Origin of the sequence: Sneathia vaginalis, from assembly GCF_000973085.1 — a bacterium.
GTDB lineage: Bacteria > Fusobacteriota > Fusobacteriia > Fusobacteriales > Leptotrichiaceae > Sneathia > Sneathia vaginalis.
Window position 1 is genome coordinate 288,357 of record NZ_CP011280.1, and the last position, 461,373, is coordinate 749,729.

General features: G+C 27.5%; 475 protein-coding genes, 12 tRNA genes, 1 other RNA gene, 7 pseudogenes and 1 riboswitch (2 of these 496 running past the window's edge). Of the genes and pseudogenes, 359 read left to right on the forward strand and 136 right to left on the reverse strand.

The features are described 5' to 3' along the window. The 25 genes from mgtA to VC03_RS01515 form a co-directional block, all read left to right on the forward strand. Positions 1-2,711, forward strand: the 3' portion of a protein-coding gene (mgtA, locus tag VC03_RS01395) for a magnesium-translocating P-type ATPase (protein WP_046329232.1). It extends 16 nt beyond the left edge of the window; 2,711 of the gene's 2,727 nt are visible here — the last part of the coding sequence; its start codon lies beyond the left edge, outside the window; it ends in the stop codon at positions 2,709-2,711. A 66-nt stretch (positions 2,712-2,777) separates the two neighbouring features. After that, complete coding sequence (locus VC03_RS01400) at positions 2,778-2,960, forward strand: hypothetical protein (protein WP_046328335.1); 183 nt, start codon at positions 2,778-2,780, stop codon at positions 2,958-2,960. Positions 2,961-3,145: 185 nt separating this feature from the next. After that, positions 3,146-4,009 (forward strand): YitT family protein, encoded by an 864-nt coding sequence (locus VC03_RS01405; protein WP_046328336.1) that lies wholly within the window; start codon positions 3,146-3,148, stop codon positions 4,007-4,009. Positions 4,010-4,023: 14 nt separating this feature from the next. Further along, positions 4,024-4,251, forward strand: a complete 228-nt coding sequence (locus VC03_RS01410; protein ID WP_046328337.1) for a DUF1858 domain-containing protein — start codon at positions 4,024-4,026, stop codon at positions 4,249-4,251. Beyond that, positions 4,251-4,817, forward strand: a complete 567-nt coding sequence (locus tag VC03_RS01415; RefSeq protein ID WP_046328338.1) for a helix-turn-helix domain-containing protein — start codon at positions 4,251-4,253, stop codon at positions 4,815-4,817. The genes VC03_RS01410 and VC03_RS01415 overlap by 1 nt, the downstream gene beginning before the upstream one ends. Continuing rightward, positions 4,814-6,178, forward strand: a complete 1,365-nt coding sequence (gene glmM / locus VC03_RS01420) for a phosphoglucosamine mutase (RefSeq protein ID WP_046328339.1) — start codon at positions 4,814-4,816, stop codon at positions 6,176-6,178. Before VC03_RS01415 ends, glmM begins: the two co-directional genes overlap by 4 nt. Further along, positions 6,178-6,867, forward strand: coding sequence for a class I SAM-dependent DNA methyltransferase (locus VC03_RS01425; RefSeq protein ID WP_046328340.1), 690 nt, complete (start codon positions 6,178-6,180; stop codon positions 6,865-6,867). Before glmM ends, VC03_RS01425 begins: the two co-directional genes overlap by 1 nt. Before the next feature lie 2 nt (positions 6,868-6,869). Further along, on the forward strand, positions 6,870-7,211 hold the full coding sequence (locus VC03_RS01430) for a hypothetical protein (protein ID WP_046328341.1): 342 nt from the start codon (positions 6,870-6,872) through the stop codon (positions 7,209-7,211). Then, on the forward strand, positions 7,208-8,629 hold the full coding sequence (locus VC03_RS01435; protein WP_046328342.1) for a hypothetical protein: 1,422 nt from the start codon (positions 7,208-7,210) through the stop codon (positions 8,627-8,629). Before VC03_RS01430 ends, VC03_RS01435 begins: the two co-directional genes overlap by 4 nt. A gap of 4 nt (positions 8,630-8,633) precedes the next feature. Next, positions 8,634-9,830, forward strand: coding sequence for an aspartate kinase (locus tag VC03_RS01440; RefSeq protein ID WP_046328343.1), 1,197 nt, complete (start codon positions 8,634-8,636; stop codon positions 9,828-9,830). 9 nt (positions 9,831-9,839) lie between these two features. Continuing rightward, entirely contained in the window at positions 9,840-10,703 is an 864-nt protein-coding gene (gene dapA, locus VC03_RS01445; protein ID WP_046328344.1) for a 4-hydroxy-tetrahydrodipicolinate synthase, read from the forward strand. Then, entirely contained in the window at positions 10,700-11,404 is a 705-nt protein-coding gene (gene dapF, locus VC03_RS01450; protein WP_046328345.1) for a diaminopimelate epimerase, read from the forward strand. Before dapA ends, dapF begins: the two co-directional genes overlap by 4 nt. Next, positions 11,401-12,381 (forward strand): aspartate-semialdehyde dehydrogenase, encoded by a 981-nt coding sequence (locus VC03_RS01455; RefSeq protein ID WP_046328346.1) that lies wholly within the window; start codon positions 11,401-11,403, stop codon positions 12,379-12,381. The genes dapF and VC03_RS01455 overlap by 4 nt, the downstream gene beginning before the upstream one ends. 3 nt (positions 12,382-12,384) lie before the next feature. After that, on the forward strand, positions 12,385-12,693 hold the full coding sequence (locus VC03_RS01460; protein WP_046328347.1) for a hypothetical protein: 309 nt from the start codon (positions 12,385-12,387) through the stop codon (positions 12,691-12,693). A 9-nt stretch (positions 12,694-12,702) separates the two neighbouring features. Beyond that, the gene (locus VC03_RS01465) at positions 12,703-14,625 is read left to right on the forward strand and encodes a V-type ATP synthase subunit I (RefSeq protein WP_046328348.1); all 1,923 of its coding nucleotides are present in this window, start codon (positions 12,703-12,705) and stop codon (positions 14,623-14,625) included. Positions 14,626-14,642: 17 nt separating this feature from the next. Then, positions 14,643-15,101, forward strand: coding sequence for a V-type ATP synthase subunit K (locus VC03_RS01470; protein ID WP_046328349.1), 459 nt, complete (start codon positions 14,643-14,645; stop codon positions 15,099-15,101). Between the two features lie 17 nt (positions 15,102-15,118). After that, positions 15,119-15,661 (forward strand): V-type ATP synthase subunit E, encoded by a 543-nt coding sequence (locus tag VC03_RS01475; protein ID WP_046328350.1) that lies wholly within the window; start codon positions 15,119-15,121, stop codon positions 15,659-15,661. A 12-nt stretch (positions 15,662-15,673) separates the two neighbouring features. Then, positions 15,674-16,582: a V-type ATPase subunit gene (locus tag VC03_RS01480; RefSeq protein WP_046328351.1), complete on the forward strand. Its 909-nt coding sequence runs from the start codon at positions 15,674-15,676 to the stop codon at positions 16,580-16,582. After that, positions 16,575-16,904, forward strand: a complete 330-nt coding sequence (locus tag VC03_RS01485; RefSeq protein WP_046328352.1) for a V-type ATP synthase subunit F — start codon at positions 16,575-16,577, stop codon at positions 16,902-16,904. Before VC03_RS01480 ends, VC03_RS01485 begins: the two co-directional genes overlap by 8 nt. Before the next feature lie 10 nt (positions 16,905-16,914). Continuing rightward, entirely contained in the window at positions 16,915-18,675 is a 1,761-nt protein-coding gene (locus VC03_RS01490) for a V-type ATP synthase subunit A (protein WP_084710335.1), read from the forward strand. Continuing rightward, positions 18,672-20,051 (forward strand): V-type ATP synthase subunit B, encoded by a 1,380-nt coding sequence (locus VC03_RS01495; RefSeq protein ID WP_046328353.1) that lies wholly within the window; start codon positions 18,672-18,674, stop codon positions 20,049-20,051. The genes VC03_RS01490 and VC03_RS01495 overlap by 4 nt, the downstream gene beginning before the upstream one ends. A gap of 3 nt (positions 20,052-20,054) precedes the next feature. Continuing rightward, complete coding sequence (locus VC03_RS01500; protein ID WP_046328354.1) at positions 20,055-20,684, forward strand: V-type ATP synthase subunit D; 630 nt, start codon at positions 20,055-20,057, stop codon at positions 20,682-20,684. 494 nt (positions 20,685-21,178) lie between these two features. Next, positions 21,179-23,671 carry an ATP-dependent Clp protease ATP-binding subunit gene (locus VC03_RS01505; RefSeq protein ID WP_046328355.1) on the forward strand — a complete coding sequence of 831 codons (2,493 nt, stop codon included), beginning with the start codon at positions 21,179-21,181 and terminating at the stop codon, positions 23,669-23,671. A 132-nt stretch (positions 23,672-23,803) separates the two neighbouring features. Continuing rightward, positions 23,804-25,360 carry an ATP-binding cassette domain-containing protein gene (locus tag VC03_RS01510; RefSeq protein ID WP_046328356.1) on the forward strand — a complete coding sequence of 519 codons (1,557 nt, stop codon included), beginning with the start codon at positions 23,804-23,806 and terminating at the stop codon, positions 25,358-25,360. Beyond that, a complete protein-coding gene (locus VC03_RS01515) occupies positions 25,335-26,882 on the forward strand; it encodes an ATP-binding cassette domain-containing protein (protein WP_046328357.1) in 1,548 nt (515 codons plus the stop codon). Before VC03_RS01510 ends, VC03_RS01515 begins: the two co-directional genes overlap by 26 nt. Before the next feature lie 236 nt (positions 26,883-27,118). On the opposite strand, the gene aphA is transcribed toward VC03_RS01515, so the two are convergent. From aphA to VC03_RS01560, 9 genes are all read right to left on the reverse strand, one after another. Next, on the reverse strand, positions 27,119-27,838 hold the full coding sequence (gene aphA, locus VC03_RS01520; protein WP_046328358.1) for an acid phosphatase AphA: 720 nt from the start codon (positions 27,836-27,838) through the stop codon (positions 27,119-27,121). Between the two features lie 106 nt (positions 27,839-27,944). Continuing rightward, a tRNA-Gln gene (locus VC03_RS01525) sits at positions 27,945-28,019 on the reverse strand. A gap of 51 nt (positions 28,020-28,070) precedes the next feature. Beyond that, positions 28,071-28,424: a YbaB/EbfC family nucleoid-associated protein gene (locus VC03_RS01530; protein WP_046328359.1), complete on the reverse strand. Its 354-nt coding sequence runs from the start codon at positions 28,422-28,424 to the stop codon at positions 28,071-28,073. Between the two features lie 25 nt (positions 28,425-28,449). Beyond that, a tRNA-Tyr gene (locus VC03_RS01535) sits at positions 28,450-28,534 on the reverse strand. 2 nt (positions 28,535-28,536) lie between these two features. After that, positions 28,537-28,612, reverse strand: a tRNA-Thr gene (locus tag VC03_RS01540). Between the two features lie 7 nt (positions 28,613-28,619). After that, a tRNA-Asp gene (locus tag VC03_RS01545) sits at positions 28,620-28,696 on the reverse strand. Positions 28,697-28,701: 5 nt separating this feature from the next. Next, positions 28,702-28,777: transfer RNA gene (locus VC03_RS01550), tRNA-Val, on the reverse strand. Between the two features lie 10 nt (positions 28,778-28,787). Further along, a tRNA-Glu gene (locus VC03_RS01555) sits at positions 28,788-28,862 on the reverse strand. A 75-nt stretch (positions 28,863-28,937) separates the two neighbouring features. After that, positions 28,938-29,435 (reverse strand): nitroreductase family protein, encoded by a 498-nt coding sequence (locus VC03_RS01560; RefSeq protein ID WP_046328360.1) that lies wholly within the window; start codon positions 29,433-29,435, stop codon positions 28,938-28,940. A gap of 96 nt (positions 29,436-29,531) precedes the next feature. On the opposite strand from VC03_RS01560, the gene gyrB reads away from it, so the two are divergent. The 18 genes from gyrB to VC03_RS01650 all read left to right on the forward strand — a co-directional run bounded on the left by gyrB (position 29,532) and on the right by VC03_RS01650 (position 55,379). After that, positions 29,532-31,466: a DNA topoisomerase (ATP-hydrolyzing) subunit B gene (gene gyrB, locus VC03_RS01565; RefSeq protein ID WP_046328361.1), complete on the forward strand. Its 1,935-nt coding sequence runs from the start codon at positions 29,532-29,534 to the stop codon at positions 31,464-31,466. Between the two features lie 51 nt (positions 31,467-31,517). Further along, positions 31,518-33,968, forward strand: a complete 2,451-nt coding sequence (gene gyrA / locus VC03_RS01570; protein ID WP_046329234.1) for a DNA gyrase subunit A — start codon at positions 31,518-31,520, stop codon at positions 33,966-33,968. Then, entirely contained in the window at positions 33,961-34,722 is a 762-nt protein-coding gene (locus VC03_RS01575; RefSeq protein WP_046328362.1) for a hypothetical protein, read from the forward strand. Before gyrA ends, VC03_RS01575 begins: the two co-directional genes overlap by 8 nt. A gap of 5 nt (positions 34,723-34,727) precedes the next feature. Next, on the forward strand, positions 34,728-36,077 hold the full coding sequence (locus VC03_RS01580; protein ID WP_046328363.1) for a hypothetical protein: 1,350 nt from the start codon (positions 34,728-34,730) through the stop codon (positions 36,075-36,077). Between the two features lie 15 nt (positions 36,078-36,092). Next, positions 36,093-37,109: a phenylalanine--tRNA ligase subunit alpha gene (gene pheS / locus VC03_RS01585; RefSeq protein WP_046328364.1), complete on the forward strand. Its 1,017-nt coding sequence runs from the start codon at positions 36,093-36,095 to the stop codon at positions 37,107-37,109. Positions 37,110-37,121: 12 nt separating this feature from the next. Next, entirely contained in the window at positions 37,122-39,482 is a 2,361-nt protein-coding gene (gene pheT / locus VC03_RS01590; RefSeq protein WP_046328365.1) for a phenylalanine--tRNA ligase subunit beta, read from the forward strand. A gap of 12 nt (positions 39,483-39,494) precedes the next feature. Then, positions 39,495-39,986 (forward strand): hypothetical protein, encoded by a 492-nt coding sequence (locus tag VC03_RS01595; protein WP_046328366.1) that lies wholly within the window; start codon positions 39,495-39,497, stop codon positions 39,984-39,986. A 4-nt stretch (positions 39,987-39,990) separates the two neighbouring features. After that, entirely contained in the window at positions 39,991-41,733 is a 1,743-nt protein-coding gene (gene pepF / locus VC03_RS01600; RefSeq protein WP_046328367.1) for an oligoendopeptidase F, read from the forward strand. Between the two features lie 48 nt (positions 41,734-41,781). Next, entirely contained in the window at positions 41,782-43,092 is a 1,311-nt protein-coding gene (eno, locus tag VC03_RS01605; protein ID WP_046328368.1) for a phosphopyruvate hydratase, read from the forward strand. A gap of 109 nt (positions 43,093-43,201) precedes the next feature. Further along, a complete protein-coding gene (thrS, locus tag VC03_RS01610) occupies positions 43,202-45,106 on the forward strand; it encodes a threonine--tRNA ligase (RefSeq protein WP_046328369.1) in 1,905 nt (634 codons plus the stop codon). A 16-nt stretch (positions 45,107-45,122) separates the two neighbouring features. Continuing rightward, a complete protein-coding gene (locus VC03_RS01615; protein WP_046328370.1) occupies positions 45,123-45,815 on the forward strand; it encodes a Bax inhibitor-1/YccA family protein in 693 nt (230 codons plus the stop codon). A gap of 22 nt (positions 45,816-45,837) precedes the next feature. Then, on the forward strand, positions 45,838-47,412 hold the full coding sequence (locus VC03_RS01620) for a glycoside hydrolase family 57 protein (protein ID WP_046328371.1): 1,575 nt from the start codon (positions 45,838-45,840) through the stop codon (positions 47,410-47,412). A gap of 1 nt (position 47,413) precedes the next feature. After that, positions 47,414-48,532 (forward strand): cysteine desulfurase family protein, encoded by a 1,119-nt coding sequence (locus tag VC03_RS01625; protein WP_046328372.1) that lies wholly within the window; start codon positions 47,414-47,416, stop codon positions 48,530-48,532. A 111-nt stretch (positions 48,533-48,643) separates the two neighbouring features. Next, the gene (locus VC03_RS01630) at positions 48,644-49,354 is read left to right on the forward strand and encodes a DeoR/GlpR family DNA-binding transcription regulator (RefSeq protein ID WP_046328373.1); all 711 of its coding nucleotides are present in this window, start codon (positions 48,644-48,646) and stop codon (positions 49,352-49,354) included. Then, a complete protein-coding gene (pfkB, locus tag VC03_RS01635) occupies positions 49,332-50,246 on the forward strand; it encodes a 1-phosphofructokinase (protein WP_046328374.1) in 915 nt (304 codons plus the stop codon). Before VC03_RS01630 ends, pfkB begins: the two co-directional genes overlap by 23 nt. Then, positions 50,236-52,098, forward strand: coding sequence for a PTS fructose transporter subunit IIABC (locus VC03_RS01640; protein ID WP_046328375.1), 1,863 nt, complete (start codon positions 50,236-50,238; stop codon positions 52,096-52,098). Before pfkB ends, VC03_RS01640 begins: the two co-directional genes overlap by 11 nt. A 163-nt stretch (positions 52,099-52,261) precedes the next feature. After that, complete coding sequence (locus tag VC03_RS01645) at positions 52,262-53,809, forward strand: ATP-binding cassette domain-containing protein (RefSeq protein ID WP_046328376.1); 1,548 nt, start codon at positions 52,262-52,264, stop codon at positions 53,807-53,809. Positions 53,810-53,840: 31 nt separating this feature from the next. Further along, the gene (locus VC03_RS01650; RefSeq protein ID WP_046328377.1) at positions 53,841-55,379 is read left to right on the forward strand and encodes an ABC transporter ATP-binding protein; all 1,539 of its coding nucleotides are present in this window, start codon (positions 53,841-53,843) and stop codon (positions 55,377-55,379) included. A 77-nt stretch (positions 55,380-55,456) separates the two neighbouring features. Here VC03_RS01650 and VC03_RS01655 read toward each other — a convergent pair whose 3' ends face one another. Continuing rightward, positions 55,457-56,590: an ROK family protein gene (locus VC03_RS01655; RefSeq protein ID WP_046328378.1), complete on the reverse strand. Its 1,134-nt coding sequence runs from the start codon at positions 56,588-56,590 to the stop codon at positions 55,457-55,459. Between the two features lie 125 nt (positions 56,591-56,715). On the opposite strand from VC03_RS01655, the gene VC03_RS01660 reads away from it, so the two are divergent. Further along, positions 56,716-57,345, forward strand: coding sequence for a YoaK family protein (locus VC03_RS01660; protein WP_046328379.1), 630 nt, complete (start codon positions 56,716-56,718; stop codon positions 57,343-57,345). Between the two features lie 37 nt (positions 57,346-57,382). Here VC03_RS01660 and VC03_RS01665 read toward each other — a convergent pair whose 3' ends face one another. Continuing rightward, on the reverse strand, positions 57,383-58,099 hold the full coding sequence (locus VC03_RS01665) for a YebC/PmpR family DNA-binding transcriptional regulator (protein WP_046328380.1): 717 nt from the start codon (positions 58,097-58,099) through the stop codon (positions 57,383-57,385). Positions 58,100-58,225: 126 nt separating this feature from the next. Then, a riboswitch (TPP riboswitch) is annotated at positions 58,226-58,315 on the forward strand. Positions 58,316-58,367: 52 nt separating this feature from the next. Between VC03_RS01665 and VC03_RS01670 the strand changes: the two genes are divergently transcribed. The 14 genes from VC03_RS01670 to VC03_RS01735 all read left to right on the forward strand — a co-directional run bounded on the left by VC03_RS01670 (position 58,368) and on the right by VC03_RS01735 (position 72,107). After that, entirely contained in the window at positions 58,368-59,096 is a 729-nt protein-coding gene (locus tag VC03_RS01670; protein ID WP_046328381.1) for an ABC transporter permease, read from the forward strand. 9 nt (positions 59,097-59,105) lie between these two features. Continuing rightward, positions 59,106-60,077: an ABC transporter substrate-binding protein gene (locus VC03_RS01675; RefSeq protein ID WP_046328382.1), complete on the forward strand. Its 972-nt coding sequence runs from the start codon at positions 59,106-59,108 to the stop codon at positions 60,075-60,077. Then, positions 60,058-60,786 carry an ABC transporter ATP-binding protein gene (locus tag VC03_RS01680; RefSeq protein ID WP_046328383.1) on the forward strand — a complete coding sequence of 243 codons (729 nt, stop codon included), beginning with the start codon at positions 60,058-60,060 and terminating at the stop codon, positions 60,784-60,786. Before VC03_RS01675 ends, VC03_RS01680 begins: the two co-directional genes overlap by 20 nt. A gap of 122 nt (positions 60,787-60,908) precedes the next feature. After that, positions 60,909-61,943 carry a hypothetical protein gene (locus VC03_RS01685; protein ID WP_046328384.1) on the forward strand — a complete coding sequence of 345 codons (1,035 nt, stop codon included), beginning with the start codon at positions 60,909-60,911 and terminating at the stop codon, positions 61,941-61,943. Further along, on the forward strand, positions 61,936-62,490 hold the full coding sequence (locus VC03_RS01690; RefSeq protein WP_046328385.1) for a hypothetical protein: 555 nt from the start codon (positions 61,936-61,938) through the stop codon (positions 62,488-62,490). Before VC03_RS01685 ends, VC03_RS01690 begins: the two co-directional genes overlap by 8 nt. Next, entirely contained in the window at positions 62,487-62,876 is a 390-nt protein-coding gene (locus tag VC03_RS01695; RefSeq protein WP_046328386.1) for a hypothetical protein, read from the forward strand. The genes VC03_RS01690 and VC03_RS01695 overlap by 4 nt, the downstream gene beginning before the upstream one ends. After that, positions 62,857-64,098 carry a hypothetical protein gene (locus VC03_RS01700; protein WP_046328387.1) on the forward strand — a complete coding sequence of 414 codons (1,242 nt, stop codon included), beginning with the start codon at positions 62,857-62,859 and terminating at the stop codon, positions 64,096-64,098. The genes VC03_RS01695 and VC03_RS01700 overlap by 20 nt, the downstream gene beginning before the upstream one ends. Before the next feature lie 7 nt (positions 64,099-64,105). Next, positions 64,106-64,900 carry a hypothetical protein gene (locus VC03_RS01705; RefSeq protein WP_046328388.1) on the forward strand — a complete coding sequence of 265 codons (795 nt, stop codon included), beginning with the start codon at positions 64,106-64,108 and terminating at the stop codon, positions 64,898-64,900. Then, positions 64,809-67,223, forward strand: coding sequence for a PAAR-like protein (locus tag VC03_RS01710; RefSeq protein WP_046328389.1), 2,415 nt, complete (start codon positions 64,809-64,811; stop codon positions 67,221-67,223). Before VC03_RS01705 ends, VC03_RS01710 begins: the two co-directional genes overlap by 92 nt. A gap of 9 nt (positions 67,224-67,232) precedes the next feature. Next, a complete protein-coding gene (locus VC03_RS01715) occupies positions 67,233-68,168 on the forward strand; it encodes a hypothetical protein (protein ID WP_046328390.1) in 936 nt (311 codons plus the stop codon). Between the two features lie 118 nt (positions 68,169-68,286). Further along, positions 68,287-69,294 (forward strand): ABC transporter ATP-binding protein, encoded by a 1,008-nt coding sequence (locus tag VC03_RS01720; RefSeq protein ID WP_046328391.1) that lies wholly within the window; start codon positions 68,287-68,289, stop codon positions 69,292-69,294. Continuing rightward, positions 69,287-70,243 carry an ATP-binding cassette domain-containing protein gene (locus VC03_RS01725; protein WP_046328392.1) on the forward strand — a complete coding sequence of 319 codons (957 nt, stop codon included), beginning with the start codon at positions 69,287-69,289 and terminating at the stop codon, positions 70,241-70,243. Before VC03_RS01720 ends, VC03_RS01725 begins: the two co-directional genes overlap by 8 nt. 1 nt (position 70,244) lies before the next feature. After that, entirely contained in the window at positions 70,245-71,207 is a 963-nt protein-coding gene (gene opp4B, locus VC03_RS01730; protein ID WP_046328393.1) for an oligopeptide ABC transporter permease, read from the forward strand. A gap of 9 nt (positions 71,208-71,216) precedes the next feature. Further along, complete coding sequence (locus VC03_RS01735; RefSeq protein WP_046328394.1) at positions 71,217-72,107, forward strand: ABC transporter permease; 891 nt, start codon at positions 71,217-71,219, stop codon at positions 72,105-72,107. A 32-nt stretch (positions 72,108-72,139) separates the two neighbouring features. Here the strand turns inward: VC03_RS01735 and VC03_RS01740 are convergent, their stop codons facing one another. Next, positions 72,140-72,631 carry a DUF1439 domain-containing protein gene (locus tag VC03_RS01740; RefSeq protein WP_046328395.1) on the reverse strand — a complete coding sequence of 164 codons (492 nt, stop codon included), beginning with the start codon at positions 72,629-72,631 and terminating at the stop codon, positions 72,140-72,142. A gap of 88 nt (positions 72,632-72,719) precedes the next feature. Between VC03_RS01740 and VC03_RS01745 the strand changes: the two genes are divergently transcribed. The 23 genes from VC03_RS01745 to VC03_RS01855 all read left to right on the forward strand — a co-directional run bounded on the left by VC03_RS01745 (position 72,720) and on the right by VC03_RS01855 (position 90,970). Then, the gene (locus VC03_RS01745) at positions 72,720-73,076 is read left to right on the forward strand and encodes an OsmC family protein (RefSeq protein WP_046328396.1); all 357 of its coding nucleotides are present in this window, start codon (positions 72,720-72,722) and stop codon (positions 73,074-73,076) included. Between the two features lies 1 nt (position 73,077). Then, a complete protein-coding gene (gene uvrC, locus VC03_RS01750) occupies positions 73,078-74,820 on the forward strand; it encodes an excinuclease ABC subunit UvrC (RefSeq protein ID WP_046328397.1) in 1,743 nt (580 codons plus the stop codon). A gap of 64 nt (positions 74,821-74,884) precedes the next feature. Beyond that, positions 74,885-76,411 carry an ABC transporter ATP-binding protein gene (locus VC03_RS01755; protein ID WP_046328398.1) on the forward strand — a complete coding sequence of 509 codons (1,527 nt, stop codon included), beginning with the start codon at positions 74,885-74,887 and terminating at the stop codon, positions 76,409-76,411. Beyond that, complete coding sequence (locus VC03_RS01760) at positions 76,404-77,477, forward strand: ABC transporter permease (RefSeq protein ID WP_046328399.1); 1,074 nt, start codon at positions 76,404-76,406, stop codon at positions 77,475-77,477. The genes VC03_RS01755 and VC03_RS01760 overlap by 8 nt, the downstream gene beginning before the upstream one ends. Before the next feature lies 1 nt (position 77,478). Next, positions 77,479-78,339 carry an ABC transporter permease gene (locus VC03_RS01765; RefSeq protein WP_046328400.1) on the forward strand — a complete coding sequence of 287 codons (861 nt, stop codon included), beginning with the start codon at positions 77,479-77,481 and terminating at the stop codon, positions 78,337-78,339. A gap of 67 nt (positions 78,340-78,406) precedes the next feature. Then, positions 78,407-79,423 carry a BMP family lipoprotein gene (locus VC03_RS01770; RefSeq protein WP_046328401.1) on the forward strand — a complete coding sequence of 339 codons (1,017 nt, stop codon included), beginning with the start codon at positions 78,407-78,409 and terminating at the stop codon, positions 79,421-79,423. Positions 79,424-79,517: 94 nt separating this feature from the next. Then, positions 79,518-80,822: a thymidine phosphorylase gene (locus VC03_RS01775; protein WP_046328402.1), complete on the forward strand. Its 1,305-nt coding sequence runs from the start codon at positions 79,518-79,520 to the stop codon at positions 80,820-80,822. 8 nt (positions 80,823-80,830) lie between these two features. Further along, complete coding sequence (gene deoC / locus VC03_RS01780; RefSeq protein ID WP_046328403.1) at positions 80,831-81,484, forward strand: deoxyribose-phosphate aldolase; 654 nt, start codon at positions 80,831-80,833, stop codon at positions 81,482-81,484. Beyond that, a complete protein-coding gene (deoD, locus tag VC03_RS01785) occupies positions 81,485-82,195 on the forward strand; it encodes a purine-nucleoside phosphorylase (protein WP_046328404.1) in 711 nt (236 codons plus the stop codon). A 12-nt stretch (positions 82,196-82,207) separates the two neighbouring features. Next, positions 82,208-82,615: a cytidine deaminase gene (gene cdd / locus VC03_RS01790; protein ID WP_046328405.1), complete on the forward strand. Its 408-nt coding sequence runs from the start codon at positions 82,208-82,210 to the stop codon at positions 82,613-82,615. A gap of 89 nt (positions 82,616-82,704) precedes the next feature. Next, the gene (locus VC03_RS01795; protein WP_046328406.1) at positions 82,705-84,270 is read left to right on the forward strand and encodes a glycoside hydrolase family 13 protein; all 1,566 of its coding nucleotides are present in this window, start codon (positions 82,705-82,707) and stop codon (positions 84,268-84,270) included. A 10-nt stretch (positions 84,271-84,280) separates the two neighbouring features. Continuing rightward, positions 84,281-84,742, forward strand: a complete 462-nt coding sequence (locus VC03_RS01800) for a hypothetical protein (protein ID WP_046328407.1) — start codon at positions 84,281-84,283, stop codon at positions 84,740-84,742. A gap of 80 nt (positions 84,743-84,822) precedes the next feature. Beyond that, positions 84,823-85,638 (forward strand): rod shape-determining protein MreC, encoded by an 816-nt coding sequence (gene mreC / locus VC03_RS01805; protein ID WP_052727648.1) that lies wholly within the window; start codon positions 84,823-84,825, stop codon positions 85,636-85,638. Between the two features lie 2 nt (positions 85,639-85,640). Next, complete coding sequence (locus VC03_RS06520) at positions 85,641-86,111, forward strand: hypothetical protein (RefSeq protein WP_052727649.1); 471 nt, start codon at positions 85,641-85,643, stop codon at positions 86,109-86,111. Next, positions 86,099-86,689, forward strand: coding sequence for a DNA repair protein RecO (recO, locus tag VC03_RS01815; RefSeq protein ID WP_046328408.1), 591 nt, complete (start codon positions 86,099-86,101; stop codon positions 86,687-86,689). The genes VC03_RS06520 and recO overlap by 13 nt, the downstream gene beginning before the upstream one ends. Further along, on the forward strand, positions 86,686-87,147 hold the full coding sequence (locus tag VC03_RS01820; protein ID WP_046328409.1) for a PTS sugar transporter subunit IIA: 462 nt from the start codon (positions 86,686-86,688) through the stop codon (positions 87,145-87,147). Before recO ends, VC03_RS01820 begins: the two co-directional genes overlap by 4 nt. After that, complete coding sequence (gene nrdR, locus VC03_RS01825) at positions 87,148-87,603, forward strand: transcriptional regulator NrdR (RefSeq protein WP_046328410.1); 456 nt, start codon at positions 87,148-87,150, stop codon at positions 87,601-87,603. Positions 87,604-87,606: 3 nt separating this feature from the next. Next, positions 87,607-87,915 (forward strand): FtsB family cell division protein, encoded by a 309-nt coding sequence (locus VC03_RS01830; protein WP_046328411.1) that lies wholly within the window; start codon positions 87,607-87,609, stop codon positions 87,913-87,915. Beyond that, entirely contained in the window at positions 87,899-88,366 is a 468-nt protein-coding gene (locus tag VC03_RS01835; protein WP_046328412.1) for a hypothetical protein, read from the forward strand. The genes VC03_RS01830 and VC03_RS01835 overlap by 17 nt, the downstream gene beginning before the upstream one ends. After that, positions 88,366-89,511 carry an ABC transporter permease gene (locus tag VC03_RS01840; protein WP_046328413.1) on the forward strand — a complete coding sequence of 382 codons (1,146 nt, stop codon included), beginning with the start codon at positions 88,366-88,368 and terminating at the stop codon, positions 89,509-89,511. The genes VC03_RS01835 and VC03_RS01840 overlap by 1 nt, the downstream gene beginning before the upstream one ends. Then, on the forward strand, positions 89,508-90,176 hold the full coding sequence (locus tag VC03_RS01845) for an ABC transporter ATP-binding protein (protein WP_046328414.1): 669 nt from the start codon (positions 89,508-89,510) through the stop codon (positions 90,174-90,176). Before VC03_RS01840 ends, VC03_RS01845 begins: the two co-directional genes overlap by 4 nt. Before the next feature lie 51 nt (positions 90,177-90,227). Continuing rightward, the gene (hpf, locus tag VC03_RS01850; RefSeq protein ID WP_046328415.1) at positions 90,228-90,530 is read left to right on the forward strand and encodes a ribosome hibernation-promoting factor, HPF/YfiA family; all 303 of its coding nucleotides are present in this window, start codon (positions 90,228-90,230) and stop codon (positions 90,528-90,530) included. A gap of 11 nt (positions 90,531-90,541) precedes the next feature. Beyond that, positions 90,542-90,970: a Dps family protein gene (locus VC03_RS01855; RefSeq protein ID WP_046328416.1), complete on the forward strand. Its 429-nt coding sequence runs from the start codon at positions 90,542-90,544 to the stop codon at positions 90,968-90,970. A gap of 11 nt (positions 90,971-90,981) precedes the next feature. Here VC03_RS01855 and VC03_RS01860 read toward each other — a convergent pair whose 3' ends face one another. Next, positions 90,982-91,746, reverse strand: coding sequence for an SDR family NAD(P)-dependent oxidoreductase (locus tag VC03_RS01860; protein ID WP_046328417.1), 765 nt, complete (start codon positions 91,744-91,746; stop codon positions 90,982-90,984). A 111-nt stretch (positions 91,747-91,857) separates the two neighbouring features. On the opposite strand from VC03_RS01860, the gene VC03_RS01865 reads away from it, so the two are divergent. From VC03_RS01865 to VC03_RS01960, 20 genes are all read left to right on the forward strand, one after another. Beyond that, positions 91,858-92,202, forward strand: coding sequence for a cell division protein SepF (locus VC03_RS01865; RefSeq protein WP_158500351.1), 345 nt, complete (start codon positions 91,858-91,860; stop codon positions 92,200-92,202). Positions 92,203-92,258: 56 nt separating this feature from the next. After that, positions 92,259-93,530 (forward strand): GTPase ObgE, encoded by a 1,272-nt coding sequence (gene obgE, locus VC03_RS01870; RefSeq protein ID WP_046328418.1) that lies wholly within the window; start codon positions 92,259-92,261, stop codon positions 93,528-93,530. Further along, positions 93,523-94,374 carry a tRNA (adenosine(37)-N6)-dimethylallyltransferase MiaA gene (miaA, locus tag VC03_RS01875; RefSeq protein WP_046329238.1) on the forward strand — a complete coding sequence of 284 codons (852 nt, stop codon included), beginning with the start codon at positions 93,523-93,525 and terminating at the stop codon, positions 94,372-94,374. The genes obgE and miaA overlap by 8 nt, the downstream gene beginning before the upstream one ends. Further along, on the forward strand, positions 94,364-94,822 hold the full coding sequence (locus VC03_RS01880) for a PTS sugar transporter subunit IIA (protein ID WP_046328419.1): 459 nt from the start codon (positions 94,364-94,366) through the stop codon (positions 94,820-94,822). The genes miaA and VC03_RS01880 overlap by 11 nt, the downstream gene beginning before the upstream one ends. 8 nt (positions 94,823-94,830) lie before the next feature. Beyond that, a complete protein-coding gene (udk, locus tag VC03_RS01885; protein WP_046328420.1) occupies positions 94,831-95,457 on the forward strand; it encodes a uridine kinase in 627 nt (208 codons plus the stop codon). A gap of 8 nt (positions 95,458-95,465) precedes the next feature. Continuing rightward, the gene (locus VC03_RS01890; protein WP_046328421.1) at positions 95,466-96,185 is read left to right on the forward strand and encodes a hypothetical protein; all 720 of its coding nucleotides are present in this window, start codon (positions 95,466-95,468) and stop codon (positions 96,183-96,185) included. After that, a complete protein-coding gene (locus VC03_RS01895) occupies positions 96,157-96,801 on the forward strand; it encodes an HAD family hydrolase (protein ID WP_158500352.1) in 645 nt (214 codons plus the stop codon). Before VC03_RS01890 ends, VC03_RS01895 begins: the two co-directional genes overlap by 29 nt. Continuing rightward, a complete protein-coding gene (locus VC03_RS01900) occupies positions 96,798-97,214 on the forward strand; it encodes an HD domain-containing protein (protein ID WP_046328423.1) in 417 nt (138 codons plus the stop codon). Before VC03_RS01895 ends, VC03_RS01900 begins: the two co-directional genes overlap by 4 nt. 1 nt (position 97,215) lies before the next feature. Then, positions 97,216-98,091 (forward strand): RluA family pseudouridine synthase, encoded by an 876-nt coding sequence (locus VC03_RS01905; protein WP_052727651.1) that lies wholly within the window; start codon positions 97,216-97,218, stop codon positions 98,089-98,091. Continuing rightward, a complete protein-coding gene (locus VC03_RS01910) occupies positions 98,085-98,666 on the forward strand; it encodes a ribonuclease HII (RefSeq protein WP_046328425.1) in 582 nt (193 codons plus the stop codon). The genes VC03_RS01905 and VC03_RS01910 overlap by 7 nt, the downstream gene beginning before the upstream one ends. A gap of 4 nt (positions 98,667-98,670) precedes the next feature. Then, complete coding sequence (locus VC03_RS01915; protein WP_046328426.1) at positions 98,671-98,877, forward strand: zinc ribbon domain-containing protein; 207 nt, start codon at positions 98,671-98,673, stop codon at positions 98,875-98,877. Then, positions 98,864-99,475, forward strand: coding sequence for a ComF family protein (locus tag VC03_RS01920; protein ID WP_052727652.1), 612 nt, complete (start codon positions 98,864-98,866; stop codon positions 99,473-99,475). The genes VC03_RS01915 and VC03_RS01920 overlap by 14 nt, the downstream gene beginning before the upstream one ends. A gap of 47 nt (positions 99,476-99,522) precedes the next feature. Further along, on the forward strand, positions 99,523-101,016 hold the full coding sequence (locus VC03_RS01925) for a carboxypeptidase M32 (protein ID WP_046328427.1): 1,494 nt from the start codon (positions 99,523-99,525) through the stop codon (positions 101,014-101,016). A gap of 8 nt (positions 101,017-101,024) precedes the next feature. Beyond that, positions 101,025-102,326 (forward strand): M18 family aminopeptidase, encoded by a 1,302-nt coding sequence (locus tag VC03_RS01930; RefSeq protein ID WP_046328428.1) that lies wholly within the window; start codon positions 101,025-101,027, stop codon positions 102,324-102,326. Positions 102,327-102,336: 10 nt separating this feature from the next. Beyond that, positions 102,337-103,437, forward strand: a complete 1,101-nt coding sequence (locus tag VC03_RS01935) for an ABC transporter ATP-binding protein (protein ID WP_144406226.1) — start codon at positions 102,337-102,339, stop codon at positions 103,435-103,437. Continuing rightward, complete coding sequence (locus VC03_RS01940) at positions 103,438-104,271, forward strand: ABC transporter permease (protein WP_046328429.1); 834 nt, start codon at positions 103,438-103,440, stop codon at positions 104,269-104,271. Further along, positions 104,264-105,046, forward strand: coding sequence for an ABC transporter permease (locus tag VC03_RS01945; RefSeq protein ID WP_046328430.1), 783 nt, complete (start codon positions 104,264-104,266; stop codon positions 105,044-105,046). Before VC03_RS01940 ends, VC03_RS01945 begins: the two co-directional genes overlap by 8 nt. A gap of 70 nt (positions 105,047-105,116) precedes the next feature. Then, entirely contained in the window at positions 105,117-106,595 is a 1,479-nt protein-coding gene (nagE, locus tag VC03_RS01950) for an N-acetylglucosamine-specific PTS transporter subunit IIBC (RefSeq protein ID WP_046328431.1), read from the forward strand. 140 nt (positions 106,596-106,735) lie between these two features. Further along, complete coding sequence (locus tag VC03_RS01955; RefSeq protein WP_046328432.1) at positions 106,736-107,410, forward strand: DUF3800 domain-containing protein; 675 nt, start codon at positions 106,736-106,738, stop codon at positions 107,408-107,410. A 46-nt stretch (positions 107,411-107,456) separates the two neighbouring features. After that, a tRNA-Cys gene (locus VC03_RS01960) sits at positions 107,457-107,531 on the forward strand. Between the two features lie 21 nt (positions 107,532-107,552). Here VC03_RS01960 and VC03_RS01965 read toward each other — a convergent pair. Then, positions 107,553-108,371: a tRNA 2-thiocytidine biosynthesis TtcA family protein gene (locus tag VC03_RS01965; protein WP_046328433.1), complete on the reverse strand. Its 819-nt coding sequence runs from the start codon at positions 108,369-108,371 to the stop codon at positions 107,553-107,555. Further along, positions 108,368-109,351, reverse strand: a complete 984-nt coding sequence (locus VC03_RS01970) for a histidine-type phosphatase (RefSeq protein ID WP_046328434.1) — start codon at positions 109,349-109,351, stop codon at positions 108,368-108,370. Before VC03_RS01970 ends, VC03_RS01965 begins: the two co-directional genes overlap by 4 nt. Before the next feature lie 181 nt (positions 109,352-109,532). Here VC03_RS01970 and VC03_RS01975 point away from each other — a divergent pair, with 181 nt between their 5' ends. The 13 genes from VC03_RS01975 to VC03_RS02035 all read left to right on the forward strand — a co-directional run bounded on the left by VC03_RS01975 (position 109,533) and on the right by VC03_RS02035 (position 126,349). Further along, on the forward strand, positions 109,533-110,627 hold the full coding sequence (locus tag VC03_RS01975) for an ABC transporter substrate-binding protein (RefSeq protein ID WP_046328435.1): 1,095 nt from the start codon (positions 109,533-109,535) through the stop codon (positions 110,625-110,627). A gap of 1 nt (position 110,628) precedes the next feature. Beyond that, the gene (locus VC03_RS01980; protein WP_046328436.1) at positions 110,629-111,525 is read left to right on the forward strand and encodes a branched-chain amino acid ABC transporter permease; all 897 of its coding nucleotides are present in this window, start codon (positions 110,629-110,631) and stop codon (positions 111,523-111,525) included. Further along, positions 111,522-112,493 (forward strand): branched-chain amino acid ABC transporter permease, encoded by a 972-nt coding sequence (locus VC03_RS01985; RefSeq protein ID WP_046328437.1) that lies wholly within the window; start codon positions 111,522-111,524, stop codon positions 112,491-112,493. Before VC03_RS01980 ends, VC03_RS01985 begins: the two co-directional genes overlap by 4 nt. Then, positions 112,478-113,233 (forward strand): ABC transporter ATP-binding protein, encoded by a 756-nt coding sequence (locus VC03_RS01990; protein ID WP_046328438.1) that lies wholly within the window; start codon positions 112,478-112,480, stop codon positions 113,231-113,233. The genes VC03_RS01985 and VC03_RS01990 overlap by 16 nt, the downstream gene beginning before the upstream one ends. Beyond that, a complete protein-coding gene (locus tag VC03_RS01995) occupies positions 113,234-113,941 on the forward strand; it encodes an ABC transporter ATP-binding protein (RefSeq protein ID WP_046328439.1) in 708 nt (235 codons plus the stop codon). Between the two features lie 232 nt (positions 113,942-114,173). Further along, entirely contained in the window at positions 114,174-116,945 is a 2,772-nt protein-coding gene (locus VC03_RS02000) for a hypothetical protein (RefSeq protein ID WP_046328440.1), read from the forward strand. A 216-nt stretch (positions 116,946-117,161) separates the two neighbouring features. Continuing rightward, positions 117,162-118,943, forward strand: coding sequence for a glutamine--fructose-6-phosphate transaminase (isomerizing) (gene glmS / locus VC03_RS02005; RefSeq protein ID WP_046328441.1), 1,782 nt, complete (start codon positions 117,162-117,164; stop codon positions 118,941-118,943). Continuing rightward, complete coding sequence (locus VC03_RS02010; protein ID WP_046328442.1) at positions 118,943-119,590, forward strand: uracil-DNA glycosylase; 648 nt, start codon at positions 118,943-118,945, stop codon at positions 119,588-119,590. Before glmS ends, VC03_RS02010 begins: the two co-directional genes overlap by 1 nt. Positions 119,591-119,602: 12 nt before the next feature. Next, the gene (locus VC03_RS02015; protein ID WP_046328443.1) at positions 119,603-121,024 is read left to right on the forward strand and encodes a UDP-N-acetylmuramoyl-L-alanyl-D-glutamate--2,6-diaminopimelate ligase; all 1,422 of its coding nucleotides are present in this window, start codon (positions 119,603-119,605) and stop codon (positions 121,022-121,024) included. 17 nt (positions 121,025-121,041) lie between these two features. Further along, positions 121,042-122,088 (forward strand): extracellular solute-binding protein, encoded by a 1,047-nt coding sequence (locus VC03_RS02020; RefSeq protein ID WP_052727653.1) that lies wholly within the window; start codon positions 121,042-121,044, stop codon positions 122,086-122,088. Between the two features lie 225 nt (positions 122,089-122,313). Further along, the gene (locus VC03_RS02025; RefSeq protein WP_144406227.1) at positions 122,314-122,589 is read left to right on the forward strand and encodes a hypothetical protein; all 276 of its coding nucleotides are present in this window, start codon (positions 122,314-122,316) and stop codon (positions 122,587-122,589) included. A 134-nt stretch (positions 122,590-122,723) separates the two neighbouring features. After that, positions 122,724-125,036 carry a YadA family autotransporter adhesin gene (locus VC03_RS02030; protein ID WP_046328445.1) on the forward strand — a complete coding sequence of 771 codons (2,313 nt, stop codon included), beginning with the start codon at positions 122,724-122,726 and terminating at the stop codon, positions 125,034-125,036. Positions 125,037-125,122: 86 nt separating this feature from the next. Then, positions 125,123-126,349 carry an MFS transporter gene (locus VC03_RS02035; protein ID WP_257719625.1) on the forward strand — a complete coding sequence of 409 codons (1,227 nt, stop codon included), beginning with the start codon at positions 125,123-125,125 and terminating at the stop codon, positions 126,347-126,349. A 14-nt stretch (positions 126,350-126,363) separates the two neighbouring features. Here the strand turns inward: VC03_RS02035 and VC03_RS02040 are convergent, their stop codons facing one another. Continuing rightward, the gene (locus VC03_RS02040) at positions 126,364-126,885 is read right to left on the reverse strand and encodes a hypothetical protein (protein ID WP_046328447.1); all 522 of its coding nucleotides are present in this window, start codon (positions 126,883-126,885) and stop codon (positions 126,364-126,366) included. 8 nt (positions 126,886-126,893) lie between these two features. Continuing rightward, positions 126,894-129,002, reverse strand: a complete 2,109-nt coding sequence (locus tag VC03_RS02045) for an ATP-dependent helicase (RefSeq protein WP_046328448.1) — start codon at positions 129,000-129,002, stop codon at positions 126,894-126,896. Positions 129,003-129,103: 101 nt separating this feature from the next. Between VC03_RS02045 and VC03_RS02050 the strand changes: the two genes are divergently transcribed. Genes VC03_RS02050 through VC03_RS02065 form a run of 4 tightly spaced genes read left to right on the forward strand, consistent with a single transcriptional unit; the run spans position 129,104 to position 133,295 of the window. Beyond that, positions 129,104-131,152, forward strand: a complete 2,049-nt coding sequence (locus VC03_RS02050) for an HD family phosphohydrolase (protein WP_046328449.1) — start codon at positions 129,104-129,106, stop codon at positions 131,150-131,152. Continuing rightward, on the forward strand, positions 131,115-131,621 hold the full coding sequence (gene ybeY / locus VC03_RS02055; protein ID WP_237223966.1) for an rRNA maturation RNase YbeY: 507 nt from the start codon (positions 131,115-131,117) through the stop codon (positions 131,619-131,621). Before VC03_RS02050 ends, ybeY begins: the two co-directional genes overlap by 38 nt. Continuing rightward, on the forward strand, positions 131,605-132,351 hold the full coding sequence (locus tag VC03_RS02060; RefSeq protein ID WP_046328450.1) for a diacylglycerol kinase: 747 nt from the start codon (positions 131,605-131,607) through the stop codon (positions 132,349-132,351). The genes ybeY and VC03_RS02060 overlap by 17 nt, the downstream gene beginning before the upstream one ends. Positions 132,352-132,359: 8 nt before the next feature. Beyond that, positions 132,360-133,295: a manganese-dependent inorganic pyrophosphatase gene (locus tag VC03_RS02065; protein ID WP_046328451.1), complete on the forward strand. Its 936-nt coding sequence runs from the start codon at positions 132,360-132,362 to the stop codon at positions 133,293-133,295. Positions 133,296-133,309: 14 nt separating this feature from the next. On the opposite strand, the gene VC03_RS06525 is transcribed toward VC03_RS02065, so the two are convergent. Further along, positions 133,310-134,074 carry a phosphatase PAP2 family protein gene (locus VC03_RS06525; protein ID WP_052727654.1) on the reverse strand — a complete coding sequence of 255 codons (765 nt, stop codon included), beginning with the start codon at positions 134,072-134,074 and terminating at the stop codon, positions 133,310-133,312. Between the two features lie 119 nt (positions 134,075-134,193). On the opposite strand from VC03_RS06525, the gene VC03_RS02075 reads away from it, so the two are divergent. The 24 genes and pseudogenes from VC03_RS02075 (at position 134,194) to VC03_RS02185 (ending at position 154,405) form a co-directional block, all read left to right on the forward strand. Further along, positions 134,194-134,283 (forward strand) — tRNA-Ser (locus VC03_RS02075). Between the two features lie 2 nt (positions 134,284-134,285). After that, a tRNA-Ser gene (locus tag VC03_RS02080) sits at positions 134,286-134,377 on the forward strand. Positions 134,378-134,383: 6 nt separating this feature from the next. After that, positions 134,384-134,460, forward strand: a tRNA-Arg gene (locus tag VC03_RS02085). A gap of 39 nt (positions 134,461-134,499) precedes the next feature. Continuing rightward, positions 134,500-135,189: a tRNA1(Val) (adenine(37)-N6)-methyltransferase gene (locus VC03_RS02090; protein ID WP_046328452.1), complete on the forward strand. Its 690-nt coding sequence runs from the start codon at positions 134,500-134,502 to the stop codon at positions 135,187-135,189. A gap of 1 nt (position 135,190) precedes the next feature. Continuing rightward, positions 135,191-135,266: transfer RNA gene (locus VC03_RS02095), tRNA-Arg, on the forward strand. A 22-nt stretch (positions 135,267-135,288) separates the two neighbouring features. Then, complete coding sequence (gene rlmD, locus VC03_RS02100) at positions 135,289-136,674, forward strand: 23S rRNA (uracil(1939)-C(5))-methyltransferase RlmD (RefSeq protein WP_046328453.1); 1,386 nt, start codon at positions 135,289-135,291, stop codon at positions 136,672-136,674. Positions 136,675-136,907: 233 nt separating this feature from the next. After that, a complete protein-coding gene (locus VC03_RS06850) occupies positions 136,908-137,036 on the forward strand; it encodes a hypothetical protein (protein ID WP_257719622.1) in 129 nt (42 codons plus the stop codon). Between the two features lie 48 nt (positions 137,037-137,084). Then, positions 137,085-137,390 (forward strand): annotated as a pseudogene (locus VC03_RS06780) (recombinase family protein); the annotation flags it as partial. A gap of 141 nt (positions 137,391-137,531) precedes the next feature. After that, a pseudogene (locus VC03_RS02115) lies at positions 137,532-137,843 on the forward strand (recombinase family protein); the annotation flags it as partial. 13 nt (positions 137,844-137,856) lie between these two features. Then, positions 137,857-138,477 (forward strand): hypothetical protein, encoded by a 621-nt coding sequence (locus tag VC03_RS02120; protein ID WP_046328454.1) that lies wholly within the window; start codon positions 137,857-137,859, stop codon positions 138,475-138,477. 56 nt (positions 138,478-138,533) lie between these two features. After that, a complete protein-coding gene (locus VC03_RS02125) occupies positions 138,534-139,127 on the forward strand; it encodes a DUF6037 family protein (RefSeq protein WP_200893824.1) in 594 nt (197 codons plus the stop codon). 250 nt (positions 139,128-139,377) lie between these two features. Beyond that, on the forward strand, positions 139,378-139,965 hold the full coding sequence (locus VC03_RS02130; protein WP_046328455.1) for a sugar O-acetyltransferase: 588 nt from the start codon (positions 139,378-139,380) through the stop codon (positions 139,963-139,965). A 253-nt stretch (positions 139,966-140,218) separates the two neighbouring features. Next, positions 140,219-140,527 (forward strand): DUF1016 N-terminal domain-containing protein, encoded by a 309-nt coding sequence (locus VC03_RS06755; RefSeq protein WP_158500353.1) that lies wholly within the window; start codon positions 140,219-140,221, stop codon positions 140,525-140,527. Between the two features lie 140 nt (positions 140,528-140,667). Then, positions 140,668-140,802 carry a hypothetical protein gene (locus tag VC03_RS06855; protein ID WP_257719623.1) on the forward strand — a complete coding sequence of 45 codons (135 nt, stop codon included), beginning with the start codon at positions 140,668-140,670 and terminating at the stop codon, positions 140,800-140,802. A gap of 634 nt (positions 140,803-141,436) precedes the next feature. Then, the gene (locus VC03_RS02140) at positions 141,437-142,465 is read left to right on the forward strand and encodes a LacI family DNA-binding transcriptional regulator (RefSeq protein ID WP_046328456.1); all 1,029 of its coding nucleotides are present in this window, start codon (positions 141,437-141,439) and stop codon (positions 142,463-142,465) included. A gap of 49 nt (positions 142,466-142,514) precedes the next feature. Next, positions 142,515-143,822, forward strand: coding sequence for a xylose isomerase (xylA, locus tag VC03_RS02145; RefSeq protein WP_046328457.1), 1,308 nt, complete (start codon positions 142,515-142,517; stop codon positions 143,820-143,822). Between the two features lie 16 nt (positions 143,823-143,838). Beyond that, positions 143,839-145,356: a xylulokinase gene (gene xylB, locus VC03_RS02150; RefSeq protein WP_046328458.1), complete on the forward strand. Its 1,518-nt coding sequence runs from the start codon at positions 143,839-143,841 to the stop codon at positions 145,354-145,356. Continuing rightward, positions 145,337-147,418 (forward strand): glycoside hydrolase family 31 protein, encoded by a 2,082-nt coding sequence (locus VC03_RS02155; RefSeq protein WP_046328459.1) that lies wholly within the window; start codon positions 145,337-145,339, stop codon positions 147,416-147,418. The genes xylB and VC03_RS02155 overlap by 20 nt, the downstream gene beginning before the upstream one ends. Positions 147,419-147,434: 16 nt before the next feature. Next, positions 147,435-149,474 carry a TIM-barrel domain-containing protein gene (locus tag VC03_RS02160; protein WP_046328460.1) on the forward strand — a complete coding sequence of 680 codons (2,040 nt, stop codon included), beginning with the start codon at positions 147,435-147,437 and terminating at the stop codon, positions 149,472-149,474. 17 nt (positions 149,475-149,491) lie between these two features. Beyond that, positions 149,492-149,968, forward strand: coding sequence for a PTS sugar transporter subunit IIB (locus VC03_RS02165; protein WP_046328461.1), 477 nt, complete (start codon positions 149,492-149,494; stop codon positions 149,966-149,968). Between the two features lie 18 nt (positions 149,969-149,986). Further along, positions 149,987-150,778 carry a PTS mannose/fructose/sorbose/N-acetylgalactosamine transporter subunit IIC gene (locus VC03_RS02170; protein WP_046328462.1) on the forward strand — a complete coding sequence of 264 codons (792 nt, stop codon included), beginning with the start codon at positions 149,987-149,989 and terminating at the stop codon, positions 150,776-150,778. Beyond that, entirely contained in the window at positions 150,771-151,577 is an 807-nt protein-coding gene (locus tag VC03_RS02175) for a PTS system mannose/fructose/sorbose family transporter subunit IID (RefSeq protein WP_046328463.1), read from the forward strand. The genes VC03_RS02170 and VC03_RS02175 overlap by 8 nt, the downstream gene beginning before the upstream one ends. Positions 151,578-151,581: 4 nt before the next feature. Next, positions 151,582-152,001 carry a PTS sugar transporter subunit IIA gene (locus VC03_RS02180; protein ID WP_046328464.1) on the forward strand — a complete coding sequence of 140 codons (420 nt, stop codon included), beginning with the start codon at positions 151,582-151,584 and terminating at the stop codon, positions 151,999-152,001. A 19-nt stretch (positions 152,002-152,020) separates the two neighbouring features. Further along, entirely contained in the window at positions 152,021-154,405 is a 2,385-nt protein-coding gene (locus tag VC03_RS02185) for a glycoside hydrolase family 31 protein (RefSeq protein WP_046328465.1), read from the forward strand. A 242-nt stretch (positions 154,406-154,647) separates the two neighbouring features. Here the strand turns inward: VC03_RS02185 and VC03_RS02190 are convergent, their stop codons facing one another. Then, entirely contained in the window at positions 154,648-155,823 is a 1,176-nt protein-coding gene (locus VC03_RS02190) for a replication initiation protein (protein ID WP_046328466.1), read from the reverse strand. Positions 155,824-156,017: 194 nt separating this feature from the next. Here VC03_RS02190 and VC03_RS02195 point away from each other — a divergent pair, with 194 nt between their 5' ends. The 31 genes and pseudogenes from VC03_RS02195 to VC03_RS02340 all read left to right on the forward strand — a co-directional run bounded on the left by VC03_RS02195 (position 156,018) and on the right by VC03_RS02340 (position 185,253). Next, entirely contained in the window at positions 156,018-156,437 is a 420-nt protein-coding gene (locus VC03_RS02195) for a PTS sugar transporter subunit IIA (protein ID WP_046328467.1), read from the forward strand. Positions 156,438-156,467: 30 nt separating this feature from the next. Then, entirely contained in the window at positions 156,468-157,280 is an 813-nt protein-coding gene (locus tag VC03_RS02200; protein ID WP_046328468.1) for a PTS mannose/fructose/sorbose/N-acetylgalactosamine transporter subunit IIC, read from the forward strand. Further along, on the forward strand, positions 157,270-158,103 hold the full coding sequence (locus tag VC03_RS02205) for a PTS system mannose/fructose/sorbose family transporter subunit IID (RefSeq protein WP_046328469.1): 834 nt from the start codon (positions 157,270-157,272) through the stop codon (positions 158,101-158,103). Before VC03_RS02200 ends, VC03_RS02205 begins: the two co-directional genes overlap by 11 nt. A gap of 9 nt (positions 158,104-158,112) precedes the next feature. Further along, the gene (locus tag VC03_RS02210) at positions 158,113-158,595 is read left to right on the forward strand and encodes a PTS sugar transporter subunit IIB (RefSeq protein ID WP_046328470.1); all 483 of its coding nucleotides are present in this window, start codon (positions 158,113-158,115) and stop codon (positions 158,593-158,595) included. Positions 158,596-158,597: 2 nt separating this feature from the next. Next, positions 158,598-160,466: a CehA/McbA family metallohydrolase domain-containing protein gene (locus VC03_RS02215; RefSeq protein WP_046328471.1), complete on the forward strand. Its 1,869-nt coding sequence runs from the start codon at positions 158,598-158,600 to the stop codon at positions 160,464-160,466. A 493-nt stretch (positions 160,467-160,959) separates the two neighbouring features. Beyond that, the gene (locus VC03_RS02220; protein WP_046328472.1) at positions 160,960-161,160 is read left to right on the forward strand and encodes a PLD nuclease N-terminal domain-containing protein; all 201 of its coding nucleotides are present in this window, start codon (positions 160,960-160,962) and stop codon (positions 161,158-161,160) included. After that, complete coding sequence (locus VC03_RS02225) at positions 161,160-162,074, forward strand: ABC transporter ATP-binding protein (RefSeq protein ID WP_046328473.1); 915 nt, start codon at positions 161,160-161,162, stop codon at positions 162,072-162,074. Before VC03_RS02220 ends, VC03_RS02225 begins: the two co-directional genes overlap by 1 nt. Beyond that, positions 162,071-162,838: an ABC transporter permease subunit gene (locus tag VC03_RS02230; protein ID WP_046328474.1), complete on the forward strand. Its 768-nt coding sequence runs from the start codon at positions 162,071-162,073 to the stop codon at positions 162,836-162,838. Before VC03_RS02225 ends, VC03_RS02230 begins: the two co-directional genes overlap by 4 nt. A 14-nt stretch (positions 162,839-162,852) precedes the next feature. Next, positions 162,853-163,956, forward strand: coding sequence for a helix-turn-helix domain-containing protein (locus tag VC03_RS02235; RefSeq protein ID WP_046328475.1), 1,104 nt, complete (start codon positions 162,853-162,855; stop codon positions 163,954-163,956). A 549-nt stretch (positions 163,957-164,505) separates the two neighbouring features. Beyond that, a pseudogene (locus VC03_RS06915) lies at positions 164,506-164,765 on the forward strand (transposase). After that, complete coding sequence (tnpB, locus tag VC03_RS02240; protein ID WP_046328476.1) at positions 164,766-165,869, forward strand: IS200/IS605 family element RNA-guided endonuclease TnpB; 1,104 nt, start codon at positions 164,766-164,768, stop codon at positions 165,867-165,869. Between the two features lie 106 nt (positions 165,870-165,975). Continuing rightward, positions 165,976-166,236, forward strand: coding sequence for an ATP-binding protein (locus tag VC03_RS02245; RefSeq protein WP_046328477.1), 261 nt, complete (start codon positions 165,976-165,978; stop codon positions 166,234-166,236). Positions 166,237-166,345: 109 nt separating this feature from the next. Next, a complete protein-coding gene (locus VC03_RS02250) occupies positions 166,346-166,852 on the forward strand; it encodes a GNAT family N-acetyltransferase (RefSeq protein ID WP_046328478.1) in 507 nt (168 codons plus the stop codon). Positions 166,853-166,889: 37 nt separating this feature from the next. Beyond that, the gene (locus tag VC03_RS02255) at positions 166,890-167,564 is read left to right on the forward strand and encodes a DNA alkylation repair protein (RefSeq protein WP_046328479.1); all 675 of its coding nucleotides are present in this window, start codon (positions 166,890-166,892) and stop codon (positions 167,562-167,564) included. 70 nt (positions 167,565-167,634) lie between these two features. Continuing rightward, positions 167,635-168,837 carry a dicarboxylate/amino acid:cation symporter gene (locus VC03_RS02260; protein ID WP_046328480.1) on the forward strand — a complete coding sequence of 401 codons (1,203 nt, stop codon included), beginning with the start codon at positions 167,635-167,637 and terminating at the stop codon, positions 168,835-168,837. A 161-nt stretch (positions 168,838-168,998) separates the two neighbouring features. Then, on the forward strand, positions 168,999-169,592 hold the full coding sequence (locus tag VC03_RS02265) for an MptD family putative ECF transporter S component (protein ID WP_046328481.1): 594 nt from the start codon (positions 168,999-169,001) through the stop codon (positions 169,590-169,592). 31 nt (positions 169,593-169,623) lie between these two features. Beyond that, complete coding sequence (locus VC03_RS02270; protein ID WP_257719626.1) at positions 169,624-170,289, forward strand: energy-coupling factor transporter transmembrane component T family protein; 666 nt, start codon at positions 169,624-169,626, stop codon at positions 170,287-170,289. After that, positions 170,282-171,649 (forward strand): ATP-binding cassette domain-containing protein, encoded by a 1,368-nt coding sequence (locus VC03_RS02275; protein WP_046328483.1) that lies wholly within the window; start codon positions 170,282-170,284, stop codon positions 171,647-171,649. Before VC03_RS02270 ends, VC03_RS02275 begins: the two co-directional genes overlap by 8 nt. 184 nt (positions 171,650-171,833) lie before the next feature. Further along, on the forward strand, positions 171,834-174,068 hold the full coding sequence (gene pflB, locus VC03_RS02280) for a formate C-acetyltransferase (protein ID WP_046328484.1): 2,235 nt from the start codon (positions 171,834-171,836) through the stop codon (positions 174,066-174,068). Positions 174,069-174,130: 62 nt separating this feature from the next. Then, positions 174,131-174,865 carry a pyruvate formate-lyase-activating protein gene (gene pflA / locus VC03_RS02285; RefSeq protein WP_046328485.1) on the forward strand — a complete coding sequence of 245 codons (735 nt, stop codon included), beginning with the start codon at positions 174,131-174,133 and terminating at the stop codon, positions 174,863-174,865. A gap of 107 nt (positions 174,866-174,972) precedes the next feature. Then, positions 174,973-175,959, forward strand: a complete 987-nt coding sequence (locus VC03_RS02290; protein WP_046329245.1) for a class II fructose-bisphosphate aldolase — start codon at positions 174,973-174,975, stop codon at positions 175,957-175,959. A gap of 49 nt (positions 175,960-176,008) precedes the next feature. Then, entirely contained in the window at positions 176,009-176,470 is a 462-nt protein-coding gene (locus tag VC03_RS02295; RefSeq protein ID WP_046328486.1) for a COG2426 family protein, read from the forward strand. 18 nt (positions 176,471-176,488) lie between these two features. Further along, positions 176,489-177,436 (forward strand): transglutaminase domain-containing protein, encoded by a 948-nt coding sequence (locus VC03_RS06530; protein ID WP_052727655.1) that lies wholly within the window; start codon positions 176,489-176,491, stop codon positions 177,434-177,436. Continuing rightward, a complete protein-coding gene (locus tag VC03_RS02305) occupies positions 177,433-178,722 on the forward strand; it encodes a ClC family H(+)/Cl(-) exchange transporter (protein ID WP_200893826.1) in 1,290 nt (429 codons plus the stop codon). Before VC03_RS06530 ends, VC03_RS02305 begins: the two co-directional genes overlap by 4 nt. 145 nt (positions 178,723-178,867) lie before the next feature. Continuing rightward, positions 178,868-180,895, forward strand: a complete 2,028-nt coding sequence (locus tag VC03_RS02310; RefSeq protein ID WP_046328487.1) for a BglG family transcription antiterminator — start codon at positions 178,868-178,870, stop codon at positions 180,893-180,895. 14 nt (positions 180,896-180,909) lie between these two features. Continuing rightward, a complete protein-coding gene (locus VC03_RS02315; protein ID WP_046328488.1) occupies positions 180,910-181,365 on the forward strand; it encodes a PTS sugar transporter subunit IIA in 456 nt (151 codons plus the stop codon). Positions 181,366-181,377: 12 nt separating this feature from the next. Next, the gene (locus VC03_RS02320; RefSeq protein WP_046328489.1) at positions 181,378-181,656 is read left to right on the forward strand and encodes a PTS sugar transporter subunit IIB; all 279 of its coding nucleotides are present in this window, start codon (positions 181,378-181,380) and stop codon (positions 181,654-181,656) included. Positions 181,657-181,669: 13 nt separating this feature from the next. After that, positions 181,670-183,004 (forward strand): PTS galactitol transporter subunit IIC, encoded by a 1,335-nt coding sequence (locus VC03_RS02325; protein ID WP_046328490.1) that lies wholly within the window; start codon positions 181,670-181,672, stop codon positions 183,002-183,004. Further along, positions 183,001-183,657: a class II aldolase/adducin family protein gene (locus VC03_RS02330; protein ID WP_046328491.1), complete on the forward strand. Its 657-nt coding sequence runs from the start codon at positions 183,001-183,003 to the stop codon at positions 183,655-183,657. Before VC03_RS02325 ends, VC03_RS02330 begins: the two co-directional genes overlap by 4 nt. A 12-nt stretch (positions 183,658-183,669) precedes the next feature. Beyond that, entirely contained in the window at positions 183,670-184,656 is a 987-nt protein-coding gene (locus VC03_RS02335) for a dihydroxyacetone kinase subunit DhaK (RefSeq protein WP_046328492.1), read from the forward strand. A gap of 9 nt (positions 184,657-184,665) precedes the next feature. After that, on the forward strand, positions 184,666-185,253 hold the full coding sequence (locus VC03_RS02340) for a dihydroxyacetone kinase subunit L (protein ID WP_046328493.1): 588 nt from the start codon (positions 184,666-184,668) through the stop codon (positions 185,251-185,253). Between the two features lie 63 nt (positions 185,254-185,316). On the opposite strand, the gene VC03_RS02345 is transcribed toward VC03_RS02340, so the two are convergent. Then, positions 185,317-186,627, reverse strand: a complete 1,311-nt coding sequence (locus tag VC03_RS02345) for an NCS2 family permease (RefSeq protein WP_046328494.1) — start codon at positions 186,625-186,627, stop codon at positions 185,317-185,319. A 412-nt stretch (positions 186,628-187,039) separates the two neighbouring features. Here VC03_RS02345 and VC03_RS02350 point away from each other — a divergent pair, with 412 nt between their 5' ends. From VC03_RS02350 to ybaK, 3 genes are all read left to right on the forward strand, one after another. Then, positions 187,040-188,353: a Na+/H+ antiporter NhaC family protein gene (locus VC03_RS02350; RefSeq protein ID WP_046328495.1), complete on the forward strand. Its 1,314-nt coding sequence runs from the start codon at positions 187,040-187,042 to the stop codon at positions 188,351-188,353. A 126-nt stretch (positions 188,354-188,479) separates the two neighbouring features. Beyond that, positions 188,480-189,349, forward strand: coding sequence for a metal ABC transporter solute-binding protein, Zn/Mn family (locus VC03_RS02355; RefSeq protein ID WP_046328496.1), 870 nt, complete (start codon positions 188,480-188,482; stop codon positions 189,347-189,349). Continuing rightward, the gene (gene ybaK / locus VC03_RS02360; RefSeq protein ID WP_046328497.1) at positions 189,346-189,813 is read left to right on the forward strand and encodes a Cys-tRNA(Pro) deacylase; all 468 of its coding nucleotides are present in this window, start codon (positions 189,346-189,348) and stop codon (positions 189,811-189,813) included. The genes VC03_RS02355 and ybaK overlap by 4 nt, the downstream gene beginning before the upstream one ends. Positions 189,814-189,845: 32 nt before the next feature. On the opposite strand, the gene VC03_RS02365 is transcribed toward ybaK, so the two are convergent. The 14 genes from VC03_RS02365 to VC03_RS02430 all read right to left on the reverse strand — a co-directional run bounded on the left by VC03_RS02365 (position 189,846) and on the right by VC03_RS02430 (position 200,922). Next, positions 189,846-190,454 carry a class I SAM-dependent methyltransferase gene (locus tag VC03_RS02365; RefSeq protein ID WP_046328498.1) on the reverse strand — a complete coding sequence of 203 codons (609 nt, stop codon included), beginning with the start codon at positions 190,452-190,454 and terminating at the stop codon, positions 189,846-189,848. Further along, positions 190,454-190,891, reverse strand: coding sequence for a GNAT family N-acetyltransferase (locus VC03_RS02370; protein WP_046328499.1), 438 nt, complete (start codon positions 190,889-190,891; stop codon positions 190,454-190,456). Before VC03_RS02370 ends, VC03_RS02365 begins: the two co-directional genes overlap by 1 nt. Then, complete coding sequence (gene truA / locus VC03_RS02375) at positions 190,881-191,600, reverse strand: tRNA pseudouridine(38-40) synthase TruA (protein WP_046328500.1); 720 nt, start codon at positions 191,598-191,600, stop codon at positions 190,881-190,883. The genes VC03_RS02370 and truA overlap by 11 nt, the downstream gene beginning before the upstream one ends. Continuing rightward, the gene (locus VC03_RS02380; protein ID WP_046328501.1) at positions 191,591-192,187 is read right to left on the reverse strand and encodes an HAD family hydrolase; all 597 of its coding nucleotides are present in this window, start codon (positions 192,185-192,187) and stop codon (positions 191,591-191,593) included. The genes truA and VC03_RS02380 overlap by 10 nt, the downstream gene beginning before the upstream one ends. Continuing rightward, the gene (locus tag VC03_RS02385) at positions 192,165-193,199 is read right to left on the reverse strand and encodes a GspE/PulE family protein (protein WP_046328502.1); all 1,035 of its coding nucleotides are present in this window, start codon (positions 193,197-193,199) and stop codon (positions 192,165-192,167) included. The genes VC03_RS02380 and VC03_RS02385 overlap by 23 nt, the downstream gene beginning before the upstream one ends. A gap of 22 nt (positions 193,200-193,221) precedes the next feature. After that, positions 193,222-193,680, reverse strand: coding sequence for a hypothetical protein (locus VC03_RS02390; protein ID WP_046328503.1), 459 nt, complete (start codon positions 193,678-193,680; stop codon positions 193,222-193,224). Then, the gene (locus VC03_RS02395) at positions 193,667-194,263 is read right to left on the reverse strand and encodes an L-threonylcarbamoyladenylate synthase (protein WP_046328504.1); all 597 of its coding nucleotides are present in this window, start codon (positions 194,261-194,263) and stop codon (positions 193,667-193,669) included. The genes VC03_RS02390 and VC03_RS02395 overlap by 14 nt, the downstream gene beginning before the upstream one ends. Beyond that, positions 194,256-195,233: a ribose-phosphate pyrophosphokinase gene (locus VC03_RS02400; RefSeq protein ID WP_046328505.1), complete on the reverse strand. Its 978-nt coding sequence runs from the start codon at positions 195,231-195,233 to the stop codon at positions 194,256-194,258. The genes VC03_RS02395 and VC03_RS02400 overlap by 8 nt, the downstream gene beginning before the upstream one ends. Before the next feature lie 19 nt (positions 195,234-195,252). Beyond that, complete coding sequence (gene glmU, locus VC03_RS02405) at positions 195,253-196,578, reverse strand: bifunctional UDP-N-acetylglucosamine diphosphorylase/glucosamine-1-phosphate N-acetyltransferase GlmU (RefSeq protein WP_046328506.1); 1,326 nt, start codon at positions 196,576-196,578, stop codon at positions 195,253-195,255. 52 nt (positions 196,579-196,630) lie between these two features. Beyond that, positions 196,631-197,566: an L-lactate dehydrogenase gene (locus VC03_RS02410; RefSeq protein WP_237223975.1), complete on the reverse strand. Its 936-nt coding sequence runs from the start codon at positions 197,564-197,566 to the stop codon at positions 196,631-196,633. Then, entirely contained in the window at positions 197,563-198,189 is a 627-nt protein-coding gene (locus VC03_RS02415) for an ABC transporter ATP-binding protein (protein ID WP_052727656.1), read from the reverse strand. Before VC03_RS02415 ends, VC03_RS02410 begins: the two co-directional genes overlap by 4 nt. Before the next feature lie 118 nt (positions 198,190-198,307). Continuing rightward, positions 198,308-198,784, reverse strand: a complete 477-nt coding sequence (tpx, locus tag VC03_RS02420; protein ID WP_046328507.1) for a thiol peroxidase — start codon at positions 198,782-198,784, stop codon at positions 198,308-198,310. Positions 198,785-198,801: 17 nt separating this feature from the next. After that, positions 198,802-200,706: an alpha/beta hydrolase family protein gene (locus VC03_RS02425; protein WP_046328508.1), complete on the reverse strand. Its 1,905-nt coding sequence runs from the start codon at positions 200,704-200,706 to the stop codon at positions 198,802-198,804. Between the two features lie 9 nt (positions 200,707-200,715). Further along, positions 200,716-200,922 (reverse strand): helix-turn-helix transcriptional regulator, encoded by a 207-nt coding sequence (locus VC03_RS02430; protein ID WP_046328509.1) that lies wholly within the window; start codon positions 200,920-200,922, stop codon positions 200,716-200,718. Between the two features lie 103 nt (positions 200,923-201,025). On the opposite strand from VC03_RS02430, the gene VC03_RS02435 reads away from it, so the two are divergent. The 33 genes from VC03_RS02435 (at position 201,026) to VC03_RS02595 (ending at position 229,155) form a co-directional block, all read left to right on the forward strand. Then, a complete protein-coding gene (locus VC03_RS02435; protein ID WP_046328510.1) occupies positions 201,026-201,634 on the forward strand; it encodes an O-methyltransferase in 609 nt (202 codons plus the stop codon). Further along, positions 201,631-202,893, forward strand: coding sequence for a glycoside hydrolase family 10-like protein (locus VC03_RS02440; RefSeq protein ID WP_052727657.1), 1,263 nt, complete (start codon positions 201,631-201,633; stop codon positions 202,891-202,893). The genes VC03_RS02435 and VC03_RS02440 overlap by 4 nt, the downstream gene beginning before the upstream one ends. After that, positions 202,893-204,854 carry an excinuclease ABC subunit UvrB gene (uvrB, locus tag VC03_RS02445; protein WP_046328511.1) on the forward strand — a complete coding sequence of 654 codons (1,962 nt, stop codon included), beginning with the start codon at positions 202,893-202,895 and terminating at the stop codon, positions 204,852-204,854. The genes VC03_RS02440 and uvrB overlap by 1 nt, the downstream gene beginning before the upstream one ends. Continuing rightward, complete coding sequence (xseA, locus tag VC03_RS02450; RefSeq protein ID WP_046328512.1) at positions 204,854-206,041, forward strand: exodeoxyribonuclease VII large subunit; 1,188 nt, start codon at positions 204,854-204,856, stop codon at positions 206,039-206,041. Before uvrB ends, xseA begins: the two co-directional genes overlap by 1 nt. Next, positions 206,041-206,526: a deoxycytidylate deaminase gene (locus VC03_RS02455; RefSeq protein ID WP_046328513.1), complete on the forward strand. Its 486-nt coding sequence runs from the start codon at positions 206,041-206,043 to the stop codon at positions 206,524-206,526. Before xseA ends, VC03_RS02455 begins: the two co-directional genes overlap by 1 nt. 101 nt (positions 206,527-206,627) lie before the next feature. Next, positions 206,628-206,846 (forward strand): translation initiation factor IF-1, encoded by a 219-nt coding sequence (infA, locus tag VC03_RS02460; protein WP_046328514.1) that lies wholly within the window; start codon positions 206,628-206,630, stop codon positions 206,844-206,846. A 13-nt stretch (positions 206,847-206,859) separates the two neighbouring features. Next, positions 206,860-206,973: a 50S ribosomal protein L36 gene (gene rpmJ, locus VC03_RS02465; protein WP_046328515.1), complete on the forward strand. Its 114-nt coding sequence runs from the start codon at positions 206,860-206,862 to the stop codon at positions 206,971-206,973. Between the two features lie 157 nt (positions 206,974-207,130). After that, positions 207,131-207,496: a 30S ribosomal protein S13 gene (rpsM, locus tag VC03_RS02470; protein ID WP_046328516.1), complete on the forward strand. Its 366-nt coding sequence runs from the start codon at positions 207,131-207,133 to the stop codon at positions 207,494-207,496. Between the two features lie 22 nt (positions 207,497-207,518). Next, positions 207,519-207,905 (forward strand): 30S ribosomal protein S11, encoded by a 387-nt coding sequence (gene rpsK, locus VC03_RS02475; RefSeq protein WP_046328517.1) that lies wholly within the window; start codon positions 207,519-207,521, stop codon positions 207,903-207,905. 26 nt (positions 207,906-207,931) lie between these two features. Continuing rightward, positions 207,932-208,519, forward strand: coding sequence for a 30S ribosomal protein S4 (rpsD, locus tag VC03_RS02480; protein WP_046328518.1), 588 nt, complete (start codon positions 207,932-207,934; stop codon positions 208,517-208,519). 47 nt (positions 208,520-208,566) lie between these two features. After that, positions 208,567-209,523 carry a DNA-directed RNA polymerase subunit alpha gene (locus tag VC03_RS02485; protein WP_046328519.1) on the forward strand — a complete coding sequence of 319 codons (957 nt, stop codon included), beginning with the start codon at positions 208,567-208,569 and terminating at the stop codon, positions 209,521-209,523. Between the two features lie 22 nt (positions 209,524-209,545). Next, positions 209,546-209,920: a 50S ribosomal protein L17 gene (gene rplQ / locus VC03_RS02490; protein WP_046328520.1), complete on the forward strand. Its 375-nt coding sequence runs from the start codon at positions 209,546-209,548 to the stop codon at positions 209,918-209,920. Between the two features lie 43 nt (positions 209,921-209,963). Further along, a complete protein-coding gene (locus VC03_RS02495; RefSeq protein WP_046328521.1) occupies positions 209,964-210,410 on the forward strand; it encodes a GNAT family N-acetyltransferase in 447 nt (148 codons plus the stop codon). 127 nt (positions 210,411-210,537) lie between these two features. Then, positions 210,538-210,972, forward strand: a complete 435-nt coding sequence (gene mraZ / locus VC03_RS02500; RefSeq protein WP_226869150.1) for a division/cell wall cluster transcriptional repressor MraZ — start codon at positions 210,538-210,540, stop codon at positions 210,970-210,972. 8 nt (positions 210,973-210,980) lie between these two features. Continuing rightward, positions 210,981-211,895 (forward strand): 16S rRNA (cytosine(1402)-N(4))-methyltransferase RsmH, encoded by a 915-nt coding sequence (rsmH, locus tag VC03_RS02505; RefSeq protein ID WP_046328523.1) that lies wholly within the window; start codon positions 210,981-210,983, stop codon positions 211,893-211,895. Positions 211,896-211,900: 5 nt separating this feature from the next. Next, entirely contained in the window at positions 211,901-212,224 is a 324-nt protein-coding gene (locus VC03_RS02510) for a hypothetical protein (RefSeq protein ID WP_046328524.1), read from the forward strand. A gap of 198 nt (positions 212,225-212,422) precedes the next feature. Next, on the forward strand, positions 212,423-215,434 hold the full coding sequence (locus tag VC03_RS02515) for a pullulanase (protein ID WP_052727658.1): 3,012 nt from the start codon (positions 212,423-212,425) through the stop codon (positions 215,432-215,434). Between the two features lie 81 nt (positions 215,435-215,515). Then, on the forward strand, positions 215,516-215,899 hold the full coding sequence (locus tag VC03_RS06535; RefSeq protein ID WP_052727659.1) for a helix-turn-helix domain-containing protein: 384 nt from the start codon (positions 215,516-215,518) through the stop codon (positions 215,897-215,899). Continuing rightward, positions 215,896-216,297, forward strand: a complete 402-nt coding sequence (locus VC03_RS06540) for an ImmA/IrrE family metallo-endopeptidase (RefSeq protein WP_052727660.1) — start codon at positions 215,896-215,898, stop codon at positions 216,295-216,297. The genes VC03_RS06535 and VC03_RS06540 overlap by 4 nt, the downstream gene beginning before the upstream one ends. A gap of 76 nt (positions 216,298-216,373) precedes the next feature. Continuing rightward, complete coding sequence (locus VC03_RS02530) at positions 216,374-217,534, forward strand: M20 metallopeptidase family protein (RefSeq protein ID WP_052727661.1); 1,161 nt, start codon at positions 216,374-216,376, stop codon at positions 217,532-217,534. Beyond that, the gene (gene rlmD, locus VC03_RS02535) at positions 217,528-218,886 is read left to right on the forward strand and encodes a 23S rRNA (uracil(1939)-C(5))-methyltransferase RlmD (RefSeq protein ID WP_046328526.1); all 1,359 of its coding nucleotides are present in this window, start codon (positions 217,528-217,530) and stop codon (positions 218,884-218,886) included. Before VC03_RS02530 ends, rlmD (VC03_RS02535) begins: the two co-directional genes overlap by 7 nt. A gap of 1 nt (position 218,887) precedes the next feature. Continuing rightward, entirely contained in the window at positions 218,888-219,478 is a 591-nt protein-coding gene (gene plsY, locus VC03_RS02540; RefSeq protein ID WP_046328527.1) for a glycerol-3-phosphate 1-O-acyltransferase PlsY, read from the forward strand. 8 nt (positions 219,479-219,486) lie between these two features. Next, positions 219,487-220,482 (forward strand): NAD(P)H-dependent glycerol-3-phosphate dehydrogenase, encoded by a 996-nt coding sequence (locus tag VC03_RS02545; RefSeq protein WP_046328528.1) that lies wholly within the window; start codon positions 219,487-219,489, stop codon positions 220,480-220,482. Positions 220,483-220,491: 9 nt separating this feature from the next. Next, the gene (locus tag VC03_RS02550; protein WP_046328529.1) at positions 220,492-221,325 is read left to right on the forward strand and encodes a sigma-70 family RNA polymerase sigma factor; all 834 of its coding nucleotides are present in this window, start codon (positions 220,492-220,494) and stop codon (positions 221,323-221,325) included. Then, the gene (dnaN, locus tag VC03_RS02555; RefSeq protein ID WP_046328530.1) at positions 221,312-222,421 is read left to right on the forward strand and encodes a DNA polymerase III subunit beta; all 1,110 of its coding nucleotides are present in this window, start codon (positions 221,312-221,314) and stop codon (positions 222,419-222,421) included. Before VC03_RS02550 ends, dnaN begins: the two co-directional genes overlap by 14 nt. Before the next feature lie 16 nt (positions 222,422-222,437). Then, complete coding sequence (locus tag VC03_RS02560) at positions 222,438-222,986, forward strand: PTS sugar transporter subunit IIB (RefSeq protein WP_046328531.1); 549 nt, start codon at positions 222,438-222,440, stop codon at positions 222,984-222,986. 52 nt (positions 222,987-223,038) lie between these two features. After that, on the forward strand, positions 223,039-223,809 hold the full coding sequence (locus VC03_RS02565; protein ID WP_052727662.1) for an LCP family protein: 771 nt from the start codon (positions 223,039-223,041) through the stop codon (positions 223,807-223,809). Between the two features lie 15 nt (positions 223,810-223,824). After that, positions 223,825-224,625: a Cof-type HAD-IIB family hydrolase gene (locus VC03_RS02570; protein ID WP_046328532.1), complete on the forward strand. Its 801-nt coding sequence runs from the start codon at positions 223,825-223,827 to the stop codon at positions 224,623-224,625. A gap of 90 nt (positions 224,626-224,715) precedes the next feature. Beyond that, entirely contained in the window at positions 224,716-225,468 is a 753-nt protein-coding gene (gene tpiA, locus VC03_RS02575) for a triose-phosphate isomerase (protein ID WP_046329254.1), read from the forward strand. Between the two features lie 8 nt (positions 225,469-225,476). Continuing rightward, complete coding sequence (locus VC03_RS02580; RefSeq protein WP_046328533.1) at positions 225,477-225,677, forward strand: preprotein translocase subunit SecG; 201 nt, start codon at positions 225,477-225,479, stop codon at positions 225,675-225,677. A gap of 26 nt (positions 225,678-225,703) precedes the next feature. Then, complete coding sequence (locus VC03_RS02585; protein WP_046328534.1) at positions 225,704-225,982, forward strand: HU family DNA-binding protein; 279 nt, start codon at positions 225,704-225,706, stop codon at positions 225,980-225,982. 67 nt (positions 225,983-226,049) lie between these two features. Then, positions 226,050-227,627: an ATP-binding cassette domain-containing protein gene (locus tag VC03_RS02590; RefSeq protein WP_046328535.1), complete on the forward strand. Its 1,578-nt coding sequence runs from the start codon at positions 226,050-226,052 to the stop codon at positions 227,625-227,627. Continuing rightward, positions 227,614-229,155 carry an ATP-binding cassette domain-containing protein gene (locus tag VC03_RS02595; RefSeq protein ID WP_046328536.1) on the forward strand — a complete coding sequence of 514 codons (1,542 nt, stop codon included), beginning with the start codon at positions 227,614-227,616 and terminating at the stop codon, positions 229,153-229,155. The genes VC03_RS02590 and VC03_RS02595 overlap by 14 nt, the downstream gene beginning before the upstream one ends. Here the strand turns inward: VC03_RS02595 and VC03_RS02600 are convergent. Continuing rightward, positions 229,148-230,413, reverse strand: coding sequence for a hemolysin family protein (locus VC03_RS02600; RefSeq protein WP_237224003.1), 1,266 nt, complete (start codon positions 230,411-230,413; stop codon positions 229,148-229,150). The genes VC03_RS02595 and VC03_RS02600 overlap by 8 nt on opposite strands. A 152-nt stretch (positions 230,414-230,565) precedes the next feature. Between VC03_RS02600 and VC03_RS02605 the strand changes: the two genes are divergently transcribed. Continuing rightward, positions 230,566-231,465, forward strand: a complete 900-nt coding sequence (locus tag VC03_RS02605) for a nucleoside hydrolase (protein WP_046328538.1) — start codon at positions 230,566-230,568, stop codon at positions 231,463-231,465. Positions 231,466-231,473: 8 nt separating this feature from the next. Here VC03_RS02605 and VC03_RS02610 read toward each other — a convergent pair whose 3' ends face one another. The 5 genes from VC03_RS02610 to uppS are packed head-to-tail and all read right to left on the reverse strand — an operon-like array spanning position 231,474 to position 237,803. Further along, positions 231,474-233,942, reverse strand: a complete 2,469-nt coding sequence (locus tag VC03_RS02610; RefSeq protein WP_084710343.1) for a glycogen/starch/alpha-glucan phosphorylase — start codon at positions 233,940-233,942, stop codon at positions 231,474-231,476. 17 nt (positions 233,943-233,959) lie between these two features. Further along, positions 233,960-235,033, reverse strand: a complete 1,074-nt coding sequence (locus VC03_RS02615) for a hypothetical protein (protein WP_046328540.1) — start codon at positions 235,031-235,033, stop codon at positions 233,960-233,962. A 1-nt stretch (position 235,034) separates the two neighbouring features. Beyond that, positions 235,035-236,342, reverse strand: a complete 1,308-nt coding sequence (locus VC03_RS02620) for a hypothetical protein (protein WP_046328541.1) — start codon at positions 236,340-236,342, stop codon at positions 235,035-235,037. After that, positions 236,327-237,115: a phosphatidate cytidylyltransferase gene (locus VC03_RS06545; RefSeq protein WP_052727663.1), complete on the reverse strand. Its 789-nt coding sequence runs from the start codon at positions 237,113-237,115 to the stop codon at positions 236,327-236,329. Before VC03_RS06545 ends, VC03_RS02620 begins: the two co-directional genes overlap by 16 nt. Further along, the gene (gene uppS / locus VC03_RS02630; RefSeq protein ID WP_046328542.1) at positions 237,102-237,803 is read right to left on the reverse strand and encodes a polyprenyl diphosphate synthase; all 702 of its coding nucleotides are present in this window, start codon (positions 237,801-237,803) and stop codon (positions 237,102-237,104) included. The genes VC03_RS06545 and uppS overlap by 14 nt, the downstream gene beginning before the upstream one ends. 159 nt (positions 237,804-237,962) lie before the next feature. Here uppS and pnp point away from each other — a divergent pair, with 159 nt between their 5' ends. The 13 genes from pnp (at position 237,963) to VC03_RS02695 (ending at position 253,997) form a co-directional block, all read left to right on the forward strand. Next, positions 237,963-240,158, forward strand: a complete 2,196-nt coding sequence (gene pnp, locus VC03_RS02635) for a polyribonucleotide nucleotidyltransferase (protein ID WP_046328543.1) — start codon at positions 237,963-237,965, stop codon at positions 240,156-240,158. Further along, positions 240,142-240,699: a CDP-diacylglycerol--glycerol-3-phosphate 3-phosphatidyltransferase gene (pgsA, locus tag VC03_RS02640; RefSeq protein ID WP_046328544.1), complete on the forward strand. Its 558-nt coding sequence runs from the start codon at positions 240,142-240,144 to the stop codon at positions 240,697-240,699. The genes pnp and pgsA overlap by 17 nt, the downstream gene beginning before the upstream one ends. Continuing rightward, entirely contained in the window at positions 240,692-241,216 is a 525-nt protein-coding gene (locus VC03_RS02645) for a hypothetical protein (protein WP_046328545.1), read from the forward strand. Before pgsA ends, VC03_RS02645 begins: the two co-directional genes overlap by 8 nt. A gap of 10 nt (positions 241,217-241,226) precedes the next feature. Next, positions 241,227-243,842 carry a cation-translocating P-type ATPase gene (locus VC03_RS02650; RefSeq protein WP_046328546.1) on the forward strand — a complete coding sequence of 872 codons (2,616 nt, stop codon included), beginning with the start codon at positions 241,227-241,229 and terminating at the stop codon, positions 243,840-243,842. Next, on the forward strand, positions 243,839-244,753 hold the full coding sequence (locus VC03_RS02655) for a tetratricopeptide repeat protein (protein WP_046328547.1): 915 nt from the start codon (positions 243,839-243,841) through the stop codon (positions 244,751-244,753). The genes VC03_RS02650 and VC03_RS02655 overlap by 4 nt, the downstream gene beginning before the upstream one ends. After that, positions 244,746-245,588 carry a D-alanyl-D-alanine carboxypeptidase family protein gene (locus tag VC03_RS02660; protein WP_052727664.1) on the forward strand — a complete coding sequence of 281 codons (843 nt, stop codon included), beginning with the start codon at positions 244,746-244,748 and terminating at the stop codon, positions 245,586-245,588. Before VC03_RS02655 ends, VC03_RS02660 begins: the two co-directional genes overlap by 8 nt. Further along, positions 245,585-246,454, forward strand: coding sequence for a prolipoprotein diacylglyceryl transferase (gene lgt / locus VC03_RS02665; RefSeq protein WP_046328548.1), 870 nt, complete (start codon positions 245,585-245,587; stop codon positions 246,452-246,454). Before VC03_RS02660 ends, lgt begins: the two co-directional genes overlap by 4 nt. Positions 246,455-246,561: 107 nt before the next feature. Further along, the gene (locus VC03_RS02670; protein ID WP_046328549.1) at positions 246,562-247,308 is read left to right on the forward strand and encodes an IclR family transcriptional regulator; all 747 of its coding nucleotides are present in this window, start codon (positions 246,562-246,564) and stop codon (positions 247,306-247,308) included. Between the two features lie 5 nt (positions 247,309-247,313). After that, complete coding sequence (locus VC03_RS02675; protein ID WP_046328550.1) at positions 247,314-249,461, forward strand: RelA/SpoT family protein; 2,148 nt, start codon at positions 247,314-247,316, stop codon at positions 249,459-249,461. 7 nt (positions 249,462-249,468) lie between these two features. Then, a complete protein-coding gene (tgt, locus tag VC03_RS02680; protein ID WP_046328551.1) occupies positions 249,469-250,617 on the forward strand; it encodes a tRNA guanosine(34) transglycosylase Tgt in 1,149 nt (382 codons plus the stop codon). 12 nt (positions 250,618-250,629) lie between these two features. After that, positions 250,630-251,934: a C1 family peptidase gene (locus VC03_RS02685; protein WP_046328552.1), complete on the forward strand. Its 1,305-nt coding sequence runs from the start codon at positions 250,630-250,632 to the stop codon at positions 251,932-251,934. A gap of 62 nt (positions 251,935-251,996) precedes the next feature. Beyond that, positions 251,997-253,085, forward strand: coding sequence for a M20 metallopeptidase family protein (locus VC03_RS02690; protein ID WP_046328553.1), 1,089 nt, complete (start codon positions 251,997-251,999; stop codon positions 253,083-253,085). 150 nt (positions 253,086-253,235) lie between these two features. Then, a complete protein-coding gene (locus VC03_RS02695; RefSeq protein ID WP_046328554.1) occupies positions 253,236-253,997 on the forward strand; it encodes a hypothetical protein in 762 nt (253 codons plus the stop codon). Between the two features lie 65 nt (positions 253,998-254,062). On the opposite strand, the gene VC03_RS02700 is transcribed toward VC03_RS02695, so the two are convergent. From VC03_RS02700 to VC03_RS06550, 4 genes are all read right to left on the reverse strand, one after another. Continuing rightward, positions 254,063-255,091, reverse strand: coding sequence for a site-specific integrase (locus VC03_RS02700; RefSeq protein ID WP_046328555.1), 1,029 nt, complete (start codon positions 255,089-255,091; stop codon positions 254,063-254,065). A 68-nt stretch (positions 255,092-255,159) separates the two neighbouring features. Continuing rightward, entirely contained in the window at positions 255,160-256,269 is a 1,110-nt protein-coding gene (locus VC03_RS02705) for a type I restriction endonuclease (RefSeq protein WP_046328556.1), read from the reverse strand. Between the two features lie 34 nt (positions 256,270-256,303). Continuing rightward, positions 256,304-256,741 (reverse strand): ImmA/IrrE family metallo-endopeptidase, encoded by a 438-nt coding sequence (locus VC03_RS02710; protein ID WP_158500354.1) that lies wholly within the window; start codon positions 256,739-256,741, stop codon positions 256,304-256,306. A 12-nt stretch (positions 256,742-256,753) separates the two neighbouring features. After that, on the reverse strand, positions 256,754-257,161 hold the full coding sequence (locus VC03_RS06550; RefSeq protein ID WP_052727666.1) for a helix-turn-helix domain-containing protein: 408 nt from the start codon (positions 257,159-257,161) through the stop codon (positions 256,754-256,756). Between the two features lie 647 nt (positions 257,162-257,808). Here VC03_RS06550 and VC03_RS02720 point away from each other — a divergent pair. Beyond that, complete coding sequence (locus VC03_RS02720; RefSeq protein ID WP_206778313.1) at positions 257,809-258,000, forward strand: hypothetical protein; 192 nt, start codon at positions 257,809-257,811, stop codon at positions 257,998-258,000. Here the strand turns inward: VC03_RS02720 and VC03_RS02725 are convergent. Beyond that, a complete protein-coding gene (locus tag VC03_RS02725; protein WP_046328559.1) occupies positions 257,989-258,405 on the reverse strand; it encodes a YjcQ family protein in 417 nt (138 codons plus the stop codon). The two genes, VC03_RS02720 and VC03_RS02725, sit on opposite strands and share 12 nt — an antisense overlap. A 63-nt stretch (positions 258,406-258,468) precedes the next feature. Between VC03_RS02725 and VC03_RS02730 the strand changes: the two genes are divergently transcribed. From VC03_RS02730 to VC03_RS02950, 43 genes are all read left to right on the forward strand, one after another. Then, positions 258,469-258,687, forward strand: coding sequence for a DUF739 family protein (locus tag VC03_RS02730; RefSeq protein WP_046328560.1), 219 nt, complete (start codon positions 258,469-258,471; stop codon positions 258,685-258,687). A 320-nt stretch (positions 258,688-259,007) separates the two neighbouring features. Beyond that, positions 259,008-259,769, forward strand: coding sequence for a phage antirepressor KilAC domain-containing protein (locus VC03_RS02740; RefSeq protein WP_046328562.1), 762 nt, complete (start codon positions 259,008-259,010; stop codon positions 259,767-259,769). Beyond that, positions 259,763-260,008: a hypothetical protein gene (locus VC03_RS02745; RefSeq protein WP_046328563.1), complete on the forward strand. Its 246-nt coding sequence runs from the start codon at positions 259,763-259,765 to the stop codon at positions 260,006-260,008. Before VC03_RS02740 ends, VC03_RS02745 begins: the two co-directional genes overlap by 7 nt. A 15-nt stretch (positions 260,009-260,023) precedes the next feature. Further along, positions 260,024-260,476 (forward strand): BRO-N domain-containing protein, encoded by a 453-nt coding sequence (locus tag VC03_RS02750; RefSeq protein WP_052727667.1) that lies wholly within the window; start codon positions 260,024-260,026, stop codon positions 260,474-260,476. 40 nt (positions 260,477-260,516) lie between these two features. Then, positions 260,517-260,735, forward strand: coding sequence for a hypothetical protein (locus VC03_RS02755; protein ID WP_046328564.1), 219 nt, complete (start codon positions 260,517-260,519; stop codon positions 260,733-260,735). Positions 260,736-260,747: 12 nt separating this feature from the next. Next, positions 260,748-261,764 (forward strand): YqaJ viral recombinase family nuclease, encoded by a 1,017-nt coding sequence (locus VC03_RS02760; RefSeq protein WP_046328565.1) that lies wholly within the window; start codon positions 260,748-260,750, stop codon positions 261,762-261,764. 3 nt (positions 261,765-261,767) lie between these two features. After that, positions 261,768-262,628: a recombination protein RecT gene (gene recT, locus VC03_RS02765; protein ID WP_046328566.1), complete on the forward strand. Its 861-nt coding sequence runs from the start codon at positions 261,768-261,770 to the stop codon at positions 262,626-262,628. Beyond that, a complete protein-coding gene (locus VC03_RS02770; protein ID WP_237223984.1) occupies positions 262,600-262,998 on the forward strand; it encodes a single-stranded DNA-binding protein in 399 nt (132 codons plus the stop codon). The genes recT and VC03_RS02770 overlap by 29 nt, the downstream gene beginning before the upstream one ends. Positions 262,999-263,023: 25 nt before the next feature. Beyond that, positions 263,024-263,332, forward strand: coding sequence for a helix-turn-helix domain-containing protein (locus VC03_RS02775; protein ID WP_046328568.1), 309 nt, complete (start codon positions 263,024-263,026; stop codon positions 263,330-263,332). Between the two features lie 263 nt (positions 263,333-263,595). Then, complete coding sequence (locus tag VC03_RS02780; protein WP_046328569.1) at positions 263,596-264,255, forward strand: hypothetical protein; 660 nt, start codon at positions 263,596-263,598, stop codon at positions 264,253-264,255. After that, positions 264,245-264,637: a hypothetical protein gene (locus VC03_RS02785; protein ID WP_237223986.1), complete on the forward strand. Its 393-nt coding sequence runs from the start codon at positions 264,245-264,247 to the stop codon at positions 264,635-264,637. The genes VC03_RS02780 and VC03_RS02785 overlap by 11 nt, the downstream gene beginning before the upstream one ends. Positions 264,638-264,775: 138 nt before the next feature. Beyond that, on the forward strand, positions 264,776-264,997 hold the full coding sequence (locus tag VC03_RS02790) for a hypothetical protein (protein ID WP_046328570.1): 222 nt from the start codon (positions 264,776-264,778) through the stop codon (positions 264,995-264,997). Between the two features lie 16 nt (positions 264,998-265,013). After that, positions 265,014-265,289 carry a hypothetical protein gene (locus tag VC03_RS02795; RefSeq protein WP_046328571.1) on the forward strand — a complete coding sequence of 92 codons (276 nt, stop codon included), beginning with the start codon at positions 265,014-265,016 and terminating at the stop codon, positions 265,287-265,289. Continuing rightward, a complete protein-coding gene (locus VC03_RS02800) occupies positions 265,286-265,537 on the forward strand; it encodes a hypothetical protein (protein ID WP_046328572.1) in 252 nt (83 codons plus the stop codon). The genes VC03_RS02795 and VC03_RS02800 overlap by 4 nt, the downstream gene beginning before the upstream one ends. Then, positions 265,527-265,778, forward strand: a complete 252-nt coding sequence (locus VC03_RS02805) for a hypothetical protein (RefSeq protein ID WP_046328573.1) — start codon at positions 265,527-265,529, stop codon at positions 265,776-265,778. The genes VC03_RS02800 and VC03_RS02805 overlap by 11 nt, the downstream gene beginning before the upstream one ends. A 13-nt stretch (positions 265,779-265,791) precedes the next feature. Continuing rightward, positions 265,792-266,223: a dUTP diphosphatase gene (gene dut, locus VC03_RS02810; protein ID WP_046328574.1), complete on the forward strand. Its 432-nt coding sequence runs from the start codon at positions 265,792-265,794 to the stop codon at positions 266,221-266,223. Then, entirely contained in the window at positions 266,204-266,410 is a 207-nt protein-coding gene (locus tag VC03_RS02815) for a hypothetical protein (protein ID WP_046328575.1), read from the forward strand. Before dut ends, VC03_RS02815 begins: the two co-directional genes overlap by 20 nt. A gap of 172 nt (positions 266,411-266,582) precedes the next feature. After that, positions 266,583-267,194 (forward strand): hypothetical protein, encoded by a 612-nt coding sequence (locus VC03_RS02820; RefSeq protein ID WP_046328576.1) that lies wholly within the window; start codon positions 266,583-266,585, stop codon positions 267,192-267,194. A 17-nt stretch (positions 267,195-267,211) separates the two neighbouring features. Further along, positions 267,212-267,721: a sigma-70 RNA polymerase sigma factor region 4 domain-containing protein gene (locus tag VC03_RS02825; protein ID WP_046328577.1), complete on the forward strand. Its 510-nt coding sequence runs from the start codon at positions 267,212-267,214 to the stop codon at positions 267,719-267,721. A 263-nt stretch (positions 267,722-267,984) separates the two neighbouring features. Then, the gene (locus VC03_RS02830; protein WP_052727668.1) at positions 267,985-268,404 is read left to right on the forward strand and encodes a terminase small subunit; all 420 of its coding nucleotides are present in this window, start codon (positions 267,985-267,987) and stop codon (positions 268,402-268,404) included. Positions 268,405-268,407: 3 nt separating this feature from the next. After that, a complete protein-coding gene (gene terL / locus VC03_RS02835; protein ID WP_046328578.1) occupies positions 268,408-269,817 on the forward strand; it encodes a phage terminase large subunit in 1,410 nt (469 codons plus the stop codon). A 66-nt stretch (positions 269,818-269,883) separates the two neighbouring features. Then, a complete protein-coding gene (locus VC03_RS02840; RefSeq protein WP_158500355.1) occupies positions 269,884-271,293 on the forward strand; it encodes a phage portal protein in 1,410 nt (469 codons plus the stop codon). A 2-nt stretch (positions 271,294-271,295) separates the two neighbouring features. Then, a complete protein-coding gene (locus VC03_RS02845) occupies positions 271,296-273,002 on the forward strand; it encodes a minor capsid protein (RefSeq protein WP_046328579.1) in 1,707 nt (568 codons plus the stop codon). Positions 273,003-273,016: 14 nt separating this feature from the next. Next, a complete protein-coding gene (locus VC03_RS02850) occupies positions 273,017-273,226 on the forward strand; it encodes a hypothetical protein (protein WP_046328580.1) in 210 nt (69 codons plus the stop codon). Positions 273,227-273,274: 48 nt separating this feature from the next. After that, the gene (locus VC03_RS02855; RefSeq protein WP_046328581.1) at positions 273,275-273,634 is read left to right on the forward strand and encodes a DUF2513 domain-containing protein; all 360 of its coding nucleotides are present in this window, start codon (positions 273,275-273,277) and stop codon (positions 273,632-273,634) included. A gap of 108 nt (positions 273,635-273,742) precedes the next feature. Then, positions 273,743-274,321 carry a phage scaffolding protein gene (locus VC03_RS02860; RefSeq protein WP_052727670.1) on the forward strand — a complete coding sequence of 193 codons (579 nt, stop codon included), beginning with the start codon at positions 273,743-273,745 and terminating at the stop codon, positions 274,319-274,321. 13 nt (positions 274,322-274,334) lie between these two features. Further along, on the forward strand, positions 274,335-275,372 hold the full coding sequence (locus tag VC03_RS02865; protein WP_046328582.1) for a major capsid protein: 1,038 nt from the start codon (positions 274,335-274,337) through the stop codon (positions 275,370-275,372). An 11-nt stretch (positions 275,373-275,383) separates the two neighbouring features. After that, positions 275,384-275,815: a hypothetical protein gene (locus tag VC03_RS02870; protein WP_046328583.1), complete on the forward strand. Its 432-nt coding sequence runs from the start codon at positions 275,384-275,386 to the stop codon at positions 275,813-275,815. Between the two features lie 2 nt (positions 275,816-275,817). Continuing rightward, complete coding sequence (locus VC03_RS02875; protein ID WP_046328584.1) at positions 275,818-276,183, forward strand: hypothetical protein; 366 nt, start codon at positions 275,818-275,820, stop codon at positions 276,181-276,183. A gap of 69 nt (positions 276,184-276,252) precedes the next feature. Continuing rightward, positions 276,253-276,678, forward strand: a complete 426-nt coding sequence (locus tag VC03_RS06670; protein ID WP_257719627.1) for an HK97 gp10 family phage protein — start codon at positions 276,253-276,255, stop codon at positions 276,676-276,678. A gap of 14 nt (positions 276,679-276,692) precedes the next feature. Beyond that, positions 276,693-277,451 carry a phage tail terminator family protein gene (locus VC03_RS02885; RefSeq protein ID WP_046328585.1) on the forward strand — a complete coding sequence of 253 codons (759 nt, stop codon included), beginning with the start codon at positions 276,693-276,695 and terminating at the stop codon, positions 277,449-277,451. 8 nt (positions 277,452-277,459) lie between these two features. Continuing rightward, the gene (locus tag VC03_RS02890) at positions 277,460-278,377 is read left to right on the forward strand and encodes a phage tail tube protein (protein WP_046328586.1); all 918 of its coding nucleotides are present in this window, start codon (positions 277,460-277,462) and stop codon (positions 278,375-278,377) included. Positions 278,378-278,390: 13 nt separating this feature from the next. After that, positions 278,391-278,804 (forward strand): hypothetical protein, encoded by a 414-nt coding sequence (locus VC03_RS02895; protein ID WP_046328587.1) that lies wholly within the window; start codon positions 278,391-278,393, stop codon positions 278,802-278,804. A gap of 280 nt (positions 278,805-279,084) precedes the next feature. Then, a complete protein-coding gene (locus VC03_RS02900) occupies positions 279,085-284,184 on the forward strand; it encodes a hypothetical protein (RefSeq protein ID WP_046328588.1) in 5,100 nt (1,699 codons plus the stop codon). A 61-nt stretch (positions 284,185-284,245) separates the two neighbouring features. Next, entirely contained in the window at positions 284,246-286,927 is a 2,682-nt protein-coding gene (locus VC03_RS02905; RefSeq protein ID WP_144406229.1) for a hypothetical protein, read from the forward strand. 10 nt (positions 286,928-286,937) lie between these two features. Further along, on the forward strand, positions 286,938-289,007 hold the full coding sequence (locus tag VC03_RS02910) for a hypothetical protein (protein ID WP_046328590.1): 2,070 nt from the start codon (positions 286,938-286,940) through the stop codon (positions 289,005-289,007). A 29-nt stretch (positions 289,008-289,036) separates the two neighbouring features. Beyond that, positions 289,037-289,324 carry a hypothetical protein gene (locus tag VC03_RS02915; protein ID WP_046328591.1) on the forward strand — a complete coding sequence of 96 codons (288 nt, stop codon included), beginning with the start codon at positions 289,037-289,039 and terminating at the stop codon, positions 289,322-289,324. Positions 289,325-289,425: 101 nt separating this feature from the next. Beyond that, positions 289,426-289,881 (forward strand): hypothetical protein, encoded by a 456-nt coding sequence (locus VC03_RS02920; RefSeq protein ID WP_046328592.1) that lies wholly within the window; start codon positions 289,426-289,428, stop codon positions 289,879-289,881. A 38-nt stretch (positions 289,882-289,919) separates the two neighbouring features. Then, entirely contained in the window at positions 289,920-290,618 is a 699-nt protein-coding gene (locus VC03_RS02925) for a hypothetical protein (RefSeq protein ID WP_046328593.1), read from the forward strand. After that, positions 290,599-291,066 carry a hypothetical protein gene (locus tag VC03_RS06555; protein WP_052727672.1) on the forward strand — a complete coding sequence of 156 codons (468 nt, stop codon included), beginning with the start codon at positions 290,599-290,601 and terminating at the stop codon, positions 291,064-291,066. The genes VC03_RS02925 and VC03_RS06555 overlap by 20 nt, the downstream gene beginning before the upstream one ends. Positions 291,067-291,232: 166 nt before the next feature. Further along, complete coding sequence (locus VC03_RS02940; protein ID WP_052727673.1) at positions 291,233-291,808, forward strand: glycoside hydrolase family 108 protein; 576 nt, start codon at positions 291,233-291,235, stop codon at positions 291,806-291,808. Between the two features lie 4 nt (positions 291,809-291,812). Next, complete coding sequence (locus tag VC03_RS02945) at positions 291,813-292,142, forward strand: phage holin, LLH family (RefSeq protein WP_046328594.1); 330 nt, start codon at positions 291,813-291,815, stop codon at positions 292,140-292,142. 341 nt (positions 292,143-292,483) lie between these two features. Next, positions 292,484-293,050, forward strand: coding sequence for a hypothetical protein (locus VC03_RS02950; RefSeq protein ID WP_046328595.1), 567 nt, complete (start codon positions 292,484-292,486; stop codon positions 293,048-293,050). Positions 293,051-293,101: 51 nt separating this feature from the next. Here VC03_RS02950 and VC03_RS02955 read toward each other — a convergent pair whose 3' ends face one another. From VC03_RS02955 to VC03_RS02965, 3 genes are all read right to left on the reverse strand, one after another. After that, positions 293,102-293,293: a hypothetical protein gene (locus VC03_RS02955; RefSeq protein WP_046328596.1), complete on the reverse strand. Its 192-nt coding sequence runs from the start codon at positions 293,291-293,293 to the stop codon at positions 293,102-293,104. Between the two features lie 121 nt (positions 293,294-293,414). Beyond that, on the reverse strand, positions 293,415-293,924 hold the full coding sequence (locus tag VC03_RS02960; RefSeq protein ID WP_046328597.1) for a hypothetical protein: 510 nt from the start codon (positions 293,922-293,924) through the stop codon (positions 293,415-293,417). 17 nt (positions 293,925-293,941) lie between these two features. Then, positions 293,942-294,853 carry a DUF4116 domain-containing protein gene (locus tag VC03_RS02965; protein WP_046328598.1) on the reverse strand — a complete coding sequence of 304 codons (912 nt, stop codon included), beginning with the start codon at positions 294,851-294,853 and terminating at the stop codon, positions 293,942-293,944. Between the two features lie 249 nt (positions 294,854-295,102). On the opposite strand from VC03_RS02965, the gene cas12a reads away from it, so the two are divergent. The 6 genes from cas12a to VC03_RS06860 all read left to right on the forward strand — a co-directional run bounded on the left by cas12a (position 295,103) and on the right by VC03_RS06860 (position 303,081). After that, positions 295,103-298,090: a type V CRISPR-associated protein Cas12a/Cpf1 gene (gene cas12a, locus VC03_RS02970; RefSeq protein ID WP_257719628.1), complete on the forward strand. Its 2,988-nt coding sequence runs from the start codon at positions 295,103-295,105 to the stop codon at positions 298,088-298,090. Positions 298,091-298,094: 4 nt separating this feature from the next. Beyond that, positions 298,095-298,652 carry a type V CRISPR-associated protein Cas4 gene (gene cas4 / locus VC03_RS02975; protein ID WP_052727674.1) on the forward strand — a complete coding sequence of 186 codons (558 nt, stop codon included), beginning with the start codon at positions 298,095-298,097 and terminating at the stop codon, positions 298,650-298,652. After that, positions 298,649-299,641: a type V CRISPR-associated endonuclease Cas1 gene (gene cas1 / locus VC03_RS02980; protein WP_046328600.1), complete on the forward strand. Its 993-nt coding sequence runs from the start codon at positions 298,649-298,651 to the stop codon at positions 299,639-299,641. The genes cas4 and cas1 overlap by 4 nt, the downstream gene beginning before the upstream one ends. Before the next feature lie 4 nt (positions 299,642-299,645). Continuing rightward, entirely contained in the window at positions 299,646-299,918 is a 273-nt protein-coding gene (gene cas2, locus VC03_RS02985) for a CRISPR-associated endonuclease Cas2 (RefSeq protein WP_046328601.1), read from the forward strand. A 1,589-nt stretch (positions 299,919-301,507) separates the two neighbouring features. After that, positions 301,508-302,905, forward strand: coding sequence for an SWIM zinc finger family protein (locus tag VC03_RS02990; protein ID WP_046328602.1), 1,398 nt, complete (start codon positions 301,508-301,510; stop codon positions 302,903-302,905). A gap of 47 nt (positions 302,906-302,952) precedes the next feature. Then, the gene (locus VC03_RS06860) at positions 302,953-303,081 is read left to right on the forward strand and encodes a hypothetical protein (RefSeq protein WP_257719624.1); all 129 of its coding nucleotides are present in this window, start codon (positions 302,953-302,955) and stop codon (positions 303,079-303,081) included. 246 nt (positions 303,082-303,327) lie between these two features. Here the strand turns inward: VC03_RS06860 and VC03_RS06920 are convergent. Next, a pseudogene (locus VC03_RS06920) lies at positions 303,328-303,399 on the reverse strand (hypothetical protein); the annotation flags it as partial. Positions 303,400-303,437: 38 nt separating this feature from the next. Then, positions 303,438-303,653: pseudogene (locus tag VC03_RS06675) on the reverse strand (ABC transporter ATP-binding protein); the annotation flags it as partial. On the opposite strand from VC03_RS06675, the gene VC03_RS06815 reads away from it, so the two are divergent. The 5 genes and pseudogenes from VC03_RS06815 to VC03_RS06930 all read left to right on the forward strand — a co-directional run bounded on the left by VC03_RS06815 (position 303,650) and on the right by VC03_RS06930 (position 305,274). Continuing rightward, positions 303,650-304,243 carry a hypothetical protein gene (locus tag VC03_RS06815; RefSeq protein ID WP_052727675.1) on the forward strand — a complete coding sequence of 198 codons (594 nt, stop codon included), beginning with the start codon at positions 303,650-303,652 and terminating at the stop codon, positions 304,241-304,243. The pseudogene VC03_RS06675 and the gene VC03_RS06815 sit on opposite strands and share 4 nt — an antisense overlap. Further along, positions 304,240-304,491, forward strand: a complete 252-nt coding sequence (locus VC03_RS03000; protein WP_046328603.1) for a hypothetical protein — start codon at positions 304,240-304,242, stop codon at positions 304,489-304,491. Before VC03_RS06815 ends, VC03_RS03000 begins: the two co-directional genes overlap by 4 nt. Before the next feature lie 61 nt (positions 304,492-304,552). Further along, positions 304,553-304,747, forward strand: coding sequence for a hypothetical protein (locus VC03_RS03005; protein WP_046328604.1), 195 nt, complete (start codon positions 304,553-304,555; stop codon positions 304,745-304,747). A gap of 45 nt (positions 304,748-304,792) precedes the next feature. Further along, positions 304,793-304,996 (forward strand): WDGH domain-containing protein, encoded by a 204-nt coding sequence (locus VC03_RS03010; protein ID WP_046329269.1) that lies wholly within the window; start codon positions 304,793-304,795, stop codon positions 304,994-304,996. Positions 304,997-305,030: 34 nt separating this feature from the next. Then, positions 305,031-305,274 (forward strand): annotated as a pseudogene (locus VC03_RS06930) (type I restriction endonuclease subunit R, EcoR124 family). 278 nt (positions 305,275-305,552) lie between these two features. On the opposite strand, the gene VC03_RS03020 reads toward VC03_RS06930, so the two are convergent. The 3 genes from VC03_RS03020 to VC03_RS03030 all read right to left on the reverse strand — a co-directional run bounded on the left by VC03_RS03020 (position 305,553) and on the right by VC03_RS03030 (position 309,200). Continuing rightward, entirely contained in the window at positions 305,553-305,726 is a 174-nt protein-coding gene (locus tag VC03_RS03020) for a DUF7675 family protein (protein WP_420804484.1), read from the reverse strand. 62 nt (positions 305,727-305,788) lie between these two features. After that, entirely contained in the window at positions 305,789-307,528 is a 1,740-nt protein-coding gene (locus VC03_RS03025; RefSeq protein ID WP_046328607.1) for an ABC transporter ATP-binding protein, read from the reverse strand. Then, a complete protein-coding gene (locus VC03_RS03030) occupies positions 307,518-309,200 on the reverse strand; it encodes an ABC transporter ATP-binding protein (RefSeq protein WP_046328608.1) in 1,683 nt (560 codons plus the stop codon). The genes VC03_RS03025 and VC03_RS03030 overlap by 11 nt, the downstream gene beginning before the upstream one ends. Before the next feature lie 131 nt (positions 309,201-309,331). Between VC03_RS03030 and VC03_RS06565 the strand changes: the two genes are divergently transcribed. Next, positions 309,332-309,508, forward strand: coding sequence for a PspC domain-containing protein (locus VC03_RS06565; protein WP_052727676.1), 177 nt, complete (start codon positions 309,332-309,334; stop codon positions 309,506-309,508). Positions 309,509-309,539: 31 nt separating this feature from the next. On the opposite strand, the gene VC03_RS03035 is transcribed toward VC03_RS06565, so the two are convergent. Beyond that, a complete protein-coding gene (locus VC03_RS03035; protein WP_046328609.1) occupies positions 309,540-310,502 on the reverse strand; it encodes a hypothetical protein in 963 nt (320 codons plus the stop codon). A 154-nt stretch (positions 310,503-310,656) separates the two neighbouring features. Between VC03_RS03035 and rpmG the strand changes: the two genes are divergently transcribed. From rpmG to VC03_RS03350, 63 genes are all read left to right on the forward strand, one after another. After that, positions 310,657-310,806 carry a 50S ribosomal protein L33 gene (rpmG, locus tag VC03_RS03040; RefSeq protein ID WP_046328610.1) on the forward strand — a complete coding sequence of 50 codons (150 nt, stop codon included), beginning with the start codon at positions 310,657-310,659 and terminating at the stop codon, positions 310,804-310,806. A 5-nt stretch (positions 310,807-310,811) separates the two neighbouring features. Then, positions 310,812-310,887: transfer RNA gene (locus VC03_RS03045), tRNA-Trp, on the forward strand. Between the two features lie 9 nt (positions 310,888-310,896). Then, the gene (secE, locus tag VC03_RS03050; protein WP_392444773.1) at positions 310,897-311,118 is read left to right on the forward strand and encodes a preprotein translocase subunit SecE; all 222 of its coding nucleotides are present in this window, start codon (positions 310,897-310,899) and stop codon (positions 311,116-311,118) included. Between the two features lie 11 nt (positions 311,119-311,129). Next, positions 311,130-311,699: a transcription termination/antitermination protein NusG gene (nusG, locus tag VC03_RS03055; protein ID WP_046328612.1), complete on the forward strand. Its 570-nt coding sequence runs from the start codon at positions 311,130-311,132 to the stop codon at positions 311,697-311,699. Between the two features lie 48 nt (positions 311,700-311,747). Beyond that, positions 311,748-312,173, forward strand: coding sequence for a 50S ribosomal protein L11 (gene rplK, locus VC03_RS03060; protein ID WP_046328613.1), 426 nt, complete (start codon positions 311,748-311,750; stop codon positions 312,171-312,173). A 50-nt stretch (positions 312,174-312,223) separates the two neighbouring features. Then, on the forward strand, positions 312,224-312,931 hold the full coding sequence (rplA, locus tag VC03_RS03065; RefSeq protein ID WP_046328614.1) for a 50S ribosomal protein L1: 708 nt from the start codon (positions 312,224-312,226) through the stop codon (positions 312,929-312,931). Positions 312,932-313,042: 111 nt separating this feature from the next. Then, positions 313,043-313,423, forward strand: a complete 381-nt coding sequence (locus VC03_RS03070) for a hypothetical protein (protein ID WP_046328615.1) — start codon at positions 313,043-313,045, stop codon at positions 313,421-313,423. A gap of 155 nt (positions 313,424-313,578) precedes the next feature. Then, entirely contained in the window at positions 313,579-313,971 is a 393-nt protein-coding gene (locus tag VC03_RS03075) for a type II secretion system protein (protein ID WP_046328616.1), read from the forward strand. Beyond that, on the forward strand, positions 313,968-314,399 hold the full coding sequence (locus VC03_RS03080; RefSeq protein ID WP_046328617.1) for a prepilin peptidase: 432 nt from the start codon (positions 313,968-313,970) through the stop codon (positions 314,397-314,399). The genes VC03_RS03075 and VC03_RS03080 overlap by 4 nt, the downstream gene beginning before the upstream one ends. Continuing rightward, positions 314,396-314,713, forward strand: a complete 318-nt coding sequence (locus VC03_RS06570) for a hypothetical protein (RefSeq protein WP_052727677.1) — start codon at positions 314,396-314,398, stop codon at positions 314,711-314,713. The genes VC03_RS03080 and VC03_RS06570 overlap by 4 nt, the downstream gene beginning before the upstream one ends. After that, positions 314,691-315,104 (forward strand): hypothetical protein, encoded by a 414-nt coding sequence (locus tag VC03_RS03090; RefSeq protein WP_046328618.1) that lies wholly within the window; start codon positions 314,691-314,693, stop codon positions 315,102-315,104. The genes VC03_RS06570 and VC03_RS03090 overlap by 23 nt, the downstream gene beginning before the upstream one ends. Beyond that, positions 315,101-315,784, forward strand: coding sequence for a hypothetical protein (locus tag VC03_RS03095; RefSeq protein WP_046328619.1), 684 nt, complete (start codon positions 315,101-315,103; stop codon positions 315,782-315,784). Before VC03_RS03090 ends, VC03_RS03095 begins: the two co-directional genes overlap by 4 nt. Then, positions 315,777-316,679 carry a hypothetical protein gene (locus tag VC03_RS03100; RefSeq protein ID WP_046328620.1) on the forward strand — a complete coding sequence of 301 codons (903 nt, stop codon included), beginning with the start codon at positions 315,777-315,779 and terminating at the stop codon, positions 316,677-316,679. The genes VC03_RS03095 and VC03_RS03100 overlap by 8 nt, the downstream gene beginning before the upstream one ends. Further along, positions 316,672-317,205 (forward strand): hypothetical protein, encoded by a 534-nt coding sequence (locus VC03_RS03105; RefSeq protein WP_046328621.1) that lies wholly within the window; start codon positions 316,672-316,674, stop codon positions 317,203-317,205. Before VC03_RS03100 ends, VC03_RS03105 begins: the two co-directional genes overlap by 8 nt. Further along, positions 317,206-318,186, forward strand: coding sequence for a secretin GspD/PilQ domain-containing protein (locus VC03_RS03110; RefSeq protein WP_046328622.1), 981 nt, complete (start codon positions 317,206-317,208; stop codon positions 318,184-318,186). Further along, on the forward strand, positions 318,183-319,187 hold the full coding sequence (locus VC03_RS03115; protein WP_046328623.1) for a type II secretion system F family protein: 1,005 nt from the start codon (positions 318,183-318,185) through the stop codon (positions 319,185-319,187). Before VC03_RS03110 ends, VC03_RS03115 begins: the two co-directional genes overlap by 4 nt. Before the next feature lie 79 nt (positions 319,188-319,266). Next, positions 319,267-319,923, forward strand: a complete 657-nt coding sequence (locus VC03_RS03120; RefSeq protein WP_237224019.1) for a KilA-N domain-containing protein — start codon at positions 319,267-319,269, stop codon at positions 319,921-319,923. A 389-nt stretch (positions 319,924-320,312) separates the two neighbouring features. After that, entirely contained in the window at positions 320,313-321,044 is a 732-nt protein-coding gene (locus VC03_RS03125) for a PBECR4 domain-containing protein (RefSeq protein ID WP_046328625.1), read from the forward strand. A gap of 284 nt (positions 321,045-321,328) precedes the next feature. After that, positions 321,329-322,066, forward strand: a complete 738-nt coding sequence (locus tag VC03_RS03130; protein WP_046328626.1) for a PBECR4 domain-containing protein — start codon at positions 321,329-321,331, stop codon at positions 322,064-322,066. Between the two features lie 647 nt (positions 322,067-322,713). Beyond that, the gene (locus VC03_RS03135; protein ID WP_046328627.1) at positions 322,714-322,923 is read left to right on the forward strand and encodes a PBECR4 domain-containing protein; all 210 of its coding nucleotides are present in this window, start codon (positions 322,714-322,716) and stop codon (positions 322,921-322,923) included. A gap of 126 nt (positions 322,924-323,049) precedes the next feature. Next, positions 323,050-323,976 (forward strand): prolyl aminopeptidase, encoded by a 927-nt coding sequence (gene pip / locus VC03_RS03140; RefSeq protein ID WP_200893829.1) that lies wholly within the window; start codon positions 323,050-323,052, stop codon positions 323,974-323,976. 2 nt (positions 323,977-323,978) lie between these two features. After that, complete coding sequence (locus tag VC03_RS03145) at positions 323,979-324,821, forward strand: tetratricopeptide repeat protein (RefSeq protein WP_046328629.1); 843 nt, start codon at positions 323,979-323,981, stop codon at positions 324,819-324,821. Continuing rightward, positions 324,818-325,708 (forward strand): DUF4037 domain-containing protein, encoded by an 891-nt coding sequence (locus tag VC03_RS03150; RefSeq protein ID WP_046328630.1) that lies wholly within the window; start codon positions 324,818-324,820, stop codon positions 325,706-325,708. Before VC03_RS03145 ends, VC03_RS03150 begins: the two co-directional genes overlap by 4 nt. Further along, a complete protein-coding gene (locus tag VC03_RS03155; protein WP_046328631.1) occupies positions 325,708-326,301 on the forward strand; it encodes a DUF4125 family protein in 594 nt (197 codons plus the stop codon). Before VC03_RS03150 ends, VC03_RS03155 begins: the two co-directional genes overlap by 1 nt. After that, positions 326,276-327,160 (forward strand): hypothetical protein, encoded by an 885-nt coding sequence (locus VC03_RS03160; RefSeq protein WP_046328632.1) that lies wholly within the window; start codon positions 326,276-326,278, stop codon positions 327,158-327,160. Before VC03_RS03155 ends, VC03_RS03160 begins: the two co-directional genes overlap by 26 nt. A gap of 15 nt (positions 327,161-327,175) precedes the next feature. Further along, complete coding sequence (prfA, locus tag VC03_RS03165; RefSeq protein WP_046328633.1) at positions 327,176-328,252, forward strand: peptide chain release factor 1; 1,077 nt, start codon at positions 327,176-327,178, stop codon at positions 328,250-328,252. Further along, positions 328,252-329,304 carry a peptide chain release factor N(5)-glutamine methyltransferase gene (gene prmC / locus VC03_RS03170; RefSeq protein WP_046328634.1) on the forward strand — a complete coding sequence of 351 codons (1,053 nt, stop codon included), beginning with the start codon at positions 328,252-328,254 and terminating at the stop codon, positions 329,302-329,304. Before prfA ends, prmC begins: the two co-directional genes overlap by 1 nt. A gap of 3 nt (positions 329,305-329,307) precedes the next feature. Next, on the forward strand, positions 329,308-330,339 hold the full coding sequence (gene queA / locus VC03_RS03175) for a tRNA preQ1(34) S-adenosylmethionine ribosyltransferase-isomerase QueA (RefSeq protein WP_046328635.1): 1,032 nt from the start codon (positions 329,308-329,310) through the stop codon (positions 330,337-330,339). Next, positions 330,336-330,890 carry a 16S rRNA (guanine(966)-N(2))-methyltransferase RsmD gene (rsmD, locus tag VC03_RS03180; RefSeq protein ID WP_046328636.1) on the forward strand — a complete coding sequence of 185 codons (555 nt, stop codon included), beginning with the start codon at positions 330,336-330,338 and terminating at the stop codon, positions 330,888-330,890. The genes queA and rsmD overlap by 4 nt, the downstream gene beginning before the upstream one ends. 4 nt (positions 330,891-330,894) lie before the next feature. Further along, positions 330,895-331,119, forward strand: coding sequence for an exodeoxyribonuclease VII small subunit (xseB, locus tag VC03_RS03185; protein WP_046328637.1), 225 nt, complete (start codon positions 330,895-330,897; stop codon positions 331,117-331,119). Then, positions 331,119-331,904: a polyprenyl synthetase family protein gene (locus VC03_RS03190; protein WP_052727678.1), complete on the forward strand. Its 786-nt coding sequence runs from the start codon at positions 331,119-331,121 to the stop codon at positions 331,902-331,904. Before xseB ends, VC03_RS03190 begins: the two co-directional genes overlap by 1 nt. Beyond that, positions 331,904-332,608: a purine nucleoside phosphorylase YfiH/LACC1 family protein gene (locus VC03_RS03195; RefSeq protein ID WP_046328639.1), complete on the forward strand. Its 705-nt coding sequence runs from the start codon at positions 331,904-331,906 to the stop codon at positions 332,606-332,608. Before VC03_RS03190 ends, VC03_RS03195 begins: the two co-directional genes overlap by 1 nt. Further along, complete coding sequence (locus VC03_RS03200) at positions 332,605-332,871, forward strand: hypothetical protein (RefSeq protein ID WP_046328640.1); 267 nt, start codon at positions 332,605-332,607, stop codon at positions 332,869-332,871. The genes VC03_RS03195 and VC03_RS03200 overlap by 4 nt, the downstream gene beginning before the upstream one ends. A 43-nt stretch (positions 332,872-332,914) precedes the next feature. Continuing rightward, positions 332,915-335,467 (forward strand): preprotein translocase subunit SecA, encoded by a 2,553-nt coding sequence (secA, locus tag VC03_RS03205; protein ID WP_046328641.1) that lies wholly within the window; start codon positions 332,915-332,917, stop codon positions 335,465-335,467. A 92-nt stretch (positions 335,468-335,559) separates the two neighbouring features. Next, positions 335,560-336,288, forward strand: coding sequence for an HAD family hydrolase (locus tag VC03_RS03210; RefSeq protein ID WP_046328642.1), 729 nt, complete (start codon positions 335,560-335,562; stop codon positions 336,286-336,288). 28 nt (positions 336,289-336,316) lie between these two features. Further along, positions 336,317-336,682: a hypothetical protein gene (locus VC03_RS03215; RefSeq protein WP_046328643.1), complete on the forward strand. Its 366-nt coding sequence runs from the start codon at positions 336,317-336,319 to the stop codon at positions 336,680-336,682. Positions 336,683-336,685: 3 nt separating this feature from the next. Then, positions 336,686-337,348 (forward strand): peptidylprolyl isomerase, encoded by a 663-nt coding sequence (locus VC03_RS03220; RefSeq protein ID WP_052727679.1) that lies wholly within the window; start codon positions 336,686-336,688, stop codon positions 337,346-337,348. A 9-nt stretch (positions 337,349-337,357) separates the two neighbouring features. Further along, positions 337,358-337,591, forward strand: coding sequence for a hypothetical protein (locus VC03_RS03225; protein WP_046328644.1), 234 nt, complete (start codon positions 337,358-337,360; stop codon positions 337,589-337,591). A 44-nt stretch (positions 337,592-337,635) separates the two neighbouring features. Further along, entirely contained in the window at positions 337,636-339,225 is a 1,590-nt protein-coding gene (locus VC03_RS03230) for an ABC-F family ATP-binding cassette domain-containing protein (protein WP_046328645.1), read from the forward strand. A 1-nt stretch (position 339,226) separates the two neighbouring features. Continuing rightward, the gene (locus tag VC03_RS06685; protein ID WP_084710350.1) at positions 339,227-340,225 is read left to right on the forward strand and encodes a thymidine kinase; all 999 of its coding nucleotides are present in this window, start codon (positions 339,227-339,229) and stop codon (positions 340,223-340,225) included. 11 nt (positions 340,226-340,236) lie between these two features. After that, positions 340,237-340,755: a hypothetical protein gene (locus VC03_RS03240; RefSeq protein ID WP_046328646.1), complete on the forward strand. Its 519-nt coding sequence runs from the start codon at positions 340,237-340,239 to the stop codon at positions 340,753-340,755. Further along, the gene (locus VC03_RS03245) at positions 340,756-341,439 is read left to right on the forward strand and encodes an ABC transporter ATP-binding protein (RefSeq protein ID WP_046328647.1); all 684 of its coding nucleotides are present in this window, start codon (positions 340,756-340,758) and stop codon (positions 341,437-341,439) included. Between the two features lie 2 nt (positions 341,440-341,441). Next, a complete protein-coding gene (locus tag VC03_RS03250) occupies positions 341,442-344,339 on the forward strand; it encodes an ABC transporter permease (RefSeq protein WP_046328648.1) in 2,898 nt (965 codons plus the stop codon). Beyond that, on the forward strand, positions 344,339-345,013 hold the full coding sequence (locus tag VC03_RS03255) for a tRNA threonylcarbamoyladenosine dehydratase (RefSeq protein ID WP_046328649.1): 675 nt from the start codon (positions 344,339-344,341) through the stop codon (positions 345,011-345,013). Before VC03_RS03250 ends, VC03_RS03255 begins: the two co-directional genes overlap by 1 nt. A 1,091-nt stretch (positions 345,014-346,104) precedes the next feature. Continuing rightward, positions 346,105-347,682: an ATP-binding cassette domain-containing protein gene (locus tag VC03_RS03260; RefSeq protein ID WP_158500357.1), complete on the forward strand. Its 1,578-nt coding sequence runs from the start codon at positions 346,105-346,107 to the stop codon at positions 347,680-347,682. 24 nt (positions 347,683-347,706) lie between these two features. Then, a complete protein-coding gene (locus tag VC03_RS03265; RefSeq protein ID WP_052727680.1) occupies positions 347,707-348,573 on the forward strand; it encodes an ATP-binding cassette domain-containing protein in 867 nt (288 codons plus the stop codon). A gap of 727 nt (positions 348,574-349,300) precedes the next feature. Next, positions 349,301-349,954, forward strand: coding sequence for a hypothetical protein (locus tag VC03_RS06735; RefSeq protein ID WP_144406233.1), 654 nt, complete (start codon positions 349,301-349,303; stop codon positions 349,952-349,954). Further along, complete coding sequence (locus VC03_RS03275) at positions 349,947-350,570, forward strand: hypothetical protein (protein ID WP_046328652.1); 624 nt, start codon at positions 349,947-349,949, stop codon at positions 350,568-350,570. The genes VC03_RS06735 and VC03_RS03275 overlap by 8 nt, the downstream gene beginning before the upstream one ends. Next, entirely contained in the window at positions 350,567-351,928 is a 1,362-nt protein-coding gene (gene papB, locus VC03_RS03280) for a PapB family radical SAM/SPASM ranthipeptide maturase (RefSeq protein WP_046328653.1), read from the forward strand. The genes VC03_RS03275 and papB overlap by 4 nt, the downstream gene beginning before the upstream one ends. A gap of 77 nt (positions 351,929-352,005) precedes the next feature. Then, complete coding sequence (locus VC03_RS03285) at positions 352,006-352,374, forward strand: hypothetical protein (protein ID WP_046328654.1); 369 nt, start codon at positions 352,006-352,008, stop codon at positions 352,372-352,374. A gap of 66 nt (positions 352,375-352,440) precedes the next feature. Further along, positions 352,441-353,139, forward strand: coding sequence for a pseudouridine synthase (locus VC03_RS03290; RefSeq protein ID WP_046328655.1), 699 nt, complete (start codon positions 352,441-352,443; stop codon positions 353,137-353,139). Positions 353,140-353,141: 2 nt separating this feature from the next. Continuing rightward, positions 353,142-353,909: a Rossmann-fold NAD(P)-binding domain-containing protein gene (locus tag VC03_RS03295; RefSeq protein WP_046328656.1), complete on the forward strand. Its 768-nt coding sequence runs from the start codon at positions 353,142-353,144 to the stop codon at positions 353,907-353,909. After that, a complete protein-coding gene (locus tag VC03_RS03300) occupies positions 353,906-354,589 on the forward strand; it encodes a hypothetical protein (protein ID WP_046328657.1) in 684 nt (227 codons plus the stop codon). The genes VC03_RS03295 and VC03_RS03300 overlap by 4 nt, the downstream gene beginning before the upstream one ends. Then, on the forward strand, positions 354,589-355,497 hold the full coding sequence (locus tag VC03_RS03305) for a CBASS cGAMP-activated phospholipase (protein WP_046328658.1): 909 nt from the start codon (positions 354,589-354,591) through the stop codon (positions 355,495-355,497). The genes VC03_RS03300 and VC03_RS03305 overlap by 1 nt, the downstream gene beginning before the upstream one ends. Further along, positions 355,494-356,849 (forward strand): DNA polymerase III subunit gamma/tau, encoded by a 1,356-nt coding sequence (dnaX, locus tag VC03_RS03310; protein ID WP_046328659.1) that lies wholly within the window; start codon positions 355,494-355,496, stop codon positions 356,847-356,849. Before VC03_RS03305 ends, dnaX begins: the two co-directional genes overlap by 4 nt. 12 nt (positions 356,850-356,861) lie before the next feature. Beyond that, positions 356,862-357,314 (forward strand): 50S ribosomal protein L9, encoded by a 453-nt coding sequence (gene rplI, locus VC03_RS03315; RefSeq protein ID WP_046328660.1) that lies wholly within the window; start codon positions 356,862-356,864, stop codon positions 357,312-357,314. A 1-nt stretch (position 357,315) separates the two neighbouring features. Beyond that, positions 357,316-358,668 (forward strand): replicative DNA helicase, encoded by a 1,353-nt coding sequence (gene dnaB, locus VC03_RS03320; protein ID WP_046328661.1) that lies wholly within the window; start codon positions 357,316-357,318, stop codon positions 358,666-358,668. Then, a complete protein-coding gene (locus tag VC03_RS03325) occupies positions 358,665-359,927 on the forward strand; it encodes a peptidase U32 family protein (protein ID WP_046328662.1) in 1,263 nt (420 codons plus the stop codon). Before dnaB ends, VC03_RS03325 begins: the two co-directional genes overlap by 4 nt. Before the next feature lie 8 nt (positions 359,928-359,935). Then, positions 359,936-360,607 carry a response regulator transcription factor gene (locus tag VC03_RS03330; RefSeq protein WP_046328663.1) on the forward strand — a complete coding sequence of 224 codons (672 nt, stop codon included), beginning with the start codon at positions 359,936-359,938 and terminating at the stop codon, positions 360,605-360,607. Continuing rightward, positions 360,604-362,103 (forward strand): sensor histidine kinase, encoded by a 1,500-nt coding sequence (locus VC03_RS03335; RefSeq protein WP_046328664.1) that lies wholly within the window; start codon positions 360,604-360,606, stop codon positions 362,101-362,103. The genes VC03_RS03330 and VC03_RS03335 overlap by 4 nt, the downstream gene beginning before the upstream one ends. 36 nt (positions 362,104-362,139) lie before the next feature. Then, the gene (truB, locus tag VC03_RS03340; RefSeq protein ID WP_052727681.1) at positions 362,140-363,000 is read left to right on the forward strand and encodes a tRNA pseudouridine(55) synthase TruB; all 861 of its coding nucleotides are present in this window, start codon (positions 362,140-362,142) and stop codon (positions 362,998-363,000) included. After that, positions 362,987-363,871: a UTP--glucose-1-phosphate uridylyltransferase GalU gene (gene galU, locus VC03_RS03345; protein WP_046328665.1), complete on the forward strand. Its 885-nt coding sequence runs from the start codon at positions 362,987-362,989 to the stop codon at positions 363,869-363,871. The genes truB and galU overlap by 14 nt, the downstream gene beginning before the upstream one ends. Then, complete coding sequence (locus tag VC03_RS03350; protein WP_046328666.1) at positions 363,868-365,193, forward strand: bifunctional ADP-dependent NAD(P)H-hydrate dehydratase/NAD(P)H-hydrate epimerase; 1,326 nt, start codon at positions 363,868-363,870, stop codon at positions 365,191-365,193. The genes galU and VC03_RS03350 overlap by 4 nt, the downstream gene beginning before the upstream one ends. A 396-nt stretch (positions 365,194-365,589) precedes the next feature. On the opposite strand, the gene VC03_RS06880 is transcribed toward VC03_RS03350, so the two are convergent. Beyond that, entirely contained in the window at positions 365,590-365,727 is a 138-nt protein-coding gene (locus VC03_RS06880; protein WP_269464990.1) for an ATP-binding protein, read from the reverse strand. A gap of 528 nt (positions 365,728-366,255) precedes the next feature. Between VC03_RS06880 and VC03_RS03355 the strand changes: the two genes are divergently transcribed. The 3 genes from VC03_RS03355 to VC03_RS03360 all read left to right on the forward strand — a co-directional run bounded on the left by VC03_RS03355 (position 366,256) and on the right by VC03_RS03360 (position 367,697). Next, on the forward strand, positions 366,256-366,966 hold the full coding sequence (locus VC03_RS03355; RefSeq protein WP_237223992.1) for a DUF1016 N-terminal domain-containing protein: 711 nt from the start codon (positions 366,256-366,258) through the stop codon (positions 366,964-366,966). Then, positions 366,936-367,325 carry a PDDEXK nuclease domain-containing protein gene (locus VC03_RS06945; protein ID WP_237223995.1) on the forward strand — a complete coding sequence of 130 codons (390 nt, stop codon included), beginning with the start codon at positions 366,936-366,938 and terminating at the stop codon, positions 367,323-367,325. Before VC03_RS03355 ends, VC03_RS06945 begins: the two co-directional genes overlap by 31 nt. 108 nt (positions 367,326-367,433) lie before the next feature. Continuing rightward, positions 367,434-367,697: a hypothetical protein gene (locus tag VC03_RS03360; protein ID WP_200893830.1), complete on the forward strand. Its 264-nt coding sequence runs from the start codon at positions 367,434-367,436 to the stop codon at positions 367,695-367,697. Positions 367,698-368,068: 371 nt separating this feature from the next. Here the strand turns inward: VC03_RS03360 and VC03_RS03365 are convergent, their stop codons facing one another. From VC03_RS03365 to VC03_RS03395, 7 genes are read right to left on the reverse strand one after another with little or no spacing between them, the layout of a single operon-like run. Continuing rightward, the gene (locus tag VC03_RS03365) at positions 368,069-369,289 is read right to left on the reverse strand and encodes an ABC transporter permease (RefSeq protein ID WP_046328667.1); all 1,221 of its coding nucleotides are present in this window, start codon (positions 369,287-369,289) and stop codon (positions 368,069-368,071) included. Beyond that, positions 369,290-369,985: an ABC transporter ATP-binding protein gene (locus tag VC03_RS03370; protein WP_226869145.1), complete on the reverse strand. Its 696-nt coding sequence runs from the start codon at positions 369,983-369,985 to the stop codon at positions 369,290-369,292. It lies immediately after the preceding gene. After that, a complete protein-coding gene (locus VC03_RS03375) occupies positions 369,982-371,040 on the reverse strand; it encodes an efflux RND transporter periplasmic adaptor subunit (protein WP_046328668.1) in 1,059 nt (352 codons plus the stop codon). Before VC03_RS03375 ends, VC03_RS03370 begins: the two co-directional genes overlap by 4 nt. A 6-nt stretch (positions 371,041-371,046) precedes the next feature. After that, complete coding sequence (locus tag VC03_RS03380) at positions 371,047-372,168, reverse strand: TolC family protein (protein ID WP_046328669.1); 1,122 nt, start codon at positions 372,166-372,168, stop codon at positions 371,047-371,049. A 9-nt stretch (positions 372,169-372,177) separates the two neighbouring features. Beyond that, positions 372,178-373,641: a murein biosynthesis integral membrane protein MurJ gene (gene murJ / locus VC03_RS03385; RefSeq protein WP_046328670.1), complete on the reverse strand. Its 1,464-nt coding sequence runs from the start codon at positions 373,639-373,641 to the stop codon at positions 372,178-372,180. Next, entirely contained in the window at positions 373,641-374,327 is a 687-nt protein-coding gene (locus tag VC03_RS03390; protein ID WP_046328671.1) for a segregation and condensation protein A, read from the reverse strand. The genes murJ and VC03_RS03390 overlap by 1 nt, the downstream gene beginning before the upstream one ends. After that, positions 374,308-375,174 carry a bifunctional riboflavin kinase/FAD synthetase gene (locus VC03_RS03395; RefSeq protein ID WP_046328672.1) on the reverse strand — a complete coding sequence of 289 codons (867 nt, stop codon included), beginning with the start codon at positions 375,172-375,174 and terminating at the stop codon, positions 374,308-374,310. Before VC03_RS03395 ends, VC03_RS03390 begins: the two co-directional genes overlap by 20 nt. Before the next feature lie 142 nt (positions 375,175-375,316). Here VC03_RS03395 and VC03_RS03400 point away from each other — a divergent pair, with 142 nt between their 5' ends. After that, on the forward strand, positions 375,317-375,613 hold the full coding sequence (locus tag VC03_RS03400; protein ID WP_046328673.1) for a hypothetical protein: 297 nt from the start codon (positions 375,317-375,319) through the stop codon (positions 375,611-375,613). A gap of 14 nt (positions 375,614-375,627) precedes the next feature. Here the strand turns inward: VC03_RS03400 and VC03_RS03405 are convergent, their stop codons facing one another. The 19 genes from VC03_RS03405 to VC03_RS03495 all read right to left on the reverse strand — a co-directional run bounded on the left by VC03_RS03405 (position 375,628) and on the right by VC03_RS03495 (position 399,835). Further along, positions 375,628-376,320 (reverse strand): YwaF family protein, encoded by a 693-nt coding sequence (locus VC03_RS03405; protein WP_046328674.1) that lies wholly within the window; start codon positions 376,318-376,320, stop codon positions 375,628-375,630. After that, positions 376,320-376,583, reverse strand: coding sequence for a hypothetical protein (locus tag VC03_RS03410; protein WP_046328675.1), 264 nt, complete (start codon positions 376,581-376,583; stop codon positions 376,320-376,322). The genes VC03_RS03405 and VC03_RS03410 overlap by 1 nt, the downstream gene beginning before the upstream one ends. Before the next feature lie 13 nt (positions 376,584-376,596). Next, positions 376,597-377,571: a ComEC/Rec2 family competence protein gene (locus tag VC03_RS03415; RefSeq protein ID WP_046328676.1), complete on the reverse strand. Its 975-nt coding sequence runs from the start codon at positions 377,569-377,571 to the stop codon at positions 376,597-376,599. Further along, a complete protein-coding gene (locus VC03_RS03420; RefSeq protein ID WP_046328677.1) occupies positions 377,561-377,983 on the reverse strand; it encodes a hypothetical protein in 423 nt (140 codons plus the stop codon). Before VC03_RS03420 ends, VC03_RS03415 begins: the two co-directional genes overlap by 11 nt. A gap of 10 nt (positions 377,984-377,993) precedes the next feature. Beyond that, entirely contained in the window at positions 377,994-381,491 is a 3,498-nt protein-coding gene (nifJ, locus tag VC03_RS03425; RefSeq protein ID WP_046328678.1) for a pyruvate:ferredoxin (flavodoxin) oxidoreductase, read from the reverse strand. 90 nt (positions 381,492-381,581) lie between these two features. Continuing rightward, positions 381,582-381,950, reverse strand: coding sequence for a hypothetical protein (locus tag VC03_RS03430; RefSeq protein ID WP_046328679.1), 369 nt, complete (start codon positions 381,948-381,950; stop codon positions 381,582-381,584). Positions 381,951-381,966: 16 nt separating this feature from the next. Beyond that, positions 381,967-383,118, reverse strand: coding sequence for a DUF819 family protein (locus tag VC03_RS03435; RefSeq protein ID WP_046328680.1), 1,152 nt, complete (start codon positions 383,116-383,118; stop codon positions 381,967-381,969). A gap of 62 nt (positions 383,119-383,180) precedes the next feature. Beyond that, positions 383,181-384,500: a glycogen synthase gene (locus tag VC03_RS03440; protein ID WP_046328681.1), complete on the reverse strand. Its 1,320-nt coding sequence runs from the start codon at positions 384,498-384,500 to the stop codon at positions 383,181-383,183. Then, positions 384,497-385,747 carry a glucose-1-phosphate adenylyltransferase gene (locus tag VC03_RS03445; RefSeq protein ID WP_046328682.1) on the reverse strand — a complete coding sequence of 417 codons (1,251 nt, stop codon included), beginning with the start codon at positions 385,745-385,747 and terminating at the stop codon, positions 384,497-384,499. Before VC03_RS03445 ends, VC03_RS03440 begins: the two co-directional genes overlap by 4 nt. 34 nt (positions 385,748-385,781) lie before the next feature. Next, positions 385,782-388,445, reverse strand: coding sequence for a UvrD-helicase domain-containing protein (locus tag VC03_RS03450; protein ID WP_046328683.1), 2,664 nt, complete (start codon positions 388,443-388,445; stop codon positions 385,782-385,784). Then, positions 388,435-390,738 carry a PD-(D/E)XK nuclease family protein gene (locus tag VC03_RS03455; RefSeq protein ID WP_046328684.1) on the reverse strand — a complete coding sequence of 768 codons (2,304 nt, stop codon included), beginning with the start codon at positions 390,736-390,738 and terminating at the stop codon, positions 388,435-388,437. The genes VC03_RS03450 and VC03_RS03455 overlap by 11 nt, the downstream gene beginning before the upstream one ends. A gap of 8 nt (positions 390,739-390,746) precedes the next feature. Beyond that, entirely contained in the window at positions 390,747-395,021 is a 4,275-nt protein-coding gene (locus VC03_RS03460; RefSeq protein WP_046328685.1) for a PolC-type DNA polymerase III, read from the reverse strand. Further along, positions 395,021-395,677, reverse strand: a complete 657-nt coding sequence (locus tag VC03_RS03465; protein ID WP_084710352.1) for a deoxynucleoside kinase — start codon at positions 395,675-395,677, stop codon at positions 395,021-395,023. The genes VC03_RS03460 and VC03_RS03465 overlap by 1 nt, the downstream gene beginning before the upstream one ends. Positions 395,678-395,714: 37 nt before the next feature. After that, the gene (locus tag VC03_RS03470; protein WP_046328686.1) at positions 395,715-396,965 is read right to left on the reverse strand and encodes an adenylosuccinate synthase; all 1,251 of its coding nucleotides are present in this window, start codon (positions 396,963-396,965) and stop codon (positions 395,715-395,717) included. Position 396,966: 1 nt separating this feature from the next. After that, positions 396,967-397,209, reverse strand: coding sequence for a KH domain-containing protein (locus VC03_RS03475; protein WP_046328687.1), 243 nt, complete (start codon positions 397,207-397,209; stop codon positions 396,967-396,969). Then, entirely contained in the window at positions 397,209-397,451 is a 243-nt protein-coding gene (locus tag VC03_RS03480) for a DUF4911 domain-containing protein (protein WP_046328688.1), read from the reverse strand. Before VC03_RS03480 ends, VC03_RS03475 begins: the two co-directional genes overlap by 1 nt. Next, positions 397,444-398,217: a 16S rRNA (adenine(1518)-N(6)/adenine(1519)-N(6))-dimethyltransferase RsmA gene (gene rsmA / locus VC03_RS03485; protein WP_046328689.1), complete on the reverse strand. Its 774-nt coding sequence runs from the start codon at positions 398,215-398,217 to the stop codon at positions 397,444-397,446. Before rsmA ends, VC03_RS03480 begins: the two co-directional genes overlap by 8 nt. Beyond that, the gene (gene hpt / locus VC03_RS03490) at positions 398,201-398,758 is read right to left on the reverse strand and encodes a hypoxanthine phosphoribosyltransferase (RefSeq protein WP_046328690.1); all 558 of its coding nucleotides are present in this window, start codon (positions 398,756-398,758) and stop codon (positions 398,201-398,203) included. Before hpt ends, rsmA begins: the two co-directional genes overlap by 17 nt. Positions 398,759-398,932: 174 nt before the next feature. After that, positions 398,933-399,835 (reverse strand): DMT family transporter, encoded by a 903-nt coding sequence (locus VC03_RS03495; RefSeq protein ID WP_237223904.1) that lies wholly within the window; start codon positions 399,833-399,835, stop codon positions 398,933-398,935. Between the two features lie 69 nt (positions 399,836-399,904). Here VC03_RS03495 and VC03_RS03500 point away from each other — a divergent pair, with 69 nt between their 5' ends. Continuing rightward, positions 399,905-401,494 (forward strand): S49 family peptidase, encoded by a 1,590-nt coding sequence (locus VC03_RS03500; RefSeq protein WP_046328692.1) that lies wholly within the window; start codon positions 399,905-399,907, stop codon positions 401,492-401,494. A gap of 15 nt (positions 401,495-401,509) precedes the next feature. Here VC03_RS03500 and ruvA read toward each other — a convergent pair whose 3' ends face one another. The 8 genes from ruvA to VC03_RS06585 are packed head-to-tail and all read right to left on the reverse strand — an operon-like array spanning position 401,510 to position 410,258. Continuing rightward, positions 401,510-402,100 (reverse strand): Holliday junction branch migration protein RuvA, encoded by a 591-nt coding sequence (gene ruvA / locus VC03_RS03505; protein ID WP_046328693.1) that lies wholly within the window; start codon positions 402,098-402,100, stop codon positions 401,510-401,512. Further along, positions 402,078-402,803 (reverse strand): glutamate racemase, encoded by a 726-nt coding sequence (gene murI / locus VC03_RS03510; protein ID WP_052727682.1) that lies wholly within the window; start codon positions 402,801-402,803, stop codon positions 402,078-402,080. Before murI ends, ruvA begins: the two co-directional genes overlap by 23 nt. Then, a complete protein-coding gene (locus VC03_RS03515) occupies positions 402,803-403,612 on the reverse strand; it encodes a Cof-type HAD-IIB family hydrolase (protein ID WP_046328694.1) in 810 nt (269 codons plus the stop codon). Before VC03_RS03515 ends, murI begins: the two co-directional genes overlap by 1 nt. Continuing rightward, positions 403,613-404,425 carry a DNA polymerase III delta subunit-related protein gene (locus VC03_RS06580; protein WP_052727683.1) on the reverse strand — a complete coding sequence of 271 codons (813 nt, stop codon included), beginning with the start codon at positions 404,423-404,425 and terminating at the stop codon, positions 403,613-403,615. A gap of 3 nt (positions 404,426-404,428) precedes the next feature. Then, positions 404,429-405,436 carry a rod shape-determining protein gene (gene mreB / locus VC03_RS03525; RefSeq protein ID WP_237223906.1) on the reverse strand — a complete coding sequence of 336 codons (1,008 nt, stop codon included), beginning with the start codon at positions 405,434-405,436 and terminating at the stop codon, positions 404,429-404,431. Positions 405,437-405,459: 23 nt separating this feature from the next. Further along, positions 405,460-406,818: a cysteine--tRNA ligase gene (gene cysS, locus VC03_RS03530; protein WP_046328696.1), complete on the reverse strand. Its 1,359-nt coding sequence runs from the start codon at positions 406,816-406,818 to the stop codon at positions 405,460-405,462. Between the two features lie 12 nt (positions 406,819-406,830). Beyond that, positions 406,831-409,167 (reverse strand): endonuclease MutS2, encoded by a 2,337-nt coding sequence (locus VC03_RS03535; protein ID WP_046328697.1) that lies wholly within the window; start codon positions 409,165-409,167, stop codon positions 406,831-406,833. Further along, a complete protein-coding gene (locus VC03_RS06585; protein ID WP_052727684.1) occupies positions 409,164-410,258 on the reverse strand; it encodes a D-alanyl-D-alanine carboxypeptidase family protein in 1,095 nt (364 codons plus the stop codon). Before VC03_RS06585 ends, VC03_RS03535 begins: the two co-directional genes overlap by 4 nt. Positions 410,259-410,400: 142 nt before the next feature. Between VC03_RS06585 and rplU the strand changes: the two genes are divergently transcribed. Genes rplU through VC03_RS03560 form a run of 4 tightly spaced genes read left to right on the forward strand, consistent with a single transcriptional unit; the run spans position 410,401 to position 411,956 of the window. Then, complete coding sequence (gene rplU / locus VC03_RS03545; protein WP_046329280.1) at positions 410,401-410,697, forward strand: 50S ribosomal protein L21; 297 nt, start codon at positions 410,401-410,403, stop codon at positions 410,695-410,697. A gap of 5 nt (positions 410,698-410,702) precedes the next feature. Then, positions 410,703-411,020, forward strand: a complete 318-nt coding sequence (locus VC03_RS03550; protein WP_046328698.1) for a ribosomal-processing cysteine protease Prp — start codon at positions 410,703-410,705, stop codon at positions 411,018-411,020. A 3-nt stretch (positions 411,021-411,023) separates the two neighbouring features. Then, positions 411,024-411,308, forward strand: coding sequence for a 50S ribosomal protein L27 (rpmA, locus tag VC03_RS03555; protein WP_046328699.1), 285 nt, complete (start codon positions 411,024-411,026; stop codon positions 411,306-411,308). Between the two features lie 39 nt (positions 411,309-411,347). Beyond that, on the forward strand, positions 411,348-411,956 hold the full coding sequence (locus VC03_RS03560; protein ID WP_046328700.1) for an endonuclease III domain-containing protein: 609 nt from the start codon (positions 411,348-411,350) through the stop codon (positions 411,954-411,956). Positions 411,957-411,975: 19 nt separating this feature from the next. Here the strand turns inward: VC03_RS03560 and thyA are convergent, their stop codons facing one another. From thyA to rph, 9 genes are all read right to left on the reverse strand, one after another. Beyond that, the gene (thyA, locus tag VC03_RS03565; RefSeq protein WP_046328701.1) at positions 411,976-412,845 is read right to left on the reverse strand and encodes a thymidylate synthase; all 870 of its coding nucleotides are present in this window, start codon (positions 412,843-412,845) and stop codon (positions 411,976-411,978) included. Continuing rightward, on the reverse strand, positions 412,842-413,693 hold the full coding sequence (locus VC03_RS03570; RefSeq protein WP_046328702.1) for a bifunctional 5,10-methylenetetrahydrofolate dehydrogenase/5,10-methenyltetrahydrofolate cyclohydrolase: 852 nt from the start codon (positions 413,691-413,693) through the stop codon (positions 412,842-412,844). Before VC03_RS03570 ends, thyA begins: the two co-directional genes overlap by 4 nt. Positions 413,694-413,743: 50 nt before the next feature. After that, the gene (gene rplT / locus VC03_RS03575; RefSeq protein WP_046328703.1) at positions 413,744-414,094 is read right to left on the reverse strand and encodes a 50S ribosomal protein L20; all 351 of its coding nucleotides are present in this window, start codon (positions 414,092-414,094) and stop codon (positions 413,744-413,746) included. A 14-nt stretch (positions 414,095-414,108) separates the two neighbouring features. Continuing rightward, a complete protein-coding gene (gene rpmI / locus VC03_RS03580) occupies positions 414,109-414,315 on the reverse strand; it encodes a 50S ribosomal protein L35 (protein ID WP_046328704.1) in 207 nt (68 codons plus the stop codon). Between the two features lie 14 nt (positions 414,316-414,329). Further along, positions 414,330-414,863 carry a translation initiation factor IF-3 gene (gene infC / locus VC03_RS03585; RefSeq protein ID WP_046328705.1) on the reverse strand — a complete coding sequence of 178 codons (534 nt, stop codon included), beginning with the start codon at positions 414,861-414,863 and terminating at the stop codon, positions 414,330-414,332. A gap of 195 nt (positions 414,864-415,058) precedes the next feature. Continuing rightward, positions 415,059-415,943 carry a GTPase Era gene (gene era, locus VC03_RS03590; protein ID WP_046328706.1) on the reverse strand — a complete coding sequence of 295 codons (885 nt, stop codon included), beginning with the start codon at positions 415,941-415,943 and terminating at the stop codon, positions 415,059-415,061. Positions 415,944-415,952: 9 nt separating this feature from the next. Beyond that, a complete protein-coding gene (locus VC03_RS03595) occupies positions 415,953-417,941 on the reverse strand; it encodes a transglycosylase domain-containing protein (protein WP_046328707.1) in 1,989 nt (662 codons plus the stop codon). Beyond that, positions 417,925-418,986 carry a dual-specificity RNA methyltransferase RlmN gene (gene rlmN, locus VC03_RS03600; protein WP_046328708.1) on the reverse strand — a complete coding sequence of 354 codons (1,062 nt, stop codon included), beginning with the start codon at positions 418,984-418,986 and terminating at the stop codon, positions 417,925-417,927. The genes VC03_RS03595 and rlmN overlap by 17 nt, the downstream gene beginning before the upstream one ends. A 13-nt stretch (positions 418,987-418,999) precedes the next feature. Next, entirely contained in the window at positions 419,000-419,695 is a 696-nt protein-coding gene (rph, locus tag VC03_RS03605) for a ribonuclease PH (protein WP_046328709.1), read from the reverse strand. Between the two features lie 142 nt (positions 419,696-419,837). Between rph and VC03_RS03610 the strand changes: the two genes are divergently transcribed. Next, positions 419,838-420,299 carry a C40 family peptidase gene (locus VC03_RS03610; protein WP_046328710.1) on the forward strand — a complete coding sequence of 154 codons (462 nt, stop codon included), beginning with the start codon at positions 419,838-419,840 and terminating at the stop codon, positions 420,297-420,299. 12 nt (positions 420,300-420,311) lie between these two features. Here the strand turns inward: VC03_RS03610 and VC03_RS03615 are convergent, their stop codons facing one another. The 38 genes and pseudogenes from VC03_RS03615 to VC03_RS03780 all read right to left on the reverse strand — a co-directional run bounded on the left by VC03_RS03615 (position 420,312) and on the right by VC03_RS03780 (position 454,843). Continuing rightward, positions 420,312-420,989, reverse strand: coding sequence for a putative ABC transporter permease (locus VC03_RS03615; RefSeq protein ID WP_052727686.1), 678 nt, complete (start codon positions 420,987-420,989; stop codon positions 420,312-420,314). After that, positions 420,979-421,797 (reverse strand): pseudouridine synthase family protein, encoded by an 819-nt coding sequence (locus VC03_RS03620; protein ID WP_046329282.1) that lies wholly within the window; start codon positions 421,795-421,797, stop codon positions 420,979-420,981. The genes VC03_RS03615 and VC03_RS03620 overlap by 11 nt, the downstream gene beginning before the upstream one ends. Next, a complete protein-coding gene (locus VC03_RS03625; RefSeq protein ID WP_052727688.1) occupies positions 421,791-422,051 on the reverse strand; it encodes a cupin domain-containing protein in 261 nt (86 codons plus the stop codon). Before VC03_RS03625 ends, VC03_RS03620 begins: the two co-directional genes overlap by 7 nt. After that, positions 422,048-422,938 carry a DNA polymerase III subunit delta gene (locus VC03_RS03630; RefSeq protein ID WP_046328711.1) on the reverse strand — a complete coding sequence of 297 codons (891 nt, stop codon included), beginning with the start codon at positions 422,936-422,938 and terminating at the stop codon, positions 422,048-422,050. Before VC03_RS03630 ends, VC03_RS03625 begins: the two co-directional genes overlap by 4 nt. Beyond that, positions 422,935-423,900, reverse strand: coding sequence for a tryptophan--tRNA ligase (gene trpS, locus VC03_RS03635; RefSeq protein ID WP_046328712.1), 966 nt, complete (start codon positions 423,898-423,900; stop codon positions 422,935-422,937). Before trpS ends, VC03_RS03630 begins: the two co-directional genes overlap by 4 nt. Positions 423,901-423,913: 13 nt before the next feature. Next, on the reverse strand, positions 423,914-425,341 hold the full coding sequence (locus VC03_RS03640; protein ID WP_046328713.1) for a nicotinate phosphoribosyltransferase: 1,428 nt from the start codon (positions 425,339-425,341) through the stop codon (positions 423,914-423,916). A gap of 67 nt (positions 425,342-425,408) precedes the next feature. After that, positions 425,409-425,737: a transfer-messenger RNA gene (gene ssrA, locus VC03_RS06695) on the reverse strand. 16 nt (positions 425,738-425,753) lie between these two features. Continuing rightward, positions 425,754-426,188 (reverse strand): SsrA-binding protein SmpB, encoded by a 435-nt coding sequence (gene smpB / locus VC03_RS03645; RefSeq protein WP_046328714.1) that lies wholly within the window; start codon positions 426,186-426,188, stop codon positions 425,754-425,756. Further along, a complete protein-coding gene (locus VC03_RS03650) occupies positions 426,169-427,968 on the reverse strand; it encodes a ribonuclease R family protein (protein WP_052727689.1) in 1,800 nt (599 codons plus the stop codon). The genes smpB and VC03_RS03650 overlap by 20 nt, the downstream gene beginning before the upstream one ends. Next, on the reverse strand, positions 427,965-428,510 hold the full coding sequence (gene yqeK / locus VC03_RS03655) for a bis(5'-nucleosyl)-tetraphosphatase (symmetrical) YqeK (protein ID WP_046328715.1): 546 nt from the start codon (positions 428,508-428,510) through the stop codon (positions 427,965-427,967). The genes VC03_RS03650 and yqeK overlap by 4 nt, the downstream gene beginning before the upstream one ends. 44 nt (positions 428,511-428,554) lie before the next feature. Continuing rightward, a complete protein-coding gene (locus tag VC03_RS03660; RefSeq protein ID WP_046328716.1) occupies positions 428,555-429,007 on the reverse strand; it encodes a hypothetical protein in 453 nt (150 codons plus the stop codon). Between the two features lie 8 nt (positions 429,008-429,015). Beyond that, the gene (locus VC03_RS03665; protein ID WP_052727690.1) at positions 429,016-430,041 is read right to left on the reverse strand and encodes an N-acetylmuramoyl-L-alanine amidase family protein; all 1,026 of its coding nucleotides are present in this window, start codon (positions 430,039-430,041) and stop codon (positions 429,016-429,018) included. A gap of 4 nt (positions 430,042-430,045) precedes the next feature. Continuing rightward, a complete protein-coding gene (gene yajC, locus VC03_RS03670) occupies positions 430,046-430,303 on the reverse strand; it encodes a preprotein translocase subunit YajC (RefSeq protein ID WP_046328717.1) in 258 nt (85 codons plus the stop codon). Continuing rightward, positions 430,300-432,627, reverse strand: a complete 2,328-nt coding sequence (gene lon, locus VC03_RS03675; RefSeq protein WP_046328718.1) for an endopeptidase La — start codon at positions 432,625-432,627, stop codon at positions 430,300-430,302. The genes yajC and lon overlap by 4 nt, the downstream gene beginning before the upstream one ends. Next, positions 432,624-433,865: an ATP-dependent Clp protease ATP-binding subunit ClpX gene (gene clpX / locus VC03_RS03680; RefSeq protein WP_046328719.1), complete on the reverse strand. Its 1,242-nt coding sequence runs from the start codon at positions 433,863-433,865 to the stop codon at positions 432,624-432,626. The genes lon and clpX overlap by 4 nt, the downstream gene beginning before the upstream one ends. A 13-nt stretch (positions 433,866-433,878) precedes the next feature. After that, positions 433,879-434,451: an ATP-dependent Clp protease proteolytic subunit gene (locus VC03_RS03685; protein WP_046328720.1), complete on the reverse strand. Its 573-nt coding sequence runs from the start codon at positions 434,449-434,451 to the stop codon at positions 433,879-433,881. Positions 434,452-434,464: 13 nt separating this feature from the next. Beyond that, positions 434,465-435,742 (reverse strand): trigger factor, encoded by a 1,278-nt coding sequence (gene tig, locus VC03_RS03690; RefSeq protein ID WP_046328721.1) that lies wholly within the window; start codon positions 435,740-435,742, stop codon positions 434,465-434,467. A 36-nt stretch (positions 435,743-435,778) separates the two neighbouring features. After that, positions 435,779-436,144, reverse strand: coding sequence for a 30S ribosome-binding factor RbfA (rbfA, locus tag VC03_RS03695; protein WP_237223908.1), 366 nt, complete (start codon positions 436,142-436,144; stop codon positions 435,779-435,781). Further along, a complete protein-coding gene (gene infB / locus VC03_RS03700) occupies positions 436,134-438,452 on the reverse strand; it encodes a translation initiation factor IF-2 (protein ID WP_420804485.1) in 2,319 nt (772 codons plus the stop codon). Before infB ends, rbfA begins: the two co-directional genes overlap by 11 nt. Positions 438,453-438,470: 18 nt before the next feature. Further along, a pseudogene (locus VC03_RS06935) lies at positions 438,471-438,596 on the reverse strand (translation initiation factor IF-2 N-terminal domain-containing protein); the annotation flags it as partial. Next, the gene (locus VC03_RS03705; protein ID WP_046328723.1) at positions 438,589-438,837 is read right to left on the reverse strand and encodes a DUF448 domain-containing protein; all 249 of its coding nucleotides are present in this window, start codon (positions 438,835-438,837) and stop codon (positions 438,589-438,591) included. The pseudogene VC03_RS06935 and the gene VC03_RS03705, both read right to left, overlap by 8 nt. Position 438,838: 1 nt before the next feature. After that, on the reverse strand, positions 438,839-439,924 hold the full coding sequence (gene nusA, locus VC03_RS03710) for a transcription termination factor NusA (RefSeq protein ID WP_046328724.1): 1,086 nt from the start codon (positions 439,922-439,924) through the stop codon (positions 438,839-438,841). 3 nt (positions 439,925-439,927) lie between these two features. After that, positions 439,928-440,368 carry a ribosome maturation factor RimP gene (locus VC03_RS03715; RefSeq protein WP_226869142.1) on the reverse strand — a complete coding sequence of 147 codons (441 nt, stop codon included), beginning with the start codon at positions 440,366-440,368 and terminating at the stop codon, positions 439,928-439,930. A gap of 78 nt (positions 440,369-440,446) precedes the next feature. Next, a complete protein-coding gene (locus VC03_RS06765; RefSeq protein WP_158500359.1) occupies positions 440,447-440,596 on the reverse strand; it encodes a hypothetical protein in 150 nt (49 codons plus the stop codon). Further along, positions 440,583-440,753 (reverse strand): hypothetical protein, encoded by a 171-nt coding sequence (locus VC03_RS06770; RefSeq protein ID WP_158500360.1) that lies wholly within the window; start codon positions 440,751-440,753, stop codon positions 440,583-440,585. Before VC03_RS06770 ends, VC03_RS06765 begins: the two co-directional genes overlap by 14 nt. Next, on the reverse strand, positions 440,753-443,212 hold the full coding sequence (locus tag VC03_RS03720) for an AMP-binding protein (RefSeq protein WP_046328725.1): 2,460 nt from the start codon (positions 443,210-443,212) through the stop codon (positions 440,753-440,755). Before VC03_RS03720 ends, VC03_RS06770 begins: the two co-directional genes overlap by 1 nt. Positions 443,213-443,395: 183 nt before the next feature. Continuing rightward, positions 443,396-443,923, reverse strand: coding sequence for a septal ring lytic transglycosylase RlpA family protein (locus tag VC03_RS03725; protein WP_052727691.1), 528 nt, complete (start codon positions 443,921-443,923; stop codon positions 443,396-443,398). A gap of 29 nt (positions 443,924-443,952) precedes the next feature. Beyond that, positions 443,953-446,142, reverse strand: a complete 2,190-nt coding sequence (locus VC03_RS03730; RefSeq protein WP_046328726.1) for a hypothetical protein — start codon at positions 446,140-446,142, stop codon at positions 443,953-443,955. Then, positions 446,099-446,692, reverse strand: a complete 594-nt coding sequence (locus VC03_RS03735; RefSeq protein ID WP_046328727.1) for an RIO1 family regulatory kinase/ATPase domain-containing protein — start codon at positions 446,690-446,692, stop codon at positions 446,099-446,101. The genes VC03_RS03730 and VC03_RS03735 overlap by 44 nt, the downstream gene beginning before the upstream one ends. Continuing rightward, positions 446,683-448,461 (reverse strand): hypothetical protein, encoded by a 1,779-nt coding sequence (locus VC03_RS03740; protein ID WP_046328728.1) that lies wholly within the window; start codon positions 448,459-448,461, stop codon positions 446,683-446,685. The genes VC03_RS03735 and VC03_RS03740 overlap by 10 nt, the downstream gene beginning before the upstream one ends. Next, entirely contained in the window at positions 448,449-448,934 is a 486-nt protein-coding gene (locus VC03_RS03745) for an FHA domain-containing protein (RefSeq protein ID WP_052727692.1), read from the reverse strand. Before VC03_RS03745 ends, VC03_RS03740 begins: the two co-directional genes overlap by 13 nt. Positions 448,935-448,946: 12 nt before the next feature. Continuing rightward, entirely contained in the window at positions 448,947-449,591 is a 645-nt protein-coding gene (locus VC03_RS03750) for an FHA domain-containing protein (RefSeq protein ID WP_158500361.1), read from the reverse strand. Further along, complete coding sequence (locus VC03_RS03755) at positions 449,584-450,372, reverse strand: hypothetical protein (protein ID WP_046328731.1); 789 nt, start codon at positions 450,370-450,372, stop codon at positions 449,584-449,586. Before VC03_RS03755 ends, VC03_RS03750 begins: the two co-directional genes overlap by 8 nt. Continuing rightward, a complete protein-coding gene (locus VC03_RS03760; protein ID WP_046328732.1) occupies positions 450,362-450,781 on the reverse strand; it encodes a hypothetical protein in 420 nt (139 codons plus the stop codon). The genes VC03_RS03755 and VC03_RS03760 overlap by 11 nt, the downstream gene beginning before the upstream one ends. Before the next feature lie 20 nt (positions 450,782-450,801). Beyond that, entirely contained in the window at positions 450,802-452,925 is a 2,124-nt protein-coding gene (locus VC03_RS03765) for a hypothetical protein (RefSeq protein ID WP_046328733.1), read from the reverse strand. A gap of 182 nt (positions 452,926-453,107) precedes the next feature. After that, the gene (locus VC03_RS03770; protein WP_052727693.1) at positions 453,108-453,686 is read right to left on the reverse strand and encodes a methyltransferase; all 579 of its coding nucleotides are present in this window, start codon (positions 453,684-453,686) and stop codon (positions 453,108-453,110) included. Then, positions 453,687-454,199 carry a PSP1 family protein gene (ricT, locus tag VC03_RS03775; protein WP_046328734.1) on the reverse strand — a complete coding sequence of 171 codons (513 nt, stop codon included), beginning with the start codon at positions 454,197-454,199 and terminating at the stop codon, positions 453,687-453,689. It lies immediately after the preceding gene. Then, a complete protein-coding gene (locus tag VC03_RS03780) occupies positions 454,196-454,843 on the reverse strand; it encodes a JAB domain-containing protein (RefSeq protein ID WP_046328735.1) in 648 nt (215 codons plus the stop codon). The genes ricT and VC03_RS03780 overlap by 4 nt, the downstream gene beginning before the upstream one ends. Before the next feature lie 136 nt (positions 454,844-454,979). On the opposite strand from VC03_RS03780, the gene VC03_RS03785 reads away from it, so the two are divergent. The 7 genes from VC03_RS03785 to VC03_RS03815 all read left to right on the forward strand — a co-directional run. Beyond that, complete coding sequence (locus tag VC03_RS03785) at positions 454,980-455,192, forward strand: heavy-metal-associated domain-containing protein (protein WP_046328736.1); 213 nt, start codon at positions 454,980-454,982, stop codon at positions 455,190-455,192. A gap of 9 nt (positions 455,193-455,201) precedes the next feature. After that, complete coding sequence (locus VC03_RS03790) at positions 455,202-455,807, forward strand: ribonuclease H family protein (RefSeq protein ID WP_046328737.1); 606 nt, start codon at positions 455,202-455,204, stop codon at positions 455,805-455,807. Continuing rightward, positions 455,804-457,057: a transcription termination factor Rho gene (gene rho, locus VC03_RS03795; RefSeq protein ID WP_192941474.1), complete on the forward strand. Its 1,254-nt coding sequence runs from the start codon at positions 455,804-455,806 to the stop codon at positions 457,055-457,057. Before VC03_RS03790 ends, rho begins: the two co-directional genes overlap by 4 nt. Before the next feature lie 11 nt (positions 457,058-457,068). Then, the gene (locus VC03_RS03800; RefSeq protein WP_046328738.1) at positions 457,069-458,220 is read left to right on the forward strand and encodes an MFS transporter; all 1,152 of its coding nucleotides are present in this window, start codon (positions 457,069-457,071) and stop codon (positions 458,218-458,220) included. Between the two features lie 8 nt (positions 458,221-458,228). Further along, a complete protein-coding gene (locus VC03_RS03805; RefSeq protein ID WP_046328739.1) occupies positions 458,229-459,380 on the forward strand; it encodes an MFS transporter in 1,152 nt (383 codons plus the stop codon). A gap of 7 nt (positions 459,381-459,387) precedes the next feature. Then, positions 459,388-460,281 carry an EamA family transporter gene (locus tag VC03_RS03810; protein WP_046328740.1) on the forward strand — a complete coding sequence of 298 codons (894 nt, stop codon included), beginning with the start codon at positions 459,388-459,390 and terminating at the stop codon, positions 460,279-460,281. Between the two features lie 95 nt (positions 460,282-460,376). Next, a protein-coding gene (locus VC03_RS03815; protein ID WP_046328741.1) for a DUF1846 domain-containing protein crosses the window boundary here: on the forward strand, positions 460,377-461,373 show its 5' portion. The gene runs 476 nt beyond the window's last position; only the first 997 of its 1,473 coding nucleotides appear in the window; its start codon is at positions 460,377-460,379; the stop codon falls past the right edge of the window.

Below are 461,373 nucleotides of genomic sequence, written 5' to 3' on the forward strand. Positions count from 1 at the left end.
AAAGGAGGGATAAGATGGAAAAGAAGACTAAGAGCGAAAGAATACATTTTTGTGCAACACACTCAATAATTGAAACATTAAATTGTCTAGAAACAGTACTTACTGGTTTAGATCAAGAAGGTGTAGAAAAAAGTAGAAGCTTAAATGGAGTTAACAAGGTTACAAAAGAAAAGAAAAAATCTTTATTAAAAAGAATAATAGAAGCATTTATTAATCCATTTACAGCAATATTACTTTGTATAGCAATTGTTTCTAGTATGACAGATATAGTGTTTCCATATTTCAATTTATTTGGAAGTAATAAACAAGATCTTAACTACTTTACTGTTAGTATAATTATTATACTAATAATAATATCAGGTACATTAAGATTTATACAAGAATCTAGAAGTGGTAATGCAGCAGAAAAACTATTATCTATGATTACAACTACTTGTACAGTAACAAGAAAAGAACAAAAGAAAGTTGAAATACCACTTGATGAATTAGTAGTTGGGGATATAGTGCATTTATCAGCTGGAGATATGATACCTGCAGATTTAAGACTATTAGAAGCTAAGGACTTATTTATTAATCAATCTAGTATAACTGGTGAAAGTGGACCAGTGGAAAAGTTTTCACAAGTAAATGAATATAACGGAAGTATAACAGAATATACGAATATAGCGTATATGGGCACTAATGTAATTTCAGGTTCAGCAACAGCTGTAGCTGTAAATGTTGGAGATAATACACTATTTGGTGCTATGGCTAGTGCAGTTGCTAAAGAAGCTGTAGAAACTAACTTTACTAAGGGAGTAAACTCTGTAAGTTGGTTATTAATCAAATTTATGCTACTTATGGTACCTTTGGTATTTATAATAAACGGAATTACAAAAGGTGATTGGGTGTCAGCCTTTCTATTTGGTATTTCAATAGCCGTAGGTTTAACACCAGAAATGTTACCTATGATAGTTACAACAAGCCTTGCAAAAGGGGCTGTATCTATGAGTAAAAAAAATACCATAGTAAAAAATATTAACTCTATACAAAATTTTGGAGCAATAGATATTTTATGTACTGATAAAACTGGAACTATAACTCAAGATAAAGTTGTATTGCAATATTACTATAACATAGAAGGTAATGATGATGTTAGAGTATTAAGATATGCATATTTAAATAGTTTCTTCCAAACAGGTTACAAAAACCTTATGGACTTAGCGATAATAAAAAAGACAGAAGAATTAGAAAATCAAGATAAAAATTTAGAAGATTTATCTGAAAATTATGAAAAAATAGATGAAATTCCTTTTGATTTTAAAAGAAGAAGACTATCAACTGTAGTAAAAAATATGAAGACTGGTAAGATAAAAATGGTTACAAAGGGTGCTGTTGAAGAAATGTTATCAGTTTGTAAATATGTAGAAGAAAAAAGAGAAGTAAAAGAAATAACAGAAAAATTAAAAGAAAAAATCTTATGCACCGTAGATGAATTGAATAAAAAAGGATTCCGTGTTTTAGCTTTAGCTAAAAAAAATGAAGGTAAATTAAATGAAGAAGATATGATTTTAATAGGTTATCTAGCGTTCTTAGATCCACCTAAAGAATCAACTGAAGCTGCTATAAAGGCACTAAAAAAACATGGTGTTTCTACAAAAGTTTTAACTGGAGATAACGATCTTGTAACTAGAACTGTTTGTGAACAAGTTGGTTTGAAAATAACTAATATGTTTTTAGGTAGTGAAATTGAACAAATGGATGATAAAAGACTTAAAATTGCTGTTGAAGTTGCAGATGTATTTGCAAAATTAAGCCCAGAACAAAAGACTAGAATAGTTAGTATGCTAAGACAAAATGGTCATGTTGTAGGATTTTTAGGAGATGGAATAAATGATGCTGCAGCTATGAAAGCAGCAGATATAGGTATATCTGTTGATACAGCAGTAGATATTGCAAAAGAATCAGCTGATATAATATTACTTGAAAAAGATTTAGGAGTATTAGAAAAAGGTATACTTGAAGGAAGAAAAACTTATGCAAATATGATAAAGTATATAAAGATAACAGCGTCTTCTAATTTTGGTAATATGTTATCTGTATTGGTTGCCTCAACAATGTTACCATTTTTACCTATGGAAAGTTTACATTTAATAATATTAAATTTAATATATGATTTATCTTGTACTGCAATACCTTGGGATAATGTAGATGAAGAATTGTTAGATAAACCTTGCCAATGGGAAGCAAAATCAATAAAAACATTTATGTTATGGATAGGGCCTATAAGCTCAATATTTGATATTACAACATATATCTTTATGTATTTTGTACTTTGCCCATTAGTTGTTTCAAATGGTGTTTTATTCCATAATTTATCTAGTGTGTATCATGGCACACAATTAAGTGTAGTAAGATTAGGATACATAGCTTTATTCCAAACAGGTTGGTTTGTTGAATCTATGTGGAGTCAAAGTCTTGTAATACATATGATAAGAACAATAAAATTACCATTTATACAAAGTAGAGCATCTTTCCCAGTTACAACATTAACAATATCAGGTATATTACTATTAACAATAATACCATTTACAAAACTTGGAGCATATTTAGGATTTACTAACTTACCATTTGACTATTTCCTATACTTAATACCTTGTATAATTGTATATATGATTTTAGCAACAGTAATAAAAAAACTTTATGTTAAACACTATAATAGGTTGTTGTAAAATATTATTATTGAAATAATTTTAAATTAAAGGTAAAATTGTTGTATACTTGAGAGAGTGGTGAAAATGAAAGAAATTATAAAAAAATTAGATAAATTATTTGATTGGAATTGTAAAAATACAGATATTATAAAAAAATTTCCTTCAAGATTTAATAAAGATGATGCAAAAGCTTTAAAAAGTGATTGGCAGAAAGTTGGAGCAGATTTAATGTGGGCAGTAAATGAATATGGTAAGAAAAGCAAATAAGCCAGTAAACATAGAGAAAAAAAGTTTAAAATTAGTTTCTGAAACTTTTTCAGGTCCATTACCACATCCTGATGTATAAAAAAAGAAATTGTTGTATCAAATAGCTAGTTTTATCTAGCTATTTTTTTGTAGAAAAACAATCTTTTTTGTAGTATAATATTATATATTAACAAAAAGGTGATGTGATGAAAAATAAAGCAAATGAAAAGAAAAGGTTAATAGTAAGTATATTGTTAACTATAGGCTCAGGAATAATCCAGGCATATATTATAGAGTCTATGATGAGGCCATCTGGGTTAATTTCTATGGGATTTACAGGATTAGCACTGTTACTACATATGGGACTTGAAAAGATACATATAAATTTATCGGTTTCATTCTTTTTGATAGTGTTAAATTTACCAGTCGCTGTAATTTGTGCTAAAGCTATTAGTAAAAGATTTACTATATTATCTTTACTGCAGATTTTAAGTGCTTCAGTGTGTTTAATGATATTTGATTTCAAACCATTTTTTAGCTCCGTTATTTTAAATATAACGGTAGGGGCATTTGTGTATGGAATACAAATAGTTATGGCACTAAAAGCTGGTGGTTCAACAGGTGGAACAGATTTTATCGCTCTATATGTTTCAAATAAGATAAATAAGGCAATATGGGAGTATATATTTGTATTTAATGCATTGCTTTTAATAATTTTAGGTTTCTTATTTGGTTGGGATAGAGCAGGATATTCGTTAATATTTCAATTTGTGACTACATATACAATCTCAAAATTTTACACAAGATATGCAAGGGTTACAATTCAAGTAATTACTGCGTATCCAGATGAAATAATATCAGACTATATGAAAATAATACACCATGGTATAACAAAAGCAAAAGGTATAGGTGGTTATTCAAACAAGGAATACGGTATCCTATATGCAGTCGTATCTTCTTATGAGGTAGCAGAAGTTGTTAATGTAATAAAGAATATAGATAGTAATGCTATTATCAACATATACAAAACTGAAGACTTTTATGGTAAATTTCATCTTGATCCTATTTAAAGGAAGTGGATATAATGAAAAAAAGAGTAACAGGAGATATGAATATATTAGAAGCGGTTGAAAAATACCCAATAATAGCAGAAGTTTTAATGCGTTATGGATTAGGATGTTCTGGTTGTTTCATTTCTGAAATGGAAACAGTTTATGATGGTATAGCTGTGCATGGCTTAGATCCAGATATAGTTATAGACGAAATAAATATGTTAATCGAAATGCAAGAAAATGGAGAATTAGATTATTAATGAAAACAACGGGTAATATTTTAAAACAATATATTAAAGGTAAGATAAAAAGAGATGATTTTTCAAAGCTTTTAGGTATAAGCCCACAATATTTGAGCAATATTTTAAGTGATAAGAAGAAACCATCTTCAAAACTCTTGTATAAATTAATAATATCTCTTGGTATAACAAGTGAAGATGAAAAGAATATAAGAAAATATGAAGAATTAAGAACAAAAAAAGTTTACTATAACATAATAAATAAAAAAATGACGAAGGAAGGCTTAAAAGGTAATGAAAAAGAAAGAATTTACTCAAACAGAGGAAAGATATTTGGAACATTAACTGATTTAAGTCTTTTTATTACACTAGAATATGACTTATTTGATTTTAAAAAAGGTGATGTATTAGTTTTTAAAAAATATGAAGATGAAGAGATAAAAGAAGCGTATATAATATACGATAATAAGATAGCAAAGCTAAGAAAAGTAGATAAGTCATATATATTAGAAACAGATGAGTTAAAAATATTACAAAATATATCAATAGAGTATATTTTACTATATAGTATTAGGAGGAAACTATGAGTAGAAAGTATTTTGGTACTGATGGTATCAGAGGAGAAGCAAACAAGGATTTAAACATTGAACTTGTTACAAGATTGGGACTAGCATTAGGATATTATTTAAACAAGAATAATAAGAATAAGGATGTTAAACCTAAGATAGTATTAGGAACAGATACAAGAATATCAGGGTATATGATACGTTCTGCATTTTCAGCAGGACTTACTGCAATGGGAGTAAATATTGACTTTGTTGGAGTTTTACCTACACCAGGTATAAGCTATTTAACAAGAGTAAAGGGTGTAGATGCAGGTGTAATGATATCAGCTTCACATAACCCAATAAAAGATAATGGAATAAAGATATTTAGTAGTAATGGATTTAAATTACCTGATGAAATAGAAGAAGAATTAGAAGGATACATGGATAATAAGGAATTAATGATGCAAAATCTAGTTCCAGCAGAAAGATTAGGTAGATTTATCTTCGTTGAAGATGATATGAAAATGTACAGAAGATTTTTAAGAAGTACAGCACACATAAAGTTTACAGGATTTAGAATAGTAATAGATACAGGTAATGGAGCAGCATACCGTGTTGCAGCAAAGGTTTTCCAAGGATTAGGTGCTGATGTAATAGTAATAAATAACATACCAAATGGTAAGAATATAAATGTTAACTGTGGTTCAACACATCCTGAACTATTACAAGAAATGGTTAAATTATACAAAGCTAATATAGGTCTTGCATACGATGGTGATGCAGATAGATTAATAGCTGTTGATGAAAAGGGTAATATAATAAACGGAGATTTAACAATAGCAATAATAGCAATGAATCTTAAAAAACGTGGACTACTTAATTCAAATACAGTAGTTACAACAGTATTAAGTAATATGGGATTTGAAAAGTACCTACAAAAGAAAGGTATAAGATTAGTTAGATCAAATGTTGGTGACAGATATGTACTAGAAAAGATGCAACAACAATCACTAAACCTAGGTGGAGAACAATCAGGACATATAATAATGTTAGATCACAATACTACAGGGGACGGTGTATTATCATCTATACAATTAGTACAAGCTGTAATAGAATCAAAGAAAAAATTAAGCGAATTAGTAGAAAAAATAACATTATGGCCTCAAAGAATGGAAAATATACAAGTTGCAAAAGAAAAGAAGTTAACATGGCATGAAAATGAAGCAATAATCAATGCAATAAAGAAGGCTAGTGAAGAATTAACTGGAGTTGGAAGAGTCTTAGTTAGACCATCAGGAACTGAATCATTGATAAGAGTAATGGTTGAAGCTAAAGAACAAAAACTAGTTGATAAGTATGTAGAAGAATTAAGCGATGTAGTTAGAAATGAGTTATGCTAATGCATAAAGAATTTGCTAGTATATATGATGAATTCACAAAATATGTAGACTATAATTCATGGTATAAGTTTTTAAGAAAATACATTAAAAAACCTGATAAAATATTGGATATAGGTTGCGGGACTGCAACAATAACAAGTATGTTTTTTAAAGATAAGTTTGATGTAGTAGGTCTTGATATATCAGAAGAAATGTTAAAGTATGCGAAAATAAAAAACAATAAGATTAAGTATGTGTGTTTAGACATACAAAAAGAATATATACAAGATAAATTCAAATATATTACTTGTAACTTTGATACAGTAAACTATTTAGAAGATTTTAATAAATTCATTAGTCATTGTTCAAAGATGCAAGATGAGGGTGGAATATTAATCTTTGATATAGTAACAGAAGATATATTCGATGAGATATTTGAATCTGATATATTTCTAGATGAAGAAGAAAACTATACAGCAATTTGGACTCATAAAAAAGAAAAAAAGAATAGACATCGTATAGACATTAGTATATTCAAAAAAGAAAAATCTAATATCTATACTAGATATGATGAGCATCATAAAAAATATATATACGAAATGGAAGAAGTCATTGATGGATTAAATAATAATGGATATGTACTTTATGATGTAGCTAAAAATCCTAAGTATGGATATTCTCGTATATTTGTTATAGCTAAGAAAGAATAAATATGGATAAAAAGTTTGATAATTTACATGAATTAAAAGATTCTGAATTTGCAGATTTAATGGAAAATACTAAATTTGTAGAACAAGATGAAAGTAAGTATGATGAAGATGGAGATGAAAAAAAAGCGGTGAATAAGACAAAGTTTGCAAGATATATATCAACAGCAACAGGATTTATCTTCACACTTTCATCACCTTGTATACTACTTCTTTGCATATACTACATCTTGCGTAAATATTGCTTTCATAGAAGTAGACCAGGAATACTAATATTCTTAATAGTATTAGGAATCTTTACAGGATATTGGTCTTTATTTAAAGAAATAGGAGGTACAAAAAAATGAAAAAGATATCAATATTTTTTATACTACTATCCCTTATTTCTTTCTCATCAAAAATTAAATTAAGTTTGAATGAGAATTATACTGCAACGATGACAAATGATAAGGCATTAATATCTGTAATATTTAAAGATAAATTAGAAGAAAATAAGCTACAGAATGAATTAAACTTATTGAATTCTAAATTGACTTTTTTAAATTATGAGAATGATACAAAAGAAAAAATAGGTTCATATACAGCGAAAATAGTTTTAAATAAGGGATATGATATATATAAGAAAAGAACTGCTAAAACAGAAAAGGAAGCTATACAAGATTTAATATTAGACTTAAAAGATATTAAAGGTGCAAAATTAGTAAGTTTTGATATAGAGAAAAAATATGATATAGATAAATGTAAGATTAATAAAAAGTATTTAGTTGAAGTAGATAATTTGAATAAGATAAATAATATCCTTGATGTATTAAAAAAATATAATGGAAATATCAGTAATCCAAAGTATGTATCAAATGATGCTACCAATCTATACTCTAAGATATTGTCTAAAACAGATTTAAAAGCAAAAAATATTGCAAATATATTGGGGTATAAATTACAAGATAATATAGATATAGAAGAATTGAAGGATAATAAACATATTTACTTTGATAGGGCAATGTACTTATCAGAGTCTAATAGTAACTTTAAAGTGGATGATGCAAAAACAACTTTAAATGCAAATGTAACTTATACATTAGTAAATAATGCTAAGGATGAATATAAGTCTAGTATTAAAATCTATGGTACGGCAACTGAATATATCACACCTAAGAGTGTTAATATTCAAATAACAGTTGATAATGATGAAATATTAAATCAGCTTAAGGAATATGATTTTAAAACAAAAGTATATAATACATATGAAGAAGTAGAAAAAATACCTACAGAAAACTATATACAAATTAAGCTTGAAGCTAGTAAAATAAATGATATGGAGTATTTAATAAATAATATAGATAGTTTGACTATAAAAGCAAAAAGTGAAAAAAAAGTTAACGAAATATTGAATGAAACTATTAACAAATTCAAAAAGCATGGTATAACAGTTATTGTTAAAGAAAAAAATATCATACAAGATGAAAAAGAAATACGCCAAAAAAAGGTTTATCATGTATTGAGCTTAAATGTTAATAGTATGGAAAAATTTAATAAGATATATCTAGATTTAGTTAATAAGGGGATAAAAAATATAGACTTAAAATACGAAATTGATGATAGCACTGTATATCAAAAAGCATTATACAACGCTTTAGATAAATTAAAAACTTTCAAGGGATATAGTATAAGATCTATAAAAGAAATAAAAGATGATTCTGATTATTATGATATTCCTGTAAAGCTAACTAGAAACATAATAGTAGAAGCGGGAATAGAAAGGTAAGTAAATGGTAGTACATAAATATGGAGGTTCATCAGTTGCAACAACTGAAAAGATACTAGATATAGCTAAGAGTTTAAAAGAGATATATGATAAAAAAGAACAAATAGTTGTCGTAGTTTCAGCAATGGGTAAAACAACAAATAAGCTAATAAGTTTAGCACATGAAATTACCTCAAATCCAGATAAAAGGGAAATGGATAGATTGATGTCTACTGGAGAAAATCAAACTATAGCCCTACTTTCAATAGCACTAAATAGTTTAGGTGTACCAAGTGTCTCATATACAGGAGAACAATTAGAAATTAAAACTAAAGGCGTACACATGAAAAATACTATTGAAAGTATTAATAAGGATAAGATATTAAAGGCCTTAGATGAAAATAAGGTAGTAATAGTAGCAGGATTTCAAGGTGTGAATGCTATAGGAGATGTAACAACTTTAGGTAGAGGAGGATCCGATACAACAGCTGTTGCACTTTCTTGTGTTTTGAAATGTAAGTGCGAAATTTATACTGATGTAGATGGTATTTACAGAATAGATCCAAGAATATATAGTGATGCTAAAAAAATACAAAATATTAGCTATGAAGAAATGATGGAATTAGCATATTTAGGTGCAGGGGTTATGGAACCAAGAGCCATAGAATTAGGATATAAATATGGTGTCCCTATATACGTAGGTAAAACATTAGGATTAAAGAATGGAACAAATATAACTAAGGAGAGAAACAATATGGAAGATCAAGAAATAACAGGTATATCTGTTAATTCTAATACTTTAATGGTTACAATTGATGGTATACCTACATATGCACATAATTTAGAACCAATATTTCAAAAAGCGAGTGAATTAGGAATTAATATAGATATAATAAGTCATAATGATGTAATATCAGAAAATGGTAGTATAGCATTTACTACACCTAGAACAGATGAAAATTTAATAAAAGAACTATTTGATAGCGTAAAAATTAGTGCTGATACAAAGATATTGATAAATAAAAATGTTGTCAAAGTTTCATTAGTTGGTATAGGTATGATGACACATGGTAGCGTAGTAGCTAAGATATTTAATGTGTTGTCTGAAAATAATTTGAGCTTTCACCAAATATCAACATCAGAAATTAGTATTTCATTAATAGTAGATGAAAGTATATCAAATCAAGTAGCCAGCTTATTAGCAAAGAAATTTAATATTTAGGAGAAAAATATGAGATTATTTGGAGCATACGTAGCATTAGTAACACCATTTAAAGATGATTTAAGTGTGGACTATGAAAAATTAAAAGAATTAGTAGAATTTCAAATAGAAAATAAGATATCTGGTATAGTAGTTTGTGGAACAACAGGAGAAACACCTACTCTAACAGATGAAGAATATGAAAAAGTTGTTGGGACTGTTGTAAAAACAGTTAATAAGAGAGTGCAAGTCATAGCAGGTGCTGGGTCAAATTGTACAAAAAAAGCAGTAGACTTAGCTAAAAAATGTAGAGAACTTAATGTAGATAGCATATTAGTTACTTGTCCTTTCTATAATAAGCCAACACAAAGAGGATTAATGAGACATTATGAAGAAGTAGCAAAAGTAGGATTACCAGTAATAATATACAATGTTCCTGGTAGAACTGGTGTAAATATTTTACCAGAAACTGTAGCAGAATTATCTAAGATTCCTAATATTATAGGAATAAAAGAAGCAAGTGGTAGTATAGAACAAATGATAGAAATACATAAATTATGTAGACCAAACTTTAATATATTATCAGGTGAGGATCATTTAATAATGCCTATGAGTGCTATAGGTTGTACTGGTGTAATATCTGTTACAGCTAATATATTACCAAAAAGAGTTTCAGAATTCTTCACTTTAGAAGGAGAAGAAAAATTAGCAATGCATGAATACCTATATGATATAAGTAGAAACCTATTTATCGAAGGTAATCCTGTTACAATAAAAGAAGCAATGGACATATTAAATTTATGTAAGAATAATTTAAGATTACCACTAGTTAAGGCAAGTAGTGAAACAAGAGAAAAATTAATAAAACTATTCAAATCTAAGGGGATTTTATGAGATTTACAAAATATCAAGGTTTAGGTAATGATTTTCTAATAGTAGATGAAGAACTAGATGAAAAAACAATAATCTTCTTATGTGATAGACACTTTGGAGTGGGTGCAGATGGTGTAATTATACAAGAATTTAAAGATAATGTACCATTTATGAAGTTTTTTAATCAAGATGGAAGTCGTGCTAAAATGTGTGGTAATGGTATTAGATGTTATGCAGATTATCTTTATCATAAGAATTTAGACTATACAACAATAGATACTTTAGCGGGCCTAAAAAAAGTAGAAAAAGTAGGCAGTGAGTATAAGGTATTTATGGGTAAGGCAGAAAATCTTGAAATAAAGGATGGATACTATAACATATTTACAGGGACTAATCATTTGGTGATAATATCTAATAAAGGAATAGAATATTTAAAAGAAATAGGTCCTAAATTACAAAAAAAGTATGACACAAATGTAAATTTAGTTAATGTATTAGATAGAGAAAATATAGACATATACACCTATGAAAGAGGTGTTGGTATAACACTTGCTTGTGGAACAGGAGCTTGTGCAAGTGCTTATGTGGCAAATAAATTAAATTTAGTAGATAAAAATGTTAATGTTCATCTATTAGGAGGAGATTTAAAGATATTCTTAACTGATGAAGGTATATATATGCAAGGAAGTGCAAAAAAAGTATTTGAAGGAGAAATAAAATGAGTGTAAATGTTGCAGTAGTAGGAGCAACGGGTTTAGTTGGTCAAACAATGTTAAAGGTATTAAATGAAAGAAATTTTCCTATTAATAAGCTATACCTTTATGCATCTAAAAGATCTAAAGGTAAGAAGATAAAATATCAAGATAAGGAATATACAGTAATAGAATTGACTAAGGAAAATATAGCAAACGATATAGACATCGCCCTATTTTCAGCAGGAGCTAGTACATCTAATGAATTTGCACAAGAATTTGTAAATAAAGGTGCAATAGTAATTGATAATAGTAGTTGCTTTAGAATGGATGATGATAAAGCTTTAGTAGTACCAGAAGTTAATAGTGAAACTATACCAGATAAGGGAATTATTGCCAATCCTAATTGTTCTACTATTACAGTTATGCCAGCACTAAAATACTTAAGTGATAAGTATGGTTTAGAAAGAGTTGTATATTCTACATATCAATCTGTTTCAGGAGCTGGAATGGGTGGACTAAATGATTTAGATAATAATCTAAAAGGAGAAAAGAGTCAAAAATTTGATGATCAAATAGCTTTTAACTTAATACCATATATAGATAAATTTCAAGATTCAGGTTATACAAAAGAAGAAGAAAAAATGATAAATGAATCAAGAAAGATTTTAGGATTAAAAGATTTAAGAGTTACAGCAACTTGTGTTAGAGTGCCAGTTAGATACTCACATGGGGTAAGTGTAAATGTTGAATTAAAAAAAGATTTTGACTTAAAAGATCTAATAGAAGGATTAAGTAAAGCAAAGGGAGTTGTTGTTTCAAATGAAATTCACCCTACTCCTTTAAAAGTTGAGGGTAAAGATGAAACATATGTTGGTCGTATTAGAAGAGATAATTCGGTAAAATATGGATTGAATCTTTGGATAGTTGCAGATAATATTAGAAAAGGGGCAGCGACAAATGCAGTTGAAATAGCACAAGAAATTTTAAAAAAAAGGGAGGAATAAGCAGTGAAAGAGGCTATGGAAAAAATAAAGATAGCAGAAGAAAATGCCAATAACATTGTTAATGATGCTAATACAAAAGCAAAAGAAATACTTTCTGAAGCCAAAAAGAAATCCTTAAAATTCTACGATGATACTATACAAAAGAATAAGGAAGATTTTGAAAAAAAATTGAATCAGTCTGTTTCAAATTTAAAAGATGAGTTAAGCATAGAAATAGAAAATGCTTTAACTAAAGCAAAAGAGATAACAGATAGTGCAAGAAAGAATGGAACGGATGTTGCGAATAAGATATTAGATGAATTGTTAAAGTAAGGTGTTAAAATGGCTATATTAAACATGAGTAGATTTAATTTAATAGTATTTGAACATGACAAGAAAGAAATATTGAATTCATTACAAAATTTCAGAGAAGTAGACTTTAGACAAAGTGATATAAAGGAATTTGGATATGACAATTTTCTTTCAAGTGATATAGAAGAAATTGAAGATAATATTTTTAAATTAGATCAAGTAATAAAAAAATTAAGAAAGTATGAAAAAGCAAAAGGAGCACTAAAGAGTCTAAAAGACGGCCAAAAGACTTTTACTTATTCAGAACTTAAAGAATTTACTAAAAATCATGACTTTAAAAAAGTCGTAGATGAAGTAACAAAATTACAATTTGATTATGATGCAAATTTAAAGACTATTGAAAATGCAAGAATAAAGATACAAGATTATACACCTTTATTAGAATTAGATATATCTAATAAGGAAATACACAGTTTAAAACAAGTATTTTGTAATATAGGTATGATACCAACAAAATATTTAAGTAATTTAGAAAATGATGAAATATATTACGAAGTAATAAATAAGACTGTAAAGGAAAGTCTAGTTTGTATTGTTTCAAAGAATAATAATAAAGATTTAGTAAAAGAAATATTGAGAAAAAGTAATTTCAATAAGCTAAGTCTTAGTTTAGAAAAGAAGCCTTGTGAATATATCGAAGAGTTTAATAAAGAAATCGAAGAAAAGACTAATGTAAACAACGATATAGTAGAAAAATTCAAACAATATGCTGATGATATCGAAGATTTAGAAGTATGTTATGAATACTATTGCAATGAAAAATTAAGAGAAATAAAGAGTGAAGGCTTTGGAAAAACTGATGAATTAGTAGTATTGGAAGGATTTATTCCAACTGAAAAGGAAAATGAATTTAAAAAACAAATTGAAGATGTATGTAGTAACTACTATTACCTAACAATGGAAAAAGTTGCTAAGACTTCAAATGATGCACCTATAAAATTAAAGAACGGTAAGTTCTCAGATGCATTTGAAGGTTTAGTTAAAACATATTCAATGCCAAGCTATAATGAAATAGATCCTACTCCATTAGTAGCACCATTCTATTGGCTATTCTTTGGTATGATGGTAGCAGACTTTGGATACGGATTATTAGTTACAATACTATCAGGTATAGTTCTTAAAACTTGTAACTTAAAGGAAGCAATGAGAAAGAATGTTAAATTCTTCTTCTACTTAGGATTTTCAATAATGCTTTGGGGAGCAATATATGGATCATACTTTAGCTTGCCACTAGGTATACCTGGTTTAATTAATCCAACAACAGACTATAACACAATATTGAAATTATCAATTGTTATCGGTTTAATTCATGTATTTGTTGGACTTGGTGCTAAAGCATATATGCAAATAAGAGATGGAAAACCTTTAGATGCCTTTTATGATGTAGGATTATGGTATTTAACTTTAACTACTGTAATATTACTACTATTAGGAAAGTATATGGGATTCAACCCAATAGCTATGAAGGTAATTAAATACATAATGATACTTTCAATGATAGGTATAATCCTAACTGGAGGTAGAGAAGTTAAAAATATAGGTGGAAGAATAGGTCTTGGAGTTTATTCACTATATGGAATATCTGGATATATGGGAGACTTAATATCATATGCACGTTTAATGGCTCTAGGTCTATCAGGTGGATTTATAGCATTATCAGTTAACCAAATTTGTGCAATGGTAGGATTTAAACCAGCTACAATAATATTTGTAATTATCATCTTTGTGTTTGGACAAACATTTAACATACTATTATCACTATTAGGTGCATATGTGCACTCAGCAAGACTAATATATGTTGAATTCTTTGGAAAATTCTATGAAGGTGGAGGAAAAGAATTTAAAGATTTTAAAATAGACGAAAAATATATTAACATAAAAGAAGATAAATAATTAGGAGGAAGTAAAATATGGAAGCTTTAAAACAAACAGGTGTATTTTTTGGAATGTTAGGGATAGCATTATCAGTAATTTTAGCTGGTATGGGATCAGCTAAAGGTGTAGGTATGGTTGGGGAAGCTGCCTCAGCAGTTGTAATAGATGAACCAGAAAAATTCGGTAAATCATTAATACTTCAATTACTACCAGGTTCACAAGGATTATACGGATTTGCAATTGGACTATTAGCACTAGGTAAATTAAGCAATGAATTAACTACTTTACAAGGATTCTTAATTTTAGTAGCTTGCTTACCAGTAGGTATAGTTGGATATTATTCAGCAATAGCACAAGCAAAAGTATCAGTAGCAGGAATTACAATCTTAATTAAAAATGAAAGTCAACAAATTAAGGGAGTTGTTTATGCAGTTATGGTTGAAATATATGCCCTATTAGCATTCGTTATTTCATTCATACTAATCAGTAGATAATCGGAGGAGAAAGTAAAATGGGAAATTTAGAAAGAATAACAGCTAAAATAGTAGAAGAAGCTAACGAAAAGGCTAATTTCATTCTGAATGATGCTAAAAACCAATCTGAAGATATTTTAGTAAAAGCAAATATTAGAGCTAATGATGCTGTAGAAGAATTAAAAAAAGAATACGACTCAAAAGAAAAAACAGAATTAGATAGAGTAAGATCTAGTATTGCATTAAAAAGTAGAAATACTATACTTAAAGCAAAACAAGAATCAATAAGCTATATATTTGATGAATTGTATAAAAAGATTAAAGGACTTCCTTTAGACAAAATGAAAGAATATATACTTAAAACATTAAGTGGAAGAACTTTAAAAGAAAATGAAAAATTAGTATTACCTAAAGAATATGAAGGAATGGATTTAGGAATAGAATATGTATTAAGTGATAAAATAGATACAGGATTTTTAATTGAAAAAAATGGAATTTATGAAAACTATACTTTGGAGGCTTTAATTGAACTTAAAAAAGATGAAATTGAAGCTCAAATACAAGAAAATATATTTTTCTAGAGGGGGTTTTTGATGATAGACAGAATGAATTATGTTCAAACTGCAGCCAGAGTAAAAGTAAAAGAAAAAAAATTACTAAATAAAGCAAAATTAAATCGTATGATAGATGCAGACAGTGCATTAGATATACTTAAAATATTAAGCGAAACTGACTATAGTAAAAGTATGGCAGGTGTAAGCGATAATAATTCATTTGAAGAAATTTTGAAAAATGAATCAGAAAGAGTGTATAAGTTTGCAACTGATGTAGCTAAAGATTGTCAAGATTGTGTTAAAGTATTTAAGCTAAAAGGTATATTTCAAAATTTAAAATTAACCTTGAAGAATAAGATAAAGGGTGAAAGTGTAGAAGAAATTGATGAAGAATACCTTGGTGAATATGATTTAGCAATGAAAGAATACGAAAAGAATAAAGATGTACAAGCTGCGGTTATACTACTTGATAGATTGTATTTTGAAAGATTAGAAAAGCTTTGTAAGAAGTTAGATCTTGAAATATTGAATGAATACTTTAAACTTAGTCTTAATTCATATAACTTATTAACTTTTTTAAGACTTAAAAATCAAAAAAGATCATATAAATATGCAAAGTTCTGTATATTTTTTGATGATGACTTGTTAAGAATATATGAACAAGATTCAAACTATATTGCATCATTGGAAAAATATTTCGATGATAAAAATATGTGGTCTTTATACCAAAAAGATCAAAAGATATCAGTTATAGAAAAGGTATTGGAAAATAAGGTTGTTGAATTAATAAAAAAATACAAAAATATCAATTATGGTATAGAACCAGTAATAACATATATACTAGCAAAAGAATATGAAATGAAGGCTATTAGATTAATAATGACAGGTAAGATTAATAAGATACCTAATGAGGTAATAAAAGAAAGATTGAGGGAAATTTATGTATAAATTAGCAGTAATTGGTGACAAAGATTCAATAATTTCCTTTAAAGTATTAGGTGTTGATATATATCCTGTAGATTTTACAGAAGATACTGAAGAATTAGCTAACAATATTAAAAAAGTAATAGAACACCTAGTATATAAGGGATATGGAATAATATTTATTACTGAAGAATATGCAAAATATTCTAAAAATGTAATTGATAGATACAAAGGACAAACACTACCTATGATTACATTGATTCCAAGTAATAGAGGAAGTTTAAATATTGGAATGAGTAAAATTGATGAAAATATTGAAAAAGCAATAGGTACAAATATATTATAGGAGGAAAGTTTTGAAAGTCGGTAAAATAGTAAAAGTTTCAGGACCCTTAGTTGTAGCGGAAAACATGGACGAAGCAAATGTGTATGACGTTGTTAAAGTTGGGGAAAAGAAACTTATAGGTGAAATAATAGAAATGAGAGGCGATAGAGCTTCAATCCAAGTCTATGAAGAAACAGCTGGAATAGGGCCTGGAGAACCTGTAATTTCAACAGGAGAACCTTTAAGTGTTGAATTAGGACCAGGATTATTAGAAAATATGTTTGATGGTATTCAAAGACCACTAGATATGATTAGAGAACAAGTTGGAGACTTCTTAGAAAAAGGTGTAGAAGTAAAGCCATTAAATAGAGAAAAGAAATGGACATTTAAGAAATTAAAAAATGTTGGTGATAAGGTAAGTACAGGTGATATTTTAGGAGTAGTACAAGAAACTGAAGTAATAGAACATAAAATAATGGTTCCATATGGAGTTGAAGGTATTGTTGAAGACATTAAAGAAGGTGACTTCACAATAGAAGAAACTGTTGCTGTAGTCGCAGGAAAGAATATATGTATGTTACAAAAATGGCCAGTACGTCGTGGAAGAAGATATAAGAAGAAGATAAACCCTACAGAACCATTAATAACAGGACAAAGAGTTATAGATACATTCTTCCCAGTAACTAAAGGAGGAACTGCCTGTGTACCAGGTCCATTTGGATCAGGTAAAACTGTAGTACAACACCAATTTGCAAAATGGGGAGATGCACAAATAGTTGTGTATATCGGATGTGGTGAACGTGGAAATGAAATGACAGACGTTTTAATGGAATTCCCAGAAATTATAGACCCTAAGACTGGACAATCACTTATGAAAAGAACAGTCTTAATTGCAAATACTTCAAATATGCCAGTTGCAGCCCGTGAAGCTTCAATATATACTGGTATAACAATAGGTGAATATTATAGAGACATGGGATATTCAGTTTCAATAATGGCAGATTCAACATCAAGATGGGCAGAAGCATTAAGAGAAATGTCAGGTCGTCTAGAAGAAATGCCAGGGGACGAAGGATATCCAGCATACCTTTCATCAAGAGCAGCAGAATTCTATGAAAGAGCAGGAAAAGTAGTATGCTTTGGTGAAGGAGATAGAATAGGAGCATTAACAGTTATAGGTGCTGTTTCACCTCCAGGTGGAGATATATCAGAACCAGTATCACAAGCAACACTTAGAATAGTTAAGGTATTCTGGGGACTAGATTCAACATTAGCATACAGAAGACACTTCCCAGCTATAAACTGGTTAAATTCATATTCTCTATACCAAACAAAAGTAGACGAATGGATGGATCAAAATGTTTCTAGTACTTTCTCTAAGAGAAGAAAACAAGCTATGAAACTATTACAAGAAGAATCAAATTTACAAGAAGTTGTTAGATTGGTAGGTAAAGATACATTATCACAAGAAGATCAATTGAAATTAGAAGCTGCTAAGAGTATAAGAGAAGACTTCTTACAACAAAATGCCTTCCATGAACAAGATACATTTACATCATTAGATAAACAAGATAAAATGTTAACTATGGTTCTAGATTACTATAACGAATCAGTAAAAGCTCTAAAAAATGGTGTATATCTTGGGAATCTATTAAATTTACCTATAAGAGAAAAAATAGCAAGAGCAAAATATGTAGATGAAAAAGAAATATCTAAGTTAGATGATATTATTAAATCAATACCTAAAGAAATTGAAGGTTTAATTAGTGCAGTTAAGGAGGAAGTATTATGATAAAAGAGTATCAAACAATTAAAGAAATTGTTGGTCCTTTGATGACTGTTACTGGTGTAGAAGGTGTAAAATACGAAGAATTAGTTGAAATAGAAACACAAACTGGTGAACACAGAATGGGTAAAGTCTTAGAAATTGATGGAGATAAGGCAGTTGTACAACTATTTGAATCAGCAGCAGGAATTAATATGAAAAATTCAAAAGTTAGATTTTTGGCAAAACCATTAACTTTAAGAGTTTCAGAAGATATGATAGGTAGAGTATTTAATGGATTAGGAAAAGAAATGGATGGAGGTCCAAAGATAATACCAGAAAAGAAATTAGATATTAATGGTATGGCAATAAATCCAGTATCAAGAGACTATCCATCAGAATTTATACAAACAGGAGTTTCAGCTATTGATGGATTAAATACACTAGTTCGTGGACAAAAATTACCAATATTCTCTGGAAGTGGACTACCACATGCAGAACTTGCAGCACAAATAGCAAGACAAGCAAAAGTATTAGGAAGTGGAGAAAAGTTCGCCGTTGTATTTGCTGCAGTTGGTATAACTTATGAAGAAGCTGAATTCTTTATAGACGACTTCAAAAAGACAGGATCTATAGATAGAGCAGTATTATTCATAAACCTTGCAAATGACCCAGCAGTTGAACGTATTGCAACACCAAGAATGGCACTAACTTGTGCTGAATACCTAGCATTTGAAAAAGGTATGCATGTTTTAACAATAATAACAGACTTAACAAATTATTGTGAAGCTTTAAGAGAAATATCAGCAGCCAGAAAAGAAGTACCAGGTAGACGTGGATATCCAGGATATCTATATACCGATTTATCAACACTTTATGAAAGAGCTGGTAAAATTAAAGGTAGACCAGGTTCAATAACACAAATACCTATACTAACAATGCCAGAAGATGACAAAACACATCCAATTCCTGACTTAACAGGATATATAACAGAAGGGCAAATAATCTTAAGTAGAGAATTATACAAGAAGAATATTATGCCACCTATTGATGTATTGCCATCATTATCAAGACTTAAAGATAAAGGAATAGGGGACGGTAAAACAAGAGAAGACCATGCAGATACTATGAACCAATTGTTTGCTGCTTATGCAACAGGTAAGGAAGCTAAGGAATTAGCAGTAATATTAGGGGAATCTGCATTATCAGATACAGATAAATTATTCGCAAAGTTTGCTGAAAGATTTGAAGAAGAATATGTAGGTCAAGGATTTGAAGAAAATAGAACTATAGAACAAACATTAAATTTAGGATGGAAACTATTAAGAATATTACCTAGAACAGAATTAAAGAGAATTAGAGATAAATATCTTGAAAAATATCTTGATAAAAAGGAGGATTAGTTAATGGCAAAGCTAAATGTTAATCCAACAAGAATGGAATTAAGTAAGCTTAAAATTAAACTGGTCACTGCTATAAAAGGGCATAAATTATTAAAAGATAAACAAGATGAACTTATGAGAATTTTTATTGAAATGATAAAAAAGAATAAGGAAGCAAGATCTAAAACAGAAAAAAAAGTTGAAAAAGCTTTAAAGAACTTCCTTTTAGCTAGGGCAATAATGACGGATGAATCATTTAATGAAGCAGTTTGTATGCCTAAGATGGAATTTAAAATAGACGTATCAAAGAAAAATGTTATGAGTGTTAGAATTCCAGTTTTATCACTAGATGAAAATTTGAGTAATCCAGATTTAACTGATATATATCCATATTCATATGGTAGTACATCAGCAGAATTAGATGATGCAGTTTATGAATTGAATAGTATAATGCCAGATTTAATAAGATTAAGTGAATTAGAAAAATCTTGTCAATTAATGGCAGATGAAATTGAAAAGACAAGAAGAAGAGTAAATGCACTAGAATATATGACTATACCTCAATTAGAAGAAACAATCAAGTTTATACGTATGAAGTTAGATGAAAATGATAGAGCAAGTACTATACGGTTAATGAAGGCTGGAATAAATTAAAAAAAGGAGCAGAGATGCTTCTTTTTTTATGGTTTAAGTTTTGTAATAGGCACAACATATATTCCGTCTTTTCTCTTGTACACGTAAGGTGCGTTTGCACATAGTATTAGTAGGAAAGATGGTTTTTTCATACGTGTTGTATCTATCTCTATAATGATAAATAGTCCCATCTAAAAAGTCTGCATATATTCTTAAATCTCTAATACATAAATTTTCAAATAAAAATCCCATAGTATTTAAGTCATCTAATAAATCTTGTGGTCCAATTCCTATATAAATATTTTTTTATTTTTCATTCCAGTATTTGGCTGTTTTTCATTCCAGTATTTGGCCGTTTTTCATTCCAGTATTTGGCTGTTTTTCATTCCAGTATTTGGCTATAATTTTTTTAAAAAAATTGTTTAAAAAACATTTGACAAAACAAATAAAAGGTGCTAACATACAATTGTTAGCAGATAAAGATGTTGAGTGCTAATTAAAAAGGAGTGATATATATGGATAATAAATATACAGAAAAAGCTACATTGGCGTTGTCAGAAGGTCAAAATTTTGCTAAGAAGTATTCTAATTCAGAGTATAAGGTAGAACATTTACTATTAGCATTAATTGGACAACCACAAGGCTTAATACCTAACATATTAGAAAGAATAGGTTATGATGTAAATAAATTACAAAAAGAATTAATGAATAGGATAGATAAATTTGCAAAGGTAACAGGAGGTAATTTGAGTGTAAGCCAAGAATTATCTAATGTTATAGTTGATGCACAACGATATATGGAAAAAATGGGAGACCAGTATATAAGTGTGGAACATTTATTCTTATCTATAATGGATAATACAAAAATATTAAAAGAACTAGGTGTGGATAGACAAAAGTTTGTTAGTATCCTAGAAAAAGTTAGAGGAGGACAAAAGGTTATGAGTGAAAATCCAGAAAATACATATGAAGTACTAGAAAAGTATGGTAAAGATTTAGTAGAACTTGTAAAACAAGGTAAGATAGACCCCATTATTGGACGTGATGATGAAATACGTAGATCAGTTCAAATATTATCAAGAAGAAATAAAAATAACCCAGTATTAATTGGTGAACCTGGTGTAGGTAAAACAGCAATAGTTGAAGGTATTGCATGGAGAATAGTAAAAGGTGATGTTCCAGAAACATTAAAGGATAAAAAGATATTCAGCCTAGATATGGGTGCATTAATTTCAGGTGCTAAGTATAGGGGTGAATTTGAAGAAAGATTAAAAGCAATAATAAATACATTGGAACAATCAAAAGGTCAAATTATACTATTTATAGACGAAGTGCATAATATAGTAGGAGCTGGTTCTAGTGAAGGAAGCATGGATGCTTCAAATCTTCTAAAGCCTATGCTTGCAAGGGGTGAAATAAAGGTTATAGGTGCTACAACATTAGATGAATATAGAAAGTATATTGAAAAAGATGCAGCACTAGAAAGAAGATTCCAACCAGTATTAGTTGAAGAACCAACAGTTGAAGAAACAATTTCTATACTCCGTGGTTTAAAAGAAAAATTTGAACAATTCCATGGTGTAAGAATAACAGATAATGCATTAGTAGAAGCTGCAAAGCTTTCTAGTAGATATATTTCAGATAGATTCTTACCAGATAAGGCAATAGACCTATTAGACGAAGCTTGTGCTAAGTTAAAAACAGAAATAAATTCTATGCCAACAGAATTAGATGAATTAACTCGTCAAGTAACACAATTAGAAATTGAAAGACAAGCCTTAAAGAAAGAAGAAGATGAAGCTAGTAAGAAAAGATTAGAAGACCTTGAAAAAGATCTTGAAGAAAAGAAAGCTACTCAAAAAGAAATGTTAGCTCAATGGGAAAAAGAAAAGAATAAAGTAGTAGAAATTAAGAAATTACAAGGTGAATTAGAAAAAGCAAAACTTGACTTAGATGAATATAGTACAAGAAATATAGACTATGAAAAAGCAGGGCAATTAAAATATCAAATAATACCACAAATAAAAGAAAAATTGGAAGCTTTGAAGAACAAGAATGAACAAAAAATGGTAAGTCAAAAGATAACAGAAGATGAAATAGCAGAAGTTATAGCTGCATGGACACATATACCAGTTACAAAACTTATGCAAGGTGAAAAAGAAAAATTATTGAATCTTGATGAAAAGATAAAAGAAAGAGTAGTAGGACAAGACGAAACAGTTAGAAAAGTTTATGAAACAATTTTAAGATCACGTGCTGGATTAAAAGATCCTAATCGTCCAATAGGTTCATTTATCTTCTTAGGACCAACAGGTGTAGGTAAGACATATCTTGCTAAGACATTAGCATACAATCTATTTGATGATGAAAGCAATATGATAAGAATTGATATGAGTGAATACATGGATAAATTTAGTACATCAAGATTAATAGGTGCTGCTCCTGGTTATGTTGGATATGAAGAAGGTGGACAATTAACAGAAGCTGTTAGAAGAAAACCATATTCAGTAATATTATTTGATGAAATAGAAAAAGCTCACCCAGAAGTATTTAACCTATTATTACAAGTATTAGATGATGGTAGATTAACTGATAATAAGGGTAAAGTTGTAAACTTTAAAAATACTATAATAATAATGACATCTAACTTAAAAGAAGAAGATTTGAAACATTACTTCAAACCAGAATTTTTAAACAGGGTTGATGAAATTACAGTATTTAATAGTTTAACTAAAGATAATGTTGCTAAGATTGTTGAAAAAGAAATTAATGAATTGAATAAATTATTAGTTGATAAATTTATTACAATTAAAGCAGATAAGAATGCTATAGACTATATTGTAGATAATTCTTATGACAAAGAATATGGTGCAAGACCAATTAGAAGATATGTGCAACGTAATATAGAAACAGATTTATCAAAGATGTTATTAGAAAACAGAATACCTAATAATTCAACAGTTGTTATTGGTGTTAAGGATAATAAGTTGGAATATAGTGTTAAGTAAAAACGTTAAAAATGTGTATGGATGTATCTGTACACATTTTTTTGTAAATATAAATAAAAAAAGAAAAATGTTTACATAAAAAGTAAATAAGAGTATAATAAACTAATCAATAGAAAATAAAAGAGGTAGAAAATGAAGCTTAAAGAATTTTTGTTGTACGTTGTATTGTTTATAAAAAAAGTAATATTTATATGTACTTTAATAGCACCAATGTTTATTGTAAATAGCCTATTTTTAAAAGATATAAAATCAATATGTTTTTTTATAGTAATTCAATTTATACTATATATTATTGATGTTATCTTTGGATATCTTTCTGAACTTTTTATGGAAAAACATTTAGAAGAAAGGAAATTAAATTTAATAGATACACTTATTGATAAAATAACAAAACAATCTAATGATAAATTTAAGTATAGAGATAAATATATATCATGGATAATAAATGATATGAACATTTTAAAATATGAATATTTTAAACCAAAAATAGAAATATTCTTTTTAATTTTTGAAATAGTTATATATTTACTAGGATTGATATATTTTGGAGTTGCATTTTTTATCGTAAATATATTAGGAACATTATTAATTACCATATATACAAGCAGCAAGTCTAAAAATTATAGTAATGTAAATAGTGATATTTCAAAACTATCTGAAAATAAGACAAAATTTATAACTAATTTATTTGAAAATATATTTACTTTTTGGTTTTCAGGAGATATGAAAATCTTTAAAGAAAAAAATGTGGAATATAATGAAGTGTTTCTAGGTAAAATGAAGAAAGTTATAAAGCCATTATATATTTTTTTAACACAAAAAAATATACTTTTGATACTGATTCAAACTATAAATATAATACTTGCAATTTACTATATTTATAAAGGTAAAATAAGTTTAGGAGCATATAGTGTTATAGGTAGCTTTTCAGGATATTTAACTAATACCTTTAATCTAATTATTCAAAACTATGTTTCAATAAAAAAATCTAAAGAAGTACTTAAAAGATATGATGAAGAACTTATTAGTGAAAAACAAGGAGAAGTTGTTTTATCTGATATAGATACAATAGAATTTAAGAATATATTTTTTAAGGATGTATATAATAACTTCAATTATACCTTTGAAAAGAATAAAAAATATTTGATTATAGGAGAATCAGGCTGTGGTAAATCAACTTTAATGAATTTAATATTAAAAAATATTGAAGATTATACAGGTGATATATATATTAATAATCATAAATTAGAGGGCATAAATAAATATTCGATATATAAAAATATTGAATATATGAATGCAGATAACTTTATTTTTTATTCTACTATAGATAATAATATTAGTATGTTTGATGATGAAATAAATAAAAATAAGGTTAATAATATATTAGAAAATTTAAATTTAGAGAATAGAAGTGAAGAACTTACTGAAAATGGTGTATCTTTAGGACAAAAACAAAGAATAAATTTAGCAAGAGTCTTATATATGGATAAACCTATTATCATATTAGATGAAGCGACATCAAATTTAGATAAAAATAATAGAGAAAGAATAGAAAATATGTTCTTGAATTTAAATAAAACAATAATATTTATAACACACTATTATGATGAGAAATTTATAAAAAATTTTGATGAAGTACTTTTACTAAAAAGAGGTGGTAAATATGAAAGACATATTGTTTCAAAATGAATATATAAAAAAACTAAGATTAAAGAATTTTTTAATCTCAATCTTATACGTCATACTATCATTGATTAATGCATTAATACCACTATCTTTAATTAAAGTATTAGATTATATAATACAAAAAAAGGTTAAATTTGCAATTTTTGCAATGATAACAGTATCAATACTGTATATATTACTTGTATGCCTTAAATCACTAATTGAATACAGTTCAGTTGTTGTAAAAGAAAGAAATAAAATAGAGATAATAAGGGTTTTAATTAATAAAATTTCAAAGCAAAAAACAAGTTCAATTGATACAAATAAATATTTGTCATGGATATTTAATGATGTGGAAAGCATAATAAATTTGTATATTACAAATTTATTCAATCTATATGCATGTATATCAATGCTAATATTCTCTATGATATCAATATTATATATAAATAAATATATTATGGTTTTAGTTATTGCACTATCTATAGTATCTTTAGCTATTCCTAAAATTTTTGTTAAAAGATTAAAAATTGTTCAAAAAAAATTAAATGATTCTCAAGAAAAGCATTTATTTAAAATAAAGAATTTTTTATTAGGTATGATATATTTTATATATAATAATAAAAGAAGTAAGTTTATCAACCTAATTAGAAAAGAAAATTTAAAATTAAAAGAAGCAACAATATTAAATTTTAAAGAAAATGATATATATGAAAGTATTATGAATTTATTTAGTGTATTATCAAAATTTTTAATCAGTGCTGTTATATGTATCCTAATATATTTAGGTAAGGTTAGCTTTGGTACATTTTTTGGAATTGTAAGTATATATAATAATTTTTTAAATTCATTTTTAACTTTATCAGGAATTGTTGGAAGAATAAAGGTTGGTAAATCTATATTCGATAAATTTGATCTAGAAGTTTTAGAAGAAACTGAAAATAGAATAAAAATAGATAAGATAAATAGTATTAGTATGGAAAATGTATCAGTTGCTAATAAACTTAAACCATTAACAACATCATTTCAAAAAAGTAATAAATATAGTATTGTTGGAGAATCTGGTAGTGGTAAAACTACATTAATAAGAACAATATTAGGTTTTGAAAAATATGATGGTAATATTTTAGTAAATGGTATAAATATTAAAAATATAGATATGAAAAATGTATATAATGAAATTGACTATGTTAATGATGATAAAAATATATTGTTAGGAAATATATATGAAAATATATCGCTATTTAAGCAATATAATAAACAAAAGATTGATAAGATATTAAATCTTTTAAATTTAACTCATTTAAGTACCTATGATATTTTATCTAATGATAAGTTGTCAACAGGAGAAATTGCTAGAGTAAAATTAGCAAGGTTGATATATGATGATAAGGATATATTGATTTTAGATGAAGCTTTAGCAAATATTGATGTAAAAAATAGAGATATTATTAATAATTATTTATCTACAACAAATAAAACTATTATTGAAGTAACACATCATTTAGACGAAAAATTAAAATATAATGTGATAGCATTAAAGTAAAATACAATTCTGCAATACTTATACCTTTCCAAGCAGTTACGATACCATTGATTTCACTATTTGGTAAAGAACATATGTTAAATATAGTAGGTTTAATATTTATGTATTTAGGATTTGGTTCAAGCTTATCAATTTTTTATACCACTACTTAAACCAAACACAGTAACAGCTGCTATATTAAATACTATTTGGATTGTGAAATAAAAATGGCGAGAAAAAAACTCGCCTTTTTTTTATCACCATGCAGAATTAATTAATACTTCTTCGCCGTATCCACCATTCATTTTTTGAGGGTTAGTTGAGTTGTAGGCACGTTGTACTCTAATACCCCTTATACCAACTTCTCTTGCAGCTAGGATATCGTCATCACTGTCTCCATAGTGTATAGCTACATCATGTTTTTTTATGTAGTATGATTTATCATATTTATATCCACCAGTTGGTGTATCTCTTGTGTATTCAACATAAACTTCGTATGGAAGATTAAAGAATCTCTTTAAAGTTCTTGATAATCTAGTTGAAGTATAGTTTTTTTGACCATGAAGTGGAGTTCTACCTGTTATGAAGAAGATTCTATCTCCTCTTTTTAAGTGCATATTTATTAAATCTTGTGCAGATTTTTTAGGTATAGAAAGTTCATCTCCACTTTTTGAAACAAAGTCCCAGAACTTTTGATTGTATAAATAGCTTACTGGATTTTTAGAATCAGTTTGGAAGTGATCTTGACCATATCTAAAATATCCACTAGAGTGAACTAGAGTATCATCAATATCAAAACTTACGTTGATAGGTGGTTGACCTTTTAAACTGTTTTCAATATCTTCTACTGAAACGAAATGTACTGCCTTTTGCACATTGTCAGTTGAATAAAAACCTTGATGTGTGTAAGGTACTTTTGGACCTTTAGCCATAGCTAAAGTAGCTAATGTTAAGAATAATAAACTAACTTTTTTCATATATATCCTCCTATATTTAATATGCAATAAAGTGTACCTCAAAATTGGGAGATGTCAATATATATTATAAAAAAAAGATTAATTACTTAATCTTTAAATGGTAATATGGTTGGGCTGGCTGGATTCGAACCAACGCATGGTGGAGTCAAAGTCCACTGCCTTACCGCTTGGCTACAGCCCATCAACTGACAAACAAAATTATATAATCAATAATGATATTTGTCAAGAATATTTAAAATAATCCAGGAATCTTAAGACCACCTGTAACTGTTTCCATTTCAGATTCAGCTAATGCATCAGCTTTAGCTGTAACTTCTTTAATAGCAGTTAGGATTAAATTTTCAAGTTCTGAAGCATCTTTTTCAGATACAGCTTCTTCTAATATTTCTTTACTTATTTTTATATCAACTAATTCCTTTTGTCCGTTAGCTTTAACAACTATTTGTCCACCAGCAACAGAGTGTTCAATGATCTTATCTTTTAAATCATCTTGAATTTGAAGCATAGCTTCTTGCATTTGTTTTGCTCTTTTGATTATATCTACTTGACTAGTAGATGAACCAGCAGATTTTATCTTTCTTACCATAACTCCTCCGATTAAAAAAAAAAGATGGTGGCGAGGGAAGGATTCGAACCTTCGAAGGCTGAGCCGGCAGATTTACAGTCTGCTCCCTTTGGCCACTCGGGTACCTCGCCAGTGGTGCCGCTTATCGGAATCGAACCAATCACCTACTGATTACAAGTCAGTTGCTCTACCAAATGAGCTAAAGCGGCATATTAATGGCGGAAGTGACGAGACTTGAACTCGCGACATCTTGCGTGACAGGCAAGCACTCTAACCAACTGAGCTACACCTCCGCGTATGGTGGTCACAATTGGGCTCGAACCAATGACCCCCTGCTTGTAAGGCAGGTGCTCTCCCAACTGAGCTATGCGACCATATATTGTTTGGTAGGGCCTAGGAGAATCGAACTCCTGTTGCCGGGATGAAAACCCGATGTCCTAACCACTAGACGAAGGCCCCAAACCTTGTTCCCCTTGGAACAAGATATATAATATCAAAAAAAAAATGATTGTCAACAATTTTTTATTAAAAAAATTATTTTATCCATTTGACCATCTCTTCCTTGTAGGAAATATGAGGTCTTCTTTCTTCTGCCTTATACCCAATAGCCATGATAGAAATTGGAATTAGATTACTAGGCAAGTCTAAAATTTCTTTTGTAATTTCTTCGGCATTATCATTATCTAATATACCCATCCATACAGTTCCAAGTCCCATATGCGTAGCCATTATAGCTATATTTTCTAAAGATGCTGCACAGTCTTGTATTAAAAATGTCATATTAGGATCTTTTGATTTATCACCACATGCTAAAATTGCAACTGGTGCAGTTTCAAAAGCCTTACCATAAGGATGTTTTAAGAAAAATTCATGTAAGACATCTTTGTTTTCAATGACATAAAAAATTCTAGGTTCTTTTTTATGTGCAGATGGAGCAGCAATTGCACCTCTTAATAGTTCTTTTATAGTATCTTCATCTAAATTTTGACTAGTAAAACTTCTTATGCTTCTTCTATCAAAAATTTCTTTCATATTACCACCTCTATTACTTATTGTATCATTAAAAAACTAGAAAAAAAAGGATATAAATGATATAATGTACATATTAATATAAATAGGGAGAAGAGTATGGAAAATAAAAATTATGGTTCAGATGACATAACTGTCCTTGAGGGATTAGAAGCTGTTAGAAAAAGACCAGGTATGTATATAGGAACAACATCATCAAGAGGTTTACATCATCTAGTGTGGGAAACAGTAGATAATAGTATAGATGAAGCATTAGCTGGCTATTGTGATACTATAATTGTTAGAATGTTAGAAGATAATTACATAGAAGTTGAAGATAATGGACGTGGTATTCCTATTGATATGCATAAGACTGGTAGACCAACACTTGAAGTAGTAATGACAATACTTCATGCTGGTGGGAAGTTTAATGACAAAAATTACACTTACTCAGGTGGACTACATGGAGTAGGAGTTTCTGTAGTTAATGCGTTATCAACAAATTTGATTGCAACTGTTACAAGAGATGGAAAAATAGTAAGACAAACATTTTCAAAAGGTAAGCCTACTACAGATTGTACACAAATAGGTACAGCAAGTCTTGATAAACATGGGACAATAATCAGATTTAGACCTGATGAAGAAATATTTGAAGAAGTTCTATTTGAATATAATATACTAAAAGAAAGATTAAAAGAACTAGCATATCTTAATACAGGATTAAAGATAATATTAAGAGATGAAAGAGATTTAGAAAGCATAAAAGAAGAAGTATTCCATTTTGAAGGTGGAATAAAAGATTATGTTGGAGAATTAATTAGTGATGATAAGGTAATATCACCAATAATCTACATGAAAGATAATGCAAAAATAACTGGTGGTAAGATTGTTGAAGTTGAAATAGCTCTTGCTTATAGAGAAAATACACAAGCAATAGTGGAACACTCATTTGTAAATAATATTAATACATATGATGGTGGTACACATGTTCAAGGATTTAGAACAGCTTTAACAAGAACAGTTAATGATGTTGCAAAGAAATTAAATTTACTAAAAGATAAAAAAGATGAAAATCTACAAGGTTCAGATGTTAGAGAAGGTATCGTTAGTGTTATAAACATAAAATTCCCTGAACCACAATTTGAAAGTCAAACAAAATCAAAATTAGGAAGTAGTGAAGCTCAATCAGCAGTTTCTAGTGTAGTTAATAATAAATTAAAACTATACTTAGAAGACCATCCTAAAGAAGCAACAGCTATAATAGAAAAGATGATAATATCTAAAAAAGCTAGAGAAGCTGCAAAAAATGCAAGAAACAACATATTAAGAAAAAATCCATTAGAAATAGGGTCACTACCAGGTAAGTTAGCAGATTGTTCATCTAAAAAGAGTGAAGAATGCGAAATTTACATAGTCGAAGGAGATTCAGCTGGTGGATCAGCTAAACAAGGAAGAGATAGAAAAATTCAAGCTATACTACCACTTAGAGGTAAGATATTAAATGTTGAAAAAGCTGTATTACATAAGATGCTAGAAAACAATGAAATAAAAGCTATGGTTACAGCATTTGGTACTAATATAGGTGATAATTTTGATATTTCAAAATTAAGATATGGTAAGATAATAATAATGACAGATGCTGATGTTGATGGAGCACATATTAGAACATTGATGTTAACATTCTTCTTTAGATATTTAAGAGAATTAATTAATCAAGGTCATATATATATAGCACAACCACCTTTATACAAAGTACAAGTAGCAAAGAAAATAAAATACGCATATTCAGATGACGAATTAAAGAAAATAACAGGTGTTTTAGAAGAAGAAAGTAAAAAATATACTATACAAAGATATAAAGGGTTAGGAGAAATGAATCCTGAACAATTATGGGAAACAACTATGGATCCAGAAAATAGAACATTACTTAAGGTAACATTAGAAAATGCAAGTTATGCAGACAAGATGTTTAACATATTAATGGGAGATAAAGTAGAGCCAAGAAGACAATTTATAGAAGAACATGCAAAACATGTTAAAAACTTGGATATTTAGGAGAAGATAATGAACGAAAATGATGAAAATAACAAAAGAGTAGACGAGGTTATGGACACGTCTAAAAAGGAACAAGAAATCCCTATATTCATAGAAGATGAAATAAAATCATCATATCTTGATTATTCTATGAGTGTCATAGTTTCACGTGCATTACCAGATGTACGTGATGGTCTTAAGCCAGTGCATAGAAGAGTCTTGTTTGCTATGAATGATATGGGAATGACATACAATAGTCCATATAAAAAATCAGCAAGAATTGTTGGGGAAGTTTTAGGTAAGTACCACCCACATGGTGATACTGCTGTATACAATACAATGGTAAGAATGGCACAAGATTTTAATAGTAGATATATGCTAGTTGATGGACATGGGAATTTTGGTTCAGTTGACGGAGACTCAGCAGCAGCTATGAGATATACTGAAGCAAGAATGGCAAAGATTGCTAATGAAATGCTTTTAGATATCAATAAAAATACTATAGACTTTAGAAAAAACTTTGATGAAACTCTAGATGAACCAGTTGTATTACCAGCAAAATTACCTAACTTACTAGTAAATGGTACAACAGGTATAGCAGTAGGTATGGCTACAAATATACCTCCACATAATCTAGCAGAAGTTTGTGATGGTATAGTTTCATTAATAGATAATAGAGATATAACTATAGATGAATTAATAGAACATATTAAAGGACCTGACTTTCCAACTGGAGGTATAATAAATGGTAAACAAGGTATTTATGATGCTTACAGAACAGGTAGAGGTAAGGTACAAGTTGCAGGTAAGGTAGATATACAAACAAATGCACATGGTAAATCAAGCATAATAATTACAGAAATACCTTATCAAGTTAATAAGGCAAAGCTAGTTGAAAAAATAGCAGAACTATACAGACAAAAGAAAATTACAGGTATAACAGATATTAGAGATGAATCAAATAAACATGGAATAAGAATAGTAATAGATGTTAAGAAAAATGAAGAACCTGAATTAATCTTAAATATGCTATATAAATACACAGATTTACAAACAACATTTGGTGTAATAATGTTAGCGTTAGTTAATAATGTGCCTAAAGTACTAAATTTAAAACAAATACTATCTAAGTATCTAGAACATAGATATGAAGTTGTAGAAAGAAGAACTAAATTTGATCTTGATAAGGCTAAGAGAAGAGCTCATATTTTAGAAGGATTTAGAATAGCATTAGATAACATTGATGAAATAATTAAATTAATTAAATCATCTAAAGATGCTAATATTGCAAAAGATAGATTGATGAGTGAATTTATGTTCTCAGAAATACAAGCTAAATCTATACTAGACATGAGATTACAAAGACTAACAGGACTTGAAAGAGATAAGATAGAACAAGAATATAGTGAATTACTAGCACTAATTGAGGAGTTAGAAGAAATTTTACAAAGTTCAGATAAGAAGTATGAAATAATAAAACAAGAAGTATTAGAATTAAAAACTAATTATGGAGATAAAAGAAGAACAGAAATACAAAATAAGCGTAATGAAATTGATGCAGAAGATTTAATAAAAGAAGAAGATGTAGTTGTAACTATAACTAACAAAGGGTACGTTAAAAGAATAACTACTGCTTCATATAAGTCACAAAGAAGAGGTGGAGTTGGAGTAAATTCAATTAACACAGTGGAAGATGATGAAGTAAGTGACATATATACAGTTAAAACTCTAGATAGATTATTAGTCTTCACTGATAAAGGTAAAGCATATAGTATAAAAGTATATGAAATACCAGAAGCAAGTAAACAAGCAAGAGGAAGATTAATTAGTAATATAATAAATCTTGGAGAAAATGAAAATGTAAGTGCAATACTTAATACTTCAGGTTCAAATGAAAATTCACAAATTTTAATAGTTACAAGAAAAGGTATAGCTAAGAAGATGGATATTAAGCTATTTATGAATATTAATAAATCAGGTATAAGAGCAATAACTCTTAAAGAAGATGATGAATTAGTATTTACAGATATATGTAGCGAAGAAAATGAAGTGTTTGTTGCAACAAAGAAGGGTCTTGCTATAAGATTTGAGTCTAAAGATATTCGTGCTATGGGACGTAGTGCAAGTGGAGTAAGAGCAATTAAATTAAATAAAGACGATATAGTAGCAAGTGCATGTATTGTAGATAAAAATAAGAAAAATGAAGTATTAACTGTAACTAGTGAAGGTTATGGAAAAAGAACTGATATAGAAGAGTATAAGGTTCAAAATAGAGGTGGAAAGGGATTAAAGAACTTTAAGATAACACCTAAAACAGGAGATATAGTAAGTTCTATACTAGTAGATGATAGTGTTAAAGAAATAATGCTAATAACTAAAGAAGGAACATTAATAAGAACAAAAATAAATGAAATTTCAAAAATTAGTAGATCTACATCAGGAGTTAGAATTATGAAACCTAAGAATGATGATGTTGTAACTTCAGTTGCATTAGCACCAGAAGGAGAGGAAGAAAATGACTAAAAAAAGATTTCTATTTCTATTAACTAGTGAAGAGGAAATGGAAAAAGCAAGTAAGTTTTCAGAAGCTGTAAGAAAAAAGCTAAATGATGTTGATGTGATAGCTCTTTATGTTAAAGATGTTATGAAATATGAAATGTTTTTAAATAACATGAATGGTTATGGTATACAAAGTCCAGCATCTATGGTTGTTGAAGAATACAGAGAAATAGAGACTAAAGTGTATGAAAAAATAAAGAAAAAAGCTGTAGAATATTTTGATAAAGTCTATAGTAAAGAAGGAGACACACACGAAGTCTTATTAGAAGAAATGAAGGCATATGATGCACTAGTAGTTGTTAAATCTGAAGATTTAACACCAGCTATGAAAAATCTTTTAAGAGATCACTATAAACCATTAATAATTTTAGGAGATAAAAAAGAATATTCAATAGACAAAATACTTATGCTAAATGATGGAGGATATAAGGTAAATAAATCTATATTTGCCTTCTTCCACTTGTTTGGTGAACAAAATATTGATGTATTAAGAGTAAATATAAATGAGACAAATAGATTAACTGAAAGATTTGGAAATGTTTGTAATGTAATAGATGAAACTAGTGATGATGTTTATTCTACAATAATGGAATATGTACCTAAATATGATATGGTAATTATTGGAGAATTAAGATTTACTGTTTTATTTGAAAGATTAACAGGACAAACTGGTATAAAAATAATTGAAAATACAGATACTACAATATTTATGGGGTGATTATTTTGGAAGATAAAAATTTACATGTTAAATTATCTGTAAAAGTTTTTGAGACTATAATTTCATGGTTATTAGGTTTTAATTTTTTAATAGCAATATTGCTATTTTTCAAAGGTTTAAAAATATTTAATATGTTACATAAGAGCTTAACATTAAGCTCTTCATTTGTTGATTTAGTAACAGTTTTAGTTAAAAATGATGGTGAATTAAAAGGCTTACAAAAACTGATGGAAATTTATCACATTTTCACTATTATAACTGTAATAGTGGTAGCGATATTTATAATAATAAGGCTTGCTAGAAGAGAACAAGATAAATTACTTAAATTTATGTATATAATAATGATAAGCTTTATAATCTTTGCAAACTTTTTAATATATTTAACTAATGACCTATTTTATGCATTAAAGAGCATAAATGAAAGAATATATACACAAGAATTATCTAAAGTTTTGCACCTTTTACAAAAAATGCAAAATATTAAAGATACAAGATATATAATATTAATTACGTTTGGAATAACAATGCTATTAGGTTTAGTATCAATAATAGTATATATATATGAGGTTGTTCAAAAGAAAGATGAAGTATTTTTCCCAAGACTAAATCGTTTCCTATACTTACTACCAATACTAGTGTTTATTGTATTAGCGGTATCAAGATATACTGTAATTAAAAATTCAAGTGTAATAAAACCATTTGATTACTATATCCTAGGATATGACATAGATGAAAAGAATAACATAATACCTGTGTCTTATGTTAATAATAAGAAAATAGAAGAAAAATACCTAGATCCATATATAGCTAATTTCCTAGAAAAAGGATTAGCATTTGATATACAAAAAGAAGATAGAACTTTAGAAAAAAATAAGAGTATGAAAGTTTCAATTTCATATAATGTAGATCAAGCCAATGAATTGGGATTAAAGATAAAAGGTATAATAGGTTATGTAAAGAATAAGGATAAACCTGAACTGCTAAAAGATGTTAAGAAATTAAATAAAAAGTCACTCTTACACTTATTGAAAAAATATGAAATTAAATATATAAATAAGAATAAGAATGATGATATGTGTGGATATTATTATGGCACTGATAGAAATAATAATATTGAAGTGTTTGTCATATCAAAGGTAAATACAGATACTATACCATTAAAATACAAACTAAGAATGCAACCTACAAATAGTGTCTTTGTATATCAAATACTTTATTTAGGTAATGTATTTATAAACCAAAAAGGAGATGCTATGGGCTATACAGCTATTAATAACGAAAATGGTGTCTTATACGAAGGAGATAAACAACTAATTAATGAATATTTAAAAGAAAGTAAGATATCAAAATTTTAGTAAGAAGGGATAAAAATGGAAGATAAAATTACAAAAATAGAAGAACAAATTTTAAAAGAACTAAAAAATGTAATTAGTCTTGATAAGTTAAATGAAGTTAGGGTAAAAGCCTTAGGTAAAAAAAGTGAATTTAGTATGCTTTTAAAAGAAATGGTTAACCTTAGTGGAGATGAAAGAAAAGAATTAGGTAAAAGAATAAATGAAACAAAAAATTTAATCAAGGATAGAATTGATGAGGCAGCACTTAATATTAAAGAAAATATAAAGAAAGAAAGAATTAAAAGAGAAAGTATAGATATTAGCTTGCCAGGTAAAAAACAAAATCATGGAAGCTTACATCCAATTACAAAAACAGTTTTGGAAATTAAGTCTATTGTTTCTGAAATGGGATTTGATATATCAGATGGACCAGAAGTTGAATTAGTGAAATATAATTTTGATGCATTAAATATACCTAAAACACACCCTTCAAGAGAAAAAACAGATACTTTCTATATTACAGATGAAGTAGTTCTAAGAACACAAACTTCACCTATGCAAATTAGATATATGCTAGAACATAAACCACCATTTAGAATGATTTCATTAGGTAAAGTATATAGACCAGACTATGATGTCTCTCATACTCCTATGTTCCACCAAGTAGAAGGTTTAATGGTTGGTGAAGATGTATCATTTGCTAACTTTAAAGCAATGTTAGAATTAATAGTAAAAAGAATATTTGGTCAAGAAAGAAAAGTAAGATTTAGACCTCATTTCTTCCCATTTACAGAACCTAGTGCAGAAATGGACGTAGAATGTGGTGTATGTAAAGGTAAAGGATGTAGAGTTTGTAAAAACAGCGGTTGGCTTGAAATTTTAGGTAGTGGTATGGTTAATCCTAAAGTATTAGAAGCTGGAGGAATAGACCCTAAAAAATATCAAGGTTTTGCATTTGGAATAGGGCTTGAAAGAGTAACAATGCTAAAATATGGTATAGATGATTTGAGAGCATTTTTTGAAAATGATATTAGATTCTTGGAACAATTTTAGGGGGTATTAAAAATGTTAATTTCATTAAATTGGTTAAATGAATATGTAGATATAAAGGATAAGAGTACTAGCGAATTAGAAAACGCTTTAACCATGATAGGACAAGAAGTAGAAAAAATTGAAGTTAAATACGATTACTTAAAAACAGTAGTAACTGCAAAAATTGTAGAATACAGTAAAGTAGAAAATTCAGATCACTTAACTTTATGCAAAGTAGATACTGGTGATGAAATATTACAAGTAATATGCGGAGCACCTAATCATAAATTAGGAGATATAGTATGTCTTGCTAAAATAGGTACAAAATTAGATGAAGATTTTGAAATAAAGAAGGGTAAGATAAGAGGAATTGAATCTTACGGTATGCTATGTTCTATGAAAGAATTAAAGTTAGGTGAAGAATCTGATGGGATAATAATACTTCCTCAAGACACAAAATTAGGTGTACCTTTAAGTGAATATTTCGGTAAGAGTGATACAGTATTTGAATTAGAAATTACTCCTAATAGACCTGATTGCTTATCATATTTAGGTATAGCAAGAGAATTGAGTGCTTACTACAACATAGAACTTAAAAAACCACAAATTAGTATAAATGAATGTAGTGAAGATATAGACTATAAGGTGAAGATTCAAGATCCTACATTATCAAATAGATATTTAGTTAGAATAATCAAAGGAATACAAGTTAAAGAAAGTCCTGAGTGGTTAAAAGATAGACTTGAAGTATTAGGAATTAAGAGTATTAATAATATAGTGGATATATCAAATTATGTAATGTTAGAACTAGGACAACCTAATCATATATATGATTTAGATAAATTAGCAAGTAGTCTAGAAATTAGAAGAGCAAACGATAAAGAACATTTTGTTTGTTTAGATGGAAAAGAAATTGACCTAACAAATGAAGATATAGTTGTAACTTCAAATGATAAGCCAGTTTGCCTAGCAGGTGTTATGGGTGGTTTAGATACTAGTGTGACATCAGAAACAAAAAATATATTAATTGAAACAGCACATTTTGAAAATATAATGGTTAGAAGAAGTTCAAGACGTCATGCTATCTTCACAGAATCATCATATAGATTCGAAAGATGGGTAGATACAATATCACTTGATAATGCTTCAAGAAGAATAGCACAATTAGTAGAACAATTAGCTGGGGGCAACTTACAAAAAGGCTATGTAGAAGATTATACTCATAAGCCAGAATTACCTACATCAACTTTAGAATTATCAAAATTAGCTAAGTTTATTGGTAAAGTAGTTCCAAAGGATAAAGTTTTAGATATATTTAAAAAGCTTGAAATAAAGGTAGAAGATAAGGGTGAACAATTAGTATTAACACCTCCATGCTTTAGATCTGACTTATTAGTCCCACAAGACTATTATGAAGAAGTAATAAGAATGTATGGTTTTGATAATATAGAAAATATATTACCTAAGTTAGATATTAAAAAAGATCTATTAATGGATAATACAAAATTAAATTGTGATGTAAAATTAATACTAGCATCATTAGGATTAAGAGAAGTAATAAACTATAGCTTCATACCTAAAGTAGCATTTGGACAAATAAAATGTGATGAAAAGGATTTAATAGAAATTTCAAATCCAATAACTGAAGACTTTGCAGTAATGAGACCTACATTTATGTATAGTTTAATAAAAAATGCAGTAGATAACTTTAATAGAAGTGTGCAAAGAATACATTTCTTTGAAGTAGGTAGAGCCTTTGTTGAAGGAAAAGAACTTACAAAAATAGGTATAATATTATCTGGTACAAAACAAAAGGATATATATAACGCTGAAACACAATATGATTTTTATGATATGAAGGGAATAGTAGAAGAACTATTTACTAGATTAAATATAAAGTCATATACAATTACAAGAAGTGAAAATAAGAGCTTACATGGTGGAAGATCAGCAGATATTTATGTAGGTAAAAATCTTTTAGGTTCATTTGGACAAATACATCCAGACCTAGAAGAAACATTCAATTTAGAAGGTAAGTCTACTATATACTGTGAACTAAACTTAGATGAAATGAAGAAATATATAAGTAAAAACTTTAAATACAATACACTAAGTAAGTATCAATTAGTTACAAGAGATATTGCATTTGCTGTAACAGAAGATACTATGGTAGGTAATGTTATTAAATCTATCGAAAAAATAGATAAGTTAGTTAAAAAAGTTGAATTATTCGATGTATATAAGGGAATAGGTGTAAGCAGTGGATATAAGAGCTTTGCTATAAAAATATATATGATAGATAATGAAAAGACTTTATCAGAAAATGAAATAAATAAAGTAATAGAAAAGATAAAAAATAAGGTAATAAACCAATATGGTGCAAGCGTAAGATAGAAGGTGAATAGTATGAAAAAAATATTATCTAGTTTAGTGTTGATATTGTCTATTATGGCATGTTCAATGGGGCCTAGAAAGGTATATTTATCAAATGGAGAAATAAATACATTTGCAACTAAGAAAATTAATGTTTCTGCAAATGCAATAGTTGGTAATGTAAGGTTAAGAAATAATAATACTATGGTTAAAAATGGATACATTTATTCAGATATAAACTATAGTTGTAAGATACTAGGTGGAGCTTTAGCTAATGTTGAAGGTATTGTGAAGATAAAATATGAATTAGAAGTAGTGGATAATAAGTTGTTTATAAAATCACCAGAATTACTTTCAATAAAGACAAATAATAATCTAATACCAGATTCAACTGTTAGACAAGCAGTCTCTAGTATTGTAGTCAACACATTAGAATTAAAAGAACTACATGACTTTAGAGAAAATCATGTTGTAGTAAAAGATATTGTAATAGGATCAAATAATATATTATTAGTAACGGAGTAAGTAAATGGAAAATAACAAGTGGGATTTAACCTATATTTTTAAAACAGACAAATTATGGAATGAAAGCTTTGATGAAGCAAAGGAAGTAATTAAAGATATAAAAAAATATGAAGGTAAAATTACAAAGAGTTTAGAAGGATTTAAACAATTTTTAAAAGAAAAGGAAATAATAGATTTAAAAGTTGAAAAACTATACATGTATGCACATTTAAATCATGATGCAGATACAAGTGTTTCAAAGTATCAAGAAATGTTTTCTAAGATACAATCATTATATGCAAAATATTATGAATATTGTTCATTCATTGTAACTGAAATGAAGGATAATAAAGATAAGATAGAAGAATATCTAAAAGATGATGAATTAAAAGAATATAGACAACATTTTAAAGAAGTATTTTTAAGATTCTCTCATGTATTAAGTGAAAAAGAAGAAAAAATATTAGCAAGTTTTTCTGAAATATCACAAGCACCATATAATATATTTACATCATTAAATGATACTGACATCACTTTTAAAGATGTAATGGGAGAAAATTTAAATGATAAGAATTTTACAGTCTTTTTAGAATCAAAAGATAGAGAAAAAAGACGTATTGCTTATGAAAATCTTTATGAAGGATACAAACAATTCAGTAATACATATGCAAACATTTTATCTACAAATGTAAAAATGAATAATTTAAACGCAAAATTGTTAAAATATGATAGTGCAAGACAACAATCAATGCTTCAAGATAATATAGATGAAAAGGTTTATGATAATTTAGTAGAAACTGTTAATAAGAATCTATATAGACTACATGAATATATGGAATACAGAAAGAATATACTAGGTTTAGATAGACTTAATATGTATGACTTGTATGTCTCAACAGCAAAGAATTTTGATGTAAGCTATACTATAGAAGAAGCTAAAGAAATTATGTTTGAAGCATTAAAACCTTTAGGACAAGATTATTTAAATATCTTAAAGAAGTGTTTTGATGAACATTGGATAGACTTTACAGTTAATGATAACAAGATGGGTGGAGCATATTCTAGTGGAGGATATGAAACTAAGCCATATATACTAATGACATGGAAGGATAATTTATCTTCACTATTTACATTAGCACATGAAATAGGGCATAGTATACATTCATATTACTCAAGACATAATCAAACATATATTAATTCATCATATAAGCTATTTTTAGCAGAAATTGCATCAACAACTAATGAAAATCTTTTAACTAATTATCTATTAGAAAAGTATAAAGATAATAAGGAAGCATTAATCTGCATATTAAATGATCACTTAGATGGATATAAGGGAACAGTATTTAGACAAACACAGTTTGCAGAATTTGAACAAGAAATACATAAATTAGATAAGAATGGTGAAGCTCTAACAGCTAAAAGATTATGTGATAGTTACAAGAAAATAAACGAAAAATATTATGGTAATAATGTAATAACAGATGATATGATATCATATGAATGGGCAAGAATACCACATTTCTACTATTTCTTCTATGTATATCAATATGCAACAGGATTTAGTTGTGCTGTATATTTTGCAAATAGTATATTAAATGGTGGAAAAGAAGCTGTAGAAAGATATATAAACTATCTAAAAGCAGGATGTTCAAAATTCCCACTTGAAATATTAAAAGATGCAGGTGTTGATATTTTAAACGGAACAGTAATAAATAAAGCGTTGGAAGAGTTTTCTAACAAATTAGAGGTATTGAAAACATTGTGATACTATGTTATAATGAATAAGAAAAATTAAGAAAGGTGGATTACACAAATGAGTAATATTAAATACCAAACAGTTATTGAAGACATTTATGCAAGAGAAATCCTTGACTCAAGAGGAAATCCTACAGTTGAAGTAGAAGTTTACCTTGAAGGTGGAGCAATGGGTAGAGCTTCAGTTCCATCAGGAGCATCAACAGGTGTTCACGAAGCTGTTGAATTAAGAGATGGAGATAAGAGCAGATACTTAGGTAAAGGGACATTAAAAGCTGTTGAAAATGTAAACACAATAATAGCTGAAAATGTAATCGGAATGGATGCACTTGACCAAGTTGCAATAGACGAAGCTATGATCAAATTAGATGGAACTCCAAACAAAGCTAAATTAGGAGCTAATGCAATTTTAGGTGTTTCATTAGCAGTAGCTAAAGCAGCTGCAAACCAATTAGGATTACCATTATATAGATACTTAGGTGGGGTTAATGCTAAAGAATTACCAGTACCTATGATGAACATATTAAATGGTGGTGCACATGCTGATTCAGCAGTAGATGTTCAAGAATTCATGATACAACCAGTTGGAGCAAAAACTTATAAAGAAGCTTTAAGAATGGGTGCTGAAGTATTCCATCACTTAGGTAAATTATTAAAAGCTAATGGAGATTCTACAAATGTAGGAAATGAAGGAGGATATGCACCTTCTAAGATAAATGGAACTAAGGGAGCATTAGATATTATATCTAAAGCTGTTAAAGATGCTGGATACAAACTAGGAAAAGATATTACTTTCGCATTAGACGTTGCTTCATCAGAATTCTATGATACAAAGACTAAGAAGTATGTATTCAAAAGAGAAGGTGGAGAAAAGACTGCTGAAGAAATGGTTGCATGGTTCGAAGAATTATGTAAAGAATATCCAATAGTTTCAATCGAAGATGGATTAGCTGAAGATGACTGGGAAGGATTCAAGCTAATGACTGATAAATTAGGTAAGAAATTACAAATAGTTGGTGACGACTTATTCGTAACTAATACTGAAAGATTAGCTAAAGGTATAGAAAAAGGTGTTGCTAACGCAATCTTAATTAAATTAAATCAAATAGGAACATTAACAGAAACTCTAGATGCAATAGAAATGGCTAAGAAAGCAGGATACACTGCAGTTGTTTCACACAGATCAGGAGAAACTGAAGATGATACTATAGCAGACGTTGCAGTTGCAACTAACGCAGGACAAATTAAGACAGGTTCAGCTTCAAGAACTGATAGAATAGCTAAATACAATCAATTATTAAGAATTGAAGACGATTTAGCAGGACAAGCTATCTACAAAGGATTAAAAGCTATATATGTAATTAAATAGTAATTTATATTAAGCAAGAACAACTAATAGGTTGTTCTGCTTTTTTTATAGAAAAAATTAATTTTTTATGGTATAATTTTAATATTAAAATGAATACGGAGGGACTAGAATGTTTGAAATTAAGTTACCAGATGGTAGTGTGAGAAAATGTGAGCAGGAACTTACTGTTTTAGATTTTGCTAAAAACCTTTCTATTAGCTTATCTAAAAAAACAGTAGGAGCAATATTTAATGGCGTGCAAGTGGATGTATCTTACACCTTAAAAGAAGCTGGAGAACTGAAATTAATCACGTTAGATAGTGAATTAGGAATTAATATCTTAAGACACAGTACAACACATATTATGGCACAAGCTGTAAAAAGATTATACCCTAATACAAAATTAGCAATAGGTCCAGTAATTGAAAATGGATTTTACTATGATTTTGATCCTGAAAAGCCATTTACAGATGAAGATATACAAGCTATAGAAAAAGAAATGCATAAGATTATCAAGGAAGATTATAAGTTTGTAAGACATATGTTTAGTGTAAATGAATTAATAGAAAAGTATGAAAAAGAAGGAGAAATATATAAGGTAGAAATATTAAAAGGACTAGATTCTGATGAAGCTAGTGCATATACACAAGGTGAATTTTTCGATTTATGTAGAGGTACACATTTACCTTCAACAGGATATGTTAAGGCATTTAAACTAATGAGTAAAGCTGGTGCATATTGGAGAGGTAAATCAGAAAATAAGATGCTACAAAGAATATATGGTGTAGCCTTCCCTACAAAAGCTGAATTAGATGCATATTTAAATATGTTAGCTGAAGCAGAAAAAAGAGACCATAGAAAATTAGGAAAACAATTAGGATTATTCTTCCTAGATGAACATGGTCCTGGATTCCCATTCTTTTTACCTAAAGGTATGACTTTATTCTTAAGATTACAAGACCTATGGAGAAAAGAACATATAAAGGCAGGTTATAAGGAAATTAGAACACCTAATATGCTTGATAAAGAATTATGGGAAATTTCTGGACACTGGAAGAATTACAAAGAAAATATGTATACATCTGAAATAGATGAAAAAATATTCGCTATTAAACCTATGAATTGCCCAGGAGGGTTATTAACATACAAGAGTGAATTAAGATCATATAAGGATTTACCATTAAAATTAGCTGAAATGGGACATGTACATAGACATGAATTCTCAGGAGCATTACATGGTTTAATGAGAGTAAGAGCATTCACTCAAGATGATACACATATATTCTGTACAAAAGATCAAATAGAAGATCAAATTAAAGAAATAATAAGTCTGTATGATAGATATTATAAGCTATTTGGATTTGAATATAATATTGAATTATCAACTAAGCCTGAAAAAGCAATAGGTGATGATGCACTATGGCAAACAGCAGAAAGTGCCTTAGAAAGAGCATTAAAAGCTGCAGGTAAAGAATTTAAATTAAATCCTGGTGATGGAGCATTTTATGGTCCTAAGATAGACTTTAAGATGAAGGATTCATTAGGTAGAATTTGGCAAACTGGTACAATACAATTAGACTTTAACCTACCAGAAAGATTTGATGCAACATATATAGGTGCAGATGGTGAAAAACATAGACCTGTAATGTTACATAGAGCTTTATATGGAAGTTTAGAAAGATTTATGGGTGTATTAATTGAACACTATGCAGGAGCATTCCCAGTATGGTTAGCACCAGTACAAGTTAAAATAATGTCAATTTCAGAAGAACAAAAAGAATTCTGTACAAACTTATATAACAAATTAATAGATTTAGGATTTAAGGCAGAATTAGATGTAAGAAACGAAAAGATAGGTTACAAGATTAGAGAAGCTAATTTTGTTGAAAAAGTACCTATTCAATTAGTAATTGGGAAAAAAGAATGTGAAACAAACAGTGTTAATGTTAGAAGACATGGTCAAACAGAAACACAAACTATGGGTATTGAAGACTTTATTTCTATGTTAAGTAAAGAAGTAGAACCAGAATTTTAGTATAAGAGGGGATATTATGTATTACGATATAGATCAACATGAGATAAGAAATATAGTTGATAAAAAAATTAAAGGTAGTTTTTTATATATGAGTATAGCTTTAATTGTTACATTCTTAACAGGCTATTTTACAGTTACAAATGAAGCAGTAAGAAGTACTAGTTATACCCTATTACCATTATTTTTAATATTACAATTTGTACTTCCTTTAAGTATGAGTTTGTTTATTTATAAGGCGAATGCTACTATATTAAGAGTAATGTTTGTAATATATTCAATATCAACAGGTGTTATATTATCATTTATTGCAGAATATTATACATTAGGAAGTGTTATAAGTGTATTATCAGGAACAATAGTATTGTTTTTAGTCCTAACAATTTATGGATATACAACAAAAAGTAACTTACAAAGTTATACAAGTTTCTTATTTGTTGGATTAATTTCAATAATAATAATGTCTGTAATTAATATGTTTATAGGAAGTAATACACTTGATTTACTATTATCAGCACTAGCAGTAGTAGTATTTGTAATTTATACAGCATATGATACACAAAGAATAAAAAATACTATTATATCACTTTCGTATCAAGGTCAATTAGATTTGTTAGATAGGGTAGAAATAATTGGAGCATTATCACTATACCTTGATTTTATAAACCTATTTATATACCTTATTAGAATATTTGGAAGAAGAAAAGATTAATATATAAAGGTGGGATTAACTAATGGAAGGATATTTCAGTTTAGTATTACATGCACATTTACCATACGTACGTCATCCAGAATACAAAGAGTTTTTGGAAGAAGATTGGTTATATGAAGCAATTACGGAAACATATATTCCGTTCTTAATGATGTTTGAAAGATTACATAGAGATAATGTTGAATTTAATATAACATTAACTATGTCTGGAACATTAGCAAATATGTTAAAAGATGATCTATTAATGAGTAGATATTTACGTCATATGGACAAAATGGTGGAATTATGCGAAAAAGAATTAGATAGATTAAAAGATCAACCAGCATTTTTAAAAGTAGCAAGACATAATTATGATACATACAGAAATGCAAGACAATATTTCTTAGATTGCAATAGAGACTTAGTATCAAAATTTAGATATTTCCAAGATCTAGGGCATTTAGAAATTATACCAGTTACAGCAACACACGGTATGCTTCCTATGATGAAAGATTATGATAAGGTTGCAAATGCTCAAGTTTTACAAGCAAAAATAGATTACATGGAACATTTTGGAAGAGAACCTAAGGGTATATGGCTTGCTGAATGTGCATATTATCCAGGACAAGATAAGTATCTTGCTGAAAATGGAATAAGATACTTCTTAGTTGATGCACATGGTATAATGCATGCAGACCCAAGACCAATATATGGAGTTTATGCACCAGTTTATACAGAAAATGGTATTGCAGCTTTTGCAAGAGACCTTGAATCATCAGAACAAGTATGGAGTTCTGAAATAGGATATCCAGGTGATGGAACTTATAGAGAATTTCATAAAGATGCAGGTTATGAATTAGACTATGACTATATTAAACCATACTTACATAGTGATGGTGTAAGAAGAAATATAGGTATAAAGTATTTTGCAATAACAGATAAGAAAGGTACATATAAGGCAATATATGACCCAGAAGCAGCGTATAACAAGGCAAAACAACATGCATATGACTTTGTATTTAATAGATCAAAACAATTAGAATATTTAGCATCAAAAATGAAACATAGAAAACCAATAGTAATATCACCATATGATGCAGAACTTTATGGTCACTGGTGGTATGAAGGTCCAATATTCTTGGAATATGTATTCCGTGCTATGCAAATTTCAAACTTTAAGAGCATAACACCTAGTCAATACTTAGATAAGTATCCTATGAATCAAGTTGTAAATGTTAGTATGTCAAGTTGGGGAGCTAATGGATACTTTGATGTTTGGGTAGACGGATCAAATGACTATATTTATCGTCATTTGCATAAGGCTGCCGAAAAGATGTTAGAAATTGCTACATATGAACCAATGAATGATGTAGAAAGACGTGCAATGAATCAAATGGCAAGAGAATTAATGATGGCACAAACATCATGCTGGCCGTTTATAATGTTCACAGGAACAATGGTAGGATATGCACATAAGAAGATATCAGACCACACAAATAGACTGTTCAAACTATATGAAGATATAAAACACCATAGTGTAGATGAAGAATGGTTAAGAGAAATTGAAAGTAGAGATAATATATTTAGAAATATAGATTATAGAATTTATAGAGGATAAAATGAAAGAAATTTATTTAGATAATGCTGCAACTACTAAAGCTAGAAAAGAAGTTGTAAACTATATGGTAGATTGTATGGAACATAGCTATGCAAATGCAGATTCTATACATAATTTAGGCTTAAGTGTAGCAAAAAAAATAAATGAGAATAAGAAAGTTTTTGAAAAGTTAGGACTGCCTAAAGATAGTATATATTTCACAGCAGGTGGTGGAGAAGCTAATAATATATTAATTAAAGCTGTTTGCAACAAATTTAAAAAGGGAAGAATAATATCAACACCCATAGAACATCCGTCAATTATTAAAACATTAGAAAGCTTAAAGGGATTTGATGTTTGTTATTTGAAAGTTGATGAATATGGTAGAGTAGATGAGAATTCTCTAAAAGAACTACTAAATGAAGATACAATACTAGTTACTATTGCCTATGTTAATAGTGAATTAGGAACTATACAAGATATACCAAAATTATGTAGAATTACAAAGGAGAAAAATAAGGATATAGTTTTTCATACAGATTTTGTGCAAGGCTTAGGTCATGTAAAGGTAGATTTTAGTAAAATACCTGTTGATGCAGTTAGTTTTAGCTCTCATAAAATATATGGACCTAAAGGTGTTGGAGCTATATACATATCAAAAAAAATAAAGTTACAACCTGTTGTTTATGGCTCAAATAGTGAAAATGCATTTGTACCAAGAACATTAGCGAATGAACAAGTTCTAGGCTTTTTAAAAGCTATTAGTCTGTTAGATGATCTAGATATTGAACACCTAAGAGAAATAAAGGAATATACTTTAGAAAGATTAAAAGAAATACCTAATATTAGAATAAATTCTCCAGAATTTTCAAGCCCTGGTCTTTTAAATGTTTCATTTATTGGAGCAAGGGGAGAGATAATAATGAATTACTTATCAAGCATGAACATATATGTATCTACGGGTTCAGCGTGTTCTGTAAAGAAAGGTCCTAGTAGTGTAATAAAGGCAATAGGACTTGAAGATAAGTATTCTAGTGGAGTTATACGTCTTAGTTTTGGAAGGTATAACACTAAAGAAGATATAGATGAGTTCATAACTCAATTAAACATAGTATTGGGAATGATAAGGAGTGTAGCATAATGCTATATTCCTTATTTTATTTTACCTTATTTTGAAAAAAATTTTCATTTTTTTCAATTTCTTTCTTCATTTTTTTCATTTTATGTAATATAATATATTGAGGTGATGGTAATGTTATCTAAGCAAAGACAAGATAAAATTCTTGATATACTTAGGGAAAAGGGTAAAATAAGTTTCACAGACTTAGCAAAAAAGCTTAATACATCATATGCTACAATCAGGCGTGATTGTGAAAATTTAGAAAGTTTTAATTTAGTTACACGTATTTCAAAGGGTGTAGAACTAAATGAATTTAAATATGATATAGATATTTCATATAGACAAGTAAAAAATATTTCTAAAAAAAGAAAAATTGCTAAAAGGGCTGCAAAATTCTTGAAAAGAGGTAGTTTCATATTTTTAGATTCAGGGACTACAGTTAATGAATTAATACCATATTTAAAAAATTTAGATATACGTGTTGTTACAAATGGTATTATGCACTTGCCTAAATTGATAGATAATAAGGTGGAGACAATTTTGGTAGGAGGTAGAGTCAAACCTACAACAAGAGCTATAGTCAGTCCAGAAGCTATTAAGCAAATAAAGAGATACAGATTTGATTATTGTTTTATGGGTGCTAATGCAATTAATGAAGAATTAGGATATATGACTCCAGATCCAGATGAAGCAGAAATTAAAAGAGCAGTTATAGAGAGTTCAAAAGTAGCATTTGTTCTTGCAGAAAAATCTAAGTGTGATAAGATTTCAAATGTTAGATTTTCTGAGTATGATAAATGCATATATATAGGGGAGGATAATGATATACACAGTAACGCTTAATCCAGCATTGGATTATGATATTTATACAAACAAGATACAATTAGGAGAGCTAAATGATTCTAATAAAGTAGAGTTTAGAGCAGGTGGTAAAGGTATTAATGTGTCTATAATGCTAAATAATATAAATGAAAGATCGATAGCATTAGGATATATAGCAGGATTTACAGGCGAATATATATTAAAAGATTTAAATGCCCAAAATATTATGAGTGATTTCATAAGTGTAAAAGGTAATACAAGAATAAATATTAAGTTAAAAAGTGAAGAAGTAGAAACAGAAATAGCTGGAATTTCACCAGAAATAACTAGAGAGAATTATGAAGAACTTCTTTTGAAAATAAAGAGATTGAAAACTGAGGATATTTTAGTATTATCAGGATCTATTCCAGGTTGTATGGAAAAAGATGCGTATAAAAAAATGGCACAAAGTACAAAAGCACAAGTAGTATTAGATACAAGGGGAGACTTGTTAATAGAAAATATATGGAATAATCTTTTAATTAAACCTAATATCAAAGAATTAGAACAAGCGTTTAATAAGAAATTAAATACACATAGAGAAGTATATGATGCTTGTAAGATATTCTTTGATAAGGGTGTAAAATACATTCTAGTTTCTATGGGAGAAAAAGGTGCTTTATTAGTAAAAAAAGGTAGAATGTTTAGTGCAAATGTACCAAGTGGTGAAATGATAAATACAATAGGTGCAGGAGATTCAACAGTTTCAGGATTTTTAAAAGGATATACAGAAAATTTAGAAGATAAAGAAATCTTGAAATTAGCAGTTGCTTGTGGTAGTGCAACAGCATATTCTTATGGAATAGGTAAGAAGGATAAAATAAATGAATTAATAAAAAATATAGAATGTGAGGAAGAAATTTATGAAGATTGACGCATTATTTAACAAAAAGCTATTCATACCAGAATTAGGGTCGGCAGATAAAAAAGATGTTATAGAAAAAATGGTTGATAAGCTATATGAAAATGATTGTATTACTTCAAAAGAAGAATTCTTAAAAGAAGTATTAAAAAGAGAAGAAGTAGCACATACAGCTTTTGAAGGTGGAGTAGCAACACCACATGCAAAAAGCTCTGTTGTAAAAAAAGCTAGTGTAGTAGTAGGTATTAGCCATGATGGTGTAGATTTTAGTGATGGTGAAGAAGAAAAAAGTAAGCTATTCTTCTTAATAGCTGTACCAGTAGATAATCCTAACTTACATATAGATGTACTAGCAAAATTAGCAGGTTTAATTGAAGATGAAGGAAGAATTAATAATATATTAAATGCTGATAATTTTGAAGAAGTATTAAAAAATATACATGAAGAAGAAAAAGAAGTAAGTGTAGAAAAAAATAAGGGATATGTAGTAGCAGTTACAGCTTGTCCAACAGGAATAGCACATACATTTATGGCAAGAGATGCGTTAATAAAGGCAGCCAATGAAATGGGTGTAGAAATTAAAGTTGAAACAAATGGAACAGATGGAAGAAAAAATGAAATTACTAAAGAAGATTTAAAAAGAGCGAAAGGTATAATATTAGCGATTAATAAGTCTGTTGACGAATCTAGATTTAATGGTTACAGAGTTATTAAAGTTGGTGCTAAAGAAGGTATTAGTAATTCAAAGAAATTAATACAAGATATTTTAGATGGAAAAGGTGAAATTGCAGAATTTAAGGCTGAAATAAAGGAAAATTCAAATAGCAAATTATCAGAAAGTAGTAATTTGTATAAGCACTTAATGAGTGGTGTTTCATATATGTTACCTCTAGTTGTAAGTGGTGGTATATTAATAGCATTAGCATTTTTAGTTGATACATTAACAGGAAATGGTAATGCAGGTTCTAATTTTGGATCAGTTAATATTGTAGCTAAGACATTAAAAGAAATAGGGGGAACAGCATTTGGATTATTTGTTCCTATACTAGCAGGTTATGTTGCATATAGCATGGGTCAAAAATCAGCATTAACAGCAGGACTTGTAGCAGGTGCATTAGCAGTAAGTGGTGGTTCAGGATTCCTAGGAGCATTAGTTGGTGGACTATTTGCAGGTTTAATTGTTAGTTGGTTAAATAATGGAATAAACAAGGTGTCTGAAAAATTCAGAGGTATATATTTAATCCTTGTAATACCAGTAGTCAGTGTATTAATTACAGGTCTAGCTATGACATTTATACTAAACCCAATAGTTAGTGTTATAAACAAAGCGATGATAGACTTCTTAAATAATATGAATTCAGGTTCAAGAATTATACTAGGTTTAATAGTTGGTGGAATGATGGCAGTAGATATGGGTGGTCCTATTAATAAGGCAGCATATGTATTTGGTACTGGTACTCTAGAAGCTACAATTGCAACAGGTGGAAGTTCAGCTATGGCTGCTGTAATGGCAGGTGGTATGGTTCCTCCATTAGCATTAGCAATAGCAACTACTATATTTAAAGAAAAGTATTCAAAAGAAGAAAGACAAGCAGGAATATCAAACTATATAATGGGATTATCATTTATTACAGAAGGTGCAATACCATTTGCAGCAGCAAATCCATTAAGAGTAATACCAGCTTGTGTTATAGGGTCAGCAATTGCTGGAGCAATAACAATGTTCTTTAACATTAAAATACCTGCACCACATGGTGGAATTTTAGTAATGTTCTTATCTACAAATATTTTACTATATATTTTAGCAGTATTAGTAGGAAGTATAGTATCAGCAGTTATATTAGGTATATTAAAGAAGAAATAAAAAAAGAGAGTTGTTGCAAAGTGACTAATTTTTCATTTTGTTAAGCTCCTATAAAAAAATCTCTCAAAATTTTCGGGAGATTTTTTTGTACAATATATAATATATTTTACTTTATATTATTTTAATGATATAATATACGAAAAATATAAAGAGTGAGGTTACTATGATAAAAATTAATACAAAACTTGTATTTAGCATTACATTATCAGTTATATTATCATTTTTCACTATTTTTGTCATATATTTAAGAAAAAATATCTTTGATTATCTTATACAAAAAGATAACAGGATATTTAAAGCACTTTTAATTTTGTTTGTATCTATGATATTTTTAGAAATATTTAAACTTATACTAAAATTAAATAATGCTAGAATAATAAAAGAGTGGAATTTAAATTTGAGTAGTAATATTAGTAAAAAAATATGCAATTTACCATATAAAGAATTTTCTGATGCATCATCATATATTTCATGGTATACAAATGATTTACCTTTGGTTAGTTCATATATTTTTCAAAATTATATAGAGGTATTTAACCAAGTTTTATTTACAATATTTTCAATAGGTTTTTTATATTATATTAATTATATTTTAGCTATTACTTCTATTTTATTTCTAATAATATTGTATTTTACAGGTAAAATATTTGGAGATAAAATAGGTAAATACTATCAAAGATATGCAATAATGCTTCAAGAATACAATAGTACTATAAGCAATTTCTTGGAGGGCTTAAATATATTAAGTTATTTTAATAGAAAAGATTTCTATAAACAAATGGTATATAAAGAACAAGACAAGATAGAAACTCAAATGTATAATATAAAATGCTTAACAGCATTTTCTGATTTGTCATTTGCAGGGACTAAAGGTTTTTTAGAATTAGTTATGTTTGTAGTTACAATTTATTTGATATATATAAATAAAATAAGTGCTGGTAATGTATTAGTTACACCATTTATCCTTTCTACTTTTTTAGATGCTGGTATGAAATTAGCAGATATATATATACAAATTAAATTTTCTAAGGATTTAAAATCAAAATTAGAAAAATATGAAAAAAATGAATTAATACTTTATCCAAATATGAAACATAAGATAGAAATAAAAGATGTGTCATTTAAATATGGAGAAAAAGAAATATTAAAAAAATGCAATATGCTTTTTGAAAAGAATAAGAAATATGCAATAGTAGGTAAAAGTGGAAGTGGTAAGTCTACAATATTGAAGTTAATTTTAGGTATATTAAAACCTACAGAAGGATATATATACGTAGATGACCAAATACTTGATAATAAAAGAGATTTAGATTTCTCAAAAGAAATTTCATATGTAAGCCAAGAAGTATATATGTTTAATTTAAGTATTAGGGAGAATTTAACTTTAGGATATGAATATACAGAAGATAGTATAGAAAAGGCATTAAAAGAAGCAAAGGTGTATGAAAATATTTGTACTAAAAATGATAAATTAGAAAGTAATTGTAATGAATTATCTGGAGGAGAAAAGCAAAGAATATCGTTAGCAAGAGCCTTATTAAGAAATACTAATACGATAATATTAGATGAAGCAACATCAGCTGTGGATAAGAAGACGAGCAAAGAAATAGAGGATATATTACTAAGTAAAGAAGATAAGACGGTAATAGTAATATCACATCATTTAGATGAAGAAGATAGTAGAAAATTTGATATGATTATAAAAATATAATAAAAAATATACATATATTGGAGGTAAAAAGATGATCAAGTATATAATGAAAAATAAAAAATATTTATTAATTAGTGTACTTTTTTATTTTTTGAGCTCTGTTTTTAATATATTAGTATCGTATTCTATGGGTTTTTTTACAAATGCATCATTAAAAAAAGAATTAAATATTGTTATTATTTGGGCTTTAATAACATTATTATCAATAGTTATTTCAAATTTTTTTCAGGGGATTACAATATTTTTTAGAGGAAGATTTTCATCTTATGCTATATTAAATTTAAAAAATGAAATTTATAAAAAGATATTAAAAATAGAAAACAATAAGGATGTAGATAATTATTTTTCTATTATTAATGCTGATATAGAAATATTAAAGAAAGATTATTTTGAAGGGATTGTATTATTTATATCTATAATTATAAAGATAGTTATATCATGTATTGCGATTTTAGCACTAAATTTTGAGATTTTTATATTATTTATAATTATAACAATTCCAACGACATTTTTTTTACCATTTTTAAAAAAGAAACTTTCTTTAAAAAAATCAAAAATGAGTAAAAATAATTTTTTATTCACAAAAGAATTGAAAAATTATCTTTTTGGTAATGATGTAATAATTCAATTTGATAAAAGAAATAATTTCATTTTACGATTACTAAAAATTGATAAAGACTTTGAACTTTCAAAAGAAGAAAATAAAAATTGGGATAGTAATGTCAGTCTATTTTCAACAACTTTAGTAATGGTGTCTCAAATGTTTTGTATGATAATAGGAGCATATTATATTTATTTAGGAAAAATAGAGATAGGTACTATGATAACAACTACACAGTTATTAAATTATATAGTGCTTCCAATTTCTTCATTAAATAGTAATTTTGTTAAAATAAAATCCACAAAAAAAATAATAGAAAAAATTGATAATATTTTAAAAATTAATGAATTAAATAATCTTGAAAATATAGATGGAGACATAGAGTTTAAAAACTTTAGTGTAAAGTTTGATAATAAAATATTATATAAAAATTTTAATTATAGTTTTAAAAAAGGAAATAGATATTTAATTCGTGGTGCAAGTGGAACAGGTAAAACTATATTAATAAAAAGTTTATTGAAAAGAAATAACAATTATTATGGAGAAATATTTATTAATAATAAGAATATAAAGGACTTATCACAAAAAAATATTTTAGATAAAATTATTTATGTATCACAAAATGATTATATTTTTGATGTAGGTGTATCTGAAAACATTAAATTATTTGATGATTTTGAAGTATCTGAAATAATAAAAGAATTAGAAATAAAGACGAATATAAATGATATAGTAGAATTATCAGGTGGAGAAAAACAAAAAATAAATTTAGCGAGAGCTTTTATAAGAGAAGCCGATGTATATATTTTTGACGAACCTACTAATTTTTTAGATTATAAAAGTAAACAAAAAGTTATTGATAAAATATTCTCATTAAAAAATAAGATAATTTTAGTTATTTCTCATGACACAGATAGAAGTTTTATAGATAAATTTGATCATATAATAGAATTAGGGGATATCAATTAAATTTTTTACAAAAAAAGTGCCAAAATTATTTGACACTTTTTTAAGTTGCCTACTACGTTTTAAATTTGCAATAGCCCTTATCTTATTAATTTTTTCCCATCAAACAAATTACCAATTACAATAGCTAAAGCACCTAGTGCTTCAATATTTGTTGGTAAAAGAGAATTTTCAATGGTTGTATTTTCAAATATTTCTTTATCTATATTTCCTTTTACATATTTAGTTATTGTGTCCTTCATAAAAGGGTGATTTACAAATACATCGCCTGCAAGTACTATTTTGCCTATATCTAGTATTCTTATTACATTACTTAAAGAAAAGCCTATTTGCTCACACACTTTATCCATAACTTCCTTATACGGGCTCATATTCTTATCAGCTTTTGAAAGGACTTCATTAATATCAAGTTTATCAATATCTATTTCTTCATGTCCAGAAAATTTTTCTATAATATTAGAATTTTTACAGTATGCTCCTAGTGTATTATTGTTATCGTTAAATATTTTACCCAATTGACCAGCTGCAAAATTTTGCCCTGAATAAATTTTCTTATTGATTAATATGGATGCACCTATGCTATTATGCATATATACTAATAGTGCGTTGTCTATTAATTTAAGAGAACCAAAAAGAGACTCAGCTTTTAAAATTGCACGTATATCATTATCAGCAACACAAGGTATTTCAAAACTGTCTTCTATATACTGTGCTATATTTATATTGCAATTTTTAAATATACTAGATTTTTTTACAATACCATTGTTTGAGTCGACAAGTCCAGGCATAGTAATACCTATACCACCTATATTTTCTTTTCCATATTTTTCAAGAACATACTCAATTTCTTCAACTAACATTTTTATAAATCTTGCTTGTAATAAATTATTAGCTCGTTTTCTATTTCTTGTCTCAATCACTTCACCATTAATATATGCAACAGATAAAGATATGAAATCTTCAGATAAGCATATGCCTAAGATTTTCTTGTAATCTTTATTAATAATTAAACCTCTTCTAGGTCTACCACCATTTGATGGTAAAATTTCTTCTTCCTGTAATATTAAATTTTTTGCTACTAGTTTTTTTATTATTTTAAATACTGCTGGTGCAGAAATTTCTAATTCAGAAGCTAATAGTGTTCGGCTCATATTGTTGAATAATAAAATATGATTTAATGCGTTGTAGTCATTTAGATTAAGCTTTTTATTCATAATTCCTCCAAGTATAAATTATAAATTATTAACTAAGTTAATAATATACTATTTTCACTTTAAATACAAGGTTTTTATTACAAAAAAATAAATATTGTGCTAAAATATACAAAAGGAGGAGAGATATGGAGCCAAGACAAGTTTCTGAATCAATAGAAGTATCAATGATGTTAACGTTTGTTGGTGGATTTCTTGAAATATATTCATTTATTTTAAAAGGTCATGTCTTTGCAACAACCATAACGGGTAATATTGTAATGATGTTATTTAATTTATCTAACAAAAATTATGCAGTATTAATAAAATATATTTTCCCTATAATAGGTTTTGCATTAGGTATAATTATATCTATAATAGTTAGAAATAAATTGTCTGGTAATAAATTACACTGGAGATTATATGTATTATTTATCGAAACAGTTTTAATATTCCTTATATACATCTTAAGGGCTAAAAGTGTTATGATAGTAGATGTTTGTTTAATATCTATGTTAAGTGGAATACAAATACAAACTTTTACTAAAATAAAGAAGAGAATGTACATGTCTACAATGTGTACAGGAAATACTAGAAAGCTTATACAACATTTAGCCTATAAAGATTATGAAAATGCAAAAATATTTGGATTAATAATATTTAGCTTCGGTACTGGAGTTGTATGTGGTGGATATTTGATAAGGTATTTAAAAGAAGTATCTATATTATTAATGCTAATACCTATATGGATTTCAGGATTTTTAGTTCATAAAAATTGAAAAAAAACTCTCAATCTTAAAGATTGGGAGCTTTTTTCTATAATTCAGAACAATTATGATGAACTTTTTGTACATCATCATTGTCTTCTAATTGATCAATTAATTTTTGTAGTCTTTCTTTGTCACCAGGAGTCATATTTTCAACTTCTATAGTTGGGACATAAGAAATATCAGAATCAATAAATGTAAATCCTGCTTTTCTTAATGCATCACAAACTGAATCAAAGTTTTCAGTTGGTGTTGTGATGTAGAAACTATCATCGTATGTAGTAATATCTTCCATACCAGCATCTAGTGCAACATCCATAATGTCATCTTCAGTTATATCATCTGTTTTTTCTATTTCAATGACACCTTTTCTGTTAAACATATATGATACACAACCTGGTGTTCCAAGATTTCCACCAAATCTGTCAAATAAGCTCTTAACAGATGAAGCAGTTCTGTTTCTATTATCAGTTAAGATTTCAACTATTAATGCAACACCACCTGGTCCATATCCTTCATAGTTAAGTGCATCATATGAAACACTACCATCAGCACCAGAACCTTTTTTTATAGCTCTTTGAATGTTGTCATTAGGCATATTAATGCTTTTTGCTTTTTCAATAGCATGCTTTAATGCTACGTTATAATCAGGGTCAGCTCCTTCTCTTGCAGCAACAGTAATTAGTCTTACATATTTTGTAAAGGCTGCTGCTCTTTTTTTGTCTTGAGCTTCTTTACGACCTGCTATTGTACCGTGTCTTCCCATAATTTCCTCCAATAAAAAATATGATTAATTATACCACAAAATAAATGACTTGTAAAATGAGGATGTAATAGTTTAAATTTAATTTTACTTTCTATTTGATATTTTTTTTAAATAGTGTATAATATTATTGACAAACAGGGGTGCTGTAAAAAGCTGAGATTATACCCTTAACCTGATACAGGTAATACTGACGTAGGGAGTTTATGTATTTTTTTATTGCATTTTTTTACTCTCTTCAGAAATGAAGAGTTTTTTTTAGGAGATAGGTATGAAAAAGATTAAAAACTATAGCTTGGTTATACTTTTACTAATAATATGGGAAATATTATCTGATATGCATATAATATCAGAGTTTTTACTACCATCACCATACCAAGTTATACTGGCATTTATACATGATTTTAATTTACTTATGAAACACACATATTACACTTTAACAGTTGCATTTTTAGGTGTGTTTATAGGGATAGTGTTAAGTTTTGTATTAGCATTAGTTATGGATCTTTATCAACCTGTATATGATATATTTTATCCCGTAATTATCTTAACTCAAACAATACCTACAATAGCAATAGCTCCTTTATTAATAATATGGCTAGGCTATTACATGAAACCTAAGGTAGTTTTAGTAGTTTTATCTACATTTTTCCCTATAACAATAGCGTTGTTAAATGGATTTAAAGCAGTAGATAAAGATAATATTAACTTATTAAGATCTATGGGAGCAAATACATTTCAAATGTATAGATATCTAAAGATACCAACAAGTTTAAGTTATTTTTTCTCTGGACTAAAAGTATCAATGTCATATTCATTAATATCAGCTGTAATTGCTGAATGGCTAGGTGGATATTACGGTCTTGGGGTATATATGACAAGAGTAAAAAAAGCATTTGCATTAGACAAAATGTTTGCAGTAATATTTTTCATAACTTTTTTAAGTCTACTACTTATGTCTATTATAGATGTATTAGAGAAGAAAATAGTAAAAAATTAGGAGGAAGGCATGAAAAAGAGATTGTTTCATTTACTAAGTTTATTAATTATGGTTTTAGGATTTGTAAGTTGTGGAGCAGCAAAACAACCTGAAAAGAAATTGGAGAAGGTAACACTAGTATTGGACTGGGTACCAAATACTAACCACACTGGTATATTTGTTGCAAAAGATAAGGGATATTTCAAAGAAGAAGGAATAGATCTTGAAATAGTACAACCAGCTGAAGATAGTTCTGCAACAGTAGTAGGAGCAGGAAAGGCTGAACTTGGAATATATTTCCAACCAAATTTAGTTAAAAAATTATTGAAAAATACACCAATTACTGCAATAGCAGCAATATTACAAAAAAATACTGCTGGACTTATGTGCTTAAAATCATTAGGAGCTAAGACACCTAAGGATTTAGAAGGTAAAAGATATTCTACTTGGCAAGATCCTATTGATGATGCAACAGTAAAGACATTAGTAGGAGATAAATTACAAGAAATACCTGGTGAAAGTACAGATGCAACAGCTGGTTTAGTTGCTAATCAATATGATTTCATTATTGTATATAGCAATTGGGATTTAATTAATGCAAGATTAAAGAAAGTAGATGTAGATTTCTTCCCATTAGCACAATATGAACCAATATTTGACTATTATACACCAGTTTTAATAGCAAATAATGACTTTTTAAAGAATAAACCAGAAGTAGCTAGAAAAGTATTAAAAGCATTAGAAAAAGGATATAGATTTGCAGTAGAAAATCCAGATGAAGCAGCAAATATTCTAATAAAGAATGCTCCAGAAGGAAATCCTGAATTGATAAGAGAAAGTCAAAAGAGTATAGTTAAGTACTACTTAAATGAAAAAGGTGAATGGGGTAAAGTAGATATAGCTAAGTGGGATAGATTCTACAATTGGCTATATGAAAAGAAATTAATAGATAAAAAACTAGATAGTGGAGCTGGAGTAACAAATGAATATCTTGGACATTAAAGATATTAGTCATAGTTTTGATAATAAGAAGAATACAATAGAAGACATATCTTTTTGTGTAAAAAAAGGAGAAATTGTTGGGATAATAGGTCCTAGTGGAGTTGGAAAATCTACGTTGTTTAATATAATAGCGGGGTTAATAAAACCAACTAGTGGTAAGGTGTTTTTAGAAAATGAAGACATTACTGGTAAGACTGCAAAAGTAAGCTATATGCTACAAAAAGATTTACTTTTGCCTTTTATGACAGTTTATGAGAATATTGCCCTGCCATTAACAATAAAAAAGGTGAATAAGAAAGAAATAGAAAAGAAAATAAATGAAAATTTATCTAAGTTTGGTTTAGAAAATTTGTGTAACAGATATCCTAAAGAATTATCAGGAGGTCAAAGACAAAGAGTAGCTTTACTTAGAACATATATGTTCAGTGATAAAATAGTTCTTTTAGATGAACCATTTTCAGCACTAGACTATATCACCAAAGATACAATGTATAATTGGTTTTTAAAGCTAAAAAAGGAATTAAATCTAACCTGCCTATTAATCACACATGATATAGACGAGGCAATACGTTTATCAGATACTGTTTATGTTATACAAGGAGTTCCAGGTAAATTTGTTAAAAAATTTGATATACAAAAAGATGAAAAAAGTATGATGGAAATAAAGAAAAAAATATATGAAGTTATTAAACAAAAAATATCTTGGTAACGATTTTATCGTTACTAAGATTTTTTTTTTATTTTCATTTAAAAAAGAAATGTGATATTCGTTAAAAAGATATTAAAAAAATTTTTTGTATTCTGTAAACTATTAACAAGGAGGTGATATAAATGGATAAAAAAGATTTTTTAGAACATACAGATCTATTTGAAAATAGGATAAAAAATGAGCTAGATAAAGGGCTTAGTCATTTAAAGGAGCTAATAAACAACGATACAAGTATACCTAATATATATACCTGTGTACTAGAAAAAGATAATGAAAAATATTCATATTTTCTTTTTCCTATGGTACAAGATGTTGATGATTGTGTATATATAAAAAAAGAATACTATGAGTTAGAAGATATAGAGGGTATGACATTTATTGGACAATATATATTAGGAAGTGAAAAGTTTAAATTTAAATTTATTCTAGAAAAAGATGAAAGATTTAATGAACAGGTAAATATATTGTATAAGTCCTTTATACTATCAAATCTACCATGGCAAAGTTTTGATAAAAGATATATTAATAGAATGTATAGGGTGAAAATATTAGAGGATATAGACTATTTAGAAGATAAAACAGATGCAATTATTGATTATGGACTTGGTGATGACTATGTTTTTAATATGAATATATATTGGAATATAGAAAAGATACAGCAAATAAGCAAAAAAAGTTTAACCATACTAGATGACATTTCATATCTATACACATTAGACAAATCTAATATTGACTATTACCTATTACATGAAGATGAAAGGTACATAGATGATGTATTAAATTATGAGGATAATGTTAAAATATTTAGTACAAAAGATGATTTATACTGCTTTAATATATTAAGGGTTACCAAATTTGATGAGAGGTTCATATCAAACTATACGGTTAATAATTTAAAATTAAGAAATATTGTAAGTTTGAAAGATATAGTAAAAATATTTAAAGTTAATTATGGTATAACTATAAAAGACTTATTCTATTCAAATGAAAATCTATCACATCTAATTATTCCAGATTACAACAAACAAATTTTGAAATTAAAAAACAGTTACCTATATTTAAAATTAGAAAAAATACAAAATTATGATGATGTTATTCACTTAGTAAATTATTTAAATAATAATTTAACGACATACGAGGTAAGAGTATATGGCTAGTAATTTTTACCCGTATTTGTGGTACATATATTTAAAGAAAATAGAAAACATACAGTATGAGGGATATATACCATATTTTGAGTTAAGTTTATCAGGATTTAATAGTGGTAAAGATGTAGCATACGTTAATTTACCTATGTTAAATATGTATTTAGATAATGAAGAGTATAAGGCATTATACGATTTTTACATTAAACTCTTAGCATATATTAGATATAGTATGATGAATAATAGACTGTCTTTATCAAGAAGTGATAAAAACTATATCATTTCTAAATGGAAGTATAAGTCAAGATATATAAAAGACAGTATGTATGTGTTTTTTGCATGCCTTAGAAACACTTTTTCAAGCTATATGGTATATAGAAAGAATAATATGTTCTACATCATCCTAGATTACAATAAGGATAAAAATATATTGGATATAATGGAAGAGATAATAGATAATTTTTTACCTATAGGAATTGAATGTAAGTATTTTTTTAATAATTTTCTTTTTTTAGATATAGAAGAATTTTCATTTTATGAAAGGTGGATAAGTCTATGAAATATGAAGTAAAGATGGATAATCTTTTAATAGAACATAGCGTAATAGAAAATGTAGAAATAAATATTATGCAAGATATAGAGCAGAGCTATATAAACGATAAAAACAGAATACAAGTTTTGGTTGAAGGTAAGATTTTTACTAAAGATAATGGAGTGGTTAAAAGTAAGGATTTAATATCGGACTTAATTAAGTTAAAAGATAAATATTTTGATGTTTTTGTTAATATAGATGATATGAGCTATCTTTTTCCTAAGTTATACATCTACAAGCTAACACAGAAATTCTATGAAAAAGATGCAACATTTAAATTGTATTTATTACAAAAATTTTTAGGGGATAATAAAGAAATTGTGGTGAATACTAATGAAAATAAGGATAGATGATAAGGAAATAAAAGAATATACAATAAAAGAATTTAAGTTGAGTTCCGAATTCAATAAACACACCAAAATATATTTAGAGTTAGAAATATTAAATTTAGAAAAATTACAAGGTAAATCAATAGAGATTGAAGATAAAACAAAATATTTTACAGGAGTAATTTATGAAATATATACTTCAAAATTTGGTATAGATGGGAAAAGGGCTAGTATAATAGCGTATTCTAATACTAAAAAATTAGATGAAGTTAAAAAGTATGAAATATTTCAAGATGAAGATATTACGTACCTTGATATATTAACTAATATAATGAAAGATTATAAAATAAAGTATATGTATTCTGATAGTTTAAAAGTAAAAACAAATAGGCTATATATACAATACGATGAAACTGACTATGAATTTTTAAAAAGAATACTCTATGACATACAAGAAGTTGTGTATACTAGCTATAACGGTGTAGTAGTATTTGGTATAAAGGATATTTCAAATATATCTATAAATAATATTTTAGAAAATGGAAGTAAGAATAAGAATAGATACTATATGACAAGGGATGAAATGTATGTAGTTGGTGATAAATATCAGGGTGAATATATATGTAAACTTGAAGTAGAACAAAAGAAGAATATATATTTTAGTAAGGTTGAATTTTGTAAAAAAGGTGTGTACAAATATATCCCAGTTAAAAATATTAAAGGTACGTTTATAGAAGCAAAAGTAGTGGATGTAGTAGCAAATAGAGATGTTGCAGCTATGAGGGTAGATTTCTCAAGAAGCATTAAAGATAAGAGTAATAATAAGAAAATATTAAGTTTTGCAACACCATATTCAAAGTCTAATACAGGATTTTTCCCAGCACCAGATGTAGGGGATATTGTTGATGTGTACTTTCCATCAAATAATGAAAATGATGCAAAAGTTGCGTTTTGCATTAATAATGAAGGAAGTAATAGATTTTGTAGTGATGATAAGAGGAATTTTACTAATGGTAAAAGCACTATTGAGATAGAGGATAATAAGTTTAATATTGATGCAAGTGACATCAATATTAAAGCGAATAATAAGGTTAATGAGATAAGTAATGGATATATTGCCATAGAGTCTAAGCAAGATTTACAGCTATATGCAGATAATGTAGATATTGTTTCAAAAAAAGGAAACATAGAACTAAATAGCAGTAGCGATGTAAAAATTAAGGGTAGTAAGATATATAACAATTGAGGGATATATGAAATTAAAAAAATTTGAAAATGAAAATATACCAGAAGAGATACATGAATTTTATGATGATATGTCGACAAAGTATTTAAAATCAGACTATTCATATGGTAAAGCAGAAAAAGGACATATAATTTCAGAAAAAATAGGCAGATACAAAATGAAAAAGGATGAAATATACTTAGTAGAACCTAATGTAGACTTAAGTTATTTATTGCATTGTGAAGAAGGTCGTATAAAACAAGATGAGATAGTTATAAAATACGATAAATATGTACTATTAAAGGAACTAAAAGATATATTAGAAAAATATGTTGATGATGTTTTTGAAACAATTGATATGGAATATATTGAGGATAATAAGACAATTGAAGATGCAAAGTTTATGAAGAATATAATAACGGTTAGTGCAGCAGGAATATTAATTGCTTGTCATATATTTGGTATAAGAAAGGTAAAGAAGCTATTTTCAAAAAAAGCAATCTATTGTAAGGATAAAATTCCCATAACCCACTATATAGATGACAAGATGAATTATGACATCACATATATAACGGGAGAAATAAAGAAAAAGAAGGTAATTCCTAATGTTAAAGAGGAAGATGAGATAAAAATAGATACTGGTGAAGAATTTATAGGTCAAAAGTCTACAAAAGATTTAAAAGAACAACTAGCAAAAATATTAGAGACTAGTGAAAAAATAAAGAAAATGTTTGAAAAGAAAAAAGAAGGAAAAACAAGAAGAAAAAGTAGAAACACCAATAAAACAAGAACAACCTCAACAACCTCAACAATCTCAAGATAATTCTAAGATATTAGATGAGCTAAAAGAGTATATAAAAAAAGAGAATAATAATAGTAATAATAACCATAGATTAGTTAATGATAATAAAGAAGTTGATGAAATATTACAGAAAAAATTTGATAATGAGTATGGTGATAAAAGGTATACAAAATATTTTGAGGATACAACTAATGCAAAAGTAGATAAAAAAGATAAAAAGAATTTAAATGAAGTTTTAAGAGCTGTTGATAAGAAGAATAAGGAAATTGTAAAACAAGAGCATTTTGATGATTATAGAGAATTTTTTAAAAATGAAAATAATGTTAATACTATAGATTTTTTATACAACCTTTGTATGCGTTCTAAAGATCCACTAGAAGAATTAGAAAATGCATTGTGTTTTCTTTCTTGTAAGTATGAAGGTGAAGGGATAATAAAAAATATAGGGACTATAGCTAAAAACATATTTAAATCTAAGGCTAAGGAAGCTATTGTTAATAAGATAAGTGATGTAATAAAAATACGTATACCTAAGGAAGAATTTAGTGAGAGACACTTATTAAAAATGGGTATAGCTGATGTGGATGATATAAAATTAAGCTGTAAGAGCTTACCATTAAAAGAATATCCTAAAACAAAATACTATAGATTCTTAAAACTTTTTAAAGATGAGGACTTAATAGCTAAAAGCTATAGTATAGATAAAAAAGGTAAAAGGAAGTATAAAAGGGCAAGAAGACTATTAGATAACATATTGATATGTCTAATTAAAAGTATAACTAGGGTAGAAAGTAAGTATTTAGATGAATATCCAAATGATAAGCAAAATATTTTAAGAAACTACTTATTAGCCCTAGATGAAAATGAAAATGGTTTAACTTATGAAAATTATAGCTTCTTACATTCAATAAAACCATTTAATATATCTGAGGTAATATTATCATTACTTAAAAGTGATAAATCATACAGGGAGTACTCATTAAGAAAAATATCTGATTTTATGTATGATAAAGAGTACAAAAGTTATTTAAAAAATACGACTAGTGTAGATAAAATAAAGGGTAAGTTTCCGACTAGAAGTTCTCTAGAATACAATATGAGGTTAAGGTCTAGCTATAATATATACAAGTTTTATGAAGCCCTATACACAGATAATAATAAAGCAGAAAAAGAACAATTAGTATGTTCTGGTGCAAAAATACGTTGCACGATGAGTAGTACAGAAAGTAAGTTGTTAGTTATATCATCTAAAAAATATATAGATTCAAAACCATGTGCAACTATATATGATAGGATGATAGAACCATTTAAAGAATGTCATGCTAATAAAGTTTGTGTACCTACTTTAGGTGTATGGGAAAAGAAGAAAAATATATCAATAGGTGATAAGGCAGCATTAATAAGTAATTCAAAATGTATGTGTACCTTTGGTGGGGTAATAAGTATAACAGACCCTAATCAAAAAACAAGTAATCTAAAAGAAATATCAAAAATTGATCATGATATAAAGTATAGTCTTGAGGACTATAAGGATATAAAAAATATATATTATGACCTAGAAAAAAGATATTTTAATAGATTTGCAAGATATGTGTATAGTTCATACCTACATGTAGGAAGGATAGATATACATTGTATAAAACTTTTTAGAGAAAAATTAAAGCCTAAGTATGATGATAAAAAATTATACAACGAAAATTGTATACCAGTAGTTGATAATGATATTGAATGTATAGTTAATATCTACCCGCTAGCTAAAATCATAATGGGATATTTTTATGGAAGATTAAATGATAATAGGATAAAAGATAAGTGGTTAGATGTAGGTAGAAGTCTATCTAAAGAATTAGATTTTGAAAAATTCATAAGTAAAGCTAAAAAGCAGTTACCAGTAATATATTCAGCGTATAAAGAGAAAAGTAGCCATTATCCAAAATGTACTTGGATGAAGGATGTATACAATGAATATATGAGTAGGTATTCTGGTCAAGAATTAAATGATAGGGTAAGAATGTATCATAAAGAAGGTGGAGGAATAAATGGAGATATGAAAACACCGTGGTGTGCTTCATTTGTAAACTTTATTCTAAAAACTGGTTTAAAATCACCCTCATCACAGTGTTTTTATTCAAAAGAGGGTAAAAAATATTTTAATAAAATAAAGAAGGGTAAATTCGGTGCAATATTAGTACTAAATTATGGGAATGGTAGAGGTCATTGTTCCTTTATAGTCACAGAAGATGACAATGGTTATTTGTGTCTTGGAGGTAATCAATCAAAAAAAATTAAAAAGAGCTATTTTCCTAAAAATAAAAGAGTACAAGGAATATATTGGCCAAAATAGGAGGAAAAAATGAAAAAAATATATTTATTATGTCTTGTGTTATCAAGCATAAGTATCGCAGAAGGAATAAAATATGAAACTTTAGATGAAGAGAAAAAATATGTAATAGATACAAGTGATAAATTAAGAGATTTACAAATTAAATCTATTAATTATGAATTATCAAATTTTAATGTATCAAGTGAAAAAACAAGTGGTGAAAATTTCCTAGAAAGTATAGAAGATGAAAATTCTAAATATGAAATAGGTAATAATACATACTTTATAGGTAACAAAGATGAATACAACATAAATACAAAATTTAATTTTGGTAAAGTATTTGACTTTGAAGGTAATAATGCCACATTAGGTCTAAATATGGGCTATGTTAATGGTAAAATAAATAATAATAAATTAAATGGAGTAAATGTAGGTATATATGCTAAATCATATATGCCAGATTATAAGTTAAAAATTAACACAGAGCATAAATTTAATTATACTAATGTAGAATATGAAAAAGCATTTAAACAAAATTATTTAGGTGTATATGGAGGTATAGATATTAGAACAAGCTTAGGTAGCACATTTTTTGTTGAACCAGGAGTAAGAGCAAGTTATACATTTAATTTAGATTCTAATGTTTTAGATCAAAATGAAGATAAGATAGAATTAAAAAAAGGAATAAATGCTAGCATAGGAGGTTTAGCAAGAATTGGATATATTTTTGGTAAAGAAAATAAGTTTAAATTGTCTTTAGGATATTCACTAGACAAAAGATTAAATAATTTAAACAAGTATAATATATTTAACAAAAATGTTGAAAAACCAGCAAACAACTATATTACACATGATGTAGATATGCAATTTGATGTTAATTTAAAAGAAAAACATAAATTTTCTTTATCTGTAGGTAAGAATACAGGAGGGTATAAGGGAGGCTTATCATATAATTATATTTGGTAATGTAAACTATTTTAAACTAACTGACAGTCCTAAATCCTTGTAATTTACTTTAAAATATTGTAAAATAGAATTCTAGTAGTTAAAAGCTATATGAAGTGAGAGAAAGGAGTGTCATAGTTTGGAAAGTGAAACATTGCTGAAAATACAAAATTTAAATACAGGTTTTCGTATTAAAGATAATTATTACAATGCAGTAGATGATGTGACGCTTGATTTGTGCAAAAACGAAGTTCTTGCCATAGTTGGAGAGTCAGGATGTGGTAAAAGTACATTAGCTACATCAATAATAGGTCTACACGATCCAAATATCACTAAAGTAGAAGGTAGTATTCTATTTGAGGGTAAAAATTTAGTTGGTCTCGATGAAGAACAATATAATAAAATTAGAGGTAATAAAATAGGTATGATTTTTCAAGATCCTTTATCTGCATTAAACCCTCTTATGAAAATAGGTCAACAAATTGAAGAAGGATTATTATACCATACAAAATTAAATGAAAAAGAAAGAAAAGAAAGGGTATTAGAATTAATAGAAAGAGTTGGAATTCCTAATCCCCAAAGAGTTATAAATAGATTTCCACATGAATTATCAGGGGGTATGAGACAAAGAGTAATAATTGCAATTGCCTTATCATGTAAACCTGATATATTAATAGCCGATGAACCAACAACAGCTCTAGATGTCACAATACAAGCACAAATTCTTGATTTAATTAAAGAATTGGAAGATGAAATAGGGGCTGGTATTATTTTAATAACACACGATTTGGGTGTAGTTGCTGAAATGGCTGACAGGGTAGCAGTTATGTATGCGGGTGAAATAGTTGAACTTGCTGATGTTAATGAATTATTTAAAAATCCTAAACATCCATATACAAGATCACTATTAAGCTCTATACCACAATTAGATAAAGAAACTGAACATTTACATGTTATACAAGGTACTGTTCCATCATTAAAGAATTTACCAAGAAAAGGATGTAGATTTTCAGAAAGAATACCATGGATAGCTAAGAGTGAACATGAAGAAAATCCAGTGTTACATGAAGTATCAAAAAATCATTTTGTAAGATGCACATGTTACAAAAATTTCCACTTTGATAATGGAAGTGATATAAATGAGTAATATAGTAATGGAAGTAAAAGGACTAAAGGTACATTATCCAATTAGAGGAGGCTTTTTCAATAGAATAATAGACTATGTTTATGCTGTTGATGGTGTAGATATGGTAATAGAACAAGGAAAGAGTTATGGACTTGTTGGAGAATCTGGTAGTGGTAAGTCTACAATAGGTAAGTCAATAATAGGATTAGAAAAAGTTACAGAAGGTAAAGTGTTATACAAAGGAGAAGAAATATCATTAAATAAAATTAAAAGAAAGTCATCATATAGAAAAGATGTACAAATGATATTCCAAGATTCAATGTCATCATTAAATCCTAAAAAAAGAGTTCTAGATATTATTGCTGAACCTTTAAGAAATTTTGAAAGATTGACACCAGAAGAAGAAAAGAGAAAGGTTATAGAACTATTAGAAATAGTAGGTATGACAGAAGATACAGCATATAAGTATCCATTTGAATTCTCAGGTGGTCAAAGACAAAGAATAGGTGTTGCAAGATCTGTAGCAACTAAACCTAAATTAATTATAGCTGATGAACCAGTGTCTGCATTAGATTTATCAGTGCAAGCACAAGTCTTAAATTATATGAAAGATATACAAAAACAATTTGGTTTAAGTTATATATTTATTTCTCACGATTTAGGTGTAGTAAAACACATGTGTGATGAAATATACATTATGTATAGGGGAAGATTTGTTGAAAAAGGTATAAAAAAAGATATATATACAGATCCTAAACATATTTATACAAAGAGATTAATTGCGGCTATTCCTGATATAAATCCAGAAACTAGGGATAAAAATAGAGAATATAGATTGTTAGTTGAAAAAGAATACAAAGAAAAAGAAAATGTGTATTACGATAAAAATGGTAAAGTATTTGATTTAATACCATTAGATAAAACTAACAAAAATGAAACACATTTTGTCGCATTGAAAGAGGTGAAATAAAATGTGGAAAACAACGTTAAGAAGAATTTTAATTATGATACCTCAAATTGTAATACTAAGTATATTAGTCTTTATATTAGCTAAAATGATGCCAGGAGATCCATTCTCAGGATTAATAGATCCTAACATATCACCAGCTAGAATAGCAGAATTAAGACAATCTTTAGGATTAAATGATCCTTGGTATATACAATATATTAGATGGATAAGAAACTTATTCCATGGAGACTTGGGTATAAGTTATACATATAAGTTAAAAGTTACAACTTTAATAGGACAAAGAGGATATAATACATTTATATTATCATTATTCAGTGTTATCTTATCATATGCTATATCTATACCTTTAGGTATATTAGCAGGTAGATATAACGGTTCTAAATTTGATAAAATTGTAATATTATATAACTATATAAGTTATGCAATACCAACATTTGTATTATCAATACTAATGCTATGGTTATTTGGATATACTTTAAGATTATTCCCTACATCAGGGTCAGTTGATTTAGGAATAAAACCAGGAACGTTTGGATATATTATAAATAGATTCTATCATATTCTATTACCATCAATAACATACGCTTTATTAAGTACAGTAGGAACTATACAGTATTTAAGAAACGAAGTTATAGATTCAAAACAAATGGATTATGTAAAAACAGCTAGAAGTAAAGGTGTTCCAGTAAACAAGGTTTATACAAAACACATATTTAGAAATTCACTATTGCCAATTGCAGCATTTTTTGGTTATACTATAACAGGTTTACTTGGTGGATCAGTATTTATTGAAACAATATTTGGTTACCCTGGAATGGGACAATTATTTATATCATCAATTAGTTCAAGAGATTACAGTATTATAACAGCATTAATATTAATGTATGGTATCTTAACATTATTAGGAACATTACTATCAGATATAATTCTAAGTATAGTAGATCCTAGAATAAGAATAGAGTAGGAGGGCAAAATGGAAAAGAAAGAAAAAAAAGAAATAACCAAAGCACCTACTGGATTTGAAATCATAAAAAGAGAGTTCATTAAAGATAAGATAGCATTAGTGTCACTTATAATACTTGTAGCATTAATTTTAATAATATTTATTTCTTCAGCATTACTTAATCAAGATGAAGTAATGACTGTAAGCTTATTAGATAAGTATGCAAGACCAGGAGAAGGTTTCTGGTTAGGAGCTGACTCAGGTGGACGTTCTATTTTAGGACAATTAATAATAGGTGCAAGAAATTCTATAATTATAGGATTTTGTGTAACATTTATTTCACAAATTATTGGTATATCTATAGGTTTAATATCTGGATACTATGCAGGTAGAGTAGATAATATAATAATGCGTATTATAGACTTTATTATAATCTTACCAACAACAATGGTAATAATTGTATTTATAACAATAGTACCAAAGTTTACAGCATTTAAGTTTATACTAATACTAACTGCATTTATGTGGGTAGGAACAGCAAGACTTATTAGATCAAAAGCATTATCAGAAGCTAGAAAAGACTATATAAGTGCATCAAAGACATTAGGAACTAGTGATATTAAGATAATGTTAACAGAATTATTACCTAATATTAGTTCAATAATATTAGTAGATTTAACATTGACTTTTGCAGGTAACATAGGTATAGAAACAGGACTTACATATTTAGGTTATGGGTTACCACCTGCAACACCATCATTAGGTACATTAATAACATATGCATCAAAACCAGAAATAATTTCATCAAAATTATGGGTATGGTTACCAGCATCATTATTAATTTTAGTGTTGATGTTATGTATAAACTATGTAGGGCAAGCTTTAAAGAGAGCAACAGACGCAAGACAAAGATTAGGATAGAAAAAATGAGGGTTTTTAAATTCCCTCATTTTTTAAAAATCTACTAAAAGTCTATTATCATTTATAGTAATATCATTGATAGGTAATAATTTTGTTAGTGAATGTTCTTTAGTGTTGTATATACTCTTTTTTTCAACAATAGGGTATATGCTATTCATTAAAGCAGTTGAGATGAAGTTAGATTCAGGCATGAATTCATGCTTACCATCAGTTATTTTAACTAATTTAACTTTATCTAAATAAATATCATTTGTCACATTATCAAACCTAACATTAGATTCAAAATACATATTACCTTTAAACTTTTTAAGTAGTACACTAGCTGTATAATCAGTTTTTAATTTAAATTTATTATCTTCTATCTTAATTTCAGGATTAAAGACTTTAATCTTGCTTCCGTACTTTGCTTTTTCAACAGGGAAAATTTTTTTAATCCCATAGTCAATTGCAACATTTGGTATTGCAACTGAAAAGGCAAGTGAAACGAATGGAAGAATAATAAATAATAGAATAAATTTCTTCATAATTTTATCACCAACGAATATTATACCATATTGTGTTGAAAAAAAAAGCAAAAATTAGTAGAATATATGAAAGAATGGGAGGATAAGTATGTACAAGGTAGAAGCAAAAACTAATACTGGCTTTATTGTAAAAGCAACAACAGAAGATTTCCTATACGAAATGGATAAGGACAAAAAATTAGGAACAACACCTGTTGGTTATGTAGTAGTAGCACTTAGTGGTTGTGCATTAATGTGCGTTAGAGGATATTATTTAAGAAAGGGTATAAAGGATATAGAGATAAAATCTAATCTGGAATACGATGGAAGCTTTAAGTTTGATATTGAAATAGACAAAGAGATAACTGAAGTGGAAGCTAGTGAAATTAAAGAATATATTAAAAAATATTGTACAGTATCGCAAATGTTAAATAAGGAAATAAGCTATAAGATTATAGGAAAGTAAAATGGATATAAAAAAAGTTGATATACCTTTGAATCCAGGGGTATATATGATGAAAGATAAAAATGGTGAAATAATATATATAGGTAAGGCAAAGAATCTAAAAAATAGAGTTAGTTCATATTTTACAGGTACACATAACACAAAAACAATGGAACTAGTGAAAAATATAGAAAATATAGATTTTTTCATATGCAATACAGAATTAGAGGCATTTATACTTGAAAATAATCTAATAAAAAAGCATAAACCTAAGTATAATATTTTATTAAAAGATCAAAAAACATATCCATATTTAAAAATAACAAAAGAAGAATTTCCAAGAATATTAGTTGTTAGAAGAGTGAGCGATGATGCGTATTATTTTGGCCCATTCCCTAATGTTAATATGAAGGAAGTTGTAATGAATTTAAAAAAAGTGTTTAAATTAAAAGATACTAAGGTTAAAGTAGTAAATAAAGATGGGAAAGAATATATAGACTACCACATAGATTTATCAAATGGCCCTAGTTTTTTTAAAAAGCCTGAAATAAAAGAAGAATATCAAGAAAATGTAAGACAACTATTACTATTCTTAAATTCAAAAAAAACTGACGTTCTAAAATATCTCGAAGAAAGAATGGAAAAATTCAGTGAGAATTTAGAGTTTGAAAAAGCAATAATAGAAAGAGAAAGAATAAAAGCATTAAAAAAGCTTTTGGCATACCAAATAACAGAATCTACAAGGGAAAATGATGAAGACATTGTTACAATAGATAAAAATGATAAGAAGCTATTCATATGCATATTAAGTATAAGAAATGGGAAATTAATTTCCAAAACATCTAAAGTAATAGATATATTAGTAGACAATGACTTGATAGACAGTGTTATAGCAAGATATTATGAAAAAATATTGGCACCTAAAACTGTTGTATTAGATGAGATGTATGAAGATAAAAAAGATATATTAGAGGGTTGGTTTAAAACTGAAAAGAATAAGAATGTTAGAGTAGTTTTTCCTAAAAAAGGACGACTACATAACTTATTAAAACTAGCAAATTTAAATCTAGAAAATGAGAAGAGCAGATATTTTAACGAAAAGAGGAAGTTAAATGCAATATTAGAAGATTTAAAAGAAATGCTAGACCTACCTAAATATCCAAGAATAATCGAAAGTTACGACATATCAAATATACAAGGTGTAGACAGTGTAGCAGGACAAGTAGTGTTCGTTAATGGTAAAAAACAAACGAAGATGTACAAGAAATACAAGATAAAAACTGTTGTAGGACCAGATGACTATCACAGCATGAAAGAGGTGATTTTAAGAAGATTGAATCATCCACCATATCCTGATCTAATATTATTAGACGGTGGTAAAACTCATGTTGGTGTTATACGAAAGACATTAGCAAAAGAAAATATATACATACCAGTTTTTGGTATGTATAAGGACAATAAACACAGAACATATGGATTGTGCGATGATGAAAGAGTATACGATTTAAAAGGCAATGAAAAGTTATTTAATTTAATAACAAGTTTTCAGGATGAAGTTCATAGATTTAGTATAACTTATCACAAACTATTGCGTTCAAAAAGAGTACTAAAAAGTAGGTTAGATGAAATAGAAGGCATAGGACCTAAGAGAAAAAAAGAACTATTGAAGAATTTTAAAACTGTAGATAATGTATTCAATGCAAGTATTGATGAGTTAAAAAAATATGTTCCAGAGAAAATAGCAAAGGCTATTTCTGAAAATTAAATTGTTTTTTTTAAAATATTAGGTATAATTAGTTTGAATAAATGAATGGAGGATAGTATAAGGTATGAGTGACTATATTTTAGAAATGAAAAATATACGTAAGGAATTCTTTGGAGGTAAAATAGTCGCAAATGATGATATAAATCTTAAAATCCGTAAAGGTGAGATCCATGCAATAGTAGGAGAAAATGGTGCTGGAAAATCTACACTTATGAAAATACTTAATGGATTATATGATTTAACATCGGGTGAAATTTACTACAAAGGTGAAAAAGTTGATATATCTACTCCTACAATAGCAGCAAAGCTAGGAATAGGTATGGTTTATCAACATTTTATGCTAGTTGAAACGCTAACAGTAGCTGAAAATATGGTATTAGGGTTTGAACCTAAAAAAGCAAAAATTCTATTTGACATAGATAAAGCAAGAAGAGATGTTAAAGAAGTTTCAGAAAAATATGGGTTAAATATAGATCCAGATGCTTTAGTTGGAGATTTATCAGTTGGAGTTCAACAAAGAGTAGAAATTTTAAAAATACTATTTAAAGGGGCAGAATTATTAGTATTTGATGAACCGAGTGCCGTTCTAACACCACAAGAAGTTATAGAACTATATGGTATTATGAGAAACTTAATAAAAGAAGGAAAGACTATAATATTCATAACACACAAATTACAAGAAGTATTAGACTTGTCTGATAATATTACTGTAATAAGACGTGGAAAAGATGTAGGTGAACTAAAAACAAGTGAAGCTACAAAAGAAACTATAGCCAATATGATGGTAGGAAGACAAGTATTATTTAATATAAAGAAAGAACCAGTAAAAATAGGGGATACATTAGTTGAAGTTGACCATATATGTGCAAAAAATGACCTAGGAATAGATAAAGTTAATGATATAAGCTTTAGCATTAGAAAAGGTGAAGTATTAGGTATTGCAGGTGTTGAAGGTAATGGTCAAACAGAATTAATAGAAGTTTTAGCAGGATTAAGAAAATCAAATTCTAATAATGGTAAATATACTATTGATAATGTTAGTGTATATAATCAAAAACCTAAATTTATACGTGATTCAGGATTAGCACATATACCAGAAGATAGACATAAAAGAGCTATTATTAATGAATTTACAGTTAAGGAAAATTTAATATTAGGTGTATTAGAACCATATGTAAATAAAGGTATATTAAATTCTAAAAAAATAGATAGAGCAGTAAAAGAATATATTCAAAAATATGATATAAGACCCACAGATCCAAGCGTAATTTATGGAGGATTGTCAGGTGGAAACCAACAAAAAGTTGTTATTGCAAGAGAATTAGAAAAAGAAAATAAGTTTATAATAGCAGCACAACCTACACGTGGTGTAGATATAGGGGCTATTGAAATGATACATAATACTATCTTACATGAAAGAACAAAAGGGAAAGCTATTTTATTAGTATCAGCTGAATTGTCTGAAATAATGGCACTAAGTGATAGAATAGCTGTTATGTATTCAGGTAAATTAGTTGGAATTCTAAATAGAGAAGATGCAACAATAGAAAAGTTAGGTATACTTATGGCAGGGGGAAAAATAGATGAATAAAAAATTAAAGGATGCATTATATTCACTACTACCATCACTATTATCTGTATTAGTAGCATTAGTTATAGGGGCTATAATAATATCAGCAAGAGGTGTAAATCCACTATTAGCGTATGGGAGTATGTTTAAAGCAGCTCTATATCAAACATCAAGGGTGTTTAGATTTAATGGTTTAGCAAAAACATTAGTATTTGCAACTCCATTAATGTTCTCATCTCTATCAGTATTATTCGCATTTAAATGTGGTATGTTTAATATAGGTGTACAAGGACAAATGATGGCAGGAGGAATAGGAGCAACAATAGTAGGTCTATATTGCCATAATATGTTTGGAAGTTTAATAGTAGCCTTATTAGTAGCCATATTATTTGGATTCTTATGGGCAGGTGTAGCAGGATTATTAAAATCAATATTTGGAATAAATGAAGTTATTAGTACAATAATGTTAAACTATATAATAATGCCATTTCAAAATTATCTATTAACAGGGCCTTTAAAAGATCCAGTTTCTGGTAATACACAATCAGCACCATTATGTGATGCTGTTAAATTACCTACACTATTTAAAGATATTACAAAACAATCATTAAATATAGGTTTCATAATAGCGATAGTATTATGTATTTTAACATATTACTTCTTCAAGAAGACATCATTAGGATATAAGATAAGAGCGGTAGGATATAATCCAACATCATCAGAAAATGCAGGAATTAATCCTAAAGTAATATCATTTATTGCAATGGGTATTGCAGGCGCAATTGCAGGATTAGGTGGAGCAGAAAGAATATTAGGAGGTTCAACATTCTATATTTATACTGATGGTATAATGGGAGAATTTGGATTTACAGGGATAGCTGTTTCATTACTAGGTAAAAATAATCCTATAGGTATAATATTTGCATCAATATTCTATGCAACTTTGGAAATAGGTGGACAAACACTACAAATAAACTATAAGTTAGATAAAGAAATAGTGTATATAATACAAGCACTAATTGTAATATTAGTAGCTGCAGAAAATATGTTCTATTATTTGTTAAAGAAGAAAGAAGGTAAGATGTAATATGGATACTTTAATATTAATTATAAAACAAGCAATAGTTATAGCACCTCCTATTTTAATAACAGCAGTTGGAGCATGTTTATGTGAATTATCAGGAGTAGTAAATATAGGACTTGAAGGTATGATGTTAACAGGAGCATTTGCAGCAGCATGTGTAAACATCTTCACTGGTAATCCATACCTAGGTATATTTGTTGGTATAATAGTAGGTGGTTTAGTTTCATTAATTCATGCTGTAATTAGTATCCATCTTAAAGGAAATCAAATAGTAAGTGGGGTAGCAGTAAACTTATTTGCTGCATCAACTACAAGTTTTTTAATCAAAGTAATATTCCATGTTGCAGGGTCTACAGATAAGGCAAAAAACGGGGCTAACAGTATGGTAGTATTGACTTTTGTATATGTACTTGCGATTATAACATACTTTGTTGTATACAAGACAGTATTTGGATTAAGATTAAGAACAGTAGGAGAACATCCATTAGCTGCTGATACAGTAGGTATAAATGTATATAAATATAGATATATAGGTGTAATATTATCAGGTATGTATGCAGGACTTGGTGGTTCATATATGTCAACAGTAATATTACAAAACTTTATAAAAGACATGACAGCAGGTCGTGGATTTATGGCGTTAGCTGCAATGATATTCGGTAAATGGAATCCATTAGGAGCAATATTAGCATCATTATTGTTCTCATTTGGTCAAGCATTCTCTAATAATGCAAAGGCACTAGCATTACCTGTGCCACAACAATTTATAGAAATGATACCATACATATTAACAATATTAGTTCTAATAGGATTCGTAGGTAAGGCAAGACCACCTAAGGAAGATGGAAAACCATACGAAAAATAATTGCAATTAAAACTATTTCAAGGTATACTTTATTAGCTAAATATTTAATTAATAGGAGGAAAGTTTAATGAAAAGAATTTTAGCATTTATTGGAACAGTGTTAACAATGATAACACTTATTTCATGTAATCAAAAACAAGAAGCAAAAGCAGAAGTCGCTGCTCCTAAGAAAGTTGCTATTGTTTATTCAACAGGTGGTAAAGGGGATAAATCATTTAACGATTCAGCATATCGTGGTTTACAAATGGCAAAAGAAAAGCTAAATGTAGAATTTAGTGAATATGAACCAAAAGACCCATCAGCTGAAGCTCAAAATCAATTATTCCAATACGCTGAACAAGGTGATTATGAAATAATTATAGGTGTTGGATTCAACATGAAAGACGCACTTGTTGCAGCTGCTAAAGCGTTCCCTAAACAAAAATTTGCTTTAGTTGACGATGAAACACCAGCATTACCAAATGTAGTTTCATTAATGTTTAAAGAACAAGAAGGTTCATTCTTATTAGGTGCATTATCAGCAATGGTAACAAAGACAAATACAATAGGATTTGTTGGAGGATGTCAAGCACCAGTTATATGGAGATTCCAAGCTGGATTTGAACAAGGTGCAAAATATGTAAATCCTAATATAAATGTATTACCAGTATTCATTAATGGAAATAATCCATTCAATGACCCACAAACTGCTAAGACTTTATCTGAAACATTAGTTGGTAAGAAAGCAGATATCTTATTCCAAGTTGCAGGTGCATCAGGAGCTGGAGTATTCCAAGCTGCTAAAGAAAAACACGTATATGCATTAGGTGTTGACTCTAACCAAGATGGTGAAGAACCAGGAGTAATCTTAACATCAATGGTTAAACACGTTGATAATGCAATATTCGCAATAATAAAAGATACACTTGAAGGTAAATTTGAACCAGGTGTAAGACGTTTCGGATTAGCTGATAACGGTGTAAGTACAACTGACTTTGAATTCACTAAAGATGTAGTAACTCCAGAAATTCAAGCTAAATTAAAAGAACTAGCTGAAAAGATTAAATCAGGAGAAATAAAAGTTACAGATCAAGTAGCAAAATAAGTTAAGTTTAAGTAGAAAAGCGTAATGCTTTTCTACTTTAAAAAAACAGCTTATGCTGTTTTTTTATTCCATATTAAAAGTGAGGGTAATAAAAATGAGGATAGTTGATATAATTGAAAAGAAAAGAGATAATATTGAATTAACAAAGGAAGAAATAGATTTTCTTTTGGATGAATGTCAAAAAGGTAATGTACCAGATTACCAATTATCAGCTTTCTTAATGGCAACATATTTTAACGATATGACAGATAAAGAGCTAGTAGAATTCACAAAAAAAATGAGAGATTCAGGAGATATTATTAGTTTTGATAAGATTAATAAATTTTTAGTTGATAAGCATAGTACTGGAGGAGTAGGAGATAAGGTTACAATAGTTTTAGCACCAATAATAGCTGCTCTAGGAATGGCAACAGCTAAATTGTCAGGTAAGGGACTTGGACACACAGGAGGAACTATAGATAAATTTGAATCAATAGAAAACTTTAGATTCTCAGAAACTAAAGAACAATTGATGAATATTGCCAATAAAACAGGTATAGGTCTTATGGGTTATAGCGATAAAATAGTACCTCTTGATAAAAAAATATATTCATTAAGAGATGTAAGTGCAACAGTTCCATCAATCCCCCTAATAGCAAGTAGTATAATGAGTAAAAAACTTGCAATAACATCTAATATAATAATCCTAGATGTTAAAGTTGGTGACGGAGCATTTATGAAAGATTTAAACCATGCAAAAGAATTAGCAAAAAGAATGATTACAATAGGTAAAGGTGCTGGTAGAAAAACAAATGTAGTTCTATCAAATATGGATGAACCTTTAGGTAGAAATATAGGTAACGCTAATGAAGTTATTGAAGGTATAGAAGCACTTAAAGGTAATATAATGCCAGATTTAAAAGAAGTAGTATATACAATTGCATCACTTGCACTTAAAGCAAAGGGAGAAATTGAGGATATAAAAAAAGGATGGCCTTTAATAGATAATGTAATAAAATCAGGTTTAGCTCTTAAAAAATTGCAAGAGTTCATCATAGAAAGTGGAGGAAATGGAGATCTAGTTAATGACTATACTCTTTTACCGCAAGCAAAGCACAAGTTACAAGTTAAAGCAGATAAATCAGGTTATGTAAAAAGAATAAAGACAGAAGAAATAGGTAAGGCAGCTATGGTAATAGGTGCTGGAAGAGCAACAAAAGAATCAATAATAGATCATGCAGTAGGTCTTAAAGTAATTAAGAAAGTTGCAGATAAAGTTGAAAAAGGTGAAGTTATATGTGAAATAGAATATAACGATGATAAATTTGTTGAAGATTCAAAAGCATTAATATTAGATGCATATGTAATAACAGATGAAAAGGTTGAAAATCCAAAAACAATTTTAGAAATAATAGAATAGGAAGTAATATGGAAATAAATAAATATATAGATCATACAGTTTTAAAAGCTACTGTAAGTCCTAAAGAAATAGAAAAATTATGTAGTGAAGCAATAGAATATAAATTTTATTCAGTATGCGTAAATGGGTGTTATGTAAAAAAATGTAGTGAAATATTAAAAAATACAGGTGTTAAAATAGCAGCAGTTATTGGTTTTCCATTGGGAGCAATGTCAACTAAGGCTAAAGTTTATGAAGCAAAAACTTGCATAGAAGATGGAGCTTCTGAAATTGATATGGTAATCAATGTTGGTATGTTAAAAGCACAAGAATATAGCTATGTCGAAGGGGAAATAAGACAAATAAAGGAAGCTATAGGAAATAATGTATTAAAAGTAATAATAGAAACTTGTTATTTAACTGACGAAGAAAAAGTTAAAGCATGTAAGTTAGCACTTAATGCAAATGCAGACTTTGTTAAGACTTCAACTGGATTTGGTACAGGTGGTGCAACATTTGAAGATGTAAAATTAATGAAAGAAACAGTTGGAAATAGAGCTAAGGTTAAAGCATCAGGTGGAGTTAGAACTTATGAAGATGCAGTTAAGTATATAGAATTAGGAGCAGAAAGACTAGGAACATCATCAGGTATAAATATAGTAAAAAAAATAGGAGGTAAATAAATGGCAACACCACATATAGGAGCAAATAAAGGAGATATTGCAGAAGTAGTATTATTACCAGGAGATCCACTAAGAGCAAAATATATTGCAGAAACATTTTTAGAAAATCCAGTTTTATACACTAATGTTAGAGGTATGTTAGGATTTACTGGAACATATAAAGGTAAAAGAGTTTCAGTACAAGGTACAGGTATGGGAGTACCATCAATAGGTATATATGTTAATGAATTAATAACTGAATATGGTTGTCGTGTACTAATGAGAATAGGTACAGCAGGATCAACAAACAAGAATGTAAAAATTAGAGATGTTGTATTAGCTATGGCAAGTTCAACAGATTCAGCAATTAACAAGATAAGATTTAGTGGTAAAGATTATGCACCATGTGCAGATCCAGACCTATTTATAACAGCATATAATATTGCAAAAGAAAGAGGAATGAGTGTAAAAGCTGGTAACATTTTAACTAGTGATACTTTCTATAATGATGATGTAAATTCATGGAAACATTGGTCAGATTTTGGTATCTTATGTGTAGAAATGGAAACAGCACAATTATATACACTAGCAGCAAAATATGGAGTTAAGGCTTTAACATTATTAACAATAAGTGATTCATTAGTAACAGGAGAACAAACAACAGCAGAAGAAAGACAATTAACTTTCAATGATATGATAATAGCTGCACTAGAAACAGCTCTTAAATTTTAAAAGAGGTGATATATGTCACACACAGATTATATAAAAAAGGCAAACAAATTACTTTGTAGAGCCTATGTACCATATTCAAAGTTTCCAGTTTCAGCAATAGTTATTGACCAAGACGGAAATGAATATGAGGGTGTAAATGTTGAAAATGCTGCATATGGACTTTGTTTATGTGCAGAACGTAACGCAATAACAAGTGGCGTTACAAAAAATTTGAAAAGTATAAGAACTATATATATAACAGGAAATACAAATGAACCCATTAGTCCTTGTGGTTCATGTAGACAGGTTATAGCAGAATTTAGTACAAAAGATACTAAAGTAATATTGGGTAGTTCAAAAACAGATGAGTATAAGGAAATGGATTTAGAGACCCTAATTCCTTACTATTTTTCAAAGAATAGTTTAGATGAAATAAAATAGCTAGTAAATTCTAGCTATTTTATTTTATCATTGTTTAATTTAAAAAAAATTGATATAATCTATATAACATAGAAAAAAAGGAGACAATTATGAATAAACAAGCTATATTACACATACAAGATTCAAATTATGCATACCCTAAATCGGTTGATAAATTTGTTGTAAGACTAAGAGTAGCAAGAAATGATGATATTCAAAAAGTAATTATTGAATATGGTTGTAAGTACACATTCTATGATGTGCGTTTTGAAAAAGAAATGAAGATAAAATACAATGATGAATTGTATTCATACTATGAAGTAGAACTAAAATTAGATGATCCAAGACTAGCATATGTGTTTAGAATTTATGACAGCTCTAATGAAATGTACTACTATTTTGAAGAAGGATTAAGTAAGGAGTTTGATTATAAGAATAGCTTCTATAATTATTTCCAATATGCACATATAAATGAAGTTGATATAGTAGAAGAAGTTGAATGGTTTAAGAATGCAGTATTTTATCAAATATTTGTAGATAGATTTAATAGAGGTAAGAATAAGAAAGACTTTTCATATATAACTATGCAAAAGGAAGATACACCTACACCACACTCATTTTATGGTGGAGACTTAGAAGGTATATATGATAAAATTGAATATTTACACAGTATAGGAATTAATGCCATATACCTAACTCCAATATTTAAGTCTATATCAAATCATAAATATGATATTATTGACTATGAAAAAATAGATGAACATTTTGGTAATGATGAAATATTTATTAATCTTGTAAAAAAAGCTCATGAATATGGAATAAAGATAGTTATTGATGTTGTATTTAATCATTGTAGCAATCAACACAACTACTTTAATGATGATAAGTACTATGACTACTTTAGAAGAACAAAAGATGGATATATGACTTTTGCAGACTGTGAATATATGCCAGAATGGAATGGAAATAACCCTAAAGTAGTAGACTACTTAATAAGTATTACAAAAAATTGGATAAGAAAATATGATATAGATGGTCTAAGATTAGACGTGGCTGATGAATTACCACATGAATTTTGGAGACGATTTAGAAAAGAAGTTAGAAATGAAAAAAATGATTGTATAATAGTTGGAGAAGACTGGCATGATTCATATACATATTTACTAGGAGATCAATTTGACAGTGCTATGAATTATGCGTTCACTAAAGCTTGTGTAGACTATTTTGCAACACAAAAGTTAGATGAAAAGGGATTATCAGACAGACTTAATATGTTACTTATGAGATATAGGGAACAAAACAACAAGCAATGCTTTAATTTATTAGATTCACATGATAAAGAACGTTTCTATACACAGGTAGGTAAATCAAAGAATAAGCTATTAGCAGGACTTAATTTATTAATGTTCTATCAAGGTGTTCCTTGTATTTATTATGCAACTGAACAAATGATGGAAGGAGAAGGAGATCCTTACTGTAGACGTGCATTTGATTGGGATAAGAAACCTGAACAAGAAATACTAGATATATTAAAACTTAGAAAAGAAAAAGTTTTAGTTGATGGAGATATACAAATTTATGAAAAAGATGGTAAATTGTATGTAAAAAGAACTTTAGATGATAAAACTAAAACATTAGTTATATCAAAAAATGGTGAAGAATTTAATGTAGAATAAGGAAGGCAATATGAGAAAATATTTAATATTATTAGCACTAATATTTTCATTTTTTAGTTTCTCAAATATAGGATACAACGATTATGTTGGCTATTGGGTAGGCAGTGTTGAAAATGAAAAGCCTGATTTTGAAATAGTTAAAGAAAATAACGAATACTATCTTGTAGAATACGCATTTGTTAGAGATAGATTAGAAAAAATTGCTGACAAATATTTACTAGCTAAAGTAAAAGACGGATTAGAAAATAAAGTAGGTACAGAAGTATATTCATTTGAAAATGCAAGAAGTGAAATACAAAAAAACTATGTTGATATTAAAGTTGGAGAAAAAGTCCTAGCACAAATATTTGATGGTAAGAAAAACAATCCAGAGTATGTATTTTATTACAAAAAAATGGATGAAAAGAAAAGACAAAATTTTGAAAGAGAAAAAACAAAAGCAAGAATAAAATACGAATTACATACATTTTAATATAGCACCTGTATAGGTGCTTTTATATTGCCATAAAATATGATATAATCTATAATAAAAGTTGAAAGAGTGGATATATAGTGAATAGAAATAAAAAGATAGAAACTATAAAAAAGATTATATATATAGTTGTAATTATATCCTTTATTTTTTTAGTTAGAAAGAAAATGATATATGCATATGATTTTGTTGTAGAAAATGTGAATTTTAGATTAGTAAAGTACAAGGATAACCTATACCAAAGTGCTATTAATTTTAGAACTAAAGTTGACATGGTTTCAAATAGTGATAAGTATATAGAAAATATAAAGGACTTACAAAAAAAAGTTGAAGAAAAAGAATTTGTGGAAAATAAAGCAAGGGCATTAGAAATTGAAAACTTAAACTTAAGAAGTACACTAGAGTTAAAACAATTTTTAAATTTAGATACAATAGCATGTGAAGTTAAGTTTTCTGATATAAAAGACGATGACACCTTATACTTATCAAAGGGAAGCGATGATGGAATTAGGTTAAATCAAGTAGTAGTATATAACGGGAATATGATAGGTAAGATAACAAAATTAGATAAGAATTGTTCAGAAGTAACCTTATTAACAAGTAAAGACTCTAAAGTTGGTGTAATAATCAATAATGAGTACTTATGTATTTTAAGGGGTAATGGTAATGGTACATTTTCAGTTAAAAACTATAACACAGATATAGATATTAATGGTAATAATAGCTTTGAAATAAAGACCTCAGGAGTAAGTGATATAATCCCTAAGGATATAATGATAGGAAATTATTATCTAAAAAATAAAGAACAATTTAAGCAAACAAAAGAGTTAATATTTGAACCTACATATAAGTACGCAAATATACGTATAGTATTAGTAGTTAAAGGGGTGAAATAATAGTGAAAAAGTATTTAGTTTGTTTTTTAATTTCAAGTTTTACTATGGCAAATTTTTTGAATACAAGTTTTAGAGCAAAGATATTAGAAAGAAGTAATAGAACAGAAAAAGAATATGTTTTGCAGTATAAGCCAAATAATATTAAGGTAGAAGTCTTATTTCCCTCTACAAATAAAGGTGAGATATATACATATAAGCAAGGTAAAAAATACATATATTATCCTAAATTAAACCAAACTGTAGAACAAACATTATCCAATTCATCAAATGATATATTTAAATTATTAGGTGAAATGAGAGGGATTAATAAAAGTACAAGAAAAGGTAATAAGGAATATATAGTTAAAAACGGGAATATAACAAAAATTATTTGTGGTTCATTAGTAATAAATGTTACGTATATAAATAATATGCCGATAAAAATTAATATACAAGATGGTAAAGAAAAAGTTGAATATTTATGGAGTTATTAAAAGATAATGCACTAGTATTAAGTAGAAAATACTATAATGAATCAAATATACTAGTCACTCTATTTACAAAAACTTATGGTAAAATTTCATGTATTTCATATAGGGGAAGGGTAAGCAAGAAAAAAGAACTTTATGCATTAACACCAACTAGCTATATTTATACAGAAATAGAAAAAAATGGTAGTAAAACTAGCTTAGTAGACTATAGGCTATTAAAGAATGTAGATACAAGCAAGAGCATAGGAAAAGTTGAACTTTGTCTATATATAGTATATGTATTAGATAAAATACTTGAGTACAATCAAGAAGAAAAAGAATTGTATGAGAGAATAGAAAAAATATATGATTACATAGAAGAAGTAGATGAAAAAAAAGTTGAGTCTTTAGAGTATGTGTATAAGTTTATATCTCGTTTTTTAAAGAGAATATTGATAGATTTGGGTATATATTTTGAAGGTAACTTTAAAGAAACAAGAAATATTGAAGATAAAGTGTGTGAATATGAAGGATATATTAATACATATTTTAATATTGATTTAGATTATAGGAAAATAATAACAAGGAGAGTATATAAATGAAAAAGATTACAGATTATTTAAAGGTTGAAACAGTTAATTTGAACTTAGAAGCAAAAGATAAAAAAGCAGTTCTAAAAGAACTATTTGAACAACTTCAAAATAGTAGCGAAATAACAGATAAGTCTAAATGTTATGAAGATCTATTAGAAAGAGAAAAGTTAGGAAGTACAGGTATAGGTGAAGGATTTGCAATACCACATGCTAAGTCAGATTTTGTAAAAGAATTAATAATGACAGTAGGTATTTCTAAAAATCCAATAGAATATGATGCTGTTGATGGTAAACCAGTTAATATATTCTTTATGTTCTTATCACCAAATGAATTATCACAAGAATATTTAATTTTACTTGCAAAAATATCAAGATTTATAAGAGAACCTAATTTTAAATCTGAATTATTAAGTGCAAAATCAAAAGAAGAAATAGCTGAAATTCTTTTATCAAAGGAAGAAGATTAGATGAGATGCATTTTTTGTAAAAGTACAGATACTAGTGTAGTAGATTCTAGACTAGTTGATGATAATAGGATAAAAAGAAGAAGGGAATGTAGGGTTTGTAAAAAAAGATTTAATACTTATGAAGAAGTAGAATTTCAACCCATAACAGTAATAAAAAAAGATAATAGTACAGCACCTTTTGATAGAAAAAAAATTTATAACGGAATAACTAGAGCTTTAGTTAAAAGAAAATATAATGCAAATGATATAAGGGATCTTGTAGCAGATATAGAAATAGAAATAAGAGAAAAATACAGTAAAGGGATAAGAAGCACTGAAATAGGAGAATTAATTTTAAAACATTTATTAGATATAGATGAAGTTGCCTATGTTAGGTTTGCTTCTGTGTATAATAAGTTTGAAAATTTAGATAGCTTTATTGAGATTATAAACAAAATAAAAAAAGACAAGGGGTAGAAAATGAAAAGAAAGGATAGAATAATTCTTTTAATTTTATTTGTATTGTTTTTTGCAATATTTTTGCTACTTCCAATAATAAGAAGACAAGTTTTAATAGCTAACGAAAAATCAAAAACAAAAGTTCTTGAAAAGCAAATTGAAGAACAAAAGAAGATAAAAGAAGGTTTAGAAAAAGAAATTAAAGATTCTGGAAATTCTGAAAATATTGAAAAAATTGCAAGAGATCAATTGAATATGTCTAATGATAAAGAAAGAGTCTATAAATTTGTTGATGACGATAAAGGGGATAAAAATGGAACAAGTAAATGAAATCTTAGAAAAAGTAAAAAAAGAAACAGTGGATACAAATATAAAGCATACATTTAGACTTTCATTTATGTATAGCCTAAAGGCTATAGTATTTTTAGTGATAATTATAGCACTTTTTGTTTTGAATATAGCAAAGTTTTCTAAAAAGCATATGTTACAATATGCTATACTAGTTGTAATAGTAGTGTATATCATATACTATATATATAAATTAATAAAATACAGAATAGTAATTGATGAAAATATTTTGATATATGAAAAAAATAGAATAAATTTAAAAGATATAGTTAAATTGCAATTTATGAGAACAAGAGTTGGTGGAAGTAAATATGATAATTGCATAGCACTTCTTACTAAAGATAAAAGATATATTATACGTCTTAATATGGAAAAAAAATACTTATTCATAGCATTATTGATGAAAATTACAAAATTGAAGGTTGAAGTATAATGATAGAGTTATTTATAGCATATAGACATATAAAGGAAAGAAAGTTTCAAACATTTATTTCAATAATATCAGTAGCATTATCATTGATAGTATTTATAGTTTCTCTAACAATATCAAATGGATTAAAAGAAAATATGATTAATTCATTATTAACTTTGAGTCCACATATAAGTATAAAGTATACTCCCAAAGTTGAGGGAGACTATAAGCAAATCATAAAAAAAGTAAAAGAACATGGTGCAAAGACAACGGTATCTAATGTATATGTTCAAGGATTTGTTAAGTATAATGATAATAATTATATGCCTATAATTCGTGCAACAGAAATAGATAAGTTGAACTTAAATTTAGTTAAAAAAAATAAGGTAAGTGGTATAGATTATGCATATATAGGTCAAGAAATGGCAAAGGATATGCATATTAAGATTGGTGATGATATAAGCATAGCATCATTAAATGGTAGAGAAATTCGTGTAAAAGTTCAAGGATTCTTTAAGACTGGTTTTTTAGCTTATGATAGTAATCTTGTAATAATGCCTTTAGAAGTTGGACAAATTTTAGAGGAAACAGGAGATAATATTAATAGCTTAGATGTTAGAGTTGAACATCCTGGAGACATAAAGAGTTTAAATGAATTGAAGCAAAAAATTAACTCAATTGATGATGATATACAGGCAACTACATGGGCAGATGAAAATGAAAACCTACTAGCTGCTGTACACTTTGAAGAGTTTATACTAATTCTTATACTTAGTATGCTATTTTTAATTTCAAGCTTTATAGTGTCTATAATATTAAATATATTAATACGTGAAAAAACAAGTGATATAGGTATATTAAAAGCTTGTGGATATACAAAAGGTATGATAAAAAGAATATTCATAATAGAAGGTAGTATGTTAGGAATAGGGGGTATAATTTTATCAGCTATTCTATCACCGATAGTATTAAGAGTTATACAAATTATATCTAAAAATTATTTGATAAAAACATACTATATCTCAAATTTGATTATAAAAATAGATATAAAAGAAGAATTATTGATATATGCCATATCATTTTTAATAATTTTACTAGCCTCATATCTACCATCTAGAAAGGCAGCAAAATTAGATGTTACGGAGGCGATTAGATTTAATTTATGAACTTATTAAAAATAGAAAATTTAACCAAAGAATACAAGACAAAGGTAGAAGATATAAAAATATTTTCTAATATAAATTTAACGATAGATAAAGGAAATCTAATATCTATACAAGGTAAATCAGGTAGTGGTAAGACAACATTATTAAACATTTTAGGACTTTTAGATACTAAATATGATGGCAAGGTAGAGTTTTTTAATCAGTCTTCATATAAGAGTCTTGAAAAATTAAGAGCTAAAAATATAGGGTTTGTCTTCCAATTTCACTATTTATTGCCAGAATTCACAGCACTAGAAAATGTTATGTTACCAGCATTAGCGATGAAAGAGTCTTCAAAAAATGAAATAAGAAAAAGAGCAATAGAGTTACTTAAATTAGTTGATTTAGAAGATAGAATAAATTTTTATCCTAATGAATTATCTGGTGGACAAAAACAAAGAGTCGCTATAGCAAGAGCATTAATAAATAATCCTAGTATTGTTTTAGCAGATGAACCAACAGGGAATTTAGATGAAGAAAATAGTAAAAAAATAAATGATTTATTCATTAAATTAAATAAAGAAAATGCACAGACAATAATATTAGTAACACATAGCCAAAATCTTGCAAATATTGCTAATAAAAAATATATATTAAAAAATAGAGAATTAGTAGTTGTAGAATAGTTGAAATAGGACTATAATATATTAGAAGCAATTGAAAGGAGTGTTATTATTATGAATGTAATAGTAAGTGGACAACATCTAAAATTAACAGATGCTTTAAGAGAATATGCAATTATGAAATGTAAGAAGGTTTTGAAATATTGTAACAACATTACAGAAGTTAAAGTAATGCTTTCAGTTGAAAAAACTAAATCTGAGGGAGCTGTACATCATGCAAGTGCTACAATATATGTTGCAGGTAAAACAATAAATGTAGAATGTAAAGATAAAAGTCTTTATTCAGCAATTGATGCAATGCTTGATATAATGGTTAGACAAGTAACAAAATATAAAGAAATAAAGAATAAAAAATAATAGGGGTAAACATGGAAAGTAAATTAAATCAATTTTTAGCTGATTTATCAGTGTTAGCAAAGAAAGTGCAAAATTTTCATTGGAATATAACAGGTAGAGGATTTTTCTCTATACACGCACAATTAGATAAAATGTATGAAGATTTAAATGAAGTTGTAGATGAAGTTGCAGAAAGAATATTAGCTATAAAGGGTAGACCTTTATCTACATTAAAAAGTTATTTAGAAATCTCAAAAATAAAAGAAGGAGAAAATAAATCTATAACAATAGATGAAGCTCTAAAGACTTTAATTAGTGATTTTCAATTTATAGTTGATGAAGCTAAAGAAGTTAAAGTTTGTGCAGATAAAAACAATGATTATGGTACATCAGCTATGATGGATGAATATATAATAAAATACGAAAAATTATTATGGATGTTAAATAGTTTTGAATATTAAAAATAATGGGTTTAACCCATTATTTTTTTTGTTATAACCTCAACTAAACTACTAGGAATAAATTTAATTAATTTTATCATTAAGTAATTTGTTACTCCTGGGATAATAACTTTTTTACCCTTTAAAAGACCATAATATGCACAAAGGGCAACATCATATGGCTTCATGGCAAATATGTTTTTAAATACATTAGGAGTAAATTTAAAGTCCTTTGTAAAATTAGTTTTTGTAGGACCAGGACAAAGACAAGAGATTTTAATAAACTTATTTGAGTTTTCTCTTCTTATTGCATTAGTGAATGATAAAACATATGCTTTTGTTGCATAGTATACTGCCATTTTAGGACCACACATAAAACTTGCAACAGAACCTACATTTAGTAAATATGACTTAGTAGTAGTATTTTTATTCTTTTTTAAGAAGAAGTAGCTAAGACTTGTTAGAGCCTTAATATTAAGGTCTATCATATCTTGAGACTTTTTTAAGTTAGAATCTACAAAATCACCTAAGTCTCCAAAACCTGCATTATTTATCAGACAATAAAGAGATTTATTATCTGTTTTTTCTTTTAATTTTTCTAGATCTATTCCATTTATTAAATTCATTTCTAATATATCAATATTAGCCCCATTATTATCTAGAAGCTTTTTAGTCTTTTCAAGATTATTAATATTACTTGAAATTAAAAGAAGATCTATATTAAAGCATGAATATATTTTAGCTAGTTCCAAGCCTATTCCACTGGTTGCTCCAGTTATAATACATAAATTTCTCATAAAACACCTCAGTTATGATTATAGTATTTTTTTTTATATAAATCAAAGTTTTATGTTGAAATAAATTGGGAAAAAGTATATAATTTAATAAATAATGTTGGAGGTATGATGATGTCAGTATTTAAAAAATTCTTTACGTATACAGATGAAGAAGGGAATAATGAAGATATAATTGAAAAATCATTAAATAAAGAAGCAGAGAATAGTGATTTTATATATAACGGTGTTAACATATTAAAACCAAAATCATATGATGAAGATTCAAAAAAAATTGCAGAAATGATTAAAAATAGTAATATAGTTGCGTTTAGTTTAGAAAATATGTCAAGAGAAGAAGGTCAAAGATTAATTGATTATTTAAGCGGAGCATCATATGTTCTAGGGGGAACTATTGTTGCTATAACAGATAAGGTATTTGCTTCAATACCAGCTGGTGTAAAAGTAAGAAATAACTAAATTAAAAAATTATTTATAGGGCTTATTTCATAAGTCCTATTTTAGAGAGGAATATAATGTTTATAGATGAAAGTGTAATAACAGTAAAATCTGGAAACGGTGGTGATGGTGCAGCAACATTTAGAAGAGAAAAATTCGTGCAATTTGGTGGACCAGACGGCGGAGACGGAGGAAAGGGTGGCTCTATAATCATACTAGCTGACCCTAATATGAATACGCTATTAAATTTCAAAACTATAAAAAGAATAGAAGCACAAAATGGAAGTAAAGGCATGGGTGCTAAATGTGCAGGTAGAAATGGAGAAGATGTAATTATTAGAGTTCCAGTTGGAACTATGATAAGAGATTATGAAAGTAATAAGCTTTTACTTGATATGAATAAGGCAAATGAACAAGTAGTGTTTTTAAAAGGTGGAGATGGTGGAAAAGGAAATGTACACTTTAAAAATTCCATAAGAAAAGCACCAAGAATTTCTGAAAGTGGTAAACCAGGAATAGAATTAAAAATAAAGCTAGAATTAAAACTATTAGCAGATGTAGCTTTAGTAGGTTACCCTAGTGTAGGTAAGTCTTCATTCATAAACAAAATATCAGGTGCAAATTCAAAAGTTGCAAGCTATCACTTTACTACATTAAAACCAAAGCTTGGTATAGCAAAAGTTGATGAAGATCATTCATTTGTTGTAGCAGATATACCAGGTTTAATAGAAGGTGCACATAAAGGTATAGGTCTTGGAGATAAATTCTTAAGACATATAGAAAGATGTCGTGTAATTATTCATATAGTAGATATATCAGAGATTGATGGTAGAAGTGCTATAGAAGATTATTTTAAAATAAATGAAGAATTAGAAAAATATAGCAAAAAATTAGCAAGTAAACCTCAAATTGTCGTGTTAAATAAGATAGATATGCTATATGACGATAAAAAAATAGAAGAATTCTCAAAAGCTATAAACAAAGAAGTACTAACTATGTCTGTAATTGCAAATGAAGGTATAAGTGAGGTAATAAAGAAAGCTTATGAGCTTTTATGCAATACAAAAGAAGAAGAAATAGAAGAAGTAAGAGACTTAGATACTGTGTTATCAGAAGTAGTAAAAAGAAAAGAAGACTGGATTATTAAAAAACTTGAACCTAATGTTTATGAAGTGTCTGGACAAGTTGTTGATAATGTATTAAATAAGTACGTCTTTATAGGTGATGATGGAATTATACAATTCTTGCAAGTTATGCGTCATATAGGAATGGAACAAAAGCTAGAAGAAAATGGAGTCAAAATAGGTGACACCATAGTTATAGAAGGATATGAATTTGAATATGTATAATGCGATAGTAATAGCAGGACCAACTGGAGTTGGTAAAACTGAGTTATCAATAAAACTTGCAAAGTTATTAAACGCAAGAATTATTTCAGCTGATGCATCGCAAGTGTACAAGACGCTTGATATAGGTACAGCCAAGATAACTGAAGATGAAAAAGATGGAGTAATACATTATTTAATAGATGAGGTAGAACCAAATGAAAAATATAGTGTGGGACATTTTTATGAAGCTGCCAATAAGATATTAAATGAAAATAGAGAAGTTCCCTTTTTAATCGTAGGTGGTACAGGGCTATATATCAGTTCTTTGACTGATGGTTTGACCATGATGGATAAAGTTGACTATAAAAAAAGAGAAAAGTTAGAGAGTATGACTCTTAGCGAATTACAAGACCTTTTAAGTGAAGAAGAAAAAAAACAAATAGATATTAAGAATAAAGTTAGAGTAATACGTAAAATTGAAACAAGAGGGGTTGTGTATAACAATAAACTTGGTAATGATAGAAAATTTTTAAAAATATTTCTAACGAGAAATAGAGCTACATTATATGATAGAATTAATAAAAGAGTTGATATAATGATGGAACAAGGTCTTTTAGAAGAAGCAAAAAAAGCATATAATGTATATGGTGATAAAATACATTGTATAGGGTATAAGCAATTATTTGAATATTTTAAGTCTAATGTAAGTTTAAAAGAGGCTATCGAAAATATCAAAACAGCTAGCAGAAGATATGCTAAAAGACAATTTACATGGTTTAAAAATAAAGGATATATTGAGTATAACCTAGATGATGAAAGTATAGATAAAATTATAGAAAAAATTAGGAGGGATTATGGAAATTAAGAATTATTTATCTTTAGATAATATAGTATTTAAAATTAAAGCAGATAAGAAAGAAGATATTATCAAGGAATTATTAGAAAATTTTTCAAAAAATGATGATGTAATAGAAGAAGGTAAATTTGATGTTGTACTAAATGACCTATATGAAAGAGAAAATTTATCATCTACAGGTATGCAAGATGGTATTGCTATACCTCATGCAAAATCAAGTGGTGTAAAAAAAGTTAGCATGGTAGTAGCAATAGATAAAGACGGAAAAGATTTTGCATCATTAGATGAAAAGAAGTCTAAAGTATTTTTCTTAGTTGTCGCTCCAGAATCAACTAAAAGGGAACATTTAGATATTTTATCTGTAATATCAAAATTATCTTTTGAAGAAGAAAAATTAGAAAAATTAATTAATTCAACTGATAAACATGAAGTGTTTGAAATACTAGAAAGTCTTTAAGGTGTAATATGGAAGGAAGAATTATACTAGCAATAGCAGGAGGAACTGGATCAGGTAAAACAAGTGTAGCAAATTTAATAGTTGAAGATTTAAAAAAATTTGGTACTAATGTTAGCTTATTAGAACAAGATTCATATTACAAAGATCATCCAGAATTGGATTATGAACATAGGTCTAAATTAAATTATGACCATCCAGATGCTATAGATTTTGACTTATTGATTAAGCATATAAAGGAATTAAAAGAAGGAAAAGATATACAAAAACCTACATATGACTTTACTAATCATAGAAGAACAGATAAGACTGAGCTTATAAAATCAGAACCAATAATAATAGTTGAAGGTATACTTATACTTACATTGGCAAAGATGCGTAACCTATTTGATATGAAAATATTTGTTGATACAGATGATGATATACGTTTATTAAGACGTATAGAAAGAGATATGAAGGAACGTGGAAGAAGTTTTGAGAATATACGTAATCAATATATAGAAACTGTAAAACCTATGCATCTTGAGTTTGTTGAACCAACAAAAAGATATGCAGATGTAATAATACCAAGAGGTAAATCTAATGAAGTTGGTATTAAAATGGTAACAAGTAGATTAAAGTATTTAAGTAAAAAATAGAGGATAAAATGAATGATATAAAATATAAATTTGAGACAGAATATGGAGAATTTTATCTAGTCGAAAATTCTAAATATGATGAAACTATGAAATATCCAGTATTTGTTTCAAAAGATTTAAAAGATTTTGGTGAGGTAGTTTTATTAAACTATCCCTTGCCAGTTCTAAAAACAAAAAATGAGGAAGTGATAACTCATTTAAAGAAAGCATGGGATGAAGGTTATAGCGATTTTTTAAGTGATATAGTTGGAAAGAATAACTTTTCACATATGTATAAAAGGGGCGATGACTTTTATTTAATTTTGAGAAATAAGGACTTTCAAATACAAGATACTTGTAATCTTGCAATATTTTCAAAAGGTGTTAATGAAATAGATGAATTAGGAACTATGGAAATTACAAAGAAAATATCAAGTGAGATATTAGAATTAGATCAAAATTTACAAAGTTGTGGATCTTTGGATTTAATTTTAGAATTATTAGAAGAAAATACAGATATGAAAAAGTATATTGAGTTTATAAAAAAGAACATTAAAGAAAGCGATATGGATGACTTATTCTTCTTTGATGAATACATATATGAGTTATTCTCTAAAAAATACATGGAAGTTTTAAATGATGTTGCACCATATAAGCATGATGGATTTGGAATAAAGGGTGTAGAAAGATTTGTAGATAGGGTATTAAAGAATGAATATAATGACGAATGTAAGTGTTGTAACGTTTGATTTAGATGGGACTTTAGTTGATACATTACCATCAATAGCAAATGCCTTTAATGAAATATTAAAAGAATATGGTTATGAAATATTTAGTGTAGAAAAGTATATGGACTTTATAGGCAATGGCTTTGGTGTAGCCTTTGATAGAATAAGAGAAGTAAGAAATATAAAGGAAGATAAGGAGGAGTTCTTATCTAGAGTACGTGATTACTATAACCTCAACTACTTAAAAGGTGCTAAAATATATGAGGGTATGGATAAATTACTTACATATTTAGAAAAAAAGAATATAGTTCTTGCTGTGATAACAAATAAGGATCAAATAACAGCCGAAAAATATTGTAATACCTTATTAAATAAATGGAAATTTAAATATATATTTGGAAATCCAGAAAATAATGCATATCCACCTAAACCTTATCCATATGGGCTTAAAATGATAGTAAAAGATGGATATAGTATAGACGAAATTATACATATAGGTGATATGATAGTTGATTATACAATGGCAAAAAATATGGGTGTAAGACAAATACACTGTAATTATGGCTATGAAAAAAGAAACTTTGAGTTTGAAAATTGTGTTGATAGAGCAGATGAGATAATAGGTATAATAAAGTGATAAGATATTGTATTAGAAAATTTTGTGATTACTATATAGAAAAAATAGATGAAAATCTTGAAAAAGAGGCTATTAAGATATTAAATGATGAAGAGCTAAGAATATATTTTAATATGGACTATTATGATAGATGGCATGGTCTATTAGTATACAGTATAATGAAAAAAGTTACGACTGATAGAAATTATTTAATATTTAGTATACTACATGATTGCGGTAAAAAAAGAGCATCATTTTTATTAAGAATAATACATAAGTTAGGTTTTGTAACAAGACTTAAAAATCATCCTAAGATAGGTTATGATATGTTGGAAAAGATTAATAAAGATGTTGCTATTTTAATATTACACCACCATGATAAAAATACTAGTGGGATGCTAAAGGTATTTCAAGATATTGATGATAGGAGTTAAAATGTATATAGTTGAAAAAGGTGATGTGGGTAAAAGAATTGATAAATATTTAAGTGAAAAATTAAATATTTCAAGAAATAGGGTAGCCTTATCACAAGTTTTTTCAAATGATAAATTAGTTAAGCCATCATACAAGGTATGTGAAAATGATAAAATTACATATGAAATAAAGGAAGATGAACCTATTGTCATAACTAAAGAAGACAAGAAGCTTGATATAGTTTATGAAGATGAATATCTTGCTATTATCAATAAGCCATATAATATGGTTGTTCATCCATGCAGTAGTTTTAGAGAAAATACACTAGTAAATGCATTGTTATCCAATTTTAAAAGTTTATCTAATGTAGATCCACTAAGACCAGGGATAGTTCATAGATTAGATAAGGATACTAGTGGCATATTAATAATAGCTAAGACAAATGCTTGTCATGAAAAATTGGTTCAAATGTTTAAAAATCATGAAATACATAAGACATATCTTGCTATACTAAAGGGAAAATTAAATAAGGATAGAGTAGAAGTAAGAACATATATAGGTAGAAGCAAAAAAGATAGAAAAAAGATGAGCTCTAATACTGATAATGGTAAACTTGCAATTAGTATTTTTAAACTAATAAAGGAAAATGACCTATACTCATATGTGAAAGTTGAGATATTAACTGGAAGAACGCATCAAATAAGGGTACACGCTAAAGAATTAAACCACCCCATATTAGGTGATCATGTGTATGGTAGAAATGATAAGTTTAATAGACAGCAATTGCATGCATATAGTGTGGAGTTTATACATCCATTTACAAATGAAAAAATGAAGTTTAGTGTGGATATTCCTTGTGATATGAAAGAAACATTAGAAAAGGTGAAATTATGCTAGAGTATAGAGATGTAATAGGTGTAGATGAAGCAGGGCGTGGGCCTTTATTTGGACCAGTTGTTGCTGCTTGTGTATATATATTAGATACTGATGATGAAATTTTTAATAAAATAAATGATTCTAAGAAGTTAACTGAAAAGAAAAGAGAGCAGATATATAAGGAATTGATAGTGTCAGATAAAATACAGTATGCTATAGGTGTTGCAAGTAGTGAAGAAATTGATAATATTAATATATTAAATGCTACTTTTTTAGCAATGAATAGGGCATTAGAAAAGCTTAAGATAACAGATAAAAAAGTTTTAGTTGATGGTAATCAAAAAATAAGAGGATGTAAGTTAGAGCAAGATTTTCTTGTAAAAGGAGATTCTAAAGATTTATCCATTGCCACAGCATCAATAATAGCAAAGGTTTATCGTGACCACTTACTATATGACTATGATGAAAAATATCCCTTATATGGCTTTAAAAATCATAAAGGTTATGGTACAAAAGCACATTATGAAGCTATAGAAAAATATGGGATATTAAAAGAACATAGAAAAAGTTTTTTAAAAAAAATATTAATGAAGTGATAGTATGAAATTAAATAGATGTATTAAGTGTTCAAATGTTGAACATGTAATTAAGAGTATATATTTACCAACAAAAGACATAGATGGTTGGATAAAAAATATTTTACCAACATCAGAGCTGTTTTACATTAAAATATGTAAAAATTGTGGATATACAGAAATATATTGTGCAAAATTAGTTGATAGGGATACTGAACATGGGAATATTTAGCTTTTTATTCGATAAACATGAATATGAAATTGGTAAAACCAAGTATGAACAAGTAAAAAAACTCGCACATTTTTATTCTATTGAAAATGTGCATTTTTCTATGTACTATAACGACTATTTTAGAGATATGATATATGAGCTAAAGTATAAAAGAAAAAAATATGTAGCAACAGCTATATATAGTATAATAAGGTCACAAGTTGAATTTGTTGTGGAAAGTCAAAAAATTGAATATATCATATGTGTTCCTACAAGTAAAGAGAGGATAAGAGATAGAGGCTTTGATCAGGTGGAATTAATTTTTGAAAAATTCAATTATCCCTTCTTAAAAATCAAAAAGATAAAAAATACAAAAAAGATGTCTAAATTATCCAAATCATATCAGAAAAATCTAAATATCCTACATAGTTTCGATGTTAAGAATTTAAATTTAAGTAATAAGACGGTATTAATAGTAGATGATATTATAACAACAGGGGCTACTGTTAATGAGATAAAAAAGTGCTTAGAAAAAGAATACAAGGGGATAAAAGTGTTATTCTATTCAATAGCTATTTCAAGAAAATTTATAAAATCTTTAATTGCAAAAAACCTCTGAAATTAGTATAATAGAATGGTTATCTATAATTAAAAGGAGATAAAAAAATGGACAAAATTTATGAATATATAAGAAGAGATATGGCATTTAGTCATGCAATAACCTTATTGAGTTGGGATTTAGAAACTGAAGCTCCAGTTAAGGCTATTGATGGTATAAGCAATACAATGGAAGTTTTAACACAATTACAGTATGAAAACTTTGTTAATGATGAATTTAAAAAGATGCTATATGATTTAGATGAGGATAAATTAAGCGAAATTGACAAAAAAGTAGTGAAAAAATTAAAAAAAGATGTATTTGAAAAGATGAGTAAGATACCTAAGGATGAATATGCAAAATACAGTTCACTAGTAACAAAGGCAACTCAAAAATGGGAAATAGCTAAGAATAAAGAAGACTATTCATTATTTAAAGATTATCTTCAAGACTTAATAGACACTAATAAGAAATTCATTCTTTATAGAGGCTACAAAAAAAATCCTTATGATGTTCTATTAGATGACTATGAAACAAATTTAACAGTAGAAAAAGCAGATAAGTTTTTTGATTTAATAAGAAAAGAATTAATACCATTTATTAAGGAAATAAGAAGTAAGGATACAACTAAATTAGAGGATATAAAAAAGAGATTTTACTCTGTTAAATTTAGCATAGAAGAACAAAGAGAAATATCAAAAATATTATCAAACATTATGGGGTTTGACTATGATAAAGGTGTAATAAAAGAAAGTGAACATCCATTTACAACTAATATGAATAATAAGGATGTTAGAATAACAACACACTATTATCTAGATGATGTATTATCAAGTATATATTCTACTGTTCATGAAACAGGTCACGCTATATACGAACAACAAGTAGATGATAAGTACAATGATACTGGTATATTATCTGGTGGTTCAACTATGGGTATACATGAATCACAATCTAGAATTTATGAAAATGTCATAGGTAAAATGAAAGAGTTTACAGATTTAATATATAGCTTATTAGAAAAATATAGAAAGCTTAATATATCAAAGGATGAATTCTATCTTCTAGTTAATGAAGTTAAAAATCAATATTATAGAACAGAAGCTGATGAAGTGACATATCCTATACATGTAATGATTAGATATGAAATAGAAAAATATATATTTTCTAACATAGATACTAAAATCAATGCTAGTGATTTAGAAAAAATGTGGAACGATCTATATGAAGAATATTTAGGTATAAGACCTAAAAATGCAAAAGAAGGAATATTACAAGATTCACATTGGGCAGGAGGAGCATTTGGATATTTTCCATCATATGCAATAGCAAGTGCATATGCATCACAAATCTACCACGCATTAGAAAAGAAAGTAGATGTAAAAAAAGCAATAGAAGACAAAGACTTTAAGAAAATAAATGATTTCTTAAGAGAAGGTATACATCAATATGGAAATTCTAAAACACCAGAAGAATTAATTAAATTATGTACTGGTGAAGAATTTAATCCAGAATACTATATCAAATATTTAAAATCAAAATATGAAAGAATATATAAGTAGGTGATAAAATGGAAAAAGTTAAACAATTTGCACTAGATATGATGAAGTTCATTGACGAAAGCCCTAGTGTTTATCATGTTGTAGAAAATGCAAAAGCCTTATTAGAAAAAAATGGCTTTAAAGAATTAGATATATGTTCCAAATGGAATATAGAATTAGGTAAAAAATATTATGTTAAAAAGACCAATTCAACAATATTAGCTTTTACTACACCAAATAAATTAGATGTAAAAAAAGGTATAAAAATATTTGCATCTCATACAGATAGTCCAAGTATTAGAATTAAGCCTAAAAGTGAAGTAGTAACTAATAATATGTTAAGATTAAATACTGAAGTATATGGAGGGCCTATACTATCAACATGGTTTGATAGACCCTTATCAATAGCAGGAAGACTATTAACAAGAAGTCAAGATGCATTCAAACCAAAAGTATCATACATTAATTTAAGTGATATAGTTGTTGTTATACCTAATTTGGCAATACATCAAAATAGGGATGTTAATAACGGACATAAAATAGACAAGCAAAAAGAATTATTACCCATAATTAGTCTAGTTAATGACACATTAGAAGCTGATAATTACTTATTAAAAACTATATCTAAAAAGTTAAATGTAGATATAGAAGACATATTAGACTTTGACTTAATGCTATATCCATTAGATAAAGGTAGACTTATGGGTGTAAATGAAGATATGTTAACTAGTACAAAGCTAGACAATCTTTTATCAGTATATACAGGTTTAATGGGAATAATAGAATCAAATAATGATTCAGAAAAAATAAATGTATTTGTTGGATTTGATAATGAAGAAATAGGAAGTTCAACAAAACAAGGTGCAGATTCAAATTATCTAGCACATATATTAGAAAGAATAGTATATTCATTAGGGTATAATAGACTAGATTACTTAGAAATATTAGCGTCATCATTTATGCTATCAGCAGATAGTGGACACGTAGCACATCCATCATTTATGGAAAAATTTGATATTACAAATCAATGTACAATGAATAATGGTGTTTCAATAAAGTTAAGTGTTAATCAAAGATATACATCAGATGGATATTCTATGGCAGTATTAAAAGAAATTGTAAGAGATAAGGATATTAAGTTACAAGTATTTGTAAATAATTCTAATGAAATAGGAGGTACTACAATAGGTCCTTTAAGTGCAAGTCACTTAGATATAGAAGCAGTAGATTTAGGAGTGCCTATTTTATCAATGCATTCTATAAGAGAAATGTGTGGAACATATGATGTCTTTTATTTAAAAGAGATTGCAAAAGAATATTTTAATAGATAGGGGGTATAAATTGGAAAAAGATTTAGAAATAATTGGTATATCAAAGTCTTTTGAAGGAGATAAAATATTAAATAATATAAATTTAAGTATAAGAAAAGGTGAATTTTTCTCTATACTAGGTCCATCTGGTTGCGGTAAAACAACTCTACTTAGAATGATAGCAGGGTTTATTTCACCAGATGAGGGAGAAATTAGGGTTAATGGTGAAAGGATAGATGTATTAGAACCTAATAAGAGAAATGTTAATACGGTATTTCAAAATTATGCATTATTCCCAAATATGACTATATTCGATAATATAGCCTTTCCACTAAAACTTAAGAAAATGAAAAAAAGTGAAATAGAAAAAGAAGTAAATAAGTATTTAGACTTAGTAGGTTTGAAAAAGCATAAAAATAAGTACCCCGCATCATTATCTGGTGGTCAAAAACAAAGAGTTTCTATTGCAAGAGCTTTGATAAATAAGCCAGAAGTTTTATTGTTAGATGAACCACTTTCAGCATTAGATGCAAAATTAAGACAAAGATTATTAATCGATTTAGATACAATACATGATGAAGTAGGTATAACATTTGTGTTTGTAACACATGATCAAGAAGAAGCACTGAGTGTTTCTGATAGAATAGCTGTTATGCACAATGGAAATGTGTTACAAGTAGGAACTCCAAATGAAATTTATGAAACTCCTGCTGATACTTTTGTTGCAGACTTTATAGGAGAAACTAATTTTATTAAAGGTAAAATAAAGGAAGTTTATGATAATTATGCAATAGCTGAGTCAAATGAAATAGGAGAATTTAAGGTAGAACTTGATAAAAATGTTAAAGTAGGAGATATGGTTAAATTAACTTTAAGACCTGAAAAGATTAAAGTGGATAATAAGCCACCTAAATTTAATGAAAAGTATAAGGTATTGCAAGGTGTAATAGATGAAGTAATCTATACAGGGTTTCAAAGTAAGTTGTTTATAAAAATTGAAGGAAATAATAGAATTATTAAAGCCTTTGACCAACATAGAGAATTCTTAGAAGAAGATGAATTATTCGAATGGAAAGAGAAGGTGTATTTCTACTGGAACTATGAAGATGCTTATCTTGTAGAGGTGATGTAGATGCATAAGAAAAATTTAAAATTACTATATTACCTTCCATTAACAATATGGATGAGTATATTTTTTGCAATACCAACAGGTATAATAGTATACTTTAGCTTTCTAAAAAAAGCTGCTTATGGTGGAATAGAAGGTTATACAACATTCACACTAAAAGCATATAGAAATCTATTAGATCCACAATTAGTAAAGGTGTTAATAAAGACCTTAAAAATATCTGTACTTATTACAGTTATAGTAATAATTTTAGCACTACCTACTGCGTACTTTATTTCAAGATCTAAGTATAAGAATTTATGGCTATTATTAATAATAATTCCATTTTGGACTAACTTTTTAGTTAGAATATTTGCGTTAATAGGTCTATTAGGTAATAATGGGTTGATAAATAAAGCATTGATGTGGATATTTAAATTAACTAGTCCTATACCTATGCTATACAATCAAAGAGCAGTAGTGATAATAAGTGTATATATATTGATGCCATATGCAATTTTACCTCTGTATACATCAATTGAAAAATTTGATTTTTCTCTAATAGATGCTGCAAGAGATTTAGGTGCAAATAAGTATCAAGCACTATTAAAAGTATTTTTACCTGGTATAAAAGGCGGTATAATTACAGCAATAGTACTAACATTTATACCTGCAATAGGGTCTTATGCTGTTCCAGATATAGTTGGAGGAACAGATGGTATTATGCTAGGTAATATTATTGCAAATAAGATGTTTGTTCTTCGTGATTGGCCATCAGCTGCAGCAATATCAACAATATTTATACTAATAACAATAGTTGCAATGTTCATAAATAAAGGTGGTGAAATTGATGAATAACGAAAAAAAAGTGATATCAACAATATTTTTTGCACTAGTAATGATATTTTTCTACTTACCCATAGTAATGTTAGTTGTTTTATCATTTAATGAATCAAAAACATATATGTGGACTAAGTTTTCATTAAAATGGTATAAAGATCTATTTTTAAATTCACCACATTTATGGGTAACTTTTGGAAGAAGTATAATAATAGCACTTAGTTCATCAGTGGCATCAGTAATTATTGCAACATTAGGTGCAATAGGTATAAAGTGGTATAACTTTAGAATGAAGAATTATGTTAAAATATTAAGTTATGTTCCATTAGTATTACCTGATTTAATAATAGGGGTATCATTATTAATATTTTTTAACATCAATAGAACAATACCACTTGGGATGTTAACTATATTTATAGCACACACAACATTTAATATACCTTTTTCTTTGTTTATAATAATGTCAAGATTAGATGAATTTGATTTTTCTATTGTTGAGGCAGCAAGAGACTTAGGTGCTACTGAATTTCAAGCATTAACTAAGGTAATAATCCCAACTATGATGCCAGGAATAATATCAGCATTCTTGATGTCATTAACATTATCATTAGATGATTTTGTAATAACAAGCTTTGTTACTGGAACAAATTCAGATACTTTACCTATACAAATATACTCAATGCTTAAATTTGGAATAACACCAACAATAAATGCACTTTCAACAATCTTAATAATTGGCACATTAATTTTATCAGTATCTAGTACAAAACTACAAAAATATTTATTAAATTAAAACAATAGTCATTCTCTTTTTAAAAAATTATAGTATAATATATTAACACTATATTAAAGAGGAGGACTTTATGTTCGGTTATTTACAAAAAATTGGAAAAGCCTTGATGGTTCCTGTTGCAGTATTACCTGCAGCGGCAGTTCTTATGGGAATAGGTTATTGGATTGACCCTGTTGGTTGGGGTAGTAATTCACAACTTGCAGCATTTCTTATTAAATCAGGAGCAGCAATAATAGACAGTATGCCTATATTATTTGCAGTTGGTGTTGCTTTTGGTCTTTCTAGAGATAAAAATGGTGCTGCAGCTTTAACAGGACTTGTAGCATTTTTAGTTGTTACTACATTACTTTCAACTAATGCTGTTGCACAACTTACAAATACTCCAGTTGAAAATGTTTCACCTGCATTTGGAAAAATAAATAATCAATTTATAGGTATTCTATGTGGGGTTATATCTGGAGAATTATACAACAGATTCTATAATATTGAATTACCTAAGTTTTTAGCATTCTTTAGTGGTAAGAGATTTGTTCCTATTATTACATCAATTGTAATGTTAGTAGTGTCATTTATTTTACTATACGTATGGCCAGCAATTTACTCAGCATTAGTTAGTTTTGGTATAAAGATTGCAACATTAGGACCTGTAGGTGCAGGGATTTATGGATTCTTTAATAGACTTTTAATACCAGTAGGACTACACCATGCATTAAATTCAGTTTTCTGGTTTAACGTTGCTGGTATAAATGATATAGGAAGATTCTGGGGATCACCTGAATTAGCATATGCCGATTTACCAGAAGCTGTAAAAGGAGCTTATCATGTTGGTATGTATCAAGCAGGATTTTTCCCTATTATGATGTTTGGTCTATTAGGAGCTTGTGCAGCATTTATTAAGACTTCTAAGCCACAAAATAGAAATAAGATAATGTCAATTATGGTGGCAGCAGGATTTACTTCATTTTTCACAGGAGTAACTGAACCTATAGAATTTGCATTTATGTTTGTTGCACCAGTACTATACTTAGTGCACGCAATCTTAACAGCTATATCAGTGTTTATAGCAGCAAGCTTTAATTGGGTAGCTGGATTTGGGTTCTCTGCAGGGTTTGTTGACTTTGTATTATCATCAAGATTACCAAATGCACATAAACCATACATGCTTATACTTTTAGGAATAATATTCTTCGTTCTTTACTATGTAATATTTACTACTTTAATAAGAGTATTTAATTTAAAGACACCAGGTAGAGAAGATGATGAAGAAGGTACTGAAAAAGTAAGAAAAACAAAATTAAATCATAATGCATTAGCAACTGCTTTAATACCATTACTTGGTGGTTTGGAAAATATAGAAGAAATAGATTGTTGTACAACAAGACTAAGATTAACAGTTAAAGATAGTTCTGTTATAAACGACAAAGAAATAAAGAAACTAGTTCCTGGTATATTAAAACCAAATAAAAAAGCAGTACAAGTAATTATTGGACCTGAAGTAGAATTTGTTGCTGATGAAATTAGAAATTATATTGACAAAAAATCTATATAAAGTTAAAATAGAAGTGAAGATGGATTTATCCATACTGGTAATTTCTATGAATACTGAATGAGAGTTTAAGCGTAATGATAAGTACGTCAGACATAGAGCCACTCAATTTAAAAATGAGTGGTATTTTTTTAAGGAGAATTATGAATTTATATATATTTTCAGATGAATCTGGTGTATTTGATAAGAAACACAATGTTGTTTTTGTGTTTGCAGGAATAGTATTTACAGATAAGAATAGTGTTCTAAAGAGTATGAATAAGTACATCAATGTAGAAAGGCATATAAAAAGGAAGTTAAATATGCCAAAAGATATAGAGCTAAAAGCAACTATGTTAAATGAAGATAATAAAAGAAAATTATTAAGATCTATAAAGTGTGATAGAAGATTTTTTGTTGTCATAAATCAAGAAAAAGTTTTTGATAGGATTTTTGATGATAAAAAAAGTAAACAAAGATACTTAGATTATGCATACAAGATGGGAATAAAAAGAATGTTAGAAAAAATGGGTGTTGATTTAAGTCAAATCCATAATTTATACATTTACTGTGATGAACATACAATTGCAAGTAATGGAGTTTATGATTTGAAAACAGGTATATATAGGGAATTAAAAATAGGGACAGAAAATTTTGAATATAACTTCATAACTAAGCCCATATTACCTAATTTACAGACAGTAACAGTTACATATTGTGATTCTAAAGAAAATGCCCTAATTAGATATACAGATATATTAGCTAATAGACTTTTTAATATATTAAGAAGTAATAAGGTCGTAGAAAACAAAAAAGATATAATAACAAGGTTGCCGTAAAACACTTGACAAACTCATTATTAATTTTGTATAATCTTCTTTGTACGGCAGCATGGTCGAGGGGCTTAGGCAGAGGTCTGCAAAACCTTTTACATCAGTTCGAGTCTGATTGCTGCCTCCATAATTAATTTAAGATTGTTAATCAATCTTTTTTTATTGTAATTTTATCATATACAGAATATTTTTCTTTTTTACACTTAAAGCCCAATATCTTTTCTATATTAACATTAAATACACTTTGCATTATTCTTTTTTTAATATCTTTATCTTTTTCAACAAGACTATTTAATAGTGCTTTTGTATCTCTTCTTTTACTATCAAGTATACCCTTAGCAACTTCACAACCGCAAGCCATGGGAGTTAAGTCTATGTATTTAACAAACCTTCTTATATCCTTTTCTTCAACATAAAAAAGAGGTCTTATTAACTCTATATCAAAATTATCTGAGTGTAGTTTAGGTAGCATAGTTTCAACTTTTCCCATATAGAACATACTCATAACAGTTGTTTCAACCACATCATCCATATGATGACCTAGTGCTAGTTTATTACACCCAAGTTCCACAGCGTGTGAATAAAGACTTCCACGACGAAGTCTAGCACACATATAGCAAGGTTTTTTAGGATCCATTTTTTGAGCTATTTTAAATACATTATCATCATATATATGACAAGGTATATTCAAGTTTTTTACATTTTCTTTTAACATTTTAAGATTTTCTTCTGTAAATCCTGGATTCATTGATAAGAAAACAACTTCAAAATTAACTGTACTAACTCTTTTTAATTCTTGAAATAATTTGGCTAGAACTAAAGAGTCTTTACCACCAGATATTGCAACAGCAATTTTATCTCCCTCATTAACTAAGTTAAAATCTTTTAATGCGTGAATAAATGGAGACCATAAAACTCTTTTAAATTTTTTTTGTAGTGCTCTTTCAACATCAATTAAAGGTTTCATAGTCGTCCTTTCTTTAAGAATTCAATTACAGGATCGTTATCCTTGTCTCCTCTTATTGTTTCATAATCAAAATATGTATAGTAAACTTCATATGAATTATCTTCAAATATATTAAATATTAATTTAGCACCTACAGGATATTTTTCTATTGATCTTTCATTAGGTTCATAAGTAATACCTAGTTTTGAAAAAATTAATGATAGATTAGAGTCATGTCCCACTATTAGTGAAAATTTATTAGGACTATATAGTTCTGCTTTTAATATCTTATCATATACATTTCCATTTGCATTATCTTGATAGTACTTATCTGAGAAAACGCAGTCTAAAAACATATCTTTAGCTCTTGACATAAATTTTATGTCTTTTATAAACTGAGAACTTTTAAATATTTTATCTTCATCAAAACCTTCATAATATTTAAGTATGAATAAATCACAAATATCGGTTGCAATTTTTAAAGCACCACGTATATGTAAGAATTTATCATCGTCAATAAAGAAAGTTGTTTTTTTATCAGAAATAGTACCTTTTTCTACACCAAGTAGTTCTTCCATCTTTGTATATACAGGTAAAAATTCTTTGTCTATAATAGGACCTTTTTCTTGTAATACAGTTTTTTTGTTGTCAAATAAAAGGCAAAAGTCCAAATCCATTTGCTTAAATCCACTAAGTCTTGTATTAATTTGAACATCTTCATAAGGCATCATTCCTAGAGCAATGCATCTTGCTGTAAGATATGTACGTCTCATTGAATTAGAAAAAATACTATCTATTTTTTTACCTTTAAAAAAATCTCTAAAATATATACCAAATTTATGCTCTAAAAGTTCACCTCTTTTAGTTAGGATTCCCATTTCATCGTCTGAAAAGTCCCAATTAGTAATATCGTGTCCAAAAAGATCAATAAATTGTTGTTTGTAAATTAATGGATAACGTAGACCGTGTCTACTGAATATAACAGTTTTTTTAATATCCATGAGCCCTCCTTCTTGATTTTATTGTACAAGAATTATATCTTTTTTACAAGTAATAACTACAATTAATGCTTAAATAAGTCAAGCATTAATGAAATTTATAGTTCCATTAATTAAATATATTTTACAACCCATGTAAATAGTAGTATAATGCACATATCAAAAAAAATAAGGAGATATACACATGAAAAAATTTTTAAGTTTAGTAATCGCATTGTTATTAACTTTAACAAGTTGTGGATCAAAATCGAACAACAATGAAATACTTGTTGGTGTACCAGAACCTTTAACAGGAGAATATGCACAATATGGAAATTCAATTAAAGAAGGAATTGAATTAAAGATTGCTGAAATTAATGAAAAAGGTGGAATTAATGGGAAGAAAGTAAAGGCAATTTATCAAGATACAAAAGGAGATGTACAAGAAGTAGTAAATATATTTAAACAAATGGCAAATCAAAAAGTTGATGTCGTCATCGGGGAAGCAATTTCAGCTAACTCATCTGCATTAGCAGAATTAGCACAAAAAGCAAAAATACCTATGATAACTCCAGCAGGAACTGCAATGGATATAACAAAGGATAGAGACTATGTATTCAGAACTACATTTACAGATCCATATCAAGGAGAAGTGTTAGCGAAATACTTAAAGAAAGAAGGAGCAACTAACGTAGCTTTATTAACAAATAATGGAAGTGACTATTCAGTTGGTGTAGCAAATTCATTCAAAGCAACAGCTAGCAAAGAAGGTGTAAGTGTTACAGAAGAATGTTATACAAACAGTGATAAAGACTTTAAGAGTGTATTAACAAAATTAAAGAATATGGGTGTTAAGACAATAGTAATACCTGACTACTACAACACAATAGGATTAATATTATCACAAGCAAAAGAAGTTGGATTAGAAGCACAATACTATGGTGCAGATGGTTGGGACGGAATACAAGATAGCTTCGCTAAATTAGCTGATGGAGCAGTGTTCTCATCACAATTTACATCTGATGATACTTCACCAGCAGTACAAGAATTCATAAAGAATTACAAGAAGAAATTTAATAAAGAACCTCTAATATTTGCAGCACTTGGTTATGACGCAATGACTACAATAGAAAATGCAATAAAACAAGGTGGAAATTTAAGAGATGCATTAGCTAAGACAGACTTAGAATTATTAACAGGGCATATAAAATACGATGAAAATAGAAACCCTAAAAAGAAAGTAAGTTTTGTTCAAATAAAAGATGGAAAACAAGTATTAAAAGAAAAATTCGGAGATTAAAATGATTAAAAATTTAATAGATCAGACTATAATAGGTCTTCAGACAGGTAGTATTTATGCATTGATAGCATTGGGATACACCATGGTATATGGAATTGTAAAACTTATAAACTTTGCACATGGTGATTTGTTAATGGTAGGTGCATATGTAACATATTATGGCGTAGAAAAAGGTTTACCTTTTTCTATTGCCATTTTAATATCAATAATTTTTTGTGCTATTCTAGGAATATTAATAGACTTTTTTGCATATAAGCCATTGAGAAATGCACCTAGAATGTCAGTATTAATAACAGCAATAGGAGTCAGCTTCTTATTAGAAAGCGTAGCATTGATAATATTTGGAGCAGCACCAAAGGTTATTAAACATGAATATATACCTAAGTATTTTAGCACAACAGATAGCATTAATATATTTAATTTTTCAGTAAGTTATTTATCAGTAGTAGTAATTCTAGTATCAGTATTATGTATGGTATTATTACATCTATTCATAACTTATACAAAAATGGGTAAAGCAACAAGAGCTGTTGCACAGGATAGTGATGCAGCTAATTTGATGGGTATAAATTCAAATTTAACTATATCATTAACATTTGCAATAGGTTCAGCATTAGGAGCATTAGGTGGAGTTATGTATGCTTTAATGTATCCTAGAATAGAACCGTATATGGGTATAATGCCAGGGCTTAAAGCCTTTATAGCCGCTGTATTTGGTGGAATAGGAAGTATACCAGGTGCCATGTTTGGTGGATATATGCTAGGTATGATAGAAACATATACTAAAGCATATATATCAACAAGTTGGGCAAATCCTATAGTATTCTTGTTGTTGATAATAATATTACTTGTTAAACCAAGTGGAATATTTGGTAAAAATGTTAAGGAGAAAGTATGATGAAGTTAAAAATTAAAGATAGTTTTATTGTAGGAGTATTACTTATTGCTATTTATGCTTTTCTTTACTTAACAATAATGAATGAAGGTGTATTTAGCTATAAGGCAGGAATATATATTAATATATTAATAGCAATACTATTTGCAGTAAGTTTAAATATTACAGTAGGACTAATGGGACAATTAAACCTAGGTTTTGCTGGGTTCATATCAATAGGTGCTTATACAGGTGCAGTAATTACAAGAGCAATGAGTAATGTAAATATTAATGATAATATTAAATTAGTAATTGCATTAATTGCTGCTGGTATAGTAGCAGGTATATTCGGTGTTATAGTCTCAGCATTGACTTTAAGATTAAAAGGAGACTATTTAGCAATAATTACACTAGCTTTTGGAGAAATGGTTAGATATGTAATACAAAATATAGACTTTTTAGGTGGTGCAGCTGGATTTAAAAACATACCGATAATTACTAATTTTACTAATACATATATTGTAACAATAATCAGTTTAATTATTATCATCCGTCTTATGACATCAGGATATGGTAGACTTGTATTATCAATACGTGAAGATGAAATAGCTAGTGAAAATATTGGTATAAATACTAACATGGTAAAGATATATGGATTTTTCATATCATCATTTTTTGCAGGAGTAGCAGGTGTACTATTTGCACATAATTTAGGGGTATTATCACCAGATAAGTTCTCTTTTGTATATTCAATCGAAATATTAGTTATGGTAGTATTTGGTGGAATAGGAAGTATAACAGGATCAATAGTTTCAGCATCCTTCATCACTATTATTAACGAACTATTAAGACAAGTTTCTGAATATAGAGTATTGATTTATTCAGTTGTCTTAATTATGATAATGATCTTTAGACCTGAAGGGCTTTTAGGAACAAGTGAATTAACTTTAAAAAAGATTAAGGAGAAAATACGAAAATGTTATTGGAAGTAAAAAAAGCTGGAATAAAGTTTGGTGGATTACAGGCTGTTAGTGATGTTGATATAGAAGTAGATAATAATCAGCTAGTAGGATTAATAGGTCCTAATGGTGCAGGTAAAACTACAATATTCAACCTTTTAACAGGTGTGTATACAGCTGATTCAGGGAGTATTTGTATAAATAATACGGATATTACAAAGAAGAAAACATATGAAATAGTGCGTTTAGGATTAGCAAGAACATTTCAAAATATACGTCTATTTAAGCATTTGACAGTTTTAGAAAATATTAAAATGGCATATCAGTATAAGGTGAAATATTCAAATCTAGATGCAATATTTAGAAATAGAGAATATAGAAAAAGAGAAAATGAAGCTACAAGAAAAGCAATTGAGTTGTTGGATATATTTGATATGAAAGATTTGGCAGAATTTAAAGCAGAAAGCTTATCATACGGACAACAAAGAAAACTAGAAATTGCAAGAGCGTTAGCAACTAAACCAAAATTGTTACTTCTAGATGAACCAGCAGCAGGGATGAATCCACAAGAAACATTAGAATTAATGAATATTATTAAATTAATAAAGGAAAAATTTAATATTTCAATACTATTAATAGAACATGATATGAAATTAGTCATGGGTATTTGTGAAAAACTTTATGTTTTGAATTTTGGTAAGATAATAGCACATGGAACACCACATGAAATTCAAAATAATAAGGAAGTTATTAAGGCATATTTAGGAGAATAAATGAAGTTATTAGAAGTAGAATCAATGAATGTATATTACGGCGGTATTCACGCTGTTAAAAATCTTACCTTCTATATTAATAAAGGAGAAATAGTGGCACTAATAGGAGCAAATGGAGCTGGTAAGACAACTACATTACAAACTATTTCAGGTTTGTTAGTTCCTAAATCAGGTCAAATAGAATTTAAAGGTATAGATGTAACGAAAGTGAAGGCACATAAATTGGTTGAGATGGGCGTATCACATACTCCAGAAGGAAGAAGAATATTTACAGAATTAACAGTTTTAGAAAACCTAGAATTAGGAGCATATACTAGAAGTAATAAGGAAGCAAAAGAAAGTATAAAAGAAATGTTTGAACTCTTTCCAAGACTTAAAGAAAGAAAGAATCAATTAGCAGGTACTATGAGTGGTGGAGAACAACAAATGCTAGCAATAGCAAGATCATTAATGTCAAAACCAGAACTATTATTACTAGATGAACCATCTATGGGATTAGCACCTATACTTGTAGAAGAAATATTTAAAATTATTAGAAAGATAAATGACTTAGGTGTTACAGTCTTACTAGTAGAACAAAATGCAAATCAATCATTAGCAATTGCTAATAGGGCATATGTACTAGAAACAGGTGAGATAGTAATGGAAGGTACAGGTAAGGAATTACTTGAAAATCAAGATATAAAGAAGGCCTATTTAGGGTCTTAAGAAGGAATAGTTAGTTCGCTAACTATTTTTTTTACGTAATCGTGCTAAATTAAATTGATTAATTTAGGAAAATACAGTAAAATATGGAATGTAACAAAAATAATCGTGCGTTAATCGTGCGAAATTCATAGCACGATTGCTATAAAACCCAGTAAAATAGGGAAAATAATCGTGCAATTTATTAACTATATATTTTTTATAACATATGTTATAATACAAACAGGAGGTGATTATGAAGAAATATATAATTTTAAGTATGATAATTTCTTCAATAGCAGTATCAAAAGATATTGAAGGTAGAGTTAATATAGGTGCAAGTGCAAGTTTTGGAATAGAAGGTTTATCTAGTATTAATATAGATAAAATGGGTACTATACAAATGTTCAAAACAAAGGTAGATGCACCAACTACAAATAATTTACAAAATTTTGTAGATAGTATAGAAAAAATTGATAATAAGGAAAAGAATAATAACAATAGCAATAGCAATAATAGTAGCAATAACAATAATAGTAGTAATAATACTACTACATCACAAAAACCTAATAAAAAGGTAGAGCCAAAACAACTTTTAAAAAAATTAATACTAAGAGGTATACAACTAGATTCTACATTATTTGATGGTTACATTAAAATGAATAAAATAGGTACAACTTTAGGTGCGAAAGTTTATGGTAAAACTAGTAGAATAGGTGAAGATATTAATATATACAAGGTAGGAAAAGCTAAGGTATTTTTAAATATAGATAATAATAAGTTTAAGAGCAATAATACATTGTATATAACAGGATATGATAAGAAAAATATAGGACTTGATAAGTATAGAGTAGAAGATAGTGCTGAAGACAAGTCAAATATGCAATTTGATTCAGATGGAGTTATTAGTCCATTTGAAACTAAGGTGAAACCAGAATTGGCATACAGGGTGAGTTTAGGTAAAAGAAAAGAATTCTTACTTGCACCAGGTATTTCAACAAATTTAATTGATAATGATAAATACAGATTAAATTTAACAGCTAATTACTATATCTCAAACTATAAGGCAGATAAATTTGATATAGATGAAGTTAAATATGATCTCCAAGATTTAGCACCAGGGAAACAAGAAGTTGAATATTTCAAAAACTGGGAATTAGGAAAAGAGAGAAATATTGAAGAAGGTATACTAGATGGAAATAATGGTTCAATTCGATCAATTGGTCACCCAACAGGAGCACTATATGGTGAAAGTGTTGTTTCATATGCAATGAATAAGGCATATGACTACCTTATTAATAATTCAGGTAGTGCTGGTAAAAAAATAGATGAAATAGTAAAAAGAATTAGAAATGAAAATGGCAAAGCTAGTTTAAAAGATATTACCTCCTTAGCAAGCAAACAAAGTCAAGAACAATTAATTAGTTTAAAAAATGATTTTCCTAAGATGTATGAAACATTTTTAAAAGATGCCCTATTAGAACTAGGTGTAACACCAGGAAATAGAGAAATATCAAGCTATCATCTAAAACAATATATACCACCACATTCATTAGACTACATACTACCACAACAACAAAATACAAAAGAAGTAAAGGTACAAGACAGAAGTGCAATTACAGAAGGTGAAAGTGAGAATAGTAATAAGTTTGGTGAATTAGAGTATTTATTCCCACAACAAAAATTAAAGGGAGTTACAAGTATAGTTGAAAATGTTAAGTTTATAAACTCTGTTGAAGATTTAACTAAAATATTCGAAAATATAAGACCTAGTATTGAATATTTTGGAAAAATAAAAAATAATTTATTTATAGAAGGAGCAAATGGTCTCATATCAGGCGAATTGAAACAAAACTTAAAAAAATTAAAAGATGAAACTGTAAAAAATAGAAAGAAAATAAATGAAATATTAGATGAAAGTGTATCATTATTAAAAACAATGAATAAAGAGATGTATAATAATAAAAATAAAACTATAAATAATACCATAAATGAATTAGTAAAAACTAAACAAAATATTCAATCAACAATCAATGTTATTAGTGGAAAGACATTTAAAGATGTAAAATGGTATAATGTTTTAAGTGTTATAAGTGATGTAAAAAATTTTATTGAAACAATATTTTCAATGAGAGATGTTGATAAAAACTATAAAGCCAATATCGAAAATGTTGTAGGTGAATTTGGAACCAAAATGGTTAAAGATGCAACAGACATAATCTTTGAACCTGAAAATGTTCCTAACTTTGATATGCTTCTAGGTCTTAATATAGTTAAGAGTGAACATGATGCTGTTAAGTATGATTATGAAGCTAAGATGTTGAAAAAATTAAATGAACCTAAATATGCTGTTCATAATGGTGGTGTAGGTCATGGGTTAAATATTAATCTTAGATATGATAATAAGGTGAAGCCTATTTACCTAAATACTAATGTTGATATGTTACATTACAGTAATGTAAATAATCATATGAATAGGGTGGCACTTTCTAATGAACTAGGATATACACCAAATAAATTTGATTTTGTAGCTAAAACAGATTTAGCGTATAAAGATATTAAGCTTAATGATTTGGCGTATAGTAAACTTAATGCAGACTTAGATTTATCATTGAAATTTAAGTTACGTTCTCGTAATTCTAAGTGGTTATTAAGACCAGGTATAGAATATGTTGGTAATTATGAATATGTTAATACAAAAAATAGTGTAGAACCTGTTGAAATATTTAAACGTGATAAAAAGGGAAATTTAATTGATAAGAAGAAAGGTAATTCTGTTGATATTACTAAAGAATCAAGATACAAGTATGGAAAAAACTTGAAAGAAGAATTTCAAACTCAAACAGTTACACATAGTAAAAAATGGTTGAAGCCTACTCATACAATAATACCAAGTGTAGATCTAATATATACACCTACAAAAAATATTGATATATCATATGGAGTTATTGTTCCTGTGAAGTTTATAGGCAAAGATTTTGATGGTATTATGATAAAGAATAAGGTGGGAGTAGGAATAAAATTTTAAAAAAAGGCAACTTGCCTTTTTTTTATAGTCTTTTTTTGATATAATATATTAAAGACTGATACAGATACTGAAAAAAGAATTTATTCTTTTAGCGCCAGGGCTAGAGATAGTTGACGAGGACAAAGTTATCGAAATATTCGGCGGATGCTTTGCGGAATGTCTATTCCGATAGGATATTAATTATTCATAGACATCAGTCATTAAGGAGGAATACATATGTGCGGAATAGTAGGATATTTCGGAGACAAAAAAGCAAGTGACATAATTCTTGATGGATTATCAAAATTAGAATATAGGGGTTATGACTCAGCAGGTATCGCTGTAATTAGTGATGGAGAAATTAAATCAAGAAAACACAAAGGTAAATTAAGTGTTTTAGTTGAAAGTTTAAAAAAAGAAGATATATTTGGTCATGTTGGAATAGGTCATACAAGATGGGCAACACATGGTGCACCATCTGATGTAAATTCACATCCACATTTTAATAATGACAAGAGTATAGCTGTTGTACATAATGGGATAATAGAAAATTATCAAGAGTTAAAAAAAGAATTGGAAGAAAAAGGTGCAAAATTTGTTTCAAGTACAGATACAGAAGTAGTTGCACATCTAATATCATTGTATTATACAGGATCACTAAAAGAAGCTGTGTATAAGGCAACAAAGAGACTAGAAGGTAGTTATGCATTAGGAGTAATTTGTAAGAATAATCCAGAAGAATTAGTTGCTGTTAGAAAATCATCACCATTAATCTTAGGTTTAGGTGAAAATGAGTATTTTATAGCCTCTGATATACCAGCAATATTAAAATACACAAGAGAAGTTGTGTACTTAGAAGATCATGATTTGGTAGTGATAAATAGAAGTGGTGTAAGTATATATGACGAACAAATGAATAAAGTAAAAAGAGAAGTTAATCATGTAGAATGGGATATACAAGCTGCAACTAAGGGTGGATATGATTTTTTTATGGATAAAGAAATACATGAACAAAAAGAAGCAGTGAAAAATACCATAGAAAAAAGTTTGTTAAACCTTAGAGAAATTAATATAGATTTTAGTGATATTGATAAGATATATATAGTAGCATGTGGAACTGCATATAACGCAGGTACAATAGGTAAGTATTACTTCCAAGAATACTTGAATAAGCCAGTATATACAGATATCGCATCAGAATTTAGATACAATAAGCAATTTATAGACCAACACACCCTAGTTATACTAGTAAGTCAATCTGGAGAAACTGCAGATACTTTAGCAGTGTTAAGAAAAGTTAAAGAACATGGTTGTAAAGTCTTAGCAGTAACAAATGTAGTTGGTTCTACAATATCAAGAGAAGCAGATAATGTATTCTATACATTTGCAGGTCCAGAAATTGCAGTTGCATCAACTAAAGCGTATACTACACAAATAGTATCATTATACTTAATTGCAAGATATTTCTCTACTACAAAGGAAGAATATGAAGATGTTCTTAAAGAAGCAGTTAAAATATGTCCTTTAATTGATGAAGTATTAGAAAAAGAAAAAGATATCAAAGAAATTGCAAGAAAGTTTATTAACGCTAAGAGTATATTCTATTTAGGTAGATCAATAGACCATGCATTAGCAAATGAAGGAGCATTAAAGCTAAAAGAAATTTCATACATTCATGCAGAAAGTTTTGCAGCTGGTGAATTAAAACATGGGACTATAGCATTAATTGAAAATATGACACCAGTAGTTGCAATAATGACGCAAAAAGACTTGTATGACAAGATGTTATCTAATATACAAGAAGTTAAGGCAAGAGGAGCATATATTGTAGCAGTTACAAATGACAATGAAAAGATAAAGTTTGCAGATGACACAATACAAATACCAGAATTTTGTCAAATGTTAACACCAATATTAGCAGTAATACCATTACAAATACTTGCATATTACACATCATACCTAAAAGGTTATGACGTAGATAAACCAAGAAATTTAGCTAAGTCAGTTACGGTGGAATAATGAAGTGGGAAGATATATTAAAAGATGAGTACAATAAGGAATATTTTCTAAATCTAAAAAATTTTTTAGAACAAGAATACGGAAAATATACAGTATTTCCTAAAAAATCTGATATATTTAAGTCATTAAAATTAACGGAATATGAGGATACAAGGGTTGTGATATTAGGACAAGATCCATATCATGATGATAATCAAGCAAATGGGCTAGCATTTTCTGTTAATGATGGAATAAAGTTACCACCATCATTAGTGAATATATATAAGGAGATAGAGAGTGAATATCAGTGTAAAGTAAATAGAAGGGGTAATTTAGAGTATTTAGCAAGACAAGGAGTCCTACTATTAAACACGGTATTAACTGTAAGAGCACATAATGCAAATTCGCATAAAGATATGGGCTGGGAAATATTTACTGATAAGATAATTGAAAAATTAAATGAAAGAGAAGATCCAGTGATATTTGTATTATGGGGTAATAATGCAATAAAAAAAGAAAAGTTGATAAATAAGGGAAGACACTATGTGTTAACTGCAGCACACCCAAGTCCTTTATCAGCATATCGTGGATTTTTTGGCTGTAATCATTTTAAGAAGATAAATGAAATATTAAGATATTTGAATAAGGAAGAAATTAAGTGGACATAGGAAGGTAGAAAAATGTTTGAAAACGTTGAATATACATTATTACAAAAAGGAAAAGATTTTGAATTTAAGTCAATAGAATATGATTCAAGAAAAATTGAAAAAGGTGATATATTTGTTGCTATGAAAGGTTTTAATACTGATGGTAATAACTATGTAGAAAAAGCTATACAAAATGGAGCTGTATGTATATTAACTGATGAGAAAGAGCATGATGTAAAAAAATATCCAGATATCACTTTTTACTATATCCCAGATTTAAGAAAGCATTTGGGTGTAATATGTGCTAATTTATACAACCATCCAGAAAAGAAATTAAAGATAATAGGTGTAACAGGGACTAATGGTAAGACAACAAGTACATATATATTAGAAAATGTATTACCTAATAGTTCAAGAATAGGTACTACAAATTACAGAGTTGGTGATAAATATTATGAAGCACATAATACAACACCTGAGTCTATGGATATAATAAAGTTGATGGATGAGAGTGTAAAAAAAGGTATAGAATATTTTCTGATGGAAGTAAGTTCACATGCACTTGCATTAGGACGTGTGGATATGTTGAAGTTTGATGGTGCGATATTTACTAATTTAACACAAGACCATCTAGATTATCACAAAACATTTGAAAACTATTTCAAAGCAAAATGTCATTTAATAGACTTATTAAAAGATAATAGCAAGATAAGCGTCAATATTGATGACAAGTACATTAAGACTATTAAATCAGATAAGCTTAATACTTTTGGAGTAGAAAATGGAGATATACGTGGTAAGGTAATAAGCTATACAACAAGTGGAATGAATGTAGAGATAAAGGTAAAAAATGAAGTAAAAAGATTTCACACAAAATTAATTGGAGCATATAATCTGTATAACATATTAGGGGTTGTATCTGTTCTTGTTAATTTAGGAATTGATTTCTCATATATAGTAGACAGAATTTCAAAAATGGAACCAGTGGTAGGAAGATTTGAGCTTATAGAAAACAATCTAGGAGCAAGAATAGTTGTAGATTATGCACATACACCAGATGGTTTAGAAAATGTTTTAAAGACATTAAAAGGTATAACTGATGGTAAGATGTATGCAGTATTTGGTGCAGGTGGAGATAGAGATAAAACAAAACGCCCTATAATGGGTAAAATTGCCTGCAAATATGCTGACTATATCCTAATAACCTCAGATAATCCTAGAACAGAATACCCTATTAGCATTATGAATGACATAGAAAAAGGAATAATAGAGGCAAAATATACCAACTATACTAAAATTGAAAAAAGAGAAGAAGCTATACAAAAGGCAGTATCCTTACTAAAAAGTGGAGATTCTCTAATAATAGCTGGTAAAGGACATGAAACATATCAAATAATTGGTAAAACAACAAGATATTTTTCAGACAAAGAAGAAGTAAAAAAATGTTTAAAATAAAAAGAGGTGATTTTTAGTTGAAAAGAGTAGCAAAAATTTTTATGGTAGCTATGTTATTCATTGTTAGCTTCTCATGTGGGAGTAAGAAAACAAATGAAGTCAATATTTACACTTGGACGTATTTCATTCCTGATGAAATAATACAAGGTTTTGAAAAAGAAACTGGTATAAAGGTCAATATTAGTTATTATGACAACAATGACACGCTATTAACCAAGTTATTTACAGGAAGAACACAATACGATATAATATCCCCATCTACAGATTATGTTGATATTTTGATTAAAAAAGGCTTATTAGAAAAACTTGATAAGAAAAAATTAGGGGATACATTTAAAAACTTAGATGCTGATAACCTAAATCTATATGAATATGCTAAGGGTTATGACGATGGGTTAAATTATTCATTACCATATGGTTTTTTTGCGACAGGTATTACAGTAAATACTAAGGTATTAGGTAAAGATTTTAAAAGAGATTTAAGTATTTTTGAAGATGAAAAATACAAGGGTTCAATGACAATGTTAGATGATGGACGTGAGGTTATAGGAATGATACTACAAAATCTAGGGTATCCATCAAATTCTAAAGATGATAAACAATTAGAAGAAGTAAAAAACATTTTATTGAAATACAAGAAGAACTTAGCTAAGTTTGATAGTACAACATTTGGTAAATCATTAGCAACAGGAGAATTTGTTGTTTCACATGGATATCCAGATGTGTTCTATGAAACAAATGAAGAAGAACAAAAAAACTTTATGTATTTCTTACCTAAGGGAGCTATGATGTATATAGACAATATGGCTATACTAAAAGAAGCACCTAATAAAGAAAATGCATATAAGTTTTTAGAATATTTATACAGACCAGAAAATTATGCAAAATATGTTGAACTATTTAGACAAGTACCAGTAATTAAGGGAACAGAAAAATATACTAATGTAAAACCAATTGTTAGTGCTAGTGAAGTAGTTAAAAATGCTAAATTACCATTAAGTCTTGATGAAGAAGCAAAAGAAAAACAAGATAGAATATGGAATGAGGTAAAGTTAGCAAAGTAGATATATGAAAATGAAGCGAAGTGAAAGCTTCATTTTTTTTAGCATCTATTTTCAAAATAAATAAAAACGAATAAAAAAGTTAAGAAACTACAAGTGACTAAAAATAAATCTACAAACAAAAGAAAGCGTTGAGTTTTTAATATGTTAACAAAGAAAATAAAAAAAAGTTTAAAAAATGTTGAAAATAAATGGGGGGGGGTAAAATTTGTTAAGGAGATGATATTAATGAAAATATTTTCAAGATTTAAAGCAAGAAAAAGTATAATTACAGCTTTATTAATAAGCTCTTTTTTAAGTAGTAGAATAGGATTTGGTGAAGAAAAGAATAAGCCATTAACTGAAGCTGAAAAAACTCAAGTAGAAGAAGTTATAAAGCAATTAGGAATAGAAAGAGCTAAAACTTTATTTGACTTATTAATCAAAAAAAATGAAACAGATAAAGTAAGAGAAATCATAAAAAAAATAAATGAAGTAGAAGGAACAGATGAAGAAAAAAAGTAAAAAAGGAAGATATTATTGAAAAAGGAGAGGGGCCATTTAGTAGTAATATATTAAAGGACATTAAAGACACTGAAAATAATTCAATTGTTAGAATTTATCGATCAGGCGTGATAGAAATTGGAAAAGGAGCAAGTATGATAAATAATGTTGCTCTTAATAATGATGGTATATTAATAGGTACAGATGCAAAGGTTGACGGATATTTAGGACATCCAGGAAGTATAGCTATAGGTAAAAGTGCATATGCAGAAACATTTTTTGGTGTAAGAGAGCAAATATTAAACTTTAAAAGAACAACATTTAATAAAACTGGATATAACGCTGCATATCCGTATGATATAGATAAAATAGATACTCCTATTGCTATAGGTAGAAATAGTTATGCAAGTTCAGGTAGTGTTGTTTTAGGACAACATACATATACAGGCAAAATTGGTGATATAAATATAGAATCAATGAAAGATGGTGCCAGCAATAGAGTTAAAGGAATAGGAATATATTCTACAGTAGTTGGAACAAACAGTTTTGCTAATGGGACATTATCAACTTTATCGGGAGCTTATTCGATTATGACTTCACAATATGAAGGAGAAGATAATGAAGGTGTTAATTTAGGAAAGGGTGTTGCTAATCATAATCTAAATTTAGGGGCATTAATAAACGGTTCATTAAATAGTATAGAATCTAATGAAGGTGCTAATGGTGCAGAAATTGATAAATATTCAGGTATAGCAAATTCTGTTGTTGGTTTTGCAAATAGAGCAAACAATTCTAATGGAACTATGATATTTGGTGCAGGTAACGAAATAACAAATTCTGTTGATGAAATAGGTAACTATGATGTATGTGGACAAGATGTAGAAAAATATCCTAACTCAGTAAAAGAATTAGCCGAAAATTTAAGAAAACAATATAGTGATGGTAATGTAGGAGGTTCAACTCTAGTATTTGGTAGTGGAAATAAGGTAGATTATGCGAAATATGCTAATATAGCAGGAAGTAAAAATACGATAACAGGAACTAAAGATAAAAAATCAGAAAATAATATAGTAAATGGTAATGATAATGAAATTATCGAAGCATCAAATAATATAGTTTATGGAACAAAGTATAGAATTAAAAAGAAAAGTCCTCAAACTCAAACAAGATCTACACAAGATACTGGAACACAAACAGAAGATCCAAATGGAAATATACTATTTGGACATAATGATGAATATGTAGATATAACAGTAAAAAATACTATTGCAATAGGAGGTAATATTAAGCCTAATTTAGATAATTCAGTATATTTAGGTACAAAAAGTATGGAATCAAAAGAAGCTAATACATTATGGAGAAAAGAAAATAGAGATCGATCATATAAAGGTTATGCAGGCTTTGACCATATTGGTGGTATAGTTACAGTAGGTAACGATACATTAACACGTGTTATACAAAATGTAGCACCAGGATTAATATCAGCTACATCAACAGATGCAATTAATGGTTCACAACTATATAAATATGTTGCTAAGCAATCTATAAATGTAAAAGCAGGAGATAAAATTATAAACGTTAAATTGGGAGATACTTTAGAGTTAAAAGGAAATGGTATTGATATATCAGTAGATGATAAACAACCTCAAACAACACAATCTAATACTACACCACAACCAGCACCTTCTACATCACAAGAACATACAGCAACCTTTGAAGCAAAAGGAAATGTTGGAGGTTCAGATACATTTGGGTATAAGTATAGAGATGATAAAGGTAAAGAAACAGAATTAAAAGAAGGTCCTGATGGTAAGCTATATACTGATGAATTTTTACAAAATAATGAATACAAGAATAATAAATGGGTTAAAAAAGGAACAACAGAAGATAGTATACTTAAAGATAACCGATACGACAAAAACAATGAAAAAGTAATTTTAAGCACAAAATATGGTAAGATAATTACTGATGTAGCTGATGGTATCAAAGCTAAAGATGCAGTAAATGTAAGTCAATTAAATGCTGTTAGAACAAAAGTAGAAAAGAATACTAGTGATATACAACAACTACAAAAAGATGTTAAAGAAGTAGATAAGAAATCAGACCTAGCTTTAGGTGGAGTATCAAATGCAGTGGCTATGGCTAATCTACCACAAGTAATGGGAGATAAGAAGTTTAATTTAGCTGCATCTTATGGATATTATGGTGGTTCTCATGCAGTAGCTATTGGATTTAGTGGAACAAATGACAAGCAAAACTTTATCTACAAATTAAGTGGATCAGTAAATAATAAGGGAAATCTTGCCTTTGGTATTGGTGCTGGAGTAATGCTTGGAGAAGTTAATAATAAGGATAAGAAGATTGAGGACTTAACTAAAGAAAACAAAGAAATTAAAGAAAATTTGAGAAATCAAAGTGCTGAAATACAAGAGTTAAAAGAAATTGTAAAAAGATTAATGAGAAAATGAGGCTGTAAAGCTTCATTTTTTTAAAAATTTCTTGTATAATATAAAAAAAAGGAGGTATTTTTATTTTAAAAAACAAAATATACAGAATATTTTTACTATCAGATGTTTTTTCTATAATGGGGAGGACATTATTTGATATAGCGTTTTTGATATATGCTTCTAAATTTGAAAATGCTAAACTTGCAGTTAGTATTGTATCCATAATTACAACATTACCCTATGCCACAGATTTTATACTAGGCTATATGGCTGATAAGGAAGACAAGAAGGTAAGTAGACTTATACATAATAAAGTGTTGCAAACAATCCTATTTCTAGCATTTTCGATAATAGTATTCTTTAAGCCTAGCTGGTACGTGTTTTTTGCCATAGTCTTAATTAACGTAGTAGCAGATGTATTTGGAGGGTATAATTCATATTTATCATTATCTATATATTACAAGATAGTTGAAGAAAAAGATCTAGAAAAGGCTTTTGCTTTTAATAATTCTATATCTACAACAGTTTCATTGGTTTCTAAGTTTATGGGAGTTATGATTATTGAAGTTATAGCATACAATTATTCTGTATTTGGGATAATAAATTCCTCTTTGTATTTTGTAAGTTTTTTACTAATGTATATTAATAGAAGTAGACTTAAAAGTGTAAAGTTTAATATAAAAAAGAAAGAAAAAATAACAGCTAAAAGATTTTTAAAAGATACTATAGAAAATTTAAAGATTATAAGATCAAATAAAAAGATATATAGATTTGTACTGCTATTTGCAATACTTAATCTATATTCTTCAGGAATGTATGCAATCTTTTTATTAGTAATTTTAGATACTCCTAACTTATTAGTAGGTAATTATGCTAATACATTAACTGTTACACAAGCTCTAGAAACAATTTTTATGATAGTAGCAGGTGTATATATTATACCGATTTATAGGAAGGTTGATATAGTTAGGATGACATTTATTGAAATAATATTTTTCATACTTTATGTATTAAATATACTATTTTTACAAAATGTATATGCCCTATTAATACTAGTTAGTATCTCTGGTTATTTAGCAGGTGTATCTAATCCTAAATTAACAACATTCCTATTAAAAGAAGTGCCTGAAGATAAACAAACATCAATATTTAGTATATATGGAACTATAGTAACATTAACTGTACCTTTAGGTACGATAATATTTACATTTTTATCTAATGTAATAGGAAATATGTTTACAATATCTATACTTTTAGCAGTATTAGTATTTTCTCTTTTATACACTTACACTTTCATTTTGAATGAAAAACAAAAATATTCTCCCAAAATCTGAGAGAATATTTTTTTTTAAAATTGTATAACTTCAAAATATTTAGAATTTAAGAAATCTAGGGGCATAATAATATTGCTTTTAGGTAGACCTAAAACATCAACATTTGTAGTATCTTTAAAGATTCTGTATACAAAGTGTGAGCAATATGTAAGTCCTAAATCCATATCTAAAGGTATTAGAGGGAAATATTTTTTAAATAGGTAGTTGTCATATATATCAGTTAACATCTTACTTCTAATATCATCGTTAATATATTTGTATCTTAATAGTACAAATTCTTTTTTCTGATTATTTAAAAAGTAAAATGGAAATTCTCTTAGACCTATTTTCATACTAGGATAGTCCACTATCTTATTACCCTCTACCACTATCATACAGTGACCCCATCTTGAAACAAAAGTAGCGTTACTTGGTTTGTAGAGTATAATATCACCAACTTTTGCTATATTTGAAATTTTTTCTATATTATCAGTAGAATGCCAATCAATAGAAAATGAAAAAATTGAGAGTAAAAATACTAATAAATATTTTTTCATACAATCACCTATTTTAAAAATCTATCTGCAAGTAATAGGGAAATTTTCTTTTCGCCTATAATAAAGTCTATTGTTAGACTCTTATCATCAATCTTTTTTATAGTCCCACGACCATAAGCTAAATGATTTACAGTTTGTCCCACTTTAAATGTTGAAAAAGCAGTCTCTACTGTTTGTTTCTTATTCCTTACAGGATTAAAGTTTTCTATTATGTGTTCTGATACATTTTCTGTATTTTTCTTAGCATTTACATGTTCTATATATTTTTTGTCCATATCATAGTAGAAATGAGAAACAGATTTAAAGTTTTCTGTTAAACCATTAAATGTTCTATTTTTACAATAACTTAAGTATAGTTCTTTTTTTGCACGTGTAATTGCAACGTAACAAAGTCTTCTTTCTTCTTCAAGACTACTAATATCATTGAGGTTAGAATTAGTAGGGAATAAATTAGATTCAAAACCAGCTAAAAAGACTGTGTTAAATTCAAGACCTTTTGAGCTGTGTATAGTCATAAGTTTTACTATATTATCTTCATTAATACTATCTGTTGTACTAGATAATGATGTGAAAGTTAAATATTCATCTAGTGTAAGATTTTCATCAACTTTTTGTGCTTCTTTTATTGAATTTAATAATTCATATACATTAGCTCTTTTTTCATCAGGATTATCAAGTGTAGCAACATATTCTAAATAGTGAGTTTTTTCGATAATTTCTTGCATTAAACCACTTAACATTATATTATCTTTTTTATCGTATAAGTCACTCATTAAGTTATAAAAATCTTTTACTTTACTTGTATTATCATATTGCATAGCATCTAATAGACTGATACCGTTATCCCTTGCAAAAGATATTATTTTTTCTTGTGTCTTACTTCCGATTTTTCTTTTTGGATTTGAAATACAACGTTCAAAACTAACAACATCCTCAGGGTTATTTAAAAACATAAGGTACGATAAAAGGTCTTTTACTTCTTTTCTTTGATAGAATGATAATCCTCCATATACCTTACAATTTATACCATTTCTATTTAGTTCTTGTTCTAATACACGTGATTGAGCATTCATTCTGTAAAGAATTGTGAAATTACCATATTTTTCTTTTGATTCCTTTATTATTTCACAAATATGTCTTGCTTCATCATAGGGGTCTGTTGCTTCATAAAGATTAGGTAATTTACCAGTATCATTTTTTGTCCATAAAGCCTTACCAAGTGATGATGTGTTTTTAGAGATAACAGAATTTGCAAGATTTAATATGTTAGATGTAGATCTATAGTTTTGTTCTAATTTTACTATCAATGCATTTGGGTAATCTTTTTTGAAATTTAATATGTTATTTATATCAGCACCACGGAATGCATAAATACTTTGATCTTCATCACCTACGACACATAGATTTTTGTATTTTTTAGCTAATTTTGTCACGATTTGATATTGTATATTGTTTGTATCTTGGTATTCATCAACCAATATATATTTAAACTTATTTTGTATTTTTTCTAAGACAGTATTGTCATCTAGTAAGGCTTTACAATTTAATAGTATATCTGTAAAATCCATACAGTTGTTTTTTATCAATGTTTCTTGATATTGTTTTAGGACTTCATAGAATTCTCTATTATCCTTAATTTTTAAGTCTATTTCATTTTCAAAATTTTTAACTGTAACGCCATTTTCTTTAGATTTTGAAATTCTTGTGTAAAAGCTAGAAGGTGTTTGTGCATAGTTTAAATTTTTTACGATTTTCTTAATTAAACTTTTTGAGTCATCAGCATCATAGATATTGAAATTACTTGTGAAACCAATGCTTTTACCATAGATTCTAAGCATTCTAACTGAGAATGAGTGGAAAGTAGAAATTATCATCTTATTAGCATCTTCGCCTATTAAATCATGAATTCTTTCTTTCATTTCATTAGCAGCCTTATTAGTAAATGTAAGTGCTAGGATAGATTCTGGATCTATATTGCATTCTTTTACCATATGTGCGATTTTGTATGTTACGGTTCTTGTCTTACCACTACCAGCTCCAGCTAGTATAAGGGAAGGTCCATCTATTTTTTCACTAGCTTTTCTTTGCATGTCATTTAAATTGTCTAATATATTCATCTTTCACTCCTAATAAATAATAGAGATTATACCATATTTTAAATAGACATTAAAGTAGCTATATGGTATAATTTAACATAATAAATTATGGAGATAAAATCATGGAATTTAACTTTTTTGGTAATAAATTTGACATTAATATACGTCATCAAGAAAAAAATATAGATAGAATTAGAACTAAAAAAATTTATGATAAATACAATTTTAGAATCTTTATTCTACTAGCAATATTTGTGTTTTTTTCTATAATTTTTGTATATTACAAAACAAAAACAGATTATGTTATAGGGACACCAGCAAAGCGTGATGTTATTGCATACAAGACTATTACATATGAAAAAGATATTTTAGATAAAGAAATAAAGAAGAAGATATTAAAAAATACTAAACCAGAATATGATAGACATGATGATGTTGCTAAAGCTGAAGTAGATAAGTTTTCTAAAGTGTTACAAAATTTAAGTTTAGTAGATTTAAAAAACGTGAATGAAGTCCATTTATTTATTAAGGAAAATAACCTAAATATTTCACCAGAAGATCTGATAAGTGTTGGAATTAATGGTGGTAATAAGTATCATATATATTTGATAGATATATTGAATAAAATATATGAAGAAGGTGTAATAGATAAAGACGATTTAACAAAGATTTTATCTAAAAAACAAATAGTTTTAGATGACTATGAAAAGAATTTGATTAATAATTTCATAGAACCTAACTTAATAATTAATGAAGAAGAAACTAATGCTAAAATAGATGCAAATATACGGGCATTGAAGAATAATACTATTACAATCAAAAAGGGAGATTTCATACTGAAAAAAGGTGATGAAATAAGTGAAAGTAAGTATGAACAATTAAAACAATTAGGTTTAGTTTCTAATTATGAAAGAAACTTAAGAAATGTATTTAGCATCATATATGTAGTTATGATTTCTATTTCTTTTTATGTAGGTGGTAAAAAGTTCTTAAGTAAGGGTATAAACTCAAAAGGATTCTATCCTATGTTAATAAGTTTTGTACTAGTAAATGTACTATACTTATTAACAATAAATAAATCAGACACATTATTATACTTAGTACCTTTTGCAACGGTGTCTATAATATCATCAATGTTAACACAGGATAAGCAATTTTCTATTGCAGTTTCATGTATGACGAATATTTTACTTGCACCTAATTTAGAATGGTTTTGTGCAATGACAATAGTTTCTATTGTTAGTATATACAATAATATTAAATTAACAAATAGAATGGAATTAGTAAAAAATGGATTTAAGATAGGAGCTATACAAGGCCTATTTGTACTAATATATGCAGGGGTATATAACTATGGGATTAAATATTTAACCATCTTATTAACCTTCTCAATAATATCAGGATTTTTAACTGGTATGATATGTCTTGGTATAATACCATATTTTGAAAATGCATTTTCTATACTAACAGACATTAAATTACTAGAAACTGGAGATTATTCATCACCATTACTAAAACGTCTATTGCTTGAAGCACCAGGGACATTTTATCATAGCATAATGGTAGGAGCATTAGCTGAACAAGCAGCAGAAGCAATAGGTGCTAACCCTATACTAGCTAGAGTTGGAGCGTACTACCATGATATAGGTAAATTAAAAAGACCAGTTTATTTCGTTGAAAATCAAGGAGGACTTACTAATTTACACAATGAATTAAAGCCTTCATTAAGTGCATTGATATTAACATCTCATCCTAAAGATGGATATATACTAGGTAAGCAATATGGATTACCTAAAGAAGTGTTGGATATAATAATAGAGCACCATGGTACAACTATGGTACAGTATTTCTATTATAAGGCAGTTGAAATAGGTGAAAACATTAATGAAACAGACTTTAGATATGTGGGACCTAAACCTAGTACAAAAGAATCAGCAATAGTAATGTTAGCTGACACAGTAGAAGCTGCAGTAAGGGCATCTTCTGATAAAAGTAAAGAAGGTATTGAAAATACTATAAGATACCTAATTAAGTATAAGATAGATGATAATCAATTAGATGAATGTGATATAAAATTAAAGGATATTGAAGCAATAATACAAGCATTCTTGAAAGTATTAAAAGCAGCTTATCATGAAAGAATACAATATCCAAAAATTAGTAGAAAATAAAGGAGTTAATATGTTAGACTTAGATATTACTTATGACGTAGATGAAGTGTTAGAATATTATGATGAAGATAGAATAAGAGAATATGTGGAATACATATTAAAAAATGAAAAAGAAGATTTTAATGATAAGACATATTATGTATCATTTATGCTAACCAATAATGAAGTTATTCATAAGATTAATAAGGAATATAGGGGTGTTGATAGACCAACAGATGTAATATCATTTGCATATAATGAAACAGAAAATGTAGGACCAGTTGAAGTAGTAGGTGATATAATAATATCTATCGACAAGGTAAGAGAACAAGCGAAAGAATATGGTCATAGTGATAAAAGAGAATTCTTTTATTTACTAACTCATGGTATGTTGCATATACTTGGTTATGATCATATAAAGGATGACGAAAGAAAAATTATGCGTGAAAAAGAAGAAAGATATTTAGATGCGTATGAGTATAAAAGATAATAAATCAAAAAAAGCTTCAAGAATAATAGAAAGTTTTAACCATTCTATAGATGGTATAATAGAAACAATAAGAAGTGAATCACATATGAGGTTTCATATATTCACTGCAATAATTATAATAATCCTAGCAATGCTATTTGATGTAACAAAGGCAGAACTATTAATTTTAATTTTAACAGTTTCCCTTGTCTTTATAACCGAAATAATAAATACTAGTATTGAAAGGACAGTAGACTTAGTCACTGAGAAAAAGAATCCGCTAGCAAAAATAGCAAAAGATTCAGCAGCAGGTGCTGTTATGATAGCGGCAATTTCATCTTTATTAGTAGGGTATATAATATTTTTTGATAGGATACTAAAGTTTGTTGTGACAACACATCATATTGCAACATTAACAGGTAGAATATCTAACATATCATTACTAGTTATTGCCTTGTTATGCATAATAGTAGTTAGTGTTAAGGCTATTTACAAAAAGGGAACAGCACTAGAAGGTGGTATGCCCAGTGGACATGCAACTTTAGCTAGTTCGTTTGTTGTAATAATTACATTTATGACAACAGATATTAGAGTAATATTAATGGCTTTAGTCCTATACCTATTAGTCTGTCAAAGTAGAATAAAAGCAGGTATTCATACATTTAAGGAAGTTTTAGTAGGTAGTATAATAGGATTTAGTATAACTTATATAATATTTTTAGTATTAATAAAATTAGGAAGAATATTTTAGGAGGAATAATGGAAGAAATTTTAGTTTATGGGCACAGAAATCCAGATTCTGATGCAATATGTACAGCAATAGCTTATGCAGAACTTAGAAATTTAACAAATAAGAAGGATGAAAAAGCAGTAGCTGTTAGAATTGGTGATGTTAATGAAGAAACAAAATATGCATTAAATTATTTTAATGTAGAAGCACCAAGATATGTTGAAAATGTAGCAGGTAAGAAGATAATAATGGTTGATCATAATGAAAGAACACAAACAGCTGATGGATTTGAAGAAGCAAAAGTTCTAGAATTAATAGACCATCATAGAATAGCAAACTTTAAAACAGATGAACCTTTACACGCAAGAGTTGAACCTTATGGATGTACTTCAACTATAGTATGTGAAATGTATCAAGAAAAAGGTGTAGTACCATCTAAAAAAATGGCAGGTATGATGCTAAGTGCAATAATATCAGATACACTATTATTCAAATCACCTACATGTACAGAACATGATGTTAATGCTTGTAAGTATTTAGCACCTATTGCAGGAGTAGAATTAAGAGAATATGGTATGGATTTACTAAAAGCAGGTACTAATTTAGGTTCTAAGACTGAACATGAAATACTTAATATGGATATGAAAGTATTTGAATTAGATAAGGGTAGATTTGGTATAGCACAAGTAAATACAGTAAATGAAGAAGAATTATTAGCTAAAAAAGATAAATTCCTAGCTGAAATCAAAAAAATGTTAGAAGACTTAAACTTAGAAGGATTTATGTTTGTAATAACTAACATATTATCAAATGATTCAGTTGCTATAGTAGAAGGTAATAAAGTGGATATTATAGAAAAAGCATTTGATAAAAAGGCAGTTGCTAATACATTTAGTTTACCTGGTGTAGTATCAAGAAAGAAACAAATGGTACCACCTTTAACAAGAGCTGCAAGTAATAACTAAAAAAAGAACTGTTACTATTTAGTAACAGCTTTTTTTGGATAAACAAACATAGTTATTAAGAATAATATGTAGAATATATATGTTGGTAAATTAAAGTACTTAATGATTAATAGGACCACTGCAAGAGGTATAAGACCTATTAGTATTTTCTTGTTACTTAATTTATGAGGTTTTTGTATATATGGTGTTATTATTATAAACAGCAAAGTCAAAATACTTATCATTAAATCATCCTTTATAAGCATAAACTCTGTACCTTTTGTATATTTAAATATTGAGAGCAATAAGGAAATTAAAGCTATAACAAATAGGTTACCTTTATTTAAACGTATAAATATTAACCCTATAATCAAACCAATAATTACATCAGTTGGTGTATGTACACCAAGTACTAATCTAGATATTGCAACTAAAAATGGTATAGCATACAATATATTCCTATTATACTTATTAGCTAAAAATCCAAATACAGACATAGATCCTTGTGAATGTCCACTAGGGAATGAGTATCCAGTAGCAGTCTTTAATGCAAATTTACTAGGATTAATATTTTTGTATATTGTAAAAGGTCTAGGTATACAAAAAACTAATTTTGCAATTTGCGACACATTTCCAGCCATAAGTGTAGTTTTAATTAATTCAATGCCTACAATAGAATTTTTCCAATAGACTGTACAGATAATGAATAAAAGTACTTTAGTATCACCTAACAAGGTGATGTAGTCAAAAATTTTAATGATTCTTAAAGCTTTAAAAAGCATAAGTATTTGGTATTCCATATTTTTTTCTCCTAATTAAGTTATAGTATATTATAGCCTATTATTATACAATATACAAAAATAAAGAGGAAAAATGGTTGACAAGAAAATCAAAAAATGGTAGTATATTCTAGTGCAACGGGCAGATGTCCGAACTGGCTAAGGAACCGGTCTTGAAAACCGGCGAAGATGTAACAGTCGTCTGGGTTCGAATCCCAGTCTGCCCGCCAGTGGTGAAGTGTTAGAGTGGCCGAATATGCTCCCCTGCTAAGGGAGTGTCCAAGTAATATTGGATCGAGGGTTCAAATCCCTCCTTCACCGCCATTATATGTGCTTCTAGCTCAATGGATTAGAGCGTCTGGCTACGGACCAGAAGGTTACGAGTTCGACTCTTGTGAAGCACGCCACTTTGTACCGTGAGGTACTTTTTTTTTACTGGAGGTTCTATGATACAGGAAATATGTATAAAGGGATTAAAAATATTACAAAATGTAGATTTACAATCAGTAACGCTAGATTCTTTAGTTTTAGCTGACTTTGTAAAGATTAATAGGAAGGTAAAAAATATATTAGAAATAGGAAGTGGTAATGGAATAATATCAATGCTGTTGTATAAAAAAACTAGTGCCAATATACAAGGGGTTGAAATCTTAAAAGAGTCATATGAATTAGCAGTAGAAAATATGAAAGCTAATAATATGGAAATTGAATATATCAATGCAGATATAAAGGAATATTCTAAAGGTCTACATCAAAATTTTGATGTTATCGTATCAAATCCACCGTATTTTATAGAAAAAAATGAGAATCAAAAAAAGAAAAATATTTTAAAACAAATAGCAAGAAATGAAGAAGATTTAAAGATAGAGGATATAATAGAAATATCGAATAGATTATTAAAAAATATGGGACATCTTTATCTAGTATTTAGAGTAGAAAGATTAGATGAAGTTCTAGAATATATCTCTAAAACTAAATTAGTTGCTAAAGTTTTGAAATTTGTGTATACTAAAAATACAGATAACGCTTTATTAGTCTTAATTGATTGTATAAAGTCGGGTAAAAAAGGTTTAATTGTAGAAAAACCTTTAAATATATATAACAAAAAAATTAAAAATGAAATATATGGGATATAACGTGCTTCTAGCTCAATGGATAGAGCAGCTGGCTTCGAACCAGAAGGTTACGAGTTCGACTCTTGTGAGGCACGCCATTTTTTTTAGTAAAGGAATAAAATGAAAAAAGGCGATATAATTAGTATAAAAATAGAAGGTATTAATGAAAGAGGAAAATCATATGGAATTATTGATAATAATAGGGTTTTTGTCAATATTAATGCTGCAAAAGACCAAATTGTTGAGGGAAGATTAAACAAAACAAGAAAAAAGAGATATGAGTTAAATGATTGTAAGATAATAGATTATGCTAATAGAAAAAATCAAATATATCAAGAATTAGAAAGACAGTGTGGAGGATGTAATTTTCAATATTACACCTATGAAGAACAACTCTATTTAAAAAAAGAAAATATTAAAAGATTGTTAGATCAGTGTATAAAGTATGAATATGAGTTTCAAGAACCTATACAAAGTGTTGAAAAACAAGGGTATAGAAACAAGATGGAATTTAGCTTTGGGAATGAATACCTAGATGGTCCAACAATTTTAGGATTACATAAGCAAAATAGTTTTCATGATATAGTAAATGTTAGTGGTTGTAAGTTGATGGATGCTAATTTTAATATGATATACAATAAAATAGATGAAATTTCAAAGAAATTTGGTTTAAACTTTTATCATAGACTTAAGCATGTAGGCTACTTAAGAAATTTAGTTATAAGAAAAGGTGAAAATGATATCTTAGTAAATCTTGTCACAACAAGTGATATAGACAGAAAAATAGAAAAAGATTATCTAGAAGAATTAAAAAAAGAACTCCTTATTTTACCCTTAAAATATGGGTATAAGATAACTGGTATACTACATACATTAAATGATGGTTTACAAGATATGGTAGTTAGTGAAAAAGAAAATATACTTTATGGTAAAAGAGATATATGCGAAGAGGTATTTGACTTAAAATTTGAAATTAGTCCTTATAGTTTCTTTCAAACAAATAAAAAGACAGTTGAAAAACTTTATTCAAAGGTAATTGAATATATAGGTCAAAAAAAAGATAGAGTGGTATTCGACCTATTTAGTGGTACAGGGACTATAGGACAAATAGTGTCGAAAAACTGTAAGAAGGTTATAGGTATAGAAATAGTTGAAGAAGCAGTGGAGAAGGCAAAATCAAATTGTGTATTAAATAATATACAAAATTGTGAGTTCATAGCTGGTGATGTGTTTAGTAGGTTAGAAAATCTAGAAATCCCTGACCTATTAATACTAGATCCACCAAGAGGTGGTGTTGGTGAAAAAACAGTTAAAAAGATTGTAGAGTTTTATCCAACAGATGAAATAATATATGTTTCTTGTAATCCAAGAACATTATGTACAGATTTGAAACAATTTCAAGAGTATGGTTATACTGTGAAAAAAGCATGTATAGTTGATATGTTCCCATTTACTAATCATGTTGAGACGGTAGTATTGATGTCAAAAGTTGCATACAGTGCGTAAATAAGGGCTTATTCATAGGATATCATTAAAGGTATCGTTAGCTTTGAGTAAGTCTTATTATTTGAGAGAAAATAAGGTTGAGTGGGAACATATCCATAGCCTAGAGTTGACACTAGAGAATGGATAACAAGAAAAAATGCACCCAACTAGAAATTTGATAATTGCAAAATAGCCTAATGAACATTATAATTAGATTAAAGAATAATTATGCTAAAATATTGTGGGGAATCTCTATGAATGGAAGAAAACATATGGCTGAAAATGTAACTGTAATACAGAAGCAGAGAGTTATAAAAGATTATGCTGTTTGGATATATGATCGTGTAAGTACAAGCCATAAAGCCCCAATGGATAGTTTATAGGCACAAATATAGGGATTAACGAGACTAGCGGTTGCACATAGAACATGGTTTGTGGCAGATGTTTTTATTGATGCTGCATATGCTAAGACAGGATCAAAAAGATCAGAAATTAATAGAATGATAAATGAGTGCAAGTATGGAAATTTAGATATTATTCTTATTAAAAGTTTTAGCCGTTTTGGACGTGATGCTAAAGAAGGCTTAGAAGCTATTAGAAGAATACGAGTAGCAGGGAAAAGAATTATATTTGAGAAAGATAAGATAGATACAGAGACCGTTAAAGATGAATTATTGATTAGTACAATTGAAACGTGTGAAATGACTGGAGAAGCGAAAATATACGCTTGGGCTTAAAATGCAGAGCCGAGGATGGAACATCAGGACTATATAATAGAGCCTGTTACGGCTAACAAAAAAGATAAGAATGGAATGCTTATAATTGATGAAGAAGAAGCAAGCATTGCTAGAAGAATTTACGACTAGTATCTTGGAGGATATAGTATTGGTGGAATTATAGATAAACTTGAAGAAAAGAAAATAAAGACATTTAAAGGTAAAGAACGATGGAGTAAAAAAGTGATTGAATCTACACTCATACGAGAAAAATATACAGGTGATGTGGCAATTGCGAATTCAGGAGGATCGGAGAATCGTTATTTGAATAAGAATCATCACGAAGGGATAATTTCAAAAGAGCAATTTAAAGCAGTTCAACTAGAAATGGAACTTCGTAGTAATGTTGAAATTGGAGAAGATGGAAAGTCTCAAAGAAAGAGTAAAAAGTATAGTGCGAAGAAAATAAAATGATAGGAGAAAATATATGAGAGATAAATATTCTAAGTCTAATATTAATAATGTTTCAGGGAATATTTTTAATGGTCCAACTAATATTTTAGCTGGTAATAATTATTCTAAGGAAGCTGAAGAAGATAAGGTTGTATTATATACACCAGAACCTGTTTGGAGAAGTCCGATAACAATGGCAATACTTTCATGGATGGGATTTATACTTTCTTTAATAGAACTTTTCCAAATGTATAAAATATTTGAGCCCTTAATCAATTTAATAACTAATAAGAATATTAAGTTAGATTCAAATAATATTATTTACTTCATAATTTTTTCTGTAATATTGATACTTCTTGTGATAGTCATATTTTTAAAGAATATTACAAAAAAAGAAACTAGACATCCATTATTCTTTAATTATGCAATAAGCGGTCTTGGAAGGAAAATCACAATAGAAAAAATTCATATTGACAAATGTCCTATATGTGGTGGAAAAATGAAATACTTCAATAAACCAGTAGAATGTATAGATGTACTAAATTCAGATGGGAAAATAAAACGTAAGGTTACAAAAAGAGTGCCTGCATTACAGTGTAAAAGAAATTCAGAACATTGGTATAGAGTTGATCCAGCTGAAGACAAGTTAAGATAGATTTTGCAAAAATAACTATATTATTATTTCTGTTTTATATAAGGAGATATGAGGAAATGAATATGTATAAATTTACTGCACTTAAAATATTACATGAAGATATGAAAATCAGAAAAGAGGAAAGGGCAATATTTCCATTTACATATAATGCTAAAGATTTTAGCTGTCTATTTTTAACCGATATTAACCCAATGAGATTGTACTTATCAACCTTGGGGAATAATCCGATTGTTTTTGAAATTGAAATTGATGAAAAATATTGTGCAAAACCTTATTTAGATGATTATAAAAAACTTGTTGAATATTTAGAAATTAAATACGACCCCAATCATACTTTTAAACCGATAGATTTTTTTGAAGCGTTAAATAATAAAATTCCGAAAATGTTTCAACGAAAGCCGAATTATTCAGATGTAGTAATGGTAGTGTCAAAAAGAAGGGTTGTTGAGGAAGCATATAAAATCTATTTTTGTGGATGGAGAAATAATCCTACAGGATATAATGTTAGCGATATGAATATAGAAAAAACGAGAAATGCGTTTGGAGATAAGGTAGCGGCTATATGCAAATTAAAAAATGTTAGTTCATGTTGGACAGATATTTCTAGTGATGAATCTTTGAAAAAAATTAATAATTTATATAGCATGTAAAATCCTAATCAAAAATTATGGATATTAAACGACAAAACCATTATAAATCTTGAAAATAAAGTGTGTTTTATATAAATGTACAATTTGTTAAATAGTCTAAAAATTCATGTCGAGACGGTTGCATTGATGTCAAGGGTTAAAGGGTGATAGGCTCCGTGAGAACTTATCCACGGTGGCTTATAGAAAAAAGTGTGAGGGTTGAGTGTTCAATTTAGATGTCAGAAAGATAAATTTGAAATGGAAGGTTTTTATGACGGAAAAAGAAAAAATGCTTCATCATAAAATGTATGATGCCAATTATGATGAGGAACTAAAGATGGATAGGATAAAGTGTAAAGTGCTTTGCCAGAAATATAATAATCTTCCAGTGGACGATTTTGATGCGAGGGAAAGTCTTATAAAAGAAATTATCGGAAAGACTGGAGACTCCATTCTTATTGAGCCTGACTTCTGGTGTGACTATGGATGGAATATAGAAGTTGGAGAGAATTTTTATGCAAATCATGGTCTTGTGATTTTGGATGCTGGGAAGGTTATATTCGGGAACAATGTCTTTATTGCTCCTTACTGCGGATTTCATACATCAGGTCATCCGATAGATTATGAAAGAAGAAATCAGGGTTTTGAATATGCATATTCGATAACTGTCGGAGATAATGTATGGTTTGGCGCAGGTGTTCAAGTTATGCCAGGGGTTACTATCGGGAATAACGTTGTAATTGGTGGTGGAAGTATAGTTGTCAAAGATATTCCAGATAACTCTGTGGCTGTCGGGAATCCATGTAAGGTAATACGTACGATTACAGAGGAAGATAAGATTAGAAATTGGGATATATGATTGACGTTTTTCAGTTATCAATATTTCTAAAAGGAGGAAAACGGCTGAGAAAGGATAGCTTCTTGATAGTGGAGATCTTCCAATGTTCCCTGATGATATGAAATTCATTGATGAGTTTCTATACGGAGAGTTTGTTTATTAAAGTCTTAAGGAAATTAGCTAGTATTTGAATACTAAATATTCAAAAGAAACTAAATAGCACTTAAGAACCTCGCGACTTCAGTCGTGAGAGGTTCAGAGAGGTAAATAAATAATGGATAAAGATAAGATGGTATTGCAGAATACAAATGTGGGAAAAGATAATCATCGGTTTGATGATATTGTTAAGATTATTGAAGGCGTAAAGGATCGTGCTTATAGAAAAGTCAATGAAGAACTGATTTTGATGTATCAGGAAGTGGGAAAGTATATAAGTGAGAAAAGTAAAGAAACAAGTTATGGATCAAATTTTGTGGAAAATGTTGCTGATTTTTTTTCTGAGAACTATCCTGATCTAAAAGGGTTTAACCGTAGAGGACTCTATAGAATGAAGCAATTCTATGAGTTATATAAGGATGATTAAAAAGTGTCAACACTGTTGACACAATTGAACTGGTCTAATCACTTAAAAATAATGTCTGGTTCAAAAAGCAAAGAAGAAAGAGAATTTTATCTCAACTTAGCTGTAAAAGAAAATTTAACACATGTGAATTAGTAAGACAGATGGATAGTGGTTATTATGAGAGATATATGCTTTCTAATGGTGAGAGGTTGCCTGCTATACAAAAAGCAAAGCAAGAAACACATAATTTGTTTATGGATAGCTATGTGTTGGAATTTTTTGATGCTAGATTTTAATATATCTACAACATTTTTAATTATTTAAAACTGTCAAACTCGGGAAAAGTTTACTAAAAAACAATAAAATTATATTTGAAAAAAACAAAAAATAATTATAGACCATTTATATATAGAGGATAGTAAATGTGCCGCTATCGCCCTTGCAGAAATGTAGGTATGGAGAAGTGGAAAAAGGCAGACCCACCTATATATGATAAAAATGATTGCAATCTAAAAGCACCCTTAGGGGTGTTTTTTAGTTAATTAGGGAGGTATAAATAATATTAAATAAAGACTTAATAAGGCAAATATTACTGTATATTGAAGAAAACGGAAACGACAAAATGCTAGTGTACAATATTGAAATTGATATATATACAGATGAATAGATTAAGTACTATTTTAAGCGATTGCTAGAAGCTGTATAGGTAAGAAAGTCCTTGTCTATTAGTTAATTTTTCTATGGTATAGTACATGAAATCACCCCACAAAAAAGGAAAGTACTTTCAAAAAAAATGCATAATGTTTATGCATGCTCGTTAGTATTTTGATCCTCTAATTTTGGAAAAATTTACGATAAATAAAAAATTTGACAATTAAAAAAAACAAGGTATACTCTTAATAAGAGTGCACGGGCACAAGGAGATGAATAATGGTTACAATTAAAGAAATCGCTAAAAAAGCTGGGGTTTCCAGAGGAACAGTTGATAGAGTGATAAATAATAGAGGTTCGGTTAAAAGTGAGACTAAAGAAAAAATATTAAAAATACTTGAAAAAGAAAATTATAAGCCTAATATATTTGGGAAAATGTTGGCTAATAATAAATATAGTAAAAAAATGATAGGTGTAATACTAAATTCAAAAGGAAATCCATTTTATGACCAAGTTATAAACGGTATTGAAAATAAGAAAGAAGTTTTAGAAAATTTTGGTTTTGAATTATTATATGAATTAAAAAAAGGATATGATGTAAAAGATCAAATTAATGCAATTGACAAAATGATTTTAAATGAAGTACAAGGTCTTATTATAACACCTATAGATGATAAAAAAGTGATTAATAGATTACAAGAAATAAGTAAAAAATCTATTCCAGTTATTAATTTAAATATAGATATTGATAATGCTGATAAGTTAGCATATATAGGATCTGATTACAAAAAAACTGGAAATGTTGCTGGTGCGTTATTTAATATTTTTTCAACAAAAAAAATATATAAATTACTTGTTGTAACTGGTTCTAAATTGGTGTCTGGACATAGAAATCGAATAAATGGACTAAAAGAATATTTAGAAAAAAATGATAATGGCATTCAAATTATAGATATTATAGAAAATGAAGATAATGATGATAAGTCATATAAAATGATTAATCAGTATATTCAAAAAAATAAGGATTTTGATGGTGTGTTTTTCTCAGCAGGTGGTATTGAGGGTGGAATAAAAGCTTTAGAAAAAAACCATATATTAGATAAAATAAATATTATAACTGTGGATTTGATTCCAATTGTTGAAGAATACATAAAAAAAGATAAGATTTCAGCTACAATTTGTCAAGAACCTTTTAAGCAAGGTCAACTAGCTGTAGAAGTGTTATTAGAATATTTAATTATGAATAAAGTTCCAATTAATAAAAGAATAATTATGACAACTGAAATTAAAATTAAAGAAAACTTATAAAAAAAATTTTAAATAAAAATGTGTGCGAGCACAAGAAAAGGGGTTGATTATGAAATATTTTTCAAATATTGAAAAGGTAAGTTTTGAGGGAAAGGGGACAAAAAATAGATTTGCATTTAGACATTATAATCCTAATGAAGTTATAATGGGTAAAACAATGGAAGAACAACTTCGTTTTGCTGTTGCTTATTGGCATACAATGAATGGTACAGGAAGTGATCCATTTGGTGATGGAACATATATTAGAAATTGGAATGGAAGAACTCATATGGAAACAGCAAAAAATAAAGTTAATGCTTTCTTCGAATTATTAGAAATACTTAATGTTAAGTATTTTACATTCCACGATATTGATATTGCACCACAAGGTGAAAGTCTTAAAGAATTTATGGATAATATAGATGAAATTACAGACTTAATTAAAGAAAAAATGGATAAGACTGGAATTAAATTATTATGGAACACTCAAAATCTATTTACTCATCCAAGATTTATAAACGGTGCTGCTACATCTAATAATGCTGATGTATTTGCATATGCTGCTGCACAAGTTAAGAAAACTATTGAAGTTAGTAAAAAATTAAATGGTGAAAATATCGTATTTTGGGGTGGAAGAGAAGGTTATGAATCTCTATTAAATACAGACTTAAATTTAGAGCTAGATAATATGGCAAGATTATTAAAAATGGCTGTTGATTATGCAAAGAAAATAGGACATAAAGTTCAATTCTTAATAGAACCTAAACCAAAAGAACCAATGACACACCAATATGACCATGATGCTGCAACTACAATAGCTTTCCTATATAAATATAATTTAATTAATGACTTTAAATTAAATTTAGAAGGAAACCACGCAACTTTAGCTGGTCATACATTTGAACATGAATTAAGAACAGCTAGAAGTTATGGACTTTTAGGTTCAATTGATGCAAACCATGCTGAGACAATTTTAGGATGGGATACAGATGAATTTCCTACAAATATATATGATACAACACTTGCAATGTATGAAATTCTGGAAAATAATGGATTACAAAAAGGTGGAATAAACTTTGATGCTAAAGTTAGAAGAACATCTACTTCTATGGAAGACTTAGTTTTAGCACATATAGCTGGTATGGATACATATGCTAGAGGATTAAAATCAGCGGCTAAAATGAAAGAAGAAAAATTCTTTGATAGTATTATTCAAGAAAGATATGCTAGCTATAAAGAAGGAATAGGTGCTAGCATCGTTAGTGATAATGAAAATTTAGAAACATTAACAGATTATGCTATGAAAAATGGTGAAATTGAAAATAAATCTAATCATTTAGAATATATTAAGTCTATGTTAAATGATTATTTAGTATAATTAGGAGAAATATTTTATGAGTTATGTACTGGGAATTGATTTAGGGACAAGTTCTTTAAAAGGTTTAGTTTTAAATAAAAATGGAGAAATTGTTGAAACAGAACAATATTCTTATCCACTTATTCAAGAAAAAATTGGATATAGCGAACAAAATCCGAAATTTTGGGTAGAAGCTTTAGAAAATGTAATCAATAATTTATCAAGTAAAATATCGGATTTTACTGAAAACCTTGAAGGAATAAGTTTTTCAGGGCAAATGCACAGTTTAGTCCTTTTAGATAAATGCGGTAAAGTTTTAAGAAATGCAATATTATGGAATGATGTTAGAACTACTGCTGAATGTAATGAAATAATGAAGGATTCTTTAAAACTTTTTGAAATTACTAAAAATAGAGCTCTTGAAGGTTTTACATTGCCAAAAATAATGTGGGTACAAAAAAATGAAAAAGAAATATGGGATAATGTAAGACATATATTATTACCTAAAGATTATCTTTCATTTTGGTTAACAGGTGAATATGTTACTGATTATTCGGATGCTTCAGGGACTTTATTACTTGATTTAAATAAAAATGAATGGTCTTCTTATCAATTAGAAAAGTATGATATTCCTAAAGAATATATGCCAAAACTTTTAGGATCTTATGAATTAGTAGGAACTATAAAAGCTGAATTAAAAACAAAATTTAATTTTAAGAAAAATATAAAAATATTTGCTGGAGGTGCTGATAATGCCTGTGCTGCACTAACAACAGGAATATATGATGAGAATAAGGCTATGGTAAGTATAGGAACCTCTGGAGTATTCTTAACACTAGAGAATAATGTTGATAAAGAATATAATGGAAAGTTACATGTTTTCAATCATGTTATTAAAGGATTATATTACTCAATGGGTGTTACATTATCAGCTGGTCATAGTTTAGAATGGTTCAGAAAAACTTTTGCTAAAAACAGTAACTTTAATGAATTGTTAGAAAAGATAGATGAAATTCCTGCTGGTTCAAATGGCTTATTATTTACACCGTATATAGTTGGAGAAAGAACTCCACATATTGATGCTAACATAAGAGGAAGTTTTATTGGTATAGATACTAGTCATAACTTAAATCATTTTACAAAATCAGTTGTTGAGGGGATTACATTTTCTTTAAAAGATAGTCAAGAATTGATTAATGAAATAACAAATAAAAAAATTAATGAAGTTATATCAATAGGTGGGGGAGCAAAAAATAAAAAATGGCTTCAATTACAAGCAGATATATTTGGTTTAAATGTTAAAACAGTTTCAGTTGAACAAGGACCATCTTTAGGAGCTGCTATGCTTTCTGCATTAGGATTATCTTGGTATAAAAATGAACGTGAATGTATAAAATCATTAATAAATTATTCAAATAGTTATACTCCAGATAATGATAAAAAAGAGAAATATAAAAATATATATGGAATATATAAAAAAATATATGATAATACAAATTTAATTTGTAAGGAAATAAATAATAAAGGAGTAAGAAATGGTAACAATAAAGGATAATTGCATTGTAAAAACATATGATGAAGAGTTATTAATAATAGAACCATGGGGTGAAAACTCATTAAGAGTTAGATCTTTCTTAGATCAAAAATATGTGGATAGAAAGAATGCTTTGACTGAAAACTATTCTAGTAATTACCCTAATTTATTAATTTATAAGGAAAATGATAAAGCTGTTATTGTTAATGGTAAGATTAAAGCAGTTTTAGATCATAGAGATAGAATAAGTTTTTTTAATGATAAAGATGAATTAATACTTAAAGAGTTTATAAGACTAAGAGCTGTTAAACACGATGACGGAAGTGAAGATGTAGGAACGATTGAAATAACTAAAGATTTTAATTCTACTCTAAAATTAAAATCTAGGGAATACAGATCAAATTTTGATGGTTCGAGTTTTAATGTAAAAGTTAGATTTGAAGCAAATAAAGAAGAAAAAATATATGGTATGGGTCAATACCAACACGAATATTTAGATTTAAAAAATACAATGCTTGAGTTAGCACAAAGAAATACACAAATGTCTGTTCCATTTTATATTTCAAGTAAGAATTATGGGTTCTTATGGAATAATCCTGGAATAGGGAAAGTAACTTTTGCTAAAAATTTAACTGAATGGGAAATGTTTGGGACTGATTATATTGACTATTGGATAACAGTTTCTGATGATTCTAAACAAATAACAGAACAATATACACAAATGACTGGAAGAGTTCCAAAAATGCCGAAAAATTTACTTGGATTATGGCAAAGTAAATTAAGATATAGAACAGATGAAGAAGTTATTAATATAGTAGAAGAATACAAAAAAAGAGATATACAATTGTCAACAATTGCTATAGATTACTTCCACTGGCCAAAGCAAGGTGAATATAGATTTGATAGAGACTACTGGAAAGATCCATCTGGAATGGTTAATAAATTAAAAAATGAATATAAAGTAGAACCTATTATTTCAATATGGCCTACAGTTCAATCAGATGCCTATAATTATAATACTTATCTTGAAAATGGCTATTTAGTAAAAGTTAATAGAGGTATTAGATTAACAATGCAAATACAAGGAAATACATTATATCTAGATACTACTAAAAAAGCTGCAAGAGATTATGTATGGAGTTTAATTAAGAAAAATTATAAAGATATTGGTATCGACTACTACTGGGTAGATGTGGCAGAACCAGGATTTGCTGTATATGATTTTGATAATTATAGATATAGTAAAGGAACCGCTTTTTACTGTGGTAACTTATATCCAAATAAATATTTAGAAATGGTTTATGATGGTAATAAGGATTCTAATGAAGCTGTTGTAACATTAGTACGTGGAGCTTGGGCTGGTGCTCAAAAATATGGAGCGTTAGCTTGGTCAGGTGACATTGATTCTAGTTTTAAATCTTTTAGAAATCAAGTTAATACAGGATTAAATATGGGAATTGCTGGAATTACATGGTGGACAACTGACATAGGAGGTTTCCATGGAGGTAATCCAGAAGATGAAGAATTTAGAGAATTAATAATAAGATGGTTCCAATATAGTACTTTCTCCCCAATTTTAAGAATGCACGGGGATAGATTACCACATAGTAAACCTTTGTCAAATACTGGTGGTGGTTGTATGCCAACTGGAGCTGGAAATGAAATTTGGTCGTATGGTACAAAAGTTGAAGATATACTAACAAAATATGTTAGAATAAGAGAATTATTAAAGGATTATTTAGATAATCTAATGCAAGAATCACATGAATTTGGTTATCCGATAATGCGTCCTTTATTCTATGAATTTAAAAATGATAAATTATCTTGGGAAGTTGATAATATTTATATGTTAGGTGATAGTATTCTTGTTTCTCCTATACTTTATTATAAAGATAGAAAAAGGGAAGTATATTTACCTGCCGATGAAAACTGGATAGACTTATATACTAACAAGGTATATAAAGGTGGTAAAAAATATATTGTTGATGCAGGTATAGAAAAAATTCCTGTATTTATAAGAGAAAGATCAAAAGATAATTTTAAAGAATTATTTAAATATATTGAAAAGAATATAAATAAATAATTATATTGGAGAAAAAATGAATAAACAGAATCGATATAAAATAAGTAACAATTCATTTTCTGCAATAAATGATAAAGAAATATTAATTGTTGAAGAGTGGGGAGTAGATGCTATTAGAGTCTACTCATCACCTAAAAATAAAAAAATTAAAAATGAATTTGGAATTAAAGAGTTAAAAAAAAATGAAAATTCAAATTTTAAAATAATACAAAATGGAGATATTATTGAATTTATAAATGGCAATTTAAAAGTTGAATATAAAGATAATAAATTATTTTTTTATAATAAAAATCAATTAATTCTAGAAGAATATTCAAGAAAACAAAGTAATGTTAGAAGGACTATTGGAATAGATGATGATGTTAAAATAGAATATAAGCCATCATATTCATTAAATATTTCACCAAGGGAATTTAAAAAAAATTATAAGGATTCGTTTGAGTCAATACAATTATTTGAGACTGATATAAACGAGAAAATTTTTGGAATGGGTTCTTATGCAGAGGAAAATTTGAATAAGAATTTAGGAATGTATGAATTAATGCAAAGAAACTCACAAACTACAATACCTTTCTATATTTCAAATAAAAATTATGGTTTTTTATGGAATGGTTCATCGATAGGTAATGTATCATTTAATAAAAACTATAAAAAATGGGTAAATAATAATACCGAATGTATAGATTATGTTGTAATTGTTGGAGAAAATCCAAAAGATATAATTGAAAAATATACTTTTATGGTTGGTAGAGCACCAATAATTAAAAAAGAATTATTAGGTCTTTGGCAAAGTAAACTAAGATATCAAACAACTAATGAAGTTGAATCAATATATAATGAATACTTAAATAGGAAAATAAAACCTTCAGTAATTGTTATAGATTATTTTCATTGGACTGAAGATGGAAATTTTGAATTTGATGATAATTATTGGAAAGATATAGATAAATTGTCAAAAAAAATGAAAGAAACTAACACTGAATTAATGGTTTCTGTTTGGCCAACTGTTAGTAAAAATTCAAAATATTATAATTATTATAAAAATAATAAGATGTTATTAGAACCTAGAGATAATAAATCAAAAATATTTGATAATAAAGATATTCTTGACTTCTATAATGACGAAACAAAAAAATTCGTCTCAAATTTATTAACAAACAATTATAAAACCAAGAATATTAAATTATTCTGGGCAGATCAAGCAGAACCTGAAATGAATATATATGAGCAAAGAGAGTATAATACTTCAAAAGGAAATTTTGAAAAAATGGCAAATAGATATCCTTATGAGTATTTAATGACAATACCTAGAGAAGAAGGATATCCAGTATTAATAAGATCTGCATGGTTTAATTCACAAAAAGAAGGAAGTCTTGTTTGGTCTGGGGATATAGATAGTTCATTTAAATCTTTAAGAGAACAAATACAAATACTAATTAGTATGGGACTATCAGGAATCTCTTGGAGCACAACAGACATAGCAGGTTTCCATAGTGGAGATTCAACTACACAAAAATTTAAGGAATTAATGATTAGATGGTTTCAATTTGCTGTATTTAGTCCAGTTTTAAGAATGCATGGGGATAGACAACCTCATAGTCAAAAAATTGGTAAAACAGGAGGAGGAGTAAGAACAAGTGGATCTAGTAATGAAATTTGGTCATTTGGAACAGAAGTTGAAAGAATCTTAACAAAATATATTAGAATTAGAGAAAAATTAGTTGATTATATATTTAAATTATATGAAGAAAGTACAAATTTTGGTTATCCAATTTCAAGAAGTTTATTCTTTGAATTTCCAAATGATAAAAAAGCTTGGGACGATAGACTTTCGTATATGTTCGGAAGTGATTTACTCATAAGTCCTGTTATTGATTTTGAAATGAAAAAAATGAAGGTTTATTTACCTGATGGAAATGATTGGATTAACGTATTTAATAATAAAGTTTACAAAGGTGGTAAGGATTATATAATAGAATTTAGTTTAGAAACTTTACCAGTATTTTGTAAAAAAGATAGCTATTTAGCTAAAAAAATAAATTATATTTTTAATTAAAATGAAAGGATATAGATATGGGAATAAAGTTAGCAAGAATTGATGAAAGATTAGTACACGGTATAGTTGTAACTCAATGGACAAGTACAACAAATGCACAAAGAATAATGGTTATAGATGATGTTGTAGCAGAAGATGAGATGAGAAAATCAGCTATGAGAATGAGCAAGCCATCAGGAGTTGGTATGTCACTTATTAATGAAAAGACAGCAATAACTAATATTAAAGCTGGTAAATATGATAATCATAATGTTTTATTAGTTGTTAATAATGTTGAAGTATTAGTAAGATTGGCAAAAGAAGGTATTAAAATACCTAAAGTTAATATAGGTATTATGTTAGATAGACCTGAGCGTAAAAAATATGAAAAAAGTTTTGCAGCAACAGAAAATGAATTACAATTATTAAAAGAACTTGAAGATATGGGAATACCAGTAACTTATCAATTTGCACCTTCTGATAAAGAAGTATCATTAAAAGAATATTTAAAATAGGAAAAGGAGATTAAAATTATGCCAAGTATTTTACAAGATATATTAATTATATTACTTCCAATGTATGCCTTAATAGATAATCGTGGTATCACAATAGTTAACCACTGGCCAGTAACAGTTGGGTTCTTTGCAGGGTTAATAATGGGAGATTTACAATCAGCATTAGTTATAGCTGGAACATTTCAATTAATGAGTTTAGGAGTAGCTGCTTTAGGTGGATCATCAGTACCTGATTACGCTCTTGCTACTGTAGTTGCAATATATTTAAATGCTAGAACTGGAGCTACAATAGGGACAGCTGTTGCTATTGGATTACCAGTTGGTATAATAGCAATAAATCTAGATGTATTAACAAGAACATTAAATTCATTTGTTTCTGAAAAGGCAAAACAATATTTAGAAAAGAAACAATTTAAAAAGATGCAAAATGTTAACTTTATAAGTGTATTCTTTGTTTCTATGCAAGCATTTATTCCTATGATTATACTAGTTGTATTTGGACCAACAGCTGTAGAAACTATTATAAAGATAACACCTGATTGGTTTACAAATGGTTTAAATATTGCTGGAGGAATGCTACCAGTAGTTGGGGTTGTAATGTTAATGCGTTATATGCCTACAAGTCGTTATATTTGGGCATTATTAATTGGGTTTGTAATTGCTGCGTATATGAAATTACCAATATTAGCAATTTCTATAGTAGGATTTGCATTAGGAGTTTATGTTTACAAAGATATGATATCTAAAAAGCAAATGGTAACAAATAATACCGAAGCAGTTTATGAAGGAGGAGTTGATTTTGATGAATAATGGAATAAAATTATCTGAAAAAAATAAAAAAAGAGCCGTTTGGAAATTTTCTTTCATAGGTGCTAACAATTTAAATTATGGGACTTTAATGGGGACAGGTTATGCTTGGGCTGTTGCTGATCCACTAAGAGAAATATATAAAAATGATGAAGATTATCAAAAAGCAATGAGAATGGAACATGAATATTTTAATATTACACCATATATGGGACCACTTGTAATCGGAGCAGATTTAGCAATGCAAGAAAAAGAAGGACTAGAATCATTAAATGCTGTAAGATCTATTAAAACTTCATTAATGGGACCTTTATCTGGTATTGGAGATTCATTATTATGGGTATTATATCCTACAATAATGGGATCAATTGCAGGTTATATGGCGTTAGATGGGAATCCATTAGGTGCTATAATATGGATGTTATTGAATTTAACGCTAATACTTTTAAGATTAAAATTGTTTGAAATTGGATATAATTCAGGTGTTAGATTAATTACTGATTTATCTGATAAATTAAGTGCAATAACAGAAGGTGCTTCAGTAATGGGGTTAACAGTAGTTGGAAGCTTAATTGCTACTGTTGTAAGAGTAAAATCTCCTATTGAGTTTAAATTTGGAGAAGTCGTTTTAAATCTACAAACTGGTATTTTTGATAAGATTTTACCTGCATTATTACCAGTTACTTTAACTGGAATAGTATACTATTTAATGGAAAAAAGAAAATGGGGATTCTTAAGAGTTATACTAACTATAGTTGTATTCTCATTAATAGGATCATACTTTAAAGTTTTAGGAGCGTAGCTTTATGAAAAAAATTATTGTTGCAAGTCATCATAAGCTTGCTAATGGATTTAAGAACACATTAGAATATATTTTGCCTAATACAGTTGAAATAATTGACATTAGTGCTTATTTAGAAAATGTTTCAGTTGATAAACAAATTGATGAAGTATTAAGTAATTTTACTAAAGAAGAGCAAATCTTTGTATTTACTGATATACCAGGAGGATCTGTTAATCAAGCTTTTATAAGAAGATTAAACGATTATAATATAGAATTAATTTCTGGAACAAATTTATCAATTTTAATTTCAATAGCTACTCAACTTGGGGAAAAAAATATTGATAAAGATACTATTAGAGAAGAAATAATAAATGCTGCTAGTGAAATTGTTTATGTAAATGATAAATTAGCAAGTCAATCTTTAGATGAAGATGACGAATAAAAAAAAATAGGAGAATTTTATGTATATTGAAAAGTATAATGATTTTAATCCTTTGGCTAATCCAAAATCGATTATTATTGGAAAAGGATATAGAATTACCTTATTAACATCAAAATTAGTAAGATTAGAATATTCAAAAAATAATATTTTCGAAGATGCTAGAACTAAAATGGTTATAAATAGAAATTTTCCTGAGGTTTTATATGAAATTTATGAAGATGAAAACTCTCTTAAAATTATAACTAAAGATATAACTCTTAGATATAACAAAAGAGAGTTTTCTCCTTATGGACTAAGTATAGAATTAAACGGGAAAACAAAACATCCTTACAAAGAGATTTGGCACTTTAATGATAAATTAAGTAACCTTGGTGGAACAAGAAGAACACTTGATTTTATAGATGGAGAAGTTGAATTAGATGATGGAATTTTATCAGAGTATGGAATTAGCGTAATTGATGATTCTAACTCTCCAATACTTCTAGAAAATGGATGGTATGAGGATAGAAATTCTAATGAAATAGATTTATATGTTTTTGCTTACAAAAGAAATTATAAGGAAGCATTGAAAGATTTTTTCTTGTTAACAGGACCACAACCAAAATTACCTAGATATGCTCTTGGAAATTGGTGGAGTAGATATTATCCATATAATGAAAATAGTTATAAAGATTTGTTAGAAAAATTTGAAAACGAAAAACTACCATTTTCTGTTGCTGTATTAGATATGGATTGGCATTTAGTTGATATTCCTGAAAAATATGGAAGTATTTGGACAGGTTATACTTGGAATCACGAGTTATTCCCGGATCCTAAAAGATTTATTGATTATATTAAAGAAAAAGGCTATAAAATAACATTAAATGTACATCCGTCAGCTGGAATAAGACCGTTTGAAATAATGTATAGAGATTTTGCTAAAGCTATGAATATTGATCCTAATAAAGATTTATACATTGATTTTGACCATAAGTCAAAAACATTTTTTGAAAATACATTTAAATATTTATATAAACCAAATGAAGATATTGGAGTTGATTTTTGGTGGATAGATTGGCAACAAAGCCCAACAAAAATAGATGAAAATAAAGATCCATTATGGGTATTAAACCATTATCACTATAATGATAATAAAAAAAATAATAATATTGGATTAACTTTCTCAAGATATGCTGGACCAGGAAGTCATAGGTATCCAGTTGGTTTTTCTGGAGACACTGTAATAAGTTGGGAATCTCTAGATTTTCAACCATATTTTACATCTACAGCATCTAATATAGGTTATGGATGGTGGAGTCATGATATTGGTGGTCACAGACATGGTTATAGGTCAGATGAATTAACTTTAAGATGGATACAGTTTGGAGTATTTTCTCCTATAAATAGATTACATAGTTCAAATTCTGAATTTATAGAAAAAGAACCATGGAATTTTAAAGAACCATATAAAACAATAATAGTAGAATATTTAAGATTAAGACATGAGTTGATTCCATATACATATACTATGAATGTTATTGCAAATACTGAAAATATTCCATTAATTAGACCTATGTACTATGAATATCCAGAAAATAAAGAAAGTTATAAAGTAAAAAATCAATACTATTTTGGATCTGAACTTCTAATTTGTCCAATTACTAAGAAAATAAATGAAGAATCAGAAATGGCTGAATTCAAAGCATGGTTACCTAAAGGAAATTGGTATGATCTTCAAATAGGGTTAAAGTATAGTGGTAATAGGAATATCACTATAAATAGAGGTATAGAAAACTTAGGTATATTTTTTAAAGAAGGGTCAATTATACCATTAGCAAAATTAAAAGAAAGAATTAATAATATTGATAATCCTGAAAATCTAAGAATTATTATTGGTTCTGGAGATGATGGTGAATTTAACTTAATAGAAGATAATAAAGATAATCTATCAAATGTTGAATCAGTAACTACAAATTTTAAATATTTAGAAAATGATAGTAAAATTTTAATTCATAAGGCTGAAGGAAATATAAATGTTATTCCTAGATATAGAAGTTTTGAATTTAATATATATGGAAAAAAAATAAAAAAAGTTATGATTAAAATTAAAGATAGTATTAGAGAAATAGGAACAGAATATAATTTTAAAAAGAATATAACAAGTTTTATAATTAGGGAAATACCTATAAATGAAAATGTTGAAATTACTTTTGAATATGATGAAGCTGTTTTTGATTCAAAGACTCAAAAATTAGATATTATTAAAAAGTTTCTTAAAAAATCACAAATGAGTAATGTAGATAAAGATGAAATATATAAAATTTTAGTAGCTAATAAAGATTATAAAACAACTATATCTGAAATTTTAAATTACGATACTAGCTTAGCAATAAAAAATGTTTTATTAGAAATTATTTTAGCATAAAAAATTCGATTTTTGGGTTTGTCAAGTAAATTGTGTAAATTTTTTTATTTCATATAAATTTTATTTATAGTGAGACTAAATATATAATGTATTCAAAATCTATGAGAAGCATTATAGGTCTCACTATTTTTAATATTTCTCATATTTTAAGGGAGTGTATAATTTACACACTTTATTATACACTCCCAAAAATCATTTTTATGTCTTGTTTATTGGTACATGTTCTTTTTAAATAGGATGTTTTAATAAATAATAGCGAATCTACTTTTCATATTTCTGTTGTACTCCCCTATAATAACAATATTATTTTCTTTATATATAAAATTATTATTTTTTCTAATAAAATTAACAATATTTAAGTATAGATTTTCTTTTGTATTGTGTTGGTACATATCAGGATTGATGATAATATATTCAATTATATTTAACGTAAGTTTTATAAATTTATTATTTAATTTTTTACAATCTTTTATTGATCTTAAAATCATATCCCTTTTATTTTCATAGACATTTTCAATATAAATAATAGGTTGTTTATTAAATTCTTTAAGTTTATTATTAAAATTATTATTATATAAGTCATTGTTTATAGTAGTTTTAATATCTAGTTCTTGTAATAAAGCGTACTTAAAATTATTTTCAACAAATGTTTTACCGTATTTTGATATAGATTCTTTTAAATATTTGAACATTATTTCTTTATCTTCTGTGTTAAGATTTAAATTATGGATCATTCTTGAAGTAGAAATTTCAATTAGTGAATCATATTTATTCTTAATAAAGAAAATAATAGAAGTAATATTTCTTTGATTTTTCTTTTTAACCTTTATATATTCAATGTTTATATTTTTATATTTCTTTATTTCATTAATAGATTTTTTTAAAATATTTTTTTCAAAATCATAAAATCTAGAATATTCTTTATTAATAGACAAAATATCTTTTAATAGAGATAAATCTATTTCAACAATATTGTCAAAGATATGATTATCATAAAGATATGTATAAAGATTAAATGTATGATTTTTAAATAGTATTCTATTATCAAATCTTGCTAATTTAAAATCGTTGTAAGAATCATTAAAGATATTTATTAAATCTTGAGATATTTTAATACTAAAAATATTATTTCTATAAGAAAAACTAGAAATTATTCTAATAATTCCCTTATTTTCAAAATTCAATTTTGAGGATTTATAAATAAAATATTTTTTTGAAAAATTTATAAAAAAGTTAAACCAATCATTATCAATATCTAATTTATATTTAGAATTTAATTTTTCTTCAAGAAGTTCAATATAATAAGTACCATATCTAATATTTTTAATGATATTTTTAAATAATTGAGACTCAATTTTATTAAAATTTTGATTAAGTTTTATATAATCATCAGTAGAAAAAAATTTTTTTTTATTCATTATTATATATCTCCTTTTATATTTTTTTTATAAAAAGACGAAAAAAAATATGTATATTTTCTTCAGCAAATTTATATTATTAATATTATAACTCATTTATAAAAATAATCAATAATTGTAAAAAACGAAAAAAAATTAAAATTTTACTTTTTAAATTTTTGTTGTAAACTTCTATAAAAGAGGAGGTGATTATAATGTTTGGAATAGTTGTTATTGGTCATGGTAAATTTGCTTCTGGAATAACAAGTAGTTTAAATTTATTAATTGGTAAATTAGATAACTATGTAGCAATAGATTTTTTAGAAAATGATGATATAAACACATTAGAGATTAAATTTAAAGAAAATCTTATCAAGTTAAAGGATTGTAAAAAAATAGCGATATATACAGATTTAAGAGGAGGTACTCCATTTAATATTGCTATTAAAGAAAAAATAATAAATGAAAGGTTAGAAGTAATAGGGGGAGCTAATTTAACTTCAATAATATCTTTTGCTATGGGAAGACTTTTATCCGAGAATTTCAATGAAATGATTAATAATAGTATTATTGAAGGAAGAGAAGAACTCTTGATATATAATAATATAATTGAAAACAATAATTTTGAAGAATAATTTAAAAATGTGTGTGTGGGGGAGATTATTATGAGTTTATTACAAGCTTTTCTAATAGGGATATTTGCCTATTTGGGTTGTAAACGTACGCCATGGTTTTTTGGGATAACAGGTGGTTGGAATATGATTGGAAGACCTTTAGTTGCAGGTTTGATTGTTGGAATAATTTTGGGCGATGTAACTAATGGTATAATTGCAGGTGCTATGGTTCAAGCATTATTTATTGGACAAATAACACCTGGTGGTGCTATGCCAGCTGATGTAAACTGGGCTTCATATATTGGAATACCATTAGCGTTAGCTGCTGGTGGTGGAGGAGCTGAAGCTGTTGCATTATCAGTACCATTAAGTTTATTAGGATTAGGAGTATTTAATTTTATAATGACAATTAATACTTATTTTCCTTTATTAGGTGATAAGGCTGCTAGCAAAGGAGATGGAAGAGGTATTCATAGAGCAACATATTTAGCGGCAGTACCAAGTGCAATTTTAAGAATAGGTTCAGCATTTCTAATTTGTTATTTTGGAACACCTTTTGCAGAATCATTAATTAGTGCAATGCCATCTCAAGTACTTCATTTCTTTGAAGTTGCTGGAAGAATGTTGCCAGCAATTGGATTTGCAATGTTATTAAAACAATCATTATCCAAAACTTGGATGATAGTATTATTTTTATTAGGTTGGGTATTAATGATATCAACAAGTATGACTATAACAGCTCTTGCGACATTTGCTTTAGCAATAGCATTTATATTTGTTAAATCTGAAGGAAATAGCCAAAATATAGTTACTAATGTTGATAATAATACATTAAATGTGGAGGATGATTGCTATGAAGACTGATGAAAGAAAAAAATTAACTAAAAAGGATATAAGAAAAGCTGCATGGTCATATATTTTCTTTGGACAAGCAACACAAAATTTTGAGCGTATGATGGGACTTGGATATTGCCATGTTATGGAACCAATACTCAAAAAATTATATAAAGATGACAAAGAAGAATACATAAAAGGATTACAAAGACACATGCAATTTTTTAATACAGAGTCACAATTAGGTTCAATAATACCAGGTATTACAATTGCAATGGAAGAGTCAAGAGCTAATGGAGAAGATGTTTCTGAAGAATTAATAGTAAATACTAAAAACGCATTAATGGGGCCTTTTGCAGGTATTGGTGATTCTATGTTAATAGGAACTTGGAATCCTATTTTACTTAGTATTGGAATGGGTATGTGTATGTTGGATGGAAACCCAATGGGTCCAATATTTTTCATGATAACATGGTTGCTTTCAGTACTTGCTTTACAATTATATCTATTCCACAAAGGGTATGAAATGGGAATAGGTCTTGCTAATGAATTTTTTAGTAATAAAGAATTAGCTAATAAAATTTCAAAAGGTTTAACAACGGTTGGTCTTGTTATCATAGGTGGTGTTGCAGCAACAACCGTTAGAGCAAAAGTTATTTACTCATTTGTTAGTGGAGAAATGAAAATACCATTACAATCACAAATATTTGATAGAATAATGCCTACTTTATTACCGCTAATAATAACATTAGTAGCATGGTATTTAATGGATAAAAAGAAATATAAACCAACAAGTTTAATTTTATTTGTTATAATATTTGCAGCGATTATGGTTCTTTTAAAAATAATGTAAGGTGATTTGATGGAAATAGTTAATATAAGAATAGATGATAGATTAATTCATGGCCAAGTTGCTACAGTATGGATTAAATTTACAAAAGCAACAAGAATTATGGTTATAGATGATGAAGTTGTTAAAGATCAAATAAATAAAGAAGCCTTAAAAATGGCTTGTCCAAAACAGTGCAAATTATCAATATTAACAGTTGAAAAAGCAGTTAATAATATAAATGAGAGCAAATATGATGGTGAAAGAATTTTTGTGATTGTAAAAGGGCCAAAAACATTATGTAAATTATATGATGCTGGCTTTGATATTAAAGAGTTTAATATAGGAAATATGGCTGGCAATTTAAATACAAAGATGTTAGTAAAATCAGTAAGTGTAAGTGAAGATAACATAAAAGATTTTTTATATTTAGATACTAAAGGTATTAAAATAACAGCACAAATGGTTCCGTCTGATGAAAAAATTAATTTTATAAAAATAATAAAGGAAGTATAGTGATGGAAAGTATAAAAAAAATAAATGAATTTGGAGAGTTTATAATAAACTATAATAAAGAAATTATTGCTGATGGTGAATTAGAATGGAATATTAGAATAAAGTTAAATAAATCTTTAAAAAAAGGTACTAAATTTAAAATTACTTTCCCTGCATATGCTCATCAAAGATCAATAGAATATGTACAAAATATAGACTATTGGAAACCACATTTTATATATGCATATTTTGATTATGAGAAATCTAAGTTAAAAACAAAAATAGAAAAAATAAACTCTGAATTTTCACATGTTTTAAGATGGCCTGATAGTACTAGAATTGCTATTGTTGAAGCAATAACAGATTGGGCAAAAGATGATATCTTAAATATTTATTATGGTGGTATAAATAGAATGTGGTTAAAAGGTTATGCTCCAGCAACAAGATGTATGAATCATGTTACATTTAAAAATGGAACATATTTAAAATATAAAATTGAAATAGCTGAATCTGGAAATGAAGAGTTTAAACAATTAAATGTATTTCCTGAAATTAAAGTAATACCAGATAAAGAAAAGTATTTACTAATTAAAACACCATTAGTAATTGAAAAAAATAAAGAATATGAAATAAAATATATGTATAGTGATAAATTTAAAAATCCAATTTGGGATAATAAAGAGTGTCCAAAATTAATGTTGAAAAATTTATTAACAGGAGAAATATCTGAATTGGTTAATAATAAATTTACAGTTTATAACTCTGGTTATTATGAAGTTGATGCTATTACAGATTTAATATGCGAGAAATCAATAAGTGTATGTAAGGATAATCAAAAAAAAATTTACTTTGGAGATACCCATGCTCATTCAATTTTAACACCTAATATTAAAGACAATAATAAAGGCGGTTGTGTGGATGATGCCTATGAGTTTGCAAGAGATGCTAGGATGATAGATTTCTTAGCCTTAGTTGAACAAACATTTTTATTCGATGAAAATGAAAGACAAAATGTAACAAAAAAAATCTGGGAAGTAATGGGAAAATATTCAAATATATATAATGAAGATGATAAGTTTGTAACATTTCCTGGATTTGAATTTCATAGTCCTAGAGGAGATACTGTTGTAATTTTAGGAGAAGATATTGAAAATTTCGAATACCCTAAAGGTGCAATTGACATAGGAGATATATGGGACAAATTTAAAAATAAAAAATATTTATCAATTCCACATTTTCATCGTTATTGTGGTGGAAGACTTCATAAAGATGAGCAAGATCAAAAAAATACAGGATTTGATCTAAAAAAATGGGAAAGAAATGATGAAGCTGAGGTTTTATGTGAATTCTACTCAGGTCAATGGGGAAGATTTGAATATCCTAAAAATCCAATGCTTTTAAAAGCTATGTCAAATATTGATGATAATACGGTGACATCATTTTTAAATAGAGGTAAAATGTGGGGAGTGACAGCTAGTAGTGACGACCATGATTTAATGCCAGGTCATGCAGGTTTAACATTTGTATATTCAGATAAATTAAGAAGACCAGATATTTTTAATGGATTGAAAAGAAGAAATACTTATGCTTCTACATATACAAGAGTTTTTCTTGATTATAGAATTAATGAAGTCTTGATGGGTGGAATATTAAAATATGATGAGATTAATAAATTAAATATAAAAATAAACTTAGTTTCTCCTGTAGAAATTAGGACTTTTGAACTTATTGTAAATGGTGAAATTTTTATTGAAGATAATGTAAAAAATCAACTTGATAAAAGAGATATTGAAATTGATAAAAAAGATATAGTTAAAAATAGTTATATTTATGTTAGATATAAACTAGAAGATGAGAATATCATAATAAGTAGTCCAATTTGGATAAAATAATAAAAAATAGGAAAATTCTAAAATTTTTATTAAAGGGAGTGTATAATAAAGTGCATAAATGGGTTTGTCAAGTAAATTGTGTAAATTTTGTAGAGTATAATTAATGATGCAACACTATAAAAATTTAATTGAATATAATAAAATAAGCGTGTAGAAGGAAATTGACGTTTCTTTTACTTCACGCTTTTTTTTGTGTAAAGTTAAAAGACTGTATAATTAAATAACGAAAAAGTATAAAGAAATAGATAGATATGCTATCATATAAAAATCAATATCATGAAAGGAATATCTATCTATATGAATAATAATAACATAAAAACAAGAAAAAAATAAAGGCATAACTATTTTAATTATTTACAACTGTCAAACTCGGGAGTTGAGGTTTCATGATAGTTGATTTTCGGCTAAAAAAACAACTAATAGTTTCTTGAAAGTTAATAAAGTTAAGTGATATAATACAAATAACATAAAGATAACGTAAGGAGGATTTAAAATGGAATTTATTAGAGAATATTTACCAATCTTAATACCGATAGTTGTTTTTGAAATTGGGCTTATGATTTACGCATTGTCCCATATATTAACACACAACAAGTTTAAATTTGGGAACAAGGTAATGTGGATTGTTATAGTTGTTTTTATACAAACTATTGGTCCTATTTTGTATCTAATGATAGGAAAGGATAATGAATAATGTATGCTCTTAAAATAGAAAATCTATCTAAATCTTTTGGATGCCATAATATTTTGAATGGACTGTCTTTAGCTATTCCTCAAAAAACTATATTTGGATTTTTGGGCAAAAATGGTGCGGGTAAGACGACAACAATGAAAATGATTTTGGGATTTTTGAAAATTGATGAGGGATCTATTGAAGTATTTGGTGAAAAAGTAAAATATGGTCAGACAAGCACAAATAGGTTTATTGGTTATTTACCAGATGTACCTGAGTTTTATGGTTATATGACACCGAAAGAATATCTTAAATTATGCGGTTCAATAACTGGGCTTAATAATGATGAGATAGTAAAAAAAAGTAATGAATTATTAAAATTAGTTGGACTAGATGGAGTTGACAAAAGAATACATAGTTTTTCTAGAGGTATGAAACAACGTTTGGGAATTGCACAAGCTCTTTTAAATAGTCCTAAATTATTGATTTGTGACGAACCTACTTCGGCTCTTGATCCGGTGGGCAGAAAAGAAATATTAGAGATCATTAGAAAAATAAAATCAACAACGACGGTTGTTTTTTCTACGCATATTTTATCTGATGTTGAAGCAATTTGTGATCATGTTGTTGTCTTAGATGGAGGTAAAAACGTATTAGACGGCTCAATAGATGAGTTGAAGAATATGAAACGTACAAATGAAATTGATATAAGGTTTAAATCTATTGATGAGTTGAATAAGTTTAAAAACAACAATGTTATCTCGAAAATGAATTTTAAAGAGGAAGAAAGTACGCTTAGTTTTTTAGAAGTAGATTCTGAAAAGAAAGCGTTTGAGATATTATCTGAACTTCATAATGAGAATATTCTCCCTCTTGAGTTTAGTGTGAAAGAGCCAACACTAGAAAATATTTTTATGGAGGTAATTAAGTCATGAAGATATTTTTTTCACTGATAAAAAAAGAATTAATTGAAAATATTAGGACAAAAAAGATGCTGGGACTTTTATTGTTATTTATATTTATTGGATTTATAAGTCCACTTACAGCAAAACTGACTCCTCAAATCCTTCAAGCTATTGCAACTGATGGCATTGATATCAAGGCTAATACTCCAACAGAAATTGATTCTTGGGTACAATTTTTTAAGAACGTCAAACAAACAGGAATGCTTGGCCTTGTGATATTGTTCAGTACACAAGTTACGAATGAGATTCAAAAAGGAACTTTAATAAATTTGCTATCAAAGGGATTACCAAGATATCAAGTAATAATATCAAAGTGTTTTTTTAATACAATTATGTGGATTTTTTCATATTGTATTTGTTTTCTTGTAGCATTTGGATATACAAAGTATTTTTTTGGGAATACATTTCCTATTGAGAATATACTCATGGCAGTATTTCTTCCACTAATTTTTGGAATATTTTTGATTTCACTTGAGATACTAGGCAGTGTCATTACTGAAAATGTGATAGGCACATTATTATTCGTCACAGGTGGTGTAGTGATACAATTTCTTCTTTCTCTAAAAGAAGAAATTGTAAAATATATGCCGATTGCCTTAATTGGGAAGAATGTAGATATAATTAAGGGGATAGTTTTTAATGACTATTTCATACCTATTTTTACAACCTGTGGTTTAATCATTATTTGTATTATTAGTTCTATTATTGTATTAAATAAAAAGGAAATATCATAAAAGGAGTGTCATATATGTTGAAAATTGCGGAGAATATTTATCGAAGAAGAAAAGAAAAAAATATAACACAGGAAGAATTAGCTGGCTTTATGATGGTTACAAAAGCTTCTGTTTCAAAATGGGAATCTGGACAGAGTTACCCAGATATTTTATTGTTACCAAAGCTTGCGACATTTTTTGACGTTACAGTAGATGAATTGATTGGTTATGAACCTCAATTATCACTAGAACAAATAAAAAAAATATATGAGGATTTTTCAAAAGAGATTACAAAGGGTGGAATTGATGACGTTATTAGGAATATTAAATTGACAATAAATCAATATTATTCATGCTTTGAATTGCTTTATTATATGGGGGAATTGATAGTTAATCTATGCGATTTGGTTGGTGAGATAGAAAAAAAGCAGGAATACTTAAGATATGCAAATGAAATATTTAAAAGAGTAATTGACCAATCTAAGAATAATACATTAACTAAAAAAGCACTAAACATGAAAGGGGTATGCCTTCTTCAATTAGGACAAGCAAAAGAGGTGATAGAAATATTACCTTCATCGGAGGAATTGCTCTTATCAACAGAATGCTTGCTTGCATCTGCTTATCTACAAACTCAAGAGGATGAATTTGTGGATGCAAAATTACAGGTGTTCATTCTAAAAAATGTTGTTGAGCTAGTCACCTTATTGCTAATGAAAAGCAATCTTAAAAATGATAATTGGCGTGCAACTTGTAAAAAAATTGAAGATTTAATAGAAACATTTAACCTGGTAGAAATTAATGTAGCTATGGCTTTGAATTTTTATTTAACCGTAGCTATGCATTATAACAAGGATAAAAACTTTAATTTAGCTAATAAGTATATAGAAAAGTACTTACAAATTCTTTTGGAGAGAGGAAAACAATCTTTTGAAATCAAAGGGGATCAATATTTTAATGAAATTGATAACTGGATTGAAGATAACTTGCTTTTAGGAGGTAAGCCTAGTAGAAATCATGAGATAGTTTATAGGTCATATTTAGATTCTGTAATTAAAAATACAGAATTGGAGAATTCAATTGATTTTGATAGTACAAAAAAACTAATAGAAAAAGCAAAAGATATAATTAGTTATTAAGTATTCAATTCGGAGGACTTATTATGCCTATGTGCAGAAGTCCTCCTTTTTTTTGTCTAATATGTCAATGGACAAAGGAACATAAAAGCAGATAAAGAAAAGTCTACTGATGTGGAAATACAAATACTTAGAGTATGTATGATAGCAGAGGAATTTTGTTTATGTAGATACATATTTTTAAATATGGATAATTGAAATAAGAAAAGTTTAGGGAATTAATACCTCAAACTTGATAAAAATAAAAGTTTAGGGCATAATGTAATCAAAAAAAGAAGAGGATTAAGACAAATTACTGATGTAGAATTACTTAGAAAAATTATAATATTTTTAGCGGATAATATTGGAAATACTACCTCTCTTAATTTGGTAAGCAATACACTTGTATCTGAAAATATGATTCAAAATCGTGAAAGGCAAGGTAAACCAGCAACGAAAACTATTGCATCATATGTAGGAGCATTGAAATTAAAGCTACCGCAATCCCACTGGCTTTAGACGGGTGGGTTAAGGTAGCAAAAATTATGATTTAATGGTACAATAATTGGCATTATGGGAACGTGGAAATCAAAGAATAGGCATAAGTATTTATTGCAGTATCACATTATTTTTGTATGCAAGTATAGAAATGCCGAAATCAATGTCGGATGATATCAAGCAGTTTTCTTATGAGATATGCAAGAAGCATAATATAATCATAAAATATATGGAAAAAGCATACAGAATATCTTAAGAAACATTTTTGGAAAGAACATACATTTTGGACTGATGGATATTTTGCTTGTAGCAGGGTAGAAAGGCAGGTAAGCTGAATGTTAAAAGCATATAAATATCGGATTTATCCAAGTAAAGAGCAAGAAATACAGTTGGCAAAGACATTTGGCTGTTGCCGTTTTGTATATAATCAAACCCTTGCATATAGAAAAGATGCTTATGAAAAAGAAAAAAACTCTATCAGTAAAACAGACTGTAATAATTATTGCAATAGAGAGCTGAAAAAAGTTTATGAATGGCTGAAAGGAGTAGACAAATTTGCTTTAACAAATGCGATTTATCATATGGATAGTGCTTATAAAAATTTTTTCAAAGAGCATGCAGGTTACCCAAAGTTTAAGAGTAAACACGATAGGCATAAATCCTACACAACTAATTTTACAAATGGGAATATAACTGTAGATTTTGATAGAGGAAGAATAAAGTTGCCAAAGTTAAAAAAGATAAAAGCAAAAATTCATAGGAATTTTGCAGGGCAAATAAAATCGGCAACTATATCACAACTGCCGAGTGGAAAGTATTATGTAGCAATCTTAGTAGAAACAGAGAATGTAAAAAAGCAGGAGACAAGAGGTAAAATAGGTTTAGATTTGGGGATAAAGGATTTGTGTATTACATCAGATGGGAGAAAATACGAAAATCCAAAGACAATAAAGAAGTATGAGAGAAATCTTACAAAATTTCAAAGACAGCTTGCACATAAAATAAAAGGGAGCAGGAACTATCAGAAAAAAAGAAAGCAAATAGCATTATGCCATGAGAAAATAACAAATACCAGAAAAGATTATCTTCATAAGATTTCAAGTGAAATAATAAGCGAAAACCAAGTGATTGTTTCAGAAAACTTGCAGATAAAAAATATGATAAAAAACCATAAATTGGCTAAGTCTATAAGTGACGTTTCATGGTATGAGCTTACAAGACAGCTAGAGTATAAAGCAAAGTGGAACAATAGAATATATGTTAAGGTAGATAGTTTTTACGCAAGTAGTCAGTTATGTTCTTGTTGTGGTTTCCAAAATAAGGAAATAAAAGATTTATCCGTAAGGCAATGGAAATGTCCAAATTGTGGGGAAATACACGATAGAGATGTCAATGCCGCAAAGAATATATTAGCAGAAGGATTAAGAAAAATAGCGTAATAAAAAAATATAGGGTAGGGACTACCCGAATTAACGCCTGTGGAGATAGTAGGTTACAAGGTAGCGAAGCAGGAAGCCCATAGGCTTTAGACTATGGGTAGTTCACTTGTTAAGACGAGGGTTTGATGTAGCAATTGGGAAAATTAACAATTTAGAAGTCGATTTTATTGTCACAAATGCAAATGAAAAAATGTATGTTCAAGTAACAGAAAGCATGAAAAATGAATCTGTAAGAGAAAGAGAATTAAAACCGTTACAAAAAATCCATAATAATTATAAAAAAATGGTTATTACTCTAGATAAAGTTATTGATGACGAATATGATGGAATTCAGTCTATTGATATAATTGAGTGGTTGTTAAAGTAAGATAATGTAGTTATAAAAATTAATATTAGGGAACTTTGACTTAGTTCTTTAGTTCCTCATGGGTGTATTGTAAGTGGAGTGAAGGAATATGATTAATAAAGGAGGGCTTATGAAATTAATTAGACCAGATAAGAAATATATTCAAAGTTATATAGAAGCAAATGAAGAAGATGAAATTTTTAGACCGTATGCAGAAAGACGTTTTAGAAACTATGAGACAATTATAGAAAGTTCATATAATATGGAACATGGTATAAATTTACCTATAAATTATGTTAGATCTACTACATTTTGGTTGATAGATAATAAAAAATTTATTGGTGAAATTAATATTAGACATGAATTAAATTCTTTTTTACTTAACTATGGTGGCCACATAGGGTACGAAATTAGACAATCTGAATGTATGAAGGGCTATGGAACAAAAATGCTTTCTATGGCACTTATATATTGTAAAGAGACTTTGAATCTACATAAAGTTTTGATTACATGTGATGATGACAATATTGGATCAATAAAAGTTATAGAAAATAATGGCGGAATTTTGGAAAACAAAGTGAAAAATATATTACCAAGAGGGAATGTTACAACAAGAAGGTATTGGATTAATATATAGGAAAAAGTATAAAAATATTAAATAAGAGGTGTAAGAAGTGAATATTAAAGATGAACTATTTTCATTACAGGATATTTCATATGGAGATTTCCAGTCAAAATTGATTCCAGGAATTTCTAGAAAGAGTATTATAGGTGTTAGAGTTCCGGAAGTAAGAAAGCTTGCAAAAAGACTTGTAAAGGAAAAGGAAGTATCTAAATTTTTAAAAGAACTACCACATAAATACTATGATGAAAATATGCTTCATGGACTTATTCTTTCTGAAATGAAGGACTACGATATATGTATTACTGAAATAGATAAATTTTTGCCTTTTGTAGATAATTGGGCTGTTTGTGATATTATGTCGCCTAAGATTTTTAAGAAGAATAAGACAAAACTTTTGAAAAAAATCAAAGAATGGTCTTTATCAGAAAAGACATATACTTGTCGTTTTGGAATTGAGATGTTAATGTCTTACTTTCTTGATGATGATTTTAAGCCTGAGTATTTAGAAATACCAACTTTTATTCATAGCAAAGAGTATTATGTTCAAATGATGGTTGCGTGGTTTTTTGCAACGGCTTTAGCAAAGAAATGGGATGATAGTATAAAATACATTAAAGATTATAGGTTAGATACAATAATTCACAATATGACAATACAAAAAGCATGTGAGAGTAAACGTATTACTCCAGAACAAAAAGAATATTTAAAATTACTCAAGAAGTGAGAAAAGAATTGAAAAAAATTAAAAACTGGGTATAATTTAGTAATATATTTTTTTCGATTTGGAGGTTTTTATGAAAAAACTTGAATTTGGACTTGTTCCTAGATTAATTATTGCAATCTTTCTAGGAATATTACTTGGAACTTTTGTGCCTTTAGGTTTTGTAAGGGTATTTAAAACTTTCAGTACATTTTTTGGAAGTTTTTTATCATTCTTTATTCCTTTTATGATTATAGGGTTTGTTGTAATAGGGATTGCTAGATTGTCTGAAGGTGCGGGTGTACTTTTAGCATTGACAGCAGGTATTTCATATGTGTCTACTATTATAGCTGGACTATTCTCATACACAGTAGCATCAAATATTTATCCAAGCTTAGTATCAAGTGAATTAGTTAAAAGTTTACAAGATACAATATCTAATAAAATGATGGTAGTTTCACCATACTTTACCATTCCACTTTCGCCTGTACTAGATGTTACAGCAGCAATAGTGTTTTCATTTATGGTTGGAATTACAATAAGTTACATGAGAAAGAAAAAAACAGGTGAAACAACTTTTAATTTATTTAATGATTTTGAAATGATAGTAACAAGAATATTAAAACATTTTATAATCCCATTATTACCACTACATATATTTGGTATAATTTGTGAGTTGTCATATACTGGTGAAGTTTTTGCCATTATTAAACTATTTATCAAGATATACCTATGTATTTTTGCTATGCACTACATATATATGTTAGTTATGTTTAGCATAGCAGGAGCAGTATCTAAGAAGAATCCTGTTAATTTAATAAAGAATCAAATACCAGGTTATCTAACAGCAGTTGGAACACAATCATCTGCTGCAACTATACCAGTAAATATACAATGTGGATTAAATAACAATACATCTGAAGAAATAGTTAATTTCGTTGTTCCTTTATGTGCAACAATACACTTATCAGGATCTATGATAACAATAACTAGCTGTGTAATGGGTGTATTAATTATGACTGGAATGAATTATTCAGTATCACTAGTTCTTCCGTTTATAGCAATGTTAGGAATTGCAATGGTTGCTGCCCCTGGTGCACCAGGTGGAGCTATTATGAGTGCATTACCATTCTTGTATATGGTTAATATAGATTCAAAAGGAGCTTTAGGAGCTTTACTAATAGCGTTGTATATAACACAAGATAGTTTTGGTACAGCAATAAATGTATCAGGTGATAATGCAATAGCTATTTATGTAGATGAGTTCTATAAGAGATTTATAAAAAAAGATAAGTAGACATATGACTATAGGCTATTAAAGCTTATAGTCTTCTTTTTTTGTTTAAAAAAATTATACCGATTAGACTTGTTTCATTTAGACATTTATGCTCATATTGTATTGTAAAATAGGATTATTAGTGATAGAATTAGGCTAATCAAGTTAAATAAGGAGTACTGATGGAAAATAAGATTTTAAATGTTAAAGATTTGATTAATGCAGGACTATTTAGTGTCCTAATTTTATTCTTTACTTTTGTGTGTGGAATGGTTGCACATTCTCCTGTAACAATGCCATTTTTACCATTTTTAATTGGTGTTGTAACAGGACCAGTATATATGCTATATTCAACTAAAATCACTAAACCAGGTATGATAATAATACAACAATTTGTTTTAGGGTTAGTATTTTTAGCAACAGGTCATGGAATATTTGTAATAGGAACTCTTATGATATGTGCGATAATAGCAGAATTTGTTATAAGAAAAGATAATTATACAAATTTAAATGCAAAAAGAATAGCATTTAGTATTACTCCTATGGGTGTAATAGGTAATTTTGTTCCACTTTTAATTTCAAGAGATAAAGTTTACCAAAGATTGGTAATGCATCGTGGAGTTGAGTTTGCTAATAAGTTCATGAATGCTATGTCATATAAAGTAATAGTTCCTTGTATTTTACTAGCATCAGTAGGTGGATTTATAGGTTGCACTATAGGTATACATTTATTGAAAAAACATTTTGTTAAGGCAGGTATGTTAAAGGAAAAATAATATGAAGCTAGATTTTAGAACAAAATTTTTTATGACCGTAGTTATATCATACGTAGCTATGATGGAACAGGTTTTATTTAGAAATATGTATTTAATGCTAGTAATATTATTTGTACCCTACATATTATTTATGTTATCGGGATATATTAAAATAGCTTTGAAGGGAATAATACTAACAGTTATTTCCTTCATTCTTCATATATATATGTTTAATATACAAAATTCAATACTTTTAAGTGTGTGTCTATTTATGAATACAGTATTTTTAAGTATAATTCCTGGTATCGCTATGGGAAGTTATTCTGTTATGACTACAGATATGGGTGAGGTTATAGCTAGCATGACTAAAATGAAATTTCCAGATCAGTTAATAATACCTATTTCTGTTATGGCAAGATTCTATTACACAATACTAATAGATTATGGTCAAATAAAAGATGCTATGTTTTTAGATGGTCTAAGTGTTAAAAAGTTAATATTTCATCCCTTAAAATTATTTGAATATAAGGTTGTTCCTCTTTTGATGTGTATAACAAGAACAGCTGATGAGGTTACAATTTCTGCTATTACAAGAGGACTTGAAGTAGGAGGTAAAAGATCTAGTATTTATGATGTTAAATTTGGAATTGTTGACTATGTCCTATTATTCTTAACAACTAGTTTATTAATTTATCAGATAGGAGGTCAAATTGCTTAGTATAGAAAATTTAAGCATAAAGTATGAAAAAAAGACTTTGTTTACTGGATTAAATTTAAATATTAACGAGGGAGAATTAATAGTTATAACAGGGAAGTCAGGTTCAGGTAAGAGTAGTTTATTAAAAGTGATAAATGGGATAATACCTGAATTCAATATAGCTAGTGTAAGTGGTAATATTAGATGTAATGACATTGATATATTAAAAGAAAGTATGACAAAAAGATCAAAATATATATCAACAGTTTTTCAAAATCCCAAGACACAGTTTTATTGCATCAATACAACTGATGAAATAGCATTTGGATTGGAAAATAGGAATGTTAGTAAGGATGAAATAGAAAGTACGATAAAACATTATTCAAAATTATTAAAAACAGAAGATTTAATGGATAGGGATATATTTAAGTTATCAGGTGGACAAAAACAACTAATTGCGATTAACGCTTGTATGTGTATGGATAATATTATATACCTATTTGATGAACCTAGCTCATCTTTAGATGAATCTAGTGTCGAATGGTTAAAAAATACCTTGTTATTATTGAAAAAAATGGGGAAAATAGTAATTATTGCAGAACACAGACTATACTATTTAAAAGACATAATGGATAAGTTGTTAATAATACAGGATGAAAAGATAGTAACTTATACAAAAAAAGAAATACCTTTTATAGACTTTGAAAAATATCAATTAAGAAGTTTTTCTGATTTAAGTATAGACAGAGAAGTAAAAGAAATAGATCTACATAAAAAAAGAGATATAAGGGACTATGAAGGCTTAGTTTGTAAGGACTATTATATTTGCTATAACAAAAATGTTGTTATAGATACAAGTATTTCATTAAACAATGGCACTTTTTTTATAACTGGAAAAAATGGTGTAGGTAAGACAAGTTTTGTTAGAAAATTAGCGGGCCTATTAAAAAATAAATATGGTCAAACTTATTATATGAATAAAAAAATAAAAAAAGAGTATGAATATATTTCTATGGTTATGCAGGACGTTAATTATCAAATATTTACAGATTCTGTGTGGTCAGAAATTTCTATTGTAAGTGAAAACAAAGAAGAAAAAATAGAAGTACTAAAAGAATTTGATTTATATGATAAAAAAGACTATCATCCACAAATATTATCAGGTGGTGAAAAACAAAGATTAATGATAGCTAAAGCTATTGTTAGTAAGAAACCTATTGTAATATTTGATGAACCAACTTCTGGTCTTGATAAGATTCAAATGAATAAAATTATACGATATATAGAAAAAATGAGGAAAGATAATAAACTAATATTAGTTATAACGCACGACAAAGAACTAATAAAATTTTGTGATGGACAAATTCTTCGTTTCGTATAATGAAACAAAATAAATAAATATATTTTTTCTTGTAAATAATGATTGTCATAAGCACGATTATAGCTATATTCATGAAAGAATATATTTTTTTTAATAAATAATAAATAAAATATTATTGATAAAAAAATAAAAGAGAGTACAATATAAGTGTAAAGAATATTAATATATGAAAGGAAGGGCGAATATGGACGCTTGGAGAGGATTTAAGACCGGTAAATGGGACAAAGAAATAAATGTCGCAGATTTTATTGAATTAAATTATACTGAATATACAGGAGATGGAAGTTTCCTAGAAGGACCAACTGATGCAACTAAGAAATTATGGGATAAATTAATGCCTATGATTAAAGAAGAAAGAGAAAAAGGTATCTATGATGCAGAAACAAAGAAACCATCACAAATAGATGCTTATGGTCCTGGATACATTGAAAAGGATTTAGAACAAATAGTAGGACTACAAACAGATAAACCATTAAAAAGAGCAATCTTCCCTAATGGTGGATTAAGAATGGTTAAAAACAGTCTAGAAGCATTTGGTTATAAATTAGATGATGAAACAAATGAAATTTATACTAAATACAGAAAGACACATAATGACGGTGTTTTCTCAGCATATACACAAGATATTAAATTAGCAAGACACGCAGGTGTTATAACTGGTTTACCAGATGCATATGGAAGAGGAAGAATAATAGGTGACTACAGAAGAGTTGCTTTATATGGTGTTGACTACTTAATTGAAAAGAAACAAGAAGACTTCGATAAGATAGATGGAAATGACATGACAGCTGATATGGTTAGAGATAGAGAAGAAATATTTGACCAAATAGCTGCATTAAAAGCATTAAAGAGAATGGCTGAAGGATATGGATTCGATATTTCTAAACCAGCTACAACAGCTAAAGAAGCTATACAATGGTTATACTTTGGATATTTAGGAGCTGCTAAAGACCAAAATGGTGCTGCCATGAGTATGGGAAGAACTTCTACATTCTTAGACATCTTTATTCAAAGAGACTTAGAAGAAGGAAGAATAAATGAAAAACAAGCACAAGAATATATAGATCACTTCATCATGAAGTTAAGAATTATAAGATTCTTAAGAACACCTGAATATGATGCATTATTCAGTGGAGACCCAGTTTGGGTAACTGAATCAATCGGTGGTATAGGAAGAGATGGAAGATCATTAGTTACTAAGAACTCATTCAGAATTTTACATACATTATATAACTTAGGACCAGCTCCAGAACCAAACTTAACAGTATTATGGTCAGAAAAATTACCTAAACCTTGGAAGAAATTCTGTGCTCAAGTTTCAATCGATACATCATCATTACAATATGAAAATGACGATTTAATGAGACCAGAATTTGGTACTGACTATGGTATCGCATGTTGTGTATCACCTATGACAATAGGTAAACAAATGCAATTCTTTGGTGCCAGAGTTAACTTACCAAAAGCATTATTATATGCTATAAACGGTGGTAAAGATGAAGTTAAAGGAACTCAAGTTACACCACTTGGAGAATTTGAACCAATTAAAGGAGACTACTTAAACTTCGAAGAAGTTTGGGAAAAATATGATAAGATGCTAGACTGGTTAGCAACTACATATGTTAAAGCATTAAACATCATTCACTATATGCATGACAAATATTCATATGAAGCATTTGAAATGTCATTACATGATTCTAAGATAAAGAGAACAGAAGCATTTGGTATCGCAGGATTATCAATTGTTGCTGACTCATTAGCTGCTATTAAACATGGTAAAGTTAGAATTATAAGAGATGAAAATGGTGTTGCAATAGACTATAAGAACGAAGGAGAAGACTACGTTCCATTCGGTAATAACAATGACGAAACTGACCAATTTGCAGTAGATATAGTTAAGATCTTCATGAACAAGATAAGAACACACAAGATGTACAGAAACGCAATACCTACTCAATCAGTATTAACAATAACTTCAAATGTTGTATACGGTAAGAAGACAGGTAATACACCAGATGGTAGATTAGCTGGTAAACCATTCGGACCAGGTGCAAACCCAATGCACGGAAGAGATACTAGTGGAGCAGTTGCATCATTAGCATCAGTTGCTAAGATACCGTTTGAAGATGCAAATGATGGTATTTCATACACATTCGCAATTACACCAGGTACTTTAGGAAAAGATAGAGATGAAAAACAAGAAAATCTAGTAGGATTATTAGATGGATATATGCATCAAACAGGACACCACTTAAATGTTAACGTATTTGGTAGAGAATTACTTGAAGATGCTATGGAACACCCAGAAAAATACCCACAATTAACTATAAGAGTTTCAGGATATGCTGTAAACTTTGTAAGATTGACAAGAGAACAACAATTAGATGTTATAAACAGAACAATATCTGACAAGATGTAGTTATATTATATATTTAGGTGCAAGATTTCTCTTGCACCTTTATTATAAGGGGTGAATATTTTATGAAGGGTTTTATACATTCGTTTGAAAGTTTTGGAACAAAGGATGGACCAGGAATAAGATTTGTATTATTTATGCAAGGTTGCCCTTTAAGATGTTTATATTGTCATAATGTGGATACATGGAATATTAAAGATAGAAAAAAGATATTGGAACCAGAAGAAGTATTTCACGAAATTGAAAAAGTTCAGGGATTTATACGTACAGGTGGTGTAACAATATCAGGTGGAGAACCACTTGTTCAACCAGATTTCATAAAAGAAGTATTTAAATTATGTAAAGAACACGGTATTCATACAGCTTTAGATACATCTGGATATATTTTTACACAAAGAGCAAAAGAAGTATTAGAATACGTTGACTTAGTATTGCTTGATATCAAGCATATAAATCCTGATAAGTACAAGATATTAACATCTGTAAATTTAGCACCAACATTAAAGTTTGCAGAATATCTAAAGGAAATAAATAAGCCAGTTTGGTTGAGATATGTATTAGTGCCTGGATATACTGATGGCGAAGAAGATCTCCATAAATGGGGAGAATATTGCTCAAAATTAACAAATGTACAAAGAGTAGATGTATTACCATTTCACCAAATGGGAGCACCCAAATGGGAAATGATGAAAAGGGTTTATGTCTTAAAAAATAATCCTACACCAACTCCAGAACAAGTAAGAAAAGCTGAAGATATATTTAAATCTTATGGATTACCTGTAAGATTAACCAATAGATAAAAAAATCGTCTTTTACGGGACGATTTTTTAAATAAAAGTGTTGAAAAATATGCGTATTTTGTGCTAAAATTATATATATAGAATATAGGAGGATTTAAAACATGGAAATGAAGTATAACTATAAAGATTTCGGTTTAGTTAATACTAGAGAAATGTTTGCTAAGGCAAATAAAGAAGGATATGCAGTTCCAGCTTTCAATTTCAATAACTTAGAACAATTACAAGCTATAATTGAAGCATGTGTTGAAATGGGAGCACCAGTAATTCTTCAAGTTTCATCAAGTGCAAGAAATTATATCGGTAGAGACATGATTCCTTGGTTAGGTAGAGCAGCAGTTGAATACGTTAAGGCAGCAGGTTCAGATATACCAGTTGCATTACACCTTGATCATGGTCCAAGCTACGAAATAGCTGAAGACTGTATTTTAAATGGTTTCTCATCAGTTATGATAGATGCATCTAAATATGATTATGATGAAAATGTAGCAATTTCAAAGAAAGTTGCTGACTTTGCACATAAATATGATGTAACAGTTGAAGCTGAATTAGGAGTTTTAGCTGGTATAGAAGACGAAGTACACGCTGAAGAACATATCTTTACTCGTCCAGAAGAAGTAGAAGATTTCGTATCTAAGACAGGTGTAGATTCATTAGCTATCGCTATAGGAACATCACATGGTGCATACAAGTTCAAACCAGGTGACAATCCACATATAAGATTAGATATCTTAAAAGAAATTGAAAAGAGAATACCAGGATTCCCTATCGTATTACACGGTTCATCATCAGTACCTCAACAATATGTTAGAATCATAAATGAAAACGGTGGTAAGATCGAAGATGCTTTAGGAATACCAGATGAACAATTACATATGGCATCTAAATCTGCAGTTGCTAAGATAAACGTAGATACAGACGGAAGATTAGCATTCACAGCAGGAGTTAGAAAAGCATTTGCTGACGATCCAACAGTATTTGACCCAAGAAAATACTTAGCTAAGGGTAGAGAATTCATGAAGAAATACTATAAAGAAAAGATAGTAGATGTTTATGGAGCTGAAGGAGCTTACAAAAAAGGTAAAGAAAGAAAGTAAGATAAATAATTGAGTCGCTTATGCGACTCTTTTAGTATAAGGAATAATAATGTTAAAATATATATGTGTATTTTTAATATCAATGGTTCCATTGATAGAGTTAAGAGGTGCTGTTATTTACGGTGTAGCACTTAAATTAGATATAATGAAAATAATGATAATTTCCGTTATAGGTAATATGCTAGTTGTACCAATAATATTCTTGTTTGCAAGAAGAGTCTTAGAATGGGGTAAAGAATTTAAATATACTAGTAAGGTATTTAAGTATTTTTTAGAAAAAGGGCATAATGCAGGTAAAAAGTTAGAATCTAGTTCAAAATACGGTGTTTATGTTGCCCTATTTTTATTTGTTGGAATACCATTACCAGGTACTGGAGCATGGACAGGTACTTTAGCCGCAAGCTTATTAGATCTTGATTTTAAAAAGACAGTAATCTCAGTTCTATTTGGGGTAGTATTAGCTTTTTTAATAATGAGCTGTGTTAGCATAGGATTTAGAAGTTTAATATGAGAAGTTGGTGTAAAAAGAGTGAAGAAACTATTAATTATATATTTTTTGTCTATTAATATATTTTCAAATACATTGAATTTAAAAGAGAAAATAAGGCAAAGTTTTTTGAATTTTGATACTGATATACAGTTTGTATTTACTGAGAATATATCACCTAATGAGATAGATTCAGATGTAGAACAAGTGATGAAAGAGGATGATATAAAGAATCTTTTAGTTAGTACTAGTATAGAAGTAAAGGAAAATAAAGAGAATATACGTGCTAATATACATGTTAAATATTCAGTAAAAAAAGAAGACTACATATTAGCAGAAAAGAAAATAGATGAGTGGGCTAAGAAGAATATCAAAAAAAATATGAGTGATTACGATAAAGCCAAGACAATACATGACTATATTATACAAAATATTACATATAGTAGTACTGGTAAATATGATACTAGAACGTATATAAGTGGTATTTTAGATAAAAAAGCTGCTTGTGAAGGATATGCAAATTTATTCTATAAATTAGCAAAAAAATCAAAGTTAGAAGTTAATATATTAGCAGGAATGTCTAGAGGACTAAGACATGCATGGAATCAAGTAAAAATTAATGGAAAATGGTATAATGTGGATGTAACATTTGATGATCCATTAGGAGATAGAGGTAATAATTATTCATATTTTTTAAGAAGCAATAAGTACTTTTCTAAAAATCATGAATTAACAGATAAAAGATTAAAACCTGCACCATCAGATTATGATAGAAAGAAGATAATAGGTAATTATATAGAAAATGAAAAAGACCTTATTAAATATATAAATAAAAATATTCGTAAAGGTGTAATAAAGATAAATTATGGTGGTACTTTTGACTTAAAGAAATTAAGAGATATTATAAGTCAAGGATATACAGTTAGAAAAGTGATTTTTGATGATTATGAATACATTGAAATAAATTTAAGAGGAGATGTTTCTAAGTGAAGAATAAGCGAAAATGGATACAAATTAGTATGAGATCTCTTTTATTTTTTGTTATAACAGGTATAATATGCGGTTTTGTAATAACAATGTATAAATTGGGTATAAATCATTTTGCAAAATTTATGCTATCCTACTTAAAGGTATGTAACAAGACAATATATGGTAAGATATGTTTTGTTTTAACCTTTATTGTATTAGGTACAGTAATATATTTTATGAATAATTTAGATTCAATGATAAAGGGTTCTGGAATACCAGTAGTATATGGTATTATAGACGCTAAATTTAAAGTTAATTGGAAAAAGACTTTGGTGTATAAATTTGTATCAAGCGTATTAACAGTTGGATCAGGTATGACATTAGGAAGAGAAGGTCCATCTGTTCAAATAGGAGGGCTTGTAGGAGAAGCTGTACATAAGCTTTCAAAAGAAAGTGAAGAAGATGAAAGATATTATGTAGGTGCATCAGCAGGTGCAGGGCTTGCAGTTGCATTTAATGCACCAATAACAGGGGTTCTTTTTTCAGTGGAAGAAATATTTAAAAAGACTAATAGAAAGGTGTTTTTAAGTGCATCTGTAATAGTATTTTGTGCAGTAATAACATCAAATCTATTGTTAGGTAATCACCCTACATTAGTAGATATGCCAAAAATTGCAGCATTAAATATGCATACATACATTTATGTTGCACTAATAGGGATATTATCTGGTATTTCAGGTGTGTTGTTTAATTATATAATAATAGACAGAAAAGATGTATTCAATAAAGTATTACCTTTGAATAAATATTTTAAGTTTTTAGTTCCCTTTGTTGTAACTGCAATAATATTATTAATTGATGGTACAACATTTGGAGCAGGTGAACATTTTTTATCTATGAATATGTATGGTAGTTACTCTATACAAAAAATAGTAGTGTTGTACCTATTAAAAATATTCTTACTTTATTTATCATTTGCAGTAGGAGTTCCTGGAGGAAGCTTAGTTCCTTTATTGGTAATAGGAGCATTACTAGGTAATTTTTATGCAAGTATTTTATGTACTTTAGGTATAATACCACCTAGTATGGTAATAGTATTTGTAATGCTTGCAATGTGTGGACATTTTTCTTCAATAGTAAGAGCACCAATTGCTGGAATAATACTAATACTTGAAATGACTGGTGGTTCATTTGAATATCTATTAAGTCTTGCAATAGTTAGTTTACTAGCATATACAATAGCAGAAGCTTTAGGTAAGAAGCCATTCTATGAAGACTTATACGAAAGAATGCTAGGAAATAGGTAAATAATTTGGGCATGCAATGGCATGCTTTTTTTTGTACAAATTATTTCCAAAAAAACAGTAAAAAAACTTTCATAAAAAAGTGATAAGGTTTATATATTGAAACTTAGTTGTTAATGAATATAATAGTATAAAAGAAGGTGAGAAAATGATTTTAAATGAGCGTGAAATAAAGATATTAGAAAAATTCTATAACAAATCAGAACTTAGCATATATGAGTTAGCAAAAGAATTTAATGTATCAGAAAGAATGATACGTTATAACATAGATAGAATAAATGATGTATTGAGCTTTATTAGGATATCACCTATAAAAAAATCTTCTAAAGGTACAATAATTTTAAATATAGAGGGTAAAGAAAACAAGATATTGGAGATAATAAAAAAATTAGAACCTTTGGATAAAAATAAAAAAATAACAATTATACAGTGGTTAATCTTATTCTCAAAAGAAAAAATAACAATAACTTATTTAACAAAATATTTTGATTTATCAAGGGGTACAATAATAAATTACCTGAATGAATTAAAGAAAAGATTAGAAGTAAAGGGAATAAAAATTGAAAATGATAATGGTCTTTATTTAAAAGGGGATAGAGAAAATTTAGAAAATTATAGATTCAATATATTGTTTGATGATATAAAGTACATTTATAAAGAAGATGATAATGAGATTTCTGTAAAGTTAAATGAAATAATATTTCAAAACATAGACAAAAATACATTTAAGTCCATTAAACAATTTATAGATGAGATAATAAGTGATTTTAAATTAAGTGTTAATGATATAAATTACAGAATTTTATTTACTCGTTTTCTAATTATATTTATCGAAAAATCTAAAAGTACAAAAGAGTATGTGATAAAAGAGTCTGATAAAAAATATGTTTTGAATAAACTAAGATTATTAAATTTAACTAGTAAAGTAACAAAACAAATGCTAGAGCAAATTATAGATCTTGTAGCATGGATAAAACAAAGTGATAATTATCAGGAAAAAGATGTGAATATAGGTGTAGTTGTTAAAAATATAATTAGTCAGGTAGAAGCTAAGATAAATAAGAATATAACAAAAGATAAATTATTATTTGAATTTTTATTACAACATGTAAATGCATTAATTAACAGAATAGATAACGGATATATGCTTGATGTACAAACGTTAGATGAAAGCTATAAAAAGAAAGATGCTTTCTTCTATATTATAAAAGACTCTATGGGGTTATTAAATAATGTATTAAATAAAAAAATTGATGATGATGAAATACACTTATTAAAGATACATTTTTTAGCATCAATAGAACGTATAAATAGATTAGAATTAAAACCTGTAGAAGTTGCGGTTATAACATCATTTGGAAGTGGTAGTAATAAAATATTAGTAGATAATATACAAAATAGATTTTATATAAAAGTATCATATGTAGGATCTATATATAACTTTAATAAGGCTTTAAAAAATAATTTAAATATTAAATATATATTGACTACAGTAAAATTAGATGAAAAAGAATATGAAGATAAAATTATTGTTAATATAAGCCCAGTTATAACTGAAAAAGAAAGGCAAACATTACTTAAATTAGGTTTTAAGAGCAATATTAATAAAATACTTCTATCAAACATAGTAGATATAGTAAGAAGAAGTTCAGAGAAATTAGATTATGAAAAATTTATATCCGAGTTATTAAATAATTTTGGCGACAAGATAGTTAATGATATAGAAATATTAGACGAGTATGAAAATATTTTAAAAGAAGAAAATATCATATTTAACTATGATGCAAAAGATATTTATGATGCCTTAGAAAAAGGATGCAGCTTATTAGAAGGAGAATTTACAGATAAGAGTTATACAAAAGATATATTAAGTATATATGAAAAAAATAATTCACATATCATTCGATATAATGGCTTGATATTACCACATACAAAGAATAATAATAATGTTCATAAGACGGGAGTTTCAATAATAAGTTTAAAAGAACCTGTTAATATAAAAGAAACGGGTGAAATGATAGATACAGTAGTAAGTTTTTCTATAAAAGATGAAAAGAAATCATTGGACATTATTAGTAATTTAATAAATATGGTATTTAAGAGTGAATTTAAAGAAATACTTAATGAGAAAAATAAATATAAAATAGTAGAATATTTAAAAAATTATAAACTATAGAACAGGAGATTGGTATGTTATTTAATAAAGAAGATATATATTTTAATGTAGAAGCAGAAAATAGAGAAGACCTAATTAGAAAAATGTCCAAAATTTTTAAAGAACAAGGATATATTAAAGATGGTTATGAAGAATCATTAATTGAGAGAGAAAAAAATTATCCAACAGGATTAAATTTTGAAAAGTACTTCGTTGCAATACCTCATACAACATATTCATTAATAAATAGTCAAAGAATAGTGTTTGTTAGGTTAAAAAATGAAGTTGAGTTTGGAGAAATGGGTACAAATGAAAAACAATTAAAAGTTAAAGTAGTCCTATTCCTATTAATCAAAAAAGGTGAAGAACAAGTAACCGTCTTATTAAACTTAATGAAAATTTTAGGCGATGAAGATTGCTATAATACACTAGAAAAAAGTGAAGATAAAGAAGAAGTATATAACATATTAGTAAATAAATATGGAAAATAATAGGAGGTATATATGAAAAGAATAGTAGTAGCATGCGGTTCAGGAATAGCAACATCACAAACAGTTGCATCAAAGATTAATTCAATGTTAGAAGATGATGGGATTAGTGCAACAGTAGAATCTGTTGATATAAAGGCATTAGAAAATATTATATCACAAGTTGATATTTATGTAACAATAGTTCCAGGATCAGAAACATATGGTAAGCCAACAATAAATGGTATTAAATTTTTAACAGGTCTAGGTATGGAAGAAGAATACGAAAAATTAAAAGAATTAATTGCAAAGTAGAAGAGGAGTATTTATGTTAAAACAAGTAGTAGACTATATTTTAGGACTAGGTCCAGCAATATTTTTACCAATAATTATGATAATAATTGGTATAATAATCAGAATGAAAATTAAAAGAGCAATTTTAGCAGGTATAACTTTGGGTATAGCATTTACTGGTATGTCATTGATACTAGGTTTCATGTTTGAAACAATAAGCCCAGTTGCTGCAAAATTCGTTGAAACAACAGGTATACATTTAAATACAGTAGATGTAGGATGGGCACCAATGTCAGCAATAGCTTGGGCATGGCCATATGCATTATTAATGTTCCCTATTCAAATAGTTATTAACCTAATACTATTAGGATTTAACTTTACAAATGTATTAAATGTAGATATGTGGAATGTTTGGGGTAAAATTTTTACAGCAACAATGGTTATAGCTATAACTCATAGCTTAATATTAGGATTTGTAGCTGCAGTTATACAAATAATATTAGAATTAAAAACAGCAGAAGTTACTCAAAAGAGAATATATAAAATAACTAGTATTCCTGGTGTAACTTGTACACACTATATGACATTACAATGTGCAATGATGGAACCAATTAATAAGGTATTAGACTTAATACCTGCAATAAAAAACAGTACATTTGATTCAGAAAAATTAAAATCAAAAATAGGTGTATTTGGTGAAAATTCAGTTATGGGATTCATAATAGGTGGTCTATTTGCATTGGTTGCAAGATACTCAGTAAGTGAAACATTACAAATAGCAATTAAAGTTTCTGCATCACTAGTTCTATTCCCTATGGTAGCAAAATTATTCATGCAATCATTAGCACCAATTGCAGATGCAGCAGGTGCATACATGAAGAATAAATATAAAGATAGAGAAATATATATAGGTCTAGACTGGCCATTCTTAGCAGGGCAAGCAGAATTATGGGTTATCTCTATCTTAATAGTACCAGTATCAATAGTACTAGCATTAGTATTTTCAAAATTAAATCTAAATACAATATTACCTCTAGCAGGTATAGTAAATGTAATAGTTGTTGTACCAGCAATGATCGTTAGTAAAAAGAATTTAATAAAGATGTTCATATTAAGTGTAATATTTACACCAGCATATCTAATAGTATCATCAAGTTTTGCACCTTATGTTACAGAACTTGCAAGACAAGTAGGAACTATTGATATACCAAGTGGACAAATGATTAGTTACTTTGGTGTAGAAGCTCCAATATTTAGATGGGTGTTAGCAAATGGCTTAGCACTTAGATGGCAAGGATTATTAGGTGTTGTTATATTTATAGTCCTATACGCAGTATTCTATATCACAATGAGAAAGGAAAATGAATGAACGAAGAATTAAAAAAAGAATTATTAGAAGTTGCAAGACAAGCACAAAGAATAGGCTTATGTAAACACAAATCAGGTAATTTTAGTGTTAGAATACCTGGAACAAATAAGCTATATGTCACACCATCTGCAATTGATAGAGAAGAATTAACTGAAGATGATTTATGTATAATGGACTTAGATGGTAACGTTCTTTATCATAAAGAAGGAGTTAAGCCATCAAGTGAAACTATGATGCATTTGGAAATATATAAAGAAAGAGAAGATGTAAAAGCTATAGTTCATACACATTCTAAAATGGCAACAGCATTTGCTGTATTAGCAAAACCTATACCAGGTGTAATATTCGAAGCAGCAACATTAGGTTTAAAAGAAGGTTATGTACCAGTTGCAAAATACGCAAGACCTGGTACAGTTGAATTATCTAAATCTGTAATAGAACCTATAAGAATATCTGATATGGTATTATTAGAAAAACATGGAGTTGTAGCAGTAGGATGCGATATAAAAGATGCATTTTTAAAAGCACAATATGTAGAAGAAATAGCAGAAATATACTATATGACATTAATGATAAATAAAGGAGTTGAACCGCCAAGATTTTCAGTTGAAGAATTAAACAAGTGGAAATATCCAGAAAAATTTTCAAAATAAAGAGGTTGTGTGATGAAAAAAATAATAAACAAAAAGGAAGACTACGTTAAAGAATTGGTAAATGGAATAGTAAAAGCTCATAGTGATAAAGTAAAATTATTAAACGATGACTTTAGAATTTTAGTTAAAAAGGAAAAATCACAAGATAAAGTAGGGCTTGTAACTGGAGGTGGAAGTGGACATTTACCATTGTTTCTAGGTTATGTAGGAGAAGGAATGTTGGATGCCTGTGCTATAGGTAATGTATTTGCATCACCATCAAGTAAAAAGATGTATGAAGCAATAAAGTACGTTGACTCAGGGAAAGGTGTATTATGCGTATATGGAAACTATGGTGGAGACAAGATGAATTTTTCTATGGCAAGAGATGAAAGTAGTTTTGATGATATTGAAGTTGAAGAAGTAATAGTTAGTGATGATATTGCTTCATCAAATGATAAAAAATCAAGAAGAGGAGTCGCAGGATTAGTATATGCATATAAGATAGCAGGGACATTAGCAAAAAAAGGATATACTTTAAAAGAAGTAAAGTCTAAAACAGAAAAAGCGTTAGAAAATATTAGAACTATGGGTATTGCACTAACACCATGCATAGTTCCAGAAGTAGGAAAACCTACATTTACCATCTTAGAAAATGAAATGGAAATAGGTATGGGTATACATGGTGAAAAAGGAATTAATACTACTAATATGAAAACAGCAAAAGAAATTGTTGATATTATACTAAATAAAATAGAAACAGAAATAAAATTAGAAAAAGGAGATAAAATTTCTGTATTAGTTAATGGTTTAGGTGCTACATCATTAGATGAGCTATATATAGTATATAATGAAATATATGATAGATATAGCAAAATAGGTGTTAATATATTAAAACCACTTATAGGTGAATATGCAACTTCAATGGAAATGGCAGGATTATCAATAACAGTATTTAAGTTGGATAATGAAACTGAAGAATTACTTTTAAGTGAAGATGAATTAACATTTATGAAATGAGGCATAATAATGAGCGTTGATATAAAAGAAATATTTAAAAAAATTTATGGCAATATACATACTAATAAAGAATATTTAATTAAATTAGATCAAGAATTTGGAGATGGAGACTTAGGTTTAACTATGGATGAAGGATTTAATGCAGTATGTGATTATGTACAAAAAAATGAAATAGCTGATAAAGGTATATTATTTAAGGATATAAGCAGTTCATTTAACGAAGCAGCACCTTCATCATTAGGAACAATAATTTCTATGTTTTTCATGGGAATGGCAAGGGAATTAAAAGGTAAGACTGATCCTACAAAGGAAGAATATATATATTCATTACAAAAAGGATTAGAATACTTGAAATCTAAAATAGATACTAAATTAGGTGATAAGACAATTTTAGACTCATTAGAACCAGCTATTGTAGAATTTAATAAAACTAAGGATAAAATAAAGGCATATGAAAGTGCAAAAGAAGGAATGGAAGAAACAAAAAATATGATTTCTAATCAAGGTAGAGCAAAGTATCATGGAGAAAAAACATTAGGTCATATAGATGGTGGAGCTTATGTGTCATACTTGGTATTTAAGAGTATTTCCGAATAAAAAAAGCTAGGATTAAAATCCTAGTTTTTTTTTCCAAATTATTTATATAAAAGGGCTTATGGACTAAATAAATGCTTCAATAATATATCTTAATACAAATATTATTGCTAATATATAAACAACTAATGATACTTGTTTTCCTTTTCCAGTTATTAATTTAATAATAGCATAAGAAACTATACCGAATACTATACCATTTGCAATAGAGTATGATAAAGGCATCATAATTATTGCTAAGAATGCTGGTAGACCTTCAGTGAAATCAGAGAAGTCTATTTTCAAGATATTACCTATCATGAAAAGTCCAACAACTATTAATGCTGATGCTGTAGCACATGGAGGTATGATTGCAAATATAGGTTCAAATATTAGAGCTACTATAAACAATATAGCTGTAACTATTGCAGTTAAACCTGTTTTACCACCTTCAGCAACACCAGCTGCACTTTCAACGAATGTAGTAACAGTTGAAGTACCAAGGCAAGCACCTATTGATGTACCTATTGCATCTGCAAGTAAAGCTTGTCTTGCTTTAGGTAAGTTACCATTTTCATCTAACATATCAGCTTTTGATGCAACACCAACTAATGTTCCTACTGTATCAAATAAGTCTACGAATAAGAATGCAAATATAGCAATAACCATATTAAATGTTAATATATTATGAAATTCAAACTTAAAGAATATTGGTGATATACTTGATGGTAAACCTATTATTGAACTAGGTAATTTTGTAACACCAAAAGGTATAGCAAGTAAAGTAGTAATTAACATACCTAATAATATTCCACCAGGTATTCTTTTAACTAATAGGAATAAAGTAATAAATATTCCAAAAATTGTAAGTATTGCAACAGGGCTCATAATATTACCTAATGTTAAAGGTATACCCTTTGCAGGAACAACTAAACCTGATTGAATTAAACCAATGAAGGCAATAAATATACCAATACCAGCACTTACTGCATTCTTTAATGACATAGGTATAGAGTTAACTATAGTTTCACGAACCTTAGTCATTGTAAGAACTATGAAAATTAAACCTTCAATTAAAACTGCTGTTAGTGCAAATTGCCAACTTAGACCCTTACCAAGTACAATAGTATATGCAAAGTATGCATTAAGTCCCATACCAGGAGCAAGTGCGAATGGATAATTAGCATATATACCCATAACTACGGTAGCAATAAAAGCTGAAATAGCTGTTGTAGTAAATACAGCACCATGGTTCATACCAGCATCAGATAATACTGCAGGGTTGACTATTAAAATGTACGCCATAGTCATAAAAGTTGTGATACCTGCTAAAATTTCAGTTTTAACAGTAGTGTTATTTTCTTTAAGTTTAAAGAAATTTTCTAAAAATGTTTTCATAAAACAAATCCTCCTATAGATCTTTCTTAAAAAAAAACTCAAAAGGAAACTTGTCCACTAAATATAAAGCCTAGAAGGGTAGGCTTCAAGCGAAACCTACCTCCTAGGCTTTTATCCTTTAGGTGTAGTGCAAATATATATGCACCTGTGTCGCTCGGTCACATGAAAGAACCCTAGACACACTTTCTCTTTTGAGTTTATTATTCATTAACAAGTAAATGATAGCAGAGAAAAAAGTATTTGTCAAGGATAAATAAGTAGGTATTAAGAATTTGCAAAAAATAGCATATATAGGTATATATATGTAATAAAAATTTTAATACCTATTAAAAAGTTTCAGATTGTGAAAAACAACTAGCTTTTATTTACGATAAGATATATAATATTAAAAAAAGAAAAAGACGAGGTAAACATGAAATACAAGATAAAATCAAATGGAAAAGCACTAATACCTTTTATTATTTTCATAGGAATGTATCTTTTTACAGGATTTTACTTAACTTATTCTGGAGAGAAGTTAGCGTTTTACAAAGTAAATTCCCCTATATTCGTAATACTAGGTATAATATCAGCATTTATACTCTTTAAAGGAGATATATCAAGTAAATTTAATAATTTAATAAAGGGTTGCGGAGATGAAAATATTTTAATAATGTGTCTTATCTATCTATTAGCAGGAGCATTTGCAAGTGTTACAAAAGCAACAGGTAGTGTAGAATCAACCGTTAACTTAGGTATGAGTATTATTCCAGTTAAATATTTAGTTGCAGGAATATTTTTAATGGCATCATTTATATCTATTTCAACAGGTACATCTGTTGGAACAATAGTAACTGTTGGACCATTAGCTATAGGTTTATCTGAAAAATCAGGAATATATTTACCATTAGTATTAGGAGCTCTAGTAGGTGGAGCAATGTTTGGCGATAATTTATCAATAATATCAGATACAACCATTGCAGCAACAAGAACACAAAATGTTAATATGAGTGATAAATTTAAAATGAATTTAAAAATTGCATTACCAGCAGCTATAATAACATTTTTGATATATATGTTTAGTTTAAATAATATAAATACTGTAAATATTGGTTCTGTAAATTATAGTCTTATTAAAGTAGTACCATATATATTAGTATTGGTACTAGCGGTATCAGGAGTAAATGTTTTTGTAACATTGACTATAGGAACAGTATTTTGCGGGATTATAGGGATTAGCACTAATGTATTTGGTGTAGTTGGATACTGTTCTAAAATATATGAAGGCTTTAATAATATGTTTGAAATCTTCTTATTATCTTTTCTAACAGGAGGTTTAGCATATATGGTTAGAAAAGAAGGAGGTATAGACTATATCATAGAAAAAGCAAAGAAGTGCTTAAAAGGTAGTAAAACAGCAGAATTAGGTATATCAGCTTTAATTTCAATTCTAGATATTGCAGTGGCTAATAATACAGTTGCTATAATAATAGCAGGGCCTGTAGCAAAAGAAATATCAAATGAATATAATGTGGATCCAAGAAGAGTAGCATCGTTATTAGATGTATTCTCATGTGTATTCCAAGGTTTAATTCCATATGGAGCACAAATATTAATAGCAACAAGTTTAACAAAGGGTATGCTTAGTCCCTTTGCACTAATACCATATTTCTGGTATCAGTTTATACTAGCAGTTTTTGCTATTTTATCAATCTACATACCATATTCTAATTTAAAAAATAACTGAAAAAATTAAATTAATTATTAAGCTATATAAGTAGAAGGTTATAAACCTTCTATTTTTTTATACCCTAATAAAGTTTATTGAAAAAAAAGTCTTATCGTGTTAGTATCTTAAAAGAGGTGTTAAAAGATGAAAAAAATATTAGTTTATTTATGCATGTTAATAAGTTTTACAGGGTTTTCAAAATTAAGAGTTGGTATAACAATGTTACCATATTATTGTTTTGTATCAAATATAGTTGGAGATAAAATGGATGTAGTTCCATTAGTGCCAGCAAATGTTAATGCACATACTTATGATGCAACAGCACAAGATATTAAGAGATTAAATACAGTAAATGTTGTAGTTGCAAATGGAGTAGGGCATGATATGTTTTTAAACAAAATGTTAAGAGCAACTAAAAAAAATATACCAGTAATTAATGCAAATAAAAGAACAACACTTATGCACATAGCAGGGCAAAGAAGAAGTGGTATAGTAAATCCACATACATTTATTTCAGTTACACAAAGTATACAACAAGTAAATTATATCGCATCTGAATTAGCAAGAATAGATTCAAAAAATGCAGGATATTATAGACAAAATGCTTCAAGATATATAGCAAAATTAAGAAGTATAAAAACAGAAGCATTAAGAAAAGTTAAAGGTAAATCAAGAAATATTAGAATTGCTACAACACATGGAGGATATGACTATTTATTAAACGAATTTGGTCTAAGTGTTACTACTGTTGTAGAACCTTCATATGTTCAAAGTCCAAGTTTGACAGATGCTAAGATAGCAATTAATAAGATGAAGTCAAATAAGGTTAAAATACTATTTGACGAACAAGTTTCAAACCATAAATTAGCAAATACTATACAAAGAGAAACTGGTGTACATATAGCTGTATTAAATCATATGACAAATGGAGCATACAAAAAGGATGCATTTGAAAAAGCACTTAGAGAAAATATGAATGCAGTATGTAACGCAATACAAAAGGTAGCAAAATGAAAAAAACAAATGCAATGAGAATTTTAGATTCTAAAAAGATAGCATATGATGAAATAGAATATGACACAAGTAAAGGTATATCAGGTGTTGATGTTGCAATAAGTACAGGTGAAAATCCTGCAAATGTTTACAAGACACTAGTTACATATTCAAAAGATAAAGAATACTTTGTATTTGTAGTTCCAGTAGGTTGTGAATTAGATTTAAAAAAGGCTGCAAATGTAGCGAAAACAAAAAAGATTGATATGTTACCACAAAAAGAACTATTAAATCTTACAGGATATGTACATGGAGGTTGTTCACCTATAGGAATGAAAAAGCTATTTAAAACATTTATAGATATAAGTGCCAAAGGCAAGGAATATATATTTGTTAGTGGTGGCAAGGTAGGACTTCAAGTAAAGATTAATCCAGATGATATATTGAAAGTAACGAATGTAAAATATGAAGATATAGTAAAATAAGAAAAAATCTCCCAATTTTTTGAGAGATTTTTTTATAACCCTTTTTTTGTTGCCATATATACCCTATAACCCTCGCATATATTAAGGCAAAAAACTTCTTGGAATATATTTTTTAATTCTTTTTCAGTTGATTTTGCTCCATGCTTTGTCATAATAACACAGAAAAATACTCCATTTTCATTTAAGTGTTCATAGCTTTTTTGATATAGTTCAAATATTAGCTTTTTACCAGCTCTAATTGGAGGGTTAGATATAATCAAATCAAAAGTATCAGAAATATTTTCATAAAGATTTGATTTAGTAATATTAAACTTATTAATATTGTTTTTTTCTAAATTTACACTAGATAAATCAAGTGCACGTTCATTAATATCAGATAGTGTAATAGTGCATGTAGGATAAAATGTCTTTATTATAGTCCCAACAACACCATATCCACAACCAATATCAAGTACACTAAAGTCTTTATTAGAATAATTTTTAATGATTTCTTTTAATAAGATTAGTGTACCTAAATCAACATGATTTTTTGAAAATATACCATTATCAGTTGTAAAGATAAAATCTTTATCTAGAAAATTTAAAAATATATCTTTTCTTTTTGAAATTGTATCAGGTTTTTCACTGAAGTAATGTTGCATTATTTTTCCTTTCTCATTAAAAATCTTTTTTCATTATCAAAATATTCATTATCTAAGTTTTTTGTAATCTTAAATCCTAAAGAGCTATATAGCCTTATTGCATAAGTATTACTACAAGTAACAGTTAATTCAAAAATTGAAATATCTTTTAAGTCAGAAAACATAAAGTTCATTAACATTCTAGCATATCCCTTATTTTGAAATTTTTCATTTGTTGATACACCATATATATATGCTATATTATCTCTAGAAAAAATAACTTCAATTACTGAAATAATATCTGTATCATTAAAAATTGCATAAGTACTACCATATTTTGTAAAGGGCGATATATTGTATTGTCCAACACCAGCAGTTCCAAATATTTTTTCTTCATACAGATATATTCTTTTAAGAATATCCCTATCAAGAGTAGCATCTAATTTTTTAATTATCATAACATACCTCTTTTAGGTATAGACCATTAGGGGATAATATTTTTTTAGGTCCATTACCTATACCGTTAAGCTTATTTATTATAGTTTTTTCATCTTCATATATGCAAGAAGCTACAATTAGTCTTATCATAGATTTTAAAAAACTATTACCTTTTATTATAATCTGAAACTCATCATTAATTTTTACACAATTAGCAGAATAAATCTTTCTGACTGGATTTTTTTGGTCTTTATCAGATTTAGAATAAAGTGTAAAATCATGTTCACCAACAAATAAAGCTAGTTTTTTATTTATTTTTTCAATATCAATATCTTTTCGTATTTCAGATATATATGAAGCTTCAAAAGGTGATATATCATCAATATATTTTAATCTATATAAATATGTTCTGTAAGTAGCCATATATCTAGAATTAAAGTCTTTATCTACAATATCAATGTTATAGACCTTTATTTTACCATAAAGAGCTTTATTAAGTTGCTTTTTAATAGCAATAGGAGGGATAGTTTTAGATATTTTAAAATTTGATACTTGCATTAATGCGTGTACACCTCTATCAGTTCTTCCAGAGCTAATTAAGTTTATTTTCTCATTGAAAACTTCAAATATTACTCTTTCTATTTCACCTTGAACTGTAATCTTATTCTTTTGTCTTTGCATACCATAGAATTTACTTCCATCATAAGAGTATACCATCCTTATATCCATCTATCCAACCACCCATTCTTTTTAGGTAAGCCTAACACCTTATTTCCTTTATTTATACTAATTTTCTTTTTTGCTATGTTGAATAAGGGAAGATCAGATAAGCTATCAGAGTAAAAGCAAAGCACATCAAAACTTCCTAATTCATTTAATCTTTTTAGTTTTTCATCTTTTTTACAATTTTTTCCAATAAGAGTAAAGTTTGAATATTTTGTTGATATTAATATATCAAAGCCTAATTTTTTGTAAATGGGTTCTAGTAAAAAATCGGGAGATGCAGATATTAGGATTAATAAGTCGGCATCCTTCCTATTTTCCTTTATTTCTTCAAAAAAATATGGATAAATATTTTTTATTTCATTTTCCCAGAATAAATTAATATCATTTTCTATATCCATTCCTTTAAATATACTAAAAAATATATTTTTTACTTTTTTTAAATCCTTAATATTAAAAAGTATTATGGTAAGGTTTAATATGAATTTTGGTATAAGGTATCTATGACGTTTTAAGAAAAAAAACATAAAAGCCATGCTTGTTTCCTTACTGTATATTGTTTTATCAAAGTCATAGATTATAGCCTTTTTCATTACAGTCCTCCATCATTGTTTTAAAGTCTAGTTTTTTTAATTCATGTAGTATATCAGAATTTAATGTATATCTTGAAAATATATCTTTTTCTTTCTCTTGCATGTATAAGACTTCATTTATCATTATTCTATCTTTTATTAATTTATTATCATTTGAACAAAGTAATCTTTGAGATACTATCATCACAACAGAATCTAGTAGTAAATATTTAGGAATTGACATATCGATAAGTCTTGCAAAACTTGTAATACAATCATTAGTATGTAGAGTTGCAAGTACAAGGTGACCAGTAAGAGCTGCACGAATTGCAATTTTTGCTGTTAATTCATCACGAATTTCTGAAATTATTATTATATCAGGATCAGATCTTAGTGAACTTCTTAAAATACATGGAAAACTTAAACCTATTTCTTCATTAACCTGTACTTGTATTATACCATTTACCTTATTTTCTACAGGATCTTCAATTGTTATTATCTTTTTATTACCTGTATTTAATAGATGTGTAAAGGATAGTAGAGTGGTAGACTTACCACTACCTGTTGGACCAGTTACAAGGATTAAGCCATGTGATTTAGATAATGCCTTTTTTATCTTACTAATATTATTTTCATTAAATCCCAATGTTTTTAATGATATATCTGATAAGGTAGAATTTAGTATTCTAATAACAACATTTTCACCTGTTATACTAGGCATTACACAGACTCTTAAATCGTGATTTTCAAATGTAATATTACCATCTTGTGGTAACCTTTTTTCAGCAACATTCATTTTAGCCATTATCTTTATACGTGATATTAATTCACTCGCATTGTTTAAAGTATTATCTAATTTTATTACCCCATTTACCCTATATTCTATGAGGCATTTTCCATAATAATCTTGTATGTGTATGTCACTTGCTTTTAATGCAATTCCTCTTCGAATTATATCATTTGCTTCTAAAATTATATTGTGAGTTATAAAGACATTGCTAGAAGCAATGTCTTTAGTTGTAGTATTTCCCATTATATACCCCCGTTTAAAATTGTTATTTTTTATTCAAAATTTCTTTTAATAATAATTCATTTTGTGCTTTAACTGAAGAAAATAATACTTTTTTTATTATATTGTAGAACTTAAGTTGTTGTTTTTGATTTTCAACTTCTTTTATCATAGATTTAATTTGTAAAACTAAGAAATCTTGTTCTTCATATGAAAGATTAAAAGTCTTTAATTTTTCTCTTTTTTGTCCTTTTTCAACATGTACTTGTTTTCTTATATAATCAAAAAAGCTTTGAATATTAGGTAAAACTGCATTGTTAGCTTCCATTTGTTTTTTTAGTTCAGTTATAACTTGATCTAGGTATCTTTGTGAACCTTTAGATAGGTGTACTTCTATTTTTCTTTTACCTTTACCAATTTTTTGAACAGCAGAAGCCATTTTCATTTGTTGTTTCATGTTAAATACGTCCATGTCGTTAATTTTGTTAGCATTAACCATTTTCATTAGTTTCTCCTCCAATCTTAAGTATTTCTTCAAAATTAATTTGGCCTTGTCTTATCAAACTATATTTACCATCAAGATATGACACTATTGTTGAGGGAATGCCAGATAAATTTTTATCTGTTGTGATTATTAGAGGAACATTTTTTAAAAGTTCATCTGATATATTGCTAATATTTGTGACAGGGGGTTCGCCAGATATATTAGCACTAGTAGTCATAAGTATTCCACCAACTCTTCGTATAATATCTCTTGTTAAGTCATTATCAGGTATTCTTATTCCAACAGTAGGACCTAGTAAGTCAACAAATTCTTTTTTTGTCTTACATACAATACTTAATGCACCTGGTAGAAAATGTTTGATAAGATTTAAGTCAATATCGTCTGTTAATTTAAAAAAATCATTATAATCAGATACTAAAGCCAAAATCTTTTTATTTTTATCTCTTTTTTTTAAGAGATATAGTTGTTCTATTGCTTTTTTTGTAGGTATTGCACCTAAACCATAAACAGTATCAGTTGGTACTATTATACAACGACCTTCTAGTAATAACTTAATACCATCTTCTATCTTATTTTTATTCATTTGATTCATCTATATCATGAGGAAGAGCAAATAGGTCGCTTATAGGTTCTTCATTATATATTCTATGTATAGTTTCAGCAAACATAGTGCTAGCAGAAACTATAGATAATTTATCAAATAATTGTTCTTCTTTTAATTGAATTGAATCAGTTACAATAATCTTTTTAAAAGCAGAATCTTTTAGTCTTTGTACAGCTTGTCCAGAGAATACTGGGTGAGTAGCACATGCATAAACTTCAGTAGCACCAGCTTCTTTTAGTGCAACAGCAGCGTTACATATAGTACCAGCTGTATCGATTATATCATCTATTATTATTGCTTTTTTACCTTCAACGTTACCTATAATATTCATTACTTCACAAACATTAGCTTGTGGTCTACGTTTGTCTATTATGGCAAGTGGTGTATGTAGCCATGTAGCAAGATTTCTTGCTCTTTTAACTCCACCAACGTCTGGAGATACAACTACAGTATCGTTAGGCGTAAATCCTTGGTTTATAAAATACTTTGCAAATATAGGTAAAGCTTCCATATGATCAACTGGTATATCGAAGAATCCTTGTATTTGTTTTGCGTGTAAATCCATTGTAACAACTCTTGTTGCTCCAGCGGTTGTTAATAAATCTGCTACTAATTTAGCTGTGATTGGTTCACGAGGACTAGCTTTTCTATCTTGTCTTGCGTAACCATAGTATGGAATAACTGCTATTATTTCAGAAGCAGAAGCTCTTTTTAATGAGTCTATAAACACTAATAATTCCATTAAACTTTGATTTACTGGTTTTGAAGTTGATTGCACTACGAATACTTTACAACCTCTAACAGTGCAATTGGCTTTAACAAAAGTTTCTCCATCAGCGAAACTTATGATATCTCTATCACCAAGCTTAGTACCCAATTTATCGGCTATTTTACTTGCAAGTTTAGCACTAGATGTACCAGCAAAAATTTTTATTTCGTGTTCTTTCATCTTTTCTAACACTCTCTTTCTATTTTTTATTAATTATAACTTGTCTTGCACGACCAAATGCTATTTTATTATCATCTACATTTTTTGTAATTACACTACCTGCTGCAGTTAGAACATTATCTCCAACTTTTACAGGTGCTACAAATATTGAATTACTTCCAATAAATGCATCTTTTCCTATGAAGGTCTTATTCTTATTAACACCATCATAGTTACATGTAATAGTTCCAGCACCTATATTAGTATTTGCTCCTATAACAGAGTCTCCTAAATATGTTAAGTGTCCAGATTTTACACCTTCATTAAGTGTTGAGTTTTTAACTTCAACAAAGTTTCCTATATGCACCTTCTTATTAAGAACAGTTCCTTTTCTTAAGTGTGCAAAAGGACCTATTGAAACTTCGTCTTCTAAAATAGAGCTTTCAATGACGCTATTATCAATTTTAACATTATCTTTTATTGTACTATCTTCAATTCTTGATGAAAATATTGTACAGTTTTGCCCTATAATAGTTTTTCCTTTTATTATTGTATTTGGGTAAATAGTAGTATCACATCCAATAACTACATCTTCTTCTATGTAAGTATTATTAGGATCTATGATATTAACACCATCTTCCATTAATTGATCTAATTTTTTTAAGGTTAATATCTTTGATACAAGAGCTAAGTCTTTTTTAGAATTAATTCCTATCATTTCATTTTTATCTTTAAGTAATAAGCTATCAGATGTATAACCTAAATTGTTTAATATTTTTATAGCATCAGTTAAGTAATATTCGCCCTTGCTATTTTTATTATCAATTTTATCAATAACATCAAGTAGTGCCTTAGTTTTAAATAAGTAAACACCTACATTAATTTCATTAATTTTTTTAATATCTTCGCTTGCTTCTTTCTCTTCTATTATGTCAACGACCTTGCCCATATCATTTTTTATTATTCTACCATAACCCATAGGGTCATCTAATTTACAAGTTAAAAGTAAACAATCAAGATTATTTTTTATAAATTTATCTTTCATTTTTTCTATTGTGTACTTTGATAATAAGGGACCATCACCATAAGTTACTAGAACTAAGTCTGAATCTTTGAATTTGTCTTTTGCTATTTTTATAGCATGACCAGTTCCGAATTGTTCTTCTTGAACAACGTAGTCATATTCTGGAAAATCTTTTATAATCTCCTCTTTCTTATAACCCAATATAAGTAGAACATCACCAAAATCTTTAGTTGTATTAATAACTTTTTGTAACATTTTTTCGCCATTAACTTTATGCAATACTTTAGGAATACTAGATTTCATTCTAGTACCTTTTCCAGCTGCAAGAATTATTGATAACATATTTCCTCCAAAAAAAATTATTTCATATATTATACCATAAAATTATACGAAATTATAGAGAAAAACCATCTATAGTTTCTTTTAATATTTTTTTAGATGCATCTAATTTTTGAGTTTCTTCTTCGTTTAAATCAGGACAAATCTTCATTATTTGACCTTGTCTACCTACTATATTAGGTACTGAGTAGTAAACATCACTAATAGGGTTGTAAGTAGAAATAGTTAAGATAGATTTTTCATCTCTTAATATTGCTTCAACTATTCTTCTAACAGATATTCCTATTGCATAGTTAGTATATCCCTTTTTATTAATTATTTCATATGCAGCATTTTTAACGCTATTAGTTACTGATTCTTTTAATTCATTTAATTCAACATTTTCACGTTTACAATATTCGTCTATAGATAAAGGACCAATACTTAATGCAGACCATACTGGAAATTCACTGTCACCATGTTCACCTATCATGTAACCATGAACACTTTTAGCATCTATATCAAAAATTTGTGAAAGTGTATATTTTAATCTTGAAGTATCAAGAACTGTACCACTACCTATAACTCTAGTTGCAGGGAAACCTGATAACTTGTATGTAAAGTAAGTTAAAACGTCTACTGGATTTGCAACTACTAATAGGATACTGTTAGGTGAGTATCTAACAATCTTAGGAACCATTTGCTTAAATATTGATAAGTTTTTACCAATAAGATCTAGTCTTGTTTCACCAGGTTTTTGACCAGCACCTGCTGTAATAATTACTATATCAGAATCAGCAGTATCTTTGTAGTCACCTGCTGTTATTTCAACAGATTTCATAAATGCAGCACCATGTGCAATATCTAAAGCTTCTCCTTGTGCCTTATCCTTGTTAATGTCTACAAGTACAATGTGAGATGCAAGCCCTGATTCAGCAACTGCTAATGTAGTAGCAGATCCAACGAATCCTGCTCCTATAATTGATACTTTGTTTGTTTTTCTCATACTCATATATGTTCCTCCATTTTTAATATTGTGTTTGAAATCTTTTTTACTATTTGTAAGTCGTGCGATATGAAAATAAATGTTGTCATATATTTTTCATTAAAAAACTTTATTAATTCTATGATTTGCTCTTGTATAGTTAAATCAAGAGAAGCTATAGGCTCATCACAAATTACAAGTTTTGGTTTTAATATCATAGCAGCACCGACTATAACTCTTTGTCTTTGACCACCAGATAGTTCACTAGGATATCTATCTTTAAAATGAGTTAATTTTAAAAATTCTAACATTTCATCAACTCTTTTAGAAATATCTTTCTGCTTATTAACTATTAATGGCTCAGATAAAATCTCATTAACAGTCATTTCTTCATTTAGTGCACTATATGGATCTTGAAAAATCATCTGTATATCAGATATTTTGCGTAAATTAAGGTCTTTATTCTCAAATAGAATTTTACCAGAACTAGGCTTAATAATACCTAATATAATTTTTGCAATGGTGGATTTTCCAATACCAGATCTACCGACTATAGAAAAAATTTCGCCTTTTTTTACTTCAAAAGATAGGTTTGAAAATATAGTTTCATGACCGTATCTTTTTGACACATTTTCTAGTTTTAAAATCATACTACCACTTCAAATTTTACAATAAAATAGTTAAAAAATCTAGTGAAAAGCTAAATATATATGAAAAAAAGCTAGTTTTAAGCTAGCTTTTAATAAGTTTTCTCATACACTGAAACCTTTAAATGAATTTAAGAGCATTTTCATAGTCAGGTTCATCAGATACTTCGTGTAGGTATTCTGTATATATAACCTTATTGTTTTCATCAACTATTATTACTGAACGAGTTAAAATACCTAATTCTTTAATATATGTTCCAGTAGCCTTTCCGTAGTTCTTGTACTTTACATCACTTAAAAAGTGTATATTTTCATTTATATTAGTATAAAGCTTTGTAAATACAAATGGTAAATCAAGCGATATAATATAGCACGTAATCCCTTTATCTTTAAGATAATTTTTAAATTTTGATATTTCAGTAGAACATGTATCTGTAACAAGCGACGGGATAGTTAAAAAAATTCTTTTTCCATGCGTTTTATTTAAAGTTACTTTATTAAAATTACTATCAATTAATCTGAAATCTGGGAAATCATCATCAACTTTTAATTTTGTGCCTGTTAATGTAACAGGGTTACCCAAAAATTCTACTTTCATTATTTCTCCCCTTTACTTTAATTTAAATATTTATTAAACCAATCTACCATATTTTGTAGTCTTGATATTCTAGCTTTAGGCTTACCACTTCTTGATAATTCATGGTTTTCACCTTTAAATACGACCATTTTAGCATCTATCCCCATATCAAGTAGAGCCGTTAACATTTGGTATCCTTGATCTATAGGGCATCTATAATCACAGTCAGAATGAATAATTAATAATGGTGTCTTGCACGACTTTATGTATTTTAGTGGCGAGTGATTCCATAATACATTGAAAAAGTTTTCGTCATTAAATTTTGTCTTGTTTTGATCGTCGCTGAAGTAATACCCTATATCACTTACACCATACATAGATATCCAATTTGAAATAGACCTTTGTGTTACAGCACATTTAAATCTATCTGTATGAGTTACTATCCAATTTGTCATAAATCCACCATATGAGCCACCAGTAACCCCTATATTCTCAGTATCTATACTATACTTTTCTATAACCGCATCTACAAAGTTCATAAGGTCTTCATAGTCAATAGAACCATATTTTCCACGTATATCTGCAAATAAGTTACCACGACCTGATGAACCATGAGGATTAGTGTACATAACAATGTATCCAAGACTAGTTAAAACTTGCATTTCATGATAGTAAATAGGTGAATAAACTGTCATTGGACCACCATGTATATCTAATATTGCCTTATACTTCTTGTTTTTATCATAATTTTGTGGCAAGAGTACAAAGCCTTTAATTTTAGCATTGTTAGAAATAAAGTCTACTTCATTCGCCTTAGAAATATATCTATTTTTAAAGACCTCATCATTAAATGAAGTGATTTTTTCTAAATTAGTTCCCATATATATTTCAGCTATTTTACCATCTACAAAAGATAGTGTATAAAGTGTGTTGTCTATATACACATAACCATCAATAGAACCCATAAATTCTAGTATCGTAGTAATATTCTTATTTGAATACAAAGAGAGCCTAGTATGGTTTTCTACAGTTTGTACAAAGTAAAAGCTGTTGTCAGTATAATTAACAAGAACAGTTTCATTATGACCTAGTCTTGCATCACTTCCAGTTGAATTTCCATAGTCTATATCTTCATTTATCTCAATATTAAGTTCGTGTGTTTTTCTATCTAAGTAGTATACCTTTTCAAGTTCATTTATACCAAATTTTTTCATATCTGAACCGAATAAAAGGATAGAGTCTTTTAGATATTTACAAGAATTAAATGATATATCTGCACAACACAAAGTTGTAGTTATATTTTTTTCTAAATCATATTCATATACATTAGAGTATAGTTGCATTTTATTCTCAAAAATATTACCAAGATAAACAACCTTCATACTATTTTTATCAATATCAAAATCTATAACATTAAAGTTAACATCTTCTGAAATTTTTTTTAATTCATTAGTTGTACTATCATATACAAAGAGTTGGTTTCTCTTGTAGTTAGTATAAGAAGCACCATTAGAAAAGAATGGTATTTGTTCTATAACAACACTAAAATCTTCATCTTTTTTTAATGTCTTTTCAATTGATAAAATATATTTTGTATCTGATATTTTTTTAATACTATTTACTGGATAGGGTATGCTAAATATCTTTTTAGATTCACCTTCACCTAGCGTAAGGTTATAGAATTGTGTGATATTTTTATCTTTTTCATCATTTTTTGAGATTAATAAACTTTTGTCGGTTAGCCAACCATGAAAATTAAAAGATTGCTTTTCAATTAAGCATATATTTTTCTTATCTTTATATATATAAAGGCTAGTATCATACGTATTCTTATCTAAATTAACATTTTTTACTATATATGCAAAAGCATCTTTTTTAGGATTTGATTGTAAACCAGAAATATATTTAAAGTCATTAAGTAAGTCTAAATTAATATTTTCCATATTATTGCCTCAAATAAAGAATAATTCTTCAAATTTGTAATCTAAAGCTCTACAGATTAATAAAGCTAGCTTAGCAGATGGATTAAATTGCCCATTTTCTATGTAACAAATAGTTTGTCGTGAAACACCCACAATATGAGCTAATTGTTCTTGAGATATCTTTTTCTCAACTCTAGCAGACTTTATGCGATTTTTTAAAATCAAATCATAGTTCAATGTAATCACTCCTCGTTTTTTTACCATAATTATATTATAAATACAAAAAATTTTCAAATTCTTTTAAATGTGTGATATAATTTATTAAGAATGGAGAAAAAACGTGATAGAGAATTTTTTAGAAGCTAGCATTTATGCAAGAGAGCTTTTTATTGACGATGAAGAAATACTAAGTATTAAAGAAAAAGCATTAGATGATAATGTCCCTATAATAACCGATGAGGTATTAGCGTACATGATATATATGATAAAGTTATTAAAACCTAAAAATGGGTTGGAAATAGGTACAGCAGTTGGTTATTCAACATACTATTTATCAAAATATATGAAGACAACAACAATAGAAATTGATGAAGAAAGATATAATATTGCAAAAGAAAACTTAAAAGGTAGAAATGTAGATATGTATCTAGGTGATGCCTTAGAAGTTTTACCTAGTATAGATCAAAAATTTGATTTCATTTTTATTGATGCTGCAAAAGGTAAGTATAAGGATTTTTTCGATCTTTGCTATGAGAAATTAAGCGATAATGGTCTCATATTTATAGATAACCTATTATTCAGAGGTTATGTAACAGGGGATGAGTATCCTAAGAGATATAAGACTATTGTTAGAAATTTAAAAGAATTTGTTAAATATTTAAGGAAATATAATTTTGTGCTATTACCATTTGGTGATGGTGTAGGATTAGTAAGAAAGGATGAGAAATGAAAAATAAAATAAAAATTTTATCTTCAATAGGGATATTAATGTTTTTAATGTCTTGTTCTACAACAAAACCTGATTTAGTAGAAATAGTAGGAAAAAGAAAAACAGAAAATATTTCTAATTTAGAAAATAATAGAATATTAAATGATAAAGAATTAGAAAGTAAGGTATTTGACAGAAAGTATAGAAATGTTAATAAGAATTTAAGAGGTGTGTGGGTTAGTACAGCATTTAATCTAGATTTTCCACATACAACTCCATATAATATGCAAAAACAAAAAGAAGAAATAGATGAAATAGTAGCAAATACAAAAAAATGGGGATTAAATGCAATATTCCTACAAGTTAAACCTTTTGATTCTGTAATATACCCATCAAAAGAACATCCATTTGATAAAAGTATAACAGGGTATAAGGGAGCAGATCCTGGTTATGATGTATTACAATATTTCATAACTAAAGCACATGAAAATGGAATAGAACTACATGCATGGTTAAATCCATACAGAGCAACTCCTACAACAGACTTATCTAAAGTTTCTAGTAAAAATGTAGCTAATTTACACAAGGATTGGGTATTTAGTTATGGTGGAAAATATTATCTAAATCCAGCTAAAAGAGAAGTTGTTGAAAGATTATACAAAAATATAGAAGAAATTGTTAAAAACTATGATGTAGATGGACTACATTTAGATGACTACTTCTATCCTTACCCATATAATGGTGAAAAATTACCAGAATTTGATAGAAAAGAATTTGAAGCACAAAATAAATATGCAACAATAGGAGATTTTAGAAGGGCAAATGTCGATGAATTAATAAAGAATTTATCAGTTTCAGTACATAAAATAAAGCCAAGACTATCATTTGGTATAAGCCCATTTGGAATTTACAGAAATATTTCTAGTGATGAAAGAGGATCATTTACATCTGGACTTCAAACATATGATACACTATACGCAGATGTAGTTAAATGGATGGAAAATGGATGGATAGATTATGTAGCACCACAAATATATTGGAAAATTGGAAACAAAGCAGCCGATTACGCTACATTAGTTAATTGGTGGTCAAACATTTCAAGAAAAACTGATACTCCTTTATACATAGGAGAAGGTGTATATAAAGAAGATACATGGCCAAAAGGTGAAATTAAAAGACATGGAGAATTTAGAAAGAAAACTCCTAATGTAGATGGATACATACTATTTAGATATGGAGTACTTAAGAAAAACCCTAGTATAGTAGAGGATATACGATAATGGACTTTAAATTACATTCAAAATTTAAACCCACAGGTGATCAGCCTAAGGCTATAAAGTTTTTATGTGAAAATTTAAAAAATGGTATATATGAGCAAATCTTGTTAGGTGTTACAGGTAGTGGGAAGACTTTTACTATTGCAAATGTAATAGAAAAGTTAAATAGACCAGCATTAATCCTAGCACCTAATAAGACTTTAGCTGCACAGTTGTACAATGAGTACAAAAAGTTTTTCCCAGAAAATGCAGTTGAATATTTTGTATCATATTATGACTATTATCAACCAGAAGCATATATACCAAGCACAGATACATATATAGAAAAAGATTCTAGTATAAATGATGAAATAGACAAGCTACGTCATGCTGCAACAGCAGCACTATTAAATAGAAGGGATGTAATAATAGTTGCATCCGTTTCTGCTATATATGGGTTAGGTTCTAAAAAGGCATATAAAGAAAACTCTATACCCATTGATGTTAGTGTTGGTATAAAAAGAAGTGACTTTATTAAAAGATTGATAGATTTAAGATATGAGAGAAATAATGTAGTCTTAGAAAGAGGTAAATTTAAGGTTAAAGGAGAAGTAATAGATGTTTTACCTCCATATCAAGAAACAGCCTATAGATTTACTTTTTTTGATGAAGACTTAGAAAGTATTTCTGAAATAAATGCAATAAGTTGTAAGAAAATTAAGAGTGTAAAAAGAATTACAATAATGCCTGCTACACACTATTTATCAGTTCTTGATAAAGAAGATATATTTAATGAAATAAAAGATGAGCTAAAAGATAGGGTTAACTTCTTTGAAAAAGAAAACAAGATATTAGAAGCACAGAGAATAAAGCAAAGAACTGAATATGATATGGAAATGATAAAAGAAATAGGATATTGTAAAGGCATAGAAAATTATTCAAGATACTTAAGTGGTAAAAATCAAGGTGAAGCACCTGATACATTATTAGAATATTTCCCAAAAGACTTTCTTCTATTTATAGACGAATCCCATATTACAGTACCACAAATAGGGGGTATGTATAATGGAGACCATGCAAGAAAACAAGTTTTAATAGAAAATGGTTTTAGACTACCATCTGCTTTTGATAATAGACCACTAAAAAAAGAAGAGTTCTTTGATAGAATAGGTCAAGTTGTGTATGTTTCAGCTACACCGAGTGACTATGAATTAAGTCATGCTAAAAATGAAATAGTTGAACAGTTGATAAGACCTACAGGTATAACAGAACCTAAGATAATTATTAAAAAAACTAAAAATCAGGTTGATGATTTATTAGATGAAATACAGTATGAGATAAAAAATAAGAGAAGAGTACTAGTTACAACTCTAACTAAAAAAATGGCTGAAGAATTAACTTCATACTATTTAGAATATGGTCTAAAAGTTAAGTATATGCACTCAGAAATAGATACAATAAAAAGGGTGGAAATAATTAAGGGACTAAGAAAAAAAGAGTTTGATGTATTAATTGGTATAAACTTATTAAGAGAAGGTCTTGATATACCAGAAGTAGGACTTGTTGCAATATTAGAAGCAGATAAAGAAGGTTTTTTAAGATCTAGAAGATCTTTAATACAAACAATGGGTAGAGCAGCAAGAAATGTAGATGGGCGTTGTATACTTTATGCAGATATAATGACAGATTCTATAAAAGAATCGGTTAAAGAGGTAGAAAGAAGACGAAAGTATCAAGAAGAATATAATACAAAGAATGGAATAATACCTAAAAATACTATTAATAGTGAAATAGACTCTCTAAATGGTATTATTGAACAGGAAGACACTAAGCAAGAATTTAATAGTATAGAAGAAATAAATAGTCGTATAAAGAAATTAGAAGTGCGTATGAAGGAATTTTCAAAAGATTTAGACTTTGAAAATGCAATAAAAGTAAGAGATGAAATTAAGTATTTAAAGAATGTATTAATGGAGTTGATGTAATGGAAGTATATACAGTAAGTCAAATTAATGCTATTATAAAAAACTATGTAGAAAGCAATGAGTTTTTTAGAAGTGTATGTATAGAAGCAGAAGTATCAAATATTACATATCAATTAAAACATATGTATATGAGTTTAAAAGATAGTAATGCTAGAATAAAATGTGCTTGTTTTAGTTATAGATATAATGATATACCACTAGATCTAAAAGAAGGAGATAAAGTTAAGGTATATGGTGATATAAATGTATATTCAGTTGATGCAAGTGTACAAATAATAGCTAAAAGAGTAGAAAAACAGGATATGCTGGGTGAGTTATACAAAAAATTAGAACTATTAAAAAAAGAATATCAAGAAAAAGGGTATTTTGATGAAGGTATAAAAAAGAAATTACCTAGTTTTCCTAGAAGAATAGGAGTTGTTACATCAGACACAGGAGATGCTATAAGAGATATTATTAGAAATACACATAATAGAGATCCTAAAGTAGAGATAATTCTGTACCCAGCAAAAGTTCAAGGTAAGGATGCAGAGTATAGCATAGCAAGAGGAATAGAGTTTTTTAATAAACATAAAGAATTAGAAGTTGAATGCCTAATAATAGGAAGAGGTGGAGGAAGTATAGAAGATTTATGGGCCTTTAATGAAAGAGCTGTAATAGAGGCTGTTCATGAATCAAGTTTACCTATAATTTCAGCAGTAGGACATGAAGCAGATAACTTGTTATCAGACTTAGTAGCTGATAAAAGAGCTTCTACACCCACACATGCACCTCATTGTTTAATTAAGAATAGAAAAGACATAGATGAAAAATTAAATGAGTATAAAAAGAGATTAGATAATTTATTAGTTCAAAGAGTAAAATTAATGAAAACTAGGTTAGAAAGTATAGAACAAAGCTATATAATACAAAAATTCTATGAAAACACTATTTTAAATAGACAACAAAGACTAGATGAAATTAATTCTAAATTAGATGATAATATCTCAAAATATTTATACGAAAAAAGAGTTTTACTTGAAAAGATAAGACTTAATACAGAAAAGTATGATAATATGAGTATATTAAAAAGAGGGTATACTGTAACTTATGTAGACGGTAAACTATTAAAAGAAACGAAAGTTAAAAAGGGGAGCATTTTAAAGACAGTTAGTTCAAACGATGAAGTTATTAGTGAGGTGAAATAATGTATAAAAGAGAAGGATATATTTCATGGGATGAATATTTTATGGGATTAGCTTTTTTATCAGGAAAAAGAAGTAAAGATCCTGTTACACAAGTTGGTGCTTGTATAGTTAAAGATAAGAAGATTATAGGTATAGGTTATAATGGTTTTCCTAAGGGAAGTGATGATGATGAATTGTCATGGGGTAAAACAAGTAATAATATTTTAGATACTAAATACCCTTATGTAGTTCATGCAGAATTAAATGCTATATTAAATAGTATAATGAAATTAAATGGAAGTACTATTTATGTAACACACTATCCATGCAATGAATGTGCAAAAGCAATAGTGCAATCTGGAATAAGTAAGGTTGTATATTATTCTGATAAGCATAAACATCACGAGTTAACAAAGGCTTCTACAATAATAATGGAAAATGCAGGAATAGAAATACAAAAGTATGAAGAAAGAGATCAAGAAATTTTAATAAAATTTTGTGATTAAAAAAATCTAGAAAACACTAGATTTTTTTTGATATGTGTGATATACTGTAAAAGTTGCATACATATGTAACGTTTTTATATTATATGATTCGAGGTGATTTAATGGCTAAACAAGATGTTCTAGAACTAGAAGGAGAAATATTAGAAGCTCTTCCAAATGCTATGTTTCAAATAAAACTTGAAAACGGGCATACAGTGTTAGGACATATATCAGGTAAAATGAGAATGAATTACATTAAAATTTTACCAGGTGATAAGGTAACTGTAGAAATATCACCGTATGATTTATCGCGTGGTAGAATCGTATACAGAAAAAAATAAAGGAGGTTTTCAGATGAAAGTTAAAGCATCTGTTAAATGTATTTGTGACAAATGTAAGATTATTAAAAGATCTGGCGTTGTTAGAGTAATATGTGAAAACCGTAAACATAATCAAAAACAAGGATAGTAATATTAAAGAACATTATTGATAATTTTTATACATACCTAGTAGATATAAAAATTGTAAAGATATGTTTGGCCGTAGAGCTTATTCTTATCGCTGATTATTTAAGGTAATAAGGCATATTGAAGAAGGTAATATCGAAATTAAAGGAGGAAAAAATTTGGCTAGAATAGCAGGAGTGGATATACCAAGAAACAAAAGAATTGAAATCTCACTTACATACATTTTTGGTGTAGGTAGAAGTACTTCAAATGAAATATTAAAAAAAGCTGGAGTAGACAAAGACATTAAAGTTAAGGATTTAACTGAAGAAGATTTAGGTAAAATCAGAAAAATAATGGATGACTACAAAATTGAAGGTGAACTAAGAAAAGAAATTAGACTTAACATAAAGAGATTAACAGATATAAAATGTTATAGAGGTCTAAGACATAAAATGGGATTACCTGTAAGAGGTCAAAAGACTAAGACAAATGCAAGAACAAGAAAAGGTCCAGCAAGAATGGCTGTAGCTAAGAAGAAATAAAAGGAACAGGAGGAAAGCGTAAGTGGCTAAGAAAACAGTAGTTTCAAAGAAGAAAAAAGCAAAAAACATACCTAATGGTATTGCATATATACATTCAACTTTCAATAATACAGTTGTTACTATTACAGATACAGAAGGTAAAGTAATAGCTTGGAAATCAGGAGGTACTTCAGGATTTAAAGGTACTAAAAAAGGAACTCCATTTGCAGCACAAATAGCAGCTGAACAAGCAGCTCAAGTGGCTATAGATAATGGAATGAAAAAAATCGAAATAAAGATTAAAGGGCCTGGATCTGGAAGAGAAGCTTCAATAAGATCTATACAAGCAACTGAATTAGAGGTAACAAGAGTAGTAGATATAACTCCAGTGCCTCACAATGGTGCAAGACCACCTAAGAAAAGAATATAATTTAGGGTAAGGAGGAAAATAAACAGATGGCAAGAAATATGCAACCAGTTCTAAAGAAATGTAGAACACTTGGATTAGATCCAGTAGCATTAGGAGTAAATAAAAAATCAAATAGAAATATTAGACCAAATGCAAATAAGAAATTAACAGAATATGGAACACAATTAAGAGAAAAACAAAAGGCAAAATTCGTATATGGAGTTATGGAAAAACAATTCTACAAATTATATGAAGAAGCAACAAGAAAAGAAGGAGTTACTGGTGAGTTACTACTTCAATATCTTGAAAGAAGATTAGATAATGTAGTTTACAGATTAGGTTTAGGGTCAACAAGAAGACAAGCTAGACAATTAGTAAACCATGGACATATATTAGTAAATGGTAAAAAAGTTAATATTGTATCATATAGAGTAAAACAAGGAGATGTTATCGAAGTTAGAGAAAGCTCTAAAGATTTAGAAGTAATTAAGGAAGCAATAGGTAAGAGAACTATACCTGGTTGGTTAGAACTTGATGAAACTAAAAAGATTGGAAGAGTTTTAGAAGATCCAACTAGAGATGTAGTTGATTTTGAAGTTGATGAAGCAATGATAATAGAATTCTATTCTAGATGATAGTTTGTGTAGTTAGTTTATTAAATCAATGCAAGGAGTGATTTAGCTTGTTAAATATAGAAAAGATAGCTAAGAATATTAAGTTAACGGAAGAAAAGGTAAATCAATACTCAGCAATTTACACATTAGAACCTTTATATAGAGGATATGGTAATACAATAGGAAATGCTTTAAGAAGAATTTTATTATCGTCAATACCTGGATCTGCTATAAAGGGTATTAAAATAGATGGTGTTTTAAATGAATTCACAACTTTAGATGGTGTAAAAGAAGCTGTTACTGATATTATTTTAAATGTTAAAGAAATAATAATAGAGCTTGATGAACCCGGTGAAAAAAGAATGTCGTTATCAGTTAAGGGTCCAAAAGTTGTAACTGCAGCAGATATAAAAACAGAAATGGGAATAAATATAATAAACCCTGATCAAGTTATAGCAACTTTAACAACTGACAGAGAATTCAATATGGAATTTTTAGTAGATTCTGGAGAAGGATTCGTAGTTTCAGATGAAATTGATAAAGAAGGTTGGGAAATAAATTTCTTGGCAATTGATGCGATATATACACCAATAAAAAAAGTAAATTATATAGTAAAAGATACAATGGTTGGACGTGTAACTAATTATGATAAGTTGATACTTGAAATAGAAACAGATGGAAGTGTAGAAATACATGATGCACTATCATATGCAGTTGAACTATTAATAACACACGTAAATCCATTTACAAATATTGGAAATTCAATGTCTAAATATAGAAAAGATGACGAAGAAGAAGAATTAGTTGCACCAAGAGGTGAAATAAATTCTTATGCAGATTTAAGAATAGATGAATTACAATTATCTGTTAGAGCAAGTAATGGTTTAAAGAGAGCTAAAATAAATACTATAGGAGATTTATCTAAGATGAGTTTAGCTGAACTTGAAAAAGTTAAGAATCTAGGTAAGGTATCACTAAAGGAAATTATTGAAAAGCTTAAGGAATACGGCTTTAACATCGAATAAGAGATTGGAGGGTAGACAGTAGATGAATCATAGAAAATCATACAGAAAGCTTGGGAGAAGAACTGATCACAGATTAGCAATGTTAAAAAATATGACAATTTCTCTAATAAAAGCTGAAAGAATCGAAACAACTGTAACAAGAGCAAAAGAATTAAGAAAATTTGTAGAAAAATTAATAACTTTAGGAAAGAAATTTAATTCAACTGATGAAGTTGCAAAACAAATACATTTAAGAAGACAAGCATTTGCATTTTTAAGAAATGAAGAAGCTGTAGTTAAAGCATTCAAGGAAATAGCACCTAAATACATGGAAAGAAACGGTGGTTATACTAGAATAGTTAAGACTGATGTTAGACGTGGAGATTCTTCTGAAATGGCAATAATCGAATTAGTTTAATTATACAAGTGCTTCGAATGAGGCACTTTTTTTTGGGGGAATAATGCAAGTAAGTATAAGAAATATTGAAGAAAGTGACAGATCACTTTATTTACAATTTGCAGATACCTTCTATAATTCTAGTGCATGTTTACACACAGTGCCAGCAGAAAATTTTGAAAAATCATTTAATTTTATGCTACATAGCAAAGTATACGCAGAACTATTTATGATAGAATGTGATGATGAGGTTATAGGTTACTGTATGATATCAAAGACATATTCACAAGAAGCTGCATCTATGGTCCTATTAGTAGAAGAATTGTACATAGTAGAAGAACATAGATCAAAAGGTGTAGCAACAAAAGTATTTAAATATTTATTTGATAAATATGGAAAATTTGGAAGAATTAGACTAGAAGTAGTGGAAGATAATTATAGGGCAAGAAAGTTATACGAAAGATTAGGATTTGAATATCTTAACTATATGCAAATGATAATTGATAGATGAAATATAAAAAACATAGCGATGATAAAAAAAGTCGCTATTTTTTTTGTAAAAGACTTGATTTTTAAAAAAAAATGTAGTATAACTTTACTAGGTGGATAAAAGTGGTGAATTGTGGAGGAAGTAGGTGATGACGATGCTATTTATGGGTGAATATAATTGTAAGATAGATAGTAAGGGAAGAATAACATTTCCAGCTAAGCTAAGAGAACAATTAGAAGGTCAAAATTTCGTCATTACTAGAGGTCTTGATAAGTGTATAGACCTATTCCCTATGGACAAATGGAATGAAAAAATGAAAAAATTAGAAAACATTAAAACTACTGACATTAAACAAAGAACCTATGTTAGATTTCTTTTATCTGCAGCCACTGAATTAGATTTTGATGCACAAGGTAGAATAAATATACCTCAATCATTAAAAACTTATTCTGAACTAGAAAAAGAAGTAGTCGTTATAGGTCAAAATGGTAGAATGGAAATATGGTCTAAGAGTAGATGGGATTCATTTATGAGCGATTCACTAGAAAATATTGCAGATATTGCACAAGAGCTTGACTTATAGGAGGAAGAATGTATCATAAACCAGTACTTTACAATGAAGTTATGGAAAATATTGTAAATGATAAATATATGACATATGTTGATTGTACACTAGGTGGTGGAGGACATTCTGAGGGCATACTTAAAAGAAGTAAAGGCTATTTAATAGCGATAGATCAAGATAGCGATGCAATAGAATATGCTACTAAAAGACTTAGTGAGTATAAAGACAGACTTAAGATATTTAAGAATAATTTTAAAGATATTAAGTATGTAGTATATATGGCAGGATATGAAAAAGTAGATGCAATTTTGATGGATATTGGAGTTTCATCATATCAATTAGATGATGCCAAAAGAGGATTTTCATACAAGTATGAAGCAAGGCTAGATATGAGAATGAATAAAGATTTAAAAGTTTCTGCTTATGAGGTAATTAATGATTTTACTGAAAAGGAGATAGCTGATATCATATTCAAATATGGACAAGATCCTAAAGCAAGAAGAATTGCAAAATATATATGTTTTGAAAGACAAAAGGGAGAAATAAAGACAACTACACAATTAGCGGATATAGTAATTAGGGCAGTTGGTAAAAAGATGAAAAAACATCCTGCTAAAAGAACATTTCAAGCATTAAGAGTATTTGTTAATAGTGAATTAGATGTATTGAAAAAAACAATAGATGATGCGATAGAATTATTAAATCCAGGTGGAAGGTTGTTAATAATTACATTTCAGTCATTAGAAGATAAGATAGTAAAAGAAAGATTTAGATATTATGAAAACCCATGTATATGTCCAAAGGATATACCTATATGTGTATGTGGCAAGAAACCTATGGGAAAGATAATAAATAAAAAGGCAATATGTGCATCAGAAAAAGAATTAAAGGAAAATAACAGGGCACATAGTGCACAATTAAGAATATTTGAAAGGATTTGAGAGTTATGTATAGAACTAGAACAATAAATAGGGTAAGAAGTAGAAAAGTATTAAGGGTATTTGGTGTTGCAGTACCAGCAACAGTACAAGAAATAAGTGTTAGTGTACTATTAGTATTATCATTTACTGTAGTTAATATTTTTTCATACTCTTCACTATATGCTAGTGCTAGACATAATGAAATGCTAAAAGAACAATTGGTAGCACTTAAAAAAGAAAATTCTAGTTTAGAAGAAACTAAGGCAAATATGGTTAATATTAAAGAAATACAAAATAAGGCAGAATCACTTGGCTTTGTTCATAATAATTCTGTTAACTATATTAAGTAGATTTCAATATCTACTTTTTTTTTACTCTCATTGTTCTATACAAGGATTATACAATAAAAAAATTCCATTGTCAATAAACTTTTTAATAAAAAGTTTACTAAGAATAAATAGCAAGAAAAGACTAAAATAATGTACTTTTTTAAAATTCAAGATATAATAAATATGTAGGATACAAAAACATTGAAAGGAAGTAAACAGATGAAAAAGTTTGGTTTTGCTATAATATCTCTTTTATTAGCATCTAATGTTTTTTTTACAAACATTTCATATGCAGATAATGTAGCTAATACTCAAAGTATTACTAATAATAAATCTACAAAAATAGAAGAAGGATATATTAGAATACATTTTGAAAATATTAAAAATGGTACAGGTTTATGGATTTGGGGAGGTGTCGATAAACCAAGTAATGATTGGCCTAATGGTCAATTAAAGTTTGACTATAGTAAAAAAGATGCTTATGGTCAATATATAGATGTTAAAAAGAGTGCTAAATTACAAGATATAGGCTTTATAGTCTTAAGTGGAGGTAATAAGGTACACGAAAATGATAAGACTATAAAATTACCTAGTGAAAAAATAAATGAAGTTTGGGTTGATAGTAACTTTAATGTACATCTAGATGAACCACTTAAAGAAAAGAATATATTTAGAATATACTATAAAAGAGCTGACAAAAATTATTCTAAGTTACAACTATGGGCATGGGACGATGTAGATGTTAAATTAGGTGAATGGCCAAATGGACTAGATTTTAAGCAAGGTAATGGACAAATTTATGTAGATGTAAAATTAAAAAAAGATGCTAAAAAGATAGGATTTTTAATACTAGATAGAAAGAAAAAAGATGATAATTGCAAAGTCTTTAGTGATGACTTTAAATTTGAAGATGTAGAAAATACAAAACAAATATTTATTAAAGATTTAGATAAAAATATTTACAATAACCATTACTATATCAGTGATGTAAGATTATTAAAAGTTACTCAATTAAGTGAAGCTAAACTTAATTTAGCCTTTACAACATTAAAAAATACTGGACGTGAAGATATTAAGGATAAGTTAAAAGTATTTGATAAAAATGGTAAAGAAGTTAAAATAGATGATATTGATATAGAAGGTAATAACTGTGTAATAAAGGGTGAATTTAATGATAAAACTGGTCCATACACAGTAAAATATGATGATAACAGTATCAAATCTGAAAAAGGTTGGCAATTTAAAGATAATATGTATAGCTATGATGGACCATTAGGAACATACTTATCTAAAAATGGTAGTGTAGTAGATGCGTATCTATGGTCACCTAGTGCTGATAGTGTAAAAATATTAATATATGATAAAAAAGATGTAAATAAGTTAGTTGAAAGTGTAGAACTTGAAAAAGGTAAAAGAGGAGTATGGCACAAAAAATTAACTTCAAATAAGGAAATAAGTAATTATACAGACTATTTATACAGCTATGAAATAACTAGAGGTAATGAAAAGGTAATGGCATTAGACCCATATGCAAAATCTTTAGGAGCATGGAATAAAAGCAGTAAGCAACAATTTGCAAAAGCAGCCTTTGTAAATCCAGATAAAATTGGTACTAAATTAAATTTTGCTAAAATAAAGGGATATAGAAATAGAGAAGATGCTATAATCTATGAAGTACATGTAAGAGATTTCACTTCAGATAAGAACCTTAAATTAAAAGCACCTTATGGTACTTTTAAGGCGTTTATAGAAAAATTAGACTACCTAAAAAAATTAGGTGTAACACATATACAATTACTACCAGTTTTAAGTTGCTATAATATAGATGAATCAAATAGAAAAAGATCAGATGATTATTTACAAAAGAAAGCAAACTATAACTGGGGATATGATCCACAAAACTACTTCTCATTATCAGGAATGTATTCAACTAATCCAGATAATCCAGAAACACGTATAAAAGAATTTAAGGATCTTGTAAATGAAATACATAAAAGAGGTATGGGTGTAATATTAGATGTTGTGTATAACCATACAGCAAATGTAGATATTTTTGAAAACTTAGAACCAAAATATTATCATTTTATGACAAAAGATTCTAAGCCAAAAACAAATTATGGTGGTGGAAGATTAGCAAGTACACACTATATGACAAGAAGACTAATGTTAGATTCAATAAAATATTTAATGAATGAATACAAGGTTGATGGATTTAGATTTGACATGATGGGTGATCATGATGCATTAACTATGGAAAAAATAGCAGATGAAGCTACAAAGATAAATAAGAATGTATTGATTCTAGGAGAAGGATGGAAAACTTATGTTGGTGATGATGGTATAAAAGTTAAACCATCTGACCAAGGATTTGTGAATGAAACAAATAGTGTTTCAGTGTTCTCAGATGATATTAGAAATGCTTTAAAATCAGGATTTCCTGATGAAGGTAAACCAGCATTTTTAACAGGTAAAAAAGAAAATATTAATAGAGTGTTTAATAATATTAAAGCAAATCCTACTAACTTTTTAGCAGATGATCCAGGAGATGTAATTCAATACATAGCAGCACATGATAACTTAACTTTATTCGATACAATAGCTGTATCAACTATGAAAGATCCAGGCAAGAAAGAAGATTTTGCTGAAATAGAAAAAAGAGCCTTATTAGGTAATATGATAATATTAACTTCACAAGGTATACCATTTATACATGCAGGACAAGAATATGGAAGAACAAAGCAATATAAAGTAAATGTACCAGATAAAAATTCAATAGAAAAATTATTCTATGTACAAGGATTTAAATATCCATGCTTTAACAAAGATTCATATAATGCACCAGATGCAATAAATCACATAGATTGGGAAAGAATAAAAGATAGTAGAATGGTTCCATATGTAGAAGGGTTAATAAAGATAAGAAAATCAAGTGATGCATTTAGATTAACAACTAAGAAAGATGTAGATAAAAATGTTAAATTAATTGCAAATAGAACAACTGATAATGCAATAGGTTATGAAGTTAAAGGAAAGAAAGATATCTTTGTTGTATTTGTTAACGCAGATAATGTAGAAAGAGAATTTAAATATGATAAGTTAAAGAATGCAAAAGTATTAGCTGATCAAAATAGTGCAGGTACAACTAGAATTATTAGTCCAAAAGGTGTAAAAATTAAAGGCGATAAGATTATACTAGCACCATTAACAGGAACAATATTAAAAATTAAATAAGTATACTGGAGAGCAACTTTTTTTTAAAAAAGTTGCTTTTTAGTAAAAAATATAGTAAAGTATAGTAAAGTAGGTGATATAGTGAATATAGGGGAAAGAATAAAGAAAATACGTAAACAAAAGAAATTAACACTTGTAGAATTGGGTGAAAAGATAGGTTTAAAAAAATCTACAATTTCACGTTATGAAAAAAATGACATTAATATACCTAGTGATAAGCTAGAAAAGATAGCTCATGCATTGAATGTTAGTCCACAATATTTATTAGGCTTTGAAGAAGTGCAAAATGATATTGATACAAGTATGTTATCAGATAGTCAATTAAAAGAATTAGATTTAATATTATCAACTAATAATATTATGTTTTTTAAGGGGAATAAGAGTAGTAAAGAAAGCTATGAAATGCTAAAAAACTCTATTACTAAGGTATATATTAATATGTTGAAGGATAATAACGAATTATGATAAAAGAAACTATAGAATTTTCACTGGAGTATAAAAAGGCTCACGGTAAAAGTATAGTAGGTATATTAAAAGATGAGGGTGTAAGTATAATAGAAGATGAGATAGGAGATATAGTTTCATATACTATAAAGATTAGGGATAAAAATATTATTGTAATAGATGAGAATTTAGATGAAATAGAGTACAACTTTGTTTTATGTCATGAATTTTATCATATACTAAAGCATGATGAAGTAAATAGATGTTTTAGTAATATTATGGGTACAGACAGGTTTGAAATAGAGGCTAATATTTTTGCTACCATATTCCTTAATCTAGAAAATTTTATGGATAATAGTACTAGAATTAATAGGACTATAAATTCAACTATATCAGTAATTAAGAATGCAGTAATTTAGCATTCTTTTTTGATATTAGTTTGAAAAAAATATAATTATTTAGTATAATAAGTTATAACTGTTTAGGAGTAAAAAGTTGAATAAAAAAATATTTTATATAGTTGAAAAAAATTTAGATTGGGTAATATCAACAAGAAGACATTTACATGAATACCCAGAATTAAGTGAAGAAGAATTTAATACACAAAAATATATAATTGATTTCCTTGAAAGTTATAATATTGAGTATGAAAAGATAGCTAATACAGGAATATATGCTCGTATAAGAAATGGTAAAGGACGTAAATTAGCATTTAGAGCAGATATGGATGCACTTCCATTAGTAGAAGACAATAACCTAGAGTTTAAATCTAAGAACAAAGGAGTTATGCATGCGTGTGGACATGATGTTCATATGGCAGTACAAATGGGGGTTATAAAATCATTAGTAGAAAACAAGGATTTATGGAAGGGTGAAGCTCATTTTTTCTTCCAACCAGCAGAAGAAACAGTTGGAGGAGCTAAAAGAATGCTAAATGAAGGTGCAAATAGAGAAAAAATTGATAATTTAATATCTTTTCATAGTGCACCAGAAATTAAAGCAGGGAAGATAGGAGTAAAATACGATAAATTACACGCAACATCTATGGTATTTACTATGGATATATTAGGTAAGGCAACTCATGGTGCATTACCTTTTAATGGTATAGATAGTATAGTAGTTGGTGCAAAGGTAGTTGACTATATTCAAACAATAGTTTCAAGAAGAATAGATGCAAGAGATTGTGCTGTAATAACTGTAGGTAAGTTTGAAGCAGGTACTGCTGAGAATATAGTAGCAGACAAGGCAACTCTTACAGGTACAGTTCGTACCTTAACACAAGATATGAAACAATACATATTAAATATATTTAAAACAGATTTAAAAAAATTTGTTGAATCTTTTGGTGCAAAATTAGAACTTCATATACGGGATAGCTATGCACCTGTTATTAATAACAAAGAATTTACAGATTTTTTGTATAAGAATGCAGTAGATATTTTAGGAAAAGATAATATTGAATTAATTAGTGTTCCAAGAATGGATGTAGAAGATATAGGGTTCTTCCTAGAAGAAATACCAGGTTCATTTTATAGACTAGGTGTTGCAGGTGATAAGTTTACTGAATTACATACAACTAACTTTATGGTCGATGAAACAGCTCTAAGAACAGGCTTATTAATACAATTAAAAAATGCATTGGAGTATCTATGTTAAAAGTAAATGATGTAATAACAGTAACTATTGAAAAAATTGTCTTTGGTGGTGAAGGTCTTGCTAGATATGAGGATATAGTTGTGTTTGTACCCATGTCATGTATAGGAGATAAATTAGAAGTTAAAGTAATATCAGTTAAAAAAACATATGTAAGAGCTTTAATTCAAAAAGTGTTAGTTCCATCAGAAGATAGAAAAGAACATAATAAGATAAGTTTTGAAGAAAATTCTGGTTGTGATTTTAATCATATAAAGTATGAAAAGCAATTGGAGTATAAGGATATTATGCTAAAAGATATGCTAAAGAGTATATCAAAACTTGATGTATCTAATATATATGAAAATATTATAGGTGCAAGTAATGTAACGAATTATAGGAATAAAGTGGCAACACCATTTTTTGTGCAAGATGGAAAGATAAAAGTAGGCTTTTACAAAAGAAAATCGCATACAAAATTTAGCATAGAAGAAGATTATTTAAAGTCTATAGTTGCAAGTAAAATAGAGGAAATAATATTAAAAGAATTAAATGATAATAAGTTTACAGTATATAACGAAGATACTGATACTGGTTTTCTAAGATGCCTTATAATCCGTAACAACACTAAGGGCGAAGCTATGGTTTGCATAGTTGTAAATAAAAATAAGGAACTAGATAAATTAAAAGTAGTTTTAAAAAAGGTTTATGATGAGGTAGATTTTCTTAAATCTGTTTATGTGTCTGTAAAAAATCAAAAGAATAATATAATACTTGGAGAAAAAAATATACATTTATTTGGTGATGAATATATAAGTGAAAATATATTTTCAATAGACTTTAAAATTTATGTTGATTCATTCTTCCAAATAAATATAGAACAAGTTAAAAAGCTATATAAGCTTGCAATAAGTTTTCTAGATAATACATCTAATGTTATAGATGCTTTTAGTGGTACTGGAACTATAGGAATGATATTAGCTAAAAATGTAAATAAGGTATATTGTATAGAAAGTGTTAAAAGTGCAGTATTATCTGGAAAAAAGACAGCTAAAAAGAATGATATAAAGAACATAGAATTCATATGTAATAGAGTGGAAAAAAGTATAGCTAGTATTTTAAGTAAAGATAAGATAGATAGTATAGTTTTTGATCCACCTAGAAAAGGTATAGAAGAAAGTGTAATAAAAGAGGTATGTAGTAATAATATTAGGCAAATAGTCTATATATCATGTGAACCATCAAGATTTGCACGAGACTTGAATATCTTTAGACAATTAGGATATGAATTAAAAAGAATTGCTTCAGTAGATATGTTTCCTAATACACATCATATTGAAAGTGTAGCATTAATAGAAAAAAAGAAAGAGGATTAAAGTGATTAAAGTTATATTATTAGTGTTTTCATATATTTTAGGTAGCATACCTAATGCATTATGGATAGGTAAAGTATTTAAAAAAGTGGATGTACGACAATATGGTAGTGGAAATGTTGGTTCAACTAATGCAGCAAGAGTATTGGGATATAGATATGGTATTATGACTTTAGTATTAGATATATTAAAGGGACTAATTCCAACATATTTGGGATATAAGTTTGGAGGTAATATAGGAATACTATGTGGAATGTTAGCGATAATTGGGCATACCTATTCTATATTTTTGAAATTTAAAGGTGGTAAGGCAGTTGCAACGACTGTTGGTGTTTTTATCGTAATATCACCATTTTCAATATTAACACTATTAGTTGTCTTTTTATTAGTTACAATAATAAGTGGATATGTTTCGCTAGGATCTATGGTATCAGCATCTTTACTTTTTATAGCAGTTTATTTATATAAAGGTAATATTTATGAGGTTATTTTTTCCTTGTTAATAGGAATTTTAGTTATATATAGACATAAATCTAATATAAAGAATTTATTAGAACATAAGGAAGCAAAATTTTTTGATAGGGTGAAAAAATAAGGAGTAATATGGAGAAAGTTTTAACAATAGGTGCTGGAAGTTGGGGAACAGCATTAACAATATTATTAGCTTCTAAAGGGTATGAATGTTATCTTTGGGAGCATGATGAAGAAAATAGAAAATTGTTGCGTAAGGATAGGGAAAATAAGACATTTTTACCAAATCATAAATTATTAGACAATATTCATGTAATAGATGATTTTAATGAATTTAGTGATGAATGTTCTGTTATTTTACTTGCTACACCTACACAATTTATTAGACCAGTTTTAAAGAATTTAAAGAAGTTAAAACCAGGTAAGATAATAGTAAATGTAGCAAAGGGTCTTGAAATTGGTAGTTTAAAGAGAATATCAGAAATAGTAAGTGAGGAATTAAAAGAAAAAAATTATCATTATGTTCATTTTGCAGGACCAACACATGCAGAAGAAGTATCAAATAAGGTGCCATCAGCGATAGTATCAGTTTGTGAAGAAGAAGAAATAGCAAAAAAAGTACAAAATATGTTTAGTACATCATATTTACGTGTATATACAGGAACAGATTTAATAGGAGCTGAGCTTGCAGGAGCATTAAAAAATTGCATTGCAATAGCTGCTGGTATATCAGATGGTTTAGGCTATGGAGATAATACAAAAGCTGCACTTATGACAAGAGGTATAGGAGAAATGATGATTATAGGTAAGTTCTATAACGCAGATCCTAAGACCTTCATAGGATTAACAGGGTTTGGTGACTTAGTTGTAACTTGTACAAGTAAATACAGTAGAAATAGATATTTAGGTGAAAAGATTGGTAGTGGTATGAGTGTAGATGAAGTCATGGGTCATATGAAGATGGTTTCAGAAGGTGCATATACAATAAAGGCTTTAAAGGAAATTATAGAAAAGAATAACTTAAGAACGCCAATTTTTATTGAGTTATATAACATATTGTATAATAATCAATCTACATCAACAATAACAGAAATATTTATGAATAGAAATTTAAGGTCAGAATTCTAGGAGGTTATTATGGAAGAACAAAATGAGTTAAATTTAATTTCCTTATATCTATCAGATTTAAGAAAACATGATTTACTCGATAAAGATGAAGAGCTTGAACTTTTAAGACGCATAAAAGAGAATAATGACGAAGAGGCGAAAAATAAGCTAATACTATCGAATTTAAGACTTGTAATTTCAGTTGCAAAAAAATCTTCTGGTAGTGGATTACCATTAATAGATTTAATAAGTGAAGGAAATTTAGGATTGCTTAAAGCAATTGAAAAATTTGATTGTAATAAGGGTCACAGATTTAGTACATATGCTGTTTGGTGGATAAGACAAGCGATAAAGAAGTCTATAATCAACATGGGACGTGATATTAGAATACCGTCATATAAGCATGAACAATTGGCTAAGGTTAATAAATTAATAAATGAATATACAACAGAACATGGTGAAAATCCACCTGTAGAGTACATAGCTAAAAAGTTAAATTTAAAGACAAGTAAAGTTGTACTTCTACTTAATGAGTTCCAAGATGTAATATCATTTAACGAAACAATAGGTGATAATATCTTCTTAGAAGATGTAATAGGAAAAGAAGATGATGTAGAAGATAATATCATTAAAGAAGAACAAATACATGAAATGCGTGACCTATTGGAAACAATATTGACAGATAGAGAAAGAGAAATTTTAGAATTAAGATATGGATTAAATAATACTAAGCATACTTTGAAAGAAATAGGAGAAATATTAAATATTACAAGAGAACGTGTAAGACAAATAGAAAAGAAAGCAATAACAAAATTAAAGCGTCACCTTGAAAAAGATAAAGGAGTGGAAGATGTTAGATATTAAAGTAAAAACTAAAGATTTTTTACGAGCTATAAGGATAGTTGAAAATGCCATAACTGATGATACTAAGGGTGGTATATATATTGAAACTACTGAGGATAATAAGTTAGAATTTAAAGCTATAGGGTATAATCTATTTATTAAATGTTATTGTGATGCTTTTATTATAAACGAAGGTAAAATATTAATTAAGCATAAATTAATAGAAGAATTCTTACGTAAGGTTAAAGATGAAGAAGTTGAAATAAAAGAAGAAAATAAAAAGATTAAATTAATCACTAGTGATAGCGTTTCAAATTATAGTCTGATAGAATATGAACAAACACAAGATATAGATATAATAAATGGAGTAGAATATACATTAGATAAGAAGACATTATTAGAAAATATAGAAAATACTCAATTTGCAGCTTCATCAGATATTGAAAAGCCAAAGATTAATTGTATTAAATTTGATGTTGAAGAAAAAACATTAAAATTAGTAGCAACTGATTCATATAGATTAATGTACAGAGAAGTTGAAATTTTAGAAAATGACACTAATGAAAATATTAGTGTAAGTATACCATTAAAAATTACGCAAGCATTACTTAAGATATTTAGAGAAACAACTTTAAATAAAGTGATATTTAGATCAGAAGGGACTAGAGTATTATTTAAACTAGATGATATAGAAGTAATAACAAAAGTTACTGAATTGCAATTTCCCGATTATGTTGGTATACTAAATAATGTAAAGGTGGATAAAAAAGTTAAGATCAACAAGTCCGATTTACATACAGCATTAGAAAAGGTTCAAATATTTGTAAGAGATAAAAAAGAAAAGAAAGACGTAGCAGAATTTTTGTTTACAGGAGATAAGTTAAGAATTTCAGGTTTTGGAGAATATGGTAGCACTAGTTCAGATGTGTTGATTGTTAAAGATTGTCCAGATATTAAAATTTATTTAAATGTTAAGTTCATAATTGAATATTTAGCATCTGTAAAAAATGCAGATATATTAGAAATTAATATGTCTGATGAAATATCAGCAGTGTTAATAAAGGAAGATGGTAATAAGAACAATAATGTATACTTAACAATGCCGCTTAAAATTTAATTTGAAAGGAGAATATATGTTTAAGTTTGGTAATAAGAAAGAAGATTACAAAGAAATTGCTGACAAGATTGTAAAGGGTTTAGGTGGAAGAGAAAATATTATCACAATTGACAACTGTGTTTCAAGATTAAGATTAGAATTACATGAAACTGCTAAAATCAATAAAGATGAATTGAAAGATGCAGGTGCAGTTGAAGTAATAGTACAAGATAAAAATTCAGTTCAAATTATTATTGGACCTAAAGTACAATTTATCGCTGAAGAAATGAAAAAGAAGGAATGTGCATGTTCTTCAAAAATAGAAACTGAATCTACAAGTAAAAAGGACTTTTCTGAAATAGCAAGTGAAGTAATAAAAGGATTAGGTGGAAAGGAAAATATTATTACAATTGACAACTGTATAACAAGATTAAGAATGGAATTAAGAGATTCTAACTTAGTTGATAAAGTAGTCTTAAAACAAGCTGGAGCAGTTGACACTGTTGTAGTAGACGAACATTCAGTACAAGTAATAATAGGGTCTGATGTACAAGAAGTAGCAGATGAAATGAGAAAACAAATATAAAATATAGCACAAGCGTGCTATATTTTTTCTTGATATGTTAGGGGGCAAGTAGTTGAAAATAAGAAGAGTAGTCCTATTATTAATAGTTATATTATTTATTTGGCTAATGTTGCCATATAATATATTAATACTAGGAAGTGACGCAAGAACTGAAAATTTAAAAGGGTCAAGAACAGATGGAATAGTTTTAGTAAAGGTTATACCTTTATTATTTACAATAAAAATGGTTTCTATACCAAGAGACTCATATGTAAGTATCTATGGTAAAGATAAATATGATAAAATAACACATGCTTTTGCTTTTGGTGGTAAAGAATGCAGTATCAAGACTGTTGAGAATTTTTTAGATACTCGTGTAAACTATAGCGTAGTATTTAGATTTGAAGATATAGTAAATATTACGGATATATTAGACGGTGTTGATATAGTATCAAACCATACATTTGTGCAAGACGGATGGAGTTTTAAGAAAGATCAAAAATATACAGTAAAAGGTGATAGTGCCTTAGCGTATGCAAGACATAGAAAATCAGACAGTGATTTTAAGAGAGAAGAAAGACAAAGACAATTAATGAAGAGTATAATATTCAAGTTAATAAGTCCAAGTGGAGTAAAAAAGATACCTAATGTATTTAGTTATGCATACAATAATATGCAAATTAGTTATAATCCTTTAAAGATTTTACCATCATTTTTAGGTTTATTTAACATACAACAATACGAAATAAAAGGAGAATCTACTAGAAAGAATGGAATATACTACTTTGTACCAAGCGAAGATAGTGTAAATGACATAAAAAGTAAATTTAAAATAATGATATAGGAGGATTAAGGATTTATGTATAAATTAATTGCAACAGATATGGATGGAACTTTATTGACAAATAAAAGTTTGATACCTGAAAATAATAAGGATGCTATAATAAAAGCACAACAAAAAGGATGTAAGTTTGCATTGGCTAGTGGTAGACCTATAGAAGCAATGAAATCTTTTGCAAAAGAATTAAAAATGAAAGATTATGAAGGATATATAGTAGCATTTAATGGAGGTCAAATATTTGATTGTAAGACAGAAGAAACAATATTCTTAAAGGGTCTATCAAGAGAAGATGTAATCTATTTCTATAATTTAGCAAAAAAACTTGGTGTAACAATAGTTACTTATATAGATAAATTTATTTATACTGATTGTATTAATGAATATAGTAAAATAGAGTCAAGAATAACAAAACTAGAATTAAAGGAAATAGAAGATATATATAAACTTGATTTAAGTGCAATTGTAAAATGTATGTTTATATCATCTGAAAGTAAGATAAAACAATGCTATGACAAATTAGCAAAAGAAATAGGTGATAAATACTATCTAGCAATATCAGATCCACACTTTATTGAAATAGCTAATAAAGATATAAGCAAAGGGGTAGCAATAAAAAAATTATGTGATATAATAAATATTAATTTAAACGATGTAATAGCTTGTGGAGATTCATACAATGATTTAGCAATGTTAGAAGAGGTTGGTTTACCTGTTGCAGCTGGTAACTCTAATGAGGATATCAAGAAAAAATGTAAATATACAGCAGTTACTAATGAAGATGGTGTTCTAGCAGATGTTATAGATAAATTTATAATCTAATTTTAAGTAGTGTGTATTATACTAATCCTTGCAATTAAGAAAAAAATATGATACACTTTACAAGTAAAATAGATAGTTGGAGGCATGATGATGAGAAAAACAATTATTGCAGGAAATTGGAAAATGAACAAAACTTGTTCAGAAACTAAAGAGTTTTTCACAAAACTTTTACCACTTGTAAAAGGATTAGATAGAAATGTTATAGTAGGTGTTCCATTTACATCACTACAAACTGCAGTTGATATGACAAAAGGTAGCATAATTAAGATAGCAGCAGAAAATATGAACCCAAAAGAAAGTGGAGCATATACTGGAGAAGTGTCACCTTTAATGTTAACTGATTTAGGTGTAGAATATGTAATTTTAGGTCACTCTGAAAGAAGAGCATACTATCACGAAACAGATGCATTTATTAACGAAAAAGTTAAGTCAGCTTTAAAACATGGACTTAAACCAATATTATGTATAGGTGAAAAATTAGAAGAAAGAGAAAAAGGAATAACTAAAGACGTTGTAAAAGAACAAATAGTTGAAGGTTTAAAAGGACTAAGTTCTGATGAAATGTTAAATGTAGTTATAGCATATGAACCAATATGGGCTATAGGAACTGGTAAAACAGCAACTCCAGAAATGGCTCAAGAAGTACATAAATTTATAAGAAACCTATTAGAATCTCTATACTCAAAAGAAGTAGCAAATGAAGTTACAATACAATATGGTGGTTCAATGAAGCCATCAAATGTTGTTGACTTATTAGCTCAAGAAGATATAGATGGAGGATTAATAGGTGGGGCAAGCTTAGACCCAGAATCATTTATTGAGCTTATTAAAGCTGGTAAATAGGAGGATATATGAACGGTTTATTCGTAGCATTCATGGTAGTTTTATCAATTATACTAGTAGCTGTAATATTAATGCAACCAGATAAAAGTCAAACTGTTGCTAAGACTGAAAGTATCTTAGACCAAGAAAAAGATGGAATAGAAAAATTTACAGAATATGTAGCAGTATTATTTTTAGTATCAGCAGTAGTTTACAGCGTTATTAGATAAAATAATTTTTAGGAGGATACAAAGAGATGTCAAAGAAGGAATTTGTAGAAGCATACGCAGCTAAAACAGGTGAAAGTAAAAAAAGATCTGAAGAATTAGTAAATGAATTTTTACAATTAGTAGAAGAAAGTTTAGTAGCAGGTAAGGATGTACAATTTGTTGGATGGGGAACATTTGCAACTAAAGATAAAGAAGCAAGAAAAGGAAGAAACCCTAAAGACGGTACAGAAATTGAAATACCAGCTAAAACAGTTGTTAAATTTAAAGTTGGTAAGAAATTAGCTGACGCAGTAAGTGCAAGATAAGTGAAGTATTCGGTGTAATTAAATATTTTTGTAATTATGCCGATTTTTTTTATATAAGGAGGAAATATTGAAAGAGTTACAATCATATTTTAAGGAGAATATTTTTAAGCAGATAAGCTTATGTTTTTTCATCTTTTTAAAAGCATTCCTATTCATCTTTAAAACAATGTTAGGTATGTTTATACTAAATAATGTTTTAAAGAAGGATTTAAGGGGGACAGTCTTTTATATTGCAATAGAGTTTTTTGTAATAATACTATCTGCCATTATTGATTATGCATATCTTGTATTAAGAGAAGGATATTTAGAAAATATAAAATTATCTATTATTAATGATCTTTCCCATAAAATAATTAATCAAAAAAACTCCAAATTAAAAGAAAAAGAAAAGTATATATCATGGCTAGTAAATGATATGAATAGTATAAAAGAAGAATATTTTAAAAATGTATATATATTTTTATACGATGTTTTAATAGTTCTTTTTACTGGAAGTATGATATTATGGTTTAATATATATATTTTCATATTTAACTTAATAGGGTTTGCATTAATGTTTAAATTTTCAGATAAATTGTCTTCAAAAATAGAAACAATACAATATGACATTTCAAAAGAAAAAGAAAAAAATGTTAAGTATGTTACTAATTTATATGAAAATGTGTATAAATTTTTCTTTGAGAATAAAATAAAAAATTTTGCAGATAAACAAAATGAATATAATAATAACTACCTTAAAGTATATTATAACCTAAACAAAAAATTTCATTTGGTAATAAGTGAACTAACAATATTAAGTGTTTTAATACAGATACTAAATGCTAGTATAACTACTGTGTATATAATAAACAATAAACTCCCTATATCAGCATTTTTCCCTATTTGTACATTTTGTGCATATTTTTGTAACACCATAAATGAAATTGTAGGAAAATATATATCATTAAAAAATTCTAAAAAGGTTTATGAAAAATATGATAATGAAATAGAATTAGAAGAAAGCTATGATAAAATATCAGATATATCTATTATAGAATTTAAGGATGTTTGTTTAGATGGAATAATAAATAACTTTAATTTATCACTAAATAAAGGAGATAAGTGCTTAATAATCGGGGAATCAGGTAGTGGTAAATCTACAATAATAAATCTATTATTAAAAAACATTTCTAATTATAGTGGGGAAATTTTAATAAATTCTAAGGATATAAAAAGTGTTGATAAATATTCGATTTATTCTGAAATTGAGTATATAAATTCAGAAAATTTCATTTTTTATTCAAATATATATGATAATGTTTCAATATACGATGAAAATTGTGATAAGGCATTAGTTAATAGTATTTTAAATGAACTAGAAATTTCTACAATTGATAAAGAAGTAAAAGATGATAATTTATCATTAGGTCAAAAACAAAGATTAAATCTAGCTAAGGTATTCTATAATAGAAAAAATATAGTAATATTAGATGAAGCTACCTCAAATTTAGATGAAAAAAATAGATATAATATAGAAAACAAGTTAATTAATTCAGATAAGACTTTAATTTTAATAACACATCATTATGATGATGAATATTTAAAACAGTTTGATAAGGTAATATATTTAAAAAAAGGTGAGGTAGTACAATATGAAGGTGAATAAAATTAAGATTACATATTTATCAGTTATATATGCTGGAGAATCATTAATTAAAGCTATTTTGCCCTTATTTTTTGTAAATATATTCAACTATATTGTTAAAAAAGAATATAAGATGGCAATGATTTTACTTGTTATACAACTTATAGGATACATAATGTATGTAATATATAATAATGTGTTAAATAATACAGATGCTAAAATAAAAGAAGAAATTAAAAATGAAATAAAGTATAACTTAGCGTTGAAAATAAATGATCAAAAAGCAAAAGATATAGATTCAAATAAGGTATTATCTTGGACTATAAACGATGTTGAGGATATTATTAATAACTATATAGGTGGTATATGCGAAATAGTTGGTTGTATATCATTAATAGTATTTTCTGTTATAACACTAGTATACTATAGCTACATACTATTTTTAGCTTGTGTAATACTTTCAATATTTACTTACTATATCCCTCAATTATTCGTTAAAACTCTAGAAAAGAAACAAAAAGATCTTAATACTGCAGAGGGTATATATTTAAAGAAGATAAAAAATATATTATACGGTATCATGAATTTTATCTATTCTAATAAGCAAAATAACTTCATTTTTGCAATAGATAGAACTAGTACTAAGTTAAAAGAAGAATACCTTAAAACATTCAAGTTTAATAAGAAGTATAATGTCTTTATTAATTTTGTTATTGCACTATCCAATGTAATTCTATACTCCATAGTATATATAATGATTTACTATAACTACGTATCTTTAGGACTATTTACAGCTATAACAGATGTATTTAATAATTTTAATCAGTCAATAATTTCATTTTCTTCTTTGATTGCGAAAATAAAGGTAGGTAAGTCAATATTAAATAAATTTGATAAAGAATTAGTATGCGATTTAGTAGAAAAGAAGGATGTTAAAAAGATAGATAACATTACCTTTGATGATTTCGGTTTAAACTTTCAAGAAAGAACTATTATTAAAAATTTTTCATTTAAAATTAATAAAGATGAAAAATATATAATTTTAGGTAAAAGTGGAAGTGGAAAATCTAGCTTAATTAAAAGTATTTTAGGTCTAATAACATATGACGGTATTATTAAAATAAATGACGAGGATATAAATACATTTAATATGAAAAGCATATATAATAATATTACATATATAAGTGATGAAAATAAAATAATATATGCAAATATTTATGATAATATAGCTCTTTTTTCAAAATATGATAAAAAGAAAATGGATGAAATATTAAAAAATTTAAAATTAGAACATATAGATAAAGATAAGACCTTAGATGAATCAATTCTTTCAACTGGTGAAATTCAGAGAATAAATTTAGCTAGAGTTTTATACAATCAAAAAAATATTTTAATTTTAGATGAAGCACTAGCTAATATAGACGCTGAAAATAGAAATAATATTATTGAATATATAAACTCAAAACCTTTAACATTACTATATATAACCCACCATATTGACGATAATATTAAATATGATTATAAACTAAAAATACCCAATCTTAATTAGATTGGGCATCTTTTTTTATTAATACTTTTTGAATCTTCTTATTCTTTACCTTTAGCACTTTAAAGCAAGCACCATCTATGTAGATGTCATCGATATTGGCATTATCATCAGGGATGTAGCCTATATGCTCTATTACAAGTCCTCCAACAGAATCATAGTGTTCAGAGTAGAAATCTGTCTTTAAAAAGTCATTTAAGTCATTAATTGATAAATCACCATTTACAAGATACTTATTCTTCCCTATTTCAACTATATTATATATCTTCTTATCGTATTCATCCGTAATATCACCTACAAGTTCTTCTAGTAGGTCTTCTAGTGTTACAATTCCTGAAACACCACCATATTCATCTATTAATATTGCCATATGATTGTTGTTAGTCTTCATTTCCATGAATAGTTGACTTACTTTTTTTGTATCAGGTACAAAATATGCTTCTTTCATAAGTGATTCTGCAGTAACAGATCTATCTTGTAATAGAAGTAAATCTTTAATATGCAGTATACCTATAACATCATCAAGGTCTTCGTCATAGACTGGGACTCTAGAGTATGTAGTAATATTTTTTTTACTCAATAAGCTTTCTATTGTTTCATTTTTTTGTATTGCAAATATATTAGGTCTTGGAATCATGACTTCACGAGCAAGTAATTCATCGAAGTCTATAATATTTTCCATCATTTCTTTTTCAGGTTTTTCTAAATTACCATTATTTAAAACAGCAATCATTTCTTCTTTACTTAAATCATCGCTCTCCTTATTTTTACTAAATCCTAGAATAAATACCATAGCATTTGTAGATACAGTTAGTATAAATATTAGAGGAGTAAAAATTATTGAAAATATATTTAATATTCCAACTAATGATAGAGAAATTCCTAATGATTTTTGTAAACCTATTCTTTTTGGTACTAATTCACCTAGAACTAATGAAAGATATGAAAGTATAAGTGTTACTATAACAACAGATAATTCACGAGCATAAGGTAAATTAGTTAATGAATGTTCTAGCTTGTTAGATAAGCTAATAGCAGCAGATGCTGATGCAAAGAAGTTAGCAAGTGTTATTGCAACTTGTATTGTAGATAAAAGTTTACTAGGACTTTCTATCATTTTAAGTAATAATTTTGCTCTTTTATCTCCATTTTCAACTAGTGCTAATATCTTGTTTTTATTCACCGAGAATATTGCAATTTCTGCACATGAGAAAAATGCATTAACAAGTATAAGGAAAAATATTAGCATCAATTTGGGCACTATGTCCAATGTGATCCCTCCATTAATATTGATACAAATATTTTACCATCAATTTATTTATTTGTAAATTCAATATATAAATAAAGTATTACTTAGGATGCTTTTTTTTGAAATAAAGTGTATAATATACAAAACGAGAATGGGGTGAGAGTATGATACCAGTAATAATAGATACAGATCCAGGTATTGATGATGCAATAGCTATAGCACTTGCAATTAAGTGTTCTAAACTAGATATACGGTTAATAACAACAGTAGCAGGTAATGTAGGTATAGAAAATACAACAAGAAATGCATTAAATTTAGTCAGTTTTTTTGGTAGACCAGATATACAGGTTGCGAAAGGTTCTAGTAAGCCACTAATGCAAAAATTTGTAGATGGAAGTGAATTTCATGGTAAAAGTGGACTTGGAAGTATAGTGCTAAAAGAATCATTGAATAAGGCAAAAGATAATGCGGTAGAAGAAATGAAAAATGTGATATTAAATAGTAATGAAAAGATTAGTATAATAGCTTTAGGACCATTAACAAATATCGCCTTACTATTAAAGTCGTATCCAAGTGTAAAAGAGAATATTGAAAAGATAGTATTAATGGGTGGAGCTATTGGAAGAGGTAATATGAGTCCATTAGTTGAATTTAATATAGGGGCAGATCCTAATGCAGCTAAGATAGTATTTAATGAAGGTATTGATATTACTATGATAGGTCTTGAAATGGGTGATAATGCAAGAATTAGTGAAGATGATTTAAAAGATTCAAAGACAGAAATAGGTAAGTTTTGTCATCAAGCAATAGTGGATTATAGGGGAGGGAAAGTAGGTAAAATGGCATCAATTTATGATGCAACAGCAGTAGCCTATTTAGTTAATCCTAATTTATTTAAAACTAGAAAGCTTTTTGTGGATATAGAAATACAAGGACAGTATACAAGAGGAGCAACAGTAGTAGATTTAAATGGGGTGTATAAAAAAGAACCTAATACTACAGTCGCACTTGAGATAAATAATAATGAATTTAGAAATTGGCTTATAAAAAAATTGTCGCAATAGCGACAATTTTATTTTATATAATTTTCAGGTTTACAAGGTTTAATATTCCAAATATCATTTGCATATTCTTCAATTGTTCTGTCTGAAGAGAACTTACCAGCATTTGCAATATTCTTTAATGCCATTTTAGCCCAATTTTCTTTTTGAGCAAAGGCTTTAGATATTTTAGCTTGTGTAGCTCTATATTGTGGGAAGTCTTTCAAGACATAGTAAACATCTGGTCTATTTCCATCTACACCATAAAGTATAGAATCACGAATTTCTTTGAATAATCCTGTATGATTATCATCATATGTACCATCTGTTAATTGGTCAACAACTTTTTGTAGACCATCTACAACATAGTATTCTTCCATAGGATCATATTTACCATATTCATTTAATCTTTCAACTTCATCAGCTGTTAGACCGAATATAAATTCATTTTCTTTACCAGCTTCTTCAACTATTTCGATATTAGCACCATCCATAGTTCCTAATGTAATTGCACCATTAACCATGAATTTCATATTACCAGTACCACTAGCTTCCTTACCAGCTGTTGAAATTTGTTCAGATATATCAGCAGCAGGGAATATTCTTTCTGCTAATGAAACTCTATAGTTTTCAAGGAATACAACTTTAATCTTTCCATTGATACTTGCATCATTATTAATAACTTGTGCAATAGAGTTTATTAATTTAATTATACCCTTAGCTCTTCTATATCCAGGAGCTGATTTAGCAGCAAATATGAATGTTCTTGGATATACATCTAATAAAGGATTTTCCTTTAATTTGTTGTATAAGTCCATTATATGGAATACATTTAGCAATTGACGTTTGTATTCATGTAATCTTTTAACTTGAATATCAAATATTGATGTAGGATCAACTTCAATACCAGTTGTATCTAGTATATATTTTGCTAATTTTTTCTTGTTATTTAACTTGATTTCCATAATATCATGTAGGACTTTTTCGTCATCAATATATTTTTCTAATTTCTTTAATTCACTTAAGTTTGTTATCCACTTATCTGAACCAATTAATTTTGTAATATATTCTGATAATTCAGGGTTTGCTTTTAATACCCATCTTCTTTGTGTAATTCCATTAGTCTTGTTTTGGAATTTATCAGGGTATAGTTCATACCAATCTTTTAATTCTTGATGTTTTAATATTTCAGTATGTAATGTTGCAACACCATTTACAGTATGTGATGCAACTATTGCAAGCCATGCCATTTTAACTTGCCCATTAGAAATTATACTCATTCTATTTATTCTATCAAAGTCACTAGGATATTTTTCTCTTAATTCATTTACAAATCTTCTGTTGATTTCTTCTATTATTTGATAAATTCTAGGTAATAGAGGTTGAATTAATGAGATATCCCATTTTTCAAGTGCTTCTGATAAAATTGTGTGGTTAGTGTATGCAAATACTTTTTTACAAATATTCCAAGCTTCATCCCAACCTAATTTTTCATAGTCTAATAATATTCTCATAAGTTCAGGTATTGCTACAACTGGGTGAGTATCATTTAATTGTATAGCAATTTTATCACTAAACTTATCAAAGTTATTACCATATATTGATTTATATCTTCTAACTATATCTTGTAATGATGCTGATGTGAAGAAGTATTGTTGTTTTAATCTTAACCATTTACCACTTCTTTCAGTATCATTTGGATAAAGAACTCTTGATATATCTTCAGCTTCTATTTCTTTTTCTGATGCTGCAAGATATCTTTGAGCGTTGAATAGTTGTAAATCAAATCCTTCCATAGATTGTGCTTCCCATAATCTTAAAGTATTTACAACACCATTTCCATATCCTATAACTGGAACATCATAAGCAATAGCTTTTACATTTTCAGTATTAACTCTCTTGTAGTATTCTTTTCCAACTTCGTCTTTATGGATTTCTACATTACCACCAAATTTAACTTCAAATGTTCTATCAAGTCTTTTTATGTCCCAAGGAGTACCAAATTTTGTCCAATCATCAGGATATTCAACTTGGAATCCATTTTCTATTTTTTGTTCAAATAAACCATATTTATATCTTAAACCATAACCATGTCCTGGTAAGCTAAGAGTTGCTAATGAATCAAGGAAACAAGCAGCTAATCTACCAAGTCCACCATTACCAAGTCCTGTATCCATTTCTTTATCTTCAATTAAGCTTAAGTCTATATTAAGATCATCTAACACTTCTTTAATAATCTTATCATATTGTAAGTTTATTAAATTATTTCCTAAGTATCTACCCATTAAAAATTCTGCTGAGAAGTAGTACATTTGCTTAACTTGTTTTTTAGCATAAGTCTTTTTAGTGTTGTACCATTTTTCAACAACGTCATCCATAACAGCACTTGAAACAGCGTAGTAGATTTCATAATTTTTAGCTTCTTCAAGAGTTTTCCCGTATTGACGTCTTAGAGCTAATTTAATTTTTTCCTTTAATTGCTCTTTAGTGATTTTTTGCATTATATTTACCTCCGAACTCATTGTAATACATTTCCAAATTCAATGTTATACTTCCGTCTTAAATATTCTAACATTTGTAAGCCTAAAAAGTCAATATCTAGTGAGTATAAAATCTCAGAAATGTTTTTATCTATTAGAATACTACCTATTATTTTCTTAATGTTTGTAATGTTTTTTGAATTAAGACCAGCTGGCAAGAAAATTCTTACTTCTCTATCACTAATTTTCTTTATGGTAACAAGGTTTATATTCTTATCTTTCATTTTTAATAAGGGTTCTAGCAAATATCTTTGGTTTTTAGATTCTATATATGTATCATAGTAATTTCTATAATGAACAATGTCTAAAAAATTAAAATTAGGCATGAAAAGACAAGAGTTTTCATTGACTTCTTCATTAATGTAAAATTTTAGATTATATATATTGTGATCTATATGTATTTTATATATCTCATATTTTTTTATAGCAGCATCATTTTCTTTTAGATACTTGAATATATTTTCAACATCTACATTTTTATCGACCTTATAGTCCATTATAAAGTAGGTGTATAAGTCGTCATCTAATATATCAGGTGTATAATTATATGGATTACCAAATTGTAGTAAGTATCTAAGTATAGTTCTTCTAGATAAGTAAAAATATGGTACAGTACTATCTAAAGTTAGTTTTATGTAGTAGTAGTTTTTAGACTCATTTTTTTTATTTAGTATATCTTGTATATTTTTTGTAATAGAATGAATTTCATTTTCTATATTAACTATATTATTCTTTTTTTCATTTACACCAGTTTTTAAGTAGGCGATATATAGATTTTCAAATGCTTTAAAACATTTAAATATATTATTCTTGTACTCATAATATGTCTTTTTATTTCTATCGATAATAGAAAAAATCTTTTTTAAAAGGCTTATAGTATCAATATCGTAAATATTTTTTAAAAAGAATGTATCATTTTCCAGTTCATTTAATTTTTTAACACAAAATTGAAAGTCTTCTTTTTCAATAGAATTAATATGTAGTAAAAATTCTAAGATTTCTTTTATAATAGACAGATCTTTAGATATAGTATTTGATATTTTGTTATCCATATTACCTTCTTTCTAGATATGATGCAAGATTTAATATATACGCTTTTTTAGTATCTTTTAATAGACATTCACCTATAAAGTTATTATTATCGTTTTCTATAGGTCGTACAAATATCTTTTCTTCATAAAGTACATCGTTAACTAAAAGTATGAAATTTTGCAATTTTATACAAATTTGTATAGCAAATTTTGGGTTAGTAACTGAATTTAAAATTGGCATCTCAAATGAAGAAATTTTAAAATACTTTACGTTATTTATTGATACAACATTATTCTTATTATATTTAAATACATTTATTACTTTAGTCTTATCTATTGCAAAATATCCTAGAGCTGTTTTTATTATATAGCAATTAAGTGTTAAAAAGTTAAGTGGAAGTTTTGTTACTATATTTGAATCTTCATCTATGTATAAACGCCCATCTTTTGATTCTATAATATGCTTATAGTTCAAAAATGATAATTCTAGTTCATTTTCTTTTATAGAATAGAAGTCATTTTTTGCAATATTAGTATATGCAAGATTGTATTGTATATTAGGATTGTTGATTATTATCTTTATCTTGTTAAAATCTTGTATAAAGTTAATAGAGACTATAAATTCCTTTTTTTCTATATTTCTTTGTCTTTTTTCATTTTCTTCATGTATAAAAGCATAAAGTAGGGATATAAGAGAGGGTTTAATAGCAAAAAATAGTATTTTATCCATAGTAATAGTATTGTTAATATCATAGTTAAGTTGAAAGTCTATTCCAAAAGTTTTTGCATATTCTACCAAACGACTTTGTATATTTTGTAGTTCATTTGTAACATTAATCATACGTAGATTAAATGTTTCATCTTTTAGATAATACTTTGTTAGTGAAAGGTTTTTAATAAGTCTATAATACTCATCTTTTTTATCTTTACGAATAAATCTACTCATTTCTTGTAAGTCTTTTCTAATGTAGAAAAGTTTGTCTATATTATTAACCAGATTATTTATCTGTGATGAATTTATTGAAAACTCATCTTTTTTACTTTCAACTTCAGATAATTTTATTAGTATGTAGTCTAGTATAAAGTCAAAGTCTGATAAAAATTTTTTAATAAGTTCATCAATATTATTACCATCAAATGAAATGATAAACTCTAGAAAACAATTTATTTTATCGGGAACATAGTCATTAAATGATACATTATTATCTAAAAAAACATATTCCTTGCTTATAACATTAAAAGACTCCTTTATATTCTTAAAGAAGTCCAATATATTTATTTTTTCTATATCATAATCTTTTTTGAAAGTTATGGTTAATTTGTAAAGCATACTAACCTCCAATAATAGTAAACAAATGGTATTACGAATAGTGCACTGTCAAATCTATCAAGGAAACCACCATGTCCACCAAGTATAGTACTAGAATCTTTTACATCTAAATCTCTTTTTATTTTTGATTCAAACAAGTCACCAAAGACAGCAACGATTGTAAGTAGTATTGATAAAATAGCTAAATTAGTTCCAAAAAATATTTTAGGTACAAAATACTTAAATATGTAGCTAATTATTAAAACTCCAAAGAATCCCCCTATAACCCCTTCTATAGACTTATTAGGAGATATTTTTGTGAATTTATGCTTTCCTATTCTAGAACCAACTAAGTATGCAAATGTATCACAAGCCCAAATAGAACAAAAGGCGTATGTAATAATTAAACCACCAAATTTAAATTGTTGTATTTTTAGTGCATAAGAGAATAGTATAGGTATATACATTATACCAAAAAAAGTTAATGATAGCTTTTCGGTAAATTTTTTCTCATTATCTATTAGCATACCAGAAACTGCTACAATAAATGCTGAAGCTGTTAAACTAACTTTTGTCATAAAATTAAAATACACTAATATTGGGAATATAAAGCAGATTATAAGTCCAGGATAGAAATATACGTTTTTTTGTTTCTTTAAGAACATATTATATAATTCATATAAAGCACAACAAACAACAATTTCTGTGAAAATTAGAAATAGTATTTTACTGGAAAGCAGTATATATACTAGCAAAGGTATAAAAAGAAAAAGTAAAATTCTATTTTTTTTCATTACTTAAACCTCCAAAACGTCTGTCTCTTTTCTGATAAGAATAAATAGCTTTTAAGAATTCTTCTCTACCAAAATCAGGCCATAAACAAGGTGTAAAGTAAAGTTCAGAATATGCAATTTGCCAAAGCATAAAATTACTTATTCTAAAATCACCACCAGTTCGTATAACAAGATCAGGGCTATTTATGTTATTGTACATTCTATTTGATAAATCATCTTCAGTTATTTTTGTATAACCATCGTTTAATAATGAATTAACTGCATCAACTATTTCGTGTCTACCACCATAATTAAAGCAAATATTTAGTGTAAGTTTTTCGTTATTTTCTAAATACTTACATGTACTTTCTATGGTTTCTAGTAAATAGCTAGGGACTTTTTCTTTTGAACCACTAACTAAAAGTTTGATACCTTGTTCATTCAAAGTTTCTTTTTTGTTAACTAAGTAATTTTTAAATAAAAACATTAATGTATTAACTTCAAGTTTAGGTCTAGACCAGTTTTCAGTAGAAAAAGCATAGACATTTAAAGTTTTTACACCTAATTCTATACAGATTTTTATAATATTTTCAAGTGCAATTACACCTTGTTTATGTCCTTCGGTTCTACTATTTTTATGTAGTAACCCCCATCTACCATTACCGTCCATAATTATAGCTATACTAGTTGGTATTTTTAAATTTTCCATTATCTCACTTCCTCACTGTAGTATAGCAAAAAAATATTGAATTTGCTAGTTGAAATATGATAAAATGCAATATAAGGGGTTGTATGTAGTAAGTAATTTTGGAATCCTTTTTCAAGGCTTGCAATGTTATTTACTACGCCCCTGAAAGAAGGAGGAAAAATGTTTGAAAATGAAAAAAATTTCGAAATTAAATTAGGAAACGAGGTATTAAAAGTTAATACAGGAAGAATTGCAAGACAAGCTGGAGGAGCAGTGCTATTAACTTGTGGTAAGACAACAATATTAGCAACTGCAACAAGATCAAAAGATGTAAAACCAGGTCAAGATTTCTTTCCACTAACTGTTGACTACATTGAAAAATTTTATGCATCTGGTAAATTTCCAGGAGGGTTTGTAAAAAGAGAATCAAAGCCATCAACAGAAGAAATATTAATTTCAAGATTAGTAGATAGACCAATAAGACCACTATTTCCAGAAAGCTTTTTAAATGCTGTTCATGTAGTTATTAACACTGTTTCATATGATGGAGTAAATATGCCAGAAAATCTAGCAACAATAGGTGCATCACTTGCACTAGGTATTTCAGATATACCATTTGAAGGACCAGTTGCTGGAGTTACTGTTGGATATATAGATGGAGAATATGTATTAAATCCAAATAAAGAACAACAAGAAGTAAGTAAAATATATTTATCTGTTGCAGGTACAATGGATGCTATTACCATGGTTGAAGCATGGTCAAATGAAGTTAGTGAAGATGAAATGTTGGATGCTATAATGTTTGGTCATGAACAAATAAAGCAAATATGTAAGGGACAAAAAGAGATAATAGATGAAATAGGTCAAGAAAAACTTGAAGTTGAAGAAATTAAATTTGATGAAAAAGTTGTAGAATTTCTTGATGGTTATGAAAAAGAACTAAAAAAAGCTATATTAGTTCCAGGTAAATTAGAAAAACAAGAAGCAGTAGATAATTTAGGTGAAGAATTGCTAGGAATTTTTAGAGAAAAAATGGCAAGAGAAATTGCAAATGAAAAAATGCAAGAAAAAGAATTATCGGACATAATTGACCAATTGTTAAATAAAGACAATGAAAAGAATTTAGAATATTATGAACAAGAATTTGGTAAATATTATCATGAAATGGAAAAAAGAATAGTTAGAAACTTAATAATTTATGAAAAATATAGACCAGATGGAAGAAAAATAAATGAAATCAGACCTATAAGTGCACAAGTAGATGTTTTACCAGTACCACATGGTTCAGCACTATTTACAAGAGGTGAAACTCAATCATTAGCTACTGTAACACTAGGTTCAAAAGATGATGAACAAATAGTTGATGGTCTAGATGAAGAAAAGAGAAAGAAATTCATATTACACTATAACTTCCCACCATATTCAGTAGGTGAAGCAGGATTTATGAGAGCACCAGGAAGAAGAGAATTAGGACATGGTAATTTAGCTGAAAGAGCATTAAAAGCTGTTATGCCAACAGAAGATGAATTTCCATATACAGTAAGAGTTGTTTCAGATATTACAGAATCTAATGGTTCATCATCACAAGCATCAATTTGTGGTGGATGTCTTGCATTAATGGCAGCTGGTGTACCTATTAAAGGAACTGTTGCAGGTATTGCTATGGGACTAATAAAGGAAGAAGATAATTATACAGTATTAACTGATATACAAGGATTAGAAGATCACTTAGGAGATATGGACTTTAAGGTTGCAGGTACAAAAAAAGGTATTACAGCAATACAAATGGATATTAAGATTAAGGGTATAACAAAAGATATAATGAAAATTGCATTAAAACAAGCACATGAAGCAAGATTTAATATTATAGACATAATGGAAGCAGAAATACCTGAACCAAGAAAACAATTAGCAGAAAATGCACCTAAGATAATTAATTTAAGAATAGATCCTAGTACAATTGCTGTATTAATAGGACCAGCAGGTAAAACTATTAAGGCTATTATCGAAGAAACTGGTGTAGATATTAATATAGAAGATGATGGTAGAGTAAGCATATTTGGAAAAGATATGGATATGATGAATAGAGCTCTAGAATTAGTTAAGAAATATACATTGACTGTTGAGTTAAATAAAGAATATGAAGGTAAAGTTGTTAAACTTGCTAAATTTGGTGCCTTTGTTGAAATAGCACCAGGTAAAGAAGGACTATTACATATATCAGAAATTTCAGATAAGCACGTAAAAAATGTTGAAGATGTATTAAAAGAAGGACAAATTGTAAATGTTAAGGTTATAAACATTGAAAATGATAAATTTAGCTTAAGTATGAAAAAAGTAAATAAGGAGTTGGAAGCTGATGACATTAGCAAATAAGTTAACATGTCTTAGAATGATTTTAATAATACCATTAATTATTAATGCTTCACTAAGATTTAAATTAAATTTTCCTTTTTCAATTATTTTTGCTATACTAACCCTTATAATCTTTGTGGTTGCATGTATAACAGACTATTTTGATGGAAAAATTGCAAGAGAAACTGATACAGTTACAGATTTTGGTAAATTAACAGATCCAATAGCTGACAAACTATTAACATTCTCTTTCTTATTCGTAGCAGTTAAATATGGTAAGTTAAGTTCATTAATTGTTTTAGTTATGTTAATAAGAGAAATAGTAGTAACATATGAAAGATTACAATTAGCTAAGAATAATTACGGTGTAATGAGTGCATCTATGTTAGGAAAGATTAAAACAGTAGTTGTAATGGTAACTATTGTATTAATAATAATATTACCTGCATACAAGGTAGTAAATAATATATTGATGATACCAGCTATGATATTAACTGTAATATCAGGAATAGATTATCATATTAAAGCAACTGAGTATTTAAAAGGAGAGATAAATGGATAGTAAAATATTTAAATTGATAGATTTAATACTATTACCAGTATTTATAGTAATGTTAGACTTTGTATCAACATATACTATATTCTCATCAACAAGAATAATTGTTGGAATTTTTACAATCCTATACTTACTTTATGCTGGTGTTGTATATGTATTAGAAGAAATGAATATTTTACAAAGAAATATTGTTAATTTCTATGACCAAATGCTATACGACTTATCAGATAAGGTGATTATACTTTGTATATTATTACCTCTAGTTGCTATGAAAAAAGTATGGTTATTTGCATATTTTATACTAATTGCAACAATATTATTAAAATTAGGTAAAAAAGTCCTATTAGCCAATAATGGAATAGAAGTAAAAGATGCGTATACTAGAATAAATATAGGGTTTGGATATTTAGGAACAATACTAGTACTTTTAACACCATCAGTATTAGGTATAACTACATTTTATATAATTCCATATATTTTAATTAACCTATTAGAAACAATACAAATTTTTAGAGAAAATTGAGGAGATATAGTTGAAATATTTTAATTTAGATAAGAATAAGTGTTTAGAAGAACTTGTAACTAATGAAAATACAGGTTTAACAAGTGATGAAGCCAAGCTTAGATTAGAAAAATATGGGTATAATAAGCTGGAAGAAGAAAAGAAAAAATCTATACTTAAACTTTTATTTGAACAAATAAATGATGTAATGATTTATGTATTGCTAGTTTCTGCTGTCATTACTGTAGTAGTGAATAAGGAAATAACTGATGCAGTAATTATCCTTATAGTCGTTTTAATTAATGCTGTAGTAGGTGTAGTGCAAGAGTTAAAAGCAGAAAAGTCATTAAATGCTTTAAAAGAAATGACTAGCCCTAAGGCTGTTGTTTTAAGAGATTCTAAATTAGTAGAAATTGAGTCAAAGTACTTGGTTAAAGGAGATATAGTATTATTAGAAGCTGGTAGAGTTATACCAGCTGATTTAAGATTAATAGAAACTATGAGCTTAAAAATAGATGAAAGTAGTTTTACTGGAGAATCAGTTCCAGCTGAAAAAAATGCTGATGATATTTTAAGTGAAAATACACAATTAGCAGATATTACAAATATGGCTTTTATGTCAACATTAGTAAGTTATGGTAGAGCTAAAGGTGTAGTAGTTAAAACAGGTACAGACACACAAATAGGTCATATAGCAAAACTGTTACAAGTAAAAGAAGAACAAACACCATTACAGAAAAAAATGAATAAATTAGGTGCATATCTTGGGTATATTGCGATAATAATATGTATATTAATATTTGTAATAGGAACAATACAAGGTAGAAATATTGTTGATATGCTAATAACTTCAATAAGTTTAGCAGTAGCTGCTATACCAGAAGGTTTAGTCGCTATAATCTCAATAGTTTTAGCCCTTGGTGTTACAAGAATGTCTAAGAAAAATGCAATAATTAAAAAGATGCCTGCTGTTGAAACACTAGGTTCTGTTAACTACATATGTTCAGATAAAACAGGGACATTAACGCAAAATAAGATGACAGTAGTAGATACATTTACTTTTGATAATAGTGAAGACATGTTAATAAAATCTATGGTATTATCTTCAGACGCAACTATTATAGACGGTAAAGAACTTGGAGATCCAACAGAAGTAGCATTAATTGCATATGGTATAAAGAATGAAAAGATAAAAGAAGAATTAGAAAAAGAAGAAAAAAGAATAGATGAATTTAGCTTTGATTCAGATAGAAAAATGGCTTCTACTTTAAATACTGTAGATAAGGGCTATGTTGTATATGTTAAGGGAGCATTAGATAGCTTGCTTAAAGTATCAACTAAAGTTCTAATAAATGGTAGAGAAGAAGAGTTGACAGAAGATATAAAAGAAAGAATAGTAAATAAGTCAAATGAGATGTCTGACAAGGCATTAAGAGTTCTGGCAAGTGGATACAAAAAGACTGATAAAAAAATACCAGCTTCAGATTTTGAAAAGGATATAGTATTAGTAGGTATAGTTGGTATGATAGATCCACCAAGATTAGAAGTTAAAGACTCTATAAACAAAGCTAAAAAAGCTGGTATAAATATAGTTATGATAACAGGAGATCATAAAAACACAGCTTTTGCAATAGCAAAAGAATTGGGTATAGCAAGTAATATAGATGAATGTATAATGGGTGAAAAATTAGATGAGTATACAGATGAACAAATGAAAGAAATTGTAAGTAAGTATAAGGTATATTCAAGAGTTTCACCATTACATAAGGTAAGAATTGTAAAAGCACTAAAATCATTAGGTAATATCGTTTCTATGACAGGTGATGGTGTAAATGATGCACCTTCTTTAAAAATAGCAGATATTGGTGTAAGTATGGGTATAACAGGTACTGATGTAGCTAAGGGTGCTAGTGATATGATATTAACTGATGATAATTTTACAACAATAGTAACTGCAATTAGTGAAGGTAGAAATATATACAATAATATTAAAAAGGCTATAATCTTCCTATTGTCATGTAATTTAGGAGAAGTTACTTCTATTTTTGTAGCGACAATATTAAGATGGCCATTACCACTTATTGCAACACAGTTATTGTGGATAAATTTAATTACAGATACGCTTCCAGCATTGGCATTAGGTGTAGACCCAGCATCTACAGATGTTATGTGTGAAAAACCAAGACCACAAAATGAACACTTTTTCTCACATGGGGCATTACTTAGAACAATAGTAGGTGGTATGTCTATAGGGATATTAACTTTATTAGCCTTTTATATAGGTCTAAAAGAAAAGGGTATAGACTTAAATACATTATCGGACATTAATTCTATACCATATAGTCACTTAGCGTATGCAAGAACAATGTCGTTTATAGTCCTTACAATTTCTCAATTATGTTATGCATTTACAATGAGAAGTGATAGAGAAAGTATAATAAAGGTAGGAATATTTAAGAATAAATATTTAAATATTTCGCTAATTGTAGGGATAGTATTACAAATAGCCTTAACTGAAATACCATTTTTAGCTGAAGCATTTTGTGTTACAAATTTAAACTTCTTTGATTTTGATATTGTAGTCCTATTTGTAATAATACCATTAATATTAAATGAAATAATAAAAAAGGTTCAAAAAGAAAGATGAGAAAATATATATTTATTGCGTCACTAATATTTTTCATAGTAGGTTGTAAAAAATATGATGATAAAAGTGATGTACCAAAAGATGATAAAAAAGTTGTTCCAGTTGAAATTTTAAAAAATGGAAATATGGAGTCAAAAGTAGTCGAAAGTTTAACTAATGACAAAAAAGAAGAAAATGTTGAAAGTAAGAAAACAGAAGAAGTTCCAACAAATGACAAAAAAGTAAACTTTTTAGATCTTGCAAAAACTGGAAATTCTGAGGCAATACTAATGTCTATTAAATACTATAAGGACAAAAATAATGTCAAGGAAATGGAAAAATATATAGATTTAGGTTTAAAGAAAAATATAGATGAGGTTTTAAAATTAAAAATAGTAGAGTTATTAAACAAGAATATGCTTGATAAGGCTAAGGTGTATATAGATAAATTAAACGAAAGTCCTAAGAAAAGAGACTATCTTGCAATTTATTACTACAAACTAGCTGCTAAATTTAGTGAAAAAAACGATCATCAAAAAGCATCATATAATTTTTCAAAGGCATATGAAAATGGTATGAAATCAGCTTCTTTGTATACTGCATATGAATATGTAAAGTTAAGAGATATAAAAAATGCTAGTAAATGGTTTGAAATTGCTAATAGCAATGGGCAAAAAGAAGCTAATTATGAGCTAGCCGTTATAGCATATAACACTGGGGACTTTCAAAAAGCAATCAAGCACTTAAAAGAACAATATGCTAGAGGTAATAAGGAAGTCGCTATAAGCATAGGAGTTTGCTATGCAAATATTAAAAATTATGATGAAGCAAATAAATGGCTAAATATTGCAGTAAAAAATGGAGATGCTAAAGCAAAAAGATTTATTAAAGAAATAAATAATAATAGAGAAGGAAGTTATAACGTTGAATAAATGGATATGTTTTTTAGTCATATTGTCTACTATTTCATACTCTAAATTGAGATGTGACCTATATGATAAGAATAGCTGTAAATATACTGAAGGCTTATCATATCTAAAAATGGAAAATAATGATATATATTTTTCATATCTATTAGCAGATAATGATAAAATACTAGTAGGTGATAATATAGATAAAAAAATACCTTTAGCATCATTAACTAAGATGATGACAGCAATAGTTGTAATGGATAATGTTAAAAATTTAGATGATAAGGTTTGTATTACAAAAGAGGTTTCACAAATACCTTATGGTGTAAAGCTAAAAGAAAATGAAGAATACACAGTATATGACTTATTAAGACTAATGCTAATTAGATCAACTAATGCAGCAGCTAAAGCGTTACAAGACTATGTTTCTCCAAACTTTATAGATCTTATGAATAAGAAAGCAAAAGAAATTGGTTTAAAAGATACTACATATTTTACATCATATGGTTTGCCACCAAAATATACAAATACGGGTATGGATGTTGGTAGTGCAAGAGATATGTATGTATTATCAAAATATTTAATAAATAATTATCCGATATTAAAAGATATAGTGTCAAGAAAGTATGATGAAGTAGGAGATAAGAAAATAAAGAATACCAATAATTTACTAGGTGTAATAGAAAATGTAAAGGGTATAAAAACAGGATTTCATAATGCTTCAAAGTATAATATTTGTATTTACTATAACAACAATCAAAAAGAACTATATGAAATAATATTAGGTTCAGATAAACCAAGTCATAGAATAGATTTGACAAGGGCTGTATTTAAAGAATTAGGAGGATTAAAATGAGACCATATCTATTTAGAATAGGAAGTTTTGAATTAAGGATATATAGTCTTATGTATATATTAGCGTTATTCACAGCAATTTTCCTTGCAAAAAGAGATGATGTCGCTATAAAAAGAGGAATAGATGATCCAAAATTAGTAGAAGATTTTGCATTTACTGCCCTATTTTCAGGCCTTATAGGTGCTAGAATATACTATGTATTACTTAGATTTGAATACTATCGCAATAATCTATTAGATATACCAGCTGTATGGAAAGGTGGACTTGCTATACATGGTGGTATAATAGGTGGATTAATAGGTATAATGATATTTAGTAAAATAAAGAAAAAATCTTTTTTTGCACTAACTGATATGTCAGTTTCTCCCCTTATACTTGGGCAAGCATTAGGTAGAATAGGAAATTTTGCAAATGGAGAAATACATGGTGTACCTACATTTACACCATTAAAAGTAATATTTACTGGTACTTTTACAAAATGGTGGCAAATGTATAATAGCTTACCTTTAAAAGAACAAATGAAGTTTAAACCAGTCGTTCCATGGGGTGTAGTATTTCCTGAAAATACTTCAGCAGGTATGGAATTTCCTACTTGTCCATTACATCCAGCAATGCTATATGAATTAATCCTTAATCTTATTGCCTTTTTCCTACTATGGTTCTATTTTAGAAAAAAAGGATACAAAAAAGGGATATTATCATTCATATACTTAATAATGTACGCAGTAATTAGAATATTTGTAAGTACATTTAGAGCAGAAGATTTAATGCTTTGTGGTATAAAGATGCCATATATTATTAGTATAATAATGATAATAGTAGGAATAATAGGAATAAGTGTAATAAATAGAAAAAAATCGGAATAGTATTAAATATTATAGAAGTATATAGGAGCTTTTGCTCCTATTTTTATTGCATTTTTAGTCATTTTATGATATTGTAATGGTAAGTAATTCGTTGGAGGGATCACACTATGTCTTCATTACAAAGTTTAGACAGAGCATTATGTATACTAGAAGTAGTATCGCAACAAGAAACTATAGGTTTGACTAAGATTAGCATAAAAACAGGGCTTAATAAGGCAACTGTATTTAGAATAGTAAAAGCTTTAAAAGAAAATGGATATATAAAACAACTGCCTAACAAACAATATGCACTAACATTTAAAATGTTTAGATTAGGTAATAGAGTTGTACAAAGATTTGACTTCATAACTCAAGCAAAACGAATAATTACAAAACTTGCAAATGAAATTGAACAAGTTATTCATCTTGTAATACAAGATGGTTCTCAAATTTTGTATATAGATAAGTATACACCATTAAAAAATGGTGAGGTGATGAGTCAAACAAAAATAGGTAAAAGAGCACCAATGTACTGTACAGCATCAGGTAAAGCAATACTTGCATATTTACCAGAAGAAAAAATTAGAAAAATTTGGAACGATACTGAGATAATAAAGTACACATCAAGAACAATTACTAATTATGATACATTGCTACAAGATTTAAAAAGAATTAGAAAGAATGGATATTCTACAGAGTATGAGGAATATAAGCTGGAGGTATATTGTATAGGTGTACCACTACATACATTAAGTGGCGAAATTGTAGGAGCTATTAGTATATCTATACCATTAGACGATACCAAAGGTAAAGCGTACTATGTTGAAAAATTAAAACAATGTAAGGAAGAAATATCAACTATAATAGAAGGATGATCATTATGTTACAAAAAGATGCATATGAAATACTTTGTGAAAAATGTAAATTAAACAAAGAATTAGATATGAACAAAATAGAAAAAGCATATATTCTAGCAAGAGAAGCTCATAAAGGACAATATAGAAAAAGTGGTGAAGAATATATTATACACCCTTTGGAAGTTTCTCAAATTTTAGTTGATTTGAAAATGGATACTGATACGATAGTAGCGGGACTTTTACATGACGTAGTTGAAGATACTTTAATTACGATAACAGATATAGAATATAGTTTTGGGAAAGAAGTTGCACTTTTAGTAGATGGTGTAACAAAATTAAGAAATTTACCTAAAAAGCAAGGTAAACAAATTGAAAATATACGTAAAATGGTTGTTGCAATGTCAAAAGATATTAGGGTAGTCATAATTAAATTAGCAGATAGACTACATAATATGAGAACATTGAAATATCAAACACCAGAAAAACAAATAGAAAAATCAAAAGAATGTCTTGATGTTTTTGCACCTATTGCACATAGAATAGGTATGTCTAAGATAAAATCAGAGTTAGAAGATATTAGTTTTAGATATTTAAATCCAGAAGCATACTATGAAATGAAGGAGTTAGTTAATACTAAAAGAGCTGAAAGAGTAAAGATAACTAATGAAATTATAGAAGTAATAAAAAAGGAGCTTGAAAAATATCATATTAAAGCTGAGGTAACTGGTAGACCAAAACATCTATATAGCATATATAAAAAGATAACAGAAAAGAATAAAAAATTTGCTGAATTGATGGATTTGATAGCAATTAGAGTAATAGTTGAAAAAGATGAAGAATGTTACATGGTTCTTGGAATAGTACATGGTAAATTTGTTCCAGTATCAGGTAGATTCAAAGACTATATCGCAGCACCAAAGACTAATGGTTATCAATCTATACATACTACAATAGAGTATACAAAAGACCAAAAAGTCGAAATACAAATCAGAACAAAACAAATGCATGAAATTGCTGAAGAAGGTGTAGCTGCACACTGGAAGTATAAGGAAAAGAAAACTAAGGATAAAAATGAAAAATATTATCAAGCTGTAAAGAAGATAATAGATGGTAATTTTGCCCATGAAGTAACGGGGGAAGTCCTAAATGAAACCATATTTGTCTTTACACCTAAGGGTGATGTAATGGAACTTGATAGAGATTCAACAGCATTAGACTTTGCATTTCAAGTTCATACACAAATAGGATATAGGACAATAGGTGCTAAAGTTAATGATAAGATAGTGCCACTAGATCAAAAGTTAGAAAATGGAGATAAGGTAGAAATACTAACATCAAAAGCAACTAACGGTCCAGGAAAAGACTGGATTAATATGGTTAATAATAATAGCTCTAAAGTTAAGATAAAAAAATGGTTCAAAGATTTAGAATTTAAAAACAAAGTAAAAGAAGGACAAGAGCTATTAGAAGAAGAATTTTCAAAGATAGGATTGAAATTTAAGGAATTAGAAGATGATGAAATAGTGTATTTATACATGAAAAAGTATAATATATCTACTATTGATAATCTGTACTATAAGTTTGCAACAAATAGTCTTAATTTAAATACTTTTATTCAAAAATTTAAACCTAAAAATGACAATACTGACTATGAAAATATTGTCGAAGAGGTTATAGAAAACGCAAATAAATATGCAACAAAAAATGAAAATAAATCTGGTGTTAAAATATCAGGTTCAGACAATACTATGTTTAATTTTGCAAAATGCTGTAATCCATTACCAGGTGTAGAAATTGCAGGATATATCACAAAAACAAGAGGTATTGTTATACACAATAAGGAATGTAAGAATATTATTGAACTAATAAAAAAAGATCCAGATAGACAAATAGATGTATATTGGGATGAAAAACTTTTACAAGTTTCAAATTGCAAATATGAATATTCATTCCAAGTTAAATCAATAAATCGTGAAAGTTTACTTTACGATATAATTAGAATTATTAACGAACATAAGTTAGATATAGTCTTTATGCAAACTGTTTCTAAAGAAGAAAATGGACAGAATTATGCTGTAATGACTATTAGAATAATGATAAAAAATAAAGATAATTTTGAAAAATTAAGAAAGAATCTACTATCTATAAAAGATGTAGTAGAAGTAATATAGGAGAGTTATGTTACCAGTAAGATACGAATTATTATACTCAGATGGGAATGCAAGATGTGGAATAATACATACACCACATGGAGATATTAAAACTCCAATATTTATGCCTGTTGGAACACAGGCGACTGTTAAAACAATGACACCAGAAGAATTAAAAGAAATTGGAGCAGAAATAATATTAGGAAATACCTATCATCTACATTTAAGACCAACAGATGAATTAATTAATACATTTGGTGGATTACACGAATTTATGCATTGGGATAGACCTATACTAACTGACAGTGGGGGATTTCAAATATTTAGTTTGGCAGTTAGAAGAAAGTTAACAGAAGAAGGAGCATATTTTAGCTCACACCTAGATGGTTCAAAGCATTTTATCTCACCAGAAAAATCTATAGAAATACAAAATAATCTGGGGAGTGATATTATGATGGTGCTAGATGAATGCCCACCAGGGTTATCAACAAGAGAATATCTAGAACCCTCTATTAATAGAACAGTTAGATGGGCTAGAAGATGTATAGATGCAAATAGAAATAAGGATAAGCAAGGTCTATTTGCAATAGTTCAAGGAGGTATATACGAAGATTTAAGAGACTATTGCTTCAATGAACTATATAAAACAAATGACGATTTTTCAGGGTATGCAATAGGAGGATTAGCAGTAGGTGAACCTACAGAAGATATGTATAGAATATTAAAATATATTACTCCTAAGTTACCAAAAGATAAGCCAAGATACCTAATGGGTGTTGGAGAGCCTCTAGATATGCTAGAAGCAATTGAACATGGTGTAGATATGATGGATTGTGTTCATCCTTCAAGAATAGGAAGACATGGTACAGTATTTACAAAATATGGTAGATTGGTAATAAAGAATGAAAAATATAGTAGAGATCCAAGACCACTAGATATTTCAGATAACTATGTATGTAAAAATTACACTAGAGCATATATTAGACATCTATTTAAAGCTAATGAAGTCCTAGCACAAAGACTTGCAACATACCATAATTTATGGTTCTTGTTAAACCTAGTAAAAGAAGCTAGAAAAGCCATAGAAGAAGGTAGATTTAAGGAATACAAGGAAGAATTTATTAAAAACTATACTATGGGGTCTAATAGTGACTGGATTAAACCTATTGTAAAATAATGAGGAGGGAATATGATAAATAAAGAATTATTAGAAAAATTTGAAGGTAAATACCTTGGAAATGAAGCAAACTTAGTAATACAAGATGCAATTACTAATGTTGGTATAAATGAAGCGAGTTTAAGAAAAGAAGTTGTAAAAAAACATGAATTTGTCTTTTCAGATGAAACTAAAAAAGGTGAAATTACAAATCAAAAAAGATCAGGAAGATGTTGGATGTTCTCAGCATTAAACGTTCTAAGAGTTAATACTATGGAAAAGTTAAATGTAGAAACATTTGAATTTTCACAAGCATATTTACAATTTTTTGATAAAATTGAAAAGGCTAATACATACTTAGAATATATTATTGAAACAAAAGATTTACCAGTAAGGGATAGATTAGTTGAACATATTATGAGTATAGGTGTATCTGATGGAGGATATTGGAGCTTTTTTGTAGGATTAGCTACTAAGTATGGTGTAGTACCAAAAAGTGTTATGCCAGAAACTTTCCATTCATCAAATACTGATATATTAAATGAAGTATTAGATGTTAGATTAAAAAGAGCAGCTTGTTTAATTAGAAAAGCAAAAACATCTGAAGAAATATCTAAGATTAAAGATGATACTCTATACCAAGTATATAATATTTGTGTTAAAGCATTAGGAATGCCACCTAAGAAATTTACATATGAATATAGAGATAAGGACAAGAAATTTGTTAGAATAAAAGATGTTACTCCTAAAGAATTTATGGAACTTTATGCAAAAGATGATTTGTTAAGTAAGGTTGAATTGGTAGCAGATCCTAGAGAAGAACATTTGAAGGGAAGAATGTATGAATTACCATATAGTTGTTCAGTAATAGAATATGGTCCAAGTAAATTCCTAAATGTAACTATAGACGAGCTAAAAAAAGTCACAATAGCATCAATTAAAGATGGTGCACCTGTATGGTTTGGTTGTGATGTTGGACAAAGTTCAGATAGAAAATTAGGTATATTAGATAGTGAACTATACAATTATGATAAAACATTAACTCAATTAGGAGAATTTTCTAAGGTAGATAGATTATTAAACTATTCAGCATATATGACACATGCTATGACTTTTGTTGGTGTAGACTTAGATGATGAAGGTAAGCCATTAATGTGGGAAGTTGAAAATAGCTGGGGAGATGAAGTAGGTAAAAAAGGTATATTCTCTATGTCAGATAAATGGTTTGATGATCACAATTACTCAGTTGTTGTAGATAAGAAATATATTTCAGATGAATTTAAAGATGGATTGGATAAGGAAGTAATAAAATTAGATTACTTTGATCCATTAGGTTAATATATTAAATTAGCTAGTAAATGTAAGTTTGCTAGCTTTTTAGCATTTTTTTGGAGGTAATGATGGATATTAATAAAATAATTGAATTTAGAAAAGAATTACATAAATGTCCTGAGATTGCACATCATGAAGTTAAAACACAAAAATTAATTAAGGATTTTTTACGTGCTAATACAAATGTTGAAATTGTAGAAGAAGATGGATGGTTTTATGCCAAAATGAAAGGTTTAAATCCCACTAAGACTATTGCTTTTAGATCGGACCATGATGCTATTATGAATTCAAAAAATGAAATGTTTCATGGTTGTGGACATGATGGTCATACAGCAATTATGTGTGGAACTATTATGGCACTAGAAGAAGATAGACCTTTCAATAATGTGATATTTTTGTTTCAACCAGCTGAAGAAAATGGTGGTGGAGCAAAATTATGCGATAAGTTATTCAAAGATAATACCATAGATGAAATATATGGTTTACATAATATGCCTAATTTCAAAAAAGGTGTAGCATATTACCGTAAAGGATGTATACAATGTGCATCATTAGGTCTTAGAATTAAAATAGACGGTATACAAACCCATGCATCAGAACCTGAAAAAGGATTAAATCCCAGCTATGCAATTTCAAAAATTATTGAAAGGGTTAAGCCTTTATCAAAGTATATTGGATTTAAAAGTAGTAAATTTGAAGATCTAGATTTTGAATCTTTAGTATTAGTTACTATCATTAATTTATCTATGGGTAAACTTAATTTTGGTGTTTCACCTAAGAGTGGTGAAATATCATTAACTATACGGGCAGCAAGTGATAAAGATATGAAGAAAATAATTAAAAAGATTAAAGAAATGAAAGAAGATGGCTATAGCTATACATATGAAATATATGATGATTTTCCAGAAACAAATAATGATGTTGACCTATGCAACAAGACTTTAAAAGTATTAGATAAATATGGTGTAGAGTATATGCAAATGAGTGAGCCTATTAGAGCAAGTGAAGATTTTGGATACTACAAGAAATTTTGTCCATCACTATTTTTCATGTTAGGAACAGGAGATGGTCCAAGTATACACAATGAAAATTACAAATTTAATGACGATGTAATAGAGGATGGAATAAGGCTATTTAAATGTATTGCAAAAGGATAAAAATGTGACCTAGAATTTTTTAAGGATTCTAGGTCATTTTATTTATTATACATTGTAATATTTATTCAAATGTTTACAAAAACACATAAAAGTGTTGAAATAGGGGGAGAATGGGGTATAATATGTGTAAGGAAAAAATAGGAGGAAAATATGAATAAGAAATTTGAATTAAAAAATATAAAAAATGAATTTCCTTTAATGAAGACATTAAGATTTGAATTAAAACCACAAGGAGATACATTAAAAAATTTTATGGAATCTATTTATGACGAAGATAAAGACTTGTATGATAGTAGTTTTGAAGCAAAAAAAATAATGACTAAATATTATTTAAAAGTTTTAGATGAAATCTTATCAGAAATAAGTGTTGATTGGAAGAAATTATACAATGATTTATTAAATAAGGAAAAAAAAGAAATAGATGAATTATTACAAAAAGAAATTGAGAAAAAATTTAAGGATTATCCAGGAATTAAAAATATATTTTCAGGGAAATGTATAGAAGATATAAAAGAAAGCCCAGATTTTAATGAAGATGAGAAAAGAAAAGTAGAAAAATTTGATAAAAAAACAACATATTTTACAGCATATTTTAAAAATATAAAAAATATATTTACAGTAAATGGTAAAAGTGCATCAGCAATTTATAGAATAGCAGATAATTTTAAAAAATATTCAAAAAATGTTGAATTATATGAAAAATTAAAAAAAGATGAAAAAATAATGAAATATTTAAATGAAAATAAATTTGATGAAAAAACTATGGATAATTTATTTGATGTAAGTAAATATAATAGTTATTTAAGACAGGTAGATATAGAAAAATATAATACTTTATTATCAGGTTATTCGAAAGAAAACGGTGAAAAAGTTAAAGGATTAAATGAATTAATAAATGAAATACATGTTTAATGCTATAATTCGTTTATTTACTGTATCAAATAGAATTAATCAAAAATAAAAGTTCTAAAAAAGTTCTATTCTAGTTCGTTTAGCAAATCTATTATCTTATCTGTCTTATCGTTATAAAAGTGTGCATAAGTACTTAATGTTATTTGTGAATTCTTATGACCTAATCTCTTACTTATAGCCGTAATTTCTACGCCTTTTTTTATTAAAAAGCTAGCATGCGAGTGCCTAAATCCATGTAAAGTTATTTTATTTAAGTTATATTTATTTATTTTTCTTGCTAAAAAATAGTTGTATGGGCTTGAAAGACCAAAAATATATTCTTTTTTTGGATAATTCTTGCTTATCATATCTTTTAATATTTTAATGCAGAATTGTGGAATGGTAACAATTCTTATACTAGACTGATTTTTAGGCGAATTTGATTTATTCAAAGAAATTCTTGTCTTATTTATATTGATTGTACATTTATCGAAATCTACATCTTCCAGTTTTAATCCTGATATTTCACTCGGTCTAGCACCAGAATAGAATAATAAATTAAAGTATGCTCTTTGTAATATTTTGTTTTCTTTTATTAGAATTTCATCAAACTTCTTAAAATCTTCTAAAGTCCATATTTCTTTTTCTTTTTTTGTCGTCTTAATATATTCGTAGTCAAAATCATTCATAACATTATATTGCAAGTTATAGTATGTCTTAGCATATTTGAATAATAGGTTTAATTTTGTTTTAATCATCTTTTGGCTATAGGAATACTTAATTGTATCTAATAACCTTGCAATATCACTATTAGTTATTTTGCTTATTGGTTTATTCTCAAATTTTGTCCTAATTACTTTGTTAAATGTCTTATACATATTAAATGTATGGAATTTAACTCTTGTTTTTTTGTAAGCTAAAAATTCATCAACAACATCAAAGAACATAGTATCAATAGCACCTGTATGCATGTTGATATACCTATTAGAATATTCACTAGCCTCTTTTTTAGTTTTAAACCCTCTTTTTTTTATTTTTTTGTTCTCTCCGTTATACTGTTTACAGTAAAAACTAACTTCCCAGTTGCCTTTTTCTATCATTTTAAAGCTTGCCATTTTTTTATACCCCACATTCTTTCAAAAAAATGAAACTCCTATACTTATATATATAGGAGCAATTTTTATTACTTATTTTCTTTTGTTAACTCTTCAACTATCTTAATTAGTTTATCTTCATAACTGTATATATCTTCAAGTGAATTTAATTGTATTTTTTCTTCGTATTTTTTCTTTTTTTCTTCACTTTCCAAAGGAAAACTAATATACATCTTAGAACCATCTAAGTATAATCTACATATCCACTTAGTTACTCTATTGTTAAGCAATACACCAAAGTATGAAACAGTATCTTTATATGTTATCTCATCTGAATTTATGTATTTTCTAAGTATTGACTTGATGATATAAAAAGCTTCTAATTCTTCACTTGTAGTTATAATTTGCTTTTTATTTGAGTTTGCCACTTCATCATTGCTTGGTGTTTCATTGCTAGTTGCACTATTTTCGTTGTCTGTTGGTAAGTTAGAGTTTTGCAATGCACTTTCAAATTTCTTTCTTGCAAAATCGTTTATAAATGTTTTAAAAGTTTTCTTGAAGATTGCTTTCATGCTCTCTACTTTTAATTGTGTCATTTTTTGGTCACATATCTCTCTGCCCATTAATTTTATAAAGTTATCATCTGGTGACTCTAGTTGACGATTAAGGAAGCTTATCATACTATTTGAATATTTTAGGTTTTCTGCACTATCAAGTATTGAATCTGTGTTATATGATGTTTTAGTGAACTTTTTAAGTTCTGCTATTTTGTCATCTGTTAGGTCGTTTAAATCTATTATTAAGAACGGTTTGTTATCCATAATATTTTTTTCATCTAAATCTGTAAAGAATTTATATATTATACCATTAGTAAGTATACCTATCTTAGCATTTGTAACATTGAAGTATCTTTTAAGTTGAACATCATGATTTTCTAATGTGTCATTTTTAGCTTTAGCTTCAATTAATATTTCAATGTTCCCATCAATCTTAAGTGCATAGTCAACCTTTTCACCTTTTTTAGCTCCTATATCAGCTACATACTCTGCTACTACATCATCAGGATTAAATACATTATAGCCTAATATGTTCAAAAATGGGGCTATAAAGTACATTTTAGTTTGTTCTTCGATGTAGTCTTCTTCACTAATCTTTTTCAAATTTTGAATGTGGGCGAACAATAATTCTTTAAATTCCATATTTTTTTCTCTCCTTATTATATATATATTTCTTTTACATTGTTTTAGCTAAATCACAAAACCTAAAATTACAATGAATGTAATTAATAGCTTTCTGAACATCATCATTGTTGTCACAGTCCCTATATTCATACCCTAAAAAATATGTGGCAAATAGATTAGCTTGTGTTTCAAGTTTATCTGTCTTAAGCCCTAAGTTACTAAATGTTCGCATGTTCTCATCATGTAGCAATATATGTGCTAACTCATGAGCAATTACAAAGTCTTTATTGTTTTCGTTCACTACAGACGGATTTAAGAAGATATAAAAGGTATCATACATCTTAAAATTGTAAGCATATACACTCTTATTTTCTTTCATATCTTCTATATACTCAATCTTAATATTATGTTCTCCATTATTGATTAATGCATTGATATTACTATTATATTCATTTTTAAGTCTTAGTGTGTATTCAATTAATTCTGACATCTGCATATTATATCACTTCTTATTCTTCTTGTGGTATTCTTCTCTTGCTTGCAAGAATGCTTTAGTTATAGCGAGTTTTAATGCTTTTTCATCGTTTTCGCTTAAACCACCATTCTTCATGAACATTATATTATTCATATCAAGAAGAGATTTTAATTCTTTTTGTTCTTCTGAATTAAGAAAGCTAGTGTCAATAAAATAAGGGTCATTGTTGATTTTAGGCTTATTATCTTCTAGCAAGTCTGATATGTTAACACCTAAGGCTTGGGCGATAGTTTTTAATTTATCAAAAGGAATGTCGTTGTTTCCTTTTTCAATCTCAGTTATAGTGCTTCCGCTACGATAGCCCACTTTTTTTGCAAGTTCTACTTGTGTCATTCCTAAAGATTTTCTAAATTTCTTTATTTTTTCGCCTAACATAATATCACTCCATTCGTTCTTATACTAGATTTTACTATATTTTTAAAAGAAAATCAAAAAAAATAAAAAGAAATATAAAAAAACTCATTGACAATGAGTTTTAAATATGGTATCCTTATATCAGAAAGGGGGGAGAGATGAAAAAACAAAATAAAAAAGAGATGTCTGAATATGAAAGACAATCTCTTATACAACAAAAAAAATCAAATTATATTCAAATAATAGCACTAATTATTCATATGCTACTAGTGATATTACAGATTATAATTGCTAACTATAGAGCTTAAAGCTCTGTAGTTAGATACATTATATATAATTTTAAATGAAAAGTAAAGGAGTGAATAAAATGAAAATATTGATTATATTAGTTGTTATAGTTTTAATTTTAAGTATATGGTGTATATATAAACTTTTAAAAATAAATAAAAATATAGATGAATTATTGAAAAAGTAATAAATAGAAAGGAAGCTATGAAAAGTTTAATGTTTAATTAATACATCAAATATTTAAAAATGGTAAGAAGTAAAGGGGTGTAAAATGCTAATAAAATCTATATTAATTATATCACATACAATTCAAATTATATTAGCAATATATGGAATAGTATTAATACATCAAATGTTTAAAAATATTAAAAAGTAAAGGAGTGAAATTGTTGGAAGAAGATATTAATTATAATGAACAATATATAATTGAAAACCATGAAAATATACAGAAAACAATAAACGAAACAATGAGGATACTAATTAAAAATAAAGTAGACTTAAACTTTAAGCGTTATTATTTAAGCCTACTAGAGCAAACAATTAATGATTATGAAACTTGGTTAGTTAAATAGTTTCATAAATTCAACTGTTTCTTTTAAATTTTTACAAAATCTTTTAATTGTTGTATTACTTTCATAAAATAGCATACCATCTAATGTTAGACGAGCATATTGATAAAACCTATATTTTTCAAAATATGTTTGATTTAATGCTTTTGAAACTATTATACCTTCAATATAATTAGCTTCAATAAGATTATGCAAATATAGACCTAGTTCATGCTCAGTTATGTTTAAAGATTTTAAATCAAAATTAATAGGTTGTTTATTTTTGTAACCATTATCTATGATTTTTAAAATTTTGTAAATATTCGTGGCATGTCTATCAAAATAAATTTTACTCCATGAATAAAAAATATTAGCAAGTAATACAAAAATAAATGGAGCACAAATATTTAAAAGTATAAATTGCAACATACTATATTACACCTCCTAACTTGTAAAGTTAGTAAATTATATCATAAAAAGAAAGGAGAAAGAATGAAGTACAAATACCAAAACCTTAAAGACACTATAAAAGAAAAGGGCTATATGCTTGAATATATAGCAAGAGAATTAGGTATATCGCCTATAACATTAAATTCAAAGATAAAAGGAACTTGCCCTTTTAAACTGCCAGAAATGTATAAGATTATAGACACATTAGATTTAAAAAAAGAAGATATTTTAAATATTTTTTTTGAAATTAAATCTCACTAAAAATGAGGAAAGGGAAACTAAATGGAATTAAATATATTTGAAGTTATAGGTTTAATTATAGTAATTCTAATATTATTTATGTTTTTACTGCATGTAGTAGGTTATTTAAGTGAATTAATATGTAATGCTATAGAAAGAGCATTTAATATATTTCTGGATACTAAATGCTTTTATATGACTTTCGTTTTATTGTTATTAGCGTTTTGTATATTAATTTTAGTAACATGTGCATTTATAACCGATACTTACACCATTACTTTATAACTATCTTTTTTTAATTTAATTGTACCATAAAAAAAGGAAAATAAAGGAGAAGAAAAATGAAAGAAATAATCGAAAAAAGAAACAAAGACGCAATAACAAGCTTAGAACTTGTAGAACAAATTAACTTATTTAGAAGTAAAGATGGAAGTAAAGCAGTATTAAGACATGATACTTTATTAGACATTATAAGAGATGAGTTTTCAGAAGAAATCTCACTCCAAAAAATTCTGGAGTCAAAATATAAGAATGAGAGAGGTAGAGAATATCCAATGTTCATTCTAACATTCAGTCAAGCAAAACAAGTGCTAGTAAGAGAAAGTAAAGCAGTTAGAAAAGCAGTTATTAAATATTTAGAAGAACTAGAAAAACAATTAGAAATAAAAACATATAGCTTGCCACAAAACTACGCAGAAGCATTAAGAGAATTGCTGACACAAGTTGAAAGCAACCAAAAATTAATTAACAAAATAGAAGAGGATAAACCAAAAGTAATATTTGCCGAAGCGTTGGAAGTATCAAAAACAAGCATTTTAATTGGGGAATTAGCAAAAATAATGAAACAAAACGGTATAAATACAGGTGGAAAAAGGTTATTTGAATGGTTAAGAGAACATTCTTATCTTGGGACTAGAGGAGAAAACTATAATATGCCTACACAAAAATCAATGGATTTAGAACTCATGGAAATCAAAAAGTCTACATCTGTAAATCCAGATGGGAGCATTAGAACAAACACAACACCTAAAATTACAGGCAAAGGTCAAACATATTTTATAAATAAATTTTTAGATAAAAATAAAGGAGAATTAAAATGCTAAGCACAAGAAAAGAAATAAAATATAAGGTTGTAGATGGCAAGAAATACCTAGAAGATGAATTTATAAATATTAACTTCATTATGGAAGATTTAGATTGTAGTACAGGTAAAGCATACGAGATTATAAAGAAAGCAAACAAACTATTTTTAGAAGAGAATAAAATTAGATTTATTATGAGAGGTAGAACAACCTTAAGATATTATTATAAGTTAAATGGATTAAGTGGACAATTTATTTAAAAAAAGGAGAAAATTATGAAAATGGGTAAAATTATGGAAACATTTAAATTTGAAAATAAAGAAGTAAGAATAAAAATACTAGATAATGAGATTTGGTTTGTTGCTGCAGATATTACAGACATTCTCGGATATGATTTTCCTAGTAAAGCTATCAGAAATCATGTAGATGATGAGGATAAAATATTAGACCAAAAAATTGATTTGATAAATGAAAGTGGATTATACAATTTAATTTTCGCAAGTAAGTTAGTGATAGCTATGAAATTCAAAAAATGGATAATATCAGAAGTTCTATCAAAATTTAGGAATTACGGGAATGAGGAAACATACAAACAAACCCAAATAGATGGTTTAATTTCTGAGTATTACGCTCACTATGTGGAATATTTAAAAAAAGACATAGATGAAAAAAATAAATTAATTAATGAAAGTTATGAAATTATAAAAGGAATTAAAAATACATATTAACAAACCTAGTTAAAATTTATGTTTTATGGAGGAGAAAATTATGAAAAAAAATAAATGTATAGACATAGATAAATTAATTATTAGAATACTAAGTTTAGCTTTATTTGTAGCAATAGTAATTTATATGAAGAATGACCCAGAAACTATACCAGCAAACGCTAAAGATTACATAACAGATAGAGGATTTATAGGCTTTGTGGGAATGTCAATATTACTATTAATTAACATAACTAAAAGACATCTATATATAGAATTGTAAGAGGTGAAAAGAATGATAATAGCATTAGACAAAGAAGAGTTGAAAGAAATATTACCAAATAAAGAAGTTGAAACATTGGACTTTGTTAGCCAAGAAGATTGGCACAAGCTAAGAAGTAAGGGCATTGGTGGTTCGGATATAGGGGCTATTCTAGGAGTTAACAAGTATAGAAGCTTAGTTGATGTATACCTAGACAAAATAGAAGGCAAAAAAGTTGAAGACAATAACGCTATGTTTTGGGGTAGAGTACTAGAACCTATTATAAGAGCAGAGTTTCAAAAAAAACATAGTGAAGAGTATCAAACATATTTAGTACCTTATTCTCTTAAATATGGAGTGCTAAGGGCTAATGTTGACGGATTAATATATAACAATCAAACACAAAAATGGGGTGTGTTAGAAATTAAAACGGCTAATCAGTTCACTACTAAAGAATGGGGTGACGGAGTTGTACCTCAAAGTTATTATGCACAGGTTATGCACTATTTAACAGTTACAGGCTTAGACTATGCGATTATAGTTGTATTAATAGGTAGAAGTGATTATAGGGAATTTTATATCGAAAGAAACGAAGATGAAGTGAAAGCTATAAAAGAAGTTGCCGAGGATTTCTGGGATACCTATATAATACCTCAAAAAATACCTGCACCAGATGGTTCAGATAGCTATTCAGAATATCAAAAAGAACTATTAGCTAAGTATGAAACATTTAGCAATAGAGTTGAATTAGACGATGATATGAATAAATTATTAGACGAATCAGAAGAGAAAAAGCAACAAATAAAAGAGCTTGAAAAAGAAGTAAAAGAAACAGAACAAAAGATAATGAATATAATTATCGACAACCAAGCAGACCTTGCAGAGAGTGAAAGATACAAAGTTAAGCTTGTAACTCAAAACAGAACAAAGGTTGACCCAAAGTTCAAAACAGAGCAAAAAGAATTAATAAACAAATATAAAGAAATTGAAGAAAAATATAGAATAAAATACAAAACTAATTTCTTAAAAATTTCAATGATAGGAGAATAAAAAATGGAAAAAGCCAAAAATAGCTTATTAGCTAAAAAAGAAAACACAGTAGCAACTGCTAAAAAGCCTAGAACAGTTGTAGACCTAGTACAATCAATGCAAAAACAATTTGAGATTGCATTGCCTAAACACATAAATTCAGAAAGATTTGTCAGAATTGCTATAACATCAATCAGACAAAATCCAAAATTGGCTAAATGTAGCCAAGAAAGTTTGTTAGGTGCATTGATGACCTCAGCACAATTAGGTCTTGAACCTGGAATACTAGGTCAAGCATATTTAATACCTTATGGGAACAATGTACAGTTTCAAATTGGGTATAAGGGTATGATTGAACTTCTAAGACGAAGTGGACAATTAAGCGACATATATGCGTGTGAAATTCGTAAAAATGATGACTTTCAAATTACTTTAGGACTTCACAGAGATATTAAACACAACATTAACTTTAATGAAGACAGAGGAGAGGTAGTAGGTTATTATGCAGTAGCAGTATTAAAAGATGGTGCAAATTCTTTTGAATTTATGACTAAAAAGCAAGTAGAAGAGCATAGAAAAAAATTCAGTAAGGCAGGTAATAACTCACCTTGGGAAACTGATTTTGACGAAATGGCTAAAAAAACAGTTATCAAGAAGTTACTAAAGTATCTTCCTGTGTCTGTAGAATGGCTAGAGAACGTTTCTAAAGATGAAAAGGTATTAACAGTAGCCACACCATCACAAAATTCAAATATGGACGATTTAGAGCCTGTAGAATTAATTTCAGAAGAAACCACAGAAGATAATTCAGATAATATTCAAACTGTAGATTGGTCAACAGGAGAAGTAATTGAAGATGGAAAAGAGGTGGAAAAGAGTGAATAATGTAACTTTAATGGGTAGATTAACAAGAGACCCAGAACTAAAAAGAACAAGTAAAGATAATTCTTATTGTAACTTCACACTAGCAGTTAACAGACCTAAGGTTAAGGATAATCCACAAGAAGCAGACTTCATACCATGTGTTGCATGGAACAAAACAGCAGAGATTATTGAATCATGGTTACAAAAAGGCGACAGGTTAATAGTAATGGGTAGGCTTAATGTGACAAAGAATGATGATAAATACTACACGAACGTAATCGTAGAAAAAATTAATTTTATTGACACTATAAGAACAAGCAAAGAGAAGAAATCAGAAACATGGACAGAACCAATAGAAGATGATGGGCTTGATGAAGGCTTTCCATTTTAACTAACTTGAAAGGAGTTGACTTTAGGTGCTTGATAATAATAAGCAAGAACCCTTTTACCAAGTGCCTAAAGCATTTGGGAACTTGTTAGAAGAAGGCAAAATGTCTTTAATAGATATTTGGATTTATACCATTATGTACGATACATACAAAATAACAACTTTAAGAGATAAACAAGGGAATAAGTACATAAAAATTAGCTATGAAACTTTAATGAAAAAATTAAATATTAATAGCAAAAAAACTATAAGTAGGAGCATTAAAAATTTGGTGAATTTAGGATTTATTAAAGTCGAAATTAATAAAGGTAAATCCACAAAATATTTTATAAAGTAGTTCCTTTAGGGAACAACCGCTAGTTCCTTTAGGGAACAGGTAGTAGTTCCTTTAGGGAACTATAATAAGAATATAATTAATAATAATATATTTAATAAGAACTAAGACTAAACACATATATATTTTTAAAGGGAGAGAGTAAGTCTATATATAAGTGTACTTAGTATAGAATATATATATTATATAAGTGCTTAATTATACTTAGAGAATATATTATATAGGGATTTTCCCTCCCCCCTTAAAAACACAAAAAGGAGACAAAATTGTTAGAAAGAAAAGACTATGAAGAGTGTATAAAATTCTTAGAAATCAATTTCAATAAAAAATACACAACCCAACAAAAAGATATGATGTACCTAGTGTTTAGTAAGCTAGATAAAAAAACATTTACAAATTGCATAATTAAGACATTAGAAACACATATATTTAATACACTACCTAATGTAGCAGATATATACCAACACACACAAACAACAGAAAGTACTAAAAATTTAATATCACTTAAAGTTCAAAACTACATACAAAAAATGGCAACTAAGAGTTCATACAATGTAGCTTGTGATATGCCCATAGTTCATGCAGTCATTGAAGAACTAGGAGGACTTGAGTATTTAGGGTGCACCACCTTAGAAAACTTAGATATCATCTTAAATACCAAAGTTGAAAAATTAGTTAAAGCCTTAGCTGATAGTAAGCTATACAACTTAAAGCTGATACTAGGCAAAGGTGAAACAGATGAATTATATATCTATGGAGACAAGGAGAAAACTAAAAATTGGATAAGTAGCTATTTAGCTAAGAACACAGATTTAATCGAAAGTCAAAAGCAAGTAATTAAATTGCTAAATAAAAACAACATGCTAGAAGATAGAGTGCTTCAACTAGAGAACACTATCAAACTTTTAGGAGGTGGTGAAAATTAAAATTAGTGAAGATTATATATATATCAGGGGTAATGTACCGAGTAGCAAAAATTCAAAACAATGGACTGGGAAAACACTTATAATGAGTGAAACAGTACGAAAATATAACAAAAACTATGGCTATCAATATGATGACCCAGAGAATATAAAAAAATTTAAAAAGATGATAGAACATGAAATAAAGCCTTTAAAAATTGGATTTTACTTCATCAGAGATAGCCGTAGAAAGTTCGATTATGTGAATATAGCACAATATCCATTGGATATGATGGTTAAGAATGGTTGGATTGATGATGATAATGCAGAAGAAGTGATTCCGATTTTTCTAGGATATAAAGTTGATAAATTGAAAAGTGGAATGATAATCAAAATATGCAAATAGCTAAAATTCAAAAATTCAAACGATAAGGTGCTTTAAATTGAAAATAGGTATAATGTATAGGCTAGTATGCTAAAAATTAAATGTAGGTATCAAAAAATGAATTTGGTGTGATTTTGGATAAAAATAGAAAGGCAGAAAATGACAGTTAGAGATTGTGAAGGACGAAAATTTGAATTTGAAGAAAAAAATGTTGAAAGTATAGAACCATATTTTCAACGAAACGATAAAAAAGTAAGATTTTTAAAAATAAACTTTTGCAAAAGAATTAATGGAAAAACAAATGTAACTTTAATAGATTACCACAATGAAAATTTAGACGATATTGTTTCGAATTTATTAAAAGAAATGAATTGTTTATAAGAAAAGGAGAAAAAATATGACATATGAGAATTTTAAATATGAAATTAGAAAACTAGGATTATATTTTTGGATTTCAGATGAGATAATCAAAGTTGGAATTGTTAAAAACACGAATACAGATGTGTGCAATGATGAACTTGAAGAATTATGCAGTATTTGTACAAAAGAAAGATTTAGTTTTTATCAAAATCATAGATTTTATAAATTAGATAAAGTTTTACAAGAAGAGTTGTTTGATTTAGTTAATGAATTAGCTAAGACACCTTTAGACCAAAGAGGTGAACTAGAATGACATATGAAAAATTTAAAAAAGAAATAAAGAAGTTAGGGTTAAAATGTACATACGGAAAATATTCAGTTCAGGTATATTTAACAGAAGATGAAGTTCAAGCTATTGTTGATAAAGATAAACGATTTGTTGCTACTATATATTTAACTTCATCTTTAATAAGTGATGATGTCAAAGATAAATTATCAGATTTATGTTTTAAATTAGCTAGAACACCAATTAATGAAAGGGGTAAATGGAGTGACGTATAAAGAATTTGGAGAAGAAATTAAAGGAATGAAATTAAGGTATAGAGTTTTTGGTGGTGTGATTGAAGTGCTTTTAAAAACAAACGATACATTAGTAGCCATTGTTTCTATAAAGTACCAATATGAGGGTAGTACATTTTTTGTTTCAACACTTAATGAAACCAAAAGAAATAAATTAGCACATGTGTGTTGGGAATTGATAAAAACATCATTAGATGAAAGAGGAATAGTAACTTTAGATTAAAGGAGAAGAAGAAATGAAAATAAAAAAATTACATGAAAAAGCAGTAGTGCCACACTATGCGACAGAAGGTAGTGCAGGTTTAGATTTAACAGTTATAAGTGACAATGACACTATAGTTATACCATATCAAAGCACTATGCTATGCAGAACTGGACTAGCATTTGAAATACCTAAAGGATATGTAGGACTTGTATATATTAGAAGTTCAATAGGCTCTAAGCTTGATTTAGTGCTATCTAATCAAGTAGGAGTTATTGATAGTGATTATAGAGGGGAAGTAATGTTACCACTTAGAAACTTAGGTAGAAGTGCAAGAGTTATCGAAACTGGTACAAGGATTGCCCAAATGGTAATAACACCTATTAATCAAGTAAATATTGAAGTTGCATATGAACTATCAGAAACAAAAAGAGGAGTTGGTGGCTTTGGAAGTACAGGAAAATAAACATAAAACAAATGGTGAACAATTATATGACAGTGAAAAGTATGCAGAATGGCTACTCAATTATATATGGGAAGAGGGGAAGTATAACCTAGATAAGCTAAGCGACAGTGATTATCATAAGCTAGAAGACTTTTTAGCGGATAACATATATAAATTATTAGACACCTTAGAAAGAGTTGATGATTGATGTTTTATAAGTTAGGAGAAACAATATATGTTAATAAAGTGTTCTATATCCATTGTTCCCATTGTGATAACTACATAGATATGTGTGATAAAGGTATATGGCACAATGCAGACTATATGTGCAATTTCTGTCTTAAATATTTTACCATTAAGCTAGGAATTGAGGTATTAAAATGCGAAAAGTGAAGCCACAACAAAATAAAATAAAAGAAAAAATAATTGTCAAAAAAGTTAATGAAAATAAGCCCACATATATATTAGCTAAATGCTTACTAGAATTACCATTAGCCATCAAGAGAGCATTTAATGTGAGTAGCAAGGAAATATATGATTATGTAAAAGATAATAAGAAAATACCATACAAAAGTGAAGTTTTAAAGGAAGAATGGTATGCAGGCTTAGAAGTTTGTATGAATAGATGGCTTAAACTCACAGAGAGATTAAAAATAAAACGAGGAATGTTAGAAATTGCTAATAGTAGCTATGTAACAGATGAATTTGTGAAATGTGTTAGTGTCAATGTAGCTTACGTTCAAGAACACTTTATAAAAGAACGATTGACAAAGATTGATGATGACCCATTAGCCCACGCAGTTACATTAATAGCGTTAATATCAACGATTCAACAAATACTAGAATATAAAAATTTAGAAATGGAGAAAAAAGACTTAAAATATATGAGATGGCTGACAAGCACTTATACTGATATGTTATGTGGTGTACTACATGACATAGATAGCTATCACGGATTCTATTTAACCACACAAATCAAAAAAAGCAGTTAAATACAGGAGGAATAAACTTGACTGAAAAGGACAAAAAAGAATTCGTAAAGCTTATAAATGAAGAGTTTACAAGATTGGAATATGAAAAGAGAATGAAAAACAATGCACTTACTTTTGAGGATATTGAAGATACAATATCACTATTACCAAAGCTAAAAACAATGTTAAAAAACAATGAGTTGCAATTAGAAGCAGTTAAATTAGGATTAAATCAAAGTAGTTTAAGTGGAGATATGGAAAGAGTACAAACTTCAATTAATTTAGAAACACCCTTAGAAAAACAAGAAAACATAATAGAGAAGTTAAATCTTAGAATCACAAAACAAAAAATATTGATTGAAAGGATTGAAAATGCTTTATCTATTGTGTCTAATGATGAATACTACAGTATAATTGAGATGAAGTATTGGAAGAAGTACACAAATAAAAAGATATCTGAAGAATTGCATATAAGTGTCGATACACTTAAAAGACAAAAGAACAGAATGATTAAAGAGATAAACATTGTTTTTAACAAGAGTTTTTAAAAGGCTGGAATAAATTTCCAGTTTTTTTTATACTTTTATACTGATTTTGCACTCTTTTTGCACTATTTACACTCTTTTTTTTCTTATTAATATAAGCTATAATAGTATCGTGGTAATCAATAGTTCGTGTGATGGACGGACAGTACTTATTTTAACTTTTTTTAATTTAAAATTTTATATCATTTTTTAACGTTGTTTTTACTCCCTTAGCCCTCATTCTAGGGGAGTTTTTATTTTACATTTTTTTGAAAGGTGGTGATAAAATGCTGAAACTTACTAAAAAACAAAAACTTTTTTGTGAGTATTATAAATCTACTCATAATGCTACTGATAGTGCGATTAAGTCAGGATATAGCAAAAAGACAGCATATGCTATAGGCTGTAATTTATTAAAGAAAATTGAAATACAAGAATATCTCAATAGCATTACTGAAAACAGTGATAATACAAGAATAATGAACATGGAACAAATACAAGAGTTTTGGGCAAGTGTAGTTAATGACAAAAAAGCTAAGTTAACGGATAGACTAAAGGCAAGTGAATACATAGCTAAGAGTAGTGGTGCTTTTATCACTAAAACAGAAATTAGTGGAAAAGTAAAAACGGAGTCAGAGAACAAAGTAAGTTTGCTATCTACCGAGGACTTAAAAACATTAGTTGATGGTATCAAGGATAGTGAATAGCTTATGACAGTTAAGATAACAAATGAGTTAAAAAAAGAAATAAGAAAGCAAGCTTTTATAGAACTTGCAAGAAGGGACTTTTGGTACTATTGTAAATTGTTCGATAGTAAGAGAAGTCCTTTTTACTTAGAAGATAGATATTTTTTGAAAGACTTATGTTATAGGTTGCAAAGGTTCGTTGAAGAAGATGATAGCAAGATATTAGTAGTTAACATGCCACCAAGACATGGTAAGAGTAGAACTGCTACATTGTTTGTACAGTGGTTGCTTGGTAAAGACCAACACTATTCAATTATGACAGGTTGTTATAATGAGTTGCTATCTTCACAGTTCGCTAAGCAGGTAAGAGACGTTATAGCTACTGAGGTAACAGAAGGAATTATTGTGTATAACAATGTCTTTCCTAATACCAAAATAAAGTACGGTGAAGCTAGTATGAATAAATGGGCTTTAGAAGGGAATACGATACCTAACTACTTAGCAACAAGTCCAACAGGTACTGCTACAGGGTTTGGTGCGAGGTTAATTATAATAGATGATTTAATTAAAAATTCAGAAGAAGCTTTTAACGTGACAGTTCTGGATAAACAAATTAGTTGGTTCACTAACACTATGCTATCAAGACTTGAACAAGGTGGAAAGATAGTAATTATAATGACGAGATGGGCAACTAACGATTTAGCAGGATTTATACTAGATAACTATGAAAATGTTGAACACATCAATTATAAGGCAGTCAATGATGATGGTACTATGCTATGTGATAGCTTACTATCAAGGCGAGAATACGAATTTAAGGTTAAAAACATGGATAAGGCTATAGTGTATGCTAACTATCAACAAGAACCGATTGATATACAAGGTAGACTTTATAAGGACTTTAAAACTTATTCTAGGCTACCTGATATGCCTAACAGAGGTATTAAATCTTACTGTGATACGGCAGATACAGGGGAAGACTACTTGTGCAATATCATATATATGGATTATAAGGATAGTGCATATATATTAGATATTATCTACACTAAAGAGCCTATGGAAGTAACAGAACCACTTGTTGCTAAAGCATTAGCTAAATTTAAAGTCAATGTTGCTATGATTGAATCTAATAATGGTGGTAGGTCGTTTGCGAGAAATGTTGATGTAAAAACGAAGTTGCAAGGTAATATTACAACAGTTGTTAGATGGTTCCATCAGAGTGCTAACAAGCAATCAAGAATACTGTCAAATAGTGCATGGATTTGTGAGAATGTTTATTTTCCTACTGATTGGGAGAATAGATTTCCAGAATTTGCAAAAGACATTAAATCGTACCAAAGAGAAGGTAAGAATAGACACGATGATAGTGCAGACGCATTAACAGGAGTTGCAGAACAATTAAACAGAACTGAAAACTACAGTTTTGAAGATTAATAATGGAAAGTTGGTATTATGCTAGAATTTATTAAAAATTTTTTTAAAGGAAAAGGAAAAAATGAAATGAATAAAACGAAAAATAAAGAAATGCCAAGGAAAGAAATAGAAGTATTAATATCAGATTTTATTAGTGGTAAAACCTTAAGAGATATGAATATAGCATACAACTACTACCTAGGCAATCAAGATATATTGAATAGAAAAATATATGGATTTGACAGAAATGGTGACAAAATAGAGATACCTTTTGCACCTAATAACAAGGTTGTAGATAATCTTTATAGAAGATTTTTAGACCAAAAAGTCAATTACTTATTATCTAAAGAACCTACATTCGTAAGTGAAAACGATGAATATAATAAATTAATTAAAGAAGTGTTTAACGATGAGTTTTTAAAAACTCTTTTTTTATTAGGTAAAAATGCATATAAATACGGCTTATCTTGGCTATATGTATACTATGATAAAGATAGTAAGTTAAACTTTAAGATATTCGATTCAAGGGAAATTATACCTATATGGATTGATAACGACCATAAAGAACTAGATAAGGTAATTAGAATATTTAAAACTAAGAAATTCAATGGTAATTCATATGAAGATGTTACGAATGTTGAACTATACACAACAGATGGAATTAAACGATACACATACGATAATGGTAAGCTAAGTGATGTATTAAGTGATGAGCCTTATATGATACTAGATAACAAGGCTTATAATTGGGCTAAGCTACCCATTATTCCATTCAAAGTAGATGAAACAGAACAACCACTAATCAACAGAATGAAAACATTACAAGATAATATTAATTTGACTATTTCAGACTTAAGAAATGAATTGTCTAATACAAATTATAACAAGATTCTTGTACTTAAGGAGTATGACGGTGAACCAATGTCATTCAGAAGAAACCTTAACACTGCAGGATTTATTAAGGTAGCTAGAGATGGTGGAGTTGAAACATTAGACATGGAGATTAACATTGACAAGTATAAAGGAACATTAGAAGAACTTAGAAACTCACTAATATCTAATGCTAAAGGATTTGACACTAAGAATGATAGATTAGGTTCAAATCCTAATACAACCAACATTAAGGTAATGTATACGGACATAGACCTTGATTCTAATGGAATTGAAAGAGAATTTAAAACATCAATTAAAAAGTTACTTTGGTTCATCAACCAACACTATATGTTGCTAGGAAAGGGGAATTTTGAAGATATATCACTAAATATTGTGTTTAATAAAGATATGCTAATCAATGAAAATGAAGCCATAGAAGAATGCATAAAATCATTAGCAGTTCTTTCAAAGAAAACTGTTATATCTCAACACCCTTGGGTAACTGATGTTGACCTAGAGATTAAGCAAATAAAAGAAGAAATGGAAACTACAGACGATTACGATGATTACATACCAAAGCCAAAGCAAGCAGACAAAGAAAACGAAACAAAAGATGGTGAATAACCATGGATATAAAAAAGTTTCAAAAATATTGGCATGATAGAGCAATAGAAGAAGAAAAGAAAGTATATGAAGTAACTAAAAAGCAAATAGAATTACAAGAAGAACTGTATACAAATGCTAAAAGGAAGATAGATACAACTATTAATTTTTATACTAATAAGTTCATGAAAAACAATAAAGTTGACTACATAAAAGCCAAAGAATTATTAAGTAAAGATGAATTGAAAGAGTTTAGATGGACATTATCCAATTATATAAATAATGCTAAAAAGAAAGATTTACCATTACAAGAGTATGTAAAACTTCAAAAACAACTAACTAATTCAAGTTTAAAACATAGAATAGATAAGTTAGAAGCAATGAAACATGAAATTAATATGCAGTTGAACGAACTAGCTAAAACTAAAGAACTTATGGTAGAAGAACACTTATCTAAAGTGTATGAAGAACAATATTATAGGAACTTATACAACAATGCGATTGCAACAAATAAAAGCAAGTACATATCAAGGCTAAATCCATCACAGATACAGAATGTAGTTAGAAGTAACTGGCTATCTGATGGTTCTAGTTTTAGTAACATCATATGGAAGAACAAAGAAAAGTTACTAAATGAAATGCAGAAAACAATAACAGTTGGAATAATATCAGGTAAGACACCTTACAGCTTATCAGAAGACTTTGCAAGGGTAATGAATGTAGACAAGAGCAGAGCAAGAGTGTTGTTACAGACTGAAAGTGCAAGAGTAAGAAGTATGGCAGAAATTGAAAGCTATAAGCAGATGGGAGTTAGCAAGTATCAGATAATAGCAACATTAGATGATAGGACTTCCGATATATGTCAAAGTATGGATATGAAGGTATTTGATACCAAAGAATATGAAGTTGGAGTTACTGCCCCACCTTTCCACCCAAATTGCAGAAGTACCAAAGCCCCATATTACGATGATAGCCTAATTACACAAGATGGAAGAATAGTGAGAGACCCAGAAACTGGCAAACAGTATACAGTGGGTAATATAAGTTATTCTGAATGGGTAGAAAAATATGTGAAAAATCCAGAACAATTAAAAGGTTACGGACAGTATGCAAGATATAAGAAAGTTTTAGGAGATAAAGCACCTAATTCATTTGATAAATTTGTAGATATGAAGTATAATAATAGTAAGAAATACAATAGTTTAAAGGCATTGTATAAAGACACGAAAGAATACAATTATACTGTTGATTTATTTAAAAATCACGGAGTACCTGATAAGTATATCCCCCAAACATTAAATAAATTTATAGACATTAAAATAAATGACAAATTAGAATATGAAGGTATTAAATTTAGAAAAAAATTATTACTAACAGATTATGCAAATAAATTAAAAGAACAACAACAATTAAAACATAAATATTTATCAAAGCAATATAATAAGGAATTATTAAAAAATCCACCAGTGAATAAATCATATTTTAAAGATAGTGATAAAATGACTGATAATGAATATAAAGATAAAATTAGAGAGTTGCAAAAGGAAATAAGAGGAAAAGGTGAAATATTTGTAAAACACAACAAAAATTCTTATGAATATATTGAAAATTATTCTCACAATGGTGATATAGGAGAAACTTGGGATAGAATAAAGTTAAAATATTATAGCACTAAAAAGACTAGAACAATATATTCTAAGAAAGGATATCATGTGTATCCTGTATATTAAAAAAGGAGAAATATATGTTAAAAGATGAATTATTAAAAAATATAGGTAAAACTATGAATGTAAATACCAAAATAAAAGCAAAATATGAATATAAAAACCTTAAATTAGTTAAAGTATATTATGATGAGGATTATTATGAAACATGGTTAGCAAGATTTGATTTAGGCACATGTGGTTTAGAAATTGAAGTAGATGATATAGAATCAATAGAAATATTAGATTAGAGCAACTGTAAAAGGTTGCTTTTTTTTTAGCTAATTAAGGAGGGATAAATGATATTAGATAAAGACTTAATAAGGCAAATACTACTGTATGTTGAAGAGAATGGAAACGACAAACTGCCTGTATATAATATTGAAATTGACGGATATACAGATGAAGAGATTAAGTACCATTTTAAACGATTATTAGAAGCAGATATTATTAATGGAGAAGTTGTAGGACTTCAAGGCAACAAGATTAGGTTTAATTGTTTAACTTGGTATGGTCATGAATACTTAGATAGCATAAGAGATAAAGGATTGTGGGAAAAAGTAAAAAGAGATATAGAGGTTTACGGTGTTAAAAGTGTTACTTTAGATATAATAAAGGCATATGCAGAAAAAATAATTAAAGAAAAATTAGGAATATAAAAATTGTCTTTGTGGCTAGACATTAAAGAAGCCTTTTTTTAGTACATACAAATCATAAATAATACTAGAACTCACTAGAATAAAAAAGAAGAAAGGAATGATGAAAGTATGAAAGAAGAAATATTGAAACTAGGAATTGAAGAAAAGGTAGTAGACGAATTACTAAAAATAATAGGAAAAAATACAGTTCCTAAAAATCAATTTAATGAAGTGAATGAAGTGAAGAAGCAACTAGAAGAAAAGGCAAAAGATTATGAAACACAGTTATCTAAGCTAGCTAAAGATAACAAAGGTAATGAAGAATTGCAAAAACAAATAAAAGAACTTCAATCACAAAATGAAGCTAAGGAAGAAGAATACAAGACTAAATTTAATCAATTAAAACTTGATAATGCACTAGAATTAGCTTTAACCAAAGAAGGAGCAAGAAACAGTAAAGCAGTTAAAAGCTTATTGAAACTTGACTTGCTAAAAATGGACAATGACAACTTAATAGGCTTATCAGAACAATTAACAAAGTTAAAAGAAACTGATGGCTATCTATTCAAAACAGAAGGAAAAGAGGGAAAACAAGCTACACCTCAAGGCTTAGAGCCTAAAGTAGCTAATGGCAAGGACAATTCAACCGTGGACATGAACAAAATGACCTATGATGAATTGTGCGAATATTATAATCATAATAAATAAAGGAGAGTAGAAAATGGCAGAATTTAATTCAAAAACATTCAATGCAGAAGCATTCGGAAAATACATGGAAAGAATACCAGACACAAAGAAACAAGAATTATTAAGAGCTGGAGTATTCACAGGAGATAAGAATATAAGCGATACATTCGCAACTCAAACAGGACAACACTATGCAGTAATACCAATGAAAGGATTGATAGGTGGTACACCATTAAATTATGATGGTAAGACTGATATAACAGCAGAAACAACAAAAACATATACACAAGGTGTAATAGCACTAGGTAGAGCAATGGCTTGGTATGAAGAAGACTTTTCATATGATATAACAGGTGGAGTAGATTTCATGGGAAATGTTGCTTCACAAGTTGCAATATACTGGTCTAATGTGTATCAATCAATGTTACTATCAATACTAAAAGGTGTGTTTGCAACTAAAGATAAGGAATTTGCTTCACATACTTACGATATATCAGACAAAACAGGTGAAGAAGCTAAGGTAGGTGCAACAACTTTAAACTCAGCAACTGCTCAAGCTTGTGGAGATAACAAGAACAAGTTCGATATAGTTATAATGCACTCTGTAGTTGCAACAAACTTAGAAAATTTACAAGTATTAACTAACTTCAAAGTTAATGACGCTAACGGAATGCAAAGAGATGTATCACTAGCTTCATGGAACGGAAGAACTGTATTCATTGACGATTCAATGCCAATGGAAAAGGTTGCTGGTGGTTCTACAGGACAAGATACATACAAATACACAACTTACATCTTAGGTAGAGGAGCATTTAAGTTCGCAGATTTAGTAGTTAAAGTGCCAAATGAAATGTATAGAAATCCATTAGTACACGGTGGAAAAGACCAACTAATAACTAGAAGAAGATTTGTAATAGCACCGTTTGGTTTCTCATTCACTAAGACTGATACAGTTTCTCCATCTGACAAAGAACTAGAAAAAGGTGATAACTGGGCATTAGTTAAGTCAACTGATGGAGATAAGATAGATGTAAAAGCTATACCTATCGCAAGAATAGTATCTAAAGGATAATGTGAACTAATATGGATAAGGAAGATATACTAGCTAAAGCTAAGGCAGGGCTAGTAGAATACAATATAAATTATAAAAACGATAATTTTTACTTTGATTTAATTGATAGTGTGATTAAAGACATACTAGACTATATAAATCAAGATGAGTTGCCTCCTAACATTATATATATAGTAGTCGAAAGATTGAAAGGGTATATATTAGAAGATACCCTTTTAAACCTTTCTAAAGACGAAGTAAAAAATATATATGGGATAAAAAAAGAGGATAACAACACAATATCTAGTGTTAAAATAGGTGGAATATCTACAACATTTAGTGATAAGTCTAGTGAATCATCAAAACAAATGCAATACTTCTCTGACTTAAAAAAACAAGTCATAGAATTAAAAGATTATGGAATTAAGCAATTATCACGTTATAGAAGAATAAGTTGGTGGTAATTATGGATTCAATCACTTTAAGATTAGTAAAAGATACACTTGATAAAAGTTATAAAGATACGGCAGATGTATTTGTTACATCTTCACAAGAAATAAATGGCATAACATATGACGATATAGAAACAAAATTAAACCAAGAACCTATTAAGTGTTTGCTTGACTATAACAATAATAGAATTGCAAAAGGTGTAGTTTTGACTTCCGAAGTTGAGGCTACACTCTTTTTAAACAACGATATAGATATACCTTTAAATTCTAAGATTGTAATAACAAGGCTAAAACAGGTGTATCAATATAGGAGTATAGCTATAGCAAGAAAATACGAAACACACCAAGAGATAGATTTAAAGGCTATTGACATAGCTTAATTTTAAAAGGGAGGTGTTAATATAAGCTTCAACATTAATATCAAGGTTGATGAAGAGTTAAAAAAACTGATAGCAAATTCAAGCAAGATTGAAAATAGCCTAAAACAAGCTAGTATAGGCTTAAATAAAGAATTAACCGCTAGAACATATGCAACAGTCAAGAAAAAAACACCAGTAGGAGTATATAACCCTATACAGGTTAATGGCAGAATATACAACGGTGGTAGGGTTGGTGGTACACTGCGTTCAAGTTGGCAAATGTCAACAACACAAACAAGTGGAAGTATAACATCTAAGATATACAACAATACAGAATATGCTGAATATGTTGAATATGGACACAGACAACAAATAGGTAGGTTTGTACCCCAAATAGGTGCTAAACTTAAGCAACCGTTCGTTAAGGGTAGCTATATGCTAACTAAGTCATTAATTGAGATTAAGCCACAAGTTGACACGATAGTTCAAAAATACCTTGATAGAATTAAGTTTTAAAATAAGGTGAAAATATGAATTTAATAGAAATAAAAAGTAATCTTGCACAATATATAAAAAGCAAGAATAAGGATATAACAGTATATTCAGAAGATAAAACACAAGGTATTAAATACCCTTGTATGTTTATCAATTTAATAGAATCAAGCAATTTGAAGATTGCAAATATAAATTATGGTAAAGTGTATACACTTGATTTAATATATATAGAACAGGCTATACCTAGAGATAATTATTCAAGCATTGAAGATATATTGAATAAAATAAAGATAGATAATGATAGTGTATACATTGAACACCAAGAAAGTACAATAGTTGATAAGGTACTACATCACCAAATAGAAGTTACAGTAGTTAATGACAACTTAAACAACATAGAAACTAGCAATCCAACATATAAGTTAGTAGTTGATACACTTAAATCATTAGGCGACAATGTATTTTATCAAGTAGGTAACTTAAAAGAATTAAAAAATGGTATATTCGTTGTTGAACCTACAAGTGTTGAAACAAGCAACACTTCAATCAATGGTAAAAAAGAATATACACGAAACATAACAATCAGATATGCAACAACTAATGAAACAATTATAAATTCTGATGTTGCTAGTATCTTAGAAGATAAAATTGATATTTTATTGAAAAAGGTATTACAAACAAACAAAATTATCAAGGCTAATTATGAGTTAGAATTGAATAATATCAGTGGAGAATATAAAGGTATACCAGTTGCTACATATCAAGCAAATTTAGAAATTGTAGAAAGGAAGTAATAGAAAATATGGAAACAAAAGTATTATTAGGAATACAAACTGAAAAAGGTAAACCATCTGAAACATTAACAGTGTTACCTTTCACAGACTTTGGAGTTAAACCTGATGTAAATAAGATTGAATCTAAGGTATTATCTAGTGGTAGATGGACTAAGGACGCATTCGCAGGTAAGCAATCCGTTGCAGGTGACCTAGGAATTGAACCAACAATAGATTCATTAGAATTATTGCTACAAATAGCAGGATTTAAAAAATCTACTGACACATACAAAAGTGGTTCATTCGACAAGTATGCAACAATAGTCAATGACTTTACTAATGACGAAATGCATTTAAAATTTGAAGATTGTTTAGTTAATACTATAACAATAACTGCACAACAAGAAGCCTTTTTAAATGTAAAAACATCAGTAATAGGAATGAAATCAAGTGCAAATGATGGTAAATTTAATGGTACATCTGAGGAATTAAAAGATAAGGATTATCCTTTAATCTGTTATGGTGCTAAGCTAATATCAGAAGATAAAGACGAATCAGCAACAGTAGAATCAGTTGAAATAACAATCAATAATTCACTTGAAGGTAAAGGTGGATTAAACACTAGATTTAACACTAAGATAGTACAAAATGGTAGGGGTTCAGTAGAAGCTACTATCAACTTTAATGCATTTGATAAATCTAATTACTTGAAAGCAATGAAAATGTTAACAGACAATTCATCAATTAAGTTACAATTAGAATTAAAAGAATCATTGGAAGAATCAAAAGGTAGAAAAATGACAATTGAATTGCCTAGGGTTAAGATGACAAATGTAGAACTAGGAGATTTAGAAGGGGCAGGAACATTAACAAGAACAATGTCAGCATTACCTGTTAATGGAGATCCTATAACATTCAAAATTGAAGGAACTGAAGTAGCACAATAAGTAGGTGAATAAATTGGAAAGTAAAAAAAATATACCACCATTAAAAGATAAGGCAGTCACAAGCACTGCCTTTTTTGGTGATGAATTAAGCAATGGAATACTAGTTGAGTGCATAGCTAGTTTTGGGAATATGATGAATTATAGAAATGCACAAGTACAAAAAATAAGAATGGAAGCAAAGGAAGATGGTGTACCATCAACAGTAATTGAACCATATAATTATGAGTTCACAGAATCAAAAGAATATAAACTGGTATTTGCCCAAACAATGAAAATTATTGTAGATGGCAAAGAAACAGACAAAACAAAAGAAAACTTTAATAAAGTACTAGACAGAGAAAAGAAAGTGTTTTTAAATGCTTTAACAGAAATATTAGAAAAAAGTGATGATGTGGGTTTTACAATATCGCAACTTACAACAAATTAAAAGAAAATTACTATAAAGCATATAAAATAGGCAAGAAAGGGTTAAAGACACCAAACAAAATATATGAATTATACATTGAAGATATATCAAGATATATGAGATATTTTAAGTTTGATGGATTCAATGGAAGTTGCAACTTGCAATTTCTACCTTATAGTAGAAGTTATGATGAACACCCTTATTGGTTAATAATGAAGTTGGAAATTATACTAGAAACTATAAATAAAGTAAATATGGAAGAGAACAAAAAGGACAAATAGAAAGGGGGTATACATAATATATGGCAGATAAGAATTTTGGTGTTGAATTTAGAACAATGTTCAAAGGTGGGGGTTCAACACAATTCAAAAAAGCATTAGCAGACATTGAAAAGCAATTAAAAGAGGTTGAAAGCCAAAACAAACAGTTCGCAGAATCATTGGTCGATATTGATAAAAAAATGCTTAAGGTAATATCAACAAATGAAAAACTAGCAAGTAACATGCAAAAAGTAAAACCACCTAAAGAGGCTACAAGTGGTGTAGAGGGTTTAAAGCAATCATTTGATAATTTAAGTAATGCAGTTAAAGGATTTTTAGCTTTAGAAGTAACAAGAAGAGTGATTGAAATAGGAAAGGCTTGTCTTAAGGCTAGTTCAGATATGACAGAATTACAAAATGTTACTGACCAAGTATTCGGTGATATGTCAAAAGAGGTACAACAATTTTCAGAGGATATGGGAAATGCTATGGGTCGTTCAACCTATGCACTTCAAAAGTATACATCGGATATAGGTTCAATATTCAAGGGATTAGGTGGAATATCAGAAGAATCAACAAAGAAGATGAGTGAAGATTTGGCAGCCTTAGCAGTCGATATAGGTTCATTCAAGAATATTGCAGATGACCGTGTTTTTACAGCTATAACCGCAGGAATAGTCGGAGAAACTGAACCACTTAAGAGATTAGGAATAGTAATTAACGAAAATGTTATGGCAGAATATGCACTAACTAAAGGAATAAAAGAAAACTGGGAATCACTAAACCAAGCAACTAAAGCACAATTAAGATACCAAAAAATAATGGAAAGCACCTCATTTATGCAAGGTGACGCCGCCAGAACAATTAACACATACGCTAACCAACTAAAAGTATTCCAAGCGAACACACAAGAACTATCAAAAGCAATAGGGGATAAGCTTGTTAAATCATCTAATGGTTGTTTAGGAGCAATTAATGACTTGACGGAAGGATTAACTAGATTCTTTAGTAAGAAGTCAAGTGCAGACTTCGTTAATGAAGCAATAGGAGAACTTAATGATGTTAAAAGCTTGTTATATGAATATAAAGCACTATCCGAAAGCCAAGTGAAGAACACTAAAGATAGACAAAGAATGCATGCAATAGTTGAGCAATTAAAAGCAACCTACCCTCAAGAAATGGCAAATGTTAATGCATTAACAACTAATTATTATGAGTTATCAAGTGCTATAGATAAAGTTACAAATTCGATTGAAAAGAAGATGGAAACCGCAGAGCAAGATTATTTCAACACACAAAGGTTAAATAAGCAAAAAGATACAATAAAAGAGTTGGAAAAATCTGCTAAGCTTGTAAGTGGAGCATTAGATGAAATCACAAAAGAAATTAACACTAGAGTGCCAGAACTAAAAGTTAAGTTTAATGCTGATGATTTCTTGAAAGAAATTAAGAATGGAACAGTTCATTCACTAGAAGATTACATCAGGAATAAATTCCCAAAAGAAGCAGAAAGGGCGTTAAAGCAACTTGATGGTGGATTATTTGGTGGAAATAGAAAATCAGTCCGTGATATTAACTTTAGTGTCATAACTTCTGAATTACTAACACAATCCGAAATCTTAAAAAGATTTAATGGAAATTTAAAGGAAATTGATTCTAATCAAAAGTTGGTATCAGCTAATAGCAAGAGTATGTATAACTCACTATCTAAGTCACTTAACTTTAGCAATGAGATTGCACAGCAAAACAACAGAAAGATAATTGAAGAATCAAGAAGGGCAGAGATTGACAGAGCCCAAAAGAGTGGTCAACTTGTAACAACTATACATGACGCAAAGAATAAGACAATAGATGTAGTGGTTGGTAATGACATAGGGCTATCATCTAAGGAAACCTTAGAAATACTTAAAAACCGTGGATTTATTGAAATGTTTATTAAAGGTGTTAAAACAACCTTTAAACAATTAAATGACGGAAGAATTGAACAGTCAACAAGTAATGCTAGCAACAAGCTAGGATATAAGGTTGATAGTCACGGAAGATATGTAAGAGATGAACAAAAAAAGATTATATCAGAGAAAGATTTTTTAAACGAATTAAAAAACAATCTAAAGAAAGAAACACCAAAACCACCTGTTGGAACTAAGGGTTATGGTCGAGGTTCAACTGGTGGTGGTGGACATGGTAAGTCATCATCAGGCAAAGGTGGTGGAAGTGGTAAGGCTAAAGGCAAAGAAAAGGAAAAAGACAAATGGGAGCAAATGCTTGATAACTTAGAGAAGAGTTTGAAAGATTTATCTACCCCTTTAAATACTAAAATCACACCTAAAATAAAAGAAGTTGCAGAACAATTAAGAAAAAAGCAAGATGAATTAACAGAATGGCTTGTATCAGTAAGTGAGATTAAAGGCTTTGAAGCGACAAAAGAGAAGATAAAACACCTTGAAGACCAACTAAAAGTAGCAGTTGAACTTAAAGATTCAAATAATGTCGAAAAAATAAGGGCAGAAATCAACAAGTTAAAAGTTGAAAATGTTTTGCCTGAACTTTTTGGGTCAATTAATAAGGAACTAGAAGAGAAGATAAGACAGGCTCAAGGTATGAACATGAAAGCCGACACAAAAGATATTGAAACAACAAGAAACAATATTGAAAAGTATAAAGCAGAGAAGATGAAGTTGTACAAGTCACAACTTGAAAATGGCAATTTAAGTCAGTCAGAATATATAGATAAACAATTAGAATTGCACAAAGAAATAATTGAAATATACAAAAAATACACAGATAAAGCAGGAGAAATTAAAGAATTTATCGAACAAAAGCAATTAGAAGTGCAACAAGTTACCGATAATATACAACAAGGTGTATTTATTGCTAACATAGAAAATGCTATCAATAACGGTTCTACAGAGCAGTTAAGAGATGGAATTGTCAAGGTATATGATGAAGTCTTAAACAAGATACAACAAGCAATAATAGAAAGTGCTAAAAACTTAGATACTAAAGAGTATTCAGAAGCACAAAAGCTATTAAGTTCTAAAGGCGAAGAGTTCAACAAGATAGCTAAAGAAATTAGTGAAACAGGTTCTAAACAATTAAAAGCATTATTAGAATTAGTTAAGAATTTATTTGACTTAAAAGAAGTTAGAAAAGCTAAAAATTCATTAACAACATCAGAAAAAGCATTGAAAGGGCTTGATGTTGTAGGACAAACAATAAAATCTATATCAAGTTCTATGAATGGTAAAGGTAATGAACTGCTTAATGGTGTATCTAAGATGATTGATACTGCAATATCTATATTCAATAACGTGCAAAAGGCAATGCAAGCTAAATCAAGTGGTGATATGTTTGGAATGTTTGGTTCAATAGGTGGAATAATAGGTTCAGTAGTCGGAGTTATAGGTGGAATATTTGGTTCTATATTTGGTGACAATGGTACAACACGTGTTAACGAAGAGAAGAGAAAAGCAATAGATAAGTATAATGAAGACATTATCAAGACTAACAACAACTTAAGAAGTTCTATGGACAACCTAACGCAAGAAATGAAAACATTCGGTAAGACTTTAATTCAATCATTGTCTAAGAATACATCGAACGAAAACTTAAAATTAAGCCAAGATATAGTATCAGAATTAGTTAGAACCTATGCTAATAGCTTTAACCCTAACGTAAGCACTACAATATCAAGAGAGAAGTTAACCACTTCATGGTGGGGATTATCTAGTCACAGGGAATATTTAGGTACGGAAACTGAACAAAGAAGACTAAGAGAGATATTACATATACCAGAATTTGATAATGCAAGTGATATAATGCGTTGGTACAGAAATAATAGAAATTCATCATATAGTGGTAATTTCTATGATCCATCAGGTACTAGAACAGGATTATTTGGTTTATTTGGTGGAGATAGTTTTTCACACAGTCTGGTAGGTACTAATTTTAATCAAGTTTTAAATATGCTACCTGCATTCGCTAATTCAGTTAATGCATTGCAAAAATTATCGGCTAACATTAAATCTTATGGAGTGCTAGAAAGCTTTGAAGGTGTATCTGTCACTACTGCAGAAGATAAAAAAGACCAACTAAGAACAATGTTTAGGAAGTTAGCAGAAGCAAGTGGGCAAAATTATCTTGAAATGGCAGACAAGATAGAACGTAAGCTAGATGAACTAATAAAAACAGATGATGTAATAGTAACTGCGTTTGATGATGTTAGAAATGGGATAACAACACAACTAGCCCAAGGTAATAATATAATAGATGGCTTAGCTACTGCATTGCAAGGATACTTCAACAAGATTAGAAACAACATAGCTAAAGTTAAGTATGACCTAGAATTCAGAGACATGCAAGGCTTTGAATCTAACTTTATTGAAAAATTTAGAAAAGTGTCAGAAGAATTGAAAAAGATAAGACTTGAAAATGGTAAGACATTGAAAGACTTAAATCCTAAGGTTCTGGACTTTAGAGACCAATTCAGGCAATTAAACAGAATAAGCAAAGTGTCTACAGATATGCAGAATATCATCAAGGAATTAAGAAGACAAGCAAAAGAAGAAGGATTGTCAGAAGAGGTAATAGACAAGATATTGCCTTTAGGTAAAATTGCAGATAAGGTTAAGAGTATATCGGAAATGATTAAAAATGCATTAACAGTAGCAATAGATACTAATTCCTTTGACCAATTCAGTATGAGCCTAGGAGATAGCTTATACAAGAGTGTCAAAGAATCTATAATAAAAGCCTTTGTTGAAACTACAAAATTCCAAGAATTGTATAAAAGGTATATGGACACAGAAGAGTATGACAAAGAGATACAAAAAGCTAAAACTATGCGTGACGCATATAACAGCATTCAAAAGCAACTAAAGAAAGCAGAATTAATGCTTAAGGCAGAAGGATTAGGATTCAGAGAAACCAATGCTAGTAATGGTGAATATCTAGGTGGATTAACTGCTAGACAATCACTACCTGCAACAAGCAAGCTTTTAAGTGGTAGTGTTGGAGAGATAAGCACAACAGTTAATATATATAACAACGGTTACTTATCAACTGACAGTAACAAGTTCATAGATGATATGACTGACCAAATAATTAAAAAGATTGATGAAAGAAAGAAAAAAGAAGTGTAGATAGCAGTATTAGATGTTATCTACATTTTTTTACATTTTATATGAAAGGGGGTCATTAGAATTGATAAAAGTAAATGAAGAATATATGCAACTTACTAAAGATGAATACAACAATTATCAACATAAGTATAAGATTATTAACTTAACACGTAATAAGATGAACCTAGAACCATTGCTAATAAGCGAAAGTTTGAGAGTTAATAGGTTCTTAAGAACTGCAAGAGGAACATTGACACCAAACAATGTTAAGCTACAATTCGAGGGTAAACAAGGTAATCAACAAGACTTTTTAGTTAAGGATTTCTTAAATAGATATAAGGACTTTCCAAACATGAGATGGAAAGACATAATAACAGTTGAATTTATAGAAGAATATTTAATAAAAAATCAGGATATTATAGAAATAATTGATATATTCAATGGAAAAGAAATTACAATATTTAAAGGTCAAGTAAGAGAAGTAACTAGAATAGATACAGATAACAGAAGAACAATAGATATAACTATAGAAGATAATACTATAAAAGGTTACGAAAATACATTTTCAGAGGAAAAAGTGTATGAAAACCATTATATATCTAACAACAACGAAAAAGATAGGTCAATATTGCACATTCTATCAAAAATGATAGGATTCATTGATGATGAATTGCATATAGCAGATGTTAAATTCAAAAATGGTGAATATATCACAATTCCATTAATTAAATGTGAAAAAGGTAAAAAGATAATGGAAGAGATTGCAGAGATAGTAAGAGCAATATATGGTAATATATACACACTTCCTAATGGTGAACTTAGAATAACAAGTGACCTTGATAAGTCTTACATAGAAGATACTAAGATAACAATAGGAAGTAAAGATGGCAATTATCCTGTATTAAGTTTTATTGAAAACACGGAAATACAACCAAAAGAAAACAAGGTTGAAGTTAAGTATAACAATGTTGTTAAACATGAAAGACAAGCAGTATTCGTGCTTAGTGGTCAAAATGCAGTTGTAAGTGAAGATGACGCAAAAGTTAAAATTCCTAAGAATAGTGAAGGTAAAGAATGGTGGAAGATTGAACTTAATAATGTAGTCAACATTGAAAGAACACCACAAATAGTAGCATACAAAATTGAAAAAATTACTGTTGTAAAAGAATTACCACCCAAACCAAAACCACCAAAAACTGAGAAAAACAAAGTCAAGGAATACGTCAAAACACATACATTAGGTGAATTATCACGCAACGAGGAATTACTTGATTATATGTATAATCACAAGAAAGTTTTAAAACCTGCAACACCAGGAAGAGGTGGCAGTCCTAAAGATACAATAACAGGAGAGTTTATATTCCTTGAAGCTAATCCTAAGTGTTTTATAGCAGATGGTAATAGATATAGAGATGGAACGGAAATTATAAAGGGATTAGGTAACATAGGTGATTTAGGTAAAAAGTTCGCACTATTTAAGAGTTGTAGAAAAGTATGTAAATCACTAAGAGTTGACCATGACGAAGATGATTATATATACTACTTTGATTTAGGAGAAGATGAAATTGTAAACAATGAAGATACAGGAGTGTTAGAGCCACAATTTGAGACTAAGGAAGAATATATAACTAAGGAAGTGGAATATACTGATTATGAATTGTTATGGGAAGATAACGGATTAAATGCTAAGCTAAGATTTAATAATAGGAATGACTATGATATATTCATTAAAGAATTTAAGATATATGGTAACCCTATTACTAATTTTAAGGATAATTCAATATTATATACCGAAATAAAAGGAATAAAAGACTATAACCTTAAACAAGTAACGAACAAATACATCAATAGCAAAGAATTAGCAACAGAAATAGCTAAGCACACATACTATAATGAGTGCAGAACATATTCAAGAGTTAAGTTACAAACTAATAATATGCCATTCTTATCACTTGAAGATATAGTACACCTTGATTATAACAAATATAAGGGAGATTATCAGATAATAGCTATCACACAAACTGAAAGCTATACAGAATTACTATTGAAGTTATACAGAGAATATCAAGCATACGCAGAGAACTTTATAACAGAGATTATAGCTAAAAACAATAAAGACTTACTAGAATCTAAAGTTAATATAACTAAAGAAGAGAAAGAGAAAATATCAGAAAATGATAAGGCTATAAAAGAATTAAAAACAATAATAGAGGATTTAAAAGCTAGCACTAATACTAAACTTGATAAGATAGCCGAACAGATGAGTGCATTTACAAGTTTTTTAGAAGAGTATAAGAAGATAGAACCTAAACTTAACAAGATTGTAGCAAACTTTAAAGAAGTTGACTATATGACTAAGAATGAAGTATTAACAGCACTGCAAAATGTTACAAACAAGAAAGAATTTGATACATTATTTAATTCAAAGAGAATTAAAAGAATGATAGTTAATAATCAAGACTTAATGCTTGCGGTATCAAAAAATAACAATATATTAAATGTTATGTACGATAACTATAAAAAGATAAATAGTGGTGCAAGACAAAGTGTAAGTGGTGGTAAGTATATCATATTAGAAGTATCATCTAACAATGCTTACAGTAGTAGTTATGGAGAAACAAGAAGAAACGGTTCAACTTTAAGTGATTGGGGTAATTACAAAGGCAAATTCCAGTATTTCAAGAATTATCCAAACTATGTAGATTACATAAGAAACGATACAGAAAGTGATGACTGGGTATATTATTATGATTTTGAGATTTAAGGAGGTATAAATGGAAGAAAATAGACATATATTCAACAACTTGACACAAGTAGAGAAGATAAAACCTAAAATTGATAATCCGATAATTGTTGAAGATGTAACATACAATTTTAGTGACTTGATAGAAAATGAATGGATTTCACACTTCCCACAATATTCTCACAGAATGCGTAGCACATTCGTTAAGGGTGCAGGGATTGTAGATGAACACCTAGCTAATATCAATCAATGCTTGATACAGTTAGAAGATGAATTATATAGGGTGTATGACAAACTTAGTGATGATAAGAAAGCAGAAGTAACAGAGTTCATAGAAGCTAGACAAAATGAAGTTAATGAGTTCATACAAGCAAGAAAAGACGAGGTAGCAACCTTTATTAGTGACAGAAAAACAGAAGTTGCAGACTTTATAAAAGATAGAAAAAACGAAGTTGCAACATTCATAAGTAACAAGCAACACCTTGTTGATGAGTTCGTGCAAGCTAGGCAGAATGAAGTAGCAAACTTTATCCAAAGTAAAACTAACGAAGTATCAAACTATATTAGTCAAAAAGAAGAACAAATAACAAGGTTCATAGGAAATAAGGATAATGAAATAAATAAAAGAACTGAAACTTTAGATGATTATACCAAGAACCTAGAAGGTAAGATTGACCAATTCAATCTAGTTATACAAGGTGGAGAAGCAACAGAAGACAAGCTAGGACTTATAAGGTTAAGTACAATAAGTGAACAAGTGCAAGTAGCAACAGTTGAGAACTTAAAACAAGCACTAATAACACCTAACTTCAAAGATACAACACCAGTAAAATGGAGTGTTAACATTACAGTAAAATATTGTGGAAAAGAAAAGAAAATAGTAGCAGATAACCTAGATAAAAATAAATTAGATTATGTGTTTAATAGTTCTAATTATTCTGAATTTGCAAATTATCACCCACAAACTGAAACAATAAAAAGAGCAGATGAAGAAGTAAAAAATGTAGATAAAGTCATATACTTAAAACTAAAGCAAGTGACTGTAAGATGGCATGTAACAAGTGAAGATGGCAAAATAAACAAAACAATAGAAGAAGTAGTACCTACACAAAATAGTCCATTTCAATATAAGTTTGACCCAACAAAATTTACAGAATTAGCAAAATATGAATTGGCAGGTGGTCTTGATTATGTAAGTATAGATGAAAATAGTGAGAAAAGCGAGAATAACATATACTTAAGGTTGAGAACAGAACACCCAGAACTACACCCAAGCCCACAGGATATACCAACACCACCTGTACCAGAACCAGAGCCAGAGCCTGACCCTGAAAATCCATCGGGGGGGGGTATGAGTTCTACGGATAAACCAAAAGAAAAAACTTTAAAAGAAAAACTACTAGACGAAATTAAAGATGGAATAATAAAATCTTTACCTTTAAATTACAAAGGAAGAAAGTATTCTGTGGGAATACTGGAAAGTGTCGAATTTCAAAATTTAAATACTGATGATAATATAATAGGTGCTAAATTGAAATTTGTCGGAGATAAAAAAAGTAATATAACTTTATTAAAAAATAATGGTAGTAAAATTGCTTATTTAGATGTAGAAGTTCGTGATGATAGAAAAAGATTTGAACTTAATTTTAACACATATAGCACAGCATATGAAACAACATTTTTATTAGCTAAAGTTTCTGAATGGTCAAGTATAAATTTATTATTTAATTCGATAGATTGGTGGAAAAAAACTGATGAATTTGCTAGAGTGAAATATCCTGTTATAGAAAAGATGGAAGATAGAATAATATCAGCGTTTAGCAACCAAGACATTGGAATCAATACTGAATATGGAAAAGTATTGTGTGAATGGTTCTGGAATTTAGTCGATACAATTGGAGCACGAGGGAAATTTGAAAATTATGGAAATGAAAAAGGAGAATTAAAAGATTTCTTTGATAAAATGGGTGCGTTAATTCGGAGATTTTCAGATGATTTAGTTGATTTTCCAATATTAAAGTATGTTTCACTTCGCTTATTGCCGTTCCATATATATGAAGAGATAAAAGAACCAGACACAGATGACGATGATAGACCATAAAAATATTATAAAGAAAAGGAGAAAAGAACATGAGTAAAAAGATAGAATTAGGCTTACTAGCCAAGAGCATAAAGGCAATACTAGGGCAAGACAAGAATATTAAGATTTTAAATGGGAAGGATAGCATAAGCATAAAAAGAGATGATATATTAGTGTATGACGATGGAAACCAGTTCTACTTTTATAAAGTAATAAGAGATGGTAGCACATCACTCCCAACATCGTATTACTGCGAAAAATTAATATTAGGAGAAGGTGGCTTAAAGTGGGAAGAATTTAAAAAAAAAATGCAGAAAATTACGAACCTCCTATCATAGTTAGTGATACCTTTGATTATATATTATTAAGAATTAATCATGCTACAGTATACGAAAATAAAATAGAGTTTAAATTCTGCAACGGTAAGGTAGTGACATTTATGACTGACCAAACAGAAGATATTGATTTATTCAGTGGAACAAGGGAAGTAAGAAAATGCACCGTGAATAATGACGGTAGTGAAAATGAATGTAGAGTAGAAAATGAAATAAGCCGATGGTCTTATGAATTTGAGGAGCTTTTAAATGCAAGCAACAGTAGTGCTTATACACATTCAAATTCTCCTGTTGGAAGACTTTTTAAGTGGGGTGGTGGATATACATTATATCAAATATACATTTTATTTAGGGATAAATATTATGGCGAATTCCAAAACCCTAGACCATTTATAGAACTACACAGTAAATGTAGATATCTAACAAGTAATGAAGTCACACTCCATACTTATGCAGATAATTGTGGGTTTAGTTCAACATATATTCCTAATTATATGCCTTTTCCAAAAGGGTTAGTCAATAAGGACAAAGTTTTAGAAGAAATACTAAAAAGAGATTAGAAATAAGTATTAATAATTAAAGAAAGGAGAGAACACACATGAAATATGTATATAGAAAAGACAAATTGCTAAGTTCAGTGTATGATGAAGTGCCAGACGATGTTATAATCAATTCATATTCAAATGAAAAAGACAAAACACCTGTAGTAATAACTAATGTACACTATGATAATCCTGTTGTAGATAAAGACACAGGACAATTAAGAGAGAAAACAAAGCTAGAATTGTATAATGATGGATTGTACAAGCTAGGATATAATGAATTATTTAAAGATGGAGAAATAAAGACAGTAGATTTAGACCCTTACCACGTTATAGAAAATAACCAAATTGTATTTAAGAAAACTGAACTTTTGAATAAAATTGAAAATGAAATTCACAGAAAAGAGCAGATGGAGAAAGAGAAAGAGTTTGAATTTAAGGGATATATGCAACCTAACAGAGAATTACAAGACCAAACAAGCTTGCTTAAGGTTATATCATTACTTAATGCAACACAACAAACGGAGTTTAAGGATTGGAAGATGTATGATGATAAAGGCAAAGAACATTATGTAACACTAACAATTCAAGAGATGATGAAGTTAGCATATATAATGCAACAACAAACTACAAGAGCAATGAGAATAGCAAGCAAGCTAAGAGAAAAGGTTGAAAATATAACAGACGAAAAAGAATTAATGGAATTTAATGTAGAAAAGGAATGGGCAAGCAACAATGAAGATAACAAAAATTAAAATTGTATTCTACAAAAGTAATTATAGGTGGTGGAGTAGACTTATTAAATGGTGGACTAATTCTAATTACTCACATTGCGAATTGTATGTGAACGATAGATACTTACTAGGTATATCAGATGAACAACAAGTGAGAATTAAAAGATATGATTTATCCCCTGAAAAATGGGATAGTATAGACTTAAAAATTGATGATAGGCTAGAATGGATAGTTAATGACTTCTTTGAACAGACACAAGGTGCAAAATACGATTGGAAAGCTATAATTCTATCTAATATCTTCAATAGAAGAAAGCAAGATAAAACAAAATACACTTGTAGTGAATGGATAAGTGAATTGTTAGACTTGAGGTATAACATTTTTCAACCAAAACGATATTATATGCTAACACCACAAGATGTTTATGATGTGTTTAAGAAAATGACTTCACAGAATAAGCGAGGTTGAAAGTTTCAAGGTATAGGCGATAGTTTATACCTTTTTTTATTAAAAATTAATTATACGTTAATTTTACACTAATCGTGCGTTAATCGTGCTAAATATATTTTAGAACTCAATAAATAAAAGGATTAATCGTGCATTAATCGTGTGAAAACAAAAAAAGGAGGTAATAATGGACTGGATAATCGAAATAAATGGCAAGAAGTACAAATTAGTACCACTTGATAACAAGAAAGACCCTTTTGATAACATTTTTAATTATATTTTAATGGTTGAGGGTAGATATTCTAACAACCCAAATGATAGAGGTGGAGCTACTAAATATGGAATAACCGAAAATGTAGCTAATGCATATTATGGATATAAGGTAGCAAGTCTAACTAAAGAACAAGCTAAAGAAATATATTATAAAGAATTTTACCTTAAGAATAAGCTAGATAAAGTAGCAAGTGATAAGGTAGCATTATCAATATTCGACTGGCTAGTTAATAGTGGTGTGTGGGCAATCAAGAAAGCCCAACTAACATTATGCAATTTAGGATATAAGGTCGATATAGATGGAATTATAGGTAGAGATACACTTAATAGCTTAAATTCAGTTAATGTTAATGATTTTTTAAATGAATATCATAGGATTCAAAAATTATTCTATGAAGCAATAGTATACAACAACCCAAGTCAAAAGGTATTTTTGCAAGGTTGGATTAATAGATTAAATAACAAAATTAAATATATAAAGGAGATGTAGTATTATGAACAAGGGAACAGTATTTGGAATTATTTTTACAGTTTTAGGAGCAATATTTGGAGCATTACTACCTAAGTTAAGGGAATTAGTTAAAAAAACACCAACTGAGTTAGATGATGTAGCATTAGAAGTCGTGGTGTTTGTTGAAAAACTACTTAATGGAGATAGTGGAGAGTCTAAAAACCAAAGAGCCAAAGATTTAATTGAGGCTAAACTAGGACAAACAGTTAAAGAAAAAGTCTTAGACAAGGCAGTTGAGAAAGCAGTAACAACTATGAAGGTAGCAGAAGCACAAAAGAAGTCATTAGATGAAGTTGGTAAGAAGGGGGAGTAGTTACCCCTTTTTATTCTAATGAGTTAATCAAGAATATTCAAAGGGATTATTCAAAGACAATGATGTATGGTGACTTAGGTATAACTAACACAGGATTTAAAGTTGAAAATACATCAATTAGTGCAAGACTAGGATTTAGCAAATATTTTTAAAAAAATTTTTGACAAATTATAAAAGTATGCTATAATTATAGTGTAAAAGATAAGAAGACCTCATTTTTTATAATTTCTACTATTGTAGATACGCTTTCAGGTCTTATATTTTTTTAAAAACTATCTTTTGGTTAATCCTTAGGGATTAACTTTTTTTTATACTCAAAAAAAAGGAAAGGAGAACACAGATTGACACCAGAAGCAACAATTACAATCATAGAAAATAAAGGCATAGCAGTTGTTATATGTGGATTAGTGATATTCCTAGCATATAAGTATTTTGCTGGTGTTTTGGAAAATAGTAATGAAACAAACAAAGAAATATTAGAAACATTAAATAAAATAAACAACTTCTTAGTTAATGGATATTGTAGAGATGAAGATTTAAACCTATTAATCAAATTAAGGGGTAGGTATGTAATTTTGGAATACAAATGGATAATAGTTAAATATGTTTTGAACAATCATATTAAACAAAATCTTGAAAAAATTAAGTTGGAACTTAAGAATTATGCAGACAGTTCAAGTAATAGAACCTTGGAATTATTAAGCAAAAAAGCAAGTTATCAAGAGATAAAAAAAGAAGTCGAAAGGATTAATGGCATTTTAGATGAAATTAACGAAATTATATTTCCTATTTTTGAGGATATGGCAAAACAATCTTTAACATTTGATGAAAAATTAGATATAATAAGAACAATAGAAATACATTTTGATAAGATAGAAAGTTTATTTTTATCAAAATTAGCAATATAATAAAAGCACTCGATACTTTCTTTAAGTAAAGAGTGCTACTTTTTTTATTTATTATATTTTCTTTTCCATTTCTTTAATTCCTGCTAGTAAGATTTCTCTGTTCTTAACCCCTAAATTGTTTCTAATATCTTCTATTAATTTTAATTCATTAGCCGTAACCCTAATAGTTATTGACTTAGATAGCTTTTCATCTGGACTTAAATTCTTCCAAATATCCCAAGTCCTTTTACTTCCTTTTTTCATTCTTCACCTCCTAATTCATTTATTTCTTTGTGATAAAATAAAAAACGAGCTTAAAGGTGAATCAATGCTCAGCCTATAGATTTTACTCTATAGGCTTTTTTATTTTATCTTAATCTTATAATTATAATGCCTTAATATATTCTTCATTGATTTTATCTTTATATACCTTATATATATCATAGCAGTCAACTAAATCTTCTAATCTATCAGAACTTATATAAGTTGTATAATCATCAATTTTAATATATTTATCACCTAGGTCACACATATCTAAGTCACAATCTGATTTATCAATTGAACGATACCATAATGGTTCTAATTCTTTAATACTTAGCTTATCTAAGTCATACATATAGTTTTCATCTATTTCACATTCCTTATAAATATCTTGTACTGTATCTTCATCCAAGTCATCTTGCAATAATTTAATTTCAGTAGTTAGAAAGTATTTATATTCTTTACCTTTTGTTGTAATTATATAAAACATACAATCAAAATCAAAATCGTCATGTAAGTCCATTTCGCCTAGTTTAAGATTTTGTATGTATTGTTTTACAAATCTTAAATAGTTTTCGTCTTTTTCATCTTTCAAATAATCTAAATCCTTTAATTCTTCTTTAGTGTATTTCATGTGTTTTCCTCCTAATTTTATTTATTCAAAACTTTTTTCAATCTATCACTGACATAATTTAAAGCAAAATCGTTTATCTTCATTGCTTGTAACATAAATTCTTCATTGTCACATAATTTAGAACTTGCATATTGCATTAATAATACATCATGTTTTATCGCTTCTAGTAGAATGTCTTTGTCACTTTTCATTTGACGGTTTGCATATCTTAATACTAACGGATTGCTTTTAATCGCTTTTAAAACAAATTCTTTATTGTTATATAATCTTTCACTAACATATCTTAATGCAAATTCATTTTCGCTTACTGCTTTTAAAGCTATTTCTTCATCATCTTGCAAATCTTTACTAGCATAATTCAATGCACCCCCACAATGTTTTATAGCTTTTGAAACTACATCTTTATCATTTTGAAGTTTCTTGTTCAAGTATTCTAGTGCATTACCATTTGTTTTAACTAATTCTAAAGCAAAATCTTTATTATCTTTTAATCTATTACTAACATATGTTAGTTGCCAAACATTCTTTTTAGTTGCTAATAAGACTACATCTTTGTCATCTTTCAATCTATCACTTGCTTCACTTATAATATTATAATTTTCAATTGCTAATAGAACAAAATCTTTGTCATCTTTTAATTCATCACTTGCATACTCAAGGACATTATCAATAACTTTAAGTGTTTTCAACATGAAGTCTTTATTACTACGTAATCTTTTACTTGCGTATTTTAGTGCGTCTTCGTAATTTTCCGCTTCTAATATAACTTCTTCATCATCTCTTAATCTTTCGCTTACATATTCTAAATTGCTTCCATCAATTTCAACTGCTCTTAGTACAACCTCTTTATCATCTCTTAATTTGTCACTTACATATTTTAGACTTAGTCCATCATTTTCAATTTCTTTTAATACTTGTTTTTTAGTCATATATTTTTCCTCCTCATCTTTTATAATCATATGATACAACATAAATTATAAAATGTCAAGCGTTTTTATGAAAATATTTTATTTTATTTTTTTAGCCTTGATTTTACTAGGTTAGAAGACTTAAAAAAGTTCTATTAAAGTTCTATAAAATCAAAGAACTGCTAAAAAGTTCTAAAAAGTTCTAAAATAAACAAAAAGAAAAACCAATAAATATCAGTATTTAAAAATATATGTTAAATTAATCTATTAATAAATGAAGTAAATCAAAAATATAAATCTAAACTGAATGTATTCAATTCTTTATACAAGCAAATTTTGACTGAAGAAGATACAAAATCATTTGTTGATGAAATATTATTAACACCTGAATCTGTAATAAAAACAATTGATAATTTTATAGATAGTATTATTATGAATGATATTGAAGGATTAAAAGAAGAATTCTTAAAAATTAGTTTAGAAAATTTTGAAGGTATATATATATCAAACAAGAAATTAAACGAGATTAGTAATAGAAAATTTGGGGATTATAATTCAATTAATATGATGATTAAACAGTCTATGAATGAAAAAGGTATATTAAGTAAGAAAGAAATTAATGAATTAATTCCAGATTTAGAAAATATAAACAAACCAAAAGTTAAAAGTTTTAATTTAAGCTTTATTTTTGAAAATTTAACAAAAGAACATAAAGAACTTATTATAGATTACATAAGAGAAAATATATGTAATGTCATAGAAAATGTAAAAATAACTATAGAAAAATATAGAAATATTGATAATAAAATAGAATTTAAAAATAATGCAGAAAAAGTTTCTAAAATAAAAGAAATGTTAGAATCAATAAATGAATTGTGTAAACTTATAAAAGAATTTAATACTGATGAAATTGAAAAAAATAATGAATTCTATAATATATTAAATAAAAATTTTGAAATTTTTGAAAGTTCATATAAAGTTTTAAATAAAGTAAGAAATTTTGTTACAAAAAAAGAAGTTATAGAAAACAAGATGAAATTAAATTTTTCTAACTATCAACTTGGAAATGGATGGCATAAAAATAAAGAAAAAGATTGTAGTATTATTTTGTTTAGAAAGAGAAATAATGAGAGATGGATATATTATTTAGGTATTTTAAAACATGGAACTAAAATAAAAGAAAATGACTATTTGTCAAGTGTAGATACAGGATTTTATAAAATGGATTATTATGCACAAAATTCATTAAGTAAAATGATACCTAAATGCAGTATTACCGTAAAAAATGTAAAAAATGCTCCAGAAGATGAAAGTGTTATTTTAAATGATAGCAAAAAATTCAATGAACCTTTAGAAATAACACCAGAAATAAGAAAGTTGTATGGAAATAATGAACATATAAAAGGAGATAAGTTTAAAAAAGAATCTTTAGTAAAATGGATAGATTTTTGTAAAGAATTTTTACTTAAATATAAATCATTTGAGAAGGCAAAGAAAGAAATTTTAAAGTTAAAAGAAAGTAATTTGTATGAAAATTTAGAGGAATTTTATTCTGATGCAGAGGAAAAAGCTTACTTTTTAGAATTTATAAATATAGATGAAGATAAAATAAAAAAACTTGTTAAAGAAAAAAATCTATATCTATTCCAAATATATAATAAAGATTTTTCTGCGTACAGTACAGGGAATAAAAATTTACATACTATGTATTTTGAAGAATTATTTACAGATGAAAATTTAAAAAAACCAGTTTTTAAATTAAATGGAAATACGGAAGTCTTTTATAGAATAGCTTCATCTAAACCTAAAATAGTTCACAATAAAGGAGAAAAATTAGTAAATAAAACATATTTAGATGATGGCATAATAAAAACTATACCAGATAGTGTATATGAAGAAATTTCTGAAAAAGTAAAAAATAATGAAGATTATTCAAAATTACTAGAAGAAAATAATATAAAAAATCTTGAAATAAAAGTAGCTACTCATGAAATAGTAAAGGATAAAAGATATTTTGAAAATAAATTTTTATTTTATCTACCAATAACTTTAAATAAAAAAGTATCAAATAAAAATACTAATAAAAATATTAATAAAAATGTTATAGATGAAATAAAGGATTGTAATGAATATAATGTGATAGGTATAGATAGGGGTGAAAGAAATTTAATAAGTCTTTGTATAATAAATCAAAATGGAGAAATTATACTACAAAAAGAAATGAATATTATTCAGTCATCAGATAAATATAATGTCGATTATAATGAAAAATTAGAAATAAAATCTAAAGAAAGAGATAATGCTAAGAAAAATTGGAGTGAAATTGGAAAAATAAAGGATTTGAAATCAGGGTATTTATCAGCAGTAGTTCATGAAATAGTAAAGCTCGCTATTGAGTACAATGCCGTCATAATATTAGAAGATTTAAATAATGGCTTTAAAAATTCAAGAAAAAAAGTTGATAAACAAATATATCAAAAATTTGAAAGAGCTTTAATTGAAAAATTGCAATTCTTAATATTTAAAAATTATGATAAAAATGAAAAGGGAGGACTTAGAAATGCATTTCAATTAACACCAGAATTGAAAAATATTACTAAAGTTGCATCTCAACAAGGTATAATAATTTATACTAATCCAGCATATACTTCTAAAATAGATCCTACTACAGGTTATGCGAATATTATAAAAAAATCAAATAATAACGAAGAATCTATAGTAAAAGCTATTGATAAAATATCTTATGATAAAGAAAAAGATATGTTCTATTTTGATATTAATTTATCAAATAGTAGTTTTAATTTGACAGTAAAAAATGTTTTAAAGAAAGAATGGAGAATATATACTAATGGTGAAAGAATAATATATAAAGATAGGAAATATATTACATTAAACATAACTCAAGAAATGAAAGATATTTTAAGTAAATGTGGTATTGATTATTTAAATATTGATAATCTAAAACAAGATATATTAAAAAATAAACTACATAAAAAAGTTTATTATATATTTGAATTAGCAAATAAAATGAGAAATGAAAATAAAGATGTTGATTATATTATATCTCCAGTATTAAATAAAGATGGAAAATTCTTTATGACACAAGAAATTAATGAGCTAACTCCGAAAGATGCCGATTTAAATGGTGCATATAATATTGCACTAAAAGGTAAATTAATGATTGATAATTTAAACAAAAAAGAAAAATTTGTATTTTTAAGTAATGAAGATTGGTTAAACTTTATTCAAGGAAGATAAAAAAATGGAAAATACAATAAAAATATCCAATTTAAATGATTATATTTTTTGCCCTATCTCCATATATTTCCATAATTTATATGGAGATATGGACACTATAATGTATCAAATGGATTATCAAATTAATGGTAAATTTGCTCATAAAACAATAGATACTAATACATATTCTACAAGAAAGGATGTAATAACATCATTAGATGTGTATTCAGAAAAGTATAACTTGACTGGGAAAATTGATATTTATGATAAAAGTAAAATGATATTGATTGAAAGAAAAAATAAAGTTTCAGAAATTTATGATGGATATATTTTTCAATTATATGCACAATATTTTTGCATGATTGAAATGGGTTACAAAGTTGAAAAACTTCAAATATATTCAATAAGTGATAATAAGAAATATGACATTAAACTACCTAAAGATGATGTTAAAATGTTTTCTAAATTTGAAGAGATTGTAAATAATATAAATTTATTTGAAATGGAAAAATATTCTCCGAATAATAAGAGTAAATGTGAAAAATGTATATATTCATTTTCGTGTGATAGGAGTCTTTTATGATAAGCTTTCCAATATTTAATTCAAAAAAAACTATTTTTGTTTTTTCAACTGAAGGAGATAAAATAAGTATTTTAAATTCTAATATTGTTATAAAAGATAAAGACTTAAAAGTTAAAGTTCAATGTAGTTGCTATAATATATTTTGTATATACATTATAGGGGATACAACATTAACCACACCATTAATTAAAGCAACTAAAAAGTTTGGATTTCATATAGTTTTAATGACAATTACATTCAAAATATATTCAATTATTTCTTTCGGTATAGAAGTTAATACTCAATTAAAGAATAAGCAATATTTGTATGATAAGATAGATATAGGCAAGATGTTAATAATTAATAAAATTGAAAATCAAATTAGTATATTAAAAAGTTTTAGAAAAAAATCAGATGAAATGAAAAAAGATATAAAGAATATGGATAAAATACTTATGAAGTTATCTGAATTGTATATAAAAAATAATGAAATAGAATTAAGTAAAATAAATATTATTATGGGATATGAAGGAAGTGTTTCTAAAATATATTTTAAGTATTTATTTGAGGATTTAGATTTTTCAAAAAGAATGCCCAGAATTAAAGCTGATTATATTAATAGTATATTAGATATAGGATATACAGTACTATTTAATTTTATAGATTCAATTGTATCGATTTATGGATTTGATACTTATTTTGGGTTTTTACATAGACAATTTTATATGCGAAAATCACTAATATGTGATTTAATTGAGCCATTTAGACCGTTAATTGATTTACAAATAAAAAAATCTATACATTTAAAGCAGTTTAGTAAAAAAGATTTTAAAAAAATTGATAATAAATATATTTTAAAGTTTGAATGTAATAAAAAATATATTAAAGTATTTTATAAATTACTAGATCAAGAAAAAGAATATATATTCTATTTTATACAAAGTTTTTATAGAGCATTTATGAGAGAAAAAAGTATAGAAGAATATACCAAATATATAATTAGGAAATAAAAGTATGGTTATAATAAGTTATGATATATCAAATGATAAAAAAAGAAGGGTATTTTCAAAATTTTTAGGTAAATTTGGACACAGAATTCAGTATTCTGTGTTTGAAATTGATAATGCACAGTCAGTTTTAAATAATATAATTTTAGAAATAAATAATAAATATAAGAAAATGTTTGACCAGTCAGATTCGGTTTACATATTTAATTTATCTAAAAATTGTAAAATTTTTAGATATGGATATGCAGAAAATGATGAAAAATCAATACTTTTTGTCTGATATGTGCTATAATATATTAGTGCTTTCAAAATTGTAAATCAAGGTGTTAATATTTTTAAAATGCGAAAAAATCAAATCTCTCAAATGTAAAAAAAATAGGTTTGCAAATATGTGTCTTGTAAGCCAAGTAATTATTGATGGATCACATTAGAGGATTTGAAAGCATCTTTTAATTTCTACTATTGTAGATCAAGGGTGGTACAACAGATTAAATAATATTTGAAAGCATCTTTTAATTTCTACTATTGTAGATCCTTTAATTCTTTTACAAAAGTTAATTATTTGAAAGCATCTTTTAATTTCTACTATTGTAGATAGTTGTTTTCACATGTTGGTATATATATTTGAAAGCATCTTTTAATTTCTACTATTGTAGATCGATATAATCTACATAGTTTGGATAATATTTGAAAGCATCTTTTAATTTCTACTATTGTAGATAAGAAATGTTGCTTGCTCACATTCAAATTTGAAAGCATCTTTTAATTTCTACTATTGTAGATAGTTGTTTTCACATGTTGGTATATATATTTGAAAGCATCTTTTAATTTCTACTATTGTAGATTATATCCGTTGTGTTATTGTCTGGTAGTTTGAAAGCATATTTTAATTTCTACTATTGTAGATGAAGAAGAATTAATCGTGCGTTAATCGATTTGAAAGCATATTTTAATTTCTACTATTGTAGATTAGAACATATTAATCGTAGTTGCACAGATTTGAAAGCATATTTTAATTTCTACTATTGTAGATTGGAATAAATAATGCAACAATTGTAATATTTGGAAGCACATTTTAATTTCTACTATTGTAGATTAGTATCATATCTTTATACTTACCATCATTTGGAAGCATATTTTAATTTCTACTATTGTAGATGGGAAACTAATGCTAGCAATGGTGAAATTTGGAAGCACATTTTAATTTCTACTATTGTAGATATATGTATTTTGAATATTAGGTATCTTGTTTGGAAGCATATTTTAATTTCTACTATTGTAGATAGAGTAGTGTAATTTATGAATAGGGGACATTATTATAAATAGTTATAATAAATATGATATAAATGAATATTACATTGAAAATAATAAATATTTAAAGGGTAAAATCATTAAAATTACTAATGATAGATTTTAAAGTGTAGAGTTGTTAGAAAAAGCAAAAGATAATATTTTTAATAGTTGGAGTAAATTTGCATTAGAATATCACACAGATTTTAGGATATATATAAAGTAACTTTTTCTAAAATTATTGAAGTGTATAATAGAGTGTGTAAATTATAGAAAATAATTTACGTACTTTATTTTTATTTAAAATAATATATATTTTTTAGTTTGACAGTTTTTAAGGATATAAATAACATATATTCTAATATTTATTATAGTTATAGCTTTTTTTGTTTTAAAAAAATGTGGTCATTTTCCTCTAATTTTTAATTAAATGTATAATGAATAAGATTGTAAAAAATTATACTGAAATTGATAGGAATATCAAAATATAATGTAAAAGAATAAATATGAAACAGAAGAAAATTATGTGGAAAAAACATATCATTTAGGTTTGTAATTTAGTTAATGGAGATAAAGTTAATGTGGAAAGATAGATTTGAGAAAAAGATTTTAGACAGAGGATATAGATACTATTTAATGAGGAAAGTTGAATTTCTTGAAGAAAAAGATGAAATATTGAAATTTATAGTGATTGGGACAAAAGAATATGAAGTTGTAATTGATACATATCATAGGAAAACTACTTGTAATTGCCCTTACGCACTTGGTGGGAAAAATTGTAAACATATGGTTGCAAGTATTTATGAGTATAACTCAAAAGGTAAGATGATAAGTAAATATGATCTTGAAGAAAGCAAGTGGATAGTAGAAAATATATTGAAAATATGTGACTCTAATGAGTCTGAAGTTAAGCTTATGGAATTTTTAGATGATATTGAAGAATGCATTTATAATGACTTTAATAATTTAGCAGAGAATATTTTAATATTTTCTTTTGTAGAACTTGCATCATATGTAAAAAAATATAATATAAATAGTTTGATGTTAATTACAGATAAAATAATGCGTTTACTTAAAATGAGTTTAAAATATAGAAAACATAATTTACAAGTAAAAATATTGAATAAGTTATATAATAAAATACAAAATATTTATTCTAAAAATCCAATAGTCTTTTTATTCTATATATATTTAGAAAAAACTTTTACTAATTGTAGAAAAGAAGTTATAGACATACTACTAAAAAATATCAATATAGAAGAAGATCTGTTTCTTGAAATGCTTTTTGAGATATATAGTAAGTACAAATATGATGAAAAGTTATCAGAGCTAGCAAATAGATATGATAATAAAGAAATGAGCTATAAATATATAATAGAAATGGAAAAAAGAAAAGAAAATTATGTGAAAGTTATAGAATATTGTGAAAAAGCTATAAAAACATTTGAAGACAATTCGTATTTTATAGAATATATAATAAAAATAACTAGAAATATTGATAAATACTTTGATAAATATTACAATAATGTACTATTAAATTTTGATAATACAAGAAAAATATTATACGAGGACTATGAAATAATTTGTCAAAAAATATCTAAAGATAAATTAAGTGTTTTTAAAAAAAATATACTAGAATATCATTTAAAAACAGAAGCATATGTAAGAATTCTATATCACGAAAAAATGTATGAAAAAATTTTGAAGCAAAAACTAAGTGATGTATTTGAATTTGAGTATATTTACAACTATATGATAGAAAATTATGAAGACAAGTTATATTCTAAGATATGTGCTGAAATTATAGAGCTTGTAAAGAAGTCAAAATTTATGAGCGATTACGAAAATATAGCTAACACTATGGAGTATTTAAATAACTTTAAGGATGGTTATGAAAAAAGATCTCAATTAGAAAAAAGTTTATTTGAAAAATATCCTAAAAAAGCAAAATTAAAGAAAGTGTTAAGCTATATTTAATAGGTATATATGCTGATAGAATAAATCCAATAAAGGTGTATGTAGGTATGACATTAAAAGAGGTTTATGAAGAAAAACCACTTTATTTAGGATTAAAATTTGGGGAACAAAATAGTACAAATTTATTAAAAATGTTCCCCAAAGGAGTAAAAGAGAGTGTCTCAAAAAGTCTGTAATTTAAAAAATAGTAAAAATGCTATCTTTTATGATAAAATATATAAATCATAGGAGGTGGCATTTTAGTTATTCCTGAAAAAGAAGTGCCAGAATTTATCTATAATTTCTAATTTTATGAAAAATAAATGTTGGAAGAATTATTTATAAATTTATTTTGGAAAACATGAATGGAGTGCATCAGATAAATTAAATTTTTTTTAAGAATATTAAAAATAGCATCTAACCCTTATAAATAAGAGCAGATGCTATTTTTTATTAAATGTAAATAAGTATTCCCCAATACTATCTATATTATCAACCCACATTGTTTTATATTCTTCTTTTTCTTTCGTGCGATTCTAAAATAGATTCTTTCTTATCCATTATATAAATTAGCATAAACATTATTCTTTGCAAGTAATTGTGAGTGTGTACCACGTTCTATTATTTCACCATTTTCAAGTACCATGATAACATCTGAATCTATTATTGTTGATAGTCTGTGTGCTATGACAAATACAGTTTTTCCATGCATCAATTTATCCATACCATCTTGTACAATTTTTTCAGTTCTTGTATCGATATTAGATGTTACTTAATCTAGTATTAGAATGTCAAGTAAAAGTGCCTAATTCATTTGATAAATTTGTAGATATGAAGTATAATAATGGTAAAGAATATGAAGTATTGAAAACTAGATATAAAGCAACAAAGTCTTACACATTTTATAAAAAATATCTAAATAAAAGAATGCCTAAAACAATAGATGATTTGATGTCTATAATGAAAAATAGTAATCAGTATGACACATTTAAAAGGGAATATGAAACTATAAAGACAATTAAACGGAAAGATTGGAGCAAAAAATATAAGAAAAAAGTTATAAAATGTTATGATGAATTTAAAAAAGAAGGAATAGAATTAACTTGGCACGGAGCCTCAAGTGCTACAAATAGGATTGGTTTAAAAGAAATAACAAAGAAAGAAATTATAGAAACTTATAACAAACCTATTAATTATATTGAATATGATAAAAAGACTAATACTAATAAAAACGTTAGGTATTATGACTTAGTAAGGGTTATTACTAACGAAGAAAATACAGAAGTACTTACGGTAGTTAAAGATGATAAAGATAGAAGCCAAGGAATGATTAGAAGAGGAAGGTGGAAGAAAAAATGAAATTTATAGATTATATAAATAAAATAAAAAAACATTTATCTAATCCAAACAAAACATGCGATGAATATTTTAAGTTTTATATGGAGATAGATTCAAATTATCCATCAAAAAATTTAAGTTATGATGAAGAATATTTTGTAGATGATATTAGAGAAGTAACGGAATATACAGAATATTGGAATAAAACTAAACATTTTAAAAAATTAGATGAAGAATTAAAAAAAGTATTAGCTAAATATGGTTATTAAAATACATGAAGTAAAATCAATAGAAATATTAGATTAGAGCAACTGCAAAAGGAAAATTAAAATGATTTCAAGAGAAGAAATGATTAAGGCAGATGGAAAGTATGTTAATATAGACTATAAAAATGGTGAAAAATTAAAAAATGTTTATGTTATAGAGTATTTAGATGCCGAATCAGAAGAAGAAGAAAATAGTTTAGAATTAGATAAAATATTAGTATTACAATCAGAAATAGAAAAAATAGAAATATTAGATTAGGGCAACTGCAAAAGGTTGCTTTTTTGTTGTAGAAAGGAATTAGATATGGAATTAAAGTTTGAAGATATTTATGAATTAGAAAAATTAAGAAATGGCTATATTAAAGATGAGTATCATACTATTAGCAAGTTATATTTTAATCGTATGATTTTATTTATGTATTTATGTAAAGCTTACAAAAATAAAGCTTGGAAGTCTAAATTTCATGATGATAATTCTATGTTTGTTGTTGGTATAACTACACCATAAGGACTTCATCTCGTTATTTGGTGCGATTCTACGCATGAGAAATCTATTGTGTGCATTTGTTGAATTTGAAGGTAAAGAGATGGTTTCTGAACGTGATTTACAAGATTACAGTTGAACTTATTAAGCAGATAGAAATCAATATCGACTATATTCTTATGCTTGTTAAGAAGTATCATGACAGTCATTGCAAAGATAAAGAAGTGCTTGTTACAATCAAAAAGGCTATTGATGCCAGTCCAGAACTTTGTAGTAAGAAAGCATTTTTCTGGTATCAATGATGTTGAGGATGTTATGACTGAATGACATAATTATGTGTCTGAAAGAGGCTGAAACAAGGAAGTTTATTGAAAATGCCTTTTGTGATGGTGAAATTAAAACGACAGGTACGGATATAGATAGGATTATGCCCCCTATATCTCGTTTCAGTGGTGGCAACAGAACTACTAAGAATCAGGGTGTCATTTTTGGTACTTGATATAATTAGGTATAAGAAAAAGACCACACAGGAGTATTTCTACTCTTGTATGGTCGTTTCTTCATAAAAAAAATGCATAATTCACTTGCCAAATCTAAAGAATTCACGCCAATATGGATTTTCTTTACTAAAAATTTCAACTTCTTCCTTAGACATATTTTGTGGATAATCTGCAAATAAATTGTATATTTTCTTTTTATCAAATGTAAATAAGTGTTCCCCGAAAGTATCTACATTCTTCTTCAAAATATCCACAAAAAATTTCATCTTCATATTCTTCATTATTTAACATACTTTTTGTTACTTCTATTTCTCTATTATCCATTATATAAATTAGCGTACACATTATTCTTTGCAAGTAATTGTGTGTGTGTACCACGTTCTATTATTTCACCATTTTCAAGTACCATGATAACATCTGAATCTATTATTGTTGATAGTCTGTGTGCTATGACAAATACAGTTTTTCCATGCATCAATTTATCCATACCATCTTGTACAATTTTTTCAGTTCTTGTATCGATATTAGATGTTGCTTCATCAAGTATTAAAACAGGCGTATTACGTAATTTTGCACGTACAAGGCATAATAATTGTTTTTGTCCTTGAGAGAGTGTATCAGTATTACCAGATATGTATGTATCATAACCTTTTTCAAGTTGAGAGATAAAATGATGAGCACCTATTTGTTTTGCTACTTCTATGACCTCTTCTTTTGAAATAGTTTCATCTGAGTATCTAATATTATCTAAGATTGTTCCAGAAAAGAGTATACTATCCTGTAAAACAACAGTTATATTTTTTCTTAAATCAGACTTATTAATCCTTCTAATATCAATACCATCAAAAGTAATAGTTCCACTATCAATTTCATAGAATCGGTTAATAAGGTTAGTTATTGTGGTTTTACCACTACCTGTTGGACCAACGATAGCTATTTTTTGACCATATTTTGCATACATATTTATATTTTTCAATATTTTTTTATCTTTGTTATATGAAAAGTCAACGTTAATAAACTCAATGTTTCCCACACATTTTACCTTTTCATTATTCTCTAATATCCAGTATCCATCTTTTAAGTATACCTTACCTTCATCAATTTCATTGTCTAGGTCCATAAGTTCAAAGACTCTTTTAGCTCCAGCAAGTGCTGAATTAACCATACCAACTTCAAAAGAAAAGATAAATAGGGGCATAGCAATTAGTCTACTTAATAGTAAAAAACTTCCTATTGTACCTATTGAAGTATGGAATACAGTTCCAACAATTGCTATACATGCATATTGTAAGAAGTTTATTGCCCCTATAACGGGGAAGATAGTATTTGAATATATGTTTGCACTTACTATACTTTTTAACCATGCATTATTTAAACGCTTAAATATTGAATTATTTCTTTTTTCATAGTTAAATAGTTTTACAATATTTTGACCATTAACGCTTTCTTCAATGTAACCGTTTATAGATCCAATATTTTTTTGGTTTGTGTCATAAGATTTAATGCTGTATTTTGAGAATAAATATATTATTAAATACGATAGGGCACTAAAGAATATTACAACGATTGCAAGCTTATATGAAATATATATCATAATAGCTAATAGAGCAATCATTTCGACTATACCACTAAAAATATTGAACATAGAAAATTCCAAGAAAGTGTTCATGGAGTCTATATCGTTTGTAAACTTACTCATAATATCTCCATGTTCATGTGTGTCAAAGAATACAATGGGTAAATTTTGTAGTTTTTCAAAAGCTTTTTTCCTAATACCGTACATAACATCTTGTGAAAGTGGTACTGCTAGTATGATATTAAGTTCTTCAAAGCAAACAGATATTAGGTAAATCAAACCTAAAATTGCAATATATTTAGGTAAAAGATCTAATCTTTTAGGAATTAAAACTTTATCGATAATAACTTGTATTAGTTTTGTTGAATAAGTACTACAAATTTTAAAAATTAGTATAGAGATAATTATTGTAAAAAATTTCAATGGGCTTTTTTTGAAGACCATATGTATCATTCGTTTAAGAGCTTTACTATTCTTCATCAAAATTACCTCCTTTTTGTATATTGTAAAATTCCTTATATATTTCATTATTATGCAGAAGATTTTCATTAGTATCAATATTTTGTATCATACCATTATCTAATACCATAACCTTATCACAAGTTAAAACAGAAGATATTTTTTGACTTATGATAATTTTTGTACAGTTTTTACCTTTTAAGAAGTTCTTTATATCACGGTCTGTTTTCGTATCTATTGCACTAGTAGAATCATCTAGAATTAGTATAGGGCTATATTTTAAAAGACTTCTAGCGATGTATAGTCTTTGTTTTTGACCACCTGAAAAGTTAGAACCGTATTGTTCGACCGTTTGGTCAAGTGAGCTTATAAAGTTTTGAGCTCTAACACCTTTTATTGCTTCTAGAATTTTTTCATCATCTAAATCACTATTTGCTAGTTTCATATTACTATATATATTACCTTTAAATAGAGTGTTATTTTGCGATACTATACTTACTATATCACGTAAATAGTTAAGGTTTATATCCAAAATATTTTTATTTCCTATAGTTATACTACCACTAGTTGTATTGTATAGACGAACTAGTAGGTTAACAAGACTAGTTTTACCACTTCCTGTAGCTCCTATTATTCCAAGACTTTCACCTTGTTTTAGTTTAAATGAAACATTTTTTAAAACATCATGGGTTGTAGGATAATCAAAATTAACATTTTTAAATTCTATGTCAAAATTGTCTAAGCTTGTTATATTACCACTGTCTACTTCATTTTCTTTTTCTAATATTTCAAATATTCTTACAATAGATATTTTAGACATTGCAAAGTCTGATATTATATATCCACATTCAAATAGGTTACCTAATATTTGTCCTGAATATGTCAAGATACTTAGGAATAGTCCTATAGTTATTTCTTTATTTATTATCATTTTACTTGCTATTATTATCATTAAAATATTGCAACCATAACCTAGCAATGTTAAAAGTGGATAAAATGAACTTAGTGTTGTATCCAAGAATTGCAAAGTTTTAGTAATTTTTTTACTTATCGTATTAAATTTCTTTATTTCTTTTTTCTCAGTATTGTACGTCTTTATTACTTTAATACCTTTTAAATTTTCATCAATATTTTGATTTAAATCATCTGATAATTTAAATAGTATGTATAGTTGATTTAGTAATAGCTTTATCGCTAAAAGTATTAAAACGATTAATAAAGGAACCATAATAAAGAAAATTATGGATATTTTTTTAGATATTTTAAAGATCATTATAAATGACAAAAGTGCCATTATTGGACAACGTAAGGTGTATCTAATTAATGATTGATATGTGTTTTTTGCTTTTTGTATATCTTTTGTAAGTCTTGTAATAATACTATGTGTTCCAAGTTCATCTATTGTATATGACGGTAATTTTTGAATCTTTTGGAATAATTCAAATCGAAGATTAGATGCAAAACCACACGAAGCTTTAATAGCAGAAATGCTTGATGAAATACCGAGTATAAGGGATAAAAGTGTACAAATTAAAAGTTTTATGATAATAGGTTTATTAAGTCCATTATCTACTAGCTTTGACATATACAAAGGTATTAGCATTTCAAGGAAGCTTTCTAGAGTTACGAAAATGGGAGCTAGAATAGCAAAAAATTTATACTGTTTTGTATATCTTGCAATTAATTTGAGCATAAATCCTCCTTTCTTTAGTGTAGTATAGAACATTTAACAGAAAAATACAATATGAAATATATGCAAGTAAATATTGATATTTTTCAAGGTGTGATGTATAATATTCTCAATAAATCTTAAGGAGAACCAGTATGAGAAAAAGATTAACAAGAAGTAGAAAAAATAGAATGATATTTGGAGTCTGTGGAGGTATAGCAGAATACCTAGATATAGATCCAGTGATAGTAAGATTAATATTTTTATTTTTTGGTGTGACGTTATTTTTATATGTTGTTATGGCTGTTATTATACCAGAAGAAGATTATTGAGAGTTTAAAAGTCAAGGCATTTAGCCTTGACTTATATTAAATATTCAATTAATGCAATATATTCCCAGATTAATAGTTCTACATCCTTATAGAATAAATAGATAACTTGCTTTTCTTCATTTGTTAATTTAGCATCTGATGCGTTGATTACAACGTCACACATTAGTAGTGAAAGATCTGCAATATTATCAATTGTAGTCTTGTAATTAAGATGTAGATAGCTAAAATCAGTTTCCTTTATTTTAATATTTTTTAATGTATTGTATAGATTAGAATATGTTGTTAGACTTAATTTTGTTTTTTGTGATAGGAAATTAAAGTCTTGAGATTCTTTACTTTCTTTATCGCCAGTGGTTCTATATATTAGTGCCTTATATGGTAGATATACACACTTAAATATGAATAAGAATGGAATAGCATCTAAATCCATTAGTAGACCGAATAAGCAATTAATCTTGTGTGATATTTCATCAACTTGATTTTTAAATTCTATTATGTCTTTGTAATTTAGGTTAGTAACGATGTCATATATTTTGTTAATTTTTATGCTAACATCTGAATCTTCACCAAGTGAACGAATAATATTAGTTTTAAAGTCTTTAAATTCTTGTGTTTTTTCATTTCTGATAAATGACTTTATTTTTTTAGGATTAGTTAATTTTTCAGTACCAAAGTATAAATCAAAGTATAGATAATTAAAAAATATCATTATGTATTCTGCAATAGATGGATGAGTTTTCATATCCTTTAATATATATTCATCAGTTGTTGCTAGAATTTTTTCTATTAATTCACGCTTTTTTTCATCATTAGCTTCATTTATTACTGCAATAAAAGCATCTGAATAACTGTAAAAACCTAGGGAGACATCTTTGATTTTTTGATTTAAATAAGCTTTTTTAACTTGAACATCAAAATTTTCAAAATTTTTACAGTGTCTTAACTTTTCAAATGTAGACACTAAAAGATATTGGTTTAATAAATTTAATTCCATAAAATCCCTCACTTCTTCCTATAATATATAGTATAGCCTTAAAATAGACATAGTCAACGCTTGACAAACCTCATTATTATGTGTTATTATAGTTTGTTGAATTTATACAACGTCTGTATTACCAATACAAATAATTTGATTGGGAGGAATAAAAATGAGAGTACAAGTAATTTTGGAATGCACAGAAACAAAGTTGAGACACTATGTGACAACTAAAAACAAAAAGACACATCCTGAAAGATTGGAATTAAGAAAGTATAATCCAGTTTTAAAGAAATACACTCTATACAGAGAAGTTAAGTAGTAGTTAGGCCAGTAGTTCAATTGGTAGAGCATCGGTCTCCAAAACCGAGTGTTGTAGGTTCGAGTCCTATCTGGCCTGCCATTTTATTTTATGGAGTATAATATGAAAGATGAAAAGAAAAAGAATCTTCTAACTAGAATAGTAGATGAGTATAAGAAGGTAACATGGGCAAGTGCTTCAGAAGTAGTTCAAGTTACTATAATCGTTCTATTAATTACTGCATTTATTGCTATTATGATAATAATGTTTGACTTTGCATTTAATTTGATTATAAAGAATGCAACAACATTATTAAGAAGTTTAATTAAATAGAGGTGAGATGAATGAAATGCGAAAATAAATGGTATTTAATTCATACATATTCTGGTTATGAAAAAAAAGTTAGAGACGATTTGAAAAATAGAGTGAAATCTCTGGATATGTTGGATAGAGTTTTTAGAATTTTTGTCCCAGAAGAAGAAGTCGAAGAAGAAAAAAGAGGTAAAAGAGTTATTACTTATAGAAAACTATTTCCAAGTTATGTAATGGTAGAAATGAAGACAACATTAGAAGAAACAGAAAACTCATTAAATTATCATGTTGATAGTGAAGCATGGTATGCAGTACGTAATACCAATGGTGTTACAGGGTTTGTTGGTGTTGGTTCAGATCCTATACCTATGTCTGATGAAGAAGTTGAAAGAATCATGAAAATGGTTAAAACTACAGTAGTTAAAGCTTCTGAAAAGTTAGAAAAATTAAAAGTTGGAGATGTTGTTGATATTATTGATGGTGATTACTTAGGTAACACTGGAACAATATTAGAAATTTATAAGGATAAGGAAGAAGTTATGGTATCAACTCTTAATGAGAAAGCAAAGCCAATATTGAAAGTTGATCAAATTAAAAAGTAATATTTAAGTGGGAGAATATTTCAATTACCACAAAGGAGGATAATTTAAATGGCTAAAGAAGTAGTAGACAAAGTTAAATTACAAATAAGTGCAGGAAAAGCAAATCCAGCTCCACCAGTTGGATCAGCATTAGGACCTAAAGGAATAAATATTCCTGAATTTTGTAAAGCGTTCAATGCACAAACACAAGATAAGATGGGATTCATTATACCAGTTGAAATTACTGTATATTCTGACAGAAGTTTCACATTTAAATTGAAGACACCACCTGCATCAGATTTATTAAAGAAAGCCGCTAAAGTTGAAAAAGGAGCTCATAACTCTAAAAAAGAAGTTGCAGGAACTGTAACTAAGGATCAAATTAAAGAAATAGCTGAATTAAAAATGCCAGACTTAAATGCAAGTAGTGTTGAAACAGCTATGAATATAATTGCTGGAACAGCAAGAAGTATGGGAATCAAAGTACAAGATTAGTAAATAAGTGGAAGGTTTTATACCAATGACCACAGAGGAGGATTAATTAGATGGCAAAAAGAGGAAAAAGATATAACGAAATTTCTCAAAAAGTAGATAAATTAAAGATATATACACCAGAAGAAGCACTAGAACTATTATTTGAAACTAGAAGTGCTAAATTTGTAGAAACTGTTGAATTAGCAGTTAAATTAGGAGTAGATCCTAGACACGCTGATCAACAAGTAAGAGGTACTGTTGTATTACCAAATGGTACAGGTAAAAAGATAAGAATACTTGCAATAACTCAAGGAGAAAACATTGAAAAAGCATTAAAAGCAGGAGCTACATATGCTGGAGACGATGAATATGTTGCAAAGATTCAACAAGGATGGTTTGATTTTGATTTAGTTATAGCTACACCTGATATGATGCCAAAATTAGGTAGATTAGGTAAGATATTAGGAACTAAAGGTTTAATGCCTAACCCTAAATCAGGAACAGTTACAACTGATATTTCAAAGACTGTTGAAGAATTTATGAAAGGTAAAGTTGCATTTAAAGTAGACAAATTAGGATCTATACATTTACCTTTAGGAAAAGTTGATTTTGAAAAAGAAAAAGTTATTGAAAACTTTAAAGTTGCTTTAGGACAAATAATTAAATTAAAACCAGCAACTTCAAAAGGTCAATATTTAAGAACTGTTGCTATTTCATTAACAATGGGACCTGGAATTAAAATTGATCCATTATTAGTAGTAAATTATGTAACTAAATAATAAGTGATATATAGGTTAAGTCTTGTCAAAAGATTTAACCTTTTTTTGTACATTGACATTTTTAATTCTCATGTTACACTTATACTAGATGACGATAAGGAGCTGATAGTTATGAATTCATATTTTTTGGCCCTACAAGAGATGAAAGATAATTTTAATGATAAATATATAGTTATACTTGATAGAAAAAATGCAGATTTTTTGTATAAAGGTTTTGTTTCTGTAGAGAAATATGATTATGAGGAGGATGAAATATTTAAAAGAATATTTGTATTTCATTTAGAAAATGGTAATATGATAACATTTGATTTTGAAGATGCCATATATGTTAAGTTAAATAAGTTAGATGAGTACGGACTTATATATGATAATTATTTAATAATGACAAATAACTTACATAAGGAGAATATACAAAACTATATTAATTTCCAAAATATAGATTTTACAAATAATGATATAGAAAATATATTATATGAAAAAAATCAATTTTAATATTGATTTTTTTTTGTAGTAAAATTGGCTATTGATTTTAAAGAAGCATATATATTTTTAATTTTTAAACTAGGTAAGCATATATTCTTTTAAATTTACAGGGTAAAATTTTTGTGATAGTATAGGGATACAAAAATTTAAAAGGGGTGATTTGTATGAAAATACAAAAAAAACGTAATCACGGTTTTACTTTAATTGAAGTAATAGCTGTCATGGCAATCATGTCATTAATTGCAACAATCGCAATACCTAAGGTGACTAAGTACATCGATAGGGCGAATAAGACTAGGGTAATTGCAGCAGTATCAGAGCTTAATAATCATGTTTTAAGTACTGAAATAACTGAAAAGGAAGCATTGAATAATATTGCTGCTGTATTAACAAGTTATGGTGATTTAAAATCATTAAAAATTGGTGCAACAGAACAAGGTGCATTTAAATCTGGTAGAGTTACTGGTACTTTAAAATTCGATAAGGGTGTAGTAACAGCTGAAATAACAACACCTGATGAATTAAAAGGTACAGTTGGACCTAATCAAATTCAATGATACACATCGTAGATATCATATTCCATATCACATTTCTATATTCTTGCTATATGGATATAGTAAGAAGGATTATTCCAGAAAAATCATTTTTAATTCTCTTATTTTTATCAATTATTAGAATATTACTTACAAACAAATTACTTAATATGTATTTAGCTATCAGTATTTTTATATTCCCTATATTCATTCAAATGTTAGTTGAAACATATTTAGAAAAAGAAATAATAGGCTTGGGAGATATAAAGCTATTTGTAACAGTTGGTCTATTTTTTTGTAGCACTGATATTATGTTTGTATTAAAATTCTATAATATCTTATACATATTCTCAGCAATATATATATTGATATTAAGAAGAATAAGGGGGTATATTGCATTTGCACCAATGATATATTTAGCATTTTGTATATTTAATTTAGGAGTTTTATGAAAAACAAGGGAGAAATGTTAATAGAGAGCTTACTTTCTTTGGTTATTATTTCCTTAGCTTTAATACCTATTTCCAATACATTAGGTAAGACAAGTAAGACAAAAAATCGTATAAATATCGCTATAAACAAAAGAATAAAAGAGAAAAATAAGTTGGAGGAGATAAAAAGCCTTAATTATTCAGAGTTTTTGAGCTATGTACGAAGAGATAGGGATGTGACGTATAAGAAGACGAGTACAACATATTCTTTATTTACCGATGAGAGTATATATATTATTAAGGTGGGTGAATATGAAGACGTATACATACCGTAATAAAGGCGTTATCTTAATCGAGTATTTTATTGTAACACTAATATTTTTTACATTTTTAGTAATATGCTCAGTTTTTTTGAAAAGAAGCTATTTTACAAGAAATGATATAAATAAGGACATTAGTTCATATGAGATAAATAAGGTGTTAGATAAAATAGCATATATGGTTGTAATAGATAACAACGTTGAAGTAACAAGTAATAGCATAGTATTAGATGATGTAGTTTTAAAATTAGAGAATAAGGTTTTAAAAGTATATAGTAATAAGTATAGGCAAGCAGATAAACTATTTTCTTTTGATAGAAGTAATATTTTTAAAACTGAGAATAAGGTAAGTATTGAATTTGAAATAAAGGGTAAGAAATACAATAGGGTGATGAGTCTAAAATGAAAAAGAAAAATATGGGATCATCTTTAATATATATTTTAATAATGCTATCAATTTTATCTATAGTATCTTATGGTTTCTTTGAGTATGTTCATGAGAAGAATAGGATTAGTAAAATTGATAAGTACAAGATTGATAAGAATATATTGAAGAAAAGATTAATAAAAAAAGAAAAGCGTCAGGTAAATATTTTGAATAATAGAGGATATTTATCATATGTACGTTTGAAAAATAGTGGAAGTTCATATACTGATTATGGGACAAATAGGGGTGCATACTTTAATATGTGCATTGGTACAAGAGAAATTACTGAAAAAATATTAGTTTCAGGTTCAGGTGAAAATGATGAAATTGAATTTGAGGGTAACTATATATTTTTTGAAGATCCTAAATATGAGTATAAGACAAGAAGAGTAACAGATTTAGACTTTTTAATATATGATATCTACAAAAAAAGTATAGGAGGCTATACAGTACAAAAAGTAGAGACATCTAGTAGAAGATCATTGAGTTTACCTTTAAAAAGAGAGGTTGATTATGGGACTATTTACGCATATTATTCAAAAAGTGTTTTAGACATACCTATAAAGATAAGAGAAAAGATTAGCTTTTCAAGAAGAAGTGGTAAATTAGTCCCAATTAGTCAAGAAATTGTATATTTAGATGAGGTAAAAAATGATTAAAATATTCGCAAAGAAAGATGAGATTTTTCTAAAATGTAAAGAAAAGATATACTATTTTAAGTTAATAGAATTAGAAAAAGACTTGGAAGATATAATATTTCAGTGTAATTTAGACAAAAAAGAAAAGATTTATTTAATACTTGATTTTGAAGCAAATGAAAGCCAATACTATATCGACATATTCACTTTCTATAACTTCAAAATTAGAAAGTTAGTAGAATTTCAAGAGATATTGTCTATGTTGAATGAAGAAATAATATATTTAGGAGAAAAAAGTAGCTTACATATCAAGGATAAAAAAATTGAAAAAATAGATGTATGTTTAAGTGATGAATTTGACTATAACGGTATAAGAAGTATTTATGTAAGAAAAGAGAATATAGAAGAAATTTTCGATATAATCGAAAAGGTGAAAATAAGGAAAATATATGCCATAAATTTATTAAAAAAAGATCAGATATTAATATTAATTTCTGCTATGTTCCTTATCTCTAGCTACATAACAACAACAATCTTGTATAGTACTGATAAATTAGAAAAGAGTATACAAGCAAATAGGGTAAAAAAAGGTAAAATAGACGCAGATATATTAAATACTAAAGAGTATATAAAAAAATTGGAAAAAGAGATAAGTGAAAATGAAGTTGTACAAGATTTAAGTTTAGAAATTAAAAATACTGAATACTATACTTTAATTAAGGATATGATATCGTATACAAAAAAGGGCATAGACTTAAAAAGTATTGAATATATAAATAACACACTAATAGTTGAAGGACAAGCAGACGACTATAACAGTGTAATTAATAACTTTAAAGACTTCACTATTGATTACTTAGTAAGTGAAAATGATAGGATAGGTTTTAAGATACTAAAGGAGGGTTTAAATGACTAAGTACATAGAAAAATATATTGGTATTTGCTTTATAACACTTTCTATATTCTCATCAGTATTAATCTTCAATACTAAAAAAACAAAGTATATGACAAAATTTTTATACAACAAAAATATATTAAATAATATAAAAGCAGATGAGTTACAAATAAAAGATTTAGTAAATGAGAAAAATAGTCTTGAAACAAAAGTTATTGAGAATAATAATAAAATTTCTGACATAAAAAATAAGTTGGAAGATTATGTGATAACAGAAGATGAATTTAAAAAAATAATGTACAGTTTAGCAAGTAAAAGTGGTTTAAAATTAATTAAAATAACAAAAAAGCAACAATTTAGCAATTTTTTTGAGTATAGTTTATGCTATTCAAATGTGCAGTTAAAAGGGGATTTAAGTTCATTAGGAAGATTTTTATACTACATAAATAAGATACCTAAACATATAGATACATCTAAATTCAGTTTAAGTGTAAATCAAGACAATCAGATATTAAATTTAGGGTATATAGAAAAAAAGGTGGTGTAAATGATTAAAAGAATATTTTTTGTAATGTTACTTTTTTCAAATATTTGCTTTTCTTACACTACTAAAAAAATGGAAAAAGAAGCAAATAACATATTTATCCCTATTACTAAAGTGACGGTAGAAAGTAAGTTAAATAATAGTATTACAAAAGAATTTGTCGATAAAAATGTAGTGTATAAATTAAAAAATAAGGTTGCAAATGATGTAATACCAGTTTTAATGGGTATTAATAATGTAAAAGTTAAGGGTATTGATGACTTTTTAATATTATCAGGTAAGCAAAAAGACGTAGAAGATATTAAAGATTTAATAGAACAAATAGATATTATGAAAAAACAGGTATTAGTTAAATTGAATATAATAGATACAAGTAAAAATCTATTTGATAGAATAGGATTCAATTGGAAATTTAATTCGAATTTCTCAATAATAGGTGCAGTTTCAGATTTCTTGGCAGGTAATTTGAGCTTTACTAACTTATTAAGAAACAGTTCAAAAATATTTGATGTAAATATAGATGCACTAAAAGAAAAAGGTGAAATAGTATTAAAATCAAGTCCCAATATATTAGTAGTTGATGGTAATAAGGGAATGTTTAAGGTAACTGACGAAACTGTTCTAATAGTTAAGGGTGATAAAAAAGAAAATGCTATGTCAAGAGAAGCAGGTATAATATTAGAAGTTTTACCAAAAATAAAGCAAAATTTAGACACTAATTATGTCGAGGTAAAGATAAAAGCAGAGATTAGTAATTTTAAATCTCGTGAAACAAAAAAACAAAATGTAATAGAAACAGTTGTGAATGTTGAAGATAAGAAGAGTATATTTATAGGGGGTACCACTAACTTAGTCACAGATAAGACAATAAGTAAGACTCCTATACTAGGCGATATACCAATAATAGGTAGTCTTTTTACATATAAGAGTAAGGCTAATGTTCAAAGAGAAGTATATATGGAATTAGAAGTAGGTATAGTATGAGTGATTTTGCATTTAGAAAAAAATTTTCTGAACAATTAAGTGATTTAATTGAAGGAGATATTAACTTATTAGAAGCAATAGGAATTCTTAAAAGATCATTTAAAGGTAAAAAAAGAGAAAAAGTAATGAAGTTACAGTATCTATTAGAAAAAGGGAAAAATTTAGATGAAGCTTTTAGTTGTATTTCAACAGATAAAGAATTCTTATCGTTTGTTAAAACGGGAGAAAAAACGGGTGATCTGAAGAAGTGCTTTAAGCTTTTAAAAGAAAAATATACTTTCATATCACAATTAAAATCAGAAGTAATTTCTATCCTTATTTATCCCATCATGGTAATATTAGCAGCCATCGTTATTTTCAATGTTCTTTTACTATTAGTAGTTCCAAAATTTATAGACATATACCAAGAATTAGGGCAAAATTTACCTAAAATAACAATGGTGGTAATAAATATATCTAATTTTTTGATAAAGTATAGGTTAATGATAGCAATATTTTTTGTATTCTTATCAGGTGTAATATATTTTTGTATATTAAGACAAAAAAGTGTATTAGATAGACTGCTATACAAAGTGGGTATAGTAAGGCTGTATATACTTTTAAGTTTTACTCAAAATATGTATGCATCGTTTTCATCTGGTATAGAATTCTTAGAAGCATTAAAGTTATCAATGAATACTAATAATATAGTATTTAGAAATGAATTAAATAGGATATATAAAAGAATAGAAAAAGGTGCTAGTATAAATTATGCTTTTAATAACTCAAGCTTTTTTGACGAAGAATACAAAAGCTATATTATAATAGCCGACATGACGGCAGATTTATCTAAAACATTTAATACACTAACTGTAATATTAAATAACAGATTAAGGTATAAAGTTAAAATATATCTAAAGTTTCTAGAGCCTATATCCATACTAATAATAGCTATTTTTGTAGGACTAATTGTTTTAGCGATAATGTTACCGTTATTTAATTTGGGTGAAAATTTAATGTAAAAGATATAGCATAAAGGGGGGGATTTGCATATCTAAGACAAAAAAAGATACAATCGAAGCAAAAGAGTTTGCTATTCAAATTTATACTAAAGACTTTAAAAATGACTATATAAGTCTAACGGATATTGCTAGATATAAAAGTGATGAGCCAAGTGATGTAATAAAAAATTGGATGAGAAGAAAAGATACAATTGAATTTCTTGGTTTATGGGAAAGCTTAAATAATATGAATTTCAATTCGGTCGAATTCGACCGAATTAAATCTGAAGCTGGATATAATACCTTTACATTATCTCCAAAGAAATGGGTAGAGAAAACAGAAGCAATCGGAATTATCTCAAAAGGTGGAAGATATGATGGTACATTTGCACATACAGATATTGCCTTTGAATTTGCTTCATGGATTTCTGCTGAGTTTAAGATGTATGTAATTCAAGATTACAAGAGACTTAAGTCAGATGAAAATTCTAAGCTATCGTTAGGTTGGAATTTGAATAGAGAAATTTCTAAGATTAATTATAAAATTCATACAGATTCAATTAGTGAAGCAGATATGCTAAATGTTGCCTTATTTAACAAGAGATCTAAACAGTGGCGTGAAGAAAATCCTAACTTAAAGGGTAATATGAGAGACTATGCAAGCCTGAATGAATTACTTGTGCTTGCTAGAACCCAGCATATGTCAATTGAAAAGTTGAACAATACAGGGATTAAGAGCTTAGAAAATAAAAGTTAAAATATATCTAAAGTTTCTAGAGCCTATATCCATACTAATAATAGCTATCTTTGTAGGACTAATTGTTTTAGCAATAATGTTACCGTTATTTAATTTGGGTGAAAATTTAATGTAAAAAAATTCGTTATTTAGAAAATTAGTCTTGAATTTATTATACAAAATGATATAATAAATACAGAAATAAATAGGGTTTCAGAGATGTGTGTTCTCTTACCGAGAGTACGGGTTGGAAATATACTAGACGGACATACACGCACAGTTATACTTAATCTGGGTCTACTGTGGTAAGTTGTTGAAAAAACGGAATACTAAAAGTAAATTAAAAGACTAAATTATAGAAATATAGTTTGGTCTTTTTTGTTGTAATTTTTTAGAAAGGTAAACAAACAATGAATAAAATAAAAGAAATATATAATTGGTACAAAGAATTTAATAACAAGGAAATTGTAATACAAACAGAAAATAAAAACTTAGAAATAAAAATTAATAATAAAGCTTTGCCACATTTATTAGGCATACATTATATAGGTGTTAAAAATAAAATACCTGTTAGAGAATTAATACATAAAATAAAAACATTACATGATGAAGATATTTTTAAAGAAATATTTATAAATAATCCTAATACTATATCAAGTGTAAAAAATAGAATAAATAATTTTGAAGAATTTATGAAAAATTTAGAAAATGCAATATTGGTAGAAAATACATATGATTCTACCTTAAAATCACAACATTTTTTCATACAAACAAAAGAAAATAAAATATTACATTTAGGTTTAATAGATGCTGGTTATTCAGATATACCTGTTGAATTTGATGTAATTGATAAAAAATATCTTGAAACATTTATACAAGAAAAAACTAATAAAAGATATAAAGATACTCAAATAGTTGAACACGTTAAAAATATTTACGAATATGTAAATGATGAACTAAAATATTTTTCATTTGACACTGGAAAGCAAGAAAAACTAGACGAAGTTGCAAAGATAGATAAAAACTATGATTATCACGAAGCGTTAAATAAGAGTATTGAAGAAATAAAAAAAGAAAAGCAAACAATTGATATGTGGAGCAAATGGAAAAATAGAAGTTATGATGACGATTGGGAAAGATAATAATTAAAAGCACAATTGGAATTGAATAATTAAATTTAGTCTTGAATTTATTATACAAAATGATATAATAAATACAGAAATAAATAAGGTTTCAGAGATGTGTGTTCTCTTACTGTCAGAGCAGGTTGGAAATACTCTGAACGGACATACACACACAGTTAATACTTATATCTGGGTTTGACCATAGCGGTAGTTGAATAGCTAAAAGTAAATTAAAAGACTAAATTATAGAAATATAGTTTGGTCTTTTTTTGTTTTAATTTTTTTAGAAAGGAAAACAAATTATGAATAAAATAAAAGAAATATATAATTGGTACAAACAATTTAATAATAAAGAAATTGTAATACAAACAGAAAATAAAAACTTAGGAATAAAAATAACTAATACTGCATTGCCACATTTATTAGGCTTACAATATATTGAAGAAAAAGCCACTAAATTGATTGGAACAGATTTAATTAAATTAATTAAAAATATTGATGATGACAATGTATTTTATAAAAAAATATTAAAAAATAATTTCAAAATGTTAGAAAGTGTAAAAAATAGAATAAATAATTTTGAAGAATTTATGAAAAATTTGGAAAATGCAATATTGGTAGAAAATACATATGATTCTACCTTAAAATCACAACATTTTTTCATACAAACAAAAGAAAATAAAATATTACATTTAGGTTTAATAGATGCTGGTTATTCAGATATACCTGTTGAATTTGATGTAATTGATAAAAAATATCTTGAAACATTTATACAAGAAAAAACTAATAAAAGATATAAAGATACTCAAATAGTTGAACACGTTAAAAATATTTACGAATATGTAAATGATGAACTAAAATATTTTTCATTTGACATTGAAAAGCAAGAAAAACTAGAAGAAGTTGCAAAGATAGATAAAAACTATGATTATCACGAAGCGTTAAATAAGAGTATTGAAGAAATAAAAAAAGAAAAGCAAACAATTGATATGTGGAGCAATTGGAAAAATAGAAGTTATGATGACGATTGGGAAAGATAATAATTAAAAGCACAATTAGAATTGAATAATTAAAGTTAGTCTTGAATTTATTATACAAAATGATATAATAAATACAGAAATAAATAAGGTTTCAGAGATGTGTGTTCTCTTACTGTCAGAGCAGGTTGGAAATACTCTGAACCGTCATACACACACAGTTAAACTTAATCTGGGCATACTATGGCAAGTATTTGAAAAAATGAAATGCTAAAAGTTAATAAAGACTAAATTATAAAAATAGTTTGGTCTTTTTTTGTTTTAAATTTTTTAGAAAGGAAAAAACTATGAATAAAATAAAAGAAATATATAATTGGTACAAACAATTTAATAATAAAGAAATTGTAATACAAACAGAAAATAAAAACTTAGAAATAAAAATAACTAATAGAATTGAATAATTAAATTTAGTCTTGAATTTATTAGACAAAATGATATAATAAATATAGAAATAAATAAGGTTTCAGAGATGTGTGTTCTCTTACCGAGAGTACGGGTTGGAAATATACTAGACGGACATACACACACAGTTATACTTAATCTGGGTCTTATCATAGCGATGTTAAAAGTTAAAAGTAAATTAAAAGACTAAATTATAAAAATAGTTTGGTCTTTTTTTGCTTTAAATTTTTTAGAAAGGAAAACAAACAATGAATAAAATAAAAGAAATATATAATTGGTACAAACAATTTAATAATAAAGAAATTGTAATACAAACAGAAAATAAAAACTTAGAAATAAAAATAACTAATACTGCATTGCCACATTTTACAAAATCACGATATAAAAATTATGATAATTTACCTGATAATGCTGAATATTATAGAGATAATAACAGAAAAAGAGTTAAAATCAAATAGACCAATATTTAAAACAAAAGAATAGAACTACAAAAGATATAAATAACTAGTGATAAATTCTTATCTCTAGTTATTTTTTAATTCATTAAAGTTAAAAAATATGTTAGAATAAACATGGTGATTAAAATGAATTTATATGAAAAAATAGAACCATATAACAAAGGATATTTAAAAGTTTCAGATATACATGAAATATACTTTGAGGAATGTGGTAATAAGGAAGGATTACCTATAGTATTTGTACACGGTGGTCCAGGATGTGGTAGTGGTGAAATTGCAAGACAATTTTTCAATAAAGATAAATATAGAATAATAATATTTGATCAAAGAGGATCAGGTAGATCTAAGCCTTTTGTTGAATTAAAAGAAAATACAACATTTGACTTAGTTGAAGATATGGAAAAATTAAGAAAACATTTAGGAATAGAAAAATGGATACTTTTTGGTGGAAGTTGGGGAACTACACTAAGTTTAGTTTATGCAATTAATCATAGTGATAGGGTTTCTGGAATGATACTACGAGGTATATTTTTAGCACGTAGAGAAGATGTTGATTGGCTATACTGTGGAGGAGCAGGTCAATACTTCCCTTATGAATTTGAAAAATATATATCAGTATTAAGTGAAGAAGAAAGAAAAGATATAGTAGGAAGTTATATGAAATATTTGGGTTCTAGTGATAAAGAAGTTGTTTCTAAATATGCGAAATATTGGAACGATTGGGAAAGTAGTTGCATCAGACTATATCCTATGGAACTTCCTAGTGAAGTAACAGATTATGATATAGCAGTTGCAAGGCTAGAATGCCACTATTTCTATAACAATTCATTTATTCCTGAAAACTACATACTAAACAATGTAGATAAGATAAAAGATATTAAGACATTAATTTGTCATGGTAGATATGATATTGATTGTAGACCTAGTGGGGCTTATCAATTAGCTAAAAAAATGAATAATTGTAAATTAATATTTGTAGATGCTGCAGGACATTCATCATTTGAACCTAATATTGCAAAACAACTTATTGAATTTACAGATGGGTGGTGTTGATTATGACTATTAGAGAAAAAATAGATAAAATACATGAAATGGAAAAAGAAAGAGAAGTTTTAATACGTGAAAGTAAGACAGTAGAAGAAGTTGCATTATTAAAAAAGATGCTAGATTATACAATAGATGTGTATGGGCAAGATTCAAATAGCACAATAAAGATGTTAAATGAATTAGGTGGTACATCTAAGTATATAGGAGAGTATGATACAGGAATACACGCATTAACACAAGCAAGAGGTATAATAGAAAACAAGTTTGGTAAAGAATCTATTGCCTATGCAACTACAACTTTAAACTTAGCTGAAGTATTAAGATTTAAGGGAGATATTGATAAGTTAGAAGTATTGTATAAGGAAGTTTTAGCAATATATGATAAGTATGGTATAAAGGATAGATATGAATATGCAAGTGTTTGTAATAATTTAGGATTATACTATCAAGATACAAATCAAATGGATAAGGCTATTAAATTACATTTAATAAGTCTTGAAATATTAAAAAAATTACCAGAATACAAAATTGCATTAGCAACTACGTATAATAATATGGCAATAGCATATAGAGGTTTAGGTGAAGATGAAAAGTCTGATGAATGTATTAAGACATGCCTTAGCATATACGAAAAAGAGGTAGGTAAGGGACATGCAATGTACTCAGCAGCTATTAATAATCTAGCAGTTGCTTTCTATAACCAAGGTAAATTAGAAAAAGCATTGGAATTATTTAAAAAAGTTTTATTCATATGTGAAGCATCATTTGGAAGAGGCAGTGTAAACTATGAAAAAGTAAAACAAAATGTTGATATGGTTGAAGAAACAATAGAAATGAGAAAGAAGAAATGAAGGGAATAGATTTAGCAGAAAATAATTTTTTTAATAATATTTTGCCAAAACTTAGAAAATATGATATAAAAATATCTGCAGGCCTTATAGGCTACGGGTCAGAATGTTATGGATTTGATGATGAGTATTCACATGACCATGATTATTCAGATCAACCATGTATATGGTTAAGTAGTGAAGATTATGAAAAATATGGGGATGAATTAAAAAAACTCATATATAATGAAAAGTACGAAAAGACTAAGACGGTTTGGTCTAATGATAGAAGAGGTATATTAAATGTTGATGATTACATATACAGTTTTCTTGGAAGTACAAGAGGTCCTAAAAAAGATACAGATTATTTAAATATACCAGAATATCTATTATCATCTTTTACAAATGGTAAGATATTTATTGATGAATTAGGTATAATATCAAGTGTTAGAGAAAAGGTTAAATTTTATCCTAGAGATATTAGATACAATAGAATAGCTACAAGATGTATGAATGCCTCACGTGAGGGGTTATATAACTATAACCGTTGCCTAAAGAGAAAAGAAATGGTTGCATGTAATCAAGCATTATCTAAATTTATTGAAGAGACAATAGAGTTATACTTCTTAATCCATAAGAAATATTGCCCTTACTATAAGTGGTATCATAAAATGCTTGGAACTATAGATAAGAAGGCATATGATTTCTATACAAAATTAGTAGATGTAAATACGACTAATGATGAAAAGATAAGTGTTATCGAAAGTATATGTAGTGATATAATAGATAAATTAGAAGAAGAAGAAATCATAATACGTGTAAGTGATTATTTAGGATATTATGGACCTATTATTCAATCAAGAATAGATAATGATGAAATTAGAGATTTAGGTTTTTGGAGTGATAAATAATGGAAGAATTAGTAGATAAAATAGTAGAAATTGAATGGTCATATTTTACAAATCTTAAAAATACTGGAGGTAGAGCAAGTTGTCAAGATAACCGTGAAGAGTTTTTTTTAACAAGAAAAAGCCAATGGGAAAGCTTAAATGAAGATATATTAAAAAGTTATCTAGATGATTTGGAAGAATACAAGCGTAATAAAAGAAATCCTTTATTTGAAAAATATGCATATATGATGCAATATACGCATAAAGATGAATATGAAAAGATAAAAGAATATTTACCTAAAAAAAATATTGAAAATGAAGAAATAATCGATAAAATAGAAGCAATCATTATGAAATGGGAAGTAGAGTTTAGTGAGAAATATCCTAAAATCTCACGTGTTGCAAGAGCAATTGATACCAATGATGAAGGGAAGCTAGCATCAATTAGAACATACCTAAGAGGAGAACATAGTACTTATTCAGTAAAGACTAATACTCTTTACTACAATTACATAAGCTCATTAAAATATAATTTAGTTGAAGAAATTTATTCTAAAATAATATGTAAGAAAGGATTTAAAAGTTTAGATGAATTGGAAAATATTAATAATTAGTATATTTTTATCTTTTAATGCACTTGCAAATATAGGTCCATACAAAAATGTAGAGGATGTAGAAGATACGTATGCTAGTTCATCAGTAAATGAAAATGCAGATAAGCTATACTTAAAATTACATGGTGTTAAGTTTAAAGATATAAGGTTAAAAGAATTAAATTTAGTAGAAAAAGATGGTAGTGTTTATGTACTAGGGACTTACTTATTAACAGTTATGTATAACTATAAGGAAGCAAAGCTTCTAAGAGGGAAAACTGTATACCTATTACACCCAGTCTTAGAAGAAGATGGTAAGTTTGCACTTCCAGATCCTAAAGAATATTTTAAATTAACAACTACATATTTTGAAAATGATATTAAAGATTTTAAGTGTATAAGAAAAATTGAAAATGCAAAAAAATTAGATGATGAAACAACTAAGGAATTTCATAAAATATTTGATGATAATGTAAAAGATAATAATGGTCCAAAAAAAGATGATGATGAATCCTCAGATGTTATACTTAAAGTTTTACCATATATACAATTAGACAATGAAGGTTATGCATATATAAAGGGAACAGATAGAAAATTAACTTCTGAATTAAATCCGATAATTGAGTACTACCCTAAAGAAAAACAATCTGTAGTAGAATATGGAGACTTTATTGACGGTGTTTTTGTACCTATAGTATCAAAGATAAAAAATGGTGAAGAACAAGAATTTGGAGACTTAGTAAGTGATAAAAATGGTACTGAATATATAAAGCACACTACAATATCATATGAAAATGGTTTAGAGTATAAAAACGAAGAAATAATAGCCGAACTTAAATTTGAAGATGGAAAATTGGTAGATTGCAAAATATTACCATAAATAGAAAGGATAGATATGTTTCAAAAATTAGAAGAAGTAGTAAAAAAATACGATGAGCTAAATGCCCTATTAATGGATCCTAAGGTTATAGAAGATCCTAAAAAGTTAATGGAATACAATAAGGCATTAAACGCAATAAGCGATATTGTTGAAAAGTATAAAGAGTATAAGGCGAAGAGCGAAGAATTAGAAAATTTAAAACAAGATATTAAAGATGAAAAAGATCATGAAATGAAAGAAATAATGCAAGAAGAAATTAATTCTCTTGAAAATGAAATACCTCAAATAGAAGATTCACTAAAAATTCTTCTATTGCCTAAAGATCCTAATGATGAAAAAAATGTAATAGTAGAAATTAGAGCAGCAGCTGGTGGAGATGAAGCTGCATTATTTGCCTCAGATATCTTTAGAATGTTTACACGTTATGCAGAACGTCATAGATGGAAGACAGAAGTTTTAGATAAAAATGAAACTGGTGTTGGAGGATTAAAAGAAATTACCTTTATGATTAAAGGACAAGGTGCTTATTCAAGACTTAAATTTGAAAGTGGTGTTCACAGAGTTCAAAGAGTTCCAGATACAGAATCTTCAGGTAGAATACATACATCTACAATAACTGTAGCAGTATTACCAGAAGTTGAAGATATTACAGAAGTAGAAATTAACCCAAGTGATTTAATAATCGATACCTACAGATCATCTGGTGCAGGTGGACAACACGTTAATACAACAGATTCTGCAGTTCGTATTACTCATAAACCTACAGGTATAGTAGTAACATCACAAGATGGTAGATCTCAAATAAAGAATAAAGAAGCTGCTATGAAAGTATTAGCATCAAAATTATTTAATCTTGAAAGAGAAACACAAAGAAAAGAAATAGAAAGTCAAAGAAGATCACAAGTTGGTATGGGAGATAGATCAGAAAAAATTAGAACATACAACTTCCCACAAGGAAGAGTAACTGATCATAGAATTAAACTAACATTACATAGATTAGAAGACTTTTTAGATGGAGATTTAGATGAAATGATAGATGCATTAATTGCATATAACCAAGCAGAACTACTACAAACAGTTGGAGATGAATAATGGAAACATTGTTAGAGCTTCTAAAAAAAACTGAGACATATTATACAAAAAAAGGAATAAAAAATCCCAGATTAGAAGCTGAAAAACTTTTTGCAAAGGCACTTAATTTAGATAGAATTATGCTTTATGCAAAATATGATGAAAAATTATCAAAAGAGCAAAAAGAAATAATAAAAAGATGTATGCAAGAAGATGTAAAAGAAGAAAATGAAATAAAACAATTGCTTGATAGCTCTATTGTTTACTTAAAAAAACATAATATTAATGAGGCAGCATTGATAGCAGAATTAATTTTCTCAAATGTAATGAAAATTGATAGACTGATGCTTTTTATGAGTTATGATAAAAAATTAGATGATGATCAAAAAGAAAAAATTAGAAAAATGCTAAAAAAAATAGCAATTGATAAGTTACCCTATCAGTATATAATAAATCAACAAAATTTTTATGGAAGAGATTTTTATGTAGATAAGGGTGTATTAATACCTAGGTATGATACTGAAAATTTGGTAGAAAAAGTAATAAAAATAGCAGATAAAAACTCTATAATCCTAGATATAGGTACAGGTTCTGGAGCAATAGGTATAACTTTAGCTCTTGAATTACCTGATAGTAAAGTTCTGGCAGTAGATATATCAGAAAAAGCTATAGATGTTGCAAGAAAAAATAAGGAAGATTTAAGTGCTAAGAATGTAAAAATACTAAAATCAGATGTATTTTCAAATGTAAGTTTTCATGAATTTGATGTTATTGTTTCAAATCCACCATATATTTCAAATGAAGAAATTGAGAATATAGGGCTAGATACATATATACATGAACCACATGAAGCATTGTTTGCTAAATCTGATGGCTTGTATTTTTATTATAAAATAGCAAATGAAGCAAGAGAATATTTAAAAAATAATGGTATACTTGCTTTTGAGATTGGATATAAGCAAAAAGAAGCGGTATGTAAGATTTTAGAAGAATTTTCATATTGTGATATTAATACATACAAAGATTTAGATAATCATGATAGAGTGATAATATGTAGATATAGAAGGGGTTAGAAAATGGATATTGAAAGTTTTGATTTTTATTTACCAAAGGAATTAATAGCTCAACATGGAGTTGAACCAAGAGATCACTCAAGATTGTTAGCGTTAAATAGAAAAACTGGTAAAATAGAACACAAACATTTCTATAATTTAATAGATTACTTAAAAAAAGGAGATGTAATGGTTATTAACCGTACCAAAGTTATACCAGCTAGACTTATCGGTCATAAAGAAAACGGTGTAGTAATAGAGTGCCTATTACTTAAAAGACTGGGTCTAAATAAGTGGGAAGTACTGTTAAAACCTGCTAAAAGATTAAAAGTTGGGGATACATTAACTTTTTTAAAGGATAAGTTATCACTAACATTATTGGAAATTAAAGATGATGGTAATAGGGTAGTAGAATTTCATTATGAAGGTGTATTTGAAGCCATATTAGATGAATTAGGAGAATTACCACTACCACCATATATTAAGGAAAAATTAGAAGATAAAAATAGATATCAAACTGTTTATGCAAAAGAAGGTGAATCTGTTGCTGCACCAACAGCAGGACTACATTTTACAAAAGAATTATTAGAAAAAATAAGGGAAAAGGGTGTAATAATAGCTGAAATATATTTAACAGTAGGTCTTGGTACATTTAGACCTGTACAATGTAAAAATATTGAAGATCATGTTATGCATACTGAAGAATATGAAGTGCCAAAAGAAACAGCTGAACAAGTAAATCTAGCTAAAAAAGAAGGTAGAAGAGTAGTTGCAATAGGTACAACATCTATTAGAACTTTAGAATCATCATTAAATGAAAAAGGAGAACTAATAGCACAAAAAAGCTCAACAGGTATCTTCATATACGGAGACTATAACTTTAAAATAGTAGATGCAATAGTAACAAATTTCCACTTGCCAAAATCAACATTAGTCATGTTAATTTCAGCTTTTACAGGTAAAGATAATTTATTCAATGCATATGATATAGCTGTAAAAGAAAAATATAGATTTTTCAGTTTAGGAGATGCAATGTATATAGGAGATAATGTATGAGAATAACATCAGGTAAATTAAAAAATCGTATTATACTTTCAAGAGAAGGTAGGGATACAAGACCTACATTAGAACGTGTTAAGGAGTCAATATTTAGCATCTTATTTGATAAAATTGAAAATGCTAACTTCTTAGACCTATATTCAGGCACAGGAAATATGAGTTTTGAAGCATTATCAAGAGGAGCTAGACGGGCAATAATGATAGAAAAAGATACAGATGCATTAAAAGTAATTATTGATAATGTACAAAGATTAGGACTTGAAGATCAATGTAGAGCGTATAAGAATAATGTATTAAGAGCAATAGAAATACTAGAGAATAAAAAGGAAAAATTTGATATCATATTTATGGATCCACCATATAGAGAAAATTTAACTAAAAAGACTGTAGAAAAAATATCTTTATGCAATATTCTTTCAGATGATGGAGTAATAATATGTGAACATGGTAAGTATGAAAAAATGGAAGATACTATAGGTGAGTATGTAAAGTCAGACGAGAGAGAATACAATAGAAAAATAGTGACATTCTATAAAAAAAGAAAGTGATAATATGGCAAAAAAAGTAACATTTGAAGAAAAATTAAAAAAACTAGAAGAAAATTTAAAAAAATTAGAAGATACAGAAATAGGTTTAGATGAAGCAATTAAAATCTATGAAGAAAGTAAAAAAATAATTAGTGATGCTAATAAGATATTAGATGATGCTAGTGGTAAAGTTAAAAAAATTATTGATAAAAATAATGAGTATGAATTAGAAGATTTTGAGGATAAATAATGTTAGAATATTTTGAAAAAGAGTTAGAAAAAAGTTTACTATACTATCAAAAAGATGATGATTTGTTTAAAGCATTTAAGTATTCTTTAGAATCAGGTGGTAAGAGAATTAGACCCATTCTAGTCTTACTTGTTGCAAAGTCTTTAGGTAAAGATTATAAGGATATAGTTGATTTAGCTATTGCTATAGAATACATACATAACTATTCTTTAGTTCATGATGATTTACCAGGTATGGATAATGATTCATATAGAAGGGGTAAACTTACAACACATAAAAAATTTGGACATTTTGTAGGTATTTTAACAGGAGATGCACTTTTAACAGAAGCATTTAGTGTAATTGCAAGATCTAAAAAATTAGAAAATAAGGATGGTATAATAATCTGTTTAACAGAATGTATAGGAATGAAAGGCATGATATATGGACAATATCTTGATATGCTATACGAAAACAAAAAAATAGATATAAATACACTTAAATTAATACATAAGAATAAGACAGGTGCTTTAATTAGAGCTTGTTTTAATTGTGTGTTAATAAATTATGGTATTCAAGATGAAAAATACTTACATATTGCTGATTTATTAGGTCTAATATATCAATTACAAGATGATGTGTTTGATAGTGATAATAAAGAAGATAAGTCAAATTTTGTAAATATTTTAGGATATGAAAAAACTATAGAGATTTTGAATAAATATATAGATGAATTAAAAAGTATATTACCTAAAGGAACAGAATTAGAAGAGTTCATATTAAAAATATTAGGAAGGCAAAAATAATGGAATATATTACATTTAATGAATTTTTTAAATATGGATATGTTGCGATACAGACTACAAAAGAATCAAATGATATGAAAGATCCTGAAAATTTAAAAAAAATTCTAGATAAAGTAGGTATAAATAAAAAAAATATATATGGTACACAAACACATAGTACAAATATTTTATGTATAGATAAAGACGATAAACATGAAAATTATGATACTTCTAATATAGATGGATATATTTCTAATGATAGTTCATATACTCTAGTAACTTTTTATGCAGATTGTTTACCAATATTCTTGTTAGATCCAAAAAAAGAAGTATTTGGAGTCTTACATGGAGGTTGGAGAGGTAGTGCACATAAGATATTAGAATGTGGTGTTAAATTAATGACAGAAAAATATTTATGTGATAAAAAAGATATATTAGTTTGTTTTGGTATAGGAATATCAAAAGAAAATTATGAAATACAAAATGATACTGTAGAAATATTAAAATCTTTACTTGATTTTAATAATATGATAATATATAGAGGATCTAAAATTTATTTAGATAATATGGAGATGAATAAACAAATTGCATTAAATTGTGGTATAGATGCTAAGCACATATTTACAAATAATTATTGTACATATGATGGTAATTTCTTTTCATATAGAAGAGATAAGACAGCCAAAAGAATGGCAGCCATAATTTCGAAGAAAGGTAGTAAATGACGAATAAGGTATTTGCATTTTTCTTTACTTTGTTAATAATAGGAAGTGTTAATAATAAGCAATTAACATATACTGATATTTATACTACCATACAAAAGATTTACTATATTAAACAAAAAAAAGTTGTAAATAAAATTAAGGTAAAGTTAGATAAGTTCTATAAAAAATTCTTATGTAAGATAAGGGAAATAGTATTTACTATTTACAATTACATAGATACTTTAAACTATAATTTTAAAAATGATTTGAGAAATCTTGAATAATATTTTTTCTTTACTTTAAACAATATATAAAAGGAGAGATGAGATGTTAGAGGGAGTATTTAATAAGATGTTCGGTTTAACCGACGAAAAAATTATTAAACAAATGAGAAAAAAAGTAGCAAAAATAAATGCTGTAGAAGATACATATATAAAGTTATCAAATGAAGAATTAAAAGCAAAAACAGATGAATTTAAGAAAAGATTAGAAAATGGTGAAACATTAGATGACATATTAGTTGATGCATTTGCAACAGTAAGAGAAACAGCTAAAAGAGTCCTAGGAATGAGAGCATATGATGTTCAATTAATAGGTGGTATGATACTACATGAAGGTAAGATAGCTGAAATGAAAACTGGTGAAGGTAAAACTTTAATGTCAGCTTTCCCAGTATACTTAAATGCTTTAACAGGTAGAGGGGTTCATGTTGTAACAGTTAATGACTATCTTGCAAAAAGAGATAGAGATACAATGGGAACTATTTATTCATTCTTAGGATTAAGTTCTGGTGTAATAATTGCTAATATGGATAACAAAGATAGAAAAATAGCATATGACTGTGATATAACATATGGAACAAATAATGAATTTGGTTTTGACTATTTAAGAGACAACATGGTTCATGAAATGAGCGAAAAAGTTCAAAGAGAATTTAATTATGCCATAGTCGATGAAGTAGACTCTATCTTAATTGATGAAGCAAGAACACCGTTAATAATATCTGGTGCTGCTGAAGAAACAACAGAATGGTATGATACATTCGCAACAGTTTCAACTAAATTAAAAAGAAGCTATAAAACAGAAAAGATTAAAGATAAGAAAAATACTGTAATACCAGATGAAGACTGGGAAGACTATGAAGTTGATGAAAAACAAAGAACAGTTACTATTACAGATAAGGGTATAAAAAATGTTGAACACATATTAGGTATAGAAAATCTTTATTCACCTGAATATGTAGAATTAACACATTTCTTATCTCAAGCATTAAAAGCAAAAGAACTATTCAAAAGAGATAAAGACTATATCGTAAACCAAAAAGGTGAAGTAATAATAGTTGATGAACATACAGGAAGACTAATGGAAGGTCGTAGATATTCAGATGGATTACACCAAGCAATTGAAGCAAAAGAACACTTAAAAGTTGCAGGGGAAAACCAAACATTAGCAACTGTTACATTACAAAACTACTTTAGAATGTATGATAAATTATCAGGAATGACAGGTACAGCTAAGACAGAAGAAGAAGAATTTAGACAAATATATGATTTAAAAGTTGTTGTTGTTCCAACAAATAAGCCTGTTATAAGAAAAGACTTACCAGATGTAATATATCAAACAAAAAAAGCAAAGTATAAAGCTGTTGTTAATAAGATAATAGAACTATTTGAAAAAGGACAACCAGTTTTAGTAGGTACAGCTACAATAGCACACTCTGAAGAATTATCAAGATTACTAGATAAGGCAAAGATACCACATGAAGTATTAAATGCTAAGTATCATGAAAGAGAAGCAGAAATAGTTTCACAAGCTGGAAGATACAAGTCAGTAACTATTGCAACAAATATGGCAGGGCGTGGAACAGACATTAAATTAGGTGGAGATCCAGACTCATTAGCAGCTAAGGTATTTGAAAGAGGAACACCTGAGTATATAGAAGCTCTATCAATGTATGAAAAAGAATGTGAAGAAAATAAAAAGAAAGTATTAGAAGCAGGTGGGCTATTTATACTTGGAACAGAAAGACATGAAAGTAGAAGAATAGATAACCAATTAAGAGGACGTGCTGGACGTCAAGGAGACCCTGGTGCATCAGAATTTTATCTATCATTAGATGATGATTTAATGAGATTATTTGGTGGAGATAAATTAAAGAAAGTCATGTCTATGTTAAAACTAGATGAGGATGAAGAAATTAGATCAAAACAAGTATCAAAATCAGTTGAAAATGCTCAAAAACGTGTAGAAAGTAGAAACTTTGCAACAAGAAAGAGCTTAATTGAATTTGATGATGTAAATAATAAGCAAAGAGAAATTATTTATTCTCAAAGAGATAAGATATTAAACAACGAAAATCTAAGAGACTTAATTCTAGATATGCTATATGACAACATAGGTGATATAATTGAAGATTCACAAGGAGATACTGAAGAATTAGTTGATAAACTACATAATATCTATGCTTACGATCCAAGTTTTGATGTTAATGGTAAGAATGCAGATGAATTATTAGTTTCAATATATAATGATTTAGAAAAAGTATATAATAGTAAAATAGCATTATTTGGCGATGAATACTTTAAGAGAATAGAAAAATATATAATGCTTGAAGTGTTAGATAGTAAATGGAGAGATAACTTAAAAAATCTTGCTGAATTAAGAGAAGGTATTAATCTTCAATCATATGGTCAAAAAAATCCAGTAAATGAGTATAAGATTGTAAGTGCTGACGTATACAATGAAATGATACAATCAATTAAAAGGGATACAACATCATTCTTGTTACGTATAAAGCCACAAGAACCTAAGGAAGAAACACAACCCGAAGAAGAACAAGAGTTTGTTTCAAGAAGAGAAAAAAAATCAATGAGAAATTAGATTTAAAAATAGGAGATTTATTCTCCTGTTTTTTTATATGATTGATATTTTTCTGCTACTATGTTAAAATTATTAAAACAAGGAGGTGCATTATGAAAAATATAGCAGCATTTTTTGATGTTGATGGTACTATATTTAGAAATTCATTATTAATAGAACACTTTAAATTATTAATAAAAAATGGGTATCTTAGTAAAGATGCTTGGACTTCATCAGTAGAAAAGAATTTTGAAAATTGGTCTAATCGTGAGGGTGATTATGATACATATTTAGAAGATTTAGTTAATAAATATGTTGAGGGTATAAAGAATATAAGTGAAGAAGTGGTTAATAAAATTGCAGAAGAAGTAATTGAGAAAAAGTCTGATAAACTTTATAGATACGCAAAAGAATGTATAGAAGTTCACAGACAAAAAGGTCATAAACTTATACTTATATCAGGAAGTCCAGATTTCCTTGTGGAAAAAATGGCAAAAAAATTAGGCTTTGATGATTATAAAGCAACTATTTATGTCATAAACAATGGTTCATATACAGGTGAACAAATCCCTATGTGGGATAGTTATAGCAAAAATAAGGCTATAAACGAATATGTTACAAAATATGGCTTAAATTTAAATGATTGCTATTCATATGGTGATACAACAGGAGATGTATCAATGTTAAGATTAGTAGGGCATCCATATGCAATTAATCCTGCTAAAAGATTATTGGATACAATATGTGAAGATGAAGATTTAAGTAATAAAGTAACATTAATAATAGAAAGAAAGGATGTAATTTACAAATTAAATCCTAAAACTATTGAGTACAATAGATAAAAAAAATTAGAAATGAGGTATACTAATAATGAAAGTAATGAAACTTGAAAATCATAAACCCATTGTGCCGTTATTTGCATTAAAAGTACCAGATTTTGTATATGATTTATATCAAATTTGTATAAGTAATGAAGCTTTTGAAAAGAAATTTAAGGAATATTTGAATATGAATCCTAAACGATTAATAAAGATTGTAGAAGCAGTTCAGTCAGATACAAAATCTGTATTATTAGTCGTTATATATGACAATATAGCAACAGATGGGAAAAGTTTACTAAAAAGTAAGTTAAGAACAAAAGTAAAAGATTTTAATTTCCCAGTTTTTATAGTAAATATGGACGAAAATACAAATATTGAAGATGAAATTCAAGCATTTAAAAGAGGAGGAATGTAGATTATGAAAAAAATAATGCTAGCATTTATAGCCTTAGGATTATTCACAACATCATGTACAAGTGAAAAATTTGCAGCTGTAACAGAATCATTCTTGGGTGAAAGATTATTTAATGCAACTGAAGAACAAAAGTTCGAATCTAAAATGAAGTCATATAAGTTAGAAGCAACAATAGTTACAAACAAGGGGGATATTAACCTATTTTTAAGCCCTGAATATGCACCAGAAACAGTTGCAAACTTTGTATATTTATCTAAGAGAAACTTCTATGATGATATGAAATTTCATAATGTAGTATTAAATGACCTTATACAATCTGGAGATAGTAAAGGAGATACTACAGGTACAGCAGGATATTTTATTAAAGATGAAATAACTAATGATTTAAACTTTGATATTGAAGGTGTAATTGCTATGGCAAAATCAAGAGATAATGGTCCAGCAAGCTCACAATTCTTTATTACTCTAAAAAGAAAAGAAGAATTTGATGGTAAATACACTGTATTTGGTAGATTAAAAACTAAAAATGATATTAAAGTAGCAAAGAGTATAAGAGAAGGAGACGTTATACAAGATGTACAAATAACAGGTAGAAATGTTAATGATTTCTTGAATAACTTTAAAGAACAAACAGCAATTTGGGATACAAAATATATAGGGAGATAGGTGACAATTATGAAAAAAATTTTAATGATTGGTCTATTAATACTAACATGCACATCATGTGCAACAGTAGCATTATTAGGTGTAGGAGCTGGTGCAGGTGTAGCAACAGTACTTGCAGTGCAAAATAAGGATAAAATAGCTAAAGCTTTTTCAAAGAAAGATGAAAAGAAAGAAAATGAAGAAAAGAAAAAAAGAGCAGTAGATTCAAAATATAGTGAAGAAGTAAACGAAGCATTCAAATAGTAGAGAGGCCACAGTGGCCTTTTTACTTTCAAAAAGGAGGACATATGATACAGACTAGCAATCTTTCTATGCAATATGGAGGAAGAAAGCTATTTGATGAAGTAAACGTTAGGTTTATACCAGGTAATTGTTATGGGATTATAGGGGCAAATGGTGCAGGAAAATCAACATTTTTAAAGATATTAAGTGGCGAAATTGAGTCAACTACAGGTGAAGTTGTAATACCAGCTGATAAGAGATTATCATTTTTAAAACAAGATCACTTTGCATATGAAGGTGAAACAGTTTTAAATGTAGTATTAATGGGTCACAAAAAGTTATATGATATAATAACAAAGAGAAACGAATTGTATTCTAAGCTTGAATTTACAGAAGAAGATGGAATATTAGCATCTGAACTTGAAGGTGAATTTGCAGAATTAGATGGTTGGGATGCTGAAACAAATGCAGAAAAGATTTTAATAGGTTTAGGAATAGATGAGAGTCTGTTAAACAAAAAAATGGAATCATTAATTGAAGCAGATAAAGTAAAAGTATTGTTAGCCCAAGCTTTATTTGGAGAACCTGATATACTCCTTTTAGATGAACCGACAAATGGGTTGGATATAAAGGCATGTAATTGGTTAGAAGATTTCATAATTAATTTAGAAAATACAACAGTATTAGTAGTTTCACACGATAGACACTTTTTAAATAAAGTTTGTACACATATAGCAGATATAGACTATGGTAAAGTAAAAATATATGTTGGAAACTATAATTTCTGGTATGAATCTAGTCAACTTTTACAAGAACTATTAAGAAATCAAAATAAGAGAATAGAACAAAAAAGAAAAGAGTTACAGGACTTTATATCTCGTTTCTCAGCTAATGCTTCAAAATCAAAGCAAGCAACTAGTAGAAAAAAAGAATTAGAAAAATTACAATTAGAAGATATACAAGTTTCAAACAGAAAATATCCATTTATAGATTTTAAACCAGAACGTGAAGCTGGTAATAATATGCTAAAAGTTAAGAATATTTCTAAAACTATTAATGGAGAAAAAATATTAGATGATATTAGCTTTGACATTAATACAGGTGAAAAGGTAGTCTTTTTATCTGATAATGACTTAGCAATAACAACCTTATTTAAAATATTAAGTGGCGAATTAGAAGCAGATTCTGGAACTTATGAATGGGGTATTACAACAAGTAGATCATATTTCCCTAAAGACAATAATCAATATTTTGAAAATGTAGAATTGAATTTAATTGATTGGTTGAGACAATATTCGACAGATGAACATGAAGAGTATATACGTGGTTATCTAGGTAGAATGCTTTTTTCAGGTGAAGAGGCTAAAAAAGAAGCTAAAGTCTTATCAGGTGGAGAAAAAGTTAGATGTATGTTAGCACGTATGATGTTATCTACTGCAAATGTACTATTGCTAGATAATCCAACAGATCACCTAGACCTAGAGTCTATAACATCATTAAATAAAGGATTAATTAAGTTCAATGGAACAATCTTATTCACAACAAAAGACCATGAATTTAATCAAACTGTTGCTAATAAGATAATTGATATTAAAGAAGATAAAGTGGTAGTTTCATTATCAACATATGATGAGTATATAGGATTGGAGAGTTAAATTGAAAAAACATGTAGGAAGTCTTGAAGTAATAACTGGTAGTATGTTTTCAGGAAAAAGTGAAGAATTAATACGTAGATTAAGAAGGGCAAAATACGCAAAACAAAAAATGCTTGTTTTTAGTCCGACAATAGATGATAGATACGGAGTAAATGGTATTTATTCACATAATAAAAATAATGTTAGTGCATATTCTGTAAAAGATGTTAATGAAATGACTAAGATATTATATGAAAATCCTGATACTGAAGTAATAGGAATAGACGAAATACAATTTTTTGAAAAGAATGTAGTAGATTTTTGTAAAAAATGTATAGAATTAGGTAAAAGGGTGATAGTAGCAGGCTTAGATTTAGATTTTAAGGGAGTTCCCTTCCAACCATTACCAGAATTAATGGCAATAGCAGATGAAGTTGAAAAATTATCGGCCATATGTACAGTTTGTGGTAATAAGGCATATGCAAGTCAAAGATTAATTGACGGTAAGCCGGCATATGATGATGATCCTTTAGTTGCAGTTGGAAGTGATGAAAAATATGAAGCAAGATGTAGAATGCATCATATTGTTAGAAAAAGAACAGTAAATCCAAATTTAATTGAGTTTATAGTACAATTAGATAGTGATAGTAAGAAAATAGAGGATATTAAAAGTTTATCAGGATATAATATAGTAAAGTTAGATATAAGTAAAAAAGTAAAAGAAATAAGAGAAAATATACTAAAATTACATGGTGAAGATAGAAAGATTGCTATTTTAATACCACATAGTATTTCTAGTAGAATAGAAGGTAAATATGAGGTATTAGACTTAATGGCAGAGTTTGTTAAGTGCTCTAATATTAATATATTATCAGATGATAAATTTGAAAATTTAATAACAACTTGCTCACTAATAAGAAAGTGCGAATTGAATATAAAAAATATATATTTAACATGTGATAATAAGACAGATGTTGAAAAGATTAAAAAGAATATAGGAATTATACCAATATTCATCTAGGAGGAATATTTATGAAAAAATATTTATTATTTAGTTTACTAGTATTATCAGTTAATTTGCAAGCTTCAAAAGTAGTTTCAAGTGATAAAGGTTTTTTTGACAAGATTTTAATAAAAAAAGAAGTATCTGAAAAAATACAAGGTAGATTTGATAGTCAAAACGATATAGCAGTAGTTTCAGATGAAAGTGTTGATGACATAAGAAGTAAAGAAGATGCATTAAATGGATTGAAAAAGCAAATTTCATCATATGCAAAATCTGTATTAGTTGGATACTTAAAGAAGGCTAATTTAGTTGGTGAAGGATTTAATGAATATAAAATGGCTGAATTTAGTGATGAATTAGCAACTCGTATGATACAAGAAAATAGATATGATATTGAAGGTGTTTGGGAAGATAGAAATACTGGTAAATACTATACACTAGTAAAAGTAAATAAAAAAAATATAGATGAAAAATGTAGAAAGATATTTAAAAATAGACTAGAAAAAGTAATACAAGTATTAAATGATTTGAAAGAAGGACTATAATTGATAAAAGTAAGTAAGTTATACAAGTATTACGGCAAGGTATTGGCGAATAATAATATTAACTTTACTATTAATGATGGAGAATTTGTTGTAATTTTAGGACCTTCAGGAGCAGGTAAGTCTACATTACTAAATATATTGGGTGGTATTGATGTTGCAAGTGAAGGGAAAGTTATAATAAATTCAAAAGAAATTTCTAGTATGAATGAAAAGCAATTAACTGAGTATAGAAGAGAATATGTAGGCTTTGTATTCCAGTTCTATAACCTAATGCCAAATTTAACAGCATTAGAAAATGTAGAGCTTGCTTCAGAACTAGTAAAAGATAGTATAGATGCAAAACACGCATTAGAACTAGTCGGTCTAACTCATAGGCTACATAATTTCCCGCAAGAATTATCTGGAGGTGAACAACAACGTGTTGCAATAGCAAGAGCGATTGCTAAAAAACCTAAGATACTTTTGTGTGATGAGCCTACAGGAGCACTAGACTATAATACAGGTAAGCAAGTATTGAAATTACTTTATGATATATGTAAAAAAACTAATACTATTGTTGTAGTAATAACACATAATAAAGCAATATCAAAGATGGCTGATAGGGTTATAGAAATAAGCGATGCTAAGGTAAAAGATGAATATATTAATGAAGTTATTACGCCTATAGAAAAGATAGAGTGGTAAGTATGAAAGCAATAAATAAAGATATATTGAGGGAAATTGTAAAGTCTAAAAGTAGATTTTTAACCCTAATCTTGATTGTTTTTTTAGGCTCTTTAACTTATGTAGGTTTAAATTCAACAGTATATGACATAAAAAAATCTGTAGATACGACAATTAAAAAGAATAATATGTATGATATTAGACTTGATGCACCAGCTGGTTTTACAGATTATGATATAAATTTACTTAAAAATTTTAAGGATGTAGATAAGATTGTATTCTATAACGAAACTATAGACTATGATAAAAAGATTCTATACATAGAATCAGAAAATACAAAATACGATATGTCATATTTACAAAATAAGATAATAAAATCAGGTATAAACATTAAAAAAGTCAGTTTTGTTGCACCAAAAAAGGATAGTTTAAAAAATGTTGCTGTAATATATTTGAAAAATAGTAAAAAGTATAATACTTTTAGTAAGAAATATCTAGATTATGTGAAAAATGTTAAGGAAAATTTAAATGTATTACTTGCTAAAAGACCACTTGAGCGAAAAGAAGAGATAAATAAGGAATTAGATGAAGGTTTAAATAAGTTAAATCAAGGGTTAGACAAATTAAATAGTAAAAGAGAAGACTTAATTAAAAATAGGAATAAAATTCTAATTAGTGAAGGCAAATTAAAAAAAGAAAAAATAAAGTTTTTAAATGCAAAGCAAGAAATTTTAAATGGTAAAGCAGTAATAAAAGAAAATGAAGAAAAAATAAATGAAAAAACTGCTACTTTAAATGGAAAATATGCTGAAGTACTAGATGGTTTAAATAAAATAAATCAAAATTTAAATAAGATGCAAGAAGGTCTTGCAAAAATCAGTGTAGAAGAAAAAAAGATAGATGAAAATGAAAAGAAGTTAAATGATAATTTAGGCTATTTAAGTAAGGAAAAGATACAGGAATATAGAAAAAAGATAAGCGATGGTAGAGCTAAATTAAACTTAGAAAAAGAAAAGATAAATAATACTTTGGAACAAAAAAAATCTCTAGAAGGAATAAAAGCACAACTAGAAAAAGGATTAGCTGAGTTAAAAAATGCTTCTAATACACTAGAGGATAAAGAAAGAAATTTATCAAATCAAGAAAAAGAATATAATGAAAAATATAGTGAAAATTTAAATAAATTTAATGTTTCATATGAAAAATTAAAAGAGGCTAAAATAAAGCTAGTTAAAGGTCATAAAGATATAAGCAAAGTTAAGATGGAATTGCAAAATAAAAAGAATGATCTTGATAAGAAAAAGAAATATTTATTAAAGCCAGCTTATGTAGTAGGTACAAGATATGATAATAACGCTTTTTTAACATTATATAATAATATAAGATCAACTAAGATTATGTGTTATCTATTCCCTGCTTGCTTTTTTGTAATAGGACTTTTTGTTACAGTAACTACTATGATTAGATTTTCAACAGAACAAAGAGTTACTATAGGAGTATATAAGTTTTTAGGATATAAAAATAAGTATATTATAAAAAAATTCTTAATATATGGTTTAGTTCCAACAATAATAGGACTATTTTTAGGAAGTTTAGGTGGAACAATAGTACTTCCAAAAATAATAGCACCAACATTAGTTGTTGACTTTATCCCTATATTCAAAAATATTAAAATATATTTTGTTCCTACATATTCTATTGTAATAGCCATTGCATTTATACTCTCAATAACAATAGCAATACTTGCTGTTGTAATTAAACAATTGAATGAAAAGGTTGTAGACCTTTTAACAGGTAGAGAAAATGAAAAAGGTAAGAGAATATTACTAGAAAAAAGTATATTATGGAAGAGAATGAATTTTTCTAAAAAAATACTATTTAGAAACCTACTTAAGTATAAGGGAAGAATGTTTATGACCATACTTGGAATAGGAGCTTGTACAGCATTAATATATCTAGGTATATCATTACATTATTCAATATCAGATATTACAAGATATCAATATAATAAAGTTAAAAAATATGATGCTGTTGTATATTTCCAATACGATGCACCTATTGAAAAGAAAGAAGAATATTTTAAGAATATATCTAAGTTTTCAAAGATATTTAAACTATACACTGTGCCTGTAAAGTACAGTAAAGATGGTCTTGATTATCAATTATCACATGAGTATTTGATAAGTAATAATGATGAAGACTTTTTCAATTTTAAATTAAATCAAAATGAGTCTGTTATATCAATCAAAACATCTAAGATATTACATAAGAAAAAAGGTAGTAATATTACAGTATATGATATATATAATAGACCTAATAAAATTAATGTAGATGGTGTATTTAAAAACTATATCTACCAATATATTTATACAAAAGATACAACAAAAGAACCAAATGCAGTATTAGTTAAGTTTAATAATAAGACAAAAGATATAGAAAAATTATTAGATAATGAGATAGTATATAGCATTAACACTAAGGAAGATACAAAAGAATTTTTTGAAAAACAAATTAAGAGTTTATCTAATGTAGTAGTATTAATGATAATACTTGGTGCAAGCCTATCCTTTATTGTTACATATAATCTTGGGAATATTAATATAATAGAAAGAAAAAGAGAATTAAGTACATTAAAAGTTTTAGGTTATAGAAAAAGTGAAATGTATTTGTACATCTTTAGGGAAATATTTATACTTGCCATAATCTCAACATTATTTGGCTTGTATATAGGGCGTAAGTTACATTTGTTCTTAGCACTAATGTTTAAGACATCACCTATACAACCAGTAGTTGCATTAAACTATAAGCCATTTTTATTCTCATTTGTATTATCAATGTTTTTTGTAGTCTTAGTCTGCAGCTTATTAATCCAAAAAATAAATAAAATAAATATGATAGAAGCATTGAAAGCGAGTGAATGATGGCAACTAGTTATGAACGATTAGAAATATTAGTAAAAAAAGAAGGCATAGAAAAATTAAATAAATCAAGTTGTATAATATTTGGTGTTGGAGGAGTAGGTTCTTTTGCTGCTGAAGCAATAGCAAGAAGCTTTGTAGGGAATATATCCTTAGTAGACTTTGACACTGTTGATATTACTAATATAAATAGACAAATACATGCTAATATAAATACCGTAGGTAGACTAAAAGTAGAGCTTATGAAAGAAAGAATATTAAGCATTAATCCCAATTGTAATATAAATATATATACTGAAAAGCTTAGTAAAGAAAATATAGAAAAGTTTTTTGATAAAAAATACGATTATGTAATTGATGCAATTGATGATATGGATGCCAAAATAGCTTTAATTAGTTATTGTTTGTATAAAAAAATAAATATAATATCATCAATGGGGTTAGCTAATAGATTAGATCCAACAAAAGTCTACATAGGTAAATTAAAAAATACCATAGGTTGTGGACTTGCAAGAAGATTAAGAAAAGAATTTAAGGATAAGAATATCAATGTAGTTGCATCAACAGAACACGCAATAAAACACGATAAACCCCATCCAGGAAGCGTTAGCTTTGTACCATCTGTTGGGGGATTGATGTTAGCAAGTTATGTTGTGAGAAAAATATTAGAAGAATAGTAAGTATATAATGGAGTGTATAAATTATAAAAATATTTATACACTTTATTTTAAAATAATATATTTTACTATTAATGGAAATGAAAAGAAATCATGAATTGTTATAAAAATAAGAAAGAAATAAATATAGTGAAGCAAGTAATGCAATAGCAGATGTATTCTTTAATAATATTAATCTGAAAATACCCAAGAAATGCAAGATATTCTTAAAGATATATTTTGTAAAATGTTTCAAGCTAAAGTTATGCTGTTAATAAAATAATTATTTCTTAAGGATATAGAGATAATCATATGAATATTTATTCTAATATATAGAGTAAATATTTGATGAAATAGGTGTAAAGTAACAAAATCAATATTTAATAATTGCATATTATAAGAAATTTACAATATAATTCAGGAGTATTTTTGAGCAAGAATATAGTGATTAAGGTACTTTATTTACGATAACCGAACTATACAAAAGTTAGAATAGTAATAATTAGTTATATTATATATAAAATTTATATAAATTAAAAAATATATATGAATTACTTGAAAAAACTTTTACAAATAATTTAAAAAATATATTTTTTATTTATGGTTAAAAAATAGATTATTTTTTTTTAGATAAAGTATTGATTTTTTTTTATAATAAAAATACTAAAAGTAATTTGTAGAACAAAGTATTTTTTTTATACTGGTTAATAAACTATAATATATATTTAAATAAAATAAATTGAAAAAAATAAAAAAAATGATATAATTTATAATAAAAATATAAAGGAGAGATTTTTTATGAAACAATTGAACAAATCAACAATTGATTTTTTTCAAAATGATGAAGATGATTGGTGTATAACATGTGACGCACGCGATAGATGTGATTCTTGCGACGCTACTGATTGGGGAGATAGCGATTGTGGAAATTGTGATTTTGGAAGAGAATGCAAACACATCGGTTAGTATGAGAAGTGGTGATGTTTTTGGGTACTTTTTATAAGTTAATTGAGTTTTGTTTAAAAATAAATTTTAAAAATTTTTCAAAATTATTAATATTAGTTATAATAAAAATTTTATTATTTTTTGCAACTGTATTTTTGCTGAAACAAATGATAAATTTACTTGTTGAAAAACAAGTGAATATAGTTTTTTATTATCTGTTTTACTATATTATTACATTTTTATTTTCTAAATGTATCGTTGTTTATTATGATTATATCCAACAAATATTTAAATTAGAATTGGAATATAAGATAAATAGTATATTTATAGATAAGTGTAAAAATATGTCGATGATTGACTTTGAGAATACAGAAACTTATAATAGTATCCAAAAAACACTACGTGATATTAATGTTCCATATGCAATGATTTTAAACATTTTAGATGTTATTACCAATATATCAATGTTAATTGGGAGTATAATTATTTTAGCAAAATGGAAGTTATATACAGTAATTTATTTAGTTATTGTTCCGATATGTTGTGTTTATCTAGTTTTTATCATTGGTAAAAAAGAATATGAAATGTCAAAAATTAGGATTATAAATGTTCGCAAATCTAATTATTATAGGTTTTTATTGACAGATATAAATTCATATAAAGAAAATAAAATATTTAGATTAGGAGTTTTTTTTACTAAGAATTTTATTGCAAATATAGATAAAATTAATATTAAAGATAAATTGATATTTAAATATCTATTTATTAATGGAATAATTTTTCAGATTTTAGAAACAATAATGTTATTTTTTACTGTTTACATAGTTTTGAAAGATATTATTAATTCTTTTATAACAATTGGTACAGGATATCTATATTTAAATTGTATTTTAAATGTTGTTAATTCTAGTGAAAAAATATCAAAAAACATTTCAAATTTATTAAATAAAAAACTATATTTAGATGAACTTTTTGAATTTATATATAAAAAAGACCCGAATATTAATAATAAAAAATATATTAAGATAAAGAAAATTGAAACTATTGAATTTAAAAATGTATGGTTTAAATATAGAGAGAATTTAGAATATGCAATAAAAAATATAAATTTAAAGATAAATGCAAATGATAAAATAATAATAATTGGTGAAAACGGATCAGGTAAAAGTACATTTATAAAATTATTGTGTGGATTTTATGATAATTATGAAGGTGAAATATTAATAAATGGAATTTCTATGAAAGAAATTGAAAAAGAGTCTTTGTATAATAATTTAAGTGTTTTATTTCAAGATTATATGAGGTATGAATTTAATGTTGAAGATAATATATGTATAAGTGATTTGAATGAAAAAGATAAAATTATTAATTTTATAAAAAAACTCAATCAACAAAATATTCTTAAATTTTTAGATTATAAAGGTAATATTAAATTAGGTCATAAATTTGATGATGGTTATGAAATTTCTAATGGTGAATGGCAACAGATTGCATTTTCTAGAGCAATATTTAAGCGTCATAGTTGCTTAATATTAGATGAGCCTACAACTTCAACAGATATTGATATTGAAAATAATATATTTAATATAATTAATGATATCCAAAATAATATTGTTATTTTAATTACACATAAATTATATCTTTTAAATAATAGTTATAAATGGATTGTATTTTCTAATGGAAAAATACTTAAAAAAAATGAAATAAAAAAAATGTTAAAATATAAAGAATATTATGGTAAATAGATAGAAAATTAAGGAATGATATGTATGATTATAAAAATAGAGAAATTATCAAAAAAATATAAATTAAATAAAAATTTTTCTATAAAAGATATAAATACACAAATTTGTAATGGGGTATATGGACTTATAGGTGAAAATGGTTCTGGTAAAAGTACGTTTCTAAAGACGATTGCCACAATTTTACCCATACAAAGTGGAAATATAAGTGTTGATGGTGAAGATGTATCTAAAAATATATTAGAATTTCGAAAGAAAATAGGATATTTACCACAAGATTTTGAATTTTTTGAGAGCCTGACATGTTATGAAATGCTTGAGTATATATCAACATTAAAACAAAATAAGGTTATAGAGGAAGAAATTGATAATTTATTAAGAGAATTTAATCTTTTAGATAAAAAATATTGCAAAATAAAAACCTTATCTGGTGGTATGAAACAAAGATTAGCTATATTACAAACAATTTTAGGGGGTTCTAAAATAATAATATTAGATGAGCCTACAAATGGACTTGATCCCATAGAAAGATTAAGATTTAGAAATATTATAACTTCCTTGTCAAAAGATAGAATAATTATTATATCTTCTCATATAATTTCTGATATAGCTATACTATGTGAGAATATAGGTATAATGAAAAAAGGGGAACTTGTATATACAGGATCTGTTGATAATTTAATAGAAAAAATGCAGAATAAGATATATATTAAAGAAATAAAACAATATGAAAAAATAGAAGAATATAAGAATTTAATCTCGATATTAAGAAAAAAGAATTCTTATGAAATAAGAGTGTATTCTAAGAATGAAAATACAGGTTTTATTAAAGCCGAACCAACTCTTGAAGATGCCTATTTTTATATTATGAATTTAGGTGGTCAGCTTGAATAATACGTATTTTAAGCTAGTAAAGATATTTGTTAATGAGGGATATAAAAATATAAAAAATTATGTAATATTCCATACAATACTAATTTTATTTCTACTATTTTTACAATTTTTTGATATTCATGATGTTAAAACTCAAATGTTTGCTAATTTATTTGCAGTTATTTTTATAATGATTAATTCATATTATTCATGTAAGATATTTTTTAGTGATAAGAGAAGTTGGTTAGTTTTATTTTCAAAATCAAAAGAAGTTATAATATTGTGTTTTTTAATAAATATACCTTATTTTTTATTTATAAATTTACAATTAGTTATGTTAGGTGCTAAAGCCTATATTGCTATAATGTATGGCTTGTTTCAATATTTATTTTCGATTTCATTTGGAATATTTTTAGGGGTGTATTTTAATATAATTCCTATATTTATACTGGCGATCATTAATTTTATATTTTTTAATGTATATAATGCAACATCGTATAATAATGTATTATCTGTAAATACATTTTTGTATAATCTTGATGTTCTGAATTATTCAAGTATTTTATCAATTTTATGTATTAGCATATTTAGTTTTTTATGTATAACATTCTATTTTTTTAAGGAGAAAAAATTTCTATATTTATTACTTATTCCTGTTTTTATCAATGTATTTTCCATAGGCTATGAATACTTAAGTTATATGAAAGTAAAAAAGGAAAGTTATAAAAGCTTTAATATAGATGGATATATGTGCTATTATAAAGGATTAAAAGAGAAAGATGCTAAGCTATTGGGTGAAATATTAGTATATTCTTTAGAAGAATATGACAAAATACTAGATGTTAGTGAAAAAAGAAAAATATATATAGAAAAAGCATATTTAAACGATGTATTATGGATAAGTAAGAGTAAACCAAAATCTTTTTTATCAGATAAAGATAAAGTTACTATAAATGTTTTATCTGATGCAATGATTAATTTTAATAATATAGATATTTTTTCAAAAAATTATGTAGAGGATGTTATAGATGTAGATAATTATATAAATGTACCTAAAAATAGATATCAAAGACATTTATTACAAGGTATATCAAGTGCAATTGGTAGAAATGTTGGTACTAGATTGAAATATAATAAACTAAAAAACTATTATGATTATTATTTGAATTTTTTCTATAATACAAAATATAGACCTAATAGGTTTAATTATGTATATAATGTTGCTGGATATATTTATATAAAAAATCCTGATGAATTTAAGAGACTATATTTAGAGAGTTATAAAATAAATAATGATAAAGAATTTATAGAATTATTGAAAAATAAATTTAATAATTTATACTACGATAAAGATGTTAATTATATTATAACTGAAGCATTTAGAGGTAAAAAACATGAATAGAGTAAAAAATATATTATACTATATATTGGTTTATATTGTGTTTGGTATAATAGATACAAAGTTTCATTTTATTTTGACAACAGAGTATATGTTTTCATATAGATTTATTACACATCAAATAATAATATTATTTACTATACCATATATTGTTAATAAGTATATAAATGAAAAAAATATTAGAATTATTAGCAATTATTTAAAGTTGTATATAAAAGATTTAGAAAAATATATAGGCAGAATATTGTTTGATGTAGTTTTTACAAATATATTTTTTTTCTTGATAGGACAAGTGGTATTTTTTATAATAAATAGAAATATTAATATACATTATGCGTTATTTATGATTATTGAAATATTGGTATCTATAATAATAATTTTTTCTATGTCTTTATATTTTAATAAAAATATTATAGTTTATGGAATTTATTACATTTTGTTAATATCAGGTTTAGTTGTTAATAAATGTTGGGTATCATTAGTATTGACCATAAAATTATTAGATGATAATATACTTTATTTATATTTAAGTAGAATTATAATTCTAGTATTATTTAGTTCAATGTATATTTTAATAAAGAATAGATTTATAAGAGATATAGAAGGAGATGAATTATGAAATTAATGGACATTTATCCTAAAAATGAGAAATATTATCCAAATGTTATAAAACAAATAAATGGAGAATTTTATTTATATAATTTAATAACAAATGGGATTTTTAAAATCAATAAAGAAGTTTCGAATATTATACATTATAATAAAAATATAAATATTGAAAAAGATAAAGATATAAAAACTTTTTTAGAAAATAATTATATATTAAGAAATAAAAAAAATGACGATAAATTAAATAGCATATATGATAAAAAGTTAAATAGTAAATTTAAATTTGAACCATCAGGTCTAACATTAATGGTTTCACAAGAATGTAATTTAAGATGTAAGTATTGTTATGGAGAAGGAGGTGAATATAATAATAAAGGTAAAATGACCTTTGAAATAGCAAAAAAAGCAATAGATTATTTTGTGAAAGTTTCAAAAGTAGATAAAGTTGGAATATGTTTTTTTGGTGGAGAACCATTAACTAATTTTGTGTTGATTAAAGAAATTATTGATTATACAAAAAGTATAGAGAATTATATAAATAAAAAATTCCATTTTTCTATAACAACTAATGGGACACTATTAACAAATAAAATCAAAAAATTTTTATTAGATAATAATATATTTATAACCATAAGTTTAGATGGTACAAAAGAAGTTACAGATAGTAATAGATATTATATATCAAAAAAAGGTGTTTATGATGTAATAAAATCAAATATTAATAAATTAGATAAAAAAGTAGTGGTAAGAGCGACAATAGCACCTCCAAATTATGATATGAAAAAAAGTATAAATCATTTAGTTAAAGATTTGAAATTGAATTCAGTAGCATGGGCAGTTGCAGATAATTTATTAACAGAAGAGGATTTTTATAAAATATCAGAAAGTTATAATAAATTATTAGATGAGTTATGGAATACAATAAAATTAAAAAAATATAATGAAGTAAAGAAATACAGTATGTTTATGAATAATTTGAGGAAATTCTCTAAAGATGGTATACGTATAAAAGGTTGTGGAGCTGCTAATAATATGATAGCTATAGATATTAATGGTGATGTGTATCCTTGTCATAGGTTTGTAGGATTAAAAAGATATGTTTTAACTAATGTAGATTCAAATACAAAGTTTAATGAGAAAATATTTAGTAAAATGGATTTAAAAAATTTTGATAAATGTAAATATTGTATAGCTAGGAACATATGTGGTGGTGCATGCATAAATGAAAATGTATATGCTAATTTGAGTATAAATAAACCATCTGAAAAACATTGTAATTTTACTAAGAAAATGGTAGAGAAATTATTTGAGATTTACATATCTTTAACTGAAGAAGATAAACTAAATTTATTTGGTGATTTAAAATAGGGTATTAATATATACTAAATGAAAAATTAATTAGAAAAATAATAAAAAATATGCTAAAATATGTTGAGGTGATAGATATGAAAAAGTTAATTGTGCTATTATCAACTTTAATTACAATTCTATCTTTTTCGTTTGTTAATGGGACTTATTCTGCTAAGAAAAGTAACGGTTCATCAACTTCAGAAATGACAATCATATGTAGAAATGGTAAGATAATGTCTGTATCATTTGATGAAAAGATGGCAAATGGAAATAGTTTAAAATTAAGTGACAACTTCTTTGCCAGTCAAACATTGAACTTATCACAAAGTATAAGAGAACGTAACACTATTGATGGTGTTAAAATTGATTTAGGTAATAATAATTATTCATCAGATTTTAAAGAATTATTTAGATTTTTAGAAGATAAAGCAAAAAAAGGTGAAGTAGGTTCATTTAGATTGTAGTTAAATATGGCTTTTAGTTTTTGACTAAAAGCCTTTTTTTTGCTATAATTTTCTAAGAGGAACGGTATGAGAATAGATAAATTTTTAGCAAATTCTGGTGTTGGTTCAAGATCAGAAGTAAGAAAAATTATAAAACAGAAAAAAATATATGTTAATGATGTATTAGTTAAAGATACATCATTTAATGTAGATGAAAAAAATGATATAGTTCTTTTTGAAAATAGGGAGGTTACATATAAACCATACGTGTATATTATGTTAAATAAACCAAATGGTGTAGTAAGTGCAACATTTGATAAAAAATTAAAAACAGTAATAGATATATTAAATGGTGATTACAAGACATATGAACTATTTCCTATTGGAAGATTAGATATAGATACTGTAGGGCTATTAATCTTAACAAATGATGGCAAGTTAGCTCATAATTTATTAAGTCCTAAGAAACATATAAAAAAGACATATTATGTTGAATATATGAATGAACTTAGTGATGAAGATAAGCTTAATTTGCAAAAGGGTGTAGATATTGGTGGATATATTACTAAAAGTGATGCAAAAATAGAGGTATTATCTAGTAATTCATGTTATCTTACAATATCTGAAGGTAAATTTCATCAAATAAAGAAAATGTTTAATGCAGTTGGTAATAAGGTAACCTATTTAAAAAGGGTTAAAATGAATAATTTAGTTCTAGATGCAAATCTTAATGAAGGTGAGTATAGAGAATTAAGTGACAGTGAATTAAAATTATTAAAGGAATAATTATGGTATATATTGTTAATAAGAATGATGAGCATGAATTAATTTCTATGATACTAGACTATTTAAATATTGAATATACATATTGTGAAAAGACAACTGAAGAAGTATTAGATTTAATTGAATCCAAACAATATGAGGGTATTTTTTTAGATAATAATTACAAAGATTATTTAAAAAGTAATTTTAAAAAGACGTATTATAGACTGTATAAGTATATAAACTATATTTCTTTAGAAAATGGTGATGAAATTAATCCAAGAAATACAATATATGAAGGATTTAAAGAGTTTTTATTAGATGAAAAATTTGATATTTCACAAAAAACAATATTAATTCTTGGAAGTACAAAACAAGCAATTTCAATATACAATGCTCTAAAGGATATATCAGATCCTGTTGTATATATTGCAACTATTACTGATGAATTAGATATAAAGTTAAGACCTGGGGATAGAAAAATACGTAAGATTGAAATTGTCAATCTATTAAAAGCAGACTACATTATTAATGCAACAGAGATGGGTAATGTAAAGGCAATTAATACGTGTATGTTAGAGGGTGTGAACTTAATACCAACTAATTATGCTTTTGATTTAATTACTTATCCTTTTAAAACAAGCTTATTAAGAAAATATGAATTAAAAGGTGCAAAAGTTTATTCAGGCCTTATACTCCTAATTTATAGGGTGTTAAAGAGTATAAATTGTGATGATTATTCACAAGTAAGTAAGATATATGACTATATATTAGAAAAGGAGAAATGTAGATGAATCAATATGAAAATTTAGATAAAGCAGCTAAACTTTTGGGTGCAGATATGGATAAATATTACAGTGCAAAAGAAGCGTTTTTTAAAGATAAATATATGTGCATAGCAGATTATTTAGGATATGAAGATGATGGTGAAATACAAGAATTTGCACAATTCTGGTACTATTATCTAGCCGATAATACAAATTGTTTCTTTCACAATGTAGGAGCAAAAGGTTATGTTAAGGTTATTAAAAAATATTTAAATAATAATGAGGTAAAAATGAATTATGTAGACTTTGATGATTATGGTGAAAAAGAAAGCTACTATTCAGAAACTTTATTCGATATTTTAGTAAGTGATGTAAGATACAATATGGTGGATAAGACTATGGATATTTTTGGACTTAATGTTGGTTATGAATCAATGATATATTATGTCTTACCTAAAGAAACTTTAAAACAATTAAAAGCTATGGATGACTTTATTGTTTTTGATTGTCAAAAGTTAGAAGAAATTTATGGAGAAATATATAAATTAAAAACTGAAATAAAAGATGCACCAGATGTAAAAATAGGGGACTTTGTAGAAAAGATACCAAATGAAGAAGATTCGTACAGTACCTTATTTGATAATAAGACAAGACAAAATTATACTATTGAAAGCATACCAACTGATAAAATGGAGCTTTATCTATAATGTTTAGAATACTTTGTCTTGATGGTGGTGGATCGAGAGGATATTTTACAGCAAGTATAATAGAAAATATTGAAAAAAGATATAATATAAAGGTTAATGAGTATTTTGATTTAATTGTAGGTACAAGTACGGGAGCGATAATAGCAGGTGCAATAGCAGTGGATGTTGATGCAAAAGATATTACTAGAATGTACCTAGAAGAGTATAAAAATGTTTTTAAATCATCAATACTAAAAGGTATTTTTTCAAGTAAATATGAGAGCGATAAGCTAAGAGTTTTGCTTGAGAATAACTATAAGAATAAAGATTTTAAAGATACAAAAACAAATCTTTTAATTACAGCAACAGATATATTAAGTTCAGAACCTCAAATATTTAAGTCATGGGATCCTAAAGGAGTTAGATTAATTGATGCTGTTATGGCATCAGCATCAGCACCTATATATTTTGAACCTCATAAAATTAAAGGTAAAAAATATATAGATGGTTGTATATGGTCTAATAACCCAAGCCTTGTAGCACTAGTAGAGGCTATATCTAAAAAAGGTTTTGCTAAAAAGATGAGTGATATAAAGATATTATCTATAGGCACAGGTAAGAATAGTGAAGAATTAAAAAATGAAAAAAGTGGTTTAATTTCATGGTCTAAAGATATTGTACCACTTAGTCTAAAAACTAATGTAGAGGCAGTAAATATACTAACTGAAAACTTATTAGAAAAAAATTTTTTACGTATAGACTTTTATTGCAACGATAAAATTTCAATAGATAATATACCAGAATATATATTAACAAACAGTGATAAGATTTTTGATGAATTTACAGGTAATTTAGATATATTCTTTAAAAATCAAAGTATATTTACAAGATTTATTAGCAAAATATTTAATTATGGGAGAAAGAAATGAGTGAAACTTTATACAGAAAGTATAGACCCAATAATTTTGATACTGTATTTGGGCAAGAATACATTAAAAAATCCATACAAAATGCATTAGATCAAAATAAATTAGCACACGCATATTTATTTAGTGGTCCAAGAGGTGTAGGTAAAACTACAATTGCAAGAATAATTGCAAAATCTGTTAATTGCATGAAAAATGGAATAAGTTCAAAACCTTGCCTTAGTTGTGAAAATTGTGTAAGTATAGCAGAGGGTAATAATTTAGATATAATAGAAATAGATGCTGCTTCTAATAGAGGTATTGATGAAATACGTTCATTAAAAGAAAGTATTAATTACCAACCAGTTAGATGCAGAATGAAAGTGTATATTATAGATGAAATACATATGTTAACTAATGAAGCATTTAATGCACTACTTAAGACATTAGAAGAACCACCTAAACATGCAATCTTTATACTTGCAACCACTGAAATTAATAAACTCCCAGATACTATTATTTCTCGTTGTATATGCTATAACTTCAAAACATTAAGTGAAAATGAAGCAATAGATATGATGAGAAATTGTGTAGAAAAAGAAAATATTAAAATAGATGACGACAGTCTAAAGTTAATATTTAAAAAATCAGGTGGTAGTGCAAGGGATGCCTTTTCTATACTTGAACAAATATCATCAACTAATTTTGGAGAAGATATTACAGAAGAATTAGTTAAAAAGACTTTAGGTATGGTGCCTCGTGAATATTTTGTTAAATTTAATGAATACTTGAAAAATGAACAAAAAGAAGAATTAGTTAAATTTGTTGATGAAATGTATGAAGATGGAATACAGATTGAACAATTTTTAAAAGATTTTTGTGATTTTCTAAAAGCAAATGAAAAAGATATAGACTACATTAGTTTGGTAATAACAAACATCTATTCTTCTTTAAATATATTTAAGAATGAAGACGATATACGTATTATAGTCTATATCATAATATACAATATACTTAAGGTTAAAAAGACTGTAAGTACAGTTAGTGTATCTACTAATGTTAAAAATATTGAATTTGACTACAAGAAATTCTTAAATCAATTAAAAGAACAAGGAATGTTAATACCATATTCAGTTTTATCAGAATTTAAGTTTGTTGAGATAAAAAATGCAAGTATATATATCAAACAAACAACTAATAGGGAATATACTAAAGCGATAATAAGTGACTATGAGTATAGACGCCAAATAGAAGAGCAAATATATGATATGCTAGGTGTTAGATACACACTAGAGATTATAGATAAAAAATATATGAAAAATTTTGACGGTTTCTATGACAAGGTTAGAAGTCTATTTGAAGCTGAAAAGATTTAGAAAGGATACGCAATGAAAATTAAGGTAATATTACTAGATACAATTAAGGGAATTGGTAAAAAAGATGAAATTGTTGAAGTTAAAGACGGATATGCAAATAATTTCCTTTTCCCATCAAAAAAAGGTGTACCTGCTACACCAGAAAACTTAAATAAGTTAAGACAAAAAGGTGAAAAGAAACTTAAAGATGAAGAAAAAGAAGTGAAAAAAGCCCTAGAACTTAAAGAAAAATTAGATGGTAAGTCAATAACATTGAGTGTAAAATCAGGAGAAAATGGTAAAGTGTTTGGTTCTATAGGTTCTAAGGAAATTATTGAAAAGATAAAACAAGACTTAAATTACAGTGTAGATAAAAAACAAATGCCAACAGATGTACGTATAAAAGAAATTGGTATACATAAAATAGTATTGAAGTTACATAATAAGATAAGTGCTGAAATAAAAGTTACTGTAGTAGGTGTTTAAAATGTCAGAAGATTTAAACATTGAATATATTGAAGAAGCAATACTAGGTATGATGATATCAAATTCAGATAGTATAATGCCGATAATTGAAAGACTAATGCCTGAAGATTTTACAAAAAAAATTAATGGTGATGTATTCCAAGTTATGGTAAATTTGTATAATGAATATACATCATTTGATGCCTTAGTATTAGAAAAAGAGTTAGCAAAAAATGGTAAATTAAATATATTTGGTGGGCGTAGTAAAATAGCAGAATTGCTAGAAAATGCACCAGTTGCGACTAATTTAGAAGCTTATGTTGATATATTGAAGGATAAATCCATAAAGTTAAGATTAAAAGAAGCTTGTGATAACATTGTTAGCGAGATAAATAGAGACTATAAGCAAGCAAAGGAATTACTTGATTTATCACAAGCAAAAATATTTTCGATTGAAGCTGAAAAAACCAAAGATCCTATAGTTAGCATAAAGTCATTAGGTGAAGAAAGAAGAAGAAAGATAATAGAGCTTAGTGAAACTGGTAATAAAGACATACTAGGTATACAAACTTCATTTAGTGAATATGATAAAATAACTGGAGGATTGCATGGGTCTGACTTATTAATATTAGCTGCAAGACCTGCTGTGGGTAAGACAGCATTTGCAATAAATCTTGCAATAAATGTTGCAAAGCAAAAAAAGACTGTCCTATTTTTCTCACTTGAAATGGGTAATGAACAGTTATATAATAGAATACTTTCAATTTGTTCAGGTTTATCTGCTAAGAAAATAAAGGAAAATAACTTAAATCAAGAAGAACTTTTTAAAAGTACAAAAACTGAAGAAGTAATAAAGGATTATCCTATATATATTGCAGGTGATGCTACTGTAACAGTTCTAGATATTAAAAATTATGCAAGAAAGTTTAAAATGAATAATAATCTTGACTTTATAGTAATAGACTATCTGCAATTAATAAGTAGTACATCACAAAATAAGCAAAGAGAACAACAAGTATCAGAAATTTCTAGATCATTAAAGCTATTAGCAAAAGAGCTAAATGTTCCTATACTTGCATTATCACAATTATCAAGAGGAGTAGAAAATAGATCTGATAAAAGACCAATGTTATCAGATTTAAGAGAATCTGGTGCCATAGAACAAGATGCCGATCAAGTCATTTTTTTACATAGAAATGATTATTACGAAAGAGAAGAAGATAAAGGGGAAAAAAAGGGTAATGACAATGTACAAAAGGTTGAAGTTATAATAGGAAAGCACAGAAATGGTTCAACAGGCACACTATTTTTAAGCTTTGACTTAAGTTGTCAAAAATTTAAAGACAATATTTATACACAAGGAGGGAATAATTGAATAAAGTAGAATTACTATCACCAGCAGGAAACATGGAAAAATTAAAAGAAGCATTTCACTTCGGGGCAGATGCCTGCTATATAGGTGGAGGTGCATTTAATTTAAGAGGAATGTCAGCTAATTTCAGAAATAAGGAGTTAGAGGAAGCTATAGAATATGCACATAAATTAGGTAAGAAAATCTACGTAACACTAAATATATTTGCACATAATAAAGATATAGACTATATGCCACGGTTTATAAAATTTCTGGATAGTGTAAAAGCAGATGGTGTAATAGTAAGCGATTTAGGAGTATTTAGCCAAGTTAAACAATATGGTCCTAACCTTGATATACATATTAGTACGCAGGCAAATAGTATAAATTGGGCGACCGTTAAAGCATGGCGTGATATGGGAGCAACTAGAGTAATACTAGCACGTGAAATGACTTTAAAAGAAATTAAAGAAATTAAGGATAAAGTTCCAGGAATACAAATTGAAGTATTTATACATGGTGCAATGTGTATGGCATATTCTGGTAGATGTCTATTAAGTAACTATTTTACAAATAGAGATGCAAACAGAGGAGTATGTGCTCAAGATTGTAGATGGAAGTATAAGGTAGTTGCAGAAGATCATGAGGCACATGGTGCACATGATATTATTGAAGATAAAGAAGGTACATACATATTTAATGCTAAAGACTTGTGTACAATAGAATTTATTGATAAAATAATAGAAGCAGGAGTTGACTCATTAAAAATTGAAGGTCGTATGAAGAGTATTTACTATAACTCTACTGTAACAAAGCAATACAGAAAGGCAATAGATAAATATTATTCAGGTAATTACGAATATGACCCTAATTGGAAGTATGAACTTCAAACAATAAGTCATAGATTGTATTCTAAAGGATTCTTCTTTGGAAAAACTAATGAAAATGACCAAAATTATGATACAAATATATCATATAGTCAAACTTATCAATTAGTTGCTAATGTTATGGAAGTCTTGGGAGATAATAAGTACAAGATATATATTAGAAATAAGTTGGATGCAACTAAAGAAGAATTAGAGTTAATAAGACCAAATGTTGATCCTATTAAATTCAGAATTGATGGCTTTATTAATACAAAAAATGATGAATTTACTACAGTTGTTAATCCAAACACAATTGCTATCATATCAACAGATGTAGAAATGGGAGAACTTGATTTATTAAGGATAAAATTGCCTATAGGGCAAGCTGAATCAGATATAGATACTGAAAATATTTAGAGGTAGTTATGAAAGAAACAATATTAATCATCGAAGATGAAGAAAAAATCGCAAGATTGATTGAAATGGAATTAAAATTTGAAGGATATGATGTTGAAAAAGCCTTTGATGGACGAACAGGATTAGAAAAAGCTTCTACAGGTAAATATGCCTTAGTTTTACTAGATCTTATGTTACCTAAAATGAATGGTATGGAAGTATGTAAGAGGTTAAGAGAAAAATCAACTGTTCCTATCATAATACTAACTGCAAAAGATGATATTACTGATAAAGTAATAGGATTAGATTATGGTGCAGATGACTATATGACTAAGCCTTTTTCTAATGAAGAACTTATTGCTAGAATAAAGGCATTGTTACGTAGAACAGTAACAATGGTTAAGCCAGATGTTTTTGAATATGAGGATTTAAGAATAGACTACAAGGCATACGAAGTATATAGGGGAAAAGAGTTAATAACATTGTCAAAGAAAGAATTTGACCTTTTAGACTGCTTGGTCACAAATAAAGGGATTGTACTTTCTAGAGATAGAATACTAGAGGATGTTTGGGGATATGGATATGAAGGAAACGATAACATATTAGACCTTTACATAAAATATGTTAGAGATAAAATTGATAAAAATCATCGCAGAAAATTTATACAAACTGTAAGAGGGGTAGGTTTTGTATTTAAATGATTAAGCGAATTAAATTAAAATTAGCAGATAGAATATCTGTAACATTTGTTATCTTTTTCCTAATAATCATGTTTTTTTGTGGATTTTTCGTTGTAAATTTCTTTAATTTTCAAAATAAGAATAACAACAAGATATCATATGAGAAAAAAATGGTTGAGATTAATGACTTTTTAAATAAGGTTTCAAGTTTTTCTGAAAAATACAATACAATAACACTTGAATTTAATCCTAAAATAGAAAATCAGTCAGTTGTTTATTCAAAACCATTTGAACCAGGTATAGAAAAATATGAATATATAATTAGAATAAGAAATGCAAAAAATTATGATGAAATCGCATTAAATACTTTTACATCTAAGAATACAGGAAAAGTTAATGATGTAAAAAAGGATATATCTGAAGTTAATAAGTTGATTGGTAAAAACAAAATTAATAAGAATCATCCTATACACTACAAAAAGAATGGACATATTTATGATGTAATAAGAATTAGTAGAAATATAGGTGGAAATGTATTTGATGTGTATATAGTTAAAGATGTGACAGGTGATATTACGATAATAAAAACATTAATACTTTTATTCTTACTATACACCCTTTTATCACTTGCGATAATTGTTTTCATGACTAATATATTAACATCTAAAATTTTAAAACCAGTAAATAGCATTATTAAAACTGCATCTTCAATATCAACTAACGATTTGACAGTGAGAATTAATAATACAAATACTGGTGATGAATTAGAGACTCTAATTAATATAATAAACAATATGTTAGAAAGACTTAATATAGCTTTTGATAATCAGTCTAAGTTTATCTCAGATGTTTCACATGAATTAAGAACGCCTCTTGCCATTATTAAAGGTTATGCAGAACTTATGAAACGTCATGGATCATCTACTAATGATTTAATAAATGAATCAGTTGATTTAATTATTAATGAATCAATGAATATGAAGAACTTGGTAGATAAATTACTATTCTTAGCAAAAGGAGATGCAAATACTGTTAAGATAAATATAGAAACATTTGATTCAGTTGGCTTTATCAATCAAGTGTATACAGATGCACTGTTCTTTGCTAAAGATCATGAAATAGTAATAGATAGAAATGAAAAATATACTATACTAGCAGATAGAAGCTTGCTATTACAAGCTATTAGAACAATGATAGAAAATAGTGTAAAATATTCACCTAAGGGTTCTAGTATATATGTAAATTCATCTTATGATCAAGAGAAAAAAGAAGCTGTAATATCAATTAAAGATGAAGGAATAGGTATAGATAAAAAATATTTTGATAAGATATTTGAAAGATTCTATAGAGTTGATGAATCTAGAACAAAGGATACTGGTGGAACAGGATTAGGTTTATCAATAGTTAAGAAGATAATATCTATACATTCAGGTAGTGTAGAAGTAAAATCAGAAATAAATAAGGGTTCAGAATTTATACTACATATACCATCAAAAATTCATAAGGAAAAGAGCTAGAAAAAACTAGCTTTTTTTTAACAGAAGGAAGAGATAATGGAAGATTCAAAAATAATATTAATTAATAAAAGGCATGGCATAACATCACATAAGGTTATAAAAGAAATACAAGCTAAATATGGCTTTAAAAAAATTGGTCATGCAGGAACATTAGATCCTATGGCACAAGGATTAATAGTAGCTATGAGTAATAACGCAACAAAATTATCGGACTTACTTATGAAAAAAGATAAAGTTTATTTTGTTAAGATGAAGTTGGGTAGTGAAACAGATACACTAGATAGTGAGGGTAGTGTAATTAAAAGTATGCCTTATGAAGATGTTACTTTAGATAAAATAAATGAGGCTATGAATAAATTTGTGGGTAAAATAAAGCAAAAACCACCTATGTATTCAGCAATAAAGCATAATGGGCAAAAGCTATACAAATTAGCAAGACAAAATATAGTGGTAGATATAAAAGAACGTGAAATAAATATAAACTATATCAAAAATATAAGGTATAATAATGGTGTAATTGAGTTTGAAGCCAGTGTATCAAGTGGAACATATATAAGATCATTGGTAAGAGATATTGCGTATGAATTAAATACCTGTGCCACAATGATATATTTATTTAGAGAACAAATTGATATTTTTAAAGCACCAATTGGTGATAATGTTGAAATGTATAGCATACATGACTATTTTAAATTAAATAATATAGTGTTATGTGATGAAAAAATAAAGAGTATATTAAATGGTATGACTTTAAACTTAGATAAAAAGTGTGATGATAAGATGCTACACTGCTATGATAAGAATAATAGATACTTAGGAATAGTAGATGTAATTTGTCGTGGGAAAATAAAAAGAAGTAAGTTCTTTTTAACTAGGGAGGATTATGAAAAAGATTAGAAAGGCTGTAATACCTGCAGCAGGAATAGGAAGTAGAGTATTGCCAGCAACTAAAGCACAACCAAAAGAAATGTTACCTATAATTGATAAGCCTGCTATGCAATATTTAGTTGAAGAATTAATTGATTCAGGGATAACAGAAATTTTAATTATCACTGGTAGAAATAAGGAATCTATAGAAAATCATTTTGATTATTCATATGAATTAGAAAGTATATTAAAGGAACAAGGTAAAACAGAACTTTTAAATGTTGTTGAAGAAATTTCAAAATTAGCTAATATATATTATGTTAGACAAAAAGCACCATTAGGATTAGGACATGCAATTTCAAAAGCAGAAAGCTTTGTTGGTGATGAACCGTTTGTTGTACTATTAGGTGATGACATTATGTATACTGAAAATATGCCAGTAACTAAACAACTTGTCAATAAATATTATGAAGTTGGTGGTGGAAATATATTAGGAATACAAAAAGTTGCTCACGATCAAACAAGTAAGTATGGTATTATTGATATTAAAGAACAAATTGATGATAGAACATATTTAGTTAAAGAATTTGTTGAAAAACCTAGTGTTGATAAGGCACCAAGTGACTATGCGGCATTAGGTAGATATGTTTTAAAACCTGAAATATTTAAATATTTAAAGACAATAAAGCCAGGAGCTGATGGAGAAATACAATTAACAGATGCAATATTAGCAATGACAAAGGATAATAATCCATTATACGCATATGATTTTGATGCTCTAAGATATGATACAGGGGATAAATTTGGTATGTTTAAAGCAAATGTAGAATTTGGTTTAAGACACCCTGAATTAAAGGATAGAATAAGAGAATATTTAAAAGGTCTGGTTGGTAAATTATGATTAATGTTACAGATAATATTGAAGCTAAAAAGGTAGATACATTACTTTTAAATGAATATAACTATACAGAAGATGTGCTCATACAAAATGCAGCACATTCTCTTTTTAATGAAATAGATAAGACGGTTAATAAGTATATAGTTGCAGTAGGACCTGGTAATAACGGGGCAGATGGGTTAGCATTAGCTATACTGCTACATAGTATTAATAAGGATGTAAAGATAATATGTAAGAAAAATATGTCTATATACCATAAAATTGCTTTAAAAATTGGAATACCTAGTATAGAACATGTACAAAGTTGTGATATTCTAATAGATGCATTATTTGGCTTTGGATTTAGTGGACCAGTTCAGGGGTATTATAAGGAATTAATAGATGAAATAAATGAAAAGAAGGATTATAAGATAATATCTATTGATTTGAATACAGCACATATTAATTCAGATTGTGTATTAATGTTGTCGACATATAAGCAGACGCTACTTAATTCTAGTATACCTAAAAAGGTTTTAAAAATAGGGGTAAATGAAAAGATATATGAGTGTGTAAGTAATAAATATATAGTCGATGAAGAATATATAGGGTCAATAAAAAAAGAGAAAAATGAATTTTGTAATAAGAGTGATTTTGGTAGAGTAAAGATATATGCAAAAAAAGGTGCAGCATTACTTGCAAGTCGTGCAAGTGTAAAATCTGGTTCAGGTTATACTTACCTTATTAGTGATGATGAAACAAGAAAAGCGAATTTATCATTTAATCCAGAATGTATAAATAGTGATACTACAAAATATGATGTAATATGTCTAGGTCCTAATAATGGAGTAGATTTTGATTATGCTTCTATTATATATACAAATCTAGATAAGAAAATGGTTATAGACGCTGATGCACTAACATATATTTCAAATAATTTAGAAATATTAGATAGCTTAACAGAAGACTGTGTATTAACACCACATCCACTAGAGTTTTCACGTATAAGTGGCTATGATTTAAACGAGATATTAGAAAAACCATTTGAAAAACTGGAGGAGTTTGGTAAGAAATACAAAGGAACAATTATACTAAAAGGGAAGAATAATATAATCTATGATGGTCATAAGTTCTATATTGTAAACATAGGTAATAGTAAAATGGCAAATGCAGGTATGGGAGATCTATTATCGGGCATGATAGCTTCATATTTAGCACAAGGGTATAAGACAAGAGATGCAGTAATATATGCAACTTATCAACAAGCAAAAATTGGAAGGTATTTATCAGAAAAAAAGGATACAATAAATCCAACAGATATATTAAGCCTAATAAATAATAAATAGAAGATTAAAATGTAAACTTTAAAAAGGTTTACATTTTTTTTGTTGAAAAGTTGAAAACTTTTTCAGTGTACAACCACCACGAACACCAATTTTACTTGTTCACAAAAATAAACAAACAAGTTTTCAACAACCCTTGTTGAAAAGTGTTGAAAAGTTATTTTTTAAGACGGTTGTAAATGTCAATATATAAATGTACAAAAATGTAAAAATAATAATGTACATTTTAACAACTACTTTTCTCCCTCCTTATCCTCATAATATTTTTTTATCTATAACTTTTACCTGTTATTCTAATAACATGTGAATGATGTAAAATCCTATCCAAATGTTTTATTCGTTTTTCTAATATATTTTCTTGTTTTGCTTTTCTTAATTGTTCTATTAAATTATGACATTTTATGAAAGATGTGTTTTACCTACACCACTTGATCCTAAGAATACTATATTCATATTTTTAGCTATAAATTTATGAGTAAGGAATGTGTTTATTTCCTGTCTATTTATAGCTCCAACATTAATCTTTGTATTAATCATCAGTTAATTTTAACAAAGCTTTTACAATATTCAATTATTTCAAATTTATTTCATCTATATATTCAGATAAATTTTTATTAATTGTTTCTAATTTTAAATACGCAAGATTATCTTTTAATCTTTCATAATCTATTTTTATAAAAAACTATCTCCTATCATTTTTAAATTATTTTTTGCTTAGATTGTAGAGTATAATTAATGATGCAACACTATAAAAATTTAATAGAATAGAATATAATAAAATAAGCGTGTAGAAGGAAATTGACGTTTCTTTTACTTCACGCTTTTTTTGTGTAAAGTTAAATAAAGTATTGATTTATCTATATATTTTTTTTAAACTATTTTCTAATGGAAATGCAATAGGGAAACTGAGAGATAGAAAAAAGCATATATTTTTGGTATAATTATATCAATTAGGATACAGCCTGTAAGCAAATTGTAATAGTGGTGAAAAAATAGATTTTGAACTGTAAAAATTGCACCATTGGTGTGATAATGTGGAAAAGATAAGAAATGGGAGTGGTGATAGTGGACAAAAAAGACTTGACTATCATAAGCGATAGTGAGTATTTACAAATGCTTGAAAAAATAAAAAGTTCATATAAGGATAGGCAACTTAAAGCAGCTGTTTCTGTTAATTCTGAAATGCTGAAGTTTTATTATAGTTTAGGGGAAGAAATTATAGGCTTACAGGCAGAAAGCAAATGGGGAAATGGATTTTATAAAAAGTTGAGTTCGGACTTGCAAAAGGAAATTCCAAATGTGAAAGGATTTTCTGTTACTAACTTAAAATATATGAAAAAATTCTTTGAAATGTATTCTCCACTAAATCGTCCACAGCCTGTGGACGATTTACAGATATCTGAAATTGATAGAAATTTTGAAATGATTTTTAGCGTGCCTTGGGGACATCAAAGGTATATCATGGATAGATGTGATGGCAATTTAAATAAAGCATTTTTCTTTATTTCAAAAACATTGGAAAATAACTGGAGTAGGTCTGTGCTACTTAATTTCTTGGATACAGATTTGTTCGATAGACAAGGAAAGGCAATTACAAACTTCACAAGTAATTTGCCATCAACACAGGGCAAACTTGCAGAAGAAATAACTAGAGATCCATATAATTTCGACTTTATAGCTATTAGGCAAAATTATGATGAAAAAGAATTGAAAGATGCTTTGATGGATAAATACAAAAGTTTCTATTGGAGCTTGGAACAGGGTTTGCTTTTGTAGGTAGAGAATATAGACTTGTAGTTGGTAGTTCAGAAGAATTTATTGATATGTTGTTCTATAACATAAAATTGCATTGTTATGTGGTAGTAGAAGTAAAAATTTCTGCGTTTAAACCTGCGGATATAGGACAACTTGGAACTTATGTAACATCTGTAAATCATATTTTAAAGGGTGAGGCAGATAATCAAACAATAGGTCTTTTAATCTGCAAAACAAAGGATAATATATTAGCAAAATATGCGTCTGAAAGCTCTAAAGAACCTATTGGAATATCAGAGTACCAGTTATCAAATTTAATTCCAGAAAGTTTTAAGGGAACATTGCCAAGTATAGAAGAAATTGAAAGTGAATTAAATTAGTAAAAAACCGAATGAAAAATATACACATACTTACAAGGGCGGTAGAAATAAAAACTATCGTCCTTTTTTTATTTGAGGAAAGAATGAAAATATGAGTAAAAACAAGAGATGTTATTGGTTAAAGCTAAAAGAAGATTTTTTACAGATATTCGTATGAGAAGAATTAGAAAAATATCAGCTGAAGGAACATATACGATTATCTATTTGAAGCTACTACTTTTAAGTTTAAAAGATGAAGACAAGCCATATTTTGAAAAGGTAGCTGAAACAGAAGATGATATTATGATAACTTTGCAGTATTTAGAAAGAGTAGGCTTGATAGAAGTTATAGAGCTGAAGATGAGTATTTTCTTACAGAATTACATGCATTGATAGGCTCTGAATTGGAATCAGAGACTTTTTGTTAATGGACGATTTTCTTGAAGCATAATTGAATAACCTTTTAATGTTCAAGATCACAATTTGTGACCTTGAAAGAATGAAATGGAACGACTGGAAAATAAAAAATCTAGTAGTTTTTTAGTGTTTGTAAGTAGGAGGAAAACTATATTCATGAAAATAAAAATGAACAGGATACAGGAACAAAAACCTTAAAATAGATTTGATAATACAAAAAAATTAGATAGTACGTTTGGTAATTTAAAACAAGTATCAATAAAAAAATGCCATATAACTTTATTTAGTTATATGACATTTTTATATGTGTCAATTTAAGTCCGATAATGTATCTTATGTAATTTTATCTATTCTTTTCTTAATGCTTCCATTGGTGATAACTTCGCAGCTTGTTTTGCTGGATATATACCAAATATTAATCCTGTTATTGTAGATACTATGAATGCAGACATAACGATTTTAATTTTCAGTACTGGTAAGATTTTTAATAATAAGCCAATTAATAATGATAAACTAAATCCAAATAATATTCCTATAAGTCCACCTATAATTGTTAATATTATGGTTTCGATTATAAATTGTCCGATAATTTGTTTGTTTTTAGCTCCAATTGCTTTTCTTAAGCCAATTTCTGTAATTCTTTCTTTTACACTAACAAGCATTATATTCATAACACCTATACCACCAACTATTATTGATATTGCAGCTATTGCCATTATAAATAACGAAATTTTTTGCAATATACCTGTAATTTGTTGTGTTTCTTCTTTTAAAGGTTTTATTTTATATAAATCAGTCTTAGTAGATTTAGTTTTTAGATATTGTTCAACCTCTTCTTTTGCTTCTTTTATATCCTTTTCGCTCTTTGCATTTACAAGTATTTCCTTATATTTCGTATATTTTTGTCCACTAATTAATTCAGCAGTTTTTTTAGTTAGTGTTGCACGAACTGTTCTATCTCCAAATGATCTTGAAATATCTTCTCCAATTTCCTTTGTTAGTCCGATAATAGTAAAGGTTATTTTTTCTGTATCATAGAATTTAAGTGTAATTTCTTTACCTAAAGGATTTGGACCTAATAAGCTAACAGCACTTGCTTTGTTAATTAAAATAACATTTGCACCTGTTTTCATTTCTTCATTTGTAAAATATCTTCCTTCAAGTATATTTGGTTTCATAACTTCATATGAATTCTTTGAAACTACAGAGGGGTATGTATAATTATTTGTTTTTTCTTCAACTACCATAGTATCAAGATTTATCATTGGTGCTGCTTTTTTTACTAATGATAGTGTAGAAATATTTTCAATATCTTCATCAGTAATATATTCTTTTTCAGATATTTTTGATTGATCACCACTATACTTTTCATTTATTGTTACATCAAGTACTGAATTTAGAGCTGTATTAGCATCAGCAAGCATCTTTTTTTCAAATCCTGCACCAAGAGATGATATTAATACTACTGAACCTATACCTATGATGATACCAAGCATTGTTAAAAATGATCTTAATTTAAAATTTAATAAATTTTCTATAGATAATTTTATTATTTCCAGTATATTCATTTACACACCTCTTCTTTCTAATACAGGTGTATCACTCTTTATTACTCCATCTTTTAAACGTACAATTCTTTTTGTGTGTTCTGCAACGTCTTCTTCGTGTGTTACCATAATTATTGTAACTCCACTATCATTTAATTTTTTAAATATTTCTAGTATTTCTTCTGTTGATTTACTATCAAGATTTCCAGTTGGTTCGTCTGCAAGTATAATTTTGGGGCTATTTATAAGGGATCTTGCTATTGCAACTCTTTGTTTTTGCCCCCCAGACATTTCATTAGGTTTATGATTTATTCTATCAGCTAATCCAACCAATTTAAGTAGTTCTATTGCTTTTTCTCTACGTACTTCTTTTTTTGTACCTAGATACATAGCAGGAAGTTCAACATTTTCAAGTGCTGTAAGTTTAGGTAGTAAATTATATGCTTGAAAAACAAATCCAATTTTTTCACATCTAACACTAGATAATTGATCTTCAGTTAAATCCTTTATATTTGTATTGTCTAAAATGTATTCACCACTAGTTAATAGGTCAAGACAACCTAATATATTTAATAGGGTTGACTTACCACTACCAGATGGTCCCATAATTGATACAAATTCACCTTCATTTATACAAAGATTAACACCTTTTAATACTTCAACAGATAATTTACCAGTTATATATGTTTTGGTTACGTTATTAACTGATATTATCATTTTATCTTATCTCCTTGTTTGTATATTTTTGAAGAATTATTAATTAGTTTATCATGTACAGATAATCCACTATTAACTACATAGTTTATTGTATTGTTTTTACCTAATTTAACTTCTCTTCTTTCTACTATATTTTTATTATTTAAAATATATACATATGTCTTATCATTTTCAAATTCTATATATTGTAATGGGATAATAATATTATTATTTAGAGTTAGATAATTAATTTTTGCATCAACTATATCACCAGGTTTTAATGTAGAATAATTATCTAGGCTAACTTCAACACTTGTGATGGCATCATTTGAAGTTTCGCTCTTAGTTGATATTTTAGCTATATTTTTTACAACACCATGTAGAACTTCACCATCATTTAAAGAGTCAGAAGTTATATCAACAGTTTGTCCTACTTTTAAATTTTTAGCCATATAGTTTGGAACATCTAGAGTTATTTTTAAATTTTCTGTATCTGCAATCTTATACAAAGGCTTTGTTGGGTCTATTTTATAGTTATCATCTGCATTAGCTTCTACTATTACACCAGATATAGGGGAACGTAATACACGTTCTTGTGGTTTATATCCACTACTTGCAATCTTTGAATCAATCACTGCAGATTGTAAGGCTTGTCTTGCATCATTTAATTGTTCTTTTGATATACCACCAACACTATATATCTTTTTAGCAGCTTCATAATTTTGTCTTAAATTAGGTAAAATTGAATTTGCTTTTGCTATATTTAGTGCTTGAGTGTTACTAGTATCTTTTTTGAAGTTTAATAAGACATCACCCTTATTAACAGTATCATTTAATCTAGCTACAACATTTTCTACTTCAGACATATTTGTTGAGAAAACAGAAATAACTTTTTGTGACTCTACTTTACCTGTAACATTATATGTAAAATTCATATTTGATTTATTTACTTCATAAATTTCAGGACGTGGTAATTTATTTCCTATAAGTACTTTTTTTGCACCCAATGCTATTAGAATTACAGCAATGCATGAAATAGCTATTACAGTCTTTTTTCTTTTTATCTTAAATTTCATATTATGTTACATCCCCTTCTTTAAGAAGAATAAGGCTATATTATTCTTATTTTTTAATAATTCTATTCTAGCATCATTCTCTTTTATCTTTGAATCTGTTAAGTCTTTATAGCTTATATTACCCACGCTATACTTAACCTTATTTATTTTATATATTTTTTCTTGTAAACTTAATTTTTGTTCTAATACTCTGTTGTAACGCATAAGAGCATTATATTTTTTTAGTATATCATTGCTAGTTAAAACTTTAGCCTTTTTTACATATCCCATTTTGGCTTCAGTAATATCACTACCATCTACTTTAAATGACTTATTAACTCTAAATCCTATACCGAAGTTTTTAGATTCGAAGGTATAGGTTGAGTATAGATTCATATCTGGTAAAAGTTTATGAATTCTATATTGTTTAGCTAATTCTTCTTGTATGTGATGTTTTTCGTTTTGTTCTCTGACATACTTTTCAATTTTTTCATTATCCACTTCTTTTATATCAAAGTCTTCTATATTTTCAATTGATTCATTATATCCATATTCATGCAATTGATCTAATAAGTCGTTTGCTTCATCCTTAGTACTTTCAATCTTTTCTTGGAAAGTCAATAAGTCTACTAATAAAGACTCATAATCTATTTTTGAAATCTTACCTACACTGTATTCAGTTTTAAATATTTTTCTATCACTATTAAGTTTATTTATCATTTCACTTAAGTATTCAAGTTCGTGTTTTTTAATTATTAGATTTGAATAAATATCTAAAATATTGTTGTATTCTTCTAGAACTCTTTCCTTATTTTCATAATATTCATTAATTGATAGGTATTTTTTGCTTAAAAAGAAGTCTTTTAAATTTTTGGAAATTCCTATTGTATTTGAAAGACCTTGATTATGATCTTGATTATATCCCAAACTATATGATAATACTCCAAATGTTACTGTATTTTTAAATGAAAATTTGTTATTAGTATCAAAGTCAAGATTAAATTCTTCATTTACATCATTAAAGTCATATAATTTTGCACCTAAACGTTTTTGTTTTTCATATTTTGTAAAGTTAGGTGGTGTTGGTATATTAGCTAGAGTAATATACGGAATAAGAGTAAGTGAAAAAACTATAAACCTAGTTTTCATAAAGCCTCCTTAATTGAAAATCTTATTCTTTTTAGTGATTAGATCATATCCCCAAAGTATAAAGTAAATTAGAGAAAATACTATTAATTTAAGAAATATATTGTGGAGATATGAAGAAACCTTCACACATATTAGAGAAAAAATTAGTGCTTTTCCAGTAAAAATTAGATATTTTTTTAGTGAAAAATCTATATATTGAATTTTTACAGAGACAAATAATATTAAAAAATTTATCATTGCTGAGCAAGTTGTTGCTAAAGTAATACCCACATGTGCATAATTCTTGTATAGCATATAGTCTAAGAATATATTTATTGCAATAGAAATAAATGAAGCTATAACAGGAATTTTTCTGTTTTTATGAACATAATGTGCTCTTGTTAAAAGGTGGTTTGTTGAGAAAAATAGTAAACCTAGAGAATAGCACTTAAGTATTTCTGAGGTCATTAGTATACTATTTTTATTAAATTTACCATAACCAAATATTAGTTTAATAATATCATTAGAGAAAAAGAATAATGCTACTAATGAAGGAATTATTAAAAATACAAGCATATTAAGTCCCTTTGTGAAAATACTTTTTTCTAAGTCTGTATTTTCTTTGACAACTGCTAGAGATAAACTTGGGAATATTACAACAGATAATGATATTGCAAATACTCCAACTGGTAATAGGTATAGTCTACTAGCATAATTTATTGCACTTATTGTACCAACTTTTAAATAGGCAGCAAAGTTAGTATCAACTAACTCATTTATTTGATAACCAAATATTCCAATTAATGTAGGGAACATTAGTCTAAAGAACTCTTTAACGTAAGGGTCTTTAATATTTATCGTAAACTTATATGTCTTTATTATTTTAATAAAGCTTGGAACTTGTATTAAAAATTGAAATACACCAGATAGTAAGAAACTTATTGCAAGTCCTACTATTCCTATTGTTTTGTATGATAAAAGTGTTCCAGTAATTATTGTGATGTTAAATACTAATGCTGTTGATGTAGAAACAATAAATTTTTTATGATTATTTAAAAATGAAGCAATTACTCCTGATAAAGCAATGAATATTAAGTAACCTGCCATAATTTTAAGTAATATATTAGCAGTTTGCATTCTTTGTGTATCTGTAAAACCAATTAAGTATTTAAGTATAAACTTCGAGAAAATTATTGTTATTATTGATGTTGTTAATGTAAAATTGAATACTAAATTCATTATTGAATAAACAAAATCATTAGCACTTTTTACACCAAGTTTTTCTTTTTTTTCTGTATATAGTGGTATGAAAACTGTACCAAGTGACCCCTCACCTAGTAAAGTTGTAAAAAAATTAGATATTTTTGCACTTGCAAAATATGCATCTGTTAGTCCTGTACTACCGTAAAAATATGCTACAAGTATCTCTCTTATTAGACCGAGTATTCTACTCAACATATTTATACCCATAACTATGAATCCTGATTTAAACATTAATAATCCCTTCTTATTGAAAAACTATTTTCTTCTATTATTATATCCAATAAGTTTTCTTTGTACAGTTCTAATATTGCTGTAAATAGGACAACTATACATTTTTTGGAAAACTTACCGTTAAGTAGATCTATAAAATTAGTTTTTGTGTTTATTGGTACTTTATTTATTATACTTATAGCATCTTCTTTTGTAAAATCTTCTTCTGTATCTATTTTGATACTATTCTTATTACCAACCAACTTTAAAACAATATTATTCAAGCAATCTTGTAAGTTTTTACTAGATAATATGGTATTATCATGTTCTATTATATACGAATCATAATCCATATCACCTTGTTTAGAAAAAGTTCTAAAGTATCTATCTTCATTGTTAGAAAATATTTCAGAAAATTCTTTAAATAATTTATACTCTTTTAATCTACTTTCAAGTCTTACCTTATTTTCATTAAGCGTATCTTTTCTTAGAATAGAAAAAGCCTTAATTTCAATAAGTATAGAAGCCATTTGCAAGAATTCTACTTTAACTTTCAGATTATTTTTCTCATAGGTATTAATAATATCTAAATACTCGTCTATAACTTCGCTTATACTAATATTTTGTATATCCATCTTTTTTTCTTCAATTAAGTGCAATAAAAGGTCTAATGGACCTTCAAAATTTTCAATTTTGATTGTAATCATCAGCAATAGACCTCCACATTTTTTTATCACTACTTATTTGTTCTTTTAATTGTTCTAAACTATCAAACTTTTTTTCATGTCTTAGCATTTTTAGTATAGAAATAGTTATACACTTACCATATATGTCTTCATTAAAATCTAAAATATTAGCTTCTGCTGTTATGGTATCAGTAGTATTAACAGTAGGATTTTTCCCTATATTCATTATTGCTGTATATATTTTTTCGTCACCATCTATAGTTAGTTTAACTCCATAAACACCTAGGGGTATAGATACCTTAAGTGCATTAGGACGTATATTAGCAGTGGGAAAACCTATAGTTCTACCTAATTTTTTACCATGTATTACTACACCTGAAATTTTATATGCTTTACCTAATAGCTTATTTGCAAGTTCAATATTACCTTGTTCTAAAAAACTTCGTATTACACTACTGGATGTGATAATATCATCAACTTTTATCTCATCTACTATAGTAGTATCTATTAATTTTGATAAGGTATGAATATTTCCTGACTTATTTACACCAAATGTGTAGTTATATCCACAAAATACCTTTTTTGCTTTTAGTGTGTGCATTAAAATTTCTGTTACAAATTCACTTGGTGTGTAGTTCTTTACATTGTAAAAATCATCAACAAAAATTTTATCAACTCCTAATTTTTTGATCTCATTAATTTTTTCTGTTACTGTCATTATATATTTTTTATTATTAGGTAAGGTCGAAAATGTGTATACAACAGTTTCATAACCATTTTTTTTAGCAAAATCAATTGCTTTTTTTATCAATCTTTGATGGCCCATATGAACTCCATCAAAATTACCTAAAATTGCTACTCTATCCATAAATTACCCCTTTTTTTAGGTTTATTATATCATAAAATAGATAAAATAGCTATTACACTTATATAGTAACATATAAAAGTGTGTTAGTCAATATGCTATTGAGTTTTTTTATTTTAAAGCTATAATCTTAGTGGAGGTTGGTATGAAACTTGAACACGAACATGATTTAGATCACTGTCCTTGTTGTTCTACTGGAGATTATTCAGAATTATTCTCTAAAAAGAAAAGTGAAAAAAGAACAAATTTAAGGATGGGTATCTTATACTTTATATTTATTTGTTTATCAGCAATTAATACATATATGACTGCTACAGCAATAGTTATATCTTGTATTATAATCGCATATTTTGGTATAAAAAAAGATAAGGATCATTTTATTAGAAGCCTATTTTTAATAGTATTTTGCATATTAGGTTATGTTATAAAAAAAGCTGGATAGTAAATCCAGTTTTTTTATATATTCTCTTCCTTAATTTCTGTATTATCTACATAAATAAATGGTAGATAAGTTACTATCATTGATGTCATAAATAGTAAAGTGTATAGTACTGCATATAAATTCAATGGCTTTATAAAATTAACTGCAGATATTACATAGTCATTTAAGAACATAAAGTTAGTGCCAAAGTGATTATTATATACTCTTGCAATACATGAAAGTATTAAATAAAGCACTAAAGATACATAAAGTCCTTTTTTTGTAACTTTTGCGTTTAATAATATAAATGCATAAGTAACTGCTAATATTTCTAATATATGTGTTCCAATAAAAACGTAGATGTAGAATCTATACATATATGGATTAGTATTAGGTAATATTACAGCTAATATAGCTCCTGTAAAATAGAAATAAACTATATTAAAAATTAAGTTATTATTCGTTAATAGGTATATACCAGCTAGAATTAAGCTGATATTGCAAAGGTTTAAAGGCATAGTGCTATACCAAGGTTCACGCTCAAAAACTATTCTAAAATATATGTCAAAGACCTTAGCAAATAACATAAATATTCCTAAAAGTTTTGTGTATATTCCTTTTTCAAGCCCTTTTTTTAAAAGAGGTATAAGTATTATTATAAATGAGATAAATATCCATGTAAGTAATGCATGAATATGTAAAGGTTCAAAATATCTAAAACTATGCATTAATCATAAGGTAGAATATTTAAATCTACCATCCTATGCTCTAATTTATCACAGAATTCATCATATTCATCATCATCAATTTTTGTTATGTAAATAAATACCTCATTATCTATATTAAATTTTTTAATTGTCCTAACAAGTAATTCATAAAAGTATCCAGTTATTGAGTAGTCAGGACCTATATACTTATATTCTCCAAAATGGTTTGTTACCTCGTTGTAAATAAATTCTAATGCTTCCCTATTAAAGTTAGTTTCGTACATATTTACCCCTCTTTCAAGGTATTATATCATTAATTACAATTTTTTGTAAACCATAAAAATAAGCATATAATAACTCAAGACTAGGCTTTGTTGGTAAAAAAATGTTGAATAATATTAAAAATATTAAAATAGTAAATAAAGGTATAAATATAGTGTTTATTATAAATGACAGTAAATAGATTTTTTTAAAGAAAAGGTAGTTTAAAGGCAATAATACGACTTGCATACAAAGATTTTTAACTAATATATTCTTTATAGGTATATAAATAATACAAAATGTACAAGCATAAGTAAGTATAAAGCTATACTCTGCTATTTGATATGGGTTATATATCACATTAGCTAACAAGGATATTAAAAAGGCTCTTCTACTATCAATACTTTCATATAGAATTTTTGATATGATAAGTAAAAGTATCATTATATACGCTCTTGTAATTGAAGGTGTAAAACCAACAACTAATGAATAAACAGTTAGAAAAATCAGTGAAATAAACTCTCTTATTCTAAAATTACAATATCTAAATAGTGATAGTATAAAAGAATATATTATAGACATATGTAAACCAGATATAGTTATAAGGTGCATAAGCCCTATTGCTTTAAATCTTGACTTTAGTTTGGTATCTAAATAATACTTCTCATTTAGTAATATTGCTTTTGAGAAATAGTACAAATCATTATTGAAGATTTTTCTTAATCTTCTATCTAAGCTTTTTCGCAAAAAATTAAAATAGCTTTCTCTTGTACCTATTAATTCATCATTTTCAAAATAGAGGGTATATGAACCACTACCCTCTAAATTATATAAATTGTAATCTTGCTCTTTTTTCATTAGCAATTTACCATTAATTTTTTTTACAATCACATTATCACCATCTACATATACTGATTTTGTATGAACTTCTTCGTTATTATACGTATACAGGTATAGGTAAATTGGATATATGAATATAAAAAGAAAAATAGCAAAGCTTTTAGCCTTCATGATTTAGTACCGCAAGATTTAAACCATTAGTTGTATTGTATGTTATAGTATCATAAATCTTCTTACTTTTTTTATCCTTAATGATTATTGTAAAACCTTTATCCAAGTTATTTTTCTTAGTCATTGTACGAGTAAAATTATTACTACTGTTTTTACATTCATATAAGAATACATCATCAAGTTTTAAGGTATTGTTAATATAATCGATTTGACTATTATCTAAGTTAAACCGTATATTATACTCCTTATCATCCACTAAAGACTTTTTTTGTGTATAGTTAACAGCATTAATTATCTTTGTTTTAACATTGTGACTTCTTGCCCTATTAATATTGTATGTATAATTGCTGACAATAAGGTAACTAGTTGCAACAAACAAAAAGGCTGCTAAACTAAGTTCAATTAACTTCATATTTGTCCCCCTAATACTCTAGTTTGGACAATCTTTCATAATATTCAAAACGTTTTATAGCATCATTTTTATTAATTTCTAGTATACGTTCTGCTTCACTAGGATTTTCCTTAACTAGACGTGAAAATCTATTTTCATTCATTAAGAAGTCTTGGTACTTATCCCAATTAGGACGTTTAAAATCTATTTGTAGGGGGTTTTTACCCTTTTCTATTAAAGAAGGGTTATATCTCAATAGATTCCAATATCCAACTTCAACTGCGAGTTTTTCTTCATTTTGGCTAGATAAACCACCTTTTTGACCATGTTCTATACATGGACAATATGCAATTATTAGTGATGGACCATCATATTCATAAGCTTCTTTAAAAGCTTTAATGGTTTGATTTTGGTTTGCACCCATGGAAATTTTGGCAACATAAACATTTTCATATGTCATCATTAGTGCGGCTAAGTCCTTCTTATTAGTTCTTTTACCACCAGCAGCAAATTTTGCTATACCACCAAGAGGTGTAGCCTTAGATGCTTGACCGCCTGTATTTGAGTAAACTTCTGTATCAAGTACTAACACATTAACGTTTACACCACTAGCAAGTACATGGTCTAATCCACCATATCCAATGTCATATGCCCATCCATCACCACCTATAATCCATATTGATTTTTTTAGTAAATAGCGTCTATAGTTATATATCTTAGCTAATACTTCGTTATTCATTTTTTCTTTTTCTAACACTTCGATTAATTTTCTTATATTTTCATCATTTTGTTCATTGAAGAAAATATTAAGTTCATTTTGTAGTTGTTCACTACCAATTTTTTCGTTAATTGCTTGAGATATGAGGGTAAGTGCTTCTCTTCTTACCGTTTCACTACCTTCAAATAGTCCATATCCATATTCAGCATTATCTTCAAATAAGCTTGAAGCCCATGCTGGTCCTCTACCACAACTATTTGTTGTCATAGCAGTTGAAGGTGCAGATGCAGTGTATATAGACGAACAACCAGTTGCATTTGCAACTATCATATTTTCACCATAAAGTTGTGTTAATAGTTTAATATATGGTGTTTCACCACAACCAGCACAAGCACCAGAAAATTCAAATAAAGGCTTTTTAAATTGAGAACCTTTTACTGATGCATCAGGTAATGGTGTTTTCTTATACGTTACATTCTCATATATATATCTTGCATTTTGATCTGTACCATTTTCAATTTCTTCTTCTATGGGTACCATTTCTAATGCCTTATTCTTTACTGGACATACATCAACACAGGCTCTACATCCAGTACAGTCTTCAGGAGAAACTTGTATAACAAATCTATAATTTTCCATTCCTCTACCTACAGGTTTTAGAGTTTGTATAACATTTGGTACTTTTTTTAACTCCTCATCATCTAAAAGGAAAGGTCTAATTGTTGCATGTGGGCAAACAAAAGCACATTGGTTACATTGTATACATGCCTCAGGTCTCCAACGTGGCACCATAGTTGCAATATTTCTTTTTTCTAATGCACTAGATCCAGGCATAAATGTACCGTCTTCATAGCCTTTAAATGCTGATACAGGTATTTCATTACCATGTAATGAATTTATAGGATTCATTATCTTTTGCATGAAAGTAGTTAGTTTCATTTCTTTCATAATTAATTCTAGATGTTTCCATGCAGGATTTACTTCTATTTCTTCTACCCTATCTCCTAAGTCTATAGCATCATAATTTTTTTGTATAAATTCTGTACCTTTTTTTGAATAAACATTTTTTGCAAATTCTTTCATATATTTTTTTGCTGTTTCAAAATCTAGTATATTTATTAATTTAAAGAATGCTGACTGCATTATGGTGTTAATCTTTGTTCCCATCTTTAATTCAAATGACATTTTTGTTGCGTTTATAATATACAACTTAATAGATTTTTCAGCTAATTTCTTTTTAAAGTCATCTGGTAATTTTTGTTTTATTGTTTCTTTATCATATAGTGTATTAAGTAAGAATATTCCACCATCTTTAATATTTTCTAAAAGATCATACTTTGTTAAATATGCAAAGCTAGAACAACTTACAAAACTAGGCTTTTCTATTAAATATGGTGAATTAATAGGTTTTTTAGAAATCCTTACATATGATCTGGTTAATCCACCTTCTTTTTTTGAATCATATGAGAAGAAACCTTGAACATAAAGGTCTGTATGGTCACCTAATATCTTTAGTGTATTCTTATTAGCACTTACAGTTCCATCTGAACCTAGTCCATAAAAAATACATTCTATATCTTCCTTTTCTATATCAAAATCCTTTGTAGTTGCTAGTGATTTAAATGTAACATCATCTATTATACCTATAGTAAAATCATTTTTAGGTTCATCTTGGAATAAGTTTTCAAAGATGCTCATAATATGGCTAGGATTAGTATTTTTAGATGATAATCCATAACGACCACCAACAATTATTGGATGTAAGTCGCTTGCATAAAAAGCGTTACGTATATCAAGGTATAGGGGCTCAGAAGCTCCTGGTTCTTTTGTTCTATCTAATACAGCTATTTTTTTTACTGTTTTTGGTACTACATTAAATAAATATTTTGTAGAAAAAGGTCTATATAAATGAACGCTAATAGCTCCAACTTTCATACCTTTTTTTACTAAATATTCTACTACTTCTCTAATTGTTTGTGTTACAGATCCCATTGCAATTATTATATACTCTGCATCAGGTGCACCATGGTATACAAAGGGTTTGTACTCTCTTCCAGTTAAGTCTTTAATTTTTTTCATGTAATCATTAACGATATCTGGTAAATTTTCATAAAAAAGATTTTGTGATTCTCTTACTTGGAAAAAGATATCTTCAGTTTGTGAAGTACCACGTATAACAGGGTTTTCAGGGTTTAGTGATCTATTTCTAAATTTCGCTATTGCATCATTATCTACTAAAGATTTAAGGTCATCATATGAAAGTACATCTACTTTTTGTATTTCATGTGAAGTTCTAAATCCATCAAAAAAGTGCATAAAAGGTACTCTTCCTTTTATGGTAGATAAGTGTGCAATTGGTGCAATATCCATAACTTCTTGTACTGAGCCACTCGCTAGTATTGCAAATCCTGTAGTTCTTGCACTATATACATCTTGATGATCGCAAAAAATTGATAGGGCATGAGTTGATATACTTCTTGATGCTACGTGTATAACACCTGGAAGTAATTCACCTGATATTTTGAACATATTTGGTATTTTTAATAATAACCCTTGCGATGCTGTAAAAGTTGTTGCTAAAGCTCCTGATTGTAATGCACCATGAACAACAGCAATAGCTCCTGCTTCAGACTGCATTTCTATTAATTTTACAGGTTGACCGAAGATGTTTTTCTTTCCTTTATTAGCCCAATCATCAATGTATTCTGACATTGTTGATGAAGGTGTAATAGGATATATAGCTGCAAGCTCTGTGAAAGCATAAGCAATATATGCGGCGGCTTGATTACCGTCCATAGTCTTCAACTTCATTCCTCCTAACTAGGCAATTAGTTATATCGCAATAGTTCTTATACAGTTATTATATCAACATTTAAAAAAAAATGGAAGAAAAATCTTCCATTATATGTAAAGTAATATGTATGGTAGTGCTGAGAATAATAAGTATATTGATATTAATAATTTGTGTATATATATTAAATTGTCATCTATACCTCTAAATAGAATTAAAAGTATACTTACAACTACAAGAAACCCTATATTTACATATGGATAATACGTTCTTTCACATACAGTTAAGTAAAATGGTAATAATACTGATAACTTATACGTAAAGAAAGAAAAAATTATGCTTATCCACTCTATAAATAGAACAAATATAGATATATAGTTTATTTCCTTCAATTTTGAAAATAGACCTAAAAATAGTATTATTGCAAGTATAAACTTTAAAAATATTAAAAGTATTGCAATATATGTAATTATCAACATATGAATATACTCCTTTTTACACTAAATGATATCCTATGAATAATCCTACATAGTTTCCAATAACATACCCTAAAGTTCCTACTAACATAATAGGTGCTACATATTTCTTCCAACCTTTAGACATTGCCATAGCAACTGCTGTAGTAGGTCCACCAATATTAGCATTAGAAACTAATATGGCTTCTTCTAAACTAAATCCAAGTATTTTAGCAAAGAATAAAGTTACTATCATGTTTATTACAACTATTATCAAACAGAACACTAGAAGTAATGGTGAATTTTTAATAATAGATGTTACTGATGCAGGAATACCTATTACAACAAAGAATATATATATTAAAAATGTTCCTAGTTCTTGTGTACCAGATAGGCTTTCAAAGAATTTTGAAAATACTGTTGCACATAAGACACTAATTGTTGTAAGTATTAGGTACTTATTACCTATAAATAATGCAAAGCTATTATTAAAATCACCTAAGATTATATCAGAAATTTTAAATGATACTGTAACTATCACTATACTAGCAGCAAAAGATAATGCTAAGTCCTTTAAGCTAATTGAAGCTTTTTTATTCTCCATACTTATACAACTTTCTTCTTCTTTTGTATACTCTCTTTTAAAGTGCTTATTAAAGAATTTTAAGCTAGGCATAGTAATTAATACTAAAAAGTATAGTACCATTAATAGATTATCACTTACAATAGTTGCAGAAACTAGTTTTGGATCTATTTTTAAACTAGTTGATACTGCTACGAAATTTACTCCTCCACCTATATATGAAGCAGTCATTGCACCAGCAATGGAATTAAGAGAAGGAATATATTTATGTAGTAATACATATGCTACAATTGCTCCAACTGTTGTTCCTACTGAACTTAGTAAAAATATTATAATAAGGCGTTGACTTTGCTTATATATTTGTAAAAGATTACATTGAAATAAAAGTAATGGTATAGCTAGTGGTACTATGTATGACCAAACAGTATCGTATACTGTAGATTCTATTGGTATAATACCTAAGTTTGATAATGATAAAGCACAAACTAATGCAATAATAGCTCCACTAATTTTTGCTGCTACTGTGTATGTTTGTTCCAAATAAATACTTAACGCTGTTATAACGAGGATTATAGACCATAAGGTCCAAATATTATCTCCAAGTATCATGAAAAACCTCCATAAATTTAATACATCAAATGATATAATAAATATGAAGGTTTGTCAATATTTTAATTCTTATATAGTTTTTCATATAATTTTGCAGCAATATTCCAAGAATTGTCAGTATTTAAACAGTTATTTCTTAAGATATTGAAGTTTTCTTTTTGCTCAAAATATATTTTTTTGGCATATCGTATAGTGTATAGCATATCATCGGCATTGAAATTAGAAAATGTAAAGCCATTACCTTTCTTCGTTCCAGTGTCAAATGCTTTAACAGTATCTTTTAATCCTCCTGTTTCTCTAACTATAGGAACAGTTCCATATCTCATTGCTATCATTTGAGATAGTCCACAAGGTTCATATCTTGATGGCATTAAAAGACAATCTGAACCTTTATATGTAAGTAATGCTAATTCTTCACTATTACCCATATATGTTTTAATCTTATCAGGGTATTTACTTTCTAAATAGCTAAAGAAGTTTTCATAGTATTTATTACCAGTTCCTATTATTATTACAGAAATTTTATCGTGTATAAGGATATCTTCTAGCCTTGCTACTATTAAATCAATTCCCTTACCTTCAACTAAACGTGATATGACACAAATTAGCATATTGCCATTATCAGGTAAGTTAAAAGTATTTAATAATTTTGTCTTATATTCTTTTTTATTATCTATAGGCTTATAGTAGTCATAGTCTATTCCATTTAATATACCTAATATATTTTTCTTATTTGTTATCCATTCGAGTCCTTGTGCAAAGTATGGATATTTTATTTCTTTTGCATAAGTAGGGCTAACAGTATTCACAACATCTGAGTATTCTATCCCTATTTCCATAAAATTAAGATTATATCTATCTGTCATATATCCTAACTTATTGAAAGAATAATTATTAAATTTACCTTGATATAGTAAGTTATGTATAGTGTATACTGTTTTTGTAGGAATATGGTATCTTGTTTTCATAAAATATGGAAATACACCTGTTTGCCAATCATTACAGTGTATTACATCAAATTCAAGACCTAATTTAATTAAGAACTTTAGTATTGCTTCACAAAAATTAGTATATTGTACATCCTCATCAAGATCACCATAAATATGTCCTCTTTCAAAAAATGTTCTATTTTCAATGAAGTAGTAATTAATTCCATCTTGTACTAAGGTATATAGATTATATATTTCATCATGTATTTGTATGCTATTAACATATTTCATCTTATCCTTATATACCTTTGGTATTAAATCATATTTAGGAAGGAATAAGGAAATTTCATGTCCTAATCCTCTCATTTTTCTTGGCAATGCATACATTACATCAGCTAGTCCACCTGTTTTTACAAATGGATAAGCCTCCGAACATAAGTATAGAATTTTCATTTTATTGTTTCTCCGCTCTTTATTTTAGTATTACTATCTATTTTCATATTAGAATAAATTCTAATATTACGTCCGATAATTACATTATCACCCACCATAGTGTTCTTTCCTAAAACACTAAGACCTGTATAAAGTAAATCTGGCTTTTCTATATTATGTGTGTAATCGTCGCCATATCCTATTAAACTAAATTTACCTATATTTACATATTTATCAATTATAGCATAATCGATATGTGCATTTTCCGATACATAAGTTCCTTCAAATATTATAGAGTTTGTAACTGTAGATCCTACTCTAACTGTTACTCCAGGACCCAATACAGAATTTTCAACTCTACCCTCAATTTTACAACCATCACAAACCAACGAATTAATTATACTTCCAGTTTCACCTATTCTAACTGGTGCAGAATTTATACTTTTTGTATAAATTTTCCAATCTTTATCATATAGGTTAATCCCTACTTCTTCAGATTTTTTTATTAAGTCTAGGTTAGCTTCATGGTATGATTCGTATGTTCCAATATCCATCCAATAACCTTCAAAGTAGTGTGCATAAACTTTTTCATTGTTTTTAAGCATTTCTGGTATTATATCCTTACCAAAGTCAAGTTCAACTTGTTTTGATGCTAATAGATAATCCAATAAGATTTCAGTGTTAAAAATGTATATACCCATAGAAGCAAGATTACTCTTAGGTTTACTTGGCTTTTCTTCAAATGAAGTTATACGATTTGTTTCATCTGTTCCTAATATTCCAAATCTTTTTGCTTGATTTTCAGGAACTTTATGTACAGCAACCGTTAAACTTGCATCATTTTTCTTATGATTTTCTAACATTTTTGAATAATTCATCTTATATATGTGGTCACCTGATAAAATAAGTACATATTTAGGCATTTGATGACGGATAAATCTAATATTTTGTCTTATCGCATCGGCTGTACCGTGATACCACTCTATTGATCCACTAGCATTTTGAAATGGTTGTAATAGTGTAACAGATGTATCACGTCTGTCTAAATCCCATGGTTTACCTGCACCTATGTGTTCATTTAACGATAAGGGCAAATATTGTGTTAAAAGTGCAACATTATATATTCCTGAGTTGCTACAATTACTTAGTGCAAAATCTATAATTCTAAATTTTCCAGCAAATGGGACGCTTGGTTTTACTCTATTTTGTGATAGAATGTCTAATCTTGACCCTCTACCACCAGCTAAAATCATTGCAAGTACTTCCATATTATCACTCCTCACATTTAGTTTACCACATTTTTTAAAAAATAATAGACAAAATTTTGGTTTTTACAGAAAAATTTTTAAATTCTTCTGTATTCTCTATTATATTTTTATAATTGTCGAGTTGTTGTTGGTAAGTTTCTGATAATTCTGCATCTTTTTTAGTCTTATAGTCATAAATTATTATTTCATTATTTTTTCTATCAACATTCATTCTATCTATTCTAAATTTATTTCCCATACTATCTTCTATTTCATATTCATTGTATACCTCAAATTGGTCAGCAAATATATGTTCATATTTTTTTATATACTCTGTACATGCCTTATAGATTTTATCAGTTAATATTGGACCAACAAGATTAGCATATTTTCTCAAAAACATAGAATAAGCAAAGTCTATATCTTTTTTAGTCTTAATATTTTCCATGAAATAGTGTACAGCAAGACCTTTTTTTCTACTTATTTCCTTAGAAATTGAGGTGTTCTCATAATTTTTTTTCTTATACTCCGTAACACCAAAGAAATCTTTATTTGTAAACATAGCTGTACTAGTATTTTGTTCTACAATATCACTGTTTTCTATTTTACCTATTTCATAGTCTGAAAATATTCCTAGGCTTTTTTTATCTGGGATAATAATTAGGTTCTTTTTCGCTCTTGTTAGGGCTACATATATTAGGTTATAGAATTCTAACTTTTCTTTTTCTTGATAAATATTTATATATTTTTCAAATTGAGTAAGAACAATATATTTTTTCTTTTTTAAGAATATTACATTATCCTCTGTCTTAACGAGGGTAAATTTAGCAAAGTTTTCTTCACTATATTTTACAGGTACATAAACACTATCATATTCTAGACCCTTAGACTTATGCATAGTAATTAGGCTAACACCATTTTCTATACTAGCACTATCTTTTAAAATATTTTTACCCTTAGTTTTGAAGTAGTCATAAAATTCTTTTAAATTTGGATACTGATCAACTAGATTTAAAAATTTATTTATATTCAATATATCTTCATTATCATAGTTAATTCCATAACCAAATAGTTTTAAATATGTTTTTTTAAAATTATTTTTTGCTAGTTTTAATTTTTCTACTTCTAATACTTTTTTTCCATTAATTATTTCTTTTATTTGTTCTAATGTATATCCTACTAAGTCAGATCTTAAAAATTTAAATAAGGAATAACTATTAGTTGTTACTAGATAGTCAATTAAGTACATTAGATTTATGACATTTTTATCGTTATATAGCCTTATACTTTGTATAGATTCATAATGTATATTATTTTTTTCTAAATATTTTTTATATACATCAAGGTCACTATTTGTTCTTGCTAATATAGCGGTATTGGTGTATAGCTTATTTTCTACTAAGTGGTTAATAAGGTCATCGTTATTAAAGACTTTTACATAACCACCAGTTTTTTTACATAGGACCTTATCATAATTAAAATTAGGTATATCTTTAAAATAGTTATTAACATAGTCTATTATATTATTAGTACTTCTATAGCAAGTTGTTAATGTAGATCTTTTTATTGATATATCCTTAAATCTATCAGATAATATATTTTCAAGATTTCTAAATAGACTTACATCCCCTCCCCTAAATGAGTAAATAGCTTGTTTTTCGTCTCCTACTATGAAAAGTTTTTTTGCATATGTTACAAGACGTAAGATAATTTCAAACTGTATAGGGTCTGTATCTTGAAATTCATCTATCATGATAATATCTATATTTGGAAATACATCTACAGGATCTATATTATACTTATATGTATAAAAAGCCTTATCAGAAAATGTGAAATTATGATAGTTAAATTTTAATTTTTCATCAAGAGTATAGCAGATTTTAGCTAATTTCTTATACGCTATATTATATGGTATTATGACCTCGTTAATATAAATTTTAGCTAATTTAGGCACTAACTCTTCTTTGAAATATGTTTCAAATTCATTCTTTGCTCTTGATACTAGACCTGAAGTTGTAAAGTCTTCAAGCTCAGTTATATTATTAGCACTTAAAAAACTTTTAGCTAATTTTGTAAGATTAGTTTTATCACTAAGATATTGAATAATCTCACATTTTATTTCACAAAAATCTTCTACTCTTTCTCTTTGTACATTTGATAAATCATCAAGATAATTATATATATTAGGTCTATTTTCTAAGATATTATTAATTACATCATAGTATTTATCAATTTCTTTAGAGTTTTCATCTAGGTTATAGAAAGTTTTAAAAATTTTAAAATATTCTTTATTAGAGACTAAAGCATTCAATAATTTTTTTAGATATTCTACTGAATTAGTTTCTTCTGTTTCAAAGTTATATATATTATATCTAGGGCAAATAGTTTTAGTAAAAATTTTGTTAATAAAGCTATCATTTGTAAAAATTTTAATATTTTCAGAATTCTTTAACATATTTTCATATGCTTTTTTTAGATTTTTATAGTCTATTTGTGTAGACATACTAGCTAGTATATCTTCATAACCAGGTTCTTTAAATATTATTTTTTTCAAAAATATTATTATTCTTTCTCTAATTTCAGCAGTTGCTTTTTTTGTAAAAGTTATTACTAATATATTTTCAAAATTTACACCCTCATTTAAGGCTAAAAGATATTTTATAGCCATTGTATATGTCTTACCAGTACCAGCACTAGCACTTATTATATCACATTTCATAATCTGACCCCCTTAAAATATCTATTAGACCGTAGTTAATATCCTTAGCATCCATTTCTATTTTAGTTAATTTATTTATTTCATCTATACGTTTATTTAATTCTACTACTGTAATATTTTCATTTTCTTTTACACTATTTTTATTAAACGGAAAGTATAGATAGGTATCATTAATGTTCTTACCATTTAATTCATTAAAGAGTCTATATGCCATTAACTGATACTTTTGATGTTTATCAATTTTTTTATTATACTTACCTGTTTTAATATCCACTATATCTACACCATTTTCACTTTCTATTAATATATCTTGTCTTATATTAATATTTAAATTCTTATAGTCTAATAGTAGTTTTATTTCTGATAATAGGTTATTTTCCATATTATCTTTTAAAAATTTTAAAATACCACTTAAAACTGGTGTGAATAAAAGTGTGTTATATAGATTGAAGTAATCGGTTATAATATACGAACGGTATTGTTCAAGTACTTCGTCTTTTATTTTATCAAGATTATTGTACTCTTTTCTATTAATAGCAATTTCAAAGATTTTATGTACAATATTTCCTATTACATTAGCACCTATTGAAATTTCATCTACATTAATGTCTCTTATCTTATTTTTCTTTAAAAGATTTGAGAAATATATTTCTATATTCGATTCCATAAATTCATAGAAGTTGTATGCATTAATGTGTATATTATCAAATTCATTATTTAACGTAATATTATCTTTTTTTGTTAAGAATATTTCATTTTTCTCAATATTTCTAGGACTATATGCAGAATTTAAAAAGTCTATCTTTTCCTTTGGTGTATATGAAATATTTTTAATATCTATGTTAGTTTGGTAAATAAGATCTTTAAAAACAGAACAAACTTCTATATCTTCTTCTATATTTTGTATAAAAAAGAGTAAGACACTTTTTTTATTATACATTTTTCGAATATATGGATAGTACTTCTCATATTTCATATCTAGATTATTACTTAATTTTAATTTAGAACGTTGCAGATTAGAGAGTATGAAATTATTCTCTTTTTTCAATAAGTCATCTTGTAAATTAAGTAAAATTAATTCATCACTTTTTTCTACATTATTAATAGTTGAGAAAGAAAAATTAGTACTAGCTAGTTCTTTTTTGAAAGGTTTATCATTTAGATACTTGATTAATAATTTTAAATTAAATAGTTCATCATCTGATATATTAAATCCTTCAAAATCTTTTATGCTATTTATTTCTGTAAGAGCTTCAACAAAGATACTTGCTTCATCTGTATACGTATCTATTATCCTATCATATATTTCATCAAGACTAGTACTATGAATTTTATCTATTAAATCTGTGTTTATATACTTTTTAGAATTTTCCATATATGAATTAATCTTTTCTATCTCATCTTTTTTAATTTCAAAAAAATTAACAAAGTCTTTATCTAGAACTGCATAAAATATGGGATATATTAAATTATTATTTTCTAGTATATTATATATATGATTTAATAAGGTAACAGTCTTTGAAATATTAAACTTTCTATCAATTTTGTAGTCTAGTAAATTTTGCGAAACCTGCTTATATATTTTCTTATTATCAGAAAAATCTACAAGACTGATTTTTTCTTTTCTTTGAATATTATCTTGTAGGTATTGAGTTAAATATATTAAAAATGTGTCGGTATTATTAAATGAATATGCTTTAACATTATCTATTTTTTTATATGTAATATTTTTTAAAATATTATTTGTTTCATCATAATCTTCTTTACTGACATATAGGTGAAACTCTACAGGTATACCAAGATTATTTAAAATTTCTTTTTCTCTTTTCGATATATTAAAGATATTAATTAAGTAAAGTTTTGTATAGTTATTTACAATATGACAATCAAAATATTTTAAATATTTAGGACAATATTTTTTATTAGACTTCATCTTCGCATCTATTTTATATATTGTATCTATATATTTTTCTTGCCAACTATCTAATATATTAACTATATCTTCTTTTTCTATCATATTATTGTGTATATCTTGCATTAAATTATAGAAATTGTATGCAATATCTATACAGTCAAAATATTCCTTTATATTAAAAAGCTTTTTATCTTGATTATCAAGGGAATTATAGAAGAAGATAACTTCTTTTTCTTCTTTTAAATCAATCTTTTTAGTTATATGTATTCTATCAAAGAAATTATATAATTCGAGCTTGTTATTTAAAACAAGCTCAGTATTATCATTACCCTGTATATTAATTTTTTCTGTAATATCGTGGTAAATATATTCTATCATTATTCCTCCTAGAATAAAGTTTGTTGTTCTGTAAGTGATAAGTTTGTTATTATATTATACTTTCTCAATGTTTCCATTACAGAATTATTGATTCCAGCTCTTTTCATTAAATCTTCTTGAGATGTAAATGCCTTTACTTGTCTAGCCTTTACTATATTAGTAGCAGCTATTTCTCCTAATTGGTCTATGCCTATAAAGGGGATTCTAATTTTCCCATCATTTATTATAAATGACCTTGCAGCAGATTTTTCTAAATCTACTGGCAATAACTCTATACCCCTGTAATGCATTTCTATTAAAATTTCAAGTAAGGCAAATTCTGCTTTATCATTTGCATTCTTATTCGCTATCATATCTAGTTCTTTTAAACGTTCTTTTAATTTTTCAACGGGTTTAAACATTTTACTCATGGTAAATGATGAAATTTTTCTATTTAAGTAAGCAGTATAAAATTCAAGTGGATAGTATACTTTAAAGTATGCAATTCTTATTGCCATCATAACATAGGCAACAGCGTGTCCTTTAGGGAACATATACTTAATTTTTTCGCATGATTCAATATACCACTCTTTTGCACCAGATTTACGCATTTCCTTTTTGTATTCTTCCCATTGTTCTTTTAATTTTGATGGTTTACCACGTCTTACAAATTCCATAATCTTAAATGCTAAACTCTTATCCATACCTTGTAAGATTAAATAGTTCATAATGTCATCTCTTACGGTAATAACTTCACTAAGACTTGCAACATTTGCATTAATATAGTCTTTTGCGTTATTTAACCAAACATCTGTACCATGTGATAATCCTGATATACGTACTAATTCAGTAAATGTTGTAGGTTTTGTATCTTTTAGCATTTCCTTAACAAAGTTAGTTCCAAATTCAGGTATTCCATTTGTCCCTAATTCAGTACCAATCTGTTCAGGTGTTACACCTAGTGCCTTTGTTGAGGTAAATAGGCTTAATACTTTGGGATCTGTTAGTGGTAATGTATATGGACTTATACCAGTTAAATCTTCTAATATTTTTAAGGTAGTTGGATCGTCATGTCCTAATATATCTAATTTAACAAGTTGTGCATCCATAACGTGATAATCAAAATGCGTAGTTGTAGAATCTGATGTTAAATCATTTGCAGGTTTTTGTATTGGTGTAAAGTCAAATACAGACATATCATTAGGAATTACAACCATACCACCAGGGTGTTGTCCTGTTGTTTTTCTAGTACCTTCTATTAATTTAGCTAGTCTAACTATTTCAGCCATATTTTTACTTAATTCATTTTTTAGTAAGGTATCTCTAAAGTTATCTTGTATTGGTGTATTTTCAAAAACACCAAATTTTTTTATAGATTCTTTCTTTAAAAAGTCTTTTAAAGTTTCTTCATAATATTTTTTAGCGTAACCTATTGCATTATTCTTTGCTGTTGTTGAAATTGTACCAGCTCTAAATACAAATTTTTTACCAAAAATTTCTTCAGTGTATTTATGAATTTCACTTTGATATTCACTAGAAAAATTAAGGTCTATATCTGGTACTTTTTCACCATTAAATCCCATAAATACTTCAAAAGGTATAGCGTGTCCATCACGTATATATTTTGTACCACATTTAGGACAATTCTTTTCTGGTAAGTCTACACCTGATGTTTCAAGATCATATATTTCAATATTTTTACATTCCTTATTAGGACATCTATAATGTGGTGATAAACCATTAACCTCAGTTATTCCCATTAAATATGCAACTATAGATGAACCAACAGATCCTCTTGAACCAACAAGGTATCCATTATCTACTGATTTTTTAACTAGTTTTTGAGCTATTAAGTATAGAACAGCAAACCCGTTATTTATTATTGCATTTAATTCTTTTTCTATTCTTTTTTTGATTAACTCAGGTATATTTTCACCATATAGTTCATATGCTTTATCATAGGTTAATTTTTTAACCATTTCCCTGTCACCATCAATTTTAGGTGGATAAAATCCACTAGGTATAGGTTGTATTCTATCAATACTATCAGATATATCATTTGTGTTTTCTACAACTATTTCATAAGCAACATCTTCACCCATATATTTAAACTCTTCTAACATATCAGTTGTAGTTCTAAAATGGGCATTAGCGTTATACTTAGCTGCTTTAAAATCTGCATTTGCAATTTGTAATACTGATTTTGACTTATACTCATACTGATGCATATACATGGTATTTCCAACAGCAACAACTTTTTTACCTAGTTTTTTACCAAGGGTATAGAAGTAACGATTCATTTCTTGTATTTGCTCTTCGCTACTAACTTCCCCCTCTTTTATTTCTTTTTCATAGCAACTAACAGGTAATAGTTGGATATAGTCATAGTATTTTGCTTTTTGTTCTATATATTCCTTAGGAAGACCTCTAAAGTATAGTTCAACTAATTCACCAGATTCATTAAAACCATATGATGGTGATGGTGAAATTAAAAAGTCTTCTCTATTTTCTGTTAGTATACTCTTAGGTATTCTTGGTTTAGAATTACCAAAATAGTCTAGGAATGATTCACTAATTAGCTTGTATAGTGTTTTTAATCCTCTTTTATTCTTAACTAGTATTGTAGTCTTTTTTACAGGTGCTATCTTATTATCTATATGTAGATTATTAACATCTTTTAGTGTATTAGCCCCCATTTTTATTACTAGTTCCATTAAGCACTTAAAAATTTTAGCTGTAACCTCAGCGTCATTTATCGCTCTATGGTGATGTTCATTTACTACACCAAATCTTTTACATAAGGCATCAAGATTAAATTTCTTTTGATCTGGTATAGTTAATCTTGCCCACTGTATAGTGTCGATATATTTAAAATTAACATCAATACCTAATTGTCTACTCTTTTCATACATAAATCCAACGTCAAATTTTGCATTTTGTGCAACTAGTGTAGCTTGACCTATGAACTCAAGAAATTCAGGTAGTATTTGTTCTATAGTTTTAGCGTTCTTAACATCTTCATTTGTTATACTTGTAAGTTGTGTTGTAAATTCTGATAAGGGTATTTCAGGGTTAATAAATACTGAATATGTATCTATTACATCAAAATTTTTAACCTTAACAGCCCCTATTTCTATTATCTTATCATTATATGGTGACAAACCAGTAGTTTCAATGTCAAATACTACATAGGTTTCATCTTTTATACTATTATCACTTGGATTTACAACTAATTGTTCAGCATCATCAACCATAAATGCGTCTACTCCAAATATGACCTTCATATTTTCACTACTATTATTGTATAGGAAGGGAAAAGCATGCACAACACCAATATCTGCTACTGCATATGAGGTGTATCCGATATGTTCTAGCATACTAGATAATTTCTTTGGATTTATATTCGCATACATTTCACTCATATTAGTCTTAATATTAAGTTCTACTCTTTTCTTAGGTGCAGTATCAACAATTTCATGGTTTGCAACACCTGTTTTAACTATACTTTTTGTATCTACATAATATTCTCTTGTATAGGCGTCATCTTTTTTGTAAGTCCCTTTTACAGTAACAATATCTCCTATTGAAATTCCAATATTGTCGTCTATATTATAGAATTTACGGCAAGATAATGAGGTATTGTAGTCAGTGATATAGAAAGTTAGAATCTTTTTAAAAAGACCAGTTCTAGTTTTAATTTCTTTTTCGACAATATCAAATACTTCACCACTAGATTCAATAAATTTACCAACAGATAAGTCTACTATTAAAACTTTTTCAGGTTCAACTTTCTTTTTTTCAACTACTTCTTTTTCTTTTTCCCCTTGTTCTTTAAAAGTAATAGATACTTTTCTATCGGGATAAATCTTTTCAATTTTTTTTCTCAATTCAATGTCTATCATATTATCTAAACATTCTTTGACTTGTAGTTTAGAAGGTAATTTAACTATGATACCACTAATGTCAGTAATTAGTTCATAGTTTAATAGAAGAGGCACTATACCAGGTTTTTCTAATGTCATTTGTGCTATAGTATATTTAATTACGTCAAAATAGCTAGCAGTTTTATCAAACTCTATGTAATATACTGTTTTATAACTATTTTCATATTCTGATAAATAGTTAGTGATAAGTCTATTTAATCTGAAAAAGTCATCTATCTTACTAGCATTTATTACTTTAATTTTAACTAATAGTTCATTAATATGTGAGGGAATAACCTTAACGGCTACAATTTCTAGACTATCTAGTCCAAAAGCCTTTTCTATTCCCTTATATGGTCTTATTATCTTTGTTCTTAACATTATTTCAACTTCTTATCTAATAATTCAAATACATATTCTCTATCTTCAGGATTATTTAAAAAATCTCTATTATCTACATTAATTACAATTAAATCAGAAAGATTATAGTGTTTAAAGTATTCCCTATAATTCTTATCAAGATTTTCCCAATATTGTCTTGGAACTATTTGTTCATAGTCTCTTCCTCTTTTTTTAATTTTAGCAACTGCACAGTCAACTGAAGTTTCAAGATATATCATAAGTCTTGGTTTTTCTACGTGTTCTAGCATGTTGTATAAAAGTTCTTCATATATATCAAATTCTTCCTGAGTCATAAATCCATCATGAACAAGCATTTTACTAAATATTACATCACCATAAATTGATCTATCTAAAACACAAGCATTCTTTTTACTTGCATCCTTTATCATTTTAAATCTTTTATTTAAAAAGAAAATTTGTGATGTAAAACTCCATCTATTCTTGTCATGATAAAATTTATCTAGTATAGGGTTATTGACTACAGGTTCTTCATAAAGATTTACTCCATAACGCTTCGCAATTAATCTACCTAATGTAGTCTTCCCAACACCTACAACACCTTCTATACATATAGTCCCCTTCATTATTTCCTCCTTAATTTTAATACTTTCAAAAAAATCTTTGTAATAACTCATATTTTCTCCTAAAAAAAAAGCCCAATATGGGCTATTATTATCTCTTTATACTTTGATTTGTTTTAGCACCAACAGATATTAGTTCTATTTTTGTTTCTAAATACCCTTCTATATATTCTATAAATCTTCTACAATTATATGGTAAATCATCATAATCAGTGATATTACTAATATCTTCATCCCAACCATCAAATTCTTTATATAGTATATTAATTTCCTTTGCTTCATCATAATTTATTGGATATACTTGGTAAATTCTTTCATCTATTTCATAACCTATAGCTATTTTTATCTTTTTTAATCCTGTTAGTACATCTAATTTTGTCATATAAAGGCTAGTTATACCGTTTATCATGCAACCATATTTTAGTATTACTAAATCAAGCCAACCACAACGTCTTGCAGCACCTGTTGCAGAAACATATTCATTACCTCTATCACGCAAAAAATTAGAAACTTGTCCAACAATTTCTGTTGGTAAAATTCCCTTATTTACTCTTGTACTATATGGTTTGAAAACACCTATAATATTTTTTAGCTTATTAGGTGCAACCCCTACTCCAACCATAACATCTGCTACAGTTGTAATATTTGATGAAATATCAGGATAAGTTCCAAAATTTACATCTAACATCATAGATTCTGATGCTTCAAAAAGTACTTTTTTACCTTCATTGATAGCTTTATTTATTTCACTTGTAGAATCAATTATTATATTTTTTAAATTCATTGCATAATCTTCATATTTTGAATTTATATATGAAAAATCTAAAACATCTTCGTTATAGCTTTTTAGAATTTCATTCTTTTCTTTAATATTATGCAGTAACTTATTAGAAAAAGTTTCAAGTGATAAAAGATCAGCCATTCTTATGCCGACTTTCATGAATTTATCTTCATTGCATAAGGCAACATTAGTCTTTTTATTACTCAAACTAGCTAATAAGTTGTGGTAAGGCATTATTAGTTGTGCTCTACCATCGATATATAGGTTATGTATAGTCTTACCTTCTTTTTCAAGAAAAGCTATTTCATCAAACAAACTTTCTATATCTATGAACATACCTGGTGCTAATATGCATTTCCCTTTAGTATTTAATATTCCTAAAGGTAACATATCTAGTCTATATTTTTTATTATCTAAATATGCAGTGTGTCCTGCATTATTACCACCTTGATAACGTACAACATAATCAGAGTCTTTTGCTATTTCACTGATTATTTTACCTTTACCTTCATCACCCCATTGTAGTCCCATTACTACATAGGTATTAAAATTTTCTTCCATATTAAATGTCCTTAACTATGATTTTAACATTCATCTTATCTTTTTTAGAAATAGTATTAATTTGATTTCTTATTGCTGTAATTATATTACCATTTCTACCTATAATTTTACCCATACATGATTTTTGAACATCTACATATATATTAAGGTTTTTACCTTGTGTTTCTTCTTTAATTTCATATTTGTCTTTATCTTGTATTAGTTCATCTATCCAAAATGAAACAGTTTTTAGATATTTACTCATTATATTACACCTTGCCATTCTCTTTTATCTATTATATCAATCTTTATACCATAGACTCTATATATTTTTTCTAACATTTCATCAATATCATTTAAAAAATGTGAATTTGTCAGTATTTTTACTATTCCATCAACATTATCCATAGTTCTAACATTTCCTATGCCCTCATATGCTTCTGTTATCTTGTTAACTATATCAATATTTTCTCTACCTACTCTTAAAATGTATTCATATTCAGTCATAATGTAGCTCCTTAATTAAAGTAATAAAGTCATCTATACTAAGCTGTTCTGCTCGTATATTTTTATTTATTTTTGTTTCAAGTAAATCTTTATCAAAATATCCTTTTAAATTATTTACTAAGGTCTTTCTCTTATTTGAAAAAGCTAATTTCAAGAAATTAAAATATTTTTTACTATCAATTTTATCTTCATACTTATCACTTTTTCTAACAGAAAGCTTAATAAATGCAGAATCTACCTTAGGTTTTGGAGTGAAATATTCTTTATTAACCGTAAATAGGTATTCTGACTCACAAAAAAAGTTTACAGAATGTGTTAATATACTAACATCATCATTACTACATATTCTTTGAGCGACTTCTTTTTGTACCATTAAGTATATTTCATCTATTTTATCTCTATTTTCAATTAATTTTTGCAAGATAGGTGAAGTAATATAGTACGGAATATTAGCAATAACCTTTAAATGATCACCACTTATTTTAGCTTTCATAAAGTCCTCATGACACAAGTTAAAATTAGTGTAGCTTGAGAACTTATTTGTTAAATATGGTATCAAATCATCATCAATTTCATATGACGTTACACTTTTTGAATTATCAATCAACATACCAGTTAGAAATCCTCTACCTGGACCTATTTCCAATACTGAACTTGTATCTTTATCTAATGAAATTACAGATTCAATTTTTTCTAAAAGCTCTTTATCATCTAAAAAATTTTGACCATACTTTTTCTTAAATTTATGATTATTCTTTGTTTTCATGTATATCTAAAACACAAACATATGGTATGTTTCTGTATTCTTGCTTATAGTCTAATCCATAACCAGATACAAATTCATCAGGTATATCAAAGCCTATATATTGAACATCAACATCTGCTTGTCTTCTTTCTTCTTTATTTAATAAGGTACAAAGTATAACCTTCTTGGGTTCACGTTTACCTATCATTTTTAATATTTTCTTTAAAGTTAATCCAGAGTCTATTATATCTTCAACTACAAGTACATTCTTACCTCTTACACTGTGTTCAAGGTCCTTTATTATCTTTATCTCTCTAGATGTAGTAAAATTATCTCCATAACTTGAAATTTCCATAAAGTCCATAGTTAATGGTAATTTAATTTCTCTTACTAAGTCTGACATAAATACAACAGAACCTTTTAAAATTCCAACCACTACAAAAGGAGCGTCATCATCCTTATAGTCATTAGTAATTTGTTCACCTAATTCTCTTACTCTAGTCGCTATTTGTTCCCTAGAAATTAGTGTTTTAACAATGTGTTCTTCCCAATTCTTAGCCATCTTTCTCCTCAATTCCAATTTATTTTTTTAATTATATCACAATTATACATTTTTGTCATTTGAATATATTCCAAAAAAAGAGCCTTTACTCATCATGCTTCTGCACTAAGGAAGTACTCTCTTTAATGGTATATTAGCACAAAACACTAACGTGTGCAAGTATTTTTGCTAACTTTATTCTTTATTTAAATTTAAATATACAATAGCTAAAACTAATACAGTCGCAGATATCAATTGTATTACACTCAAGTAGTGTTTAAATACTAATGCTTCTACTACAACCGATGTTAGTGGATATGCTAATTCGCAAATAGTAGCATATGTAGCCTTTGTTGTTATCATTCCTTTATAGTATATTATTAACCCAATCAAACTATACACTGCAATTATTACTGTTAATATATAGATGTTTGAATTACTAAAGTACTGCTTGCATGAAGCAATAGTATTTAGTGGGAATAATAGAAGGATGAAAAATGTTATAATACTTGTAAATAGGAATCTATAAAATGTTGTGGTCAAAAAAGAATGTTTAGATACTATTTTTTTACCAAAAACTGTTGAACTACCAAACGATACTGCTGCTATGAATGAATAAATAGCTGCTTGTAAATTTTGTTTAGGTAAAGATAAAGGATTTTTAAGTCCAAATATCAATAAGTATAAAGCAACTAAAGTAATTACAAGTATAATATAGAACTTTTTCTTAGGTCTTTCCTTAAGCAGAATATATGCAAGTATAATTGCAAATATTGGTTGTGATTTTTGTATTAGTGTTACCATACTTAAACTAAAATTACTTAATTGTAATGCTTTAACTATAGCTAAAGTCCCTATACATCCTCCAAATAAGGAAATTAGTCCATAATATATGAAGTCATTCTTTTTAAAAGTTTTTAAATATTTGTATTGTCTCCAAAATAGAATTGATAGAATTATAGTTGGTACAAAATGTGACATAAATACAATAAATCTAACATCAAAAAAACCATACATAAAGTATCTAGGTGTTAAAAGTACACCATCTATACCCCACATAGTAGCTCCTATTGTAATTAAAAGCCAACCGTAGTTCACCTTACCACCTCTTTCATTAAAATATATTTTTATGATATAATAAACCATATTAAAAAACAAGGAGGAAAAATGAAATTATTTTTATTAACATTAATATCTAGCCTTATTACAGCTATTTTTGTCATTATTCTTTTAATTATACTTAGTATATTAATATTTAAAATGTCACATAATGACAAAAAAGAAGATAAGTGTAAACCTAAAAAGGCAAAAACCATATTAATTACTTTAGAAGATTTTAAATATGATACAGAAAAAAATCCATTAAAACAAAGCTCTAGTTTTGATGTACTTTATGCAAAATTAAATGATATATTGAATAATAAGAAAATAGAGAAAATAATTCTTGATATTGATAAAATGAAACTTTCTATGGTTCAGGTTGAAGAACTTTACCCCCTATTTAAAAAATTAAATAAGGAAAAAGAAGTAATTGCTATATCAACAATGTATACAAATAATAGCTATTATACAGCTCTATTAGCAAATAAGATATATCTAGAAAATACAATTAATTCTACCCTATTATTACAAGGATATTATAGAAAGATAAGTTACTTAAAAGGACTATTAGATAAAGTAGGAATAGATGTAAAAGCTATACATATAGGTGATTACAAGGCTATGGGTGAAAATTATACAAGAAAATCTATGAGTCCTAATTTAAAAGAAAATTTAACAAAAATTTTTGATGAGAGATTAAATAACTTCATATCTTTTGTAAAAGAAAGAAGAGGTGTAGATATATCAAATGAACTATTAGAAGGTGAATATTTCTTTAATTACTCTGAAAAATTAATAGATGGTAGAATGAATAAAAATAAGCTTCTAGATGATGACTATCTAATAGATATTACAAATTACAATTTTAAAGAAAAGAAAAATAAATCAAAAAATGTAATAGGACTAATTAGTCTTGAAGGTCAAATTTCTAAGAAAGGTTTATCTTTAGAAGAAGTAGAATACAAGATTGATAAGATAAATGAAATAGATAATTTAAAAGGCTTAGTAATAGAAATTGATTCTCCAGGTGGTTCTGCTTATGAATCAAGTTTGATATATAGCTATATAAAAGAAAATGTACAAGTACCTATATTTGTTTCAATGAAAGATGTATGTGCATCTGGTGGATACTTTATTGCATCAACTGCTAAAAAAATGTTTGCAAATAGTAGTACAATTACAGGGTCTATAGGTGTTGTTAGTATATATCCAACATATTCAAAATTAGCTAAAAAATTAGATATCAATTATTCAGGTTTAGAAAAAGGAAAGACACTAGAATATGGTAATCTTTATGAACATTTATCATTTGATACTATAGATAGAATATATGATCATATGAATGGTGTGTATAGAGAATTTAAAAATGTTGTAATTAAGGCAAGACATATGTCTGATAGAAGATTAGAAAATATTGCTGGAGGACGTGTATTTATTGCAAAAGATGCAAGATACAACGGTCTTGTTGATGGTATAAAAAATATAGGTGAAGTTATAGAAGAAATGCAAAAATACTTAAATCTTCCTGATTATAGACTAGTTAAAATTAATAAGAAATTTAATGTTAAAACATACATCAAATCTAGTATTCCACTTTTAAAATATGATGAGTATTTAAATAAGCCTTTACTACTATTTGATGAAACTATATATTAAAATAGGGGTCGCCCCCTATTTTTTCTTAGATAATTTTTTTAGTATCTCTTTCATTAATTTACCACTATCTCTAACTTCATTAATTTCTTCATCAGTAATGTAGTCTTCAATTTTTAACTTTACATAGCCTAGTGCTTCAAGTGCTAACTTAATTTCATTTTTAACAATATGAAGTTTAAATGTATTAGTTTCACTAGCCTCAATATCATCTAGCTTATCTTTTAGTTCTATTATTAATTTTTGAGCCTTTTTAACTCCTAATCCATTAACTTTTGATAGCATCTTATAGTCATCACTAAGAACCATACTCGAAATTTCACCTGGAGTATATACAGATAAAATTGCAAGTGCAATTTTAGGTCCTATACCACTAACAGATATTACTTTTTTAAATATACTACGTTCTGTTATAGTCTTAAAACCATATAATCTCATGTCATCTTCTTTTACATGTAGATATGTGTATAATTTTTCAAATGAGTTAATTTCATTTAAATTTTCATATGTCTTAAAAGGTATGTATAATATATATCCTACTCCATTAACATCGATGCAAGCATAGTCAAGTGCCTTTGTTACTAAATTACCACTTATGTAATCGTACATCTAAATCAGTCCTTTTTAATATTATTTTTGCTTTGTTATAGAAACTATCTGCATCTGATGATGTGTACAATACAAGTCCACCTTTATCTTCTTTTACTTGTAATTTTTCAACAGCTTTTTTTGCTGGATCAATTAGTTTAGCATTAGGGAATACTTCTAATATTACATCCTTTAAAAGTGGAAAATGTGTACAACCTAATATCATATAGTTAATATTAATACCTTTTAAATTTTCTTCTAAAACTTTTTTTGCACCAATCTTATCCATATTTTCAGCACATTTTACAAGTTCTGGTAGTGCAACCTTATTTTTTATTCTATCTTTTAAAAGTGCATCATAGGCATTTGAGTTTATAGTAGCTTGTGTTGCAATTAGTGTTATATCCTTTATATCATTTTGAATTATATACTCAGATATAGGTTTAATTACACCTATTATAGGGATGCTATATTCTTTTTCTAGTGTAGGTAACATTGTTGCACTAGCTGTATTACATGCTATTATTACTTCTGTAACATTATTTTCCAAAAAGAAATCAAATATTTGTCTACCATAGCCTATAAGTTCTTCGGTAGACTTTGTACCATATGGAAAGTTTAGTGTATCAGCAAAATATACTATTCTTTCATCTTTATACTTTTCTAGTACATATTTTAATACACTCAAGCCACCAAGACCTGAATCAAATATTCCTATTGCCATTATATCTTAAACAACTCCTTTATTTTCTTAGCAACTGCACTGTCTTTATTGTATCCAGCTTCTTCTATATCTGTTAGGAATTTTTTTAATTCTTCACTAGCATTAGACATAACATAGCCTTTTTTTACTTCTCTTAACATTTCAACATCATTAAAACCGTCACCAAATGCAACTGCTTCATCTAAGTTAAATCCTTTAAGTTCTGCTATTTTCTTTAAAGCGATACCTTTACTTGCATTTTTGCTAAAAACTTCATAACAAAATGGTAATGTAAATGCTGAATTAAATCTATCTCCAAATTTTTCTTGTAAGTGTTTTTGCAGATTAACTAATTCATCATGATTACCGAAGAAGAAAAATTTTGATACACCTTTTGTATTTATATCATTTTTACCAGAATATATGTACTTCCAACTTTCTTCAACCCATTCATTTAATCTATGACCCTTATCAATTTTATCATGTAAAAGCCATTTTTCTTCACATATTGTATTTAATATTATATCTTTTCCAAATTGCTTATAGTCTAAATTTAATATATACTCACACACATTACTATCAAGATTATATCTAAATAGTTCTTTATTATCGCTATCAAATAGTGTTGCACCATTTGATGTTATCATAGGAAGATCAAGTCCCAAATCCAATTTAACACGATACGCATCATAATACGATCTACCAGTTGCTAATATTATATTAACACCTCTATTGTATAGTTGTACCAATGTTTCTTTTGTAAAATCATCTACCTTATGATTAGTGTTTAAAAGTGTTCCATCTAAATCTGTAATTATTGTTTTGTACATTTAACCTCCTATTAATTCATTCAAAAAAATATATATACAATGCTTAATTGACACATTATTTTTCAAACTATTTTTTAAATTTGTAAGATATATTAACTTATTTATTTGTATATTCTGACTAGCAACTATTAGTATACGATTTAAAAATTCTTTTGCATAAGCCCTATCTAGTGTAATGTCACAAATATCTTGTATTACATCTAGTTTATTAATAGCATTTTCAAACTTTAAATTAAAAACAATATATCTAATTGCTAGTTCATACTTTATTTTACTAACAAGATTAGTCTTGTCATCAAAATATTCTTTAATATTTAAACTTACCTCATTGTTATCACTTATGTTGTATATAGATATATCCTTTATATCAGATGATAAAAACTCTTTTATATATCCCTCATTTCCATCAAACAAATGATATATATCCTCGCTACATTCAAACCTTTTTGGTCTTATATACATATTAATAGAACGAGAAACAATAGTTTTAGGTAAGTATTCTACTTTCTTTATTAAAAGCAAGAAATATGTATCCTTAGGTGGTTCTTCTATTATTTTTAATAAGGCATTTATAGCTTCATTTCTAATATTTTCTAAATTAAGTATAAAGACCTTGATACCAGAATAAGAACTCTTACTTGCATTTGAAATTATATCCCTTACATTATCAATTTTAATATTTTCATAGTACACTATATCTTCACTAAATATATTTAAGTTTAAGTCTTTGAAAATTTTCTTTGAAAAATCAAGGGCATAATCTTTTAAATTAACTCTTTCATCAGAGTGTAATAAATATGTGCTAGAAATCATATATTAATTTTCCTTTACTTGCAATGTTTTGATTAGTTTTTGATTATCAAACGCATAACCTCCACCTAATACTACAGCATCAAGTGGTGCTTTTGAAACAAATACTTTAACTCTAACCTCACTTGCAATTAAATCAGCAAATCCCTTTATTAATGCTCCTCCACCTGTCATTACTATACCATTTTCTAATAAATCGGCTGCTAATTCTGGTGGGCATTTTTCAAGAACTTCTTTTGCTGTATTAACTATTGCATAAAGCGAATTTTTCATAGCTTCATAGATTTCATTTTCACTAATTTCTAGACTTTCAGGAGTACCTAAGTCAATATTTAAACCTTTAACAGGCATCTTTTTAGGGTTTTCTTTAGGTAGTGCTGTTGCTAAATTCTTTTTAATATTTTCTGCTGCTCTTTCTCCAATTTGTAAGCTATACTTATTCTTTATATATCTAACTATGTCATTATCAAAAGTATTACCAGCAATTCTAATTGATCTTGATGCTATTACTTCATTTAATGATAAAATAGCAATATCAGTTGATCCACCACCTATGTCAACAACCATGTGACCAGAAGGTCTAGATATATCTATTCCAGAACCTATAATAGCTGCTCTACCTTCTTCTATAATATATATCTTCTTAGCTCCAATTACAGAATCAAATAGTGCTTTTCTTTCAACTGATGTAACTTCTAATGGTACACATATCATTACTTCTGGTTTAAATATAGCATGTCCATATATTTTAGTTATGAAATAGTTTAACATTTCTTTTGTAACATCAAGATCTGCAATTACACCATCTTTTAATGGTTTAATTGCAAGTATACTGTCTGGAGTTTTTCCCAACATTTCTCTTGCATCATGACCAACAGCTATAACTTTACGAGTTTTTTTATCTAGTGCAACTACTGATGGTTCATTTAAAACTATTTTTTCTCTTTGTCTATCATAGATTAATACATTAGCAGTTCCAAGATCTATTGATATACTTTTTTTAATTCTTAGCATTCTAAAAAATTTTCTTATACTCATTATTTGTCGCTAATATTTATTCCAAGCTTAGCTAACTCCTCTCTTATTTTATCAGATAGATTATATATTTTTTGATTTCTTAACTCATTACGAACATTTTTTAATAGAGTTATTAAATTATCAACTATATCATTATCGTCTTTTTTCTTTATTGGTAAGTTAATACCTAAGATATTCAACATTTCAACTAGTGCATTATATGCTTCTTCTACATTTACATCATCATTTAAAAGCTTATTTACACTCTTAGTAAAAATTGAAATATATGATAAGGCTTTAGGAGTATTTAAATCATCTTCTAATGAGCTAATAAAGTTAGATTTAAATTCTTTAATTAAATTATCTAGAACCTCAGGTTTAACTCCCTTGTTATATGATTTAAATTTTTCCATTGTAGTTGTAAGCCTATCTAGTGTTTTTTTAGATATATCAAGGTCACTATATGAAAAGTTTAGATTTTTTCTATAATGACAAGTTAGTATGAAGTGTCTTATTACATAGCCTTCATATTTTTCTAATACATCTTTTAAAAGCATAAAATTACCTAAAGACTTACTCATTTTTTCTGAATTTATTGTAATATAGCTATTATGCATCCAATAATTAACAAATTCAGCACCACCTGTAATACCACATATACTTTGTGCTCTTTCATTTTCATGATGAGGGAATATTAAATCTTGTCCACCAGCATGTATATCAATTCTATCACCTAAATATTTATGAATTAAAGCACTACATTCAATGTGCCAACCAGGTCTACCTTCTCCAAAGCTTGATTTGAAATATGGTTCATTCTCCTTTTTACCCTTCCATAAAACAAAGTCAAAAGGATTCTTCTTATTTTCATCAACTTCTATTCTAACACCTTGATTTAATTCGTCAAGTTTTTGTTTAGATAATTTACCATAATCTTTGAATTTATCAATAGAAAATACAATATCATTATCTTTTTTGTATGCATAACCTTTATCTATTAACTTTTGTATTAAATTTTTAATTTCATCTAAATTTTCTGTTACAGTTGGTCTTATTATCCCTGGATAAAGATTTAGTTTACTTGTATCTTCCATAAAGGCATTTATATATTTTTTTGTTATTTCTTGACAAGAACTCTTTTCTTCATTAGCTTTTTTAATTATCTTATCATCAATATCTGTAAAATTTTGTACATAAGTTACCTTATATCCCTTATATGTCAAAAGTCTAGCTAATACATCGAATACGATTATAGGGCGAGTATTACCTATATGAATATAGTTATATACTGTTGGACCACAAACATACATTTTTACTTCATTTTCTTTTAATGGTATAAATTCTTGTATAGAATTTGTAAGAGTATTGTATATTTTCATATATTTTCCTTTCTATTTTAAGGTTACAACTGTACAACCATGTCCACCTTCATTTTGTTCTGCATCTTTAAATTCTTTTACATATGGAGAAGTTTTTAAATACTCACGTATTTTTTGTCTTAAAACCATAGTTCCTTTACCATGTACGATATATACTAGTGTATATCCAGTAAGTACTGCCTTATCTAGAAAACTTTCTATATCATGTATAGCCTCTGATGCTATCATACCACGTACATCAATTTCAGTCTTTGAATCACTTCTCTTGTAAATTACTGTACCCTTAGGTTTAGTATTCTTATGTTTTAATTTAATTGCATCAGCTATAGGTATGACCATTTTTAGTATACCCGCTTGAACTTGTAAGGAAGCCTTTGTATCTAATATTTTAATTATTTTTGCAGTCTTATTTAAAGACTTAACTAGAATTTCTTCTCCTACGCTAAATCCAGTATCTTTTATCTTAATCTTACTTGGTTTACTTGATTTTTTCTTATCTTCAATTATTGAGTTATATAGCATATTTATACTTCTTTGAGTATCTTTTACATTTTGTTTACTTGCATCTTCTTGATTAATTTTTTCAATTAATGCCTTAGCTTTTGCCTGCATATTACGTATATACTCATCTGCTTTTTTAATACTTTCATTAAGTATTTCTTCTTTTTGATATTCTAAATCAAATATCTTTTTATTATATTCTTCCTTCTTTTCATTAAGTTCTTCAGTTAAAGCTCTTACTTTTTCATTTGCAAGTTCTAAATCCTCATTTTGCTTCTTTATTGCTTGCAACATTTTTTCAACTTTTTTGTTATCTTCACTGATATAGCTTTTAGCATTTTGTATAATATCATCAGATATACCATACTTTTTAGCAATAATTAAAGCATTACTTTCACCTGGTATACCTTCAATTAATCTGTATGTAGGTGCTAAAGTTTTAACATCAAATTCCATTGATGATGTCTTTATACCTTGATTATTGTATGCATGAGCCTTAACTTCACTATAGTGTGTTGAAATTATTCCATAACATCCCATATTATTTAAATAGTCGATTATAGACATAGCAAATGCTGCACCTTCTATAGGATCTGTTCCTGAACCTAATTCATCTAGAAGTATTAAAGACTTACTAGTAGAGTCTTTTAAAATATTAGCTATAGAGCTTACATGTGATGAAAAAGAAGATAAATTTTGTTCTATACTTTGTTCATCCCCTATATCTGCTAATATTCTATCAAACATTAATATTTGAGAACTTTCATCACTAGGTATAGGGATACCTGATAATGCCATAATTGAAAGTAGACCTGCAACTTTTAGTGTTACAGTCTTACCACCAGTATTTGGTCCTGTTATTAACATTAAACTACTTTTTTCATCAATACTAAAACTAATAGGAACTACCTTATCTTTAGGTATAAAGGGATGACGTGCATTAACTAATTTAAATGTACCCTTAGTTAAAATTTTAGGAACTGTGCAGTCATGATTATGTGAAAAGATAACTTTAGCATTTAAAAAGTCTAATCTTTTTAATGTTTCGTTTATACTTAAAACTTCTTCCTTTTTACCACGAATATATTCAGTAATTCTAATTAATATTTTTCTTATTTCTTCTCTTTCACGTGCCTCATATTCACGTAGTCTATTATTTAACGATACTATACCTAAAGGTTCTAGATAAGTAGTATTTCCTGTTGATGATTTATCGTGTTCTATTCCTTTTATTAACCCCTTAAAATCTGTTTTAACAGCCAGAACATATCTATCATTTCTTGTTGTTATGAACTTTTCTGCTATTGCATTAGAAAACTTAGGATCATTTATATATCCTTCTAGTTTATCTTTAATAGTTTCGTTTATTATATGTTTTTGCTTTCTAACATCTTTTAATAAAGGTGAGGCAGTTTCTAATATATTCCCATCATCGTCTATTATATCATTTAAAACAGTTTCTAAATCTTTTGTATCTATACTAGATACAAATAAGTCATAAATTCTTTTGTACTTATCACGAACGTTTTTAGCACGACTCTTACATTTACGATAAAGAATAATATCCATTCTAATATTAGAAAGATCTACAGTTTCAAGATATGAGCCTAAAATTTCAAGAGACTTTAATGGTGTATCTATATCCTTAATTACCTCTATGCTAAATCCATCATCGTACTTGTAGAAATCTATCATATCTAGCATTAGACTGAGTTCTTCTTCTAATTTTTCCTTAGAAGTATATAAGGTTAGGTCTAAAAACTTTTCTTTTGTGCTATTTAAAATAGCATAATCTATTAATTCATTTTTTATTTTATAATACTCTAGTATATCTTCATATGTTTTCATTTTTTCCCCTTTAATAAGCCAAAAAATTCTAGTATTCTCTCAAATATATTTAGTTTTCTTGTACTTGTTTTAGAAATTAAATATATTGTTGTAATTAATTTATTATTCTTACTATATATTTTAAGTTCACCCACACGTTGATTTTTCTTTATACTTCCTTTTAAGTTGTACATATGTTCTTTTATTACATAGTCAGTGTTGTAGTAATAGAAGTCTTCGTCAATTAAGGCTTCTACATACTTTTCCTTAGAGTATTTAACTCTTACTACACCATAAGTACTTCCTTTTTCTAAGTAACGTTTAACTTTATTTAAATATTCATTAGTTAAAAATTCTTGACTAGAAAATTTTTCTTTATTACTTTCATCATTTAATGATACATTTATTAGGTTAACACCATGGATATTAAATGCACCTATCATATTAAAACCTGATAACTTATGATATCCAGTTTTAAGACCAAAGTTACCATTTTCACCTAATAATTTATTACGATTATAGTAAAAATATCCATTAATATTTATCTTTTTTAATTTTGCCCATTCTATTATTTCTTTATACTTTAAAGCTTCAAGTCCCATTATACCTAAATCTTTTGCAGTTGATACATCAAGAGGCAATTGGGTATATTTTGTTGGAAGACCTGTTGGAGTATAAAAGGTAGTGTTTTTCATACCTAGTTGTTTGGCTTTTTCATTCATCTTTTTTATGAACTCATCTACATTGTTATTCGAAACATACATTGCAACTGCATATGCTGCATTATTTGCTGAATGAACAATTTCTGCTTTTAATAAGTCTTCAAGTTTTATCTTATCATTTACATCCATTTTTATGCTTGTTTCTTTAATTAAGGTCATGGGTTTTGATATATTAACATAATCTTCTAATGAAACCTTCTTTTCTTTTACGGCATCCAATGTAACCATAATATTCATAAGCTTAGTTAAAGATGCAATAGGTCGTAGTTGCTGCTCATCATATTTATATGACACAAAATTCGTATCAGTTATACTATATGCACTAGTATACGAAAACGTAGTGTATGTACAAAGTGTAAAAAGCATAGCATATATTTTTTTATTGAACATTTTAGCACTTTTCCCTTTCTTTATACTTTATAATTATTTTACCATATATTGACAGTATGTACAAGATATGCTATTATATCTTGTACGCATGGTATAGGTCGCTAATACCTAGACAGCGAAAATAATTACGGAGGTGAACATGATGTTTGCAGTAATAAAAACTGGTGGAAAACAATATAAAGTTGAAGTTGGGTCAGTTTTAAAAGTTGAAAAATTAGCCACTGAAGTTAATTCAGATGTTGTATTTGATGAAGTATTAATGATAGATGGAAAAATAGGAACTCCATTTGTTGAAGGTGCTAAAGTAATTGCAACAGTTAAAGCTCATGACAAGCTTAAAAAGGTTATCAACTTTAAATATGACAAGAAGACATACTACAGAAAAAAAGGTCATAGACAACAATATACTTTAATTGAAATAAAAGAAATACAAGGTTAGTACTAATGATAAATGTTTTATTTAAGACTTCTAATTCAAAGATTCTATCTTTTGAAATTAAAGGTCATGCTAACTTATCTAATCTAGGAACTGATATTGTTTGTTCTGCTGTTTCATCTACTACTCTAATGACTATTAATGGGATTATTGAAATACTTCATTTAAACCCTAAATATGTAATAGATGAAGGATATACTCTATGTGATTTAAGTAATACTGATGTAGATAAATGTCAAGATTTTCTAAAGTCATATTATGTATTTATAGAAGAGCTAGCAAGTGAGTATCCTAAAAATATAAAGTTTAAAGTAATGGAGGTATGAAAAATGTTATTAAAGTTAAACCTACAAATATTTGCCTCAAAAAAAGGACAAGGGTCTACAAGAAATGGTAGAGATTCTAATCCTAAATATTTAGGAATTAAAAAATATGATGGTGAATTTGTAAAAGCTGGTAATATCATAGTTAGACAAAGAGGAACTAAATTCCACAAAGGTACTAACATGGGCTTAGGTAAAGACTATACTTTATTTGCCTTAATAGATGGTTATGTAAAATTTGAAGACTACGGAAAAGGTAAAAAGAAAGTAAGTATATACGAAACTAGATAAAATAAAGCGAGCTTAGGCTCGTTTTTTTATAGGTGATTTATGAATAATAAAGAAAAAATGAAGTATATTTTAACCTTAATGGAGAAAAAATATGGTCACCCAAAGGTGTTTTTAAACTATACTACTGAGTATCAATTAATGGTTGCTGTAATTCTATCAGCACAGTGTACAGATAAAAGGGTGAATATAATTACAAAAGAATTGTTTAAATATATCAAGACTCCTTTTGACATGGAAAATATGGATATTAATACTCTAAAACAATATATTTTCTCCTGCGGTTTCTATAACAACAAAGCAAAAAATTTAAAACTAAACGCACATGAATTAATTACACGATTTAATGGTGTACTCCCACATAATATGGATGATCTTTTATCCCTATCAGGTATAGGTAGAAAAACTGCCAATGTCCTTTTATACGATCTATGGGATATTTCAGTAGGTATTGTAGTAGATACTCATGTAAAAAGACTTTCAAATGAATTAGGTTTTTCTAAAAGTAAGAATCCTGAAATAATAGAAAAAGATTTAATGAAAATTACTCCAAAAAAATATTGGGGCTTACTTTCAAAGTACTTTATACTACATGGACGGCAAAAATGTACAAGTGATTGTGAAATATGTGCATTAAAAAAGAAGATATGATATCTTCTTTTTTTGTGCCTTATACTGCAACATCAAATTTAATTACTGGATGTGACTTATACCCTATTAATCTAATATCAGAGAAAGTTAATTCGTCAAATGGCTTATCATTAATCTCAATTTTAGGTAGTGGATATTCTTCTCTTTCTAATTGTTCCTTTAACCCTTCAATATGGTTTACATATATATGTGCATCAATTATTGTATGTGAAAATTCACCTAATTCATATCCACATTCTTTTGCAATCATCATAGTTAAAAGTGAATAACATGCTAAATTAAAAGGTATTCCTAGTGCAATATCGCCACTTCTTTGTGTTAAATGACAGTTAAGTTTGTTACCTAATACACAAAATGCAAAAGTATAGTGACAAGGTGGTAATTTTGATATGGTTGCATTAGCTGGATGCCATGCACTTACAACTAATCTTCTACCATTCATTAATTCAGGATTTTTTTTCATTTCCTTTAATGTCCCTATTATATACCCAATTTGATCAAAAACTAATTGACCATTTTCTTCTCTTTTTGTGTACTTATTAGTCTCGTCTACAAATACCTCACCAGGTAAACTAACTTCTGGAACTGGATATCTTCTCCAAAATCTTCCATAAGCTGTTTCTAATTCTCCATTTTCATTTGCCCAAGCATCCCATATTTTAGACTTTTTTCTAAATTCTTTAATATGTTCTTCACCACTTAAATACCAAAAAAGTTCATGTAACATAGAATTAAAATACATTTTTTTTGTTGTTAATAGAGGATAACCATCATTTAGATTAACTCTATATGAATATGAAAATACTGATAATGTATCTACTCCTGTCCTTGTCTTTTTTCTTACTCCATTTTCTAATACATATCTTACAAGTTCCTTATACACCCTCATTTATCTAACCTACTTTCAAATATATTTATTACATTTTCCATTAAACAAGCTACTGTCATTGGTCCTACTCCACCTGGAACAGGGGTAATATATGAAACAGATTCTAAATCTATCTCATTAATATTAACATCACCACAAAGTTTGCCATTTACTCTATTTATTCCAACATCTATTATGCATACACCTTTTTTTAATTTATGATGCTTATTTATTAAATTAGGATAACCTGCTGCTGTTATTAATATGTCAGCATTAGCAATTTTCTCATCAATATTTTTTGTTTTTGAATGACAAACTTGAACTGTTGCCGATAAATTCGTTAGCATTATACTAAGAGGCTTACCAACTATATTACTCCGTCCGATAATTACAACATCTGCACCAGCTATATTTACTCCATATTCTTCTAGTAATTTAATAACTCCAACAGCTGTACATGGACGTATCCCACTTTTATTTAACATCATTTTACCAAGGTTTATAGGGGTAAAACCATCAACATCTTTTCTATAGTCTATATATGATGATATTTCAATTTGATCTAAATGCTTAGGAAGTGGTAGTTGTAATAGTATGGCATCAACATCTGGGTTATTATTTTCCTTTCGTATTACTTCTATTAATTCCTCTTTTTGTGTATTAGAAGGAAGTATTATGGTATTAGATTTGATTCCAACTTTTTTGCAAGCATTTTCCTTATTCCTAACATATATTTTAGATGCATCATCATCACCTACTAGTATTACGGTTAATGTTGCGGGTCTATTAATTTTTGCTTTTAATATCTCATGCTTTTCTTTAAGAGCCATTAAAAGATTATTGGCTACTTTTTTACCATCAATTATCATAAAACTCCTTTAATAAAAAAGGTTCACAAAATGTGAACCTTATCTATATGCTATATATTTTTTACTTGTTCTACTAATTTTGCAAATTCACTTGCATTATTAACAGCTAAGTCAGCTAATACTTTTCTGTCTAGAGAAATGTTAAGCTTCTTTAAACCATTCATGAATTTTGAATAAGAAATTCCATTTAATCTTGATGCAGCATTTATTCTTATTATCCATAGTTCTCTCATTGTTCTCTTCTTTAATTTTCTATGTTCAGTAGAGAATGCCATCGCTCTTCTTACAGCTTCATTAGCTTTTCTGAAATTAGTCTTTCTTGTTCCTTTAAATCCTTTAGCTTCTTTTAATATTTTCTTATGTCTTTTTCTTCTTACTATTCCTGTTCTTACTCTTGCCATATTTTATCTTCCTCCTATCTTCCTTGGCTTACTGCTAATAGTTTTGAAACTTTCTTAGCAGCTCCTGCTGAAATTACGTAATCTTGTCCTAAACCTTTCTTTCTCTTATGAGTCTTCTTAGTTAAAATATGACTTTTACCTGAGTGTCTTATTACAAATTTTCCGCTTCCTGTTATTTTAATTCTTTTTTTTGCACCTCTATGTGTTTTCATTTTTGGCATAATTTTTTTCCTCCTTATTTTTTAGGTGATAACATTATATATTTTTGTATTTGTTCTTTACCATATTTCTTTTCGACTATTGCTATATCATCAAATTGTTCTGCAAATTCGTCTAAAACTTTTATAGATGAATCAACGTGTAATCTTTCTCTTCCAGATAATTTTAAACTAACTTTAACCTTATATTCTTTTTCTAAGAATTTTGTTATTTGTGCAACCTTAGTTTGCTTGTCATGTTCATCTATATGAGGTTTAATACGCAACTCTTTAACAACGATGTTTTTTTGCTTCTTCTTATTTTCTTTTTCCTTTTTTGTCTTTTCATATCTGAATTTACCATAATTCATAATTTTACAAACGGGCGGAACAGCGTTTGGAGATAATTCAACTAAGTCTAAATTATTTTCCATTGCAATTTCTAGTGCTTCTCTTGGTGACATTACCCCAATTAATTCACCATCTTCACCAATTACCCTTATTTCTCTACATCTAATTTCTTCATTAATTCTGATTCCATCAGATTTGTTAGTTCCTTTAATACAGAACACCTCCTAAAATTAAAAAAAACAAGATATTAAACCTTGTTTCTCACACAATCAAAAATACTACAAATTACTTGTAATATATATCAATTAACAATAACCAGACTCATTTAAAAAATGGAAAGGTGAGAAATCAATGTTTCTTCTTCACAAATACTATGTTAATGATATACTATTTTCTTTATTTTGTCAAGCAGTTATTTAAAGCTTGTATCCTTGTTCCTCTAGGAACTTTTTATTCTTTCTCCACTTCTTATTAACCTTAACCCATAATTTAAGATTAATCTTCATGCCTATTAAGTTTTCTATTTCTTTTCTAGACTTTATTCCTATCTCTTTAATTAACCTACCATTTTCACCTATTATTATCCCCTTTTGTGATGTTCTTTCTACATAAATATTGACATCATAATGGCGTATATTAGGTAATGTTTTAACATTAATTATCTCTACTGCTACACTATGTGGTATTTCATCACGTGTTAGCTGTAGTATTTTTTCTCTTATAACCTCTATTACTATCTTATTAACTGGCATATCAGTATAGTAATCTTCTGGATAAAACCATACATTACTTGATAAATATTTCTTACATAAATCAAATATTCTTTGTATACCTATACCATATTCAGCAGTTATTGGAATAATATCTACAAAGTCACTGCCTAGTTTTTCCTCTATTTCTTTTTTCTTTTCTTCAATTTCTTGATCAGTCATCTTATCAGACTTATTTATTATCACAGCACAAGGTGTATTTACTTTTTCAATATTTTCTCTAACAAATTGATCACCTGTACTAATGGTTTCTGTTCCGTCTAGTATAAAGAGTATTAAATCAGCTTCTTCTAAAGATTCTAGTGCTGTATTTGTCATATACTCACCTAATAGGTGTCTAGGTTTATGTATACCAGGGGTGTCAACAAAAATATATTGACACTCCCCTATATTTGTAATTCCCCTTATTTTATCTCTTGTTGTTCCTGACTTATCAGAAATTATTGATAATTTTTCATTTATTAATTTATTCATTAAAGTTGATTTACCTACATTAGGTCTACCAACTAGTGAAATAAATCCTGATTTCATTAATATCTCCTAATATTCAAAATTATTTAGACTTTCAAACTCTAATGGTGCACTACCTGCTTTAAATAGTGCTGGACTTACATTAACACCATCCACATCTAACATTCCATTTAGTAAGTCTATATTATATTGCTCAAGTTTACCCTGTAACATTCCGTTTATTATATAGTCAAAATTACCTACGTTATAATTTGGTAAATTAATTACAGCTTGCATATAGTTTTTCCATAAAGGTATAGCTGCAGCTGAACCTGACATTCCTTTACCCATAGTCTTATTATCATCATTTCCTACATATACTACTGTTGCAAGTGTAGGTGTATATCCTGTAAACCATGCAGATACATAGTCACTTGTTGTACCAGTTTTACCAGCTACTGGTATTAATTTACCATTTTTGTATAATTTAGCTGATTGTCCTGTTCCATGTTCTATTACTTGTTGTAACATAAATGTTATTAATGCTACATCTTCTGGTTCATATATTTTAGTCTTCTTAGTATCGGCTTCATAAATTACTTCACCATATCTATTTTCTATCTTGTATATGAACTGTGGTTCTACCTTGTATCCACCATTAGATAATGCACTGTAAAATCTTAACATATCAAGTGGTGTTGTTGTTATAGATCCTAATGCTAGTGTTAAATCATTAGGGAAGTGTTCAGATGTTACTCCTGAATCTAACCAAACTTTTTTAGCATTATCTATACCTGCTAAATCTAATACTTTTACAGCTGCAACGTTATTTGATACTTCTAGTGCCTTTAACATAGTCATATTAGATCTATATTTTAAATCATAGTTCTTTGGTGACCATTTTCCAAACATTGTTGGTGAATCTTCTAAGACAGTGTTCATAGGTATACCTTTTTGTAATGCTGCTAAATATGCAACTGGTTTAAATGATGAACCTGGTTGTCTTTTAGCATATATTGCTCTATTAAAATCACCTTTAACATAATTTTTCCCACCAACCATTGCTTTAACAAAACCATTAGTTGTATCCATTGATATTAATGCACCTTGTAAATTAGCTCTTTTCTTTAAATTAGCATTTGCTTCAAAGGCTTTATATGCAGCTTTTTGCATATCTATATCAACTGTTGAATATATCTTGTATCCATTAAACAATGACTTAATATCATCATCATCTATATGAAGTATTTTTTTCATTTCATTTAGTACAACTGTTGTAACTTCTGGTGAAACATTAGAATTTGATATTTCTTGTGTTTCACTTCTCTTTTCCATTTCTTTAGGTGTTATGAAAGTAATCTTTTCTTTTAATGCCTTATTATATTCATCTTTGGTAATAAAGCCACCTGTATACATTGATTCTAGTACTATCTTTTGACGATCTAGTGCATTTTTTAATTGTGAGTACTTAGATGGAGACTTTGGTATACTTGCTAATATTGCAGCCTGTGCAATAGTCAAGTCCTTAGGTAAAACACCAAAATATTTTAGTGATCCATTTTTTATACCATATGCCCCACGTCCAAAGTTAATAGTATTTAAATAATATTCTAATATTTCATCTTTTGTATAAATTCTTTCCATTTCTATTGCAAGTATTGCTTCTGTTATCTTACGTTTAAAAGTTCTCTCAGATGTTAAAAAAGCATTTTTTACTAGTTGTTGAGTTATGGTACTTCCACCTTGACGTCCTGTTTTAGTAACATTTAAGATTAATGCCTTAGTAGATCTTATTAAATCTATTCCGTGGTGTTTTCTAAATCTTTTATCTTCAACAGCTATAAAGGCATTTTGAACAACCTTAGGAACTTCAGTAATAGCAATGGGATCTCTATTTTCTATTGCTAGTACATCTATTTGCTTACCATTAATATCGTAAATTACTGATGGTTTTAAGGGTTCATAATTTTCTAACATTTCTACAGGGTATTGTTTTTTTACTTCATATACTGTATATGCTAAAAAAAGAAAAACAAATGCTACAACAGCTAAAAAGCTTACTTTAATTATTTTTGCCATCTTGTTCTTTCTCCTTTTTAATTTTTAATTGTCCACATGCTGCTGCTATATCTTGTCCTTTTGTATCTCTTAATGTAACATTTATCTTATTATTTTTCAATGCGTTATAGAAAGCATGTTGTCTTGTCTTACTTGGAGTTATATATGGTTTACCAAAAACCTTATTATACGGTATTAAATTTACGTGAGCATTAAATTGTTTGATAAATTTTGTTAACGCACTAACCGCATCTTTATCCATATTCAAATCATCTATTAATATATACTCAAATGTTATTCTATTATTTGTTTTATCTTGATAATATTTTAAAGACTCAGCTAGTTTTTCCAAGCTATATCTTTTGTTTATAGGCATAAGCTTATCTCTCACACTTTGTATAGCAGAATGTAATGATATCGCTAAATGCACTTGTTTTTCATCATCAGCTAATTTTTTTATCTCATTAATTAAACCTGAAGTTGAAATTGTAAAATTCCTTTTCGATATATTTTGACCATTAGGATTATTTAATATATTTACAGACTTAATTACATTATCATAATTTAAAAATGGCTCTCCCATACCCATATAAACGATATTACTTATCTTTTGATTTTTCTTTTTCAAATCTTTTTGTATTAGATAAAATTGCATGATAATTTCAGATGCTGTTAGATTTTTTTCAAACTTCATTGTACCTGTTGCACAGAAATCACATCTTAGTGGACACCCTATTTGCGATGATACACACAGTGTCTTTCTATTATCATGAGTCAATAGTACAGATTCTAATAAAAGTTTATCGTTTAAGGAAAATAGGTATTTTTCACTTTGCTTATCTTTTGAGATGAGTGAAGTTACTTTTTTTAGCTCTGGGATATAGAATAAATCTTTTAAAAGACTCCTAGTTTCCTTTTTAATATTATTAAAATTATCAAAATTAAATTCTAGCTTATTATGTAAAAAATCATAAATTTGTCTTGCAACAAAACCATTTATTTTGTGTTCTTTTAGTATATCTTGTAAATCTTTAACATCTAAGCTTAAAATATCAACTTTTTCCATTAAAAACTTCTCCTTATAGCAAGAATAACTCATCAAATGCTAGTTTAGCTAAATCAAGGAAAGATAATAATTCAGAATAATTGAATGTATCATGTTCTCCTGTTCCTTGTATTTCTATAAACTCATTCTTGTTATTCATTACAATATTCATATCAACACCTGCTTTACAGTCTTCTTGATAGTCAAGGTCTAGTAAAAGTTCTCCATTAACTTTACCTACACTAATTGCTGCTACCTTTGAAACTATAGGATTAAATGTTAATGTCCCATCTTTTAATAGTTTTGTAATTGCAAGTTCCAATGCTAAGTATCCACCAGTAATTGATGCTGTTCTTGTACCTCCATCTGCTTGTATAACATCACAATCTATTGTAATTGTTCTCTCACCTAGTTTTTCTAAGTCTATTGCAGATCTTAATGATCTTCCTATTAGACGTTGTATTTCTATAGATCTTCCATTTTGTTTACCAGTTTGTGATTCTCTTTTATTTCTTGTAGTAGTAGCTCTTGGCAACATTGCATATTCTGCAGTTATCCAACCTATTTTCTTACCTTTTAAAAATGGTGGAACCTTATCTTCAACTGTTGCATTACATATTACTTTTGTATTCCCAAACTCAATTAAAACTGAACCTTCAGCATGCATTGTATAATTTGGTGTCACTTTTATTTGTCTCAATTCATTATACTTTCTATTATCTGCTCTCATTTTCTGCCTGTCCTTTTTTATTTTAATTATATCATAGTTTTTAAAATAATATCAAATATAAAAACTAAGAAAAATTTTAATTAATTCAAAGATTAAACTAAGACTAATAGGTTATACTTATGGTATATGATGGAGGTAGAGTATGGTTAAAAAGTTTATATTGATAATAACATTAATTCTTTCAATTAATATATCATTTGCAAATAATAACAAGACTGCTGATGATATACGTAAGCAAATTTCTGAATATGCAATGACTTATCTTGATACTCCATATAGATGGGGAAGCAAAGGTCCTAGTACATTTGACTGCTCTGGATTTGTGAATTATGTTTATAAAAAGAAAGCAAATATAGACTTACCTAGATCATCATATGATATAGCAAAAATAGGTACAGCTAAGTTTTCTAACCTAGAAGTTGGAGACTTGTTATTCTTTAAAACTACTAGTAAAGCAAGAATTTCACACGTTGGTATATATATAGGTAATAATAAATTTATACACGCATCTTCTTCAAAAAGAGGTGTAGTAATATCAGAGTTAGAAGGATATTACAAAAAAACATTTAAATGGGGAGTAAGTGTAGTTAATAAGAAAAAATGAAGGTTTTAACCTTCATTTTTTACTTATAGAACTTATTATCCTCTTTAATTTAGGATAAGATTTCAATAATCTTCTATACTTCTTATTAATCTTCTTTTCTATTCTGTGCGTTTTATACGAAATATTTTCTGCCATTTCATTTGACAACATCTTTAAGTCTTCATTTAATTTTTCTATTATCATACTATCTTTTTTAAGTGCTAATACCTTTAAAATACTTATTAAAAAATCATATAGCATTAATAATATTAATAAATATGTAACAAAGTCAATGTATCTTAAAAGACTAACAACAATATTTACTTTTGGTTGTAATATATACATTAATACTAAGGAAGCTACACCCCATAATAATGAAAATTTAAGACAAATATAGCCTTTAATATTAAATTTCTCATTTGTATAATCCCACCACTGAAGATTAAATATTTTTTCTAATACATATCCTGTTATAAACTCAAGAACTGTGGTTATTACAACAGAAATTATATAAAGACATATGGGATAATTTACAAACTTAGTTAGTAAAAATATCTCACATACTGCTCCAAATCCATATATAGGGCAGTATGAACCATTTAGAAAACCTCTATTTACAAAGTCCTCTCTTTCTAATGATGCATATATAACTTCCAAACACCAACCTAAAAATGAATATATAAAGAAATACCAAATATAATTATATATCATATTTTTCCCTTCTAACTATAACCTTATTACCCATATTTAATTTTTTTATATTCTTACCATTTTTACCTATCATCTTTGAAAAATCTGTTGTGTATATTATTGTATACTTAACTGATTTTTCACAGTAAACAACGGTATCTAAATCTAGGTTATAAGGATATAAAATTAAGTCTTCTAATGTTTTTGATAAATATATTTTATCTAAAACTAAGTATTTACCATCTAAGGGTTTTAGAGTATTTGTTAAAATAAATGAACTCATAATTCTAACTTGATGAGGTAAAAAACTGTCTCCAATAAATATTAAACTATCATCAATATATTCGATATGTATATCTCTTACTGTATTTTTTAAATACTTACCTTTTTTTGTAGTAAATTTTGAAAAGTCTTTATTACCGCTAAGATCATTACATAGTTTTTCTATCTTTTCTCTTGAATTTACTATAAATTCTTTGGGATAAGAAAAAATATATTTTCTTTTTGCTATTAATTCTGGAAATTCTAAATATGGTATAGTCTTTTGTATCTTAATTACCATATCATATTTTAATAATGTATCTATATTTTCTTTTTCACTCATAAAATACAATATATTTTCATTAGCACTAACGTCTTTATCCGTTCTACCTGCTTGTTGTATTCCCTTATACACATCAATATTTTCTTTTTTTAATAAGTCTTTAAAATATCCTTTTACAGTCTTTTTGTCCTTTAATTCATCAAAGCATGCATAATTAGATCCATCATATTTTATATAGACCATATATGCATTTAATTTCGTTTTTTCTAATCGTCTATCTAACATTTTATAAACACACAAAGCCATATACAGTCTTCACTTGTAGATTTAACTCTATGTCTTACTCCTTTTTTTATATATTCAAAACTATCCTTAACTAATGGAATTTCTTTGTCTGTATATTCTAATATAGCAGAGCCATTCAATAAATAGACCAACTCGTCAATATCTTGTACCATCCAATCAGTGCTAGCATTATTTGAATATATTCTTTCAATTCTTACTTCCTTATCATATATTGTCTTTACTACTTCACTCATTTTTGTATCTCACTAATTACAAACCATAAAGCTAATTTTTCATCTATTAGACCTTGCTTTATCTTATTTTCCATTTCATTACACTTTTTTAAGACTTCCATACACTTATTTTTATCAAATTTAAGTGCCTTATTTTTCAAAAATATTACATAATAATTAGCTTTAAAATATTTTTCAAACTCATCATATGTTTTTCTAAATTCCTCATAATTTTTACTTAAATTTAATATATTTAGCTTATGAAATATTGAAAAGTCATTATATATTGCATATATTAGGGGTATGTAATACTTATTATTAACTTTATCTAGATTAAATTTTCCCTCATATATTTCAGATAAATATTCATTTATTTTCTTTTCTTGATTCTCTAGCATAAGGCTTTTTACAACTTCAAAATCATACTTTCCATTAAGAGCACTCTTATACTTAAAAACTTCATTTTTTACATGTACATAGTCTTCTCCTATATATGAAAGTATCTTTTTTGCCTCTACCTTTGATACGCCTAAATTTTCTTTTACATAATCTATTACTAAATCTTTAGTTTCCTCTATATTAAATATTTGTGCATCTAATGCTTTAAACTCTTTTACATATGGATTTTTACCTTTATATTCAAAAAAGTAATCAATAGCTATACTCTTATTCTCATCCTTATGTAATTTCAAATATTCAATAAGATCCTTTATATTCTTTAATTTCTCACATCTTTTTAGTATAACTAAATCATTTGTAGGAAATATTGACACATTTGATATATCTTCAAGAAAATTATCGTATTCATCTTGTATATTAGCATCATACACTCTTACACTATCAAAATCTTTTTTTAAATCATCTAGCTTTATTAATCTTGCATTAATACCTGTAATATAATAAATCATTTATATAATCCTACAGTCTTTCTAACTACATCCATTTTTGCTTGGGCTATCTTGTTTGCCTTAATCTTACCCTCATTTAAAATTTCATGTATATAGTCTAAATTATCAGCTAGTTTTTCTCTTTTCTTTCTAGCTTCACCAAAGTAATCTAATATTTTTTCAAACAATTCTTTTTTAGCATGACCATAACCATAGTTACCATTAATGAATTTTTGTTTCATAGCTTCTAACTCTTCTTTTGTTGCAAATAGGCTATATATCTTAGTAATATTATTATCTGGATCTTTTGATTCTTCTAATGTCTTACTATCTGTAACTATAGACATTACTTGCTTTTTTAATTGCTTTTCAGGCACAAACATATTAATCATATTTCCATATGACTTACTCATTTTTTCACCATCTACACCTGTTACCACAGCAACATTTTCCATAATTAAATCATTAGGTAACTTAAATACTTCTTTTTGATAATGTTCATTAAACTTAATTGCTATATCTCTTGCAAATTCTACGTGTTGCTTTTGATCTTTACCAACTGGAACATAGTCTGTATCATACATTAAAATATCAGCAGCCATTAAAACAGGATATGTAAATAAACCAGTATTAGGTTTTAATCCTTTAGCTATTTTATCTTTATATGCATGTCCCCTTTCAAGTAACGCTACAGGTGTTACGTTATTTAATATCCACATCAATTCAGTATGGCATGGTACATCAGATTGTAAAAAAACTATTGATTTTTTAGGATCAAGTCCCAATGCTAAATAGTCAAGTAAGACATTAATTGTATTTTCTCTTAACTTGACTGGATCTGGATTAGATGTAAGTGCATGATAGTCTGCTAAAAAGTATAGACCTTCATACTTATCTTGCAAGTCTACAAATTGTTTTAACGCACCAAAATAGTTACCTATATGTAGGATACCACTAGGTTGTATTCCTGATAAACTTCTCATTTATTGCTCCTAACTAAAATATTCTTTTTAATTCTGGTATATAATATTTTTCTTCATTTTCTCTTACTTCATCTAGAGTGTATTCTTTTAATATTTTACCATTTTCAAATACAGTTTCCATTAAGCTAGATTCATGATAAGTATTTTCTGGTAAATTTGATATATTTACAGAAATATATTTACCATCATTGTTTTTTATAAGGTCTAGTCTACCTTTCTTGCTTATTTTACCTCTATCTGTTATAGGATTCTTATATACATCAATATATTTATCTTTTACTTTTACACAACTACACTTCATAGCGAACTTGTGTGTATCACGGTTCATACTTGAGTGTTCATTTCCTTGTAATAGTGAACCTCCACAACCTAATGCAATATTATCTATAGCATATCCACTATCACAAACACTCTTTAGTATATCCCATGTTGTATCTTCATGGACATTATCACCTTGTATAATTCTTGTATGATTCAATACCTTGTATCCTTTGCTATTAACTACAGAACCATAGGCATCGTCTAATTTTTCTAAGACAAATAATACATTAGCAATAGCATCACCACTATCTGGTCTAACTATTACAGGGAATGTTCTTTTTTCTATTATATCTTTTAAGTCTTTACAAATAATATTTTCAACAGCACTAAAGAAATTGTATGAATCACATACAACAGAAACTGGATTATTTGGGAATGCTTCTATTATATGTTTCATTGCATCTTTTTCTTTATCTCTACCCCATGATGTAACTGTACTATGTTCAGCAGCAGGAATTGAAAATCCTGGCATAGGGCATGAGTAATATCTTCTTCCTAATTCTAGAGAATTAATATTATCTGTTCCCTTAAAATTAGTTAAATGTGCCAAACCACCAATAGCAGCTGTTTCTTCACTAGAAGCACCTCTATATCCAAAATCATGGAACTTAAATGGTAGTTCAGATTCAGTATTATCTGATGTTATATCTAAAAAATGTCTTATTATTTGCTTTGTCTTAAATGAATAAGTTGCAACTGTTGTGGGATACCATACTTTTAAAATTAATGGTTCTAACCATGAAACTAACCATGGTGTTTTTTCACATGTTGATTCTATTGTAACTAGTACATTATGATTAGGAATTATTGCTCCTTCTGGAACTGCTCTTATTCTTAAAGGTAAATGTCCATCTAATTCATTTACAATATAGTCCCAACCACTTCTATCAAACGGTACTCCGTGTAATTTGAATATTTCTTCTGCTTCGTCAACCATTTCTTTAGTAACTTTTTTTGATAGATACTTCTTCAAATAATATTGTAAACCAAAGAATTTAGTATATCCATAAAGGCCACCTCTACTTTCAATGTAGCTATGCATATATGTCATACCTTCTGGATATTGTTTAGGATGTGTAACCTTGTATGAATCACAATCTAAAACAAGATTTCTACTCATAATAATGCCTCCTATTTTTAAAAAAGCTACAAACTAATGTAGCTAGTCTAAGTTATTATTAAATTCTTGGTGGAAGTGACGAGAATTGAACTCGTGTCCAAAATAAGACTACATACTACTTTCTACAAGTTTATGCAATTTAACTTTTTCGTTTAGAGATGCTAAATTGCCAAAGGGCTCTAAACTAGGTTATTAATTTCCTTTATAAATATAACCATAATTATAAAGTAAGCTATATAAATAACATTTATACTAAGCCTATAGCAAGCCTAGCAAAATGGTTGCGTTACTACGCAGCTAATTTATAACTGTTTCCAATTATTTTAAAAAAGATTTATAGTATCACTACTACTTGCTTATAACATGGTTCTTATCCTGTCGAAACCTGACACTCCCATCTATGTGAATTATATCAATTTTTTTGTCTTAATTCAAGTTTTATTGCTTTTTGCTTTAATGTCTCTCTTTTATCGTAATTTTTCTTACCACGTGCAAGAGCTATTTCAACCTTTATATACTTTCTGCTTGTATAAACTGATAAAGGTACTAATGTTAGCCCTTTTTCTTGTATTTTTTCTTTTAATTTATTTATCTCTTTTCTATGCATTAATAATTTTCTAGTCCTTGTTTCACTATATTTATTATTTATATTCCCAAAGTCATAAGCCTTTATATGCATATTTAGGATAAATAATTCCTGTTTTAATATTTTAACATACGATTCTTTTATACTAACTTTACCTTCTCTAATAGATTTAACTTCTGTTCCAACTAATTCTATACCACATTCGAACTTATCTAGTATAAAATAATCAAAATTTGCCTTCTTATTTCTTGCTATTACCATTTACCAACCTCTTTACATAAATTTTACCCTTTAACATATCTGTACCTACAACCATAACTTCTAAATTCTCTCCTAAGTGTGCTTTAATATCATCTAATAATTCAGCTTCAATATAGTTTTCAAGATTTACAAAACATCTATCATTATTTATGGAAGTAACCATAGCCTTATACTTCTTACCTAAATTTTTCATCATATATTCAGTTAACTTTATATCTCTTGCTAAATACTCCATTTTTTGTGCTCTTCTCTCATTATTAGATATTGTTTTACATATTGTATTTAACTTCTTATTTATTCTTTCTTTTTTAAATTCACTCATATACTTATCCATTGATTCTAACAATATTCTATGAACCATTAAATCTGAATATCGTCTTATGGGTGAGGTAAAGTGAAGATAATTTTTTAATGATAAACCAAAATGCCCCTTATTATCCTTAGAATAAATAGCTTTTTTCATGGAATTTAATATCATTTTATGTATAAAATATCCTAATTTTGTATCTTTTGTAAGCTCTATTATTTTTTGTAATTTTTTAATTAAATTTTTAGGATTTTTAACTTCATAATTTAGATCTTTTAATTGTTCATTTAGTGCTTGCATTGATTCTAAGCTTGGTTTTTCATGTATTCTATAAACACAAGGTATTTCATTGTAGAACATATAGTTTGCGACTTGTTCATTTGCAGCTATCATAAAGTTTTCAATTAAAATTTCTGCCTTATCTCTTTTTCTTAGCTCAATCTTACAAAGCCTATTATCATCACCAATTTTTAGCTTCAATTCTTGAATTTCAAATTCTAAAGTCCCTCTTTTTTTTGATAATATAGTCAACTTTTCAGATAATTCTTGCATATTAAATAGCATATCGCTATATTCAAAATCACGTATGTCATTATTTAAAATTTCATTAACTCCTTCATAAGTTAACTTATGACGACTTCGTATTTTTGATCTTACTATATCACTACTTATAACATTACCATTATCATCATACTTAATTATTACACTAAGTGTTAACTTATCTTCATTAGGATTTAGTGAACATAAATCATTAGTTAATCTTTGAGGTAACATAGGTATTACTCTATCATACAAATATACAGAATTTGATCTAGTATATGCTTCTTTATCAATTAAACTATCTTTTTTCACATAACTAGATACATCCGCTATAGATACCACTAAATAGTATCCATAATCTTTCTTTTCTAAATATACTGCATCATCCATATCCTTTGTATCTGAACCATCTATAGTTACATGGTATAGACTTGTTAAGTCTACTCTTTTTTCTTTTGTAATAGTTAAATTATCTACTTCGGCTAATACTTCTTTACTAAATTTATGAGGTATATTTAGAGCCTCTATCTTAGAACTTACAACATTTTCTGCTTTAAGTGTATTCCCATAATTTTTTATAACCTTTGCTTCAGGACTCTTATTTCTATTACCCCAATCATATATTTTTATCTTAACTAAATCATAGTTTTTTGAATTTAAATTATTTTTTTTCTTAATGTATACATCTTTTAATACCTTATCTAGTACAACAAATGAAAAGTTTTTACTATTTTCTATTACACCAACAAATTCATCAGTGTTTCTAGTTATTATCCTATTTACTTTTACTTCATCACCTTTTAATATACTAAAGTCTACTGTGTCTTTATCACATGCAGTTAGCATATTTTTAGATCTCACAAAATATTTTGTATTATCATTTGAAGTTATAAAGCTAAAGCGTTTATTTACAAATATAACCTCACCTATCATTTATTTTCCTCCAATAATGTATTATAGAACTCTATTGTATATGGGTGTATTTGCTTTCTATTAGAAAACAAATACTTAACTTTATGTTCTATTTCATATATTATACCCTCATTTAAAGATTTAAAAACTCTATCCCGTATTTCTTCAACACCTTCATAATTTCTTCCTAATTCTATTGCATCTGAAATATATACAACCTTTTCAATATCTGACATATTTTTTTTACCAAATGTATGATATTTAATACATGATATGATTCTATCGTCTTTTATTCCTAACTTTTCACATAACCTTGCACCAGCTAAGCCATGCAATATATTCTTATTCATCATACCACAAGCATCTTTAATATCTTCCTTAGTTAATAGTTTTACCATTTCATCTAAACTAAGTTCTTTTGCAATATCATGTAGGTATGCGGCTGTTACTGCGATGTTATCGATATTGTATTTATCACATAATTTTTGTGCCATCTCTTTTGTTCTAACACAGTGATTATATCTTTCATCTGAGAGATATTTTTTTAAATATTCTGTATACATTTTATCTCCTTACCTTAAAAAAGACCCTACAAATGTGTGTAGGGTTAATTGTTTGAATCTACTTGAATAGTTATAGTCCCTAAATCAGGATATGCTTCTTTCAATGTCTTTGTTATTGAAGTTTGTAGACCTTTTAATGTACTACGTGATAAATCTTTAAATTCTTCACTTAGCTTTATTAAAATATCTCCAGATTCTAACTTATATACTGCAAGTAAACACATATTTTCATTTATAAATGATGAATTATCAAGGATTGCTTGTACGTAATCATCATATTCAACTGTTTTAATATTATCTATTACTACACTTTTAGGCTCTATTTTGTCATGAACCGCATCATATACATTGATATTAATAGTACTTTTTTCTACTTTAGTTGTATTTTCTGTACTAGTTTGTTCAGTACTTATAGGCTTAACCTTATTAAATATATTAAGTGCTATACTAATAACTATCAATAATACTAGTATTATTGTTAAAATATATTTTTTCATAATTCACCTCAAAAATGTTTACGTACTGCATTTGCAATTGCATTTGCAACATTTATTTGACCTTCTTCTGAAGTATATTGTCTAACATCATTATAGTTTGTTATAAATCCTAATTCGACTAAGACAGAAGGAGATCTTGAACCACGTAATACTGCAAAGTTTGCACCTAAAACTTTTCTTCTTTTGATAGACATCGTACTTACGATATTATTTAATATAGTATTTGCAAATGAAGAACTTTCTTTTTGAAGTAAACCGTATAAGATGTCGTTTACTAAAAAGTTTGATTCTATCGATCTTGCACCTGCTAAATCAAAACCATTTTCATACTGTGCTTTTTGTCTTGCATAAACTGAAGGGTTCTTTTCAAAATAATATACTTCTGTACCATGAGCACCACTATTTACAGAAGCATTTAAGTGGATGCTTATAAATAAATTGGCATTATGATTATTACCTATTTCTGCTCTTTCATTTAATGGTATAAATGTATCATTACTTCTTGTTAGTATTACGTTATAGTCCCTTTTTAAATTTTGATATAACTTTAATGTTACAGCAAGGGCTAAGTCTTTTTCCCTATACCCATTTCCTATAGCTCCACTATCATGTCCACCATGACCAGCATCTAGAACTATTGTATAATTCTTTTTAGGTAAGGTTTTAGCTTCAATAAATGCTATCTGAACCTTATTTCTATTTTGTGTAATATTACATCTTGTACCAGTTTGTAAATAAATTACAGTTGATACATTATTGTTGTAATAATCATTAGTTAAATCTGTAACATATCTGTCATTAATTTTAATATTTCTTTCAACATCGCTTCTTATTCCAGAAGTATTAGGTATATCAATCATTAATGATGGTGTTCTTTCATCATATTCATGTTTAATATGACCAACATTTTCTTGAAATTCAAGAGTTAAAATACCGTTTTTATATACTATTGAATTTAATTTATTTGCACTTACTATTAGCGGTAAAAAAATAGTGAACAGTACAATTATTATCTTCTTAATATTATATCTCATTTTTTTAACCTTCTATTACTTTTGAAATAGCTGATTTTGCGATTTTTATACTTACTCCTTTATCTACTTTTATTTCAACAAAAGTATCTTCTATTTTTACAATACTTCCATAGATTCCACCAACAGTTATTATATTCTTCCCTATTGCTAAATTTGAAATCATATCATCATATTTTTTCTTTTTCTTAGAATTACTGTACATCATTGGTCCAAATAATACGATTAAAATTACTATATACACAATTATTATTTTTACATTCATTTATTTTTAACCTCCTTAGTAAAAGCAATATTTAATATTTCGTTATAATTTTTTACAAAATGAAAAATCATTTCATTTAAAATTTCCTTAGGTAAAAGTGTAGTATCCACCTTATTTTCAAATGGTAGTATTACTTCTCTAATACCTATTCTATTTGCTGCAATAACCTTTTCCTTTATACCACCTACTGGTAAAACATCACCATTTATAGTAATTTCACCAGTCATAGCTAAATCTTGTCTAACTCCCTTTTGTAGTAGTACTGAAATTATTGCTGTTGTTATTGTAACACCCGCAGATGGACCATCTTTTGGAACAGCTCCTTCTGGAAAATGTAGATGTATATCATAATCTTTTTCAAAGTGTTCTGTAATTTTAAGTTTATCTTTTACAGATCTAACATATGAATAAGCAACTTGTGCAGATTCTTGCATTACTTCACCTAATTTACCAGTTAATAATAGCTTACCTGTTCCTTCCATTTTAACAGCTTGAACTTCTAAAGTTGTACCTCCAACAGCAGTCCATGCAAGACCTGTTACAGTTCCAATTTTAGGTTCTTTTTGCATTTGTTTTTCAGGTTTAAATCTTTCTGGTCCTAAATATTTACTAATATTTTGCTTAGTTATTCTGTGTATCTTTTTACCTGTTTCTAAAATATCTCTCGCTATTTTTCTAGCAATTTTTAGAAATTCTCTTTTTAAATTTCTTACTCCTGCTTCTCTTGTATACTCACCAATTATCTTTTGTATAACTTCATCTGATAATTTTAAAGATATTTCAGTTTCTTCTTTTACTTGTGGTAAAAGATATTTTTTAGCTATATTAAGCTTTTCCATTTCTGTATATGATTCAAGTTCTATAACTTCCATTCTGTCATATAAAGGTTCTGGTATAGTTTGATAATTATTTGCTGTACAGATAAATAAGACATTTGATAAATCATATGGATAATCAATAAAGTGATCTTCAAATTTTGAATTTTGTGCAGGATCTAAAACTTCAAGTAATGCTGATGCAGGGTCTCCTCTAAAATTAGAATCTAATTTATCAATTTCATCTAATAATATTACAGGATTATTAACACCTGTTCTTTTAATAGCTTCTATTATTCTACCAGGCATAGCTCCTACATAAGTTTTTCTATGTCCACGAATTTCACTTTCATCATTTATACCACCAAGACTAATCTTTTCAAACTTTCTATTCAATGCACGTGCAATTGATGTAGCAAATGAAGTTTTACCAACTCCAGGTGGTCCAATTAAACAAAGTATAGTTGATATTTTCTTTTCAGCTTTAGATTCTTTTTGTTCTTTTAATTTCATTACTGATAAAAATTCTAATATTGTATCTTTTACTTCTTTTAATCCATAATGATCTTGATCTAAAATCTTTTTAACCTTTTTTATATCATATTCTTCTTCTTTTGAGGCTTCAAAAGGTAAATCTAATACAACTTCAATATAGTTTAATGTTACATTATAGTCTGCAGAATATCCTACATTACTACGTAATTTCTTTATTTCTTTTTTTAATTTTTCACGAAGTCCATCAGGCATAACCTTTTCATTTATTCTTTTTTCAAGATTATCTAATACATCGTTATTACTTGTATCTTCACCTAATTCTTCTTTTAAAACTTTCATCTTTTCTTTTAAATAGTAATTCTTTTGTGATTCATCAAGATTTTGCTTTAACTTACTATTTATATCATTTTCAATGATCATTTTTTGAGATTCAATCTTAATATCTTCATAGAATGTATCTACTCTTTGTTGTAAGCTTCTTAAAGATAAATAATATTGCTTAACATGAGTTTCAAATGGTATCTTGTAGACTAGTAGGTCTATAAGTTCTTCTATTGAATTCACATTTAGCATTAGATGTTCATTTATCATATCTTTCATTAGCGATAACACTACACCTGCAGATTTTAGTATTGATTCTGCACTATTTATACTATTATCAACTAAGTCTTTATTTGTTCTTACCATTGAATACTCAGTGAAAAAACATTTTTGTTCTTCATTAAATTGTATTTTTGATAATTTTACACGACTTTTACCTTTAACTACTAAACGATATGTTTCATTATCCAGCTTATATATCTTAATAGCCTCTGCTATAATTCCGTATTCTTCAATGCCTTTTTCATCAACTATATCTGATTCTATATTCTTTTGTAATGACAATACTATCTTCTTATCATTACTGTTTATAGCCTCATATGCTGCTGTAATACTATATTGTCTTCCTAATAATAGACTAGTTTCAACACCAGGCATTACTGCAACTTCTTTTGTTGGAATTAATGCTGTCATTTAGTCTCCTTTTGCATTTCTTGATTTTTTTCATCTATCATTTCTTTTGTAATTGTTATTTTCTTTATCTTCTTATCACTAGGGATTTCATACATAAGATCTAATAATGTATTTTCTACAATACTTCTTAAACCTCTTGCCCCTATATTTCTCTTTAATGCTAAGTTTGCAATTTCATCTAATGCTTCATCAGTAAATTCTAAATCCACATCTTCTAGTTCAAATATCTTCTTGTATTGTTTAACTAAGGCATTTTTAGGTTCTACTAATATTCTAGTTAAAGCCTTCATATCTAACTTACTTAAAGCTGTAATTACTGGAAATCTTCCTATAAGTTCTGGAATTAATCCAAATTTTTTAAGATCTTCAGGTAATACATATTTAAATATTGTTTCTTCATCTAACTCTTTAACTACATTATTTGCCTTATCAAATCCAATTTGCTTAACATTAAATCTTGAACGTATTTTGCTCTCAAGTCCAGAGAATGCTCCTCCTACTATAAACAATATATCTGTTGTATCAATTTCTATCATTTCTTGGTCTGGGTGTTTTCTTCCACCATTTGCAGGAACGCTAGAAACTGTTCCTTCTACTATTTTTAGTAAGGCTTGTTGTACTCCTTCACCTGAAACATCTCTTGTAATTGAAGTATTTTCAGATTTTCTAGCAATCTTATCAATTTCATCTATATATATTATTCCACGTTTTGCAGCATCTATATCATAATCTGCAACTTTAATTAGTTTTAATAATACATTTTCAACATCATCTCCAACATATCCTGCTTCAGTTACTGTTGTAGCATCAGCAATTGCTAGAGGTACATTTAATATTTTTGCTAAAGTTTGTGCTAATAAGGTTTTACCACTTCCAGTTGGACCTATCAAAAGAATATTTGATTTTTGAATTTCAACGTCATCACTTGATTTTTTCTTGTCCTTAAACATTAATCTTTTAAAATGATTATACACTGCAACAGATAAGACTTTTTTTGCTCTATCTTGCCCTATAATATATTCATCTAATTTTTGTTTAATTTCTTTGGGTTTAATTAAATTTATCTTATTATTTTCCTTAATATTAGCTTTACTTAAATCTTCTACATTTGAGTTAACCATATCATAACATCTAAGTACACAGTCTTCACAAATATATACTCCATCTTCACCTTCAATTAAATCAACATCATCAGTGAAATTACCACAAAATGAGCAAGTTAATTTTGCTTTTGCCATCTTGCATTCCTTTCTATATTATATTATCTATTAAACCAAAATTCTTTGCTTCTTCTGCTGACATAAAGTTATCTCTGTCAGTAGATTTTTCCATTTGCTTTAATGTCTTTCCTGTATTTTTTGCCATTTCTTCATTAAGTAAATTTTTAAGTCTTAACATTTCTTCTGCATGTATTTGTACATCAGTAGCTTGTGAATAACCTATACCACCTAAAACTTGGTGTATCATTATTCTTGAATTAGGTAAAGAATATCTTTTACCTTTTTTACCAGCTGCTAATAGAAAAGCTCCCATACTTGCCGCTTGCCCTATACATACTGTTGAAACATCACAATCTATATGCTTTATTGTATCATATATACCAAGTCCAGCAGTTACAGAACCTCCTGGACTATTAATATACATTGTAATATCCTTTTTCTTATCTTGAGCATTTAAGTAAAGAAGCTGAGCGATGATGGTATTAGCCATTTCATCGTTCACTTCTCCCATTAAAAATATTATTCTATCTTTAAGTAGTCTTGAAAAAATATTATATGTTCTTTCAACTCCACCTTCTTCTTCATGTATAAATGGATATATCATTTTTTATCCCTTCTTAATTATTCTTAACTAAGAATTCTTTAACCTTAGTCATGAATATTGATCCTGCTATTTGGTTAATGTAATTTTCTAACATTTTTGCCTTTTGTAATTCTTCACGTAATTGGTCTAATGTCATTTTGTACATTGCTGCCATCTTTTCTAATTCTTTTTCTATTTCTTCTTTTTCAACTTTAATTCCTTCAATTTCAGCAATCTTACCTATTATTAAGTTGTACTTAACAACTTTTTGTGCTCTATCTTCTACATCTTTTTCAAATTCTTCTTCAGTTTTACCAGATAATTCTAAGTATTTCTTTAAATCTAGACCTTGCATAGATAATTGTTGTGCAAGAGCATTCTTTTGATTTTCAACTTCAGATTTTACTATATTTACTGGTAATTCCATTTCAGTTGTTTCAACTAATTTATCAGCTATTTCTTGATATTTCTTATCTTTTGCTTGATTTTCAGAATTTAATTCTAATTGAGCTTTTAATGAATTCTTGTAATCAGCTAAAGTATCATATCCTTTAGATTTAGCAAATTCATCATCAACAGTTGGTAATTTTTCAACTTGTATTGAGTTTAATTTAACTTTGAATAATGCAGGTTTTCCTTTTAAGTTTTCAGCATGATATTCTTCAGGGAATACTACATTAACATCAAATTCTTCATCAACACTATGTCCTACTATTTGATCTTCAAATGTATCTATAAATGAGTGAGAACCTAATTTTAAGTTATAATTTTCAGCCTTTCCACCTTCAAAAGCTTCTCCATCAACAAATCCTTCAAAGTTAATATTTACAGTATCATTGTTTTCTGCAACTTTCTTATCAGATTTTTCTAATTTCTTTTCTCTTTCAACTATTGATTTTAAGTATCCTTCTACTTTTTCATCAGTTATTTCTTCAGTTTCTTCTTTGATTCCTAATTCTTTGTACTTAGGTAATTCAAATTTAGGCTTTAATTCAAAAGAAATTTCAACCTTTAATTCATCATTAGTTAATGAATGATTTTCAACACTAATTTGTCCTAATACTTCTAATTCCTTTTCTTCAACCATTTTTTTGATTTCAGAATTTAATACATAGTTAAATAATTCTTCATTTATCTTATCACCAAAAGTTTTTTCTATAACATCTAATGGAGCGTGACCTTTTCTAAATCCATCAATCTTTGCATTTTTAAATTCATTTACGATTGATTCTCTTACCTTTTTAAATTCTTCACCTTTAAGTTCTATTGTTGCCTTTGCACTTGATTTTTCTAATAATTCTAAATTATACATCTTTCCTCCTTAATTATTTACATTAGCTATATTTTATCATGAATTGATAACTTTATCTATTAAATTTGAAATTTTTATTCCTTGCTCAACACTATTATCAAGGAAAACTCTTATTTCTGGTACATATCTTATACTTAATTCTTGACTTAATTTCTTTCTAAAATATCCCTTTACCTTATTTAAATCTTCTAAGAGTTTTTCTCTGTTAATATTTTCATTATAGTCTAGTAATGAAAATGTTACATCTACATAACGTGCATCTTTTGTAAGACTCACCTTATATACTGTTACAAGGTTTTTAATCTTTTCATTATTAATTTCTAATAGAATTGCAGTTCCTATTATTCTTGCAATTTCTTTTTCTAAACCTTTTATTCTTCTATCATTCATATTATCTTTCAATTTCCTCTTTAATATATGCTTCTAATATGTCATTTTCTTTAATGTCATTAAAGTCTTTTAGACTTATACCACATTCTTGTCCCATATTAACTTCTTTAGCATCATCTTTATGTCTCTTTAATGCTAATATATCTCCATCAAAGATTATTATACCATTTCTTAATACTCTAATCTTTGAATGATTTGTAATCTTACCATCTACTACCATACAACCAGCTATATTACCTACATTAGAAATCTTAAATACTTTAAGAACTTCTAAACGTCCATGGTATACTTCCCTATATTCAGGATCTAACATACCCTTCATAGCTTTTTCTATATCTTCTGTAACATGGTAAATTACATTATAGTTTCTAATTTCTACACCTGTTTTTTCTGCTTCACTTCTTGCAGTATTAGTTGGTCTAACACCAAATCCTATTATTATTGCGTTTGATGCTTCAGCTAATTTTATATCTCCCTCAGTTATTGCACCAGCAGTAGCTTGGATAATATTTATTGCAACCTTATCATTAGATAATTTATTTAATGATTCCTTCAATGCTTCAACAGATCCTCTTGAATCTGCTCTTATTATACATTTTAATTCTTTTAGTTGTTCATCTTCTAATTCTTTTGATAAGCTTTCAAGTGATATATGTTTTTTAGCATCTATATCATTTAATTTTCTATTTGCGTTATAGTCATCTACTATCTTACGAGCTTGTTTATCGTTTTTAACACAATATATCATTCCACCTGCTTCAGGTATATCATTAAATCCTGTAATTTCAACTGGCATAGAAGGGATAGCTTTAGTTATCTTGTTACCTTTATCATCTATCATACTTCTTATTCTACCAAATGTTCCACCTACAACAAAGATGTCACCTATCTTTAAAGTTCCTTCTTGAACTAATACGTCTGCTATTATCCCAACTTGAGGATCAAGTTTAGATTCAACTACAACTGCTTTAGCTCTTTTCTTAGGATTTGCCTTAAGTTCTAGTAATTCTGCTGTAATTAATATTGTTTCAAGTAGTGAATCAAGATTAATTTTTTGTTTTGCTGAAATTTCAACACATTCTGTATCTCCACCCCATTCTTGTGTAACAAGACCATATTCCATAAGTTCTTGTTTTACTCTCATAGGATTAGCCCCTGGCTTATCTATCTTATTAATTGCTACGATTATTGGAACATTTGCTTCTTTAGCGTGAGATATAGCTTCTATTGTTTGTGGTTTTACACCATCATCAGCAGCAACTATTAGTATAGAAATATCAGTAATATTTGCACCTCTTGCTCTCATTTCTGTAAACGCTTCGTGCCCTGGTGTATCAATAAATGTTATCTTTTGACCCTTCCATGTAACTTGATATGCACCTATACTTTGTGTTATACCCCCTGCTTCATTTGCAATTACATTTGTATGTCTTAATGCATCTAATAATGAAGTTTTACCATGGTCAACGTGACCCATTATTGTTATTACTGGTGCTCTTGGAACTAATTCATTAGGTTTATCTACAATTTCTAGTTCATATTTTTCACCATATGGTAATTCAACTTCAGTTTCTTCTTCTATTAATACATTGTAATCTAGTGCAATTTCTTCAATTTCACTCATAGATAGTATTGCGTTAGTTGTTAAAACTTTACCTTGCATAAAGAATTTTGAAACTATACTTGCAGAAGTAATACCTAATTTATCAGCTAATTCTTTAACTGTTAATTCACCCTTTATTTTTAAAACTCCAGATGTATCATCTAATTTTATTACTTCACTTTTAACTACTTTTTCTTTTTTCTTTATTTTCTTCTTAGTATTATCTTTTCTAAAGTCTGTTCTTAATTCTTTTAATTTTCTTTCTTCTTCTTTAGCCTTCTTTTCATATTCATATTTTTTCTTATCAAATTTTGGCTTTTGTTTACCTGATTTTGATGCTTTTGTTAATGTTTCTATTTCAGGCATTTCAACTTCAGACTTAGTATTTTCAACAGGCTTACGTTTGTTATTATTAAAATCTTTATTAAAGTCTTTATTAAAGTCTTTTCTAACTCTACCATCTTTATTATTGTTATTGTTGTTATCATTAAATTTAGGCTTATTAAAATTATTATTTAATTTTGCCCCCCTCTTGTTATCATTAGAGTCTTTAGTATTTCTTTCCTTATATGTATTCCATTTATGATATTCTCTACTATTTCCACCATTATTATTTCTATTTTTTTCTTTTCTTTTAGGAGTAGCAAAAATCTTCTTTTCTTGTACAACAATAGTTTTTGAATCTTTCTTTACTTGTTCTTCCAAAATTTTAGGCATATTTTCTTCTATAAGTTCTATTTCTTTTTCGTCTAATTTATTCAACGCTGTCTTATTCTTTATACCCATATTTGTCAGGTTTTTAATAAAAGTTGTTGTATCTTGTGCAAACTTTTTTGCATAATCATAAACTCTATTACTCATCCATTCCACCTACCTTTATTATTTCAATTATTTTCTCAATCGACTTTTCATCTATATCATACTTTTTTTGTTTTGTTATGATATTTAAAATTTTCTCACATGGGAATATGTATATTCCTCTTTTTTGTACTATTTGTCTTTCATCTATGACAAACTTACCCTTATCATTTTTTACTAAACGTATTAACTTTTTTTTACTTGCCTTTGTTTTTGTTAAAACACAAGTTCTAATTGGTTCCATTTTATTCCTCATTACCTGATAAAATTGCATCTTGTTCTTCTTGTGTTAAACCTTTAATATCTATTTTAACTTTACATAATTTTGATGCTAATCTTGAATTTTGTCCTTTCTTACCTATTGCAAGTGATAGTTGAGAATTATCTACACATACTCTTGCAATAATTTCATTATCTTCTTGAACAATTTCTGATGAGAATACATTAGCTGGTGCTAGAGCACTACTTACATAATTTCTTGTGTCTTCATCCCAAGTTATTAGATCTATTTTTTCACCTTGTAATTCTGATAGTATTGCTTCTAGTCTCATTCTATTTGTTCCCATACAAGCACCCTTAACATCTAGATTTACATCTGGTGAGTATAGGGCTATCTTACTTCTACTACCTGCTTCTCTTGCAATTGACTTTATTTCTATATCCCCAGCTGCAATTTCAGGCACTTCTCTTTCAAATAGTTTTTCTAAAAATTTTTCAGAATTTCTTGAAAATTCTATTTTTGTAAACTTAGTTCCTTCTTCTACTTTACCTATATATACAGATACTAAGTCTCCTTGCACAAAGTGATCATTAGGATTTAAATTTCTACTAGGTATTATTGTTTCAGTACCATTTATTTCAATGTACAAGTTATTTTGTTCATCCATTTTTTTAACTAATGCTTTAACTAAACTATCTTCTAGTAATTTAAACTTATTATACACATTTTGTTTTTCATGTTCTCTTACTTTTTGTATTACGATTTGTTTAGCATTTTGTATTGCATTTCTCTTAAATGATTCTGCATTAATATCTACTTTAATTTCATTACCTATCTTAGCACGTTTTGAATGTAATAGTGCATTTTCAAGTGAAATTTCAGTTGCAGGATTTTCAACTTTTTCAACTACCTTTTTAATTGCCTTAACTTTTACATCTCCATTTTCTCTATTTATTTCAACATAAGCATTTTCAGCGTCTTTATAATTCTTTTTGTATGCTGCAAGTAAGGCTGTTTCTACAGCACCTAATAATTCTTCTTTATCTATGCCCTTTTCTTTTTCAAGTTCATCTAAAGCTGCTAAGAATATGCCCTGTTCTTTAGCTTTCATTTTTTATTCCTCCACTTCTTTTAAATTATTAAATTCATAAACTGTTTTAGCTGTTTTTATCTTTGATAAAGGTATAGCAGTATCATCAACAATAACATTACCATCTTTGATACCATTTAGTATTCCTATAAAACTTTTTTTGTCATCGATATTACTCTTAGTCTTAATTAAGACTTTGTAACCCTTGAATTTATTAAAGTCTTTTTCTTTTTTCAACTTTCTTTCAATTCCAGGTGTTGATACTTCTAAAAAATACTTTTCTTTAATGTACTCATCACAAGTACTGTCAATTAATTTACTAGTTCTTTCACATTCATCTAAGTTATCAGTTTCAATATATACTCTTAGATAATTGTATGAACCATCTCTTACAAATTCAACATCTACAAGTTCAATATTATTCTTGGATAATATCTCTTGTAACTTAAGTTCTAATTCCTCCAAAATTTCACCTCTTACTAAATTAAAGAGTGGACATAATGTCCACTCCCTCAGTTGTTGATTCAATTATATCACAAACACCTAACATTTTTCAAGCTTTTTTAATATTTCTGCTCTTTTGTACTTTCTGTATTCGTCATATGATATTTCTTCACAGCCACACATAATACCTTTTTCCTTTTTATATGCGTCTAAAATCATTTTTTCTAATTCTTCTTCACTTATTTTCATAAAACTTCTTATCCCTTATTTTAAATTTTGAACATACATTTTCTGTTTCAACCCTTGAAACATTAACTATATACATAATCTTGTTATAGATAAAAAATATTGCAAATATTACAAACAAGATTTCAATTAATGATAGTATAAAGTGCTTTTTCTTCATTACTTTTTACCTTTCTTGTAGTTAATAAAGATTTGACGACATTCGTCTACAATTTCATCATATGTCTTATTCTCAACACTAACTGAATCTAAAACATCAACAGATATTTTCTTAGGTTTAGGGAATTTACTAAATCTTGAAAATGCTTCATATGCCCCATTTATTCCTATACATTGTATATTAACATTTAATTCTTTAGCTATTATTGCAAATATCTTTTTAAATTCTGCAACATTTCCATCTTTTGTTCTTGAACCTTCTGGGAATATGAATATATTCTTATTTTGTTTCAACACATTAGACATTTGTTCAACACTGTCTTTAATATCTTTATCAATATTTACCTTTATTATATTCGCATGATTTGAAATAGCTTTCATAATTGGAGAATTAAAGTATTTTTCTAATGCATAAAAATATGTCTTTTTAAGTATTGCATTAGGTAATGCTTGGATAATTCCTGGTGCATCTACAAAGCTTTCATGATTTGCAATAAATATTGTAGGAACATCTTTTATCTTTTCGCTACCTCTTATACTCATTCTGAAATATATTTTAAATAAAAGCCACAATACAGGTTTAGCAATTAATGGTCCAACACTGTCTTTTAATTTCTTAAATGGTGCATTTTTAATTATATCACTTAAGTCTATTGTACTTTCATTAAAACTTGTTGATAACTCAGAAATATATTTAGATAACAATCTTAAATTATGGTATTTAGATAAAAGTTGTTCATCCATTTTTACACCAAAACTGTTTTCTATAAATGATAATAGCTCCATTTGATCTAATGAGTCAAGTCCAATTTCTATTTCAAAATTTTCATCTGGTCCTACTTCTGTATTTTTTAACTTACCAATATATCCCTTAAGTACCTTATACTCCATTGTATCTGGTTCATTTATCATTTCTTTTTTCTCATTACTTTTTCCACCAAATATTTCTGGTAACATAAATCTTCTTAATTTACCTACCCTTGTCTTAGGTAATTCTTCTTCAACTAATTTATACTCTAATATTTTTTCATAATTATGTGCATTCTTGTTATATATTTGTATAATATCACGAACATAGGTTGTAATATTAGCAATATGCTTTGCAGGAACTATTACAGCTGACAACTTATCATTCTTACCAAATACACCAATTTCAGCTATTTTTTCATCAGACATTTCTATTATCTTGTTTTCAATCTTTTCAGGATCTATATTCTTACCATTTGACAGAACTATCATTGCATTAGCACGTCCGATAATAGTAATGAAACCATCATCACTTATTGATGCTAAGTCTCCAGTTCTAAACCACCCATCTTCTGTAAAGACTTCTTTTGTTTTTTCAGGCTTGTTATAGTATCCCTTCATAACCATGGGTCCTTTTAAGCAAAGTTCACCATCTATTATACGTATATCAACACTTGGTAGAGGCTTTCCTACAGTACCTATTCTAAAATTAGGTCTAACACTACCAGCTACAACTGGTGCTGTTTCTGATAATCCATACCCTTCATAGTAGTTTATACCTAAGATTTCAAAGAACTCTATCATCTCAGTATCTGATCTTGCACCACCAGCTATAAAGGTTCTCATATGTCCACCAAAAATATCATGAACTTTTTTAAATACTATTTTTGAAAACTTCTTGTTATTAACTTTTTTAGCAATAAAGAACATGAATCTAGCTATCATACTACTATTTATCTTATCTTTAATTGTCTTATAGAAAAGCTTATACACTCTTGGAACAGCAACAAATATTGTTACATTATTATCAGCTAATGCTTTTAATATTTCTTGACTATTTAGTTTATCTACTATAACGACACTATTCATATTTTCATAGTAATATTCATATAGACAAGTTGCCATTAGTGGTAATATATGGTGATAAGGTAAAATTGATAACATTTGATCAGATGGTTCTACTACATCTATAGAATTTAATGCCTTTATTTCACCAATAATATTCGCATATGTAAGCATTATACCCTTTGCATTACCTGTTGTACCTGATGTATATATCATAACAGCTACATCATCCATTTCTGGAGTATTTAATACTCTTTCATCTTCAACAATACTAAGAGTATAGTCATCTAGGTTATATACCTTTATATCACTAAGATTTAAGTTATTTAATGCCTTATTAACCATATCTTTTGTACCGTTAGATACAACAACAGCATCAGGATTACAATCATTTATGAAATACATAATTTCTTTATCATTACTCATTGCATCTAGTGCAACTGGTATAGCTTTTCTATCCCATATTGCAAAAAAACTAAATACCCATTCTTTTCTGTTTTCTGAAATTATTAAAATATGTTTCGATTCTTTTACATCTTTGAAAACATTGTTTGACATATATTTAACATAGCCAACCATTTGTGTATAGTTTATCTTATTACCATTTGGCTCAACTATTGCTAATTTGTCTGATTTATTTAAAAACATACATACTTCCTTTCAATTTTCATTTGGTAGTTAAACATATTATACTATATTTTTTTTAAATTAACAATGAAATATAACAAGCGTTATATGAGGTGGTATAAAAATAGGCGTAATACTACGCCCTTTTTAATAGTCAATTCATTTAAAACTGCTTATACAAGTACAAACAGTTTTACCAACCAATTATCTTTTTATAATTTCTAACTTGACTCTAGTTAGACCTCTTTGTACGCTTTCTATTGCTTCAAATGCTGCTCTTGTAAGGTCAATAACTCTACCTTGTTTAAAAGGTCCTCTATCATTGATTCTTACAACCACTGACTTACCATTTGCTTGATTAGTAACTCTTACTAAAGTACCAAATGGTAATGTTCTATGTGCAGCTGTTAATAAACGTGTGTTAAATACTTCCCCATTCGATGTTCTTCTTCCGTTCCATTTTTCACCATAAAATGATGCAGTTCCCGCTTGGTAGTGAGTAAAACTTCTTGAAACATCAGTATCAACATTTGCAGGTTGGTCATTTTTTAATTCCTCTAAGGATTTAAAAACACCATCGTCGATATAAGTCTTTTTAATAATTTCTTTAATTATATCGGCTTTAATGTTTGATGATTGACTACTTTCCTTATTTCTATGCTTTGATCCTTTTGCAAAACTTGCTGTAGAAAATATGGATAAAACAAAGAAAATAGTAAGTAATTTCTTCATTTACACCTCCTTATTGTGGTTAAAGTATATCACGATTTCAAATCCGTGTCAAATTTCAGCATATACTCATCCGTTACAAACACCTGATCATCGTACCTCGTTGCACATTTATAGAAGATTTTCATCTCTTTAGATATAAAAAATATACGAATAATCGCATTGTCTATATTATCTAAAAATTCTTGATTAAGTCTTGTATCAAGTTCATCTCTTTCATAAAACTCTTTTTTTAAATCCAAATTAAGACTATATACAATATCCATTTCACTGTCTTTTATTTTTATATCAAGCTTAGTAACAGTATCTAATTTGTCTATATACCCTATATCTGTTTTTGTTGTATCTAATACTACCTCATATACATCTTTAAAGTTAGTTGCCTCTATTATATACGCCCTTACATCATAAGTAATGTTATTTAATAGCTTTATCTTAGCTAACTCTTCATCTTCTATGTACTCATATATCAACTCTAGTATGTATTCATAGTTATCATTATTTACATCAGTGTATTTTATTATCTTACCTGGTATAAATTCTTTTAAAAGGTTGTAGAAAAGTTCTGATTTAATTATCTTACCCATTAAACAAACACCCTTATATCTCTTCAATAACTCAATTACAGTAAACTTTTTAAAAAAATTATTTAAAAAGTTATATAACTCAAGGCATAAAACATACTCTATCATATTTTTTTCTAAATTTGTACTCTTACAATTTAGATAATTATTTAATTCATCATATGCCTCATTTAATAGTGTATAATAATTTTTCTTTATTTCATGATATTTTTCTGATACTAGATTTTGATATTTAAAACAATCCGTACTAAATTTAGATTCTATATCATCATAATCTTTAAATAAATCATCCTTTACTGCCCTATATCCTATACTATCTATTTTTTTTATTAAATCGTTTATAGAGCATATGGATATATTGATTTTTAATAACTTTAATTTTAATAAATAAATTATTTCTTTTATTAAAGTATTAAAGTTTAGGTTATAGTTTACGGTGTTAATATTAGTATTAACTGTAATATCGTAGTTTATATCTTTTTCAAATATATTAAATTGATTTTCTGATATATTTAAATTATCAAACTCAGAAACAATAGCTAAAAACTTCTCACTTTTGTATGTCTTATTAAGCCTTTTTATCTTAGAATATGACAATACAAATGGTAAATCAATATATACAAATCTATCATCTTGTATATTTAGTCCTATGCTGTATATTTTGGTATACCTGCATTTAGAGTATGCACATATTTTTTTTATCAAATATTCTATAAACTGATTAACAAGTTGCTTTTTTGGTACTATTTTACTTTGCAAATAGTCATCATACACTTCTATATTAGAATTTATATCTAAAAAAAATTTAGACATATCTTGAAAACAACTAGCATAAAAATTTAATTCTTTTGCCAGCACCCTATCTTTTGCATTTTCAAAATAGTCTATTAAAAAATTGTCATTTTGTATTTTATGAATATACATTAAAAAATCTTTAGTAAAATACTTACAGTACACCTTATTATCAATAAATAAAATGGGAAAAGGACTTTTAACTTCCTTTAACTTTTCTGCTTTAAGCTCAAACAACTTTATACTATAGCAGGGTATCTTTTCTGGTATTACATCTATTCTTTTATTGAAATATACATTTCTAACAATATCCCCCATAGTATTTTCAAAAAAGTACATTTTTGGGTTTTTGTAGTATTCATAATCAAAGTTTAATCTTTCAACATATTCACTATTTATTTTATACTTTCTATACACCTTATCTTCATATTTAGTATCTTCTACTAAACTTAATATACAGTAAACATAGCCATTGTCAGCTGTTATCATACAAATACTAGTTGAAATATGTAAATTTTTAGAAACTAATACATAGTAATTGTCATCCTCACTAAAATCTGCATTTTCAAATATCTTTATACTATATGGTACTTGAATATCTGTTGCCTCAATAGGTAGTTCTCTTAACTTCTTGTCAAATAGTTCTTGAAGTCTAAAAAATCCTTCATAATCAAGAGTCAAAATCTTTTTTTCTGTATTATCTTGTCTATATAGAAGTATTAGGTCTATAAGTTCACTTTTGGTTTTATCACTTGCAAATATATTAATTAATTTTTCATTTATAGCTATTTTATATAATTTATCATAGGTCTTTAACTTTAAATCCTCTCTTGTATAGTAACTCATATTTTATTTCACCTATTTTCCTTATATAATTATGTATATCATCTGCTTTAATATCAAATTTAACATTAAATATCTTATAACCTATATACGTTAATGAATTTAAGTCATTTATACTGTCTTTTTTATTAAAAGAGGTGGATAGAGCAAAGTCTATCATATACACCTCTTTATCATGATTTAGCATTAAATTTGCTAAACTTAAATCATTATGAATCAAATTATTAATATGTAAAACTTTAACCATATTCAGAATCTTCATGAAAATTTTAAATTTTTCTTCAAACTCCATATATGAGAATTTTAAAGACGCAAGAGTTCTACCATCAATTTTTTTAAATGCTAATTTAGTTTTTTGCATATTTTTCTCAACTGATAGTAGTTTAGGTATGAAAGAAATACCTAAGTTTAATAGCCTCATATTTATATCCATTTCATTTTTGACTATATGGTCTACAAAATCATATCTGTGATAGTATTCTTTTATGACATAATCGTCAAAGATAAAAACATTCGATATTTTTATATACGTGTCGCTAACTCCTATTTCCATATTTGCCACCATTTGCTTCCTTTTGATTTTTTTATTGCATACGCTAGTTTTTTCTTTAATTTATCTACTTTATCACCAGTGTAATTTATCTTTTCACAGTATTGTATAGCTCTTTGATATTCTATTATTGCATCATCTATATTATCTTCTTTTATACAACTATCGCCTTTTTGTATACATGAATTGATGCTACGTATGATTTGTTCCCGATTATTACTTACCTTTCTTTCTTTTTTTATATTATTGTTTTGACTTTTTTCCAATTCGTCTCTCATTGTTTTCTTTATTTTTTTGATATGATCACTATTTATTAAAAGCTCTTCTAATAGACCGTGTTTTTTAAATATTAGATTTGACTCTAACATTGCTTCTAGAGCTTCTCTGCATTCATAGTTATCATTCAAATTAATTGCTTCGGCTCTTAATTCAATAGCATGTCTCCTATCAAACTCCTTGACCTCTTCAAGTTTTTTGATTTTTTCCTTAATCTTCATACTATTCAATTCGTCGTCCAACATATCATAACGTTTTAGCATTTCAAAGTAACTATTCAAAGTTAAATTTACATTTTTTTCCTTGTTTTCTTCTGCTTTTAAATTAAGTGCTTCTATCTCTTCTAATATCTCATTTATCTTTTCATCGCACTCTTGTATTTTGTCCTTAAGACTTATACTTATCTTATACTTTAAGCATATCGTTTCTACGCTTTCAAAAATAGTCTTAGACTTTTTAAACTTAAACTTGTTAAATAATTCAGTAGCTTCATCAATTTTTTTATCTATGTTATCTAAATCATTCAACATTGATATATTAAGCACGGCTTCTTTTTTTAAGTTATCAATATTTAGTATTTCTGTATGACTACGAGAAATATTTTCAAATAACTCACGAGCATTAGGGAATTTATATTTTTCTACACATTTTTTAGCTAAGTCCATCTTATCTTTTACATCTTTTAAAACTTCAACATCTAATCTTAATGTTTTAATTTTATTCTTATCATCAATGAACTTTACCTCTTTTTTGCGTGGTATGATTAGAAATAGTTTTTTGTCTAAATTTTTATATACTTTTTCTAAGTTTTTTAACTCTATACTTATATTTTGAACTTCATTGTTTTTTATATATATTTTAAGGTCATTATTAATATTATCTATTTTATTTTCATATCTTTTTATTGTCCAGTAATTAAAGATTATGTAGATAATAAAGAAAAGAAAAATGAAACTGATTGTTAAGATTTTAAACCATTTTTTATTATTTTTTGTGGCATTATCTATTTGCCTTGTTTTTTTGATATTAATAGTAAGACATGCTAGTTCTTTTGAAAACAATTTTAGTACATCTCCACTTTCAAGTGCTTTTTCTTCTACTATATATCCATCAAGTTGTTTAGTCCCCCCTTGATTAATAGCTTCAAATTCTACTACATCATTTCTAAATAACTTTAATGTGATATCTCCTAGAATAACAGCATTAAATGTATTAGCGTTTGTTTGAATAATAGTTAGAACCTCAAGATTCTTGTAATCCATATTTAAACTCTCTACTATGTACATCATATATTTTGGATTATACTCTAAATCTTCTTCTATACACTTACTAGCAATATTTTCTACTATTTGTTTTGATATTTTATCTACTTTCTCATTTTCTTTTACCTTCGAATAAATATATACTACTATTCCATCTTTTTCAAGATAACCAAAATATGAACTTTCGTTTTCAATAAACTCTGTATTTAGACATTCTAAAACTACATGTTCCATACGAAATGTTCTCCACAAAATTTAACAAAAACAAGTTTTGTATCGCCTATTTCTATTAAACTATAGTTCTCAAGTTGTGTTGTTTCATATACCGCCTTCTTATTTAAGTATACAATATTACCTGCTTGACCTGGAGAAATTACAAAAACTCTTTGTTTTTCATTGTATGTGATAATGAAGTTATCAGTTTTTTCTATTTTTTTGTCTAATATACATACGTCCATATCTTCAGTACTACCTATAAAGTTTCTTTTATCAACTAATCTATAGTCTTTACCCTTTTCTATTCCTTCAATACAGATAAGCCACCCTACAACTGGAACTATTTTTATAGGAATGTATGCAACCGTTCCTCTTTCTTCATCTGTTTCCAATAAGTCTTGTGTTTTATTAACTGTATTTTCACAATAAGGACAAAACTTTATACTTGTACTGTCATAAAAATGACCTTTTTTACATCTTTCTAATTTCATAATTATACCCTTTTAATTTAGGAGTATTTTTATACCATGAATATGTATAATATCTCCTACTAATATATTCTCACCCTTAAATGCTATTAAATTAATTTTCCTATTGTTTGTTTTTATTACATCCGTACCATTTTTAGAGCCCTCATCTACAACATAGAATTTATTGTCTTGTTTATAGATTCTTGCATGTCTCCTACTTACAAAATCACTATTTATTTGGTCTGTAAGATCTATATCCACAATGGCACTTTTTGAATTTTTACCTATAACGTATTCATTCTTCAATACCTTATATATATGCTTATCATCGCCGTAATCATCTAAGACTATTATTTCATTAATATTATATTTCTTTCTAATTAACTCTCTTTTTTTATCTTTTTCACGTTTATCAAATTCATAAATCTCTTTTTCCATTTTTTTGGAAATAACCTTATTTATGAACAACACATAAACGCTATTGTACATTGTAAAAAATGTTAGAAGTAACAAGAATGTATTTTTAGGTTTTTGTGAAATTATGCCGTATATTATTACAATAATAATCATCAATATTACTACTGTATACTCAGGTTTTAAAAAGTTTTTCCTAATAGAGATTTTTTTTATGTCCTTAGACTTTACATTTTTAAATATATATCTAAAAACTCTATTCAAGATAAAAAGATTCCTCATAATCCTCTTTTTCCTTCTTTTCCTTTTTCATATTACCCTTTAATATACTTGCTAATTTTTTTATTATCTCACTGTTTGTAATTTCGTTAATATTAATAGAAATCCCTAGCTTATTTTCTAAGTATGCAATTAATAATTCCTTTTTAACTATGCTATTTAAACATAGAAAGATAAAATTTAAATCAATATTTTCTAATCTAAGTTTTTGACTTGCAGTATATGCCCATTTTTTTAAGATTATGGGTGATAGTGTTGAAAATTCACTATTACTTGCACTATACTTTTGATTAATTAAACTTATCGCATTAAATTCATCTCTAAATTCTTCAAAATAGTTTGTTTCATCACGTATTTGTGCACCATGTCTTAAAATTACTTCAAATAACAAGAATTCATTTTCTACTTGTTCATCACTTTTAACTAGAGTTAAACTTATTACATTTGAAAAGTATAGTTCTGTATTATTGCATTTGACATCAACTATACACTTATATCTACCTTCATCTGTTGGTAAGCCTATCTTTAAGTCTGAATTTAGCCAAAATATCTTTTTATTTATTTTTATAAGGCCCTTTTTAATTAAAAAAGTATTTTCATCACCTATATATTTTATTTCAAACCCAGATACTACACCATCACTTGAAGAAGTGTACTTAGCATTTATGTAGTCTATTAGATTAAAGCTTATTAAATTTAAACTATCACTTGTAATTAACCCATAATGTTCAAATTTGGGTATTTTTGTTGAAAAACTAGTTTGCACTATAACCACCTTCTACAGCTATAGAACTAATTTTTTCTTTTTTCTGTCTCAATAAAATTCTAAATACTCCTGTACCATTTTTTACATTGAAACTTTCTTCATAATCAACTATGAATATATTAGGTAAATTTACTTTTCTGATAACTGTCCCTGCTGAAACTACTTCAAATGTTAAATCCTTATATGCATCTTGTGACTCTGATGGAACTAATGACCACGAACACAGCTTTTTGGTCATATCATCCTTTTCATTAGTTACCTTACCGCTTATTTCAAGACTAACATTTAGGTCAGTTGCCCTAGCATTAGAGTCATTAGGTGTATCTGATATATACCTTACATCCAATACTCTATCTTTTTCTAATACTATTTCATCGTTATTACCTTTTATCACTACTTTAAACCCCATTATTATCACCCCCTTTCAATTTATTCTTTAGAATTTATCATAAGATTCAAGTGCTTCACATCACCTGCAAAGCTTAAATTTAAACTGCATGTATTAGAGTCTATTGAATATGTCATATCATCTTCAGCTCTTAATATTGCATTTACATACATTGAATTTTTTGACCATAAACTTTTAGTACTATTAGGACTTGAGCTAAAGAAGAAATTAAGCCTATCTTCTTTAAAATCTGTTGTTTCATATCTCATAATCCTTTCTATATACGTACATGTCAATGTTTTGTATATAGGTTCATAGTTATATCCTCCAGATTTATTCATACTTCTAGCCTTATACACAGTTACATTATCAACAACATTCCCGTTATATATTGCATTCTCACTTGCAAATACAAAACCATAATTAGCCTCATTTATACTATTTTTAATATCAACTGTATATCCTGAAATTTCCTTAGGTAAGGTTGTTTTTATTTCAAAACTATTCTCGCTAGATTCAATATTTATTCTAACTCCTGGTATGCTAGGATTTACATTTTTAAACCTATCTTTTAGGTATCCTGGACACTGATAAGCTGATATTAATCCAGCTGCAGCATAGCTTGCATCTATATATAGTCCATTAATGTAATAGAATAGCTCTTTATTCTCATCACCCTTAGTCATTCCTATAGTTACTTTAGACTTATTCTTAGGTATTATTGTAAAGTTTGGAAATACTGGTATAAGGTATTCAGAATATGTTTTATCTTCTAAAACCATAGTTTTTTTCTTGTACTCTTCAACACCATTTATTGAAAAAGTTTTGAAATCTGTTTTATCGCTTGCTTGGAAGTTGAAAAATAGTTGTATCTTGTATTTTTCTAATAAGTCTGCAATATTTAAAATATCATTAAACTTATTCTTTTCTAAAATTTCTTCCGTATCGCTACCCATAAACTTTTTCTTTATTTTTTGATTTTCTATACTTACGTCATAATTAACATTAGGTAATATTCCAAACCATATAGTATTTGTAAAATCATTCTTATTATTTACAGTATTTAAATATATTGCCAATGCCTTTTTGCTTTTAGGATTCATCAGTAAATCTACTTTAAAGTTTGTAATTAATAGTTTAGGTTTCATTTGCTTATACTTCGTGTTGTATTGATCAAAGAAAATTTTAATACCTAATACCTTTTTTACTAATTCTTTTGATATAGTTATAAAGTCATCTTGCGATTGCTTATATATCTCAAGGTATGAATTGTAATTTGTAATTTCTTTTTCAATATCTATTTCATTTAATGTAACACTATTTGGAACATAAGATCTTGATATTAAATTAGCTACATATGTACTCTTATACTCGACAGTTTCGTTATAGTCGTCTATAAAAAGTTGAGCTAAGTTTTCTGTGTTTTTTTGATTTGACTCAATTTGTAAAAGATTAGAAGTTGTATTAATTTCTGTAATTTCAAGGCTACCATTTTCAGCTATTGTTAATAGCCCAGGCTTTATCCTATCAAGCTTATTTAACGGATTATTAGACTTATCTAGCGATAATCTAACCTCTATATCCTCTATTGCTAATGGTAACATAGAAAGTACATTGTTATAGTTTTTAGATGCCTCTAAAAACGCATAATTCAACTTATCACCAATTTCCTTTTTTTCAGGATTCTTATCATCTAAATTCTCATACTTATCATAAAGATAATTTATTTCTTTTCTTGATTGTTTTAGATTCTCTATTATTTTCTTAGGTGATAACAACTCTAATATATCTGTATAATTAAAGTTAACATTCTTAACTTTATTATTATTACGTGCATCCAATAAGGCTAATAGCATTCTAAAAAATGCATTATCCTTTCCAAGCCTTATCTCTGTCACACATTCACTGGGTATATTTACATCTTTTTCTAATGTATAACATACCTTATTTTTATTTGCATCAAAATAACTATATATAGTAGGCTCAAATTTAATTAAGAAATCATCAAAGCTTTCTACTAATAATTCTTTGTTAATCTCTTCTATCATGTCGTCACTCAAGCTATTTTGAAGTTCTGTTTCCCCGATTATAGTTAATAAATTTAGCTTATCAGGATTAATTTGTTCGAACAATATTGTTCTATTTGTCTGCGATATTTTTTCCATAATCCCTCCCATATTTGCTTCTTGATATTATTATATTCAAAAAAAATTTTTTTCATAACTTTTTTTTGTATTTTTTTTCATTACTTTTTTAAAAAAAATTTTTATATTTTTTCTAGTAATAATATTTTCTATTACAAAAGCATTTTAATTTTTTTAATCAAAAAAAAGTAAGTTTTAAAAACTTACTTTTTAAGTGAACCAGATATAAAGTATAGTCGAGATTTTTCTAGTTCTTTTTTAATAATTAATCCATTTTTATCTAAATTTTTTACTAATTCATTTTTTCTTTCTATAGGATATACCATATAAAACCTTGAATTTTCATCTTTTAATAATGATTTTATCTTGCTTACCAGTGCTTCTTGGGATAGCAAAAATTCAAATTTAGAAAATTTCATTATATCACTTTTAGGATATTTACCACTATTTATCTTGTAATATGGTGGATTTGTAACAATGAAGTCATATTTTTTATCATGTTTTAATACATCCTCATTTAAGCAAATAATATTCAAACTATTTTTCCTTATATTTTTTTCTAATACTTCAAAGACTTCTTTTTGTATTTCAACAGCCGTAATATCCTTATTATACTTATACAATTTAAGGCAAATATATCCACTTCCTGGACCTATTTCTAAAATGCTACCACGACTTATATCATCTTCTATCATAAAGTTAAATAGTGTAATAGCATCATTTGTAATATTAAAGTTGCTTCTATCTAAGTCAATTTCATATTCATCAATTTTTTCTATCATTTACCAATATAGCTCCTTACCATATCTACCAAATGCATTAAGTATTCTTCCTTCATCATTTTGTTTAATTTGATAAAATTCTACTCTTCTATTAAATGCCTTATTAACTTCTCTTACTAATTCTCTAAAATCTAGTCTTTCTTCAGCTGTAAAGTAAAAAATTAGTTTTTCTTCTCCAAATGTGTATTCACCTATAACAAGATTCATTTCTGGTAGAATCTTTTTTACAATTTTCTTACATTTGAAATAGGCTTCATCTGCTTTTTTATCTAATTCATCTAATGTTTTAATTTCTTTTTCACTTAATTTTCTTTTTACTTCCCTTATCTTTATATCATCAGAAACTTCATCAGTTCCTGCTTGTATTTCAGATTTACTAATAACAGTTCCTATTTGATCTCCTCTTATTGTTTCAACAATTACGTAATCTCCCTTAGAATACTTACCTTCATCTTGTACAATAAAGGGATATACTTTCTTTGTCTTTCTAAAACGTATATTCAAGACCTTCACAATAAACCTCCTTCTACAAAACTAAAATAATCATTTTTTCCTACAATAATATGGTCAATTAAATTTATATCAAATAACTTAAGTCCTTCTAGTATTTTATGCGTTATCTTAATATCTTCTTGTGATGGTCTAATATTACCAGACGGATGATTATGAGTTATTATTATATTTTTAGCATTACAACATATCGTTTTTGATATTACAGTACGCATAAAAACTATACTTCTATCTATAGTTCCCTTAGATACCGTTTCATAACAAATTATCTCATAATTAATATTTAAAAAAAGTATATTAAAATATTCGTTATTCATATATGTACTTTTCTTTTTAAAAAATTCTACAACTTTATCTACCTTGTTTAAGACTTCGCCCTTACTTTTCAGGTTATAATACTGTATTTCGCTACAAAAATCATTTATTAATTTCTTTAAAATTAAAAATTTAACATTTATTCCTTTTTCATTTTCAATAAAGTTATTATCCACTGCAAGTATATTGTATATATCAGCATATTTTTCTAATAATTTTTTAGATTTAGTCTGTGCATTTTTTACTCCTGAAAGATATAGAAGGACTTCTAGTAATTCGCTCTGTTCTAAACTTGTACTACCATATTTCAAAAATTTTTCCGTTATATTCATTTACCCAACCCCTTAAACTTAAAGCAAATATGGGGTGTTTCATACATTCATTCTAACATATTTTAGTAATTTTTACTATATCACTTTTTAATTTGATATAAGTATGGTATAATTCCCTGTATAAAGGAGGTGTACAATGAAAAAAATATTATCAGTTACTGGTATTACTTGTGATGACTGTGCACAAAAAATATCAAAAAATTTATTTAGTCTTCCTGAAGTCGAAGATGCAATAATAGATTTAGAAAATAATACAATCGAACTTGAATTAAATTCTGCCATATCTACAGATACTCTAAAATCAGTAATAAAATCTGCTGGAAACTATAATTTAATTGATATAAAATAAAGGAGAACAATGGCTTTTTATGCATATTATTTAATAGATGAAAGAAAAACTGGAATTGTTGATAGCTGGGATAAGTGTAAAATAATTATCTCAAAAAAGAATTCTAGATACAAAAAATTCAATACACTAGAACTTGCAAATGAATGGATAAAAAATGGTTGTACTTATGAAAAAAAAGAAATTGACTACTCAAGTCTAATTAAAGATGCTATCTATTTCGATGCAGGAACTGGACGTGGTATAGGAGTTGAAGTTAGAGTTACTGATGTAAACAAAAATTCTCTACTCCATTATGTGTTACCTGATAATTTAATAAACAAATTTGGAAATTATCAAGTTGGCCCTACAAGAACAAATAATTTTGGTGAGCTAACTGGTCTTTTTTTTGCCTTAAAATATGCCTTAAAATATGATATTAAATATATTTTAGGTGATAGTAAACTTGTTATAGACTACTGGGTCCATTGTATATATAACAAAAACAATATTGATGGTGATACCATCAATTTAATACAACGTACCAATAAGCTGTATAATGAATTTGTAAGCAGAAATGGTGTTTTAAAAAGAATTTCTGGTGATATTAATCCAGCTGATTTGGGATTTCATAAATGAAAGTCGAGGTAAAAATTTTGAATGAACTATTGAGCTATAAAACAACAAAATTAAGAGAATTAGCTAAAAAACATAATATCCCAAACTATAAATCGATGATTAGGGAAGATTTAATAAATAACCTTTGTGTTAAACTTGCTGAAGAACAAGGTAAACTTTATGCATTTGGTACCTTAGATATATTAAATGACGGTTACGGATTTTTAAGAAATACTGGACTTGATGCAGATGTATATGTCTCTATTTCACAAATTAGAAAAATCGCCCTAAGACAAGGTGATATTATCTGTGGTGAAATTAGAGTACCTATAGGTACAGAAAAAAATTATGGTCTTATTAAAATTGAATTCATAAATAGTGATACAATAGATAAAGCTTTAAATAGACCAATATTTGATGAATTAATTCCATCATACCCTAATGAACGTATTAATCTTGGTGAAGGTGAAGTTTCTTCTAGACTAATAGATTTAATTTCTCCAATAGGTAAGGGACAAAGAGGTCTAATTGTTGCTCCACCAAAAGGTGGTAAAACTGTCCTACTTACAACCCTTGCAAACGATATTATTAAATACAATAAAGATATAGATGTTTGGATACTCCTTATAGACGAACGTCCAGAAGAAGTTACAGACATTAAAGAAACCGTTAAAGAAGCTGAAGTTTATTCTGCAACTTTTGATGAAGACCCTAGTATACATATAAAAGTTACGGAAAAAGTTTTAGAAGCTGCCAAGATTGAAGTTGAAAAAGGTAAAAATATCCTAATACTAATGGATAGCTTAACAAGACTTGCAAGATCATACAATGTAGTAATCCCTTCTAGTGGGAAAATAATTAGTGGTGGTATAGATCCAAAAGCCCTATACATGCCTAAAAAATTCCTTGGTGCTGCAAGAAATATTAGAAATGGTGGTAGTTTAACAATAATTGCAACTGCTCTAATAGAAACTGGTAGCCGTATGGATGAAGTTATCTTTGAAGAATTTAAAGGTACAGGAAATATGGAAATAATCTTAGATAGAACCCTACAACAACTAAGACTATTCCCTGCAATAGACATCTTAAAAAGCGGAACAAGAAAAGAGGAATTACTATACTCAAAATCAGAACTTGAAGCTATATGGTCTTTAAGAAAAAAATTAATGAAGTGTAATGAAGCTGAAGCCCTTAAATACATGCTTGATTTAATCAAGAAATATCCTACAAATAAAGAATTAATAGATAATATTAAATACGATTTAATGTAAAGAGGTAATAAATGAAAACTTTTAAATATTTATTAATGCAAATGTTCTATTGGGCATGTTTTTGTGCAATATTCTCATTTGCAAATCCGTACCTTAGCTCTAAGGGCGTACCAGTTTCAACAATAGGAACAATTTTAGCAATAGCTTCTATACTATCAGTAATAATACAACCTTACTTAGCTAAACTGATAGACACATATGAATTCTTTACAGTTAGAAGCTCAATTTTGCTATCACTAATTGTTCCAGTATTTGCAATAATTTTAATGATAATATGTGATAATCCACTAATACTATACACTAGCTATACTATAGCTTTATGTGGATTTTTAAATGTACAAACTTTTATGTATCCCTTCATATTTGAATATATGAATAGAGGCTACAAAGTTAATTTTGGTTTTGCTAGAGGTATGGGCTCAATATCATACGCCATAGCCTCATATACACTAGGAACATTAAGTGCAAAATACTCACTTAACTTTTTACCCATGTATTTTCTAGTGTTAACAATTCTAGTTATCCTTATGATACTAACATTTGAACCACTTGGTAAAATTAAAAAGCATGAAGAACATCTACCTGATGTAAGTCTTCGCGATTTTTACAATAGAAACAAGAGTTTCTTTGTTGTACTTTTAGCAATTGTTTTAATTTTCTTTACTGCTACTGCATTTAATAATTTCTTAAGAAATATTTTAGTTAGCATAAACTATAGTAACTATGAAGTAGGTATTTGTTTCACACTATCTTCTTTAAGTGAATTCCCAGTTATGGCATCAATACCATTACTACACAAAAAATTCAGTTACTACACTCTTTTCTTAGTATCAGCAGTAGGATTTAGTTTAAAGGCAATTATGCTGGTTATTGGTGCTTTATCTGGTAATATATACTTAATCTATTTTTCACAACTATTCCAATCACTAGGTTTTGCTATATACATACCAGTTTCACTATTCTACATAACAGATACTTTTGAAACAAGAGATGTAATTAAAGCTCAAGCATATATAGGTACTGCTCTAACATTAGGAAGTATTTTAGGTAACTACATAGGTGCACAAATTTGTCAAAATATTTCTATCTTTGCACTATTGGTTATAAGCACAATAATTTCAATGTTAGGTACTGCATTAATAGTTAAATGTGCTAAAAAGTGAGGTAATGAATGAAAACTTTTAAATATTTATTAATGCAAATGTTTTATTGGGCATGTTTTTGTGCAATATTCTCATTTGCAAATCCATACCTTAGCTCTAAGGGCGTCCCAGTTTCGACTATAGGAACGATTTTAGCAATAGCTTCTATACTATCAGTAATAATACAACCTTACTTAGCTAAACTGATAGACACATATGAATTCTTTACAGTTAGAAGTTCAATTTTGCTATCACTAATTGTTTCTGTGTTTGCAATAATTTTAATGATAATATGTGATAATCCACTAATACTATACACTAGCTATACAATAGCTTTATGTGGTTTTTTAAATGTACAAACTTTTATGTATCCCTTCATATTTGAATATATGAGTAGAGGCTACAAAGTTAATTTTGGTTTTGCTAGAGGTATGGGTTCAGTTTCATACGCTATAGCCTCATACATACTAGGAACATTAAGTGTAAAATACTCACTTAACTTTTTACCTATGTATTTTCTAGTATTAACAGTTCTAGTTATTCTTATGATACTAACATTTAGACCACTTGGTAAAATTAAAAAGCATGAAGAACATCTACCTGATGTAAGTCTTCGTGATTTTTACAATAGAAACAAAAGTTTCTTTGTTGTACTTCTATCTGTTGTACTACTTTTTTTCACTCATAATGTACTTAATAATTTTTTAAGAAATATATTATTAAGCGTAAATTATGGAACTTATGAAGTAGGCGTTTGCTATACAGTAGCTTCTATAATTGAATTTCCAGTTATGGCATCAATACCATTACTACATAAAAAATTCAGTTACTACACTCTTTTCTTAGTATCAGCAGTAGGATTTAGTTTAAAGGCAATTATGTTAGTTATTGGTACTTTATCTGGTGATATATACTTAATCTATTTTTCACAACTATTCCAAGCACTAGGTTTTGCCCTATACATACCAGTTTCATTATTCTACATAACAGATACTTTTGAAACAAGAGATGTAATTAAGGCTCAAGCATATATAGGTACTGCTCTAACATTAGGAAGTATTTTAGGTAACTACATAGGTGCACAAATTTGTCAAAATATTTCTATTTTCGCACTATTGGTTATAAGCACAATAATTTCAATGTTAGGTACTGTATTAATAATTAAATGTGCTAAAAAGTGAGGTAATAATGAACAAAAAATATTATGGTATTTTTCTTGCTGCTTTTAGCTCTACTCTATGGGGTATAGGTGGTAATTTTACTCAATATATATTTAATAATTCTAATTTCAACTATATCTCTCTTGTAGCTGTTAGAATGTTTGTTGCAGGTATTTTATTCATACTTTATGGTGCGTATAAAGATGGGATAAATAAGGCATATGATATGGTTAATAATAGATACAAATTCTTTGATCTTTTGATCTACTCAATATTTGGTATGCTGGGTGTACAACTACCTTTTTTTGCAACAATACAATATAGTTCAGCACCTTTTGCAACATTAATGCAATTTGGTGCTCCAATATTAGTAATCATATTTGTTTGTTTAAAATACAAAAAAAAGCCTCAAATATCTGAGGTTATTTGTACCCTACTGATACTTCTTGGTGTATTTTTCGTTGTAACTAATGGTAGTACAAAACAATTATCTATAGACCCTCGTGCAATATTATGGGGACTTGTTACTTCATTTGGTTATGCTTTCTACATCATAGATGCAAAAAAATTCTTTAGATGGCCTACATCATTTTTAATGGGATTTAGTATGATAATAGGTTCGGTATTACTACTACCTTTCTACAACGTACTAATAGCACTATCATATTTTAAAGATTTAAAAATATTATTTGCATTCTTAGTTGTAATAATTATCGGTACTGTTATACCATTTTATCTACTAATAGAAAGCTCAAGATATATAAAGCCTACACTTACTTGTATGTTAGCTGTATTTGAACCAGTAGTATCACTTTTAATTGCAATCAATTTTATGGGAGAAATTTTTGGAATATTTCAATTATTTGGAATTGTAATTATCCTACTATCTATCATAGTTGTAAGTAAATATTCAAAAAATTAATAAATGCCTTATGGCATTTTTTTTTAAATTTCCCCTTTACATATTTTTCATTTAGTGCTATTCTATGATGTAAAAAATTTAAGAGGGAGAGATTTATGAAAATTGGATTTAGTCACGAAAAGTATCTTACAGAACAATCAAAATACATTCTAGAACGTGTAAATGAGTACGACAAGCTATACATTGAATTTGGAGGTAAATTATTCTCTGACTTACACGCAAAAAGAATATTGCCTGGTTTTAAAAAAGATGCTAAAGTGGAACTTTTAAAAAAATTAAAGGATAAATTGGAAGTTGTTATTTGTGTTTATTCTGGTGATATCGAAAGAAACAAATTAAGAGGAGATTTAGGTATCACTTACGACACTGAAGTTTTAAGAATCATTGACAAGTTAAATTCAAACGAACTTAAAGTTAATAGTGTTGTAATAACACGTTATGAAGGACAACCTTCTGCTAAAATATTCAAGCAAAAGCTTGAAAGTAGAGGTATAAAGGTTTATCTATTTGAACCTACTATGGGATACCCAAATGACATTGATGTTATCGTTAGTGACGAAGGATTTGGAAAAAGACCATATATTGAAACAACAAGACCTATAGTTGTAGTTACTGCTCCAGGACCTGGTTCTGGTAAACTTGCAACTTGCCTATCTCAACTATACAATGAACACAAAAGAGGCGTAAATGTTGGATATGCTAAATTTGAAACTTTCCCTGTGTGGAATTTACCATTAAAACACCCTGTTAATATTGCATACGAAGCAGCAACAGTGGATTTAAAAGATGTTAATATGATAGATCCATTCCACTTAAATGCTTATGGTATTAACGCTGTAAATTACAATAGAGATATCGAAGCATTCCCTATTTTAAAAAGAATAATTGAAAAAATTAAGGGATATGCAGTGTATAAGTCTCCTACTGATATGGGTGTTAATAGACTTGCAACTGGTATAATTGACGATGAAGTTGTAAGAAAAGCTTCTTGCGATGAAATTATTCGTAGAATGTTTAAGACTGCTTGTGAATACAAGAAAGGTTATGTAGATTTAGAAACTTCAAATCGTGCTAAGATGATAATGGAAGAAC

Bases quoted from the DNA above. Each gene is read 5' to 3' on its own strand.
- VC03_RS01400 (WP_046328335.1), top strand. From the start codon at position 2,778: ATGAAAGAAATTATAAAAAAATTAGATAAATTATTTGATTGGAATTGT.
- VC03_RS01405 (WP_046328336.1), top strand. From the start codon at position 3,146: ATGAAAAATAAAGCAAATGAAAAGAAAAGGTTAATAGTAAGTATATTG.
- VC03_RS01410 (WP_046328337.1), top strand. From the start codon at position 4,024: ATGAAAAAAAGAGTAACAGGAGATATGAATATATTAGAAGCGGTTGAA.
- VC03_RS01415 (WP_046328338.1), top strand. From the start codon at position 4,251: ATGAAAACAACGGGTAATATTTTAAAACAATATATTAAAGGTAAGATA.
- glmM (WP_046328339.1), top strand. From the start codon at position 4,814: ATGAGTAGAAAGTATTTTGGTACTGATGGTATCAGAGGAGAAGCAAAC.
- VC03_RS01425 (WP_046328340.1), top strand. From the start codon at position 6,178: ATGCATAAAGAATTTGCTAGTATATATGATGAATTCACAAAATATGTA.
- VC03_RS01430 (WP_046328341.1), top strand. From the start codon at position 6,870: ATGGATAAAAAGTTTGATAATTTACATGAATTAAAAGATTCTGAATTT.
- VC03_RS01435 (WP_046328342.1), top strand. From the start codon at position 7,208: ATGAAAAAGATATCAATATTTTTTATACTACTATCCCTTATTTCTTTC.
- VC03_RS01440 (WP_046328343.1), top strand. From the start codon at position 8,634: ATGGTAGTACATAAATATGGAGGTTCATCAGTTGCAACAACTGAAAAG.
- dapA (WP_046328344.1), top strand. From the start codon at position 9,840: ATGAGATTATTTGGAGCATACGTAGCATTAGTAACACCATTTAAAGAT.
- dapF (WP_046328345.1), top strand. From the start codon at position 10,700: ATGAGATTTACAAAATATCAAGGTTTAGGTAATGATTTTCTAATAGTA.
- VC03_RS01455 (WP_046328346.1), top strand. From the start codon at position 11,401: ATGAGTGTAAATGTTGCAGTAGTAGGAGCAACGGGTTTAGTTGGTCAA.
- VC03_RS01465 (WP_046328348.1), top strand. From the start codon at position 12,703: ATGGCTATATTAAACATGAGTAGATTTAATTTAATAGTATTTGAACAT.
- VC03_RS01470 (WP_046328349.1), top strand. From the start codon at position 14,643: ATGGAAGCTTTAAAACAAACAGGTGTATTTTTTGGAATGTTAGGGATA.
- VC03_RS01475 (WP_046328350.1), top strand. From the start codon at position 15,119: ATGGGAAATTTAGAAAGAATAACAGCTAAAATAGTAGAAGAAGCTAAC.
- VC03_RS01480 (WP_046328351.1), top strand. From the start codon at position 15,674: ATGATAGACAGAATGAATTATGTTCAAACTGCAGCCAGAGTAAAAGTA.
- VC03_RS01485 (WP_046328352.1), top strand. From the start codon at position 16,575: ATGTATAAATTAGCAGTAATTGGTGACAAAGATTCAATAATTTCCTTT.
- VC03_RS01495 (WP_046328353.1), top strand. From the start codon at position 18,672: ATGATAAAAGAGTATCAAACAATTAAAGAAATTGTTGGTCCTTTGATG.
- VC03_RS01500 (WP_046328354.1), top strand. From the start codon at position 20,055: ATGGCAAAGCTAAATGTTAATCCAACAAGAATGGAATTAAGTAAGCTT.
- VC03_RS01505 (WP_046328355.1), top strand. From the start codon at position 21,179: ATGGATAATAAATATACAGAAAAAGCTACATTGGCGTTGTCAGAAGGT.
- VC03_RS01510 (WP_046328356.1), top strand. From the start codon at position 23,804: ATGAAGCTTAAAGAATTTTTGTTGTACGTTGTATTGTTTATAAAAAAA.
- VC03_RS01515 (WP_046328357.1), top strand. From the start codon at position 25,335: ATGAAAGACATATTGTTTCAAAATGAATATATAAAAAAACTAAGATTA.
- aphA (WP_046328358.1), bottom strand. From the start codon at position 27,838: ATGAAAAAAGTTAGTTTATTATTCTTAACATTAGCTACTTTAGCTATG.
- VC03_RS01530 (WP_046328359.1), bottom strand. From the start codon at position 28,424: ATGGTAAGAAAGATAAAATCTGCTGGTTCATCTACTAGTCAAGTAGAT.
- VC03_RS01560 (WP_046328360.1), bottom strand. From the start codon at position 29,435: ATGAAAGAAATTTTTGATAGAAGAAGCATAAGAAGTTTTACTAGTCAA.
- gyrB (WP_046328361.1), top strand. From the start codon at position 29,532: ATGGAAAATAAAAATTATGGTTCAGATGACATAACTGTCCTTGAGGGA.
- gyrA (WP_046329234.1), top strand. From the start codon at position 31,518: ATGGACACGTCTAAAAAGGAACAAGAAATCCCTATATTCATAGAAGAT.
- VC03_RS01575 (WP_046328362.1), top strand. From the start codon at position 33,961: ATGACTAAAAAAAGATTTCTATTTCTATTAACTAGTGAAGAGGAAATG.
- pheS (WP_046328364.1), top strand. From the start codon at position 36,093: ATGGAAGATAAAATTACAAAAATAGAAGAACAAATTTTAAAAGAACTA.
- pheT (WP_046328365.1), top strand. From the start codon at position 37,122: ATGTTAATTTCATTAAATTGGTTAAATGAATATGTAGATATAAAGGAT.
- VC03_RS01595 (WP_046328366.1), top strand. From the start codon at position 39,495: ATGAAAAAAATATTATCTAGTTTAGTGTTGATATTGTCTATTATGGCA.
- pepF (WP_046328367.1), top strand. From the start codon at position 39,991: ATGGAAAATAACAAGTGGGATTTAACCTATATTTTTAAAACAGACAAA.
- eno (WP_046328368.1), top strand. From the start codon at position 41,782: ATGAGTAATATTAAATACCAAACAGTTATTGAAGACATTTATGCAAGA.
- thrS (WP_046328369.1), top strand. From the start codon at position 43,202: ATGTTTGAAATTAAGTTACCAGATGGTAGTGTGAGAAAATGTGAGCAG.
- VC03_RS01615 (WP_046328370.1), top strand. From the start codon at position 45,123: ATGTATTACGATATAGATCAACATGAGATAAGAAATATAGTTGATAAA.
- VC03_RS01620 (WP_046328371.1), top strand. From the start codon at position 45,838: ATGGAAGGATATTTCAGTTTAGTATTACATGCACATTTACCATACGTA.
- VC03_RS01625 (WP_046328372.1), top strand. From the start codon at position 47,414: ATGAAAGAAATTTATTTAGATAATGCTGCAACTACTAAAGCTAGAAAA.
- VC03_RS01630 (WP_046328373.1), top strand. From the start codon at position 48,644: ATGTTATCTAAGCAAAGACAAGATAAAATTCTTGATATACTTAGGGAA.
- pfkB (WP_046328374.1), top strand. From the start codon at position 49,332: ATGATATACACAGTAACGCTTAATCCAGCATTGGATTATGATATTTAT.
- VC03_RS01640 (WP_046328375.1), top strand. From the start codon at position 50,236: ATGAAGATTGACGCATTATTTAACAAAAAGCTATTCATACCAGAATTA.
- VC03_RS01645 (WP_046328376.1), top strand. From the start codon at position 52,262: ATGATAAAAATTAATACAAAACTTGTATTTAGCATTACATTATCAGTT.
- VC03_RS01650 (WP_046328377.1), top strand. From the start codon at position 53,841: ATGATCAAGTATATAATGAAAAATAAAAAATATTTATTAATTAGTGTA.
- VC03_RS01655 (WP_046328378.1), bottom strand. From the start codon at position 56,590: ATGAATAAAAAGCTTAATCTAAATGACTACAACGCATTAAATCATATT.
- VC03_RS01660 (WP_046328379.1), top strand. From the start codon at position 56,716: ATGGAGCCAAGACAAGTTTCTGAATCAATAGAAGTATCAATGATGTTA.
- VC03_RS01665 (WP_046328380.1), bottom strand. From the start codon at position 58,099: ATGGGAAGACACGGTACAATAGCAGGTCGTAAAGAAGCTCAAGACAAA.
- VC03_RS01670 (WP_046328381.1), top strand. From the start codon at position 58,368: ATGAAAAAGATTAAAAACTATAGCTTGGTTATACTTTTACTAATAATA.
- VC03_RS01675 (WP_046328382.1), top strand. From the start codon at position 59,106: ATGAAAAAGAGATTGTTTCATTTACTAAGTTTATTAATTATGGTTTTA.
- VC03_RS01680 (WP_046328383.1), top strand. From the start codon at position 60,058: ATGAATATCTTGGACATTAAAGATATTAGTCATAGTTTTGATAATAAG.
- VC03_RS01685 (WP_046328384.1), top strand. From the start codon at position 60,909: ATGGATAAAAAAGATTTTTTAGAACATACAGATCTATTTGAAAATAGG.
- VC03_RS01690 (WP_046328385.1), top strand. From the start codon at position 61,936: ATGGCTAGTAATTTTTACCCGTATTTGTGGTACATATATTTAAAGAAA.
- VC03_RS01695 (WP_046328386.1), top strand. From the start codon at position 62,487: ATGAAATATGAAGTAAAGATGGATAATCTTTTAATAGAACATAGCGTA.
- VC03_RS01700 (WP_046328387.1), top strand. From the start codon at position 62,857: ATGAAAATAAGGATAGATGATAAGGAAATAAAAGAATATACAATAAAA.
- VC03_RS01705 (WP_046328388.1), top strand. From the start codon at position 64,106: ATGAAATTAAAAAAATTTGAAAATGAAAATATACCAGAAGAGATACAT.
- VC03_RS01715 (WP_046328390.1), top strand. From the start codon at position 67,233: ATGAAAAAAATATATTTATTATGTCTTGTGTTATCAAGCATAAGTATC.
- VC03_RS01725 (WP_046328392.1), top strand. From the start codon at position 69,287: ATGAGTAATATAGTAATGGAAGTAAAAGGACTAAAGGTACATTATCCA.
- opp4B (WP_046328393.1), top strand. From the start codon at position 70,245: ATGTGGAAAACAACGTTAAGAAGAATTTTAATTATGATACCTCAAATT.
- VC03_RS01735 (WP_046328394.1), top strand. From the start codon at position 71,217: ATGGAAAAGAAAGAAAAAAAAGAAATAACCAAAGCACCTACTGGATTT.
- VC03_RS01740 (WP_046328395.1), bottom strand. From the start codon at position 72,631: ATGAAGAAATTTATTCTATTATTTATTATTCTTCCATTCGTTTCACTT.
- VC03_RS01745 (WP_046328396.1), top strand. From the start codon at position 72,720: ATGTACAAGGTAGAAGCAAAAACTAATACTGGCTTTATTGTAAAAGCA.
- uvrC (WP_046328397.1), top strand. From the start codon at position 73,078: ATGGATATAAAAAAAGTTGATATACCTTTGAATCCAGGGGTATATATG.
- VC03_RS01755 (WP_046328398.1), top strand. From the start codon at position 74,885: ATGAGTGACTATATTTTAGAAATGAAAAATATACGTAAGGAATTCTTT.
- VC03_RS01760 (WP_046328399.1), top strand. From the start codon at position 76,404: ATGAATAAAAAATTAAAGGATGCATTATATTCACTACTACCATCACTA.
- VC03_RS01765 (WP_046328400.1), top strand. From the start codon at position 77,479: ATGGATACTTTAATATTAATTATAAAACAAGCAATAGTTATAGCACCT.
- VC03_RS01770 (WP_046328401.1), top strand. From the start codon at position 78,407: ATGAAAAGAATTTTAGCATTTATTGGAACAGTGTTAACAATGATAACA.
- VC03_RS01775 (WP_046328402.1), top strand. From the start codon at position 79,518: ATGAGGATAGTTGATATAATTGAAAAGAAAAGAGATAATATTGAATTA.
- deoC (WP_046328403.1), top strand. From the start codon at position 80,831: ATGGAAATAAATAAATATATAGATCATACAGTTTTAAAAGCTACTGTA.
- deoD (WP_046328404.1), top strand. From the start codon at position 81,485: ATGGCAACACCACATATAGGAGCAAATAAAGGAGATATTGCAGAAGTA.
- cdd (WP_046328405.1), top strand. From the start codon at position 82,208: ATGTCACACACAGATTATATAAAAAAGGCAAACAAATTACTTTGTAGA.
- VC03_RS01795 (WP_046328406.1), top strand. From the start codon at position 82,705: ATGAATAAACAAGCTATATTACACATACAAGATTCAAATTATGCATAC.
- VC03_RS01800 (WP_046328407.1), top strand. From the start codon at position 84,281: ATGAGAAAATATTTAATATTATTAGCACTAATATTTTCATTTTTTAGT.
- recO (WP_046328408.1), top strand. From the start codon at position 86,099: ATGGAGTTATTAAAAGATAATGCACTAGTATTAAGTAGAAAATACTAT.
- VC03_RS01820 (WP_046328409.1), top strand. From the start codon at position 86,686: ATGAAAAAGATTACAGATTATTTAAAGGTTGAAACAGTTAATTTGAAC.
- nrdR (WP_046328410.1), top strand. From the start codon at position 87,148: ATGAGATGCATTTTTTGTAAAAGTACAGATACTAGTGTAGTAGATTCT.
- VC03_RS01830 (WP_046328411.1), top strand. From the start codon at position 87,607: ATGAAAAGAAAGGATAGAATAATTCTTTTAATTTTATTTGTATTGTTT.
- VC03_RS01835 (WP_046328412.1), top strand. From the start codon at position 87,899: ATGGAACAAGTAAATGAAATCTTAGAAAAAGTAAAAAAAGAAACAGTG.
- VC03_RS01840 (WP_046328413.1), top strand. From the start codon at position 88,366: ATGATAGAGTTATTTATAGCATATAGACATATAAAGGAAAGAAAGTTT.
- VC03_RS01845 (WP_046328414.1), top strand. From the start codon at position 89,508: ATGAACTTATTAAAAATAGAAAATTTAACCAAAGAATACAAGACAAAG.
- hpf (WP_046328415.1), top strand. From the start codon at position 90,228: ATGAATGTAATAGTAAGTGGACAACATCTAAAATTAACAGATGCTTTA.
- VC03_RS01855 (WP_046328416.1), top strand. From the start codon at position 90,542: ATGGAAAGTAAATTAAATCAATTTTTAGCTGATTTATCAGTGTTAGCA.
- VC03_RS01860 (WP_046328417.1), bottom strand. From the start codon at position 91,746: ATGAGAAATTTATGTATTATAACTGGAGCAACCAGTGGAATAGGCTTG.
- VC03_RS01865 (WP_158500351.1), top strand. From the start codon at position 91,858: ATGTCAGTATTTAAAAAATTCTTTACGTATACAGATGAAGAAGGGAAT.
- obgE (WP_046328418.1), top strand. From the start codon at position 92,259: ATGTTTATAGATGAAAGTGTAATAACAGTAAAATCTGGAAACGGTGGT.
- miaA (WP_046329238.1), top strand. From the start codon at position 93,523: ATGTATAATGCGATAGTAATAGCAGGACCAACTGGAGTTGGTAAAACT.
- VC03_RS01880 (WP_046328419.1), top strand. From the start codon at position 94,364: ATGGAAATTAAGAATTATTTATCTTTAGATAATATAGTATTTAAAATT.
- udk (WP_046328420.1), top strand. From the start codon at position 94,831: ATGGAAGGAAGAATTATACTAGCAATAGCAGGAGGAACTGGATCAGGT.
- VC03_RS01890 (WP_046328421.1), top strand. From the start codon at position 95,466: ATGAATGATATAAAATATAAATTTGAGACAGAATATGGAGAATTTTAT.
- VC03_RS01895 (WP_158500352.1), top strand. From the start codon at position 96,157: ATGACGAATGTAAGTGTTGTAACGTTTGATTTAGATGGGACTTTAGTT.
- VC03_RS01905 (WP_052727651.1), top strand. From the start codon at position 97,216: ATGTATATAGTTGAAAAAGGTGATGTGGGTAAAAGAATTGATAAATAT.
- VC03_RS01910 (WP_046328425.1), top strand. From the start codon at position 98,085: ATGCTAGAGTATAGAGATGTAATAGGTGTAGATGAAGCAGGGCGTGGG.
- VC03_RS01915 (WP_046328426.1), top strand. From the start codon at position 98,671: ATGAAATTAAATAGATGTATTAAGTGTTCAAATGTTGAACATGTAATT.
- VC03_RS01920 (WP_052727652.1), top strand. From the start codon at position 98,864: ATGGGAATATTTAGCTTTTTATTCGATAAACATGAATATGAAATTGGT.
- VC03_RS01925 (WP_046328427.1), top strand. From the start codon at position 99,523: ATGGACAAAATTTATGAATATATAAGAAGAGATATGGCATTTAGTCAT.
- VC03_RS01930 (WP_046328428.1), top strand. From the start codon at position 101,025: ATGGAAAAAGTTAAACAATTTGCACTAGATATGATGAAGTTCATTGAC.
- VC03_RS01940 (WP_046328429.1), top strand. From the start codon at position 103,438: ATGCATAAGAAAAATTTAAAATTACTATATTACCTTCCATTAACAATA.
- VC03_RS01945 (WP_046328430.1), top strand. From the start codon at position 104,264: ATGAATAACGAAAAAAAAGTGATATCAACAATATTTTTTGCACTAGTA.
- nagE (WP_046328431.1), top strand. From the start codon at position 105,117: ATGTTCGGTTATTTACAAAAAATTGGAAAAGCCTTGATGGTTCCTGTT.
- VC03_RS01955 (WP_046328432.1), top strand. From the start codon at position 106,736: ATGAATTTATATATATTTTCAGATGAATCTGGTGTATTTGATAAGAAA.
- VC03_RS01965 (WP_046328433.1), bottom strand. From the start codon at position 108,371: ATGAAACCTTTAATTGATGTTGAAAGAGCACTACAAAAAAAATTTAAA.
- VC03_RS01970 (WP_046328434.1), bottom strand. From the start codon at position 109,351: ATGGATATTAAAAAAACTGTTATATTCAGTAGACACGGTCTACGTTAT.
- VC03_RS01975 (WP_046328435.1), top strand. From the start codon at position 109,533: ATGAAAAAATTTTTAAGTTTAGTAATCGCATTGTTATTAACTTTAACA.
- VC03_RS01980 (WP_046328436.1), top strand. From the start codon at position 110,629: ATGATTAAAAATTTAATAGATCAGACTATAATAGGTCTTCAGACAGGT.
- VC03_RS01985 (WP_046328437.1), top strand. From the start codon at position 111,522: ATGATGAAGTTAAAAATTAAAGATAGTTTTATTGTAGGAGTATTACTT.
- VC03_RS01990 (WP_046328438.1), top strand. From the start codon at position 112,478: ATGTTATTGGAAGTAAAAAAAGCTGGAATAAAGTTTGGTGGATTACAG.
- VC03_RS01995 (WP_046328439.1), top strand. From the start codon at position 113,234: ATGAAGTTATTAGAAGTAGAATCAATGAATGTATATTACGGCGGTATT.
- VC03_RS02000 (WP_046328440.1), top strand. From the start codon at position 114,174: ATGAAGAAATATATAATTTTAAGTATGATAATTTCTTCAATAGCAGTA.
- glmS (WP_046328441.1), top strand. From the start codon at position 117,162: ATGTGCGGAATAGTAGGATATTTCGGAGACAAAAAAGCAAGTGACATA.
- VC03_RS02010 (WP_046328442.1), top strand. From the start codon at position 118,943: ATGAAGTGGGAAGATATATTAAAAGATGAGTACAATAAGGAATATTTT.
- VC03_RS02015 (WP_046328443.1), top strand. From the start codon at position 119,603: ATGTTTGAAAACGTTGAATATACATTATTACAAAAAGGAAAAGATTTT.
- VC03_RS02025 (WP_144406227.1), top strand. From the start codon at position 122,314: ATGAAAATATTTTCAAGATTTAAAGCAAGAAAAAGTATAATTACAGCT.
- VC03_RS02030 (WP_046328445.1), top strand. From the start codon at position 122,724: ATGATAAATAATGTTGCTCTTAATAATGATGGTATATTAATAGGTACA.
- VC03_RS02040 (WP_046328447.1), bottom strand. From the start codon at position 126,885: ATGAAAAAATATTTATTAGTATTTTTACTCTCAATTTTTTCATTTTCT.
- VC03_RS02045 (WP_046328448.1), bottom strand. From the start codon at position 129,002: ATGAATATATTAGACAATTTAAATGACATGCAAAGAAAAGCTAGTGAA.
- VC03_RS02050 (WP_046328449.1), top strand. From the start codon at position 129,104: ATGGAATTTAACTTTTTTGGTAATAAATTTGACATTAATATACGTCAT.
- ybeY (WP_237223966.1), top strand. From the start codon at position 131,115: ATGAAAGAATACAATATCCAAAAATTAGTAGAAAATAAAGGAGTTAAT.
- VC03_RS02060 (WP_046328450.1), top strand. From the start codon at position 131,605: ATGAGTATAAAAGATAATAAATCAAAAAAAGCTTCAAGAATAATAGAA.
- VC03_RS02065 (WP_046328451.1), top strand. From the start codon at position 132,360: ATGGAAGAAATTTTAGTTTATGGGCACAGAAATCCAGATTCTGATGCA.
- VC03_RS06525 (WP_052727654.1), bottom strand. From the start codon at position 134,074: ATGGAATACCAAATACTTATGCTTTTTAAAGCTTTAAGAATCATTAAA.
- VC03_RS02090 (WP_046328452.1), top strand. From the start codon at position 134,500: ATGATACAGGAAATATGTATAAAGGGATTAAAAATATTACAAAATGTA.
- rlmD (WP_046328453.1), top strand. From the start codon at position 135,289: ATGAAAAAAGGCGATATAATTAGTATAAAAATAGAAGGTATTAATGAA.
- VC03_RS06850 (WP_257719622.1), top strand. From the start codon at position 136,908: ATGAATGGAAGAAAACATATGGCTGAAAATGTAACTGTAATACAGAAG.
- VC03_RS02120 (WP_046328454.1), top strand. From the start codon at position 137,857: ATGAGAGATAAATATTCTAAGTCTAATATTAATAATGTTTCAGGGAAT.
- VC03_RS02125 (WP_200893824.1), top strand. From the start codon at position 138,534: ATGAATATGTATAAATTTACTGCACTTAAAATATTACATGAAGATATG.
- VC03_RS02130 (WP_046328455.1), top strand. From the start codon at position 139,378: ATGACGGAAAAAGAAAAAATGCTTCATCATAAAATGTATGATGCCAAT.
- VC03_RS06755 (WP_158500353.1), top strand. From the start codon at position 140,219: ATGGATAAAGATAAGATGGTATTGCAGAATACAAATGTGGGAAAAGAT.
- VC03_RS06855 (WP_257719623.1), top strand. From the start codon at position 140,668: ATGGATAGTGGTTATTATGAGAGATATATGCTTTCTAATGGTGAGAGG.
- VC03_RS02140 (WP_046328456.1), top strand. From the start codon at position 141,437: ATGGTTACAATTAAAGAAATCGCTAAAAAAGCTGGGGTTTCCAGAGGA.
- xylA (WP_046328457.1), top strand. From the start codon at position 142,515: ATGAAATATTTTTCAAATATTGAAAAGGTAAGTTTTGAGGGAAAGGGG.
- xylB (WP_046328458.1), top strand. From the start codon at position 143,839: ATGAGTTATGTACTGGGAATTGATTTAGGGACAAGTTCTTTAAAAGGT.
- VC03_RS02155 (WP_046328459.1), top strand. From the start codon at position 145,337: ATGGTAACAATAAAGGATAATTGCATTGTAAAAACATATGATGAAGAG.
- VC03_RS02160 (WP_046328460.1), top strand. From the start codon at position 147,435: ATGAATAAACAGAATCGATATAAAATAAGTAACAATTCATTTTCTGCA.
- VC03_RS02165 (WP_046328461.1), top strand. From the start codon at position 149,492: ATGGGAATAAAGTTAGCAAGAATTGATGAAAGATTAGTACACGGTATA.
- VC03_RS02170 (WP_046328462.1), top strand. From the start codon at position 149,987: ATGCCAAGTATTTTACAAGATATATTAATTATATTACTTCCAATGTAT.
- VC03_RS02175 (WP_046328463.1), top strand. From the start codon at position 150,771: ATGAATAATGGAATAAAATTATCTGAAAAAAATAAAAAAAGAGCCGTT.
- VC03_RS02180 (WP_046328464.1), top strand. From the start codon at position 151,582: ATGAAAAAAATTATTGTTGCAAGTCATCATAAGCTTGCTAATGGATTT.
- VC03_RS02185 (WP_046328465.1), top strand. From the start codon at position 152,021: ATGTATATTGAAAAGTATAATGATTTTAATCCTTTGGCTAATCCAAAA.
- VC03_RS02190 (WP_046328466.1), bottom strand. From the start codon at position 155,823: ATGAATAAAAAAAAATTTTTTTCTACTGATGATTATATAAAACTTAAT.
- VC03_RS02195 (WP_046328467.1), top strand. From the start codon at position 156,018: ATGTTTGGAATAGTTGTTATTGGTCATGGTAAATTTGCTTCTGGAATA.
- VC03_RS02200 (WP_046328468.1), top strand. From the start codon at position 156,468: ATGAGTTTATTACAAGCTTTTCTAATAGGGATATTTGCCTATTTGGGT.
- VC03_RS02205 (WP_046328469.1), top strand. From the start codon at position 157,270: ATGAAGACTGATGAAAGAAAAAAATTAACTAAAAAGGATATAAGAAAA.
- VC03_RS02210 (WP_046328470.1), top strand. From the start codon at position 158,113: ATGGAAATAGTTAATATAAGAATAGATGATAGATTAATTCATGGCCAA.
- VC03_RS02215 (WP_046328471.1), top strand. From the start codon at position 158,598: ATGGAAAGTATAAAAAAAATAAATGAATTTGGAGAGTTTATAATAAAC.
- VC03_RS02220 (WP_046328472.1), top strand. From the start codon at position 160,960: ATGGAATTTATTAGAGAATATTTACCAATCTTAATACCGATAGTTGTT.
- VC03_RS02225 (WP_046328473.1), top strand. From the start codon at position 161,160: ATGTATGCTCTTAAAATAGAAAATCTATCTAAATCTTTTGGATGCCAT.
- VC03_RS02230 (WP_046328474.1), top strand. From the start codon at position 162,071: ATGAAGATATTTTTTTCACTGATAAAAAAAGAATTAATTGAAAATATT.
- VC03_RS02235 (WP_046328475.1), top strand. From the start codon at position 162,853: ATGTTGAAAATTGCGGAGAATATTTATCGAAGAAGAAAAGAAAAAAAT.
- tnpB (WP_046328476.1), top strand. From the start codon at position 164,766: ATGTTAAAAGCATATAAATATCGGATTTATCCAAGTAAAGAGCAAGAA.
- VC03_RS02250 (WP_046328478.1), top strand. From the start codon at position 166,346: ATGAAATTAATTAGACCAGATAAGAAATATATTCAAAGTTATATAGAA.
- VC03_RS02260 (WP_046328480.1), top strand. From the start codon at position 167,635: ATGAAAAAACTTGAATTTGGACTTGTTCCTAGATTAATTATTGCAATC.
- VC03_RS02265 (WP_046328481.1), top strand. From the start codon at position 168,999: ATGGAAAATAAGATTTTAAATGTTAAAGATTTGATTAATGCAGGACTA.
- VC03_RS02270 (WP_257719626.1), top strand. From the start codon at position 169,624: ATGACCGTAGTTATATCATACGTAGCTATGATGGAACAGGTTTTATTT.
- pflB (WP_046328484.1), top strand. From the start codon at position 171,834: ATGGACGCTTGGAGAGGATTTAAGACCGGTAAATGGGACAAAGAAATA.
- pflA (WP_046328485.1), top strand. From the start codon at position 174,131: ATGAAGGGTTTTATACATTCGTTTGAAAGTTTTGGAACAAAGGATGGA.
- VC03_RS02290 (WP_046329245.1), top strand. From the start codon at position 174,973: ATGAAGTATAACTATAAAGATTTCGGTTTAGTTAATACTAGAGAAATG.
- VC03_RS02295 (WP_046328486.1), top strand. From the start codon at position 176,009: ATGTTAAAATATATATGTGTATTTTTAATATCAATGGTTCCATTGATA.
- VC03_RS02310 (WP_046328487.1), top strand. From the start codon at position 178,868: ATGATTTTAAATGAGCGTGAAATAAAGATATTAGAAAAATTCTATAAC.
- VC03_RS02315 (WP_046328488.1), top strand. From the start codon at position 180,910: ATGTTATTTAATAAAGAAGATATATATTTTAATGTAGAAGCAGAAAAT.
- VC03_RS02320 (WP_046328489.1), top strand. From the start codon at position 181,378: ATGAAAAGAATAGTAGTAGCATGCGGTTCAGGAATAGCAACATCACAA.
- VC03_RS02325 (WP_046328490.1), top strand. From the start codon at position 181,670: ATGTTAAAACAAGTAGTAGACTATATTTTAGGACTAGGTCCAGCAATA.
- VC03_RS02330 (WP_046328491.1), top strand. From the start codon at position 183,001: ATGAACGAAGAATTAAAAAAAGAATTATTAGAAGTTGCAAGACAAGCA.
- VC03_RS02335 (WP_046328492.1), top strand. From the start codon at position 183,670: ATGAAAAAAATAATAAACAAAAAGGAAGACTACGTTAAAGAATTGGTA.
- VC03_RS02340 (WP_046328493.1), top strand. From the start codon at position 184,666: ATGAGCGTTGATATAAAAGAAATATTTAAAAAAATTTATGGCAATATA.
- VC03_RS02345 (WP_046328494.1), bottom strand. From the start codon at position 186,627: ATGAAAACATTTTTAGAAAATTTCTTTAAACTTAAAGAAAATAACACT.
- VC03_RS02350 (WP_046328495.1), top strand. From the start codon at position 187,040: ATGAAATACAAGATAAAATCAAATGGAAAAGCACTAATACCTTTTATT.
- VC03_RS02355 (WP_046328496.1), top strand. From the start codon at position 188,480: ATGAAAAAAATATTAGTTTATTTATGCATGTTAATAAGTTTTACAGGG.
- ybaK (WP_046328497.1), top strand. From the start codon at position 189,346: ATGAAAAAAACAAATGCAATGAGAATTTTAGATTCTAAAAAGATAGCA.
- VC03_RS02365 (WP_046328498.1), bottom strand. From the start codon at position 190,454: ATGCAACATTACTTCAGTGAAAAACCTGATACAATTTCAAAAAGAAAA.
- VC03_RS02370 (WP_046328499.1), bottom strand. From the start codon at position 190,891: ATGATAATTAAAAAATTAGATGCTACTCTTGATAGGGATATTCTTAAA.
- truA (WP_046328500.1), bottom strand. From the start codon at position 191,600: ATGGATATAAGGATGGTATACTCTTATGATGGAAGTAAATTCTATGGT.
- VC03_RS02380 (WP_046328501.1), bottom strand. From the start codon at position 192,187: ATGAAAAAGGCTATAATCTATGACTTTGATAAAACAATATACAGTAAG.
- VC03_RS02385 (WP_046328502.1), bottom strand. From the start codon at position 193,199: ATGGGAAATACTACAACTAAAGACATTGCTTCTAGCAATGTCTTTATA.
- VC03_RS02390 (WP_046328503.1), bottom strand. From the start codon at position 193,680: ATGAAAATGGTTAATGCTAACAAAATTAACGACATGGACGTATTTAAC.
- VC03_RS02395 (WP_046328504.1), bottom strand. From the start codon at position 194,263: ATGAATAAAAATAAGATAGAAGATGGTATTAAGTTATTACTAGAAGGT.
- VC03_RS02400 (WP_046328505.1), bottom strand. From the start codon at position 195,233: ATGAAAGAACACGAAATAAAAATTTTTGCTGGTACATCTAGTGCTAAA.
- glmU (WP_046328506.1), bottom strand. From the start codon at position 196,578: ATGTTATCAATAATTCTTGCAGCTGGAAAAGGTACTAGAATGAAATCT.
- VC03_RS02410 (WP_237223975.1), bottom strand. From the start codon at position 197,566: ATGAGTATGAGAAAAACAAACAAAGTATCAATTATAGGAGCAGGATTC.
- VC03_RS02415 (WP_052727656.1), bottom strand. From the start codon at position 198,189: ATGATTTTAAAACTAGAAAATGTGTCAAAAAGATACGGTCATGAAACT.
- tpx (WP_046328507.1), bottom strand. From the start codon at position 198,784: ATGAAAGTAGAATTTTTGGGTAACCCTGTTACATTAACAGGCACAAAA.
- VC03_RS02425 (WP_046328508.1), bottom strand. From the start codon at position 200,706: ATGGAAAATATTAATTTAGACTTACTTAATGACTTTAAATATATTTCT.
- VC03_RS02440 (WP_052727657.1), top strand. From the start codon at position 201,631: ATGAAAAATAAAATAAAAATTTTATCTTCAATAGGGATATTAATGTTT.
- uvrB (WP_046328511.1), top strand. From the start codon at position 202,893: ATGGACTTTAAATTACATTCAAAATTTAAACCCACAGGTGATCAGCCT.
- xseA (WP_046328512.1), top strand. From the start codon at position 204,854: ATGGAAGTATATACAGTAAGTCAAATTAATGCTATTATAAAAAACTAT.
- VC03_RS02455 (WP_046328513.1), top strand. From the start codon at position 206,041: ATGTATAAAAGAGAAGGATATATTTCATGGGATGAATATTTTATGGGA.
- infA (WP_046328514.1), top strand. From the start codon at position 206,628: ATGGCTAAACAAGATGTTCTAGAACTAGAAGGAGAAATATTAGAAGCT.
- rpmJ (WP_046328515.1), top strand. From the start codon at position 206,860: ATGAAAGTTAAAGCATCTGTTAAATGTATTTGTGACAAATGTAAGATT.
- rpsD (WP_046328518.1), top strand. From the start codon at position 207,932: ATGGCAAGAAATATGCAACCAGTTCTAAAGAAATGTAGAACACTTGGA.
- rplQ (WP_046328520.1), top strand. From the start codon at position 209,546: ATGAATCATAGAAAATCATACAGAAAGCTTGGGAGAAGAACTGATCAC.
- VC03_RS02495 (WP_046328521.1), top strand. From the start codon at position 209,964: ATGCAAGTAAGTATAAGAAATATTGAAGAAAGTGACAGATCACTTTAT.
- mraZ (WP_226869150.1), top strand. From the start codon at position 210,538: ATGACGATGCTATTTATGGGTGAATATAATTGTAAGATAGATAGTAAG.
- rsmH (WP_046328523.1), top strand. From the start codon at position 210,981: ATGTATCATAAACCAGTACTTTACAATGAAGTTATGGAAAATATTGTA.
- VC03_RS02510 (WP_046328524.1), top strand. From the start codon at position 211,901: ATGTATAGAACTAGAACAATAAATAGGGTAAGAAGTAGAAAAGTATTA.
- VC03_RS02515 (WP_052727658.1), top strand. From the start codon at position 212,423: ATGAAAAAGTTTGGTTTTGCTATAATATCTCTTTTATTAGCATCTAAT.
- VC03_RS06540 (WP_052727660.1), top strand. From the start codon at position 215,896: ATGATAAAAGAAACTATAGAATTTTCACTGGAGTATAAAAAGGCTCAC.
- rlmD (WP_046328526.1), top strand. From the start codon at position 217,528: ATGTTAAAAGTAAATGATGTAATAACAGTAACTATTGAAAAAATTGTC.
- VC03_RS02545 (WP_046328528.1), top strand. From the start codon at position 219,487: ATGGAGAAAGTTTTAACAATAGGTGCTGGAAGTTGGGGAACAGCATTA.
- VC03_RS02550 (WP_046328529.1), top strand. From the start codon at position 220,492: ATGGAAGAACAAAATGAGTTAAATTTAATTTCCTTATATCTATCAGAT.
- dnaN (WP_046328530.1), top strand. From the start codon at position 221,312: ATGTTAGATATTAAAGTAAAAACTAAAGATTTTTTACGAGCTATAAGG.
- VC03_RS02560 (WP_046328531.1), top strand. From the start codon at position 222,438: ATGTTTAAGTTTGGTAATAAGAAAGAAGATTACAAAGAAATTGCTGAC.
- VC03_RS02570 (WP_046328532.1), top strand. From the start codon at position 223,825: ATGTATAAATTAATTGCAACAGATATGGATGGAACTTTATTGACAAAT.
- tpiA (WP_046329254.1), top strand. From the start codon at position 224,716: ATGAGAAAAACAATTATTGCAGGAAATTGGAAAATGAACAAAACTTGT.
- VC03_RS02580 (WP_046328533.1), top strand. From the start codon at position 225,477: ATGAACGGTTTATTCGTAGCATTCATGGTAGTTTTATCAATTATACTA.
- VC03_RS02585 (WP_046328534.1), top strand. From the start codon at position 225,704: ATGTCAAAGAAGGAATTTGTAGAAGCATACGCAGCTAAAACAGGTGAA.
- VC03_RS02595 (WP_046328536.1), top strand. From the start codon at position 227,614: ATGAAGGTGAATAAAATTAAGATTACATATTTATCAGTTATATATGCT.
- VC03_RS02605 (WP_046328538.1), top strand. From the start codon at position 230,566: ATGATACCAGTAATAATAGATACAGATCCAGGTATTGATGATGCAATA.
- VC03_RS02610 (WP_084710343.1), bottom strand. From the start codon at position 233,942: ATGCAAAAAATCACTAAAGAGCAATTAAAGGAAAAAATTAAATTAGCT.
- VC03_RS02615 (WP_046328540.1), bottom strand. From the start codon at position 235,033: ATGGATAACAAAATATCAAATACTATATCTAAAGATCTGTCTATTATA.
- VC03_RS02620 (WP_046328541.1), bottom strand. From the start codon at position 236,342: ATGCTTTACAAATTAACCATAACTTTCAAAAAAGATTATGATATAGAA.
- VC03_RS06545 (WP_052727663.1), bottom strand. From the start codon at position 237,115: ATGAAAAAAAATAGAATTTTACTTTTTCTTTTTATACCTTTGCTAGTA.
- uppS (WP_046328542.1), bottom strand. From the start codon at position 237,803: ATGGAAAATTTAAAAATACCAACTAGTATAGCTATAATTATGGACGGT.
- pnp (WP_046328543.1), top strand. From the start codon at position 237,963: ATGTTTGAAAATGAAAAAAATTTCGAAATTAAATTAGGAAACGAGGTA.
- pgsA (WP_046328544.1), top strand. From the start codon at position 240,142: ATGACATTAGCAAATAAGTTAACATGTCTTAGAATGATTTTAATAATA.
- VC03_RS02645 (WP_046328545.1), top strand. From the start codon at position 240,692: ATGGATAGTAAAATATTTAAATTGATAGATTTAATACTATTACCAGTA.
- VC03_RS02655 (WP_046328547.1), top strand. From the start codon at position 243,839: ATGAGAAAATATATATTTATTGCGTCACTAATATTTTTCATAGTAGGT.
- lgt (WP_046328548.1), top strand. From the start codon at position 245,585: ATGAGACCATATCTATTTAGAATAGGAAGTTTTGAATTAAGGATATAT.
- VC03_RS02670 (WP_046328549.1), top strand. From the start codon at position 246,562: ATGTCTTCATTACAAAGTTTAGACAGAGCATTATGTATACTAGAAGTA.
- VC03_RS02675 (WP_046328550.1), top strand. From the start codon at position 247,314: ATGTTACAAAAAGATGCATATGAAATACTTTGTGAAAAATGTAAATTA.
- tgt (WP_046328551.1), top strand. From the start codon at position 249,469: ATGTTACCAGTAAGATACGAATTATTATACTCAGATGGGAATGCAAGA.
- VC03_RS02685 (WP_046328552.1), top strand. From the start codon at position 250,630: ATGATAAATAAAGAATTATTAGAAAAATTTGAAGGTAAATACCTTGGA.
- VC03_RS02690 (WP_046328553.1), top strand. From the start codon at position 251,997: ATGGATATTAATAAAATAATTGAATTTAGAAAAGAATTACATAAATGT.
- VC03_RS02695 (WP_046328554.1), top strand. From the start codon at position 253,236: ATGAATAAGAAATTTGAATTAAAAAATATAAAAAATGAATTTCCTTTA.
- VC03_RS02700 (WP_046328555.1), bottom strand. From the start codon at position 255,091: ATGGCAAGCTTTAAAATGATAGAAAAAGGCAACTGGGAAGTTAGTTTT.
- VC03_RS02705 (WP_046328556.1), bottom strand. From the start codon at position 256,269: ATGGAATTTAAAGAATTATTGTTCGCCCACATTCAAAATTTGAAAAAG.
- VC03_RS02710 (WP_158500354.1), bottom strand. From the start codon at position 256,741: ATGTCAGAATTAATTGAATACACACTAAGACTTAAAAATGAATATAAT.
- VC03_RS06550 (WP_052727666.1), bottom strand. From the start codon at position 257,161: ATGTTAGGCGAAAAAATAAAGAAATTTAGAAAATCTTTAGGAATGACA.
- VC03_RS02725 (WP_046328559.1), bottom strand. From the start codon at position 258,405: ATGTTGCAATTTATACTTTTAAATATTTGTGCTCCATTTATTTTTGTA.
- VC03_RS02730 (WP_046328560.1), top strand. From the start codon at position 258,469: ATGAAGTACAAATACCAAAACCTTAAAGACACTATAAAAGAAAAGGGC.
- VC03_RS02740 (WP_046328562.1), top strand. From the start codon at position 259,008: ATGAAAGAAATAATCGAAAAAAGAAACAAAGACGCAATAACAAGCTTA.
- VC03_RS02745 (WP_046328563.1), top strand. From the start codon at position 259,763: ATGCTAAGCACAAGAAAAGAAATAAAATATAAGGTTGTAGATGGCAAG.
- VC03_RS02750 (WP_052727667.1), top strand. From the start codon at position 260,024: ATGAAAATGGGTAAAATTATGGAAACATTTAAATTTGAAAATAAAGAA.
- VC03_RS02755 (WP_046328564.1), top strand. From the start codon at position 260,517: ATGAAAAAAAATAAATGTATAGACATAGATAAATTAATTATTAGAATA.
- VC03_RS02760 (WP_046328565.1), top strand. From the start codon at position 260,748: ATGATAATAGCATTAGACAAAGAAGAGTTGAAAGAAATATTACCAAAT.
- recT (WP_046328566.1), top strand. From the start codon at position 261,768: ATGGAAAAAGCCAAAAATAGCTTATTAGCTAAAAAAGAAAACACAGTA.
- VC03_RS02770 (WP_237223984.1), top strand. From the start codon at position 262,600: ATGGAAAAGAGGTGGAAAAGAGTGAATAATGTAACTTTAATGGGTAGA.
- VC03_RS02790 (WP_046328570.1), top strand. From the start codon at position 264,776: ATGACAGTTAGAGATTGTGAAGGACGAAAATTTGAATTTGAAGAAAAA.
- VC03_RS02795 (WP_046328571.1), top strand. From the start codon at position 265,014: ATGACATATGAGAATTTTAAATATGAAATTAGAAAACTAGGATTATAT.
- VC03_RS02800 (WP_046328572.1), top strand. From the start codon at position 265,286: ATGACATATGAAAAATTTAAAAAAGAAATAAAGAAGTTAGGGTTAAAA.
- dut (WP_046328574.1), top strand. From the start codon at position 265,792: ATGAAAATAAAAAAATTACATGAAAAAGCAGTAGTGCCACACTATGCG.
- VC03_RS02820 (WP_046328576.1), top strand. From the start codon at position 266,583: ATGCGAAAAGTGAAGCCACAACAAAATAAAATAAAAGAAAAAATAATT.
- VC03_RS02830 (WP_052727668.1), top strand. From the start codon at position 267,985: ATGCTGAAACTTACTAAAAAACAAAAACTTTTTTGTGAGTATTATAAA.
- terL (WP_046328578.1), top strand. From the start codon at position 268,408: ATGACAGTTAAGATAACAAATGAGTTAAAAAAAGAAATAAGAAAGCAA.
- VC03_RS02840 (WP_158500355.1), top strand. From the start codon at position 269,884: ATGAATAAAACGAAAAATAAAGAAATGCCAAGGAAAGAAATAGAAGTA.
- VC03_RS02845 (WP_046328579.1), top strand. From the start codon at position 271,296: ATGGATATAAAAAAGTTTCAAAAATATTGGCATGATAGAGCAATAGAA.
- VC03_RS02850 (WP_046328580.1), top strand. From the start codon at position 273,017: ATGTTAAAAGATGAATTATTAAAAAATATAGGTAAAACTATGAATGTA.
- VC03_RS02855 (WP_046328581.1), top strand. From the start codon at position 273,275: ATGATATTAGATAAAGACTTAATAAGGCAAATACTACTGTATGTTGAA.
- VC03_RS02860 (WP_052727670.1), top strand. From the start codon at position 273,743: ATGAAAGAAGAAATATTGAAACTAGGAATTGAAGAAAAGGTAGTAGAC.
- VC03_RS02865 (WP_046328582.1), top strand. From the start codon at position 274,335: ATGGCAGAATTTAATTCAAAAACATTCAATGCAGAAGCATTCGGAAAA.
- VC03_RS02870 (WP_046328583.1), top strand. From the start codon at position 275,384: ATGGATAAGGAAGATATACTAGCTAAAGCTAAGGCAGGGCTAGTAGAA.
- VC03_RS02875 (WP_046328584.1), top strand. From the start codon at position 275,818: ATGGATTCAATCACTTTAAGATTAGTAAAAGATACACTTGATAAAAGT.
- VC03_RS02885 (WP_046328585.1), top strand. From the start codon at position 276,693: ATGAATTTAATAGAAATAAAAAGTAATCTTGCACAATATATAAAAAGC.
- VC03_RS02890 (WP_046328586.1), top strand. From the start codon at position 277,460: ATGGAAACAAAAGTATTATTAGGAATACAAACTGAAAAAGGTAAACCA.
- VC03_RS02900 (WP_046328588.1), top strand. From the start codon at position 279,085: ATGGCAGATAAGAATTTTGGTGTTGAATTTAGAACAATGTTCAAAGGT.
- VC03_RS02910 (WP_046328590.1), top strand. From the start codon at position 286,938: ATGGAAGAAAATAGACATATATTCAACAACTTGACACAAGTAGAGAAG.
- VC03_RS02915 (WP_046328591.1), top strand. From the start codon at position 289,037: ATGAGTAAAAAGATAGAATTAGGCTTACTAGCCAAGAGCATAAAGGCA.
- VC03_RS02920 (WP_046328592.1), top strand. From the start codon at position 289,426: ATGACTGACCAAACAGAAGATATTGATTTATTCAGTGGAACAAGGGAA.
- VC03_RS02925 (WP_046328593.1), top strand. From the start codon at position 289,920: ATGAAATATGTATATAGAAAAGACAAATTGCTAAGTTCAGTGTATGAT.
- VC03_RS06555 (WP_052727672.1), top strand. From the start codon at position 290,599: ATGAAGATAACAAAAATTAAAATTGTATTCTACAAAAGTAATTATAGG.
- VC03_RS02940 (WP_052727673.1), top strand. From the start codon at position 291,233: ATGGACTGGATAATCGAAATAAATGGCAAGAAGTACAAATTAGTACCA.
- VC03_RS02945 (WP_046328594.1), top strand. From the start codon at position 291,813: ATGAACAAGGGAACAGTATTTGGAATTATTTTTACAGTTTTAGGAGCA.
- VC03_RS02955 (WP_046328596.1), bottom strand. From the start codon at position 293,293: ATGAAAAAAGGAAGTAAAAGGACTTGGGATATTTGGAAGAATTTAAGT.
- VC03_RS02960 (WP_046328597.1), bottom strand. From the start codon at position 293,924: ATGAAATACACTAAAGAAGAATTAAAGGATTTAGATTATTTGAAAGAT.
- VC03_RS02965 (WP_046328598.1), bottom strand. From the start codon at position 294,853: ATGACTAAAAAACAAGTATTAAAAGAAATTGAAAATGATGGACTAAGT.
- cas4 (WP_052727674.1), top strand. From the start codon at position 298,095: ATGGAAAATACAATAAAAATATCCAATTTAAATGATTATATTTTTTGC.
- cas1 (WP_046328600.1), top strand. From the start codon at position 298,649: ATGATAAGCTTTCCAATATTTAATTCAAAAAAAACTATTTTTGTTTTT.
- cas2 (WP_046328601.1), top strand. From the start codon at position 299,646: ATGGTTATAATAAGTTATGATATATCAAATGATAAAAAAAGAAGGGTA.
- VC03_RS02990 (WP_046328602.1), top strand. From the start codon at position 301,508: ATGTGGAAAGATAGATTTGAGAAAAAGATTTTAGACAGAGGATATAGA.
- VC03_RS06860 (WP_257719624.1), top strand. From the start codon at position 302,953: ATGACATTAAAAGAGGTTTATGAAGAAAAACCACTTTATTTAGGATTA.
- VC03_RS06815 (WP_052727675.1), top strand. From the start codon at position 303,650: ATGTTACTTAATCTAGTATTAGAATGTCAAGTAAAAGTGCCTAATTCA.
- VC03_RS03000 (WP_046328603.1), top strand. From the start codon at position 304,240: ATGAAATTTATAGATTATATAAATAAAATAAAAAAACATTTATCTAAT.
- VC03_RS03005 (WP_046328604.1), top strand. From the start codon at position 304,553: ATGATTTCAAGAGAAGAAATGATTAAGGCAGATGGAAAGTATGTTAAT.
- VC03_RS03010 (WP_046329269.1), top strand. From the start codon at position 304,793: ATGGAATTAAAGTTTGAAGATATTTATGAATTAGAAAAATTAAGAAAT.
- VC03_RS03025 (WP_046328607.1), bottom strand. From the start codon at position 307,528: ATGAAGAATAGTAAAGCTCTTAAACGAATGATACATATGGTCTTCAAA.
- VC03_RS03030 (WP_046328608.1), bottom strand. From the start codon at position 309,200: ATGCTCAAATTAATTGCAAGATATACAAAACAGTATAAATTTTTTGCT.
- VC03_RS06565 (WP_052727676.1), top strand. From the start codon at position 309,332: ATGAGAAAAAGATTAACAAGAAGTAGAAAAAATAGAATGATATTTGGA.
- VC03_RS03035 (WP_046328609.1), bottom strand. From the start codon at position 310,502: ATGGAATTAAATTTATTAAACCAATATCTTTTAGTGTCTACATTTGAA.
- rpmG (WP_046328610.1), top strand. From the start codon at position 310,657: ATGAGAGTACAAGTAATTTTGGAATGCACAGAAACAAAGTTGAGACAC.
- secE (WP_392444773.1), top strand. From the start codon at position 310,897: ATGGAGTATAATATGAAAGATGAAAAGAAAAAGAATCTTCTAACTAGA.
- nusG (WP_046328612.1), top strand. From the start codon at position 311,130: ATGAAATGCGAAAATAAATGGTATTTAATTCATACATATTCTGGTTAT.
- rplK (WP_046328613.1), top strand. From the start codon at position 311,748: ATGGCTAAAGAAGTAGTAGACAAAGTTAAATTACAAATAAGTGCAGGA.
- rplA (WP_046328614.1), top strand. From the start codon at position 312,224: ATGGCAAAAAGAGGAAAAAGATATAACGAAATTTCTCAAAAAGTAGAT.
- VC03_RS03070 (WP_046328615.1), top strand. From the start codon at position 313,043: ATGAATTCATATTTTTTGGCCCTACAAGAGATGAAAGATAATTTTAAT.
- VC03_RS03075 (WP_046328616.1), top strand. From the start codon at position 313,579: ATGAAAATACAAAAAAAACGTAATCACGGTTTTACTTTAATTGAAGTA.
- VC03_RS03080 (WP_046328617.1), top strand. From the start codon at position 313,968: ATGATACACATCGTAGATATCATATTCCATATCACATTTCTATATTCT.
- VC03_RS06570 (WP_052727677.1), top strand. From the start codon at position 314,396: ATGAAAAACAAGGGAGAAATGTTAATAGAGAGCTTACTTTCTTTGGTT.
- VC03_RS03090 (WP_046328618.1), top strand. From the start codon at position 314,691: ATGAAGACGTATACATACCGTAATAAAGGCGTTATCTTAATCGAGTAT.
- VC03_RS03095 (WP_046328619.1), top strand. From the start codon at position 315,101: ATGAAAAAGAAAAATATGGGATCATCTTTAATATATATTTTAATAATG.
- VC03_RS03100 (WP_046328620.1), top strand. From the start codon at position 315,777: ATGATTAAAATATTCGCAAAGAAAGATGAGATTTTTCTAAAATGTAAA.
- VC03_RS03105 (WP_046328621.1), top strand. From the start codon at position 316,672: ATGACTAAGTACATAGAAAAATATATTGGTATTTGCTTTATAACACTT.
- VC03_RS03110 (WP_046328622.1), top strand. From the start codon at position 317,206: ATGATTAAAAGAATATTTTTTGTAATGTTACTTTTTTCAAATATTTGC.
- VC03_RS03115 (WP_046328623.1), top strand. From the start codon at position 318,183: ATGAGTGATTTTGCATTTAGAAAAAAATTTTCTGAACAATTAAGTGAT.
- VC03_RS03125 (WP_046328625.1), top strand. From the start codon at position 320,313: ATGAATAAAATAAAAGAAATATATAATTGGTACAAAGAATTTAATAAC.
- VC03_RS03130 (WP_046328626.1), top strand. From the start codon at position 321,329: ATGAATAAAATAAAAGAAATATATAATTGGTACAAACAATTTAATAAT.
- VC03_RS03135 (WP_046328627.1), top strand. From the start codon at position 322,714: ATGAATAAAATAAAAGAAATATATAATTGGTACAAACAATTTAATAAT.
- pip (WP_200893829.1), top strand. From the start codon at position 323,050: ATGAATTTATATGAAAAAATAGAACCATATAACAAAGGATATTTAAAA.
- VC03_RS03145 (WP_046328629.1), top strand. From the start codon at position 323,979: ATGACTATTAGAGAAAAAATAGATAAAATACATGAAATGGAAAAAGAA.
- VC03_RS03150 (WP_046328630.1), top strand. From the start codon at position 324,818: ATGAAGGGAATAGATTTAGCAGAAAATAATTTTTTTAATAATATTTTG.
- VC03_RS03155 (WP_046328631.1), top strand. From the start codon at position 325,708: ATGGAAGAATTAGTAGATAAAATAGTAGAAATTGAATGGTCATATTTT.
- VC03_RS03160 (WP_046328632.1), top strand. From the start codon at position 326,276: ATGAATTGGAAAATATTAATAATTAGTATATTTTTATCTTTTAATGCA.
- prfA (WP_046328633.1), top strand. From the start codon at position 327,176: ATGTTTCAAAAATTAGAAGAAGTAGTAAAAAAATACGATGAGCTAAAT.
- prmC (WP_046328634.1), top strand. From the start codon at position 328,252: ATGGAAACATTGTTAGAGCTTCTAAAAAAAACTGAGACATATTATACA.
- queA (WP_046328635.1), top strand. From the start codon at position 329,308: ATGGATATTGAAAGTTTTGATTTTTATTTACCAAAGGAATTAATAGCT.
- rsmD (WP_046328636.1), top strand. From the start codon at position 330,336: ATGAGAATAACATCAGGTAAATTAAAAAATCGTATTATACTTTCAAGA.
- xseB (WP_046328637.1), top strand. From the start codon at position 330,895: ATGGCAAAAAAAGTAACATTTGAAGAAAAATTAAAAAAACTAGAAGAA.
- VC03_RS03190 (WP_052727678.1), top strand. From the start codon at position 331,119: ATGTTAGAATATTTTGAAAAAGAGTTAGAAAAAAGTTTACTATACTAT.
- VC03_RS03195 (WP_046328639.1), top strand. From the start codon at position 331,904: ATGGAATATATTACATTTAATGAATTTTTTAAATATGGATATGTTGCG.
- VC03_RS03200 (WP_046328640.1), top strand. From the start codon at position 332,605: ATGACGAATAAGGTATTTGCATTTTTCTTTACTTTGTTAATAATAGGA.
- secA (WP_046328641.1), top strand. From the start codon at position 332,915: ATGTTAGAGGGAGTATTTAATAAGATGTTCGGTTTAACCGACGAAAAA.
- VC03_RS03210 (WP_046328642.1), top strand. From the start codon at position 335,560: ATGAAAAATATAGCAGCATTTTTTGATGTTGATGGTACTATATTTAGA.
- VC03_RS03215 (WP_046328643.1), top strand. From the start codon at position 336,317: ATGAAAGTAATGAAACTTGAAAATCATAAACCCATTGTGCCGTTATTT.
- VC03_RS03220 (WP_052727679.1), top strand. From the start codon at position 336,686: ATGAAAAAAATAATGCTAGCATTTATAGCCTTAGGATTATTCACAACA.
- VC03_RS03225 (WP_046328644.1), top strand. From the start codon at position 337,358: ATGAAAAAAATTTTAATGATTGGTCTATTAATACTAACATGCACATCA.
- VC03_RS03230 (WP_046328645.1), top strand. From the start codon at position 337,636: ATGATACAGACTAGCAATCTTTCTATGCAATATGGAGGAAGAAAGCTA.
- VC03_RS03240 (WP_046328646.1), top strand. From the start codon at position 340,237: ATGAAAAAATATTTATTATTTAGTTTACTAGTATTATCAGTTAATTTG.
- VC03_RS03250 (WP_046328648.1), top strand. From the start codon at position 341,442: ATGAAAGCAATAAATAAAGATATATTGAGGGAAATTGTAAAGTCTAAA.
- VC03_RS03255 (WP_046328649.1), top strand. From the start codon at position 344,339: ATGGCAACTAGTTATGAACGATTAGAAATATTAGTAAAAAAAGAAGGC.
- VC03_RS03260 (WP_158500357.1), top strand. From the start codon at position 346,105: ATGATAAATTTACTTGTTGAAAAACAAGTGAATATAGTTTTTTATTAT.
- VC03_RS03265 (WP_052727680.1), top strand. From the start codon at position 347,707: ATGATTATAAAAATAGAGAAATTATCAAAAAAATATAAATTAAATAAA.
- VC03_RS06735 (WP_144406233.1), top strand. From the start codon at position 349,301: ATGTGCTATTATAAAGGATTAAAAGAGAAAGATGCTAAGCTATTGGGT.
- VC03_RS03275 (WP_046328652.1), top strand. From the start codon at position 349,947: ATGAATAGAGTAAAAAATATATTATACTATATATTGGTTTATATTGTG.
- papB (WP_046328653.1), top strand. From the start codon at position 350,567: ATGAAATTAATGGACATTTATCCTAAAAATGAGAAATATTATCCAAAT.
- VC03_RS03285 (WP_046328654.1), top strand. From the start codon at position 352,006: ATGAAAAAGTTAATTGTGCTATTATCAACTTTAATTACAATTCTATCT.
- VC03_RS03290 (WP_046328655.1), top strand. From the start codon at position 352,441: ATGAGAATAGATAAATTTTTAGCAAATTCTGGTGTTGGTTCAAGATCA.
- VC03_RS03295 (WP_046328656.1), top strand. From the start codon at position 353,142: ATGGTATATATTGTTAATAAGAATGATGAGCATGAATTAATTTCTATG.
- VC03_RS03300 (WP_046328657.1), top strand. From the start codon at position 353,906: ATGAATCAATATGAAAATTTAGATAAAGCAGCTAAACTTTTGGGTGCA.
- VC03_RS03305 (WP_046328658.1), top strand. From the start codon at position 354,589: ATGTTTAGAATACTTTGTCTTGATGGTGGTGGATCGAGAGGATATTTT.
- dnaX (WP_046328659.1), top strand. From the start codon at position 355,494: ATGAGTGAAACTTTATACAGAAAGTATAGACCCAATAATTTTGATACT.
- rplI (WP_046328660.1), top strand. From the start codon at position 356,862: ATGAAAATTAAGGTAATATTACTAGATACAATTAAGGGAATTGGTAAA.
- dnaB (WP_046328661.1), top strand. From the start codon at position 357,316: ATGTCAGAAGATTTAAACATTGAATATATTGAAGAAGCAATACTAGGT.
- VC03_RS03330 (WP_046328663.1), top strand. From the start codon at position 359,936: ATGAAAGAAACAATATTAATCATCGAAGATGAAGAAAAAATCGCAAGA.
- VC03_RS03335 (WP_046328664.1), top strand. From the start codon at position 360,604: ATGATTAAGCGAATTAAATTAAAATTAGCAGATAGAATATCTGTAACA.
- truB (WP_052727681.1), top strand. From the start codon at position 362,140: ATGGAAGATTCAAAAATAATATTAATTAATAAAAGGCATGGCATAACA.
- galU (WP_046328665.1), top strand. From the start codon at position 362,987: ATGAAAAAGATTAGAAAGGCTGTAATACCTGCAGCAGGAATAGGAAGT.
- VC03_RS03350 (WP_046328666.1), top strand. From the start codon at position 363,868: ATGATTAATGTTACAGATAATATTGAAGCTAAAAAGGTAGATACATTA.
- VC03_RS06880 (WP_269464990.1), bottom strand. From the start codon at position 365,727: ATGATTAATACAAAGATTAATGTTGGAGCTATAAATAGACAGGAAATA.
- VC03_RS03360 (WP_200893830.1), top strand. From the start codon at position 367,434: ATGTTATTGGTTAAAGCTAAAAGAAGATTTTTTACAGATATTCGTATG.
- VC03_RS03365 (WP_046328667.1), bottom strand. From the start codon at position 369,289: ATGAATATACTGGAAATAATAAAATTATCTATAGAAAATTTATTAAAT.
- VC03_RS03370 (WP_226869145.1), bottom strand. From the start codon at position 369,985: ATGATAATATCAGTTAATAACGTAACCAAAACATATATAACTGGTAAA.
- VC03_RS03375 (WP_046328668.1), bottom strand. From the start codon at position 371,040: ATGAAATTTAAGATAAAAAGAAAAAAGACTGTAATAGCTATTTCATGC.
- VC03_RS03380 (WP_046328669.1), bottom strand. From the start codon at position 372,168: ATGAAAACTAGGTTTATAGTTTTTTCACTTACTCTTATTCCGTATATT.
- murJ (WP_046328670.1), bottom strand. From the start codon at position 373,641: ATGTTTAAATCAGGATTCATAGTTATGGGTATAAATATGTTGAGTAGA.
- VC03_RS03390 (WP_046328671.1), bottom strand. From the start codon at position 374,327: ATGATTACAATCAAAATTGAAAATTTTGAAGGTCCATTAGACCTTTTA.
- VC03_RS03395 (WP_046328672.1), bottom strand. From the start codon at position 375,174: ATGGATAGAGTAGCAATTTTAGGTAATTTTGATGGAGTTCATATGGGC.
- VC03_RS03400 (WP_046328673.1), top strand. From the start codon at position 375,317: ATGAAACTTGAACACGAACATGATTTAGATCACTGTCCTTGTTGTTCT.
- VC03_RS03405 (WP_046328674.1), bottom strand. From the start codon at position 376,320: ATGCATAGTTTTAGATATTTTGAACCTTTACATATTCATGCATTACTT.
- VC03_RS03410 (WP_046328675.1), bottom strand. From the start codon at position 376,583: ATGTACGAAACTAACTTTAATAGGGAAGCATTAGAATTTATTTACAAC.
- VC03_RS03415 (WP_046328676.1), bottom strand. From the start codon at position 377,571: ATGAAGGCTAAAAGCTTTGCTATTTTTCTTTTTATATTCATATATCCA.
- VC03_RS03420 (WP_046328677.1), bottom strand. From the start codon at position 377,983: ATGAAGTTAATTGAACTTAGTTTAGCAGCCTTTTTGTTTGTTGCAACT.
- nifJ (WP_046328678.1), bottom strand. From the start codon at position 381,491: ATGAAGTTGAAGACTATGGACGGTAATCAAGCCGCCGCATATATTGCT.
- VC03_RS03430 (WP_046328679.1), bottom strand. From the start codon at position 381,950: ATGTTGATAATTACATATATTGCAATACTTTTAATATTTTTAAAGTTT.
- VC03_RS03435 (WP_046328680.1), bottom strand. From the start codon at position 383,118: ATGATACTTGGAGATAATATTTGGACCTTATGGTCTATAATCCTCGTT.
- VC03_RS03440 (WP_046328681.1), bottom strand. From the start codon at position 384,500: ATGAAAATTCTATACTTATGTTCGGAGGCTTATCCATTTGTAAAAACA.
- VC03_RS03445 (WP_046328682.1), bottom strand. From the start codon at position 385,747: ATGGAAGTACTTGCAATGATTTTAGCTGGTGGTAGAGGGTCAAGATTA.
- VC03_RS03450 (WP_046328683.1), bottom strand. From the start codon at position 388,445: ATGAAATGTGATATAATAAGTGCTAGTGCTGGTACTGGTAAGACATAT.
- VC03_RS03455 (WP_046328684.1), bottom strand. From the start codon at position 390,738: ATGATAGAATATATTTACCACGATATTACAGAAAAAATTAATATACAG.
- VC03_RS03460 (WP_046328685.1), bottom strand. From the start codon at position 395,021: ATGTTAAGAACAAAGATAATAAGACCATATAAGGGAATAGAAAAGGCT.
- VC03_RS03465 (WP_084710352.1), bottom strand. From the start codon at position 395,677: ATGAGTTATTACAAAGATTTTTTTGAAAGTATTAAAATTAAGGAGGAA.
- VC03_RS03470 (WP_046328686.1), bottom strand. From the start codon at position 396,965: ATGGAAGAAAATTTTAATACCTATGTAGTAATGGGACTACAATGGGGT.
- VC03_RS03475 (WP_046328687.1), bottom strand. From the start codon at position 397,209: ATGAGTAAATATCTAAAAACTGTTTCATTTTGGATAGATGAACTAATA.
- VC03_RS03480 (WP_046328688.1), bottom strand. From the start codon at position 397,451: ATGACTGAATATGAATACATTTTAAGAGTAGGTAGAGAAAATATTGAT.
- rsmA (WP_046328689.1), bottom strand. From the start codon at position 398,217: ATGAAAACAAAGAATAATCATAAATTTAAGAAAAAGTATGGTCAAAAT.
- hpt (WP_046328690.1), bottom strand. From the start codon at position 398,758: ATGGCTAAGAATTGGGAAGAACACATTGTTAAAACACTAATTTCTAGG.
- VC03_RS03500 (WP_046328692.1), top strand. From the start codon at position 399,905: ATGAAATTATTTTTATTAACATTAATATCTAGCCTTATTACAGCTATT.
- ruvA (WP_046328693.1), bottom strand. From the start codon at position 402,100: ATGTACGATTACATAAGTGGTAATTTAGTAACAAAGGCACTTGACTAT.
- murI (WP_052727682.1), bottom strand. From the start codon at position 402,803: ATGGCAATAGGAATATTTGATTCAGGTCTTGGTGGCTTGAGTGTATTA.
- VC03_RS03515 (WP_046328694.1), bottom strand. From the start codon at position 403,612: ATGTACAAAACAATAATTACAGATTTAGATGGAACACTTTTAAACACT.
- VC03_RS06580 (WP_052727683.1), bottom strand. From the start codon at position 404,425: ATGATTTCTAGCACATATTTATTACACTCTGATGAAAGAGTTAATTTA.
- mreB (WP_237223906.1), bottom strand. From the start codon at position 405,436: ATGCTAAGAATTAAAAAAAGTATATCAATAGATCTTGGAACTGCTAAT.
- cysS (WP_046328696.1), bottom strand. From the start codon at position 406,818: ATGAAAATATACAATACTCTTACAAATTCTATACAAGAATTTATACCA.
- VC03_RS03535 (WP_046328697.1), bottom strand. From the start codon at position 409,167: ATGAAAACATATGAAGATATACTAGAGTATTATAAAATAAAAAATGAA.
- VC03_RS06585 (WP_052727684.1), bottom strand. From the start codon at position 410,258: ATGTTCAATAAAAAAATATATGCTATGCTTTTTACACTTTGTACATAC.
- rplU (WP_046329280.1), top strand. From the start codon at position 410,401: ATGTTTGCAGTAATAAAAACTGGTGGAAAACAATATAAAGTTGAAGTT.
- VC03_RS03550 (WP_046328698.1), top strand. From the start codon at position 410,703: ATGATAAATGTTTTATTTAAGACTTCTAATTCAAAGATTCTATCTTTT.
- rpmA (WP_046328699.1), top strand. From the start codon at position 411,024: ATGTTATTAAAGTTAAACCTACAAATATTTGCCTCAAAAAAAGGACAA.
- VC03_RS03560 (WP_046328700.1), top strand. From the start codon at position 411,348: ATGAATAATAAAGAAAAAATGAAGTATATTTTAACCTTAATGGAGAAA.
- thyA (WP_046328701.1), bottom strand. From the start codon at position 412,845: ATGAGGGTGTATAAGGAACTTGTAAGATATGTATTAGAAAATGGAGTA.
- VC03_RS03570 (WP_046328702.1), bottom strand. From the start codon at position 413,693: ATGATAATTGATGGTAAAAAAGTAGCCAATAATCTTTTAATGGCTCTT.
- rplT (WP_046328703.1), bottom strand. From the start codon at position 414,094: ATGGCAAGAGTAAGAACAGGAATAGTAAGAAGAAAAAGACATAAGAAA.
- rpmI (WP_046328704.1), bottom strand. From the start codon at position 414,315: ATGCCAAAAATGAAAACACATAGAGGTGCAAAAAAAAGAATTAAAATA.
- era (WP_046328706.1), bottom strand. From the start codon at position 415,943: ATGAAATCAGGATTTATTTCACTAGTTGGTAGACCTAATGTAGGTAAA.
- VC03_RS03595 (WP_046328707.1), bottom strand. From the start codon at position 417,941: ATGGCAAAAATAATTAAAGTAAGCTTTTTAGCTGTTGTAGCATTTGTT.
- rlmN (WP_046328708.1), bottom strand. From the start codon at position 418,986: ATGGAAAAAGTTGATATTTTAAGCTTAGATGTTAAAGATTTACAAGAT.
- rph (WP_046328709.1), bottom strand. From the start codon at position 419,695: ATGAGAGCAGATAATAGAAAGTATAATGAATTGAGACAAATAAAAGTG.
- VC03_RS03610 (WP_046328710.1), top strand. From the start codon at position 419,838: ATGGTTAAAAAGTTTATATTGATAATAACATTAATTCTTTCAATTAAT.
- VC03_RS03615 (WP_052727686.1), bottom strand. From the start codon at position 420,989: ATGATATATAATTATATTTGGTATTTCTTTATATATTCATTTTTAGGT.
- VC03_RS03620 (WP_046329282.1), bottom strand. From the start codon at position 421,797: ATGTTAGATAGACGATTAGAAAAAACGAAATTAAATGCATATATGGTC.
- VC03_RS03625 (WP_052727688.1), bottom strand. From the start codon at position 422,051: ATGAGTGAAGTAGTAAAGACAATATATGATAAGGAAGTAAGAATTGAA.
- VC03_RS03630 (WP_046328711.1), bottom strand. From the start codon at position 422,938: ATGATTTATTATATTACAGGTATTAATGCAAGATTAATAAAGCTAGAT.
- trpS (WP_046328712.1), bottom strand. From the start codon at position 423,900: ATGAGAAGTTTATCAGGAATACAACCTAGTGGTATCCTACATATAGGT.
- VC03_RS03640 (WP_046328713.1), bottom strand. From the start codon at position 425,341: ATGAGTAGAAATCTTGTTTTAGATTGTGATTCATACAAGGTTACACAT.
- smpB (WP_046328714.1), bottom strand. From the start codon at position 426,188: ATGGTAATAGCAAGAAATAAGAAGGCAAATTTTGATTATTTTATACTA.
- VC03_RS03650 (WP_052727689.1), bottom strand. From the start codon at position 427,968: ATGATAGGTGAGGTTATATTTGTAAATAAACGCTTTAGCTTTATAACT.
- yqeK (WP_046328715.1), bottom strand. From the start codon at position 428,510: ATGTATACAGAATATTTAAAAAAATATCTCTCAGATGAAAGATATAAT.
- VC03_RS03660 (WP_046328716.1), bottom strand. From the start codon at position 429,007: ATGAAAAAATATATTTTAACAATAATACTAGTATTATTGATAGTTATT.
- VC03_RS03665 (WP_052727690.1), bottom strand. From the start codon at position 430,041: ATGAGATATAATATTAAGAAGATAATAATTGTACTGTTCACTATTTTT.
- yajC (WP_046328717.1), bottom strand. From the start codon at position 430,303: ATGAATGTAAAAATAATAATTGTGTATATAGTAATTTTAATCGTATTA.
- lon (WP_046328718.1), bottom strand. From the start codon at position 432,627: ATGACAGCATTAATTCCAACAAAAGAAGTTGCAGTAATGCCTGGTGTT.
- clpX (WP_046328719.1), bottom strand. From the start codon at position 433,865: ATGGCAAAAGCAAAATTAACTTGCTCATTTTGTGGTAATTTCACTGAT.
- VC03_RS03685 (WP_046328720.1), bottom strand. From the start codon at position 434,451: ATGATATATCCATTTATACATGAAGAAGAAGGTGGAGTTGAAAGAACA.
- tig (WP_046328721.1), bottom strand. From the start codon at position 435,742: ATGTATAATTTAGAATTATTAGAAAAATCAAGTGCAAAGGCAACAATA.
- infB (WP_420804485.1), bottom strand. From the start codon at position 438,452: ATGCCTAAAATTTTGGAAGAACAAGTAAAGAAAGATTCAAAAACTATT.
- VC03_RS03705 (WP_046328723.1), bottom strand. From the start codon at position 438,837: ATGGAACCAATTAGAACTTGTGTTTTAACAAAAACAAAGGCAAGTAAA.
- nusA (WP_046328724.1), bottom strand. From the start codon at position 439,924: ATGAAAGCTAAAGAACAGGGCATATTCTTAGCAGCTTTAGATGAACTT.
- VC03_RS06765 (WP_158500359.1), bottom strand. From the start codon at position 440,596: ATGAAAATAAGTGAAGAAGAATTAGAAAAAATGATTTTAGACGCATAT.
- VC03_RS06770 (WP_158500360.1), bottom strand. From the start codon at position 440,753: ATGAAGAAAAAGCACTTTATACTATCATTAATTGAAATCTTGTTTGTA.
- VC03_RS03720 (WP_046328725.1), bottom strand. From the start codon at position 443,212: ATGTTTTTAAATAAATCAGACAAATTAGCAATAGTTGAGCCAAATGGT.
- VC03_RS03725 (WP_052727691.1), bottom strand. From the start codon at position 443,923: ATGAAGAAATTACTTACTATTTTCTTTGTTTTATCCATATTTTCTACA.
- VC03_RS03730 (WP_046328726.1), bottom strand. From the start codon at position 446,142: ATGAGTTACTATACAAGAGAGGATTTAAAGTTAAAGACCTATGATAAA.
- VC03_RS03735 (WP_046328727.1), bottom strand. From the start codon at position 446,692: ATGGAAATAGGAGTTAGCGACACGTATATAAAAATATCGAATGTTTTT.
- VC03_RS03740 (WP_046328728.1), bottom strand. From the start codon at position 448,461: ATGGAACATGTAGTTTTAGAATGTCTAAATACAGAGTTTATTGAAAAC.
- VC03_RS03745 (WP_052727692.1), bottom strand. From the start codon at position 448,934: ATGAAATTAGAAAGATGTAAAAAAGGTCATTTTTATGACAGTACAAGT.
- VC03_RS03760 (WP_046328732.1), bottom strand. From the start codon at position 450,781: ATGGGGTTTAAAGTAGTGATAAAAGGTAATAACGATGAAATAGTATTA.
- VC03_RS03765 (WP_046328733.1), bottom strand. From the start codon at position 452,925: ATGGAAAAAATATCGCAGACAAATAGAACAATATTGTTCGAACAAATT.
- VC03_RS03770 (WP_052727693.1), bottom strand. From the start codon at position 453,686: ATGATAGAAAAAATTGATGAATATGAAATTGACTTAGATAGAAGCAAC.
- VC03_RS03780 (WP_046328735.1), bottom strand. From the start codon at position 454,843: ATGAATATAACGGAAAAATTTTTGAAATATGGTAGTACAAGTTTAGAA.
- VC03_RS03785 (WP_046328736.1), top strand. From the start codon at position 454,980: ATGAAAAAAATATTATCAGTTACTGGTATTACTTGTGATGACTGTGCA.
- VC03_RS03790 (WP_046328737.1), top strand. From the start codon at position 455,202: ATGGCTTTTTATGCATATTATTTAATAGATGAAAGAAAAACTGGAATT.
- rho (WP_192941474.1), top strand. From the start codon at position 455,804: ATGAAAGTCGAGGTAAAAATTTTGAATGAACTATTGAGCTATAAAACA.
- VC03_RS03800 (WP_046328738.1), top strand. From the start codon at position 457,069: ATGAAAACTTTTAAATATTTATTAATGCAAATGTTCTATTGGGCATGT.
- VC03_RS03805 (WP_046328739.1), top strand. From the start codon at position 458,229: ATGAAAACTTTTAAATATTTATTAATGCAAATGTTTTATTGGGCATGT.
- VC03_RS03810 (WP_046328740.1), top strand. From the start codon at position 459,388: ATGAACAAAAAATATTATGGTATTTTTCTTGCTGCTTTTAGCTCTACT.